382 protein-coding genes, 5 tRNA genes, 3 rRNA genes, 6 pseudogenes and 1 riboswitch (2 of these 397 only partly in view) are annotated in these 461,373 nt (G+C 60.9%); of the genes and pseudogenes, 196 read left to right on the top strand and 200 right to left on the bottom strand.

The genetic code is table 11. From position 1 onward, the window contains the following. The 11 genes from N2A98_RS03715 to N2A98_RS03665 form a co-directional block, all read left to right on the top strand. A tRNA-Met gene (locus tag N2A98_RS03715) sits at nucleotides 1-65 on the top strand; it begins 12 nt to the left of the window's first position. Nucleotides 66-231: 166 nt separating this feature from the next. Next, complete coding sequence (locus tag N2A98_RS03710; protein ID WP_122527997.1) at nucleotides 232-1,473, top strand: tyrosine-type recombinase/integrase; 1,242 nt, start codon at nucleotides 232-234, stop codon at nucleotides 1,471-1,473. A gap of 246 nt (nucleotides 1,474-1,719) precedes the next feature. Further along, nucleotides 1,720-2,664, top strand: a complete 945-nt coding sequence (locus N2A98_RS03705; RefSeq protein WP_275623036.1) for a hypothetical protein — start codon at nucleotides 1,720-1,722, stop codon at nucleotides 2,662-2,664. An 82-nt stretch (nucleotides 2,665-2,746) separates the two neighbouring features. Continuing rightward, a complete protein-coding gene (locus N2A98_RS03700; RefSeq protein ID WP_026078127.1) occupies nucleotides 2,747-3,001 on the top strand; it encodes an AlpA family phage regulatory protein in 255 nt (84 codons plus the stop codon). After that, nucleotides 2,998-3,303 (top strand): hypothetical protein, encoded by a 306-nt coding sequence (locus N2A98_RS03695; protein ID WP_148853426.1) that lies wholly within the window; start codon nucleotides 2,998-3,000, stop codon nucleotides 3,301-3,303. Before N2A98_RS03700 ends, N2A98_RS03695 begins: the two co-directional genes overlap by 4 nt. Nucleotides 3,304-3,836: 533 nt before the next feature. Continuing rightward, nucleotides 3,837-4,121, top strand: a complete 285-nt coding sequence (locus N2A98_RS03690) for a hypothetical protein (RefSeq protein ID WP_099489539.1) — start codon at nucleotides 3,837-3,839, stop codon at nucleotides 4,119-4,121. Next, nucleotides 4,118-4,390 (top strand): DUF3077 domain-containing protein, encoded by a 273-nt coding sequence (locus N2A98_RS03685; RefSeq protein ID WP_148853424.1) that lies wholly within the window; start codon nucleotides 4,118-4,120, stop codon nucleotides 4,388-4,390. Before N2A98_RS03690 ends, N2A98_RS03685 begins: the two co-directional genes overlap by 4 nt. After that, nucleotides 4,387-7,275 (top strand): DUF927 domain-containing protein, encoded by a 2,889-nt coding sequence (locus N2A98_RS03680; RefSeq protein ID WP_275623035.1) that lies wholly within the window; start codon nucleotides 4,387-4,389, stop codon nucleotides 7,273-7,275. Before N2A98_RS03685 ends, N2A98_RS03680 begins: the two co-directional genes overlap by 4 nt. 98 nt (nucleotides 7,276-7,373) lie before the next feature. After that, a complete protein-coding gene (locus N2A98_RS03675) occupies nucleotides 7,374-8,216 on the top strand; it encodes a chromosome segregation protein SMC (protein ID WP_275623034.1) in 843 nt (280 codons plus the stop codon). Between the two features lie 63 nt (nucleotides 8,217-8,279). Continuing rightward, nucleotides 8,280-8,489 (top strand): hypothetical protein, encoded by a 210-nt coding sequence (locus N2A98_RS03670; RefSeq protein WP_262371426.1) that lies wholly within the window; start codon nucleotides 8,280-8,282, stop codon nucleotides 8,487-8,489. 432 nt (nucleotides 8,490-8,921) lie between these two features. Further along, entirely contained in the window at nucleotides 8,922-10,367 is a 1,446-nt protein-coding gene (locus N2A98_RS03665; protein WP_275623033.1) for a hypothetical protein, read from the top strand. 246 nt (nucleotides 10,368-10,613) lie between these two features. On the opposite strand, the gene N2A98_RS03660 is transcribed toward N2A98_RS03665, so the two are convergent. From N2A98_RS03660 to N2A98_RS03650, 3 genes are all read right to left on the bottom strand, one after another. Then, complete coding sequence (locus tag N2A98_RS03660; RefSeq protein WP_148853420.1) at nucleotides 10,614-10,922, bottom strand: hypothetical protein; 309 nt, start codon at nucleotides 10,920-10,922, stop codon at nucleotides 10,614-10,616. A 522-nt stretch (nucleotides 10,923-11,444) separates the two neighbouring features. Continuing rightward, nucleotides 11,445-14,090, bottom strand: coding sequence for an AAA family ATPase (locus tag N2A98_RS03655; protein ID WP_275623032.1), 2,646 nt, complete (start codon nucleotides 14,088-14,090; stop codon nucleotides 11,445-11,447). Between the two features lie 214 nt (nucleotides 14,091-14,304). Next, nucleotides 14,305-15,009, bottom strand: coding sequence for a GNAT family N-acetyltransferase (locus N2A98_RS03650; RefSeq protein ID WP_148853418.1), 705 nt, complete (start codon nucleotides 15,007-15,009; stop codon nucleotides 14,305-14,307). Nucleotides 15,010-16,110: 1,101 nt separating this feature from the next. Here N2A98_RS03650 and N2A98_RS03645 point away from each other — a divergent pair. The 4 genes from N2A98_RS03645 to N2A98_RS03630 all read left to right on the top strand — a co-directional run bounded on the left by N2A98_RS03645 (nucleotide 16,111) and on the right by N2A98_RS03630 (nucleotide 20,779). Then, entirely contained in the window at nucleotides 16,111-17,073 is a 963-nt protein-coding gene (locus N2A98_RS03645) for an HNH endonuclease signature motif containing protein (RefSeq protein WP_148853417.1), read from the top strand. A 316-nt stretch (nucleotides 17,074-17,389) separates the two neighbouring features. Continuing rightward, on the top strand, nucleotides 17,390-18,169 hold the full coding sequence (locus N2A98_RS03640; protein ID WP_044271358.1) for a PhzF family phenazine biosynthesis protein: 780 nt from the start codon (nucleotides 17,390-17,392) through the stop codon (nucleotides 18,167-18,169). Between the two features lie 36 nt (nucleotides 18,170-18,205). Next, nucleotides 18,206-20,035, top strand: coding sequence for a gamma-glutamyltransferase (gene ggt, locus N2A98_RS03635; RefSeq protein ID WP_044271355.1), 1,830 nt, complete (start codon nucleotides 18,206-18,208; stop codon nucleotides 20,033-20,035). Nucleotides 20,036-20,062: 27 nt separating this feature from the next. Then, nucleotides 20,063-20,779: a polyphenol oxidase family protein gene (locus tag N2A98_RS03630; protein WP_275623031.1), complete on the top strand. Its 717-nt coding sequence runs from the start codon at nucleotides 20,063-20,065 to the stop codon at nucleotides 20,777-20,779. An 85-nt stretch (nucleotides 20,780-20,864) separates the two neighbouring features. Here the strand turns inward: N2A98_RS03630 and ddlA are convergent, their stop codons facing one another. Beyond that, complete coding sequence (ddlA, locus tag N2A98_RS03625; RefSeq protein WP_275623030.1) at nucleotides 20,865-21,959, bottom strand: D-alanine--D-alanine ligase; 1,095 nt, start codon at nucleotides 21,957-21,959, stop codon at nucleotides 20,865-20,867. 162 nt (nucleotides 21,960-22,121) lie between these two features. Here ddlA and N2A98_RS03620 point away from each other — a divergent pair, with 162 nt between their 5' ends. The 3 genes from N2A98_RS03620 (at nucleotide 22,122) to N2A98_RS03605 (ending at nucleotide 24,708) form a co-directional block, all read left to right on the top strand. Next, on the top strand, nucleotides 22,122-22,931 hold the full coding sequence (locus N2A98_RS03620; protein WP_044271350.1) for an AraC family transcriptional regulator: 810 nt from the start codon (nucleotides 22,122-22,124) through the stop codon (nucleotides 22,929-22,931). Nucleotides 22,932-23,394: 463 nt separating this feature from the next. Then, nucleotides 23,395-23,604, top strand: coding sequence for a hypothetical protein (locus N2A98_RS03610; protein ID WP_069557886.1), 210 nt, complete (start codon nucleotides 23,395-23,397; stop codon nucleotides 23,602-23,604). Between the two features lie 867 nt (nucleotides 23,605-24,471). After that, complete coding sequence (locus N2A98_RS03605) at nucleotides 24,472-24,708, top strand: hypothetical protein (protein WP_044272101.1); 237 nt, start codon at nucleotides 24,472-24,474, stop codon at nucleotides 24,706-24,708. A 522-nt stretch (nucleotides 24,709-25,230) separates the two neighbouring features. Here N2A98_RS03605 and N2A98_RS03600 read toward each other — a convergent pair. The 3 genes from N2A98_RS03600 to N2A98_RS03590 all read right to left on the bottom strand — a co-directional run bounded on the left by N2A98_RS03600 (nucleotide 25,231) and on the right by N2A98_RS03590 (nucleotide 27,612). Then, nucleotides 25,231-25,806 (bottom strand): flavin reductase family protein, encoded by a 576-nt coding sequence (locus tag N2A98_RS03600; protein WP_044271293.1) that lies wholly within the window; start codon nucleotides 25,804-25,806, stop codon nucleotides 25,231-25,233. A 60-nt stretch (nucleotides 25,807-25,866) separates the two neighbouring features. Then, nucleotides 25,867-27,183: a PAS domain-containing methyl-accepting chemotaxis protein gene (locus tag N2A98_RS03595; RefSeq protein WP_044271290.1), complete on the bottom strand. Its 1,317-nt coding sequence runs from the start codon at nucleotides 27,181-27,183 to the stop codon at nucleotides 25,867-25,869. Between the two features lie 96 nt (nucleotides 27,184-27,279). Next, the gene (locus N2A98_RS03590) at nucleotides 27,280-27,612 is read right to left on the bottom strand and encodes a DUF2790 domain-containing protein (protein WP_044271288.1); all 333 of its coding nucleotides are present in this window, start codon (nucleotides 27,610-27,612) and stop codon (nucleotides 27,280-27,282) included. A 225-nt stretch (nucleotides 27,613-27,837) separates the two neighbouring features. On the opposite strand from N2A98_RS03590, the gene N2A98_RS03585 reads away from it, so the two are divergent. The 3 genes from N2A98_RS03585 (at nucleotide 27,838) to N2A98_RS03575 (ending at nucleotide 31,625) form a co-directional block, all read left to right on the top strand. Continuing rightward, nucleotides 27,838-29,157, top strand: coding sequence for an OprD family porin (locus N2A98_RS03585; RefSeq protein ID WP_047712526.1), 1,320 nt, complete (start codon nucleotides 27,838-27,840; stop codon nucleotides 29,155-29,157). 336 nt (nucleotides 29,158-29,493) lie between these two features. Next, nucleotides 29,494-30,168, top strand: a complete 675-nt coding sequence (locus N2A98_RS03580; RefSeq protein ID WP_003188303.1) for a heavy metal response regulator transcription factor — start codon at nucleotides 29,494-29,496, stop codon at nucleotides 30,166-30,168. Then, nucleotides 30,165-31,625 carry a heavy metal sensor histidine kinase gene (locus N2A98_RS03575; protein WP_044271281.1) on the top strand — a complete coding sequence of 487 codons (1,461 nt, stop codon included), beginning with the start codon at nucleotides 30,165-30,167 and terminating at the stop codon, nucleotides 31,623-31,625. Before N2A98_RS03580 ends, N2A98_RS03575 begins: the two co-directional genes overlap by 4 nt. A 59-nt stretch (nucleotides 31,626-31,684) precedes the next feature. On the opposite strand, the gene N2A98_RS03570 is transcribed toward N2A98_RS03575, so the two are convergent. From N2A98_RS03570 to N2A98_RS03555, 4 genes are all read right to left on the bottom strand, one after another. Then, complete coding sequence (locus tag N2A98_RS03570) at nucleotides 31,685-34,828, bottom strand: CusA/CzcA family heavy metal efflux RND transporter (RefSeq protein ID WP_044271278.1); 3,144 nt, start codon at nucleotides 34,826-34,828, stop codon at nucleotides 31,685-31,687. 18 nt (nucleotides 34,829-34,846) lie between these two features. Then, entirely contained in the window at nucleotides 34,847-35,950 is a 1,104-nt protein-coding gene (locus tag N2A98_RS03565; RefSeq protein WP_275623029.1) for an efflux RND transporter periplasmic adaptor subunit, read from the bottom strand. Nucleotides 35,951-35,969: 19 nt separating this feature from the next. After that, a complete protein-coding gene (locus tag N2A98_RS03560) occupies nucleotides 35,970-37,196 on the bottom strand; it encodes a TolC family protein (RefSeq protein ID WP_275623028.1) in 1,227 nt (408 codons plus the stop codon). Nucleotides 37,197-37,305: 109 nt separating this feature from the next. Beyond that, the gene (locus N2A98_RS03555; RefSeq protein WP_275623027.1) at nucleotides 37,306-38,211 is read right to left on the bottom strand and encodes a cation diffusion facilitator family transporter; all 906 of its coding nucleotides are present in this window, start codon (nucleotides 38,209-38,211) and stop codon (nucleotides 37,306-37,308) included. 217 nt (nucleotides 38,212-38,428) lie between these two features. Here N2A98_RS03555 and N2A98_RS03550 point away from each other — a divergent pair, with 217 nt between their 5' ends. After that, the gene (locus tag N2A98_RS03550) at nucleotides 38,429-39,799 is read left to right on the top strand and encodes a gluconate:H+ symporter (RefSeq protein WP_275623026.1); all 1,371 of its coding nucleotides are present in this window, start codon (nucleotides 38,429-38,431) and stop codon (nucleotides 39,797-39,799) included. Between the two features lie 37 nt (nucleotides 39,800-39,836). Here N2A98_RS03550 and N2A98_RS03545 read toward each other — a convergent pair whose 3' ends face one another. The 3 genes from N2A98_RS03545 to N2A98_RS03535 are packed head-to-tail and all read right to left on the bottom strand — an operon-like array spanning nucleotide 39,837 to nucleotide 42,841. Beyond that, nucleotides 39,837-40,334, bottom strand: a complete 498-nt coding sequence (locus tag N2A98_RS03545) for a DUF4411 family protein (protein WP_044271266.1) — start codon at nucleotides 40,332-40,334, stop codon at nucleotides 39,837-39,839. Continuing rightward, on the bottom strand, nucleotides 40,331-41,467 hold the full coding sequence (locus N2A98_RS03540; RefSeq protein ID WP_044271264.1) for an XRE family transcriptional regulator: 1,137 nt from the start codon (nucleotides 41,465-41,467) through the stop codon (nucleotides 40,331-40,333). Before N2A98_RS03540 ends, N2A98_RS03545 begins: the two co-directional genes overlap by 4 nt. A 60-nt stretch (nucleotides 41,468-41,527) precedes the next feature. Next, nucleotides 41,528-42,841 carry an MFS transporter gene (locus tag N2A98_RS03535; protein WP_078802437.1) on the bottom strand — a complete coding sequence of 438 codons (1,314 nt, stop codon included), beginning with the start codon at nucleotides 42,839-42,841 and terminating at the stop codon, nucleotides 41,528-41,530. A gap of 186 nt (nucleotides 42,842-43,027) precedes the next feature. Here N2A98_RS03535 and N2A98_RS03530 point away from each other — a divergent pair, with 186 nt between their 5' ends. After that, entirely contained in the window at nucleotides 43,028-44,446 is a 1,419-nt protein-coding gene (locus N2A98_RS03530) for a TIGR00366 family protein (protein WP_003188294.1), read from the top strand. A 38-nt stretch (nucleotides 44,447-44,484) separates the two neighbouring features. On the opposite strand, the gene N2A98_RS03525 is transcribed toward N2A98_RS03530, so the two are convergent. Both N2A98_RS03525 and N2A98_RS03520 read right to left on the bottom strand, forming a co-directional pair. Beyond that, the gene (locus N2A98_RS03525) at nucleotides 44,485-44,826 is read right to left on the bottom strand and encodes a DUF86 domain-containing protein (protein WP_032893706.1); all 342 of its coding nucleotides are present in this window, start codon (nucleotides 44,824-44,826) and stop codon (nucleotides 44,485-44,487) included. Next, nucleotides 44,823-45,113 carry a nucleotidyltransferase family protein gene (locus N2A98_RS03520; protein WP_032893707.1) on the bottom strand — a complete coding sequence of 97 codons (291 nt, stop codon included), beginning with the start codon at nucleotides 45,111-45,113 and terminating at the stop codon, nucleotides 44,823-44,825. Before N2A98_RS03520 ends, N2A98_RS03525 begins: the two co-directional genes overlap by 4 nt. Nucleotides 45,114-45,269: 156 nt before the next feature. On the opposite strand from N2A98_RS03520, the gene N2A98_RS03515 reads away from it, so the two are divergent. From N2A98_RS03515 to N2A98_RS03505, 3 genes are all read left to right on the top strand, one after another. Then, a complete protein-coding gene (locus tag N2A98_RS03515) occupies nucleotides 45,270-46,970 on the top strand; it encodes an acid phosphatase (RefSeq protein WP_275623025.1) in 1,701 nt (566 codons plus the stop codon). Between the two features lie 119 nt (nucleotides 46,971-47,089). After that, the gene (locus tag N2A98_RS03510; RefSeq protein ID WP_275623024.1) at nucleotides 47,090-48,259 is read left to right on the top strand and encodes a hypothetical protein; all 1,170 of its coding nucleotides are present in this window, start codon (nucleotides 47,090-47,092) and stop codon (nucleotides 48,257-48,259) included. Nucleotides 48,260-48,393: 134 nt separating this feature from the next. Further along, nucleotides 48,394-48,918: a hypothetical protein gene (locus N2A98_RS03505; protein ID WP_044271254.1), complete on the top strand. Its 525-nt coding sequence runs from the start codon at nucleotides 48,394-48,396 to the stop codon at nucleotides 48,916-48,918. Here N2A98_RS03505 and can read toward each other — a convergent pair. Further along, nucleotides 48,915-49,559 (bottom strand): carbonate dehydratase, encoded by a 645-nt coding sequence (can, locus tag N2A98_RS03500; RefSeq protein ID WP_003188288.1) that lies wholly within the window; start codon nucleotides 49,557-49,559, stop codon nucleotides 48,915-48,917. The genes N2A98_RS03505 and can overlap by 4 nt on opposite strands. Before the next feature lie 138 nt (nucleotides 49,560-49,697). Here can and N2A98_RS03495 point away from each other — a divergent pair, with 138 nt between their 5' ends. Next, nucleotides 49,698-50,102 carry a hypothetical protein gene (locus N2A98_RS03495; RefSeq protein ID WP_044271252.1) on the top strand — a complete coding sequence of 135 codons (405 nt, stop codon included), beginning with the start codon at nucleotides 49,698-49,700 and terminating at the stop codon, nucleotides 50,100-50,102. 133 nt (nucleotides 50,103-50,235) lie between these two features. Here the strand turns inward: N2A98_RS03495 and rimI are convergent, their stop codons facing one another. Continuing rightward, on the bottom strand, nucleotides 50,236-50,688 hold the full coding sequence (gene rimI / locus N2A98_RS03490; protein ID WP_003188286.1) for a ribosomal protein S18-alanine N-acetyltransferase: 453 nt from the start codon (nucleotides 50,686-50,688) through the stop codon (nucleotides 50,236-50,238). Continuing rightward, entirely contained in the window at nucleotides 50,681-51,427 is a 747-nt protein-coding gene (locus N2A98_RS03485; RefSeq protein WP_275623588.1) for an energy transducer TonB, read from the bottom strand. Before N2A98_RS03485 ends, rimI begins: the two co-directional genes overlap by 8 nt. A 187-nt stretch (nucleotides 51,428-51,614) precedes the next feature. On the opposite strand from N2A98_RS03485, the gene mksB reads away from it, so the two are divergent. The 3 genes from mksB to mksF are packed head-to-tail and all read left to right on the top strand — an operon-like array spanning nucleotide 51,615 to nucleotide 56,426. Further along, entirely contained in the window at nucleotides 51,615-52,892 is a 1,278-nt protein-coding gene (gene mksB, locus N2A98_RS03480) for an Mks condensin complex protein MksB (RefSeq protein ID WP_275623023.1), read from the top strand. Continuing rightward, entirely contained in the window at nucleotides 52,882-53,589 is a 708-nt protein-coding gene (gene mksE / locus N2A98_RS03475; protein ID WP_003188281.1) for an Mks condensin complex protein MksE, read from the top strand. The genes mksB and mksE overlap by 11 nt, the downstream gene beginning before the upstream one ends. Next, nucleotides 53,586-56,426 (top strand): Mks condensin complex protein MksF, encoded by a 2,841-nt coding sequence (gene mksF, locus N2A98_RS03470; protein WP_032893715.1) that lies wholly within the window; start codon nucleotides 53,586-53,588, stop codon nucleotides 56,424-56,426. The genes mksE and mksF overlap by 4 nt, the downstream gene beginning before the upstream one ends. 165 nt (nucleotides 56,427-56,591) lie before the next feature. Here the strand turns inward: mksF and N2A98_RS03465 are convergent, their stop codons facing one another. The 10 genes from N2A98_RS03465 to N2A98_RS03420 all read right to left on the bottom strand — a co-directional run bounded on the left by N2A98_RS03465 (nucleotide 56,592) and on the right by N2A98_RS03420 (nucleotide 69,016). Further along, the gene (locus N2A98_RS03465) at nucleotides 56,592-58,895 is read right to left on the bottom strand and encodes an MlaD family protein (protein ID WP_034134445.1); all 2,304 of its coding nucleotides are present in this window, start codon (nucleotides 58,893-58,895) and stop codon (nucleotides 56,592-56,594) included. Next, entirely contained in the window at nucleotides 58,888-59,511 is a 624-nt protein-coding gene (locus tag N2A98_RS03460) for a paraquat-inducible protein A (protein ID WP_044271248.1), read from the bottom strand. The genes N2A98_RS03465 and N2A98_RS03460 overlap by 8 nt, the downstream gene beginning before the upstream one ends. Next, complete coding sequence (locus N2A98_RS03455) at nucleotides 59,498-60,157, bottom strand: paraquat-inducible protein A (RefSeq protein WP_275623022.1); 660 nt, start codon at nucleotides 60,155-60,157, stop codon at nucleotides 59,498-59,500. Before N2A98_RS03455 ends, N2A98_RS03460 begins: the two co-directional genes overlap by 14 nt. Before the next feature lie 190 nt (nucleotides 60,158-60,347). Then, nucleotides 60,348-60,463 (bottom strand): 5S ribosomal RNA (gene rrf, locus N2A98_RS03450). 158 nt (nucleotides 60,464-60,621) lie between these two features. After that, nucleotides 60,622-63,513, bottom strand: a 23S ribosomal RNA gene (locus N2A98_RS03445). Nucleotides 63,514-63,760: 247 nt separating this feature from the next. After that, nucleotides 63,761-63,836: transfer RNA gene (locus N2A98_RS03440), tRNA-Ala, on the bottom strand. A gap of 30 nt (nucleotides 63,837-63,866) precedes the next feature. After that, nucleotides 63,867-63,943 (bottom strand) — tRNA-Ile (locus tag N2A98_RS03435). Between the two features lie 81 nt (nucleotides 63,944-64,024). Next, nucleotides 64,025-65,561: ribosomal RNA gene (locus tag N2A98_RS03430) — 16S ribosomal RNA — on the bottom strand. Together the 16S, 23S and 5S rRNA genes with 2 tRNA genes alongside form the textbook arrangement of a ribosomal RNA operon. A 572-nt stretch (nucleotides 65,562-66,133) precedes the next feature. After that, nucleotides 66,134-67,627, bottom strand: coding sequence for a CoA-acylating methylmalonate-semialdehyde dehydrogenase (locus N2A98_RS03425; RefSeq protein WP_275623021.1), 1,494 nt, complete (start codon nucleotides 67,625-67,627; stop codon nucleotides 66,134-66,136). A 39-nt stretch (nucleotides 67,628-67,666) separates the two neighbouring features. Beyond that, the gene (locus N2A98_RS03420; RefSeq protein ID WP_003188272.1) at nucleotides 67,667-69,016 is read right to left on the bottom strand and encodes an aspartate aminotransferase family protein; all 1,350 of its coding nucleotides are present in this window, start codon (nucleotides 69,014-69,016) and stop codon (nucleotides 67,667-67,669) included. 126 nt (nucleotides 69,017-69,142) lie between these two features. Here N2A98_RS03420 and N2A98_RS03415 point away from each other — a divergent pair, with 126 nt between their 5' ends. The 6 genes from N2A98_RS03415 (at nucleotide 69,143) to N2A98_RS03390 (ending at nucleotide 75,200) form a co-directional block, all read left to right on the top strand. Next, nucleotides 69,143-70,063, top strand: a complete 921-nt coding sequence (locus tag N2A98_RS03415; RefSeq protein WP_003188270.1) for a LysR family transcriptional regulator — start codon at nucleotides 69,143-69,145, stop codon at nucleotides 70,061-70,063. 88 nt (nucleotides 70,064-70,151) lie between these two features. Next, a complete protein-coding gene (locus tag N2A98_RS03410) occupies nucleotides 70,152-71,546 on the top strand; it encodes a nucleobase:cation symporter-2 family protein (protein ID WP_044275478.1) in 1,395 nt (464 codons plus the stop codon). A gap of 87 nt (nucleotides 71,547-71,633) precedes the next feature. Continuing rightward, the gene (locus N2A98_RS03405; protein ID WP_003188268.1) at nucleotides 71,634-72,293 is read left to right on the top strand and encodes a TetR/AcrR family transcriptional regulator; all 660 of its coding nucleotides are present in this window, start codon (nucleotides 71,634-71,636) and stop codon (nucleotides 72,291-72,293) included. A 12-nt stretch (nucleotides 72,294-72,305) separates the two neighbouring features. Further along, complete coding sequence (locus N2A98_RS03400) at nucleotides 72,306-72,887, top strand: YigZ family protein (RefSeq protein WP_044275476.1); 582 nt, start codon at nucleotides 72,306-72,308, stop codon at nucleotides 72,885-72,887. Nucleotides 72,888-72,943: 56 nt separating this feature from the next. After that, nucleotides 72,944-73,630, top strand: a complete 687-nt coding sequence (locus N2A98_RS03395; RefSeq protein WP_275623020.1) for an SDR family oxidoreductase — start codon at nucleotides 72,944-72,946, stop codon at nucleotides 73,628-73,630. A gap of 211 nt (nucleotides 73,631-73,841) precedes the next feature. Next, nucleotides 73,842-75,200 carry an 8-oxoguanine deaminase gene (locus N2A98_RS03390; RefSeq protein WP_044275474.1) on the top strand — a complete coding sequence of 453 codons (1,359 nt, stop codon included), beginning with the start codon at nucleotides 73,842-73,844 and terminating at the stop codon, nucleotides 75,198-75,200. A 135-nt stretch (nucleotides 75,201-75,335) separates the two neighbouring features. Here N2A98_RS03390 and N2A98_RS03385 read toward each other — a convergent pair whose 3' ends face one another. Continuing rightward, entirely contained in the window at nucleotides 75,336-76,427 is a 1,092-nt protein-coding gene (locus tag N2A98_RS03385) for a calcium:proton antiporter (RefSeq protein ID WP_003188263.1), read from the bottom strand. 193 nt (nucleotides 76,428-76,620) lie between these two features. Between N2A98_RS03385 and N2A98_RS03380 the strand changes: the two genes are divergently transcribed. Then, a complete protein-coding gene (locus N2A98_RS03380; RefSeq protein WP_003171521.1) occupies nucleotides 76,621-77,574 on the top strand; it encodes an adenosine deaminase in 954 nt (317 codons plus the stop codon). Between the two features lie 138 nt (nucleotides 77,575-77,712). Here N2A98_RS03380 and N2A98_RS03375 read toward each other — a convergent pair whose 3' ends face one another. From N2A98_RS03375 to N2A98_RS03365, 3 genes are all read right to left on the bottom strand, one after another. After that, on the bottom strand, nucleotides 77,713-79,083 hold the full coding sequence (locus N2A98_RS03375; RefSeq protein ID WP_044271176.1) for an MFS transporter: 1,371 nt from the start codon (nucleotides 79,081-79,083) through the stop codon (nucleotides 77,713-77,715). Between the two features lie 200 nt (nucleotides 79,084-79,283). Continuing rightward, nucleotides 79,284-79,970, bottom strand: a complete 687-nt coding sequence (locus N2A98_RS03370; RefSeq protein WP_047712493.1) for a helix-turn-helix transcriptional regulator — start codon at nucleotides 79,968-79,970, stop codon at nucleotides 79,284-79,286. A gap of 153 nt (nucleotides 79,971-80,123) precedes the next feature. Continuing rightward, nucleotides 80,124-81,035, bottom strand: coding sequence for a LysR family transcriptional regulator (locus N2A98_RS03365; RefSeq protein WP_275623019.1), 912 nt, complete (start codon nucleotides 81,033-81,035; stop codon nucleotides 80,124-80,126). Between the two features lie 117 nt (nucleotides 81,036-81,152). Here N2A98_RS03365 and N2A98_RS03360 point away from each other — a divergent pair, with 117 nt between their 5' ends. From N2A98_RS03360 to N2A98_RS03350, 3 genes are all read left to right on the top strand, one after another. Continuing rightward, nucleotides 81,153-81,446 carry a putative quinol monooxygenase gene (locus N2A98_RS03360; protein ID WP_032893727.1) on the top strand — a complete coding sequence of 98 codons (294 nt, stop codon included), beginning with the start codon at nucleotides 81,153-81,155 and terminating at the stop codon, nucleotides 81,444-81,446. Between the two features lie 139 nt (nucleotides 81,447-81,585). Beyond that, nucleotides 81,586-82,599, top strand: a complete 1,014-nt coding sequence (locus N2A98_RS03355) for a zinc-binding alcohol dehydrogenase family protein (RefSeq protein ID WP_275623018.1) — start codon at nucleotides 81,586-81,588, stop codon at nucleotides 82,597-82,599. Between the two features lie 146 nt (nucleotides 82,600-82,745). Continuing rightward, nucleotides 82,746-82,925, top strand: a complete 180-nt coding sequence (locus N2A98_RS03350) for a hypothetical protein (RefSeq protein ID WP_078802428.1) — start codon at nucleotides 82,746-82,748, stop codon at nucleotides 82,923-82,925. Between the two features lie 8 nt (nucleotides 82,926-82,933). Here N2A98_RS03350 and N2A98_RS03345 read toward each other — a convergent pair whose 3' ends face one another. Next, a complete protein-coding gene (locus tag N2A98_RS03345) occupies nucleotides 82,934-84,127 on the bottom strand; it encodes a multidrug effflux MFS transporter (protein ID WP_003188248.1) in 1,194 nt (397 codons plus the stop codon). A gap of 87 nt (nucleotides 84,128-84,214) precedes the next feature. Then, on the bottom strand, nucleotides 84,215-84,412 hold the full coding sequence (locus N2A98_RS03340) for a cation transporter (protein ID WP_032893730.1): 198 nt from the start codon (nucleotides 84,410-84,412) through the stop codon (nucleotides 84,215-84,217). Nucleotides 84,413-84,559: 147 nt separating this feature from the next. Between N2A98_RS03340 and N2A98_RS03335 the strand changes: the two genes are divergently transcribed. From N2A98_RS03335 to cueR, 3 genes are all read left to right on the top strand, one after another. Then, on the top strand, nucleotides 84,560-84,940 hold the full coding sequence (locus N2A98_RS03335) for a hypothetical protein (protein WP_044271168.1): 381 nt from the start codon (nucleotides 84,560-84,562) through the stop codon (nucleotides 84,938-84,940). Nucleotides 84,941-85,006: 66 nt separating this feature from the next. Further along, the gene (locus N2A98_RS03330) at nucleotides 85,007-87,208 is read left to right on the top strand and encodes a heavy metal translocating P-type ATPase (protein WP_047712490.1); all 2,202 of its coding nucleotides are present in this window, start codon (nucleotides 85,007-85,009) and stop codon (nucleotides 87,206-87,208) included. Then, nucleotides 87,205-87,606 carry a Cu(I)-responsive transcriptional regulator gene (gene cueR, locus N2A98_RS03325; RefSeq protein WP_003188242.1) on the top strand — a complete coding sequence of 134 codons (402 nt, stop codon included), beginning with the start codon at nucleotides 87,205-87,207 and terminating at the stop codon, nucleotides 87,604-87,606. Before N2A98_RS03330 ends, cueR begins: the two co-directional genes overlap by 4 nt. A gap of 128 nt (nucleotides 87,607-87,734) precedes the next feature. On the opposite strand, the gene N2A98_RS03320 is transcribed toward cueR, so the two are convergent. Together N2A98_RS03320 and N2A98_RS03315 are read right to left on the bottom strand one after the other, a co-directional pair. Beyond that, nucleotides 87,735-88,634, bottom strand: a complete 900-nt coding sequence (locus N2A98_RS03320; protein ID WP_003188241.1) for a PA4780 family RIO1-like protein kinase — start codon at nucleotides 88,632-88,634, stop codon at nucleotides 87,735-87,737. A gap of 134 nt (nucleotides 88,635-88,768) precedes the next feature. Then, on the bottom strand, nucleotides 88,769-90,046 hold the full coding sequence (locus N2A98_RS03315) for an acetyl-CoA C-acetyltransferase (protein ID WP_069558030.1): 1,278 nt from the start codon (nucleotides 90,044-90,046) through the stop codon (nucleotides 88,769-88,771). Between the two features lie 113 nt (nucleotides 90,047-90,159). Here N2A98_RS03315 and N2A98_RS03310 point away from each other — a divergent pair, with 113 nt between their 5' ends. From N2A98_RS03310 to N2A98_RS03295, 5 genes are all read left to right on the top strand, one after another. Then, a complete protein-coding gene (locus N2A98_RS03310; RefSeq protein WP_044271161.1) occupies nucleotides 90,160-91,512 on the top strand; it encodes a 3-oxoacyl-ACP reductase in 1,353 nt (450 codons plus the stop codon). A gap of 2 nt (nucleotides 91,513-91,514) precedes the next feature. Further along, nucleotides 91,515-92,363, top strand: a complete 849-nt coding sequence (locus tag N2A98_RS03305) for a MaoC/PaaZ C-terminal domain-containing protein (protein WP_275623017.1) — start codon at nucleotides 91,515-91,517, stop codon at nucleotides 92,361-92,363. Between the two features lie 425 nt (nucleotides 92,364-92,788). Further along, nucleotides 92,789-93,205, top strand: a complete 417-nt coding sequence (locus tag N2A98_RS27160) for a hypothetical protein (RefSeq protein WP_345774695.1) — start codon at nucleotides 92,789-92,791, stop codon at nucleotides 93,203-93,205. 77 nt (nucleotides 93,206-93,282) lie between these two features. Further along, nucleotides 93,283-94,497, top strand: coding sequence for a collagen-like triple helix repeat-containing protein (locus N2A98_RS03300; protein WP_228391197.1), 1,215 nt, complete (start codon nucleotides 93,283-93,285; stop codon nucleotides 94,495-94,497). Nucleotides 94,498-94,683: 186 nt separating this feature from the next. Continuing rightward, the gene (locus N2A98_RS03295) at nucleotides 94,684-96,366 is read left to right on the top strand and encodes a POTRA domain-containing protein (RefSeq protein ID WP_275623016.1); all 1,683 of its coding nucleotides are present in this window, start codon (nucleotides 94,684-94,686) and stop codon (nucleotides 96,364-96,366) included. 383 nt (nucleotides 96,367-96,749) lie between these two features. Here N2A98_RS03295 and N2A98_RS03290 read toward each other — a convergent pair whose 3' ends face one another. Beyond that, nucleotides 96,750-97,154: a response regulator gene (locus tag N2A98_RS03290; RefSeq protein ID WP_044271154.1), complete on the bottom strand. Its 405-nt coding sequence runs from the start codon at nucleotides 97,152-97,154 to the stop codon at nucleotides 96,750-96,752. Between the two features lie 52 nt (nucleotides 97,155-97,206). Beyond that, the gene (locus tag N2A98_RS03285; RefSeq protein ID WP_020302460.1) at nucleotides 97,207-97,401 is read right to left on the bottom strand and encodes a Flp family type IVb pilin; all 195 of its coding nucleotides are present in this window, start codon (nucleotides 97,399-97,401) and stop codon (nucleotides 97,207-97,209) included. Between the two features lie 336 nt (nucleotides 97,402-97,737). On the opposite strand from N2A98_RS03285, the gene cpaB reads away from it, so the two are divergent. The 8 genes from cpaB to N2A98_RS03245 are packed head-to-tail and all read left to right on the top strand — an operon-like array spanning nucleotide 97,738 to nucleotide 105,161. Beyond that, nucleotides 97,738-98,682 carry a Flp pilus assembly protein CpaB gene (gene cpaB, locus N2A98_RS03280; RefSeq protein ID WP_275623015.1) on the top strand — a complete coding sequence of 315 codons (945 nt, stop codon included), beginning with the start codon at nucleotides 97,738-97,740 and terminating at the stop codon, nucleotides 98,680-98,682. A 19-nt stretch (nucleotides 98,683-98,701) separates the two neighbouring features. Next, on the top strand, nucleotides 98,702-99,907 hold the full coding sequence (locus N2A98_RS03275) for a type II and III secretion system protein family protein (RefSeq protein WP_044271148.1): 1,206 nt from the start codon (nucleotides 98,702-98,704) through the stop codon (nucleotides 99,905-99,907). Further along, the gene (locus N2A98_RS03270; RefSeq protein ID WP_003188228.1) at nucleotides 99,904-101,097 is read left to right on the top strand and encodes a Flp pilus assembly protein TadZ; all 1,194 of its coding nucleotides are present in this window, start codon (nucleotides 99,904-99,906) and stop codon (nucleotides 101,095-101,097) included. The genes N2A98_RS03275 and N2A98_RS03270 overlap by 4 nt, the downstream gene beginning before the upstream one ends. Then, the gene (locus N2A98_RS03265; RefSeq protein WP_044271145.1) at nucleotides 101,094-102,365 is read left to right on the top strand and encodes a CpaF family protein; all 1,272 of its coding nucleotides are present in this window, start codon (nucleotides 101,094-101,096) and stop codon (nucleotides 102,363-102,365) included. The genes N2A98_RS03270 and N2A98_RS03265 overlap by 4 nt, the downstream gene beginning before the upstream one ends. A gap of 9 nt (nucleotides 102,366-102,374) precedes the next feature. Beyond that, a complete protein-coding gene (locus tag N2A98_RS03260) occupies nucleotides 102,375-103,256 on the top strand; it encodes a type II secretion system F family protein (RefSeq protein WP_044271143.1) in 882 nt (293 codons plus the stop codon). A 1-nt stretch (nucleotide 103,257) separates the two neighbouring features. After that, nucleotides 103,258-104,145, top strand: a complete 888-nt coding sequence (locus N2A98_RS03255) for a type II secretion system F family protein (RefSeq protein ID WP_044271141.1) — start codon at nucleotides 103,258-103,260, stop codon at nucleotides 104,143-104,145. 10 nt (nucleotides 104,146-104,155) lie between these two features. Next, a complete protein-coding gene (locus N2A98_RS03250) occupies nucleotides 104,156-104,881 on the top strand; it encodes a tetratricopeptide repeat protein (protein WP_044271138.1) in 726 nt (241 codons plus the stop codon). A 10-nt stretch (nucleotides 104,882-104,891) separates the two neighbouring features. Continuing rightward, complete coding sequence (locus N2A98_RS03245; protein WP_047712481.1) at nucleotides 104,892-105,161, top strand: DUF3613 domain-containing protein; 270 nt, start codon at nucleotides 104,892-104,894, stop codon at nucleotides 105,159-105,161. Nucleotides 105,162-105,276: 115 nt separating this feature from the next. Here N2A98_RS03245 and N2A98_RS03240 read toward each other — a convergent pair whose 3' ends face one another. Next, on the bottom strand, nucleotides 105,277-106,062 hold the full coding sequence (locus N2A98_RS03240) for a response regulator transcription factor (RefSeq protein ID WP_032893746.1): 786 nt from the start codon (nucleotides 106,060-106,062) through the stop codon (nucleotides 105,277-105,279). 71 nt (nucleotides 106,063-106,133) lie between these two features. After that, nucleotides 106,134-106,637, bottom strand: a complete 504-nt coding sequence (locus N2A98_RS03235; RefSeq protein WP_275623014.1) for a prepilin peptidase — start codon at nucleotides 106,635-106,637, stop codon at nucleotides 106,134-106,136. Between the two features lie 71 nt (nucleotides 106,638-106,708). On the opposite strand from N2A98_RS03235, the gene N2A98_RS03230 reads away from it, so the two are divergent. Together N2A98_RS03230 and N2A98_RS03225 are read left to right on the top strand one after the other, a co-directional pair. Then, nucleotides 106,709-107,146, top strand: a complete 438-nt coding sequence (locus tag N2A98_RS03230) for a TadE family protein (protein ID WP_003188217.1) — start codon at nucleotides 106,709-106,711, stop codon at nucleotides 107,144-107,146. Next, entirely contained in the window at nucleotides 107,143-109,884 is a 2,742-nt protein-coding gene (locus N2A98_RS03225) for a PAS domain-containing sensor histidine kinase (RefSeq protein WP_275623013.1), read from the top strand. The genes N2A98_RS03230 and N2A98_RS03225 overlap by 4 nt, the downstream gene beginning before the upstream one ends. Nucleotides 109,885-110,376: 492 nt before the next feature. On the opposite strand, the gene N2A98_RS03220 is transcribed toward N2A98_RS03225, so the two are convergent. From N2A98_RS03220 to pbpC, 6 genes are all read right to left on the bottom strand, one after another. Further along, nucleotides 110,377-112,320, bottom strand: coding sequence for a pilus assembly protein TadG-related protein (locus N2A98_RS03220; protein ID WP_275623012.1), 1,944 nt, complete (start codon nucleotides 112,318-112,320; stop codon nucleotides 110,377-110,379). A gap of 268 nt (nucleotides 112,321-112,588) precedes the next feature. After that, entirely contained in the window at nucleotides 112,589-113,146 is a 558-nt protein-coding gene (locus N2A98_RS03215) for a DUF4136 domain-containing protein (protein ID WP_078802422.1), read from the bottom strand. Nucleotides 113,147-113,189: 43 nt separating this feature from the next. Further along, nucleotides 113,190-113,792, bottom strand: a complete 603-nt coding sequence (locus N2A98_RS03210; protein ID WP_078467818.1) for a DUF4136 domain-containing protein — start codon at nucleotides 113,790-113,792, stop codon at nucleotides 113,190-113,192. A gap of 23 nt (nucleotides 113,793-113,815) precedes the next feature. Beyond that, nucleotides 113,816-114,565: a methyltransferase gene (locus N2A98_RS03205; RefSeq protein ID WP_044271124.1), complete on the bottom strand. Its 750-nt coding sequence runs from the start codon at nucleotides 114,563-114,565 to the stop codon at nucleotides 113,816-113,818. Beyond that, on the bottom strand, nucleotides 114,558-114,866 hold the full coding sequence (locus N2A98_RS03200) for a MazG-like family protein (protein WP_003188211.1): 309 nt from the start codon (nucleotides 114,864-114,866) through the stop codon (nucleotides 114,558-114,560). Before N2A98_RS03200 ends, N2A98_RS03205 begins: the two co-directional genes overlap by 8 nt. A gap of 169 nt (nucleotides 114,867-115,035) precedes the next feature. Beyond that, entirely contained in the window at nucleotides 115,036-117,327 is a 2,292-nt protein-coding gene (pbpC, locus tag N2A98_RS03195) for a peptidoglycan glycosyltransferase PbpC (RefSeq protein ID WP_275623587.1), read from the bottom strand. Nucleotides 117,328-117,572: 245 nt separating this feature from the next. Between pbpC and N2A98_RS03190 the strand changes: the two genes are divergently transcribed. Then, nucleotides 117,573-117,866 (top strand): hypothetical protein, encoded by a 294-nt coding sequence (locus N2A98_RS03190; RefSeq protein WP_003188208.1) that lies wholly within the window; start codon nucleotides 117,573-117,575, stop codon nucleotides 117,864-117,866. Between the two features lie 131 nt (nucleotides 117,867-117,997). On the opposite strand, the gene N2A98_RS03185 is transcribed toward N2A98_RS03190, so the two are convergent. Continuing rightward, the gene (locus N2A98_RS03185) at nucleotides 117,998-122,893 is read right to left on the bottom strand and encodes an alpha-2-macroglobulin (RefSeq protein WP_275623011.1); all 4,896 of its coding nucleotides are present in this window, start codon (nucleotides 122,891-122,893) and stop codon (nucleotides 117,998-118,000) included. A gap of 312 nt (nucleotides 122,894-123,205) precedes the next feature. Between N2A98_RS03185 and N2A98_RS03180 the strand changes: the two genes are divergently transcribed. Continuing rightward, nucleotides 123,206-124,758, top strand: a protein-coding gene (locus N2A98_RS03180; RefSeq protein ID WP_193791350.1) for an IS3 family transposase whose coding sequence is annotated in 2 segments (ribosomal slippage) — nucleotides 123,206-123,668 and nucleotides 123,668-124,758 — 1,554 coding nt in all. Because the reading frame shifts where the segments join, the coding sequence is not laid out codon by codon here. Nucleotides 124,759-125,260: 502 nt separating this feature from the next. After that, nucleotides 125,261-126,604: an MATE family efflux transporter gene (locus N2A98_RS03175; protein WP_275623010.1), complete on the top strand. Its 1,344-nt coding sequence runs from the start codon at nucleotides 125,261-125,263 to the stop codon at nucleotides 126,602-126,604. 112 nt (nucleotides 126,605-126,716) lie between these two features. Here the strand turns inward: N2A98_RS03175 and speA are convergent, their stop codons facing one another. From speA to N2A98_RS03155, 4 genes are all read right to left on the bottom strand, one after another. Next, a complete protein-coding gene (gene speA / locus N2A98_RS03170; protein ID WP_003188203.1) occupies nucleotides 126,717-128,630 on the bottom strand; it encodes an arginine decarboxylase in 1,914 nt (637 codons plus the stop codon). Between the two features lie 142 nt (nucleotides 128,631-128,772). Continuing rightward, complete coding sequence (locus tag N2A98_RS03165; RefSeq protein WP_003188201.1) at nucleotides 128,773-129,144, bottom strand: translation initiation factor Sui1; 372 nt, start codon at nucleotides 129,142-129,144, stop codon at nucleotides 128,773-128,775. Between the two features lie 306 nt (nucleotides 129,145-129,450). Continuing rightward, on the bottom strand, nucleotides 129,451-129,987 hold the full coding sequence (locus tag N2A98_RS03160; protein ID WP_078467814.1) for an NUDIX hydrolase: 537 nt from the start codon (nucleotides 129,985-129,987) through the stop codon (nucleotides 129,451-129,453). Between the two features lie 2 nt (nucleotides 129,988-129,989). Then, the gene (locus N2A98_RS03155) at nucleotides 129,990-131,057 is read right to left on the bottom strand and encodes a DUF2333 family protein (RefSeq protein ID WP_032893759.1); all 1,068 of its coding nucleotides are present in this window, start codon (nucleotides 131,055-131,057) and stop codon (nucleotides 129,990-129,992) included. 298 nt (nucleotides 131,058-131,355) lie between these two features. Here N2A98_RS03155 and N2A98_RS03150 point away from each other — a divergent pair, with 298 nt between their 5' ends. From N2A98_RS03150 to N2A98_RS03090, 13 genes are all read left to right on the top strand, one after another. Then, nucleotides 131,356-133,026 carry a PleD family two-component system response regulator gene (locus N2A98_RS03150; protein ID WP_019818274.1) on the top strand — a complete coding sequence of 557 codons (1,671 nt, stop codon included), beginning with the start codon at nucleotides 131,356-131,358 and terminating at the stop codon, nucleotides 133,024-133,026. Nucleotides 133,027-133,079: 53 nt separating this feature from the next. After that, nucleotides 133,080-135,041 carry a methyl-accepting chemotaxis protein gene (locus tag N2A98_RS03145; RefSeq protein ID WP_275623009.1) on the top strand — a complete coding sequence of 654 codons (1,962 nt, stop codon included), beginning with the start codon at nucleotides 133,080-133,082 and terminating at the stop codon, nucleotides 135,039-135,041. Between the two features lie 296 nt (nucleotides 135,042-135,337). Next, nucleotides 135,338-135,793 (top strand): type II 3-dehydroquinate dehydratase, encoded by a 456-nt coding sequence (gene aroQ / locus N2A98_RS03140; protein WP_014716732.1) that lies wholly within the window; start codon nucleotides 135,338-135,340, stop codon nucleotides 135,791-135,793. Between the two features lie 24 nt (nucleotides 135,794-135,817). Further along, entirely contained in the window at nucleotides 135,818-136,282 is a 465-nt protein-coding gene (gene accB, locus N2A98_RS03135; RefSeq protein WP_003188191.1) for an acetyl-CoA carboxylase biotin carboxyl carrier protein, read from the top strand. A gap of 17 nt (nucleotides 136,283-136,299) precedes the next feature. After that, a complete protein-coding gene (gene accC / locus N2A98_RS03130; RefSeq protein ID WP_003188188.1) occupies nucleotides 136,300-137,661 on the top strand; it encodes an acetyl-CoA carboxylase biotin carboxylase subunit in 1,362 nt (453 codons plus the stop codon). Nucleotides 137,662-137,929: 268 nt separating this feature from the next. After that, complete coding sequence (gene prmA, locus N2A98_RS03125) at nucleotides 137,930-138,808, top strand: 50S ribosomal protein L11 methyltransferase (protein WP_044271100.1); 879 nt, start codon at nucleotides 137,930-137,932, stop codon at nucleotides 138,806-138,808. 30 nt (nucleotides 138,809-138,838) lie between these two features. Beyond that, nucleotides 138,839-140,089, top strand: a complete 1,251-nt coding sequence (locus N2A98_RS03120; RefSeq protein ID WP_275623008.1) for a DUF3426 domain-containing protein — start codon at nucleotides 138,839-138,841, stop codon at nucleotides 140,087-140,089. A 185-nt stretch (nucleotides 140,090-140,274) separates the two neighbouring features. Next, nucleotides 140,275-141,288, top strand: coding sequence for a tRNA dihydrouridine synthase DusB (dusB, locus tag N2A98_RS03115; protein WP_034126416.1), 1,014 nt, complete (start codon nucleotides 140,275-140,277; stop codon nucleotides 141,286-141,288). Then, a complete protein-coding gene (fis, locus tag N2A98_RS03110) occupies nucleotides 141,285-141,605 on the top strand; it encodes a DNA-binding transcriptional regulator Fis (RefSeq protein WP_002555375.1) in 321 nt (106 codons plus the stop codon). The genes dusB and fis overlap by 4 nt, the downstream gene beginning before the upstream one ends. A gap of 82 nt (nucleotides 141,606-141,687) precedes the next feature. Next, complete coding sequence (gene purH, locus N2A98_RS03105) at nucleotides 141,688-143,295, top strand: bifunctional phosphoribosylaminoimidazolecarboxamide formyltransferase/IMP cyclohydrolase (protein WP_003188169.1); 1,608 nt, start codon at nucleotides 141,688-141,690, stop codon at nucleotides 143,293-143,295. Between the two features lie 170 nt (nucleotides 143,296-143,465). After that, nucleotides 143,466-144,758: a phosphoribosylamine--glycine ligase gene (gene purD / locus N2A98_RS03100; protein ID WP_078802417.1), complete on the top strand. Its 1,293-nt coding sequence runs from the start codon at nucleotides 143,466-143,468 to the stop codon at nucleotides 144,756-144,758. 116 nt (nucleotides 144,759-144,874) lie between these two features. After that, complete coding sequence (locus N2A98_RS03095; RefSeq protein WP_044271090.1) at nucleotides 144,875-147,646, top strand: hybrid sensor histidine kinase/response regulator; 2,772 nt, start codon at nucleotides 144,875-144,877, stop codon at nucleotides 147,644-147,646. A gap of 692 nt (nucleotides 147,647-148,338) precedes the next feature. Beyond that, complete coding sequence (locus N2A98_RS03090; RefSeq protein WP_003171467.1) at nucleotides 148,339-148,935, top strand: MarC family protein; 597 nt, start codon at nucleotides 148,339-148,341, stop codon at nucleotides 148,933-148,935. On the opposite strand, the gene N2A98_RS03085 is transcribed toward N2A98_RS03090, so the two are convergent. From N2A98_RS03085 to cobG, 5 genes are all read right to left on the bottom strand, one after another. Then, nucleotides 148,932-149,711, bottom strand: a complete 780-nt coding sequence (locus N2A98_RS03085; RefSeq protein WP_275623007.1) for a hypothetical protein — start codon at nucleotides 149,709-149,711, stop codon at nucleotides 148,932-148,934. The genes N2A98_RS03090 and N2A98_RS03085 overlap by 4 nt on opposite strands. A 237-nt stretch (nucleotides 149,712-149,948) precedes the next feature. Continuing rightward, on the bottom strand, nucleotides 149,949-151,586 hold the full coding sequence (gene cobJ, locus N2A98_RS03080; protein ID WP_047712468.1) for a precorrin-3B C(17)-methyltransferase: 1,638 nt from the start codon (nucleotides 151,584-151,586) through the stop codon (nucleotides 149,949-149,951). Then, complete coding sequence (locus N2A98_RS03075; RefSeq protein ID WP_032893769.1) at nucleotides 151,586-152,317, bottom strand: precorrin-2 C(20)-methyltransferase; 732 nt, start codon at nucleotides 152,315-152,317, stop codon at nucleotides 151,586-151,588. The genes cobJ and N2A98_RS03075 overlap by 1 nt, the downstream gene beginning before the upstream one ends. Then, on the bottom strand, nucleotides 152,317-152,943 hold the full coding sequence (locus tag N2A98_RS03070) for a precorrin-8X methylmutase (RefSeq protein ID WP_034134789.1): 627 nt from the start codon (nucleotides 152,941-152,943) through the stop codon (nucleotides 152,317-152,319). Before N2A98_RS03070 ends, N2A98_RS03075 begins: the two co-directional genes overlap by 1 nt. Further along, nucleotides 152,936-154,282: a precorrin-3B synthase gene (gene cobG / locus N2A98_RS03065; protein WP_275623006.1), complete on the bottom strand. Its 1,347-nt coding sequence runs from the start codon at nucleotides 154,280-154,282 to the stop codon at nucleotides 152,936-152,938. Before cobG ends, N2A98_RS03070 begins: the two co-directional genes overlap by 8 nt. A 38-nt stretch (nucleotides 154,283-154,320) precedes the next feature. On the opposite strand from cobG, the gene N2A98_RS03060 reads away from it, so the two are divergent. The 4 genes from N2A98_RS03060 to N2A98_RS03045 are packed head-to-tail and all read left to right on the top strand — an operon-like array spanning nucleotide 154,321 to nucleotide 156,966. Further along, nucleotides 154,321-155,526, top strand: coding sequence for a bifunctional cobalt-precorrin-7 (C(5))-methyltransferase/cobalt-precorrin-6B (C(15))-methyltransferase (locus tag N2A98_RS03060; RefSeq protein ID WP_044271080.1), 1,206 nt, complete (start codon nucleotides 154,321-154,323; stop codon nucleotides 155,524-155,526). Then, nucleotides 155,523-156,248, top strand: coding sequence for a cobalt-precorrin-6A reductase (locus N2A98_RS03055; protein ID WP_275623005.1), 726 nt, complete (start codon nucleotides 155,523-155,525; stop codon nucleotides 156,246-156,248). Before N2A98_RS03060 ends, N2A98_RS03055 begins: the two co-directional genes overlap by 4 nt. Before the next feature lie 56 nt (nucleotides 156,249-156,304). Beyond that, a complete protein-coding gene (locus N2A98_RS03050; protein WP_019818285.1) occupies nucleotides 156,305-156,637 on the top strand; it encodes a type II toxin-antitoxin system RelE/ParE family toxin in 333 nt (110 codons plus the stop codon). A gap of 5 nt (nucleotides 156,638-156,642) precedes the next feature. Then, a complete protein-coding gene (locus N2A98_RS03045) occupies nucleotides 156,643-156,966 on the top strand; it encodes a transcriptional regulator (protein WP_014716718.1) in 324 nt (107 codons plus the stop codon). Nucleotides 156,967-157,151: 185 nt separating this feature from the next. Here the strand turns inward: N2A98_RS03045 and N2A98_RS03040 are convergent, their stop codons facing one another. Beyond that, nucleotides 157,152-157,403, bottom strand: coding sequence for a DUF6124 family protein (locus N2A98_RS03040; RefSeq protein WP_137205319.1), 252 nt, complete (start codon nucleotides 157,401-157,403; stop codon nucleotides 157,152-157,154). Nucleotides 157,404-157,827: 424 nt separating this feature from the next. Between N2A98_RS03040 and N2A98_RS03035 the strand changes: the two genes are divergently transcribed. The 17 genes from N2A98_RS03035 (at nucleotide 157,828) to ureC (ending at nucleotide 173,955) form a co-directional block, all read left to right on the top strand. Continuing rightward, entirely contained in the window at nucleotides 157,828-158,310 is a 483-nt protein-coding gene (locus N2A98_RS03035) for a DUF6392 family protein (protein ID WP_082628734.1), read from the top strand. 328 nt (nucleotides 158,311-158,638) lie between these two features. Beyond that, a complete protein-coding gene (locus N2A98_RS03030) occupies nucleotides 158,639-159,031 on the top strand; it encodes a DUF2946 domain-containing protein (protein WP_003188156.1) in 393 nt (130 codons plus the stop codon). A gap of 47 nt (nucleotides 159,032-159,078) precedes the next feature. Beyond that, nucleotides 159,079-159,561: a copper chaperone PCu(A)C gene (locus N2A98_RS03025; RefSeq protein WP_044271076.1), complete on the top strand. Its 483-nt coding sequence runs from the start codon at nucleotides 159,079-159,081 to the stop codon at nucleotides 159,559-159,561. A 10-nt stretch (nucleotides 159,562-159,571) separates the two neighbouring features. Beyond that, nucleotides 159,572-159,973 carry a DUF2946 domain-containing protein gene (locus N2A98_RS03020; protein ID WP_044271073.1) on the top strand — a complete coding sequence of 134 codons (402 nt, stop codon included), beginning with the start codon at nucleotides 159,572-159,574 and terminating at the stop codon, nucleotides 159,971-159,973. A gap of 93 nt (nucleotides 159,974-160,066) precedes the next feature. Then, complete coding sequence (locus tag N2A98_RS03015) at nucleotides 160,067-162,127, top strand: TonB-dependent copper receptor (protein WP_275623004.1); 2,061 nt, start codon at nucleotides 160,067-160,069, stop codon at nucleotides 162,125-162,127. A 118-nt stretch (nucleotides 162,128-162,245) separates the two neighbouring features. Continuing rightward, entirely contained in the window at nucleotides 162,246-163,607 is a 1,362-nt protein-coding gene (locus N2A98_RS03010) for a PepSY domain-containing protein (RefSeq protein ID WP_275623003.1), read from the top strand. A gap of 194 nt (nucleotides 163,608-163,801) precedes the next feature. Beyond that, the gene (gene urtA / locus N2A98_RS03005; RefSeq protein WP_275623002.1) at nucleotides 163,802-165,067 is read left to right on the top strand and encodes an urea ABC transporter substrate-binding protein; all 1,266 of its coding nucleotides are present in this window, start codon (nucleotides 163,802-163,804) and stop codon (nucleotides 165,065-165,067) included. Between the two features lie 138 nt (nucleotides 165,068-165,205). Next, nucleotides 165,206-166,708, top strand: coding sequence for an urea ABC transporter permease subunit UrtB (urtB, locus tag N2A98_RS03000; RefSeq protein ID WP_044271067.1), 1,503 nt, complete (start codon nucleotides 165,206-165,208; stop codon nucleotides 166,706-166,708). Beyond that, entirely contained in the window at nucleotides 166,708-167,775 is a 1,068-nt protein-coding gene (gene urtC, locus N2A98_RS02995; RefSeq protein WP_014716711.1) for an urea ABC transporter permease subunit UrtC, read from the top strand. Before urtB ends, urtC begins: the two co-directional genes overlap by 1 nt. Continuing rightward, on the top strand, nucleotides 167,772-168,605 hold the full coding sequence (urtD, locus tag N2A98_RS02990; protein WP_014716710.1) for an urea ABC transporter ATP-binding protein UrtD: 834 nt from the start codon (nucleotides 167,772-167,774) through the stop codon (nucleotides 168,603-168,605). Before urtC ends, urtD begins: the two co-directional genes overlap by 4 nt. Nucleotides 168,606-168,731: 126 nt before the next feature. After that, nucleotides 168,732-169,430 carry an urea ABC transporter ATP-binding subunit UrtE gene (gene urtE / locus N2A98_RS02985; RefSeq protein WP_044271064.1) on the top strand — a complete coding sequence of 233 codons (699 nt, stop codon included), beginning with the start codon at nucleotides 168,732-168,734 and terminating at the stop codon, nucleotides 169,428-169,430. Nucleotides 169,431-169,461: 31 nt separating this feature from the next. Next, nucleotides 169,462-170,301 (top strand): urease accessory protein UreD, encoded by an 840-nt coding sequence (locus N2A98_RS02980; protein ID WP_044271061.1) that lies wholly within the window; start codon nucleotides 169,462-169,464, stop codon nucleotides 170,299-170,301. Between the two features lie 176 nt (nucleotides 170,302-170,477). Continuing rightward, a complete protein-coding gene (ureA, locus tag N2A98_RS02975; RefSeq protein ID WP_003171437.1) occupies nucleotides 170,478-170,780 on the top strand; it encodes an urease subunit gamma in 303 nt (100 codons plus the stop codon). A gap of 9 nt (nucleotides 170,781-170,789) precedes the next feature. After that, nucleotides 170,790-171,302, top strand: a complete 513-nt coding sequence (locus N2A98_RS02970) for a GNAT family N-acetyltransferase (protein ID WP_044271058.1) — start codon at nucleotides 170,790-170,792, stop codon at nucleotides 171,300-171,302. Between the two features lie 5 nt (nucleotides 171,303-171,307). After that, on the top strand, nucleotides 171,308-171,841 hold the full coding sequence (locus tag N2A98_RS02965) for a GNAT family N-acetyltransferase (RefSeq protein ID WP_044271056.1): 534 nt from the start codon (nucleotides 171,308-171,310) through the stop codon (nucleotides 171,839-171,841). Further along, a complete protein-coding gene (locus N2A98_RS02960; RefSeq protein WP_047712459.1) occupies nucleotides 171,838-172,143 on the top strand; it encodes an urease subunit beta in 306 nt (101 codons plus the stop codon). The genes N2A98_RS02965 and N2A98_RS02960 overlap by 4 nt, the downstream gene beginning before the upstream one ends. 111 nt (nucleotides 172,144-172,254) lie before the next feature. Further along, nucleotides 172,255-173,955, top strand: coding sequence for an urease subunit alpha (gene ureC, locus N2A98_RS02955; RefSeq protein WP_044271050.1), 1,701 nt, complete (start codon nucleotides 172,255-172,257; stop codon nucleotides 173,953-173,955). A gap of 63 nt (nucleotides 173,956-174,018) precedes the next feature. Here ureC and N2A98_RS02950 read toward each other — a convergent pair whose 3' ends face one another. Together N2A98_RS02950 and N2A98_RS02945 are read right to left on the bottom strand one after the other, a co-directional pair. Then, entirely contained in the window at nucleotides 174,019-174,957 is a 939-nt protein-coding gene (locus N2A98_RS02950; RefSeq protein ID WP_047712458.1) for a DnaJ C-terminal domain-containing protein, read from the bottom strand. 230 nt (nucleotides 174,958-175,187) lie between these two features. Further along, the gene (locus N2A98_RS02945) at nucleotides 175,188-182,135 is read right to left on the bottom strand and encodes a DUF6543 domain-containing protein (RefSeq protein ID WP_275623001.1); all 6,948 of its coding nucleotides are present in this window, start codon (nucleotides 182,133-182,135) and stop codon (nucleotides 175,188-175,190) included. 166 nt (nucleotides 182,136-182,301) lie between these two features. Between N2A98_RS02945 and N2A98_RS02940 the strand changes: the two genes are divergently transcribed. Beyond that, complete coding sequence (locus N2A98_RS02940; protein ID WP_032893792.1) at nucleotides 182,302-183,570, top strand: Hsp70 family protein; 1,269 nt, start codon at nucleotides 182,302-182,304, stop codon at nucleotides 183,568-183,570. A 541-nt stretch (nucleotides 183,571-184,111) separates the two neighbouring features. Here N2A98_RS02940 and N2A98_RS02935 read toward each other — a convergent pair. The 4 genes and pseudogenes from N2A98_RS02935 to N2A98_RS02920 form a co-directional block, all read right to left on the bottom strand. Then, entirely contained in the window at nucleotides 184,112-185,125 is a 1,014-nt protein-coding gene (locus N2A98_RS02935; protein ID WP_003188124.1) for an AI-2E family transporter, read from the bottom strand. Between the two features lie 32 nt (nucleotides 185,126-185,157). Beyond that, nucleotides 185,158-185,244 (bottom strand): annotated as a pseudogene (locus N2A98_RS02930) (outer membrane lipoprotein carrier protein LolA); the annotation flags it as partial. A gap of 58 nt (nucleotides 185,245-185,302) precedes the next feature. Beyond that, complete coding sequence (locus N2A98_RS02925; RefSeq protein WP_003188123.1) at nucleotides 185,303-185,602, bottom strand: PsiF family protein; 300 nt, start codon at nucleotides 185,600-185,602, stop codon at nucleotides 185,303-185,305. 71 nt (nucleotides 185,603-185,673) lie between these two features. After that, nucleotides 185,674-186,462, bottom strand: a complete 789-nt coding sequence (locus N2A98_RS02920; RefSeq protein WP_034125676.1) for a helix-turn-helix transcriptional regulator — start codon at nucleotides 186,460-186,462, stop codon at nucleotides 185,674-185,676. Between the two features lie 98 nt (nucleotides 186,463-186,560). On the opposite strand from N2A98_RS02920, the gene N2A98_RS02915 reads away from it, so the two are divergent. Then, nucleotides 186,561-187,448, top strand: a complete 888-nt coding sequence (locus N2A98_RS02915; protein WP_044271043.1) for a DMT family transporter — start codon at nucleotides 186,561-186,563, stop codon at nucleotides 187,446-187,448. Nucleotides 187,449-187,539: 91 nt separating this feature from the next. On the opposite strand, the gene N2A98_RS02910 is transcribed toward N2A98_RS02915, so the two are convergent. Continuing rightward, nucleotides 187,540-188,430 carry a triacylglycerol lipase gene (locus N2A98_RS02910; protein ID WP_047712456.1) on the bottom strand — a complete coding sequence of 297 codons (891 nt, stop codon included), beginning with the start codon at nucleotides 188,428-188,430 and terminating at the stop codon, nucleotides 187,540-187,542. A gap of 176 nt (nucleotides 188,431-188,606) precedes the next feature. On the opposite strand from N2A98_RS02910, the gene N2A98_RS02905 reads away from it, so the two are divergent. After that, complete coding sequence (locus N2A98_RS02905) at nucleotides 188,607-189,137, top strand: ferritin-like domain-containing protein (protein ID WP_003188119.1); 531 nt, start codon at nucleotides 188,607-188,609, stop codon at nucleotides 189,135-189,137. 113 nt (nucleotides 189,138-189,250) lie between these two features. On the opposite strand, the gene N2A98_RS02900 is transcribed toward N2A98_RS02905, so the two are convergent. Further along, entirely contained in the window at nucleotides 189,251-191,317 is a 2,067-nt protein-coding gene (locus tag N2A98_RS02900) for an AsmA family protein (protein ID WP_044271037.1), read from the bottom strand. 357 nt (nucleotides 191,318-191,674) lie between these two features. Here N2A98_RS02900 and N2A98_RS02895 point away from each other — a divergent pair, with 357 nt between their 5' ends. Then, nucleotides 191,675-191,995, top strand: coding sequence for a hypothetical protein (locus N2A98_RS02895; RefSeq protein WP_003188116.1), 321 nt, complete (start codon nucleotides 191,675-191,677; stop codon nucleotides 191,993-191,995). A 151-nt stretch (nucleotides 191,996-192,146) separates the two neighbouring features. Beyond that, entirely contained in the window at nucleotides 192,147-192,779 is a 633-nt protein-coding gene (locus N2A98_RS02890; protein WP_003188114.1) for a TetR family transcriptional regulator, read from the top strand. A 5-nt stretch (nucleotides 192,780-192,784) separates the two neighbouring features. Here N2A98_RS02890 and N2A98_RS02885 read toward each other — a convergent pair whose 3' ends face one another. After that, on the bottom strand, nucleotides 192,785-193,291 hold the full coding sequence (locus N2A98_RS02885; protein WP_275623000.1) for a C40 family peptidase: 507 nt from the start codon (nucleotides 193,289-193,291) through the stop codon (nucleotides 192,785-192,787). 339 nt (nucleotides 193,292-193,630) lie between these two features. On the opposite strand from N2A98_RS02885, the gene ureE reads away from it, so the two are divergent. From ureE to N2A98_RS02860, 5 genes are all read left to right on the top strand, one after another. Then, complete coding sequence (gene ureE, locus N2A98_RS02880) at nucleotides 193,631-194,131, top strand: urease accessory protein UreE (protein WP_003188112.1); 501 nt, start codon at nucleotides 193,631-193,633, stop codon at nucleotides 194,129-194,131. Next, a complete protein-coding gene (locus N2A98_RS02875; RefSeq protein WP_047712453.1) occupies nucleotides 194,128-194,802 on the top strand; it encodes an urease accessory protein UreF in 675 nt (224 codons plus the stop codon). The genes ureE and N2A98_RS02875 overlap by 4 nt, the downstream gene beginning before the upstream one ends. Before the next feature lie 14 nt (nucleotides 194,803-194,816). After that, entirely contained in the window at nucleotides 194,817-195,431 is a 615-nt protein-coding gene (ureG, locus tag N2A98_RS02870; protein ID WP_003188109.1) for an urease accessory protein UreG, read from the top strand. Between the two features lie 22 nt (nucleotides 195,432-195,453). Then, entirely contained in the window at nucleotides 195,454-196,026 is a 573-nt protein-coding gene (locus N2A98_RS02865) for a HupE/UreJ family protein (protein ID WP_034125669.1), read from the top strand. A 173-nt stretch (nucleotides 196,027-196,199) separates the two neighbouring features. Continuing rightward, on the top strand, nucleotides 196,200-197,309 hold the full coding sequence (locus N2A98_RS02860) for an AGE family epimerase/isomerase (RefSeq protein ID WP_078467375.1): 1,110 nt from the start codon (nucleotides 196,200-196,202) through the stop codon (nucleotides 197,307-197,309). Between the two features lie 119 nt (nucleotides 197,310-197,428). Here N2A98_RS02860 and N2A98_RS02855 read toward each other — a convergent pair whose 3' ends face one another. The 10 genes and pseudogenes from N2A98_RS02855 to N2A98_RS02815 form a co-directional block, all read right to left on the bottom strand. Further along, nucleotides 197,429-198,334: a cation diffusion facilitator family transporter gene (locus N2A98_RS02855; RefSeq protein ID WP_003188105.1), complete on the bottom strand. Its 906-nt coding sequence runs from the start codon at nucleotides 198,332-198,334 to the stop codon at nucleotides 197,429-197,431. A gap of 96 nt (nucleotides 198,335-198,430) precedes the next feature. Further along, nucleotides 198,431-198,517: pseudogene (locus tag N2A98_RS27155) on the bottom strand (outer membrane lipoprotein carrier protein LolA); the annotation flags it as partial. A 30-nt stretch (nucleotides 198,518-198,547) separates the two neighbouring features. After that, entirely contained in the window at nucleotides 198,548-199,315 is a 768-nt protein-coding gene (locus N2A98_RS02850; protein WP_275622999.1) for an SDR family oxidoreductase, read from the bottom strand. Nucleotides 199,316-200,099: 784 nt separating this feature from the next. Then, nucleotides 200,100-200,816, bottom strand: coding sequence for an ABC transporter ATP-binding protein (locus tag N2A98_RS02845; RefSeq protein WP_005784287.1), 717 nt, complete (start codon nucleotides 200,814-200,816; stop codon nucleotides 200,100-200,102). Further along, nucleotides 200,813-201,688 carry an ATP-binding cassette domain-containing protein gene (locus N2A98_RS02840; protein ID WP_275622998.1) on the bottom strand — a complete coding sequence of 292 codons (876 nt, stop codon included), beginning with the start codon at nucleotides 201,686-201,688 and terminating at the stop codon, nucleotides 200,813-200,815. Before N2A98_RS02840 ends, N2A98_RS02845 begins: the two co-directional genes overlap by 4 nt. After that, entirely contained in the window at nucleotides 201,685-202,962 is a 1,278-nt protein-coding gene (gene livM / locus N2A98_RS02835) for a high-affinity branched-chain amino acid ABC transporter permease LivM (protein ID WP_003188100.1), read from the bottom strand. Before livM ends, N2A98_RS02840 begins: the two co-directional genes overlap by 4 nt. Before the next feature lie 2 nt (nucleotides 202,963-202,964). Then, nucleotides 202,965-203,879 carry a branched-chain amino acid ABC transporter permease gene (locus N2A98_RS02830; protein ID WP_003188099.1) on the bottom strand — a complete coding sequence of 305 codons (915 nt, stop codon included), beginning with the start codon at nucleotides 203,877-203,879 and terminating at the stop codon, nucleotides 202,965-202,967. A gap of 201 nt (nucleotides 203,880-204,080) precedes the next feature. Continuing rightward, nucleotides 204,081-205,217: a branched-chain amino acid ABC transporter substrate-binding protein gene (locus N2A98_RS02825; RefSeq protein WP_003188098.1), complete on the bottom strand. Its 1,137-nt coding sequence runs from the start codon at nucleotides 205,215-205,217 to the stop codon at nucleotides 204,081-204,083. Nucleotides 205,218-205,591: 374 nt separating this feature from the next. Continuing rightward, nucleotides 205,592-206,875, bottom strand: coding sequence for an FAD-binding oxidoreductase (locus tag N2A98_RS02820; protein WP_044271028.1), 1,284 nt, complete (start codon nucleotides 206,873-206,875; stop codon nucleotides 205,592-205,594). Between the two features lie 102 nt (nucleotides 206,876-206,977). Beyond that, on the bottom strand, nucleotides 206,978-208,468 hold the full coding sequence (locus N2A98_RS02815) for an aldehyde dehydrogenase family protein (RefSeq protein ID WP_003188096.1): 1,491 nt from the start codon (nucleotides 208,466-208,468) through the stop codon (nucleotides 206,978-206,980). 153 nt (nucleotides 208,469-208,621) lie between these two features. On the opposite strand from N2A98_RS02815, the gene N2A98_RS02810 reads away from it, so the two are divergent. From N2A98_RS02810 to nadE, 3 genes are all read left to right on the top strand, one after another. After that, the gene (locus N2A98_RS02810) at nucleotides 208,622-209,512 is read left to right on the top strand and encodes a LysR family transcriptional regulator (protein WP_047712449.1); all 891 of its coding nucleotides are present in this window, start codon (nucleotides 208,622-208,624) and stop codon (nucleotides 209,510-209,512) included. Nucleotides 209,513-209,718: 206 nt separating this feature from the next. After that, the gene (pncB, locus tag N2A98_RS02805; RefSeq protein WP_003188094.1) at nucleotides 209,719-210,933 is read left to right on the top strand and encodes a nicotinate phosphoribosyltransferase; all 1,215 of its coding nucleotides are present in this window, start codon (nucleotides 209,719-209,721) and stop codon (nucleotides 210,931-210,933) included. Between the two features lie 3 nt (nucleotides 210,934-210,936). Next, the gene (gene nadE, locus N2A98_RS02800; RefSeq protein WP_032893809.1) at nucleotides 210,937-211,764 is read left to right on the top strand and encodes an ammonia-dependent NAD(+) synthetase; all 828 of its coding nucleotides are present in this window, start codon (nucleotides 210,937-210,939) and stop codon (nucleotides 211,762-211,764) included. A 136-nt stretch (nucleotides 211,765-211,900) separates the two neighbouring features. On the opposite strand, the gene azu is transcribed toward nadE, so the two are convergent. Then, entirely contained in the window at nucleotides 211,901-212,347 is a 447-nt protein-coding gene (gene azu, locus N2A98_RS02795) for an azurin (RefSeq protein ID WP_003188091.1), read from the bottom strand. Nucleotides 212,348-212,680: 333 nt separating this feature from the next. Between azu and N2A98_RS02790 the strand changes: the two genes are divergently transcribed. Further along, on the top strand, nucleotides 212,681-212,866 hold the full coding sequence (locus N2A98_RS02790; RefSeq protein WP_044271020.1) for a hypothetical protein: 186 nt from the start codon (nucleotides 212,681-212,683) through the stop codon (nucleotides 212,864-212,866). A gap of 127 nt (nucleotides 212,867-212,993) precedes the next feature. Here the strand turns inward: N2A98_RS02790 and N2A98_RS02785 are convergent, their stop codons facing one another. The 15 genes and pseudogenes from N2A98_RS02785 to rnr all read right to left on the bottom strand — a co-directional run bounded on the left by N2A98_RS02785 (nucleotide 212,994) and on the right by rnr (nucleotide 232,643). After that, the gene (locus N2A98_RS02785; RefSeq protein WP_032893813.1) at nucleotides 212,994-213,884 is read right to left on the bottom strand and encodes a transglutaminase family protein; all 891 of its coding nucleotides are present in this window, start codon (nucleotides 213,882-213,884) and stop codon (nucleotides 212,994-212,996) included. After that, nucleotides 213,884-216,370, bottom strand: coding sequence for a circularly permuted type 2 ATP-grasp protein (locus N2A98_RS02780; protein WP_275622997.1), 2,487 nt, complete (start codon nucleotides 216,368-216,370; stop codon nucleotides 213,884-213,886). Before N2A98_RS02780 ends, N2A98_RS02785 begins: the two co-directional genes overlap by 1 nt. A 148-nt stretch (nucleotides 216,371-216,518) precedes the next feature. Further along, the gene (locus tag N2A98_RS02775; RefSeq protein ID WP_078467380.1) at nucleotides 216,519-219,809 is read right to left on the bottom strand and encodes a transglutaminase family protein; all 3,291 of its coding nucleotides are present in this window, start codon (nucleotides 219,807-219,809) and stop codon (nucleotides 216,519-216,521) included. A gap of 187 nt (nucleotides 219,810-219,996) precedes the next feature. Continuing rightward, nucleotides 219,997-220,446, bottom strand: coding sequence for a hypothetical protein (locus tag N2A98_RS02770; RefSeq protein ID WP_275622996.1), 450 nt, complete (start codon nucleotides 220,444-220,446; stop codon nucleotides 219,997-219,999). Beyond that, nucleotides 220,443-220,778: pseudogene (locus tag N2A98_RS02765) on the bottom strand (NAD synthetase); the annotation flags it as partial. The gene N2A98_RS02770 and the pseudogene N2A98_RS02765, both read right to left, overlap by 4 nt. Before the next feature lie 577 nt (nucleotides 220,779-221,355). After that, the gene (locus N2A98_RS02760; RefSeq protein WP_044271008.1) at nucleotides 221,356-221,805 is read right to left on the bottom strand and encodes a hypothetical protein; all 450 of its coding nucleotides are present in this window, start codon (nucleotides 221,803-221,805) and stop codon (nucleotides 221,356-221,358) included. Beyond that, on the bottom strand, nucleotides 221,802-222,734 hold the full coding sequence (locus N2A98_RS02755; RefSeq protein WP_275622995.1) for an NAD synthetase: 933 nt from the start codon (nucleotides 222,732-222,734) through the stop codon (nucleotides 221,802-221,804). Before N2A98_RS02755 ends, N2A98_RS02760 begins: the two co-directional genes overlap by 4 nt. Before the next feature lie 202 nt (nucleotides 222,735-222,936). Beyond that, nucleotides 222,937-225,240, bottom strand: coding sequence for a YgiQ family radical SAM protein (locus tag N2A98_RS02750; RefSeq protein ID WP_003188080.1), 2,304 nt, complete (start codon nucleotides 225,238-225,240; stop codon nucleotides 222,937-222,939). A 184-nt stretch (nucleotides 225,241-225,424) separates the two neighbouring features. Then, on the bottom strand, nucleotides 225,425-226,822 hold the full coding sequence (gene dnaB / locus N2A98_RS02745) for a replicative DNA helicase (RefSeq protein WP_003188079.1): 1,398 nt from the start codon (nucleotides 226,820-226,822) through the stop codon (nucleotides 225,425-225,427). 110 nt (nucleotides 226,823-226,932) lie between these two features. Next, complete coding sequence (gene rplI, locus N2A98_RS02740) at nucleotides 226,933-227,379, bottom strand: 50S ribosomal protein L9 (protein ID WP_003171376.1); 447 nt, start codon at nucleotides 227,377-227,379, stop codon at nucleotides 226,933-226,935. Between the two features lie 18 nt (nucleotides 227,380-227,397). Beyond that, a complete protein-coding gene (locus N2A98_RS02735) occupies nucleotides 227,398-228,291 on the bottom strand; it encodes a hypothetical protein (RefSeq protein WP_032893827.1) in 894 nt (297 codons plus the stop codon). Between the two features lie 36 nt (nucleotides 228,292-228,327). After that, entirely contained in the window at nucleotides 228,328-228,558 is a 231-nt protein-coding gene (gene rpsR / locus N2A98_RS02730; protein ID WP_002551829.1) for a 30S ribosomal protein S18, read from the bottom strand. A gap of 29 nt (nucleotides 228,559-228,587) precedes the next feature. Further along, nucleotides 228,588-229,004 (bottom strand): 30S ribosomal protein S6, encoded by a 417-nt coding sequence (gene rpsF / locus N2A98_RS02725; RefSeq protein ID WP_034134759.1) that lies wholly within the window; start codon nucleotides 229,002-229,004, stop codon nucleotides 228,588-228,590. Nucleotides 229,005-229,257: 253 nt separating this feature from the next. Continuing rightward, nucleotides 229,258-230,019, bottom strand: a complete 762-nt coding sequence (gene rlmB, locus N2A98_RS02720) for a 23S rRNA (guanosine(2251)-2'-O)-methyltransferase RlmB (RefSeq protein ID WP_003188074.1) — start codon at nucleotides 230,017-230,019, stop codon at nucleotides 229,258-229,260. Beyond that, complete coding sequence (gene rnr / locus N2A98_RS02715; RefSeq protein ID WP_044270999.1) at nucleotides 230,016-232,643, bottom strand: ribonuclease R; 2,628 nt, start codon at nucleotides 232,641-232,643, stop codon at nucleotides 230,016-230,018. Before rnr ends, rlmB begins: the two co-directional genes overlap by 4 nt. Before the next feature lie 224 nt (nucleotides 232,644-232,867). Here rnr and N2A98_RS02710 point away from each other — a divergent pair. The 4 genes from N2A98_RS02710 (at nucleotide 232,868) to N2A98_RS02695 (ending at nucleotide 235,919) form a co-directional block, all read left to right on the top strand. Further along, nucleotides 232,868-232,954 (top strand) — tRNA-Leu (locus tag N2A98_RS02710). A 154-nt stretch (nucleotides 232,955-233,108) separates the two neighbouring features. Continuing rightward, nucleotides 233,109-233,195 (top strand) — tRNA-Leu (locus N2A98_RS02705). 145 nt (nucleotides 233,196-233,340) lie between these two features. Then, nucleotides 233,341-234,366 carry an extracellular solute-binding protein gene (locus N2A98_RS02700; RefSeq protein ID WP_003188071.1) on the top strand — a complete coding sequence of 342 codons (1,026 nt, stop codon included), beginning with the start codon at nucleotides 233,341-233,343 and terminating at the stop codon, nucleotides 234,364-234,366. Beyond that, nucleotides 234,366-235,919, top strand: a complete 1,554-nt coding sequence (locus N2A98_RS02695; RefSeq protein ID WP_078802393.1) for an iron ABC transporter permease — start codon at nucleotides 234,366-234,368, stop codon at nucleotides 235,917-235,919. The genes N2A98_RS02700 and N2A98_RS02695 overlap by 1 nt, the downstream gene beginning before the upstream one ends. 93 nt (nucleotides 235,920-236,012) lie before the next feature. Here the strand turns inward: N2A98_RS02695 and N2A98_RS02690 are convergent, their stop codons facing one another. The 12 genes from N2A98_RS02690 to N2A98_RS02635 all read right to left on the bottom strand — a co-directional run bounded on the left by N2A98_RS02690 (nucleotide 236,013) and on the right by N2A98_RS02635 (nucleotide 250,361). Next, nucleotides 236,013-237,947, bottom strand: a complete 1,935-nt coding sequence (locus N2A98_RS02690) for a methyl-accepting chemotaxis protein (protein ID WP_275622994.1) — start codon at nucleotides 237,945-237,947, stop codon at nucleotides 236,013-236,015. A gap of 139 nt (nucleotides 237,948-238,086) precedes the next feature. Continuing rightward, entirely contained in the window at nucleotides 238,087-239,376 is a 1,290-nt protein-coding gene (locus N2A98_RS02685; protein WP_003188067.1) for an adenylosuccinate synthase, read from the bottom strand. 54 nt (nucleotides 239,377-239,430) lie between these two features. After that, a complete protein-coding gene (locus N2A98_RS02680; protein ID WP_044270992.1) occupies nucleotides 239,431-240,618 on the bottom strand; it encodes an ATP phosphoribosyltransferase regulatory subunit in 1,188 nt (395 codons plus the stop codon). Between the two features lie 293 nt (nucleotides 240,619-240,911). Continuing rightward, nucleotides 240,912-241,778 (bottom strand): protease modulator HflC, encoded by an 867-nt coding sequence (hflC, locus tag N2A98_RS02675; RefSeq protein ID WP_003188064.1) that lies wholly within the window; start codon nucleotides 241,776-241,778, stop codon nucleotides 240,912-240,914. Beyond that, on the bottom strand, nucleotides 241,778-242,953 hold the full coding sequence (hflK, locus tag N2A98_RS02670; RefSeq protein ID WP_003188062.1) for an FtsH protease activity modulator HflK: 1,176 nt from the start codon (nucleotides 242,951-242,953) through the stop codon (nucleotides 241,778-241,780). Before hflK ends, hflC begins: the two co-directional genes overlap by 1 nt. A gap of 96 nt (nucleotides 242,954-243,049) precedes the next feature. After that, nucleotides 243,050-244,351: a ribosome rescue GTPase HflX gene (gene hflX / locus N2A98_RS02665; RefSeq protein ID WP_275622993.1), complete on the bottom strand. Its 1,302-nt coding sequence runs from the start codon at nucleotides 244,349-244,351 to the stop codon at nucleotides 243,050-243,052. Nucleotides 244,352-244,363: 12 nt separating this feature from the next. Next, nucleotides 244,364-244,624 carry an RNA chaperone Hfq gene (hfq, locus tag N2A98_RS02660; RefSeq protein WP_003188059.1) on the bottom strand — a complete coding sequence of 87 codons (261 nt, stop codon included), beginning with the start codon at nucleotides 244,622-244,624 and terminating at the stop codon, nucleotides 244,364-244,366. Between the two features lie 94 nt (nucleotides 244,625-244,718). Continuing rightward, nucleotides 244,719-245,690: a tRNA (adenosine(37)-N6)-dimethylallyltransferase MiaA gene (miaA, locus tag N2A98_RS02655; protein WP_044270989.1), complete on the bottom strand. Its 972-nt coding sequence runs from the start codon at nucleotides 245,688-245,690 to the stop codon at nucleotides 244,719-244,721. Next, the gene (mutL, locus tag N2A98_RS02650) at nucleotides 245,690-247,591 is read right to left on the bottom strand and encodes a DNA mismatch repair endonuclease MutL (RefSeq protein ID WP_161794311.1); all 1,902 of its coding nucleotides are present in this window, start codon (nucleotides 247,589-247,591) and stop codon (nucleotides 245,690-245,692) included. The genes miaA and mutL overlap by 1 nt, the downstream gene beginning before the upstream one ends. A 14-nt stretch (nucleotides 247,592-247,605) precedes the next feature. Beyond that, on the bottom strand, nucleotides 247,606-249,027 hold the full coding sequence (locus N2A98_RS02645; protein ID WP_003188054.1) for an N-acetylmuramoyl-L-alanine amidase: 1,422 nt from the start codon (nucleotides 249,025-249,027) through the stop codon (nucleotides 247,606-247,608). Nucleotides 249,028-249,042: 15 nt separating this feature from the next. After that, nucleotides 249,043-249,513: a tRNA (adenosine(37)-N6)-threonylcarbamoyltransferase complex ATPase subunit type 1 TsaE gene (gene tsaE / locus N2A98_RS02640; RefSeq protein WP_014716665.1), complete on the bottom strand. Its 471-nt coding sequence runs from the start codon at nucleotides 249,511-249,513 to the stop codon at nucleotides 249,043-249,045. Then, nucleotides 249,501-250,361, bottom strand: a complete 861-nt coding sequence (locus N2A98_RS02635) for an NAD(P)H-hydrate dehydratase (protein WP_275622992.1) — start codon at nucleotides 250,359-250,361, stop codon at nucleotides 249,501-249,503. Before N2A98_RS02635 ends, tsaE begins: the two co-directional genes overlap by 13 nt. Nucleotides 250,362-250,424: 63 nt before the next feature. On the opposite strand from N2A98_RS02635, the gene queG reads away from it, so the two are divergent. Further along, nucleotides 250,425-251,489 (top strand): tRNA epoxyqueuosine(34) reductase QueG, encoded by a 1,065-nt coding sequence (queG, locus tag N2A98_RS02630; protein ID WP_032904047.1) that lies wholly within the window; start codon nucleotides 250,425-250,427, stop codon nucleotides 251,487-251,489. On the opposite strand, the gene N2A98_RS02625 is transcribed toward queG, so the two are convergent. Further along, a complete protein-coding gene (locus tag N2A98_RS02625) occupies nucleotides 251,486-252,103 on the bottom strand; it encodes a trimeric intracellular cation channel family protein (protein ID WP_169913170.1) in 618 nt (205 codons plus the stop codon). The genes queG and N2A98_RS02625 overlap by 4 nt on opposite strands. A 191-nt stretch (nucleotides 252,104-252,294) precedes the next feature. Then, complete coding sequence (gene orn / locus N2A98_RS02620) at nucleotides 252,295-252,837, bottom strand: oligoribonuclease (protein ID WP_044270980.1); 543 nt, start codon at nucleotides 252,835-252,837, stop codon at nucleotides 252,295-252,297. A gap of 108 nt (nucleotides 252,838-252,945) precedes the next feature. Between orn and rsgA the strand changes: the two genes are divergently transcribed. Together rsgA and N2A98_RS02610 are read left to right on the top strand one after the other, a co-directional pair. Then, complete coding sequence (gene rsgA, locus N2A98_RS02615; RefSeq protein WP_003188044.1) at nucleotides 252,946-253,977, top strand: small ribosomal subunit biogenesis GTPase RsgA; 1,032 nt, start codon at nucleotides 252,946-252,948, stop codon at nucleotides 253,975-253,977. Nucleotides 253,978-254,263: 286 nt separating this feature from the next. Next, nucleotides 254,264-254,659, top strand: a complete 396-nt coding sequence (locus N2A98_RS02610; protein WP_044270978.1) for a type II toxin-antitoxin system PemK/MazF family toxin — start codon at nucleotides 254,264-254,266, stop codon at nucleotides 254,657-254,659. 58 nt (nucleotides 254,660-254,717) lie between these two features. On the opposite strand, the gene motB is transcribed toward N2A98_RS02610, so the two are convergent. Then, nucleotides 254,718-255,737, bottom strand: coding sequence for a flagellar motor protein MotB (gene motB / locus N2A98_RS02605; RefSeq protein ID WP_275622991.1), 1,020 nt, complete (start codon nucleotides 255,735-255,737; stop codon nucleotides 254,718-254,720). A 3-nt stretch (nucleotides 255,738-255,740) separates the two neighbouring features. Next, a complete protein-coding gene (gene motA / locus N2A98_RS02600) occupies nucleotides 255,741-256,592 on the bottom strand; it encodes a flagellar motor stator protein MotA (RefSeq protein WP_003188041.1) in 852 nt (283 codons plus the stop codon). Nucleotides 256,593-256,758: 166 nt separating this feature from the next. Between motA and N2A98_RS02595 the strand changes: the two genes are divergently transcribed. The 3 genes from N2A98_RS02595 to asd are packed head-to-tail and all read left to right on the top strand — an operon-like array spanning nucleotide 256,759 to nucleotide 260,043. After that, a complete protein-coding gene (locus N2A98_RS02595) occupies nucleotides 256,759-258,294 on the top strand; it encodes an HDOD domain-containing protein (protein WP_275622990.1) in 1,536 nt (511 codons plus the stop codon). A 57-nt stretch (nucleotides 258,295-258,351) separates the two neighbouring features. After that, on the top strand, nucleotides 258,352-259,167 hold the full coding sequence (locus N2A98_RS02590) for a rhodanese-like domain-containing protein (protein WP_125969437.1): 816 nt from the start codon (nucleotides 258,352-258,354) through the stop codon (nucleotides 259,165-259,167). Between the two features lie 15 nt (nucleotides 259,168-259,182). Beyond that, on the top strand, nucleotides 259,183-260,043 hold the full coding sequence (asd, locus tag N2A98_RS02585; protein ID WP_003188035.1) for an archaetidylserine decarboxylase: 861 nt from the start codon (nucleotides 259,183-259,185) through the stop codon (nucleotides 260,041-260,043). Nucleotides 260,044-260,173: 130 nt separating this feature from the next. Here the strand turns inward: asd and serB are convergent, their stop codons facing one another. Continuing rightward, complete coding sequence (gene serB, locus N2A98_RS02580; protein WP_003188034.1) at nucleotides 260,174-261,388, bottom strand: phosphoserine phosphatase SerB; 1,215 nt, start codon at nucleotides 261,386-261,388, stop codon at nucleotides 260,174-260,176. A 133-nt stretch (nucleotides 261,389-261,521) separates the two neighbouring features. Between serB and N2A98_RS02575 the strand changes: the two genes are divergently transcribed. After that, on the top strand, nucleotides 261,522-263,054 hold the full coding sequence (locus N2A98_RS02575) for a HAMP domain-containing protein (protein ID WP_044270970.1): 1,533 nt from the start codon (nucleotides 261,522-261,524) through the stop codon (nucleotides 263,052-263,054). Between the two features lie 215 nt (nucleotides 263,055-263,269). Here N2A98_RS02575 and N2A98_RS02570 read toward each other — a convergent pair whose 3' ends face one another. The 8 genes from N2A98_RS02570 to N2A98_RS02535 all read right to left on the bottom strand — a co-directional run bounded on the left by N2A98_RS02570 (nucleotide 263,270) and on the right by N2A98_RS02535 (nucleotide 272,591). Next, a complete protein-coding gene (locus N2A98_RS02570; protein WP_032873461.1) occupies nucleotides 263,270-263,983 on the bottom strand; it encodes an ABC-type transport auxiliary lipoprotein family protein in 714 nt (237 codons plus the stop codon). A gap of 173 nt (nucleotides 263,984-264,156) precedes the next feature. Beyond that, the gene (parC, locus tag N2A98_RS02565) at nucleotides 264,157-266,421 is read right to left on the bottom strand and encodes a DNA topoisomerase IV subunit A (protein WP_275622989.1); all 2,265 of its coding nucleotides are present in this window, start codon (nucleotides 266,419-266,421) and stop codon (nucleotides 264,157-264,159) included. Nucleotides 266,422-266,491: 70 nt separating this feature from the next. Further along, nucleotides 266,492-267,487: an esterase-like activity of phytase family protein gene (locus N2A98_RS02560; protein WP_125969435.1), complete on the bottom strand. Its 996-nt coding sequence runs from the start codon at nucleotides 267,485-267,487 to the stop codon at nucleotides 266,492-266,494. Then, on the bottom strand, nucleotides 267,487-269,391 hold the full coding sequence (gene parE, locus N2A98_RS02555) for a DNA topoisomerase IV subunit B (protein ID WP_003188026.1): 1,905 nt from the start codon (nucleotides 269,389-269,391) through the stop codon (nucleotides 267,487-267,489). The genes N2A98_RS02560 and parE overlap by 1 nt, the downstream gene beginning before the upstream one ends. 46 nt (nucleotides 269,392-269,437) lie before the next feature. Further along, nucleotides 269,438-270,046 carry a YqiA/YcfP family alpha/beta fold hydrolase gene (locus N2A98_RS02550; RefSeq protein ID WP_275622988.1) on the bottom strand — a complete coding sequence of 203 codons (609 nt, stop codon included), beginning with the start codon at nucleotides 270,044-270,046 and terminating at the stop codon, nucleotides 269,438-269,440. Between the two features lie 578 nt (nucleotides 270,047-270,624). Further along, a complete protein-coding gene (gene cpdA, locus N2A98_RS02545) occupies nucleotides 270,625-271,437 on the bottom strand; it encodes a 3',5'-cyclic-AMP phosphodiesterase (RefSeq protein WP_044270962.1) in 813 nt (270 codons plus the stop codon). A gap of 96 nt (nucleotides 271,438-271,533) precedes the next feature. Then, nucleotides 271,534-271,983, bottom strand: a complete 450-nt coding sequence (locus N2A98_RS02540; RefSeq protein WP_003188022.1) for a DUF1249 domain-containing protein — start codon at nucleotides 271,981-271,983, stop codon at nucleotides 271,534-271,536. Then, nucleotides 271,974-272,591 (bottom strand): NUDIX domain-containing protein, encoded by a 618-nt coding sequence (locus N2A98_RS02535; protein ID WP_044270959.1) that lies wholly within the window; start codon nucleotides 272,589-272,591, stop codon nucleotides 271,974-271,976. The genes N2A98_RS02540 and N2A98_RS02535 overlap by 10 nt, the downstream gene beginning before the upstream one ends. A gap of 193 nt (nucleotides 272,592-272,784) precedes the next feature. Here N2A98_RS02535 and N2A98_RS02530 point away from each other — a divergent pair, with 193 nt between their 5' ends. Beyond that, nucleotides 272,785-273,531, top strand: coding sequence for an RsiV family protein (locus N2A98_RS02530; protein ID WP_275622987.1), 747 nt, complete (start codon nucleotides 272,785-272,787; stop codon nucleotides 273,529-273,531). Between the two features lie 182 nt (nucleotides 273,532-273,713). Here N2A98_RS02530 and thiC read toward each other — a convergent pair whose 3' ends face one another. Beyond that, on the bottom strand, nucleotides 273,714-275,618 hold the full coding sequence (gene thiC, locus N2A98_RS02525) for a phosphomethylpyrimidine synthase ThiC (protein WP_044270955.1): 1,905 nt from the start codon (nucleotides 275,616-275,618) through the stop codon (nucleotides 273,714-273,716). A 149-nt stretch (nucleotides 275,619-275,767) separates the two neighbouring features. Beyond that, nucleotides 275,768-275,873: riboswitch (TPP riboswitch) on the bottom strand. Nucleotides 275,874-276,069: 196 nt separating this feature from the next. On the opposite strand from thiC, the gene N2A98_RS02520 reads away from it, so the two are divergent. Next, on the top strand, nucleotides 276,070-277,509 hold the full coding sequence (locus tag N2A98_RS02520) for a TolC family outer membrane protein (RefSeq protein ID WP_044270953.1): 1,440 nt from the start codon (nucleotides 276,070-276,072) through the stop codon (nucleotides 277,507-277,509). 125 nt (nucleotides 277,510-277,634) lie between these two features. Here the strand turns inward: N2A98_RS02520 and waaA are convergent, their stop codons facing one another. Both waaA and N2A98_RS02510 read right to left on the bottom strand, forming a co-directional pair. Continuing rightward, on the bottom strand, nucleotides 277,635-278,912 hold the full coding sequence (gene waaA, locus N2A98_RS02515) for a lipid IV(A) 3-deoxy-D-manno-octulosonic acid transferase (RefSeq protein ID WP_044270946.1): 1,278 nt from the start codon (nucleotides 278,910-278,912) through the stop codon (nucleotides 277,635-277,637). A gap of 23 nt (nucleotides 278,913-278,935) precedes the next feature. Next, nucleotides 278,936-279,826 (bottom strand): LysR family transcriptional regulator, encoded by an 891-nt coding sequence (locus N2A98_RS02510; protein ID WP_044270944.1) that lies wholly within the window; start codon nucleotides 279,824-279,826, stop codon nucleotides 278,936-278,938. 202 nt (nucleotides 279,827-280,028) lie between these two features. On the opposite strand from N2A98_RS02510, the gene N2A98_RS02505 reads away from it, so the two are divergent. From N2A98_RS02505 to N2A98_RS02490, 4 genes are read left to right on the top strand one after another with little or no spacing between them, the layout of a single operon-like run. Further along, on the top strand, nucleotides 280,029-280,364 hold the full coding sequence (locus N2A98_RS02505) for a multidrug efflux SMR transporter (protein ID WP_003188013.1): 336 nt from the start codon (nucleotides 280,029-280,031) through the stop codon (nucleotides 280,362-280,364). 55 nt (nucleotides 280,365-280,419) lie between these two features. Beyond that, the gene (locus N2A98_RS02500) at nucleotides 280,420-281,595 is read left to right on the top strand and encodes an FAD-dependent oxidoreductase (protein ID WP_044270942.1); all 1,176 of its coding nucleotides are present in this window, start codon (nucleotides 280,420-280,422) and stop codon (nucleotides 281,593-281,595) included. Then, nucleotides 281,592-282,404 (top strand): aldo/keto reductase, encoded by an 813-nt coding sequence (locus N2A98_RS02495; protein ID WP_044270940.1) that lies wholly within the window; start codon nucleotides 281,592-281,594, stop codon nucleotides 282,402-282,404. The genes N2A98_RS02500 and N2A98_RS02495 overlap by 4 nt, the downstream gene beginning before the upstream one ends. A gap of 41 nt (nucleotides 282,405-282,445) precedes the next feature. Further along, a complete protein-coding gene (locus N2A98_RS02490) occupies nucleotides 282,446-283,405 on the top strand; it encodes a hypothetical protein (protein WP_003188010.1) in 960 nt (319 codons plus the stop codon). A 27-nt stretch (nucleotides 283,406-283,432) separates the two neighbouring features. Here the strand turns inward: N2A98_RS02490 and hldE are convergent, their stop codons facing one another. Together hldE and msbA are read right to left on the bottom strand one after the other, a co-directional pair. Beyond that, nucleotides 283,433-284,857 (bottom strand): bifunctional D-glycero-beta-D-manno-heptose-7-phosphate kinase/D-glycero-beta-D-manno-heptose 1-phosphate adenylyltransferase HldE, encoded by a 1,425-nt coding sequence (hldE, locus tag N2A98_RS02485; RefSeq protein WP_032893882.1) that lies wholly within the window; start codon nucleotides 284,855-284,857, stop codon nucleotides 283,433-283,435. 696 nt (nucleotides 284,858-285,553) lie between these two features. Next, nucleotides 285,554-287,359 carry a lipid A export permease/ATP-binding protein MsbA gene (gene msbA / locus N2A98_RS02480; protein WP_044270929.1) on the bottom strand — a complete coding sequence of 602 codons (1,806 nt, stop codon included), beginning with the start codon at nucleotides 287,357-287,359 and terminating at the stop codon, nucleotides 285,554-285,556. Nucleotides 287,360-287,517: 158 nt separating this feature from the next. Here msbA and N2A98_RS02475 point away from each other — a divergent pair, with 158 nt between their 5' ends. After that, the gene (locus tag N2A98_RS02475) at nucleotides 287,518-289,359 is read left to right on the top strand and encodes an O-antigen ligase family protein (protein ID WP_078802381.1); all 1,842 of its coding nucleotides are present in this window, start codon (nucleotides 287,518-287,520) and stop codon (nucleotides 289,357-289,359) included. A 123-nt stretch (nucleotides 289,360-289,482) separates the two neighbouring features. Here N2A98_RS02475 and N2A98_RS02470 read toward each other — a convergent pair whose 3' ends face one another. The 7 genes from N2A98_RS02470 to N2A98_RS02440 form a co-directional block, all read right to left on the bottom strand. After that, nucleotides 289,483-290,364, bottom strand: a complete 882-nt coding sequence (locus N2A98_RS02470) for a glycosyltransferase (RefSeq protein ID WP_078802380.1) — start codon at nucleotides 290,362-290,364, stop codon at nucleotides 289,483-289,485. Beyond that, nucleotides 290,361-291,509, bottom strand: coding sequence for a glycosyltransferase family 4 protein (locus N2A98_RS02465; protein WP_003188003.1), 1,149 nt, complete (start codon nucleotides 291,507-291,509; stop codon nucleotides 290,361-290,363). Before N2A98_RS02465 ends, N2A98_RS02470 begins: the two co-directional genes overlap by 4 nt. Before the next feature lie 85 nt (nucleotides 291,510-291,594). Then, entirely contained in the window at nucleotides 291,595-293,001 is a 1,407-nt protein-coding gene (locus N2A98_RS02460) for a PIG-L family deacetylase (protein WP_078802379.1), read from the bottom strand. Continuing rightward, complete coding sequence (locus N2A98_RS02455; RefSeq protein WP_032893887.1) at nucleotides 292,998-293,894, bottom strand: GNAT family N-acetyltransferase; 897 nt, start codon at nucleotides 293,892-293,894, stop codon at nucleotides 292,998-293,000. Before N2A98_RS02455 ends, N2A98_RS02460 begins: the two co-directional genes overlap by 4 nt. Then, complete coding sequence (locus N2A98_RS02450) at nucleotides 293,895-295,652, bottom strand: carbamoyltransferase (protein ID WP_014716634.1); 1,758 nt, start codon at nucleotides 295,650-295,652, stop codon at nucleotides 293,895-293,897. 142 nt (nucleotides 295,653-295,794) lie between these two features. Beyond that, nucleotides 295,795-296,151 carry a YceK/YidQ family lipoprotein gene (locus tag N2A98_RS02445; protein ID WP_044270881.1) on the bottom strand — a complete coding sequence of 119 codons (357 nt, stop codon included), beginning with the start codon at nucleotides 296,149-296,151 and terminating at the stop codon, nucleotides 295,795-295,797. A 56-nt stretch (nucleotides 296,152-296,207) separates the two neighbouring features. Further along, nucleotides 296,208-296,534 (bottom strand): YceK/YidQ family lipoprotein, encoded by a 327-nt coding sequence (locus tag N2A98_RS02440; protein WP_275622986.1) that lies wholly within the window; start codon nucleotides 296,532-296,534, stop codon nucleotides 296,208-296,210. A gap of 189 nt (nucleotides 296,535-296,723) precedes the next feature. Between N2A98_RS02440 and N2A98_RS02435 the strand changes: the two genes are divergently transcribed. Then, nucleotides 296,724-298,808, top strand: coding sequence for a TonB-dependent receptor (locus tag N2A98_RS02435; RefSeq protein ID WP_047712427.1), 2,085 nt, complete (start codon nucleotides 296,724-296,726; stop codon nucleotides 298,806-298,808). 98 nt (nucleotides 298,809-298,906) lie between these two features. On the opposite strand, the gene N2A98_RS02430 is transcribed toward N2A98_RS02435, so the two are convergent. The 8 genes from N2A98_RS02430 to glnE form a co-directional block, all read right to left on the bottom strand. Then, nucleotides 298,907-300,358, bottom strand: a complete 1,452-nt coding sequence (locus N2A98_RS02430) for a lipopolysaccharide kinase InaA family protein (protein ID WP_275622985.1) — start codon at nucleotides 300,356-300,358, stop codon at nucleotides 298,907-298,909. Next, nucleotides 300,358-301,110, bottom strand: a complete 753-nt coding sequence (locus N2A98_RS02425) for a lipopolysaccharide kinase InaA family protein (RefSeq protein ID WP_078802376.1) — start codon at nucleotides 301,108-301,110, stop codon at nucleotides 300,358-300,360. The genes N2A98_RS02430 and N2A98_RS02425 overlap by 1 nt, the downstream gene beginning before the upstream one ends. After that, a complete protein-coding gene (locus N2A98_RS02420) occupies nucleotides 301,107-301,841 on the bottom strand; it encodes a lipopolysaccharide kinase InaA family protein (protein WP_003187993.1) in 735 nt (244 codons plus the stop codon). The genes N2A98_RS02425 and N2A98_RS02420 overlap by 4 nt, the downstream gene beginning before the upstream one ends. Then, nucleotides 301,841-302,647, bottom strand: coding sequence for a lipopolysaccharide core heptose(I) kinase RfaP (gene rfaP, locus N2A98_RS02415; RefSeq protein ID WP_275622984.1), 807 nt, complete (start codon nucleotides 302,645-302,647; stop codon nucleotides 301,841-301,843). Before rfaP ends, N2A98_RS02420 begins: the two co-directional genes overlap by 1 nt. Further along, nucleotides 302,644-303,768, bottom strand: a complete 1,125-nt coding sequence (locus N2A98_RS02410; RefSeq protein WP_275622983.1) for a glycosyltransferase family 4 protein — start codon at nucleotides 303,766-303,768, stop codon at nucleotides 302,644-302,646. The genes rfaP and N2A98_RS02410 overlap by 4 nt, the downstream gene beginning before the upstream one ends. Beyond that, entirely contained in the window at nucleotides 303,768-304,829 is a 1,062-nt protein-coding gene (waaC, locus tag N2A98_RS02405) for a lipopolysaccharide heptosyltransferase I (protein ID WP_032893895.1), read from the bottom strand. Before waaC ends, N2A98_RS02410 begins: the two co-directional genes overlap by 1 nt. Before the next feature lies 1 nt (nucleotide 304,830). After that, nucleotides 304,831-305,865, bottom strand: a complete 1,035-nt coding sequence (waaF, locus tag N2A98_RS02400; protein WP_044270868.1) for a lipopolysaccharide heptosyltransferase II — start codon at nucleotides 305,863-305,865, stop codon at nucleotides 304,831-304,833. Between the two features lie 221 nt (nucleotides 305,866-306,086). Next, nucleotides 306,087-309,026, bottom strand: a complete 2,940-nt coding sequence (glnE, locus tag N2A98_RS02395; RefSeq protein ID WP_275622982.1) for a bifunctional [glutamate--ammonia ligase]-adenylyl-L-tyrosine phosphorylase/[glutamate--ammonia-ligase] adenylyltransferase — start codon at nucleotides 309,024-309,026, stop codon at nucleotides 306,087-306,089. A 383-nt stretch (nucleotides 309,027-309,409) separates the two neighbouring features. On the opposite strand from glnE, the gene aceE reads away from it, so the two are divergent. From aceE to msrA, 5 genes and pseudogenes are all read left to right on the top strand, one after another. Continuing rightward, complete coding sequence (gene aceE / locus N2A98_RS02390; RefSeq protein WP_003187985.1) at nucleotides 309,410-312,055, top strand: pyruvate dehydrogenase (acetyl-transferring), homodimeric type; 2,646 nt, start codon at nucleotides 309,410-309,412, stop codon at nucleotides 312,053-312,055. Nucleotides 312,056-312,066: 11 nt separating this feature from the next. Then, nucleotides 312,067-313,713 carry a dihydrolipoyllysine-residue acetyltransferase gene (aceF, locus tag N2A98_RS02385; protein WP_275622981.1) on the top strand — a complete coding sequence of 549 codons (1,647 nt, stop codon included), beginning with the start codon at nucleotides 312,067-312,069 and terminating at the stop codon, nucleotides 313,711-313,713. A gap of 121 nt (nucleotides 313,714-313,834) precedes the next feature. Continuing rightward, a pseudogene (locus tag N2A98_RS02380) lies at nucleotides 313,835-313,918 on the top strand (outer membrane lipoprotein carrier protein LolA); the annotation flags it as partial. A gap of 189 nt (nucleotides 313,919-314,107) precedes the next feature. Then, nucleotides 314,108-316,801, top strand: coding sequence for a GGDEF and EAL domain-containing protein (locus tag N2A98_RS02375; RefSeq protein WP_275622980.1), 2,694 nt, complete (start codon nucleotides 314,108-314,110; stop codon nucleotides 316,799-316,801). Between the two features lie 72 nt (nucleotides 316,802-316,873). Then, nucleotides 316,874-317,521: a peptide-methionine (S)-S-oxide reductase MsrA gene (gene msrA / locus N2A98_RS02370; RefSeq protein ID WP_032893900.1), complete on the top strand. Its 648-nt coding sequence runs from the start codon at nucleotides 316,874-316,876 to the stop codon at nucleotides 317,519-317,521. A 137-nt stretch (nucleotides 317,522-317,658) separates the two neighbouring features. Here the strand turns inward: msrA and rlmJ are convergent, their stop codons facing one another. The 3 genes from rlmJ to tssI form a co-directional block, all read right to left on the bottom strand. Beyond that, the gene (gene rlmJ / locus N2A98_RS02365) at nucleotides 317,659-318,495 is read right to left on the bottom strand and encodes a 23S rRNA (adenine(2030)-N(6))-methyltransferase RlmJ (protein WP_032893901.1); all 837 of its coding nucleotides are present in this window, start codon (nucleotides 318,493-318,495) and stop codon (nucleotides 317,659-317,661) included. Between the two features lie 97 nt (nucleotides 318,496-318,592). Further along, nucleotides 318,593-319,318 (bottom strand): DUF4123 domain-containing protein, encoded by a 726-nt coding sequence (locus tag N2A98_RS02360; protein WP_275622979.1) that lies wholly within the window; start codon nucleotides 319,316-319,318, stop codon nucleotides 318,593-318,595. Next, a complete protein-coding gene (tssI, locus tag N2A98_RS02355) occupies nucleotides 319,318-321,339 on the bottom strand; it encodes a type VI secretion system tip protein TssI/VgrG (protein ID WP_275622978.1) in 2,022 nt (673 codons plus the stop codon). Before tssI ends, N2A98_RS02360 begins: the two co-directional genes overlap by 1 nt. Before the next feature lie 349 nt (nucleotides 321,340-321,688). Here tssI and N2A98_RS02350 point away from each other — a divergent pair, with 349 nt between their 5' ends. Continuing rightward, nucleotides 321,689-322,636: a hypothetical protein gene (locus N2A98_RS02350; RefSeq protein ID WP_275623586.1), complete on the top strand. Its 948-nt coding sequence runs from the start codon at nucleotides 321,689-321,691 to the stop codon at nucleotides 322,634-322,636. Continuing rightward, the gene (locus N2A98_RS02345; RefSeq protein ID WP_275622977.1) at nucleotides 322,626-323,015 is read left to right on the top strand and encodes a hypothetical protein; all 390 of its coding nucleotides are present in this window, start codon (nucleotides 322,626-322,628) and stop codon (nucleotides 323,013-323,015) included. The genes N2A98_RS02350 and N2A98_RS02345 overlap by 11 nt, the downstream gene beginning before the upstream one ends. A 90-nt stretch (nucleotides 323,016-323,105) precedes the next feature. On the opposite strand, the gene putP is transcribed toward N2A98_RS02345, so the two are convergent. Further along, nucleotides 323,106-324,590: a sodium/proline symporter PutP gene (gene putP, locus N2A98_RS02340; protein ID WP_014716616.1), complete on the bottom strand. Its 1,485-nt coding sequence runs from the start codon at nucleotides 324,588-324,590 to the stop codon at nucleotides 323,106-323,108. Nucleotides 324,591-325,051: 461 nt separating this feature from the next. Here putP and putA point away from each other — a divergent pair, with 461 nt between their 5' ends. Beyond that, nucleotides 325,052-329,005: a trifunctional transcriptional regulator/proline dehydrogenase/L-glutamate gamma-semialdehyde dehydrogenase gene (gene putA / locus N2A98_RS02335; protein WP_275622976.1), complete on the top strand. Its 3,954-nt coding sequence runs from the start codon at nucleotides 325,052-325,054 to the stop codon at nucleotides 329,003-329,005. A gap of 644 nt (nucleotides 329,006-329,649) precedes the next feature. After that, nucleotides 329,650-331,452: an acyl-CoA dehydrogenase gene (locus N2A98_RS02330; RefSeq protein ID WP_125969414.1), complete on the top strand. Its 1,803-nt coding sequence runs from the start codon at nucleotides 329,650-329,652 to the stop codon at nucleotides 331,450-331,452. Here the strand turns inward: N2A98_RS02330 and N2A98_RS02325 are convergent. Together N2A98_RS02325 and N2A98_RS02320 are read right to left on the bottom strand one after the other, a co-directional pair. Beyond that, nucleotides 331,449-331,742, bottom strand: a complete 294-nt coding sequence (locus tag N2A98_RS02325; RefSeq protein WP_003187971.1) for a cell division protein ZapA — start codon at nucleotides 331,740-331,742, stop codon at nucleotides 331,449-331,451. The two genes, N2A98_RS02330 and N2A98_RS02325, sit on opposite strands and share 4 nt — an antisense overlap. Continuing rightward, nucleotides 331,739-331,969 carry a hypothetical protein gene (locus N2A98_RS02320; protein ID WP_044270846.1) on the bottom strand — a complete coding sequence of 77 codons (231 nt, stop codon included), beginning with the start codon at nucleotides 331,967-331,969 and terminating at the stop codon, nucleotides 331,739-331,741. Before N2A98_RS02320 ends, N2A98_RS02325 begins: the two co-directional genes overlap by 4 nt. A 277-nt stretch (nucleotides 331,970-332,246) precedes the next feature. Here N2A98_RS02320 and N2A98_RS02315 point away from each other — a divergent pair, with 277 nt between their 5' ends. From N2A98_RS02315 to N2A98_RS02300, 4 genes are all read left to right on the top strand, one after another. Beyond that, nucleotides 332,247-333,872 (top strand): methyl-accepting chemotaxis protein, encoded by a 1,626-nt coding sequence (locus N2A98_RS02315; RefSeq protein ID WP_078802366.1) that lies wholly within the window; start codon nucleotides 332,247-332,249, stop codon nucleotides 333,870-333,872. Nucleotides 333,873-334,112: 240 nt separating this feature from the next. Further along, complete coding sequence (locus N2A98_RS02310; protein ID WP_003187967.1) at nucleotides 334,113-335,855, top strand: potassium/proton antiporter; 1,743 nt, start codon at nucleotides 334,113-334,115, stop codon at nucleotides 335,853-335,855. Nucleotides 335,856-335,904: 49 nt separating this feature from the next. Further along, nucleotides 335,905-339,288, top strand: coding sequence for a mechanosensitive channel MscK (gene mscK, locus N2A98_RS02305; RefSeq protein WP_275622975.1), 3,384 nt, complete (start codon nucleotides 335,905-335,907; stop codon nucleotides 339,286-339,288). 48 nt (nucleotides 339,289-339,336) lie between these two features. After that, nucleotides 339,337-340,800: a YdiU family protein gene (locus N2A98_RS02300; RefSeq protein WP_275622974.1), complete on the top strand. Its 1,464-nt coding sequence runs from the start codon at nucleotides 339,337-339,339 to the stop codon at nucleotides 340,798-340,800. A 41-nt stretch (nucleotides 340,801-340,841) separates the two neighbouring features. Here N2A98_RS02300 and N2A98_RS02295 read toward each other — a convergent pair whose 3' ends face one another. Continuing rightward, entirely contained in the window at nucleotides 340,842-341,066 is a 225-nt protein-coding gene (locus N2A98_RS02295) for a hypothetical protein (RefSeq protein ID WP_275622973.1), read from the bottom strand. Nucleotides 341,067-341,147: 81 nt separating this feature from the next. Here N2A98_RS02295 and trxC point away from each other — a divergent pair, with 81 nt between their 5' ends. Further along, nucleotides 341,148-341,582: a thioredoxin TrxC gene (trxC, locus tag N2A98_RS02290; protein ID WP_044270835.1), complete on the top strand. Its 435-nt coding sequence runs from the start codon at nucleotides 341,148-341,150 to the stop codon at nucleotides 341,580-341,582. A 133-nt stretch (nucleotides 341,583-341,715) separates the two neighbouring features. On the opposite strand, the gene N2A98_RS02285 is transcribed toward trxC, so the two are convergent. Both N2A98_RS02285 and N2A98_RS02280 read right to left on the bottom strand, forming a co-directional pair. After that, nucleotides 341,716-341,934: a DUF6124 family protein gene (locus tag N2A98_RS02285; RefSeq protein ID WP_014716607.1), complete on the bottom strand. Its 219-nt coding sequence runs from the start codon at nucleotides 341,932-341,934 to the stop codon at nucleotides 341,716-341,718. An 891-nt stretch (nucleotides 341,935-342,825) separates the two neighbouring features. After that, on the bottom strand, nucleotides 342,826-343,596 hold the full coding sequence (locus N2A98_RS02280) for a ParA family protein (RefSeq protein ID WP_034125599.1): 771 nt from the start codon (nucleotides 343,594-343,596) through the stop codon (nucleotides 342,826-342,828). Nucleotides 343,597-343,910: 314 nt separating this feature from the next. On the opposite strand from N2A98_RS02280, the gene N2A98_RS02275 reads away from it, so the two are divergent. The 20 genes from N2A98_RS02275 (at nucleotide 343,911) to N2A98_RS02180 (ending at nucleotide 361,379) form a co-directional block, all read left to right on the top strand. Then, a complete protein-coding gene (locus N2A98_RS02275) occupies nucleotides 343,911-344,630 on the top strand; it encodes a beta-ketoacyl synthase chain length factor (RefSeq protein ID WP_003187954.1) in 720 nt (239 codons plus the stop codon). Further along, nucleotides 344,606-345,418 (top strand): lysophospholipid acyltransferase family protein, encoded by an 813-nt coding sequence (locus N2A98_RS02270; protein WP_003187953.1) that lies wholly within the window; start codon nucleotides 344,606-344,608, stop codon nucleotides 345,416-345,418. The genes N2A98_RS02275 and N2A98_RS02270 overlap by 25 nt, the downstream gene beginning before the upstream one ends. Beyond that, nucleotides 345,396-345,665 carry a phosphopantetheine-binding protein gene (locus tag N2A98_RS02265; protein WP_032893919.1) on the top strand — a complete coding sequence of 90 codons (270 nt, stop codon included), beginning with the start codon at nucleotides 345,396-345,398 and terminating at the stop codon, nucleotides 345,663-345,665. Before N2A98_RS02270 ends, N2A98_RS02265 begins: the two co-directional genes overlap by 23 nt. A gap of 9 nt (nucleotides 345,666-345,674) precedes the next feature. After that, nucleotides 345,675-345,929 (top strand): acyl carrier protein, encoded by a 255-nt coding sequence (locus tag N2A98_RS02260; protein WP_003187949.1) that lies wholly within the window; start codon nucleotides 345,675-345,677, stop codon nucleotides 345,927-345,929. Continuing rightward, nucleotides 345,926-346,471: a membrane protein gene (locus tag N2A98_RS02255; protein ID WP_047712413.1), complete on the top strand. Its 546-nt coding sequence runs from the start codon at nucleotides 345,926-345,928 to the stop codon at nucleotides 346,469-346,471. The genes N2A98_RS02260 and N2A98_RS02255 overlap by 4 nt, the downstream gene beginning before the upstream one ends. After that, nucleotides 346,468-348,138: an AMP-binding protein gene (locus tag N2A98_RS02250; protein ID WP_275622972.1), complete on the top strand. Its 1,671-nt coding sequence runs from the start codon at nucleotides 346,468-346,470 to the stop codon at nucleotides 348,136-348,138. The genes N2A98_RS02255 and N2A98_RS02250 overlap by 4 nt, the downstream gene beginning before the upstream one ends. 149 nt (nucleotides 348,139-348,287) lie before the next feature. Beyond that, nucleotides 348,288-349,022, top strand: a complete 735-nt coding sequence (locus N2A98_RS02245; RefSeq protein WP_275622971.1) for a glycosyltransferase family 2 protein — start codon at nucleotides 348,288-348,290, stop codon at nucleotides 349,020-349,022. Then, complete coding sequence (locus tag N2A98_RS02240) at nucleotides 349,019-349,954, top strand: glycosyl transferase (RefSeq protein WP_044270755.1); 936 nt, start codon at nucleotides 349,019-349,021, stop codon at nucleotides 349,952-349,954. The genes N2A98_RS02245 and N2A98_RS02240 overlap by 4 nt, the downstream gene beginning before the upstream one ends. Further along, nucleotides 349,938-351,479, top strand: a complete 1,542-nt coding sequence (locus tag N2A98_RS02235; protein WP_275622970.1) for an aromatic amino acid ammonia-lyase — start codon at nucleotides 349,938-349,940, stop codon at nucleotides 351,477-351,479. Before N2A98_RS02240 ends, N2A98_RS02235 begins: the two co-directional genes overlap by 17 nt. Continuing rightward, nucleotides 351,472-351,897, top strand: coding sequence for an acyl-CoA thioesterase (locus N2A98_RS02230; protein ID WP_044270751.1), 426 nt, complete (start codon nucleotides 351,472-351,474; stop codon nucleotides 351,895-351,897). Before N2A98_RS02235 ends, N2A98_RS02230 begins: the two co-directional genes overlap by 8 nt. Then, the gene (locus N2A98_RS02225; RefSeq protein ID WP_078802360.1) at nucleotides 351,894-352,577 is read left to right on the top strand and encodes an outer membrane lipoprotein carrier protein LolA; all 684 of its coding nucleotides are present in this window, start codon (nucleotides 351,894-351,896) and stop codon (nucleotides 352,575-352,577) included. The genes N2A98_RS02230 and N2A98_RS02225 overlap by 4 nt, the downstream gene beginning before the upstream one ends. After that, a complete protein-coding gene (locus N2A98_RS02220; protein ID WP_044270748.1) occupies nucleotides 352,549-354,879 on the top strand; it encodes an MMPL family transporter in 2,331 nt (776 codons plus the stop codon). Before N2A98_RS02225 ends, N2A98_RS02220 begins: the two co-directional genes overlap by 29 nt. 33 nt (nucleotides 354,880-354,912) lie before the next feature. Beyond that, nucleotides 354,913-356,160 carry an NAD(P)/FAD-dependent oxidoreductase gene (locus N2A98_RS02215; RefSeq protein ID WP_275622969.1) on the top strand — a complete coding sequence of 416 codons (1,248 nt, stop codon included), beginning with the start codon at nucleotides 354,913-354,915 and terminating at the stop codon, nucleotides 356,158-356,160. Then, the gene (locus N2A98_RS02210; RefSeq protein WP_044270744.1) at nucleotides 356,157-356,906 is read left to right on the top strand and encodes a class I SAM-dependent methyltransferase; all 750 of its coding nucleotides are present in this window, start codon (nucleotides 356,157-356,159) and stop codon (nucleotides 356,904-356,906) included. The genes N2A98_RS02215 and N2A98_RS02210 overlap by 4 nt, the downstream gene beginning before the upstream one ends. Further along, a complete protein-coding gene (locus tag N2A98_RS02205) occupies nucleotides 356,903-357,385 on the top strand; it encodes a hypothetical protein (protein ID WP_044270743.1) in 483 nt (160 codons plus the stop codon). Before N2A98_RS02210 ends, N2A98_RS02205 begins: the two co-directional genes overlap by 4 nt. Beyond that, on the top strand, nucleotides 357,382-358,548 hold the full coding sequence (locus N2A98_RS02200; protein ID WP_275622968.1) for a beta-ketoacyl-[acyl-carrier-protein] synthase family protein: 1,167 nt from the start codon (nucleotides 357,382-357,384) through the stop codon (nucleotides 358,546-358,548). Before N2A98_RS02205 ends, N2A98_RS02200 begins: the two co-directional genes overlap by 4 nt. Beyond that, nucleotides 358,545-359,006, top strand: coding sequence for a hotdog family protein (locus N2A98_RS02195; protein WP_078466516.1), 462 nt, complete (start codon nucleotides 358,545-358,547; stop codon nucleotides 359,004-359,006). Before N2A98_RS02200 ends, N2A98_RS02195 begins: the two co-directional genes overlap by 4 nt. Continuing rightward, nucleotides 359,003-359,731: a 3-ketoacyl-ACP reductase FabG2 gene (locus N2A98_RS02190; RefSeq protein WP_275622967.1), complete on the top strand. Its 729-nt coding sequence runs from the start codon at nucleotides 359,003-359,005 to the stop codon at nucleotides 359,729-359,731. The genes N2A98_RS02195 and N2A98_RS02190 overlap by 4 nt, the downstream gene beginning before the upstream one ends. Then, nucleotides 359,731-360,957 carry a beta-ketoacyl-ACP synthase gene (locus tag N2A98_RS02185; RefSeq protein WP_032893933.1) on the top strand — a complete coding sequence of 409 codons (1,227 nt, stop codon included), beginning with the start codon at nucleotides 359,731-359,733 and terminating at the stop codon, nucleotides 360,955-360,957. Before N2A98_RS02190 ends, N2A98_RS02185 begins: the two co-directional genes overlap by 1 nt. A 26-nt stretch (nucleotides 360,958-360,983) precedes the next feature. Then, nucleotides 360,984-361,379: a hypothetical protein gene (locus tag N2A98_RS02180; protein WP_275622966.1), complete on the top strand. Its 396-nt coding sequence runs from the start codon at nucleotides 360,984-360,986 to the stop codon at nucleotides 361,377-361,379. A 304-nt stretch (nucleotides 361,380-361,683) separates the two neighbouring features. On the opposite strand, the gene N2A98_RS02175 is transcribed toward N2A98_RS02180, so the two are convergent. Continuing rightward, on the bottom strand, nucleotides 361,684-362,577 hold the full coding sequence (locus N2A98_RS02175; RefSeq protein ID WP_275622965.1) for a LysR family transcriptional regulator: 894 nt from the start codon (nucleotides 362,575-362,577) through the stop codon (nucleotides 361,684-361,686). Between the two features lie 124 nt (nucleotides 362,578-362,701). Between N2A98_RS02175 and N2A98_RS02170 the strand changes: the two genes are divergently transcribed. Then, entirely contained in the window at nucleotides 362,702-363,976 is a 1,275-nt protein-coding gene (locus tag N2A98_RS02170; protein WP_275622964.1) for an MFS transporter, read from the top strand. A gap of 155 nt (nucleotides 363,977-364,131) precedes the next feature. Here N2A98_RS02170 and hemE read toward each other — a convergent pair whose 3' ends face one another. The 10 genes from hemE to pilM all read right to left on the bottom strand — a co-directional run bounded on the left by hemE (nucleotide 364,132) and on the right by pilM (nucleotide 378,597). After that, nucleotides 364,132-365,199: a uroporphyrinogen decarboxylase gene (gene hemE / locus N2A98_RS02165; RefSeq protein ID WP_032893941.1), complete on the bottom strand. Its 1,068-nt coding sequence runs from the start codon at nucleotides 365,197-365,199 to the stop codon at nucleotides 364,132-364,134. Between the two features lie 244 nt (nucleotides 365,200-365,443). Further along, on the bottom strand, nucleotides 365,444-366,862 hold the full coding sequence (locus N2A98_RS02160) for an FAD-dependent oxidoreductase (protein WP_003187920.1): 1,419 nt from the start codon (nucleotides 366,860-366,862) through the stop codon (nucleotides 365,444-365,446). A gap of 32 nt (nucleotides 366,863-366,894) precedes the next feature. Next, nucleotides 366,895-371,340: a glutamate synthase large subunit gene (gltB, locus tag N2A98_RS02155; protein WP_057709583.1), complete on the bottom strand. Its 4,446-nt coding sequence runs from the start codon at nucleotides 371,338-371,340 to the stop codon at nucleotides 366,895-366,897. Nucleotides 371,341-371,692: 352 nt separating this feature from the next. Further along, a complete protein-coding gene (locus N2A98_RS02150) occupies nucleotides 371,693-373,270 on the bottom strand; it encodes an AAA family ATPase (RefSeq protein ID WP_078802354.1) in 1,578 nt (525 codons plus the stop codon). 9 nt (nucleotides 373,271-373,279) lie between these two features. Then, the gene (aroB, locus tag N2A98_RS02145; RefSeq protein ID WP_078802353.1) at nucleotides 373,280-374,380 is read right to left on the bottom strand and encodes a 3-dehydroquinate synthase; all 1,101 of its coding nucleotides are present in this window, start codon (nucleotides 374,378-374,380) and stop codon (nucleotides 373,280-373,282) included. A 126-nt stretch (nucleotides 374,381-374,506) separates the two neighbouring features. Continuing rightward, complete coding sequence (gene aroK / locus N2A98_RS02140) at nucleotides 374,507-375,025, bottom strand: shikimate kinase AroK (RefSeq protein ID WP_003187914.1); 519 nt, start codon at nucleotides 375,023-375,025, stop codon at nucleotides 374,507-374,509. Between the two features lie 4 nt (nucleotides 375,026-375,029). Beyond that, nucleotides 375,030-376,355 carry a type IV pilus secretin PilQ family protein gene (locus tag N2A98_RS02135; RefSeq protein ID WP_078466522.1) on the bottom strand — a complete coding sequence of 442 codons (1,326 nt, stop codon included), beginning with the start codon at nucleotides 376,353-376,355 and terminating at the stop codon, nucleotides 375,030-375,032. A 69-nt stretch (nucleotides 376,356-376,424) separates the two neighbouring features. Beyond that, the gene (locus N2A98_RS02130) at nucleotides 376,425-377,396 is read right to left on the bottom strand and encodes a pilus assembly protein PilP (RefSeq protein WP_275622963.1); all 972 of its coding nucleotides are present in this window, start codon (nucleotides 377,394-377,396) and stop codon (nucleotides 376,425-376,427) included. After that, a complete protein-coding gene (locus N2A98_RS02125) occupies nucleotides 377,393-377,944 on the bottom strand; it encodes a PilN domain-containing protein (RefSeq protein WP_044270725.1) in 552 nt (183 codons plus the stop codon). Before N2A98_RS02125 ends, N2A98_RS02130 begins: the two co-directional genes overlap by 4 nt. After that, entirely contained in the window at nucleotides 377,941-378,597 is a 657-nt protein-coding gene (gene pilM / locus N2A98_RS02120; protein ID WP_044270723.1) for a type IV pilus assembly protein PilM, read from the bottom strand. Before pilM ends, N2A98_RS02125 begins: the two co-directional genes overlap by 4 nt. Before the next feature lie 230 nt (nucleotides 378,598-378,827). Here pilM and N2A98_RS02115 point away from each other — a divergent pair, with 230 nt between their 5' ends. Next, on the top strand, nucleotides 378,828-381,293 hold the full coding sequence (locus N2A98_RS02115) for a penicillin-binding protein 1A (protein WP_044270721.1): 2,466 nt from the start codon (nucleotides 378,828-378,830) through the stop codon (nucleotides 381,291-381,293). A gap of 210 nt (nucleotides 381,294-381,503) precedes the next feature. Here N2A98_RS02115 and N2A98_RS02110 read toward each other — a convergent pair whose 3' ends face one another. The 3 genes from N2A98_RS02110 to rpmE form a co-directional block, all read right to left on the bottom strand. After that, complete coding sequence (locus N2A98_RS02110) at nucleotides 381,504-382,772, bottom strand: malic enzyme-like NAD(P)-binding protein (protein ID WP_047712395.1); 1,269 nt, start codon at nucleotides 382,770-382,772, stop codon at nucleotides 381,504-381,506. Between the two features lie 182 nt (nucleotides 382,773-382,954). Then, nucleotides 382,955-383,761, bottom strand: coding sequence for a thermonuclease family protein (locus N2A98_RS02105; RefSeq protein ID WP_069556711.1), 807 nt, complete (start codon nucleotides 383,759-383,761; stop codon nucleotides 382,955-382,957). A gap of 14 nt (nucleotides 383,762-383,775) precedes the next feature. Continuing rightward, entirely contained in the window at nucleotides 383,776-384,006 is a 231-nt protein-coding gene (rpmE, locus tag N2A98_RS02100; protein ID WP_003187904.1) for a 50S ribosomal protein L31, read from the bottom strand. A 423-nt stretch (nucleotides 384,007-384,429) separates the two neighbouring features. Between rpmE and N2A98_RS02095 the strand changes: the two genes are divergently transcribed. The 10 genes from N2A98_RS02095 (at nucleotide 384,430) to N2A98_RS02050 (ending at nucleotide 397,350) form a co-directional block, all read left to right on the top strand. Then, nucleotides 384,430-386,649, top strand: a complete 2,220-nt coding sequence (locus N2A98_RS02095; RefSeq protein ID WP_044270715.1) for a primosomal protein N' — start codon at nucleotides 384,430-384,432, stop codon at nucleotides 386,647-386,649. 204 nt (nucleotides 386,650-386,853) lie between these two features. Further along, nucleotides 386,854-388,590 (top strand): arginine--tRNA ligase, encoded by a 1,737-nt coding sequence (gene argS, locus N2A98_RS02090; protein ID WP_044270713.1) that lies wholly within the window; start codon nucleotides 386,854-386,856, stop codon nucleotides 388,588-388,590. A gap of 1 nt (nucleotide 388,591) precedes the next feature. Then, entirely contained in the window at nucleotides 388,592-389,293 is a 702-nt protein-coding gene (locus N2A98_RS02085) for an SPOR domain-containing protein (RefSeq protein ID WP_003187899.1), read from the top strand. A 255-nt stretch (nucleotides 389,294-389,548) separates the two neighbouring features. Beyond that, nucleotides 389,549-390,079 carry an ATP-dependent protease subunit HslV gene (gene hslV / locus N2A98_RS02080; RefSeq protein WP_003171209.1) on the top strand — a complete coding sequence of 177 codons (531 nt, stop codon included), beginning with the start codon at nucleotides 389,549-389,551 and terminating at the stop codon, nucleotides 390,077-390,079. A gap of 37 nt (nucleotides 390,080-390,116) precedes the next feature. Further along, the gene (hslU, locus tag N2A98_RS02075) at nucleotides 390,117-391,454 is read left to right on the top strand and encodes an ATP-dependent protease ATPase subunit HslU (RefSeq protein WP_044270712.1); all 1,338 of its coding nucleotides are present in this window, start codon (nucleotides 390,117-390,119) and stop codon (nucleotides 391,452-391,454) included. 160 nt (nucleotides 391,455-391,614) lie between these two features. Continuing rightward, nucleotides 391,615-391,992, top strand: a complete 378-nt coding sequence (locus N2A98_RS02070; protein ID WP_034125568.1) for a DUF971 domain-containing protein — start codon at nucleotides 391,615-391,617, stop codon at nucleotides 391,990-391,992. 249 nt (nucleotides 391,993-392,241) lie between these two features. Further along, a complete protein-coding gene (gene phaC / locus N2A98_RS02065; RefSeq protein ID WP_047712392.1) occupies nucleotides 392,242-393,921 on the top strand; it encodes a class II poly(R)-hydroxyalkanoic acid synthase in 1,680 nt (559 codons plus the stop codon). Between the two features lie 161 nt (nucleotides 393,922-394,082). Continuing rightward, a complete protein-coding gene (gene phaZ, locus N2A98_RS02060; protein ID WP_003187895.1) occupies nucleotides 394,083-394,928 on the top strand; it encodes a poly(3-hydroxyalkanoate) depolymerase in 846 nt (281 codons plus the stop codon). Nucleotides 394,929-395,018: 90 nt separating this feature from the next. After that, nucleotides 395,019-396,701: a class II poly(R)-hydroxyalkanoic acid synthase gene (gene phaC, locus N2A98_RS02055; protein ID WP_275622962.1), complete on the top strand. Its 1,683-nt coding sequence runs from the start codon at nucleotides 395,019-395,021 to the stop codon at nucleotides 396,699-396,701. Between the two features lie 28 nt (nucleotides 396,702-396,729). Beyond that, on the top strand, nucleotides 396,730-397,350 hold the full coding sequence (locus tag N2A98_RS02050) for a TetR/AcrR family transcriptional regulator (RefSeq protein ID WP_044270704.1): 621 nt from the start codon (nucleotides 396,730-396,732) through the stop codon (nucleotides 397,348-397,350). Nucleotides 397,351-397,523: 173 nt separating this feature from the next. Here N2A98_RS02050 and N2A98_RS02045 read toward each other — a convergent pair whose 3' ends face one another. The 3 genes from N2A98_RS02045 to N2A98_RS02035 all read right to left on the bottom strand — a co-directional run bounded on the left by N2A98_RS02045 (nucleotide 397,524) and on the right by N2A98_RS02035 (nucleotide 399,274). Beyond that, nucleotides 397,524-398,459 (bottom strand): phasin family protein, encoded by a 936-nt coding sequence (locus tag N2A98_RS02045; RefSeq protein WP_044270701.1) that lies wholly within the window; start codon nucleotides 398,457-398,459, stop codon nucleotides 397,524-397,526. Nucleotides 398,460-398,471: 12 nt separating this feature from the next. After that, complete coding sequence (locus N2A98_RS02040) at nucleotides 398,472-398,894, bottom strand: phasin family protein (RefSeq protein WP_032893974.1); 423 nt, start codon at nucleotides 398,892-398,894, stop codon at nucleotides 398,472-398,474. A gap of 104 nt (nucleotides 398,895-398,998) precedes the next feature. After that, nucleotides 398,999-399,274 carry a polyhydroxyalkanoic acid system family protein gene (locus N2A98_RS02035; RefSeq protein WP_034125562.1) on the bottom strand — a complete coding sequence of 92 codons (276 nt, stop codon included), beginning with the start codon at nucleotides 399,272-399,274 and terminating at the stop codon, nucleotides 398,999-399,001. 145 nt (nucleotides 399,275-399,419) lie between these two features. On the opposite strand from N2A98_RS02035, the gene ubiE reads away from it, so the two are divergent. From ubiE to N2A98_RS01980, 11 genes are all read left to right on the top strand, one after another. Continuing rightward, entirely contained in the window at nucleotides 399,420-400,190 is a 771-nt protein-coding gene (ubiE, locus tag N2A98_RS02030) for a bifunctional demethylmenaquinone methyltransferase/2-methoxy-6-polyprenyl-1,4-benzoquinol methylase UbiE (protein ID WP_003171186.1), read from the top strand. Further along, nucleotides 400,190-400,813, top strand: a complete 624-nt coding sequence (locus N2A98_RS02025; protein WP_275622961.1) for an SCP2 domain-containing protein — start codon at nucleotides 400,190-400,192, stop codon at nucleotides 400,811-400,813. Before ubiE ends, N2A98_RS02025 begins: the two co-directional genes overlap by 1 nt. Next, nucleotides 400,810-402,414, top strand: a complete 1,605-nt coding sequence (gene ubiB, locus N2A98_RS02020; RefSeq protein ID WP_032893976.1) for a ubiquinone biosynthesis regulatory protein kinase UbiB — start codon at nucleotides 400,810-400,812, stop codon at nucleotides 402,412-402,414. Before N2A98_RS02025 ends, ubiB begins: the two co-directional genes overlap by 4 nt. Nucleotides 402,415-402,455: 41 nt before the next feature. Further along, nucleotides 402,456-402,848: a phosphoribosyl-AMP cyclohydrolase gene (gene hisI, locus N2A98_RS02015; RefSeq protein ID WP_044270698.1), complete on the top strand. Its 393-nt coding sequence runs from the start codon at nucleotides 402,456-402,458 to the stop codon at nucleotides 402,846-402,848. A gap of 2 nt (nucleotides 402,849-402,850) precedes the next feature. After that, nucleotides 402,851-403,183: a phosphoribosyl-ATP diphosphatase gene (locus tag N2A98_RS02010; RefSeq protein WP_003187881.1), complete on the top strand. Its 333-nt coding sequence runs from the start codon at nucleotides 402,851-402,853 to the stop codon at nucleotides 403,181-403,183. A 26-nt stretch (nucleotides 403,184-403,209) separates the two neighbouring features. After that, nucleotides 403,210-403,488 carry a twin-arginine translocase TatA/TatE family subunit gene (locus tag N2A98_RS02005; protein WP_275622960.1) on the top strand — a complete coding sequence of 93 codons (279 nt, stop codon included), beginning with the start codon at nucleotides 403,210-403,212 and terminating at the stop codon, nucleotides 403,486-403,488. A 10-nt stretch (nucleotides 403,489-403,498) separates the two neighbouring features. After that, the gene (gene tatB, locus N2A98_RS02000) at nucleotides 403,499-403,906 is read left to right on the top strand and encodes a Sec-independent protein translocase protein TatB (RefSeq protein ID WP_003187876.1); all 408 of its coding nucleotides are present in this window, start codon (nucleotides 403,499-403,501) and stop codon (nucleotides 403,904-403,906) included. After that, nucleotides 403,903-404,694: a twin-arginine translocase subunit TatC gene (tatC, locus tag N2A98_RS01995; RefSeq protein ID WP_003187874.1), complete on the top strand. Its 792-nt coding sequence runs from the start codon at nucleotides 403,903-403,905 to the stop codon at nucleotides 404,692-404,694. The genes tatB and tatC overlap by 4 nt, the downstream gene beginning before the upstream one ends. Continuing rightward, nucleotides 404,691-405,398 carry a 16S rRNA (uracil(1498)-N(3))-methyltransferase gene (locus tag N2A98_RS01990; protein ID WP_044270696.1) on the top strand — a complete coding sequence of 236 codons (708 nt, stop codon included), beginning with the start codon at nucleotides 404,691-404,693 and terminating at the stop codon, nucleotides 405,396-405,398. Before tatC ends, N2A98_RS01990 begins: the two co-directional genes overlap by 4 nt. Before the next feature lie 216 nt (nucleotides 405,399-405,614). Next, nucleotides 405,615-407,531: a methyl-accepting chemotaxis protein gene (locus tag N2A98_RS01985; protein WP_047712387.1), complete on the top strand. Its 1,917-nt coding sequence runs from the start codon at nucleotides 405,615-405,617 to the stop codon at nucleotides 407,529-407,531. Nucleotides 407,532-407,666: 135 nt separating this feature from the next. Next, nucleotides 407,667-409,574 (top strand): methyl-accepting chemotaxis protein, encoded by a 1,908-nt coding sequence (locus N2A98_RS01980; RefSeq protein ID WP_275622959.1) that lies wholly within the window; start codon nucleotides 407,667-407,669, stop codon nucleotides 409,572-409,574. 113 nt (nucleotides 409,575-409,687) lie between these two features. On the opposite strand, the gene N2A98_RS01975 is transcribed toward N2A98_RS01980, so the two are convergent. The 21 genes and pseudogenes from N2A98_RS01975 to hutC all read right to left on the bottom strand — a co-directional run bounded on the left by N2A98_RS01975 (nucleotide 409,688) and on the right by hutC (nucleotide 434,453). Further along, nucleotides 409,688-410,422, bottom strand: coding sequence for an amino acid ABC transporter ATP-binding protein (locus N2A98_RS01975; RefSeq protein WP_044270688.1), 735 nt, complete (start codon nucleotides 410,420-410,422; stop codon nucleotides 409,688-409,690). After that, nucleotides 410,415-411,374 carry an amino acid ABC transporter permease gene (locus N2A98_RS01970; RefSeq protein ID WP_032893984.1) on the bottom strand — a complete coding sequence of 320 codons (960 nt, stop codon included), beginning with the start codon at nucleotides 411,372-411,374 and terminating at the stop codon, nucleotides 410,415-410,417. The genes N2A98_RS01975 and N2A98_RS01970 overlap by 8 nt, the downstream gene beginning before the upstream one ends. Before the next feature lie 146 nt (nucleotides 411,375-411,520). Further along, complete coding sequence (locus N2A98_RS01965; RefSeq protein ID WP_032893985.1) at nucleotides 411,521-412,318, bottom strand: transporter substrate-binding domain-containing protein; 798 nt, start codon at nucleotides 412,316-412,318, stop codon at nucleotides 411,521-411,523. A 219-nt stretch (nucleotides 412,319-412,537) separates the two neighbouring features. Beyond that, nucleotides 412,538-413,338, bottom strand: coding sequence for a transporter substrate-binding domain-containing protein (locus N2A98_RS01960; RefSeq protein WP_056782674.1), 801 nt, complete (start codon nucleotides 413,336-413,338; stop codon nucleotides 412,538-412,540). Between the two features lie 179 nt (nucleotides 413,339-413,517). After that, nucleotides 413,518-416,096, bottom strand: a pseudogene (mdoH, locus tag N2A98_RS01955) (glucans biosynthesis glucosyltransferase MdoH); the annotation flags it as partial. Continuing rightward, on the bottom strand, nucleotides 416,089-417,825 hold the full coding sequence (locus N2A98_RS01950; RefSeq protein ID WP_003187856.1) for a glucan biosynthesis protein G: 1,737 nt from the start codon (nucleotides 417,823-417,825) through the stop codon (nucleotides 416,089-416,091). The pseudogene mdoH and the gene N2A98_RS01950, both read right to left, overlap by 8 nt. Before the next feature lie 267 nt (nucleotides 417,826-418,092). Continuing rightward, nucleotides 418,093-418,530 (bottom strand): D-aminoacyl-tRNA deacylase, encoded by a 438-nt coding sequence (gene dtd, locus N2A98_RS01945; RefSeq protein ID WP_003187854.1) that lies wholly within the window; start codon nucleotides 418,528-418,530, stop codon nucleotides 418,093-418,095. Beyond that, nucleotides 418,527-419,498: a prolyl aminopeptidase gene (pip, locus tag N2A98_RS01940; RefSeq protein ID WP_014716544.1), complete on the bottom strand. Its 972-nt coding sequence runs from the start codon at nucleotides 419,496-419,498 to the stop codon at nucleotides 418,527-418,529. The genes dtd and pip overlap by 4 nt, the downstream gene beginning before the upstream one ends. A gap of 103 nt (nucleotides 419,499-419,601) precedes the next feature. Continuing rightward, nucleotides 419,602-419,721: pseudogene (locus N2A98_RS01935) on the bottom strand (alpha/beta hydrolase); the annotation flags it as partial. A 146-nt stretch (nucleotides 419,722-419,867) separates the two neighbouring features. Then, on the bottom strand, nucleotides 419,868-420,668 hold the full coding sequence (gene hutG, locus N2A98_RS01930) for an N-formylglutamate deformylase (RefSeq protein ID WP_078802341.1): 801 nt from the start codon (nucleotides 420,666-420,668) through the stop codon (nucleotides 419,868-419,870). Between the two features lie 12 nt (nucleotides 420,669-420,680). Next, nucleotides 420,681-421,886: an imidazolonepropionase gene (hutI, locus tag N2A98_RS01925; RefSeq protein ID WP_275622958.1), complete on the bottom strand. Its 1,206-nt coding sequence runs from the start codon at nucleotides 421,884-421,886 to the stop codon at nucleotides 420,681-420,683. 15 nt (nucleotides 421,887-421,901) lie between these two features. Next, nucleotides 421,902-423,311: an amino acid permease gene (locus N2A98_RS01920; protein WP_275622957.1), complete on the bottom strand. Its 1,410-nt coding sequence runs from the start codon at nucleotides 423,309-423,311 to the stop codon at nucleotides 421,902-421,904. 161 nt (nucleotides 423,312-423,472) lie between these two features. Next, entirely contained in the window at nucleotides 423,473-425,011 is a 1,539-nt protein-coding gene (hutH, locus tag N2A98_RS01915; RefSeq protein WP_102047763.1) for a histidine ammonia-lyase, read from the bottom strand. Between the two features lie 26 nt (nucleotides 425,012-425,037). Next, nucleotides 425,038-426,546 (bottom strand): histidine ammonia-lyase, encoded by a 1,509-nt coding sequence (gene hutH / locus N2A98_RS01910; RefSeq protein ID WP_275622956.1) that lies wholly within the window; start codon nucleotides 426,544-426,546, stop codon nucleotides 425,038-425,040. 137 nt (nucleotides 426,547-426,683) lie between these two features. Then, nucleotides 426,684-427,508 (bottom strand): glycine betaine/L-proline ABC transporter ATP-binding protein, encoded by an 825-nt coding sequence (locus N2A98_RS01905; protein WP_003187840.1) that lies wholly within the window; start codon nucleotides 427,506-427,508, stop codon nucleotides 426,684-426,686. Further along, nucleotides 427,505-428,356: a proline/glycine betaine ABC transporter permease gene (locus tag N2A98_RS01900; RefSeq protein ID WP_003187838.1), complete on the bottom strand. Its 852-nt coding sequence runs from the start codon at nucleotides 428,354-428,356 to the stop codon at nucleotides 427,505-427,507. Before N2A98_RS01900 ends, N2A98_RS01905 begins: the two co-directional genes overlap by 4 nt. 71 nt (nucleotides 428,357-428,427) lie before the next feature. Next, nucleotides 428,428-429,393: an ABC transporter substrate-binding protein gene (locus N2A98_RS01895; protein ID WP_047712379.1), complete on the bottom strand. Its 966-nt coding sequence runs from the start codon at nucleotides 429,391-429,393 to the stop codon at nucleotides 428,428-428,430. A gap of 69 nt (nucleotides 429,394-429,462) precedes the next feature. Next, on the bottom strand, nucleotides 429,463-430,908 hold the full coding sequence (locus tag N2A98_RS01890) for a cytosine permease (protein WP_034125547.1): 1,446 nt from the start codon (nucleotides 430,906-430,908) through the stop codon (nucleotides 429,463-429,465). 148 nt (nucleotides 430,909-431,056) lie between these two features. Further along, on the bottom strand, nucleotides 431,057-432,727 hold the full coding sequence (gene hutU / locus N2A98_RS01885) for a urocanate hydratase (protein WP_275622955.1): 1,671 nt from the start codon (nucleotides 432,725-432,727) through the stop codon (nucleotides 431,057-431,059). 389 nt (nucleotides 432,728-433,116) lie between these two features. After that, nucleotides 433,117-433,677, bottom strand: coding sequence for a HutD family protein (locus N2A98_RS01880; RefSeq protein ID WP_044270667.1), 561 nt, complete (start codon nucleotides 433,675-433,677; stop codon nucleotides 433,117-433,119). Beyond that, complete coding sequence (gene hutC, locus N2A98_RS01875; protein WP_153474487.1) at nucleotides 433,674-434,453, bottom strand: histidine utilization repressor; 780 nt, start codon at nucleotides 434,451-434,453, stop codon at nucleotides 433,674-433,676. The genes N2A98_RS01880 and hutC overlap by 4 nt, the downstream gene beginning before the upstream one ends. Before the next feature lie 78 nt (nucleotides 434,454-434,531). Between hutC and N2A98_RS01870 the strand changes: the two genes are divergently transcribed. Then, the gene (locus N2A98_RS01870) at nucleotides 434,532-435,896 is read left to right on the top strand and encodes a formimidoylglutamate deiminase (protein WP_275622954.1); all 1,365 of its coding nucleotides are present in this window, start codon (nucleotides 434,532-434,534) and stop codon (nucleotides 435,894-435,896) included. A 126-nt stretch (nucleotides 435,897-436,022) separates the two neighbouring features. On the opposite strand, the gene N2A98_RS01865 is transcribed toward N2A98_RS01870, so the two are convergent. From N2A98_RS01865 to N2A98_RS01850, 4 genes are all read right to left on the bottom strand, one after another. Continuing rightward, nucleotides 436,023-436,592, bottom strand: a complete 570-nt coding sequence (locus tag N2A98_RS01865) for a lipocalin family protein (RefSeq protein ID WP_014716529.1) — start codon at nucleotides 436,590-436,592, stop codon at nucleotides 436,023-436,025. A gap of 30 nt (nucleotides 436,593-436,622) precedes the next feature. After that, nucleotides 436,623-436,877 (bottom strand): lipoprotein, encoded by a 255-nt coding sequence (locus tag N2A98_RS01860; protein WP_044270662.1) that lies wholly within the window; start codon nucleotides 436,875-436,877, stop codon nucleotides 436,623-436,625. Nucleotides 436,878-437,100: 223 nt separating this feature from the next. Beyond that, nucleotides 437,101-438,108, bottom strand: coding sequence for a class 1 fructose-bisphosphatase (locus N2A98_RS01855; RefSeq protein WP_032894007.1), 1,008 nt, complete (start codon nucleotides 438,106-438,108; stop codon nucleotides 437,101-437,103). A gap of 232 nt (nucleotides 438,109-438,340) precedes the next feature. Beyond that, nucleotides 438,341-440,791 (bottom strand): glycogen/starch/alpha-glucan phosphorylase, encoded by a 2,451-nt coding sequence (locus N2A98_RS01850; protein WP_044270658.1) that lies wholly within the window; start codon nucleotides 440,789-440,791, stop codon nucleotides 438,341-438,343. A 237-nt stretch (nucleotides 440,792-441,028) separates the two neighbouring features. Between N2A98_RS01850 and N2A98_RS01845 the strand changes: the two genes are divergently transcribed. Beyond that, nucleotides 441,029-441,463 carry a YkgJ family cysteine cluster protein gene (locus N2A98_RS01845; RefSeq protein ID WP_003187815.1) on the top strand — a complete coding sequence of 145 codons (435 nt, stop codon included), beginning with the start codon at nucleotides 441,029-441,031 and terminating at the stop codon, nucleotides 441,461-441,463. Nucleotides 441,464-441,658: 195 nt separating this feature from the next. Here the strand turns inward: N2A98_RS01845 and typA are convergent, their stop codons facing one another. Together typA and thiI are read right to left on the bottom strand one after the other, a co-directional pair. After that, nucleotides 441,659-443,479: a translational GTPase TypA gene (gene typA, locus N2A98_RS01840; protein WP_003187814.1), complete on the bottom strand. Its 1,821-nt coding sequence runs from the start codon at nucleotides 443,477-443,479 to the stop codon at nucleotides 441,659-441,661. A 139-nt stretch (nucleotides 443,480-443,618) separates the two neighbouring features. Next, on the bottom strand, nucleotides 443,619-445,073 hold the full coding sequence (thiI, locus tag N2A98_RS01835) for a tRNA uracil 4-sulfurtransferase ThiI (protein ID WP_032894010.1): 1,455 nt from the start codon (nucleotides 445,071-445,073) through the stop codon (nucleotides 443,619-443,621). Between the two features lie 334 nt (nucleotides 445,074-445,407). On the opposite strand from thiI, the gene glnA reads away from it, so the two are divergent. The 4 genes from glnA to ntrC all read left to right on the top strand — a co-directional run bounded on the left by glnA (nucleotide 445,408) and on the right by ntrC (nucleotide 450,435). Then, on the top strand, nucleotides 445,408-446,814 hold the full coding sequence (glnA, locus tag N2A98_RS01830) for a type I glutamate--ammonia ligase (protein ID WP_003187811.1): 1,407 nt from the start codon (nucleotides 445,408-445,410) through the stop codon (nucleotides 446,812-446,814). A 204-nt stretch (nucleotides 446,815-447,018) separates the two neighbouring features. Next, nucleotides 447,019-447,555, top strand: a complete 537-nt coding sequence (locus tag N2A98_RS01825) for a chorismate mutase (protein WP_275622953.1) — start codon at nucleotides 447,019-447,021, stop codon at nucleotides 447,553-447,555. A 361-nt stretch (nucleotides 447,556-447,916) separates the two neighbouring features. Then, on the top strand, nucleotides 447,917-449,002 hold the full coding sequence (gene glnL / locus N2A98_RS01820) for a nitrogen regulation protein NR(II) (protein WP_014716523.1): 1,086 nt from the start codon (nucleotides 447,917-447,919) through the stop codon (nucleotides 449,000-449,002). After that, entirely contained in the window at nucleotides 448,999-450,435 is a 1,437-nt protein-coding gene (gene ntrC, locus N2A98_RS01815; RefSeq protein WP_003187806.1) for a nitrogen regulation protein NR(I), read from the top strand. Before glnL ends, ntrC begins: the two co-directional genes overlap by 4 nt. A 452-nt stretch (nucleotides 450,436-450,887) precedes the next feature. Here the strand turns inward: ntrC and N2A98_RS01810 are convergent, their stop codons facing one another. Beyond that, nucleotides 450,888-451,328 (bottom strand): hypothetical protein, encoded by a 441-nt coding sequence (locus tag N2A98_RS01810; protein WP_125969375.1) that lies wholly within the window; start codon nucleotides 451,326-451,328, stop codon nucleotides 450,888-450,890. Between N2A98_RS01810 and N2A98_RS01805 the strand changes: the two genes are divergently transcribed. Next, nucleotides 451,327-451,782, top strand: a complete 456-nt coding sequence (locus N2A98_RS01805; RefSeq protein ID WP_003171120.1) for a tRNA (cytidine(34)-2'-O)-methyltransferase — start codon at nucleotides 451,327-451,329, stop codon at nucleotides 451,780-451,782. The genes N2A98_RS01810 and N2A98_RS01805 overlap by 2 nt on opposite strands. Before the next feature lie 159 nt (nucleotides 451,783-451,941). On the opposite strand, the gene secB is transcribed toward N2A98_RS01805, so the two are convergent. The 3 genes from secB to N2A98_RS01790 are packed head-to-tail and all read right to left on the bottom strand — an operon-like array spanning nucleotide 451,942 to nucleotide 453,132. Continuing rightward, complete coding sequence (secB, locus tag N2A98_RS01800; protein ID WP_032894017.1) at nucleotides 451,942-452,421, bottom strand: protein-export chaperone SecB; 480 nt, start codon at nucleotides 452,419-452,421, stop codon at nucleotides 451,942-451,944. Nucleotides 452,422-452,462: 41 nt separating this feature from the next. After that, nucleotides 452,463-452,717, bottom strand: coding sequence for a glutaredoxin 3 (gene grxC / locus N2A98_RS01795; protein ID WP_078466540.1), 255 nt, complete (start codon nucleotides 452,715-452,717; stop codon nucleotides 452,463-452,465). A 1-nt stretch (nucleotide 452,718) separates the two neighbouring features. Further along, nucleotides 452,719-453,132, bottom strand: coding sequence for a rhodanese-like domain-containing protein (locus N2A98_RS01790; protein ID WP_032894019.1), 414 nt, complete (start codon nucleotides 453,130-453,132; stop codon nucleotides 452,719-452,721). 151 nt (nucleotides 453,133-453,283) lie between these two features. Here N2A98_RS01790 and gpmI point away from each other — a divergent pair, with 151 nt between their 5' ends. From gpmI to N2A98_RS01770, 4 genes are all read left to right on the top strand, one after another. Further along, entirely contained in the window at nucleotides 453,284-454,810 is a 1,527-nt protein-coding gene (gene gpmI / locus N2A98_RS01785) for a 2,3-bisphosphoglycerate-independent phosphoglycerate mutase (protein WP_275622952.1), read from the top strand. A gap of 259 nt (nucleotides 454,811-455,069) precedes the next feature. Then, nucleotides 455,070-456,365: a murein hydrolase activator EnvC gene (locus tag N2A98_RS01780; protein WP_003187792.1), complete on the top strand. Its 1,296-nt coding sequence runs from the start codon at nucleotides 455,070-455,072 to the stop codon at nucleotides 456,363-456,365. Between the two features lie 30 nt (nucleotides 456,366-456,395). Continuing rightward, entirely contained in the window at nucleotides 456,396-457,709 is a 1,314-nt protein-coding gene (locus N2A98_RS01775) for a S41 family peptidase (protein WP_003187790.1), read from the top strand. Nucleotides 457,710-457,711: 2 nt separating this feature from the next. Next, nucleotides 457,712-458,485, top strand: coding sequence for a divergent polysaccharide deacetylase family protein (locus N2A98_RS01770; protein WP_275622951.1), 774 nt, complete (start codon nucleotides 457,712-457,714; stop codon nucleotides 458,483-458,485). Between the two features lie 104 nt (nucleotides 458,486-458,589). On the opposite strand, the gene N2A98_RS01765 is transcribed toward N2A98_RS01770, so the two are convergent. From N2A98_RS01765 to hisH, 5 genes are all read right to left on the bottom strand, one after another. Continuing rightward, nucleotides 458,590-459,345: an ABC transporter substrate-binding protein gene (locus tag N2A98_RS01765; protein WP_275622950.1), complete on the bottom strand. Its 756-nt coding sequence runs from the start codon at nucleotides 459,343-459,345 to the stop codon at nucleotides 458,590-458,592. 66 nt (nucleotides 459,346-459,411) lie between these two features. Next, nucleotides 459,412-460,182 (bottom strand): imidazole glycerol phosphate synthase subunit HisF, encoded by a 771-nt coding sequence (hisF, locus tag N2A98_RS01760; protein ID WP_003187786.1) that lies wholly within the window; start codon nucleotides 460,180-460,182, stop codon nucleotides 459,412-459,414. Nucleotides 460,183-460,191: 9 nt separating this feature from the next. After that, nucleotides 460,192-460,929 carry a 1-(5-phosphoribosyl)-5-[(5-phosphoribosylamino)methylideneamino]imidazole-4-carboxamide isomerase gene (gene hisA, locus N2A98_RS01755; RefSeq protein WP_003187784.1) on the bottom strand — a complete coding sequence of 246 codons (738 nt, stop codon included), beginning with the start codon at nucleotides 460,927-460,929 and terminating at the stop codon, nucleotides 460,192-460,194. Between the two features lie 39 nt (nucleotides 460,930-460,968). Further along, nucleotides 460,969-461,226, bottom strand: coding sequence for a DUF2164 domain-containing protein (locus tag N2A98_RS01750; protein WP_044270642.1), 258 nt, complete (start codon nucleotides 461,224-461,226; stop codon nucleotides 460,969-460,971). Then, a protein-coding gene (gene hisH, locus N2A98_RS01745; protein WP_003187782.1) for an imidazole glycerol phosphate synthase subunit HisH crosses the window boundary here: on the bottom strand, nucleotides 461,227-461,373 show its final stretch. 492 nt of this gene lie beyond the right edge of the window; 147 of the gene's 639 nt are visible here — the last part of the coding sequence; the start codon falls outside the window, past its right edge — the gene reads right to left on this strand; it ends in the stop codon at nucleotides 461,227-461,229. It lies immediately after the preceding gene.

Raw genomic sequence — 461,373 nt, 5'->3', positions numbered from 1 at the left:
CAGTTGGTTAGAGCATAGCATTCATAATGCTGGGGTCCGGGGTTCAAGTCCCTGTGTAGCCACCAAGTACCGATCCATAGATGTCTACAGCAGTCTATGAATCACCTCAAGAAGCCCGCCTAGTGCGGGCTTTCTTGTTTCTGGCTGTCCACCTCTATCTACCCCTATCCTTCCCCACCGTGTATGCCCACGTGTATGCTTCATAAATAATTGAACTGAAGGCATACAAGGATGAAACGCACCGATATCAAGCGGCGCCCTCTCGCTGACACTACACTTTCCAGCCTGGAGCCTGAGGCCGGGGCATACCGCGAACTAGACAGCCCAGGGCTGTATTTCAGGGTCAAGCCAAACGGTCAAAAGTCCTGGGAGTTACGCTACAAGAAGCCAGACGGCAAATGGTCATGGCTTGGTCTTGGCGGCTACCCGGAAGTAGGCGGCGCTTTCGCTCGGCAGAAAGCGGCTGATCTACGCGCAGACGCATCGGAAGGTAAGAACCCGATCACCTCCAAGAAAGCTCGCCAAGCCGCCGAGATCGATGCGGCCAACGACACCTTTGAAGCATTGGCAAGGGAGTGGCACACGTCTCGCCTGAGCGGCTGGGATGCTGGTACGGCCAAAAGGATACTTGGCGCACTCGAACGCCATGTATTCCCCTCGCTCGGTAAACGCCCCTACACCTCTATCATGTCGATGGAGTGGATGGAGCTATTGAGAGGGCTTGAGCGTCAGGGGATTCTTGAACAGATGAGCCGTGTGAGGGCTTACTGCAAAGATATTTATGACTTGGCTCGCGTGACGGGCAGAGCCGTCAACAACCCTTTGGAGGGTGTGCATAAATTTCTGTCCTCGGGAAAGGCAGAGAACTACGCCCATGTCTCCCCCGATGAGCTTCCAGGGTTACTCCGAGCGATACGCTCCTACCCCCACGCCAAAGATGTTCAGCTTGGCCTAAGGCTGTTGACCCTGATGGCTGTACGCCCCAGTGAACTCCGAGAAGCACATTGGGTAGAGTTCGATTTCGACAAGAAGCTGTGGACAGTTCCAGTCGAGCGCAAGGGTCGTAAGAAAGGTCGTGAGCACCTGGTGCCACTATGCACTCAAGCTGTAGAAGCACTATTGGAGCTCCGCCAGCTTACCGGGGCCTACGCGCTCCTGTTCCCAGGTAGAAGCGACCGCACCAAACCCCGAAGCGATACCGTTTTCCTTATGGCGCTCCGGCGCCTTGGTTACGAAGGTCGCCAGACAGGTCATGGCTTCCGCCACATCGCCAGCACAATCCTCAACGAGCATGGCTATCCTGCTGATCATATCGAGGCCCAACTCAGTCATAAGGCACAAGGTGTTCGGGGGATTTACAACAAAGCCCAGTACCTAGAGCAACGCACAAAGATGATGCAGTGGTACGCCGATCATCTTGATTCGCTAGAGGCCGGCAATGTAGTGCAAGGTCAATTTGGGAAGGCCGTGTGAAGCAGTTAACCCTGTACCCCTTAAAAAATGGTGTTACGGGTGTTACGCGCGTTACGCCAACCGACAACTTATTGTTTTTATTGAATATATTACGCGTTACACGAACTGAAGAGCTTCAGAGCACCACGTGTTACATGAAGAAGTCGTGTTACAGAACGGCCACACCCGCAACCCTGCTGGCATCGGCGTGTCCATCCGAAAATCGCTGTAACAGCCTACCGGCTTCGGGGCGTCGGGGAGATCTAAATGGACTTTGCGCGGGGCATCGAGGCAGAAGAGCTCGAACTCGAAATCGCAGGCTTCGACGTAACGTGCCTGGTGTGGGATCAGGACGACGTCGAGGCAGCCGTTCGCAATCTTGTGTTGTTTCCGCAGTTCGAAACGCACTTCCGGAACGCATTTGACCTGATCAACACGGCCACTTCGTTCTGGCTTGAGGAGGGCTCCTACGCTCCATGCGCAGAGTCGATCACACGAAACCTTTATTACCTACGTGATGCCATCTACGACCATGCCAGTTATGCAGAGGCAGGCTCACTGCCAAGGGTGATTCGAGGGTTACTTCGGGCCAGTCATTCCGCAGCAGATTCACAGCTTGTGGCGACCTATGCCCTGGTACTTGCAACACAGGCGCTTGAGGCACTCGCAAATTGGCTATTCGACCTTGAGCTTGCGACCTACGACATTGATGCAGATCTGATAGAACAACTGAAACATGACTCACCACGCCAGTACCTCGCCCTCATTGAAAAAGCGCGGGACCGCAGTAGCGGAAACGAAATCCGAGCGCGAGAAGACTTCGCTGCGTTGCTGGGGGAGGCGAATCAGGCGCTGTTGATGGCGAGTCTTTATCGCCAGGTGGAGCAAATGGATGTGTTTGAAAAGGGCTACAACACATCAAGCCTGATGCATCGAATTCTCGACGACGCCTTGTCTACAAAGGCGACGAGAAGGGGTCAGGAAGCCGGCAAGGGGAACCGAGATCCCAGCTCAAAAATACAGACCGACACAATGGATAGACGAGCAAAAATCAAGGTTGCTGCCGAGCAAATCATTAACGGCCGAAAAATTGAAATGCGAAGTCTGTCCGACTCTGAACTCACCAATATTCTTTTCAACCAAAAGGTTCACGGTACGGAAAAGACCATCCGACGCCATTTGGAAGCTTTGAAGCTTCGACCTCTGAAATAAAAAAGGGAGCGGACACAGTCCACTCCCGTCCCCCTGCGTAGCGTATGACCCGTTGTCTCAATTAACAAAGGGTTAGCTCGCTATGACTACCGTATTAAAAGCAATTCCCTCGCATGATCCCTCAATGACCCTCATCCGCATGCCAGAGGTCATTTCAATCGTAGGGCTCGCACGCCCGACTATCTACAAGCTGATGCGTCAACCTGAAAGCGGATTCCCGTTGCCGGTAAAGCTGAGTAACAGCAATGCTCGAAGCGCTCCGGTTGCGTGGGTATTGGGGGAAGTTCAGGCATGGACACGCGCACGCATCGCTGCCCGTGATCAGGTGGCAGCATGAAAAATCGTGTCGCCAACAAGGCCATTTTGCAGCCCTTTTCTGTACTCAGAACAGTCGGATTCTCATCACGCGGTATGCAGCGTTTTGAACGTTACCGCACAGAGCAAAAACGCCTGAACCGGGACGTGATGGTGATGCGATGGAGAGATGGCATCTGGTGCGCATTATCAGTTCCCTGCCAAGCCCCGAAAGCAATCATCGTCGACGAAGGCCAACAAATCGACGCCTACGAGGACGCGCGCGCCTGCCTCGAAGGCGACTTCTTTCCCTTTGTCTCCCTGCGCTGGGATATCCATGCCTGAAACGAAAACGCCCCCGGCGGCAACCGGAGGCGTTGAGGTAAATCTTCATGTCTGATCAATTTATGCCGCATCGAAAAAATCTGCAAGTGATTCGCACAGTTGCGCTTTCAAAAAACGGACGTTACTCTCTGACTGTCGCTGCAAAATCAGTGACCGGACTTGGCCGTCCGAATTGCAAAAGGCGCACAAGCGCCCTCCATCCGATAGCAGGCGCTTTTTTTGTGCCCGTCGTATCGTGTTATGGCGGCTGTGCGTGGGACACCTTCGGGTGTGCCGGGTCCCTTTTGCCCCGGTCGGCCAACCCGCGTACAGCTGTCACCCCTACTTGCTTGGCCGCAAGCGGTGGCAGCTCCTCAGCAAAAGGAGCTTTCACAAATGAAACACGCCCTCAATCCGTCCAAAATTCGCGCCGCCGCTCATCGAGCAATGGCTCTCGCCGCTTTACACGCCAACTCCAGCCTCGCTACACGCCTTTCCCGTTACAACGCCCATATGTCCAAAGCTCGCGCTCTGGAAGCCGCAGGGGGTGCCCAATGAGCATGCTCCCAGGCTATTCACTGCCAGAGGATCTACTTTGCGTCAGCCAGGACGCCGAAGCCGGTATTCCCATCGACGCCATCACCTGCGCCCTAGACCGTGCCGACTCAGTTCTGATGCTGCTGGAAGATCACTTCGACGGCGATAAACCCGCGCTCTCCAACCGCGTGCTGTCATCCGTTATTTGGGACGTGCGCGGCACCTTGGGCTTGATCAAAACACTCGCCTTGTATGGTGATGCCTCCTCTGTGCCGATGGGCCAGAAAGGCGGTGCTCTATGAACACTGCCAACACCCTCGGGCGTGCCGAATTCTCATGCGTTGCCAGCGGTAGTCAAAAGCTGTTTAGGGTAAATGCAGGCGTGCCGATCGAGGACGCACTTGAGGCCATATCGCTGTTTCAGTACTACGCCAATCAACTGACCCTCGAAGCCGCCATGAGTAACGAGGGCGAGCGATTCAGCTGGCCTGCTCTCTACCTCGGTGAAATGGCAAAAGCGCTTATCGATGACGTGAGCGATGCGCTGTATGCAACGAGGACAGCGCCATGACCCAGCGCACCGGCACCACCTCAAAACGCCCCAGCTTTGCCGACGTAAAAAGCGCTGCCCTGAAGAACATCGACCATGTGCTTGCTCACTGGCTGCCAAAGGGCAAACGTGTTGATGGAGGCAAGGAATACACCGCACCGAATCCGACTCGCACGGACAAGCGCGCTGGCTCACTCAAAGTCAACTTGAGCAAGGGCACCTGGGCGGATTTTGCGACCGGCGATAAAGGCGGCGACCTAATCGACCTCGTGCGCTACATCGACGGCGGCACGGACGTTGAGGCCTGCAAAAAGCTGGCAGACCTGCTCAACGTATCCGCAGGATCTGCGACCACCAAAAGCGCACCGGCCAAAAGCGCAACGCCGGAGTGGATTGCGATTCAACCAATCCCGGCCGAGGCCATGAACAAGTGCCCAGCCAAACACCGGCAACACGGTGCTCCGTCCAAGGTGTGGACCTATCGCGATGTTCAGGGTCACCCGGTCATGGCGCTGTATCGCTTCGACCTGAGCCCCGATGAAGACGGCAAGCCGCGAAAAGTCTTTGCGCCGTTGACCTGGTGCAAACGCTCCGATGGGCAAACCACACAATGGCGCTGGCAGGGATTGCCTGAGCCTCGGCCTCTGCTGCGCCTGGATGAACTGGCACAGCGCGCCGATGCGCCTGTGATGCTGTGTGAAGGCGAGAAGGCTGCTGATGCCGCTGCTGAGCTGATGCCGGACTACGTAGCCACCTGCTGGCCGAACGGCTCCAACTCTTGGCACAAGGCCGACCTGACAGCGCTAAAAGCGCGCAATGTGGTGCTGTGGCCGGATAACGATGCCAGCGGCAAGGCCTGCATGGACGCCATCGAGCTCAAGCTGATTGAGCTGGGCGTCGCTTCGGTACAACGAGTCTCGCTCGACGTGTTCAAGCTCAAGCCCAGCAGCAAAGGCGGAAAGCCCACGCTCATCAAGGGTGGAAAATGGGCAGACGGCGACGATGCAGCGGATGCGTTAGCCAAAGGCTGGACCGCTGCCCACGTCGCCGAGGTGGTGCGCAGCGGTGAGTTTTTCGGCAGTGCCGCTGAGACAACTGAACCCCAAGAACAGAAGGCCAAGGCGCCCGCCAAACGCCCTGCGAAATCGAAAAATGACCTATTGCCGGGCGGCTTTCGCCTGACGTCTGAAGGGGTGTTTTATTCCGGCGATGATGGCGAGGCGCGTCCTGTGTGTTCGCCTCTCGAAATCATCGCCCGTACTCGCGACGACAAGGGCCACAACTGGGGGTTATTGGTCGAGTTCGACGACCCGGACGGCGCAAAAAAACGCTGGAACATTCCGGCACGAACCATGACCGGCGACTTCGGCAAGGATGTACTCGGGCCGCTGGTCGACATGGGCCTGCGCCTCGCGGGAAGCCGGTCTGGACGTAACGCACGCAATGATCTGCAGAGTTACCTCGGCGGCTTCGATAGCGCCCAGCGCGCACGTTTGGTGACGCGCCTGGGTTGGCACGACAAGGCCTTCCTTCTGCCCGAACAACAAATCGGTTCGCACGCCGAGCATCTGCATTTTTATGAGGCCGGTGCCCAGCTGCCACCGATCAGCGAGGCGGGCTCTCTGGAGCAGTGGCAGCAGCAAATCGGCGCGCTGTGCGTCGGCAATCACCGCTTGGCGTTTGTCGTCTCTGTGGCCTTTGCGGGGCCTCTGCTTAACCTGCTTGGGCATGAGTCGGGCGGCTTTCACCTCTACGGCGACAGCTCCGGGGGCAAGACCACTCACTTGCAGGTCGCTGCCTCGGTCTATGGCGGGCCGCGCCTGGTGCGCTCGTGGCGCTCCACGGATAACGCCCTGGAGTCCATCGCCGCCGCACACTCAGACGGCCTTCTGGTGCTAGATGAAATCGGCATGTGTGACCCACGCATCATTGGGGAAACGGTGTACATGCTCGGCAACGGCACCGGCAAGGCCCGGGCGAACGATCGAGGACAAGCAGGCCGACAGGTGCAGGAGTGGCGCTTACTGTTTCTCTCGACGGGCGAGAAGACGCTGGCGCAGCACATGGCAGACGCCAACAAGGAGCTGAAAGCCGGTATGGAGGTGCGCATGCTCGCCGTGCCTGCGGATGCCAGCAAAGGCCTCGGCATGTTCGACGTGCTGAACGGTTTTGAAGACGCCGCCGCCCTCTCCGATGCGCTCAAGGCCCGTGTAGCCAAATACTACGGCACGCCCCTCACCGCCTTCCTCAACGCGCTGTGCGCGCCTGGAGAAATGCTCAGATGGTCGGTGATCGTTCGCCGCACGGTTGAACAGTTCATTACCCAAAACTTGCCCACCTCGGCCAGTGGTCAGGCACAGCGTGCAGCACTTCGTTTCGGGCTCGCAGCAGCGGCCGGTGAGTTGGCCACCGCCTTCGGCGTCACTGGCTGGCCGGACGGCACAGCCACGACTGCCGCACGGGTGTGTCTGCATGTGTGGCTAGCCGAACGCGGCGGCGCCGGTAACTTTGAGGGGGATGCGATTGTGGCTCGACTGCACCAGGTCATCGAGCGCTTTGGAGAAAGCCGCTTCACACGTTGGGAGTCTGCCGCCGCCAAGATCGATGAGCACGGGCCACGCACGATTGACCGGTTGGGTTTTCGCAAGACTATGGAACACGGCATGGGCGATGCACTGCACACCACCAACACCTACTACGTACTGCCGGAAGCTTGGAGGGCCGAGATCTTCAAGGGCATGAATATCAGTGCGGTGAACAAGGAGCTGCTGCAACGGGGCGTACTCGAGCCGGGAACCGACGGAAAGGCGTACGGCTTGATTCGCCTGCCCGGGTTAGGACCTCAACGCTGCTACGTGGTGAAGACCGTTCCAGGAACGGATGAAGGCGAGGCCAAGGCCGCCTGACGGCATGCCTGCTGATCGAGGTAGCGCCGGCCCATTCCCGGCCTCGCCAGCCGTTCGACAACCATCCCTATCAACCGCAGTACCCAGAGACAATACAGATGAACACTATCCAAGAACTGAAAGACCGCCGCGACGAACTGACCCTCGAAATGGAGAGCATTCAGGGTGACCTGGCTCCCTTCGAAGAGGCGCTGGAAAGCCCAGAGGTCATCCAGCAGGGCCGTCAACGAGCCGTGCAAGATGAAATTAACGATCACAAAAGACGCATCGACTTGCGAAATCTGGAGATCAGCAACCTGAATCAAAAGATTGATCGCCTCGAGGCACTGGCGAACCGTGAGAGCTTGGCTGCGGACTACATCAACGCCATGGCAACCTGGAAAGCCGACGAGATGGAACTCAACGAAAAGCGCATCAGTATCGAGACCCGGTTGCAGCAGGTCCGCCAGAGCGATCAGGAGGACATGGCAAAAGCTCGACAAGCTGAAACGGACGCAGCCACTGCTTATGCGCAGGCTGTCGCCTGGGGCGATGTGGAGGGCGAGAAAGCGGCCAACGCCGAAGCTCAAAAAGCAGCAAAAAATCTCACGATTGCGGTTGAACATCACCGCCGTCAACAACTGCTCATCACCGCGCTGAAGCAGGAGCTCGTGACGATTGATCAGCACATCACAGAGGCACAAAAAGAACGCGCGAAAATCGAAAACCAAGCGGCTCATTTGGCGAACACAGTGTTAGAAGAACAATGGAATGAGGCTGCGAAAGCACTGCTTGAGACAGGCGGCAAGCTGTGGGCAGCACGCAACCTGATTAGTCGTGACCCCGTCGCACTGATGAAGCTTGATATCCCCGAACAGGGCGAGCACTTTGGAAGCTGGACCTGGCGCGAACTCGTGGATCGCTCGCACCAACACAGCCTGCTTGACCTGCTGGCTGCCTAACCCAAACCTACCCCGAAGTAACCTGCGAGAGCTGGTTGCTTCGGGCCTACCATCGGTCCAATCATGAACAAACCACCACAGAACAGCGCACAGATGCCTGATTACCTGAAGGCCCGAAAGCTTCATTTGAACGGGATAATTGTCGTCCTGGCTGGCATGAAAAAGCGCAACGCTAGAGAAAACCAAGACACTAAAGTCGAGACGCTCACAATTAATGCAGTCAAGGCCGAGCTTGATCTCATTGACTTCCAGCTCAAAAGAAAAAACGGATGATCGACAGGCGGAGGCTTAAGCAGCTTCCGCTTCACTAGATCCTATCCTTACAGGCAAAAAACTCAGACCTTTTCGGCCGAGCCTGTGTAAAAACGTTTTAGAGCAAATCTTACGGTCAGAACCAGAGCGAAAATTGCGTTCCTACGCAAACCTCAGGTGTGCTGACTAACCAAGTACTGGCAAATTTCTCGTAGCAACGCAGACTGCCAAATGGCGTCTGCGTTTTTTACACACTGGGCCACGAGCAGTCATACGGGCGTGTCAACGAAGACAGGCAACTCAAATCTGCCTCGTGGAGTCAAGTGAGCTCATTCGCAATCGCTGCCCTTTTGGGTGAGCCCCGACAACACTATGAGCACGGGCAGATGGGTATCACGCTTGTGCTTGTTAACGGTAAGATGCTTTAAAATCAAGGTCTATTAGGAATAAGGCATGGACGTCAGATCGATCAGTACTTTTGGAGCTGTCGCTGCAGAAGATGAGCCAGTGTTGAATTACTTTGTGGAAACAAGTGCGGTCAGTGAAATTGGTGAAGGCGAGAAATTTTTAGTATTGGGTAGGAAAGGGTCTGGAAAGACAGCCCTCGTGCGGTACTTTAATGAAAAAAAACAAAATGGACTTGTTTCAATTGCTCTTAACCTACGAGGATATCCTTGGGCTCTGCATGCCAAGCGCTCTGACTCAGATGTAGACGAGTCAGAACGGTATGAGGCTAGCTGGCGATATCTCATAGTTGTAGAATTTGCTCAGTTAGTAGCTAAGAGACTAACTGGACTATCGAAATGGACAGATGAGGCAAAGAATCTCATTGAGTTTTTTTCTCAGAATTATGGAGGCATCGATGTAGGCTTGGGCGATTTTTTGCGCCCAGAAAAACTGAGACTTACCAAGGCGTCATTCGAGCCTCAATTGCTAGGGGTAAAACTAGGGGGCATAACGCTTGAACGTAAGAGCGAGCAAGGAGGTCTGGCACGAGAGCTAAATCTCCTATCTGATCTCATACTGAAAAATGCGCTCTACCTATGCGGTCGTGAAGGCATTGAAAAAATCTTGATTCACTTTGACGAGCTTGATCAAGGTATGTTGAGATTCGATAGTCCTCGACAACAGATGCTCACAGGTTTGATCTTAGCCACAAGATCGGTTAACCGTGAAGCCGCTAAGAACTCCGTTAAGCTGAAGTCAGTTATATACTTACGTACTGATTTATGGAACCAAATAAATTTTTCAGATAAAAACAAAATAACCACAACTTCAGTTTTAGATATCTCTTGGGATGAAGCATCTCTTTTGAAGGTTGTAAACTCTCGAGTGAATAGTATCACTGGGAAGAATTGGGATGCGATCCATGATGCAACAACGATGAGGGGTCGACAGCAAAAATTTTCTTATATTGTAGCTAGAACATTCTTACGTCCGCGCGATGTCATCAGCTATTTAAATATCTTGCTTTCAAAGGCAAAGGAGCGCATCAACACTAAAGGCGGAGCAACTGTCTTTACAAACAAAGATATTGTGGATTCCAAACGTGAGTACTCTACATATCTCAGGCTTGAGTTGCATGATGAAATATCCCCTCACTGGAGAGAGTGGGAAGATGCACTTAAAGCAATTTCTAAAATGGGTCTTTTATCATTTGCGCGCATTAGCTTTGAGCAACGGTATCCTCAAGCCGTAACTGCAGGAAATGTTTATACCTCCGAACAAGCGCTGGAGACGCTTTACGAGTACTCAGTACTAGGCGCGTACAGGGCATCTGGTTATGGTGGTAAGAAGTGGGTCTATAGGTACTCTGAACCAGGGGAGGCGTGGGACAGTTCAGGTAACTTGTTCAAAGTGCACCTAGGGCTAAAGGAACATTTAGCTCTCAAAGAGTAACCTTCCATCATGTATTTTGTGCGAAAGGATAAGAGATCGGAGCTCCGCTCTTGGCCGCTCACTGCCAATCACCACAGGCAGGATTCGGCCAAAATCGGACGTTTTATTCCGTGCTGCTTTAGCCACCCACTCATAATGACCCAATACAATCAGTGGAGATTACATGATGGTTAATGTAGATAGAGTGACTGGAAGGCTGCTTCAACGCCCCCCTTATTTAGTTACTTAAAGCCATCACACAAATTCTCACTGAAGATCAATGGCTATCCGATAAATACGCTCAGCAATCTTGCGAGCAGTTTTATTTCTCATACGGCTAAGCGTGTGATTTAGTGCATCCTTTAAAATCACACCAGATTGAATAAGTGCACCGTGCCTTGTTAACTCTTCAAGAATGCTCAGCCACTCTAAGCGGATTCCCTGAGGAACCTCGTCATCCCGAAGAAGCCGAATCTGATTGTAAGCGCCACGCAAACGGTCGCGAACATCCCCCTCACCGACCGCAAGGCAATAGAGTGCGCGCCGGAATTTTTCCCTGTATCTAAGACTGACCATACCTGTATTACCTGGCTTGAGCGATAAGATTGGGACTTTCTAAGTTATTTTTCTGCGGGAATTTTACAACAAAATTTATTCATTCGGACTTTTAGCCAGCTGGATTGCACCGCTAAGCGCTCAACGCAAGTCGAAAATTAAAATTGCCATGGAGTGGATCCACATTACTGGCCTATACGAAGCACGCCAATAGTCTTTAAACGGGCACTTCTGCCAATACGGACCGCAAGCTTTGGGCCGATTAGAGCAGATCACGGACGGATAGCCACTTGCAGCTTTGGTCGAAAGCTGCCATCCGCGATTGGCAGCTCCAACCCAAAAGCGAGCAATCCGGCCGTTCCTCCCTCGAACACTCGAGCTTTTTCCCTCCAAACCCGTCGGATGCACTTCGGCACCTTGGCCGAAACCAACTTTTACGATCAGCGTAAAGAAAGACTGTTATGTAACAGTTTTCTGTCATTCAGCGCTGCTTAAGTTTGAAAGGCAGCATTCCCGAACGCCGGCCTTCATCCGAGTCGCCCATCAAGCCTGCGGAGCCTCGATCGCCTCGTCGAGTTTTATCACGGTCTCAAGCATGCGCCTTACGACCGCGGCGTCGAACTCTTCCTCCCGATCCTCTTCATGGGCTCCCTTGTTCATGTAGCTCCACTCAACTTTGTGCTTTTCGCCGTATCCAAGCATCTCGCCTAGGTGCGGCAGGGCGTCTTGGAACAAAACCACGTCCTTCTTACCGAGAAATTGGTGGAGGCCCGTAGCCAAGCTCATGAGATCAGGATCTCCCGGCCCCCTCATCCCGACAGTTATTTGCGCCGACAGCTTCTTATTTGCAATCTTCTTCCAGAGACGATTGAGTTCTTCTTCAAAGGCCTTCCGAACATAACTCAGGGAGTCGCGCGTTCGCCCCTCTTCGTAGCTTCGGGCCGCCACCGTGAGGTAGTGCCGGGGCGAGTCGAGCTTCACGCTGATCTTCTTGGCAGCAAACGGCACAAGGAAGTCGATTCGGGTTACCGTTTCCCCGTACCTCTTCATGGGCACCGCATTCTCGAGGCGCTTCACGAAATCCTCACCGTGAGTCGTGATGATTAGTTGCCTTTTTCCGATCTCTTCCGGATTCAAGATAAGGTCGATAATCGCGCCCCGATGCTCGTCGTCGATCGAGTTAACAACATCGTCGAATATTAGGAAAGGAAGGCGGTCCCTGGTGATTTTCGCCAACAAAATCGCGAGCCCGAGGCACCGAATGTGACCCTCGCTAAGAACCTGGAGAGCATCGCACGTGTCCCCATTCTCGAACTCGATCTCTATTCTCGCACCGGCAGCCGTCGGCAATCTCAGGGAGTTGAGCCTGTCGGAAGGGTGGTCGTTTTTGTTGATTTCGTTGTAGAACTTTAGCGTCTTCTCGTTTAGATCCGCAGCCAACGCCAAGGGCAGTTCGGCGTTGTAGGCCAGAAGCTTCCCGCGAAGCGAGCCATAAGCGACACTGAAGCTCAGGTTTCTTGCGACTCCGAGTTTTTCAGCTTCCACTACCTTGATGAGCTCCTCGTTCTCCTGGTTGAACTTCTCGATAGCCTGAGTCGCCTCCATCTCACTCTTAGTGTTCGCATCGACTAGGATCGAGATGGCGACGATTTCCTCGAGGTCCTTGAAAATCGCAAGGTTATCGTCCTCGAGCGTCTTGATCGCGGCTTTGGATTGTTCGACCTTTCCGTTGTGAGTCGTGGATGCGTCCTTCAGCAACTTGAGCAGTTCGCGCGTTGCCGGCACAGCCCTAAGGAAGCTCTCGATGCCCACCAGATCCTTGGCGGCGGAGGCCTCCGCGCTGAAGGAGCCGATCTCGGGCGCTTTGACGAATCCGATAGCCCCGGCGGACGCTGGAAGCTTGGCGATTTTCGAAAGAAGATCCCGCCAGCCAAGGTTGAGTGCCTCCAGGATTTCCTTGATGCGCCCTTCGGCTTTCAGGGCTGCATCGAATTGCTTTAGCTTTTCCTCTGCGTTGCCGTACGGATCCACAGGAACTGCGAGTCGACCGTCACGGTAGAGTTCGGAGGCGCATGCGGGACACTCGTTCTCGAACCTTACGCGGTTGGCTAGAATCGCGCCGTAAAGGTCCCGAAGGGAAAGTTGTTCCTTGTACTGCTTGAGGAAATCTTCCGATTCCGCCTTCTCTTCGATAAGCCGGAGCAGTTCATCGGCGTCGGCCAGAATGCCGTCCGTCCCAGGGTCAGCGGCCGTTTTAAGATTCTGCAAGCGGCCGATTTCGGTATTGTTTGCCTTTTGCTTGCCGCCGTTGCCTTCGGGTCCAGTTAGGCCTGTCTTGATTTCCTCTAGGTTCTTGCAGTCCGGATACTTCGCGAGCAGCACTGCACGTTGCGTTTCTGCGATTTTGGCTTTCAGCGGGAGACCAATGAGTATCGCTTCGTGTCCGGCGATACCCTTCGCGCGTTCCGCGAGATCCTTCCCCTCTTTTCCGACGCAGTCTAGGTAACCGTCGAGGCTCTCGTTGAACTGCGTTGCGAACGCGTTGAACTCTTCCAAGCCGAACAGTGCAGCCAACCGCGTCTGCTGGGCACTAGGGGTATTAGCCGCCACTCGCGCGAATCCGTCGATCCTGTTCTTCTCAATAAAGCAAAATTCGAAACTGCGGGGGTCCGCTGCCACTTCGACTCCCATCTCCTTCGCAGTATCTCCGTACAGAACGGGTTTCGCCGACTTCTTCAATGTTGCGTTCTTGATGTAGTCCGAGACGGGGATCCGCTTCGAATCCGCTTCGTGGATCGAGGCGAGCAATCCGTATTCAAGCGCCTCACAGAGACTCGACTTCCCCGTCCCGTTAGGTCCGTAGACGAACGTGTATGGTTTTTTGAATTCGAAAGTGTGCTTCTCGGAAAAACCACGAAAATGCTCGACCTCCAGTTTAGTAAGCCGGACGATCTCACTCTCGTTGGCGTTCCCTTCGTCGGCCGCGATTTCGAGTGCAGGAGATGCCGCATCTCCATTGTCTACGATCAGCTTCGCCAAGACTTTACCGCGCCGGCCTCCCGCAACTCCGACTGCCGCAATTTCGTCGAACCTCACAAGCATGATGTTGGCCAGCTTTTTCTCGTGTTCGGACAGCGTCGGGGCAGACTTCGCCAAGAAGCGTTTGAATTCAACTAGGGACTTGGACATATCCATTCTCGGAGCAGTTGTTGTCGATTATGCGGTCGGGCGAGAGTTGCTGCATGCAGATAAAACCACGACGTCTCAGGGCGCTGAGTGCCAGCTTTTTTTCAGTAGATGTTGGGTGTATTAGCGTGCAAGACCCAAATCCTCGGCGTCGACCTAGAGCCCCTCAAACAATCTCTGCTTCTCTTCGCAAGCTGCCTCTGGAACACTCCTTTGTTTACGGTTTCACACCGCGAGCGGCCAGCATTGCGTGGATTTCATCAATACGTTTTTGTGTATCAGCTTCACGCTTTGCATAGGCGTCACGAGTGCGTTTACCCAACAAGGTCCGAATCTCTTCCTTGGCGCGTTTATAAGAAGGCTGCTCGTCGAGGTACTCCTGGTCGTGCATCCAATTCTTGCCCGTCATAGGCCCGGAGCTCATGCCAACGTGGGCGCCCTGCGCATTGTCCGCCTGGAATCCCAGCCTCTCATACATGGGGACCAGCTCCAGAGGGCAGTCCAGCGTAAGCACTGAATACTGACTCTTGAGCTCGTTCAGCATTTGCGTGAACACACCTTTGTTGCGATGCTCTTTAGCGACTGCGGCGTACCCGATTGAGGCAACACCAGTGGTCATCAGGCGAGGCTTGTACTGAATAAACCCGGCGAGACGCGGTTTTTCTGCCTCGCCGTCAATCGCTGCGACAATGCCTACTTTCAATTCACATATCTGGCCATCCATCTGCTGGACAACTCCAGCACCGACCATACGCAGGGACTCTCCCAGCAGAATTCGTACCTCTGTCTCTGCGAGAAGCAGCAACGGGCTGTCTCCATGGATGTGCTGGCCAACCATGGCCGGAGCCTCGGATACAGCGAGCTCAATGCTCTGCTCCATCACCAGAGGGTTGATGCCATTGGTAAAATGTAGGATTTCCATATTTTCGTAACCTCCATAGTCGAGGACGCGGAACGAGTCCCCCGTTGCCCACCTTCGACGGCGGGACTTGAGAATACCTGGTGCTACTTTCGATTATTAATGACACTCAGGCCCATGCAAGAGTCGCCGATATTACTATGCCAGCACAAGTTCAAATGCACGCCAGACCGTCTGCTTATCCACAGCCAGGCATCGCTTGCTCTGATCCATGCGGGCGTGCAAAAAATGGTCCTCACTATCAAGACATCACCGGTGGCAGCCAAGACTTTTGCAGCAATTGAACGCTTACCCCTTGCAATGAGCCCAGTTTGATACGCGCTTAACCATCATAAACCGCTCCTCCCAGTTCAGTTATTGGTGTAACACCTATTTGCCATGTAACACGTTCATCCGCAAACCGGTCACAGCTACGTAACGTCATATAAACCATTTAAAATCATATAGTTATCCGATTATGTAACACGCGTAACACCCGTAACACGGCTTTATTAGGGTATCCCCTAGCCCCGTTAGTATTGCTCCTTCAGCGAAACTGAGGTGGGTCATGCTCTTGGCTTTGGTTCGATGGTGGGGACCCTGGAGCATTCTTCTAGGTACGGGGTAGGAAACCCGCGTAATCGTGTTAGCGGAAAGGTGCCCAGCTTAGTGAACAGGTGAACCGGGTGAACTGCTGTTCACCAGTGCATTTGCCCAACGAATCGGAAGCCGCTGGGGTCCCTGGGCATTTCGGATCGACACGGGGCAAAGAACCCGCCGGATCTCGTTAGTGGCTGGGCTCCAAAGTTAGTTGACTGGTTGACCGAGTTGACCAGGACAATCGTTCACTATCCTGAACGAAACCAATGACCGTTACAGATCCGGTAAGGATGCCCTTTTCTCTTCAAGATCCTTTCAATTTCAACGTTGAAATTTCAGTAAGCTGGTGCGGCTGCCGCTACCACGATCCCGCGGGTTTCCGACCCCGTGCGACGGTCAAAGCTGTAGGGTCCCCCGTGATTCTTTTGGCCTCTTCCAATGTGAAGAAATGCTATAGTTTTTCTCGTGCCATAGGAAAAGAATGGTGCTAGGCCTTAGCGAACAAAAGTAGAGTGATAGTCGAAGATGACAAGGAAGAAAAAAAGAATACCTATACCTACTGATCTTGCAGCGCAAGTGTTGTTCTTATCTGATCGAACTTGCTGCGTCTGCAGAACAAAGGGTAAACCCGTACAGATTCACCACATAGATGAGGATCCGTCTAATAATCTAGCACTGAACCTTTCGACCCTGTGCTTTGATTGCCATCGTGAAACCCAGATTCGCGGCGGCTTTGATCGTAAATTAGACGCAGACCAAGTGATACTATATAGAAACGACTGGCTGCGTATCGTCGCTACCGACCGAGCCACCTCTGAAGCGAATCGAGAGTCACAGCCAGGCGGTGGTTCGATAGACCTTGAACTTATCACGAGCATTGCTGAAATATATCGTGAAACAGGGCAGCTAGAGCTCTTAGCTATTCATTACAATGGAATTGGCAATATAGAGCTGAGGGATAAATATATAGAGATTGCAATAAGCAGAGGTGCATCTCCAGATGCTATTTTCTTCCTGCGCGGCAGCTTACAAGAACGTCCGGATCTTGTCCCGGCAGAAATAATAGATGATTATCTAGCAGCATTTGTAGGTAGGGATGATTATGAGCAACATGCTAGAGCACTGCGAGCTGTAGGACGTAGACTCGAGGCAGCTCAAAAGTACATTCAAGGCATCAATGACTCACTGCAGAATGGGAGCTGGTTCTCTGCTGCCTTCTACATAAAAGAGTTCATGGAAGAAAATCTGATCGAGGATTTACTCAAAGCCGCGTACAGAGAGTCAACCGAGCAGGGAGAAACGTGGTGGCAAGTTCGGGCATTGCAAGAGCTAGGCTGGTCCACAGAGCTAAACGATCTTCTTTTCAGTAAGAAGGACGAGATAGGTAAGTCTGGCAACTTGATGCTTATGGCGCTGCTTGCCGATGCGGAAGGCGACTCTGCATTGGCTTGCGATTTACGAAAAGAAATCGCAAGGTCTTCGTCCTGAGGCTGAGGTGAAGCCCCCTAGGCCTATCCGACAAAAAAGACGGGCTTAGCCCCGCCCGAAAGCCTTGTTCTGTAGTCATCATACGGATGTAGCGTGTATGCCCACCTGTATGCCAAACCCAAACGATCCAAAATAAATACTTTATAAACATAAGCTTATAGATCGGGTTCAAATGACTGTGTACCACCAAGTACTAAAAACGGCTTACCGAAAGGTAGGCCGTTTTTTTATGCGCGCAAAAAAACTCCCCAACTGTATTTTGACGCCCCCCACCCCCACTGTTAGTGTCCAGCCTCCCCCAACATGAAGTGCCACGATGCAACTGGACATCTACCAAGTCGACGCTTTCAGCCACCATCCCTTCGGCGGCAACCCGGCAGCAGTGTGCCCACTCACTGAGTGGCTGCCTGATGAGCAACTGCAGCAGATTGCGGCCGAGAACAATCTTTCGGAAACCGCGTTCTTTGTACCCCGTGGCGACTTCTATGAGTTGCGCTGGCTCACCCCGGAAGTTGAAGTGGACCTGTGCGGCCATGCCACGTTGGCAGCCGCGTGGGTATTGATCCACAAGTTGGCGGACGCCCCCCAGGTGTTGCGCTTTGCGACCCGTAGCGGCGAGTTGCGGGTAACCCGCAATGGCGATGAGCTGGCGATGGATTTTCCGGCCAAGAAACCCGAACGCTGCGAGCCGCCCCACGGCATGTTGAGCGCCCTGGGGCTTGAAAACGCCGAGGTGTTTGGCACCGACGACTACATCGTGCTGGTGGAAGATGAAGCCCAGGTAGCGGCCCTCACACCGGATTTCGCACGGCTCAAGGGCCTGCCTAAACGCGGGATTGCGGTAACCGCCAAAAGCACGCGGTTTGATTTTGTCTCGCGCTGGTTCGGCCCGAATGTCGGCGTCAACGAAGACCCGGTTACCGGCTCGGCGCACACCTCGCTGGCACCGTTCTGGGCCGAGCGCCTGGGCAAATCGCAATTGAGCGCCGAGCAAGGCGGCCAGCGTAAGGGCCAGTTGCGCTGTGAGCTCCAGGGTGACCGGGTGATTATTTCCGGCAAGGCCGTGCTGTACATGCAAGGCACGATTTACCTGTAAAACGCAGTCGCCCAAGGACAACAGCCCCTTCTCACCATGAACGGAGTTCAGCGCGTGTTTTTGATTTCCCGCCGCAGCCTGACAGTCATCGCCGCCACCCTGGCCCTCGCCGCCTGCCACACGCCGGTCAATGAACAGCCACCGGCCCCGGAGTTGGGCTCGGGCTATCGCACCGACCTGAGCACCCGCCACGCCGAGCGCCATATGGCTGCCGCCGCCAACCCATTGGCCGCCGAAGCCGGGCGTGAAATGCTGCGCCAAGGCGGTTCGGCCATTGATGCGGCGATTGCCATGCAAGCGGTATTGACTCTGGTGGAACCGCAGTCGTCCGGCATCGGCGGCGGTGCGTTCATCATGCTGTGGGATGGGCACAACGTGCAGGCTTACGACGGCCGCGAAACTGCACCGGCCGGGGCGACGGAGAGTCTGTTCCTGAAGGCCGACGGTACGCCGATGGCGTTTACGGATGCGCAAATTGGCGGGCGCTCGGTGGGCACGCCGGGCGTACTGCGCGCCTTGGAGATGGCGCACAAAAAGAGCGGCCACCTGCAATGGGCCAAGCTGTTCGAGCCGGCGATTCGCCTGTCGGAGCAAGGCTTCGCCATTTCCCCACGCTTGCACAGCTTGATCGCGGCTGACCGCTTTATCGCGCAATCGCCCGACATGGCGGCGTACTTCCTGAATGCCGATGGCTCGCCAAAAGCCACCGGTACACGATTGAAAAACCCGGCACTGGCTGCGGTGTTCAAGCGCATCGCCAAGGAAGGGCCGGACGCGCTGTACCAAGGCCCGATTGCCGAGGAGATCGCACGCAAGGTACAGGGCCATCGCAATGCCGGCAGCCTGTCCCAGGCCGACCTCAAAGGCTACACCGCCAAGCAGCGCGCACCGCTGTGCACCGACTACAAACAATGGAAGGTCTGCGGCATGCCACCGCCGTCCTCGGGCGGGATAGCCGTGGCGCAGATCCTGGGGACATTGCAGGCGCTGGAAACCCGCGACCCACGCCTGGCCATCGCCCCCATGACACCGGTCAAGAGCGCTTCGCCGGCCGGGCTTGAACCGACACCCGAGGCCGTGCACCTGCTCGCCGAAGCCGGGCGCCTGGCCTTTGCCGATCGCGCGCTGTACGTGGCCGATGCAGACTTCACCCCCGTCCCGGTTGCCGGTCTTGTCGCACCAGGTTACCTGGCACAACGCGCCTCGCTGATCGGCGAGCGCAGCATGGGCATCGCCAAGCCCGGCCAACCCGCCGGTATTCAGGTGGCGTACGCACCAGACCGCTCGCCGCTACGCATCTCCACCTCACAGGTGGTGGCGGTGGACGACCAGGGCGGCGCCGTGTCGATGACCACCACGGTGGAAGCGGCATTCGGCTCCCATGTGATGGTCCAGGGCTTTTTGCTCAACAACCAGATGACCGACTTCTCGTTCATCCCCGCAGAAAACGGCCAGCCTGTGGCCAACCGTGTACAACCGGGCAAACGCCCACGCTCGGCCATGGCGCCGACCTTGGTGTTCGATCGCCACACGGGCGAACTGCTGGCTACCGTCGGCTCCCCCGGCGGCTCGCAGATCATCGAGTACGTGAGTAAATCCCTGGTGGCCATGCTCGATTGGAAGCTCGACCCGCAGGCGGCCATCAGCCTGCCTAACTTCGGCAGTCGCAATGGTGCTACCGAGTTGGAAGTTGGACTGTTCAGCCCGGCGCTGAAACAGACGCTCAAGGACAAAGGCCACGCCCTGAGCGAGATCGAGATGACCAGCGGCGTGCAGGCCATCGTTCGCACACGGGATGCCCAGGGCAAAGTGACGCTCAGTGGCGGTGCTGACCCTCGGCGTGAAGGTGAGGCGTTGGGCGACTAGGGTGTTTTGATCAAAGGAGAATGCACGGTGCACAAAGCCCATAACCTCAATGCCCTCCCCGGCGTGGATCACGGTTTTTGCTCGATTGACGATCCGCTGCGCCCCGATGGCGTGTTTATTTGCAAACAGGTGCACAGCGCGTCAGTGATCGGGTGGCAGCCGGGTCAGCCGGCCAACACGAATGAGGCTGACGGGGTGTTCACCCGCAGCCGACAGCCGATTGCGGTCATCACGGCCGATTGTTTGCCCATTCTGATCGCGGGCGGTGAGTCGGTAGCAGCCATTCATGGCGGCTGGAAGGGCTTGCAGCGTGGGATCATCGGCAATGCCGTGCAGCGCTTCATAGATGACGGCATTACTGTGGACCAATTGCGGGTGGCGATCGGGCCGTCGATCAAACCGTGCTGCTATGAGGTGAGCGCAGCGTTTATTGCCGAGCTCCAGGTCGATCAAGGCCACCTGTGGCAGCACGGCCAGGCACCCTGGAGCGTTGAGCAACCGGCGCCTCTACAGCCCCCGCGCATTCCACCGCCCCACGCCAGGCAAACGGGAAGTGCCTGGTTTGATTTGAGCGGGTATGGGCTGCTGTTGCTGCACGCGGCGGGGGTCAAGCGCGAGCAGATCGAGGTGAGTGACGTGTGCACTTATTGCACGTCGCCGACGTTTGCCAGCTATCGCAGGAGGACGCATCACTTGGAGGAGCCGAAGACGTTGATCTATTCGTGGATTGCTCGTACAAACTAACGATCAAACCTTACTCTTGTGGCGAGGGAGCTCGCTCCCTTGCCACAGCTGCTCACAAGCCGTTGAGTCGAGCGCCCCCAAACAGTCAGCGATTGCTCTTCAACCCCTTGCGACTCGCATGTCGCTCCAACGCCAACTCAATCAACCGGCCCACCAACTCGCTGTAGCTCATGCCCGCCGCCTGCCACAGCTTGGGGTACATGCTGATGCGGGTAAAACCGGGCAGTGAGTTGATCTCGTTGATCAAAACTTCGCCGTCTTGGGTCAGGAACACATCCACCCGCGCCAGCCCGGCGCAACCCAACACCTCAAACGCTTCGATGGCCAGTCGGCGAATGCGCTCGCTGGCGTCATGACTGATAGCCGCCGGCACCACGACCTGGGCGGCCTGGGCGTCGATGTATTTGCTGTCGTAGGAGTAGAAGCCGCCGCTCACCACGATCTCACCGCAACCGCTGGCGATCGGGTGATCATTACCCAACACGGCGCATTCGATTTCACGGCCCTGCACGGCGGATTCCACCAGCACTTTTTCATCAAAGCCCAGCGCCAGTTCAACGGCAGCGTGGTACTCGGCTTCGTTGCCGACTTTACTCACGCCCACAGAGGAACCCTGGTTAGCGGGTTTGACGAACATCGGCAAACCGAGCTTGTTCACCGCCGTTTCAAAGGAGGTGCGCGCCGCGTTGCGACGTGTAAGGGTGATGAAGGGTGTGACGGCAATACCCGCGTCACGCAGCAGGCGCTTGCTGATGTCTTTGTCCATGCACACGGCCGAGCCGAGCACGTCGGAGCCGACGAAGGGCAAGTCGGCCATACGCAGCAAGCCTTGCAGGCAGCCGTCTTCGCCGAGGGTGCCGTGGACAATCGGGAAGATCACATCGATGTGTTCCAGCAAGCCCTGGCCGGAGGTTTCCACCACTTGCTGGCTGGCCTTGCCGGGCACCACGGCCAATTCACGGTTGGACTGGTTGAGGGCGATGAGCGCCGGGTTTTCCTGGTTGAGCAGGAAATTGGAGGTGTCATTGAGGTGCCAGTGACCGGCCTTGTCGATACCGATCAGCACGGGCTCAAAGCGCGAGCGGTCGAGGGCGTCGACGATGTTGCGCGCCGATTGCAGCGAGACTTCATGCTCAGCCGAACGGCCCCCAAAAATAATCCCTACCCGCACCTTGCTCATGACCCGACCTCACTATTGAAAGTAAGGCTTCTTACCACGGGCGGTCAGCGATTCGCTACCCGATGTGCCTTGCCCAACACCTGCACAATCGTACAAGACCCCGGCAGACAACCGGTGCAGACTCAGTTAACGTGTTTCCACCTCCTTTTGTGACAAGTCACCATGGGCAACCCCACCCACTCCCTCGACTGGCTGCACCGCGCGCCCCACGCCAGCGGCCTGGACCGTATCGAGGCGTACTTTGCCGGCTTCGCTTTCGACCCCCACCGCCATGACACCTACGCCATTGGGCGCACATTGTTCGGCGTACAGAGCTTTCATTATCGCGGCGGCACGACCCACAGCCTGCCCGGCACCACCATGGTGATACACCCGGATGAAACCCATGACGGCCGCGCCGGCAGCGACGAAGGTTTCAAGTACCGGATGATTTATGTGGAGCCGGCGCTGATCCAGCAGATCCTCGGTGGCCAGCCGTTGCCGTTTATCCCTGGCGGCTTGTCCACCGACCCACGGCTGCACCGCGCCAGCGAAGTCTTGCTGCAAAGCCTGGATTGCCCGATAGACCCGATGCAAGAGCAAGACGCCCTGTTCGACCTGGCCCAGGCGCTGAGCGCTGCGTCCGGGGCCATCATCCACCGTAAATCCTTTGACTACATCGCAGCCGAACGCGCCCGTGAGTTCATCCACAGCGCCCTGGGCCGCAGCATCACCCTGGATGAAATAGCCGACCACGCCGGCCGCGACCGCTGGGCGTTATCGCGGGACTTTCGCGTGTTGTTCGGCACCAGCCCCTACCGCTACCTGACCATGCGCCGGCTGGACCTGGTGCGCCACTTATTGGCCCAGGGCCAATCGTTGGTGGATGCGGCCATGACCGCAGGCTTCACCGACCAGAGCCACATGACCCGCCAATTTCGCAGCACCTACGGCATGCCGCCATCACGTTGGGTGAAGATGCTCGGACGCTGAAATGCGTGGGGACTGTAGGAGCGAGCTTGCTCGCGAAAAGCGTCAACGATAACGCGGGTTTCCTGAATGAATGCGGCGCCCGTGAGTTTTTCGCGAGCAAGCTCGCTCCTACAAAAGCTCCCCAACTGCTGGCAGTTGGTCATGGTTTGTAAAGGGCCAGCAAGCCGTGTTCCTTTAAATTGCAGGACGTTTCCGAGACAATCCCCGCCGCCTTGTGCCTGTTGGAATCGATGGCTAGTCTTCGGTCCGTCACTGGATTTCAGTGATCGGGTTTAGCAGCCCGAACTCAATAGGCACAGGTTCACCTATACGTTTATGGTGGCTGTGCGCGGGGCACTTTCGGGTGCGCCGGTTTTCCTATTGACCGGTCTGCTAACCCGCGTACAGCTGCCACCTTGCGTTTAGCAGCGTGAGTGGTCGCTCCCTTGCACAATAGGAGTTACACCAACTTCCCGATCCACCCATGGATTGCCTCGTCGTCAATGAAGAGCTCAGCTTCGAAGACGCTCAACTCTACATTTCCCATCTGCTCAACAGCGCATCGGCCACGGTGTGGGACTGTTGCGATCACCTGCAACCCCACGACCGCGCCCGAATCCATGCCGCATGGCACTTGCTGGAGATGGCCAAAACCGTGGTAAACCGCACCATCGAGTGCATGCCGCGCACCTGAAAACACTACAAAACCCATGTGTGTGTGCTGGCTTGCCTGCGATGGCCATAGATATCGACACAACGCTGTCGCAATCAACGGTAACCACGATGCGAAGCGAGCCGCTCTTGCTCTTGATCTGCTTGGGATCTTGATCTCAAGCGCCCCGTTAAACCACGCTGGCCGGAATTCGACAGGGATTTGGGGGGTAAACCGGCAGGGATGCCGGTTTAGCCGCCCCGCGCCATGGATGGCGCGTGGCGGCGGCCCCCCAAATCACTGGCGGATTACGGGCACACCGAGCCTAAGCGAGGTGCCGAGTGGTGGGGCAAGAGCGTTTTGCTTACTTTTGCGCTGTTCAAAAGTGAGCCGCCGTCAGGGCGGAACCCTAAGTGGCCGTTACCGCAGCAATGGATATGTACACAGTCCAACTGTGTTGACTGCCAGGCCGCCTTCGCAGGCAAGCCAGCTCCCACATTTGGATCTCGGTGTGTCAGGTAGATAGGCGGTTGACAGGTGGTCACGCAGGCAAGCGCCCCTCCCACCGTTGAAGTGTGGCGTTACTGGCATTTGGTCATGGTTTGTAAAAGGCCAGCAAGCCGTGTCCCTTTAAATTGCAGGACGTTTCCGAGACAATCCCCGCCGCCTTGTGCCTGTTGGAATCGATGACTAGTCTTCGGCCCGTCACTGCCTTTTCAGTGATCGGGTTTAGTCGCCCGGACTCTAATCAGGCGCATGGTCCTCCATGAGGCTTTATGGTGGCTGTGCGCAGGGCACCCTCGGGTGCGCCGGATTTTCCTGATTAGCCGGTCGACTAACCTGCGTACAGCCGCCACCCTTCGTTTAGTCGCGACTGGGCCTGCTTCTGCCTTAATCAGGAGTTACACCATGACCAAAGCACTTCCCGATCCACCCATGGATTGCCTCGTCGTCAATGAAGAGCTCAGCTTCGAAGACGCTCAACTCTACATTTCCCATCTGCTCAACAGCGCATCGGCCACGGTGTGGGACTGTTGCGATCACCTGCAACCCCACGACCGCGCCCGAATCCACGCCGCATGGCACTTGCTGGAGATGGCCAAGACCGTGGTAAACCGCACCATCGAGTGCATGCCGCGAACCTGAAAACCCCACAAACCCTATGTGTGGCTCGCCTGTAACCACGATGCGAAGCGAGCCGCTCTTGATCTGCTTTTGATCTCAAGCGCCCCGTTAAACCACGCTGGCCGGAATTCGACAGGGATTTGGGGGGTAAACCGGCAGGGATGCCGGTTTAGCCGCCCCGCGCCATGGATGGCGCGTGGCGGCGGCCCCCCAAATCACTGGCGGATTACGGGCACACCGAGCCTAGGCGAGGTGCCGAGTGGTGGGGCAAGAGCGTTTTGCTTACTTTTGCGCTGTTCAAAAGTGAGCCGCCGTCAGGGCGGAACCCTAAGTGGCCGTTACCTAAATAACGGATATGTACCCGGTCCAACTGTGTTGACTGTTAGGCCGCCTTCGCGAGCAAGCCCGCTCCCACAGTTTGAGCGCGGGGCGTCAGATAGATAGGGGCCGGCTGTGAGGCCGTCATCGCAGGCAAGCCAGCTCCCACATTTGATCTTCGTTGCTTTGAACATGCGTTCGCTTAACTCGGACATGCCGCCCCTGTCAGAGCTGACGCCCGACAATCGGTTCGCCAATGGCCAGGAAATTCCCCCCCGCCACATGGTGCAACGTGCGCAGTTCATCATGCCCTTCAAAATGCCAGTGGCCCTCGCTGAAGACCCGCTCATCAGCATAAGCCGCGACCACTTCGCCCAGGAACAGGTCATAGGCCTGCTGATTATGCGGCTCGGGCAGCAGGCGGCACTCCAACCAGGCCACACAGCCTTCCAGCATCGGCGCCTCGGTGTGCTCACCGCTGAAACTGTGCAGGCCGTAGGCCGCGAATTTATCGGTTTCAACGCCGCGGGTATTGCCCACCGTCTGCACCAGATCAGCCTGCGCAACACAAGGCACCTGCAACACAAAGGTACCAGCGCCTTCCAGTAGCTCGCGAGTCCAGGTGGCCTTGTCGAGCACCACCGCGACTTTCGGTGGTTCGAAATCCAGCGGCATGGCCCAGGCAGCGGCCATGATATTGCGCTGGCCGTTGTGGGCTGCGCTCACCAACACGGTCGGCCCGTGGTTGAGCAAACGGTAAGCCTTGGACAGTGGGACGGGGCGACGGAACGTAGGGCTCATGGTCGATCAGCTCTGCAAGCGAGAAAAGACCTAAGATACCTCAAGCACAAGCCCCACAGGTCAGCTCGACAGCTGATTGGCAAACTGCCCGACCGCACTCACCACTTTTTGCGCACCGTCTTGAATCTCGACGATCACGGTACCCGCCTCGGCCGCCAGGGCCAGGCCCTGCTCGGCTTGCGCACGCCCGTCGGCCATCAAGGCCACCGCGTCGCGGGCCATGTCCTGGTTCTGGCGCACCACACCGACAATTTCCTCGGTGGCTTTGCTGGTGCGTGACGCCAGTTGCCGCACTTCGTCGGCCACTACCGCAAAGCCACGCCCCTGTTCACCGGCACGCGCCGCTTCGATGGCGGCGTTGAGCGCCAGCAGGTTGGTTTGCTCGGCAATGCCACTGATGGTCTTGACGATACTGCCGATCACTTGGGACTGGGCATTCAACGCCTCGATGCCTTCACCGGCCTGTTGCATGTGCTGGGCCAGGTCGCGCATCACGTCCACGGCCTGGGTGACCACGGTGGTGCCGCGCTGAGCGCTGTCGTCGGTTTGCAAAGAGGTGCTGTAGGCGATATTGGCGGCCTCGGCCACCGCCTGCTCGCGGTTGACCTGCTCGGTAATGACCGTGGCGAACTTGACCACTTTGTACAGCCGCTCATTGGCATCCACCACCGGGTTGTAGGTGGCCTCCAACCACACCAGGCGGCCGTGGCTGTCCACACGTTTGAAACGCGCGGCGACGAACTCACCAGCGTTCAGGCGCTTCCAGAACTGTTGGTATTCGGCACTGTTGTATTCCTGCGGTTCACAGAACATACGGTGATGCTTGCCTTCGATCTGCGCCAGGCTGTAACCCATGGCGCCGAGGAAGCGGTCATTGGCGGTGAGCACATGCCCTTCCAGGTCGAACTCGATCAACGCGGTGGAACGCATCAACGCAGTGATGAGGTTTTCATGTTCACGCGAACTCTCGATGGTGCGGGTAAGGTCGCTGGAGAACATCGAAAACTGCTTGATGCGCCCCTCCGAACTGCGCACCGGCTGCACGATTGAGCGCAACCAGGCTTCCTTGCCATTGCCACGCATCAGGCGCACGGCGCCGGCAAAGTGTTCGCCGCGGGCCAGCGCCTGCTTGAAGCGCAGCTGGAACGGGTCCTGGCGCACATGGGCTGGCACCAGGTCTTCGATCGCGCGCCCGACAATCTCACCGAGTGAATAAGCCAGTTCCTGCAGGAAGTTGGCATTGGCCCACTCCACGCGGCCTTCAGGGTCCAGTGTCAGGCAGAGCATTTCGCTTTCCAGGCTCTCTTTCACCTGGAGCAAGCTCGACAATTCTTCGCGCAGAGCGGTCAGCTCTTGCTTCAGGCGGGTGTTGAACATGGGGCACCGTTAGGCAAGTGAGGTGGGTGTTCTAACCTGCATCGGCGCTGCCGGGGTTTTCTGAAGAGCGCTTGAGCCCTGGGCCCAACTATATTTTCAACCGCCATTGTTACGGCATACGCCCATGACCTGATACTCCAGGGTATTGAGCTTGCCGCTGGAGTCCTCATAGGTCATGCGCGACGGCACGGCGTTGCACGAACGGATCGGCGGCGTCACGTTGACGACCTTGGCAATGTCCAGGTCCATGCCATAGCGGTAGGCCTGGACCTCGGGCACCGGCTTGCCTTTTTTGATGGCGTAAGCGGCCATGGCTTTCTCATTGCGCTCCATCATCAGGGCAAAGGTGCGATCCCCGCCCCCTTCGGCCAGTGCGCCAAATGACAAGACTGCGGTTAACACACCCAAGCCTAATTTATAAAAGTTCATCACAGGTTCCTCGACTGGAAAGTTCAGTGTCGAGAGTAACCAGTGAACCCTGACGCCAGGTTCACCAGAACATTACTTATTTGTTAGATGGCCTTTAGTTTCCAAAATTGTAATGTGCAAGCCATGCAGCTGTTATCTGCCATTTGCAACTATCAACCAGGGCCAGATCAATAAAAACGCCCGCCTCTATAAGAGCCGATAACTGCCATCACCGAGGAGCGCATCATGAGCATTCGTCATTACACCCTTCCCTTTTCACTGATGGCTGCACTGCCCATGGCCGCCATGGCGGTGGAGGACAAGCCCGAGGGTTTTATCGAGGGCAGCCGCATCAACGTGCTGGCGCGCAATTTCTACTTCAACCGCGATGACCGCAAGGGCCAGTCCAGCCCTACTGGCAATGGCTATTCCGAAGCCTGGGCCCAGGGCTTTATTGGCAAATTCGAATCCGGTTTTACCCAGGGCACCGTGGGTTTTGGTCTGGACGCGTTCGCCATGTACGGCCTTACCCTTGACTCGGGCAGCGGCCGCAGCGGCGGCAAAGGCTCGTTCGGCGTGCTGCCGGTGAACAGCGACAACCAGCCGGAAAACAGCTACAGCAAAGTCGGCGGCGCTGCGAAACTGCGCGTGCTGGACACGGTGATCAAGGCCGGCGACGTGTTCCCACTCACCCCGGTGGTGGCCTACGGCGACTCTCGCTTGCTGCCCGAGAGCTTTCGCGGCGTCACCCTGCAAAACACCAGCCTGGAAGGCTTGAGCCTGCAAGGCGGACGCTTGAGCGGCATGAGCCAGCCCAGTGAAAGCGGCATGAACAAAGGCTTTGCCACCTTCTATGCGGGCAAGGTCGACTCGCCCTGGATCGCCTACTTCGGCGGTGACTACCAGCTCAACAGCCACCTGGGCTTTAGCCTCTACAGCAGCCGCCTGAAGGACGCATGGGATCAGTACTACTTGGGCAGCAACGCCAATTACGCGCTGAGCGACGACGTGTCGGTGTTCGGCGACTTCAACTATTACAAGGCCGTGGACGAAGGCCAGAAACGGCTCGGTGAGTTCGACAACAACATCTGGAGCGCCAGGCTCGGGGTCAAGGTCGGTGCCCACAGCGTGGCCGTGTCGCACCAGCGTAACAACGGTGACGATGACTTCGACTACCTGCGCCAGTCAGACTCGATCTTCCTCAATAACTCGATCCAGTACAGCGATTTCAACGCCCCCAAAGAGCGCTCATGGATGGTGCGCTACGACCTGGACATGCAGGCGTTCGGCATTCCCGGCCTGTCGTTCATGACCCGTTACGGCAAAGGCACCGGCGCCGACTACAGCAACGCCAATGCCGTGTATATGCGCCGCGATGCAGCGGGCAACCCCTTGACCGATCAACGCCGCTGGGAACGGGATATCGAGGCCAAGTACGTGGTGCAAAGTGGGCGTTTGAAAGACTTGTCCTTGCGCTTGCGCCAAGCAACGGTACGCTCCAGTGCGTTTGAGTCAGACCTGGAAGAAGTTCGTTTTATTGCCGAATACCCATTGGCCGTGCTGTAGCCCTTACATTCGCTCGCGATTAACTAACATCTGTTCACAAATAGTCGGTTATCAAAATTGTAATATTGGCCTCAGCTTCTCGTTAAGTGGAACTTTCTATACTCGCTTCAACTTATTCACCGAGCACATTCATCTCTGAAGCTTTTGTGTAGCTCCTTTGGAAAGAGATGAATTTTTAACGCCCCGCTTGGGGCGTTTTTTTTGCCTGCAGCGCCATGCGGCCGATGGTCGCAGTTGACCCTGAAGCTACTTTAGCCTTCAGACTTTTCCTACTCCGATAACCGCCGCCATAGGGACATGGGCGCCTTCTCTCCCCTAATTCAAGAGGTAACTCCCATGCGTATTCTTGTGGTTGAAGACGAGCAGAAAACCGCCGACTACCTGCAACAGGGCCTGAACGAAAGTGGCTACGTGGTCGACTGCGCCGCCAATGGCATCGACGGCCTGCACCTGGCCGGGCAACACGCCTATGAACTGGTGATTCTGGACGTCAACCTGCCGGGCAAGGATGGCTGGCAAGTGCTGGAAGAATTGCGCCGCAATGGCACCCAGCGCGTGATGATGCTCACCGCCCGTGGCCGGCTGGCTGACAAGATCAAGGGCCTGGACATGGGCGCCGACGACTACCTGGTCAAGCCGTTCGAGTTTCCCGAACTGCTGGCACGGGTGCGCACCCTGATGCGCCGCAGCGAGCACATTCCACAGCCGGAAGTGTTCCGCGTCTCGGACCTGGAACTGGACCCGCGCCGCCACCGCGCTTATCGCGGCGCCCGGCGCATCGACCTGACCACCAAGGAGTTCGCCCTGCTGCAAGTGCTGATGCGCCAGGCCGGCGAAGTGCTGACCCGCACACAGATTATTTCCCTGGTGTGGGACATGAATTTCGACTGCGACACCAATGTGGTGGAAGTCTCCATCAGCCGCCTGCGCGCCAAGGTGGATGACCAGAGCGAGGTCAAGCTGATCCACACCATTCGTGGCGTGGGCTACGTGCTGGAAGCGCGCCCATGAAGACCGGCAGCCTGTCGATGCGCCTGGGCCTGACGGTCAGCCTGATGGGCGCGGGCCTGGTGCTGCTGCTGGCAACCCTGGCCTACCTGGCCCTCACCCATGAGCTGGAAAAGCTCGCGCGCAAGAACCTGGAAAGCAAGATGGAACAGATCCAGCACAGCCTGGCGCTGGGCCTGGACGCCCATGGTATTCGCGCCCGCCCACACTCACTGATGGACCTGGTGATGGGCCACGACAACTTCCACCTGACCATAGTCGGCACCGCACCCGATAACAGCGTGCTGCTCAACGTCGGCAGCAAGCCTCAGGAACCACTGCTCACCGACTTCAAGCCACGGGAAACCCTGGGCTACCTCAATTGGGTCGACAGCTACGGCAACCAGATACTCAGTGCCTCCAGCCTGATGCGCCTGGCCAGCGGCGAGCGGGTGCGGGTGCTGCTGTCCCTGGACCGCATGGACGACCAGGCGCTGCTCAGTGCCTACCTGCGCGCCACGCTGATTGCGCTGCCGCTGCTGTTGATACTGATTGGCATGGGCGCCTGGTGGCTGGTGCAACGCGGCCTAGCGCCGTTGAAGCAGTTCAGCCAGGTGGCGGCGAAAGTCACCACCCAAGACCTCACCCATCGCTTATCCGTAGACAACCTGCCCCACGAACTGGGTGAACTGGCCCACGGCATCAACGTGATGCTCGACCGCCTGGATGCCGGGGTGCAGCAACTCTCGCAATTCTCCGATGACCTGGCCCACGAGCTACGTGCGCCCTTGACCAACCTGATGGGCAAGGCCCAGTTGACCCTGTCGCGCCAGCGCCCGCCGCAGGAATACAAGGCGGTGCTGGAATCCAACACCGAAGAGCTCGAACGGCTGGCGCGGATTGTCAGCGACATGCTGTTTCTGGCGCAGGTCAGCCACCCGGCGGCGCGGGCCTCCTTCACCGAGGTGTCCCTGGCGCAGGAAGCCCAGCGCGTGATGGAGTTGTTTGCCCTGAGTGCCGAAGACAAACACGTCACCCTGAGCCTGCGTGGTGATGCCTGGGTGACCGGCGACCGCCTGATGATTCAGCGGGCGATTTCCAATTTGCTCTCCAATGCCATTCGCCACACACCCGAGGCCTCTACCGTGTTGCTGTTGGTGGAGACCTACGAGCAGAGCGTATCGCTGTCGGTGGGCAACCCGGGGCGAGGCATTGAAGCGCACCACCTGCCGCACCTGTTCGAACGGTTCTACCGCGCCGACAGCAGCCGTACCCGTGCCGAGGGCGGTACCGGGTTGGGGTTGGCCATTGTGAAGTCGATCATGCATTTGCATCAGGGCCATGCTCATGTCACCAGCCAGCCTGGGCGTTTTACGCGGTTCAGCCTGGTGTTTCCCCAGACTCTTGAAGCACCGCTGTCCCCTTGTGGGAGCGGGCTTGCTCGCGAAGGCGGTGTATCAGTCAGTACAGGTATCGACTGACCCGGCGCATTCGCGAGCAAGCCCGCTCCCACATTGGGGTTGCGGCGTCTTCGAGGTTGTCAGGTGGTCTCTTCATCGCGGCGATGAGCCCATTGGTACAACGCCGGCAGCACCAGCAATGTCAGCAAGGTCGAGGAAATAATCCCGCCAATCACCACCGTCGCCAATGGGCGCTGCACTTCGGCGCCGGTGCCGGTGGCGAGGGCCATGGGGATAAACCCGAGGGACGCCACCAGCGCGGTCATCAGCACCGGACGCAGGCGGGTCAACGCGCCTTCGTGGATCGCCACCGATAACGAGCGGCCTTCCTCGCGCAGGTTTCGGATGAAGGCGATCATCACCAGGCCATTGAGCACCGCCACACCTGACAAGGCGATAAAGCCCACCCCCGCTGAAATCGACAACGGGATATCGCGCAGCCACAGCGCCATGATCCCGCCGGTGAGCGCGAAGGGGATGCCGGTAAACACCAGCAGGCCGTCCTTGAGGTTGTTGAACATCATGAACAGCAAGCCGAACACCAGCAGCAAAGCCACCGGCACCACGATGCGCAAGCGCTCAGAAGCCTCTTTCAACTGTTCGAACTGGCCGCCCCAAGTGGTCCAGTAACCGGCGGGGACTTTCACCTGGGTGGCGATGGCGGCCTCGGCCTCTTCGACAAACGAGCCGATATCGCGCCCGCGCACGTTGGCGCTGACGATCACCAGGCGTTTGCCGTTCTCGCGGCTGATCTGGTTAGGGCCCAGCACCAGGTCAAGGCTGGCAACCTGGGACAAGGCGATAAAGCCCAACTGCCCCGAGGTACTACTCGCCAGCGCCGGCACCGGAATCAACAGGCGTGACAAGCCGTCGATATCGGTGCGCAACGTGTCGGACAAGCGCACCACCATGTCAAAACGCCGATCGCCCTCGTACAACGTACCCGCCTGGCGCCCACCGACAGCGACGGCGATGGTGTCCTGCACATCGCCCACATTCAGGCCAAAGCGAGCGGCTTTGTCGCGGTCGATATTGATGGTCAGCACCGGCAGGCCGGAGGTCTGTTCCACCTTCACTTCCGAGGCGCCGTTGAGCTTCTGCAAGGTCTCGGCGATTTCCCCGGCGGTGGTGTTGAGCACCGCCATGTCATCGCCAAACACCTTCACTGCCACGTCGCTGCGCACCCCGGAAATCAGCTCGTTGAAGCGCAACTGGATCGGCTGCGACAGCTCATACACGCTGCCCGGCACAATCGCGCTGGCCCGTTGGATGTCAGCGATGATTGCCTCGCGGGACTTTTTCGGGTCTGGCCACTGGTCCTTGGGTTTGAGCATCACGTAGCTGTCGGAGATATTCGGCGGCATCGGGTCGGAGGCAATTTCCGCCGTACCGGTGCGCGCAAAAACGCGCTCGATTTCCGGCACTTGGGCCAGCAAGGTTTTTTCCAGTTGCTGCTGCATCTGCACCGATTGCGTCAGGCTGGTGCCGGGCACACGCAGCGCCTGTTGGGCAAAGTCGCCTTCGCTGAGGCTGGGGATAAATTCACTGCCCATGCGGCTGGCGACCAACCCCGACACGACGATGGTCAGTGCGGCCAGGCCGAACACCAGGGGCCGACGCACCATCACCCAGTTGAGCACCGGGTCATACACCCGACGCGCACTGCGCATGACGAAGTTTTCTTCTTCCTTGACCTTGCCGGTGACGAACAACGCAATCGCCGCCGGTACGAAGGTCACCGACAAAATCATCGCGCCGAGCAAGGCAATCACCACAGTGAATGCCATGGGATGGAACATCTTCCCGGCCACGCCCGTGAGAGCGAAGATCGGCAGGTACACCACCATGATGATCAACTGCCCGAAGATCAGCGCACGTCGCGCCTCCTTGGCCGCGGCGAACACTTCGTGCAGGCGCTCACTGCGGGTCAATAGCCGGCCATGCCGGTGTTGCGCGTGGGCCAGACGGCGGATGGCGTTCTCGACGATCACCACCGCTCCGTCAACGATAATGCCAAAGTCCAGCGCGCCCAGGCTCATCAGGTTGGCGCTGACTTTGTTGGTGAACATGCCGGTGAAGGTGAACAGCATCGCCAGCGGAATTACCATCGCCGTGATCAGCGCCGCACGGATATTACCCAAGAACAGGAACAACACCGCCACCACCAGCAATGCACCTTCGAAGAGGTTTTTCTTCACGGTGGCGATGGCTTTTTCCACCAGGTTGGTGCGGTCGTAAACAGTGACCGCCACCACACCTTCGGGCAGCGAGCGGTTGATCTCCTCCAGCTTTTTCGCCACCGCCTGGGACACGCTGCGGCTGTTCTCACCGATCAACATGAACACCGTGCCCAGCACCACTTCACGACCATTTTCGGTGGCGGCGCCGGTACGCAGCTCACGACCAATGTCGACCTGGGCCACATTGCGCACGCGGATCGGCGTGCCGTCCGAGGTGGTGATGACAATGTTGGCGATGTCGTCAATAGACGCCACCTGGCCCGGCGCGCGGATCAACAACTGTTCGCCGCTGCGCTCGATGTAACCGGCGCCGACGTTGGCGTTGTTGCGCTCCAGCGCCGTGACCAGATCGTTGAGGGTCAGGTTGTAAGCGGCCAGACGCTTGGGGTCTGGCGCAATCTGATATTCCTTGGCGAAGCCGCCAATGGTATTGATCTCGGCCACGCCCGGCACGTTGCGCAGCTGCGGTTTGATGATCCAGTCCTGGATCACCCGCAGGTCGGTGGGGGTGTACGGGGTGCCGTCCTCTTTGCGCGCGCCGTCCTCGGCTTCGACGGTCCACAGGAAAATTTCCCCGAGGCCGGTGGAAATCGGCCCCATCGCGGTTTCGATGCCGTCGGGCAATTGCTCACGGGCCACTTGCAAGCGTTCGTTGACCAGTTGGCGGGCAAAGAACAGGTCGGTGCCGTCCTTGAAAATCACCGTGACCTGGGACAAACCGGAACGCGACAGCGAACGCGTCTGCTGCAGGCCCGGCAGGCCGGCCATGGCCGTCTCGATGGGAAAGGTAATGCGCTGCTCGGTTTCCAGCGGCGAAAAACCGGCCGCCGCCGAGTTGATCTGCACCTGTACGTTGGTGATGTCAGGCACCGCGTCGATGGGCAGTTTCTGATAGCTGGCGATGCCGACACCGGCCATCAACAGCACCGCCAGCAACACGATGATGCGCTGCTCGATGGCGAATTGGATAAGGCGCTCAAACATGGGGAATCACTCGCAGGATCAATGGGCGTGTTCGGCCGAGCCTTTGCCCAGTTCGGACTTGAGGATGAAGCTGCCAGCCGTCGCCACCTGCGCGCCGGCCTCCAGGCCTTTGCGCACTTCGACGTAGCCGTTTTCACTGACGCCCAGTTCAAGATGGCGGGTGATAAAGCCGTCCGCGGTGCGCACAAACACCGAGGGTTTGTCCTCGACGGTCTGGATCGCGGTTTGCGGTACGGTGACCTTGGCCTGGTAGGTATCGGTGGCCACCTGCACGGACACGAACAAGCCCGGGCGCCAGACGTCGTCGGGGTTGGGCACCGTCACACGCACGGTGGCGGTGCGCGTTTGCTCACCGAGCAAGTTGCCCACATAGGCCACGGTGCCCAGCACTTCGGTGCCCATTTCCGTCGAGCTGACTTTCACCGGTTTGCCCACGCGCACCTTGTTCAAGTCCTTGGGAAACACGCCGAAGGTGACCCACACCTGGGACAGATCCGAGAGGGTGAACGCATTGCTGGTTTCACTGACCACCTCGCCCACCCCCAGGTGTTTTTCCACCACCACACCGGCGAAGGGCGCACGCAGTTCATAACGATTGCCGCCGGCCAATACCGCGCTACCGCTGAGCGCAGTCATCTTTTGTCGCGCATTGTTCAGGGCGATTTCGGCTTCTTGCAGGGTTTGCCGCGCCAGCAGGTAATTCTGTTCGGCAGAGATTTTGTCCTGCCACAACTGACGCTCGCGCTGGAAGGTGGTGCGCGCCAGTTCGACCCGGCGCTCGCTGGCGGCCAGTTCGCTGCGCTGGTCGGAAATCTGCTGGCTGGCGATCACCGCCAACAGTTCGCCCTTCTTCACCGACTGGCCCAGGTTGACCTTCACCGCCTCCACCACGCCCGCCGCACGGGGCACGATGTGGGAGGTGCGGTCTTCATCAAAACGCACCTCGCCCGGCAGCGTCAGCACGGTGCTGATAGCGCGCGGTTGCGCCTGGGCCAACTGGATGCCGGCGGCTTGAATCTGCTGCTCGGTGAGTTCGAGCTGGCCTTCTTCCTCGGCGTGGGCGAAGCCCGACAGCATCAGGCCCAGGGCGACGGCGAGCGCCATGCCATGTTTTTTGTTCATCAGGAGACTCCAGGAAAAATCAAAAGCGGGCGAGGTCGCCGTAAATGCGTTCGATGCGTACCCAGGCCTCGGTGGCCTGGGCGGTGGCCGCAAGGTATTGGGTACGGGCCGCGATCAAGGTGCGCTGGGCGTCGAGCACGTCGAGGAAGTTGAACTTGCCCATCTCGAAGCCACGGGTGGCGCTGTCTACCGCACTCTGTGCGGCGGGCAGGATCTGCTGGTTGAACGCGCGCACTTCGGTGTTCGCCGTTTGCCACAGGTCCAGGGCCTGGCGGGTTTCGGTACGCAGGCGCAACTCGGCGGCGTTGCGCAAGTCGCGGGCCTGGTCGGCGCGTCGGTTGGCCGCGAGGATGTTGCCCTGGTTGCGGTTGAACAGCGGAATGGGCATCGACACGCCCACCAGGTTCACCCGTTCGCGTACGCTGGCGTCGTATTGGCTGCCGATGGACACGTCCAGGTCCGGAATGCGCTGGGCTTTTTCCAGGCCTACGCTGGCTTCGTTCTGCACAATGTTGAGTTCGGCCAGACGCAGTTCCGCAGTCTGTTCAAGACGAGCCAGCAATGGCGCCGCGGCGGGTAACGCCGGCACGGAAGTGCTTGGCGTAGCGACGGCCTGGAAGTCGGTGGCGGCGCTGCCGGTGCTGGTGGCGAGGCGACGGTAGGCGTCAGTGAGGCCGATCTGGGCGCGGTTCAATTCCAGGCGGATTTCAGACACCTGCACCTGGGCGCGAGTGGCTTCTACGGGTGACGACTTGCCAGCGGTGACGCGCCCGTTGGCGACCACCAGGCCGCGTTCGGCAAGCGTCATGGAGCGTTGCGCCAGGTCAAGGCGTTCCTGGGCACGCAGGGCGCCGTAGTAGCTGTCGATGACCTCGGCGCGCAACAAGTTGCGACGCTGCTCCAGGGTCAGCGCCGCGGCATCCTGGGCGCGGGTGGCCACTTCGATACGCGCACCGCGCTTGCCGCCCAGTTCCAGGGTCTGGCTGAGTTTGATGCTGGTAGTGCGGCTGTTGCGGCGGGTGTCTTCGGCGTCCCAGGAGGCCACCGGGTTGGGGATCAGGCCGGCCTGTTGGCGACCGCCTTCGGCGATGTCGATTTCCCATTGTGCGGCCGCCAGGTCCGGGTTGTTGGCGAAGGCGGTTTGCAAGGCTGCATCGAGGGTGAGGGGTTGTGCCTGGGCGGCGTTTGCGGATATCCACAGTGCCAATGCCGCCGCCCCCAACAGTGTTCTAACAAAAATTGCCATAACGAGAGTTCCACGCCCATGAAGTCGCTGAGGTTTCCCAGCGGGGGCAATGTAGCTTTCGGTACTTATCAGGGCCGTGGGCGAAAGATTACAAATCCGTTAGCCAGGCTCAGGCATGCACCTCGTCATGCTCGTCGTGCGTGAATCCCTCGCCCTCCACTTGGATCGTGGCGTGGGAAATATCGAATTGTTCGTGCAGTAACTCCGTCACTCGGCTGAGGATCTGTTGCTCGCTGCCTTGGGACGCATCCGCGACCAGGTGCGTACTCAGCACGTTCTTGCCACTGGTGAGGGCCCAGATGTGCAGGTCGTGCACGTCCTTGACCCCAGGCACGCTGCGAATGCCCTGCTCCACCTGCTCGATATCCACACCGTCCGGCACACCTTGCAGCAGGATGTTCATGCTCGCCTTGAGCAACGTCCAGGTGCGCGGCAGCACCCAAAAACCGATGGCGGCCGCGACCACGGAATCAACCCATCCCCAGCCGGTGAACATGATCACCAGCGCGGCAATGATCACGCCGACAGAGCCCAGCATGTCGCTCCAGACCTCCAGGTAGGCGCCCTTGACGTTAAGGCTCTCGCCGCTGGCGGCGCTGAGCAGACGCATGGAGATCAGGTTGACCACCAGCCCCAGCAGCGCAATCACCAGCATGCCGGTGGACTGGATCTCGGCAGGTGCCTGCAGCCGCTGGTAAGCCTCGTACAAGATGTAGAACGCCACGGCGAACAGCAGCAATGCATTGAAGGCGGCTGCCAGGATCTCGAAGCGCGCGTAACCGAAGGTGCGCTTGCGATCCGCCGGGCGCTTGGCGACCTGGATCGCCACCAGGGAAATCGCCAGGGCCAGGGCGTCGGTCATCATGTGCGCTGCATCGGACAACAGCGCCAGGCTGCCGGTGACAAAGGCACCGATGACTTCGGCGAGCATGAAGCTACCGGTGAGCCCCAAGGCGATCCATAACTTGCGTTCGTGGCCGGCGCGTACTTGGGCGTGGCTGTGTCCTGCGCTCATGAAATGTCCTCGTGGGTTGGGATGGGGCGGATCATAGAGCTATAGGCCAGATCCACGGGCATGGTTTGCAAAATTGTCATCTGAGCGCCAGAGGGTCGTTAGCTTCGGGCGCACCAAAATCGTTCATGCACGCGCAGGGAAAGCTCTATCAGGTATGCTTTTCAGGCTGAAACAAAAAGAAACATATTAGCCAACCTGCTCGATAAGGAGTCCCGTTTTGGAGTTATCGACTGCCGCGTGGATGGTTCACGACACCCGCCTCATGCTCTGCGTGCTGTTGGCGATCGCCAGCATCATCGTGCTGATCAGCGCGACCAAACTGCCGCCGTTCCTGTCCATTCTGATCGGCACCTTTATCGCCGGGGTCGGCGCCGGCCTGCCGCCGGAAGAAGTGGCCAAGGCGTTCAGCAAAGGCGCCGGGGCGATTCTAGGGGAAGCCGGGATCATCATTGCCCTGGGTGCGATGCTCGGCGCGCTGATGGCCGAATCCGGCGCGGCCGACCGTATTGCCACCACGTTGCTCGGGCTGGGCAAAGGCAAGTCATTGCCTTGGGTGATGGCGTTGGTCGCCATGGTGATCGGCCTGCCGCTGTTCTTCGAAGTGGGCCTGGTGATGATGGTGCCGATCATCTTTGTGATGGCCAAGCGTTCGAACCAACCGTTGCTGAAAATCGCCATCCCGGCACTGGCGGGCATGACCACCTTGCACGCCCTGATGCCACCTCACCCTGGGCCGCTGATTGCCGTGGGCGCATTGCACGCCGACCTAGGCCTGACCATGTTGCTGGGCTTTTGCCTGGCGGTGCCGGCCGTGATCCTGGCCGGGCCGCTGTATGGCAACTGGTTGTCCAAGCGCCTGCACGTGGATGAACCGGCCGATATCGGCGCCTTGTTCAGCGCACCGCCCAAGGCCCCGCGCCAGCCGAGCTTCGGCGTGTCATTGCTGATCATTCTGTTGCCGGTGATTCTGATGCTTGGAAGCACCTTGGCCAAAGTCGCGCTGGCGCCGGAAAGCACCCTCGCCCTGAGCTTGAAATTCCTCGGTGAACCACTGGTTGCCCTCGGCCTGGCGGTGATCGCCGCGGTCGTCTGCCTCGGTTGGGCGGCGGGCATGCCACGCGCCGACGTCGGCAACACCCTGCGCAAAGCGCTGGCGCCCATCGCCGTACTGCTGCTGACCATCGGCGCCGGCGGCGGCCTCAAGCAAACCCTGCTGGACGCCGGCGTCAGCCAGACCATCAGCAAGGTCGCCGAAGGCGCACACATGCCCTACCTGCTGCTGGCCTGGCTGATCGCCGTGGCCCTGCGCCAGGCCACCGGCTCGGCCACTGTGGCCACCACCACGACCGCCGGCATCCTCGCGCCGATGATGGCCGGGTTGGCGGCGACGCAAAGCTCATTGGTCGCCCTGGCCATCGGCGCCGGCTCGGTGTTCTTCTGCCACCTCAACGACGCCGGGTTCTGGATGGTGCGTGAGTACTTTGGCTTGCAGTTGAAACAGACGATTTGGGTGTGGTCGGTGTTGCAGACGATTGTTTCGGTGGTTGGGTTGGTGGGTACCCTGGTGCTTTGGCACTTTTTGACTTGAGTGTCATATCGAGGGGAGACTTTCCTCCCCTCAATTATCAGTGATGCAAGACGAAGCGCGCGTCGAGTTTACCGAGCAACTCAAAAGTATTCATGTAAGGCACGTCAAACAATGAGCACACATTGGGAATGGTGAATTTACGCTTGATATCAGGGTTATAAACTTCGTGCGTGACAACCACGGCGCCTGTAGCCATTGCCTTGGCTATCAACCAAGCATCTGCGCCCTCAAGAAACTCTTCTAAAGCACCGACTTTCATCACCGGTACCTGCTGGGCAATTCTTGAGACAATATTCCCATAGGCCGCTTGAGTCCGTTGATCATTCGAATCTTCAAACAGGCTGGCATTACCTTTCACCCATTGGGTCAACTCGTCATTGCCTTTAGCCAACTCGTCCCTGACTGGGACAATACTGGCAATTTCCAAAGCTTGATGCTGCTGAAGTATCCATGCCCAATAACCTGGGCAAATCGTCATACCGTAATAGCGATTTTTGGCCTCGATCAACGTATTCGAATCCAATAGGTGCTTCATGCCGATAGCTTCATCCCGTAAGTCTTCAACTTGGCCGGCTGCACACCCAGCAGTTTCCCAGCATCTCGCAGCAAAATCCGCCCGCTCTGCGCTTCTGCAAGAACAGCCTTGCTCAACCGGGTGCTGTTCCTGATAGCCGCTACGCGGTAGTAATCCCCGCCACTGCCGCCCTTATCTCGATACTCTTGCAGGACCCGACGGTAGTAAGCGCCGTATTGTTCACTACTGATGTGGCCAAGATCACGGGCACGACGGGCTATTACCAATGTGCTGACACGGAAGCGTCCGGCCAAGGGCGCCAGGTTTTCTTCCCAATGAAGAGCCGAATTCCAGTGCGCCCGAAAATCATCCTCTGGCGCAAGAAACTCCCCTGCCACCGCATTACAAAAGGCCTCCTCCTGACGAGCGCCTTGACTGCTGCCATCAGATACGCCCGTGCTACCAATCCAGATATGCGCCAGTTCATGCATCAATGTAAAAAGACGTGCCGTGGGCGCGTCCGCACTATTGATGAAAACTACAGGAGCCATAGGATGACTGACCGCAAATCCCCGAAACTCACTGACATCAAGTTTCCGATGGGTATTGCCTAAGGCAACACCACTGCGCATTACAAGAATTCCGGCCTCTTCCGCGCCGCTGACCAGCGCCCTCACATAGTCTTCATAACTCATTCGGGCAAAAGAACTTGTCACGCCAAGTACGCGCCGAATATCTGCAACCACCTCTTTTATTGGCGAACGGATACTGAAACTTCCTACGAAGGACAGAGCAGAACGCTCGTGATCCTGCAGGTATTCCAAATACCAGTCCTGCTTGCGGAGCACATCCCTTACAGTGTCCATCAGGTTCAAACTTGGCTTGTCTGGAAAAACGCCACCCACGGTCCGCAGGTCGGGAAGAGGAAGTTGCTCGGGCGGGGGCGTACTGAGAAAGAGATAGCCAAAAGGCACATGCACAAGTGCAGCCCACTTTTGCGCCTGGTTGAAAGAGGGAAGGCTCTGACCATCCTCCCACTCCTTCAGCTTTTCCAATTTGACCATCAGACCTTTAGCAACCTGCTCTTGAGACAGCCCCGCCCGCTGGCGAGACCAGGACAGGATTGCAGAGTTGATATAGGCAGTCTGGGACATAGGGTAAATGTGTTCGTCAAGAATGGACGTGACTATAGAAGCGAGCTACCTACCCGTCAATTAATGGCCCCAGGTGCCATTTGTAACAGCGTCTATAGCGTGGCGCTTTCCAAACAACGCCACACTCGCTACCCCCACCGCCCCCATCACTACGCAATACCCCACGCAGATCCACGGGCTGGTCGGCATCAGCGCGATCAACAGCAACGGCGTAGTACTTGCCCACAACGCATAGGCGATGTTGTAGGTGAAGGAAATCCCCGACACCCGTACCTGCGCCGGGAACAGCCCGACCATCACCGACGGCACCGCCCCCACTACGCCGCAACTCAGGCCCGCCACAGCATACGCCGCGCCCAGCCACACGCCGCCGCTGATCAGGCTGGCATACAGGATAAAAATACCTACCGGCAGCAACAGGCTGTAGACCAATACCGCGCGCCAGGCGCCGATGCGGTCCACGAGCAAGCCTGCGAGGACGCAGCCGATGTTCAGAAAGACGATGCCCAACGCGCTCAGGGCGAAAGTATGGCTGGGGCTCATGCCGAAGGTTTTCTGCATCATGGTCGGGGTGATGACCACCAGCACCACCACGGCGGACGTCAGCACGCAGGTAAGGATCATCGCCGGCAACAGCACAGCGCGATGGTCGCGCAGCACGGTGCGCAAGGGCATTTCGGCGGCGGCTTGGCGGCGCGCCTGCATTTCCAGGAACACCGGGGTCTCGCTGAGCCAGCGGCGCAGCCATACGCCGATCACGCCGAACACGCCGCCGAGCAGGAAGGGGAAGCGCCAGGCGTAGTCGAGGATTTCGGCCGGGGTGAAGACTTGCGCGAGCAAGGTGGCGGTCAGCGCCCCCAGCAGGTAACCGAAGGTCAGGCCAGCCTGCAAAAAACCCAAGGCGTAGCCACGGTGGTGACGCGGTGCGTGCTCGGCGACGAAGGTCCAGGCGCTGGGCACTTCGCCGCCCACCGCTGCGCCTTGCAGCACGCGCAGCGCCAGCAGGATCAGCGGGGCGAAATAGCCGATTTGCGCGTAGGTCGGCATGATGCCGATCAGCAGGCAGGGCAAGGCCATCATCAGGATGCTCAGGCTGAAGACGCGCTTGCGCCCCAGGTGATCGGCGAAGTGCGCCATCAGGATGCCGCCCAGTGGGCGGGCGAGGTAGCCGGTGACGAAGATGCCAAAGCTTTGCAGCAGGCGCAGCCACTCGGGCATTTCTGGGGGGAAGAACAGTTGGCTGAGGGTCAGCGCAAAGAACACGAAGATAATGAAGTCGTAGATTTCCAGGGCGCCGCCGAGGGCGGCCAGGCCCAGGGTTTTGTAGTCGGAGCGGGAAAAACGCTGCGCCCGTGGGGAAAAGGTGGCAGTCATGTGCAGGCTCGGCAGACAAACAAAATGGCGTGCAGGTTATGAGCTGAGCCCATCGATGGCAATCGCGACGGATATATTTGTTTTACTCATTGATCGTTGAAGATAACTACATTCCCAAATCAATGGCCGTAGAGGAACATGCCGTAAAACTGCCAAACCCCATAATAACTACAAGAGGAAAGACTCGTGGCCGATGCTATCGAAGACAGCCGCTATGCCCGATTTGCCCTGCGTTGCTCCAACTTCGCCGAACGCTGGTTTCCTGACTCCTGGGTGTTTGCCGCCCTCGCCGTGATCATCGTCGCCGTGGCGACCCTGGGCATGGGCGCCGCACCGGCCGAAGCGGCCAAGGCATTTGGCGACGGGTTCTGGAGCCTGATCCCGTTCACCATGCAGATGGCCTTTGTGGTGATCGGCGGTTACGTGGTCGCCAGTTCACCGCCGGCGGTGAAGTTGATCGACCGCCTGGCGCGCATTCCCAAGAATGGCCGTTCGGCCGTGGCCTGGGTGGCGTTGATCTCCATGGTAGCGTCGTTGCTTAACTGGGGCCTGTCCCTGGTGTTCGGCGGTTTGCTGGTGCGGGCATTGGCCCGGCGCACGGATTTGCGCATGGACTACCGCGCCGCTGGCGCTGCTGCGTACCTGGGTCTGGGGGCCGTATGGGCGCTGGGGCTGTCGTCGTCGGCCGCGCAGTTGCAGGCCAACCCGGCCAGCTTGCCGCCGTCGATTCTGTCGATCACCGGCATGATCCCGTTCACCGAGACCATTTTCCTGTGGCAATCCGGCGTGCTGTTGCTGGCGCTGATCGTGGTGTCGCTGATCATCGCCTACGCCACCGCACCTGGCCCCAACAGCGCCCGGGATGCCAAGGCCTGCGGCATTGACCCGGCCTTCAACCTGCCCAAGCCGCAGGCGCCGACGCGCCCCGGTGAATGGCTGGAACACAGCCCGTTGCTGACGATTCTGCTGGCGTTGCTGGCGGCCGGCTGGCTGTTCCATGAGTTCTCGACCAAGCCGGCGATCAGCGCCATCTCGGGGCTCAACACTTATAACTTCCTGTTCATCATGGTGGGCGCGCTGCTGCACTGGCGCCCGCGCAGCTTCCTCGATGCCGTGGCCCGTGCGGTGCCGACCACCACCGGCGTGCTGATCCAGTTCCCGCTGTACGGTTCGATCGCCGCACTGATGACGGTGGTCAAGGGCGGCGACGGCCAGACCTTGGCGCACCACATCTCGACGTTCTTCACCTCCATCGCCTCCCACGACACCTACGCCCTGCTGATGGGTGTGTATTCGGCGGTGCTGGGTTTCTTCATCCCCTCGGGTGGCGGCAAGTGGATCATCGAAGCGCCGTACGTGATGCAAGTGGCCAATGACCTGCAATACCACCTGGGCTGGGCGGTGCAGATCTACAACGCCGCCGAGGCGCTGCCGAACTTGATCAACCCGTTTTATATGTTGCCGTTGCTGGGTGTGCTGGGGCTGAAGGCGCGGGATTTGATCGGGTTTTCATTTGTGCAGTTGCTGGTGCATACGCCGCTGGTGTTGTTTTTGCTGTGGGCGTTGGGGACGACGTTGAAGTATTTGCCGCCTGTGATGCCCTGAATAACGGCTGACCGCAACTGTTGGTAGAACAGCTGCGGTCAAGGATTTACAGGAAGGCGTGCCAATAGATCAGGTAATGCGCTCTGTATCGTGTCCCAAACAACATCCAAGTTGATATCGAAGTAACCATGAGCGATTCGGTTGCGCATCGCTCGCATATTGCGCCAAGGAATATGTGAATGGCGTGCCGCGAAGTCCGGATGCTGATCCATGATTTTCGTCGACGCTTCACCAATGATAATCAGGCTCATGACCACAGCTTGTTGTGTTCGCCGGTCCTCCAAAAACTCTTCTTTGTTCAAGCCCTCTACAAAAGTGATCGCGTCAGTGGCAGCTTGCCTTATGTGCTCCAGATAATCCCCTAGCCGACTTTCCGTCATACTGGCCGGGCCTCCGCTAGCACTTTATCGCGGAATTTCAAAGGCAAGTCACCAGGCGTAAGCAGGTCGACATTAACGCCGAGCAAGTCCTCAAGCTCGACCTGCAACCCACCGAGATCAAAGAGCGTTGTGCCCGGCGGCGCGTCTACCAGCAAATCAAGATCACTGCCTTCTTGGTCAGTCCCCATCAGTACCGACCCAAATACTCTGGGATTGGAAATACGGAAACGCCCGACCACTTCTCGTACAGCCGTTCGTTGCAGATCAAGTGCAGTTGAAGGTCTCACGACTCACCTCAGTGATGTGCATTAGAAGGGCAGTCTAGCAGCGCTTGAGCCGTGTAGACACGCCCCGCCCATCACCCGCCTGTCTTTGTTCCGTCACATTCCATTGCTACCGTCCTGCGAAATATCTTGCAACATCTCGCCAAGGACTCCCCCCCAATGAGTGACGAGCACAACGACCACCCTGCCCACGACTGCGCCCCCAAAACGCCGGTAGACACCAGCCGTCGGCGCTTCCTCGGCTGTGCAGCGGTGTTGGGCGTGGGGGCGACTTTGAGTGCCTGCGGCAATACCAGCGAAGCACCGAGCCCACCCGTGACCCGGCCGCTCACGCCCCAGGAGTTGGATAAGGCATTGCGCGAGCAGGTGAAGACCGTGGTGGTGATTTACGCCGAGAACCGCAGCTTCAACAACCTGTTCGCAGATTTCCCCGGGGTGGAGAAACCGCTGTCGGCGTTAACCGCCAAGGACTTCCAGCAGCGCGACCGCGATGGCAGCGTATTGTCTGCCCTGCCACCGAGTTGGGGCGGCGTGTTGCAGGTCGGCCCGCAAACGGTGGACGGGGTGACTTACCCCAGCGAAGTGCAATTCCAGCAAAACCTGCCCAACGCGCCGTTCGCCCTCAAAGGCCCGCAGGGCGAAGACCTACCATTGAGCCTGGTGACTCGCGACCTGTGGCATGTGTTCTACCAGAACCAGATGCAGATCAACGGCGGCAAGAATGATGGTTTTGTCGCCTGGGGCGATTCCGGTGGACTGGTGATGGGCCATTACGCCCAGAGCCGTTATGCCCTGCGCCTGTGGGACGTGGCCAAGGAGTTTGTGCTGTGCGATAACTTCTTCCAGGGCGCGTTTGGCGGCTCGTTCCTTAACCATCAGTACCTGATCAGCGCCACCGCGCCGTTTTATCCCAATGCCGCGCAGTCGGTGGCCAAGGCGCAGATCGCCACGCTGCAAAGCGATGACCCCAGCGACACGCGCCTCAAGCCCTTGGACACCTCCCCGGCCAGCGCCATGACCGGCCCGCCACAATTTGGCCCCAGCGCGCTGACTCCCGATGGTTACGGCGTAAACACCCTGGCCCCACCCTACTGGCCCACCTGGATCCGCGACCCGCAAAACCCGGATTATTCCAAGCCCGACCTGCCCAATGTGCTGGTGCCGCAAACCCACGAGCATATTGGCGACAAGCTGTCGAAAAAGAACATCGACTGGGCCTGGTACGCCGGTGCGTGGCAAGCCACCCTGGAGCAGTTCAAGGACTCCGGCGGCATCCCCAAGATTCCGAATTTCCAGTACCACCACCAGCCGTTCAATTACTTCAAGCAGCAAGGGCCGCAAAACCCGGCAGAGCGTGCCAAGCGCCTGCGCGACGGCGGTTTGGGCGATGAGTCGAGCACCAACCGGTTCTTCGCCGACGCCCAGGCCGGCAAGCTGCCTGCCGTGAGTTTCTACAAACCCCAGGGCAACCTGAACATGCACGCCGGTTATGCCGATGTGGCCTCGGGCGACCGCCATATCGCCCGCGCCTTGAAGGTGCTGCAAGAAAGCCCGCAATGGAAAAACATGGTGGTGGTGGTGACCGTGGATGAAAACGGCGGCTGGTGGGACCACGTGGCGCCGCCCCAGGGTGACCGCTGGGGCCCGGGCTCGCGGGTTCCGGCGCTGGTGGTGTCGCCGTTTGCACGCAAAGGCACGGTGGACCATACGGTGTACGACACGACATCGATCCTGCGTTTGATCACACGGGTGTTCCAGTTGGAGACCCTGGACGGCCTCAAGCAGCGCGATGGCGCGATGATCGCGCGCGGCCAGAAGCCCATGGGCGATCTGAGCAATGCCTTGCAGTTCAGCCTGTAGGGGCTTATCCAATAACGACATGCCAGGCGATTTAACACGCGATTTTCCTGGTCAGCCGCTACTGTGTGCAGGTGGGCTTCCATCCCGCGCAGACGGGCTTCGCTGACAAGGAATCGACTATGTTTAAACCGACCAGGCTGTCCTTCACCCTCGCCGCACTACTGGCGAGTGCGGTCGTACAGGCCGACATCGAGGTGCCACTGGGCAGCACGCAGCGCGTCACCCAGTTGTTCGCGTTCCCCAATAACTGCAACGTCATCTGCTTTCGGCCATGGTCACTGGAGCAGACCGCCGAACACTATTTGAACCAGAGCCTGCAACGTGACGGTTACAGCCGGGCCAAGGTCAGTGTGAAGACCCACGACGGTCAGGTCACGGCGACCTTCAGCGGCGTGCCAGACGGTTACGGCCAGCCGCTGACCACGCTGCTCAATACCGCCGATCTCGCTTACCAAGGTGCCCGCCAGCTCAACAGTGACGGCAAATGGGCCTACAACTGGTACCTGTTCCTACCGTTGGGCATGGCCCTGGAAAACCGTAAAAGCATCGAGCTGTTGCACTTCCCGCCGGATTACTCGCTGACCCAGGCCCAGGATTACCTGGAATCGGCCACCACCGACCGCTGGGCCACCTTGTTAAGCGAAAACGGCGTACCGGCCACGGAAACGCCGGCGTACCAGACCATCATCGATATCGCGCCCATCGCTGCGCCGTCCAATGCCGGCAAAGACCTGGAAACCGTCTATGGCTACTTCACCGACTACCAGACCCGCATGGTCAAGGAACTGAGCCTGCGCCCTGGCGGCGCGTTGCCGATGGTGGCCTTCGGCGCGCCGGTGCGCAGTTGGATCAAGCAACAATACGGGCAAACCGTGGGTGTGCTGAGCCTGGCACAGATTAGCCCGGAGCCCGGCAAAACCGTCGCGGTATTGGGCGCCAACCACCCAAGCTACATTTGGTACGCGGCCAGCCCCGACAGTTATGACGGTGACGAACAAAAGGCCGACGACGCCGGCTTGAAAGTGATGGGCCAGGACTTGAGCGCCGCCTGCTGGCAAGCCGGCATGGGCCAGAAACCCGCCAGCGATGCCAATGTATTGCTCAAGGCCTGCCTGAATACGTGGCAGGTCACGCGCAAGGAGCAGACGTGTGAGCTGTTCTACACCTCCGTGCGCCACCTGACGCCCGAGCAGGCCAACGCCAAGTGCGCCACAGCGCCTATCAAGGCACAGTTGAAACAGCTGAGAAATGCCGCCCCCGCCCCCACGGTCACAGCCCCCGCGTTTTAAGGGGAAAAACCGTTTCTACTGTCAACTTTGACAGTAGAAATAGGATCCCACTTCGGCGAATCTAGGGCCGCGCCCATTTGCTGCAAGACTGGCCGTCACACCCGCAGGTCCATGCAGCCCCGCTCAGGAGAGTGATGAAAACTCGAGCCATGGATAAGGCTGAAACGGCTGTGAATGACTGCCTCTATCCCTTCAAGACGCTGCTCGTGGAACAGGGTTACCCCTCGACCGAGCACTTTGAGGTCAAGCAAGAGGCTGAAGGGGTTGCGGCCAGGGTCACGGCGCGCGTGGCCTTTGAGAGTCGCACGCGCATTGCTAAGGTTTCCGGTTATGCCGTGAGCGAACGGCGCCCGTACACGCTGCAACTGTCACCCCGCATCCACTTGTACGATGGTTGGCTCTGCGGCCTGTTACAGCACTCCTGCAACCCGAACGTGTTTCTAGACACGACGTACCTGGAGCTATGGACGGTGCAACCCATCGGCGCCGGCAGCTTGCTGACGCTGGATTACGCCACCACCGAAGACACCCTGGCCCGGCAGTTCGCATGCCATTGCGGCGAGCTGAACTGCCGGGGCTGGATCACCGGCAACAAGGAGCCGCTGAACGCCGAAGGCCAGGCCTTCATGGCCTGGTGGCGCGAGCACAAGCGACCTTAGGCTTCGCCCAACGGGCGCAGGCGGTATTGCGGCGGCAGTTGCTCAAAGCCACTGATGGTGGTGTTCAAACTCTTCCAACGGCCGTCCTTGATGCCATAGATACAGCCATGGATCGACAGGCTCTGCCCACGGTGCCAGGCATTTTGCACAATGCTGGTGTGGCCGACGTTGGCCACCTGCTGGATCACGTTGAGTTCGCACATGCGGTCCACGCGCTCTTCTTCGGTCGGCAACTGGGCCAGCACATCGCGGTTTTCGTAGTAAAGGTCGCGAATAGTGCGCAGCCAGCCATCGATCAAGCCGAACTGACGGTCCTGCATCGACGCACGCACGCCACCACAGCCGTAGTGGCCAGTGACGAGGATGTGTTTGACCTTGAGCACATCCACCGCGTACTGGATCACCGACAGGCAGTTGAGGTCGGTGTGCAGCACCACGTTGGCCACGTTGCGGTGCACGAACAGATCACCAGGCAACATGCCGACGATCTCGTTGGCCGGTACACGCGCATCGGAACAGCCGATCCACAGGTATTCCGGGGTTTGCTGGCGGGCGAGCTTGGCGAAGAATTCGGGATCTTCCTGTTTGATCGCATCCGCCCAGCGTTCGTTGTTATCAAGCAGGTCTTGTAGTTCGTTCATCAGGGAAGCCTCAGGAATGATGCGCAGTTTTGTGACTGACAAGCCCTCGTCCGGGTCACGCCAGGCGCTAATTAGCTTGAATTTTTTGGCTGCCATGCCTGTCCACACACTATAAGCCCCACAGTATGAGGATTGGCCATGACTGAATCACGACGTCCCTACGGCGCAACACAGCCCGAACCGATCGATGACAACGAAGACCGCATGGGTGAAATGCGCGAGCTGGATTTTGACGAGCCAGACCAGACCGCAGAAATCGGCGACGAGCTGCCGCGCCGTGAACGCGACCATTTGATGCCCGACGAACGGGTGCGCGAGGCCGGGCTGACCGGGGCTTCGACGGATGATCATGAAGCTACCGATGACGATATGAGCCCGGAAACGCTGATCCACGAGGATGGCGCTCGGGACGCGCAGGAGCAAGGCGAAGACAACGCCGCCGACTACGACTTGAGCGTCGTGGGAGAAAATGACATTGGTGGCGGGAATGGGTTGGATGAGGCGGAACTGGCGGATCTGGACCCGCTGAACCGCAAGCGCTGATCGATCATCACCCTATGTAGGTGTAGGCGCGAGCTTGCTCGCGAAAAAACCACAGGCGCCGCGTTCATCCAGGAAGCACGCGTTAGCGTTGACGTTTTTCGCGAGCAAGCTCGCTCCTACAGCCCACGGTTGTTCAGTCGACGAGGGTGCAGGCCATCACGACTGCATCTTCGCGGCCACCGACTGCCGGGTAGTAATCCCGGCGACGGCCAATTTCGTTGAAGCCATAGCGCTCATACAACCGAAACGCGCCGGTATTGCTGTCACGCACTTCCAGGAAACATTCCCGGGCATTGGCCGCATAGGCACGGGACATCAAGTGCTCCAGCAGCGCCAGGCCCAGGCCCCGGCCCTGGTTTTCCGGTTTCACGGTAATGTTCAGCAAGTGCGCTTCATCGAGGATGATCTGCACCACACCATGCCCCACTTGCTGCTCGCCTTCGAACATCAGCCAGATCTGGTACTTGCCCAGCCCGTCGAGGAAAATCCCGCGGGTCCAGGGGTGGCTGAACGCTGCGTATTCGATTTTCAGCACGGCGTCGAGGTCGGCCTCGGTCATCGGGCGAAAGGATAAAGCCTCACTCATCAGTTGTTTTCCAGCGCGCCATCAGCCGGCGCATGGCTTGCCAGACATCAGCCTTACGCTGTGGCTCTTCCATTAATAATTCCAGGCCCGGCAGGGCCCACACCGAACCCAGGCCTTCAACCTGCAGCTCGCGGTACCAAGCCTCGGCGTTGGCTTCACCGGCAAACCGCACAGCGGGCAGGCCGATCAGCCACAGGCACACGCAAGGCTCGTCTTCCAGGCGTGCCGAGACAAACCCCTGGACGAAATCCCGTGCGGCCTCGGGGCCCTGGTCCATGGTGCCGCGCACCAGCAGCGGCCAGCGCACCGGCTCACCGACGATTTGCGGGCTGTCGGGCAGGCCGGCGGCGCGCAGCATGTCCTTGAGCAACAGGTAGGCTGGGTCACGGGACTGGAAACGTTCGCCGGTCGGCAGTTCCACCAGCAACAGGCAACGCCCGGCCCGCAGCAATTGCAGGGCAAAGCGTGGCGGCGGCACCACCGGCGCCTTGGCCACCGGCGCAGTCTCTTCGACCACCTTGGCAGCCTTGGTCACCGGCGCTGGGCGCGGCACTTCGATCTTGGCTCGCTCGACCGCCGGGCGCGCCTCAGGGGTGGGTTTGACCACCGCCACAGGCGCGGCCGCCTCTTCTCCCGACGATTCGAACACCTCATAGGGCTCAAGCGCCTGCAACAACTCGGGCCGCGACGGCGCGGCAAACGGCAGTTCGGTGCGGGGCAGCCAGTTGACCACCTGCATGGCGGTCAAGTAAGCGCGACGTCGGGACTCGATAAGCACAGCTCGGCCACTTGTGGATAAGTAAAGAGCGGGGATTCTACCGCTGTTCGGCAACAATCGCCCACTGCGCACTGACCGGCTGTGGATAAATCCCGCGCGTGATGCAGTACAATCGCGACTTTTAATCGCCAACCAGCCGGCCATTCCCATGATCGAACCCAAGCGCGTCCTGCGCGCCCTCGCCGAACACTGGGCCTTACTTGAGCCTCTGTGCGAACACTTCGACCAAGGCACCCTGAGCCTGGCCGAGCTGCGCGAGCAGTTGGCCGCCCAACAACTGGACAGCACGCCCCAGGACATCACCAGCCTGCTGGACGTGTGGATTCGCCTGGATATCCTGGTGCCTGTCGCCAAGAGCCCGAACCGTTTCGAGCTCAATGCGCAGATCCACGACTTCCTCGCCTATCTTCGCAAGGAGCACCGGCTTGGCCTGTGCCTGGAAATCGAAGCCTACCTGCGCCACCTGGAGCGCCTGGCCGGTTATATCCAGGACGCCTTCGACATCCGCGACGGCCACGACCTGGCCCGGCAACTGCGCCTATTGGATATGCGCGTGCGTGATGTGCTCAAAAAGCTCGCCAACGATGAACAAGCCCTCGCCGCCGTGGCCGACCGCGCCAAGACCAGCGACCGGCAGATCCCGTTGCGCCAGCGCTACGCCGAAGTGTTGGCGACCTGGGACGAATACGTCGAGCCGATGATCCAGTTGGTGAACGCCGACGGCGCCTTCGAGCAAGGCGTGCGCAAGGTGGAAAACGTGCTGCTGCGCATGCTCACCGAGCAACAGCGTCTTGGCCACCTGGTGGATGACGACATGCTGCTGCGCACCCACGCGCGCATCCTCGAAATGCAAACCAGCGCCCAGCTGACCTTGCGCCATGCGCGGGAGTTGCTGCTGCCGCTGCGTGAAGAAGCACGCCGGCATAACGCCGTGACTCGCGGCGCGGCGCTGGCCCTGTCGGCGATTCGCCGCAAAGGCCTGGACGCGGTGCCGCAAGCGGCGATGCCGATGTTCACCCGGCCGCAAAGCACCTTCCTGGGCAGTGCCAGCCAGGTCGAGGCCTATGTGTATGCCCTGGCCAATTTCGAGCCCAAACCGGCGCGCTTCCCCAAGGCGCACAAGTCGCACAAAGGCGAAGCCCAGCGCGCACCGCGTACGGTCAAGGAAATGCTCGAGCGCTGCGAAGACGCGCTGCCGATGCCTGACCTGATGACCTGGCTGCTGGAGCAGGAGCCGGACGGCGCCACCGATGAATTGCTGTACTGGTTCTCGCGCCTGTCCCGGGAAAAACGCTTCAAGCGCGAGCGCCTGGAACGTCGCGATTACCACACCCACGAGCACCAGGTCAGCCTGCGCTCCTTCGCCCTGCTCCCGGCCGGCGTCGATGCCACCGAGAATTCTGCGAGCACGCCTTATGCATCTTGATCTATCCGAACTGTCCCAACTGGCGCCGATCTTTCGCGAGCTGTTCAAGGGTTACCACGTCAGCCGTCGCGACCCGGAGCTGTACGCGCAGCTGTCGAACTTCCAGGACCAGTACCGCACGCTGTTCAAGGCCCTGGGCTTTGAGCTGGTGTGCGATACCCGCGGCTTCTATTACTTCGTGCCGGACACCGCCGTGGCTGCCGCGCAGGTGAACAAGACCGCCCAGCGCCTGGCCTTGTTTACTTTCATCATCGTCGAACACCTGGCCGACCAGGGCCGCGACCCGATTGCCGTGCTCGACGGTGGCAGCCTGGGCCGCGATGAGCTGCCTTCGTTGCTGGAGAAATACCGCGACCTGTTTATCCAGGCCGAGGTGCAAACCCAGGAAGAGCTCGAAGAAAAAATCATGCGCCGCATGACCCAACTGGGTTTTGCCAGCGAAGACAACGGTATCTACCGCTTCCTGCCGCCGATGCATCGCTTCCTGGATGTGTGCCTGTCGGTGCAGCAAGACCGCGACCTTGCCGCCAGCGTACACAGCGTATTGCCGCTGCCAGCACCGGTGATCATCGACGAAGACAGCGATGAGAAACTGCTGAAGACCGACGACCCGCTGGATCTGAGCGCCTTCACCGAAGAAAGCGAAGAAGATGCCCTGGCCCGCGCCATTGCCGAAGAACAGGAGACCGACGCATGAGTAAGGAACGCTACGGCATCCGCCGCTTCGCCCTATTGAACACCGCCGGTTACAGCCTGGGTTTGTTCCCATTGGAAGAACCGCTGTCGGTGTACGGCGCCAACAACCTGGGTAAATCCGCCTCGATCAACGCCTTGCAGTTCCCGATCCTGGCACGCATGTCGGACATGAGCTTCGGCAAGTACACCCTGGAACAATCGCGGCGCTTCTACTTTGCCACCGACACCAGCTACATCCTGGTAGAAGTCTCCTTGCCCCACGGCCCCCACGTCATCGGCGTGGTCGGTCGCGGCCCGGGCGGTGGCTTTGGTCACCAGTTCTTTGCCTATGCGGGCAAGCTGGACCTGGCCCACTACCAGAAAAACGACACCTGCCTGCGCCAGAAAGAGCTGTTCACCAACCTTGAGCGCGAGGGCCTGAAAGCCTATGAACTCAAGCCCGATGAGCTGCGGCGCTTGCTGGTGGGCGGGCATACGTCTATCCCGCTGGACCTGACCCTGATTCCGCTGCGCTCCACCAGCGAGCAGAGCCTGAAGACGTTCCGCGCGCTGTTTATCAACCTGCTGCACATGCGCGAAATCACCGCGGCCAAGCTCAAGCAACTGTTCCTTGATGCCTTCGAACACAGCCTGCGTTCGGGCAGTGTCGATTACATCGCGGCCTGTGAAGAAGCCTTCCGCGATGTGCGACGCATGGAGCAGGACTACAACTCGCTGGTGGCTGCCGGCCCCTTGGTTGAAGCCCTGGCCAATGGCGTGAAACAGCGCGACGCCCTGCGCGGCAAACTGCATCGCCTGTCGCCGCTGCTGGATTCGTTGCTGGGCACCTGGTCGGACTACGCCAGTGCGCGCAAGGAAGAGCTGACCATCCAGGCCGAACACTACCGCAACGAGCAGGACGCGCTGCAGAACGACCAGCGCGGCGGCACCCAGGAGCTGATGCGCCTGGAGCGGGAAATCAGCGGGATCCAGCGTTGGTTGGGCGAGTTGTCGGTGCTCAAGCACCGCTTTGCCCTGGTGGATGACGTCAAGATGCTGGAGCAACAACTGCTCGCCGCCAAGGACGCTCACGATGAACTGGCGGGCGCCTTGGCGCAGTCGCGACAGTTCAGCGCCGAAGACTTGGAAGAGCGCCTGCGCGACCTGGAAAAGCGCTTGAAGTCGGTCAAGCAGCAGCTCGATCACGCGGACAACAACAGCTACGCCAAGCTGCGCGAAGAGTTCTCGCAGCAGGACGTCGAGCGCCTGATGCGCCTGTTCAACAGCTCGTTGTTCAGCCTGCCGCTGGGCGAACACGGCATCACGCTGGACGAGGACGGCCAGTGGGTCAAATCCCTGGAGCAGATCCTCGATGGCTTCAAGGGCGAGCGCTTTGAAGTGCCGGGGCTGTCCATCGACATCTCGCACATCGAGCCGCCGGCACTCCAAGCCCTGGCAGACCGTGCCGCGTTGCGTGACCAGAAAGAGCGCCTGGAAAAAGAGCTCAAGCAGCTGAAAACCCAGCAGGCCGTGGCCTCTGACCGCGCCGCAAGCAAGACCCAGACCGAAGCGCTGTACCAGCAGGTGCTGGATGCCCAGAAGGCCTTGGAAGACTTCCGCCGCACCCAGACCCTGAGCGCCGAAGAAGGCGAGAAACTGGAAAACCTGGCGCAGATGGAAGCGGCCCAGGACGAGTTGAAGCGTTCCAGCGATGCCTTTACCGAGCGCGTCCAGCAACTGTCGGCCAAGCTGCAATTGGTCGGTCGCCAGATCGGCGACATGGAAGCCAAACAGCGCACGCTGGATGACGCGTTGCGCCGTCGTCAACTGTTGCCGGCGGATCTGCCGTTCGGTACGCCGTTCATGGACCCGGTCGACGATTCCATGGACAACCTGTTGCCGCTGCTCAACGACTATCAGGACAGCTGGCAGGGCTTGCTGCGCGCCGATGGCCAGATCGAAGCGCTGTACGCCCAGGTACGTCTCAAGGGCGTGGCCAAGTTCGACAGTGAGGATGATGTCGAGCGTCGCCTGCAACTGCTGATCAACGCCTACGCGCACCGTACCGATGAGGCGTTGACGCTTGGCAAGGCACGTCGTGCAGCGGTCACCGATATCGCCCGTACCCTGCGCAATATCCGCAGCGACTACGACAGCCTGGAACACCAGCTGGCGCTGTTCAACCGCGAGATCAACAAGCGCCAGGTCTCCAACCTGCAAAGCTTTCGCATTGTGCTGGCACCGAACAAGGAAGCGCTCAAACATATCGACCAGATCATTCACAGTGCCGGTCAGTATGAAGAAGGCGAGACCCTCTCGGTGTTCGACCTCAGCCAGAGTGCCGAACAGGACAACAAGAACGAAGAAGCCAAGGAATACCTGGCTCGCCTGGTAGCCGCCAACCATAACCAGTTGGGCCTCAAGGACTTGTTCGAGTTGGCGTTCGAAATCACCAAGGTTCACGGCCAGCCGGTGATCCATACCGACATCGACGGCGCTGCGTCCAACGGCACCACCATGACCATCAAGGCGCTGACCAACATGTACCTGTTGCTGCACCTGATGGACCGCGACCAGGCCGGTCGCGTGCGCTTGCCGTACTACCTGGATGAAGCGGCAGACATCGATGAGAAGAACCAGGCAGCGCTGTTGGAAACCAGCCTGCAACTGGGCTTTGTGCCGATCCTGGCCAGCGTGAAGCCGCAGGTGTCCGCCCAGGTGGCGATCGACCTGGAAGGCGGCAGCGGGCCGAACGGGATCTACATTGATGAGGCGGACTGGAAGTACATCCGTCGCCATGATGTGGTGAAGGCGACGATGAATGTGCAGGCGGACGAGCCGGAGCTGGATGAAGTCTGACGGGTTGTACTGAAAGTAAAAAGGCCGCGATCTTTTGGATCGCGGCCTTTTTTTCGGCTTGGGTTTTGTGGTGTTTTGGCGGGCCTCTTCGCGGGCAAGCCCGCTCCCACAGTTGACCGAGTTTCCCTGTGGGAGCGGGCTTGCTCGCGAAGGCCGCGCCTCGGTCTACTTGCCCAGTGGAATCTTAGGCGCCCAGGTCAGCCATTCATCCTCAAACTTGTCGAACAACGGGAACGTCTGCTGCGGCCGTGCCGGGTTACCCATGCGCTCGCCGTCCGGCGTGGCAAAGGCGATCCCGCCGGCCACCAATGTCTCCAGCGACTCGGTACGCACGGTCGCGCCCTTGAACAAACCGAAGTCGAGGCCAAAGCCGCTGGTGTTCCAGAAACGGCTACCACTGCGCACCAGCGGCGCGTACTTGGGCTCGATCAGGATGTGCACCAGCACGCGGTCAGCGGTCTGGCCGAGCTCATAGCCGGTGACTTTGCCGACCGTCACTTCACGGTAGGTGACCGGTACCCCTTCCTTCAGCGAACCACGGCGGGCGGCGCTGAGTGTGAGGCTCAGGCCAGCTTCCTGATGCACCGCTTCGGGCGGCTGGGCCAGGGCGACAAAACTCTTTTGCGGGCCGGCGTTTTTTGCGGCCGGTTGCACTTCGATGTATTGGCCGGTGACCAGGGTCTCCAGATTAGCCGTCTTCATCAGCCCCAGTTCCGGCTTGACCACCCAGAACTGACTGCCCGAACGCGCGATGCGGTCCGCAACCTGGGTGATACGCGCCTTGAGCAGCACCGACTGCATGTCGGCACTGAGGTCGACACTCTCAATCTTGCCCACATCCAGTCCCTTGAAGCGCACCGGTGTGCCGGCGCTCAGGCCGTCGGCGCGATCAACTTTGATGGTCACCAGCGTGCCGTGCTGGTTGGCGGCGTCACGGTCGGCATACAGGCGGAAGCGCGGGATGCGATGTTTCAATGGCACGTTCGGTTCCGGCGTTTCGAAGGCGATACCGCCCGCCATCAGGCTGGCCAGGGATTCGCTTTTGACCTGGATACCGCCGGTGAGGCCGCCCGTGAGGGTGACGCCGCTGGCATTCCAGAAGCGCGTCGAGCCGTTGACCAGGCTTTCGTATTCCTTCTCGATATGAACGCCGATCACCAGTTGTTTTTTCTTGCGTGAAAACTGGTAGCTCTGTACCGAACCGACTTTGACCTGCTTGTACAGAATCGGGCTGCCGACATCCAGCGAGCCCAGGCTGTCGGTGAGCAACACCATGTGCAGGCCCGGGGAACGCAGGTCCAACGGCGGCGCCTTGGCACGGGCTACATATTCGCGTTGTGGCGGGGTGCCTTTATCGCCTGGGCGAATCGCGATGTAGTTACCCTTGACCAAGGCCTCCAGGCCGGTGATGCCTGCCAGGGAGATGGACGGTTTGACCACCCAGAACTGCGTGTCCTCGACCAGGTAGTCCTCGGCCAATGGGTCGAGGGTCAGCTCGGCGCTGGCGCTGGACAGGTCCGGGTCGATCTTCAGGGTTTTCAGGCTGCCGACCTGGATGCCTTTGTACATCACCGGCGTACGCCCGGCCTGCAGGCCTTCAAAGTCGGTGAGTTTGACCTTGACCTTGATGCCCGCTGCGGCAGCATCGAAATCTTCGTATAGGCGGAAAGGCAGGCTCGGGTCGGTGGGTGGGCTGTCTTTGCGATTCTCTGGCGTGGCGAAGGCGATACCACCGGCGACAATGCTGGAGAGGGATTCGCTGCGCACTTTCAAACCGGAAAGGTTGGCGTCGATACTGATGCCGCTGGCGTTCCAGAAACGTGTGTGTTTGCGCACCAGGTTGGCGTAGGTCGGTTCGATATAGACCTTGATCTCTACCGTGCTCTGGTCCTCGGACAGCAGATAGCTTTTGACCTGGCCGACCTGAATCTGCTTGTAGAACACCGGACTGCCACGGTTCAGCGAGCCCAGGCGGTCGGCCTTGAGGGTCAGGTGCAAGCCGGGCTTGGCGTCGGATAACGGCGGCTCTTCGGAGAGCGCCTTGAACTTGCGCGTGGGCTCGCCATCACCGGGGCTGGCGGCGATGTAGTTACCTGAAACCAGGGTTTCCAGGCCGGTGATACCGGCAAGGCTGACGCTGGGCTTGACCAACCAGAAGCGAGTGTTGGTCTTGAGGTACTGCTCAACGTCCTTGTTCATCTCGATGGTGGCGATCACCCCGCGATTGCTGCCCTCGTCATCCAGAGCCAGGGTTTTGACCTTGCCCACGGTCATGCCTTTATAGACCACTTCAGTCTTGTTGACCTGGATACCCTCGCCGCTCTCAAAGCGAACTTGAATCTCGATACCTTGCTGGGAATAGGCACGCCACCCCAGCCAGCCACCAATGATCAGGGCAATCAAGGGCAACACCCAAATGGCCGACCAGTTAGAAGCTGGGCGGGTTTTAGCTTTAGGCAAATCACTCATGGTCGTCATCCGACTCCGTGTTATCCCAAATCAGTCGGGGATCGAAAGTTACTGCGGCAAGCATCGTCAAGATCACCACACTAGCGAACGCCGCAGCGCCGAGGTTGGCCTCGACACTGGCGAGTCGCCCAAAGTTAACGACCGCCACCAGGATGGCGATCACGAAGATATCCAGCATGGACCAACGCCCAATGAACTCGATAAAGCGATACATCACAATGCGTTGTTGCGCGGACAGCGGTTGGTGACGCTGCACCGAGAACAGCAGTAGGCCAATGCCGACCAACTTGAAGGTCGGTACCAGGATACTGGCGATGAACACCACGGCGGCGATCGGGAACATCCCGTGCTGCACCAACTGGATGACACCCGACATGATGGTGCTGGGGTCGCCTTGGCCGAGGGAGTTGACCGTCATGATGGGTAACAGGTTAGCGGGGATGTACAGGATCGCCGCAGTGATCAACAGCGCCCAGGTGCGTGTGAGGCTATTGGGGCGACGGGCATGGATCAACGCGCCGCAACGGGTGCAGAGCTGCTCATCGGTATCCGCTTCCTGCTTGTTCAACTCATGGCATTCGGTACAAATCAGAATGCCTGCATCAATCGCCCGCATGGTCATCCTCTCCTGACAGCGCTTGCCAGATCTGATGGGGCGACATCACCACCTCAAGCAGAACTTGGACCATTAATAAACTGACGAAGCAGACCAGACCCAGGCCAAGGGTGATGGAGGCCATGTCGGCGAGCTTTACGATCGCCACCAGCACACCCATCAAGTAGACCTCCAACATCCCCCAATCCTTCATGTGGTGGTAGATGCGGTATAGCAGCAGCCCGTAGTTGCGAGCGATGTTCCAACGAATACTGAGCAGCACGGCCAATTGGCAGAGCAACTTGAGCAAGGGGATGCCCATGCTGCATAGGAACACCACGGCGGCGACGCCTTGCATACCCGTATCAAACAGGCCAACGACGCCGCTCCACACGGTGTCCTCCGAGGACTGCCCGAGTAGATTGAGCTGCATGATGGGCAAAAAGTTCGCGGGGATGTACAGCAGCAGGGCCGCCAGTACCAAGGCGAGGCTGCGCTCGACCACATTGTGCCGGTGAGCGTATAGCTCGTAGCCACAACGCGGGCATTGGGCTTTTTCGCCGAGGGCGAGGGTTGGTTTGCGCATCAGCAAGTCGCACTCATGGCATGCCACCAAGTCGTCCAGCGGTAAATCCGACACCTCGAGGGCATCAACCGGATCGGGCATAGATAGGGCTCTGACTCTAAAAATGGTTAGGTGGCTATTCTAGTGGTGTCGCTCAGAAATAACTGTGCAAATTTGTCGGGGCAGTCAGGTCGGGGTTGGGGGGAACAAATGTACGGGGACAAGGTGGACACTTTTCGAGCGCCCAAAACAAAACCCCAACTGCTTTCGCAATTGGGGTTTCGGAATTTAATCTTGACGATGACCTACTCTCACATGGGGAAACCCCACACTACCATCGGCGATGCATCGTTTCACTGCTGAGTTCGGGATGGGATCAGGTGGTTCCAATGCTCTATGGTCGTCAAGAAATTCGGGTACTGAGTCGCGGCCAGCTGGCCTCGCTTCAGCAAATTGGGTATGTGACAGCTTTCGGTGCTTTGTGAGCGTCGAACTTTCGGTTCATCTTCGTCTTCACACACCGCAATCTGATGCTCGTTAGAGTAGTCAAATTGCTTGGGTGTTATATGGTCAAGCCTCACGGGCAATTAGTATTGGTTAGCTCAACGCCTCACAGCGCTTACACACCCAACCTATCAACGTCGTAGTCTTCGACGGCCCTTCAGGGAACTCAAGGTTCCAGTGAGATCTCATCTTGAGGCTAGTTTCCCGCTTAGATGCTTTCAGCGGTTATCTATTCCGAACATAGCTACCCGGCAATGCCACTGGCGTGACAACCGGAACACCAGAGGTTCGTCCACTCCGGTCCTCTCGTACTAGGAGCAGCCCCTCTCAAATCTCAAACGTCCACGGCAGATAGGGACCGAACTGTCTCACGACGTTCTAAACCCAGCTCGCGTACCACTTTAAATGGCGAACAGCCATACCCTTGGGACCGGCTTCAGCCCCAGGATGTGATGAGCCGACATCGAGGTGCCAAACACCGCCGTCGATATGAACTCTTGGGCGGTATCAGCCTGTTATCCCCGGAGTACCTTTTATCCGTTGAGCGATGGCCCTTCCATACAGAACCACCGGATCACTAAGACCTACTTTCGTACCTGCTCGACGTGTCTGTCTCGCAGTCAAGCGCGCTTTTGCCTTTATACTCTACGACCGATTTCCGACCGGTCTGAGCGCACCTTCGTACTCCTCCGTTACTCTTTAGGAGGAGACCGCCCCAGTCAAACTACCCACCATACACTGTCCTCGATCCGGATAACGGACCTGAGTTAGAACCTCAAAGTTGCCAGGGTGGTATTTCAAGGATGGCTCCACGCAGACTGGCGTCCACGCTTCAAAGCCTCCCACCTATCCTACACAAGCAAATTCAAAGTCCAGTGCAAAGCTATAGTAAAGGTTCACGGGGTCTTTCCGTCTAGCCGCGGATACACTGCATCTTCACAGCGATTTCAATTTCACTGAGTCTCGGGTGGAGACAGCGCCGCCATCGTTACGCCATTCGTGCAGGTCGGAACTTACCCGACAAGGAATTTCGCTACCTTAGGACCGTTATAGTTACGGCCGCCGTTTACCGGGGCTTCGATCAAGAGCTTCGCGTTAGCTAACCCCATCAATTAACCTTCCGGCACCGGGCAGGCGTCACACCCTATACGTCCACTTTCGTGTTTGCAGAGTGCTGTGTTTTTAATAAACAGTCGCAGCGGCCTGGTATCTTCGACCGGCATGAGCTTACGGAGCAAGTCCTTCACCCTCACCGGCGCACCTTCTCCCGAAGTTACGGTGCCATTTTGCCTAGTTCCTTCACCCGAGTTCTCTCAAGCGCCTTGGTATTCTCTACCCAACCACCTGTGTCGGTTTGGGGTACGGTTCCTGGTTACCTGAAGCTTAGAAGCTTTTCTTGGAAGCATGGCATCAACCACTTCGTTAACTAAAAGTTAACTCGTCATCAGCTCTCGGCCTTAGAATCCCGGATTTACCTAAGATTCCAGCCTACCACCTTAAACTTGGACAACCAACGCCAAGCTGGCCTAGCCTTCTCCGTCCCTCCATCGCAATAACCAGAAGTACAGGAATATTAACCTGTTTTCCATCGACTACGCTTTTCAGCCTCGCCTTAGGGACCGACTAACCCTGCGTCGATTAACGTTGCGCAGGAAACCTTGGTCTTTCGGCGTGGGTGTTTTTCACACCCATTATCGTTACTCATGTCAGCATTCGCACTTCTGATACCTCCAGCAAGCTTCTCAACTCACCTTCACAGGCTTACAGAACGCTCCTCTACCGCATCACTTACGTGATACCCGTAGCTTCGGTGTATGGTTTGAGCCCCGTTACATCTTCCGCGCAGGCCGACTCGACTAGTGAGCTATTACGCTTTCTTTAAAGGGTGGCTGCTTCTAAGCCAACCTCCTAGCTGTCTAAGCCTTCCCACATCGTTTCCCACTTAACCATAACTTTGGGACCTTAGCTGACGGTCTGGGTTGTTTCCCTTTTCACGACGGACGTTAGCACCCGCCGTGTGTCTCCCATGCTCGGCACTTGTAGGTATTCGGAGTTTGCATCGGTTTGGTAAGTCGGGATGACCCCCTAGCCGAAACAGTGCTCTACCCCCTACAGTGATACATGAGGCGCTACCTAAATAGCTTTCGAGGAGAACCAGCTATCTCCGAGCTTGATTAGCCTTTCACTCCGATCCACAGGTCATCCGCTAACTTTTCAACGGTAGTCGGTTCGGTCCTCCAGTTAGTGTTACCCAACCTTCAACCTGCCCATGGATAGATCGCCCGGTTTCGGGTCTATTCCCAGCGACTAGACGCCCTATTAAGACTCGCTTTCGCTACGCCTCCCCTATTCGGTTAAGCTCGCCACTGAAAATAAGTCGCTGACCCATTATACAAAAGGTACGCAGTCACCCAACAAAGTGGGCTCCCACTGCTTGTACGCATACGGTTTCAGGATCTATTTCACTCCCCTCTCCGGGGTTCTTTTCGCCTTTCCCTCACGGTACTAGTTCACTATCGGTCAGTCAGTAGTATTTAGCCTTGGAGGATGGTCCCCCCATATTCAGACAAAGTTTCTCGTGCTCCGTCCTACTCGATTTCATGACTAAGAGATTTTCGCGTACAGGGCTATCACCCACTATGGCCGCACTTTCCAGAGCGTTCCGCTAATCTCAAAGCCACTTAAGGGCTAGTCCCCGTTCGCTCGCCACTACTAAGGGAATCTCGGTTGATTTCTTTTCCTCAGGGTACTTAGATGTTTCAGTTCCCCTGGTTCGCCTCTTGCACCTATGTATTCAGTACAAGATAACCATCTTATGATGGCTGGGTTCCCCCATTCAGACATCTCCGGATCAAAGTCTGTTTGCCGACTCCCCGAAGCTTTTCGCAGGCTACCACGTCTTTCATCGCCTCTGACTGCCAAGGCATCCACCGTATGCGCTTCTTCACTTGACCATATAACCCCAAGCAATCTGGTTATACTGTGAAGACGACATTCGCCGAAAATTCGAATTTCTCAGTTAAGAGAACTCACAAATTTTACCTTAGCCTGATCCGTTACCAGTGAAAGTAACGTTCAGTCTATCTTTCTATCACATACCCAAATTTTTAAAGAACGAACTAGTCAAAGACTAGAAATCAACATTCACCATCACCACGATGGAATGCTCATTTCTAAGCTTTATACAAACAGAAGCAGTAGTGGTGGAGCCAAACGGGATCGAACCGTTGACCTCCTGCGTGCAAGGCAGGCGCTCTCCCAGCTGAGCTATGGCCCCGTATTTCTACAGGCGTTTCCCACACAAAATTGGTGGGTCTGGGCAGATTCGAACTGCCGACCTCACCCTTATCAGGGGTGCGCTCTAACCAACTGAGCTACAGACCCAATTTCGGGCTGCTTCTTTCGTCTTCTTCAATGAATCAAGCAATTCGTGTGGGAACTTATGGAGCAGCTGATGTCGTCGATTAAGGAGGTGATCCAGCCGCAGGTTCCCCTACGGCTACCTTGTTACGACTTCACCCCAGTCATGAATCACACCGTGGTAACCGTCCTCCCGAAGGTTAGACTAGCTACTTCTGGTGCAACCCACTCCCATGGTGTGACGGGCGGTGTGTACAAGGCCCGGGAACGTATTCACCGCGACATTCTGATTCGCGATTACTAGCGATTCCGACTTCACGCAGTCGAGTTGCAGACTGCGATCCGGACTACGATCGGTTTTATGGGATTAGCTCCACCTCGCGGCTTGGCAACCCTCTGTACCGACCATTGTAGCACGTGTGTAGCCCAGGCCGTAAGGGCCATGATGACTTGACGTCATCCCCACCTTCCTCCGGTTTGTCACCGGCAGTCTCCTTAGAGTGCCCACCATTACGTGCTGGTAACTAAGGACAAGGGTTGCGCTCGTTACGGGACTTAACCCAACATCTCACGACACGAGCTGACGACAGCCATGCAGCACCTGTCTCAATGTTCCCGAAGGCACCAATCTATCTCTAGAAAGTTCATTGGATGTCAAGGCCTGGTAAGGTTCTTCGCGTTGCTTCGAATTAAACCACATGCTCCACCGCTTGTGCGGGCCCCCGTCAATTCATTTGAGTTTTAACCTTGCGGCCGTACTCCCCAGGCGGTCAACTTAATGCGTTAGCTGCGCCACTAAAAGCTCAAGGCTTCCAACGGCTAGTTGACATCGTTTACGGCGTGGACTACCAGGGTATCTAATCCTGTTTGCTCCCCACGCTTTCGCACCTCAGTGTCAGTATTAGTCCAGGTGGTCGCCTTCGCCACTGGTGTTCCTTCCTATATCTACGCATTTCACCGCTACACAGGAAATTCCACCACCCTCTACCATACTCTAGTCAGTCAGTTTTGAATGCAGTTCCCAGGTTGAGCCCGGGGATTTCACATCCAACTTAACAAACCACCTACGCGCGCTTTACGCCCAGTAATTCCGATTAACGCTTGCACCCTCTGTATTACCGCGGCTGCTGGCACAGAGTTAGCCGGTGCTTATTCTGTCGGTAACGTCAAAATTGCAGAGTATTAATCTACAACCCTTCCTCCCAACTTAAAGTGCTTTACAATCCGAAGACCTTCTTCACACACGCGGCATGGCTGGATCAGGCTTTCGCCCATTGTCCAATATTCCCCACTGCTGCCTCCCGTAGGAGTCTGGACCGTGTCTCAGTTCCAGTGTGACTGATCATCCTCTCAGACCAGTTACGGATCGTCGCCTTGGTGAGCCATTACCTCACCAACTAGCTAATCCGACCTAGGCTCATCTGATAGCGCAAGGCCCGAAGGTCCCCTGCTTTCTCCCGTAGGACGTATGCGGTATTAGCGTCCGTTTCCGAACGTTATCCCCCACTACCAGGCAGATTCCTAGGCATTACTCACCCGTCCGCCGCTCTCAAGAGAAGCAAGCTTCTCTCTACCGCTCGACTTGCATGTGTTAGGCCTGCCGCCAGCGTTCAATCTGAGCCATGATCAAACTCTTCAGTTCAAACATCTTTGGGTTTTTAAGAAACCCTAAACTTGGCTCAGCAATCGTTGGTTACATCTTTGATTTCTCGCGGAGTAACTTGTGATGCTGATAATCTTGTTGACTATCAGTCTGACCCCACAAGCACCCACACGAATTGCTTGATTCAGTTGTTAAAGAGCGGTTGGTTAAGATCTTTCGTCTCAACCGAGGCGCGCATTCTACAGCAGCCTCATTTGCTGTCAAGTGGTTATTTTCAGAAGTTTTCGAAGATTTCTTCAACAACTTCAACCACTTGCGCTTGCGATCTCTCGTAAGCGGGAGGCGAATTCTACAGCGTTACACGCTGCTGTCAACACCTCTTTTTCAACTTCCTTTTGGCTTCGATGAACTGAAGCAACTTGCTGTCGATAACTGCGTAACTCATTGTTTACCAAGGAGTTTTCCGTTTCGACTGCGCCAGAAGTGGGGCGAATTATAGGCTTCCAGAATCTGCCGTCAACCTTCTTTTTCACATTTCTGTCATATAAGTCAAAAATGCCCCAATAACGCAAAGGCCGGCCCCAAGGGGCCGGCCTTCTACCTACCGAGCCTTACAGGCTAGGGAAGGCGAATTGTGACGCTTCATGGCTGGCCCGTTGCGGCCAACGCTGGGTGATTGCCTTGCGACGGGTATAGAAACGCACCCCGTCCGGCCCATAGGCATGCAAGTCGCCAAACAGCGAACGTTTCCAGCCGCCAAAACTGTGATACGCAACCGGCACTGGCAGCGGCACGTTAACGCCCACCATGCCGACTTCAATCTCATCACAGAACAGGCGCGCCGCTTCACCGTCACGGGTGAAGATGCAAGTACCGTTGCCGTATTCATGATCGTTGATCAACTGCATCGCCGCCTCCAGGCTGTCCACCCGTACTACGCACAGTACCGGCCCAAAGATCTCTTCTTTATAGATACGCATCTCAGGCGTGACGCGGTCAAACAGGCTGCCACCGAGGAAGAATCCTTGCTCATGCCCGGCAACACTCAAGCCACGGCCATCAACAACCAGCTCTGCACCCGCTGACACACCGTCTTCTATATAGCCACTGACTTTATCCCGCGCCTGCCCCGTCACCAACGGGCCCATATCCAGGCCGCAAGACGTGCCCGCACCAATCTTCAACGCCTTGACCTGCGGCACCAGCTTGGCGATCAACGCATCCGCCACCTGATCGCCCACGCACACAGCCACCGAGATCGCCATGCAACGCTCACCGCAAGAACCATAAGCCGCGCCCATCAGGGCACTTACCGCGTTATCCAGGTCGGCATCCGGCATCAGCACCGCGTGGTTCTTCGCCCCACCCAGCGCCTGCACACGCTTGCCACGTTTGGTCGCTTCGGAATAGATGTACTCGGCAATCGGCGTCGAGCCTACAAAGCTCAAGGCTTTGACTTCCGGCGCTTCTATCAGTGCATCCACCGCGCCCTTGTCGCCATGCACCACACTGAGCACGCCTTTAGGCAGCCCGGCTTCCTGCAACAGCTGCGCGATCAACAGCGTCGAACTCGGGTCGCGCTCTGAAGGTTTAAGGATGAAACAGTTACCGCAGACAATCGCCAGCGGGTACATCCACAACGGCACCATCGCCGGGAAGTTGAACGGGGTGATACCCGCCACCACGCCCAACGGCTGGAAGTCCGACCATGCGTCAATGTTCGGCCCTACGTTGCGGCTGTATTCACCCTTGAGAATCTCCGGCGCCGAGCACGCGTATTCCACGTTCTCGATCCCACGCTTGAGCTCACCCGCTGCGTCTTCCAGGGTCTTGCCATGTTCTTCGCTGATCAACTGCGAGATGCGTGCTTCGTTCTGCTCCAGCAGTTGCTTGAAACGGAACATCACCTGGGCACGCTTGGCTGGCGGCGTATTGCGCCAGGCCGGAAACGCAGCCTTGGCCGAATCAATCGCCTGTTGAATGGTTTCACGACTGGCCAACGGCACCTGGTGAATCACTTGGCCGGTAGACGGGTTATAGATGTCGGCACTACGACCGCTGTCGTTGACCAGTTCACCGTTGATCAAATGCTGGATAAGGCTCATGCAGGGCTCCTGAAAAATTGTTCTATATAGAAGGAGAAATCAGTCGATCTTGTTCAGCACTTCGCCGACCGCGTCAAACAGACGGTCCAGGTCCTGCGGCTTGCTGTTGAAGGTTGGCCCGAACTGCAGGGTGTCGCCGCCAAAACGCACATAGAAACCGGCCTTCCACAGCGCCATGCCGGCTTCGAATGGGCGCACGATGGCATCCCCATCACGCGGGGCAATCTGGATAGCACCGGCCAGGCCGTAGTTGCGAATGTCGATCACATTCTTGCTGCCCTTCAAACCGTGCAGCGCATTCTCAAAGTGCGGTGCGACTTCGGCTACGCTCTGCACCAGGTTTTCTTTCTGTAACAGGTCCAATGCCGCCAAGCCCGCCGCGCAAGCCACCGGGTGCGCCGAGTAGGTGTAGCCGTGGGGGAATTCCACTGCGTATTCCGGCGTCGCCTGGTTCATGAAGGTCTGGTAGATCTCGCTGCTGGCAATCACCGCGCCCATCGGGATAGCGCCGTTGGTGACTTGCTTGGCGATGCACATCAGGTCCGGGGTCACGCCGAAGCTGTCAGCACCGAACATCGAGCCGGTGCGGCCAAAGCCTGTGATCACTTCGTCGAACACCAACAGGATATTGTGCTGGTCGCAAATTTCGCGCAGACGCTTGAGATAACCCTGCGGTGGCACCAATACGCCAGCGGAACCGGCCATCGGCTCGACAAACACGGCGGCAATGTTCGACGCGTCATGCAGCTCGATCAGCTTGAGCAACTCATCGGCCAAGGCAATACCGCCCTGCTCCGGCATGCCCCGGGAGAAGGCGTTGCTGGCCAGCAAGGTGTGAGGCAGATGGTCAACATCCATCATCGCCTGGCCAAACAGCTTACGGTTACCGTTCACACCGCCCAGGCTGGTACCGGCGATGTTCACGCCGTGGTAACCCCGGGCGCGACCAATCATCTTGGTCTTGGTGGCCTGGCCTTTTAGGCGCCAGTAGGCCCGCACCATCTTCACCGCCGTATCGGCACATTCAGAGCCCGAATCGGTGAAGAACACATGATTGAGGTTGCCTGGGGTCAGGTCGGTGATCTTTTCCGCCAACTGGAAGGACAACGGATGACCGTACTGAAAGCCTGGGGAGTAGTCCAAGGTGCCCAATTGCTTGGCGACCGCTTCCTGGATTTCCTTGCGCGTATGCCCGGCGCCACAGGTCCACAGGCCCGACAACGAATCATAGACCTTGCGCCCCTTGTCATCGGTCAACCAGCTACCTTCAGCGGCCACGATCAGGCGAGGATCACGCTGGAAGTTGCGGTTGGCGGTGTAAGGCATCCAGTGCGCATCCAGCTTCAATTGGCTGGCCAGGGACGATGGGGCGTTTTCGGGCATGTTCATCAGCAAAACCTCGCAGGGCAAAAGGCAGCGTCGGGATTGAAAAAGCGTTGTTGCAGCTAAATTGCCACGGGGATAAAGTCGGTGAAATCCAACTCTTCTAACCTTCAGTCAGGACTTCACTAAACTATGAGCAGCCGTCGTCCCGACCCTTTGGCGCAAGTCAGTGACTTCGATATTCGCCTGCTGCGCATCTTTCGCAGCGTGGTGGAGTGCGGCGGCTTCTCGGCAGCGGAAACTGTCCTGGGCATCGGGCGCTCGGCCATCAGCCAGCAGATGAGCGACCTTGAGCAACGGCTCGGGCTAAGGCTGTGCCAACGCGGCCGCGCCGGGTTCTCTCTGACAGAAGAAGGCCGCGAGGTCTATCAGTCTGCCCTGCAACTGCTGAGTGCCTTGGAAAGTTTTCGTACCGAGGTCAACGGCCTGCACCAACATTTGCGCGGCGAGTTGATCATTGGCCTCACCGACAACCTCGTGACCCTGCCCCATATGCGCATCACTCACGCACTGGCGCAGTTGAAGGAACGCGGCCCGGACGTGCAGATCCAGATCCGCATGATCGCCCCCAATGAAGTGGAGCAAGGCGTACTCGACGGTCGCCTGCACGTCGGTGTGGTGCCCCAGGCCAGCGCATTGTCGGGCCTGGAATACCAGCCGTTGTACAGCGAACGCTCCTTGCTCTATTGCGCGGTCGGCCACCCGCTGTTTTACGCCGATAACAAGCAACTCGACGACGAACGCATCGACAGCCAGGACGCCATCGCCCCCACCTTCCGCTTGCCCGCGGAGATCCAGGCCCATTACCAGGCGCTCAACTGCACCGCCAGCGCCTCAGACCGTGAAGGCATGGCGTTCCTGATTCTCACCGGGCGCTATATCGGCTACTTGCCCGATCATTACGCCAGCCTGTGGGTACAACAAGGCCGACTGCGTGCGCTGAAACCGGCTACACGTTTTTACGATTTGAGCCTGGCATCGGTCACGCGCAAGGGCCGTCGCCCTCATTTGGTGCTGGAAAGTTTCCTTGAAAGCCTGGCCGCCACCCGCTAAATCGGGCGTTATATAAAAAGCTGAGCATCTGGACAGCTTTTTGCAAGGGCTCAAGGACCTTGAACCGTCCGCCTTGAGTTAACCCGCCATGCCTCCAGAATCCTCCAGCCCCAGCGACCTGATCTACGGCCTCAATGACCGCCCGAAACCACTGCCTGCTCTACTCGCGGCCTTGCAACATGTACTGGCGGCGTTCGTCGGCATCATCACGCCGCCGCTGATCATTGGCTCCACCCTCGGCCTCACCGCTCACTTGCCCTACCTGATCAGCATGGCGTTGATGGTTTCCGGCGTAGGCACCTTCATCCAGGCACGCAGGCCGTTTGGCATCGGTGCCGGCATGATCTGCCTGCAAGGCACCAGCTTTGCGTTTCTCGGCGCGGTGTTGTCAGCAGGCTTTCTGGTGAAGCAACGCGGTGGCAGCCCGGAAGACATTCTGGCGATGATTTTCGGCGTGTGCTTCTTCGGTGCGGCGGTGCAGATTGTATTGAGCCGCTTTATCGGCCAACTGCGCCGCGTGATCACACCACTGGTGACCGGCATTGTGATTACGCTGATCGGCATCAGCCTGATCAAAGTGGGCATCACCGACCTGGGCGGCGGCTTCAATGCACCGGACTTCGGCGCCCCCGCCAACCTGGCGCTGGGCCTGTTCGTGGTTTTGACGATCATCCTGCTCAACCGCTCGAATACGCCCTGGGTACGTTTGTCGGCCATCATCATCGGCCTGGCCCTGGGCAGCCTGGCGGCGTGGTTCAGCGGCAAACTTGTTCCCCAGGCTTTGCCTGACCTGCCACTGGTCAGCCTGCCTACGCCATTCCGCTTTGGTTTCAACTTCGATTGGAGCGCCTTCCTGCCGATTGCGCTGATTTATCTGATCAGCAGCATCGAAACTGTCGGCGACCTCACCGCCAATTGCATGATTGCCCGCCAGCCCATCAGCGGCCCTTCTTATATAAGCCGGCTCAAGGGCGGTGTCCTCGGCGATGGGGTGAGCTGCATGATCGCCGCCACCTTCAGCGCCTTCCCCAACACCACGTTTGCCCAGAACAATGGCGTGATCCAACTCACCGGCGTGGCCAGCCGTTACGTCGGTTTATACATCGGCGTGTTGCTGTTCTGTCTGGGCCTGTTTCCGCTGATCGGCGCTGTGCTGCAGCAAATCCCCAAGCCGGTATTGGGCGGTGCCACCCTGGTGATGTTCGGCAGCGTGGCCGCGGCTGGCGTGCGCATCCTCGCCCAGGCGCCGCTGGACCGACGCAGCATGCTGATCATCGCCACCTCGTTCGGCGTTGGCCTGGGTATCGCCGCGCAACCCAACCTGCTGCACCTGATGCCGACTCTGGTGCAGAACCTGTTCGACTCCGCCATCACCAGCGGCGGCATCACCGCCATTGTGTTGTGCCTGTTACTGCCGGAGGCCAAGGCAAGTACCGCCGCCGCAAACCACAGCCCGGAACGCGACAGCCTGGAACCGCTTTGACGGTTTTATTGCATCAGGACTTGTCTGAGGCTTGAGGGTGGGTTATCTGTGCACACGTCGTCTCTCTCGATCAGCACGGAAACCTCCATGAGCCTCGAAGTTCCTGCCCACAGCAACCACGCCGGTAAACCCGCCAGCCGCATTCGGCAAAAGAACGAACAAGCGATTCTCCAGGCTGCTGAAGATGAATTCGCGCGCCATGGCTACAAAGGCACCAGCATGAACACCATCGCTGCCAGTGCCGGGCTGCCCAAGGCCAACTTGCACTACTATTTCACCAACAAGCTGGGCCTGTACGTCGCGGTGCTGAGCAATATCCTCGAACTGTGGGACAGCACCTTCAACGCGCTGACCGCCGAAGATGACCCGGCCGTGGCGCTCGCTCGTTACATCCGCACCAAGATGGAGTTCTCGCGCCGCCAACCCCAAGCCTCGCGGATCTTCGCCATGGAGATCATCAGCGGCGGCCAATGCCTCACTGAATATTTCGGCCAGGACTATCGGGCCTGGTTCAGTGGCCGTGCCGCGGTGTTCCAGGCTTGGATCGACGCCGGCAAAATGGACCCCGTCGACCCCGTGCACCTGATTTTCCTGCTGTGGGGCAGCACCCAGCACTACGCTGACTTCGCCACCCAGATCTGCCGTGTTACCGGGCGCACCAAGCTGACCAAGCAGGACATGGAAGATGCTGGCACCAACCTGATCCATATCATTCTCAAAGGCTGCGGCATCAAGCCAGCCCTATAAACGAAGCGATCTATGTCTTTTACGCTCACCGGCTTTTGCGAGTTTCGTGAAGAAATACGCAAGAGCCGCTTTATCACCTTGGCGGCGCCGATTACCAGCCCGCAGGACGCCCAGGCGTTTTTCGAGCAGCACAGCGACCTCAACGCCACGCACAACTGCTGGGCCTGGAAGCTGGGCGATCAATACCGCAGCAGCGATGACGGCGAACCCGGTGGTACCGCCGGGCGCCCGATTCTTGCAGCCATCGAGGCCCAGGGCTTTGATCAGGTGGCCGTCTTGGTAATCCGCTGGTACGGCGGCATTCAACTGGGCACGGGTGGGTTGGCCCGCGCCTATGGCGGCGGGGCCAATAAATGCCTGCAGAATGCCGAACGCATCGAGCTGATCAGCCGCGTCCCCCTGAGCTGCGCCTGTGGCTTCTCCGAACTGAACCTGGTGAAGCTGCGTGTCGCTGAACTCGGCGGGCTTGTGGTGGAAGAAACCTTCACCGCCAACGGCGTGGAGCTGCAGCTCGCCCTGGGGGAGGCACACATCGACACCCTGCAAACCCAGCTCGCCGACCTGAGCCGTGGGCGCATCCTGCTCGAACGCTGAAACTGCTACTGTTATGCGCTGAACTCCCTGAACCGCGATTTCAAAGGAAGCCTTTCATGTCTACGCCAAAAACCGCACTGATCATCGGCGCCTCGCGCGGGCTGGGCCTTGGCCTGGTCAAGCAACTGCTCCAGGACGGCTGGGACGTGACCGCCACCGTGCGCGATCCGAACAAGGCCGATGCCCTGAAAGCCGTGGGGCCGGTGCAGATCGAGAAGTTGGATATGGACGATCAGCAAGCCGTGATCGCCCTGGCCCAACGCCTGAAAGATCGCACCTTCGACCTGCTGTTCGTCAACGCCGGCGTCAAGGGCCCGGCCAACCAGGAGCCCGGGCACGCGACCCTGGCGGAAGTCGGCCAGTTGTTCTTCACCAACGCCGTGGCGCCGATCAACCTGGCCCAGCGTTTTGTCGGGCAGATCCGCAAAGACACCGGCGTGCTGGCCTTCATGAGTTCGGTACTGGGCAGCGTGACCATTCCCGACGGCTCGGACCTGGCGCTGTACAAGGCCAGCAAGGCCGCCCTCAATTCGATGACCAACAGCTTTATCATGCAACTGGGCGAGCCCAAACCGACGGTGCTATCGCTGCATCCCGGTTGGGTGAAGACCGACATGGGCGGCGAAAACGCCCACATCGACGTCGAGACCAGCGTGCGCGGCCTGGTGGACCAGGTAAATGCCTACACCGGCAAAGGCGGCCATCACTTCGTCGACTACAAAGGCGACACCATCGCCTGGTAACCCCCAAACTGTAGGAGCGAGCTTGCTCGCGAAAAACGCCCAGGCACCGCGTCAAACCAGACTGCCCGCGTCATCCCTGACGATTTTTCGCGAGCAAGCTCGCTCCCACAGAGGTAGACTGCCCACCTCGCCCTCCCCGGCGACCCTGGATCAGCAGACAGGGCAACACTGAGCTGGCAAACCTGAACCCATCATTCAGAGGAGCCGGCCAATGCCTGCGACCCGTATCTGGTTAAAAAACCCCCTCGCGATTTTCACTGCCAATGGCCTCGATGCCCGTGGCGGCCTGGTGCTGCAAGACGGTGTCATCACCGAAGTGCTGGCCCAAGGGCAAGCGCCTGCACAACCCTGCGCCCAGGTGTTCGATGCCCGCGAGCACGTAGTGCTGCCTGGGCTGATCAACACCCACCACCACTTCTATCAAACCCTCACCCGCGCCTGGGGCCCGGTGGTCAACCAACCGCTGTTTCCCTGGCTGAAAACCCTGTACCCGGTATGGGCGCGGCTCACCCCGGAAAAACTCGCGCTGGCCAGCAAAGTCGCCCTGGCCGAGTTGCTGCTCTCGGGCTGCACCACGGCGGCCGATCACCATTACCTGTTCCCCGATGGCTTGGAAAACGCCATTGATGTGCAGGTCGAGACCGTGCGCGAACTGGGCATGCGCGCCATGCTCACCCGCGGCTCCATGAGCCTGGGCGAAGCCGATGGCGGCCTGCCGCCGCAGCAAACCGTGCAGCAAGGCCAGGTGATCCTCGACGACAGCCAGCGCCTGATCCGCGAATATCACCAGCGCGGTGACGGCGCGCAGATCCAGATCGCCCTGGCGCCGTGCTCGCCGTTTTCCGTCACCCCCGAAATCATGCAAGCCAGTGCCGAGCTGGCCAACCAGTTGGACGTGCGCCTGCACACCCACTTGGCGGAAACCCTCGATGAGGAAGATTTCTGCCTGCAACGCTTCGGGCTGCGTACCGTGGATTACCTCGACAGCGTCGGCTGGCTCGGCCCACGCACCTGGCTGGCCCATGGCATTCACTTCAACCCGGACGAAATCGAGCGCCTGGGCGCCGCCGGCACCGGCATCTGCCATTGCCCAAGCTCGAATATGCGCCTGGCCTCCGGCATCTGCCCTACCCTGGACCTGCTTGCCGCCGGCGCCCCCATCGGCTTGGGTGTGGACGGCTCGGCCTCCAACGACGCTTCGAACATGATCCTTGAAGCCCGCCAGGCCCTGTACATCCAGCGCCTGCGCTATGGCGCGGAAAAGATCACCCCCGAAGGTGTATTGGGCTGGGCCACCAAGGGCTCGGCGCAGTTGCTGGGGCGCACGGATATTGGCGAGTTGGCCATCGGCAAGCAGGCGGATCTGGCACTGTTCAAGCTCGATGAACTGCGCTTCTCCGGCAGCCACGATCCGATTTCAGCGCTGCTGTTGTGCGGTGCGGATCGAGCGGATCGAGTAATGGTCGGCGGCAAGTGGCGGGTGATCGACGGCCAAGTCGAAGGGCTGGATCTGAAAGGCTTGATCGCGGATCACAGCCAGGCAGCGCGCCAGTTGATCGCGGGCACCTAAGCCAGGCACCAATCAAAATGGGAGAGCGGGCTTGCTCGCGAATGCGCTGTGTCAGTCAGTACATCTGTGACTGAACCACCGCATTCGCGAGCAAGCCCGCTCCCACATTGGGTCTGCGGCGCCTTTCAAATCGGGTTACAGCCCCAACAGCGACAGCATGATAAAGGTCGCAAACAACACAAAATGCGTCATCCCTTCAATCGCATTGGTTTCACCATCGTTGAGGTTGATCGCGCTGACGATCAGCGTGATAAACACCATCACCGTTTGCACCGGCGTCATCGCCATCTGGAACGGCTGCCCGGTATAGAGCGCCATGGCTTCCATCACCGGCACCGTCAGAATCACCGTAGACAACGAAGCCCCCAGCGCGATGTTGACCACCGACTGCATGCGGTTAGCCAACGCGGCGCGCAGTGCCGTGAGGATTTCCGGCGCGGCCGAAATAGCCGCCACCACAATCGCGGTAATCACCGGTGGTGCGCCTGTGCCTTCCAGGCCCAGGTCGAGGGTCTTGGACATCACCTCGGCCAACGCGCCAATCACGATCACCCCAAACACCAGGGTCGCAATGGAAAACGTCAGGCTGACAGACGGCGCGTGCTCGTCTTCGGGCTGTTTCTTACGGCGTTTTTCCGGGTAGCTGTAGCTGAAGAAATAACTGTGCGGCCCCACCTGCATGCGCAGGAACAAGGTGTAAAGCACCACCATCGCGCCAATGGTGAAGGCCGAGTAAATTTTCCAGTCGGCTTCGGGGATAAATTCCGGCACCACCATCGACACACCCATGGCGGTAAGGATCATCACGCTGTAGGTGCGCGCCGAGTCATCGTTGTAGGACTGCTCACCATGCTTGATGCCGCCCATCAGCGCAGCCAGGCCGAGGATACCGTTGATATCGAGCATCACCGCCGAGTAAATGGTGTCGCGCACCAGGGTGGGCGATGGTTCGTTGCTCATCATGATCGCCAGGATCACCACTTCCACCAATACAGCGGCGAGGGTCAGGATCATGGTGCCGTAGGGGTCGCCGACTTTTTCCGCCAACTGCTCGGCGTGATGAGCCACGCGCATCGATGCCATCACGATAAACGCGATCAGCGCGAAGCCGGCCAGCAGCGCGACCAGTTGGCCGCTGTGGAGCATCCAGTGTTCCAGCGGGTAGGCGGCGATGGCGGCAATCAGCGCCAGCAGCATGAATTTTTCTTGCTTGAGGGATGTGAGCATTCCGGGCCTTTTCGTACAGCGAATCAGTCATTGATGGGGTACAGACTGCGCCGAGCCGCTAACGTTTCGTTACACCTTAGTTCAGGTCACCCTTGCATGAGTGACAGAAATACTCTCCTGCTGGTCAGGTTTTGCCGATTATTTCAGCCATGGCCTGTAGAATGCCGCCATTGCACCTGATGAGATTTTAAAAATGTACGATTGGCTCAACGCCCTGCCCAAGGCTGAATTGCACCTGCACCTGGAAGGCTCGCTGGAGCCTGAGCTGCTGTTCGCCCTGGCCGAGCGCAACAAGATTGCGCTGCCGTGGAACGACGTCGAAACCCTGCGCAAGGCCTACGCCTTCAACAACCTGCAAGAGTTTCTCGACCTGTATTACAAGGGCGCCGATGTGCTGCGCACGTCCCAGGACTTCTACGACCTGACCTGGGCCTACCTGCTGCGCTGCAAAGCCCAGAACGTGATCCACACCGAACCCTTCTTCGATCCGCAAACCCACACCGACCGTGGCGTGCCGTTCGAAGTGGTGCTCAACGGCATCGCCGCTGCACTCAAAGACGGCGAGCAGCAACTGGGCATCACCAGCGGTTTGATCCTCAGCTTCCTGCGCCACCTGAGCGAAGACGAAGCGCAGAAAACCCTCGACCAAGCGCTGCCGTTCCGTGACGCGTTCGTGGCCGTAGGCCTGGACAGTTCGGAAATGGGCCACCCACCGAGCAAGTTCCAGCGCGTGTTCGACCGTGCCCGTCACGAAGGCTTTTTGACCGTGGCCCACGCCGGTGAGGAAGGCCCGCCCGAGTACATCTGGGAAGCCATCGACCTGCTGAAAATCCAGCGCATCGACCATGGCGTGCGCGCCATCGAAGACGAGCGCTTGATGCAGCGCATCATCGACGAGCAGATCCCGTTGACCGTGTGCCCGCTGTCCAACACCAAGCTCTGCGTGTTCGACGACATGGCCCAGCACAACATCCTCGACATGCTCGAACGTGGCGTGAAGGTCACCGTGAACTCGGATGACCCGGCGTACTTCGGCGGCTATGTCACCGAGAACTTCCATGCGCTGTACACCAGCCTGGGCATGACCCAGGACCAGGCCAAACGCCTGGCGCAGAACAGCCTGGATGCGCGGTTGGTCAAGCCATAACCGGTAATCATTGGATGAGCGCGGGCTAAATGTGGGAGCGGGCTTGCTCGCGAAGGCGGTATACCAGTCTACAACTGCATCGACTGACACGCCGCCTTCGCGAGCAAGCCCGCTCCCACACTGGTTTTGCATGGTTCTTTAGATTTCGCTGAGCTCTTCCAGGGTCTTGCCCTTGGTCTCCATCCCAAACACCCACACCACCAGTGCCGCCACCGCAAAGCACAGCGCGCCCAAGGCAAATACCCCGCCCTGCCCGGTTATCGGGAACACCAGCCCGGTCACCAACGGCCCGAGCAACGAGCCAACCCGCCCAATCGCCGACGCAAACCCCGAGCCGGTCGCACGTGCCGAGGTGGGATACAACTCCGGCGTGTAGGTGTACAGCACCGCCCACATGCCAAACAGGAAGAACTGCATCAACAACCCCGAGGTGATCAGCAGGCCCACGTTGCCGCCAAACACTGCGCTCTGCCCATACAGAAACGCCATCACCCCGCCGCCCAATAAGGTCACCACGCACACGGGCTTGCGCCCCCAGCGCTCGACCAACCACGCGGCCATCAAAAAGCCTGGGATCCCGCCCAGGGAAATGATCACCGTGTAATACACCGACTGGGTCACGGCGAAACCCGATTGCTGCAACAACGCACTCAACCACGACGTCAGCCCGTAGAACCCGAGCAGGGCGAAGAACCACACACTCCAGATCATCATCGTGCGTTGGCGGTATTGCGCCGACCATAGTTGCTGGAACGCGGAGAAAAACGTCCCCGGCGCACTCTCGATGCGTGGCAAGGCGATCGGCTCCGGCAAGTCGGCGCGGCCCAGGGAATCGCGCACCTTCTGCTCGATACCCAGCAAGACCTTGTCCGCCGCCTCATGGCGCCCAGCCTGTTCCAGCCAACGCGGCGACTCCGGGATAAAGAAACGGATAGCCAACACAAACACCGCCGGTATCGCCAGCACCAGGAAGATGTCGCGCCAGCCAATTACCGGCAACAAGAAGTAAGACAACACGCCCGCGGCCACAAAACCCAACGGCCAGAAGCCATCCATCAAGGCGATGTAACGCCCGCGTCGCTTGGCCGGAATCAGCTCCGACAGCATCGACTGGGCAATGGGAAACTCCATGCCCATGCCAATGCCCAGCAAGATCCGGAACAACGTCAGCGTCTCCACCGTCTGCGCCGTGGAACACAGGTAGCTCGCCAGGCCCCAGAGTACGATGCTCCACTGGAACACCGGCTTGCGCCCGAAGCGATCAGCAAGCATCCCGGACAGCGAAGCGCCCACCACCATGCCGAAAAAACTCGAACTGGCCAGCAACCCGGCCTGGGCCGTGCTCAGGCCAAACTCGGTTTTGATCGAGCCCAACAGGAAGGTCATCATCGCCAGGTCCATGGAGTCGAAAAAAAACGCCAGGGCGATGATGATGAAAATGATTCGGTGGTAACCGCTGATGGGCAACCGTTCCAGGCGTTCCGCCGCGCTATAACCCTGCCTACCCATGCCGCACCCCTCGTATGAAAAATCCCCTTGGCGAGTGTGCGGCATCGTTTGCGCCGGCTATTGCTGGATGCGACCTGACAACACCTGAGAACGACGCCAACGCCTGTAGGAGCGAGCTCGCTCGCGAAGATCGTAAACGTTAACGCGTAGCCTCTGGATAAAACGCGGCGCACTCACGTTTTTCGCGAGCAAGCTCGCTCCTACAGTTTGGCGATGCGGGCTATGTGCTCAAGCCCCACATCAGTAACAGACAAAGCCCGAGATTCGTTGATCACGCTGATCCAGTTCGCCTGCAGAAACAGCTGCATCAAGCCCGCCCCCAACGCACCGCCCAGGTGGGGTTGTTGCTGGCTCCAGTCGAAGCAGTCGCAGGCCAGCGGCGAAGCCAGTGCCTGGGTGAAAATGCCCAGTTCCGCCAACGCCTGCACACCCTTGGGCGTCACTTCGGTACGCGGTTCATAGCGCTCGATCCATCCGGCCTCCAGCATCCGTTGATACAGCTGCGCCGCCAGCTCGCCGCCGAGGTGGCCGTGGCACCAGCGGGCGCGGCGCAGCAACGGCGGTGCCCGCAGCGCCGGCGGCAACACATCCGGGGTGCTGCGGGCCGCGCTGGCCATGGTGGTGCTGGCCAACGCATCGATGGCGGCACTGACATCGGCGGCTGCTACCCGAAACAGGCGCTGGCCCCGCCGCGCTTCGATCCGCAACAGGCCGCTGCCGGTCAGCCGCGCCAAATGAGCATTGGCTGACGCTGGCGACAACTCGGCCAGAGCCGCCAGTTCTTCTGAAGACTTCGCCGAACCGTCCATCAAGGCCCAGAGCATGGCCGTGCGTTTAGGCTCGGCGAGCAAGCTGGCGATCTGACTGATGCAAGGTGCTGCTCCCATGTATTCACTCCCTGTTAAACCATTTTTTCTGCTGCGGTTGACGCCCAAGTATAGGTGCGCAGGCAATAGGTTCCGCGGCGTCTGACAGTGCAGATCAGGACAGGATATGAGTGAAACTTCCGAGCGTGGCGCAGGCTATTGCCGAGAACCCATTCACCCCGGTCGCTGCGCGGTCAATGTCGCACAACGGGATACGAGCATGTCCCGCAGCAGGTTGATGGGTTTACTCAATTGCGCACGGTGGGCGCACAGCAAGTTGAGCGGTGTGCGCTCGCCCTGCAGTTCCGGCAGGATCAAACGCAAGCGCCCGGCCAGCACATCAGTGCTCACATCCAGCCACGACTTGTAGGCTATGCCCATGCCCGCTACCGCCCAGCGGCGCACCACATCGGCGTCATCGCTGAAGCGATCGCCGCTGACCGTCAGGCTCACATGGCGCTTGCCATCGTAAAAACCCCAATGGTCGTGGACGCGGCTGCCAAGCATGTACAGCAGGCAATTGTGCTGGGCCAGTTGCTCCAGATGGCGCGGCTCGCCATGCCGGGCGAGGTAACTGGGCGCGGCGCAGAGTACGCGAATATTGTCCGGGGCGATGGGCAGCGCAATCAGGCTGGAGTCTTCGGGCTCGCCGTAGCGCAGGGCAATGTCCACGGGCTGGCGGAACAGGTCGGCGATGCGATCACCGAGCAACAGGCGCACGTTCAGTTGCGGGTGCTCCTGCTGGAAGGCGTCCAGCCACGGCAGCAGCTGGTTGCGGCCGAAATCCGAAGGTGCCGACAATTGCAACACACCACTGACGTGATCCTGGCCACTGGCCAATAGGCGCCGCCCTTCATCCAGCGCGCTCAGTGACGCCCGCGCATACTCCAGGAAGCCCTCGCCTTCGACCGTCAGACGCAGGCTGCGGGTTGAGCGCGCCAGCAAGCGCGTGCCCAGTTGCTGTTCGATACGCTTGAGCGCGGCGCTGGCCACCGCCGGCGACAAGTCCATGACCCGCGCCGCGGCCGACAAGCTACCCAAGTCTGCGGCCCGCACAAACAACTGCAAATCATCAAAACGCAGCATGCATTCCCGCTCATTATCAATATTTGGTTGAAACAGCCTGCTGTTTTAGCCGCTTTTATCGGCGTGGGAAATAGCCAATCATCTGCCCATCCCGTTAGCCCGTGCCAGGAGTCGACTATGTCCACCGCTTTTAATGTCATCGCCACGCTGATCGCCAAACCCGGCCAGCACGCCACCCTGGAAACCCTGCTGCGCGGCCTGCTGGAACCGACCCGCCTGGAAGCCGGTTGCGAGCAGTACGACCTGCACCAGGACCTGCAACACCCCGAGACCTTCTACATGCTCGAGCGCTGGAGCGATGACGCGGCGCTGGCCGACCACGACCAGAGCGCGCATATCCAGAGCTTTCGCGCCCAGGCCGCCGATGTGATCGAACACTTCGAACTCAAGCGCCTGAAATTTCTCGCCTGATCCCGCCTTTTTTCTGTAGGAGCGAGCTTGCTCGCGAAAACCTAAAGACCGACGCGTTAAACCAGAAACACCGCGTCATTGTTAACGCTTTTCGCGAGCAAGCTCGCTCCTACCTTGACCGTATTCACTTGGAGCCATCATGAAAGCCATCGCCTACTACACCTCACTGCCGATCAACGATCCCAAATCCCTGCAAGACATCGAACTGCCCGCCCCCGTGGCCGGCCCCCGTGACCTGTTGGTGGAAGTCAAAGCCATCTCGGTCAACCCGGTGGATACCAAGGTGCGCCACAACGTTGCCCCGGAAAATGGCGCCGCCAAGGTGCTGGGTTGGGACGTGGCCGGGGTGGTCAAGGCGGTCGGCAGTGACGTGACGTTGTTCAAGGCCGGCGACAAGGTGTACTACGCCGGCTCTCTGGTACGCCCAGGCGGTAACAGCGAACTGCACACCGTGGATGAACGCATCGTCGGCCATATGCCCAAGAGCCTGGGGTTTGCTGAAGCGGCCGCATTGCCGCTGACCGCCATCACCGCGTGGGAGCTATTGTTCGAACGTTTGCAGGTGGTTGAAGGCAAAGACGATCAAGGCCAGAGCCTGCTGATCGTCGGCGCTGCCGGTGGCGTGGGGTCGATACTGACTCAACTGGCTAACCAGCTCACGGCGCTGAAGGTCATCGGCACCGCCTCACGCCCCGAGACCCAGGCATGGGCCAAGGCCCTGGGCGCACACCTGGTGATCGATCACAGCCAACCGCTGAGCGAAGCGTTGAAACAGGCCGGTCACGGGCAAGTCACCCACGTTGCCAGCCTGACCCAGACCGAGCATCACCTGGACCAACTGGTCGAAGCGCTGCAACCCCAAGGCAAGCTGGCGTTGATCGACGACCCCAAGGCCTTGGATGTGAGCAAGCTCAAGCGCAAGAGCCTGTCGCTGCACTGGGAGTTCATGTACACCCGCTCGATGTTCGAGACCCCAGACATGATCGAGCAGCACAACCTGCTCAACCGCGTGGCCGAGCTGATCGACGCCGGCACCCTGAAAACCACGGTAGGCGAGCACTTCGGTGTGATCAATGCGCAGAACCTGCGCCGCGCCCACGCCCTGCTGGAAAGCGGCAAGGCCAAGGGCAAGATCGTGCTGGAAGGGTTCTGAAAAAACGGCTGTCAGTGTCGTCCGTTACTCACGTAGGTAATGGACGACACCATTAGTCCGAGAGTTGATCCTTGTCATATCTATGCGCCCGTTCAGGTTTATATTGGCCGCCTTTGCCACGATTCTTTTACGTGAGGAAGTCAGCAATGAAAATCCTGATAAAAGCGTTAGCAAAATCTCCCGGCAGCCAATGGCAAGTTCGTCTCGACGGCGAGGCCATCAACTTCCGCAGTGAGGCCGAGGCCCGCGCCTTCGCCGACACGCTACAAGCCCGGATCCAGGCGCCCCATCGCTTCCCTCTCAACCAGCACCGTTCCGCTGGCTGAGCCGAACTTCAGACCTGCGCCTGTACGGCCCTTGCCCGTTGCAGGCGCTGGGTCGCCATGGCAATGGTCACCGCCAGCACACCGCAGAGGCTGATGACCATGGCCATCGGCATCGCCGTGCCGTCGTGCAACACGCCGACCAACGACGCCGCGCCTGCCGCCACACCGAACTGAATGCAACCGAGCAACGCCGACGCGCTGCCGGCCCGCGCGCCCTGCCCGCTCATGGCACAGGCCGAGGTATTCGGCAAAATACAGCCCAGGCTGGCGATGCAGATAAACAGCGGCACCAGCAACGGCCATAGCGCCTCGGTGCGCAACGCGGCAATTCCCAACAGCGTCAACGCCGCCGCCACGTACACCCACACGGTGCGCGACAGCAAAAACGCCGGGCCGCGCTTGGCGAGCAATCTTGCGTTCAGTTGCGCCACCAGGATAAAGCCCGCGGCGTTGGAGCCGAACAACCAGCCGTAATGCTCGGCCGGCACGCCGTAGAGCTTGATAAACACGAAGGGGGAACCGGCGATGTAGGCAAACATCCCGGCAATCGAGATACCGCCGGTCAAGGCATAGCCCAGGTACACCCGGTCTGACAGTAGCGAGCCGTAGCGGCGCAACGAGCCCGACAACGGCTGGCGCGGCTGATCGGCCGGGAAGGTTTCCGGCAACCCGACCGCCACGGCGATGGCCGCCATCACGCTGAACAACGACAACGCCAGGAAAATCGACTGCCAGCCCCACACGCCGACCATCAGGCCACCGGCCAATGGCGCCAGGATCGGGGCCAGGCCGGTCACCAGCATCAGTTGCGAATACACCTTGGCCGAGCCCACGGCATCGCATTTGTCGCTGACCACCGCCCGGGAAATCACCATACCCGCACACCCGCCAAGGGCCTGCACGAAGCGTGCACCAATCAGCCATTCCAGGGACGGCGCATACGCACAAGCGAAAGACGCGAGGGTAAACAGGGTGACACCGCTGAGCAGCGGCACGCGCCGGCCAAAGCGGTCGGCCAGCGGCCCGTAGATCAATTGACCAATGGCCAGGCCCGCGAAATACACGGCCAGGGTCAGTTGGATATGTTTTTCGTCGGTGGCGAAGGCCGTGGCCATTGCCGGAAAGCCCGGCAGGTAAAAATCGATCGCCAACGGCGCGAAGGCGCTCAAGGCGCCCAGAATCAGGATTATGCGAAGGTTCATCAGACACCCAAGTGAGTCGGCAGCTCAACAGTCTAGCCGCGCTTGGGTGCCATGAACATTACGTTAGGTGGCTAACGATCAGAAAAATCACGCCAGCTTGGCGCTGTAGCCTTCCTCAGTGATCAGACCGATCACTTGGTCCGAGGACAGACCGCTTGCCACCCGCACTTCTTTGGCCTTCAAATCGACCTCCACACTCGCCGCAGGATCCTGGCTCTGTACCGCCTGGGTCACCGCTTTAACGCAATGGCCGCAGGTCATTCCTTCAACGCTGAATATTTGCATGACATGACTCCTTTGATGAGGTTGGGCCCAGTGTCGAGCTTGCCATGATGGCAAGGTCAAGTTCTCAGTATTTCTGCCGGGCTGGTATTCGGCGGCGACGTCGGCCAAGCTTCAACCTTCCTTGCTGTGAACCACGGAGCATTCGCCATGCGCTGGTTGTTTTTTGCCCTTGCCGGCCTGATGAGCTTGCCTGCCGCTGCGCCCCAGGCCATCGCTGCTGAAGATTATGCGGTGCTGATTATTTCCCGCGAACGCCTGGAAGTGCCGACCTACTGCGAGATCGGCCTGTATATCCAGGACCAACTCGCCGGGCGTCTGTTCCAGGAACAGGCCACTTCATTCAATCTTCCCCCCGGCGATACGTCGCTGCGCCTGAAGCTTTTGCCGGGCCAAGCTGCAGGCTGTCTGCCGGGCCTACTCGCGCCACGTGCGCAGAACATCACCTTGAAAGCCGGTGACGTACGCAAATTACGCATTGCCCAGGGCCCGGACGGCATGTACCTCAAAGCCGCCGCATTGGAATACTGAAGGGGCTTGACCTTCCCCACAGGTTAAGGTTGATCCTAGTGGCAACTTCTCTTGGAGGACTGCCCCATGAATGGATCCACCACCTTTGACCTGCCCATCGGCGGCATGACCTGTGCCAGCTGTGCCGGGCGGGTCGAACGCGCGCTGGGCAAGGTGCCGGGCGTGCAACGTGTCAGCGTCAACCTGGCCAATGAACGCGCGCACATCGAAGTACAGGGCCAGATGGACCCCAGCGTGCTGATCGCCGCCGTCGACAAGGCCGGCTACACCGCCACCCTGCCCCAAAGCGAAACCGCCACCGACGCCGATCAAGCCCGACGCCTGCGCCGCGAGCGCTGGTCACTGGTGGCGGGCATTCTGCTGGCGTTGCCTTTGGTGCTGCCAATGCTGGTAGAACCTTTCGGCCTACACTGGATGCTCCCCGCCTGGATACAGTTTGCCCTGGCCACCCCCGTGCAATTCATCCTGGGCGCGCGCTTTTACGTCGCCGCGTGGAAAGCCGTGCGTGCCGGCGCTGGCAATATGGACCTGCTGGTGGCGATCGGCACCAGTGCCGGCTACGGCCTGAGTATCTATGAATGGCTCACCGCCGCCCCAGGCGTGACGCCGCACCTGTACTTCGAAGCCTCGGCGGTGGTGATCGCCCTGGTGCTGCTGGGAAAATACCTGGAAAGCCGCGCCAAGCGCCAGACCGCCAGTGCCATTCGCGCCCTTGAAGCCTTGCGTCCGGAACGGGCGATTCGCGTGCAGGACGGCCGCGAAGAAGACGTCGCCATCAGTGCGTTGAAGCACGGCGACCTGGTGCTGGTCAAACCCGGCGAACGCTTCCCGGTGGACGGTGAGGTGGTGGAAGGCCAGAGCCATGCCGATGAAGCGCTGATCAGCGGCGAAAGCCTGCCGGTGCCCAAACAACCCGGCGACGCGGTCACCGGTGGCGCCATCAACGGTGAAGGCCGTTTGCTGGTGCGCACCCTGGCCCTGGGCGCGGAAAGCGTGCTGGCGCGCATCATCCGCCTGGTCGAAGACGCCCAGGCCGCCAAGGCACCGATCCAGAAACTGGTGGATAAAGTCAGCCAGGTGTTCGTGCCGGCCGTGCTGGTATTGGCGCTGATTACCGTGGTGGGCTGGTGGCTGTACGGCGCCTCCCTGGAAACCGCCATCATCAATGCGGTGGCCGTGCTGGTGATTGCCTGCCCTTGTGCCTTGGGCCTGGCCACGCCGACCGCGATCATGGCCGGCACCGGCGTCGCCGCACGCCACGGCATTCTGATCAAGGACGCCGAAGCCTTGGAGCGCGCCCATGCCGTGAGCGCCGTGGTGTTCGACAAGACCGGCACCCTCACCTCCGGCGCACCCAACATCGCGCATTTGGCGGCCGTGGATGGCAACGAAGCCCTGTTATTGCAACAGGCCGGCGCCTTGCAACGCGGCAGTGAGCACCCACTGGCCAAGGCCGTGCTGGATGCTTGCCGCGAAAGAGGTTTGGACGTGGCCGATGTGAGCGCCAGCCAATCCCTCACCGGGCGCGGCATTGCCGGTACGCTCGACGGTCGGCCATTGGCCCTGGGCAATCGCCGCTTGCTGGAAGAAACCGGCCTGAACGCAGGCGATTTAGGCCCGCGTGCCAAGGAATGGGAGGCCGAAGGCCGCACCTTGTCCTGGCTGATCGAACAAGGCGCGCAGCCCCGCGTGCTGGGGCTGTTTGCCTTTGGCGACACGCTCAAGCCCGGCGCGTTGCAGGCCGTGCAACAACTCAAGGCGCAGCACATCAGCAGCCACCTGATCACTGGCGATAACCACGGCAGTGCGCGGGTGGTGGCCGAGGCCTTGGGCATCGACGATGTGCATGCCGAGGTACTGCCCGCCTACAAAGCCGCTGCCGTGGCCGAGCTGAAAAAAACCGGCGTGGTGGCCATGGTCGGTGACGGCATCAACGATGCGCCCGCCCTGGCCGCTGCCGATATCGGCATCGCCATGGGCGGTGGCACCGACGTGGCCATGCATGCCGCCGGTATCACCTTGATGCGTGGCGACCCGCGCCTGGTGCCGGCCGCCCTGGAGATCAGCCGCAAGACCTACGCGAAAATTCGACAGAATCTGTTCTGGGCCTTTGTGTATAACTTGATCGGCATTCCCCTGGCCGCCTTCGGCCTGCTCAACCCGGTACTGGCTGGCGCCGCCATGGCCTTGTCCAGCGTCAGCGTGGTGAGTAATGCGTTGTTGTTGAAAACCTGGAAACCCAAGGACTTGGAGGATCAACGCCCATGAACATCGGCCAAGCCGCCCGCACCAGCGGGCTAAGCGCGAAGATGATTCGCTACTACGAATCCATTGGCCTGCTGAAAACCGCCCACCGCACCGACAGCGGCTACCGGGTGTACGGCCACGATGACCTGCACACTCTGACGTTCATCAAGCGCTCGCGGGACCTGGGGTTTTCACTGGAAGAGGTCGGCAAGTTGCTGACCCTATGGGAGGACCGCCAGCGAGCCAGCGCCGACGTAAAAGCCTTGGCGCGTCAGCACATCGACGAGCTCAATCACAAGATTCGCGAGTTGGGGCAACTGCGCGATACCTTGCAGGATCTGATGGAACACTGCCAGGGCGATCATCGACCCGATTGCCCGATACTCAAGGAGTTGGCGGCGGGCAACTGCTGCGCCTGACTGGACAAACACAAAACCAAATGTGGGAGCTGGCTTGCCTGCGATAGCATCACCCCGGTGTCACTGATACACCAAGGTGTCTGCATCGCAGGCAAGCCAGCTCCCACATTGGAACGCGCCGTTGTGAGTTACTGCATCCAAGGCGGCGGCGGTGGCTCGTCCGGGACTTTGCTCGGTGGCGCATCATCCGCTGCGCGAATCGCCTGGCGACGCTCTTCATCCAGCCGCGCCGCTTCGATTTCGCGGATCACACCGCCCACATCCGCCAGTTCTTCCGGCTCGTCGAACTCACCGGTCAACACACTGGCCGGGTGCAGGGTGCCGGCTTCATACAGCGCCCACATTTCCTTGGCGTACTTGGTCTTCTTCAACTCCGGGGCAAAACGCCCGAAGTAGGAAGCCATGTTGCCGACGTCACGCTCCAGCATATTGAAGGCGTGGTTGTTGCCCGCCGCATCCACCGCCTGAGGCAGGTCGATGATCACCGGGCCCGTAGGCGTGAGCAGTACGTTGAACTCGGACAGGTCACCGTGCACCAGGCCGGTGCACAGCATCAGCACGATCTGGGAGATCAGGAAGGCGTGGTATTCGCGCGCCTGGTCCGGGTCCAGCACGACGTCATTCAGACGCGGCGCCGCATCGCCGTATTCGTCGGCCACCAGTTCCATCAACAGCACGCCTTCAAGAAAGTCGTACGGCTTGGGCACGCGAACGCCCGCACCGGCCAGGCGGAACAGTGCCGCCACTTCAGCGTTCTGCCAGGCATCTTCGGTTTCTTTCTTGCCGAACTTGGAGCCCTTGGCCATGGCTCGCGCCTGGCGGCTGTTACGGACCTTACGGCCTTCCTGGTATTCGGACGCCTGACGAAAACTTCGTTTATTCGCCTCCTTGTAAACCTTGGCGCAACGCAATTCATTGCCGCAGCGCACCACATAAACAGCTGCTTCTTTACCACTCATCAGAGGGCGCAGCACTTCGTCGACCAGACCGTCTTCGATCAGGGGTTCAATGCGTTTAGGAGTCTTCATCAGCTTTTATTGTGGGTCCTGTATTACCAAACACGCGTGTGGCACTCGTTATACGGCAATCGGCTCGCCGGGGGGAGAGGCTACTGACCTCTGACCCCTTCAGAATGCATTCAATGGGCCAATTTTATCGGCAATCAGCGTTCGATTATCGCCGTCACGCCTTGACCACCGGCGGCACAAATGGAAATCAGCCCACGGCCCTTGCCCGCCGTATCCAACAATTTAGCCAAGTTGGCGACGATCCGCCCACCGGTGGCGGCAAACGGATGTCCCGCCGCCAGGGAACTGCCCTTGACGTTGAGCCGGCTGCGGTCGATCGACCCCAGCGGTGCGTCCAGGCCCAGGCGGGTCTTGCAATAGTCGGCGTCTTCCCAGGCCTTGAGCGTGCACAGCACTTGGGCGGCGAAGGCTTCGTGGATTTCGTAGTAATCAAAGTCCTGCAAGGTGAGGCCGTTGCGCGCCAGCAAGCGTGGCACCGCATACACCGGCGCCATCAACAGGCCTTCGGCGCCGTGGACAAAATCCACCGCCGCTGCTTCGCCATCACGCAGGTAAGCCAGGATTGGTAGCCCACGCTCCTTGGCCCACGCCTCGCTGCCCAGCAGCACCAGAGAGGCACCATCGGTCAGCGGTGTGGAGTTGCCCGCGGTGAGCGTGCCCTTTTCGCTGCGCTCGAAGGCCGGCTTGAGGCTGGCGAGTTTTTCCAGGGTCAGGTCGGGGCGCAGGTTGTTGTCGCGGGTGAGGCCGAGAAAGGGCGTAAGCAAATCGTTGTGCCAGCCTTCGGCGTAGGCCGCCGCCATCTTCTGATGGCTCTCCAACGCCAGCTGGTCCTGCTCGGCGCGGGGGATCTGCCAGGTCTGGGCCATCAGCTCGCAGTGCTGACCCATGGACAAACCCGTGCGCGGTTCGCCGTTGCGCGGCAGTTCCGGCTTGAGGTGCTGGGGACGAAGTTGTAACAGAACTTTTAATTTGTCCGCCATGGATTTACTGCGGTTGGCTTTGAGCAGCAACTTGCGCAGCCCTTCATTCACACCAATCGGCGCATCCGAGGTGGTGTCCACCCCGCCGGCAATGCCGCATTCGATCTGGCCCAGGGCAATTTTATTGGCCACCAGCAGCGCCGCCTCCAGCCCCGTGCCGCAGGCTTGCTGGATGTCATACGCAGGGGTTTGCGGTGACAGGCGCGAGCCGAGCACGCATTCACGCGTCAGGTTGAAATCACGGGAGTGCTTGAGCACCGCGCCGGCGGCCACCTCGCCCATGCGCAGGCCGTGCAGGTTGTAGCGCTCGATCAGGCCTTCCAATGCGGCGGTCAGCATCGCCTGGTTACTCGCCGTGGCGTAGGGGCCATTGGAACGGGCGAAAGGAATGCGGTTACCGCCAATGATCGCTACACGGCGCAATTGAGTCATGGAAAGCTCCCTTGTGGTGGTGGGTGGAATCATCAAGCCTAGCCTAGGCTCAATCGAACGACTGCCACCCCAGGGTGGTCAACCTTTGAACCCCAGCCTTCGGAGAGCGTTCCATGTCTGACCGTTATATCGACTTCGCCAACTCAAGCCTCGGCCATCGCCTGGTCGCCGCCATTGGCCTGCCGTCACCGGTACGCCTGGAACGCTGGCAAGCCGGACGCCTGCGCCCGGTCGAAGGCGCACTGCTGCTGGGCGGTGGCGCATTGGCAACCCAGGTGCTGGCGTTTGCCAACCGACTCACCGACGCCGTCTACCGCTACGGCGCCGAAGCCTCGACAGCGCCCGCGTGGATTCCCGGGCACGGCCCCAAGCTCAAGGCGGTGGTGTTCGACGCCAGCGGTTTGCAGCACACCGACCAGCTCAAGCAACTGCGTGAATTCTTCCAGCCGCTGCTGAAAAACCTCGACCACAGTGCCCACCTGGTGATCCTTGGCCGGGCGCCGGAAAGCCTCAGCGATCCGTTCGCCGCCAGCGCCCAGCGCGCCCTGGAAGGCTTCAGCCGCTCCCTGGCCAAGGAGTTGCGCAGCGGTGGCGTGCTGCAGTTGCTGTACGTGGGCGAAGGTGCCGAAGACCAGTTGGAAGGCGCGTTGCGGTTTTTCCTCTCGCCCAAAAGCGCGTACATCTCCGGCCAGGTGATTCGCCTGGCGGCCTGCGATACCCCGGTGCAAGATTGGACTCGCCCGCTGGCCGGGCGCAAGGCGTTGGTGACCGGCGCCGCCCGAGGCATCGGTGCCTCCATCGCCGAAACCCTGGCCCGCGACGGCGCCGAGGTCATTGTGCTCGATGTGCCCCAGGCCAAGGCCGACCTCGAAGCCCTGGCCGCGCGTCTGAATGCGCGCACGGTGGTGCTGGATATCTGCGCTGAAGATGCCGCCCGCCAACTGGCTGAACACCTGCCAGACGGGCTCGACATCCTGGTGCACAACGCCGGCATCACCCGCGACAAAACCCTGGCCAACATGACCCCGGAATACTGGGACGCGGTGCTGGCGGTCAACCTCAACGCGCCGCAAGTGCTGACCAAGGCCCTGCTCGACAGCGGTACCCTGCAAGACAACGCACGGGTGGTATTGCTGGCCTCCATCAGTGGCATTGCCGGCAACCGTGGGCAAACCAACTATGCCGCGAGCAAGGCCGGATTGATCGGCCTGGCTCAAGCCTGGGCGCCGCTGTTGAAGGAGCGTGGGATCAGCATCAACGCCGTCGCGCCCGGGTTTATCGAAACCCAGATGACCGCGCATATTCCCTTCGCCCTGCGCGAGGCCGGGCGCCGCATGAGCTCCCTGGGCCAAGGTGGCTTGCCTCAGGATGTGGCCGAAGCCGTCGCCTGGCTGAGCCAGCCGGGCTCCGGTGCGGTCAGCGGCCAGGCGCTGCGGGTGTGTGGGCAAAGTCTTCTGGGAGCGTGAGCATGCAATGGCAAACGTTGGACAGCACCCTGTCTCTACTGCCGCTGTACTGGCGTGCGGCGCTCAAGCGCAAGATCACCGGCAGCACATTGCCCGAACGTGGGTTGCGCTGCCGGATGAGTGTCAACCCCAGCGCCGTTACGGCGTACCGCAAGGTGTGCGGCTTTGCTGACAGCCCGATGCTGCCGGCGACTTATCCGCATATCCTCGCGTTCGGCCTGCAACTGCAATTGCTGACGGACAAGACGTTTCCATTTCCGCTGCTGGGGTTGATCCACCTGCGCAATCGCATCCGTATTCATCGGCCTCTAGGTGGAGTGGGTGACGTGAGTGTCGGCGTTTACGCACGCAATCTCAGCCCCCATCCCAAGGGGGCCACCTTTGACATCGTGACGGTCGTGGAGGATGCCCTCGGGCTCTTGTGGGAAGCCGAAAGCCAAATGTTATGTCGGGGCGTGAAGCTTGAAGGCGAAGCTGCGGACAGCGGATTGCAGACTCAGGGCACGCTCACCGAACTGACGCGCTGGAAAGCGCCCACTGACATAGGCCGCCGCTACGCCCGCGTGTCCGGCGACTACAACCCCATCCACCTTAGTGCGCCTACCGCCAAGCTGTTCGGTTTTCCCCAGGCCATCGCCCACGGGTTGTGGAACAAGGCGCGCACCCTCGCGGCGCTGGCAGAACACTTGCCGGCCGCCAATATTGAAATCGACGTCGAGTTCATGAAGCCGGTGCGCCTGCCCAGCGAAGTGATATTGATGAGCAGCGCGGCCGGTTCCAGCGGTGGGTTGGAACTCAAAGGCGCTGGGGATATTCAACATATGCTTGGGAAGTGGCAGCCGATTGCCTGAAAACCCCTGATTAATTGTATATATACACCCTAAGTTATAGCGGACCTTACGAGGTCCGCCTTTATTTACAACGCTTTGATTTTGCTCATATAAACATCCTGAAACATCCCTCCATTACACCTTTGGTATTAGTCATTAAGCCGACGATGGCCGGATGTATATAAATCGTTAATACCAAGTTGAGCATTGCGTGAAAGAGTGCCCTGGCCTGAGATAGCCACACGGACAAACCTATCGTTATCCAAAGAAATAACGAGGGTTTGAAACAACCAAGGTTGTACCAGGTGCAAGGAACTCAATCATGAAAACTCAAGTAGTGTTTTGGAAAGCAAGTACCGCGCTGGCCCTCGTTCTGGCAATGAGCCTGGGCGGCTGCAGCAGCGGTGGTGGCGGGCATAAATCCAGCGTGGCGGCGTCCTCGCCGGATGCGGGTGCAGGTGCCGGGAGCGGTGATGGCGGCACGGGCGGCGGCACGGGCGGGACTGGCGGTGGCACTGGCGGCACTGACGGCGGTACCGGTGGGACTGGCGGTGGCACTGGCGGCACTGACGGCGGTACCGGTGGGACTGGTGGTGGCACCGGCGGCACTGACGGCGGCACGGGTGGAACTGGTGGTGGCACCGGCGGCACTGACGGCGGCACGGGTGGAACTGGTGGTGGCACTGGCGGCACTGGCGGTGGCACCGGCGGGACTGGCGGCGGCACCGGCGGGACTGGCGGCGGCACCGGCGGGACTGGCGGCGGCACCGGCGGGACTGGCGGCGGTACCGGCGGGACTGGTGGTGGCACCGGCGGGACTGGCGGGACTGGCGGCGGAACAGGTTCGACCACTACCCCACTGATCACCGGCCAGATCGCCGGCACCCTCGGCACCACCGTAGGCAATGTAGGCGCAGCAGTGGGTGATCTCGGAGGCGCCTTGACCCCTGTTCCAATCGTCGGCACTACAGCAGGCGGCCTGGTCACCTCGGTCGGCACTGCGGTCACCACCATCGGTACAGGAGTTACAACAGGTCTGGGTTCCCTGGGGACCAATACCAACTCGCTGGGCATTACGGTTGCAGGTGTCGGCGGCGGCGTCGCTGACTTGGGCGGCGGCCTGTCGACTACCGGCCAATCGTTGTCGACAACCCTTGGGGGCGTCCCCGTCGTTGGCGGCCTCACAGGTGGTGTAGGCACTGCAGTAGGTGGCGTCGTGGATAAAGTCGGTACCGCCGTGACCATGCTCGGCGACACCCTCAGCACAGCCAGCACCACCGGCCCGCTGGGTTCGTTGACCAACACCCTGGGCGGCCAAGTGTTGGTGCCTGTAGTGTCGTTGGTGGAAAACACCACCGGCAACCTCGGCACGGCAACCGGCCTGGGCACGCCAGTCAGTGGTGTGCTGGATAAAGTTGGCACCACCGTAGCGAGCCTGGGCACTCAAGTCACTACCGCGGGTGGTGCAAGCAACCCTGTGACCAATGTCGTCGGCGGCGTGCTGACTGGCGTCGGTGGTGCACTCGATACATCCGGCGGGTATGTCGCGCCAACCGGCGGCACCGCAGCTGCCGGTCTACCCGAGTTGATCGGCGGCGTGGTAGCCAACGTAGGCACCGGCCTGAATGCGGGCAACACCAACGGCACGGTCAGTGCAGCCGGTGTGACCGGCGGTGCATTGGGTGGCACCATTGCCTCGGTGGGTACCGTCCTCGGCGGCACGGGTGTCGCCAACACTGGCGCCACCGCACCACTCGCCACCGTATCCACCACTGTCGGCGCCGCCTTGAACCCCGTGACCTCCGGCGTCACCACACTGACGCAAAACGTAGGTACCACCACCGGTATCGGTACTCCGGTGGACGGTTTGGTGACTCAAGTCGGCGGCGCAGTCAGCAGCTTGGGTACCAACCTGACGGCAGCCAATGCCAGCCCGATCACCAACGCGGTAGGCACCACCGTCACAGCGGTAGGCGGTACGGTAGCCTCGGTGGGAGGCCTGGTAACCGGCGGCACCACTGGCACCAGCGGTGGCCTGCTCGGCGGCCTGAACATCGGCGCCACCACTACCACCACAGGCACGGCCACAACCACAGGCGGCACTACAGCCACAGGCGGTCTGGGCGGTTTGTTGAACGGCCTGACCGGCAAATAGAAATGCACCTGGCCGATTAGACGGCCTCCCCTACAGCGCCTACGCTTGGTTGAGACGAGAGACCTTTAATAAGTCTCTCGTCTTTTTTATGGGCGGCGACACGCTTTATCACTCGCCACCCTCCCGAACCGAGTCCCAGAACTCGGCGGGCCCGAAGCGCTGCTGCAGTTGACCATGGAGTGTCCTATGCGCGTGTTGACGCCGTTGTTATTGCTCACCCTCAGTGCCTACGCCCAGGCCGAGACCCTTCCCAGCTTTCTTAACAGCAACGACACTGTCCGCACCCTGCCGGTGCCCAACCTGCCCGCCGACGCCTATCGACCGCCCACGTCGAAAACCCAGGTACCCGAGGCGCCGCCGACTGCCGGCCAACCCCTGTTGATGGACACCAAGGTCACTATTCGAAAATTGCAGATCGAAGGCGGAACGGTCTACCCGCTCGCCGAGACGGCACAGGTGTATGCGCCGTTGATTGGACGGGAAACCAACCTTGCGCAACTGATCGAAGCGACCCGTGGCGTCACCCGCCGTTATCAGGAGGATGGCTACCTGCTGTCCTACGCGTTCCTGCCGCAACAGAACTTCGAAAACGGCCTGGTCCGCGTGGTACTGGTGGAGGGCTACATCAAGGACTATCAACAAACCGGCGACATCGGTTCGGTGTCGGCCTATGTCGATAAGCTCGCGCAAAAGCTCCTGGCTGAGCGCCCGCTGACCCGCAAGACGTTCGAGCGCTACACCACGCTGATGAGCCGCATCCCCGGCCTCAGCGTACAGGCGCAAGTACCGCCACCGGGCACCACCGATGGCGCCACGCATATGCAGATCCAGGCCAACCGCAAACCTTTCACCACCAGCATGAGCCTGGTGCAGAAAAGCCGTGGCGGCACGCAAGCGCTGCTGAGCGCCACCAGCAATTCCCAGACGGCCATGGGCGAGCAGCTCAGCGTGAGCGGCCTGTTCCCACCCGGCGAGGACAAAGAGCATTACTACCGCGTGGACTACAACCAGTTCATCAACGCCGAGGGCACCCAACTGGCGCTCGCCGCCGAACGTTATCGCGCCGACCCCAACAGCAGCGTGCAACTGGACGGCGGCTTTGAACTCAAGCCGCACCAGTCCATCGACCGCTACTCCATTGGCCTGAGCCATCCGTTCATTGCCTCCCCTACCGAGTCACTTACCCTGGGCACGCGCCTGTACGCGGTCGACCAGACCACGCGCTACAAACTGGTGGGTTTCCCGCTGAGCTTCGACATCGAATCCAACCTGCGTGCCCTGGCCTTCGAAGGCGATTGGCGCAAGGCCGACGCGCAACGCCTGCGCATCATCAGTGCTGGCCTGTACCAGGGCATCGACGGTCTGGGCGCCAAGGCTCGCAGTGACCTGGGCGTGGCCAAACCCGACCTCGACTTCTTCCGCCTGCGCCTCTCCGGCGTGCAAAGCGACAAGTTCTTCGACAACTGGCAAGGCGTGCTGTCCGGTGCGTTGTACTGGAGCGACAACACCCTGCCCGACAGCGAACGCGTGACCTTCGGCGGGCAGAATTTCGGCCGTGGCTACCCGGACGACCAAGGCTCGGGCGACAAGGGCTGGGGGGTGGCGTACGAGGTCAACTACAGCTTCAACCGCACCGGCAACTGGGTGAAGATCCTGCAACCCTATGTGGTGGTCGACCGCGCCAAATCCTGGTTCAACGACCTGCCGGTCAAGGCCAACGACATGTCCTCGGCGGCGGTGGGTTTACGCTTTGGCGACAAGAAGTACTACAACATCGCACTGGAGGCGGCCAAGCCCATGTCGGATATCGCCCTGGACAGCTTTAACCGCAGGCCGCGGTATACGCTGAGCTTCAGTTATCAGCTGTGAAGCTATGGCGAGGAGCTTATGTGGGAGCGGGCTTGCTCGCGAAGGCGGAGTATCAGTCAATGAGTCTTTAACTGAACCACCGCTATCGCAGGCAAGCCAGCTCCCACACGGGTCTGTGTTGCTCACAGAATGAGTGCCTGGCATTAGATCCCGGCGGCCTGACAGCCGAACCCCCTCTACCTGAGCCCACGCAATCAAACTGTGGGAGCTGGCTTGCCTGCGATGAGGGCCGGACAGTCGACGACTAAGTGCCTGGCACCCCACGAGCCAAATGTGGGAGCGGGCTTGCTCGCGAAGGCGGTGTGTCAGTCAATGAATCTTTAACTGAACCACCGCTATCGCAGGCAAGCCAGCTCCCACATTTAATAAGCGATGCCGGTCCGTTACCGACCAGGTGTAGAGAGGGGAAACAGGTTGTTGAGGGTATCGAGCAAGCGCACCAGGTAGATAGGCTTGCGAAACAGATCCAGCACCTGCAAGCGCAGCATATCGCTGACATCATCCATTTCTGCATGACCCGACATCACGATCACAGGCAACTGCGAACGTGAGGTGTGTTCGCGCAGGCGCTTGATCAAGGAGATACCGCTTTCCTCGGGCATGCGCAGATCGGTGATGACCAGGGCGATATCAGGGTGAAGTGTCAATTCTTGCAAGGCAAAGGTGACGGAGTTCGCGGTGAAACAGACGAATCCCTCGTTTTCGAGGGATTCGGCCAACTCGACCAGCGCATCCTCCTCGTCATCCACCAATAGGATTTTTTGGCGGGATGACGAAGGGTAGGTCATGGGCGGTACCTGATAAAATAATTACCGGAACAATAACCTGTAGCAATGACTATTACGCGGCTGGCAGCGCATCAGACACTTGCTGAAAAATGGCTTTTATTTTATCGCCAAGCCCACCGCCAAAGCTGATGATACCCAACGCAACTATCGCCACAATAATCACATATTCAATGGCCGACGCCCCGTCTCTACGGCGCAGGAATAACTGAGCGTGAATGTAAAATTTCAAGAACAGGTCAAGGATCATAGGAGATCTCCTTCATGCGCCACAAAGCGCCGATACAGCTGGCCCGCACAATGATTGCCGTGTGCCACTAGAGCATTGTCAACAAATTTAACACTCACAACTGTAAGAACGAATTAATCACAAAGTATTAGTCGCCGCGCCAGCCCCACAAATCCGTTATTTACAGCCCCCGCTTTAACCGCGCAGATAAATTTTTCATTCAGTAATGGCAATTTGTCCTAGCTGGGCTACCTTCAAATAGCCAAATCGTTAGTTGTTCATCACAGCCCAGTTGCGAATTTAACTCGTTTGGATTAACGGGAATAAAAGCAGTGCAACAGGATAGGGAGCGCCGTCATGAACAGTCGTATCAGCATGGTCCTGGCTGGCTTGCTGCTTATCGGAGCCCTGGTTGCAGGGTATTGGGGCCTGGTGCTGAGTCGTCCACCGGCACCCTCCGTAGCGCCCTCGCCAGCACCTGTCATTTCCGTTGAAAAAACCGTTGCCGTCGTGGAAGACCAGACCCGCCAGCCGGTCGTGGTGCTGGTGCATGCGGTTGCGCCTTTTGTGCCCCTCACGGCTGCCGATGTCGCCGTGGAAAAACTACGCACCGTGCCGGCTGGCAGCCTGACCAGCGTTGACCAGGCCATCGGCCGCACGCCCTTGCGGGCCCTGGGTGCCGGCACCTGGCTCAATGATGAGAGCTTCACCGCCGGCGGCCCCCTGGCCCGCATGATTCGTACAAACGAACGAGCGCTGGCCGTCGCCGTCGATGAGGTCATCGGTGCCGGTGGCCAGTTGAGCCCCGGCGATTACGTGGATGTCTTGCTGTTCTTGCGCCAGGACAATTCCAATGCCGAGCAGTCGGCGCAGGTGGTCATCCCGGCGATTCGCCTGCTCAGCGTCGGTGATCAGTTGGGCTTGGCCAACGACGGCACCCCGGCGGTACCGCCACCCGCCACCGCCGAAGAACGCGCCCAGGCCGCCCAACGCCGCACCGCCGCGCGCAGTGTGGTGCTGGCGGTGCCCGAACCCTTGCTGAGCCGGCTGATGCTCGCCTCCCAAGCCGGCACGCTGCGCCTGGCCGTGCGCAGTGCCGACGAACAACTGCTCAGCCGCTACTGGGCCGGCGAAAGCGACACGCCAGACAAGGTGCAAAGCGCCAACCGCGACCTCTACCAATTCACCCAATTGGCCCTCAGCGGCCCGCCGAAAAAAATCACCCCCGCGGTGGCCGACACCGGCCAACGTCGGGGCGTCGAAGTGATTCGCGGCGCAGCGGCAGCACAACCTACCCCCTGATTGAACAAGGATGCCTTGAATGAGCCAACGCTACGCTCAATTGGCCTTGGCCTTGATGCTGCCGTGCCTGCCCCTGGGCATGGCGATGGGCGCATCGGGCAGCTGCAACGCCCTGGGCCAGTTGCCCGCCGTGATCGAAGTGGGCGAAGGCTTGCAAACCGAGCTGCAATCGCCGGTAGCGATTACGCGCCTGGCCATCGGCGACCCGAAAATCGCCGACGTGCGGGTCAACGGCGACCGCCACTTCCTGCTCACCGGTGTCGGCAGCGGGGCCACCAGCCTGATGGTGTGGACAGGCTGCTCGACCACCCCGCGCCAGAGCATGGTGTTCGTCAAGGGCAAGGCCACCTCGGCGCTGACCAGCCAATCGCTGTCGCCCTCCGAAGACCCGACGCTGCCCAGCCAGGTGCAGACCGATATCCGCTTCGTCGAAGTCAGCCGAACCAAGCTCAAGGAGGCCAGCACCAAGATCCTCGGCATGGGCAACAACTTTTTCCTCGGCAGCCCGAGCTTGCTGTCCCCTTCAGAGGGCATCTTCAAATTGCCGGTGAGCGCCGAAAACTTCAACATCGGGTTTGGCGGTGGCCGAGTCAAGGCACTGATCAACGCCCTGGAAAGCAGCGGCTTTGCCTACACCCTGGCACGCCCGAGCCTGGTGGCCATGAGCGGCCAGAGCGCGACCTTCCTGGCCGGCGGCGAAGTGCCGATTCCGGTGCCCAGTGCCGGCAGCGATACCATCACCATCGAGTACAAGGAATTCGGCATTCGCCTGACCCTCACGCCCACGGTCATCGACCACAACCGCATCGCCTTGAAAGTCGCCCCGGAAGTCAGCGAGCTCGATTACAACAACGCGATCCGGATCCAGGGCATCCAGGTACCCGCCCTCACCGTCCGGCGCACCGACACCAGCGTGTCGTTAGCCGACGGCGAAAGCTTCGTGATCAGCGGCCTGATCAGCAGCACCAACCGCTCCACCATCGCCAAGCTGCCGGGCCTGGGCGACATCCCGATCATTGGTGCTTTCTTCCGCGACTCCAATATCAACAGTGAGGAAAAAGAACTGCTGATGATTGTCACGCCGCATCTGGTGCAGCCACTGGCCGCCAATGCGCAGTTGCCGTCGCTGCCCGGCGAAAAACTGCGCACCTACGACCCGAATTGGTTCCGCCTGTTCTTCCTGGAAAACGGCAACTTCGACCGTCGCAGTGGACTTTCCCAATGAGCGATAGCCTGAGCCAGACCTTCCTGGCAATCACCCGCAACAGCACCGACCTGGAATGGCTCCAGGGCGCGCTGGCGCCCCTTGGCCAAGTGATCAGCGTGGGCGGCGGCAGCCTGGATGAATTGCTGGCACTGGTAGACGTGACCTTCGCCAACTTGGTGTTCGTGGGTCTGGACCGTGAACACCTGGTGGCCCAGAGCGCCTTGATCGAAGGCGCCCTGGAAGCCAAGCCGATGTTGGCGGTGGTGGCCTTGGGCGACGGCATGGATAACCAGTTGGTACTCAACGCCATGCGTGCCGGCGCCCGGGATTTTGTCGCCTATGGCTCGCGCTCCAGCGAAGTGGCCGGGCTGGTACGACGCCTGAGCAAGCGCTTGCCGCCCACGGCGCCGAACGCCCATCTCGGCGGCCTCACCGTGCTCTACGGTGCCCAGGGCAATACCGATGGCGCCCTGCTGGCGAGCCACCTGGCAATGGTGGTGCAAAAGAGTGGCCAGCAGACGCTGATGCTCGACCTCGGCCTGCCCAAGGGTGACAGCCTGGCGCTGCTGGGCCTGGACAGCACCTTCAATTTCGGCGACGCCTTGCGCCACCTGCGCCGCCTGGACGCCACCCTGATCAACAGCGCGTTCACCAGCACCGACGATGGCCTGCGCATCCTCGCCTACGCCGCCAGCGATGAGCCCCTGGAAATGACCAGCGCCGCCGAGCTGTACATGTTGCTCAGCGCCTTGCGCCAGCACTTCCAGCACATCGTGGTCAACCTCACCGGGCAAGCCGACAGCGAAGCCCTGCGCACCTTTGTCAGCCACTGCGACAAGTTGCTGTGGTGCACCGACCAGGGCGTGCTCGACTGTCGGCGTAACCTGGCGGTGCTGAACCTGTGGCGCGAAAAAGGCATGAAGCTCGACCATGCCAAGCTGCTCGTCGATCGCTACATCAAAGGCTGTGCCCCCGACACCGAAGCCCTGGAAAAAAGCTTCGGCCTGGAGTGCATCGCCGTGCTGCCCCTGAGCCCAGAAGTGCGCCTGAACGCCAAGAACCAGGGGCAAAGCCTGTTCACCCTGGCCCCACGCGAAGCCTTGACCCAAGCCCTGCGCCACCTGGGCGAGCGCCTGGCCAAACGCACCGAAGGCTTGGATAAACCTTCGACACGCTGGTTCGAACGCCTGCTAGGGACGAGTCGATGAACAGCGAAAAACTCTTCGGCGCCCCGGCCCGTGGGGCAGCCGCGCACAACGACCACGACGGCCTGAAACTGGTGCTGCATCGCTACATCATCGATGCCATCGAAGAGTCGGGCCAGAACCTGCTGGAAGGCTCGCGCCAATCCCTGGCGCAATTTGTCATCGACAAAGTGGCCGAATACATCACGCGCATGCACCTGGCGATCTCGCGCTATGAGATGGAGCGCCTGGCTGAGGAAATCGTCGATGAGCTGACCGGCTTCGGCCCGCTGGAAGTGCTGCTGCGCGATGTGTCGATCACCGAGATTCTGGTCAACGGCCCGCACCGGGTGTTTATCGAGCGTGACGGGGTGCTCCACCAGAGCGACCTGCGTTTTATCGATGCGCACCATGTAGAACGCGTGATGCAGCGCATTCTCGCGCCCCTCGGAAGGCGCCTGGATGAGTCGTCGCCGATGGTCGATGCGCGCTTGCCCGATGGCAGCCGGGTCAATGCGATCATCCCGCCGATTGCCCTGGACGGCCCGTGCCTGTCGATCCGTAAGTTTCGTAAGGACATGCTCAAGAGCAGCGACCTGGTGGCGATGCAAACCATCGACCACAACATCTTCGAGTTCTTCCAGGAGGCGGTGGGCAAGCGCTGCAATATCCTCATCAGTGGCGGCACCGGCACCGGCAAGACCACGTTGCTCAATATCCTCAGCCAATTGATCAACCCCCACGAACGCCTGGTCACCATCGAAGACGTGGCCGAGCTGCAACTGGGCCACCCCCATGTGGTGCGCCTGGAAACCCGCCCGCCCAATGCCGAAGGGCATGGCGAGGTCAAGGCCAGCGACCTGATCCGCAACGCCCTGCGGATGCGCCCGGACCGCATCATCCTTGGCGAGATCCGTGGCGTCGAAGTGCTCGACGTGATGACGGCCATGAACACCGGCCATGACGGATCCATGAGCACCGTGCACGCCAACAATGCCCAGGACGCGCTGTTGCGCCTGGAAACCCTGGTAGGCCTGACCGGCCGTGTGGTAGCGGAGAAAACCCTGCGGCAGATGATCTGCGCCGCACTGGATGTGGTGGTTCAACTGACGCGCCTGCCCGATGGGCGCCGTTGCGTCAGCGAGGTGGTGGAAGTGGTGGGCGTGCGCGACGACGTGTATGTCACCAACACCCTGTTCCGCCTCGACCGCCGTACCGGTTTCGGCTTCCTGCGCGAAGCGCTCAACCCGGCCGGCGACAAGCTGCGGCGCGAATCGGCATTGCCGTTGTAGAGAGGCCTCATGACCGGACTTGTCTTGCTGCTCATTTGCGTCCTGCTGATCAGCCTGTCCGTCTGGCTGTTCCAGCGCGGGCTGCGCCAGGCCGGCACCGACCGGGTGCTGGAGCGGCTCTCCGATGGCCAGCCGGTGCCCCAGGAGCCGAACGGCAGCTGGGTCGCGCTGGAGCGCATGTTCCAGCGCGCCGGCCTGGGCAAGCCCACCGACCGCCTGGGGTTGTGGTTGAGTGGCTGGGCGGTGGGCATGTTGCTGGGTTACCTGCTGGCCGGCGGGCTGGGCCTGCTGGTGATGCTGACCATGCCGCCGTTGCTGCTGCGGGTGTATATCGCCTGGCGCTACCAACGGCGGGTGCAGCGCATGATCGAACAATTACCGCAACTGCTGGACCACAGCGTGCGCAGCCTCAAGTCCGGGCGCACCCTGGCGGACGCCGTGCTGGGCGCGATCGACAGCACCGAAGCGCCGCTCAAACAGGCCATGAGCCGCATCCAGCGTAACGTGCAAATGGGCGTGAGCCTGCCGGAGTCGGTCAGCGACTTTGCCGAGTTTTACGAGCGCGATGAGTTCCGCCTGTTTGCCCTGGGCCTGAAGGTCAACCACCGCTACGGCGGCAACGCCAGCGAACTGCTGGAAAACCTGATCAAGATGATCCGCGAGCGCGAACAGGGTGCGCGCCAACTCAAGGCCATGACCGGCGAAACGCGCATGACCGCCTATGTGTTGGCGGGCTTGCCCATCGCCATGGTCGGCTACTTTTTGATGGTCAACCCGGGCTACCTGATGAGCATGTGGAACGACGGTACCGGGCGCTACCTGCTGCTGGCCGCGGCGGCGCTCGACATCACGGGCACCTTCGTCATGTGGCGCATGTTGCGGAGTATCTGAGATGGCCATCCTGATCTGCATCCTGTTGTCGCTCGCCGCCGTCGCCCTGATCGTCGGCAACCTGCTGGAGCAACGGCGCCGTCAACGCCTGGTCAGCCAACGCCTGCAAGGCCAACTGGCCCGCGAGGACAAGCTCGGCAGCCTGATGCGCCAATTGGGCGCCAGCGCCGTGGCCCAGCGCTCGGTCAGCCTGGACAACGAAACCCAGACCCTGCTCAACCGCGTCGGCTGGCGCAAAGCCAACCAGCGCTCCATGTTTGCCGCTTTCCAGATCGGCGTGCCCGTCGTGCTGCTGGGCTCGACCCTGCTCGGCCAGCAACTGCTGTTTCCCCATGCTGGCTCGCCCTGGATTGCCCCGGCGATTGCCCTGGGCATCGGTTACCTGCTGCCCAAGCGCATCCTGGCCCTCAGCGCGAAATACCGCCAGGAGCGCATCGCGCGGGAAATTTCCACCTTCATTCCGTTGCTGCGCATCCTGTTCGAATCCGGCATGGCGGTTGAGCAATCGCTGCGGGTGTTGAGCACCGAAGCCCAGCGCTTGCTGCCGGACCTGACCCATGAACTGCGCCTGATCCTGGTAAGGGTCGACTCGGGCCTGGAGCTGTCCGAAGAGTTGGGCAAGACCGCACGCCTGCTGGCCGTGGATGAGTTCACCGACACCTGCATCATTCTTCAGCAGTTGATCCACCAGGGCGGCGGCGCGATGAAATCCTTGCTGGCCCTCAAGCAGTTGCTCGACGACCGCCGCCTGACCCGTCTGCAGGAATACATCTCGAAGATGTCCGCGAAGATGTCCGTGGTGATGATGGTATTCCTGTTTCCCGCCTTGCTGATCGTGCTTGGGGGGCCGGCGATGATCGCCATTTCCCGAGCCTTGAATAACTTTTGAGGAGCCTGCCATGAAACCACTGATCGTCGCCTTGAGCCTGCTGATGCTGGGCGGCTGTGCCAGTAATGGCCAGGTTCCGTGGGCCGGGTTGCTGGCACCGGGCAGTTGCCCCAAGCCCAGCTCCGACCAGGAGCTGTCGCTGAACCTGGCCGATGACATGGCCAACGAAGGCAAACTGCACGCCAGCCTCGCCAACCTGCAGAACCTACCCAGCACCCTGCCCCAGGTTCGTCAACGCCAGGCCCGTGCCTATCGCTTGCTGGGCCGCCCTGACGCCGAGCCGTTGTACCGCAGCCTGCTGGGCACTTGCCTGGCCGCCGACGGTGAGCACGGCCTGGGGCAACTGGCATCGGCCAAGGGCGACAACGGCCAGGCCATGGCCCACCTGCAACGGGCGGCACGGCTGGCGCCCACCGACGAAAAAATCCGCAATGACCTGGGCGTGGTCTACCTCGACCAACGGCGCCTGGAAGACGCACGCTTTGAATTCATGACCGCCATCGAGCTCAAGCAGAGCGATCAACTGGCGGCGGTCAACCTGGTGACGTTACTGATCTACCAAGACAACTGGGAGCAAGCCGCGAAAGTGGTCGGCCAACTCGGCTTGAGCCCCGAGCAGGTGACCCGGGCCCAGGCGCGGGCGCAACACCTCAAGGAGGCTGGAACGGCACCGCAGCGTCCAGTCAAAGATCAGGTAGCGGTGGTCAGCGACACGCTGCCGGCCTCTGTGAAATAAGGAGTCGATGATGAAATTCCATTACCTCGCCGGCCTTGCCTGCCTGGCCCTGCCCCTTCTCGCTTCGGCCATCGAAGCGGGGCCGTCTTCACCCCGGCAGGCAGAAACGGAAAACTGGATGGCGCTGCAACTGAGCGGTCGCGCAGCCTCGGCCAACCCGCAAAAAACCACGCCGGCAGAACGCGAGCAGGCGCTCAAGCGCTGGCTGGACAGCAACAAGCACCCGATCCCGGAGTTCTTTGATCAGAAAGTCGGCGGCACTGCGCAGGGCAGCAAATAACCACTGTAGGAGCGAGCTTGCTCGCGAAAAACGTCAACGATAACGCGTGCATCCTGGGTAACCGCGTTGTCTAGGTGTTTTTCGCGAGCAAGCTCGCTCCTACAGTAGGGCGGTGCTAGTGCGCCGTGACCCGCTGGCGCATCGCCGAGTTGTTCGGTGACAACGCCAGCGCCAACTGCGTGCGGTTATGCATATGGGTCAGGCGCAATACCTGGGACACATACAGCTTGACCGTGTTCTCGGTAATCCCCAGCTCACAGGCAATCTGGTAGTTGGTCTGGCCCTTGCCCACCAGGCGTGCCACGTCCAACTGGCGCGGTGACAGTTGATTGAAGATCGCCGGGATCTCCACCGGCCCGGCGTCATCGGCCGATGAGTCCCCGTCATGGTCCTGGGGCGTCGGGTTGCGGCGCACCTTGTCCAAGTCCATATACAAGTCGTTGATGGATTCGGACAGGTACTGCAACTTCTGGTTGAGCGTGCCCAGCTGCAGGTCTTTTTGCCGCTCCTCCAACGCCGCTTCCTGGCGCTTGAGGCCTTCGAGCAATTCATCGAGGTTGATCGGCTTCTGGTAGTAATCGGCGATACCCGCACGCAGGGCCTTGATCACATCCTGCTTGTCGGCGCGACCGGTAAGCATGATCGCTTCGAACGCGCGATGCTTGCCGGCGATCCGTTGCAGCGCCTGCACCAGCTCGATGCCATCCATGTCCGGCATATGCAGGTCACACAGCACTAAACCGATCTGAAGGTCTTCCTTGAAACGCTGGACAGCTTGCTCACTGGACTCGCACGGGACACAACGGTACCCGCTGCTTTCAAGAAATTCACAGAGCTCCTCCACGATTAAAGGTTGATCGTCGACTACGAGCACTTTTACTGCGGACGTAAGCTTGTTCACGCGCTACTCCATGCCTGGCAAGCCAAATGATGACCTATCCTTTCTGACGAAAATTCCTACACAACTACTCATTAAACGTAGACGTACTTTCCGACTATGTACATAGCATTAATCAACTCGTGCGACTGATGGATCCAAAACCAGCTGCCAGCAAAACCTGTCAAAACGAAGGGCGCAAAGGGCTGTTTTGTTGACGCTGGCCCTGCCCGCTCAACGCGGTTTGAGCTAAGCCCTTGATGCATAAGTGTCCAGGCCACCATGGCGATGCCCGCACCGATCAGCGACCCCAGCAGGCACTCGATATTGGAGGCCAGCCCCAGGGCGGCGAGCAACTTCACATCCCCTGCGCCAAAGCGGCCCAATGCATAGCCCGGCAAGGTCAGCACCAGCGCCAAAGCCAGGGCCAGGCCGCCCTCGCTGGGGGGCGCGCCCAGCCACGTCGACCCCGCCCACAGCAGGTAAATCAACGCCAGCAGCCCGACGCCCAGGGTCAACGTATTGGCAATCTGGCGCTGGCGAATATCCTGCACGGCACATACGCCCAACCACAGCACAATCACTAGCGTCTGGATCACGTAAAAAACATCCCTTTTGGCTGAATGATTCTATGCTGATATCAAGTACTCGCCTCAGGGTAGACGCAGTCATGAAATCGAGCCTCCCGAGAAAGCAAAAAGGTGCTGCGGCGATCGAGTTTGCCTTGGTCTTCGTGATTTTCTTTGCGGTGTTCTACGGCATGCTCAGCTACAGCTTGCCGCTGCTGTTGATGCAGTCATTTCACCAAGCGGCCGCCGAAGGGGTACGCCGCAGTGTGTCCCTGGACCCCAGCACCGCCGGCTATTCGGCCCTGGTTGTGCAACGCGCCAAGGATGCAGCCCAGGCCCAGTTGAACTGGATCCCCGGCTCATTGAAGTTCTTGCCCGGCTATATCACCGCCACCTACACCAATAATTTGCTGACGGTGAAGATCACCTACCCCTCGGCCAATATCAAAGCGGTCTTGCCGGCCCTGGTGTTGCCTGGGGTGGGTACCGTACCCAACCTGCCCACCAACCTCACTGCCACCTCGAGCCTTCAGTTTTGACGACAGGGGATAAATTGTTCGCACGCCTGCGCGGGCTTACCAGCGCCCTGGCTCTGGACGCGCCAACGACGCCCGCGCCGGGCCTGCAAGTGCAACTGGACAACCTGGGCCGGGTGCTGAGCATCACGGGCGCCTTGAGGCCTTTGCTTGCCCAGCATCTTGCCAATGCGCCCAACCCACCCTTGCAGACCTTGCTGTGTGCCGACAGCGCGCTGAGTGTCGAGGGCACGCCGCAGGAGTGGCAACGACACGGCCTGGATCTGGACTTTCAGGGCGCCGCCGGCCAGGTCCTGCATACCCGCGGCTGGCTCGAGCCAGAGGGCGACGCCTGGGCCCTGCACCTGCTGGACATCACTGACCTGCTTGCCGACTGGGCACGGGTGCAGCAACGCGAACAAAACCACCAACTCGCCGCCCTGATGAGCGAACAGCTGCGCGTTTGCAGTTTCAGCCGCCTGCATCACGTGTTCAGCGAACACCTGCGCAGCGTGGCCCAGCGCTGGAGCATCCCCTGCGTCGCCATGGCACTGCTCGATGAGGATGACCAGGGCTGGCGCATCTACAGCCAATACGCTGCCCACGACGCCCCAGCCTTGTGGCAAACCGGGCAGCATCTGGGCACCAGCCTGGACAGCATCAACGGCAACACGCCACTGAGCCTGGACATTGCCCAGGGCCGCAGCGACAACCCGCGCCTGCGCAGTGTGTTTGGCAATGCCGACGGTTTCCTGGTGCCGTACCGCGACAGCCATGGCGCCGCCGCGTGGCTGCTGTGTGGTTTCTATAACGGCCATGCACACCACACCGGCGAGCGTGACTGGCTGAACCTGTGCGCAGCACTCGCCGCGCCGCTGCTGGGCCGCCTGCGCGAACAGCGTCACCACCAGCAACTGGAACGCGTGGAAGCCCTGCAAGGCCTGCTCGGCACGGGCTGGTGGGAACTGTTGCCCGTCACCCAGGAAATCCAACTGGCGCCACAATTGCTGCGCAACCTGAGCCTGGACGACGGCCCCACCCGCCAACCCCTCGGCACCTGGCTCGAACTCATCCACCCCGCCGACCGCCAGGCCCTCAACAGCCGCCTGCAAGACCTGCAAGCCCTGGGCAAGCCGTTGCTGACCAGCGTGCGCCTGCAACGCACCGAGTCCGAGCAGTCGCCCCTGTGGTACCGCATACAAGGCCAAGTGCTGGGCGCCGGCAATGAACGACGCTGGATCGGCTTCATGCTCGACATCAGCGACATCCAGAACCAACAACTGCAAGCCGCCGCCGCCCATGCGCGCCTGGACAACCTGATCGCCAGCTCACCGGCCATTATTTACGTGCAGCGCTACGTCAACGGCGCGCTGCACCCGGCGTTCTTCAGCGCCAGCCTGTTGCCGTTGCTGGGCTGGACCTTGGCCGATTGCAACCACGACACCCTGGCAGCGCTGATCCACCCCGACGACCGTGAACACTACTTCGAACGCACCCGCCAACTGCTGCGCGAAGGCAACGTGCGCAGCCGCTACCGCCTGCGCGACAAACAAGGCAACTACCATTGGCTGCTCGACGAAGCCAAGCTGTTGCGCGACGACCTCGGCCTGCCGGTGGAAGCCGTAGGCCTGTGGCTGGACGTCACCGAGGCGACCCTGGCCGCCGAGCAGGTGCGCCAGAGCGAGGAGCGCTACCGCATCCTGGTGGAAGACTCGCCCGCGATGATCTGCCGCTACCGCCCCGACCTGATCCTCACCTTCGGCAACACGCCGCTGGCCAATTACCTGGAATGCCGGCCCGAGCAATTGCCAGGCATCAACCTGGGCCAGTGGCTGTCGGATGAACAACGCGCCGCCTTTGTGCAGCGCATCCAGCAACTGACCCCGGAATTCCCGGTGAGCACCGCGGAAATCAGCCTGCAACTGCCAGGACGCGAACATGCCTGGTGGGTGTGGTCGGACCGCGGCGTCTTCGATGAACAAGGCGCCCTGATCGAAGTGCAAGCCGTGGGCCGCGACAACACCGAGGTGCGCCGCTCCCAGCAACAACTGACCCAAAGCGCAAAAATGGCCACCCTCGGCGAAATGGCCACCGGCCTGGCCCATGAGATCAACCAGCCGCTGAACGTGATGCGCATGGCCATCGCCAATGTGCTCAAGCGCCTGGGCAATGGCGACGCGCAGATCGACTACCTCACGGAAAAACTGCAACGCATCGACGCCCAGGTACAACGCGCCGCACGAGTGGTCGACCACATGCGCGTCTTCGGCCGCCGCTCGGAAATCGAGCAGCAACCCTTCGACCCGGCGCAGGCACTGGAGGGCACCCTCTCCCTGCTCAGCGAAGGCCTGCGCGGCAAAGGTGTAGACGTGCGCATCAGCCCTTCCGACTTCTCGGTACAGGTCAAAGGCTATGTCGACCAACTGGAACAAGTACTGATCAACCTGATGGTCAACGCCCGCGACGCCCTGCTCAGCCAGCGAGAAAAAGACCCTGCCCTGCGCCCCTGGATTGCCCTGCACAGCGAGCACGACAGCCGCCATGTACGCATCTGGGTCGAAGACAACGCCGGCGGGATAGACCCGCGCCTGCTGGAGCGGATTTTCGAGCCGTTCTTTACCACCAAACCGATAGGCGTGGGGACCGGGCTGGGCCTCTCGGTGAGCTATGGGATTGTGGAAAACATGGGCGGACGCCTGAGCGTTACCAACGGCGAGGCCGGCGCGAGATTCTGCATCGAACTCACCATCGCGCAGAACTAATTCAACGCTAACCACGATGCGAAGCGAGCCGCTCTTGATCTTGATCTGCTTGTGATCTTGATCTCAGGCGCCCCGTTAAACCACGCTGGCCGGAATTCGCCAGGGATTTGGGGGGTAAACCGGCAGGGATGCCGGTTTAGCCGCCCCGCGCCATGGATGGCGCGTGGCGGCGGCCCCCCAAATCACTGGCGGATTACGGGCACACCGAGCCTAAGCGAGGTGCCGAGTGGTGGGGCGAGGACCTTTTGGTTACTTTTGGCTGGGCCGGCATTCCGGTCCTTCCAAAAGTGACCCGCTGTCAGAGCGGAACCCTAAGTGGCCGTTACCGCAGGAATGGATATGTACACAACACAACTGTGTTGACTGCCAGGCCGCCTTCGCGAGCAAGCCCGCTCCCACAGTTGGATCGTAGGGTGTCAGCTAGAGAAGTGTCGGCTGACAGGCAGCCATCGCAGGCAAGGCAGCTCCCACATTTGGAACTCGGGGGGTCAGCTAAATCACCAGATAAGCCCGACCCATATGGCAAGTAAGGTTGGCACCGACTTCGGCATTGCCCAGGTTGATGCCCAAGGCACTCAGCAAGGTATTAACGATGGGGTCGAGAATCGGCGACAACACATTCTGGATCAGCCCCACCACCGCCGTAGTGATAGTCGCCAACAACCCGGCGACCCCAGCCAACGCACCATTGGAGACAGTGCCGCTAGGCGGTGCGTAAGTCACCTGCAAGCCATTAAGCGTCGACACCAGGCTGCCGACGATATTGGCCGTGCCCGGCGCAAACTTGTAGGTGGGCGGCGCATTCATCTCGGCCACCGGCGCAAATACCATGGTGCTGGTTTGCCCGGCAATGGTGGAGTTGGCTTTCAACAGCAAACCGCCCCCCACATTCGGTGTACGGTTGGGACTGCACAGCAGCGTTAGAACGACACAGTAGCGCTCGCCAAAATCAATCAACCTCACCGGCTGCACATTGACTGCAGCCGAGGAAGAAAAAGCCGCCACCGGATCCACCGTACCGACCGCCAGGGTCGCCAGGGACGTGGTGGTTTTCACCGTCAAGGATTTAGAGGCCGGCGAGTCGCAATTGAAATCCGTGACATTGGTTTGCGCACTGCCGGCTTCAATGTAAATGGCCAGCGACGTCGTGACATCGACGTCAGCCACATTGCAGGCCACCAGGCACAACACCCCGCCAACCACCGCCGGCAGGTTGAGGTTCAACAACCCTTTGACCACCTGGGACACCGGCGTGCCCAGGCCCGTCAATATGGACGCCACGCCAGAGACCGCCTTGATGATCGGCGCCTGCACGGTCACCAACGTGCGCACTTGCGCGGTGCGTACAAAAATCTGATCGGTTGGCGGGGTATTCTGCAAGCCCTTCTTGGCCAATACAGGATTGCCAATCGCCGACAACTGCGGCGGTTCGATGACCTTGGTCTGGACCGACACATTGCCCACCAACGGAATCGCGACCTGGGCCGCCGCACTCACCGCATTCTTGCTACTGGACAACTGCGCCACCGCTTCCAGCAGTTGAAACAACTGCACGTTGCTGTTGAGCGCCGCCGTTGGCGTGCCGGTGGCGATGTCGATCAGGTCGCCCACGGTCAACAGCTTGCTGTTCGGCGCAATCGCTTGAATCGATATCACGTCATTGATGACCGCCGTGGCCGCCGCACCGTTTTTCTGCAAGACCTTCACCGCAGCGTCGATCAGTTGAGTCGCCGAGACCGCGGTACTGAGCAAGGCGTCATAGTCACCGGCCTTCACGTTCAGGTTGATCGCCAGTTGGTCCAGGTAACTGAGCAGGTTGACGTTGGTCTGCAGCAAACCGTTCCAACCCGCCGCCGTGAGCGACAGGTTACCGCCAAGCAGGTTGCCGATCACCAGGTTAAGCAGCGGGGATTTGCTTGAATCAACGCTGGCCAGGCTGCTGCGGATCGACAGCTGCGCCACGGGCGGCGGTGTCGCGGCGACGGCGGTGGCGCTCAAGTTGATTTGCGGGGTGATCGGCGCGCCGCTGAACAGGTTCCACAGGCCATTGGCAATGCTGGTCAGGACGGTGCGCGAGGCCACCACGCGGATCGCGTCGCTCTTAGTGGCATCGGCGCTAAATACGCGGGTGTTGAGGGCATTGGTTGCCAGGGTGCCGCACGTCACCGCCAGGGTGTTGCCATTACCGACCAAAAAACCGTTGCGCGCGGCATTTTGCGTGGCATAGGCGTTGGCCGTGGTGTTGGTACCGCACTGGCCACCCAGACCTGCCGCCTCCAACGCCGAGGTGTCGGCGACGGACTGCAACTTGCGCTTTTCCAAATACAAGCGCCCGCTATCGACCGCCAGCAACGTGAACACCAGGGCCAAGGCCAAGGTGCCTGCCGCCATCAAGCCAATTGCACCACGCTGCCTGGAGCCGAATCGGGGAGACATCGAAGCACTCCTGCGCTAACTCTCCGTTGCACTGGAGTGTAGACAAGGCTTCGGCAGGTTGCTGGCAACTCGCCACATTGGCGACTGACGGAGATGCCGTAAATGTCGGCCCCCTAATACAACTCAGCTAAGCGAACGCTATGCTCAACACACTGAAGATCAAATGTGGGAGCTGGCTTGCCTGCGAAAGCGGTAGGGCAGTCACTGAAGCAGTGACTGACACACCGCTTTCGCGAGCAAGCCCGCCCACAGGGGTGAGAGGGGGTGATCAGCGCGGCGGGTAGTTGGAGAGGATCTTGGTCACAGTGCTGCGGATGGCCTTGTTGCGGTCCTCGGGGTTGGGCGTGCTGGCCATCATTTGCTCGTCGCTGCCGCGCCACACCAGCTTGCCGTCCTTGCCGTCGAGCAGGTCGATCTGGATGGTCGCCACTTTGTAGGTGATGCTGCGCGTTTCGTTGTACATCGGCGCGCCCCAGTAGCCATTCCATGGGCCGCCCCAGGCGCCGCCATAGTTGGTGGTGACTTGCTGCTGGCGGTCTTCGACGATCAGGTAGGCCTGTACATTCAGGTCAGCCTTGGTACCCGTCGCCGCAGGACGCAAACCGCGCTGATCCAGCTGTTCGCCCACAGCCTGGCGGATGCGTTGCTCGGTGAGGTCGCTCTTGATTCGCGGGTCATCGGGGCGATACTGCAACGCCGGGTCTTTCCAGGCCCAATTGCGGTAGGCGCCGAAGTCTCGGCTGGCGTCGAAATCGTGGTTGACCTGGTTGCTCTGGCAACCGCCCAGCAACATGACAACAGCAAGTGCAGCGATGCGACAAAGCATGGTGTTCTCCAAAAACAACGTGGGCCTGTAATGAGAATAGCTGCTAACTGGGCGGATAGGCAGCCATTGCCTTCTGCATCGCCTTGCGCAAACTATCGGCGCGTTCGCTCAGGCTGCCCTGGCTGGTGGTTTCGGCGCTGGTGCTCCACACCGGCTGGCGGGTGCGCGCATCGAACAGGCTGATACGCGCCACGGCCACGGTCACCTCATAGGTGCGCACCACCGGCACGCTGTTGTACATGCCGTAACCGTTGCCATAGCGGTTATAGCCGCCGTAACCGTAACCATAATCGTCCTGGACCTGGCGCAGGCGTTTTTCCAGGCGTACATCGGCGCTCACCAGCAGGTCAGGCGCACGCTTGTCATGCAAGGGTCGCAAGCCACGCTGGTCGAGAGCGCCGCTGACCGCCTCGGCAATCTGCGCCGAATCGGCCCAGGCCGTGCCCGCCGGCAACTGGCCGTTGAGCCAGCCCCAACTGCGGTAGGCGCCATAGTCGCGCACCGGCGCGGGGTAGGCGCTGGCATCAAAGGTGGTGGCCGCCTGGGCGGGCGCCGGTGGCATCGGTGCCGAACTGGCCACGTAAGGGTTGGGGCTCGAGCACGCCCCAAGCGCTAAAGACAACAGGATTAAACCGAGACGACGCATGTCGACCTCCCACGCTGGGCCGCTTAAACCGGGCGGCAGATCCAGTGCAAATATCGCCCAAGCCCGGCAAAGCTTGGGTGACGACGGTGAGCGAGCTCCATCTCCAACAAGTCCTGCAAGTTGGCGCGCGCCTGGAATTCCACCGGCATATAGTCGTGGAACACTCGCACGCCACTTTGGCTTTCGACCTGCCACAACCCCTCGAGTTGCGCCGCCAACTCCCGTGGGTCCAGGGGTTGTTGCGGCGTCAGGCTCTGCTTTTCGCCGGCCATGTCGTTCTTGCGCATTTTGCGGAAGTGGCCTTTGAGCAAGTTACGGTAGATCAACGCATCACGGTTGTAGAACGCCAGGGACAACCAGCCACCCGGCAGCGTCAGTTGGTGCAGCACCGGCAAGATGGCGTGGGGCTCGGCCAACCACTCCAGCACGGCATGGCACAGCACCAGATCGTAAGGCTCGGTGAGTTGGCCGAGCAAGTCCTGCCACGGTGCATGAATAAAAGTCGCGCTTTGGCCCGCGTCAGAGAAGCGCTGGCGCGCCCCTTCAAGCATCGGCGCGGCGGGTTCGGCCAATGTCACCTCATGGCCCTGCTCCGCCAGCCACAGCGACATGTGCCCCAGGCCTGCGCCGATATCCAGCACGCGCAACGGCCGCTGCGGCAGGGCTTGCACCAGGTCGGCCTGGAGCACCGCCAGGCGAATCGCGCCCTTGGCACCGCCGTAGATCTTCTCGGCAAAGCGCGTGGCCAACTGGTCGAAATGACGATCACTCATGGGCAAACCGCCGTTCGCTATCGGCCAGCTTGGCGCGCACCACTTCGTTCATATCCAGGCCCAGTTCACTGCACAACAACAGCAGGTACAAGACGATATCGCCGACCTCCTGGCCCGCATGCGCGAGTTTATCGGCGGGCAGTTGGCGGGATTGGTCTTCGGTGAGCCATTGGAAGATTTCCACCAGCTCGGCCATTTCCACGCTGGCGGCCATGGCCAGGTTTTTCGGGCTGTGGAACTGCTTCCAGTCGTTGGTATCGCGGATGCGGTGCAGGCGTTCGGTGAGGTGTTCGAGGTTCATGCGGGGGCTCCTGAATGGGTATAGCTTCAGGGGGATGGGGGATGAACGCAAGCCTCTGTAGGAGCGAGCTTGCTCGCGAAGAACCCCAAGACACCGCGGGCTTTCTGGCTGCACGCGTTATCGTTGACGTTTTTCGCGAGCAAGCTCGCTCCTACACCTACAGTGGGGGCTAGTCGACGACGTTAAACTCGAGCCTGGCGGTTTGACCGGCTTCATCCAATACGCTGAGCTGATAGCGGCCCAGCCGTTCAAAGCTGGCATTGATGCTGTCCTGATTGGCGCTGTCGCCCAACGGCGCACCATTGAGAAACCACCAACGCCGGCCACTGCCGCCCAACGCAGAGATTTTCAGGCGCAAGGCTTGTTGACTGGCAGCGGGCAGACGCAATTGATCGCCTTCGCGCACGCCCACAATGGACAAGGGCGACGCCGCAGCCAGCGCCGGTGGTGGGCAGTCCGGATCAGCCGCCGGGATGCGCGCTTCGCGGCGCTCGACCCTGGGCAACCAGGGCTCCAACGGCGCCGGCCACAGGGCGATGTTTTGCGGGGTTGCGCCAGGGCAACGGGCATCGACCCGCAAGCCTTTGGCGTTAACCCAGATGCTTTCCATCAAGCCCACGCTCAAGGGTTGATCCAATGCCTGCAAGGTCGGCGGCGTGGTGTTGTCCAAGGTCCAGGCAAAACGCTGGCGGCGGCAATTGGGGTCGCTGCGGCTCATGGTCTGGCCCAGCGGCCAACAGATCGCCGCCACGCCGATATTGGCCGGCACCGGTTTGACCGGCGCGCTGATGCCGCGCTGGCTGTCGCGGTTGGTCAGCACGTCATGCACCTGCAACATCAACGGCGCTGCCGACGCCAGGCCGAACTGCCCCGGTACCGGCGTGCCATCGGGCCGGCCGATCCAGACGCCGATCAGATAACGCGGGCCCACGCCAATCGCCCAGGCATCGCGAAAGCCGTAACTGGTGCCGGTTTTCCACGCCAGCACCGGGCGTTGGACCAACTCGGCGCGCGGGTCGCGGTCGGGCCGCGCCTGGCCGCTGAGGATGCGCCGCACAATCCATGCGGCGCCGGGCGACAGCAACGGCCGCTCCCTGAGCGTATCGTCCGGCTGTAACCGCAGGGTGGCGCTCTTGCCATCGCGGGCCAAGGCGCTGTAGCCGCTCACCAGGTCTTCCAGGCGACTGCCCGCGCCGCCGAGGATCAGCGCCAGGTTCGGCTCGGCCAACGCCGGCAACGCCAACGGCATGCCACCGATGCGCATCTGTGCGGCAAAGCGCTTGGGCCCGTAGGCTTCCAGCAGTTGCACCGCCGGCAGGTTCAACGAGCTGGACAACGCCGTGCTCGCCGGCACCGCCCCGGTAAAGCCCATGGAAAAGTTGCCAGGGCGGTAATCGCCATAGCGCCGAGGCACGTCCTGCAACAGCGATTCGGAGTGGATCAGGCCGTCATCCAACGCCATGCCGTAGAGGAAGGGCTTCAAGGTGGAACCGGGCGAACGCAGCGCGCTGATCATGTCCACATGGCCAAAGCGCTTGGTGTCATTGATATCCACCGACCCCAGGTAGGCGCGTACCGCCATGCTTTCTTCTTCCACCACCAGAATGGCCGCCGAGGTGTGTTCCGGCAGGCGTGCGCGCCAGCCCAACAGCAGGTCTTCGAGACGGCGTTGCAGGGTGGCATCCAGGGTAGTGCGAATCAGTGGCGGGCTGTCGGGGCGGTTCAGGCGGCGTGCCAGCAAGGGCGCCAGGCTTGGCTCCAGACGTGGGGCGAGCAAAAGAGGCTCTTCCAGCGCTTCATCAACCGCCGATTGCGGCCATACCTGAAACTCGGCCAGGCGGCGCAGCACTTTGTCGCGGGCCTCCTGGGCGCGCTGCGGATGACGGTCCGGGCGCAAACGGCTCGGCGCCTGGGGCAACACCGCGAGCAACGCGGCTTCGGCGTGGGTCAGCTGTGACGGCGACTTGCCCAGGTACGCCCAGCTCGCCGCCGCCACGCCCTGCAGCGTGCCGCCGAAAGGCGCGCGGTTCAGGTACAGGTTGAGGATTTCGTCCTTGGACAGGTGCCACTCCAGCTGCGCGGTACGCCACAGCTGGCGTAACTTGCCGTGCAGGGTGCGCGAGTGCGGGTCGAGCAAGCGCGCCACTTGCATCGACAAGGTGCTGCCGCCGGAGACCACCCGCGCGCCGCTCAGGTTTTGCCAGGTTGCCCGCACCAGCGCCAACGGGTTTACGCCGGGGTGCTGGTAGAACCAACGGTCTTCATAGGTGAGCAGCGCGTCGAGGTAATAAGGCGAGACTTCGCGGGTGTGTACCGGGTAGCGCCATACGCCATTGGCATCGGCAAATCGCCACAGGGGCGTGCCATCTTCGGCCAGCACCACTCGGGCCAGGTCGTCCTGGGGCAGGGGTAAGGGCCAGATGCGATCGGCCAGCCATAGCAGGGCAACCACCAACACCACACCACCCAAAGCCCAGCGCAATAACTGTGGGAACGGGCTTGCTCGCGAACGCGGTGGGTCAGTTGGCAGAGATGTCACAGGCACGCCGCCTTCGCGAGCAAGCCCGCTCCCACATTGGACTGAGTACATCCGCAGGTGATTAAACTAAAACTCAAACGGGCAAACCTCTATGCTTGCAGGGAACTCGCCTGCGTTATCGACAACCAAAGGCACAGTTACGCCCACCTTCTCATCAGGACACGCACATGCAGGTAGAAAGCTTTTTCGAATGGTTGGGCCAGGCGCTCGGTTCCGTCATCCGTTTTATCGTCGACGGGCTCAGCGGTTTGTTCGGGGCCTTGACCCACGCCGGCGGCAACTTTATCGACGGCTTGTCACGCACCCTGGGCATGGACACGTCGATCATCAGCATCATCACCCTGATCGTCGGCCTGTTGTTCCTTTACTCGGCGGTACGCGCCTTTATGCGGGCCTCGATTATCGTGGGCATCATCTGGCTGATGCTGGGGCTGTGGTTGCTGAGCTGGGTCGTGCACTGACATTACAACCACTCGATTCTCCTCTGTAGGAGCGAGCTTGCTCGCGAAAAACTCACAGACGCCGCGTTAATCCAGGAAACCCGCGTTATCGTTGACGTTTTTCGCGAGCAAGCTCGCTCCTACAGTGGCTTTCAGCGGCCTTTGATCACCATATCAACCGGCGTCTCACCCACTGCCTGCCAGTTCGGCCGATACATCGACTCCACCTGCGGCGGCGGCACGCGGTAAGTTCCCGGTGTCACCGCACGCGCCAGGTACAGCAAGTGCGTGGTGCCGTAGCCATCCAAATTCATCGCCGCCACATAGCGATCATCCCTGAACTCCTGATGCTTGAGCGAGGCATTCTGCATCGACTCACGCCACTCTTTCACTTGGCTGCTGGCGTTCTCAAGGCTCGCCGCGCTTTGGGCCAGGTTCTGGTTTTCCAGTTCCAGGCCGGCAGGCAACAGGTCAACCACCAGAGCATCCGGTACGCGTTGCTTGGCGCTGACCGCCAAGTGCACCAGTACCAGATCACCGCTGTTGAGGTTACGCAGGTTCAACGGCTGGCCGTTCATGCCCAGGTATTCGCGGCGGATACTCAGGTTGTTGCCACCGGCCGCTGGCGGCACTTGTGGGTAACCCGAAACCGTCAATTGTTGGTACACCGGCGCTTCACCCTGATTGCTCAAGGCCAGGTCGCTGGACAACAACTTGCCGTCCAACTCCAACGTCGATTGCTGGTTGTTCAACTCACGCACACCGCCGCTGCCGGTGAGCGACACTTGCCAGTTCGCTTCCGGCTTGGCGAACCCGAGGCGCCCAGCCAGGAACAGCGAATTACGCTCCTGGGTAGACAGGTACGGGCTGGCCGCCAATTGGTCCGACAGGGTGAACAAACGCTCCTCGCGCTGGCCCTTGGCCAAGTCGTTCTCCTCCAGCAACGCCAGGATCATCGCCTGGTCGCGCAACGGGCTGCCGTAGTCGGCTAGCCATTCATTGGCATTGCGCTGCGCCGCCAACCCGGCCAACAACGCCTGATCCGCACGCGGCTGGTCACCCATTTTCTGCAGCGCAATGGCCAACTGCACCAGCGGCAAGCCGGAGCGTGCGTCGCTGCGCCGTTCGAACAGGCTGCGCAACGCACCCAACGGCGCCTGCTGACTGCGCGCCAACACCATGCCGGCATAGGCCTGCACGGCAAACCGGGTGTGTTCGGCGTTGTCGCTGTACCCCACCTCGATCAGGTTACGTTCCTGCACATACCGCAACAGGCGCTCGCTGGCCTTCTTCAAGGCTTCAGGCGGTACGGCAAAACCCTGGTCGCGGGCGCGCAGCAGGAAGTCGGTGACATAGGCAGTCAGCCAATATTCTTCCTCGCCATCGGCGCCCCACAAACCGAAGCTGCCGTTGTAGCGCTGCATGCCCAGCAAGCGCTCGATGCCCAACTCGATCTTGCGCTTGCGCTCGGCATCCGGCTCGCCCTTGATGCTCAGGCGCTTGAGCAGCGCGTCGTCGGCGTACAGCGAGGGGTACAAGCCACTGGCGGTTTGCTCCAGGCAACCGTAGGGGTAAGCCTTGAGTGCACTGATCTGCGCGCCCAGGTTCAACGGCGGCCGGCTAGACAGACTCAACAATGCCTCACGCCCCGAGGCATCGAATTGGTCCAGTGCGCCCGACGGCAAGCTCCACGGCTGATCCTTGAGCACGGCGCGGTAATGCTTGAGCAAGGCCGGGTAAGCCGGGCGTACGCCCAAGGTCCATTCGCGGCTGAACGGCGGCAGGTTTTCACCCGGCAAGTCCAGGCCGTTGACGGTGACCGTGACCTTGCCCTGGCCGAGCCCGCCCCAGGCTTGTACCGGAATACGCAACGTGGTGCGCTGGCCTTGCTTGAGTTCAACCGACTGCGCGCCGCTGTTGACCAACTGCAATTGCCCTTGCGCGGTCAATTGCACATCGAGCTTCTGGGCCTTGCCCGACAGGTTGGAGAGGTCCAGGGCCAAGGTGGTCTGGTCGCCTCCTGCCAGGAAGCGCGGTGCCGACAATTCGGCAATCAGCGGGGCGGCGATCACGGTCTTGCCTTCGGCCATGCCATAGCGGTCATCGCTCCAGGCTTGAGCCATCAGGCGCAGTTCGCCGTTGAAGTCGGGGATATTGACGCTAACTTCGCCCTCGCCTTTCTCGTTCAAGGTCACCGGCGCACTTTGCAGAGCGACGATGGTCACGCTGGTGTCCGGGCGCTTGCCGCCTTTGGCCAACGCCGCGTCGCCACCAAATGCCAGGCTGGCCAAACGGCCCTGGCCGGCTTCAATCAACTGGCCGTAGATGTCGAATTGGTCGACGCCATAGGCTTTGCGGCCAAACAGACTGGCGTACGGATCGGGCGTTGGGTATTCGGTGATATTGAGGATGCCCACGTCCACCGCCGCCAGCAATACGTGCACCTGTTGAGGCACACTGCCATCGGCGTTCTTGGCGGCAATCTTCACCGTCAGCGGTTGTTTGGGGCGCATTTTTTCTGGCGCGGTAAGGGTCAGGCCGAGTTTGCGCTGGGTGCGATCCAGCGGCAGGTGCAGCAAGCCCACGGCGCGTTTAGGCGTGATATTGGCTTTGCGCTCGCCGGGGCGAATGACCAGGGCGCTCACATACAGGTCGTGGCGCGACCATTTCGGGTCGAGCTTCACCGCAAAGCTTTTGCCTTCGGCCGGCACGTCGATTTCCTGCCACCACAGCGGCCCTTCGGCAGACTCCACCAACAGGTAGCCTTTACCGGCCGCCGGTGGCGTGACGGTGACGTTGGCGGTGTCGCCATCGCCATAGGCGGGTTTGTCCAACGCCAGCTTGACCTGGTCGGGGCGCACGGCGCCGCCTTCGGTGTTGTCCTGGGCCTGGTAGCCGGCCCAGAAGCGCAGGCTGCTGACCAGCCCGGTCTGCGGGTCTTCAACCTCCACACGGTAAGGGCCCCACTCCACCTGGAAGCTGACCTTGGCGGTGTCGCCCGCCTTGATGTTCAGGCTCTGCTCATCGAGGTTGAGAAATTTCTCGTTGAAGTGGTAGCTCCAACCGTCATTCTCCGAGTAGTTCCAGTAGTAGTCGCGACGCTCGCGCACCAGCCGCACCTTGAGGTCTTGGGCGGCCAGCTTCTGACCGTCCTGGTTGGCCACCAGCACTTCGAACTCCACCGGGCCATCACCGTTGGTTTCCTTGCCGTCAAACAGGCCACGCAGGCCCGGCAGTTGCTCGGCCGGCCAGATCGGCTGCACCAGGCGCCGAGTGATCGGCCGCCCCCCGGACTCCTGCAGGCTGGCTTGCACGATCAGTTGCAACGGCGACTTGGCCTCGGCCCACTTGCTTTCCAGGGTCAGCGCTTGCTCGCCGTTGGCGTCGAGGATGCTTTCGTCCAGTTCGAAATCCTGGCTCAACTCTTCTTCGGTGACGGAACCGAACTGATAGCCCGGCAGAGATTTGACCGCCTCACGCAGCGGGCGCACATACACCTGGCCACTGACGCGGTTACCGGATGCAGGCGCGCCGTAGAGGTAACGACCGTTGACCTGGATGACCGGGTTTTCCTCTGGGCTCAGCGCCGTGTCACTGCCCTTGAGCTCCAGCGCCAGGCGCTCGGGCAGGAAGTCTTCAACGAGAAATTCATACAGTTGCGGCTTGCCGTCGCCGAGGTCGAACACCAACTGCCAACGCCCGGTCGGCGCTTCGCCAGCCAGTTGCAAAGGGTATTGATACAGGCCGGACGCGTCGGCCTCCCACACGAACTTGCGGCTCACCTGTTCATCCGGGCGCCGCACTTCGACGCTCACCGGTTGCGGCTTCACCGCCTTGCCATCCTTGTCACGCAACAGCGCGTTGAGCAGCACGGTTTCGCCGGGGCGATACAGGTCACGCGGGCCGAACACAAAGAACTGCAACGGGTGGGACGGTTGCCCGCCGATATCGAACTCGGCCAGGTCCAGCGCGGCGCTGTCCAGGCGCAGCAGGCTGGTTTGCTCGCCCTGCTTGGCCAGTAACACCTGGGCTTTTTTCGGCAGCGGCAACTCGGCGTGGCCACCGTCTTCGGTCTTGCCTTGGCCGAGCACGCGGCCTTCGGCATCGAGGATTTCCAATTCGACGCCGTTGAGCGCCTTGCCGCCTTCCAGCGCCTGGGTAAACACATCCAGGCGATTGGCATAGCGGTGCACCGACAGGCCGATATCGCTCAAGGTGAACAGGGTGGCCGGTTGCGAATAGTTGTAGGTGCCTGAAGCGCGCATCACCGCCAGGTACACGCCGGGTTGCTGCAGTTGTTTGAGGCCAGCAATCGGCAGCAACAGGGTTTCGCGAGTGTTGCGCGCCGGGTTCAGGTCGAAACGCCCGCCGTACACCAGTTCGGCCATTGGCAGCAGTTCACGGGACTCATAGCTTTGCAGGCTGGTATTGCGCCCCCACTGCGCCAGGAACGATGGCAGGGATTCGGGTTTGATCCGGAAGAATTCCACGTCGATCTTGTCGACATTCAACGCGATCACCGGCAGGCCCTCGGCCAGGCGCGTCGGCAACAAAGTGCCACGGCTGGCGAAGCCGACGGTGGCTTGCAGGTCGCGGGTTTCCAGGCGGGCGCTGTATTCGGCGGCGAGGCTGTTGCCGTTGACCGCCTTCACCCCGGCGTCCACGGTCAGCACCAGCTTGCGCTGCGGTTCAAGGTGGCGCAGGCGCAATTCCATGAGGTTATCGGACAGTTCCCAGGCGCCATCGACCTTGCCGGACGTGCTGTCTACCAAGTGCAGCTTGTCGGCGAATTTCTGATCGGGGTCCAAGGGGATGGAAAAACTCACCGACAAGGTGCTGGCCCCGTCCAACTGCACCTCGGACACGTCCACCACGCTCAGCTCACGCCCGGCATAACGCTGCTTGAGCGCTGCCACATCTACCGCGGCTTTCACCGGCTTCGGCGCTGCCGCCACGGTGGGCGCAGGCGGTGCAGCGGGTTTATCGGAAGAATCGCAAGCGCTCAGCAGGGCCAGCGCGCAGGCCAGGAACAGTCCTTTGTTAAGCATGGGGCACTCATAGTCAGAGGGAACCGAGGGGTGAACTATATATCAGCGCCGACCAAGCCGCTGCGGTGCCGGTCACATTGACCGACGGAGGGGCGGTTGGTTCTAGGTAGGCATGAAGCCGAGCCAAATCCCACAACCATTGGCGATCAAGATCAACATGTGGGAGCAACTGGCTTGTCTATCCACACAACTTTGCAGCCTGTAGCACCCGACGGTAACCACGATGCGAAGCGAGCCGCTCCCCCGGTGTCAGGGTAGTTGTCGTGTCCCCCGCTTTTTGAAAAGCATTCCGGGGGCGGCAAGAGTATGGTCATGCCTTTCTATTCAGAAGAACGTAAAGCTGCGCTGCTGAAAATGATGCTTCCGCCCCTGAGCCTCTCGGCGGCGGAGGTCGCTCGGCGCGAAGGTTGCAGCGATATGTCTCTCCATTATTGGCGCAAACAAGCTGCCGCCAGAGGAACGCAATTGTCCGATGCCAAGCAACCGGCCGAAAATTGGTCAGCCGAATCCAAGCTGGCGATCATCATAGAAACAGGTTCGCTATCGGAGCTGGAAATCGGTGAGTACTGCCGACGAAAAGGTATTTTTCCCGAGCAAATAACCGATTGGCGCAACGCTTTTATCGCCGGCAGCACGAAACAGTCAACCGCGAAAACTGCAAGCTCCGGACAGTCACGGGATGATAAAAATCGTATCCGTGAACTTGAACGTGAGTTGCGCCGCAAAGATGCAGCCCTGGCTGAAACAGCGGCCTTACTGGTACTACGAAAAAAGCTCAATGCCTACTGGGGGAGCGACGACGAGGCCACCTGACCTTGTTGCCAGAACGGTATTTACTCGTTGATTGGCTTAATGAAGCCATTCTGGCGGGCGCCCGCAGGGCGCCTGCTTGTCAGGAGGTAGGCATTTCACTGAGGACACTGCAACGCTGGAGCTTGCCGCAAGAACTCTTGGCAGATGGACGCACGACGACGCTTAGGCCGATACCGAACAACGCGCTCAGTGAGCTTGAACGGCAAGGCATCGTGACGCTGTGCAACAGCAAAGCCTATGCGCACCTCCCGCCAAGCCAGATCGTGCCGCAATTGGCCGATGAAGGAAGATATGTAGCCTCGGAGGCGACTTTTTATCGTGTGCTGCATGCGGCAGGTCAGCAGCATCACCGATCCAGAGCCAAGCGACCGCATCGCCATGAGGCACCGACCACTTACGCAGCGACTTCAGCTAATCAGGTGTGGTCATGGGACATCACCTACTTGCCGTCCCCGGTTCGCGGGAAATTTTACTACCTCTATCTGATCGAAGACATCTACAGCCGAAAAGCCGTGGGCTGGGAAGTTTATGAAGCCGAGAGCGGGGAAAAGGCGGCAGCGTTGCTGCAACGAAGCGTGACTCAGGAGAAGTGTTGGCGCCAGCCGCTGGTGCTTCACTCGGACAACGGTGCACCGATGAAATCGGTGACGTTACTGACCAAGATGTATGACCTGGGCATCACGCCGTCTCGCGGTCGACCACGGGTTAGCAACGACAACCCGTACTCGGAATCACTGTTCAGGACACTGAAATACTGCCCGCAGTGGCCACAGGCGGGGTTTACCAGCCTGGATGATGCGCGTATCTGGGTGAGGAATTTTATGACCTGGTACAACACCGTGCACCGTCATAGCCGGATCCGCTTCGTAACACCGGCTCAACGTCATGAAGGAAAAGACCGAGAAATCTTGGCTCGTCGAGATGCGATATACCGGCAGGCCAGAGAGAAAAGACCGGAACGATGGTCAGGAGAGACACGCAACTGGAACCCTATCGGGACGGTGTATCTGAACCCTGAAAGGGAACTGACCGTGGTAATAAAAATCGCGTAGCGCGACGGTGGACGCGACAACTACCTTGAAAAACGCCGCGCTCTTGATCTTGCTCTTGATCTGCTTTTGATCTCAGACGCCCCGTTAAACCACGCTGGCCGGAATTCGACAGGGATTTGGGGGGTAAACCGGCAGGGATGCCGGTTTAGCCGCCCCGCGCCATGGATGGCGCGTGGCGGCGGCCCCCCAAATCACTGGCGAATTACGGGCACACCGAGCCTAAGCGAGGTGCCGAGTGGTGGGGCAAGAGCGTTTTGCTTACTTTTGCGCTTTTCAAAAGTGAGCCGCCGTCAGGGCGGAACCCTAGGTGGCCGTTACCTAAATAACGGATATGTACCCGGTCCAACTGTGTTGACTGCCAGGCCGCCTTCGCGAGCAAGCCCGCTCCCACAGTAGGATCGAAGGGTGTCAGGTAGATAGGCGTCGGCTGGGAGGCCGCCTTCCCAGGCAAGCCAGCTCCCACATTGGCCGGTTACAATGCCGCTCCCCCGAAGGAGACTGCATGTCCACCTTATTGACCGATTGGCGCCACCGCCCCACCCACAGCCGCGTCTGGGCCCTGGCCGCGCCGATGATCCTGTCGAATATCTCGGTGCCGTTGGTGGCCCTGGTGGACAGCATGGTCATCGGCCACCTGCCCCACGCCCACCAACTGGGCGCCGTGGCTGTCGGTGCCAGCCTGTATACCTTTCTCGCCTGGGCCATGGGGTTTCTGCGCATGGGTTCCACCGGGTTCGCCGCCCAAGCCGCCGGGCGCAACGATGGGGCGGCGTTGCGGCAGATCCTGTTGCAAGGCTTGTTGCTGGCGCTGGGCCTGGCAATGCTGCTGGGCACGGTGGGTATTCCCCTGAGCCACCTGGCCTTGGAATGGATGCAGCCCTCGCCCGAACTGAACCAACTGACCCGCGAATTTTTCCACACCCGCCTGTTCGGCCTGCCCGCCGCCCTCGCCAGTTATGCACTGGTCGGCTGGTTCCTCGGCACCCAGAATGCACGAGCGCCATTGGCGATTTTGCTGACAACCAACCTGGTCAACATCGCGCTCAACTTGTGGTTCGTCCTCGGGCTGGACTGGGGCGTGGTCGGCTCCGCCCGAGCCTCGGTGATCGCAGAGTGGACCGGCGCCCTGCTCGGCCTGGCGCTTACGCAAAAAGCCCTGCGCGGCTATCCTGGACATATCGCTTGGGCCGCCTTGAAGCTGTGGCAAAGCTGGCGCCCGTTGCTGGCGGTCAACCGCGACATTTTTATCCGCAGCCTGGCGTTGCAGTCGGTGTTTTTCATGATCACGGTGCAAGGCGCACGGCTGGGAGATGCCACAGTCGCAGCCAATGCCTTGCTGCTCAATGGACTGTTACTGACGGCACATGCTCTGGATGGCCTGGCTCACGCGGTCGAGGCCCTGTGCGGCCACGCCATCGGCGCCCGTGACCGGCAAGCGTTACGGCGGTCATTGGTGGTCGCCTGCGGTTGGTCACTGATCGCCAGCGTGGGTTTCGCCCTGCTGTTCACCTTCGGCGGCCATCTGTTCATCGCCATGCAAACCGATATCCCCAGCGTGCGCGAAACCGCCGATATCTACCTGCCCTACCTCGCGGTATTGCCGTTGATTGCGGTGTGGAGTTATTTGCTCGATGGGCTGTTTATCGGTGCAACGCGGGCGCGGGAAATGCGCGATGGGATGTTGCTGACGGTGCTGCTGGTGCTGCCGATTGCCTGGGCCTTGCAGGGTTTGGGTAACCACGGCTTGTGGATCACCTTTCTGCTGTTCATGGCGGTGCGCAGCCTGACGCTCTGGGCGATAGCCTGGCACTTGAATCGGCAAGGGCTGTGGCTGGGAGCAAGCTGAAGGAATACAAACCCAAATGTGGGAGCGGGCTTGCTCGCGAAAGCGGTGTATCAGCCAAATAATCAGCGACTGACACTGCGCATTCGCGAGCAAGCCCGCTCCCACATTTTTATTACGAGGACAGGTACGAAGAACGCGTCAGGCCCAGACGCAACGCATCCAGGAACTGGGTGCGCTCCGAGGCCGAGATCTTCGCACTGGCACACTTGTCACGGTAATGCGTCATCAACTCTTCCGGCGACAAGTGCACGTAGCGCAGCATGTCTTCGATGGTGTCGTGGGTCTCGATCCCGGCGCTGTACACCGAGCCGTCTTCACGCTGGTAGATGTTCACCGAGTCGGTATCACCGAACAGGTTGTGCATGTCGCCCAGGATTTCCTGATAGGCGCCGACCAGGAAGATACCCAGCAGGTAGTCTTCGCCTTCGTTCAAACCGTGAACCGGCAGGCTGGTCTCGATGCTCTGCTCGTCGACGTATTGCTTGATCTTGCCGTCGGAGTCGCAGGTCAGGTCTTGCAGCACGGCGCGGCGCAGCGGCTCTTCGTCGAGGCGGTGCAGCGGCAGGATCGGCAGGACCTGGCCGATGGCCCAGGTGTCCGGCAGGCTCTGGAATACCGAGAAGTTGCAGATGTACTTGTCGGCCAGCTTGTCGTTGAGTTCGTCCAGCACCTGGCGGTGCGAGCGCTGGCGGGCTTTCAACGAGTTGTGCAGGCGACGGCACACCGCGAAGTAGCACTGTTCGGCCAGGGCTTTTTCCGCCAGGGTCAGCTTGCCATCGGCGTACTGGGCCGCCACGTCGCTCATGTAGTGGGTGGCGCGCCAGTAGGTTTCGGTGACCATCTCGATGTCGGTCGGGCCCAGCAGGTCCACCAGCCATTGCACGGTTTCCGGCAGGCTTTCCTTGTTTTCAATGGTCGGGATTTCGTCGTTGTGCTTCTCGACGTCCGTCACCTGCACCACCAGCATGGCGTGGTGAGCGGTCAGGGAGCGACCGCTTTCAGAGAAGATGTTCGGGTGCGGCAGGCTCTGCGCGTCGCAGAATTCCTTGAGCATACCCACCACCACGCCGGCGTAGTCGTCCATGTCGTAGTTGATCGAACTGGCGTTGCGCGAGTGGGTACCGTCGTAGTCCACGCCCAGGCCACCGCCAACGTCGATGTGGTCCACCGGCAGGCCGAGGTTGCGCAGTTCGCCGTAGTAACGAATGGCTTCCTTGAACCCGTGCTGGTAGTCGGCCAGGTTGGCGATCTGCGAGCCCATGTGGAAGTGCAGCAAGCGGATGCCCTGGTCCAGGCCGGCCGCGCGGAAGCGCTCGACCACCGACAGCAGCTGCGCCGCCGACAGACCGAATTTTGATTTTTCGCCACCGGTGTCGGCCCACTTGCTCGATGCCAGGGACGACAGGCGCACACGCAGGCCCACCTGCGGCTTGACCTTGAGGCTCGCCGCCTCTTCGATCACCAGCCCTACCTCGGACTCTTTCTCGATCACGATGAACACGTTGTGGCCGAGCTTCTGGCCCATCAGCGCCAGGCGGATGAACTCACGGTCTTTGTAACCGTTGCAGACGATGGTGCCGCCCTTCGGCGCCAGGGCCAGCACGGCCAGCAGCTCAGGCTTGGAGCCGGCTTCCAGGCCGATGGAGACGTTCTGGGTAGCAATGATGTTCTCGATCACTGCTTCCTGCTGGTTCACCTTGATCGGGTACAGCGCGGTGTACTTGCTCTGGTATTCCAGGCGCTCGATGTTGGCATCGAAGGCACCGGTCAATTGGCGCACGCGGTCTTGCAGGATATCGGGGAAGCGCACCAGCAGCGGCAACGACAGGCCGCTTTTGCGCAACTCATCGACTTGCTCGTACAGGTCGACGGGCGTGCTGTTGGGGCCGTTCGGACGGACTTCTACGCGACCGGCTTCATTGATCGCGAAATACCCGGCCCCCCAATGGCGAATCCCGTAAACACTGCGGCTGTCCGCAACTGTCCATTGGCTGCCATCGTCTTTGCGTGTGCGTCGTACGGACATCGAAGTCCCCTATTAATGAAGGCGAAGGCGCCACCTCTCGCGGAGGCTGGCGCAGTCTAAAGAATGAAAATGACGATTTGCCTGCAAGGGAAGTAGACCCCACTGGCAGGACAGAGTTTAGCCACAGGTTGGGAAGAGGCTTTCAGCCGCCGGACTTCTTGGCCTTGTACCCGAGCTTGATCAGCTCGGCCAACAGCAACTCGACGTGATCGCCCTGAATCTCGATAACCCCGTCTTTCAACGCGCCACCGGTGCCACAGCGCTTTTTCAGCGAGGTGGCCAATTCCTTCAGGGCTTCTTCAGCCAGGGGCACGCCGGTGATGGTGGTCACCGTCTTGCCGCCACGGCCTTTGCTCTCGCGACGCACGCGGGCAATACCGTCGCCTTCGGGGATCAGGGTCTGTTTGCAGGTGCACGAATCCACGGGCTGACGACAGTCCGGGCAGTGTCGACCTGCGTCGGTGGAAAATACCAGGCCACCAAGGGCGGCGAAGGATGCGGCTTTTTTGGCCACCGGCAATCCTCTTGGGAGGATGAAGACTGATCGGCGCCGCACAAGGCAGTAACCGACCGCGAAGCCCCACTCAGGCAGGGGCAGCGCTACCGAACCGTCAAAGTAACATCCACTGTAGGAGCAAGCTTGCTCGCGAAGAGCGTCAACGATAACGCGGGCATTCAGGCAGCACGCGGTGTCTTGGCGTTTTTCGCGAGCAAGCTCGCTCCTACAGGGTGAAACAATAGCGGTTCGGGTGAAAAGGCGCGCAGTGTAACGGCAAAAAGCAAAGTTGCTAAGAGCCAAATGGCGCCAATTTATGCAACTTTAGCGACGTGAGTCGAGATAGCGCCGCAAGCCCTCTTGGGCGTCCGGGCAATAAGGCTTTTGCTCGGCCTCTGCAAGCACCGCTTCGATGGTTAGAAAACGCGCTTCCATGACCTCTTCAGGCTGCAAGCACAGCGGGCCGTCCCAGACGGCAGAGTAGGAAGTACACCAAAGACGGCTGTCGCCATCTTCAAAGTAAAAATGATCGTGCTCGAGCAGCTCCACGCCACTCACGCCCAGCTCTTCGGCCAATTCCCGCTGTGCCGACAGGGCATAGCTTTCTCCCGCCGCCACCATCCCGCCCGCCGCCGTATCCCAGAACCCCGGATACAGGGCTTTACTCAGCGTGCGCCGGTGCACACACAGCTCGCCTCTGGAATTGAACAGGAAGATAAAAGTGCAGCGGCCAATCAAGCCGCGCTGGCGCAGGTCGGACCTGACCAGGTGGCCGAGCAGGTGGTCCTGCTCGTCGACCCAGCAGATCAGTTCAGCATCGGAAGCCGCTCGGTGTGCGGCCTCCTTTTGAGTAGCGTCCATCATCAACCCTGGTTGAGGAGCTGACGCAAGTCGATCACTGCAGCGTTTGCCCGGGAAATGTAGTTGGCCATCACCAGCGAATGGTTCGCCAGTACACCGAAGCCACTGCCATTAAGAATCATAGGACTCCAAACCGGTTCCTGCGAGGCCTCCAGCTCACGAATGATCTGGCGCACGCTGACGGTAGCGTTTTTCTTGGCCAGTACGTCGGCAAAGTCGACTTCGATGGCACGCAACAGATGGGACAGCGCCCACGCCTGGCCGCGCGCTTCGTAGAACACGTTGTCGATTTGCATCCATGGGGTTTCCACCACTTCTTCATCAACCTGCGGCACTTCACCCGGCGCCAGCGCCTCGGTTTTCAGCGCCGTGTTCAGCTTGACCCGGCCCACGCTAGCGGACAGGCGCTGGGACAGCGAGCCCAAACGGGTGGCCACATCGCCCAGCCAGTTGTTGAGGTTGTCGGCACGCGCATAAAACAGCGCGCCGCGCTGGTTCGGGTCAGACAGGCGCGCTTCGTAGCGGCTCAGGGAATTGATGCCTTCCTGGTATTCCGACTCACTGGACGGCAGCACCCAGCTCTTGTTATCGAAGTTGAAGCGCGGCTCGGCCTTGGCCAGGTCCGCGTCTTCAGCCGACTGCGACTGGGAGCGGGCAAAGTCTTTACGCAGGGCACGGGTGAGGTCACGCACCTGCACCAGCACGCCATATTCCCAGCTCGGCATGTTGTCCATCCACAAGCCCGGCGGGAAACGGTCGTTGGAAATATAACCGCCCGGTTTGTTCAGCAAGGTGCCGACCACGGTCTTGAGGGTTTCGACGGTGGTGTAGCCCACCACTATCTGCTTGCCTTCCTTCTCGGCGGCAAGCTGGGCGGTTTGCTGGACCGGAAACAGCGCCGGCTCCTGGCTCCAGTACCAACCCAGGCCACCGGTGACCAGCAGGTACAAGCCGATGATGCTGAGCAAAGCCCGGCTCATCAGCAGGTTGCGAAAATAGCTGCGGTTGGCCGACTTGGGCTCAGGGGCGGGGCCTTTGGCACTGCCTTCGCGGTTTTTCCAGTCCAGCATGGCGATATCCTTTCAATCACTTGAGTTCATGCACGTCAATTGTCCGGGTGCGTTCAGACATTCCGACCACAACCCTACCCCATCGTGCCCATCGGTGCGGGGCTTTTACACGAAAGTGGCGCACCGGGCCGCTTGGACTATAAAGGATGCACACCTTTTACGCTGGGCGACCAGCCGGTCAATAACTGAATCTCTGGCATGCAGACTTAATTGACGTATGACACTCATCTATCAGAAAAGAGGTGCTAGCATAGCGCCATCAGTCGACCTCAGCATGCACCCTCACAGTAGTCAGGATATGACCGAGTCAGAAGACCCCAGCCGCGAGCGTCTCAAGCAGCACTTTGCCCAGCGGGTAATTCATCAGGCACGTCAAATTCTTGAGATCTGGCAGCGCCTGCAGCGCAGCGAGTGGTCGAACGCCGACTTTTCCGAACTCAGCGAAGCCAACCTGCGCCTGCAGCGCTTCGCCGAACGCTTCGAACAGCCCGAACACACGCAACTGGCACGGCATATCAGTGAATCCCTGCAAGCCGTGGACGAGAACCGTGGCCGCCTGAGCAGCCAACTGATCACTGAGCTCAACCGCTTGATGCAACGCCTGTCCCGCACCGGCCTGCGCCAGGGCGACCAGCTTGAGCAAACCTTCCTGCCACCGATGCGCAAGCCGATCTACGTGATGCTCGCCGACCATGACCGCGCCGAGCGCCTGGCCAAGCAGCTCGAATTCTTTGGCATGAGCGCCCACGCTCTGGACAGCGTCGCCGCCTTTCGCGCGGCCATGGCCGAGCGTTTGCCGTCGGCGATCGTGATGGACGTGGACTTCTGCGGCACAGGCCTGGGCCTGAAGCTCGCCGCAGAAGCCCAAGAGGGCCTGGAGCACAAGCTGCCGCTGTTGTTTTTCAGCCTGCACGAAACCGACACCCCGACGCGCCTGGCCGCCGTGCGCGCCGGTGGCGAAGAGTTCCTGACCGGCACCCTGGAAGCTTCAAGCCTGCTGGAAAAGATCGAAGTGCTGACCTGCGCGGCCCAGTACGAACCATATAAAGTGCTGATCATCGACGACTCGCGGGCCCAGGCGCTGCACACCGAACGCCTGCTCAACAGTGCCGGGATTATCACCCGCACCTTGATCGAACCGATCCAGGCCATGGCCGAGCTGGCGGATTTCCAGCCCGACCTGATCATCCTCGATATGTACATGCCTGCCTGTACCGGCACCGAACTGGCCAAGGTGATTCGCCACAACGACCGCTACGTCAGCGTGCCGATCATCTACCTGTCGGCTGAGGACGACCTGGATAAACAGCTGGATGCGATGAGCGAGGGCGGTGACGATTTCCTCACCAAACCGATCAAGCCGCGTCACCTGATCACCACTGTGCGCAACCGTGCCTCGCGTGCGCGCAACTTGAAGGCACGGATGGTGCGCGACAGCCTCACCGGGCTGTACAACCACACGCATATCCTGCAACTGCTCGAAGATTGCAGCTTCCGCGCCCGCCGCGAGAACAAGCCTCTTAGCTTTGCCATGCTCGATATCGACCACTTCAAGCGCGTCAATGACAGCCACGGCCACCCCATGGGCGACCGGGTGATCAAGAGCCTGGCACTGTTTCTCAAGCAGCGTTTGCGCAAGACCGATTACATCGGCCGCTACGGCGGTGAAGAGTTCGCCATCGTGATGCCCGACACCGACCTGGAATCGGCCTGCAAGGTGCTGGACGACATTCGCCGGCGCTTTGCAGAAATCCACTACCCCGCACAACCGCAGGATTTGTGGTGCACCTTCAGCGCCGGCCTGGTGGAGCTGTGCGACGATTCCGACAGCCTGATGATGGCTGCTCAGGCTGACGAAGCGCTGTACCGCGCCAAGGACGCCGGACGCAACCGGGTGCAAGCCGCTCGCACATCAAAGCAAAGTGCCATCTTTTCACCAGAATCCACCGATTCGGTCATAACGCTGTAATACAAACGCAATAAATTCAGGCGCTTATCTCTTGCCGTCGGTTGAAACCCCGCATGCGCCTGAAGCTGCTGACCAATCTCAATACCCTTCTGCTGGTGGCCGTGTGCCTGGCGCTCGGGGCGACGCTGTGGTGGTCGCAACGGGCACTGGAGCGCCCGTACTTGTTGATGGAGCGCTACCTGGGTTTGTCCCAGGTCTTTCAAAACCAGGCTGCCCGTAACATCGAGGACTACTTGGCCAGCGGCGATGCCCTGCGCCTGAGCAGTGCCACCCAGAGCCTGGAAAGCCTGCAACTGCAGCTAGCGCAACTGCCGCCCGAATTGGCGCAAAACCTACGCCCCAGCCTTATGGACCTGGAGACCTTCAGCAAGACCGACCTGTTGGCCGCCGGTAAATTGGCTGGCGACCCGCAAGCCCTGTTGCTGCAAGCCGAACGTGAACTGGGCGCGAACCTGGAACAACTGAGCCAGTACGCCAGCGGCATCAATTCTGCGGAGGCTGCGCGTTATATGCCGCCATTGCTCGCCGCCTCGCAGCATCTGGGCAAACTGTCCCTGGCCCGCGACAAGCTCGTGAGCAGCGGGCGCGCCGAGTTGGCTGCGGATGTCGAGCGCGAAGTGACCCACCTGAGAACCCAGGCCGACCTGCTCGGGCAACTGCCCTTATTGGGTATAAAGGCCAGCGCAGAATCCAACACCGACGATTTTTCCGCGTTGATGGGCCTGGAAAACACCGAAAAAACCGAAGCCCAGGACACCGGCGTTGACCTCAAGCGCGAGCTCAACAGCCTGTTGACCCGCTACCCCGCCGAGCTGCAGCGCACCCGTAAGCAGATTCAGCAACGCACTGACCTTGCCGCCAGCACCCACCTGAAAATCACCAACGTGCAACAAGCCATCGCCGGCCTCGAACCCGTGGTGCGCGCGCAACATGCGAAGATTCAGGGCGAAGTGCGCGTGATACAAGGCGTAATGATTGGCCTGATCCTGCTGATCGCATTGCTGATCGACACCTTGCAACGGCGCCTGGCGCGCGTGTTGACCAACCTGGCGCCGGCCTTGTCGACCTGGGCCGAAGGCGACTTCAGCCAACCGATCGCCCTGGGCAAGACCAACCGCGAGCTGCACGATATCGAGGCCTCCCTCAACCGCCTGCGCGCCTACCTGGTGGACCTGGTCGGCACCATCCGTGGCAATGCCGAAGAAGTGGCGGGCAGCAGCCGCGCCCTGGCCGAACTGAGCAGCGGCCTGCACGACGGCGCCGAACGCCAGGCCGGCGACACCGCGCAAATCCGTGATTCCCTGGGCGAGCTGGAAGCCACCATCCAGCAAGTCGCAGGCGATGCCAGCCAGGCCGCCGGCGCCAGTCGCAGTGCGGGCCAGGCCGTGGAGCAAGGCCAGCGCGTGATCGGCCTGAGCCTCACCGGGCTGCATGCGCTGGTGGGCGAAGTGCAGCAAAACGCGCAGATGATCGAGAAACTTGCCGAAGAGTCCGCCACCATCGGCGGCGTGCTCACGGTGATCCGCTCGATTGCCGACCAGACCAACCTGCTGGCGCTCAACGCCGCCATCGAAGCCGCCCGCGCCGGTGAGGCCGGGCGTGGTTTCGCCGTAGTGGCCGACGAAGTACGCTCCCTGGCCCAGCGTACCGCCGGTGCTACCGCCGAAATCCAGGGCCTGATCGCCGGCCTGCAAACCGCCGCGCACCAGTCGGTAGAAGGCATGCGCGCCCAGGTCGAACACGCCGAAGCCACCGCCCAGCAAGCCCAGGCGGCGGATGGCGCGCTGGATGAAATCGTCGGCGCGATCCAGACCATCTCGGATACCGCCGTACGTATTGCCGATGTGACCGCACAGCAGAGTGGCGCCGTGAGCGAGATACGCGACAACAGTGAGCGGATTCATCAATTGGGTGAGGATAATTTGCTGCGTATTGGCCAGGGCCGCAGCCAAGGCGAGCACCTGCTGGTGCTGGGCGGGCAACTGACTACCGCCGTGCAAGCCTTTCGCGTCTAACCCGATATCCCGCCCGGTGTAGACCAAACGTGGGAGCGGGCTTGCTCGCGAATGCGGTGTGTCAGTCAATGCATCTTTAGCTGATCCACCGCTTTCGCGAGCAAGCCCGCTCCCACAATGGGTCTCCAGCGATCTCAGTGCCGTATCAGCGATGACTGGATCTGAAACCACAGTCACAAATTTTGCGCAATCCTCGCTAATCGTGCCGGCTACTGCATAGAACTGGACAGTCACAAAGGCTTTGCGGCATAGTCGCCGGGTTCTGACGCACCCACACCAATAACAAGGAACAGCCAATGGCGACCTTACTGGTTCTTCACGGACCCAACCTGAACCTGCTTGGCACCCGCGAACCGGGCGTCTACGGGGCAGTGACCCTCGACCAGATCAACCTCGACCTGGAACGACGGGCACGTGAAGCCGGCCACCATTTGCTCTACCTGCAAAGCAATGCCGAGTATGAATTGATTGATCGCATCCATGCCGCGCGCGGCGAAGGCGTGGACTTTATTCTGATCAATCCCGCCGCTTTTACGCACACAAGCGTTGCATTACGTGACGCGCTGCTGGCGGTGAGCATCCCATTCATCGAAGTGCATTTATCGAACGTGCACAAACGCGAAGCTTTCCGCCATCACTCTTACTTCTCCGACGTAGCGGTAGGAGTGATCTGCGGCCTTGGCGCCAGCGGTTACCGACTGGCCCTGGAGGCCGCCCTGGAACACATTGAAGAACAGGCTAAACGCCCCTGACCGCCCCTTGGGAGTTGATGATTCATGGATATCCGTAAAGTTAAGAAACTGATCGAACTGCTGGAAGAATCCGGTATCGACGAGCTGGAAATCAAGGAAGGCGAAGAGTCCGTACGGATCAGCCGTCACAGCAAGACCCCGGCCCAACAGTTCTACGCGCCACAGATGCAAGCGCCGGCTCCAGCCGCTGCTGCTCCGGCTGCCGCACCTGCCGCCGCCGCTGCGCCTGCCGCCCCAGCCGCGCCCGCGCTGAACGGCTTCGTGGTCAAGTCGCCAATGGTCGGTACGTTCTACCGCACCCCGGCACCGACCTCGCCAGCCTTCGTTGAAGTGGGCAAGACCGTGAAAGTGGGCGACACCATCTGCATCGTTGAAGCGATGAAAATGATGAACCACATCACCGCGGAAAAAGCCGGCGTCATTGAATCCATCCTGGTAGAAAACGGTCAGCCGGTTGAGTACGACCAGCCGCTGTTCACCATCGTTTGAACCGCGGAGCGCCTTCGATGTTGAAACCTGCGAAGAAACTGCAAAAAGTCCTGATCGCCAACCGCGGCGAGATCGCGCTGCGTATCCTGCGCGCCTGTAAGGAAGAGGGCATCAAGACCGTCGCTGTTTACTCGACGGCCGATACCGAATTGATGCACGTGAAACTGGCGGACGAAAGCATCTGCATCGGCCCGCCACTGGCCACGAACTCGTACCTGAAAGTCTCGAACATCATCGCCGCGGCAGAAGTGACCGGCGCTGATGGCATCCACCCAGGCTACGGCTTCCTCGCGGAAAACGCCGATTTTGCCGAACAGGTGGAAAAATCCGGGTTTGCCTTCATCGGCCCCAAAGCCGAAACCATTCGCCTGATGGGCGACAAGGTATCGGCCAAGGACGCCATGATCGCGGCCGGCGTGCCAACCGTTCCAGGCTCCGACGGCCCGCTACCTGAAGACGAAGAAACCGCTCTGCGCATTGGTCGCGAAGTCGGCTACCCGGTGATCATCAAGGCCGCCGGTGGCGGTGGTGGTCGCGGCATGCGCGTGGTGCACAAGGAAGAAGACCTGATCGAAGCCGCCAAGCAGACCCGCTCCGAAGCGGGCGCCTGGTTCGGCAACCCGATGGTCTACCTGGAGAAGTACCTGACCAACCCACGTCACGTGGAAGTCCAGGTGCTGTCCGACGGCCAGGGCCACGCCATCCACCTGGGCGACCGCGATTGCTCGCTGCAACGTCGTCACCAGAAGGTTTTGGAAGAAGCTCCGGCTCCGGGCCTGGACGAGAAAGCCCGCCAGGAAGTGCTGGCACGCTGCGTCAAGGCGTGCATCGACATCAACTACCGTGGCGCCGGCACCTTCGAGTTCCTCTACGAGAACGGCCGCTTCTACTTCATCGAGATGAACACTCGTGTGCAGGTAGAGCACCCGGTATCGGAGATGGTCACCGGTATCGACATCGTCAAGGAGATGCTGAGCATCGCCGCCGGTAACGTGCTGTCCTTCACCCAGGACGACGTGAAGATGCACGGCCACTCCCTGGAGTGCCGCATCAACGCCGAAGACCCGAAAACGTTTATCCCAAGCCCTGGCCTGGTCAAGCATTTCCACGCGCCCGGCGGCAACGGCGTACGTGTGGATTCGCACCTGTACAGCGGCTACAAGGTTCCGTCCAACTACGACTCGCTGATCGGCAAGCTGATCACCTGGGGCGCCACTCGCGACGAGGCCATGGCCCGTATGCGCAATGCCCTGGACGAAATCGTGGTAGACGGCATCAAAACCAACATCCCGCTGCATCGGGACCTGGTTCGTGATGAAGGCTTCTGCGAAGGTGGTGTGAACATTCACTACCTGGAACACAAGCTGGCCAACCAGTAAGTGCTCCACCCAACAAAACCGCCTTCGGGCGGTTTTGTTGTTTGTGGGCCACCGAAACCCTGTGGGAGCTGGCTTGCCTGCGATGGCATCGCCTCGGTCTGGCAGAAAAACCGAGGTGCCTGCATCGCGGGCAAGCCCGGCTCCCACACAAGCACCACATTTTGACCGGGTGCAGTCAGTGGTGTCGTCTTCTGCCCGCTGCTCGCGTAAACTTGCGCGCTTTCGCGGCCTGCCCGCCGCACATTCATTTTTTTCAAAGGTGCCCGCCATGCCTTGGCTGCAAGTCCGTCTCGCCATCAGCCCAGAACAAGCCGAAACCTACGAAGACGCGTTCCTCGAAGTGGGCGCCGTGTCGGTGACCTTCATGGACGCCGAAGACCAGCCGATCTTCGAACCGGAACTCAATACCACGCCGCTGTGGTCCCACACCCATTTGCTGGCCCTGTTCGAAGACGGCACCGACGCCGCTGCCGTGCTGGCCCATATGGAACTGCTCACCGGCGGCCCGCTGCCCGAGCATCACAGCGAAGTCATCGAAGACCAGGACTGGGAACGCAGCTGGATGGATAACTTCCAGCCCATGCGCTTCGGCCAGCGCCTGTGGATCGTGCCAAGCTGGCACGCCGCTCCCGAGCCAGAAGCGGTGAACCTGCTGCTGGACCCGGGCCTGGCGTTCGGCACCGGCACCCACCCCACCACCGCCCTGTGCCTGGAATGGCTGGACGGCCAGGATCTGACCGACAGCAACGTCCTGGACTTCGGCTGCGGTTCGGGGATTTTGGCAATCGCCGCCCTGCTGCTGGGCGCCAAGGAGGCCGTGGGCACCGATATCGACGTGCAGGCCCTGGAAGCCTCACGCGATAACGCCGGGCGCAACAACATTGCCGAAGGCAAATTCCCACTCTACCTGCCTGAAGATCTGCCCCAGGTTCAGGCCGATGTACTGGTGGCCAATATCCTCGCCGGGCCACTGGTGTCGCTGGCGCCGCAACTGTCGAGCCTGGTCAAGCCGGGCGGGCGCCTGGCGCTGTCGGGCATCCTCGCCGAGCAAGGTGAAGACGTGGCGGCGGCCTACGCCAAGGACTTCGAGCTGGACCCGATCGCCAACCGTGATGGCTGGGTACGCATCAGCGGTCGTCGGCGCTAGAATGAGCGCTTGCCTGAATCGGATGGCCGCATGACCGACAGTTTCGTCACCCAGTGCCCACATTGCCAATCGCGCTTTCGCGTCAACCATGCTCAATTGAGCGTGGCCCGCGGCGTGGTGCGTTGCGGCTCGTGCCTGCAAGTGTTCAACGCCGCTCGCCAGTTGCTGGAGCAACGGGCCCAGGCGTCTGCGCCGGAACCTGAAGTGCCGACCACCGCTGAGCCGGCCGTCGAACCGACTGGCGAAGCACCTCCCGAACCACCGCGGGCCATCAGCCAGAAACAGTGGACGGCCGAAGAGCTGGACCTGGATAACCTGGACAAGGAACTGGCCAAGCTGGAACGTCGCGAGATTCAGCACACCCAGGCCGTGGGCGCAGAACGTCGCCAGCCAGGTGCCGACCGTCGGCAAAAGGAAGAGTCCTTCAGCGCCAGCCGCGATACGGTCAAGGCCGAGGAAGAAAAATGGGCGGCCAGCCTGTTCAGTGAGCCACCCGAAGAGCGCACCCAGGCACCAGCGGAAGAGCCCGAGCCGGCCAAGGCGCCTGCGTCCAAACAGCGCACCGAACCGTCCATGTCGGCCCACACCGACGACCTCGATGACGAACCGGCGCTGCACACCACCGCCGAGGATGAAGATCTCGACCCGCCGCTGACGCCCACCCTCGACGAGCCGGAACCCGAAGACCGCGCGCAGCCACGACGCAAGCGCGCACGAACGGAGGCCGGCGTACATGACGAACTGCTCCAGGACCTGGAAGACGACCCCCTGCACTTGTATGCGCAGAAGCGTCCGTCAGGCTGGGGCCGCCGCCTGGCCTGGATAGTGCTGGTGGTACTGGCCGCCGCCGGCCTGGCCTGCCAGTACATCGCTTACCAATTCGACGATCTGGCCCGCCAGGACGCCTACCGCCCGTGGTTCCAGGCGCTGTGCCCGAAACTGGGATGCACCGTGCCATCGCGGGTCGACATTACCCATATCAAGAGCAGCAACCTGGTGGTGCGCAGCCATCCCGAGTTCGCCGGGGCGCTGGTGGTGGATGCCATCCTCTATAACCGCGCGACCTTCTCCCAGCCCTTCCCGCTGCTGGAGCTACGCTTTGCGGACCTGAACGGCGGCCTGATTGCCAGTCGTCGCTTCAAGCCCGCCGAATACCTGAGCGGCGAGTTGGCCGGCGTGAGCGAAATGCCCTCGCAGACGCCGATCCACATCTCCCTGGACATCCTGGACCCCGGCAACAAAGCCGTGAATTACAGCCTGAGCTTCCATTCGCCCGAGTGAAACGGCGTGCCCACCGAGGTTTGACGGCGGATTATTGACTTGGCCGCCGTCGACCAAACCGATGGCGATAAAAAAGTAACTGTTCAGATTTTATCCAATTCAGCCTTTAACCAGTCATCGAGAGCGGGTATCATGCCAACCCTTTTTCGAACTCTAATGATCCGGCCCCACAACAGGGAAGTCCTATGTCGGCGGTACGCATCGGCCCATACACATTGCAAAACGGCTTGATCCTCGCCCCGATGGCGGGTGTCACCGACCAGCCCTTTCGTCAGCTGTGCAAGCGTTTGGGCGCGGGTCTAGTAGTCTCTGAAATGGTTACCAGCGACATGAGTTTGTGGAACACCCGCAAGTCGCGGATGCGCATGATCCACGAAGGTGATCCCGAGCCACGCTCGGTGCAGATCGCCGGTGGCGATGCGCAGATGCTGGCGGATGCAGCCCGGGCCAACGTGGAGCTGGGTGCACAGATCATCGATATCAACATGGGCTGCCCGGCCAAGAAGGTCTGCAACAAGGCCGCCGGTTCCGCACTGCTGAAAGATGAGCAGTTGGTCGCCGAGATCCTGCAGGCCGTTGTCGGCGCAGTGGATGTGCCGGTGACCCTGAAGATTCGTACCGGTTGGGACCGGGACAACAAGAATGGCCTGACGGTGGCGAAGATCGCTGAACAGGCAGGTATTACAGCGCTGGCGGTGCATGGCCGCACCCGCGCCGACCTTTACACCGGTGAAGCCGAGTACGACACCATTGCCGCGATCAAGCAGGCCGTGTCGATGCCCGTCTTTGCCAATGGCGACATCGACAGTGCCGAGAAAGCCCGGCGCGTGCTGCACGCGACCGGTGCCGATGGTTTGTTGATTGGCCGGGCCGCCCAGGGGCGGCCGTGGATTTTTCGTGAAATCGAGCATTTCCTGCGTACCGGTGAAGTCTTGCCGGCACCAGAGTTGGTCGAGGTGGAACGTATTCTGCTAGAGCATCTGGCCGCCCTGCACGCCTTCTATGGGGACGTGATGGGAGTACGCATTGCTCGCAAGCATGTCGGCTGGTATCTCGCCACCTTGCCGGGCGCCAAGGAATTCCGCGCTCAGTTCAATCGTTTGGATGAAACGCAGGCACAGGTCGCCACCGTTCGTGAGTTCTTCGCCGGACGCGACAAGAGCCTGGGAACAGGGGATGGAGAAGGGGTGGCCGCATGACGATGATGACCGAGACTTTAGTGAGTGGAACAACACCCGTGAGCGACAACGTCAATTTGAAACAGCACCTCAACACGCCGAGCGAAGAAGGCCAGACCCTTCGCGGGAGTGTCGAGAAGGCGCTGCACAATTATTTCGCCCACCTTGAGGGCGCTTCCGTCACGGATGTGTACAACCTGGTGCTCTCCGAAGTCGAGGCGCCCTTGCTCGAAAGCGTGATGAACTACGTCAAGGGCAACCAGACCAAAGCCAGTGAGCTGCTGGGCCTCAACCGTGGCACCTTGCGCAAAAAGCTCAAGCAGTACGATTTGCTGTAAGCATTCAATCAAACCAGAAAGGCGCCCGCGTAAAACCGGTCGCCTTTTTTGCTGACTTCCTTTGCTTTTGATGGAAATTGAGATGACCGACCAGACCACCCGCCTGCCGATCCGCCGCGCCTTGATCAGTGTTTCCGACAAGACCGGGATCCTCGAATTTGCCCGGGAGCTGGAAGCCCTGGGTGTGGAAATCCTCTCCACGGGCGGGACCTTCAAACTGCTGCAGGACAACGGCGTGGCCGCAGTAGAAGTCGCGGACTACACCGGTTTCGCAGAAATGATGGACGGTCGCGTCAAGACCCTGCACCCGAAAATCCACGGCGGCATCCTCGGCCGTCGCGGTATCGACGACGCCATCATGACCGAGCACGGCATCAAGCCGATCGACCTGGTGGCCGTTAACCTCTACCCGTTCGAAGCCACCATCAACAAGCCAGGTTGCGACCTGCCGACCGCCATCGAAAACATCGATATCGGCGGCCCGACCATGGTGCGCTCGGCGGCCAAGAACCATAAAGACGTGGCCATCGTGGTCAACGCCAGCGATTACGCCAGCGTCCTGGAAAACCTCAAGGCCGGTGGCCTGACCTACGCCCAGCGCTTCGACCTGATGCTCAAAGCGTTCGAACACACCGCCGCCTATGACGGCATGATCGCCAACTACATGGGCACCGTGAACCAGGCGGCGCCAACCTTGAGCACAGAAGGCCGCAGCCAGTTCCCGCGCACCTTCAACAGCCAGTTCATCAAGGCCCAGGAAATGCGCTACGGCGAGAACCCGCACCAGAGCGCGGCGTTCTACGTGGAAGCCAAGCCGGCCGAAGTGGGCATCGCCACCGCCACTCAGTTGCAAGGCAAGGAACTCTCCTACAACAACGTGGCCGACACTGACGCTGCGCTGGAATGTGTGAAGAGCTTCGTCAAGCCGGCCTGCGTGATCGTCAAGCACGCCAACCCGTGTGGCGTGGCCGTCAGCCCGGACGCTGAAGGCGGTATCCGCCAGGCGTACGAACTGGCCTACGCCACCGACACCGAATCCGCATTCGGCGGCATCATCGCCTTCAACCGCGAGCTGGATGCCGAGACCGCCAAGGCCATCGTCGAGCGCCAGTTCGTCGAAGTGATCATCGCCCCGAGCGTCAGCGAAGAAGCCCGCGCCATCGTCGCCGCCAAAGCCAACGTGCGCCTGCTGGCCTGTGGCGAGTGGTCGGCAGACCGCGCCGCGGCCTGGGACTACAAGCGCGTCAATGGCGGCCTGCTGGTACAGAGCCGCGACATTGGCATGATCGGCAGCGATGATTTGAAAGTCGTGACCAAGCGCGCGCCGACCGAGCAAGAGATCAACGACCTGATCTTCGCCTGGAAAGTGGCCAAGTACGTCAAGTCCAACGCCATCGTCTACGCCAAGAACCGTCAGACCATCGGTGTCGGCGCCGGCCAGATGAGCCGTGTGAACTCGGCACGTATCGCCGCGATCAAGGCAGAACACGCCGGTTTGCAGGTGGTGGGGTCGGTGATGGCATCCGATGCGTTCTTCCCGTTCCGTGACGGCCTGGACAACGCCGCGAAAGCAGGCGTGACTGCCGTGATCCAACCGGGCGGCTCGATGCGTGATGCAGAAGTCATCGCCGCCGCTGATGAAGCGGGCATTGCGATGGTCTTCACCGGCATGCGCCACTTCCGCCACTGATTGACTGGATCTTTAGCGGGCACTGGCTTCATGTGGGAGCTGGCTTGCCTGCGATGGCATCACCTCGGTGCAACTGACACACCGAGGTGCCCGCATCGCAGGCAAGCCAGCTCCCACAGGAAAACAGCCAACAGTGCCCCCACGAATTTGCTCCATCCGAGGTTTTTGAAATGAATGTTTTGATCATTGGCAGCGGTGGCCGTGAACACGCCCTGGCCTGGAAAGTAGCCCAGGACCCACGCGTGCAGAAAGTCTTCGTGGCCCCCGGCAACGCCGGTACCGCCATCGAAGCCAAGTGCGAAAACGTCGCCATCGACGTGCTGGCCCTGGAGCAGTTGGCAGATTTTGCCGAGAAGAATGTTTCCCTGACCATCGTCGGCCCGGAAGTGCCGCTGGTAGCAGGTGTTGTTGATCTGTTCCGCAGCCGTGGCCTGGATTGCTTCGGCCCTACCGCTGGCGCCGCCCAGCTGGAAGGTTCGAAAGCCTTCACCAAGGACTTCCTGGCTCGCCACAAGATCCCGACGGCCGATTACCAGAACTTCACCGAGATTGAGCCGGCCTTGGCTTACCTGCGTGAGAAAGGCGCACCGATCGTGATCAAGGCCGATGGCCTGGCTGCCGGTAAAGGCGTGATCGTCGCCATGACCCTGCAGGAAGCCGAAGACGCCGTGCGCGACATGCTCGCCGGCAATGCCTTTGGTGACGCGGGTTCGCGTGTGGTCATCGAGGAATTCCTCGACGGCGAAGAAGCCAGCTTTATCGTGATGGTCGACGGCAAGAATGTATTGCCAATGGCCACCAGCCAGGACCACAAGCGCGTCGGCAACGGCGACAGCGGCCCGAACACCGGCGGCATGGGTGCCTACTCCCCGGCACCAGTGGTCACCGCCGACGTGCACCAGCGCGTCATGGACCTGGTGATCTGGCCAACCGTGCGTGGCATGGCCGATGAAGGCAACGTGTACACCGGTTTCCTTTACGCCGGCCTGATGATCGACAAAGCCGGTAACCCGAAAGTCATCGAGTTCAACTGCCGTTTCGGCGATCCGGAAACCCAACCGGTGATGCTGCGCCTGCAATCGAGCCTGGTGCTGCTGGTGGAAGCCGCCCTCGCCCAGGCCCTGGACAAGGTCGAAGCGCAATGGGACCCACGCCCGAGCGTCGGCATCGTGCTGGCGGCCGGTGGCTACCCTGCCGACTACGCCAAGGGCGATGTGATCGAAGGCCTCGACGCGGCCGCTGCGCTGGAAGGCAAGGTCTTCCATGCCGGCACCGCGCTCAAGGACGACAAAGTTGTAACCGCCGGTGGCCGCGTATTGTGCGCCACCGCGATGGGTGCCAGTGTCGATGCCGCGCAACAACAGGCGTACAAACTGGCGGCGAAAATCGACTGGAAGGGCTGCTTCTACCGCACCGACATTGGCTACCGTGCCATTGCCCGCGAACGTGGTGAGAACAACTGAGCAGCTACACTTGCAGTAGCTATCCGTTCGGTTAGGTGAGGGCCTTTGGCCCTTGCCGTACCCTGTCGCCCCGCGCATAGTTAACCCGTGCATCCAACTACCGAAGGGATTTCGCCGTGCGCTGGCTCAGGATCGCCATAGGTTTCACAATCAGTCTGCTGACTTTGCTCTGCTTGCTACCGGCCCAGGCCGCCGCGCAAGGCAGTGGCTGGGCGGTATTGCTTGATGAACAGGCCGACCTGCAACTGAGCGACATCCGTTCCTCCCGCTACACCAATCAATTCAGCCCCATCGAACTGGACCGCATCACTGCCGCGCAGCCGGACGGTGCGTTGTGGGTGCGTTTCAGGTTGCAGCCTGGCAAGCACGAACAAGTGCTGCGGGTGTTCGCCCCGGACCTGTCCAGCCTGAGCCTGTACGTGCTGGACGGCGACACCCTGGTGGAGCAACAAATCACCGGCACTCGCCAACCCCAGGCTGAGCGTCCGTTGCCCAGCAGCGACTTCATGTTACCGATGCCCCAGAGCCAACAGCCTCTGGAGGTGTACCTGCGGCTGGTTTCGGAACACGAACTGCGCCCTTACATCACCCTGGAACCTGCGGTACTGGCCGCCGCCAACCAGAACCAGACGCTGATCTACGGCCTGCTGTTCGGCGTGCTGTCGATGTTGATCCTGCACAACCTCACGCGCTTCGCCTACCACCGCTCGCGCAGCAGCCTGTGGCTGGCCGCGTGCGAGTTCCTGTTGATGCTCAGCCTGGCGCTGCTACTCAACCTAGTGGGGCCGTGGCTGCCGAACTGGCACGCGATCCAGACCCCTGGCGCCTACCTGGCCCTGCTGCTGACCGCGCCCTGCGGGCTGATGTTTGCCTACCGCTTCTTCATGCCCCTGGGCCCGCATCCGCTGAATAAGGTGTTGATGGCTGACATCCTGCTGATCATCCTGTGTGGCCTGCTGCTGTTGTTCGTCAATACCTTGCCGTTGAACATCATCACCTATGCCCTGGTCGCGCTGGCGGGCCTGAGCATGCTGTTTGTCTCGGCCTATCACTGGCAAAAAGGCTACCGCCCGGCGCGCTTGTTCGTGGCGGCCATGGTGGTGTTCAACATCGGCACGCTGATCATCCTGCCCGCGCTGCTCGGCCTCACCCTGGTGGCGCCACAAGGCCTGATCGTCACCCTGCTGAGCTTTATCTGCCTCAGCGGCCTGCTGATGAGCCTGGCCCTCGGCGAGCGCCAGCGCGCCATTGTTGAAACCCGCTTCAGCCTCAGCCGCGACCTGGCGGCCAGCAACGCCGAAATCGCCGCCAAGGCCGAGTTCCTGGCGAAGATCAGCCACGAAATTCGCACCCCCATGAACGGTGTGCTGGGCATGACCGAGTTGCTGCTGGGTACGCCGTTGTCGGTTAAGCAACGCGACTATGTGCAGACCATCCACAGCGCCGGTAATGAGTTGCTCACCCTGATCAACGAGATTCTCGACATTTCCAAGCTCGAATCCGGCCAGATCGAACTCGATGATGTGCAGTTCGATCTCAATGCATTGATCGACGACTGCCTGAGCATCTTCCGCGCCAAGGCCGAGCAACAGAATGTCGAGCTGATCAGCTTTATTCAGCCCCAGGTGCCACGGGTGATCAGCGGTGACCCGACGCGGCTGCGCCAGGCGTTGCTGAGCCTTTTGGAAAACGCCCTGCACAAAACCGATGAAGGCGAAGTGCTGATCGTTGTCGCCCTGGATGAGCGCAGCACCAAGCCACGCCTGCGTATTGCCGTGCAAGACAGCGGAATCCCCATGGAAGCCGCCGAACGCGACGCCTTGCTGCACAGCGAACTGCACAGCAAAAACTTCCTCTCGGCGACGCGCTTGAGTGGCCACCTGGGCCTGGTCATCGCCCGCCAACTGATCCTGTTGATGAACGGCGAGTTCGGCGTCAAGAGCGGCAGTCACCAGGGCAGCACCCTGTGGCTTACCCTGCCCCTGGACCCTGAACGCCTGGAGCACCCGACCAGCGACCTCGACGGCCCGCTCAAGGACGCCCGCGTGCTGGTGGTGGACGACAACGACACCTGCCGCAAAGTGCTGGTGCAGCAATGCACGGCCTGGGGCCTGAACGTCAGCGCCGCGCCTTCGGGCAAGGAGGCCCTGGCGCTGCTGCGCACCAAGGCGCACCTGCGTGATTACTTCGATGTGGTGCTGCTGGACCAGAACATGCCCGGCATGACCGGCATGCAACTGGCGGCGAAGATCAAGGAAGACCCGAGCCTGAACCACGACATCCTGCTGATCATGCTCACGGGCATCAGTAACGCGCCGAGCAAGATCATTGCGCGCAACTGCGGGATCAAGCGCATCCTCGCCAAACCGGTGGCGGGCTATACCCTCAAGACCACCCTGGCCGATGAACTGACCCAGCGCAGCAAAGGCGCCCTCGTTGCCCGCCCGGCCCCCAGCGCGCCGGTAGCCATCACCGTACCCAGTGATTTCCGCATCCTGGTGGCCGAAGACAACAGCATCTCCACCAAAGTGATTCGCGGCATGCTCGGCAAGCTCAACCTCAACCCGGACACCGCCAGCAACGGCGAAGAAGCGCTGCAAGCGATGAAAGCCCAGCGCTATGACCTGGTATTGATGGACTGCGAGATGCCGATCCTCGATGGTTTCTCTGCCACGCAGCAACTGCGGGCGTGGGAAGTCAGCCACCAACGCGTGCGCACGCCGGTGGTGGCGCTCACGGCGCACATTCTCTCGGAACACAAAGAACGCGCACGCCAGGCAGGCATGGACGGGCATATGGCCAAGCCGGTGGAGCTGTCGCAACTGCGCGAGCTGGTGGACTACTGGGTGGCGCAGCGCCAACAGCGCCCGGAACACGCCCCATCCTGAACCTGAAATACCATCCCCTGTGGGAGCTGGCTTGCCTGCGATAGCCATAGGTATCTACACAACTCGGTAGCGCTCAACGGTAACCACGATGCGAAGCGAGCCGCCCTTGATCTTGATCTGCTCTTGATCTTGATCTTAAGCGCCCCGTTAAACCACGCTGGCCGGAATTCGACAGGGATTTGGGGGGTAAACCGGCAGGGATGCCGGTTTAGCCGCCCCGCGCCATGGATGGCGCGTGGCGGCGGCCCCCCAAATCACTGGCGGATTACGGGCACACCGAGCCTAGGCGAGGTGCCGAGTGGTGGGGCAAGAGCCCTTTTGGTTACTTTTGGGGCTCTTTTCCAAAAGTGACCCGCTGTCAGAGCGGAACCCTAAGTGGCCGCTACCTAAATAACGGATATGTACCCGGTCCAACTGTGTTGCCTGTCAGGCCGTCTTCGCAGGCAAGCCAGCTCCCACATTTGGATGGCGGTGCATCAGCTAGATCAGCGTCGACTGTCAGGCCATCACGGGAGCAAGCTCCCTCGCCACAGGGTCAGCGTCTCGCCGAAGTTGTGTAGATACCTATGCTGCGATAGAGATGTATCAGTCACTGATGTGTTAACTGACCCACCGCTATCGCAGGCCAGCTCCCACATTTGATCTCTGTCAGATAGACTCCTCCCCACTTCCCCCGCCCGCGAGCCGCCCCCATGCTCCACGTGTTATTCAGCGTTTACCTGAAGATGCTGGTGCTCTACAGCCCGTTCTTTGTGCTGTCCTGCTTTATCAGCCTGACCCGTGGCTATTCCAGCAAGGAGCGTCGGCGCCTGGCGTGGAAAGTCGCACTGGCCACTCTGGTATCGAGCGTGCTGCTCTACCTGTTTGGCCGGGTGATTTTCAGTGTGTTCGGCATTACCGTCGACGCGTTCCGCATCGGCGCCGGCAGCGTGTTGTTTATCTCCGCCCTGGGCATGGCCCAAGGCAAGTCGGCGGTGCAGACCGACAACGTGCAGCAGGACGTGACCATCGTGCCGCTGACCATCCCCCTCACCGTCGGCCCCGGCACCATCGGCGCCTTGCTGGTGATGGGCGTCAGCCAACCGCACTGGGATGACAAGCTCACCGCCATCCTCAGTATTGCCCTGGCCAGCCTGACGGTGGGCGTGGTGCTGTACCTGTCCAACCGTATCGAACGCATTCTCGGCGACCAGGGCTTGCAGATTGTCAGCCGCTTGATGGGCCTGTTCGTCTGCGCCCTGGCCGCGCAAATCATTTTTACCGGGGTACGCGGCTACCTGGTGCCCTAGATCCGGTATTTGGCGATCGCCATTTCGACTTTGTCACCGGCGCTTTCGCGCATCAGCTGGATGGTTTTCTCGTTGACCATCGAGGTATTGAGCACAAGGCAAGTCTGCCCGCTGAAGGCCTCGAACGAGGAGCTGTCCCACTCCAGGAACGGCAGGCCCATCTGTTTATCCACACCATGGGTGCTGTAGGTCACCAGCACCATGATCAATTCGCCGTCTGTTTCAGCGCAGGAGGCCAGGCCGAAATCGCCGCCCTCGCGCACCGCGCAATTGCGCTTGAACAGCTCGAAAGACGCTGGCTGACGCTTCAATGCGTCCAGCGCATCGGCGGCCAGTTTTGGCAATGCACTGAGCAACGGCCCGGACAGCGCCGTCGACGTCAGCATCGAGGCGATGATATTCAGCGCCGCCAGTTGCACGGTCAGGCCCTTGCCCGCACGCGAGACCCGCTCAAAGCGACTGCGCAGCGGCAGCCAGCCCAGGCTGACCATGACCTTGATAAATTCCTCGTACCACGCCTCGCTACCCCGTTGGACGTTCAGCACATCGCTCACATAACTGCTGGCCAGCAAATAGCTTTTGCGCACGTATTCCCGGTTCAACGCCGATAACCCTTCGGCAAACGAAATCACCCCGTTGTTGACCACGGCCGCATTGCAATCATCTTCGCGATCCAACGCGCAAATGGCCTGCCGTGCAGGGGCGCCCGGCAATTTGTAGGCGGCAATCAACTTGCGCCTTTTTTTGCTGTTGATCCTTCTGTGACGTCGCTCCATTTTCTGTTCTCCACAAGCACCCCACATGGGGCTTGTCTCCACCCTAGTCCAGGGAGCTGCTCGCTTTCCATGCGACAAACATCCCTTGGCCTGCCCCGCCCAAAACCAGCGCCCAGCAATAACAAGGCGCGGCGGGCAGGTATGCGGTTTTCTACGCAAAAAAAAGAAAAAGCCCCGAACAACGCCAGGGGAATCCCTGGGTTATTCGGAGCTTTCCGGCAGCCAACGGGGCTGTTTTCAGGAGTTGGGTTTGTCGCCATACCAACGTGGCGTGTACACCCACTCGCCCCCACCGGCGCGCGGGAACACACAGGTGGTGGATGAACCGATCAGCACCATGGTGCGCATGTCCACCTGCTCGGGGGTCAGTTGCCCCAAGGTGGTGACGCGCAGCGTCTGGCCTGGACGACCGATGTCACGGCCCAGCACCACCGGCGTCAGTGGCGTGCGATGCAGCGCGACGATCTCCAGGGCACGCCCCAGTTGCCAAGGCCGGGAGCGCGAGATCGGGTTGTAGAACGCCAAGGCCAGGTCGGCCTGGGAAGCCAGGTCCAGGCGTTTTTCGATGATCGACCAGGGCTTGAGGTTATCCGACAGCGACATCACACAGAAGTCATGCCCCAGCGGCGCGCCCGCCTGGGCGGCGGTGGCCAGCGAGGCGGACACCCCCGGCAGGATTTCCAGGTCGACCTGGTGCCAGGCCGGCTCACTGGACTCGTGCAGCGCTTCAATCACTGCCGCAGCCATGGCGAATACGCCAGGGTCGCCGGACGACACCACCACCACCGAACGCCCTTGCGCAGCCAACTCGAAAGCGTGGCGGGCGCGCTGCATTTCTTCGCGGTTGTCGGTGCAGTGTTGCACTTGGTCGTCCCGGAACGGCCCGGCCATGCGCACGTAGGTTTCATACCCCAAAACATCGGTGCAACGCGCCAGTTCCGCCTTCACCGCCGGCACCATCAGTTCAGCGGCGCCGGGGCCCAGGCCGATCACCGCCAGACGCCCGCGCGGGCGCCCCACCAGTGACAGGTCCAAGGGCTGCTCGGCCACGGTAATGCTGATATCTGCAACGGGTGTCAGCGCGGCAAAACGCAGCGGTACGCCCAGAGCCGACGCGGCTTCATGCAAGGACGCGTCAGCCATCTGCAGGTCGCTGGCCAGCAGGCAGGCCAGGGACTGCACGGCCACACCCGCCTCCTGCAACGCTGTGCGCACACGCTCGGCCAACTGTGCACCCGGCCGGCAAGTGACATAGATATTCTGCGGGTAAATCAGCAACTCGTTGGCTGCCGGTGTGCGCTCGGCACTGCCTACATGGATCGCCAGGCGCGCTTGTTGATCCTGAGGCAGGTTAGCCTCCTCCAGCCATGGCGCCGCACCTTCGATACGCACGCTTTCGCCGGCCAGGAGGTCGGAGACAAAGCGTTTGCCCAACTCGATATCGGCCAATTGATAGCCCGCCGGCGGGTTGAGCAGGCAGGTGCCAAAACGCAGCTCGCCACTGGTGGTGATTGCCGCGGATACGCCCAGTGCCGCGGCGATATCCCGTGCCATCACATTCACACCGCCCAGGCCACCGAGCAACGGCACCACGGCGCTGCCGTCTTCGGCCACGGCCAGCACGGCGGGTTCTTCGCCCTTTTCCAGCAGCAACGGCGCCAGGGTGCGGATCACAATGCCCGCGGCGCACAGGGCAATCAGTGGTGTGCCCTGCTGATAGAGCTGACGCAAGGTCGCACCGAATTCGCTGTAGGTACGGTCTGCACCTTCAACCCGAGTGACCAGGCCGTGGATCAACGCGCCGGGGTAAACCTGCTGGAGCTTGCGCGCAGTCGCCAGGCTGCCCTGGCCCAGAATCACAATCGCCGGGGTCATCAACCTTGCCACCGTTCACCGGGCACGATGATCAGCGAGAAATACGGCGAAGACATCGGCTCCACCTGGTCCAGCGGCACAATCTTCTGGTTGGCCATGGTCGCACGCTCCACATACAGCGCCCGCTCGGCCAGACCCAACTCCTCCAACACCTGGCGCACCTTCGGGAAGTTGCGCCCCAGCTTCATGATCACGGCGGCATCGGCATCCGCCAGGCGGCGCTTGAGGTCCTCATGGGGCAATACGCCGGAGAGCACCGACAAGCTCTGGTTGCGGTACACCAACGGCGCGCCAAGTACCGAGGCGCCACCGAGCATCGAACACACGCCTGGAATCACCTCGGCGTCGTAGCGCTCGGCCAGGCGGTCATGCAGGTACATGTAGGAGCCGTAGAAGAACGGGTCACCTTCGCAGATCACCGCCACGTCCCGGCCTGCGTCCAGGTGCGCAGCCACGTCGAGGCTGGCGTTGTCGTAAAAGTCGCTGATCACCTGCTCGTAGGACAGCGGCGCCGGCAGCACTTCGGTGGTCACCGGGTACACCAGCGGCATCAGGGTCTGTTGCGGTACCAGATGGTCTTCGATGATGCCGAAGGCATTGCCCTTCTTGCCCTTGGCCACGAAGTACGCCACCACCGGCGATTCACGCAGCAGGCGCAAAGCTTTGAGGGTAATCAGTTCCGGGTCACCGGGGCCGACGCCCAGGCCGATCAAACGTCCGCGCACCTGCATTATTCGACCTCCGTGGCCAGGGCATTGACGGCGGCGGCCGCCATGGCACTGCCACCCAGGCGGCCTTGCATGATCACGAACGGCACCCCACGGCTGTCAGCGGCGAGCATCGCCTTGGATTCAGCGGCGCCAACAAAACCCACCGGAAAACCGAGGATCAACGCCGGTTTCGGCGCGCCGGCGTCGAGCATTTCCAGCAGGTAGAACAAGGCGGTCGGTGCGTTGCCGATCACCACCACGCTGCCTTCCAGATGCGGGCGCCACAGCTCAAGGGCAGCGGCGGAACGGGTGTTGCCCAGCTCCCGCGCCAACTCCGGCACGCTGTCGTCGCGCAGGGTGCAGATCACTTCGTTATTGGCCGGCAGGCGTGCGCGGGTCACACCTTCGGACACCATCCGCGCATCGCACAGAATCGGCGCACCAGCGGCCAACGCGTCACGCCCTGCCTTGCCGGCACCTTCGGAAAATTGCAGGCCGTCGATGGCCTCGACCATGCCGCACGCATGAATCACCCGCACCGCGAGTTTTTCCAAATCAGCCGGGATGCGGTCCAGGTTGGCTTCCGCGCGAATAATGGCGAAGGAGTTGCGATAGATCTCCTGACCGTCGCGGATGTAATCAATCATCGGTGTTGCTCCGTGGACGAGCGCGCAACAGGGCGCCCGCCGCTTCAATGGAAAGAGTGCGCGCGTGCAGCCGGCCAAAACCTGGCTGGGCTGCATCGCGAAAATAGAGGTCGTAGTGGCCGGGGCTCACCGCCAGCAAAGTGACGGGCGCGGTGTGCGCGGCGGCGCAGGAGCGCGGGCAGCCGGACAGGTGCACCTCGATGCCCGGTTGCAGAGCGGCCAGTTGCACGGCGTCGGCCTTGGTGTGGGCCTGGCCTTTGGCGCAGCCGCTGGAACCGGTGCAGGCAATCATGCGCGCCAGCGGGTGGCCGAGGGAGCAGATAAAGCCCAGTTGCGCCAGGCGTTCGGTCACGGCGTGAGGCTTTTCGACGTTGGGCACCAGCACGCCTTGCCAGGGGGTGAAGCGCAAGGTGCCGTCCCCAAAGTCGCTGGCCAGTTGTGCGGCGCCCTTGAGCATCGTTGGGTCCAGGCGGCCCAGGGGCGCGAGGGCGGCAACGTAGAACTGATTCTTTTGCGCTTGTGGATAAGTGCCCACCTGCAGCGAGGCGTCGCTGGGCGGGCGTGTGAAGCCGTCGAATGGCAGCAATGGCACACGCAAATGGCTCAGCACGTTATCCACAGGCAAATGGCGCATACGCGTTTGCTCAGGGGTGGCGAGGTCCAGAAAGGCTTCCAGCACAGCCACTACCAACTCAAGCCCTTGGCTCAATGGCACGGCGGCCAGGGGCGCATCCAGACCCGGACAGCCGGCCAGGCCGAACGCGAGCAGGGTTTCGCCATGGCGTACGAAGGCCGACAACCACAGATCGTGGTGATGTTCGAGCATCGCCAGGTCTTCGCCGCCATCGAGTTGCACCGCGAACTTGGCCGACAGTTGATGGAAACGCGGATGGTTTTCCAGGGTGGCGAGGATCTGCGCGGCCAGCGGGCGGGTGTCGAACAGCATCTGCGGGTCGATGCCGGCGCTGGGGCTGAGCATCAGATTGCGCACATCGTCACCGCCCGCGTTGCTGGGCCCCAGGCCCGCCGCCAGCAGCCGGGCGATCAACGCTTCCTGCTCGGCGCCGATGCCGCGAATCTGCAAGTTGGCGCGGTTGGTCGCCTCAATCACCCCGCCCGCATAGGCCTGGGCCGCGTCTGCCACGGCGTGGGCCTGGGCGGCGGTGATCGCGCCACCCGCCAATTTGACCCGGCAAATGCCGCCGTCCAACGCCTGGACAATACGCAGCAACCCCGGACAAGCCGAGGGGCGCAAGGTATTCACAGCGGGCGTTGGGTTCACGGGGCTACCGGTTGACGGGTAAAGGCGCGGTATTATGCCTGCTTTGTCCGGCGGCATGAAAAGCCTGCCCGTCGGATGTCGTTCAAGGAATTGATATGTCGCCCTGGCTGACGGTTGTAGGCATCGGTGAAGACGGCTTCAAAGGCCTGGGCAGGAATGCCCGGCATGCCTTGCTGCGCGCCACGCGGATTATAGGTGCTCAGCGCCAGTTGGACCTGCTGCCGCTGTGTCTGGGTGGCGAGCGCCAGCTATGGCCGAGCCCGTTTTCTCTGGAGCCGGTGTTGTCGCGGCGTGGGGAGCCTGTGTGCGTCCTGGCCAGTGGCGACCCGATGTTCTATGGCGTCGGCGCCAGCCTGGTCCGGCACGTGGCGGCTGAGGAGTTGACGATTTTGCCCGCGCCCTCGTCGGTATCCCTGGCGGCGGCACGCTTGGGCTGGCCGTTGCAGGAGGTGGTGACATTGTCGGTGGTGGCGCGGCCCTTGGCGGCGATCAACGCACACCTGGCCAGTGGCGTGCGCTTGTTGGTATTGAGCAATGACGGCAGCAGCCCCGCCTTGATTGCCGCGTTGTTGACCGAGCGCGGCTTTGGCCCCAGCCGCATCCGTGTGTTTGAACACTTGGGCGGCCCGGCTGAACGGCGCATCGACGGGCACGCGCAAGCCTGGGAGCACGCTGCGGTTGCCGATTTGAACCTGGTCGCCATCGACTGCCTGGCGGATGCCAACGCACCGCGCCTCTCGCGTCTTGCCGGCTTGCCGGACTCGGCCTTCAAACACGACGGCCAACTGACCAAACGCGATGTCCGCGCCATGACCCTCGCCCGCCTCGCGCCCATGCCGGGCGAACTATTATGGGACGTGGGCGCGGGCAGTGGCTCCATCGGTATTGAATGGATGCGCACCCATCCCAGCTGTCGCGCCTTGGCGATTGAAGCCGACACCGGCCGCCAAGGCCTGATCGAACACAACCGCGACGCCCTCGGCGTGCCCGGCCTGCAACTGGTGCGCGGCAAGGCGCCGGCTGCTTTGCTCGGCCTGGAAGCACCGCACGCCATCTTCATCGGCGGCGGTGTCACCCGCGACGGCGTGCTCGACACCTGCTGGCAACACCTGCGCCCCGGCGGGCGGTTGGTTGCCAATGCCGTGACCCTGCAAAGCGAAATGACCTTGATGAACTGGCGCGCCCAACATGGCGGCGAACTGACCCGCATCCATGTGGCCCAGGCGCAGCCCTTGGGCGAGTTCGATACCTGGCGCCAGGCACTGCCGATCACGTTGCTGGACGTGGTCAAACCGTTATGAAAAGGATTCTTTTACTGGGCGGCGTCACCGAAGCGCTGGCCATCGCCCGCACCTTGGGGCCGCAGCATATCTACAGCCTGGCCGGCGTGGGCCGCGTACCAACCGACCTCACCTGCCAGGTTCGCGTCGGGGGTTACGGAGGCGCTGAAGGGTTAGCGCAGTTTATTCGTGACGAACGTATCAGCCTGATCCTTGACGCCACCCATCCGTATGCAGCGCAGATCAGCCAAAACGCGGCCCAGGCGTCGCGATTGAGCGATGTGCCTTGCTGGGCATTACGCCGCCCGGCCTGGCAGCCGCAGCCGGGGGACGATTGGCGCGAGGTCGCTGACTGGGCGGAGTTGGTCGAAGCGCTCAAACCCTTCAAGCGCCCGCTGTTCACCTTGGGTCGCGAACCCTTGCAGCACCTCGACGAAATCCCCGCCGAGCAGTTCTGGACCTTGCGCGCGCTGGATGTGTATCCGGGCAATGAGCGCTGTGAAGTGATCGGCGCACGCGGGCCGTTCCTCATCGAGGACGAGCGGGCGTTATTCCAAGAACGGCGAATTGATGTGCTGATCAGCAAGAACAGCGGCAGCACCGCCACCGAGCCGAAGCTGGAAGTGGCGCGTGAGCGTGGGGTGCCGGTGCTGGTGTTGATGCGGCCGGTGTTGGCTCAAGTAGACAGGGAATTCCTGTCGTCTGAAGAAACACTCAGCGCGTTGGCAAACTTCACTCGATGAGTCAGGATCGCTCGCTTGCTTGATTAGTAACCTATTTGTTACCTTCAGGACGGCTAATGATTGAGATCGAAGAATACCAACGCGACAACGATTCCAGTCCGTTCGATGAGTGGTTTTCATCCTTGAGTGTCCCAGCGGCAACTCGAGTTTCAACCGCTTTAGTTCGGCTTGAAACAGGCAACACCAGCAACATCAAGTGGTTCGATGGGCTAGGCGAATACCGTATCGACTGGGGACCCGGCTTGCGAATCTATTTGATACGAGAAGGACATCGATTAATCATCCTGTTCGGTGGTGGTGATAAGTCCAGTCAAAAGCGCGATATCAAGGTCGTAAAGTCGCTGATTAATGAGTATCAGCGTGACAAGAAATTGAAACAAAAGAGGTGACCAGCATGGCGCTTACCCGTAGCTACAAACACACCATCGCTGAACGTGCCCAGCGAGACCCTGCATTCGCCCAGGCGCTTCTCGACGAGGCCGCTACGCTATTTCTCAATGGCGAGCCGGAAATATCTCGCGTGATCCTGCGTGATTTAGTCAACGCCACAGTAGGCTTTGAAGGCCTTGCGAAACAAACCGCCAAACCTAGCAAAAGCCTGCACCGAATGCTTTCGGCCAGCGGCAACCCCAGCATGGATAACCTTGCGGCGATTTTTGCCGTGATTAGAAAAGCCCTGGGTGTCGATATGCAGGTCCACGGCGTACCCGCCGCATAATTTGCAATATCAACCAGCATGAATGCACAGCAACGTCAGCGGTGCTACAGGCAATCAGCATTCTTTAAACGCCACAATCTCATGTGGGAGGGGGCTCGCTCCCGATTGCAGTAGCGCAGCCAACAAATCAGCAACTGACACACTGCTATCGGGAGCAAGCCCCCTCCCACATTTGTACTGTGTTGCTAGCGGCTTGCGGCTGCCCCCGGCCCGACACCACTGTGCACCCGATCAGCCAGCAACTGCGCCAGCTCGATCAACTGTGCAACACCCAGCAACTCCTCTCGTTTAGGGCCTTCCAGGTCAAAGGCCAAGTCGCAACTCAGCGCATTGGCCGAGGCGAGTGTTTCGCTGAGGTTGACCAACAGATCTTCAGTGCTGATTCCATCGGCCACGGTAAATAGCCGGATGGGGGTATTGAGGGTGTTTTTGTTCATTGTGAAGCTCCTTAACGCAAGGGGAGCTTAATCAATCCGGGCCGCGACGCCCGACCGCTTCGTTTGCAGCGGTGTAAGGAGACTAGAGATGGAGTGTCCTAGGGACAACCTCAAAGCCTTGTAAGACGTTTCTGTTTTCCCCAATGCCTAGCCGAACGGACAGTTGTTTGGCTTTGCGCCTGTCAGCACCATGATTCTTGCGCCATTTGCACGCCATTCCCTTTGCATAAGCCAGTGCCACGACTGCGTTTGAGCCCTCCTGTACGGATAACAAAAATGCTGCCCGCTCTGCTATGCCGTCTTACATCCATCAGAAGTTTAGTGAGAATTACGGTTGGCGAAACACGGAGAAAAAGCAGACGTTAGATGCTGATGGCACGCACCCGAATGCATAAGGTCAACGAAAACCAGGGGTGGTACTAGGATGGAAGCAGTAAACATTGATCGCTTGGTAAAACGCTTGGGACGCACCTACGATGATTTTGTTGCCGAGGGCTTACTTCGTGCCGGGTCAATAAAACCATTATTTGAAAACGGTCAAAACTCCCATTTCATTCATAAACCAGAGCCAGGCGTTGAGCTTTGGTTTTGGGCCGAAACCATGAGATTGGAGCGAATCGTTTTTTGCCTGATTTCACTGGCACAAGGCGAGCCCAAGTATTCCGGTGAACTGCCTGTACCCCTCACCCTCTCAATGAACCAAGACAGCATCCGAAAAACGCTTGGAATGCCACACGAGTCCAAAGGGCCAGTGAAATTACCGTTACCGATTGGAGCTACAGGTGGATGGGATTCCTATCGACTCAGCTTGGAAACCCACTCAAACGCAAGGATTGCCGTGCAATATTTATCCGATAAAACCGTATGTGGTTTAGCGTTCACTTTGGTTGATATGGGCCGCGATTGACCGCGTTGACCACCCTCTTACCAAGCGCACATCAATGAACGCGCAAACGATTGAGCGGGGGGCTGGGCAGGTGGGAGCTGGCTTGCCTGCGATGCAGGCGACTCGGTCTTCCAGTTGGAACGAGGTGATGCTATCGCAGGCAAGCCAGCTCCCACAGTGTTCAGCGTCGCCTGGTGCGCTGCGTCCCTTCTGCAAAATTGGCAAGCGGCCGTTCTCGTCTATCCTCAAACCCACCACTGCGACACCAAACCACACCCGCCCTTTTTACTTATCCCCCTCGATCAGGCTAAATACCCGCCTGATCGTTTAACCCTACGGATTATCCGCCATGGCCCGTCAACGCTTTGCAATTGCCTGGATCGCCTGCCTTGCAGTGCTGTTCAATGCGTTTGCCATGCCGTTGGCCAGTGCGATGCAGCAGACGGATGACCCGATCAAGCGTCTGATGTGGGGCGGGTTCTGTTCGTCCAATGGTGCCAGCCTCAAGGCGATTGCCCTGGGCAAGCTGGAAATCCCGGCGCCGCCTGATGATCACTCGGCTATGCAGCATTGCTGGTGTTGCTCGGGTTCGGCGCCGTTGGTGGCGTTGCCGGGGCATGTGCCGCAGTTGTATGTGACGCGCTTCGAGGCGGTGCAGAGCCTGCCGCCGCGCTTATTGCGCAATCCCACCCCGCGCCAGCAATGGCCAAGCCTTAACCCCCGCGCCTCTCCAACGGTCTGATTTTCTTCGCAAGTGAACTGCGTTTAGAACCGTTCTGGAGAACTGCCATGCTTAAATCTTCCCTGCTTCTGGCTGCGTTGCTGCTGCCGGTGTTCAGTGCTGCCAATGCCGAGGACTACAAGGCCGGCGACTTGGAGGTCAGCAATCCCTGGTCCCAGGAATTGCCGCCGAATGCGCCCACCGTCGCGGCCTATTTTGTGATTCATAACACCGGGGCTACCCCGGATCGCCTGCTCAGCGTTGAAACCAGCGTCGCCGAAAAAGCCGAGCTGCATGAACATGTAATGCAGGGCGACTTGATGAAGATGCAACAAGTGCCCAGCGTCGCCGTACCGGCCAAGGGTGAGCTGACCTTCGCACCGATGGCCTATCACGTGATGTTGCTGGGCCTCAAGGACCGCAGCCTGCTGGCCGATGGCAAGCAATTCCCACTGACCCTGACCTTCGAGAAAGCCGGCAAGGTCCAGGTGCAAGTGTCAGTGCACAAAGCGCCACCGATGGCCGGCCACGAGCATATGCACGCTCAGTAAGCCAACCTCGATGGGCGCCCCTCGCGCCAGGTTGTCTCCCCACTACCGCGTGAAGCGCGGCAGTTGGATCAGCCTGTTCGCCATGCTGATGATCTTTATCGGTCCGCTGATTTCCCAGGCGATGCCGATGGATCATCACGCCGGTATGTCCATGGAAATGCCCATGGAGATGCCGAGCGACCACGGCGACTCCCATCACACCAAAGCCCCCGCCGAACACCACGCACTCTGGGCCAAGTGCGGCTATTGCGACCTGCTATTCAGCTGCCCGGCCCTGCCCGGCAGTGTGTCGTTCGTGGCCCTCGGCACCCCGCCGCCCGCCAACGCCCTCACCCCCGCCACGCGCCTGGGCCATGCCCGGCAGAGCATCTTCCCCGGCGCCCGTAGCCGTGCGCCGCCCATCGTTTCGTAAGCCCTTCACCGCGTTACTTCACCCCGGCCGACTTTAGACAGACAGCCGCAGGCTGCTGGCCGTGTTGTTTACGATTGATTGATGGAATTTGTCATGTCCAGGTTTTCTGCTGACACCCGTTTGGGAAGTACTGCCCTGCTCACCGCGTTATGCGGCGCACTGTTGGCTGCCCACGCTCACGCCGACGAGCATGAGCTGAGCCCCACGGTCATCACCGCTATTGCCCCCAGCTCGCCGCTGACCGTGGTCACCAACCCCAAAGACCCACGCCAACCGGTGCCCGCCAGCGATGGCGGCGACTACCTCAAGACCATCCCCGGCTTCGCCCTGGTGCGCAACGGCGGCACCAATGGCGACCCGGTACTGCGCGGCATGTTCGGCTCGCGCCTGAATATACTCACCAACGGCGGCATGATGCTCGGCGCCTGCCCGGGGCGTATGGATGCCCCCACCTCCTACATATCGCCGGAAACCTACGACAAACTCACCGTAATCAAAGGCCCGCAAACCGTGCTCTGGGGCCCGGGCGCGTCAGCGGGCACCATCCTGTTCGAGCGTGAACCGGAGCAGTTCGGCGAGCTGGGCACGCGGGTCAATGCCAGTGTGCTGGCTGGCTCCAACGGGCGTTTCGACAAGGTCATCGATGCCGCTGCCGGCGGGCCATTGGGCTACGTGCGGGTGATCGGCAACCAGGCCCACGCCGACGATTACAAGGATGGCAACAACGACACGGTCGCCTCGCGCTATGACAAGTGGAACGGTGACGTAGCCGTGGGTTTCACGCCCGACGCCGACACCCTGCTGGAACTCACCGCTGGGCGTGGCGACGGCGAGGCGCGCTACGCCGGGCGCGGCATGGATGGCTCGCAGTTCCTGCGCGAAAGCCTGGGGCTACGCTTCGAGAAATCCAATATCGGCGAGGTGCTGGATAAGGTCGAGGCCCAGGTCTACTACAACTACGCCGATCATGTGATGGACAACTACAGCCTGCGCGTCCCTTCGGGCACCGGAATGATGGCAGGTCCCATGGCGTCCAACGTCGACCGCCGCACCCTCGGCGCACGTATCAAGGCGACCTGGCGCTGGGCCGATGTGCAATTGATCAGCGGCCTGGATGCACAGACCAATGAACACCGTGCACGCAGCGGCATGGGCATCGACACCTATAAGGATGCGCCACGCAACAAGGACGCCAATTTCCACAACTACGGTGTGTTCGGCGAACTGACCTGGTACGCCGCCGACAATGATCGCCTGATCACCGGCGCACGCCTGGACCGCGCCTCGGCCAAAGACTTCCGTCAACGCACCGGCTCGGGAATGATGTCGCACCCGAACCCGACTGCCGGGGACACCCGCGCCGATACATTGCCCTCGGGCTTTGTGCGTTATGAGCACGACCTGGCGGACAGCCCCACCACGCTGTATGCCGGCCTGGGCCACGCGCAACGTTTCCCGGATTACTGGGAACTGTTTTCCCCCAACACCGGCGCGGCCGGTTCGGTGAATGCCTTCGACGGCGTGAAACCGGAGAAAACCACCCAGCTCGACTTCGGTGCCCAATACAAGAGCGCCGACCTGGAAGCCTGGGCCTCGGGCTATGTCGGCCAGGTGCGCGACTTCATCCTGTTCGACTACAGGCCCGGCATGATGGGCACCACCTCCCAGGCGCGCAATGTGGACGCACGCATCATGGGCGGCGAAGTGGGCGCGGCGTACAAGCTGAGCCAACACTGGAAAGCCGACGCCAGCCTGGCCTATGCCTGGGGCAAGAACAGCAGCGACGGCAAGGCCTTGCCCCAAATGCCACCGCTGGACACGCGCCTGGGCCTGACTTACAGCGAAGACGACTGGAGCGCCGGCGCCTTGTGGCGCGTGGTCGCGGCACAAAACCGCATCGACCCGAACAAGGGCAACGTGGTCGGCAAGGACTACGACAAAAGTGGCGGCTTTGGCGTGTTCTCGTTGAATGCGGCATACCGCATCAACAAGCACTTCAAGGTCAGCACCGGGGTCGACAATTTGTTTGGCAAGGCTTACGCCGAGCACTTGAACCTGGCCGGTAACGCAGGCTTCGGTTACCCAGCCAACGACCCGCAGGCCATCAAGGAACCGGGGCGTACGCTCTGGACCAAGGTGGACATGAGCTTCTAAAAGCATTGCAGGCAAGCCAGCCCCCACAGGTGGAATACATTCCAATGTGGGAGCTGGCTTGCCTGCGATGACGGTGTAACAGACCAAGAAAAATCAAAAGCCTTATGCGGAGCACCCGATGACCACACAAAAAATTTCCTTCTACAACCTGGCCTGGCGCTGGCATTTCTACGCCGGGCTCTTCGTCGCCCCCTTCATGGTGCTGCTGGCCCTCACCGGCATCATCTACCTGTTCAAACCCCAACTCGACCCGCTGATGTACGGCCACCTGCTTACCGTGCCCGCCGCCGAACACGCACTGAGCGCCGACGAGCAACTGCAGCGTGCCCAGGCCGCCTACCCCCACGCCGCGATCAGCAAATACCTGCCGCCTGCCGACGCCACGCGCAGCGCGCAGTTCGTGATGCGCAACGACGCCCACGAAGTGACGGTGTTCATCGACCCCTATCGCGGCACCGTCCTCGGTGAGCAAGACGCAAATAACAACCTGCAAGCCATCGTCCGCGCCCTGCACGGCGAACTGATGATCGGCACCGTCGGCGATCGCCTGATCGAACTCGCCGCTGGCTGGGGCGTGATGCTGGTGGTGTCCGGCCTGTACCTGTGGTGGCCGCGGGGCAAGTCTTCGGCCGGGGTGTTGTGGCCGCGCTTCGGTAGCCGTGGCCGCTTGTTCTGGCGCGACCTGCACGCTGTCGCCGGGTTCTGGGGCGCGGCGTTCCTGCTGGTGATGCTGCTCAGCGGCATGACCTGGACCGGCTTCTGGGGCAAGCAATATGCCGACCTGTGGAACACCTTCCCGGCAGCGATGTGGAACAACGTGCCGCAGTCCGACCAGCAGGCCCGTGTACTCAACACGGCCACCCAGCAAACCGTGCCCTGGGCCCTGGAAAACACGCCGATGCCGATGTCCGGCGACCACGCCGAACACATGAATCACGGCGCAATGCACGCAGGCCCGGCTGCACCCACCGTACGCCTGCAACAGGTGGTCGACCTGGCCAACGCGCGCAAGGTCGAGCCCGGCTACAGCATCACCTTCCCCACCACCGCCACCGGTGTGTTCACCGTCGCGGTGTTCGCCGACGACCCGCGCAACGACGCCACCCTGCATGTGGACCAGTACACCGGCAAGGTCCTGGCCGATGTGCGTTGGGATCATTACAACCTGGTCGCACGCGCCACCGAGACCGGCGTGATGCTGCACGAAGGCAAAATGTTCGGCTGGGTCAACCAACTGATCGTGCTGGTGATCTGCCTGATGATCCTGCTCAGTGCGGTCAGTGGCGTGGTGATCTGGTGGAAGCGTCGGCCACAAGGTGGACTGGGCGTGCCGCCGCTGCGTCATGACTTGCCGAAGTGGAAAACCGCGATGGCGATCATGCTCGGGCTTGCGATCATTTTCCCGTTGGTAGGGGCTTCGTTGGTCCTGGTATGGGCGCTGGATCGCTTGCTGCTGTCACGCATTAGCGCAACCGCCTGAAGCATTGTCGCGCAACGCCCTCTTTTGAAGCCTGCCGTGCACTCAACGGCCTGCGTGGCGCCAACCTGGTGCGCCACGGAGCGGCTTTACCTCCCGAACCCGCCGGTAAACCCGTGTCTGGCGTAGCAGGCACAGCCCTTGCAAAGCCCTGTGTATCTGCCCCACAACAATTATCGGTACACGGAGATCGCACCATGAAGCGTCGCAGCTTGATCAAGGCTTTCACTTTGTCGGCATCCATTGCCGCCATGGGTTTGACCTGGACCGTCCAGGCCGCCGAGACCATCAAGGTCGGCATCCTGCACTCGTTGTCCGGGACCATGGCGATTTCCGAAACCTCGCTTAAAGACATGGCGCTGATGACCATCGACGAGATCAACGCCAAAGGCGGGGTGAACGGCAAGATGCTCGAACCGGTGGTGGTGGACCCTGCGTCCAACTGGCCGCTGTTCGCCGAGAAAGGCCGGCAACTGCTGACCCAGGACAAGGTCGCCGTGGTGTTCGGCTGCTGGACCTCGGTGTCGCGTAAGTCGGTGTTGCCGGTGTTTGAAGAACTCAACGGCTTGCTGTTCTACCCGGTGCAGTACGAAGGCGAAGAGATGTCGCCCAACGTGTTCTATACCGGTGCGGCGCCGAACCAGCAGGCGATCCCGGCGGTGGAATACCTGATGAGCGAAGAAGGCGGCAGCGCCAAGCGTTTCTTCCTGCTCGGCACCGACTACGTGTACCCGCGCACCACCAACAAGATCCTGCGCTCATTCCTGCATTCCAAAGGCGTGGCGGATAAAGACATCGAAGAGGTCTACACCCCCTTCGGCCACGCCGATTACCAGACCATCGTTGCCAACATCAAGAAGTTCTCCGCCGGTGGCAAGACCGCGGTGGTCTCCACCGTCAATGGCGACTCCAACGTGCCGTTCTACAAAGAGCTGGCCAACCAAGGCTTGAAAGCCACCGAGGTACCGGTGGTGGCGTTCTCGGTGGGTGAAGAAGAACTGCGTGGCATCGACACCAAGCCGTTGGTGGGCAACCTCGCGGCCTGGAACTACTTCCAGTCGGTGGAGAACCCGGTGAACCAGAAGTTCGTGGCCGACTGGAAAGCCTACGCCAAGAAACACAACCTGCCGGGCGCCGACAAAGCCGTGACCAACGACCCGATGGAAGCCACCTATGTGGGCATCCATATGTGGGCGCAGGCGACGGAAAAAGCCAAGTCCACCGACGTCGACAAAGTGCGTGAAGCCCTGGGCGGCCAGACCTTCGCCGCGCCGTCGGGCTTCACCCTGACCATGGACAAGACCAACCACCACCTGCACAAGCCGGTGATGATCGGTGAGATCCAGGCCGACGGGCAGTTTTCGGTAGTGTGGCAGACCGAAGCGCCGATTCGTGCACAGCCGTGGAGCCCCTACATCCCGGGCAATGACAAAAAGCCGGACTACGCGGTCAAGAGCAACTAAAGCCCAACACAGATCAAATGTGGGAGCGGGCTTGCTCGCGAATGCGGTAAATCAGTGACAAATGTGCTGACTGACACACCGCATTCGCGAGCAAGCCCGCTCCCACAGTTTGACCGCGCATAATCAGGACATTTTGCTATGCCCACTGCCCTCCATCGCCTCATCCTCGCCCTGCTGTTGCTGCTGCCCTTTGGCGCACACGCCAGCGACGCCGAAGACTTCCTTGCCGCCAACCCGGTGCAGCAAGCCAAACTCCTGCAGGACTGGGCCGCCCAACCCGACCCAACGCGTATCGAGTTGGTGGATGCCCTTGAGCAAGGCCAACTCACGCTCAACGGCGAAACCAAGACCGTGCGCCTGAACAACCGCCTGCGCGGCTTGATCAATAACGTGCAAGCCAGCCAGCAACTGCTCGCCGCCGACCCCAAAGTGCGCCTGGAGGCAGCGCGCACCCTGCAAAAAAGCGCGGTGCCTGCACAACTGAAATTCCTCGACCAGCAGGTCGCCGCCGAGACGGATGAGCAGGTGCACAGCGCCCTCAGCCTGGCCCTGGCCAACCTGCAACTGGTCGACCCCGACCCGGTGGTGCGCCTGGCGGCCGTGCGCTTGCTCGGCAGCACGGGCGACCCGCTGGCCCGCACGCGCCTTGAAGCGCTGCTGGCACCCGGCGTGGAAGCCGACGCGGCCGTGCATACCGCTGCTGAAACCAGCCTGGCCCAAGTCAAACGCAAACTGATGATGGGTGAAATCCTCGGCCAGGCGTTCAGCGGTATGTCCCTGGGCTCGATTCTGCTGTTGGCGGCCCTGGGCTTGGCGATCACCTTCGGCTTGCTCGGCGTGATCAACATGGCCCACGGCGAGATGCTGATGCTCGGCGCCTACTCCACCTATGTAGTGCAGTTGATGATGCAGCGCTATGTGCCCCAGGCCATCGAGTTCTACCCGTTGATCGCGTTGCCGGTGGCGTTCTTTGTCACTGCGGCCATCGGCATGGCGCTGGAACGCACAGTCATCCGTCACTTGTATGGCCGCCCACTGGAAACCCTGCTCGCCACCTGGGGCATCAGCCTGATGCTGATCCAGCTGGTGCGCCTGGTGTTCGGCGCGCAGAACGTCGAAGTGTCGAACCCGGCCTGGCTGTCCGGCGGCATCCAGGTGCTGCCCAACCTGGTGCTGCCGTACAACCGCATCGTCATCATTGCCTTCGCGCTGTTCGTGGTGGTGCTCACCTGGCTGCTGCTGAACAAGACGCGCCTGGGTCTGAACGTGCGCGCCGTCACCCAGAACCGCAACATGGCGGCCTGCTGCGGCGTGCCCACCGGGCGTGTGGACATGCTCGCCTTCGGCCTCGGCTCCGGTATCGCAGGTTTGGGCGGCGTGGCGCTGAGCCAGATCGGCAACGTCGGCCCCGACTTGGGCCAGAGCTACATCATCGATTCGTTCCTGGTGGTTGTGCTCGGCGGCGTCGGCCAGTTGGCCGGCAGTGTCATGGCTGCCTTTGGCTTAGGGATCGCCAACAAGATCCTTGAACCCCAGATCGGTGCCGTGCTCGGCAAGATCCTGATCCTCGCGCTGATCATTCTGTTTATCCAGAAACGCCCGCAAGGACTCTTCGCACTGAAAGGACGGGTGATCGACTGATGAACCAGCCATTGATGCTTACGGCCACGCAAAAGGCCGGCCCTAAAGTCACGATTGCAGTCGGTGCGGTCATCCTGCTCCTGCTGCTGGCGTTGCCCTTGTGTTCGTTATTGTCTGCCGACAACCCTCTGCATGTATCGGCCTACACCTTGACCCTGGTGGGCAAGATTCTCTGCTACGCCATCGTCGCCCTGGCGCTCGACCTGGTGTGGGGTTACGCCGGAATGTTGTCCCTGGGCCACGGTTTGTTCTTCGCCCTGGGCGGCTACGCCATGGGCATGTACTTGATGCGCCAGGCGTCGGGCGATGAGTTGCCGGCGTTCATGACCTTCTTGTCCTGGACCGAATTGCCTTGGTACTGGGCCGGCACCGACCACTTCCTCTGGGCGTTGTGCCTGGTGGTACTGGCCCCCGGTGTGCTGGCGTTGGTGTTCGGTTTCTTCGCCTTCCGCTCGCGGATCAAGGGCGTGTATTTCTCGATCATGACCCAGGCTCTGACGTTCGCCGGGATGCTGTTGTTCTTTCGCAACGAGACTGGGTTCGGCGGCAACAACGGCTTTACCAACTTCCGCAGCATCTTAGGTTTTGGCATCACTGAACCGGGCACGCGGGCGGTGTTGTTTATCGCCACGGTGCTGTTGCTGGTGGCCAGCCTCTACATTGGCTGGCGCCTGGCGAAGAGCAAGTTCGGGCGTGTGCTCACCGCCCTGCGCGATGCCGAGAACCGCCTGATGTTCTGCGGCTACGACCCACGCGGTTTCAAGCTGTTCGTGTGGGTGTTGAGCGCGGTGTTGTGCGGCCTTGCCGGCGCGCTGTATGTGCCGCAGGTGGGCATCATCAACCCCAGCGAAATGTCACCGACCAACTCCATCGAAGCCGCCGTGTGGGTGGCGCTGGGCGGGCGTGGCACGCTGATCGGGCCGCTGCTCGGCGCCGGTGTGGTCAATGGCATGAAAAGCTGGTTCACCGTGGCCTTCCCCGAGTACTGGCTGTTCTTCCTGGGGGCGCTGTTCATCATCGTCACCCTGTACCTGCCCAAGGGCGTTATCGGCCTGCTGAAGAAATGAGGAACGTCATGCTTGAACCTATTTTCGACGCAGGCAGCGGCCGCGATGCGATTGGCATCGGCCAGGTGGCGGGCAAGGGACTCAACACCCGCCACGGCACCATTCTGACCCTGGAAGATATCAGCGTCAGCTTTGACGGATTCAAGGCCCTCAACGACCTGAACCTGTACATCGGCGTGGGCGAATTGCGCTGCATCATCGGCCCCAACGGCGCGGGCAAGACCACATTGATGGACGTGATCACCGGCAAGACCCGGCCCAGCCACGGCAAGGCCTGGTTTGGCGAAACCCTGGACCTGACCCGCATGAGCGAAGTGCAGATCGCCCAGGCTGGCATCGGGCGCAAGTTCCAGAAACCTACGGTGTTCGAAGCCTTGAGCGTGTTCGAAAACCTGGAGCTGGCGCAGAAGACCGACAAGTCGGTGTGGGCCAGCCTGCGTGCGCGCCTCAACGGTGAGCAGAAGGACCGCATCGAAGAAGTGCTCGACACCATCCGCCTCACCGCTTCCGTGCATCGCCCCGCCGGTTTGCTGTCCCACGGCCAGAAGCAGTTCCTGGAAATCGGCATGCTGCTGATGCAAGACCCGCAACTGTTGCTGCTCGATGAACCGGTGGCAGGCATGACCGACGCCGAGACCGAGTTCACCGCCGAACTGTTCAAGCGCCTGGCCGGCAAGCACTCGTTGATGGTGGTGGAACACGACATGGGGTTTGTCGGCTCGATTGCCGACCACGTGACCGTGTTGCACCAGGGCAGCGTGCTGGCCGAAGGGTCGCTGGAACAGGTGCAGGAAAACGAGCGGGTGATCGAGGTCTACCTCGGCCGCTAACGCTGACACGAACGGCTTTATGTGGGAGCTGGCTTGCCTGCGATGCAGACGACTCACCGCTATCGCAGGCAAGCCAGCTCCCACAGTTGATCCGGTTCCCGCAGGGGGATTGAGGAGGTTTTGAGAATGCTGCAAGTCGACAAGCTGCACCAGTACTACGGCGGTAGCCACATCCTGCGTGGGCTGTCTTTTGATGTGAAGATCGGCGAAGTCACTTGCCTGCTCGGGCGTAACGGCGTGGGCAAGACCACCCTGCTCAAGTGCCTGATGGGCCTGTTGCCCGCCAAGGAAGGCGCGGTGAACTGGGAAGGCAAGACCATCACCGGCTTCAAGCCGCACCAGCGCGTGCATGCCGGGATCGCCTACGTGCCTCAGGGCCGGGAGATTTTCGCGCGGCTGACGGTGGAAGAAAACCTGCTGATGGGGCTGTCGCGCTTCCCCGGCTCCGAAGCCAAGGAAGTGCCGGCCTTCATCTACGAACTGTTCCCGGTGTTGCTGCAAATGAAGCATCGACGTGGCGGTGACTTGTCCGGCGGCCAGCAGCAACAGTTGGCAATTGGCCGTGCCCTGGCCAGCCGCCCACGCCTGTTGATCCTCGATGAACCCACCGAAGGCATCCAGCCGTCGGTGATCAAGGAAATTGGCGCGGTGATCAAAAAGCTCGCGGCGCGCGGCGACATGGCGATCCTGTTGGTGGAGCAGTTCTATGACTTTGCCGCTGAGCTGGCAGACCAGTACCTGGTGATGTCCCGTGGCGAAATCGTGCAGCAGGGCCGTGGTGAAAATATGGAAAGCGACGGTGTGCGCGGACTGGTAACCATCTAATCTGTAGCCTCCTAACGATAAGCACACGCTCATGAACCTGCCCGTTTCCCCTGCCCTGTTCACCCCCAGCTGGCACGCCGAGCTGGAACTCGGCTACGCGCGTATCAATGACACCACGCGCCCGGTGCTGCGCCGTCACCTTGGCCCGCTGCGGGTGCAAAAACACCTGTACGCCGAAGGCCCCCAGGTGTGCCAGCACATCATCGTGCACCCGCCCGGCGGGATTGCCGGTGGCGATCGCCTGGACATCAGCGCCCATGTGGGCACTGGAGCCTGGGCCCAACTGACCAGCCCTGGCGCCGCCAAGTGGTACCGCGCCAGCGGCCCGGCGTTTCAACAACTGGAACTGACCGTCGAAGCCGGCGCGACCCTGGAATGGCTACCTCAGGAAACCATCGTGTTCAGCGCCGCCCAGGCCGAACTCACCACGCGAGTCGAGCTGTCGGGCGATGCGCGGTTGTTCTACTGGGATGTGGTCGCCCTGGGCCGCCCGGCCAGTGGCGAACGGTTCGACCTGGGCCACTTTCAATCGCACCTGGACATTCGCCGCGATGGCCAGTTGCTCTGGCACGAACGCCAGCGCATTGTGGGCGCCGATGGGTTGTTGGATTCGCCTATCGGGCTGGATGGGCAGCCGGTGTTTGCCACGTTGCTGGTGACCGGTGAAGTCGATGCGCAATTACTGGAACAATGCCGCTCACTGCCCCACGCGGTGCGCGGTGACCTGACCCAACTGCCTGGATTACTGGTGGCGCGGTGCCTGGCCAGTGAAGCGTTGCTGGCGCGGGGTTGGTTGATTGATCTATGGAAATTGCTACGCCCGGCAGTGCTGGGGCGAGAAGCAGTCGCACCACGAATCTGGAGCACATGAAGATCAAACTGTGGAACCTGCCCCCTGTGGGAGCTGGCTTGCCTGCGATGGCATCACCTCGGTACATCAGAAACACCGAGTCGCCTGTATCGCAGGCAAGCCAGCTCCCACATAAATCAGCTTCACATGGGATCTTCTTTGTATTTAAGAATGAATTTTATGAAGGACCTTGAACCATGGACCTGACCCCACGGGAAAAAGACAAACTGCTGATCTTCACCGCAGGCCTGGTCGCCGAGCGGCGCCTGGCGCGCGGGGTGAAGCTCAACTACCCGGAGACCATCGCCTATATCTCCGCCGCCTTGATGGAAGGCGCCCGCGATGGCCGCACCGTGGCCGACCTGATGCACTACGGCACCACCCTGCTCAGCCGCGAACAAGTGATGGAAGGCATCCCGGAAATGATCCCGGATATCCAGGTGGAAGCCACGTTCCCCGACGGCACCAAGCTGGTCACCGTCCACCAGCCCATCGCGTGAGGCGCAGCCATGATTCGTGATGCAACCGAACACGACCTGCCGGCAATTCGCGCCATCTACAACGACGCGGTGTTGAACACCACGGCGATCTGGAACGAGCAACCGGTGGACCTGGCCAACCGCCAAGCCTGGTTCAGTGCGCGCCAGGCCCAGGGCTATCCGATCCTGGTAGCTGTGGAAAACAACGAAGTCACCGGTTACGCCTCGTTCGGTGACTGGCGCCCCTTCGAAGGCTTTCGCTACAGCGTCGAACACTCGGTGTACGTGCGCAGCGACCAACGCGGCAAAGGCCTCGGCCCGCACCTGATGGCGGCATTGATCGAGCGAGCTCGCACCGGTGGCAAACACGTGATGGTCGCCGCCATCGAAAGCGGCAACCTGGCCTCGATCCGCCTGCATGAACGCCTGGGCTTCATCACCACCGGGCAAATGCCCCAAGTGGGTATCAAGTTTGGCCGCTGGCTTGACCTGACCTTTATGCAACTGACCTTGAACCCGGGCGCACAACCGCCCAAGGAGTGACATCGATGAGCGTTGCACAACTGCGTCGAGTCAATGCGGAAAGTTTTGCTCATTACCGCCGGGGCTTGATCGAGCTGTTGCTGGACGCGGTGCAGCACGGCGCTTCGGTGGGCTTCATGGCCGACTTCGATGAGGCCCAGGCCCGGGACTACCTGAGCAGCGTGCAAGCCGGCGTCGAGGACAGCAGCCTGCTGCTGTGGGTGGTGGTGCGCGACGAGCAGGTGATCGCCAGCGTGCAATTGGCGTTGTGCCAGAAAGCCAACGGTCTGAACCGCGCCGAGGTGCAAAAGTTGCTGGTGCACAGCAGCGCCCGTCGCCATGGCCTGGGCCAACAATTGATGAATGCCCTGGAACTCGCCGCGCGCCAGCACAAGCGTGGCCTGCTGTACCTGGACACCGAGGCCGGCTCCGGCGCCGAAGCCTTTTACCAGTCGCTGCGCTACACCAAGCTCGGTGAGCTGCCCGACTATTGCCAAAGCCCGGACGGGCGCTACAGCCCGACCGCCATCTACTTCAAGACCCTGGGGCAACCTGCATGATTCCTGGTGAATATCAGATCCAGCCTGGCGAGATCGAACTGAATGTCGGCCGCCGCACCCTCACCCTCGGCGTGGCCAACAGCGGCGACCGGCCGATCCAGGTGGGCTCGCATTACCACTTTTTCGAGACCAATGACGCGCTGCAATTCGACCGAGCGGCCAGCCGTGGCATGCGCCTGAATATTCCGGCGGGCACGGCGGTGCGGTTTGAGCCGGGGCAGCGGCGGGAGGTGGAATTGGTGGATTTGGCGGGTGGGCGGCGGGTATTTGGGTTTGCAGGGCGGGTCATGGGCGACCTTTAGGGCCCTTTCGCGAGCAAGCCCGCTCCCACAGGGGAATGCATTTCAAATGTGGGAGCGGGCTTGCTCGCGAAAGCAGTCTCACATTCAACACATATTTTCCAGGACACACCCATGAAGATATCCAGACAAGCCTACGCCGACATGTACGGCCCCACCGTCGGTGACAAGGTGCGCCTGGCCGACACCGAACTGTTCGTCGAAGTGGAACAGGACTTCACCGTCTACGGCGAAGAGGTCAAATTCGGCGGCGGCAAGGTAATCCGCGACGGCCAGGGCCAGAGCCAATTGCTCGCCCATGAAGTGGTCGACACGCTGATCACCAATGCATTGATCATCGACCACTGGGGCATCGTCAAGGCCGACGTCGGCTTGAAGAATGGCCGCATCCACGCGATTGGCAAAGCCGGCAACCCGGACATCCAGCCCGGCGTGACCATGGCCATCGGCGCCAGCACCGAAGTGATTGCCGGTGAAGGCATGATCCTCACCGCTGGCGGCATCGACTCCCATGTGCATTTCATTTGCCCACAGCAGATCGAAGAGGCGCTGACCAGCGGCGTCACCACCATGATCGGCGGCGGCACCGGGCCGGCCACCGGCACCAATGCCACTACCTGCACCTCCGGCCCGTGGCACCTTGCGCGGATGCTGCAGGCCAGCGATTCGTTCCCGATGAACATTGGCTTTACCGGCAAGGGCAACGCCAGTTTGCCCGAGCCGCTGATCGAGCAGGTCAAGGCCGGTGCTATCGGCTTGAAGCTGCACGAAGACTGGGGCACAACGCCGGCGAGCATCGATAACTGCCTGAGCGTCGCCGATGCCTACGACGTGCAGGTGGCAATCCACAGCGACACTCTCAATGAGTCGGGCTTTGTCGAAACCACCCTCGCCGCGCTCAAGGGCCGCACCATTCACACGTACCACACCGAAGGCGCCGGTGGTGGCCACGCGCCGGATATCATCAAGGCCTGCGGTTTCCCCAATGTGCTGCCCAGCTCCACCAACCCGACGCGGCCGTTCACGCGCAACACCATCGACGAACACCTGGACATGCTGATGGTGTGTCACCACTTGGACCCGAGCATTGCCGAAGACGTGGCCTTCGCCGAAAGCCGCATCCGCCGCGAAACCATCGCCGCCGAAGACATCCTGCACGACCTCGGTGCGTTCTCGATGATCAGCTCCGACAGCCAGGCCATGGGCCGTGTCGGTGAGGTGATCACGCGCACCTGGCAGACCGCCGACAAGATGAAAAAACAACGTGGCCCCCTGCCGGGCGACGGCGCGGGCAACGATAACTTCCGCGCCAAACGCTACATCGCCAAGTACACCATCAACCCGGCGATCACCCACGGCATCAGCCATATCGTCGGCTCCATCGAAGTCGGAAAATGGGCCGACCTGGTGCTGTGGCGCCCGGCGTTCTTCGGCATCAAGCCGACGCTGATTCTCAAGGGCGGCGCCATTGCTTCGAGCCTGATGGGCGACGCCAACGCCTCGATCCCCACACCGCAACCGGTGCATTACCGCCCCATGTTTGCCAGCTTCGGCAGCTCCCTGCACGCCACCAGCCTGACGTTTATCAGCCAGGCGGCACAGGCCGCAGGCCTGCCCGAGGCGCTGGGTTTGAAAAAGCAGATTGCAGTGGTCAAGGGTTGCCGCGATGTGCAGAAAACGGACCTGATCCACAACGACTATTTGCCGGATATCGAGGTGGACCCGCAGACGTATCAGGTCAAGGCCGACGGAGTGTTGCTGTGGTGTGAACCGGCTGAAGTGTTGCCGATGGCGCAGCGGTATTTCCTGTTCTAGCTTCGCCCCATGTGGTGAGGGAGCTTGCGCCCTCACCACAGGTACAGCGTATTCGCGTAGGCCTCAGAACTGCTCGCGTGGGTTAAAAGCGGCTTTTTGCGCCAGCTCCTGCCACAACGCTTTCACATCGTCGTTACCCGCCGCAGGCATGACCGCCTTCAGTTGAATGAACAGGTAGCCGCGTTGCCCGGCCTTGTTCAGCAAGCCATGGCCCTTGGCACGCATGCGCTGGCCGTTCTGGCTGCCGGCTGGCACCTTGAGGTTGATCTTGCCGGTGAGGGTCGGCACGGCCACTTCCGTGCCCAGCGCCAACTCCCACGGTGCCAGCGGCAGGTTGATGATCAGGTTTTCGCCGTCCACCTCGAACTTGGGGTGGGGTGCAAACTTGATGATCAGGTACAAATCACCGTTGGCCCCGCCACCGATGCCCGGTGCGCCCTGGGCCTTGAGGCGAATGCGCTCGCCATCGGCCACACCGGCCGGGATCTTCACGTTCAGGCTTTTGGTGGTATTGCTCACATGCCGACCGGAGGCATCGTATTGCGGCACCTGGAAGCTGATCTGCTTGGACTCGGTGGACAGGGTTTCCTCCAGGGAAACCGTGAGGTGCATCTCCACGTCCTGGCCTTTGCGCCCGGTAGGACGGCGCTGGCCGCCACCGAAGGCATCGCCGCGCGAGCCGAAGATCGAACTGAAAAAGTCCGAAAAGTCGCCCGCGTCCTGGCCGCCACCAAAGCCGCCACGGCTCTGCCAGCCCGGCGGGCCCTGGAACGGCTGGCCATGCTGGCCGTATTTGCGCAGTTCATCGTATTCGGCGCGCTTGTCGGCACTTTTCAGCGCTTCGTAGGCCTCGGACGCATCCTTGAACTTGGCTTCGGCATCCTTTTCTTTGCTGACGTCCGGGTGATATTTACGCGCCAGCTTGCGATAAGCCGACTTGATCTCCTTGTCGTCAGCCGTCGGCTCGACACCGAGAATCTTGTAATAGTCTTTGAAATCCATGGGGGCATCACCATCCGTTATCGATATCGCGCAGCCCGCCACACGGCACGCCATGGCTGGCAGCCTGGGAATTGATGTCAGGGCGCGTCATAAGTTAAGCGGCGGCACACAGATTTAATGCAATGGCTGTGTACCGCCTGGATATGCCCACAAGATTGGGGCAAAACGCGGTCTTTCAAGATGCGATACCGCTATTTACGACGACGGACGGGTTACCGACCTGCGTAGGATCAAGCGAACAGCTTTTTTATCATCCCCTCGGTGTATTGGTAGTCCAATCGCAGCTCGGTGCCCGCGGCGATATCTTCAGTGGCGAAAAGGGTGTTGAGGATGAACGGCTTGCGCTTTATCTGCGCCCCCGGCCCCATGCCCAGCCACATGTCGGCCTCAACATCAAACCCCACTGTCTCGACGTTATAGCCACTTGGCGCCTGGCGCAGCGGCTTGCCGTTTTCGTCATATTCAAAGTGAGTGTTTATTCGCGACAGAATATTGTCCCCCGACAAATGAATCGGCACCTCCATCAGAACGTTACCCTCGGCGACCTTCTGGCTGCCCACCTTCATGGTGTAGGTCTGGCCGCCCTCGCCGAAGATCCCCGACGGCAGTACGGTACCGCCGTAGACACCGACGATTTCCCCTTTGGCGATACGCCGGTTGGCCACCACCATGGACTGGCCGATCAACGCCTTTTCGCCAGGCACTTTCACATCCTGCGCGGTGAACGTGCGCAGTTGCAGTTGCGCTTCATAGCGTGCACCGACGTGCTCATAGCCTTCGAACTGGATGTAGGGTTTGACCTGCGCGGAGGTGTATTGCGCGCCGGAATCCAAGGTCACTTGCCTCTCCAGGGTTCGGATACGGATCGGCCTGCCCTGGTAATCCCTGAGTGGGTACTTACCGTTGTTGGCGCGGATGTAACTGCCGACCGGATTAGGGTTGGCCGTAAAGTGCACTTCCCGGCGCATGTAACTGAGTTCGGCCGTTGTATAGGGCTTGACCGGCATGGATTCCGACGCGTCGACAAACTCATCGTCGGACCCCGGCGGCGCCATACCGCCCGCCAGGCCTCGGCGGCGCCACACGCCCTTGACATCAGGCTTGGCCACGATTGCGCTGCTGGTCAGGCGCAAGGGGTTATCCGCCGCTTGTACCCATAACACGTAATGCTCGCCATCACCCGCATCGGGCATGCTCGCCACGAAGTAGCGCTTGCCATTGAAGTCGATGGCTTGCGCCTGGGACAGTTGCAGCCCGGGGCTGGCGTTCTCTACCAAGACTTCAAGGCTCGCTGTCGGCACCAGCGCCTGCGCCACTTCATCGCGGCTCAAGCGTTCGATCAATTGTGCTTCTTCAATCTCGAACTGCGCCTGCAATGCCTTGACCTTGGTGTCGTAGGTTGCACGGGGCAGCGTCCCGGCCTCGAAGTCGCGCTGCAAGGCTTCCATTTGTTCGTGATGGGGTACGTTCTGTGCTTCAAACTGCGCCCGGTATTTATTCGCCACATAGTCTTTCCAGAAGTCTCTGGCGAGCATGGCTTGCAACTCCTGGGCGGAGTTATCCAGGCTGAGCACCCGTTGGTAGGCCGCATCAAGCATAGCCTGGGTCACATTGCCGAAATGGGCAAACCGGGCCTGCTGCGGTTGGCCGGGCAATTCAAGGCGATCCTTGAGCCCATGGCGATACGCCATGCGCACCTCCACCTCTTCCACGGCCCTCAAGGCGCTCTCCCGTTGGGCAGGGGTCAAGCCCTCACGCGCGTTGATCGCGGCCCTGCGCTGGTCGATATCCTCCAGGGCGATCTTTTCCAGTTCATCGAGACGGAACAGCCCCTTGGACAGCTTCAGCAGGGCCTCACCCTGGGTCGAGTCCAAAGCGAGTACCTTGGCGTTGTAGGTCATCAGCAGAATCTCCAGGTTGCTGAAGGTCAACGCCGCCCGGTCACAGCAGGCCGCCCGCCCCGCCCACTCGAACATCTCCTTGCGCAACTGCTCGGACTCATTGCTGTTTTGCGTGATGCCATCGATCACCTCCCAGATGCGGCGCTGCAAGTCTTCACGCCCGGCAGGCGCTATTTCCAGATCCCGGAGCACTTCAAAGAAGCCGTCCGAACCCGCTAACGCACGCAGGGTGGACCACTGGAGCCGGCGCTGCGCCAACTGCTCAGTGGAAAAGCCCGTGGCCCAGCGCCGAAACGGAGCATCCGCGTCATGCGACACCACCGGGCCATCCACCGCACTCGTCACACTGGCGACCAATCGATTGGCTGCTCGCTCGGTGGCGGTGAGCCGGTCGCCGTAGGCGTTGATGCGTTGTCGCGTATCGGCGGACAGCGGGTTAAGGCCCAGGTCGGTTACCCGGGTGACCCGCAGTGTCTGTTCCAGTTGCTCGTCCGACGGGGCGATCAGCGCATCGGGCAAGGTGGAAATATTGTTGCCTCGCAGGTACACCATGTCCAACAGGGGGAGCTCGTCCAAGCCGGTAGGCCAGGTATCGAGGCCGGTGGCCCCCATGCCCAACGAGTGCAGGTTGGTCATTTGGCTGAAGTCCGGCGCCCTACTCAGGGGGTTTGAATTGAGTACCAGAGCCTTGAGCGTGGTGCGTGACGAGAGTATCGCCGCCGAATCGGCAGTCAGGCGGATCCGGTTGTTTTGCAGGGACAAGCGGGTCAAGCCATGCATCTGCCCGACCGCCGGCGGTAACTCACGCAACTGGTTCTTGGACACATCGAGCCAGCGCACCCCACGAAAACGCGCGAGGAACCCTTCCGGCGAGGTTCGAAGGTTCATATTGCTCAGTTTGAGCGAACCCACATGGCTGAAATCCGCGTCCAGGTCAGGCAGGCTCGGCAGGTTCAGATCACTGAGGTTCAACTCCAGGCCGAAAGGTTCGCCATCATTGGTGAGCTGTTGCGGTGTTTCTTGCCTCCAGCAGCGCAAGATGCGGTCCCAGGCCTGGTGGCGGTCACGCAAAGACCCTGCGTCATTGGCACGCTCGCCAACACGCACATAGCGCTGGCGCTCACCACCGCCTGAGAACAGCCACCCGTTCAACTGCCGCAGCAGCACAGAATGCTCTTGCCAGAGGCGGTTGAGCTGCGCCTCGGCCCCTTCACCCCAGGACCAGATAAGCGCCCTGGCCTTCTGCACGGAGTACTCGGGGTACATGTACTGCACCTTCTCGATGCGCGGGTTTTTACTGTCGAAAGCGCCCTCCAATGCCCCTTGCAACAGGTCGGGTCGAGACTGGGCCAGGTCCTGCCAGTACTTATCGAAGGTTTTCCAATAATCGGGGGGGAAGCGATTATTCTCGAGCAAGGTGACATTGTTGATCCGTGCCACTTTTTCCAATTGATCCGCGGGCGGCACCAGGTTGTCCTGCGGTACCTGTTGCAGACGGTTTTGACGCAGGTCGAGGCGCTCCAGCCCGGCTTGCTCTCTCAACCCCGAGGGCCACCGCTCGATGCGCGTCCTATACAGATTCAGCTCTCTTAAATGGGGCATGCCACTGAAGTCTGGCGTTACGCCCAGCGGATTACTCGACAGGTCGAGCACTTGCAGCGCATTGAGATTACTCACCAAGCCCGCGCTATGTTCAGTCAACTGCAAGCCGTTGTCGTGCAGCTTCAACGCAGTGAGCTGCTTCATGTCGCCAATTACCGCAGGCAGCTCGGTCATTTCGGCCCCGGTGACGCTCAAGCTGTTCAGCTCGTTAAAGTTTTCGAGGAACAACGCACTGGAATGCCCACCCCATTTGACATTCGACAACACCAATTCCTGGACATGGTCGAAGCCTCCTTTTATGGCGGGCAAATCCACCCCATAGAGGTTGTCCCTGGGCAGGCGAATGTGCAGTTGGCTCCCGGTCTCACGGCGCCAGCAGCGTTTGATCTCTTCGCTCACACGCCACTCCTCGCTGTAAGGGGCCAAGGCCCGCGGCCCCTTAGCTTGCGCCCAGACTTTCAAGGTTTTTTTCAGGGTGCGGTACTCCAACTCACGGCGGCTCAACTCGCCCCGCACGTCTTCACCCAGCGACTCAATGAACGCCGTGACCTGCTCGTCGCTGAAGGTTGGAAACAACCGCCGTACCCGCTCCGCCGGGGAGCGAAGCACATTCCCCGCCGTCCTTAACAACTGGCGCACCCCTGGGGCGCCGCCCAGTAGCCTGGCCATCGGGTCGTAGTCAGGTTTGCGCAGTGGGTTCTCCTCCAGCACCGTGCGCAACGGCTCTCGCGGTAACGGGCTGCGTTGAATCGCCTGCTTGAGCTCAACGGCACTGCTCAAGCCAAGACGCTGGCGCTCATCGAGCGCCAATTGTTCCCAGATAGCGCTGTAGAAATCACCGGGCATGGAGGCTTGGAAGTCGCCGCTTTCCAGCAGCACCAATGTGCGTTTGTGCGGAAAGTCAGGCGAGCCGATGGCATCCAGCACCGTGCCTTCAGCCGAATACTGACGCAGCTCGATGCGCGAACCCCGGTGCCAGCCCGGCAGGGTTTCCAGGGTACGCAAGGCCAGGCGCTGGCTATCGAGGTGCGTCTGGGTGTCCAGGTGCAACCCTTCGTAGGCACGGGCCACCCGGGTTTCCTGGGCACACCATCGGGCTTGCGTGGCCAGGGGCTCAGGCAAGCGGCGGGTGCTGCGAAAGGCCTGCAACTGATCCGTCGTCGCCCCTTGCAACACACGCTCGGCGACCGGTGTGGGCAAGGCCGGGTAGGTATCCAGCAGACGTTGCACATCGGCATCGGGCGCAGGGTTCAGCGCTTGGTAGCGTTGTTCCAGCAACGGCCCCTTGAGGCTGTCAACGGCATCGCCGAGATAGTGGCGCAGCTTGCCGGCGCGCACCTCCAGCGACTCCTCGGGGCTGCCGGGAAACTCCTTGAGCAGCGGGTCGACACCCTGCAACGTATACAACAACTCGCGCAGCAAACCGCCCCGGGCCATGGCGCTTTCGGTCACCACCATCACGCGCTTGCTGGCTGAAGCCGGTGCATCGGGCGTCTCCCAGAGCACCTCGCCCTGGGGGCCGATGACTTTCAGCGCCACGTTGTCAGGCAACAGGCCGCGGCGTTGAAGCAGGTCAAATTGCAGCTTGGGTTCGGCTTTCGAGTACACCAAGGGGTCACTGCTTCTGATGCGCTCGGCAAAGGTGGTGAGCTGCTGGTGCAGTTCGAAGCGTTTGAGCGTGTCTTCCAGCAACCACGGCAATGGCTCGTGATGGACCGCGGCCTGGCGCAACACGTCGGTGTCGACACCGCTGATGCGCAGCGGGTCCGCCTGGTCGACAAGCCCCAGGCGCTTGAGCAAGGTCGGTTCATCCCAGGTCAGCGGTTCTTCCAGCTCATGGCTCCATACCCCGTTGTGGTTGTGTTCCAGCTCCGGGGCATAAGCGCCGGAGCGGGTCGGGTGCTGGATGCGGTAATCGCCAGTGAGGGGGTCTTGCTTGACCTGATAATGGGCGTCCTCGAATGCCACCAGTTGCTGCCCGTCGTGGTCGTACAGGCCCAGCGCGTTGGCCTTGGCTTCGGGCGCCGGTTTGACGGGGGCTGCGTAGGGCGCGAGGTCAGGGTTCCACAACACCTGCTTGCCGGACGGCATCGTCACAGGCTTGAGATGCTCCACCGCGCTCTGCCATTTGACGGCAGGCAGTACCTTGGCGCCGGTGGCAATAAACGCCACGTTCAACGCCACCGAGGCAAAATGCGCCCACATTTGCCGTGGCTCGCCTTGCCCATAGGCCTCTATCCCTTCAAAGACCTCGTAGCACATCTGCGACGCGCCCACGGCCAGCATGATGGGCCCCAACCCTGGCACCACGAAGGCCGCCAGGTTGAACACACTGACAGCGGCGTCGAAAAAACCTTCCAGACGCTCCAGCCGCGCCTTGCGATCCTCGTCCTCGGTGGGTACGGCCACGGCCCGCGCATCACTCAAAATCTTGCGGATATGTGCCTGCCGACTGCGCTGCCAAAGGTCACCACTGAGCAGGAAGCCGTCCATGGGCAAACGCACCAACGAGGTACGCAGCGGATAATCGGCCCCACCGTTGCCATTATCGGCTGGCTGGTACAACCGGCTGAAACGGGCGAAAAAACTGCCTTGCTCGTGCACCGGTATAAAGCGACTAAAAAAGCGTCGATAGGATGCGCTGTGCAAGCGCATGCGCAGATCGACCATGAACTCGCCGCTGGAGGCGTACTCCTTGACCGGCTGTTGCGGGTCGCCGGGTATGTACACCACCAGTGGCTCGGTACGGTCCGAACGTTCACGGTCTGGCCCGATCAGCAGCGGCCCTACCAGCACGCGGTCCAACACCTTGAGGGCGGCGTAGGTGACCGGCTTGCCCGCCAGCTTCGGTGTGCCGGAACCGGCCACCACCTGTTTGAGCATCTGGTAGGCATCGGCGCTCAACGCGCCGTTTAACTGCAACCGGGCAATCTCGATGCTCAGCGCCAGTTGCTGGCGTTGATGCTCCTCAAGCAACTGCTCCAGCGCCTCGCGCTCTTGGGCGGCGTCGGGTTCGACAACCGCCTTGATGTGCTTCTGGTATTGCGCGCCGAGGTCCAGGGTGCGGCACAGCTTGGCAAACTCATGGGGCTTGATCGCCACCGCGTGGGCGTTGACGGCGGCGAATGTCGCAATGATGTGGGGGTTCTCGGGATTCCAGCGGGTAATGAGTTGGCAATCGGTGCACGGCGAAGGCTGTTCTTCATCGGCCTCGAAATTGGCCAGCGCCGCTTCCAGCAGGGATGTGCCACGGTAGGTGTAGGTCAGGCTGGGGTCGTTTTGCTGTTCAAAAACAAAGGCCCCGTAGAAATCGTCGCGAGCACCTTTGTAGGCATATTTGCGCACGAGGAACACATTGCGTACATCCAACTCCAGGTTGAACTGCTTTTTGATCGCGTCCTTGAGCGGCTGCTCGGCAAACGCCAGGATGTCGTCGATCTGGCCAAGATGCTCTTCGATTGAATTGAGGGTTTCGCGAAAACGTGTGTGCTGCTCGGCCAGGGTGGTTTTGTCTTGGTGAGTCGCGGCCAGGTACCAGGAAGGAATGTCCATCTCGTGCTGGCCCAGCTCTTCCTGGCGCTGGGTCGTGCCGTTCAGGAACCAGCTTGGCACGCGTTGTTTGAGGAAGTCGTAGTGCACGCCGCGCAGGTCGGCGGTAAAGGTTGCATCAGGCATAGCGGTTCATCCGTGAGCGGTAAAACCGCAGCCTAGCCAAACCCCGGCAGCCTCAAGACGTAGCTATGTAGCGCGAATGCCGGTGGATTTACGGATCACCGGTCTACGCATCCGCGCGCCAGTGGCATACACTGCGCGGCCGTTTTTTGCCCGGAACCTGTGAGACATGAAAAACGCATCCCCAGCCCGTGCCTGCGGCATCGACTTCGGCACGTCCAACTCCACCGTCGGCTGGATCCGCCCCGGCGAGGAGACGCTGATCGCGCTGGAGGACGACAAGATCACCCTGCCGTCAGTGGTGTTCTTCAACTTCGAGGAGCGCCGCCCGGTCTACGGTCGCCTGGCGCTGCACGAATACCTGGAGAACTACGAAGGCCGCCTGATGCGCTCGCTCAAGAGCCTGCTGGGATCCAAGCTGATCAAGCACGACACCAGCGTGCTCGGCACTGCCATGCCCTTCACCGACCTGCTGGCACTGTTTATCGGCCAACTCAAGAGCCGCGCCGAAGCCAACGCCGGCCGTGAGTTCGAAGAAGTGGTGCTGGGCCGCCCGGTGTTCTTCGTCGATGACGACCCGATGGCCGACCAGGAAGCAGAAAACACCCTGGTGGACGTGGCGCGCAAGATCGGCTTCAAGGACATCTCCTTTCAGTACGAACCGATTGCTGCCGCCTTCGACTACGAGTCCACCATCACCAAAGAAGAGCTGGTGCTGATCGTCGACATCGGCGGTGGTACCTCCGACTTCTCCCTGGTGCGCCTGTCGCCGGAGCGTCGTCACAACGACAACCGCCAGAGCGACATCCTCGCCACCGGCGGCGTACACATCGGTGGTACCGACTTCGACAAACAGCTCAGCCTACAAGGCATGATGCCGCTGTTCGGCTACGGCAGCCGCATGAAAAGCGGCGCCTACATGCCCACCAGCCACCACATGAACCTGGCCACCTGGCACACCATCAACTCGGTGTACTCACAAAAATCCCAGCTGGCCCTGGGCAGCATGCGCTACGACATCGAAGACACCGGCGGCATCGACCGCCTGTTCAAACTGATCGAACAGCGCGCCGGGCACTGGTTGGCCATGGAAGTGGAAGAAACCAAGATCCAGCTCACCCACCAAGACAGCCGCCACGTGCCGCTGGACCGCATCGAAGCGGGCCTGAGCGTAGACCTGAGCCGCGCACTGTTCGAGTCGTCCATCGACAGCTTGCTGGAACGTGTACGCGGCAGCGTCACGCAGTTGCTCAACGACGCCTCGGTGAGCGTGGCGCAGGTGGATACCGTGTTCTTCACCGGCGGCTCCAGCGGCATCCCGGCACTGCGCCACAGCATCTCGGCAATGCTGCCGAATGCGCGGCATGTGGAAGGCAATATCTTCGGCAGTATTGGCAGTGGTTTAGCGATTGAGGCGAGCAAGCGTTACGGTTGCTGAGTTTCAGTTGAAACCGTGGCACGCCCCTCCGACGGTAACCACGATGCGAAGCGAGCCGCTCTTGATCTTGCTCTTGATCTGCTTTTGATCTCAGGCGCCCCGTTAAACCACGCTGGCCGGAATTCGACAGGGATTTGGGGGGTAAACCGGCAGGGATGCCGGTTTAGCCGCCCCGCGCCATGGATGGCGCGTGGCGGCGGCCCCCCAAATCACTGGCGGATTACGGGCACACCGAGCCCAAGCGAGGTGCCGAGTGGTGGGGCAAGAGCCCTTTGGTTACTTTGGGGCTTTTCCAAAGTGACCCGCCGTCAGGGCGGAACCCTAAGTGGCCGTTACCGCAGCAATGGATATATACACAATCGAACTGCGTTGACTGTCAGGCCGCCTTCGCGAGCAAGCCCGCTCCCACAGTTTGATCGCGGGGCGTCAGATAGACAGGGGCCGGCTGTGAGGCCGTCATCGCAGGCAAGCCAGCTCCCACGGGGGATCGCATTTCAATGTGGGCTTGCCCGCGATGGCGTCAGCCCAGGCGACACAAGGCCTAAACCATCCCCCCAAGCTTCAGCTCGCTCTTGAGATAGGCATAGTAAATCGGCCCCGCCACCACCCCCGGCAGGCCGAACGCCGCCTCAAACACCAGCATCGCCAACAGCAACTCCCACGACTTGGCACTGATCTGCCCGCCGACGATTCGCGCGTTGAGGAAGTACTCGACCTTGTGGATCACGATCAAATACCCCAGCGCCGCCACCGCCACCCAGATCGACAGCGACAGCGCCACGATGGTGATCAGCGTGTTGGAAATCAGGTTGCCGATCACCGGTAGCAGGCCAAGCAGGAAAGTCAGCACGATCAGGGTCTTGGTCAACGGCAGGTGGATGCCACACAGCGGCAGCACCACCGCCAGGAACACCGCGGTGAAGGCCGTGTTCAACGCGGCGATCTTGATCTGGGCAAAAACGATGTTGCGAAACGCCTGGACCAGCAGGTGCAGGCGGTCGAACAGCGCGGCGGCCAAGGGTTTGCGCTTGGTCAAGTCGGGCACGCGCTGCAAGGCGATGATCGCACCCAGCACCATGCCAATCAGCAAGGTGACGAACATGTGGGCGGCGTCTTTGCCGACCAGTTGCAGTTCGCTCAGGTGCTTGCTCAGCCAATCGCCAATAGCCACGCGAAACTCCGCGGCGCTGGCGGGCAGGTAAGCGTCGATGGACGGCGGCAATTGGCCGCGCGCACGGTCGACCACGCCCATGAATTTATCCAGGGAAGCCCCGGGGTTTTCCGCTTCGTGAAGCAGGAAGCTGATGGCGCCGGCAAAGATCAAGGCCAGCACGCTGACGATCAGGGTGCCCAGCAAAGCCACCGCCAGCCAACGCGCGCGCCGGCCTTCGATCAGGCGTTGCAGTTGAGGGGTGAGCATGTTGACCAGCTCATAGACCAACAGGCCGGCCAGCAGGCTGGGCAGCAATTTCAGCGGCAGTACCAGCAGCAACCCGCCGAAAATGATGATGTAGCTGGACAGCAACAACACATGACGCTGAGAAAACGTTGGCATACAGCCTCAAAACAAACGGCGTTGAAGGATGTTGTAGGAGCGAGCTTGCTCGCGAAAAACGCAAGAGCGCCTCGTTTAGTCAGGGCGCCCGTGTGATCGTTCACGTTTTTCGCGAGCAAGCTCGCGCCTACAAAGGGGCTGTGTGCGAGTGTCGCAGCCTTCTATGGCCCGGGGCTATTATTTCTTCAGGCAGGTGCTCATGAAGGTTTTGCGCGCATCACCGGCCAAGGCTTGGGTTTTCGCCGACGCATTGCAGTCTTTCATCTTCTGCTGCTGCGGGGTCAGGGTCTTGGCGTCGTTGGCGGCAGGTGCCGACAGGCAGGTCTTCATGAAGGCCTTGCGGTCATCGCCCTTGAGCGTCTTGGTGGTGGCCTCGGCATTGCAGGTGGTCATTTTGTTCTGCTGGGCAGTGGCGGCAAAACCCTGGGCACACATCAGCAGGCCCATCATCAACAACGGAATACGCAGCATCTTCATGGAGTTTTCTCCCTGTTACCGTGCCGACGGGCACGGCCTACCGCGCAGTGTAGTCAAAACCTGTTACAACTTCACCGGCCACGGATATTCGCCCGTCGGTATTGCTCCGGCGTGCAGCCAGCGTGGCGCTGGAACATGGCGATAAACGCCGAGGCGGTGCTGTAGCCCAGATCAAACGCCACGTGTTGCACGCTGCGGTCGCTGTCCAGCGCTTCGATGGCCGCCAGGTAGCGCAGGCGCTGGCGCCATTCGCCAAAGCTCATGCCCAGCTCGCGCACAAACTGGCGCGCCAGGGTGCGCTCGCTCACATGCACCTGTTCGGCCCATTGCGCCAGCGGGCGATTATCTCCCGGCTCTGCCTGCATGCCCTCCAAGACCCCAAGCAATCCAGGGTGGCGGGCGTAGGGCAGGAAACAATCGTGGACCGGCGCTTGCCGGAGCTGGTCCACCAGCACTTGGGCCAGGCGGATGTCGGCGTCGGTGCGCGGTGCATTGACGTCGCGCAGAGCGAAATCCTTGAGGATCGCCTTGAGAATGTCGCTGATCGCCAACGTGCAAGGCTGCTGCGGCAACTGCTCGCACAGCTGCGGCGCCAGGCCTACGGAGTGGTAGACAATAGCCTCGGCATTGTAGGAGCTGTGCTCGGTATGCGGTGGCACCCACACCGCGTACTGCGGTGGCGACATAAAGCGATTACCCGCCACTTCCATGCGCATCACGCCGCTGGCCGAGTAATCCAGCGAGCCCCAGGTGTGCTGGTGCGGGGTGCATTCGGTGTCCGGGGCAAAATCGGAGTACCGAAAGTACACCGGGCTTGGCAGGCGGGCGAAATCGGGCAGGCGGACGGTGTGTCGGGACATGTTGTCTGGATTCAACGCTCAGTTGTCTGGATCGCAGTATAGGCTTCGATCCAGACAGAGGATAATCCTGCCTCGTCAACACACTGGGTTTCTTTTCAATGCAATACGCGTATCCACTGCTGGCTATCTTTATCTGGGCCGGCAACACCGTGGTCAACAAATTGGCCGTGGGCTCGATCTTTCCGGCTGAAATCGGCTTTTATCGCTGGCTGTTCGCAGCGTTGCTGTTCACGCCGTTCATGCTCAAACCGGTGGTCGCCCACTGGCCGCAGATCCGCCCCAACCTGGGCAAGATCTTTATCCTCGGCGTGCTCGGCATGGCGGTGTATCAAAGCCTGGCTTACTACGCCGCGACGCTGACCAGCGCCACCAACATGGGCATCATCCTGTCGCTGATGCCATTGATGGCGCTGACCGCCGCGATCATCAGCCTTGGTCAACGCCTGACCTTTGGCGCCTTGACCGGCGCGGTGCTGTCGTTCGCAGGCGTGGTAGTGGTGGTATCAGCTGGCAGCCTGGGCGCGCTGTTGCAACATGGGGTCAACCTGGGCGACGGCATGATGCTGATTGCCACGCTGGCCTACGCGGTCTACAGCACCCTGCTGAAAAAATGGCAGCTGCGCCTGCCGCCGTTGGTGCTCCTGTATTTGCAGGTGCTGGTGGCGGTGGTGGTGCTGTTTCCGCTGTACCTGTTCTCGGCCAAGGCAGGTCTGGGCTGGGCGAATATTCCGCTGGTGCTGTACGCCTGCCTGCTGGCGTCGATGCTGGCGCCGTTGGCGTGGATGCACTCGGTGAAGACCCTGGGGCCAAGCCGTACCACGCTGTTTTTCAACCTGCTGCCCTTGATTACCGCGCTGATTGCGGCGCTGGTGCTCAAGGAAGAGTTGGCGCTGTATCACTTGGTGGGCGGTTTGCTGACCTTGGGTGGGGTGATTTTGTCGGAGCGTTGGACCACGCCGGTTGGCCGAAGGGTCAGCGTGGCCTGAGCCATCGCTATCGCAGGCAAGCCCCACAGGGGAATGCATTTCAAAGGCAGGAGCTGGCTTGCCTGCGAAGAACGATAACGCGGCTGCCCGGTTAAACCCCGGCCGCCTTCAGCCGCCGGGCATGCTCGACAAACAAGCGGATCGGCTCGGCCCCCTTGCCCACCAGCCCCAGGGACTGGTTGACGATATCGAAGTGGTCCAAGGCGTAGTCATCGCCGATCACCGTGCCCAGGTGTGAGCTGTAACGCCCGACCAGGCCGTCACACTGGCCCTTCTCCCGCACAAAGCTGCGGGCGAACCAGCGGCAACTGCGATTTGTCCCATCCAGCAAGTTGCGCCCGCGGTCGGTCTTGCCCGGCTGCAAGATGCCGGACCACGAGTAATAGCGCACACCGTTGACCTCCTCCACTCCCTGCCCACCCCATTCCTGGGGCAACCCCTGGGGATATTGGCGATTGAACAGCGCCACACCCGCGCTGGTCAGGGACTGGTGCGAGGCCGGCAGATCGGCCTTGAAGCGCGGCCCGCGATAGCCGGTTTCCAACAGCCCCATCACCCAGGCGGCCAAGTGAAACGCTGCGCTCATCAGCCGGCCTTTGACGCTGTCGACCGGGTAATGGGCGTGGATATGATCGGCCAGTTCCGAGCCATGATTGGGCCCGGCCACCGAGGTCACCGAGGCCACCCATTGCGGGCGCGTGGCCGCCGCATAACGAGCAGTGAGCGAGCCCTGGCTATGCCCGATCAGGTTGACCTTGTCGGCGCCGGTCTCGCGCAGAATCCGCTCGATCTGCACCAGTAACTGCTCACCGCGCACCTCGCTGGAATCCAGCGGCGCAACCTGCACAGCAAATACCTGCGCCCCACCAGCCCGCAGCGCCGGGACGATGCCGTACCAGTAGGGGAACCACCCCAGGCGTACAAAACCCAGCATGCCGGGCACCAGCACCAAGGGGTAACGTGTAGCTAACGACTGCGGCATGGGCCTAACGTCCTTGATCCAGACGGAATAAAGTCAGGCTAGCCCACGCCCGCGACCAGAAGATGACACCCGCCGGCAAATCCAATAAAACTTTTTGCGCCGCCCAGGACTCACACCTGATAACGACCCCGCCGGCAGAGCGCGGCGTACAACCGGATTAGCCCCAGGAGATTGAAATGACTCAAGCACAATTGACTGACGTTGCAACCCTGCGCAGCCGCGCCCGCCAGAACGTCGAAAACGGCGCCGTGACCGAAGGCTACGACGCCGACCGCGAAGAAATCATCCGCCTGCTCAACGAGTCGCTGGCCACCGAACTGGTCTGCGTGCTGCGCTACAAGCGTCACTACTTCATGGCCAACGGCCTCAAGGCCAGCGTGGCTGCCGATGAGTTCCTGGAACATGCCACCCAGGAAGCCGAGCACGCCGACAAACTGGCCGAGCGCATTGTGCAACTGGGCGGCGAGCCGGAGTTCAACCCCGACCTGCTGTCCAAGAACTCCCATGCGCAATACGTGGCCGGCAACACCTTGAAGGAAATGGTCTACGAAGACCTGGTGGCCGAGCGGATCGCGGTGGACAGCTACCGCGAGATCATCCAGTACATCGGTGATAAAGACCCGACGACCCGTCGCATCTTCGAAGACATTCTGGCCCAGGAAGAAGAACACGCCGACGATATGGCGGATATTCTGCAGGACCTGTAACCACTAACACTGCAACACCCCACTGTGGGAGCGGGCTTGCCCGCGATAGCGTTGGACCAGTTGATAAATCATTGACTGATACTCCGCTATCGCGGGCAAGCCCGCTCCCACAGTTACTTAACAGTCTTGGGCGCCTTGCCTTCCTTCATCTGTTGCAGCAACGGTGCGCACTCATTGGGCTCGCCACCACTTGGGGCCACCAAGGCGAGCAAGCCCGCAGCAGGCCCGGCAATCACACCCAGAGCGACCATGCCCGCACCGCGCAGTGCCAGCGGGATGGCCTTGACCCCGGCATTGGGCTTGATGAACGGCCCGTTGACGTACAGCGGTGAACGCAAGGAGAACAGGCGAAAGCCCTTGGATTCCGGCGTGATGGTCAGGTCCAACTGCTCAGTAGCCATATTCGCGGTGCCATCGATGTAGATGATCGCGTTCTCGGTATCGAACACAAACAACCGCGTGGTCGCCAGGCCCGTCTTGATGCCAAAGTCCGCCGCCGCGCAGTTGATCTTCACTTCCTCGTCGCCGAACAGACGCCCCACCACGTAGTTGCCCACGTTGAGCCCGGCGATTTCCATCAGGCTTCGGCTGATGGCGCCATCGTTGATCAGCATCTTCAGGTCGCCGTTGGAGGTGCCCAACAGTGCTGCCACGGAGTTACCGCGCCCGGCAATATCGGCGTCGCCGTTGAGTTCACCAAAGCTGGTTTTCATCGGTTCGAAGGTGGGGAACAACTGCTTGAGCTTGAAGTTACGCGCCGTGAGTTTGGCGCGACCTTCCATCGGCGTGGTGCGACCGTTCAAGCGAATCTGCGCATCGAGCTTGCCACCGGCCACGCCGAAACGCAGGGGTTCGAGGCTCAGTTGGCCGTCGTTGAGCACCAGGTGGGTGTAGAGATCAGTGAAGGGCAAATCGGCGCTGTGGACGATGCGTTTGCCAGTGAACTCGACGTCGGCATCCATATCGTGCCAACGCTCGGTGCGGAACTCCTCAACCGGCAGCACTTTGGTCGCCGGCTGTTTGCTTTCACCGCCACGGGCTTTTTGCTTGGCGTTGGAGTCCGCGCCGATCAAAGGCGCCAAGTCATCCATCAGCAACTGGTTGGACACCAGCGCGCCGCTGAGCTTGGGCCGTGGCTGGCTGGCGACATAGGCCAGGTCGCCGTGGATGTCGCTGTTGCCGATCTTGCCGTTGAAGTTCTCGTAGCGGAAGGAGGCGCCGCTGGCTTCATGCAGTTTGGCGATCAGATGGCCGTCGGTGGAATAGGCCGGCGAGTCCGGCAGGGTCACGCCGGTCAGCGGGTACAGGTTGCCCAGGCTGCTGCCCGACAGTTTCAGGCGCAGGTCCAGGGCGCCGAGGTTCAGCGGGTCGGTCAGCGTGCCGGCCAGAGCGATGCTGGTGTCCGCGATCTTGACCTGGGCTTGCAGCGGGAACGGCTTGGCCGCGTCCTGCAAGGCCAGCAAGCCACCGATCTTGCCCGTACCCGCAAGCTTCTGCCCGTGGTACTGGCCTTTGACCTTGAGGCCGAACGCGTAGTCCTGAGGCGCCGAGCCTTTTTCCAAGGCCTTCTTGGCATCGGCGTCGCCGACGATTTCGCCAAAGGGAATCGGCTTGCCCAGCGGGTCGATGATCACATCCAGCTGGGTCTTGAGGCTTTGATCGTCAAGGGTCACATGGCCTTTGTCGAAGCCGATGGCGCCGATGTCCACCACCCAGTTGGACGGTTCGGCGTTGGGGTCCTTGGGGTCGAACTTGAAGGTCCAGTTGGCGCGGCCATCCGCCAGGCGCTGCAACTGGGCACTGGGTTCGGTGAGGTCGATGCGCGGGATCACCACACGCTGCACCAGCAAGGCCAGGGGCGATATGCGCAGCTCAACCTTCTTGAGCGTGACCATCTGCGGTTGTTTCGACCAATCGGGGTTACCCAGGGTCAGGTCTTCGGCAATCACATGGGGCCACGGCACCCAGGCGCGCCAGCCGCCTTCATCGGGCTCACGCTGCCACACCACCGCGAGGTTGCCGTTAATGGCGAACGGACGATGCAGTTCTTCGGAGACCTTGGCATTGAGGGGCGGCTTGATGCGGTTCCAGTCGAAGAACACCAACACCAGTACCACGATGGCCATTAACAGAACGAAGCTGGCGCAGCTCCAAGCGACGATTTTACGAGTGCGCGTCATTGCACAGGACTCCTGAATACGACTGGCTGGGCAACAGCCTTTTAAACAGCTTATAGGACTACGACTGGCAAAGTGCCTGGGGGTTTAACGCAACGGCGGATTTAGCCGAAAAAAGCGATTTTCCTGATCAACCAGACCATTTTTCCCATCGACGACGCACCATTGTTACCCAGGTTCGTGTCGAAAATACCCACATCGGTGCAAAGCCGCGGGCTTGAGAGGCTCGATCTAGAGCCTCCGGGGAGAACAATCAATTCTGTTGATTATTACCATTGTGTTTATGAACTTTTATATCGACTTATCAAGGGTAACATTAGCCCTGTACCCACTTTATCGCCCTCCCAAGGAGCAACCATCATGAAACGCCAATTACTCGCTACCGTTCTGTTATCTGTCCTGGCCTCCAGCGCCTTTGCCCTGCCAGCCGCCGAACAGGCCACCCCACAGAACAAAGCCCAAGCCGTGCAAACCAGCCAAACCGTAGCTCGCAGCGGTTCGCAAGAAGACGAAAACCGTGACTACGCCAAAGGCGCCGTGGCTGAAAATGGCTACAACCGCCTGCAAGAGAAAGGTCTGGTTGAAGGCGGTGCTGAACAAGCCAACAAACGCGCCTACACCGAAGGCGTTGCTGAAGGCGGTGCCGACCGTCTGCAAGAACTGCATCAAGCACAGAGCTAAGCCTGTGGTGGCCCAGAAAAAAGCCCGATCTGCCGATCGGGCTTTTGCTTTTATATAGACCGCGTCACGCCCCGCCCCTGCCAAGTTCGACGCCGGCAAAGCGCTTTTGCTAGAGTGCGTCGCTGTACTTGCCGACAAAGCTCATCCGCTCATGCTGCCCCGCGCCGAACAAAAGCAACAAACCCGCCTCGCCCTGATGGACGCAGCCCGCCATCTGATGGAGTGTGGCCGTGGGTTTGGCAGCCTGAGCCTGCGCGAAGTGGCCAAGACCGCGGGTATCGTGCCCACCGGTTTCTACCGCCATTTCGCCGACATGGACCAACTTGGGCTGGTATTGGTCAGCGAAGTCGGCCAGACCTTCCGCGCCACGATCCGCCTGGTGCGCCACAACGAATTCGTGATGGGCGGCATCATCGATGCCTCGGTGCGCATCTTTCTCGATGTGGTCTCGGCCAACCGTTCGCAATTTCTGTTTCTGGCCCGCGAACAGTACGGCGGCTGCCTGGCCGTGCGCCAAGCCATCGCCGCCCTGCGCGAAGACATCACCCGCGATTTGGCCGCCGACCTGACGTTGATGCCCAAGTTGCAGCACCTGGATGCGGAAGGTTTGCATGTGATGGCCGACCTGATCGTCAAGAGCGTGTTCGCCACCCTGCCCGATATCATCGACCCACCGGCCCACGCCTTGCCGGCCCACCTCACGCCCCAGGCGAAGATCACCCAACAACTGCGCTTTATCTTTATCGGCCTCAAGCATTGGCAAGGGCTGGGCAGCACCGAATAAAGCAATCAACCCGCCGTGTGGAAACGCTTGGCAGTGGTGTAGTGCTTGTTCCAGTAGCTATTGCTCAATGAGTCGATACGAATGGTTTTGCCGGTGCGCGGCGAATGGATGAATTTGCCTTGGCCGATATAAAGGCCGACATGGCTGACCTGGCCGCGCCCGTTGCCTTTGAAAAACACCGCATCCCCAGGCTTCAACGCATTGCGCTTGATGGTCGCCGCCGATGAGCGGTGCATGGCCGTGGTGGTGCGCGGTATCTGGATATTGGCCTCGGTCTTGAACAGGTACACCAGGAAGCTGCTGCAATCAAAGCCCTGCTCTGCAGAAGTGCCGCCCCACTTGTAGGGCGTGCCCAGCAACTCATGGGCGCGGTCGATCACGTCGTCGATGGAGACCGGCTTGAGGCTTTGCAGCGACGAACCGAAGGTGGCGCGAGGCTGAAAGTTGGCCGATGCCGATGAAATAAAGAAGGTCAGGCTGACCAGGCATATACAGAAAATTGATCGAAGCATGATAAACGTCGCGGTGGCATTAAACAGGGCGCATAGCCTAAAGAACCCTCAAGTAATCTCATGAACTCCAAATCCTCATGATTCGTAGGACAAATCCTAAAAACCGCCTACTGAGAAAAAGATGAAAGAAATTTCATCAAGCTGAGCGCCACCATCAACGCAAAACGCCCTTCGCCGGTGCTATAAACATCGACACGCACCAAATTGATACACACACCGAATTATCCGACGCCCTATTGAGCAGCATGCCTGCCTGACTACAGGGAATTCCTACTCAATTCCATGATTGGCAAGCCCCTTGCTCTAGGTCTTTCATCGCTCACAGCTGGAAGCTCTCTGATGCTGGTGATACACCGCCGAATCGCCCCCCAAGCCCTCTGGGCCGCCGAGTTGCTGCTCAACTTCGAAGCCCGCAGCAAAAGCCGTCTGCGCTGTTTCAGTGCCGACGGTGAAGACGTCGGCCTGTTTTTGGAGCGGGGCCAGCCGCCCTTGCACGATGGCGAATTCCTACAGGCAGAAGACGGACGCGTCGTACGGGTGTGCGCCCGTCCTGAACAACTGCTGCACGTCACCTGCCGCAATGCCTTTGAGCTGACCCGTGCCGCCTATCACCTGGGCAATCGCCATGTGGCCCTGCAAGTCGGTGACGGCTGGCTGCGCCTGCTCGATGACTACGTGCTCAAGGCCATGCTTGAACAGCTAGGCGCCGATGCGCAGACCATAGAAGCGCCGTTTCAACCCGAGCACGGCGCCTATGGCGGTGGCCATCATCACTCACGCCATGGCGATGAAGACTTCAACTACGCGCCCAAGCTGCATCAGTTCGGCGTGCGTCTATGAACCCAGCCTGGGCGCTGCTACGCCTGGCCAGTCCGCAATTGCCGATTGGCGGCTACAGCTATTCCCAGGGCCTGGAAATGGCGGTGGACAACGGCCGCGTACAGGACGCCGCGAGCGCCCGACGCTGGATCAGTGACCAGTTGCTGCTCAACCTGGCGCGTTTCGAAGCGCCGCTGTTGCTCGCCCATTGCCGCGCCGCCGCTGAGCAGGACTGGGCCCAACTGGCGCAGTGGTGCGACGAACATCGCGCCAGCCGTGAGACCCGCGAGCTGTATCAGGAGAGCCGCCAGATGGGCTACTCCTTGCAACAACTGCTCAACGGCTTGCCGGAACTGGACGACAGCGCCCGTGACTTTCTCGCTCAACGCGACGAACCGCACCTGGCCCTTGGCTGGGCCTTGGCCGCGCGCGCCTGGCACATCAGCCCTGGCGATGCCCTTGCCGCCTGGCTGTGGAGCTGGCTGGAAAACCAATTGGCGGTGCTGATGAAAACCCTGCCATTGGGCCAGCAAGCCGCCCAGCGCCTGACCAGCGAGCTGCTGCCGCTGCTGCAACAAGCCCAGCAGGATGCCGAACGCATTAACCCTAACCATTTGGGCAGCGCCGCTTTTGGCCTGTCCCTGGCGTGCATGGCCCACGAGCGCCAGTACAGCCGCCTGTTCCGTTCCTGATTGTGGAGAAGCACATGAACACACAACCCCTGCGCGTTGGTATCGGCGGCCCGGTAGGCTCGGGCAAGACTGCCCTGACCCTGGCCCTGTGCCTGGCGCTGCGCGATCGCTATAACCTGGCGGTGGTCACCAACGACATCTATACCCGCGAAGACGCCGACTTCCTGGTGCGTAACCAGGCCCTGGCGCCGGAGCGCATCATCGGCGTGGAAACCGGTGGCTGCCCGCACACGGCGATTCGCGAAGACGCCTCGATCAACCTGGAGGCCGTGGACCAACTCAACCGCCGTTTTCCGGGCCTGGACCTGATTCTGGTGGAGTCCGGCGGCGACAACCTGTCGGCCACCTTCAGCCCGGAACTGTCGGACCTGACCATCTATGTGATCGATGTGTCTGCGGGCGACAAGCTGCCGCGCAAAGGCGGGCCCGGTATTTGCAAATCCGACCTGCTGGTGATCAACAAGATCGACCTGGCCCCGCTGGTCGGCGCCTCGCTGGAACTGATGAACAGCGACACCCAGCGCATGCGCAACGGCAAACCCTTTGTGTTCAGCAACCAGAAAACCGGGGTCGGCCTGGATGACATCGTCGCCTTCATCGAACGCCAGGGCCTGCTGACCGCCGCCTGATCAACCCATAAGGAACCTGTCCATGAGACTCAACAGACTTTTCGCCGCCGCCGCGCTGCTGCTCGCCCCGGCCCTGGCCTTCGCCCATCCGGGCCACGGCGACAATGGCCTGGTGGCCGGTATCAGCCATCCCCTGGGCGGCCTCGATCACTTGCTGGCCATGCTTGCGGTGGGCCTCTGGGCTGCGCAGCAAAAAGGCGCCGCGCGCTGGGCGCTGCCGTGCACCTTCGTCGGCACCATGCTGATCGGCGGCGTGCTGGGGTTTGAAGGGCTGCAACTGCCGGCGCTGGAAAGCGGGATTGCCGCCTCGGTGCTGGCGTTGGGCCTGGCGGTAGCATTGGCGGTACGGCCACCGCTGTTCGTGGCGGTAGGCGCCACGGCCCTGTTTGCACTGTTTCACGGCGTGGCCCATGGCCTGGAACTGCCGGATATGACCAGCCCTTGGGCGTATGCGGCTGGGTTTGTGGGGGCGACCGCCGTGTTGCACGCTGCGGGTTATGCGGTGGTGCGCTTTTTACCGGCGGCTGCAGCGCCACTGGTGCGAGTGGCCGGGGCGGCTTCGGCGGCGACTGGGGTTTGGTTGCTGGCGGGCTGATCGTCAGCGCCTGTAAGGGCCTCATCGCAGGCAAGCCAGCTCCCACATTTGAGAGGGTTCACACTTCAAAAATGTGGGAGCGGGCTTGCCCGCGATAGCGCCAGTACAAACACCACCGATCCCAAGCCTGCTACCATGCGCGGCAAACACCCCTGCCGTGACGACGCCAGCCAATGCCCATCGCTTCCGCCTCTTCCCTGACGCCTGTGCTCACGCACTTCCATGACCTGATCGTGCCCCTCTGGCAAGGCCCGGGCTGGAATGCCGACCTGGCACTGCCCTTTGAGGCCCTGGACGCCGACCACCTGCCACTGCCCCCACAGCGCTATCGCGCCATGGCCTGCGCCCGGCAGTTGTACCTGTTCGCCAGCCTGATCGGCGAGCCCGGCGCGGCGTTTGCCGAAGAACGTGCGGCGGCGCTGTTTCGCTCCCTGCAACGGCACTTTCATGATGCCGAACACGGTGGCTGGTTCTACAGCATCGACCCCGCCGGCCAGCCGCTGGACAAGCGCAAAGACCTCTACACCCACGCCTTCATTATTTTTGCCTGCGCCCATTACTGGGCCAAGGTGCGTGAACCGCTGGTAGAGTCGGTGCTCAACGCCGCCCTGGAAGTCGTCGCCCAACGCTTTGCCACCGGCGACGGGTTGTACGAGGCGGTACTGGAGCGCAACTGGGCCTCGCTCAACGCAGGCCCTTTGCAAAACCCGTTGATGCACTTGGCAGAAGGTTTCCTGGCCACCCTCGCGGTGCGTGAGGATGCCGAGGTACAAGCGGCCCTGCTGGCATTGGCGACGGCCATGCAGCAACGCTTCATCGACCGCGAGCACGGCGTGATGATGGAAAAACCTTTGGGCGCTGTGGATAACTGGTTTGAGCCGGGGCACCAGTTCGAATGGTTCTTTTTGCTCGAATCTTCAGCTGTGCTGCGCGGCACCGCGCTGCATGGGTCGCTGACACGGGCATTTGCCTATGCCGAGCAAAAGGGTGTGGATAAGTTAAGCGGCGCGGTCAGCGGCATGCTCGCGCTGGATGGCACGGTGCGCGACGGTACCCAACGGATCTGGGCGCAGGCGGAGTACCTGCGGGCGCTGACCTTGCGGCCAGGTAGCGAAGCAGTGCTGCAGCGTCAGCTGCAGGCGCTGCAACAGCGCTTTTTGCATGCAAAGGGTTGGCATGAATGCCTGGATGCCGAGGGTAAGGTGAGCCGGCGGGATATGCCTTCGACAACGCCTTATCATTTAGCGACTTGCTATCAGGGTTTGGTCCGGCATCTGGGCTGACCTGTAGGGCCTCTTCGCGAGCAAGCCCGCTCCCACATTCGACCGCATTCCAAAGGTAAGACGCGGTTAAATGTGGGAGCGGGCTTGCTCGCGAAGGCTTCACCTCGGTCTAACTGACCTCACGCAATCCACTTGCGATCCCCGGTAAAACTGATCGTCAACCACCGCGCCGCATCCGCCGCCCCCAGCCCTGTGGATATCTCCTCACGCAGCCCATCAAGGGTGGCGACGTTATCTACCGGGTAATCCGCCGGCAGCACCACATGAATCTCGATAAACCGCGCGCGCCCGTGCTTCTGCACATAGGACACGTAGTCGTCGAAACCATGCTTGGCCTGCGCCGCGTCCATCACTTCGCGGACCTTGTCGTCCAAATGATCCGGCGCGATGCCCAATACTTCCCGCAACGCTGGGCGCAAAATCTTGAATGCCGGCGCCAGCATGCTCAGGGCCAGCAGGATCAGGATCAACGGGTCGACGTAGACCGCCCACTCGCCATAGCCCTGGGACTTTAGCAACAGCGCGGCCAGGAAGCTGATCAGCAAACCCACCGACAGCATCGCGTCCACCAGCCAGCTGATGTTGTCGAACTGGATCAATGACGACTTGAGTGTGCGATTGCGGTAGCGCACATAGAAGAAGTACGCGAACTCCACGACGGTAAACACCGCCGCATAAATGATCACCAGCCCCAACTCGATTTCGCGCCCGCCATTGATAATGCCAAACACGCCATTGAGGAACGCGTAGATGGCGATCAACAGCAGGAAACTGCCTTCTATCAACAGCACCATCGGCTCCAGGTGCCAATAGCCGAACTGGAAGCGCTCGTTGCTTTTCTTGGCGATCAGCTTGGCCGTGATCAGCATCAACACCTTGATGGCGGTGGCGATCAGCGAGAAAAAGCCGTCGAACAGAATGGATTGGGCGCCGGATATCACACCCGTGACAATCCCTGCGATCGCGACTGCGAACATCAGGATAGTCGATTGTTTGAGCAGTGCCTGCTCACCTCGGTTACTCACATTGCCTCCTGTCAAAACCTTTAAACCGCTGGGTGCGGTGGGGTTTTCAGGCGGGCAGTGTACCTTATGCCGCATTTTGGCCGATTTGACGCCATCTGTAGGAGCGAGCTTGCTCGCGAAAAACCTGAGCGCGCCGCGTGCATTCAGGATACCCGCGTCATCGTTAACGTTTTTCGCGAGCAAGCTCGCTCCTACAGTGTGTGGCGCAGGTGCTTAGCCCTTGGCCCCACGCTCAATCGCAAACCCAGCCCAGGTCTGGCTCACCGGCATCAACTCCAGGCGGTTGATGTTCACGTGGGCCGGAGTGTTCATCACCCAGAAAATCGTATCGGCAATGTCCTGTGGCTGGATCGGTTCGGCACCTGCATAGGTGGCGTCGTAACGCGCCTGGTCACCGCCGAAGCGCACCAGGGAGAACTCGCTTTCACACAAGCCCGGCTCGATATTGGTCACCCGTACGCCGGTGCCTTGCAAGTCGCAGCGCAGGTTCAACGAGAACTGCTTCACGAACGCCTTGGAACCACCGTATACATGGCTGCCCGGGTACGGGTAGTTACCGGCGATGGAACCCAGGTTGATGATCCCGGCACCGCGGCCATGGGCAATCAGGCGCGGCAACAGCAGGTTAGTGGTGGTCAGCAGGCCCTTGATGTTGGTATCGACCATGGTTTCCCAATCGTCGAGGTCGCACTTGGGTGCAGGGTCGGTGCCCACGGCGAGACCTGCGTTGTTGATCAGGCCGCGCAGCCTGGCGAACGACGGCGGCAGGTTGGCGATGGCCTCCTCCATGCCTTTACGGTCGCGCACATCCACCACCAGGCCATGCACTTCGGTCTGCTTGGAAAGCTCTTCGACCAAAGCGTTCAAGCGCTCGGCACGACGACCGGTGAGCACCAGTTTCCAGCCGGCTTCGGCAAAACGACGGGCACAGGCTTCGCCGAAACCTGAAGTGGCGCCAGTGATAAACAGCGTGTCGGACATGGTGTTCTCCTTGCGGGCATCGGGAAAAAAACAGCCAGCAGAATGCCCTTACGCCGCCGTTGCGGCAACCGCTATGCACGCACATGCCTGCGCAACTGGTCATTTTTTAATCAACACTATTAAAGCCTTATAAACCGTGGCTTGCAGCCATATGCGCGCAGGTTATCCACAACTGCGCCCACAGTCTTTGGGGGCAAGTGCAAATGGCTCAAAGCCGCTGTGTACAAGGGTTGCAGGCGGTTTTAGAAAGTTTTTTGCTTGACCTGGGGGAACGCCTATGTAGGCGCTGACAAATGCAGAAAAACACAACGATGGCTCCAGGCCAGTCATTCCGGCCCCTGCGCGCGTCTTTCCAGAGTTTAGTCACAGACTTATCCACAGGCAGGAATGACTTATTTGGTTCATATACCTGTGTCTTTAAACAGGTTGACAAACCCCTGGGGCGCTCGTGAAAAACACACTGATCAAAAAACAACCACAGAGCTGTAAGCCACGTAGTTAAAGGCTTTCAGCCAGCTACTCCCACGTTACCCACAGCCGGTTCCACAGTGGATGGGGACAAGTCAAAACTGTGACAAAACAGGGATTTGCGGCGGCTATATGTCGCGCTTTTGAGGTGGGCTGGATTTGTTTTCCACAATTTGGCGCTAGCCTTGTGAACACCGCAAAACAACTGTGGGAGCGGGCTTGCTCGCGAATGCGCTGTGTCAGTCAAAACATCTGATACTGGTACACCGCATTCGCGAGCAAGCCCGCTCCCACAGGGGAACCGCGCCGCTTTAGGTCAGTGACCGCCCAGGTAGGCGTTGCGCACTTCCTCGTTCACCAGCAACTCCTTGCCGGTGCCCGTCAGGCGGATCTCACCGTTGACCATCACATAGGCCCGGTCCGACAGGCGCAGCGCATGGTTGGCGTTCTGCTCCACCAGGAAGATGGTCATCCCGGTGGACGCCAGTTCGCGCAGGGTGGAAAAGATCTGCTTCACCACAATCGGCGCCAACCCCAGGCTTGGCTCATCGAGCAGCAACAGCTTGGGCCGGCTCATCAGCGCACGGGCGATGGCGAGCATTTGCTGCTCACCACCGGACATGGTCATCGCCCGCTGGTTGCGCCGCTCCTTGAGCCTGGGGAACAGCTCAAACATGCGCTGCATGTCTTCACTGGCGAACTTGTCGCCAATAGGGATGGTGCCCATCAGCAGGTTTTCCTCGACGGTCATGTCAGGGAACACCCGCCGCCCTTCCGGCGACTGCGCAATGCCGTTGGAAGCGATGTAGTGGGACGACTTGTGAGTGATGTCGACACCGTTGTAGAGGATCTGCCCCGACTCGGCCCGAGGCTGACCGAAGATCGACATCAGCAACGTGGATTTACCCGCGCCATTGGAGCCGATCAGGCTGACGGTTTCGCCTTCGTTGATGTGCAGCGAGACTTTTTTCAGGGCCTGGATCGGGCCGTAGAACACGTCCAGGTCCTTCATTTCGAGGATAGGTGCACTCATACCAGTTCCTCTTCATCCGCGCCCAGGTAGGCGGCGATCACTTTCGGGTCGTTGCGGATCGCGTCCGGGCCGCCTTCGGCGATCACGTTGCCGTGGTCCAGCACCACAATGTGGTCGGAAATACTCATCACCATGCCCATGTCGTGTTCGATCAGCACCACCGTGAGGTCGTGTTCGTCGCGCAGCAGGCGAATCATCGCGCTGAGGGCTTCGGTTTCCTGAGGGTTGAGGCCCGCTGCCGGTTCATCCAGGCAGATGATCTGCGGCCGCGTGCACATGGCGCGGGCGATCTCCAGGCGGCGCTGCTGGCCGTAGGAGAGCTCGCCGGCCAGGCGGTTGGCGCAGTCCACCAGGTCGACCACTTCCAGCCAGTAGAACGCGCAATCCAGCGCATCGCTTTCGGCCTTGCGGTAGCCCTTGGTGTTGAGGATGCCGGCAAGCATGTTGCGGTTGACCCACATGTGCTGGGCCACCAGCAGGTTTTCCAGCACCGACATTTCCTTGAACAGGCGAATGTTCTGGAAGGTGCGCGCAAGGCCCGCGCGATTCACCAGGTGGGTGCCACCGAACATCTTGTAGTACACACGGCTGAGGAAGCTTTTGGGCGACACGAAGTCGGTGGCCTCAAAGCGCTCGCCGAGCAGCTGGATCACGTTGGTTTGCTTGCCCCGCACGTTCAGTTCGATCTTGCCGCCGCTGGCTTTGTAAAAGCCGGTGAGGCAGTTGAACACCGTGGTCTTGCCGGCGCCGTTGGGGCCGATCAGGGCGAAGATCGAGTTGCGTTTGACCTGCAGGCTCACATCACTGAGGGCCTTGATGCCACCGAAGTGCATCATCAGGTGTTCGACGGACAGCACGATTTCCTTGCTCATGGCGCTACCCCTTTGCGTGGCGTCACGCCGGTACGGCTGATGCGAATCAAGCCGCGCGGTCGCCAGATCATCATCACCACCATCAGCACCCCAAACAGCAGTACGCGGTATTCAGAGAAGCTGCGCAGCAGTTCCGGCGCAACGGTCAACACGAACGCTGCGATCACCACGCCGACCGTCGAGCCCATGCCGCCCAACACCACGATGGCGAGGATCAACGCCGACTCAAAGAACGTAAAAGACGACGGGTTGACGAAGCCCTGGTAGCTGGCAAAGAACACCCCGGCCAAACCGGCCGTGGACGCGCCGATGGTGAAGGCCGAGAGTTTGACCAGCACATGGTTCAGGCCCATGGAGCGGCAGGCGATTTCATCTTCGCGCAGCGCTTCCCAGGCGCGACCGACCGGCATGCGCGTCAGGCGATGCTTGATGTACAGCACGGCCAGCACCACCAAGAACAGCACAATGTAGATGAACATGAACTTGATATTAGGGTTGTAATCGATGCCGAAAAACTCGTGAAACGGAATGCCGCCATCCTTTGCACGCTTGCCGAACTCCAGACCCAGAAAGGTCGGTGACGGCACCGGCATACCGTTCGGGCCGCCGGTAAACGACAGCCAGTTGTTGAGCACCAGGCGAATGATTTCACCAAAACCCAGGGTCACGATGGCCAGGTAGTCACCGTGCATTCGCAGCACCGGGAAGCCGAGTATGCACCCCGCCAACGCCGCCGCGATGGCCGCCAGTGGCAGCACGGTCCAGAAGCCCAGGCCCAGGTATTGATAACCCAGCGCCAGGCCGTAGGCACCGATGGCGTAGAAGGCCACGTAACCCAGGTCGAGCAGGCCCGCCAGGCCCACCACGATGTTCAGGCCCAGGCCGAGCAACACGTAGATCAGCCCCAGGATCACCACGGTGAGCAGGTACTTGTTGGCAAAGATCGGGAACACGATGGCGATCACGATCAGCGCCGGGATGATCCAGCGCAGCCGCGACTTGTAGTCCGGTGGCAGCACGTGCACGCCGGAGCCGCTGCTCTCAAATCCTTGAAGGATCTTCACACCCTTGGGGGTTTGCAGGAACAGGCTCAGGGCAAAGCGCCCGGCCATGACGATGGCGACCAGCACGGCAACCCGCGCAGGCTCCAGGTTGAAGCTGTAGCCGTCGAGCACCACGCCGACAATCGGGCCGAACACGATCAGCGAAATCAGCCCCGCGAGCACCGTATCGACCACGCTTTTCTTGATATCAATGGATTTGGCAGCAGACATGTTTACACCTTAGCCACGAGTGGGCGACCAAGCAGGCCCTGGGGACGGAAAATCAGAATCACCACCAGCAGGGAGAAACTGAACACGTCTTTGTAGTCAGAGTTGATCAACCCCGAGAACAGCGACTCGGAGATACCGAGGATGATCCCGCCGAGCATCGCCCCAGGCAGGGAGCCGATGCCGCCGAGTACCGCTGCGGTAAACGCCTTGATGCCGATGATGAAGCCGGCATAGAAGTCGAAAGTGCCGTAGTTGAGGGTGATGAGCACGCCGGCCAGGGCGGCCATGGCGGCACCGATGACAAACACGTAGGAGATCACGCGGTCGGTGTTGATGCCCAGGATCGAGGCCATCTTGCGGTCTTGCTGGGTAGCGCGGCACATGCGGCCCAGCTTGGTGTATTTGATGATGTAGGTGAGCAAGGCCATGCCGGCAAAAGCGGCGACCAGGATGAACACTTTGGTGTAGGTCAGTTGCACAAACCCGGTGCCGATATCGACGCGCCAGGCGCCGGCCAGCAAGGTGGGAATACCTTGTTGCTTGGCACCCTGGGCGATCTGCGCGTAGTTCTGCAGGATCAGGGAGATACCGATGGCGCTGATCAGCGGAGCCAGGCGGGTGGAGTTACGCAGGGGTTTGTAGGCGACACGCTCAATCACCCAACCGTACACGCCGGTGACGACCACGGTGAAGATCAAGGTACCGAGAATGAGCAGCGGGAAGGATTCGATGCCGAAGTAAGCCAGCAGTGCCAGACTGATCGCCGCGAGGTAAGCGGAAATCATATAAACCTCGCCGTGGGCGAAGTTGATCATGCCAATGATGCCATAGACCATTGTGTAGCCGATGGCGATCAGGCCATAGACCGACCCGAGGGTCAGGCCGTTGACCAGTTGCTGCAGGAAAATACCATCCATAACGCAATCTCACGCGGTGAGCACCTGCACACCGGTGGGTGTGCGGCGCTTCTGGAGGAAAAGACAGATCGGGGTCAAAACACAGCCCTTATGTGGGAGCGGGCTTGCTCGCGAATGCGGTGTGTCATAAACACATTCGGCGACTGACACTCTGCTTTCGCGAGCAAGCCCGCTCCCACATTGAGTCCGTGGTGCTTGTACTTACTTCTGCTTTTCCAACTGATGGTATTTGCCGTCTTTGTCCCACTGGTAAACCACGTAGTCAGAGACTTTCAGGTCGCCCTTGGCATCCCAGGCTTTTTCGCCCATGACGGTTTTAACCGGGTTGGCCTTGAGCCACTTGGCAGCGTCTTCGCCCTTGTTGGACTTGGCACCGTTGAAACCGGCGGCCAGGGCCTGGATCGAGGCGTAGGCGTACAGGGTGTAGCCTTCTGGCTCGGTGCCGTTTTTGCGGAACTCTTCCACCACGGTCTTGCTGTCTGGCAGCAGGCGCGGGTCGGCGCCGAAGGTCATGTACACGCCATCGACGTACTGCGCACCACCTGCGGTGGACACCAGCTCGTCGGTGACCACGCCGTCATCGGACATGAACTTGACGTCTTTCAAGCCTGCTTCACGGATCTGGCGCACCAATGGGCCAGCTTCCGGATGCAGGCCGCCGAAGTACACGACGTCGGCGCCCAGGGAACGGATCTTGGTGACCAGGGCGCTGAAGTCTTTCTCGCCACGGGTCAGGCCCTCTTCCAGCACCGGCTTGACGCCGCGCTTGGTCAACTGGGCTGCGGTGGCGTCGGCCAGGCCTTTGCCGTAGGTGTCCTTGTCATTGATCACCGCGACTTTCTTGCCCTTGAGCACATCGACGATGTAGTCGCCGGCGACGATGCCTTGCTGGTCGTCACGCCCGCACATGCGGAACATGGCGCCCAGGCCGCGTTCGGTCACTTGTGGGTTGGTGGAGCCTGGGGTGATGGCGATGATGCCTGCTTCGTCGTAAACCTCAGACGCCGGGATGGTATTGGATGAGCAGAAGTGCCCGACCACGCCGATCACTTTGTCCTGGTCAGCCAGGCGGTTGGCCACGGCCACGGCCTGCTTGGGTTCGCAGGCGTCATCGCCGGCCACCAGCTTGATCTGCTCGCCGTTAATGCCGCCGGCCTTGTTGATAACGTCGGCTGCCGCCTGGGCACCCTTCATGTACTGCTCACCGAAAGCGGCGTTGGCACCCGTCATCGGGCCCGCCACACCAATTTTCACATCAGCTTGAACAAACGTAGAAACACCCAGCGCCGCAGCAACGGCGAGGGCCAGAAAACCTTTCTTGTAAAACGTCTGGGACATGAGTGGTGCTCCGATATTTTTGATTTTTGGCACGACAACTTGCATTCAAACCTTTCACCGAAAGCTCAGAGCAAGCCGCGTGCCATTACGTTTTTATTCTTCAAAAAGACACGGTGTCATTGTTATTACAGGCGTTTCGACGCCTTTTGCCAGGACGTGCAACCGTCTAGCGTCTACAGGTGCAACCAACACTGCAAAAAAGTACAACCCTGGCAGGTCGCACCTGCAACCGCAGGCATAAACGACAGTTCCTACAGCTGTAACAACGTGCGTAACGGAACTGCACATTTACAGTGCGTGATTGCTACGACTTGCACCAATACAGATGGGTAGCCTGCTAAGAAAATGCAGGCTTCTGAGGGGTATTTCGCTGATCAGATCACGATCCTCAGGCATTGCCCGGCGTGATAGAGCGAGAAGCCGGCTTCATACAGGCAACTGCGCAGGCCTACCCCGGCCAGGGGCTGCATAGGGGCAAAGGGGATCGGCAAGGCTTGGGGATCCTGGTGACACAGGTAGTCGGCAAACGCCTTGCCCACCACGCTGCCGGTGGTCACCCCGCGTCCGTTATAACCGGTAACCGCCACCAGGCCGGGGGCCGGTTCGAACAGGCGCATCAAGTGGTCAGGGGTGAACGCGATGCAGCCGGTCCAGGTGTATTCCCACTGCACCGGTTTGAGGTACGGGAAGTAGTGTTGCTGCACCCGATCGGCCCACGCTTTGAGAAACCATGCCGGTTTCTGGTTGCCATTGCCCAGGCTGCCGAGCAACAGGCGGCCATCGGCATCGCGGCGAATACTGCTCAGGACCTGGCGCGTGTCCCAGGAGCCCTGGCCGCCGGGGAGGATCTGCTTGGCCGCGTCATCGGTCAGCGGCGCCGAGGCCACTTGGTAGTAATAGCCGGGGAAGAAGTTACGCCGCAGCTCGGTCCATTCGCCTTCGGTGTAGGCATTGGAGGCGATCACCACCTGCGCGGCCTGCACCGCGCCCTCGGCGGTCTGCACCGACCAATCGGCGCCTTGGCGCTCAAGCTGGGTGACCGGCGAATGATCGAACAATTGCCCGCCCAGCCCCACGGCGGCATTCGCCAACCCCGTGGTATAGGCCATGGGGTTCAAGGTGCCGGCGCGCCGATCCAGCAATGCGGCGGCGATTTTGCGGGTACCGGTGGCGTGCTCGCAGGCCTGGCCGGTGAGTAACTCAACCGGCGCGCCACGGCGTTTCCACTGCTGCTCACGGCTGCGCAAATCCGCCTCGCCACGGGCGTTGTGCGCCATGTGCAAGGTGCCTTCACGGCGCAATTGGCAGTCGATGTTGTACTTGTCGATCAGGCTGAACACCAGGGACGGCGCCGCGCCCAGCATGCGGTTGAGCTGGCTGCCCACCGCCGTGCCGAAACCGGCCTCGATCTCGTCCGGTGGAATCCACAGGCCGGCATTGACCAGCCCGACGTTGCGCCCCGAACCGCCGTGGCCGGTGCGATGGGCCTCCAGCACGGCAACGCTTTTACCCTGTTCCAGCAAATGAATGGCCGCCGACAAACCGGTGATGCCGGCGCCGATCACGCACACATCCACCTTGACCGCGCCCTTGAGCGCGGCCCGGTCGGGGCGGCCAGGGGTGAGGTGTTCCCATAAACATGTTTCGCGCAGTGCCATTGCCAGACTCCGATGAGACCTAACAAACAAATACTCTTTTGAATGGGAAACCCAATCACCTGTGGGAGCTGGCTTGCCTGCTCCCACATTGACCGTGCCAGATCAGTCGAAGGTAATGCCTTGTGCCAACGGCAGTTCCAGCGAGTAGTTCACGGTATTGGTCTGCCGGCGCATATACCCGCGCCACGCATCCGAGCCCGATTCACGCCCGCCGCCGGTCTCTTTTTCACCCCCGAACGCGCCACCGATCTCTGCACCGCTTGGGCCGATGTTGACGTTGGCGATGCCACAGTCGCTGCCTACCGCCGACATGAACTGTTCGGCTTCACGCACGTCGGTGGTGAAGATGCAGGACGACAAGCCTTGCGGCACGGCGTTGTTCAGGCGCAGGGCTTCGGCGAAGTCGGTGTAGCCGACCACGTAAAGAATCGGTGCGAAGGTTTCGCTGCACACCACGTCGCTTTGCTCGGGCATTTCGACGATGGCCGGCGAGACGTAGTAGGCGTTGGGGAATGTGTCCTGCAGTTGGCGCTTGCCGCCGAACACCTTGCCGCCTTCGCTCAAGGCTTGCTCAAGGGCGTCCTGCATGTTGTCGAAGCTGTGCTTGTCGATCAGCGGGCCGATCAGGTTGCCTTCCAGCGGGTGGCCGATGCGCACCTTGGAATAGGCGGCCTTGAGGCGGGTGACGATTTCTTCCTTGACCGACTCATGGGCGATCAGCCGGCGCAGGGTGGTGCAACGTTGGCCGGCGGTGCCCACTGCGCTGAACAGGATGGCGCGTACGGCCATATCCAGGTCGGCGCTTGGGCCGAGGATCATCGCGTTGTTGCCGCCCAGTTCAAGAATGCTGCGGGCGAAACGCGCGGCGACTTTGGGTGCCACTTCGCGGCCCATGCGCGTACTGCCGGTGGCGCTGATCAGAGCGACGCGCGGGTCGTCCACCAGCGCAGCGCCGGCGTCGCGGCCGCCGATGATCACTTGGCTGAGGTACTCGGGAGCACCGTCGAACTTCTTCAGCACGCGCTCGAACAGGGCCTGGCAGGCCAGTGCGGTGAGCGGGGTCTTTTCCGACGGTTTCCAGATCACCGCGTTGCCGCACACCAAGGCCAGCGCAGTGTTCCACGCCCACACGGCCACCGGGAAGTTGAAGGCGCTGATCACGCCGACCACGCCCAGCGGGTGCCAGGTTTCACGCATATGGTGGCCTGGGCGCTCGGAGGCGATGGTCAAGCCGTACAGCTGACGCGACAGGCCCACGGCGAAGTCGCAGATGTCGATCATTTCCTGCACTTCACCCAAGCCTTCCTGGGTGATTTTGCCGGCTTCCCAGGAAACGAGCTCACCCAGGTCGGCCTTGTATTCGCGCAATACATCACCGAACTGGCGCACCAGCTCGCCACGTCGCGGTGCCGGCACTTTGCGCCAGGCTTCGAATGCATGCTCGGCGCGACTGACCTGTTGCTCCACCTCGGCGGCGCCTTCCCAATGGACACTGCCGATACGGCTGCCATCAATCGGTGAATGCACGGGTTGTTTCCCGGCCTGGTACAGCGCCGGGTTTACCCCGAGACGATCAAGCAATGCGGCAACCATGGGTCACTCCTTCAATCTGCATACAAAAATTCGCGCCGCAATACGCACGGCGATCCTGGCCCTATTTGTAGCTGGCCCAAGACTTGCCAACAAACGACGATTAGGCGAGATATCATTCCCTTTATTCATGCAAAGAATAAAAAGAGGCATGCCGTGCTGAACAAAAGACATTTGCCCTCGATCACCGCCCTGCAGTGTTTCGAAGCGGCCACCCGCCACCTGAGCTTCACCCGCGCCGCCGAGGAACTGAACCTCACCCAAAGCGCGGTGAGCAAACAGGTGGCGCAGTTGGAAGAACTGTTGCAACACCTGCTGTTTCGCCGCGTGCGCCGGCGCTTGCAGATGACCCCGGCGGGCGACCTGTACCTGGTGGAAGTGCGCAAGATCCTCACCCAGGTGGAGATGTCTACCCACTACCTGCGCTCCTACGGCGGCGAAACCGAAGTGCTGCGTGTGTCCACGCCCTACACTTTTGGCGCACGCTGGCTGGTGCCGCGCCTCAAGGGATGGCGTTTGCGTCACCCGCAGATCCACCTGGACCTGTGCAATGAACAGGACCCGGACGAGTTACTGCAAGGCAAGGCCGACATGGCGTTCTACTTCGGCCAGGGCGCACGCCCCGGTACCGAGAGCCTGAAACTGTTCAGTGAAGAGCTGGTACCGGTGTGTTCGCCCGACAGCCTGCCCGCCCAGCCCTTCACCGACCCCACGCAACTGAGCGAGCTGGTGCTGCTGCAAAACGCCTCGCGGCCTCAGGGCTGGCATGACTGGTTCGCCAGCCAGGGCTTTCATACCGAGCACAGCTACCATGGGCCGCGGTTCGACACGTTCTACATGTGCATCCGTGCGGCGCAGGTGGGGTGCGGCGTGGCGCTGTTGCCACGCTTTCTGGTGGAGGAGGAATTGGCCGAGGGCAAGTTGGTGATTCCCTGGCAACATGGGATGCCGAGCCAGGATGCTTATTACTTGGCGTATCCTGAGCATTCGGCTGAGGTGCCCAAGGTGCGTGAATTTGTGAAGTGGATGATGGAGCAAGTTATTTAGGCGCCTGGAAAACCGCCATCGCAGGCAAGCCAGCTCCCACATTGGAATGCGTTTCAAAGGTGGGAGCTGGCTTGCCTGCGATGGCGCCAGTGGCCTTACTGAAAAAATCACTGGCAATCCCCCACAGGTCTATGCGCCACTAACCCCCTTCCTCAATTGTGCGTAAAGGCCGGCCTCCATCGCCGACCCGTCTGGAGATTCCCGTTATGAGCGAGAGTGTGTTTGCCGATCGCATCGTGCAGAACCTGCTCGACACCGACTTCTACAAGCTGACCATGATGCAGGCGGTGCTGCACAACTACCCGAACGTGGAAGTTGAATGGGAGTTTCGTTGCCGTAACAGTGAAGACCTGCGCCCTTACCTGGCGGAGATCCGTTACCAGATCGAGCGCCTCGCCGAGCTGAGCCTGAGCCCCGATCAACTGGGGTTCCTGGAACGCATCAGCTTTATGAAGCCGGACTTTTTACGCTTTCTCGGGCTGTTTCGCTTCAACCTGCGGTATGTGCAAACCGGCATCGAGAACGGCGAGTTGTTTATCCGCCTGCGCGGGCCGTGGCTGCATGTGATCCTGTTTGAAGTGCCGATGCTGGCCATCGTCAGCGAGGTGCGTAACCGCTACCGCTACCAGACCGTGATCCTCGAGCAGGCCCGCGAGCAGCTGTATCGCAAATTCGACTGGTTGACCGCCAATGCCAGCAGCGACGAGCTGTCGGAGCTGCAAGTGGCGGACTTCGGCACGCGCCGGCGCTTTTCCTACCGGGTACAAGAGGAAGTGGTCAGCGTGCTCAAGCACGATTTCCCGGGGCGTTTTGTCGGCACCAGCAATGTGCACCTGGCCCGTGAGTTCGATATGAAGCCGCTGGGCACCATGGCCCACGAGTGGATCATGGCCCACCAGCAACTCGGCCCGCGCCTGATCGACAGCCAGATCGCCGCCCTTGATTGCTGGGTGCGCGAGTACCGGGGCCTGCTGGGTATCGCCCTCACCGATTGCATCACCACCGACGCGTTCCTGGGCGACTTCGACTTGTACTTCGCCAAGCTGTTCGACGGCCTGCGCCATGACTCCGGTGATCCGATCCAGTGGGCAGAAAAAGCCATCGCTCACTACCACAAGCTGGGCATCGAACCGATGAGCAAGACCTTGGTGTTCTCCGACAGTCTGACATTGCCCAAGGCGTTGGAAATATTCCGGGCGTTGCGTGGTCGCATTAATGTGAGCTTTGGCATCGGCACTAACCTGACCTGTGATATTCCAGGGGTGGAACCGATGAGCATCGTGCTTAAAATGACCGCCTGCAATGGCCAGCCCGTCGCGAAGATCTCCGATGAAGCGGGCAAGACCCATTGCACCGACCCAAATTTTGTCGCCTATTTGCGTCACGTTTTCAAAGTACCTGCCCTATCCAGCAAGGAGTGAATCATGCAAGCCGTACAGCGTGAGATTGCGCAACAGCTCAAGGTGCAAGCCCCGTTCAAAGACCAGGCCGCCCTTGAAGCCGAAGTTGCCCGGCGCGTGGCCTTTATCCAGGACTGCCTGCGCAATTCCGGGCTCAAGACCCTGGTGCTCGGCATCAGTGGCGGTGTCGACTCCCTGACCGCAGGCCTGTTGGCCCAACGTGCGATGCAAGAGTTGCGCGCCAGCACCGGCGATGAGGCTTATCGTTTTATCGCCGTGCGCCTGCCCTACGAAACCCAGTTCGACGAACACGACGCCCAGGCTTGCGTGGACTTTATCGAGCCGGACGAACGCCACACCGTAAACATCGGCCCGGCAGTAAAAGCCCTGGCCAATGAAGTGGCCGCCTTTGAAGGCAAGGCCGCGGCGTCCCGTGACTTTGTGCTGGGCAATACCAAGGCGCGCATGCGCATGGTGGCCCAGTACACCATCGCCGGCGCGGCGGGCGGCCTGGTGATCGGCACCGACCATGCGGCAGAAGCGGTGATGGGCTTTTTCACCAAGTTCGGTGACGGGGCCTGCGACCTGGCGCCGTTGAGCGGGCTGGTGAAGCATCAGGTGCGGGCCATCGCCCGTCACTTTGGCGCGCCGGAATCGCTGGTGGAGAAGGTGCCGACCGCCGACTTGGAAGACCTGTCGCCGGGCAAGCCGGACGAAGCGTCACATGGCGTGACCTATGCCGAGATCGATGCGTTCCTGCAGGGGGAGCCGGTGCGTGAGGAAGCGTTCAGGATTATCTGCGAGACCTATCGCAAGACTGAGCACAAGCGGGTGATGCCGTTTGCGCCTTGAAGTGAAACCGATGGTTTTGCATTGATTGTCAGATCGCCATCGCAGGCAAGCCAGCTCCCACACTTGACCGTATTCCAACATGGGAATGCGGTCGAATGTGGGAGCTGGCTTGCCTGCGATGAACGATAACGCGGTCTTACTTCAGAACCACAGCACCTTTCATCATCGAGATGTGGCCTGGGAACGAGCAGAAGAAGCTGTACTTCTCATCAGCCTTCAGCTTGGAGACGTCGAAGGTCACCGAGTCTTTCTCGCCAGCACCGATGATCTTGGTGTGGGCAATGATGCGCTCATCACCGGCTTTCAGGTAATCCTTGTCGATCCCCGCGGCCATGCCGTCGGTTGCCACCGGTTGCATATTGGCTTCGGTGGTCAGCACCCAGTTATGGCCCATCACGTTCTTTGGCAGGTTGCCCGAGTGAGTCAGCTCGACGGTGAACTGCTTGCAGCTCTTGTCGATGGTGATTTCTTTGGTGTTGAAAGACATTTGATCGGTGGAGTCGACAGTGACCTTGCACTCTGCAGCAAGCAACTGGCCGCTCGCCAGAGTCAGCAGGGAAACAGCAACGAGTTTGGCAAACATGTGAATCTCCAAGGCAGGGTTTTAAAAACGCGGATTGCGGTAAGGGTACCTCAATCAGGCTTGAGTTCTTATGATCTGAATCAACAGATTGTATACAACTTTAGGCTATCAGCTTCATCAACACAATCAACCAGCCAAACTGCCGCACCCCGCCTATGATCCGCCCATCACTCACGGGAGTTCATACCATGCACCTTAATCACCTGTTCAACGGCCTTCTGGCTGCCTACGCCTGCGGTAAGTGAAAGCAAAGGGCCCCCTGAAGCTGCTACCATGACGACCCAAGGCAGCTGCGCGCCGCCCACCCTCACCTTCGACCCTAGAGGATCGCCCATGGCCAAACCTAATTACTCCTTCGCCAAACGTCAGAGAGACTTGGCCAAGGAACAGAAGAAAGAGGAAAAGCTGCAACGCAAGAAAGCCGCTGCAGACGAAGAAGCCGGCGCGCTGAACCCGGATGCCGAAGGTGAAGAAGGTGAAGTAGCGACTGACGAAACTGAAACTGCGCCTCAGGCCTGAACAACCGTAACTGCGTTACCCGGCTTAATGTGGGAGCCGGGCTTGCCCGCGATGCAGGCGACTCGGCGTATCAGCCAGACCGAGTTGCAGCCATCGCAGGCAAGCCAGCTCCCACACAAGCTCGCGTCTACTCCAGCGGCATCACCGTCACCCGCACCTCCGGGTCGTGGCTGCCTCCCCCCAGAATCACCCCCCGCAACGGCGACACATCGGAAAAGTCCCGGCCCCAGGCCAGGGTGATGTGCTCCAGCGCCGGCTGCACATTGTTGGTCGGGTCAAAATCCACCCAGCCTGATACCGGGCAAAACACCGAAACCCACGCATGGGACGCATCCGCGCCAATCAGCCGTGGCTGGCCGGGCGGTGGCTGGGTGAGCAGGTAGCCGCTGATATAGCGCGCCGCCAGGCCACGGGAACGCAGGCAGGCAAGCATCAGGTGAGCGAAGTCCTGGCACACGCCGCGACGGCGCTCCAGCACTTCCACCAGCGGTGTGGCGACCTGGGTGGCTTCGGCATCGAAGGTAAATTCGCTGAAAATCTTCTCCATCAATGCCTGCGTGCCCAGCAGTAAAGGCTCGCCGGGCGGGAAGCAGCTTTCGGAGAACTCGACGAAGGTTTTTTTCAGATGCACATAGGGCGACTCGAAGCGATAGCGGCAGGCTTCGATCAGCTCGGCGCTCAAGGCCTGGCTGCTGTAGGTCAGGCTGTCACGGGTGTGGTCCCAGGGCGGCGATCGCTGAAAGTCCAAAACAGGCCGCGCCAGCACTTCCACGGTGAGCCCGGCGTTCACCAGCAATTCGTCATGCGGCCGTTCGAACGCCAGCCGGGTGATCGGGTTGCCGAACACGTCCAGCTCATCGCGGCGCGAGGTGGGTTCCGGGCTGATATCCAACTGCTGCCAGGTGCACTTCTGCCAGGCGCACGGCCGTGGCCACAGGTGCGCCAGTTGCTGGGCCAGGGACACCGGGCTGTCGTAGTGGTAATGGGTATCGTGGAAAATCTGATAGCGCGCGCTCATTACACCGACACCGTTTGTTGGCTGACATCATCGACGTGGGCAAAATGGCGCAACGCCAAGCGATCCGATACCTGCCCGCTTTCATCGGCCACCGCTTGCAGCAAGTCGGCCAGGCCGTCCAGGGCGGCACGCACGCTGGTTTCGCCAAACAGGCCGTTCTCCAGGCAACCCAGGTCAAAATGCGCCAGGCGCTCGACCAACGGCGCCAGCCCGGTTTCACGGGGCACGCCAAAATCGTCATTGAGACGGCGCAGGGTGCGGCTCACCAACTTGAGCTGGAACAGCACCGCATGGGGGTTCTGCTCGTCGAGCAGCAGCAGGTCGAGCACCGGGATCAACTGCGGCACCGCCAGGTAGCGCGAGCGGTAGGTAATGCTGCTGTTGCCCAGCTCCAGCAACCATTCCAGACCGGCCTGATCGAACACCGCCACACCGCGCAGGAACGCCGCAAGGCTGCTGCTCAGAAACTGCAGACGCTCGATGCGCCGGCCCATCATCAAGAAGCGCCAGCCTTCATCGCGAGTCATGTCGTCCAGGGCAAACCCGGACAGCGCCGCCAGGGACATCACCAGGCGGTTGAGAAAGTCGAGCAGCTCGCCAAAGTCCGCAGTGTCGCTTTCCAGCTCCATGGCTTCACGTTGCAGCTCCACCAGGGCCTGCCAGTTTTCCCGGGACAACTTGCCGCGCACCTGGGACGCCGCCCACTGCAAGCGCTGCAAATTGGCGCGCAAACTTGAAGGCCAGTCATCACCCAGCAAGGCCGCGAGCAGACGCTCCGGCAGCTCGCCCTCTTCCGGCAACAGGCGCAGGCTTTCGCCCAGTTCGACGGCGGCCTGCAGCGCCAGCGGATCATCGCCATCGACATACCGCGCCAGCACGACGCGCAGCCAGCGCGCACTGTTATCGCAGCGCTCGCAGTAGCGACCGAACCAGAACAGGTTTTCCACCACGCGCGAGGGCAGATAGGGATCGCGGCGCACCAGGTCATAGGCGCCAATGGTGCGTTGGGCGCGCCACTGCTCGCCACCCGGCGCGCGTTCGCCGAGCACCCAGGTATCCTTGCTCGCCCCACCGCGCTGCATCGACACCACCTCGGCATCGGCCTCGGCCGCCACGCGGGTCAGGCCGCCGGGCAGCACCCGATAACCGTCATCACTGGCCACGGCGTAGACACGCATGCCGATGGCGCGGTGTTGCAGGTGGTCATCCACGGTGTGCCAGACCGGCGCCTGAGACAACTGCGCCAGCTCTTGGGCGACATAGGCATAGGGCCGCGCACGCATGCGTTCGGCCAGGGCCTGGCGCTGTTCGTCATCAAGGTCGCGACCAAACACCGGGGCGAAACTTTGTGAGGGAAATGCCGGCTTGATCAGCAGCTCCGGGAGTTTTTCCAAGGCTTCGGCAAGCACCGGCGCTTCGCCGCACCACCAGGTGGCAATCGACGGCAGGATCAAGGCTTCACCGAATAAAAATTCGTTGATCTTGGGCAAAAAGCCCAGCAACCCCGGGGACTCCAGCACACCGCTGCCCAAGGCATTGGCCACCAGCACATTGCCTTGGCGCACGGCATCGAGCAGGCCCGGCACGCCCAGCGCCGAGTCGGTGCGCAGCTCCAGCGGGTCGCAGAAATCATCATCAAGGCGACGCATGATCGCGTGTACCCGGCGCAGGCCGCTGAGGGTTTTCAGGAACACGGTGCTGTCGCGCACGGTGAGGTCGCCGCCCTCGACCAAGGGGTAGCCGAGCTGGCGCGCCAGGTACAGGTGTTCGAAATAGCTCTCGTTGAAACGCCCCGGCGTGAGCAACACGATCAGTGGCGGCTGGTCATCACCCGGAGCCTGGCGCGCCAGGGTTTCCTGCAACGTGCGAAAGAAACCGGTGAGGTGCTGCACCTGCATATCCCGGTACAGGTCCGGGAAGGCGCGGGACACGATGGTGCGGTTTTCCAGGGCATAGCCGGCGCCCGATGGCGCTTGAGTGCGGTCGGCGGTGACCCACCAGCGGCCATCCGGGGTGCGCGCCAGGTCGACTGCGTACAGATGCAGGAACGCACCGTCAGGCGGCTGGATACCCTGGCACGGCCACAGAAAATTGTTATGCCCGAACACCAATTCGGCCGGCAGCAAGCCTTCCTTGATCAGGCGTTGCGGCCCATACAGGTCGGCCAACACCGCATTGAGCAGGCGCGCACGCTGGGCGATGCCAGCCGACAGTTGCTGCCACTCCTCGGCCGCCAGCACATGGGGCAACAGGTCCAGCTCCCAGGGGCGATCGGCGCCCTTGGGGTCGGCGTAGACGTTGTAGGTCACGCCGTTTTCCTGGATCTGGCGCGTCAGCAACGCCTGGCGCTGGGCCAGTTGTGCGGGCGTGCTGCGTTGCAGGTGATCGAACAAGCGTCGCCAATGGGCACGCACCGCGCCGCTGGCATCCAGCAGTTCGTGATAGGTGCCCGCGGTGAGCGGGTAACGGTCGAGCAAGTCGGACATGGAACGCTCGGCAGAGGCAAGGGAAGTCAAAGTCACCACAGTCTAATGTGGGAGCGGGCTTGCTCGCGAATGCGGCGGGTCAGTCTATGCATATTTCGACTGATACACCGCTTTCGCGAGCAAGCCCGCTCCCACATTTGGATCGCATTCAGTCATTTTTATGGGGAAAGCGTCGCAGGTCCAAGGTCATCGGCAACTCGTCATTAATCACCAGAGCAGGCACTGGCAGCTTGCCCGGGCTATGCCCCAAGCGGAAAAACCGCGCCATGCGCCGGCTCTCAGCCTCATTGGCATTCACCGGCAGGCTGTCGTAATTGCGCCCGCCCGGGTGCGCCACATGGTATTGGCAGCCGCCCAACGAACGCTGCATCCAGGTGTCGAGCAGGTCGAACACCAGCGGCGCATGCACGGGGATGGTCGGTTGCAGGCAGTTGGCCGGTTGCCAGGCGCGGTAACGCACGCCCGCCACGAACTCGCCGACGCGGCCGGTGGGTTGCAGTGGCACCGGCACGCCATTGCAGGTCAGCAGGTAGCGTTGCGGCGGCAACCCGCTCAACTTCACTTGCAGGCGCTCCAGGGACGAATCCACATAACGCACCGTGCCCCCCACAGCGCCCTCCTCGCCCAGCACGTGCCAAGGCTCCAAGGCCTGGCGCAGTTCCATTTCGATACCGCTGACGGCGTAGTCGCCCACCTTGGGGAAACGGAACTCCAGGTGCGCCGCGAACCATTCGGCACGCAGCGGGTAGCCGGCCGCGTTCAGCTCGACGATCACGTCGGCAAAGTCCTGCTCGATAAAGTGCGGCAACAGGAAGCGGTCATGCAGCTCAGTGCCCCAGCGCGCCAGCTTCGGCGGCGCATAGGGCTCGCGCCAGAACCGCGCGACCAGCGCCCGCAGCAACAACTGCTGGGTCAGGCTCATGCGCGCATGGGGCGGCATTTCAAAGGCGCGCAGTTCCAGCAGGCCCAGGCGGCCCGTGGCGCCGTCGGGTGAGTAGAGTTTGTCGATACAGAATTCGGCGCGATGGGTATTGCCCGTCACGTCGATCAGCAGGTTGCGCAACAAGCGGTCCACCCGCCACGGCGGGCACTCCTCGCCTGGCTCCGGCATCTGCGCAAAGGCGATCTCCAGTTCATACAGCGCATCGTTGCGCGCCTCATCTACCCGGGGCGCCTGGGAGGTGGGGCCGATAAACAGGCCGGAGAACAAATAGGACAACGACGGGTGGTTATGCCAGTAGCTGATCAGGCTGCGCAGCAGGTCCGGCCGGCGCAGGAAGGGTGAGTCCTTGGGCGTCGCGCCGCCCAGCACGAAGTGGTTACCGCCACCAGTACCGGTGTGGCGCCCGTCAATCATGAACTTCTCGGTGGTCAGGCGGGTTTGCCTGGCCTCTTCGTAGAGGAATTCGGTGCGCTCCACCAACTCGTCCCAGGTGGCGGACGGCTGTACGTTGACCTCGATGACACCGGGATCTGGCGTGACCCGGAAATTGCTCAGGCGCGTATCCGCTGGCGGCTCGTAACCCTCCATCAGCACCGGGCAATGCAGCTCTTGGGCGGTGGCCTCGATGGCGGTCACCAGTTCCAGGTAGTCCTCGACGCGCTCCAGCGGCGGCATAAAGAGATACAGGCGCCCTTCCCGCGCTTCGGCGCACAGCGCGGTACGGGTCAGCCAGTCGGCGGACTCGTCGACCTTGGGCACACGCTCATCACCCGGCGCGGGCTCGCCATGGTTTTGCAACTGGGCGCTGGTGGGCAGATCCGGCTGATCCTGGTTAGGGTCGGTCGGATGCACAAACGGATACTCCGCCGCCGTCACCCAGGGCTGCGAAGCGAGTGGCAGGCGATAGCCCAGCGGCGAATCCCCCGGCACCAGGCGGCAATGGTTGTCGCGCAGGTACCAACGCCCACTCTGCCAGCGGTCATTGGCCGCCGTGCGTGCCAGCGGCAGCACCTGGCCGATGACTTTATCCAGGCCCTGGCTGAACACTTTGCGCAGGCGCTCACGCTCCAGGTCGTCGCTCAGGCGCGGGTCCTGGGCAGTGACGTTCTGGGGCAGTGCCCCTTCGCGCCACAGGTAGTAGAAATTATCCTCGAACGCCGGGAACACAAAGCGCGCCGGTAGTTTGAGGCGCTCGGCGACGCTGGCCAGGAAACGCCCGGCCATCACCCCATCGGCGCCATAGTCCTCTTGCTCATCGGCGATCAGCGCGCTGTTGTGCCAGATCGGCACGCCATCGCGGCGCCAATAGCAGTTGAGCGACCAACGCGGCAATTGCTCGCCGGGGTACCACTTGCCTTGGCCGAAATGCACCAGGCCCTTGGGCGCATAGTGCTGGCGCAGGCGCTGGAACAGCTCGGCCGACAGGCGACGCTTGTCCGGGCCCAGGGCTGCGGTGTTCCACTCGGCACCGTCGGGGTCGTCGATAGAGACGAAGGTTGGCTCGCCGCCCATGGTCAGGCGTACGTCGTCCTTGAGCAGGTCGCCATCGATCTGCCGGCCCAGAGCCTGGATCGCCAGCCATTGTTCTTCGGTATAGGGCTTGGTCACCCGTGGCGCTTCCCAAATGCGTTCCACCGACATCTCGTGGGTGAATTCGCACTCGCACGGCTCCACCAACCCACTGATCGGCGCGGCGGACGATGGATCGGGACTGCAGGCCAAAGGGATATGCCCTTCACCGGCAAACAACCCGGACGTGGCATCCAGGCCAATCCAGCCAGCGCCGGGCAAATACACTTCACACCAGGCGTGCAGGTCGGTGAAGTCCACCTCGGTACCGGACGGGCCATCGAGGGCTTTGACGTCGGCGGTGAGCTGAATCAGATAGCCAGAGACAAATCGCGCCGCCAACCCGAGGTTGCGCAGCAATTGCACCAATAACCAGGCCGAGTCGCGGCAGGAGCCGGACGCATTTTCCAGCGTGAATTCCGGCGTTTGCACGCCCGGCTCCATGCGAATCAGGTAACCGATATCGGCGGCCAGGCGCTGGTTGAGGCCGACCAGGAAATCCACGGCCGGTAGCGGCGTGCGGTCGATACCCGCCAGGTACGCAGCCAACCTTGGCGTCAGCGGCAAGGTTTCCAGGTACGGCGCCAGCTCGCGCTGCTCATCGGCGGCGTAGCTGAACGGGATATTTTCGGCGTAGGGCTCCAGGAAAAAATCGAACGGATTGAACACCGCCATCTCGGCGACCAGGTCGACTTCGATGCGCAACTCGTCAGTCTTTTCCGGGAACACCAGGCGCGCCAGGTAATTGCCCTGGGGGTCTTGCTGCCAGTTGATGAAATGCTGCTCGGGCAGCACTTTCAGCGCGTAGGACAGTATCCGCGTACGGCTATGGGCCGCCGGGCGTAGCCGCACGATCTGCGGGCCAAGTTCGACAGCACGGTCGTAGCGGTAATGCGTAACGTGGTGCAACGCGACATGAATCGACACGGCGGCCTCCTGCGAGCCAGGGCATAAGCACAACGCGCGCAAGACTTATGCCACAGCAGCAGTCATTGCACTAAAACGTCGGGCCCGGTGCAGTACAGCACCAAAACGGCGCCAACGTTGTGGCTATGGTGCAGGCGCTGCACACATTTGTAGCGCCGGGCTGAGTGCAGGTGGTGAATCTACCCAATCAATGGTGTTTGTGTTGGGCAATCATGGCCTGGCGCAGGCAGCGGACTTCGACCAGTTTCTGGCGCATTTCACGGTGACGTTTGCTGTTGAACAGCAATAGCCCAAGTAATGGAAACACCAGGCTCAAGGCATATACCACCCCGTTCGGTTGATCATTGAGTGTTGGCAATACACCCAGAAAGCATCCCCCCAACAGCAACACTAGCGGCCACATCCATTGGGGACGCCCGCGTGCGATCATGAAATTGCAGTGCACAATGACTAGCGTGAGTGCGATACCCACCAGGAAGGAGTACTTGGCGTTATCTGCCGTGGACAGGCTTGGCATATAGCTATCGAAGAACACCGGAACCGCAAACACGAGGGTGAAAATGCAGACAAATATCGCCCCCATAAAGACGGGGAAATACGTCGATAGAAAACTGCGAATGCTAGGCAGCTCGTTCATTGTTCGGCCTCCTCATACAGCCCTATGGCAATTGTGCGCACGTTCCCTGAAACCGCACTACCGGTAAAACCGATGGCTGCGCCCAACGCGTCCTTGATCTGCGTGACCGTTGCATGCTTGACCTCGGTGGGAGTGAACCGCTTAGGTAACTCGCCCGACAACTGCTTTAACTTGATCATCTTGGACGTCAAGCGTGGGTCGTTGATGCTCAGCAGCTCTTTGGTCAACTTGGCGCGCTCCTGTCGATTCAGGCCCCTGAGCACCTCTCTCACACTTTTCCCGGTAGAGGCCTTATTCAGCCGCACCAGCTTGACCGTTGCCAATGCCGATGAACAAGGAGCTGCCCATAAGTGTTCTTCCTTGAAATTGAGAGTGCCCCCGACCGGCCCCATCGCAGCATAGGTATCTACACAACTTTGTGGGTTGTAACAGCAGACGGTAACCACGATGCGAAGCGAGTCGCTCTTGATCTTGATCTGCTTTTGATCTTAGGCGCCCCGTCAAACCACGCTGGCCGGAATTCGACAGGGATTTGGGGGGTAAACCGGCAGGGATGCCGGTTTAGCCGCCCCGCGCCATGGATGGCGCGTGGCGGCGGCCCCCCAAATCACTGGCGGATTACGGGCACACCGAGCCTAAGCGAGGTGCCGAGTGGTGGGGCAAGAGCGTTTTGCTTACTTTTGCGCTGTTCAAAAGTGAGCCGCTGTCAGAGCGGAACCCTAGGTGGCCGTTACCGCAGGAATGGATATGTACTCGGTATGACTGTGTCGACTGTCAGGCCGTCTTCGCAGGCAAGCCAGCTCCCACACTTGAAATGCATTCCCCTGTGGGAGCTGGCTTGCCTGCGATAGCAATCTGATCGGCGCCACCCTAACAAACAGGCCACCTACCGCCAATAAACCTACCTAATCAACGGGCCTTGCGTTGCGCAATCGCCGCCCGACGCAGGTGACGTATTTCGAGTAATCGCTGGCGCATTTCACGATGGCGCTTGCTGTTGAGCAGCAACAAACCCAGCAGCGGAAACAACACCGCCGAGCCGTACACCAGGGTATTGAGGCCGTATTGAATCATCGGCAAGACGAACAGCAGGCAACACACCAGGTAGCCCGCCACCAGCCGGGTCGCCCAGGGGTACCCGCGTGCAATCATCACATTGCCAAACACCAGCACCGCTACCAACATCAGGATTGCAGCCCCGGAATAGTTGGCCTTGAGCGCCGGTTCAACCCCGCGCAAATAGGTCACGCCCGCCGTGGAGACCGCCACTGAGCCGGAAAAAATCGCCATGAAGATGGTGCCCATGAACACCGGAAAATAACGCGCAAGGAAACTGCGCCTATCGGGAAACCCCTTCATTCCGTCAATTCCTCATATAGGCCAATGGCAAGCGTCGACGCCGAGCCGACGTGACCGGTTCGATAGCTGCCCCAAATACCCAACATGCCGCCCAAGGCGTCCTTGAGCTGGGTGAGCGTGGCATGGCGGATTTCCGTGGAGCTGTAGCGCTTGGGCAACGTGCCGGCGCGCTGCTGCAACTTGAGCAACTTGGGGGTCAGGCTCGGGTCTTTGAGGCTGAGCAATTCCTGGGTCAACTTCTTGCGCTCCTGGCGATTCAAGCCCTTGAGCAGCTCATACCAACTCTTGCCCAAGGCGGCGGACTTTTTAGCCTTGAGCAGCCTTAATGTGGTGAAGGCGCCCGTTCCGATACCGACCAACGATGCGGCATCGAGAATCGGTGACACCGCGCCGTACCACTGCGCGTCGTCCATGCGGTCGTTGGCCTCCGGGTCAAGGATCTCGTTATAGGTACGGGCCACGCCAAACCCGCACTGAGCGCTGCTGGCCAGCGCGGCCGTGACGCCAATACCCACCACAAAAGCACTGGCGCCGGCGGTGAAGGGGACGGCGACGCTGCCACTGAACACCACAATCCAGCCGATCACCGCTGCGCCACAGGAAAGGCCCATGTCAAAAGCCTCCTTCTGGAGGCGCCCTTCACGGGGGTCGGTCTTCACCTGCTCGACAAACTGCGCCGGCGAGATGTACTTCTGCGCCTCGCGCAAAATGATGCGCTTGGGCTTGATACTGCAGATGGGCTTGAATTCGCGCAGGGTGATTACGTTGAAGTCGGCGTCGATGTACACCACGCCAGCACCGACGATGCTGGGGTCGGCGTCGATGACGGCGAACAGCCGTGGCAGGTTGATCTGGCTTTCAATGCGCTGGCGCGCCATGAATTGGGAGCGGTTGGAGTCCATGCCGATGTTGAGCAAGGGGTTGCCCATAAGTGTTCTTCCTTGAAATTGAGAGTGCCCAGACCAGCCTCATCGCAGGCAAGCCAGCTCCCACACTTGAAATGCATTCCCCTGTGGGAGCTGGCTTGCCTGCGATAGCAATCTAATGGGCGCCACCTTACCAAACAGACTCAGCACCGACCAGAAAGCAAAACGCCAGCACGTGGCTGGCGTTTTGCATTTCAGGCGTCGATCAACGCGGCACTACCGGCTTGCGCGTAGGCTTGCCGCCCTTGCCCTTGGCCGCATCACTGCGCTCCTTGGCCGCCTGCTTGTTGCGCGCCTGGGCCGCAGCCTTGGCTTGTTCGCGCTTGTCCCACGGGTTGCTGCCGTCGCTGCCACGGGGTGGCAGGCCGGTGTGCTGGGTGAGGATCTTGGTGGTGGTTTCCTTGGCGACCTTATGGCTGCCGGCCGGCGTCGAGTTCTTGCGCCGGGCACTCTGGTAGCTGTCGGTGGACGGCTGGTGCAGCGGGATCAACTGGTCCTTGCCCGACCCGATCAGGTCGGCACGGCCCATGCGGGTCAATGCTTCACGCAGCATCGGCCAGCCCTTCGGGTCGTGGTAACGCAGGAACGCCTTGTGCAGGCGGCGCTGCTCCTCGCTCTTGACGATGGTCACCGCGTCGCTCTTGTAGGTGACCTTGCGCAGCGGGTTCTTGCCCGAGTGGTACATCGCGGTGGCGGTGGCCATCGGCGACGGGTAGAACGCCTGCACCTGGTCGGCGCGAAAGCCATTGCCCTTGAGCCACAGGGCCAGGTTCATCATGTCTTCATCGGTGGTCCCGGGGTGGGCAGCGATGAAGTACGGGATCAGGTACTGCTCCTTGCCCGCTTCCTTGGTGTACTTCTCGAACATGCGCTTGAACTTGTCATAGCTGCCAATGCCCGGCTTCATCATCTGGTTGAGCGGACCTTCCTCGGTGTGTTCCGGGGCGATCTTGAGGTAGCCACCGACGTGGTGGGTGACCAGCTCTTTGACGTATTCCGGCGACTCGACGGCCAGGTCGTAGCGCAGGCCAGAAGCGATCAGGATCTTCTTCACACCCGGCAACGCACGGGCACTGCGGTACAGCTGGATCAACGACGAGTGGTCGGTGTTCAGGTTCGGGCAGATACCAGGGAACACGCACGATGGCTTACGGCACGCGGATTCGATCTCCGGGCTCTTGCAGGCGATGCGGTACATGTTGGCGGTCGGGCCGCCGAGGTCGGAGATCACGCCAGTGAAGCCCGGCACTTTGTCGCGGATCTCTTCGATTTCGCGAATGATCGACTCTTCGGACCGGTTCTGGATGATGCGGCCTTCGTGCTCGGTAATCGAGCAGAAGGTGCAGCCGCCGAAGCAGCCACGCATGATGTTCACCGAGAAACGGATCATGTCGTAGGCCGGGATCTTCTCCTTGCCATACGCCGGGTGCGGTACGCGGGCGTAGGGCATGCCGAACACGTAGTCCATTTCTTCGGTGGTCATGGGAATGGGCGGCGGGTTGAACCACACGTCCACTTCACCGTGCTTCTGCACCAGGGCGCGGGCGTTGCCTGGGTTGGTTTCCAGGTGCAACACGCGGTTGGCGTGGGCATAGAGCACCGCGTCGCCGCGGACTTTTTCCACCGAGGGCAGGCGGATCACGGTTTTGTCACGGGTCATGCGCGGGCTGGCCAGGATCTGCACAACCTTGGCTTCTTCCGGGTCATCCACCGGGCCTTTTTCTTGCTCGATGGCGCAGGCCTGGGTGTCCTGGGTATTCACGTACGGGTTGATGATCTTGTCGATCTTGCCCGGACGGTCGATACGCGTGGAGTCCACTTCGTACCAGCCGGCTGGCGTATCACGGCGGATGAACGCGGTACCGCGCACATCGGTGATGTCTTCGATCTTGTGGCCCCACGACAGGCGCTGGGCAACCTCGACGATGGCTCGCTCGGCGTTGCCGTACAGCAGGATATCGGCGGTGGCGTCGATCAGGATCGAGTTGCGCACGCGGTCTTGCCAGTAGTCGTAGTGAGCAATCCGACGCAGGGAAGCTTCGATGCCGCCGAGTACGATCGGCACGTTCTTGTAGGCTTCCTTGCAACGCTGGCTGTACACCAGGCTCGCACGGTCCGGGCGTTTGCCGGCCATACCGCCAGGGGTGTAGGCGTCGTCGGAGCGGATTTTCTTGTCGGCGGTGTAGCGGTTGATCATCGAGTCCATGTTGCCGGCCGCGACGCCGAAGAACAGGTTCGGCTCGCCGAGCTTCATGAAGTCGTCTTTGGACTGCCAGTTCGGTTGCGCGATGATCCCGACGCGAAAGCCCTGGGACTCCAGCAGCCGGCCGATGATCGCCATGCCGAACGAGGGGTGGTCAACATAGGCATCACCGGTGACGATGATGATGTCGCACGAATCCCAGCCAAGCTGATCCATCTCCTCCCTGCTCATCGGCAGGAATGGCGCAGGACCGAAACATTCGGCCCAGTACTTGGGATAGTCAAATAACGGCTTGGCTGTTTGCATGACGGTGACCGGTGTGAAGATGAAAAATCGCGGGCGCGGAATATAGCACAAAATTTGACCAATTCCGACGGCAGTAGTCGGAATTGTGGTGACCCCATCGCAGGCAAGCCAGCTCCCACAGGGGAATGCATTCCAAAGGTGGGAGCTGGCTTGCCTGCGATGGGGCCCTTACAGGTGCTTGAAACTACTCGTCGTCGTCGAAGTTGTAGCTGCCCGGCGCCAGGTTCTCGAAACGCGTGTACTTGCCGATGAACGCCAACCGGATAAACCCGATCGGGCCGTTCCGCTGCTTGCCGATGATGATTTCGGCAATGCCTTTGTGCTCCGTCTCGGGGTGGTACACCTCGTCGCGGTACACGAACATGATCACGTCGGCGTCCTGCTCGATCGCTCCGGATTCCCGCAAGTCGGAGTTCACCGGGCGCTTGTTGGGACGTTGTTCCAGGGAACGGTTGAGCTGGGACAGCGCCACCACCGGGCAGTTGAATTCCTTGGCCAGGGCTTTCAAGGAACGGGAGATTTCAGAAATCTCGTTGGTACGGTTGTCGCCGCTGGAACCGGGAATCTGCATCAACTGCAGGTAGTCGATCATGATCAGGGCGATGTCGCCATGCTCACGCACCAGGCGCCGGGTGCGTGCGCGCATTTCGGAAGGGCTGATACCGGCGGTGTCATCGATGAACAGCTTGCGGTCGTTGAGCAGGTTGACCGCCGAGGTCAGGCGCGGCCAGTCGTCGTCTTCCAACTGACCGGAACGCACCTTGGTCTGGTCGATACGGCCCAGGGACGAAAGCATACGCATGATCAGCGATTCGCCTGGCATCTCGAGGGAGTACACCAGCACCGCCTTGTCGCTGCGCAACACGGCGTTTTCCACCAGGTTCATCGCGAAGGTGGTCTTACCCATGGACGGACGGCCGGCGACGATGATCAAGTCGGACGGCTGCAGGCCGCTGGTCTTTTCGTCGAGGTCGGTGTAACCGGTGGAAATCCCGGTAATCGCGGCATCGGTGTTGAACAAGGTGTCGATGCGGTCGATGGCCTTGGTCAGCAGGTCGTTGACGCTGACCGGCCCGCCGGTTTTCGGGCGGGCCTCGGCGATCTGGAAGATCTGGCGCTCGGCTTCGTCAAGGATCTCGGCGGCAGTGCGGCCTTCGGGGTTGAAGGCGCTGTCGGCGATTTCGGTGCTGATGCCGATCAACTGGCGCAACGTGGCGCGCTCGCGGACGATCTGGGCGTAGGCCTTGATGTTGGCGACGGACGGCGTATTTTTTGCCAGCTCACCGAGGTAGCCCAGGCCGCCGACTTGGGAGGTCTGGCCTTCCTTGTCCAACTGCTCGGCCAGGGTGACCACGTCGATCGGCGAGTTCTGGTCGGCCAGCTTGGCGATGGCGCGGAAGATCAAGCGGTGGTCATGGCGATAGAAATCACCGTCCGAGACTTGATCCAGCACGCGTTCCCAGGCGTTGTTGTCCAGCATCAAACCACCGAGCACGGCCTGTTCGGCCTCGATGGAATGCGGCGGCACCTTCAGGGCAGCGGTTTGCAGATCGTATTGCTCAGGAGCGGAGATTTCGTTCATGGCCACTTGGAATTTGGGGTGTGTAGAAAAACAAAAGGCACGACCTGTAAACAGGATCGTGCCCGATGTTAACCGGCTGACACGCGAGGTGCCAGTCAGTTAGGTGCGACTTAAGCTGCTACCACGACAACGCGTACGGTGGCTTCAACTTCAGCGTGCAGGTGCACGGCTACGTCGAATTCGCCTACGTTGCGGATGGTGCCGTTCGGCAGACGAACTTCGCTCTTCTGCACTTCAACGCCGGAGGCGGTCAGTGCATCAGCGATGTCGTGGGTGCCGATCGAACCGAACAGCTTGCCTTCGTCACCAGCGGTGGCAGTGATAGTCACTTCCAGCTCAGCCAGTTGGGCAGCGCGAGTTTCGGCCGACGCTTTTTTGTCTGCTGCGGCTTTTTCCAGCTCAGCACGACGCTCTTCAAACGCAGCCAGGTTGGCAGCGGTTGCAGCGGTGGCTTTGCCGTATGGCAGCAGGTAGTTACGACCGTAGCCGGCCTTAACGTTCACTTTGTCGCCCAGGTTGCCCAGGTTGGCGACTTTTTCCAGAAGGATCAGTTGCATGTGAAAATCCTCTAACTTTTAACCTTCACCGTTCGCGTTATCGGCGTCTTTCGACGCCAGACGACCGCGAAAATCAATCAGGCTGTCAACAATGGCCAAGACCACGAGTAACGGATAGATCAGCTGCATGAACAGCACCAGCGTGACGTACAACCCCACCAGCCAAAACTTGGCCAGTCGCTTTTGCGCAGCAAGCCCATGAATCAGGGCCAGCCCGGCAAACACCAGCGGTACGCTGCAAATCGGCGCCAGCAAGGCCATCTGTGGGCCGAAGTTCGGCCCGACAACCATGCACGCCAGCAGCAACATCGCCGGCCCCGCTGGGATTCTGATACTGCGAAACTCGCGACCAAAACCACCCGGGTTGTACAACAACGCCTGCCAATAACGCCCAAGAATCAGGCTCAGCACGCTGACGACCTGCAACAAAGCCGCAATCAGGCCGGTCAGAACCGGAGCAATCAGTGACGCAAACCGCGCTCGCTCATCTACCGACAACTGCTGGTAGAGATCCCCGAGGGCCAACGGCAGGATCTTGACGATCTCCTGCGCCAGCGCCTCGATTTGCGGGCGGAAAGCCGCGCCAAGCATCACTGAGTACACCAACCCCAATGCCACGCTGACCAGCAGCGTACGGACCCAGGACTCACTTGCGCGCAAAACCAACGCAAGGCTCGATGACCCCAGCAGTACCAGAAGTACCCGTGGATCACCCATTTGCAGCCACCAGATCAAGGCCGGCAACAAACCCAGGGCAAGAACGCCAAGGGCGTCCTTCAAACCGCGCCGCAGCAGCACAAGGCAACCTGCGGCAGCACCCAACCAATAAAGCAACGGCAATGCCGCACATCCAGCCACTACCAGAGTGGCCTGCACGCGACCGCGCATGATGAACTCAGCTAAGGCGCGCATGCATTCAATCCCTTACTACTTGTCGACTGCCCGGTCTCAGCGGCCGTGGCTGTCGGTGTAGGCCAGCAGGGCCAGGAAGCGGGCGCGCTTGATAGCGGTGGCCAGCTGACGCTGATAACGTGCTTTGGTACCGGTGATACGGCTTGGAACGATTTTGCCGGTCTCGGATACGTAAGCTTTCAGAGTGTTGAGATCTTTGTAATCGATCTCTTTCACGTCTTCAGCGGTGAAACGGCAGAATTTACGACGACGGAAGAAACGTGCCATTTGATAGGCTCCTTAATAAGGTCCGTGGATTACTCGTCAGCGTTATCGCTGTTGTCGCTGTCTTCAACGCTATCATCAGCGCCTTCTTCAGGACGGTCGCGACGCTCACGGCGCTCACTGCGGTTTTCTTCAGCCTTGAGCATCTCGGATTGGCCGGTAACGGCTTCTTCGCGACGGATGACCAGGTTACGGATCACTGCATCGTTGTAACGGAAGTTGTCTTCCAGCTCGGCCAGGGCCTTGCCAGTGCACTCAACGTTCAGCATCACGTAGTGAGCCTTGTGAACATTGTTGATTGCGTAGGCCAGTTGACGACGGCCCCAATCTTCCAGACGGTGGATTTTGCCGCCGTCTTCTTCGATCAGCTTGGTGTAACGCTCAACCATGCCGCCGACTTGCTCGCTTTGATCCGGGTGGACCAAAAAGATGATTTCGTAATGACGCATGAATGCTCCTTACGGGTTGTAGCCTGCCGCTCAAAAACGGTCAGACAAGGAGTGAATGACACTTATGGATCTTGCCGCAGGGGAGGCACATCGGTGCCTGCCAGGAAGGCAAGGGGCGCAATTGTAGAGAAGGGGGAGAAGCGGCGCAAGGCAATTGGTGATTATTTGAACAACCCCAAGCACCACAAACAAAAAATGTAGGAGCGAGCAAGCTCGCTCCTACATCAGGATTGGGACAAGCCCCACATTGCAATTACTTCTTGGGCTTGGCCTTAGCCTTGGCACCACGCTGACGCTGGGCCTCGAACAGGCAAACACCCGTCGCCACCGACACGTTCAGGCTGCTGACGCTACCGGCCATCGGCAGGTGCACCAGGTAATCGCAATGTTCACGGGTCAGGCGACGCATGCCTTTGCCTTCGGCACCCATGATCAGGATGGTAGGGCCGGTGAGGTCCTGGTCATAGATGCTGACCTCGGCCTCCCCCGCCGTGCCCACGACCCACAGGCCGCGTTGCTGGAGCTTCTCCAAGGTACGCGCCAGGTTGGTCACGGCCACCAGCGGAATCACTTCCGCCGCGCCGCAGGCGACCTTACGCACCACCGGCGTCAGGGTCGCGGACTTGTCCTTGGGCACGATCACCGCCAGCGCACCGGCAGCATCCGCCGAACGCAGGCAAGCGCCGAGGTTGTGCGGGTCGGTTACGCCGTCCAGCACCAAGAGCAACGGTGCGCCTTCGGTACGGTCGAGCAGCTCGTCGAGCATCGCCTCGCCCCACACCTGGCTCGGGCTGACGTCGGCCACCACGCCCTGGTGAACGCCTTCGACCCACACGTCCATTTCACGACGTTCGGCCTGGCCGATGGCAACCTTGTTTTGCGTAGCCAACTCGACCAGCGCCTGTACGCGCGGCTCGCTACGACCTTCGGCCAACCACACCTGCTTGACGCGCTTGGGATGGTGACGCAGCAATGCTTCTACGGCGTGTACGCCGTAGATTTTTTCCAGACTCATGACTTGGCCTTAGGTTTGCGCGACCCGCCGCTTTTTGCGGGAGCCGAACCCGCTTTTGGCGGGCCTTTACGGTGTTTACTTGGCTTGCTCGACGGTTTTTCCGCCCCTTGGGACTTTCCCCCAGACGCCGCTTTACCACCGCTTTTGGCTTCGTTGAGCAACTGCTGCTTCAACTCGCGGCTCTTGCGCAGCTCGGCGTTTTTCGCCGCGGCGTCGCTTGGGCGGTAGGCTTCAGGGGCCTTGTCCTTGGCGGAAGAACGACGACCGGCCTTGGCAGGTGCAGGCTCAGCCGTGGTTTTCGCCGCGGCCGTTTTGCCTTTGGACGCAGGCGCTGTGGTTTCACCACGCTTTTTACGACCTGCTGGCTCAGCCGGTTTATCAGGCATGCCGAAGTCGATCTTGCGCTCGTCCAGATCAACGCGCATGACCTGCACTTCAACGGTATCGCCCAGGCGGAAGCTGCGACCGGTGCGCTCGCCCGCCAGGCGGTGGTGCACAGGATCGAAGTGGTAATAGTCACCCGGCAAGGCGGTGACGTGCACCAAGCCCTCGACATAGATGTCGGTCAGCTCGACGAACAGGCCAAAACCAGTCACGGCGGTGATCACACCCGGGAACGACTCGCCCACACGATCCTTCATGAACTCGCACTTAAGCCAGTTCACCACGTCGCGGGTGGCTTCGTCGGCGCGGCGCTCGCTCATGGAGCACTGCTCGCCCAGTTGTTCCAGGGCCGCTTCGTCGTACGGGTAGATCCGTGCCTTCGGAATGGTCATGGCACCGGCGCGCTTGACGTGCGGGGTGTTCTGCTTGGAATGGATCACGCTGCGGATCGCCCGGTGCGTGAGCAAGTCCGGGTAACGGCGAATCGGCGAAGTGAAGTGGGTGTACGCCTCGTAATTCAGGCCGAAGTGGCCCTGGTTATCGGCGCTGTACACTGCCTGGCTCAGCGAGCGCAGCATCACGGTCTGGATCACGTGGTAATCCGGGCGGTCCTTGATGCTGGCCAGCAGGGCCTGGTAATCCTTCGGCGTCGGGCCGTCCTTGCCTTTGTGCAGGGACAGGCCGAGTTCGCCGAGGAAGGCGCGCAGTTTTTCCAGGCGCTCCGGCGGCGGGCCGTCGTGCACACGGTACAACGCAGGAATCTCGTGCTTCTTGAGGAACTCGGCAGTGGCCACGTTGGCCGCCAGCATGCATTCCTCGATCAGCTTGTGCGCGTCGTTACGGGTGGTCGGGGTGATCGCCGCAATCTTGCGCTCGGAGCCGAAGACAATCCGGGTTTCCTGGGTTTCAAAATCGATCGCGCCACGGGTATGGCGAGCGCCCAGCAACACCTTGTACAGCGAGTAAAGCTGCTTGAGGTGCGGTACCACGCCAGCGTATTCGGTACGCAGGGCCTTGGCTTCGCTGGTCTTCGGTGTTTCCAGGATGGTGCTGACCTTGTTGTAGGTCAGGCGCGCCTGGGAGTGGATCACCGCCTCGAAGAACTGGTAGTCGGTCATTTCGCCGGTTTTGGAGATGGTCATCTCGCACACCATGGCCAAACGGTCGACTTTCGGGTTCAGGGAGCACAGGCCGTTGGACAACTGCTCAGGCAGCATCGGGATCACGCGCTCAGGGAAGTACACGGAGTTGCCGCGCACCTGGGCTTCGTTATCCAGGGCCGAACCGATCTTCACGTAGCTGGAGACGTCGGCAATCGCCACGTACAACTTCCAACCGCCAGAGAACAGGCGCAGCTTGCCTGGCTTGGCTTCGCAGTAGACAGCATCGTCGAAGTCGCGGGCATCTTCGCCGTCAATGGTGACGAACGGCAGATGGCGCAGGTCGATGCGTTTTTCTTTGTCTTTCTCTTCGACTTCCGGCTTGAGCTTGGCGGCTTCTTTGAGCACAGCCTCAGGCCAGACGTGAGGAATATCGTAGGTGCGCAAGGCAACGTCGATTTCCATGCCCGGCGCCATGTAGTTGCCGACCACTTCAACGATATCGCCCTGGGGCTGGAAGCGCGCAGTAGGCCAGTGGGTGATTTTCACCTCGACGAACTGGCCGACCTTGGCTGCGCCATTGCGGCCCGGGGTGATCAGCACTTCCTGCTGGACCTTCGGGTTATCCGGCACAACGAAGCCGATGCCGCCTTCTTCGAAGTAACGGCCGACGATGGACTCGTGGGCACGGGACACCACTTCGACGATCACGCCTTCGCGGCGGCCACGGCGGTCCAGGCCAGAAACCCGCGCCAGGGCACGGTCGCCATCGAACACCAGGCGCATTTGCGCCGGGCTCATGAACAGGTCGTCGCTGCCGTCGTCCGGGATCAGGAAGCCGAAGCCATCACGGTGGCCGGCAATGCGACCCAGGATCAGGTCCAGCTTGTCGACCGGCGCATAAGTGCCACGACGGGTGTAGATCAACTGAGCATCGCGCTCCATCGCACGCAAACGGCGGCGCAGGGCTTCGAGCTGGTCTTCGGTGGTCAGACCGAATTCTTCAACCAGCTGCTCGCGGCTAGCAGGCGAACCACGATCGGCGAGGTGCGCCAGGATCAGTTCGCGGCTAGGAATAGGGTTTTCATATTTTTCCGCTTCACGAGCGGCCTCGGGATCGAGGGACTGCCAATCGGCCATTAGAGAGTTTTCACCTTGTCTATATGCGGGTTAGTTTGGCATACGCGTATTGAAACGGGAAATTTCAGGTATCAACAAGCGTTTAAAAGCTCTTTGCGACCCCCGGCGCGCACCTTGCACGACCACTGGCGAAATTTTCCAGGCTTTTTTCATGGCAGGGGTTTACAGCTCAAATATCGCTCCGTATAGTGCGCGCCATCGACGACGGCAACGTTGTTGACGCTGCCCAGGTGGTGAAATTGGTAGACACGCCAGCTTCAGGTGCTGGTGATCGCAAGGTCGTGGAAGTTCGAGTCTTCTCCTGGGCACCAAATTCAGATCAAACCCGCGAAAGCGGGTTTTTTCGTTTCAGGCCTTTGATTTTTAACGGAAAAATTGATTTATATTTTTCGAATCAGGGGTTTACAGATCAAAAGCCCCGCCGTATAGTTCGCCCCATCAACAGCGGCAACGTTGTTAGATAATGCCCAGGTGGTGAAATTGGTAGACACGCCAGCTTCAGGTGCTGGTGATCGCAAGGTCGTGGAAGTTCGAGTCTTCTCCTGGGCACCAAATTCAGATCAAACCCGCGAAAGCGGGTTTTTTCGTTTCCGGGGTTTGAAAACTTCCCCAGTGATTCCCCCCCTCATCCGCACTTGAGAAGATTTATCGTTTATCCTTGCAATGATTTGTTGCATATAAGCGAGGAACCCTTCGGATGATGATCCGTGACAACCGACTCAAGACATCCCTTCTGCGCGGCCTGACCCTCACCCTACTCAGCCTGACCCTGCTCTCGCCCGCCGCCCATTCTGCCGACAAGGTCTCCCTGACCTTATACAACGGCCAACACAAAGAAGTCGGCGATGAACTCGCCAAGGCCTTCGAAGCCAAGACCGGCATTCACGTCAACGTGCGCAAAGGCAGCAGCAACCAGTTGGCCAGCCAGGTCGTCGAAGAAGGTGAGCGCTCCCCTGCCGACGTCATCTACACCGAAGAATCACCACCTCTGAATAAACTCGGCGAGCAAGGCCTGTTGGCAAAAATCGATGCCAGCACCCTCGATGTGCTGCCCAAGGATTACGTGGGCAAAAACGGCGACTGGATGGGCGTGACCGCACGCACCCGCGTCGTAGCCTTCAACCCGAAACTGATTGCCGAAAAAGACTTGCCCAAATCGGTGCTGGATTTCGCTGGCCCCGAGTGGCAAGGCAAGGTTGGCTTCGTGCCCACCAGCGGCGCGTTCCAGGAACAAGCCGTGGCGATCATCAAGCTGCACGGTCGCGAAGCCGCCGAAGAGTGGCTGACCGGCCTGCGCGCCTTCGGCAAGGTGTACAGCAACAACATGGTCGCCCTCAAGGCCGTGGAAAACGGCGAAGTGGCCACCGTTTTGGTGAACAACTACTACTGGTTTGCCCTTAAAAAGGAAAAAACCAACCTGGACTCTCAACTGCATTACTTCACCGATGGCGATGCCGGCGGCCTGATCACCGTGTCCTCCGCCGCCGCACTCAAATCCAGCAAGCATCCCAAAGAAGCTCAGCAATTGCTGGCATTCATGGCCAGCGAAGAAGGCCAGCGCGTGATCACCAACACGTCGGCTGAGTACCCGCTGCGCAAGGGCATGGAATCGAACCGGGGCCTCAAGCCATTTAGCGAGTTGCAGCCGCCGAAAGTGACCCCCGCAGACCTGGGTAACGCCGAAGAAGCCCTGGAACTGGAACGTGACGTTGGCCTGAACTGATGAACCCATCGCTTTCCGTCGCGGGGTTCACCCCCCGTCGCAAACGCCCGTCGATCTGGCTGCTGCTGCCCGTGCTGTTGCTGGTTGGCCTGAGCCTGTTGCCGCTCGTCTATGTCGGGCTCAAAACCTGGCAGGCGGGCTGGACGGAGGCGGTGCATCTACTGTGGCGGCCTTATGTGTTCGGGCTGCTGCGCAACACCCTGGCGCTGATGGTCGGCGTGACGCTGGCCTGCGGCGTGATCGGCCTGTCCCTGGCCTGGCTGCTGGAACGCAGCAACCTGCCAGGCCGGCGCCTCTGGGGCGTGATTCTTTGTCTGCCGTTTGCGGTGCCGGCGTTCGTCAGCAGTTTTACCTGGGTGTCGTTGAGCGCCCAGTTTGAGGGGCTCGGCGGCGCGATCCTGGTGATGAGCCTGTCCAAATACCCGCTGGTGTTTCTACCGGTGGCGGCAACGCTGCGCAATCTTGACCCTTCCCTGGAAGAGTCGGCCCGCACGCTGGGGCTCAACCGCTGGGGCGTGTTCTTTCGCATCACCTTGCCGCTGCTGTGGCCATCGCTGCTGGCTGGCTCACTCTTGATCGCACTGCACATGCTGGTTGAATTCGGCGCGCTGTCGATCATCGGCTTGCAGACCTTCACCACTGCGATCTATCAGCAGTTCGAACTGGAATTCAGCAATGCCAATGCGGCGATGCTCTCGGCAGTGCTGCTGCTGATGTGCCTGACGCTGCTGTGGCTGGAGCTGCGCGTACGCGGCAAAGGCCGGCACGTGCGCATCGGCCAGGGCGCGGCGCGACACGCCGAGCAGGTTCGGCTGGGCAAGTGGGCGCCATTGGGCCAGGTGTATTGCCTGGCGCTGGCGATCATTGGCAGCGGCATTCCGCTGGGGATGCTCGGATATTGGTTGGCAGTCGGTTCGTCGGCAGCGTTTCCGATGGCCGAGATCGGTGAGGCGCTGCTGTCTTCTCTGGCGCTCTCGCTGGGCGGCGCCGCACTGTGCCTGGTACTGGCAGTGCCGGTGGGGTTGCTGGTGGTGCGCTACAAAGGGCAACTGGCGATCTGGGCTGAACGTTTGCCGTACTTACTGCATGCCCTGCCCGGCCTGGTGATTGCGTTGACCCTGGTGTATTTCGCTCTGCATTACGTGCCAGCGCTGTACCAGACCTCGGCGTTATTGCTGATTGCTTATGCGCTGCTGTTTTTGCCGTTGGCACAGGCGCCGATTCGTACAGCGCTGAACAAAGCGGCGCCACAGTTGGAAGAGGCTGCGCGCACATTAGGCGCATCGTCGTTCAGTGCGTTTTGCAGAGTCACCCTGCCGATCATATTCCCGGCATTGGGTGCGGCGTTTGCGTTGGTGTTCCTGGATGCGATGAAGGAACTGACGGCCACGCTGCTGCTGAGCCCGACCGGGTTGAATACCTTGGCGACGGCCGTCTGGGCGCATACCTCGAATGTGGAATTTGCAGCGGCGGCGCCGTATGCGGCGTTGTTGATTCTGGTGTCGGGGTTGCCGGTGTATCTGCTTACGACGCGGATGTATTTGAGCCGCTGAAACCGCTTTCGCGAGCAAGCCCGCTCCCACATTTGGAATGCATTTCAAACTGTGGGAGCGGGCTTGCTCGCAAAGGGGCCCTCCCTGGCAACCTCAAGCCCTGAACTGCCCCAAACTCGCCTTCAACTGCGCCGCCAACCCATCCAGCACCTTGCCACTGGCCGTCGTCTCCACCACCGCCTGCGCCGCACGTTCGGCCTGGGCGTGGATTACCTCGACGCGCCCACGCACCGCATGCGCGCCCTGGGCCTGATGCTCAGCCGCACGCGTCGCCAGGCCGATGGCAGCGTGCACCTGCTCCACCGAAGCCTGTACCGTCTGCTGCAAGCGCACGCTGTCGCGCAGCACCAGCAAGCCCTCACTGGCCTGGCGCCCCGCCTTGCCGATGGTTTCCACCGCCTCACGCGCGCCCTGTTGCAACGCGACGATATGCGCCTGAATATCGCCCGTGGAGCTTTGAGTCTTGCTGGCCAGCGCCCTCACTTCGTCCGCCACCACCGCAAAGCCACGCCCAGTCTCGCCAGCCCGTGCCGCTTCGATGGCTGCGTTGAGGGCGAGCAGGTTGGTTTGCTCGGCGATGCCGTGAATCACGGTCAACACCACTTCAATCTGTTCGCTTTGCTGCGCGAGCCGTTCGATCACCTGGGAACCGGCCTGCACTTGCCCCGCCAACGCCTCGATCAAGCTGCCGACTTCGGCCGAGGTCCGTGAGTTTTCATCCGTGGCCTGGCGAATATCCACCACCTGCTGCAAAGCCGCCTGCATGGCGTGGCTTTCGGCTTGGGCCTCATCGGCCATTTGCGACAAGGCGCGCAAACTCTCGGCCACTTCATCACGCTGCAAGCCCGCCGCCGCATCGGCGCCGGCATTGCGCAACGTCATGGCGCCGATTTCCACGCCGGTACGCTGGGCCACGTCGCCCGCCTCCCGCACGATGGGCTGCAACTTATCGACAAAGCGATTGACCGCCGAGGCCATATCGCCGATTTCGTCCTTGCTGTTGATCTGCACGCGCTTGGTGAGGTCGCCCTCGCCGGCCGCCAAGTCATCCATCGCGGCAATCAGCAGCTTCAGGCGATTGACCACGCGCCGGCCCAGCACGATAGCGATCAGCAGCAACACCCCAAGCCCCACCAGCGCCAGGCCCATGCCGATGCGCCAGCGCAGGGTGCCCGCCGCGTCTTGCACGGCGCTGGCGGTGTTGGCCGTCATTTGCGTGGCAGTGGCTTGCGCCGATTGCAGCCGGGCGCCCATGGCGCTGGCGCTGTCAGCTGCGGCGCCCTTGAGGCTGTCGCCCACCAGTTGGTCACCGCTGGCGATCAGCGCGGCAAAGCGCTTATCCAAGGCTTGCAGGTCGGCCTCAACCGCTGCGGTCGACACACCCATGCGCACCTTGCCGATTTCCACACCATTGGGGCTGATGGAGGCTTCAACGTAGTACACGGAAGGGTCAGTCTTGGCCGCGTCCAGTACCTTATCCAGGGCGCGCTCCCCTGCGCCCTTTGCCAGCAGGGCCTGGTTGATCGGGTTTTCGCGGTTCAGGTATCGGGTCAGGTGCTCGCCTGCGGCGTCGTCGTACACCACGAACAGCACATTGGGGTTGCGCTGGGCCCGGCGGGCAAACTCTGAAAGGGTCGGCACGTCACTGTCCCACATGGCACGGGGCGCGACCGACGCTAGCAGTTGCGCCATGTCATTGGCGGAGTCCTGCAGGTCTTTTTCCAACGTCGCACGCAATTGCTTTTGCTCTTCCTGCAAGCGCGTGGAAAGCCCTGCTGTCAGTCGCTGGCGCGTGCTGGCGGACAGGCTGTCCAGACTGGAGGTGACTTCCTTGCCAGCCTGAGCCAGTTCGCCAGACAACTTCTGGCTATCAATGCCCAAGCGATTGCCCAAATCGGCTTCCAGCGCCGTCACCGTGCTCCGCGTCAGCGCGACGGCCACCAGCACTTGCACCAAAAGAGCGATACCAAGGGTAACGAACACCGGCCGCAATAGACGGCTTTGTAACAACGAGAGAACGGCAGACACTGGAAATCCCTCCACCACGGGTGCCACTAATTTGATAGCACCTCGAAAGAGGGAAACACAGCAAGGGTCGTGCCGCTTGCCGGGCAGAAACGACAAAGGGCTCCCTAAGGAGCCCTTTGCCTGTTACATCAACAGCTTATTACGCGAACGGGTGACGCAGAACGATGGTCTCGTTGCGGTCCGGGCCCGTCGAAATAATGTCGATCGGTGCGCCAATCAGCGCTTCGACGCGCTTGATGTAAGCACGAGCGTTGGCTGGCAGCTCTTCCAGGGTCTTGGCGCCGACGGTCGATTCAGTCCAGCCCGGCACTTCTTCGTACACAGGCTGCAGGCCCACGTAGCTGTCAGCGTCGGTCGGAGCAACGTCGTTACCTTCAGCATCTTTGTAGCCGGTGCAGATGTTGATGGTTTCCAGGCCGTCGAGTACGTCCAGCTTGGTCAGGCAGATGCCCGAGATGCTGTTCACATCGATAGCGCGACGCAGGATTACGGCATCGAACCAGCCGCAACGACGAGCACGGCCAGTGGTGGCGCCGAATTCGTGGCCTTGCTTGGCCAGGTGCGCACCGACGTCGTCGAACAGCTCAGTCGGGAACGGGCCCGAACCTACGCGAGTGGTGTAGGCCTTGGTGATACCCAGGATGTAGTCCAGGAACATCGGGCCAACGCCAGAACCGGTCGCAACGCCGCCAGCGGTGGTGTTGGAGCTGGTCACGTACGGGTAGGTACCGTGGTCGATGTCCAGCAACGAACCCTGGGCGCCTTCGAACATGATGTCCTTGCCAGCGCGACGCAGGTCGTGCAGCTCGGCCGTCACGTCCAGCATCAGCGGCTTGAGCAGCTCAGCGTATTCCTTGCACTCGGCCAGGGTCTTTTCAAACTCGATGGCTGGCTCTTTGTAGTAACCCACCAGCATGAAGTTGTGGTAATCCACCAGTTCACGCAGTTTGTCTTCAAAGCGCGGCATGTTGAGCAGGTCGCCCACACGCAGGCCACGACGTGCAACCTTGTCTTCGTAGGCCGGGCCGATGCCGCGACCGGTGGTGCCGATCTTCAGCTCGCCACGCGCCTTTTCACGGGCCTGGTCCAGCGCAACGTGGAAGGACAGGATCAGCGGGCAGGACGGGCTGATACGCAGGCGCTCGCGCACCGGTACGCCTTTCTCTTCCAGCTTGGTGATCTCGCGCAGCAGGGCGTCAGGTGCGACCACCACGCCGTTGCCGATCAGGCACTGCACGCCTTCGCGCAGGACACCCGACGGGATCAGGTGCAAGACGGTTTTTTCGCCATCGATGACCAGGGTGTGACCAGCGTTGTGGCCACCTTGGTAGCGCACTACGGCGGCAGCATGTTCGGTCAGCAGATCAACGATCTTGCCTTTGCCCTCATCACCCCATTGGGTGCCCAGGACTACGACATTCTTACCCATAACACTTGTCCTCATTCGCGCAAACTTGGTGCCGGCGATGGCCGGCAGGAAAACTCAAGAAGCCAGTGGCGATACTTGCCAAAGCCCGTTCTGCTGAATCAATTGCCGGTCGCAGTCCGCTTCACGGGCGGCGGCCAATGGCTGCCCAGGCAAGGCCTGGACTACACGCTGACCCTCACGGCGTAACTGGCAAACCTGCTGCCAGAGCGCTGCGTCCGTACTGTCGGGCATCCAGATGCCACCAGACGGCAGCTCGACCTCAGCACGCCCCAGGGTCACCAGGGTTTTCAAATCGGTGGAAAAACCAGTGGCCGGACGCGCACGACCGAAGTCGGCGCCGATATCGTCATAGCGACCACCTTGGGCGATGGCCTGGCCAACACCCGGAACGAACACCGCGAACACCACACCGGTGTGGTAGTGGTAGCCGCGCAATTCACCCAGATCAAAATACAGCGGCAGCTCCGGGAACCGTGCCGACAAGCGCTCGGCAATCGCCAGCACGTCATCCAGTGCCGCCAAGACCGGCGCCGGCGCATTGGCCAGGCGTTCACGCGCAGCCGCCAGCACTTCACGCCCGCCGCACAGGTCTACCAGCGCCCGCAGCATGCCAGCCAGCTCAGCAGGCACACCTTCGGTGAGGGCGATCACTTCATCGATCGCCTTGCGCTGCAGGGCATCGAACAACTGTTGCTCCACTTCACCGGACAACCCGGCAGCGCGCGCCAGGCCACGGTAGATACCAACGTGGCCCAGATCCATGTGCACATCCGGCACATCTGCCAGTTGCAGCATGGCCAGCATTAGGCTGATCACTTCAACATCGCTGCTCGGGCTGGCATCGCCGTACAACTCGGCGCCCAACTGGATCGGGCTACGGGAAGACGACAACGCACGTGGCTGGGCATGCAGTACGCTGCCGGCGTAGCACAGGCGGCTCGGGCCTTCGCGACGCAGGGTGTGCGCATCGATGCGCGCCACTTGCGGCGTGATGTCGGCACGGAACCCCATTTGCCGGCCCGATTGCGGGTCGATGACCTTGAAGGTGCGCAGATCCAGGTCCTGGCCCGCGCCGGTCAGCAGGGATTCCAGGTACTCGATATGGGGAGTCACGACAAACTCGTAACCCCAGCTCTGGAACAGATCCAACACCTGGCGACGCGCTACTTCAATGCGCGCAGCTTCTGGTGGCAGTACTTCTTCGATGCCATCTGGCAGCAGCCAGCGGTCTACCGTTGCCATTACGCCATTCCCCTTTGATCCGGGCGGCCAGCCCTCGGCCGAGCCTTGAGTGAAGCAGAAAATACCCGCCCCTTGCATAAACCACGCGCAAGAGCGACGTGACGAACGGCCTGCAAACGGCCTCGTCGGGCACTTTCCTCGAAAAACCTGTCACGCCTGCCGAATCAAACATGCAGACGCAAAAAAGCCGGGAATTTCCCGGCTGCCGCATCATACACCCGTTTTCTGAAAGGATCACCCCGCCCGGCATTTTAGCCGCCCGACGGAGTGCGCCTTACAGAATCACGGGCTGGTTACTTGGACTTTTCCAGGTAGCGGAAGAAGTCGCTGCTTGGGTCCAGCACCAGTACGTCGGTTTTGTTCGCGAAGCTTTCACGGTAGGCGCGCAGGCTACGGTAGAACGCGTAGAACTCCTGGTCCTGGCCGTAGGCCTTGGCGTAGATCGCCGCGGCTTGAGCATCGCCATCACCACGCGCCTCTTCAGACTCACGGTAGGCTTCTGCCAGCAGTACACGACGCTGACGGTCGGCATCGGCACGGATACCTTCAGCCAACTCGTTACCCTTGGCGCGGTGCTCACGAGCCTCACGCTCACGCTCGGTGCTCATACGCTCGAACACGCTGCGGTTCACTTCCTTGGGCAGGTCAATGGCCTTGACGCGGACGTCGACCACTTCGATACCCAATTCTTTTTCCGCCATGGTGTTCAGCGAACGGGTGATGTCAGCCATCAGCGCATCACGTTCACCGGATACCACCTCATGCAGGGTGCGCTTACCAAACTGGTCACGCAGGCCCGATTCCAGACGACGGGACAAACGCTCGTCGGCAATCTGCTTGAGGCCGGAAGTCGCGGTGTAGAAGCGCTCGGCATCCTTGACGCGCCACTTGGCGTAAGCGTCGACCATCACGGCTTTCTTTTCCAGGGTCAGGAAGCGCTGTGTCGGTGCATCCAGGGTCATCAGGCGGGCGTCGAACTTGCGCACCTGGTTGACGTAGGGGACTTTCACATGCAGGCCCGGCTGGACATCTGCCTGGACCACGCGACCGAATTGCAGCAGCACCGCACGCTCGGTCTGAGCGACGATGTAGAAGCAGTTCCAGGCAGCGATGACCACGACGACGCCCACAATCAGGGCGGTCAGCGATTTATTGCTCATCAACGGCTCTCCCTGGTACGTGTTTGCTGTTGCAGCAAGTCAGCGGCCGCACGGGCGCTCGCTTCGTTGGCAGCGGCATTCGAACCGGTGGACGGTGCACTGGCGCCGCTACGACCACCTTCGATCATCTTGTCCAGCGGCAGGTACAGCAGGTTGTTCTGCCCACCTTTGCTGCCGGTCACGAGAACCTTGCTGGTGTTGCTGAAGACTTCCTGCATGGTGTCCAGGTACAGACGCTCGCGGGTCACTTCAGGTGCTTTGCGGTACTCGGCAACCAGCTTGGTGAAACGATCTGCCTCACCCTTGGCGCGGGAGACCACTTCGTCGCGGTAACCGTTGGCATCTTCAAGGATGCGCTGGGCCTGACCACGGGCTTCCGGCACAACGCCGTTGGCATAGGTTTCAGCCTGGTTGCGCGAACGCTGCTCGTCTTCACGGGCACGGATCACGTCGTCAAAGGCTTCCTGCACTTCACGCGGTGCCGCTGCGCTCTGTACGTTCACCTGGGTAACGGTGATACCGGTACGGTAAGTGTCGAGGAAGCGTTGCAGACGCTCCTTGATTTCGCTGGCCATCAACTCACGACCTTCGGTGAGCACCTGGTCCATGGCGGTGGAACCCACCACGTGGCGCAGAGCACTTTCGGTTGCGTGTTGCAGGCTGATTTCCGGCTGATCAACGTTCAGCACGAAGTCTTGCAGGTTGCTGATCTTGTACTGCACGGTCAGCGGCACTTCGACGATGTTCTCGTCTTCGGTCAGCATCTGGCCCTGCTTGGTGTACGCACGCTCACGCGTCACGTTCTCCATGTACTTCTTGTCGATCGGCGGGAAATAGATATTCAGGCCCGGACCGACAGTCTCGTAGTACTTGCCGAAGCGCAGCACCACGGCTTGCTCCTGCTCGTCCACCACGTACACGGCGCTGTAGAGCCATACGGCCGCCAGCACGACAAGCCCCAGGCCCAGCAGGCCATAGCCACCGCCCTTGCTTGTGCGACCGCCGTCGTCACCACCACGTTTTTTCCCACCACCGAACAACCCATTCAGGCTTTCCTGCAGCTTTCGGAAGGCCTCGTCGAGATCCGGTGGCCCCTTGCGGTCGCCATTATTGCGGCGCTTACCACCCCAAGGATCCTGATTATTCGAGTTGCCACCCGGCTCATTCCAAGCCATAGCGCTCTCCATCTGATAAAGCAAAGACGCACCCACGGCGCGCCGACCAATGCTACAGAATGCCTGCTACTGCGGCACAACCGCTTTCTCAGGCTTTTATTGCAAAGTGTGTTGTTCGATGAACTCTGCCGGTACAACACCCTCTCGGCTGACCAGCCGATTGAGTTCCGAGCGTGGCAATCGAACAGCCAGCAAGCTGACACCTTCTTCGTCGTGTTCTTCTTTCTGTACCGCGCCCAGCTCGAAAAACTGTGCACGCAGTCGAGCAAAACGCTGCGGCAAGCGCAAGGTGCCGACGAACAAATCGCTGCCGAGCAATTCGGCAATGGCTTGTTCCAACAGCTCCAGACCGCTGCCATCTCGCGCCGACAGCCAGACCCTCTGGGGGTTGCCGTTCTCGTCGCGCTGGATCTGTGGCTCAACGCCCTCAAGCAAATCGAGTTTGTTATAGACCTCGAGGATCGGCAAGTCCTGGGCACCAATCTCGCCCAGCACCACCATCACCTGTTCAATCTGCAACATGCGATCCGGTTCGGCCGCATCGATCACGTGCAAGAGCAGGTCGGAATTGCTCGACTCTTCGAGCGTAGACCGAAATGCCTCGACCAGCTTGTGGGGCAGGTGACGAATGAAACCCACGGTGTCGGCCAGCACAATCGGCCCCAGGTCGTCGATGTCCAGACGGCGCAGGGTCGGGTCGAGGGTGGCGAACAGTTGGTCGGCCGCGTACACATCCGACTTGGTCACGTTATTGAACAGCGTGGATTTACCGGCGTTGGTGTAGCCCACCAACGACACCGTAGGGATATCCGCACGGGAACGGCCACGTCGCGACTGCTCGCGCTGGCTGCGTACTTTTTCCAGGCGGCCCTTGATCTGGCGCAGGCGAACCCGCAGCAGACGCCGGTCGGTTTCCAACTGGGTTTCACCCGGCCCACGCATGCCGATACCGCCACCCTGACGCTCAAGGTGAGTCCAGCCGCGAACCAGGCGCGTGCTCATGTGGTCAAGCTGGGCCAGTTCAACCTGGAGCTTGCCTTCATGGGTGCGGGCGCGTTGGGCGAAAATATCGAGAATCAGACCGGTACGGTCGATCACGCGACACTCGAAAACACGTTCGAGGTTACGTTCCTGACTGGGCGTGAGGGTGTGATTGAAGATCACCAGATCGGCTTCTTCGGCATGAACCAGGTCGCGCAGTTCCTCGACCTTGCCGCTGCCAATCAGGTATTTGGCGGTTGGCCGATGACGCGGCACGTTAAAAAACGCAACGGTCTCGGCGCCGGCCGAATTTGCCAACTCCTGAAACTCCTGCGGATCTTCGCGCGCCTCAGGGTCCTGTCCATCCAAGTGAACGAGGATTACTCGCTCACCACCACCGTGGCGCTCAAAGAACAAAGGAGACTCCTATCAGGCGTTACCTGGCTCAGCGTCACCCTGTTCATCACCTGCTGCGCTAGGCAGACGGATTGGACGAACTGGAACGACTGTCGAGATAGCGTGCTTGTAAACCATCTGGCTGACGGTGTTTTTCAGCAGGATAACGAATTGGTCGAACGACTCGATCGTACCTTGCAGTTTGATGCCGTTGACCAGATAGATGGAAACCCCAACTTTCTCTTTACGTAAAGTATTCAAGTAAGGGTCTTGTAGCGAATGCCCTTTTGACATGTGCCGCACTCCTTTAAGGATCAATAATAAAAAATCGGAAAATAGATAGCTTATGGCCGTCACACCCCCAAGGATAGACGGCAATTGCAAGGACTCAGCTCAATATGGAGACCGTTCCCAAGTATTTCAAGGCGCGTGACAGATTGTCGCTGTCCAGGCTGTCCAACCAGTGCAACTCGCTCCAGCTGCGCAGCCAGGTGAACTGGCGCTTCGCCAATTGGCGCGTGGCAATGATGCCGCGCTCCTGCATTTCGGCTGACGTCAGCTTGCCATCCAGATGATCCCAGACTTGGCGGTAGCCTACAGCACGTATCGAAGGCAGCCCTGCATGCAGGTCACCTCTTGAACGCAATGCTACGACCTCGTCCACAAACCCCTGTTCCAACATTAGTGTGAATCTTTGTGCAATTCGTTCATGCAACACCTGGCGGTTTGCCGGAGCGATGGCCAGATTCGCCACAGTATAGGGCAATTGTGACTGTCCAGATGCGCCTGCGTCAGCACTTTGCGCACTTTGTTTCAGCCGATGTTCAGTCATGGTCTGGCCGCTGACACGCCAGACTTCCAGAGCACGGGTGAGCCGCTGGGGGTCATTGGGGTGAATACGTGCCGCAGACACCGGATCTACCGCCGCCAACTGGTCGTGCAGGGCCTGCCAGCCAAGGCGCGCAGCCTCTTCTTCCAGTTCGGCGCGCACCTGGGCATCGGCAGGCGGCATATCGGCCAGGCCTTCCTGCAACGCCTTGTAGTAGAGCATGGTGCCGCCCACCAGCAGCGGGATATTGCCGCGCGCGGTGATCTCGGCCATGGCTGCCAGGGCGTCGGTGCGAAAATCCGCCGCCGAATAGCTCTGCGCCGGGTCAATGATGTCGATCAACTGGTGCGGATATTGGGCCAATAGCGCTTTCGACGGTTTGGCGGTGCCGATATCCATGTCCCGGTAAACCAGGGCAGAGTCGACACTGATCAGCTCGCAGGGCAGCACCTTGGTCAGCTCGATGGCCAGATCGGTCTTGCCGGCGGCCGTGGGGCCCATCAGGAAGATGGCGGGGGGCAAGGCGCTCATCAGCGGCCGCGCAAGAACAGTTTGTCCAGATCGTCCAGGCCCATCTGGGTCCAGGTCGGTCGGCCATGGTTGCATTGACCGCTGCGCTCGGTGTTTTCCATGTCGCGCAGCAGGCCGTTCATTTCCGGCAGGGCCAGGCGGCGGTTGGCGCGGATGGCGCCGTGGCAGGCCATGGTGCCAAGCAATTCGTTGATATGCGCCTGGATACGGTCGCTGGTGCCGTACTCCATCAAGTCTGCCAGCACATCGGCCACCAGGCGGTTAGCCTCGGCCTGCTTGAGCAGCGCGGGAATCTGGCGGATCGCCAGGGTTTCCGGGCCCAGGCGTTGCAGTTCGAAGCCCAGCTTCTGGAACACACTGTGATGTTCTTCTGCGCAGTCGGCTTCACGCTGGCTCACCGCCAAGGATTCAGGCACCAGCAGCGGCTGGCCGCTGAGGCCTTCGCTGGCCATGGCGATCTTCAGGCGCTCGTACATGATCCGCTCATGGGCGGCGTGCATGTCCACCAGCACCAGGCCATGGGCGTTTTCGGCGAGGATATAAATGCCTTTGAGCTGCGCCAGGGCATAGCCCAGCGGCGGAATATCACCACCGCCTTCGGGCAACGCCACAGCAGCACCCGGTTCGGCACCCGGCAGCGGCGCGAAAAACTCACGGTACGCCGCCTGGGCCTCGGCCACCGGCACCGTCGATTGCGGACGCGGGGTGTATTGATACTGATAACCCGCACCGGCACCCGAGTTTGGCGCGGTGTAGGCTGGCTGCGCCTGCGGCGATTGCAGCAGGTTGGCCGCCAGGCTCATCTCACCCTGGGGACCGAACTCGCCGGCTTCCGGACCGCTCGGGCGTACCACCGCTGTGACAATCGGCGCGGACAACTGATCATCCGGACGCACGTCGCCCAAGGCGCGGTGCAGCGTGCCATAGAGGAAGTCATGCACCATGCGCCCGTCACGGAAGCGCACTTCGTGCTTGGTCGGGTGCACATTGACGTCGACCACCGAAGGGTCAACCTCAAAGAACAGCACAAAGGTGGGATGGCGCCCATTGAACAGCACATCGCGATAAGCCTGGCGTACCGCGTGGGCCACCAGCTTGTCGCGTACCGCCCGGCCGTTTACAAAGAAATACTGCAAGTCGGCCTGGCTGCGGGAGAACGTCGGCAACCCGACCCAGCCCCACAGCCTCAAGCCATTGCGCTCGATCTCAATCGGCAGCGCCTGCTCCAGGAACCCGCTGCCACACACCGCCGCCACCCGCCGAGCACGCGCGGCGTCGTCGTTGGCTTCGTGCAGGCTGAGGATGGTCTTGCCATTGTGGCGCAAGTGAAAGGCCACATCGAAACGCGCCAAGGCCAGGCGCTTGATGACTTCTTGCAGGTGATCGAATTCGGTTTTCTCGGCCTTGAGGAACTTGCGCCGCGCCGGGGTATTGAAGAACAGGTCGCGCACTTCCACCGAGGTGCCCACCGGATGCGCCGCCGGCTGGACCCGGGGCGCCATGTCGCGGCCTTCGGTTTCCACTTGCCACGCTTGCTCGGCGCTGCGGGTGCGGGAGGTCAGGGTCAGGCGGGCCACGGAGCTGATGGAGGCCAGGGCCTCACCGCGAAAGCCCAGGCTCATGACCCGCTCCAGGTCTTCCAGGTCGCGGATCTTGCTGGTGGCGTGGCGGGCCAGGGCCAGGGGCAGGTCATCCGAAGAGATGCCGCTGCCATCGTCACGTACCCGCAGCAGCTTGACGCCGCCCTGCTCCACATCGACATCGATGCGTTTGGCACCGGAGTCGATGCTGTTTTCCAGCAATTCCTTGATCACCGACGCCGGGCGCTCAACCACCTCACCCGCGGCGATCTGGTTGGCAAGGCGCGGGCTGAGCAATTCAATGCGCGAGCCGCTGTTCAAGGTGGATTCGCTCATTACTGCGCCGCCAATGAAGTGCCGGGGATGGTCAACACCTGGCCGATCTTCAACTCATCGGTTTTCAGGTTATTGGCGCTGCGCAACGCTGCAGGCGTGACCTGGAAACGCACGGCCAGCATGGCAACGGTATCACCGGGTTGCACACGATGGTCACGCGGGCCCTGGGCGATTTTGCCGGAGTCGCGCAGCCATGCGATATAAGTGCCCGGCGGCGGGTTCTGCTGGAAGAACTGGCGCACGCCGGCGCTGATCGAGCGCGCCAGCGCTTGCTGGTGGCTGGCGCTGGCCAGTTTCGACGCTTCGTTGGCGTTGGAGATAAACCCGGTTTCCACCAGGATCGACGGGATATCCGGCGACTTCAACACCATGAATCCCGCTTGTTCCACGCGCTGTTTATGCAGCGAGGTCACACGGCCGATATTGCTCAGGACTTTCTGGCCTACGTTGAGGCTGGAGGTCAGCGAGGCGGTCATCGACAGGTCGAGTAGTACGCCTGCGAGCATCTTGTCCTTGTCATCAAGGGACACGTTGCCCGCGCCACCGATCAAGTCGGAACGGTTTTCGCTGTCGGCCAGCCAGCGCGCGGTCTCGGAGGTAGCGCCGCGATCCGACAGAGCAAATACCGAGGCGCCAAACGCAGCGGTTGAAGGCGCGGCGTCGGCGTGAATGGACACGAACAGGTCCGCGCCCTTTTTACGGGCAATTTCGGTACGGCCACGCAACGGAATGAAGTAGTCACCGGTGCGGGTCAGTTCGGCGCGGTAGCCTTTCATGCCATTGACCTGGCGCTGCAGCTCGCGAGCGATGGCGAGCACCACGTCTTTCTCATGCTGGCCGCGTGAGCCGGAAGCCCCCGGGTCTTCGCCACCGTGGCCAGCATCGATCACCACGATGATGTCGCGCTTGCCGGCCGGTGCGGGCGGTGGCGGTGGCAGCTTGACCTGGGGTTGCGAAGGGTTGACCGGCACCGCAGGCACCGTCGCCACGCTCGGCGTTGGCGCAGGCGGCGGTGCGGCGTCGGCGGGGTTGTCGAACAGGTCGACCACCAGGCGGTTGCCGTACTGGGCGTTGGGGGCCAGGGAGAAGCTTTTGGGGGTCACGGCCTTTTTCAGGTCGATGACCACACGCAGGTCGGTCGGCGTACGCTGGGCCGAGCGCATGGCGGTGATGGGCGTGTTGGCGGTAGAGACTTTCAGCGGCGCGGCCAGGCTGGCACCGTTGATGTCGATCACCAGGCGATCAGGCGCCGTCAAGGTAAAGACGCTGTGCTGGACCGGGCCAGACAGGTCGAACACCAGTCGCGTGTTATCCGGCGCTCGCCACAGGCGAACACTTTTCACCTGTGAAGCAGCCAGAGCATTGACAGTCATTGCCGCAAGCAACACCCCCACGACAGCAACCAACGCGCGAAAGCGCATACCTAACCCCACCAATTATTTGAATTCCAATGCCAGAGCAGCACACCACGACTCAGCGCGTGGGCTCTGGGGCAACAACTTCAGCTGACGTCCGTGCTCATGCGGCGTAATGGTAATGGTCAGGTCCGGCTTTGGCAAAAAGCCTGTGCCTTTATTTGGCCACTCGATCAGGCACAGCGCATCATCGTCGAAGTAATCACGGATGCCCATGAACTCCAACTCTTCCGGATCGACCAGGCGATAGAGGTCGAAGTGGAAAGCACGCACGTCGCCGATCTCGTAGGGCTCGACCAAAGTGAAGGTCGGGCTTTTTACCGCGCCGGTATGGCCAAGGCCGCGAATAATCCCCCGGGACAGGGTGGTTTTACCTGCGCCCAGGTCGCCCTCGAGAAAGATCAACCCGGCCCCTTGCGTGACCTGCGAAATACGCTGACCCAACGCGACCATGGCCTCTTCATCTGCCAGGAAAAGAATTACTTCAGGCACGGCGACTGCTCCTCCAGCAATTGACGAATGGCGGGGATCAGGTCGCTGGCAGCCAAGCCGCGACCAAAACTGCCCTGGCGGTCTCCGGCGGTCGCGTGCAACCACACGGCCAGGCAGCTCGCTTCGTACGCGAGCATACCCTGAGCCAATAGTGCGCCGACCAGGCCGGCCAGCACATCGCCGAGCCCCGCCGTAGCCATCGCCGGGTGGCCTTGATCACACCGCGACACACGCCCATCAGGGCTGGCAATCAAACTGCCAGCCCCCTTGAGGATAGCCACTGCATTGAATTTCTGACTCAATGCGCGCGCCACCTTAAGGCGATCTGCCTGAACCTCGGCTGTCGATAACCCCAACAAACGCGCAGCTTCGCCCGGATGAGGGGTAATCACACAGTGGGCCGGCAGCTCGACGCTGCCAGTGGCCAGTTGGTTGAGCGCGTCGGCATCCCACACCTGCGGCTGGCTGGCATTGGCCGCGACCGACAACAGGCTCTTGCCCCAGGCGGCATCGCCCAGGCCTGGGCCAATGACGATCACCGAGATTTTTTCCAGCAGGCCCATCAACTGGTTGGCCGAGCTCAGGCCGACGGCCATGACCTCCGGCAGCCGAGCCAGAGCGGCCGGCACATGCTCCGGCCGCGTCGCCAGCGAGACCATGCCGGCTCCGCTGCGCAGGGCACTTTCGCTGCTCAGCAGCGCCGCGCCGCCAAAGCCACGGTCACCACCGATGACCAGCAGGTGGCCGAACTGGCCCTTATGGGCGTCCGGGGAACGCGCAGCCAGTTGCGGCAAATGGCCGGGCAACAACAGCTGAACGTCGGTAATTGGGTGTTTTGTCTGAGGCATGCGTCTTCAAGCTCCGATGTCTGGCAGAATTATACGCATCTAACCTGTGGTTTCCCGTGTCTCATGCCTGCTATTACCTCCGATCTGCCCGCCCTCGCCCAATCGATCAAAGACTGGGGACGCGAGCTGGGCTTTCAACAAGTGGGCATCAGCGGCCTCGACCTGGCTGAGCATGAACAGCACCTGCAACGCTGGCTCGACGCGGGTTACCACGGCGAAATGGAATACATGGGCGCCCACGGCAGCAAACGCTCGCACCCGGACGAGCTGGTGCCCGGCACCTTGCGCGTGGTGTCACTGCGCATGGACTACCTGCCCGGCGACACCCAGATGGCGCAATTGCTGGCCCAGCCAGAAAAAGCCTACATCTCGCGCTACGCCCTGGGCCGCGATTACCACAAGCTGATCCGCAAGCGCGTGCAGCAACTGGCCGACCGTATCCAGGCGCAGATCGGGCCGTTTGGCTTTCGCGCCTTCGTCGACAGCGCGCCCGTCCTGGAAAAAGCCATCGCCGAACAAGCGGGCCTGGGCTGGATCGGTAAAAACACCTTGGTTCTCAACCGCAAGGCCGGCAGTTATTTCTTCCTGAGCGAACTGTTTGTCGATTTACCGTTGCCGGTCGACCCACCCCACGCCACCGAACACTGCGGCCGCTGCACGGCGTGCCTGGACATCTGCCCCACCAACGCCTTCGTCGGCCCTTACGTGCTGGACGCGCGACGTTGCATTTCCTACCTGACCATCGAACTCAAGAGCGCCATCCCCGAAGACCTGCGCCCACTGATCGGCAACCGCGTGTTTGGCTGCGATGACTGTCAGATCGTTTGCCCGTGGAATCGTTTCGCCCGACCCACCGCCGAAAGCGATTTCAAGCCACGGCACAATCTGGATAACGCTGAACTGGCCGAATTGTTTATGTGGGACGAGGATAAATTTCTCAGCAGCACCGAAGGCTCACCCTTGCGCCGCGCCGGTTACGAACGCTGGTTACGCAACCTGGCGGTGGGCCTGGGCAATGCGCCCTCCAGCATTCCGGTGCTGGAAGCGCTCAAGGCGCGGCGGGACTACCCGTCGGAGTTGGTGCGCGAACACGTGGAATGGGCGCTGGAGCAACACGCTGCGCGTTAGTGAACGTCGTCGTTGTAGACGAACTTGGGCATTTCCCAGTGAAAACGGATCGCCAGCAGGCGTAACAGGAAGCCACTGAACAGCGTCAGCAGAATCGCTTGCTCGCTGGGCAGCTCCAGGTACAGGCACAGCAGGTAGAACCACGCGGCCAGGAAAGACACGCTGGCATATAGCTCGCGGCGGAAGATCAGCGGGATGTCGTTACAGAAGATATCCCGCAGGATGCCGCCGAATACCCCGGTGATGACCCCGCTGACCGACGCCACCAACATGCCGTGGCCCATCTCCAGGGCGGTCATGCAGCCGATCAGAGTGAACGCCACCAACCCCACCGCATCCAGCGCCAGGAACAGCGAGCGCAGGTGGCGCATCAAGGGTGCGATAAAGATCGTCACCAATGCCGCAACGGAGGTCAGCACCAGGTATTCGGGGTGTTTGACCCAGGTCAGCGGGTAGTGGCCGAGCAACACATCGCGCACCGAACCGCCGCCCAAGGCCGTCACGCAAGCGATCAGCACCACGCCAAACCAGTCCATGCCACGCCGACCCGCGGACAGGGCGCCAGTCATGGCTTCGGCGGTGATGGCGACGAGGTAGAGCATCAGCAACATGATGGCGATCCTGACAGAGAGGCCGGCAGTCTAATCATTTGCCGAGGGCACCAAAAGGGGGCGTTTGGCTAAAGACCGCGTCGCGCCCTTCGCGAGCAAGCCCGCTCCCACACTTGACCGAGTTGTCATGACGAACGAGGAACAGATGTGGGAGCGGGCTTGCTCGCGAAGACGCCGGGCCAGGCGCTACATCTTCAAGCCTTGATGAAATGCTTGCGGTAATGCTGCAACTCGGCAATCGACTCGCGAATATCATCCAGCGCCAGGTGCGTGCTGCCTTTATGGAAGCTGTCTTTGACTTCCGGCGCCCAGCGCGCAGCCAGTTCCTTCAAGGTCGACACGTCGAGGTTGCGGTAGTGGAAGTAACTTTCCAGCCCCTTCATGTGCGTATAAAGGAAGCGACGGTCCTGGCAGATGCTGTTGCCGCAGATCGGCGATTTGCCCTTGGGCACCCACTGTTCCAGAAAGGCGATGGTTTGGGCTTCGGCTTCGGCCATGCTGATGTGGCTGTCGCGCACGCGCTGGGTCAGCCCGGAGTTACCGTGGGTGCGGGTGTTCCACTCGTCCATGGTGGCGAGTACGGCGTCGCTGTGGTGGATGGCGATCACCGGGCCTTCGGCCAAAGTGTTGAGGTTGCTGTCGGTGACAATGGTCGCCATCTCGATGATGACGTCGGTGTCGGGGTTCAGACCGGTCATTTCCAGATCGATCCAAATCAGGTTCTGTGGGTTTTGCATGGCTTGATTCTCTTGGCACCTTGGCGTAGCCGGGCAGTTTAGCAGGCGGGGGCGTGCTAGACTCGCGACCGTTTTACCCAACTTTTGCATTATCGACACGGAACACCAATGGCCAAACGCCAGCTCAACCGTCGCCAAAACTGGCGCATCGAAAAGATTCAAGGTGAACGCGCCGCCCGCGCCGCCAAACGTGAATCCTCCGCCGTGGAAGCGCTCGAGGGCGGCGACCTGGGCCCCGAACAAACGGGCCTGGTGATCGCGCACTTTGGTGTGCAGGTCGAAGTCGAGGCGCTCGAAGGCGAACTCGCAGGCCAGGTATTCCGTTGTCACTTGCGCGCCAACCTGCCTGCGCTGGTCACCGGCGACAAGGTGGTGTGGCGTGCCGGCAACCAGGGCATCGGCGTCATCGTCGCCCAGTTGCCGCGCAGCACCGAACTGCGCCGCCCCGACAGCCGTGGCCAGCTCAAGCCGGTGGCGGCCAACGTCGACATGATCGTGATCGTGTTCGCGCCGCTGCCCGAGCCCCATGCCAACCTGATCGACCGTTACCTGGTCGCGGCTGAGCATGCTGGTATCCGCCCGTTGCTGCTGCTGAACAAATTCGACCTGATCGACGAGCAGAACGCCCCGGCGCTCAATGCGTTGCTGGCGGTCTACCGCACCCTGGGCTACCCGGTGCTGGAAGTGTCGGCTCACCACGGCAACGGCATGGAACAGCTGCAGCAGCAGTTGGACGGGCGAATCAGCGTGTTCGTCGGCCAGTCAGGCGTGGGCAAGTCGTCGCTGGTCAACAGCCTGTTACCGGAAGTCGAAACCCGCGTGGGCCCGCTGTCGGAACTGTCCGGCCAGGGCACCCACACCACCACCACTGCGCGGTTGTTCCACTTCCCGGGCGGCGGCGAGTTGATCGACTCACCGGGTATTCGTGAATTCGGCTTGGGCCACGTCAGCCGCAGCGATGTGGAAGCGGGCTTCATCGAGTTCAACGACCTGATCGGCACCTGCCGCTTCCGTGACTGCAAACACGACCGCGAGCCGGGTTGTGCGTTGCTCAAGGCACTGGAAGATGGGCGCGTGCAGCAGCAGCGGATGAACAGCTATCGGTCGATTATTGCGAGCTTGCCTGAGAGCAGTTATTGACGGTCAATTTCTTGATACACATAAACCGGGGGGCTGAAAGCCCTAGCCCATTGATTTAACAGGAGCAGGCATCAAGAATTCGAGCCAACTGGGTGGCTGATACGCACAAGCCAGCTTGTATTCGGATTTCCTGATGCTCATAATTGCTCCGTCACCAGCGAAAGCTGGCAGGAGTCTGGATCCTTTTCGGAGTTGATCCAGCGGCGCAGAAGGGGCGAAGCAAGCTCCGCTGCGTGTCGAATGAAGCCGCCTTCGGGCGGCTTTGCTTTTTGTGGGGAATTAACATTTGGCTCTCTACTATCACCCCAAACAAGGCGACGTTTTGCTGTGTGACTTCACCCGAGGCTTTGTCGCCCCGGAAATGCTGAAGATCCGCAAAGTCGTCGTGATATCTCCTACCTCGACCCACAGTCGCAAGCTCTGCACCGTGGTGCCAATCTCCTCTACTGCACCAGCGACCCAATACGACTGGCACCATTTGCTACGCACCAATCCACTTCAGTCCGATGGTTATAAAGAGCTATGGGTGAAGTGCGACATGATTTATACCGTCAGCTTTGAGCGCCTCGACAAGTTGCATAGAAAGACTCGCACCAAAGGTCGGGAGTACTTCGTCCCGCGCCTGTGCGCCGACGACATGCGAGGCGTAGTCAGTGGTGTCAAAGCATACCTCCCACTTTGAACACACATGAAAACGCCCCGAATGATCGGGGCGTTTACGTTTCCAGCGCATAGATCAATTATGACCCCGGTGCGGGCGCCGTAGGATCCTTGACGCCCCCATCATCAAACAGGTTCAGCTTCTGGCGCAGCTCATGGGCTGGCAACGGTTCCTGCTCCGGCGGTAGCGCGTTCGGGTCGGCCGGCACTTCGCCTGGCGCACCGTCGCCCTGGGTCGGTGCCGGTGGCGGTGGTTGATCGCCCTCAATCGCACGCTGGGCTTTTTTGGTCAGCACCACGATGTCGATACGGCGGTTGACCGGGTTGAACGGGTCTTTGGGATCAAACAGCTGCGAGGAGGCAAAGCCCACCACGCGCGCCACTTGCTGGTCCGGGTAGCTGCCGGCTACCAGCGCACGCCGGGCGGCATTGGCGCGGTTGGCCGAGAGTTCCCAGTTGCCGAAATCGCCCTGGCCCGCGTAGGGCTTGGCGTCGGTATGCCCGCTGATGCTGATCTTGTTCGGCACCGCCTTGATGGTGTCAGCCATGGCCAGCAGGATGTCTTCAAAGTACGGCTTCAAGCGCGCACTGCCAGAGTCGAACATCGGCCGGTTGGCCGCATCGGTAATCTGGATGCGCAGCCCCTCGGGGGTGATCTCGAAGGAAATCTGGTCCTTGAACTTCAGCAACTGTGGGTTTTCTTCAACCTTGTTCTGCAATTCCTGCAGCAACAGTTCCAGGCGCTCCTGTTCGACCTGCTCAGCCATGGACTCGACAGTGTCGCGCTCAATCGGAATTTTTTCCTGGGGCGACTCCGTTTGCACTTCGGGGTTGATGGTGCGCTCTGGCGCCAGTTCCGGCGAGCCGCCCAGGTCAATGACAAACGGCGTGCCGCTTTCCGAAAAGCCAATCGGGTCTTTGAAGTAGCCGGCGATGGCGATCTTCTGTTCTGGCGTAGCGGTGGACATCAGCCACAGCACCAGGAAGAACGCCATCATCGCCGTGGCAAAGTCGGCGAAGGCGATTTTCCAGGCGCCGCCATGGTGCCCCGCAGCGAAGCGCTTGACGCGCTTGATGATGATCGGCTGGTTGTTTTCCATGGCTTAGCGACCGCGAACCGCTTGTTCCAGCTCGGAGAAACTCGGGCGATGTTTCGGGTACAGCACCTTGCGCCCAAACTCCACGGCCAGCGACGGCGGCATGCCCGAGGCCGATGCCACCAGGCACGCCTTGATCGCTTCGTAGAGGTTGATTTCTTCCTTGGCATCGTGGGCCAGGGAAGTGGCGAGCGGGCCGAAGAAACCATAGGCGGCGAGAATACCGAAGAAGGTCCCCACCAGCGCCGCACCTACGTGCATGCCGATGGCCGCCTGATCGCCCTCGCCCAGGGACGCCATGGTCACCACGATACCCAGTACCGCCGCGACAATACCGAAACCGGGCATGCCGTCGGCGATGCCGGTCACGGCGTGGGAAGGATGCTCCAGCTCTTCCTTGAGGCTGAACAGCTCCATGTCGAACAGGCCTTCCAGTTCGTGGGGTGCCATGTTGCCGGAGGACATGATGCGCAGGTAATCACAGATATACGCGGTCATGCGCTCGTCTTTGAGCACGGCCGGGTACTTGGCAAAAATCGGGCTGGCTGCGGCGTCTTCGATATCACCCTCGATCGCCATCATGCCTTCGCGGCGGCTCTTGTTGAGGATCTCGTAGATCAGCCCCAGCACTTCCAGATAAAACGTGTGGGAGAAGCGCGAGCTGAACATGCCCAGGGACTTCTTGACCACGTGCATGGTCATATAGCCTGGGTTGGCCTGCAAAAATGCGCCGAACGCGGCACCGCCAATAATCAGCACTTCGAAAGGCTGGATCAGTGCGGCGATTTTACCGTGGGAGAGGACGTACCCTCCGAGCACACTTGCGATGACGACAATGATGCCGATAATTTTAGCCATAGGAGAGGGGTACTTGCGCCGTCGGGTTCATGGACATAGGGGGTGTTGCACAAAACTCTTGTTCTACTTATCGGCAAAACTGCGCCAGACTATAGCCCGTTAAGGCGAAAAGCCAATTCGGCCCGTTCCGGGCGTGTAGAACGCAAGTGATGATCGCGCCCCAATCATGGCAATTGAAACGACAGTCCCAACGAACTGCCCCACCACCCTCGCCGCTTGGATCAAGTGCCTGGACGACGTGCTGCTGCCCGTGCCCCAGGCCAGTCATGAGCGCGTATGCAAAGCCATTCGCGATAGCCGCAGTTCATTGCGAGATATTGCGGAGCTGATGCACAACAGCCCGGCCCTGGTGTTGAGTGTGATGCGCGAAGCCAACAGCCAAGCCCACGGCAGCCTGGCCGAACCTGCGGAAAACCTTGAAGTCGCGCTTAACCGCCTGGGTCTCAAACGTGCCGAAGAGTTGTTGGCGCGCCTGCCTTCGGTACCCGCCCGGGAAATTCCCGTGGCCTTGCGTCAGCTGCTGCTGATCAGCCAGCACGCATCTCAGCAAGCCAACGGTTTGTTCGGCAGTCGCCTGGCGCGGCTGTGGCAGGACATCCACTGGGGCAGCCTGTTGTTTTTGTCGCCGCTGTGGCCGATGGCCGTCGCCTACCCCAAGCTGCTGGAAGAATGGGAGTTGCGGGTGATCCATAAAGGCCAATCGGCGCGCCAGGTCGAGCAACAGCTGTTCGGCGTGCGCTTGCTCGACCTGTGCCTGGGCCTGACCGAAGCCTGGCACCTGCCGATCTGGGTTTCACAGGGCTACAAGTTGCTGCTGGCCGAGCAACGCCTGCTGGTCAAGGCGCTGCACATTGCCCGTCAAGACGACTCCCTGCGCCACCAGCAATTGCTCGATGCCGAGCCCAACCTGCGGCGCTGGCTGAACCAGCCGGCCAATACCGTGTTGCTGGCCAATGGCCTGGCGATGTCGGCCCAGGAATCCTGGACCTGCCCGCACACCGAGCGCTGGCAATACCTGACGGCGCTGTACCTGCAAACGCCATTGAGCGATGTTCAACAGCAAGCCCACCAGCAAGCGGTGACCAGCGCGCGCACCACCTTGATGCCCGACCTCTGGCACCCCGCGCTGTCGCTGATCTGGCCGTGGCATGTGCAGAAGGTCCATCGCGGCTTGTTGCCTGCACCGCCTCCGACTGCCGAAGCCTTGGCCGTGTGGCGCACGCGTTGCACCGAGTTGCTGGTGGAACCGAGCCGCTTTGCCAACGCCATGCACCTGACCACTTGCGCCAAGGAAGCCCTGGTGGCCAGTGGCATGCAGCGGGTACTGATATTCATGGCCGATCGCGCCTTGAGCACCTTGCGTGTGCACCAGGCCGACGGCCTGCCCAAGGACGCGGCTCACCTGAGCCTGGATGTGGTCAACAGCACGTTGCTGCAACGCCTGCTGGAAAAGTCCGCCCAGGTACGCCTGAACCCCGACAACCATGCGCAGTTTTCCGCCTTGCTGCCACCGATCCTGCGTCGCCTGTTTGTCGGCGAGCACCTGCTGTTGCGCTCACTGAGCTGCAACGGCCGCGTGGTCATGCTGATCGTGGCGGACCAGGGCGGCGGGCCGTTCTCGGAAACCACCGTGCAAGCGTTCGGCAAAACCGCCCAATGCATCGAGAAAGCCCTGCACAGCTTTACCAACCGCAGCGCCTGATGCTTGCGCTACAATCACCGGCCTTTATCACCAACATTTGTGCCCAGGAGACCTCACATGCCTGACTTCTCTGGCTTGCCGCTGGTGATCGAATCCGCCGACCTGTTAGGTCGCCTCGATTCCAAGCACTTGATACTGGTGGACCTCACCAGTGCTGCCCGCTACGCCGAAGGGCATATCCCCGGCGCGCATTTCGTTGACCCCAAGCGCACCCAACTGGGCCAGCCACCCGCACCCGGCCTGCTGCCGAGCAAGGCCGACCTGGAAAAACTGTTCGGTGAACTGGGCCACACCCCGGACGCCACCTATGTGGTCTATGACGACGAAGGCGGCGGTTGGGCCGGGCGCTTTATCTGGATGCTCGACGTGATCGGCCACCAGAAATATCACTACCTCGACGGTGGCCTGCTGGTATGGCTGGATGAAGGCCACGCGCTTTCCACCGATGTGCCCCCAGCAGCCGGCGGCCCGGTCAGCCTTACGCTGCACGACGGCCCTACCGCCACCCGTGAATACCTGCAAAGCCGTCTCGGCGCGGCCGACCTGGGGATCTGGGATGCTCGTGGCCCGCTGGAGTATTCCGGCGAGAAAGTGCTCGCAGCCAAGGGCGGCCACATTCCCGGCGCGGTGAACTTCGAATGGACCGCCGGCATGGACAAGGCACGCAACCTGCGTATCCGCCGTGACATGCCGCAGATCCTCGAAGACCTCGGGCTGACCAAAGACAAAGAAATCATCACCCACTGCCAGACTCACCACCGCTCTGGCTTCACCTACCTGGTGGCCAAGGCGCTCGGTTATCCGCGAGTCAAAGGTTATGCCGGTTCCTGGGGCGAATGGGGCAACCACCCCGACACCCCCGTTGAGATTTAAGGTTTAAGGACAGTTATGAAAAAGCAGTTGTTTATCCTCAGCCAGTACTTGCTGCCGCACCACTTGCTGTCGCGCCTGGCCGGCTGTATCGCCGAGTGCCGCGTGCGCTGGTTCAAGAACGCCTTCACTGCCTGGTTCGCCAAGCGCTACCAGGTGGACATGTCCCAGGCCCTGGTGGAAGACCTGAGCGCCTACGAGCACTTCAACGCCTTCTTCACCCGCGCGTTGAAAGACGGCGCCCGCCCGTTGGATCCAACCCCAGGCGCAGTCCTGAGCCCTGCCGATGGCGCGGTCAGCCAGCTAGGCCCGATCGAACATGGCCGTATCTTCCAGGCCAAGGGCCACAGCTTCAGCGTGCTGGAACTGCTCGGTGGCGATGCAGCGATGGCTGCGCCGTTCATGGGCGGCGAGTTCGCAACTATTTACCTGTCGCCCAAGGACTACCACCGGGTGCACATGCCATTGGCCGGTACCCTGCGCGAGATGGTGTATGTGCCGGGTCGGATTTTCTCGGTCAACCAGACCACCGCCGAAAACGTGCCGGAGTTGTTCGCCCGTAACGAGCGCGCTGTCTGCTTGTTCGACACCGAACGCGGCCCGATGGCCGTGGTGTTGGTGGGTGCGATGATCGTTGCGTCGATTGAAACCGTGTGGGCCGGCTTGGTGACGCCGCCCAAGCGCGAGCTGAAAACCTTCCGCTACGACGAAGCGGCTCGCGCGCCGATTCATCTGGAAAAAGGTGCGGAACTGGGTCGTTTCAAACTGGGATCGACCGCCATCGTGCTGTTCGGGCCGGACCAGGTGAAGTGGGCTGAAGAACTGGCAGCGGGTACGCCGGTGCAGATGGGCCAGGGTATCGCCTTGCCTAAAGCCTGATCGACACAACCCCTGTAGGAGCGAGCTTGCTCGCGAAGCACTCAAGAGCACCGCGGGCATCCAGAATGCCCGGGTAATCGTTGACGATTTTCGCGAGCAAGCTCGCTCCTACAGGTGGTTGAGTGGCGCCCTAGAGCTGACCGTCGCGGTCACGCAAGCCCAGCAGGTACAGCACGCCATCCAACCCCAAGGTCGAAATCGCCTGCTTGGCCGATTGCTTGACCAACGGCTTGGCACGGAACGCCACGCCCAACCCGGCAATCGCCAGCATCGGCAAGTCATTGGCGCCATCGCCGACCGCAATGGTCTGCTCCAGACGTAAGCCTTCCTTGTGCGCCAATTCCTTGAGCAGGTCGGCCTTGCGTTGCGCGTCGACAATCGGCTCCACCGCCACGCCAGTCACTTTGCCATCCACCACTTCCAGCTCGTTGGCGAATACATAGTCAATGCCCAGCTTGGCCTGCAACTGCTTGGCGAAGTAAGTGAAGCCGCCGGACAGGATGGCAGTCTTGTAGCCCAGGCGCTTGAGTTCGGCGAACAGGGTTTCGGCGCCTTCAGTCAGGCGCAGCGACGCGCCGATCGAATCCAGCACGCCCACGTCCAGGCCCTTGAGCAACGCCAGACGTTCCTTGAAGCTGGCACGAAAATCCAGCTCGCCGGCCATCGCCCGCTCGGTAATCTCAGACACTTGCTCGCCCACACCGGCCGCCTTGGCCAGCTCGTCGATGACTTCGGCTTCGATCAAGGTGGAGTCCATGTCGAACACCGCCAGGCGGCGGTTGCGACGGAACAGGGAGTCTTCCTGGAAGGCGATATCGACGTTCAGTTCCTGGGCCACGCTCAGGAAGTCGGCGCGCAGCGCTTGCGCGTCAGCCGGTTCGCCGCGTACGGAGAACTCGATGCAGCCCTTGCCCTTGTCGGCCGGAGTGTCTAATGGCATGCGACCCGACAGACGGTCGATATGGTCGATATTCAATCCGTACTGCGCGGTAATGGAACTGACGCGCTGCAACTGCTCCGCCGTTACCTTGCGGGTCAACAGGGTGACAATGTGGCGCTTTTTGCCCTGGCCTTCGACCCAGTGTTGGTAATCGGCTTCGGACACCGGGGTGAAACGCACCTGTTGATCGAGCTTATACGCCGTAAACAGGATGTCCTTGAGTACCGAGGAGGCCTGCTCGGTGCTGGGGATTTCCACCAGGATGCCGAACGACAAGGTGTCGTGGATCACCGCCTGGCCGATGTCGAGAATGTTCACACCACCCTGGGCCAGGACGCCGGTAATGGCTGCGGTGAGACCCGGTCGGTCTTCACCCGTGATGTTGATCAGGACAATTTCGCGCAAAGCGCACCCCCAGGCTGGAAAAAAACCGCATTCTACCCACTTTCAGTGACCATCGGGCACAGCCAGCGCTTTGCCGGCCATGGGCCTGTCGCTATACTGCGCGTCAACTTCACGGACCAAGAGCCGAGCGCAAGTGAACCGGCCCACGCCAGTAAAAACCGATAACTTCTTCCTGCTGATCTTCCGGGCACTGCGCCATCGCCGTGTACCGATTGCATTGCGCATCGCCAGCCATAACGTGATCCTGGTCGCTCTGGCCCTGGTGATCTACGCCTGCGTGATGGGTTTGCAGTTCAAGCAGGCCATGCACGAGCAGGCTGATGCCCTGGGCGCGAGCCTGACAACCCAGACCGCCACTTCGGCGACTGAGTTGCTGGTGTCCAACGACATCCTCAGCCTCAACGTGCTGCTCAACAACCTGACCAAGAACCCGCTGGTGGCCCACGCCGCTATCTATAGCGTGGACAACCGGATCATGGCCGAGGCCGGGCAGCGCCCGAAAAACGGCCTGCTCGGTGAGGCCGAAGGCCTGTACCAGAGCAATATTACGTTCCAGGACGTGAAGGCCGGCCAACTGCGTATCAGCCTTGATATGCAACAGTTCCAGCAGCCCATGACCATCAGCCTGCAGAGCATGGGCATCCTGAGCGCGATCCTGCTGGCTTTGGCCCTGGCCTTGAGCCTGCGCCTGGGCCGGCATATCTCCACGCCGTTGATGCAACTGCGCATCTGGCTGCGGGATATCGACGAACACACCCCGGCTACCGATCGCCAGGACGAAATCGGCGACCTCGCGCGCCAGCTCCACGCCAGCTTTGCCCCGGAGCCCAAAGCGCCTGAAGTCGAGCCCGAGCCTGAGTACGACGACGCCGAGGACTACACCGACGAGCCTGAGTTTGAAGTGCGCGACCTGCGCGACCCAGGCTTCGACGACAGCGCCCCGGTGGCCGGCCTCAAGCCTGCACCGCGCCATGTGATCAAGGCCGAGGAAGACGAGCTGGACGACGAAGACCCGTTCGCCGACCTGCGCGACACCTCGGCAGCCGCCCCGGTCGCCGCACCGAAACCGGTTGTGGTCAAGAACGCCGAGCCGCAGCACAGCGCCGTACTCGCCGTGCAACTGGGTGCCCAGGAGCAACTGCGCCGCCTGCCCCGTGCCCGCCTGACCGAACTGCTCGAACGCTACCGCGACTGCCTCGACCAGGCTGCTTCGCTCTATCAGAGCGAACTGCATACCCTGAACGATGGCAGCACGCTGATGCTGTTCCACAGCGAAGACAGCGGCGAAGACTACCTGACCAACGCCATCTGCTGCGGCGAGCTGTTGCGCGCCCTGGGCCACGCCCTGCAGATCGAAGTGGCCGACAGCGGCATTACCCTGCAACTGCAGTTGGGCCTAACCGTGGGTGACGACCTGTTTGGCATGAGCCAGATCGACCTGCTGCTCACTGAAATCGCCCAGGATGCCCTGGCCCTGTCCCAGCACAGCCGCAACCTGTTGCTGGTGGAGCGCAAGATCAGCGAAGACACACTGATCCGCCAACGCGCACGTATCCGCCCGATTGCCAGCCCTGAGGGTGCCAGCTGTGTGGAGCGGTTGATGGAGCCGTATCCGTCGATGCTGGAACGGCAGTTGGCGCGGATGCATGAGACCCGCAAGCCCTGAGGCATAGCGTTATACCTACTGTGGAGCCGGGCTTATGTGGGAGCGGGCTTGCTCGCGAAAGCGGCGTGTCAGTCAACTGATGTGACCCTGACACACCTCATTCGCGAGCAAGCCCGCTCCCACACAAGCTCGCTCCTACATTTGGTTTGTGGTATTCGCAGCCCAATAAAAAGGCCCGCTTATTCAGCGGGCCTTTTGTTTGTGCGCGATTCAGATCAGAACCTGAACACTTCCAGATCGGTGCGAATCGGCGTAGCCATCGGCATCTTCGGTTTTTCCGGGGCCGCAGGCTTGGCCTGGGCCGGGGCTTGCTTACGCGGCTGCGCTTCGGCAATCGGCGGCTGGTTGGCCAATGGCTTGAGCGCCACCGACAACTGCTGAGCCAAATGCTGCAACAGCACACCCTGGGCCTGGACCTGGGACGCGGTGGTGCCTGCATGTTCTTCCTGCAGGTGCACAATGCGGTTGTCCCGCACTTGCCCGCGACGGTCGATCAGGCGCCACTGTGCATCCAGGATCGCCGGTTGCGACTTGCCGGAGTCCAGCCGCGTGATGGTCAGCAATACCTGTACATCCGGAGTGAACCCGGAGGGTCCCGGTGCCAAGACCACACGCTGGCTGTCCAGCTGGCCGGCGACCTGACGCAACATCAACTGATTGATATCCGACGACAGGCTACCGGCCCAACGACCATCTGTGGAACCTTGCAGGCTGCCGTCGTTCTGACGTTGAAGCAGGGTTTCGCGTTGCAGGTAGTCGGCAACGACTACCGGCCCCAGCAATACTGCCATGCCAGCGGTTTGAGCTGGCTGAGCCGGACTTCCGCTGTCCAGCTGGTACAGCGACACCGGTTGGTGTGTGCTGCAACCCGCCAACCCCAAAAGGCCAGCGAGCATCAAAAATAGAGGAAGGCGTGGAGCAGTCATCATCCCATCCAAGTGGCTGCCACAAGGCGAACCACAATGTAATACTAAAAATAACCTGAACACGCTCGGCCACGCCGGCGCTGGAAAGGCCATATCATCCGTGAATATGCGCCATGACTCCAGCGCGAAAGCATCGATCTACGCGTTAAATCGTAGATCGAGGCCTCTAGTACCGCTTAAACCGGCGTTTCGACCAGCAAGGCATCCACTCGCTGGAAGCCTCGTGGCAGTTTGTTACCTCGCCGGCCACGCTCACCCTTGTAGTGTTCAAGGTCGTCAGGGCGCAATGACAACGTGCGCTTGCCGGCCTGGAGTACCAGGGTAGAGCCTTCCGGGACCACGGCGATATCAGTCACATACTCCTCGCGACTGGCCACCCGGTCACCGGGAATCCCGATAATCTTGTTGCCCTTGCCCTTGCCCAACTGCGGCAAGTCGCTGATCTTGAACACCAGCAGGCGCCCTTCAGTGGTCACCGACGCCAGCCAGTTGGTTTCACGATCTTCCACCGGCCTTGGCAGAATCACCTTGGCGTTGTTCGGCAGGCTCAACAGCGCCTTGCCCGCCTTGTTCTTGGCCTGCAGGTCTTCACCCTTGACCACGAAACCGTAACCGGCATCGGAAGCGATGACATACAGCGAATCATCGTCCGGCAGCAGTACGCACTCGAAATTCGCCCCCGGTGGCGGCGTGAGGCGCCCGGTCAACGGCTCGCCCTGCCCCCGTGCAGATGGCAGGGTATGGGCCGGCACCGAATAACTGCGCCCGGTCGAGTCGATAAACACCGCGAACTGATTGGAACGCCCGGCGGCAGCGGTCTTGAAACCATCACCGGCTTTGTACGAAAGGCCGGTGGCGTCAATATCATGCCCCTTGGCGGAGCGAACCCAACCCTTTTCCGACAGAACGACGGTAATTTTCTCGTTGGGCAACAGCTCGGTTTCGGTCAGAGCTTTCGCTTCAGCACGCTCGACGATAGGCGAGCGACGGTCATCGCCATAGGTTTCGGCATCTTTGATCAGTTCGCTGCGCACCAGCTTCTTGAGCTTGGCTTCGCTGCCCAGCAAGGCTTGCAGCTTGGCTTGTTCCTTGAGCAGCGCATCCTGCTCGTCGCGCAGCTTCATTTCTTCCAAGCGTGCCAACTGGCGCAAGCGGGTGTCGAGGATGTAGTCCGCCTGGATTTCGCTCAGCTCGAAACGCGCGATCAGCTCGGCCTTCGGGTGCTCGGCGGTGCGGATGATATGGATCACTTCATCCAGGTTGAGGTAGGCGATCAGCAAGCCGTCCAACAGGTGCAAGCGGCGCTCAACCTTGTCGAGGCGGAATTGCAGGCGGCGGCGCACGGTCTGTACGCGGAACTCCAGCCATTCCACCAGCAGGTTGCGCAGGTTCTTGAGCTGCGGCTTGCCGTCCAGGCCGATGATGTTGACGTTGACCCGGTAGCTGGACTCCAGGTCGGTGCTGGCAAACAAGTGCTGCATCAGCACTTCATGATCCACCCGGCTGTTGGTCGGGATGATCACGATGCGGCACGGGTTCTCGTGGTCGGACTCGTCACGCAGGTCGGCCACTTGCGGCAATTTCGACGGCTTGGCCTGCATCAACGCGGCGATCTGCTCCAGCACCTTGGCACCTGACACCTGGTGCGGCAGCGCGGTCACGATAATGTCGCCGTCCTCGATGTGGTACACGGCGCGCATACGCACCGAGCCCTTGCCGGTTTCGTACATCTTCAGCAGGTCGGCGCGCGGCGTGATGATTTCTGCTTCGGTCGGGTAATCCGGGCCCTGGATATGCTCGCAGAGCTGCTCGACCGTAGCCTTGGGCTCATCGAGCAAGCGCACGCAGGCGGTGGCGACTTCGCGCAGGTTGTGCGGCGGCACGTCGGTGGCCATGCCGACTGCAATACCGGTGGTGCCATTGAGCAGGATGTTCGGCAAACGCGCCGGCAACACCAGGGGTTCGTCGAGAGTACCGTCAAAGTTCGGCCCCCAGTCCGCGGTGCCCTGGCCCAGCTCGCTGAGCAGCACTTCGGAATAACGCGACAGCCGCGCCTCGGTGTAACGCATGGCGGCGAAGGATTTGGGGTCATCCGGTGCACCCCAGTTACCCTGGCCGTCCACCAGGGTATAGCGGTAGCTGAACGGCTGGGCCATCAACACCATGGCTTCATAGCACGCCGAATCGCCGTGGGGGTGAAATTTACCCAGCACGTCACCGACGGTACGCGCCGACTTCTTGTGCTTGGAATCGGCGTCCAGGCCCAACTCACTCATGGCGTAGATGATGCGCCGTTGCACGGGCTTCAGGCCGTCGCCGATATGCGGCAAGGCACGGTCCATGATCACGTACATGGAGTAGTTGAGGTAGGCATTTTCGGTGAATTCAGCCAGCGACCGGCGTTCTACGCCATCTAAACTGTCTGCGAGGATGTCACTCATGCGGGCCTCATCATGGGGTAAGGCGCAGTGGAACTGCCGCTGCGCTGATTCAATTCAAAAAAATCTCGATTCATGGCTGGGCACTCCAGCCGCCGTCCGGGGCGGCGAAACGATAGACCATCGGACGCTTTTCACCATCGGCACGCGGGCCGAAATTGTTATCGATGCCGACCCAGGCACCGTCGGCATCCACCAACAGGGCTTCAGCCAAGCCATACGACTGTGGGTAACGTCGCTGCGGTGTCAGGGCTTCGTCGGCAAACGACCAGCACCGCTCAACCTTGGCCGTGAGCGGGTCGCGTCGGCAGATCTGGAACGCATTGCGCTCCAGGGTAAACAGCTTGCCGTTGAACAGCGACAAGTCGGCAAAGTCCTTGGACACAGCCTTGGCGTTGGGGAACTGCGCCGGCTGCACTTCCTGGCCGGCCTCGCTCAACAATACACAACGGCCATCGCAATCCCATACGCTCTGCCCACGCTTAATCGAGACCAGGCCACGACGTTCGCGCTCGGCAGCCAGCCAGATCTGATTGCCTTCCGGGTTTACCGCCAGGCCTTCGAACAAGGCATTAAAGTGCAGCAACATGCCACTGGCTCTGGCTTCGCGCACCATCCCCGGCGCGATTTTCAACCATTCGGGCGCGCCCGCCGCCGGCACCTGCAGCACCGCGGCATGGGCTTCGCTGACAATGTAGCGATTGCCTGCGGCATCACAGCTGATGCCTTCAAAGTCCAGGTCACCGCCGCGTATGAACGAAGCGGCCTTGGTACGCGAACGCAAGCCCCAAGGCAGGCCGGACTCAGGCACGGGCGGCACGTCGATCTTTATTGCCTCGGCGCTCCAGGTCGGCGCACGGGTATCCAGGCGGTAGATCTGGTCGTCATCGCGGTCCGAAACCGTCCACAGCTCGTTACCACACAACGCCAGGCCCGACAGGTTCCCACCGCGCATGCCGTCCACCGGATGTTCCGAGACCAGCTTGAGCTCTGCCACGCTGGCGGCAGCCACCTGGGTGACCGCCAGCCCACTCAACATCAGGATCGCCAGGGCGACGCCTGTGCGCATCAGCCCAGCACCTCGGCCAGGTTGCCTTTGGATTCCAGCCAGGTCTTGCGGTCGCCGGCGCGTTTCTTCGCCAGCAGCATGTCCATCATTTCCGAGGTGGCGGCGAAGTCTTCCAGGGTCAACTGCACCAGGCGCCGGGTGTTCGGGTCCATGGTGGTTTCGCGCAGTTGCGGCGGGTTCATTTCACCCAGGCCCTTGAATCGCGTGACCTGTGGCTTGCCGCGTTTCTTCTCGGCCACCAGGCGGTCGAGGATGCCATCGCGCTCGGCTTCGTCCAGGGCGTAGAAAATTTCCTTGCCCAGGTCGATGCGGTACAGCGGCGGCATGGCGACGTAGACGTGACCGGCATCCACCAACGGGCGGAAATGCTGGACGAACAACGCGCACAGCAAGGTAGCAATGTGCAGGCCGTCGGAGTCGGCGTCGGCGAGGATGCAGATCTTGCCGTAGCGCAACTGGCTCATGTCCGCCGCGCCTGGGTCTACCCCGATGGCCACGGCGATGTTGTGTACTTCCTGACTGGCGAGCACTTCGCTGCCATCGACTTCCCAGGTGTTGAGGATCTTGCCGCGCAACGGCAGGATCGCCTGGAATTCCTTGTCCCGCGCTTGTTTGGCGGAACCGCCGGCGGAGTCACCCTCCACCAGGAACAGCTCGGAACGCATCGGGTCTTGCCCGGCGCAATCGGCCAGTTTGCCGGGCAATGCCGGGCCCTGGGTGATGCGCTTGCGCTCGACCTTCTTGCTGGCTTTCAAGCGACGGCCGGCGTTGTTGATCGCCAGTTCCGCCAGGGCCAGGCCCAGCTCTGGGTGCTCGTTGAGCCACAGGCTGAAGGCGTCCTTGACCACACCCGAGACAAACGCCGCCGCCTCGCGGGACGACAGGCGCTCTTTGGTCTGGCCGGAAAATTGCGGTTCCTGCATCTTCATCGACAGCACGAACGCGATGCGCTCCCACACGTCTTCCGGCGCCAGCTTCACGCCGCGCGGCAACAGGCTGCGGTATTCGCAGAATTCACGCATGGCATCCAGCAAGCCTTGGCGCAAACCGTTGACGTGGGTGCCGCCCTGGGCCGTGGGGATCAGGTTGACGTAGCTTTCCTGCACGCTGTCGCCACCTTCGGGCAACCACAGCAGCGCCCAGTCCACCGCTTCTTTATTACCCGACAGGCTGCCGCAGAACGGCTCGTTGGGCAGGCGTTCGAAGTCGCTGACCGAGTCTTCCAGGTAAGAGCGCAGGCCGTCTTCGTAGTGCCACTCGACCTTCTCGCCGGTGCCTTTGTCTTCAAAGCTGACCAGCAGCCCCGGGCACAACACAGCCTTGGCCTTGAGCACGTGCTTGAGGCGACTGATGGAGAATTTGGGCGAATCGAAATACTTGGGGTCCGGCGCAAAGTACACGCTGGTGCCGGTGTTGCGCTTGCCCACGGTGCCGATCACTTCCAGGTCGGTGGCTTTGTAGCCATCGGCGAAGGTCATCTGGTACTCGTTGCCGTCGCGCTTGACCTTGACCCGCACCAGGGTCGACAGCGCGTTGACCACAGAAATACCCACGCCGTGCAAACCGCCGGAGAACTGGTAGTTCTTGTTGGAGAACTTGCCGCCGGCATGCAGCTTGGTAAGGATCAGCTCGACGCCCGGCACACCCTCTTCGGGGTGAATGTCCACCGGCATGCCACGTCCGTCGTCGGACACTTCCAGGGAATGGTCGGCGTGAAGGATGACTTGCACCGACTTGGCGTGCCCGGCCAAGGCTTCGTCGACGCTGTTGTCGATGACTTCCTGGGCAAGGTGGTTCGGCCGACTGGTGTCGGTGTACATGCCGGGGCGTTTGCGCACCGGGTCGAGGCCCGAGAGGACTTCGATGGCGTCGGCGTTATAAGAGCTAGCGCTGGGAGTGGCCATGGGGTCTCGTCGTGAGTCGTTCGATTAAAAAGTGACCTGCGATTTTCTACAGTGACGAAAAATCGAAGGATTGAAACTGATCTGCGCCAATACCGGCAAAGCACAACAGTGTCGGCAATTGCTGGGCGAACCCCTGGTAACCATGGTCGCCACCGGCCTGGATGCGCAAGGCACAGGCCCGGTAATACTGTTGGGCCAGGCGATAATCCAGGGTTTCGTCCCCGGTCTGCAACCACACCTGATAACGCCCGGCATCCTGGGGCGCCGGTACTTCCAGCTCGGCCAGCGCCGTGACGTGGTCCTGTGTCAATTCCCAGGTCTCATCGGTGTAGAGGTTCTTCTGGGTGCCCAGGTAACCGTCAAACATCCGATGGGGGCTGACCGCCGGGTTGACCAGCAGCGCCTTGAGGCCATGACGTTCGGCAAGATGGGTTGCATAGTAGCCGCCGAGTGAGCTGCCGACCAGCAGTGGCCGGCCCAGTTGCGCAATCGCTTGCTCCAATTGAAGAATTGCCTGACGAGGATGGTGATGCAGCGCCGGCACACGCAACTGGTCGGACAGGCCAAGGGCATCCATCACAGTGGTCAACTGGCTGGCCTTGTTGGAAGCCGGCGCACTGTTGAAACCGTGGATATACAGGATCGAAGCGGACATGCCGGGCTCTCCGTGCTGGGGCCAAAGAGGCGCAGTTTACAGGGAATGCAGGCAGAAGCGGACCCAATGTGGGAGCTGGCTTGCCTGGGATGACCATAGGTATCTACATAACTTTGTGGGCTGTAGCCCCAGACGGTAACCACGATGCGAAGCGAGCCGCTCTTGATCTTGATCTGCTTTTGATCTCAAGCGCCCCGTCAAACCACGCTGGCCGGAATTCGACAGGGATTTGGGGGGTAAACCGGCAGGGATGCCGGTTTAGCCGCCCCGCGCCATGGATGGCGCGTGGCGGCGGCCCCCCAAATCACTGGCGGATTACGGGCACACCGAGCCTAAGCGAGGTGCCGAGTGGTGGGGCAAGAGCCCTTTGGTTACTTTGGGGCTTTTCCAAAGTGACCCGCCGTCAGGGCGGAACCCTAAGTGGCCGTTACCGCAACAATGGATATGTACACAATCCAACTGTGTTGACTGCCAGGCCGCCTTCGCGAGCAAGCCCGCTCCCACATTTGGATCGCAACGCGCCAGGTAGAAAGCCGTCGGCTGTCAGCGCAGGCAAGCCAGCTCCCACAAGTGAGGCCTTAGTAGCCGTTGCTGCCGTAATCGATGGTGAATGCAAAGCCGACCAAACGCTCCACCCCCGTCTCCAACCGTCCGTCGCCATGCAAGCGCAACCAGCGATACCCCGGCGCCTGCTCGCTGACCTGAAAGTCCTCACTCCCCGGCGCAAACTGGATACAGGTGGACGGCGAAGCCAGCAGCCGCACACCGTCGCGCTCGCTGTCGATCTCCTGATGCACATGCCCCCACAGCAATGCCTTGGTCTGCGGAAAGCGCTCAAGCACGGCAAACAGCGCTTCGGGGTTGCGCAGACCAATTGGCTCCATCCACGCACAGCCGATAGGCACCGGATGATGGTGGAAACACACCAGGTGATGGCGGCCCGGCGCTTCGCTCAAGGCCTGCGCCAGCAGTTGCAGTTGCGCGTCTTGCAGGTAGCCCGGCACAGACCCAGGTACCGCCGAATCCAGCAGAGTGATACGCCAGTTGCCGATATCCACCACCGGCTCGAGCAAATCACTGTGCATGGCAGCCTGGGCCATGACCTGCGGCTCGTCGTGGTTGCCAGGAATCCAACGCGCCGGAGCGCCAAGGGAGGCGGTCAAATCGCGAAACTGCTGATAGGACTCAAGCGTGCCATCCTGGGACAGATCGCCGGTCGCCAGTATCAGGTCGATGGCCGGCTGTTGCGCGCGCACCAGCTCGACCACCCGCTGCAGGCTTTCACGGGTGCTCATGCCCAGCAGCGTGGCGTCAGGGTCGGCAAACAGATGGCTGTCGGACAACTGCACCAGCAACACGGCATCAGGATTCACGGCGGATACGCTCGGCAAGGCGCTCTCCCTGGTAACGACAGGAATGGATGTTGGCGCGATTATGCTGGGGCAGGACACAAAGAGGAAACCCAAGGAAGCAGACGCAGTTCACATCTACCGCACCACTTCAAACTCATGGCCCAAGGCCAGGCAGTGGCTGAGCCATTCGCCGAGGAACACATTGAGCTGTGCTTTCTCATCGGGCTGGTGCATGAACACATTCGGGTAAGGATAGATGCTGCGAAAGCGTCGCGCATGTTCGGCGCTGATTACTTCGGCCATACGCGCGTCGTGGTACACCTGCACTTCCAATTGCGGCACCGGCAACCACGGCAGGCTGTGCTCCTGGCGCACCCGCAGGGTGGTGGTGTAGGGGCAGGTGAGAATGACTTCCAGGGTCAGCACGCCGAGCATCTGGTCGCCGTGGGTGACAGCAATGCGCCGCGCCTGGGGAGCGTGGCGCATGTCCGGGAGCAGGCGCATCAGCCGCGCATAGTTGGCCTCGCAGGCCGCTTGCAGCCCGATCAGGTCAACTCGGTAACGTTCCCGTGCCTTTACTGCCATAACCCCCTCACTTCCGCGCGATTAAGCGCAAGCCATTGCAGGGCGATAATGCTGGCTGCGTTGGAAATCTTGCCGTCGCGTACCGCCTGCAAGGCATCTTCGAAGGCCCAGGCGGTGACGCGGATATCTTCTGCTTCTTCTTCCAATCCATGGACCCCTCCCGCGCCCGAGCTGTCGCAACGGCCCAGGTACAGGTGGACAAATTCGGTACTGCCGCCAGGCGAAGGGAAATACTTGGTGATCGGCCACAGCGCGGAGAGCGTCAGCCCAGCTTCCTCCTCAGCCTCGCGGTGTGCAACCTCCTCGGGTTGCTCATCCTTGTCAATCAGGCCGGCGACCATCTCCACCAGCCAGGGGTTATCGGCGCGGCCCATGGCGCCGACGCGGAACTGTTCGATCAGCACCACCTCATCGCGCAGCGGGTCGTAGGGCAGTACGCACACCGCGTCATGACGCACGAACACTTCGCGGTTGATCACCCGGCTCATGCCGCCGTCGAACTTCTCGTGGCGCAGTTGCACGCGATCGAGCTTGTAGAAGCCTTTATAGGCATTGTCACGCTGAACAATCTCGATCTTGTTCGGCGTCGACTTCGCGATGTCCGTCATGGTGTCCCTCGTTAAGCTCGTGCAATGGCCGCCATCCTAACGCGCCGACGCCCGTTGATGCAGCCCCTTTCCGGTTGCCGGCAGAGGCGGCGAGCCTCAAACTCACTGCAATCAGTTTAGTGGCGAACTGGCGGCCACGTTGGCAGTCCAAGCGCTACTCTTTTCGCTTTCCATCGATTTACGAAGGACACACATGTCGCTTTTAAAAATCGCCTCCGTGGCCTGTATTGCCTTGACCCTGGGTGCTTGCCAGAGCCTGTTCCAACCTGCCTATCTCAAGCCGCTGGACGTTACCACCGACAAGTCGGAGCAGATCAAGCCCGGCTGTGACAGCCCGGCCTGCCCGCTGGTGAACATCGACACCGTGCATTTCCCCGCCGAGCCACAACTGGACAGCCTGGTAGAACAGCGCCTGCTGCAAATGACCCGCACCGCGCCTGGCGCCAGTGTACCGGCGAGCCTGAACGCCTACCGGAACACCTTCCTGCGTGAGTCGCCGGACCGCCACGGCATGTACTTGCAAGCCAAGGTACGTGACCAGCATGACGGACTGGTGATCGTTGAAGTGTCCAGCTACCTGGACACCGGTGTCGCCCACGGCGAGCCAGGCCGCGGGTTTATCAACTATTCACGGATTCTGCATAAGGAACTGACCCTGGCCGACATGCTGCTGCCCGGCCAGGAGCAGGCCTTCTGGAATACCGCGAAAGTCGCCCACAACAGTTGGCTGATCAGCACCAAGATGGACCGCGATCCGGAGTTCGTGAAGAACTGGCCGTTCCAGAAAACCCCGAACGTGGCCCTGACCAGCGGCGGCGTGGTGCTCAAGTACAACGTCAGCACCATCGCCCCCTACGCACAGGGGCTGATCGAAATCACCCTGCCCTATACGCGCCTCACCGGTGTGATCAAACCTGAACTGGTGCCCGCACGCCGTTGATCGGTTGGTGGTTCAAGGGTGTTACTGCAGAGGGAGATTGGGTGTTCGTCGGATCGCTATCGCGGGCAAGCCCGACTCCCACAGGGGACCGGCTGTGAACACAAAATCTGTGTACCACTCGGCCAACTGTGGGAGCCGGGCTTGCCCGCGATGACGGCGGTGCAGACACCGCCGCCTAGGGATCAGACCTTCTTGTAGAGCTGGCTACCTTCCTGCTTGAACCGCTCAGCCTGCTCGGCCAAGCCCTTGGCCACATCCACATCCACCGCATCAATGCGCTGGTTCGCCGCGTACTCACGCACTTCGTGGGTAACTTTCATCGAGCAGAATTTCGGCCCGCACATGGAGCAGAAGTGCGCGACCTTGGCCGACTCCTTGGGCAGCGTCTCGTCGTGGAATGCCCGTGCGGTATCCGGGTCCAGGCCGAGGTTGAACTGGTCTTCCCAGCGGAATTCGAAGCGTGCCTTGCTCAAGGCGTTATCGCGAATCTGCGCGCCAGGGTGGCCTTTGGCAAGGTCGGCCGCGTGGGCCGCGATCTTGTAAGTGATGATCCCGGTCTTCACGTCATCCTTGTTCGGCAGACCCAGGTGTTCCTTGGGCGTGACGTAGCAGAGCATGGCGCAACCGAACCAGCCGATCATCGCCGCACCGATACCCGACGTGATGTGGTCGTAGCCTGGTGCAATGTCGGTGGTCAACGGGCCGAGGGTGTAGAACGGCGCCTCGTCGCAGCACTCCAGTTGCTTGTCCATGTTCTCCTTGATCAGTTGCATCGGCACATGGCCAGGGCCTTCGATCATGGTTTGCACGTCGTGCTTCCAGGCGATCTTGGTCAGCTCGCCCAGGGTTTCCAGTTCACCGAATTGCGCAGCGTCGTTGGCATCGGCCACCGACCCCGGACGCAGGCCATCTCCCAGGGAGAAGCTGACGTCATAGGCCTTCATGATTTCGCAGATCTCTTCGAAGTGCGTGTAGGCAAAGTTTTCCTTGTGGTGGGCCAAGCACCACTTGGCCATGATCGCGCCGCCACGGCTGACAATGCCGGTGACGCGATTGGCGGTCAGCGGCACGTAGCGCAGCAATACGCCGGCGTGAATGGTGAAGTAGTCCACGCCTTGCTCGGCCTGTTCGATCAGGGTGTCGCGAAACAGCTCCCAGGTCAGGTCTTCGGCAACGCCGTCGACTTTTTCCAGGGCCTGGTAGATCGGCACGGTGCCGATCGGCACGGGCGAGTTACGGATGATCCACTCGCGGGTTTCATGGATATGCTTGCCAGTGGACAGGTCCATGATGTTGTCCGAGCCCCAGCGAATGCCCCAGGTCATCTTCGCCACTTCTTCTTCAATGGACGAACCCAGGGCGCTGTTGCCGATGTTGCCGTTGATCTTCACCAGGAAGTTACGGCCGATAATCATCGGTTCCAGCTCAGTGTGGTTGATGTTGGCCGGGATGATTGCGCGGCCGCGGGCGATTTCTTCGCGCACGAACTCGGGGGTGATGATTTTCGGAATACTGGCGCCGAAGCTGTGCCCGGCATGTTGTTGCTTGAGCAGGCCGCTGGCGCGGGCCTCTTCAAGCTTCATGTTTTCGCGGATGGCCACGTATTCCATTTCTGGCGTGATGATGCCTTTGCGCGCGTAGTGCATCTGGCTGACGTTGGCGCCGGCCTTGGCCCGACGCGGGTTTTGCAGGTGGGCAAAGCGCAGGTAGGCCAGGTCGGGGTTATCCAGGCGTTCCTGGCCATAGCGTGAACTCAAGCAGGCCAGCCGCTCGGTGTCGCCACGTTCTTCGATCCACGGCGAGCGCACATCGGCCAAGCCTTTGCGCACGTCGATGATGACATTGGGGTCGGTATAGGGGCCAGACGTGTCATAGACCACTACAGGGGCGTTGATTTCGCCACCAAACTCCGTAGGGGTCACGTCCAGGCTGATTTCACGCATCGGCACGCGAATATCCGGGCGGGAGCCCTGCACGTAGATTTTTTGCGAGCGGGTAAACGGCTGCACGGAGCCGGAGTCGACCTTGGCCGATTCACTCAGGTGCACGGTATTTTTTAGTTTTGTACTTTTTATTTCAGTGCTCATCACGGGCTCTCCAACTTATCCAGGCGGTGGATTTTTGTCGGAGCGAACCTGTGACGGACGGACGCACTGGAATCAGTGCTGTGCTTGGCGCACGAGGGCTGTTCGATTGTCGAACAACATCCCGGACGAAGCACAAGAGGACTCGCCGGGTGACGAGAAATCTTGTTCCCTACGCAGGCGCTAACCTGATCAGGTTCAACGGGATCCGGTATTTACCGATCTCAGCCTTCCAACAAGGCACCCCGACAAGAACGCGGCCAGTCTAGACCATGGCGTGGGCAAATTGCCAATAGCGGTTTATTCAGCGTGATGAATGGCGTGATCGTGGGATTGTTGTGCGCAGGCCCCGCCACTACACTCGGGCACGGCCTCAAGGCTTGACGCCAGGCATGGCCAGCCTTAGCCTTGGGCGCTGAATTATCACCGTAATATTCATACTAGGGATCGCCTCATGCTGCGCAAACTCTCACTGGCTGTTGCCGTGTCTTGTGCGACCAACGGACTGGTCTGGGCAGCTGAAGCGCCCTTGTCCGCCAACACCGATTTGGTCAGCGTGTATCAGGAAGCGGCGAACAACAACGCCGACCTGGCCGCCGCCCGTGCCCAATACGGCGCGCAAAAAGAAGTGGTGCCCCAGGCCCGCGCAGGCTTGCTGCCGAACCTGTCAGCCGGCGCCGACAGCAACAACGTGCGCACCCAGATCGACCAGCCGGCCGCCACGGCCAACCGTGACGCCCACTCCTGGCGCGCCACCTTGAGCCAGCCACTGTTCCGCGCCGACCGCTGGTTCCAGCTGCAAGCTGCCCAAGCCGTCAACGAGCAAGCCTCGCTGCAACTGTCAGCCTCCGAGCAGAACCTGATTTTGCAAAGTGCAGAGAGCTACTTCGCCGTGCTGCGTGCCCAGGACAACCTGGCGTCGACCAAAGCCGAAGAAAACGCCTTCAAGCGCCAGCTCGACCAGTCCAACGAACGCTTCGATGTGGGCCTGTCAGACAAGACCGATGTGCTGCAATCCCAGGCCAGCTACGACACCGCCCGGGCCAATCGCATCCTGGCCCAGCGCCAGGTGGACGACGCGTTCGAAGCACTGATCACCCTGACCAACCGCCAATACAATTCGATCCAGGGCATCGTCCACACGCTGCCGGTGCTGCCGCCGGCGCCGAACGACGCCAAGGCCTGGGTCGAAACCGCCGGGCGCCAGAACCTCAACCTGCTCGCCAGCAATTACGCGGTCACCGCTGCAGAAGAAACCCTTCGGCAGCGCAAGGCCGGCCACTTGCCGACGCTCGACGCGGTTGCGCAATACGAAAAAGGCGACAACGACGCCCTGGGTTTCAGCAACCCGAATCAGTTGCCTATCCCGTACGGCGGCGATGTGTCGCAACGCACCGTGGGCCTGCGGTTGAACATCCCAATCTACAGTGGCGGCCTCACCAGCTCGCAAGTGCGCGAATCCTATTCACGCCTCGACCAGACCGAGCAACAGCGCGAAGGCCTGCGCCGCCAGGTGGTGGAAAACACCCGCAACCTGCACCGTGCAGTCAACACCGATGTGGAGCAGGTGCAAGCACGCCGCCAGTCGATCATCTCCAACCAGAGCGCGGTGGAAGCCACGGAAATCGGCTATCAGGTGGGCACGCGCAACATCGTCGACGTGCTGGACTCACAGCGCCAGCTGTACGCGTCGGTGCGCAACTACAACAACAGCCGCTACGATTACATCCTCGACAACCTGCGCTTGAAGCAGGCGGCGGGCACGCTCAACCCAGGGGATTTGCAGGATCTGGCGCGCTATCTCAAGGCCGACTACAACCCGGACAAAGACTTCCTGCCGCCGGACCTGGCCAAAGCCGCTGCCGAACAGCTCAAGGCCCGCCCGAATAATTGACAACACCGAAGACCCCTTGTGGGAGCGGGCTTGCTCGCGAAAGCGGTGGATCAGTTAACACATGTATTGACTGACCCACCGCTTTCGCGAGCAAGCCCGCTCCCACAATTATTAACGGTGTCGAGTCAGGGAGTGATCAGTTTGTCCAAGCCATCCAGTAAACGCTTTAACGCGCCCTGGTTGGCCTGCATCACCTTGAGCCCCGCCTGCGCCATCTTGCGTGCGTCCTGGGGTAATTCGAACAACTGTCGCACCGCCTCGGCCAGCCCATCGGCATCGTCCACCTCTCGCAACGCCCCGGCTTCACGCATCATCGCGGTGATGTCGAGGAAGTTGAAGACATGCGGGCCCATGATCACCGGCTTACCCAACGCCGCCGGCTCCAGCGGGTTGTGCCCGCCGGTCGGCACCAGGCTGCCGCCGACGAATGCGCTGTCAGCCAGGGCGTAGAGAAATAGCAACTCGCCCATGGTGTCGCCAAGCAACACCGAGGTTTGCTCGGTGACCGGCTCACCACTGGAGCGACGCACCGTGGCAAAGCCTTGCTGCACGCAGCGCTCAAACGTCGGGCCAAAGCGTTCCTGATGACGGGGCACCAGAATCAACAGGGCGTTGGGGTAGTTCGCCAGCAACTGGCGATGGGCTGCCAGCACCACCTCGTCTTCACCTTCGTGGGTACTCGCGGCGATCCAGACCGGACGCTCGCTGGCGCCCCATTGTTCACGCAGGGCGGCGGCGCGAGCCGTTAGCTGGGGGTCGATGCTCAGGTCGAACTTGATCGAGCCGGTCACTTCCACGGTTTCAGGGCGTGCGCCCAGGCTGCGGAAGCGTTCGGCCTCGGTCTCGGTCTGTACGGCGAACAAGCTCATGTCTGCCAGCATCGGCGCCGTCAGCTTGGCAAATCGCGCGTACCCTTTGGCCGAGCGCGCCGACAACCTTGCATTGGCCAGCGCCACCGGAATACCGCGCTGGGCGCAGGCATGGATATGGTTGGGCCACAGCTCGGTTTCCATGATCACCGCCAGCGTGGGCTGCACGCGGTCGAGAAAACGCTTGGCGGCGCAGGGCAAGTCGTACGGCAAATAGCAGTGCTGGATGCGCGGTTCGTTGGCGAACAACGCCTGGATACGCTCGGAACCGGTGGGCGTCATGCAGGTGACGGTGATCGGCAACTGTGGATAACGCGCCATCAACCCGCGAATCATCGGGGCGGCGGCAATGCTTTCGCCCACCGACACCGCGTGCACCCAGATCCCGCCGGGGCGCATCACCGGCAAGCCATAGGAGAACCGCTCGCCCACCCGCTTGGCGTAGGCTGGCGCCTTGCGCGCGCGCAACCACAAGCGTAAGGCCACCAACGGCAGCGCCAGGTAAAACAGACAGCTGTAGAGAGTTCTATTCATGGCGGCGGAGTTTATCGGCTTTTTCAGTCGATCGCTTGCAAGCACTCGGCAAAACGTTTAGCCAAAAAGCGCGCGGCGGGCCCCAGGTGCTCGTCGCGGCGCCACACCAGTTCCACCACCAGGGCGGGCGGGGTCCATTCGCTGGCCAATTCGACCATCTGTTGCTGGTAGGTCGGATATTGCACGATGTGCCGCGGTAGCCAGGCCCAGCCCAGGCCACTCATCAGCCATTCGGCCAACACATAGAAGCTGTCGGCGCGCCACACCAGGGGGCTGGCCGCCTCGCTGCCGGGGTAGACGCTGGTCTGGGTCGACATCAGCAACTGCCGAAACTGGGCCAGATGCTGGCACGTCACGTACTGCTCCTTGGCCAACGGGTGATTCACTCCGCACACCGTGACCATTTCCACACTGCCCACCACTCGACGCTCCAGGGCTTCGGGAATCTGGTCGTGATAGAACAACAGCCCCAGGTCCGCCTTGCGCTCCACCAACTTGCGCGCCACATCGCCCTGGGCCGCGCTGGACAACTGCACCTCCAGCAACGGGTAGTGCACGGCCAGCGCCTCCAGGCTGTCGAGCACAGGCTGGAACAACATCGCCTCATCCTGAGCCAGGCGCAGGCAGGCTTCCTCGCCGCGGGTCAACGACAAGGCCCGCCCCGTCAGGCGCTCGCACTGGCGCAGTACCTCACGCGCTTCCTCCAGCAACACACTGCCGGCTTCGGTCAGGCGCGGTTGCCGGCCGCTGCTACGGTCGAACAGGACAACGCCCAAGTCAGCCTCCAACAGGGCAATGCCATTGCTGACCGCCGATTGCGCCTTGCGCTGCCCACGGGCCACGGCAGAAAACGAACGCTGCTCGGCGACGCTGACAAACAGGCGCATCTGCTCCAGATCCCATTGCACGCTCATGGCTCAACCTATCTCCATTCCAGATAGGTAATGACTTTACCCCATCTGACAGACGACTAGAATGCCGACCACTGTAGGAGCGAGCTTGCTCGCGAAAAACTCACAGGCGTCGCGTTCATTCAGAAAAGCGCGGGTTATCGTTGACGTTTTTCGCGAGCAAGCTCGCTCCTACAGTTCTTGAAACCACACCGAGGACTTGCCCATGAATGCCGCCTACTACTACTTGGCCATCGCCATCTGCTCGGAAGTGATCGCCACCGTTTCCATGAAAGCCATCAAAGGCTGGAGCACCCCTATTCCGTTGTTGCTGGTGATCGTCGGTTACGGCGTGGCGTTCTGGATGCTGACCCTGGTGGTGCGTACCGTGCCGGTCGGCGTGGCGTACGCGGTATGGGCCGGGATGGGTATCGTGATGGTCAGCATCGCGGCGCTGTTCATCTACGGGCAAAAGCTGGATGTGCCGGCGATGCTGGGGATGGGCCTGATTGTGCTGGGCGTGGTGGTGATTCAGCTGTTCTCGAAAACCGCCGGGCACTGACCGCCACTCAACAGCCTGTATACTGCGCCTCTTGTCTTGAACACTGAGGTCGCCGATGCCATCCGTTATTTCCACCGACGTTCTGATTGTCGGCGCCGGGGTTGCCGGCCTCTGGCTCAATGCGCGCCTGCGCGGCCAGGGGTTTTCCACGGTACTGGTGGAAAACGCCACCCTGGGCGGCGGGCAAAGCCTGAAGTCCCAGGGGATCATTCACGGCGGTGCGAAATACGCCCTGCACGGCGCCCTCACCGGCGCCTCCGAAGCCATTGCCGACATGCCGCGCCGCTGGCGTGAAGCCCTGGCCGGCAACGGCGAACTGGACCTGTCCGGCGTGCGCGTGCTGTCCCAGGCGCACTACTTGTGGTCGCCCGGCACGATTGCCGGCAACCTCACCAGCTTTTTCGCCAGCAAGGCCGTGCGTGGCCGCGTCGATCAGGTCAAGGGCGACGAACTGCCCCTGGCGCTGCAGAACCCTCGCTTCAAAGGCAAAGTCTATCGCCTGGCCGAGCTGGTGGTGGACGTGCCCAGCCTGATCAACCGCCTGGCGCAATTGGCCGGTGACGGTCTGCTCGCAGGTGTGCACATCGAACCGTTACTGGACGGTGACACCCTGGTGGGCTTGAAAGTCGATGGCCGTGAGATCCGCGCCCAGCGCATCGTCCTGAGCGCTGGCGGCGGCACGGCGGACTTGCTCGCGGCCCTGGGCCTGAGCCAACCGGCCATGCAAAAACGCCCGCTGCACATGATCATCGCCAAAGGCCCTGGCCTCAAGCCGCTGTACGCCCATTGCCTGGGCGGCGGTACCAAGCCACGGATCACCGTCACCACCCACCCGGCCGCCGACGGCAACTGGGTGTGGTACATGGGCGGCGATATTGCCGAGGCTGACGGCGTGGCGCGTACGCCTGAACAACAGATCGCCACCGCGCAGAAAGAGCTGGCGCAACTGCTGCCCTGGATCGACATGAGCCAGACCCAGTGGGCCACCCTGCGGGTGGATCGCGCCGAGCCGCTGCAATCGGGGCTGAGCCGTCCCGACAACGCCTTCCTCGCCGAAGACGGCCGCCTACTGGTGGGCTGGCCAACCAAACTGGCCCTGGCGCCGGATTTCGCCGACCGCGTACTCCACGCCCTGAAGCGCGACGGCATCCGCCCAAGCGCCAGCGCCCCTCTGCCCGAGCTGCCAAAACCGGCAATCGGCCAACCTGCCTGGGAGCAACTGTTGCCATGAGCCTGCCAACCCTGCACGACCTGTATCGCCCGCTGGGCAGCACCGGCCTGCTGGTGTCGCCCCTGGGCCTGGGCACCGTCAAGTTGGGCCGCGACCAAGGGGTGAAATACCCCAACGGCTTTCAGATCCCTGGCGACGACGAGGCGCGCATGCTGTTGCGCCAGGCCCGTGAGCTGGGCATCAACCTGATCGACACCGCGCCGGCCTATGGCATGAGCGAAGAGCGCCTGGGGCCGCTGCTGCGTGATCAGCGCAAGGACTGGGTGATCGTCAGCAAGGTGGGCGAAGAGTTTGCCAACGGCGTGTCCCATCACGATTTCAGCGCGGCCCACACGCGGATGTCGATTGAGCGCAGCCTGAAACGACTTGAAACGGATTTTATCGACCTGGTGCTGGTGCACTCCGACGGCAACGACTTGCATATCCTTAACGATTGCGCGGTTTACCAGACCCTGGAGCAGTTGAAGAAAGACGGCAAGATTCGCGGTTTCGGCTTCTCCGGCAAAACCGTCGAGGGCGGTATGAAAGCACTGGAACAGGGCGATTGCGCGATGGTCACCTACAACCTCAACGAACAGGCCGAGAAGGCCGTGATCGACTATGCCGCCGCCCACGGCAAGGGCATCCTGGTGAAAAAGGCCCTGGCCAGCGGCCACGTATGCCTGGAAGCGGGAATGGATCCAATTCAGGCCAGTTTCACCTTGTTGTTCGCGCAAACGGGCGTTGCCAGTGCTATTGTCGGGACCATTAATCCGCTGCACCTGGCCCATAACGTAGCAACTGCTGCCCGGGTCATTCGTCAACTCTGATGCCGCCCACGCGGCCGACCCCGTCGCAAGAAGGAGCCGACATGCCGCGAACGCTCATAAGAAAGAACCCCAGCAACTTCAAGACACTGCCGCTGCACGTCGAAGCCACCCCCGAGGGCCTGAGCTACCAGAGCGTCGGCATGCCGCTCAACTTCGCCCAGACCCTGCAGCGGCGCAAGCCGGTCGAGGTGCCAGACGCCGAACGCTTCGCCCTGGAACTGGCGAACCTCGGCGTCTCGGTACGCCTGACCCTGCACTGGCAAAACAAGGACTACTGGGTGCTAGTGCGCCAACGCCGCCAGGACCGTGGCGACGTGGTGCTCAAGCTGATCTCCGGCTACGTCCCGGCCCATGAACTGAACCTGCCGCTGCACACCGCCATCCAGGAAATCGCCGAGGAGTGCCTGCTCGAAACCCCCGAAGGCTGGCTGGGCGGGCGCTTCAACGACACCTGGCTGCCGGCGCCCTACTCCGCTGCCCTGCATTACCGCGAGGCCCTGCCGTTTCGCCTGAGCCCTTTGTCCGGTGCCGCGCGCCCGGTGCGCTGCGCCACCATGCAACTGATCGAGCGCCCACGGGCCTACGTGCACCTGCCGACCGCCTCGCTGCAATTGATTTATGACCTGCGCCTGGAAGTGCCGAAGGAAGCCAAGTCCCTCAGTTTGTTTCATGTGGATGAGCGTTTGGAGGGTGACCAGTTGGTGGCGCGCCTGGATCGCCAACGCCCGGACCTGTACTTGATGCCGCTCAAAGACGGCGAGCCATTGGCAGAGTTGTATACGGTCAAGAAGGATCAGTTGTACCCGGCCAGCACACGCGGCCTGTACCTGGCGGAAAGCTTTGCCCAGCAAGAGGGCTGGCTGGTGCGCGATGAGCGCATTCGCTGGAAGGATTGGCTCAGGCAGCAGGGCCTGGCAGAGCCGGAAAAGGACTCCAAGCTCAAGCGCTTGACCGGCAAGGCCCGGCAGATGCTGCGCAAGATCGTGCCGAAGAAGAGCTAGGGGCGAGCAGGCTCGCCCCACGGGGTATCACTCGTTGTTGCGGATCTTCTCGACAATCGCCGTGGTCGAGCTGTTTTCAACCAGCCCCAGCACTTTGACCGTGCCGCCGTAGGCGCTGACGATGTCCGCACCCACCACCTGGTCGACGCTGTAGTCACCGCCCTTGACCAGCACGTCGGGCTTGACCTGGGCCAGCAGGTTTTCCGGGGTGCCTTCAGAGAAGCTGATCACCCAGTCTACCGCGCCCAGACCCGCGAGTACCGCCATGCGCCGGTCAACACTGTTGATCGGGCGGCCCGGGCCTTTCAAGCGGCTGACCGAAGCGTCATCGTTGACCGCAACGATCAGGCGGTCACCTTGAGCGCTTGCCTGTTCCAGGTACGTCACATGCCCGGCGTGCAGGATGTCAAAGCAGCCGTTGGTGAACACAATGCTTTCGTTGTGAGCGCGGGCATCGTCAATCGCCAGCAGCAATTGCTCCAGGCCCAGCACACCGCGCTCCGAGCCTTCGGAGCGCTGGATGGCGCGGCGCAACTCCGGTGCGCTGATGGCGGCAGTACCCAGCTTGCCCACCACAATGCCCGCCGCCAGGTTGGCCAGGGCCACGGCGTGGGGCAGTTCCTCACCGGCGGCAATGGAGGCTGCCAGGGTGGAAATCACCGTGTCACCGGCACCGGTGACGTCAAACACTTCACGGGCACGCGCCGGCAGGTGCATGGCCGGGTGGCCCGGACGCAACAGGGTCATGCCGTGCTCGCCACGGGTCACCAGCAAGGCGCCCAAGTCGAGATCGGCCATCAGCGCCGCGCCCTTGCTCACCAACTCGTGCTCATCGGCACACCCGCCGACGATGGTCTCGAACTCACTGAGGTTGGGCGTGAGCAGGCTGGCGCCTCGGTAAACCGAGAAGTCCTTGCCCTTGGGATCGGCCAGCACCGGAATGTTGCGAGCCTTGGCGGCCTGGATCAACACCTGGTGATTCTGCAAGGCGCCTTTGCCGTAGTCGGACAACACCAGCACCTTGATACCGTCGAGCAGCGCGTCGACCTGGTCGCCAAGGGCCAGGGCGTCGGTGGCGAAGGGTTCTTCGAAATCGATACGCAGCAACTGCTGGTGACGGCTCATGACCCGCAGCTTGACGATCGTCGGCTGATGGGCGATGCGCTGGAACAGCGCACGCACGCCGGCGCCCTGCAGGCTGTTGGCCAGACTTTCGGCCGCTTCGTCGTCGCCGGTCACCCCCACCAGGGAAGCCGGGGCGCCGAGCGCGGCAATATTGAGCGCGACGTTAGCAGCGCCACCTGGGCGATCTTCGATTTGCTCGACCTTGACGACCGGCACCGGAGCCTCAGGGGAAATCCGTGAGGTACCACCATGCCAGTAACGGTCGAGCATGACATCGCCGACCACCAAGACAGCGGCTTGATTGAATCGCGGCATGGACAACTTCATGGAGCAACCCACATACAAAATGAACAGGGGCGCGATATTAGCACAGGGTTTGCGATGGCTTGCGACTGGCGCGACGCGGAATCCACCACCGGCCAAATATGAAAGGGGCTTGCGAAACTGACCCGTGGCGAGGGAGCTTGCTCCCGTGACGGCCTTCCAGCCAACACTTATCCACCTGACGCACCGAGCTCCCACAGTTGTCCGCGCCCGACCACACACTCCACGATGCGAAGCGAGCCGCTCTTGATCTTGATCTGCTTGTGATCTGATCTCAGGCGCCCCCCCAAATCACTGGCGGATTACGGGCACACCGAGCCTAGGCGAGGTGCCGAGTGGTGGGGCAAGAGCGTTTTGCTTACTTTTGCGCTTTTCAAAAGTGAGCCGCCGTCAGGGCGGAACCCTAAGCGGCCGTTACCGCAGGAATGGATATGTACACCATCCAACTGTGTTGCCTGCCAGGCCGCCTTCGCGAGCAAGCCCGCTCCCACAGTTGGATCGCGGGGTGTCAGGTAGAGTAGTGTCGGCTGGGAGGCCGCCATCGCAGGCAAGCCCGCACACAGTGGGATTGTGGGGTGTCAGGTAGATATGGGTCGGCTGGCAGGCCGTCATCGCAGGCAAGCCAGCTCCCACAGTTTGATCGAGGGGTGCCAGGTAGAGAGCCCCCTCCCCACAGCAGCGCTGTGTACACCTGTTGGATCAGGTGATATCAGCCTGCACCGGTGCATCCAGGCCCATGGCATGCAGGCGGGCGTAATAGCCGTTCTGCGCCAACAACTCGCCGTGGGTACCACGCTCGACAATCCGCCCGTCGTCCATCACCAGGATCAGGTCAGCCTTCTCGATGGTGGACAAACGGTGCGCAATCACCAGGGTCGTGCGGCCTTGCATGACCTTATCCAGTGCCGCCTGGATATGCCGCTCGGACTCGGTATCGAGGGCCGAGGTGGCCTCGTCGAGGATCAGCAACGGCGCATTCTTGAGCAATGCACGGGCAATCGCCAAGCGCTGACGCTGGCCGCCGGACAACAACACACCGTTCTCGCCCACCTGAGTATCAAAGCCCTTGGGCAACTGATCGATGAAGTCCTTGGCATTAGCATCCGCCGCCGCCGCTTCAACGTCGGCACGAGGCGCACCGGCCAGGTCGCCGTAGGCGATGTTGTTGGTCACGGTATCGCTGAATAGCGTCACATGCTGGGTAACCTGGGCAATGTGCTTGCGCAGGTTGAGCAGCTTGTAGTCCTCGATCTCGATGCCATCGAGCAGGATTTCACCGCTTTCATGGTGGTAGAAACGTGGGATCAGGCTGGCCAGGGTCGACTTGCCACTGCCCGAACGCCCCACCAGCGCAATCATCTGCCCAGGCTCGGCGGTAAAGCTGATGTCCTTGAGCACATGGCGATCAGTGCCAGGGTAGGTGAAGTTCAGGTGACGCACTTCCAGGCGACCGCTGACTTTGTCGCGTTCGAGAGTGCCGTGGTCGACCTCAACGTCTTCGTCCAACTGTTCGAAGATGCTTTCGGCGCCCGCCACACCTTTCTGGATGGTCGAGCTGACCTCCGAGAGTTGACGAATTGGCTTAGGCAACAAGCCGGCCAGGGTGATGTAGGCCACCATGTCGCCCGCCGAGGCGTCGCCACGCAGGTACAGCACCAGGAACATCAGCACGGCCATGGCGGAGTAGATCACCAATTGCAGCGCCGGGGTGTAGATCGCCCCGGTGCGGGTCATGCGCAGTTGCTTGTTGGTGTTGCTCTGGCTGGCCTTGAAGAAGCGCTTCTGTTCATAGACTTCGCCGCCAAAGCTGCGCACCACGCGGTAGCCCTGGATGGTCTCCGAGGCCACGTGGGTCACGTCGCCCATGGCCACCTGGATCTTCTTGCTCTGCTTGCGAAATTTCTTGCTGGCGGTACTGACCATCACGGCAATCAACGGCAGGATCGCGATCATCACCAACGTGAGGCGCCAGTTCATGAACAGCAAGGAGGCGAACAGGAAGATCACCGTCATGCCTTCGCGGATCACCACCTTGATGGCATCGGTCGCGGCACCCGTGACCATGGTCACGTTGAAGGTGATGCGGGAAATCAGATGCCCGGAGTTATGGTTATCGAAGTAGCGGTTGGGCAGCGTCAGTAGGTTGTTGAACAACTGCACCCGCAAATCGTGGACCAGCCCCAGGGAGACCTTGGCCAACAGGTAGTTGCCCAGGAAAGAGCCCAGGCCTTGCCAGGCCGCGATCAGGATGATCAGCAGCGGCACCGCCTGCAGCAATTGCAGGTCGCGCAAAAAGGGCACGGTCGGGAACAGCACAGCTTCCGGATTGGAGAGACCATCGACAAAGTACTTGAGGATGTAACCCAGCATCGGTTGGGTCGACGCGAAAATCAGAAATCCAAGGATACTCAACGCGAACAAGCCCATATAGGGCTTAACGTAACTGAGCAGGCGGAAGTATATTTTCAAGCTCGAAGGGCTTGCGCTCGGACTGGAGTCGGTCATATCACGCGGCGTTTTGAAAAAGGAGGCTGACTTTAGCACAGCTTCTCTGTTGTACTTGCACCCGGCGTAAGCCGCGGCCCGGTTGGATCCTACCGGCGACATTACTTAGCCACTAGCTTAAGATGGTCGGCTTTCTCTTTCTGGAATGGCTTTACTGTATGCACTCCAAGCGCCTTACCTATGGCTCAAATCGCGTTTTCGACTTCCTGGTCCTATGGATTTTGCCTGTTGGCTTGCTGCTGCTCCTGAGTGCACTGTTCTTTGTCGGCAATCGCAATGTACTGCACCGCATTGTCTACATCCTGTTCAGCGTACCGACCTTGTTTCTGTTGTGCATGCGCCCTCGGGAGTTCAAGGACCTGCTGCGCGAGCCCCTGGCGATCGCATTTCTGGCGTTCTCCGCCTGGGCGTTGACCAGCCTGCTCTGGAGCCCTGAACCCAGTTCCGATACCGACCTGTTCAAGCGGCCGTTGAATACCTTCATGCTGTTTGGTGGCTGCGGATTGCTGCTGCATTACCGCAACGAATTGTTCAAGCCGATCTTCTTCAGCGCTGCGGTGATTGCGCTGGTGGTGAGCCTGGGTAACCTGGTGGCGTTCGCCAAGGGCTATCAACCTGGCATGCGCATGATCGGCGGGCTGGGCGCCCTCGACAACCCGCTGCTCAGCTCGCACCTGTTCGGTTTTTTCACGGTGTACTGGCTGTATGTCTGCATGACTACCCAGCGTCTCAACGTGCTGTGGTTCAGCGTACCGGCCCTGGCAATCATGACCGCTGCGGTGCTGGCAACCGGCTCACGCACGCCGCTGGTGGCGCTGACGCTGGCCATACTTTGGATGAGCTTTGTCAGCCGCAACCGCCGCGCGGCACTGCTTATCACCGGCATGATCCTGGGTGCCGCCGGACTCCTGCTGTTCTTCCCCGAACTGATCACTGGACGCGGCAGCTCGTTCCGCTTTCAGCTGTGGACCATGACATTGCAGCTTATTGCCGAGCACCCTTGGATCGGGCATAGCTACGATTCCGAGCTCTACCTAATGGTGGCCAATGACTACCAACTGCGCGAACCCCACAGCTTCGCCCTCGGCGTACTTTATTATGTCGGTATCATCGGCTTTATCCCGTGGATTTTCATGCTCGGATGGGGCCTGTACAAAGGCCTGAAGGAACGCGCCCAGCCGCTGTTCATCCTGGCATCGTCTCTGCTGGCCTATGGCATCGGTGCGGGCCTGACCGAAGGCGGCGGCATCCTGTCGCGGCCCAAGGAGCATTGGTTCCTGCTGTGGATCCCCCTGGCAATCATCACCGGCCTGAGCCTCGCCCAGCGCCACCGCAGCCTGCTGCGCATGAAGGTGCAGAACCTCAAGCCCGCCGCGTTTGAACAGCTGTGCAGCAACGCCCACGTGATTGAGGCCGATGGCCTGGGGCCCAAAGTCCTGCGCCTGGAGGACGGCAGTTTCCTCAAGCTGTTCCGCCCACGCCGCTGGTACACCTCCGGCAGCTTCAACCCGTACTCCGAGCGCTTTGCCAGCAACAGCGAGCAACTGCGCACCTTGGGCATTCCTACGCCGCACATCCTCGGGCTCTACCGCCTGGGCGACGCCAGCAGCGCAGTGCGCTACACGCCATTGCCCGGCCTGACGCTACGCCAAGCGTTGCAAAGCCTGGACAGCAGCCTGCGTGAATCACTGGTTGAGCGCTTTGGACGGTTCATGGCGCAACTGCACGAGCGCGGCGTGTACTTCCGCTCGCTGCACCTGGGTAACGTGTTGTTGATGGACGATGGTGAATTCGCCCTGATCGACGTGGCCGACCTGCGTATCTACCCGTCTTCACTGCGTTACGCGTTGCGCCAACGTAACCTGCGCCACATGCAGCGTTATCCCCAGGACCGCAACTGGCTGTTCGAAACGCACTTCGAACAACTGGTCAAGGGTTACGCCTCGGTGGCAAGCCCCGCCGCCACGGCGAAAATCCGCGAGCAGGTCCAGAGCCTGTAAACACCCTCTGTAGGAGCGAGCTTGCTCGCGAAAAACTCACCGGCACCGCGTTTATTCAGGAAGCACGCGTTATCGTTGACGTTCTTCGCGAGCAAGCTCGCTCCTACAGGGTGCGGTGGCGGTTCAGTTTTTGAGCGGTGCCAGATACAACCGCACCAGCCCCCGCAAGGTCTTGCGCCCCCAGAACTTCAAAGGGATCTGCTTGAGAATCTCCCGCGCCAACGGGCGGTCGCGGTCGGCGGTCTTGAGGAACATCGAGTTCAGGAAGTTGTAGCGAACCGCGTCATAGGCCGGGTGCTCGCTGAACTTCGCGTAGGTCTTGAGGATGTTCTGGATCATGTAGCGGTGGTTCTTGTACGTGTTGTTAGCGTGCTGGCGATACTTGGCCATCACCACGTCAAGGGCGTCGATGGTATAGCCCGCCGCCGTGATCTTCAGTTGGATCAGCAAGTCTTCCAGGGGAATCTGTGGGTCGAAACCACCGACCTCCTCCAGCACTTCGCGACGTATCAGCATGGTCGGCGCCGGTGGAAACGGCTTGCGGTCCAGGAACAGGTCGTCGAAATCCAGACGGCGAAACGGCACATCGCGACGCTGCTTCTTCTCCGGGTGCAGGTTGCCGTCACCGTCGATCAGCTCGATATTGCCGGCACACATGCCCACCGTCGGCTTGCCGTCCATATACGCCACCTGGGTGGCGATACGGTCCGGCAACATGATGTCATCCGAGCCGAACGGTGCGATCAGGCTGCCCTTGGCGCGAGCAATCGCACCGTTCAAGGTGGCGCTGAGCCCTTGGTTCTGCTGCACCTGGAAATCAAAGCCGTGCTCGGCCTGCAAACGCCGGATGCGTTCGACGCTGTCATCCTTGGAGCCGTCGTCGACCACCAACAGCTCGATATTGGGGTAGGTCTGCCCCAACACGCTGAGGATGCTCTGTTCGATGTACTGGCCATGGTTGTAGGAGGCGATGATCACCGAGACCAGGGGTTGTGGCTGATTCATGCTCTACCTACTTCACGCAAACCGGTTTCAATCAGGGTCAGGTACTTGTGCTTGAACTCGTCGAGGGTGTGGTTGGCCTCCAGATAGCGGAACACCTCTTCACCCTTGGCACGTAATTGTTCATCGCTCAACGCCAGGTAAGTGTCCAGGGCCGCAGCCAGTTGTTCGACGTTGCCCGGGTCGTGGGACAAGCCGCCCGCGCCCTGCACCAGCGGCAGCATCGCCGGGCCGTTGGAGGCAATCACTGGCAGATGGCCGCTCATGCCTTCCAGCAAGGCCAGGCCCAGGCCTTCGAACAGCGACGGCATGGTCCAGATATCGAAGCCGCGCACGTACTTCATGCCGTCTTCGCGAAAGCCCAGCAAGTGCGCACGGCCGGTCAGGCCCAGGCGCTCGATGTCGGCACGCAGGTCGGCTTCGGCACGGCCAGAACCAATAATCCCAACCTGCGCCTCAGGGTATTTGTCCTTGAGCGTGGCGAAGGCTTGCAGCAGATGGGTATGACCTTTGATCGGTACCAGGCGCCCCAGGGCGCCGACCATCCGCGCATCCATGGGCAGGCCCAGGGCCTTGCGCGCGTCCTCACGGGACAACTGCAAAGCCTCTGCCTGGGGAATGTCGATAGCGTTGGTGACGTAGGTGGTGTTCTCACGGGTGAACCCGCAGTTGAGGTCTACCAGGTAGTCCTTGACCGCTTCGGACACACCGACAAAGCGCCACGCCGGGCTGACCCAGCGTTGGGTCTGACGCCGACGGTAACCACGGGCGTACTCGCCAAAGCCGTGGGAGATGCCGATGCACAGCGGGATCTTCAACCAGCGGTTGAGCGACAACATCATGTTCACCGACTTGAAGCGGTTACAGATGACCACGTCGAACTTCTGCTCGCGGCAGTATTTGTAGATCTGCCACATGGCGCCAAAGCGAATGCCCTTGAGGGACTTCTCTGGCAGCTCGAAATAGTGGGAGTGTTCGGCCACGCTCAGGGGCTGGCCAGGCAGCGGGCGCCCGCTGAGAAATCCGGAGGTCACCTCAAAGCGCTCAGCCGGCAGGGATTTGACGATTTGCTCACCCAAGTCGGCGAAGTCATGGGTCTTGACGTTGTAGTCCGGCTGTAACTGCAAAACCTTGAAACGAGGCTTCATAACTCTCCATGCAGCGATCTGGCTACGGGCACGCAGCCCGGTAAAAAGGGCGACAGGCGCATACCGGCCTGCCTTCAATCGGCTCTCAGTCCTGCTTCAGGACCCACAACAGCTCGTGACGGCGCACGGCCTTGCGAAAGAATTCGTTCTCGCCATAGGGCGACGGCCTACGGCCCGCCAGCAGTTGCTGCAACCACCTACGCACTCGACGCTTGAACGGCGCTGACGGCTGCAGGTCGTGCATCATGCCCAGGGCCATGGCCTTGTCCTGCTGCTGGCTCAAGGCGAGGGCGAAACTGCACGGCACCAGCTCCACAGCACTATCGAAACGCGGCGGCAACGCCACGCCAGCGCCGGAATCGCCCATGGGCCAACGGTCGTTATCATGCAGGTGATTGGCGTAGCCGAGCAATGTGTCGGGCTGCCACGCCAGGCCCTGCAAGGCTTCCAACACTGCCGCATGGGCGCAGATATGGTCGGCGTGGGGGTCCAGCAACGGCGTGGGCAACACGATGACCTGGGGCCGCGCCTTGAGCAGCAGCGCCCGCAGGTCGGCGATCAGGTTATGCCAGGTCGGCGCGCCATCAGCATCGCCAGGCAGGGCAAAACCATTGAACTGGCGAAACAGCCGCGTATCGGCCAAATCCGCCTCGCGAGAGGCTTGCGGCTGATCCGGCGCGGCTTGCATGGCTTGCAACTGCATGCAGAAGTAGCCCAACTGCACGCACTGCGCCTCGGGTACGCCCGCCCAGCGCGGCACCGCGACGCTGTCCCAGGCCCGCAAACGGCCCTTGAGGCGCGCAGCTTCAGCCTTGGGCAGGCCCATGTGCTGATAATGCTCGGCTTCGATTTCACCAGCCGTCAGCGTGACGATCCAGCTTTCAGTCGCCTGGCTGTAAAGGCTGAACGCAGCCAGTTCGGCATCGTCGGCATGGGGCGCGATCACCATCACACGTTGCTGGCGATAGTCCGGCTGGCGAAAGCGCCACAGCGTCGGCTGCCCCTTGATCCGGCAAAAACGCCCGCGCAACTGGAGGTTGCCCGCCGCCAAGGCTTCGGCGGCGCCGGTCAGGTTCAGATAACGCCGCCCGGCGACGCCGCGTTCGAAGGCTTGCCGGTCCGGGCTGGCCAGGCCCAAAAGGTCCACCGCAGGGTCGAAGAAACGCCCCAGCCAGGTACTTTTCAACTCAACGCCGACGATCAGGGTTTCATCCGCCGCCAACGGCGCATCCAGCAGCAGCCGGCCCGCCTCCAGGCGCAAGCCGGGCTGTTCGCTGCCGGCCGGAAAGGCATACTCATAGCTGTCTTTGGGCGAGTAAAACAGGTGATCGGCAAACCAGGCTTCATGGGCGGCCCACAGCAGCACCGCAAGGATCAGCGGCAACCACCAGGCAACCAGTACGCCGGTGGCGACCAGCACCAGCACGCCGATCAGCAGCGCAATACGCTTGTTACGCCGATGACGCTTGAGCAGTTGCTGTTTACGGCTCATACACTGAACACCGGCACCGGGTTGCACCAGCGCTCCTTGTATTCACGGTCGGAACGCCCGAAGGAGAAGCGCAGCGACTTGTTCGCCGCCCGCGCCTGTTCCCAGGCACTTTGGGTATTGAGAAAACTCAGCACGCTGCCGGGGCTGAAGGCGCGGGTTTCAGGGTCGACGCCGCCGTTGACATACTCGGCGCTGAACCACTCGTTGGACTGCACCTGATACACCAATTGCACCGCAATCGGCGCGTCGTTCAGAAACAGCACCGAGCCGAACAAAAACTCCTTGAGCAACTCCAGCACCTCGGCCAGGCGCGCCGCGCCCGCCGCCGGGAAGCCCCAACGGCGCTGGAACAAATCGCAATAAATCGCCGCCAGCTCTACGCTCGAGAACTCACTGACCGCCCGTACCACGCCGCCCGCCTCTTCCAACAGGCGCAGTTCACGCCGCTGGTTGTAGCGAAACTTCTTCGACAGGTCTTCAGGCGTACGCGCCATGGCCAACTGCTCGGCCTGGGGCTTGAGGGTGCTCACGCGCCCCTCGTTCAGCGCCGAGAGGTAGCGCGCACGATGCCGCAACGGCACCTGCGCATCGGCGGCAATCGGCAGGATGATCTCGGCGTTGCCCAGGTCAAACAGGCCTTTCTTGCCGCTGCGCTTGAGCACGTCCTTGGACAGCGCCAGGTCGCGTCCCCAGGTGGCGATTGCCCCCTTGAGTTCACCACCTTGTTCCCAGCCCAGGTAGCGCACGGGTATCTGCGCCAGGCCGGCCAAGCGTTCGATCACCTGGGGATGGGTCGCCACGCTGCCGCCGTAACGCTGCCAGGCCTGGGCGTAAACCTCGGCCTCGACAGGCGCCCAGCCACGTTCACGCCAGCCCTGGAAGCGGTTCAGCATTTAAACCACGGCGTCATAAGGGTCTACGCCGTCCTTGACCACGAGGATGTCTTCCATGATCAGGTACTGCAGGTCCGAGCCGAAGAACATGTTCAGCGCGTCGGTCGGCGAGCAGATCATCGCTTCGCCACGACGGTTGAGCGAGGTGTTCAGGGACACGCCGTTGCCGGTCAGCACTTCCAGCTCTTTCATCATGTCGTAGTAGCGCGGGTTGTATTCGCGCTTGAGCACCTGGGCCCGGGAAGTACCGTCTTCGTGCACCACTTCCGGTACGCGAGTCTTCCATTCTTCGGCGACTTCAAAGGTGAAGGTCATGAACGGCGCCGGGTGATCGACCTTGATCATCTGTGGGGCCACGGTGTCGAGCATCGACGGGCAGAAAGGCCTCCAGCGCTCGCGGAACTTGATCTGGTGGTTGATGCGATCTGCAACGCCGGTCGCACTTGGGCAACCAATGATCGAACGTCCGCCCAACGCACGCGGGCCAAACTCCATGCGGCCCTGGAACCAGGCCACCGGGTTGCCGTCGACCATGATCTTGGCAATGCGCTTAGGCATGTTTTCGATCTTGCGCCAGTTCGGCTTGCTCTCGTGCTTGGCGCACGCGGCAATCACGTCTTCGTTGCTGTAGGACGGGCCGAGGTAGACGTGTTCCATCTTCTCGACCGGTACGCCACGGGCATGGGACACATAGGCAGCCGCACCGACAGCGGTACCGGCATCGCCGGAGGCCGGTTGCACGAACAGCTCTTTTACGTCGTCACGGGCAATGATTTTCTGGTTCAGCTTGACGTTCAGCGCACAGCCGCCGGCGAAGGCCAGCTTGCCGGTGTCCTTGAGGATGTCGCCCAGGTAGTGGTCGATCATCTGCAAGGCCAGTTTTTCGAACAGCGCCTGCATGCTGGCCGCGTAGTGGATGTACGGCTCGTCGGCGATGTCGCCTTCGCGTTTCGGCCCCAGCCACTCGATCAGTTTTGGCGAGAAGTAGAAACCCTTGCCCTTCTCTTTGTAGCGGCGCAGGCCGATGACGTTGGCGTAGTCGGTGTTGATCACCAACTCGCCGTTCTCAAAGGAGGCCAGGCGCGAGAAGTCGTATTTGCTGGCATCGCCGTACGGCGCCATGCCCATGACCTTGAACTCACCGTCGAGCATCTCGAAACCGAGGAACTCGGTGATTGCGCCGTACAGGCCGCCGAGGGAGTCCGGATCGTAGAATTCCTTGATCTTGTGGATCTTGCCGTTTTCGCCGTAGCCGAAGAAGGTGGTGGCGTACTCGCCCTTGCCATCGATGCCCAGGATCGCGGTTTTTTCCTGGAAGCCCGAGCAGTGGTAGGCGCTGGAGGCGTGAGCCAGGTGGTGTTCAACCGGTTCGATCTTGATTTTCTTCGGATCGAAGCCCAGTTGCTCCAGGCACCAGACGATCTTGTTGCGATAGCGCTTGTAGCGACGGTTGCCCATCAGGATCGCGTCGAGGGCGCGGTCCGGGGCGTACCAGTAGCGCTTGGCATAGTGCCAGCGCGCCTCGCCGAACAGGCTGATCGGGGCAAACGGGATCGCCACCACATCAACGTCCGAAGGCTTGATGCCGGCCTGTTCCAGGCAGAACTTCGCCGACTCGTAGGGCATGCGGTTCTTTGCATGTTTGTCGCGTACGAAGCGCTCTTCTTCGGCGGCCGCAATCAGCTTGCCGTCGATATACAGGGCTGCGGAAGGATCATGGCTAAGGGCGCCGGACAGGCCAAGAATCGTCAATGCCACTGGGGTCTAGCCTCTTTTAGTCTGCATGCAGGCGCATCGCGCCTGAAAAAAGTGTGCTTCCCGCCCGGGCGGGAAACAGCTAAAGGGCGGGATTATAGCTTAAAAGCAGTGGGAAGCTGTTAGCGGCAAGCGCCGAGAGGGGCTAGCGGAAGATCTCGATGCTGCCGTCCTTGTTCTGGCGGTAGATCGTATAAGGCAGCATCAGGGTGTCCATGACACCAGAGGCGACAAATTCAATTGCGATGATCGGGAAGGCATTGCCTTGGCGATCCAGCAGGCTTTGGTCCTTCAGGCTTTTGTCCGGTGCAGGCTCGCCATTGAGGGTACAAAAGCCGTAAATCACCCCACTGTAGATACGCGGCACGTTTTCGCAGTGGCTGCGTGACTCCTTGAGGTTCTGGCTGGCCACGGCATCCGGACGAAAGACGGTATTGATCGTTCCGCAGCCGGAGGCCAATAACAAGGTTGAAACCAGCAGAATTCTGAAACCACGACTCACGGACAACTCCTTTCCCCCAGTAGATGAGCTGGGCAGGTGCTTTTATACCCATAGGCTTATGAACGGCCCGGACGCCAATAGATGCTGATATTACCGTCGGCCGATTGTCGATAAATCGTATAGGGCAAAACCACCGTATCGGCAACCGCGGACACCGCAACATCTACGAGCACGAAGGGTATGAGGAACCCGGTGGGGTCCGGGGCCGCGTGCAGCATGCAGAAATCAAAGGCCACGCCGCTGTAAGCGCGGGGAATGGATTGGCAATAGGTTTTTGCGAGCCTGAGCTCACGCGCCGTGTCGCCCTCTTTACGCATGACGCCATTAACAGTTCCACAGCCGCTTAATAACAGCGCAGCGACACTTACACCCAGTGCAGCCATTATTTTTCTTGTCATATCCTAGCCTCGCAAACGGTCAGCCACGCTAGCACCGAGAGATTGGCTCATTCACCCCAGAGACGCCGCTGCATTGCGTAGGAAAAATCCGAAATGGTAAAACCTGCCTGACTGTTTAAACTTGCGCACTTTTTGCGCGCCTTCGCTATGCGTGCCCAAGACTCTGGCTGCCTTATGAAAAAAATGCACGCTCGTTTTTCCCTCTTGCTGCCTGGCCTGCTGGCCTTGAGCAGCACCGTGCAGGGCGATGATTCGCCACTGACCCTCGCCCCCACCGTCGTCAGCGGTTCGCGCAGCGCCAGCCCAACGTTCGATTTGCCCTACTCCGTGGATGGCATCAGCCGCGAGCAGATCAGTGACGGCCAGCTGGGCATTAACGCCTCCGAAGCCCTGTCCCGCGTGCCCGGCCTGGTGGTGCAGAACCGCCAGAACTATGCGCAGGACCTGCAAATTTCTTCCCGCGGCTTCGGCGCCCGTTCGGCATTCGGCGTGCGCGGCATCAAGCTGGTCGCCGATGGCATCCCCGCCAGTACCCCGGACGGTCAGGGCCAGGCCGCCACCTTCAACCTCGACACCGCCGAGCGTATCGAAGTGTTGCGCGGCCCGGCGGCGACGCTGTATGGCAGTAACGCCGGCGGTGTTATCCAAATGTTCTCCCGCGACGGCGAAGGCCCGCCGCGCATCGGCGCCGAAACCCTGGTGGGCAGCGACGGGCTGAACAAGAACCACCTCAGCGCCGAGGGCGCGGCGAATGGCGCCGGGTTTGTGCTCGACGCCTCGCGCATGGACACCAACGGCTACCGCGATCACAGCAGCGCGCGCCGCGACCAGACCTTCGCCAAGCTCAATGTCGAGCCCGATGACGACAGCAAGCTGGCATTGATCTACAGCAGCCTGGAGCAGAACGGTACGCAAGATCCACTGGGGCAGACCTGGGCGGCGTACAAGGCCGACCCGCGTTCGGTGAGCGCCAATGCGCTGAACTACAACACGCGCAAAAGTATCGATCATCAGCAATTGGGGATGAATTACGAGCGGTACTTCGGTGGCGCGACCTTGCAGGTCAATGCCTATACCGGGCGCCGTAGTGTGATTCAGTACCTGTCGATACCAGGCGGCAGCGCCTCGGACAAACGTGGCGGCGTAGTGGACTTCGACCGAACGTTCTATGGTGGATCCGTCCATTGGCTGCAACCCATTACCAGTGCACCCGGCGATCTGACCTTGATCACCGGTCTCGACTACGACCGCAGCCAGGATGATCGCCAGGGTTACTCAAATACCGTCAACGGCATACACGGCGTCAAAGGTGTCCTGGGCCGTGATGAAATCGACACCGCCACCAGCCTCGACCCTTTCGTACAGGCCAATTGGTTGCTGGGCGACTGGACTCTGCAAGCCGGTTTGCGTCACAGCACTATGAAGATGGACGTGGATGACCACTTCATCAGCGATGGCAACGACAGCGGCAACAAGACTTACCAGAAGAACACTCCGTCGATCAGCGCCATGTACGCCTTTACTCCCGACCTGCACGCTTATGTAAGCGCAGGCAAAGGCTTTGAAACGCCGACTCAAGCTGAGTCAGCTTACTCAAACACTTCGAACGGCTTTAACTTCAACCTCAAGCCGTCTGTCAGCAAGCAGTATGAGGTTGGCGTGAAGGCGCGCATCGGCCAGGACACGCGCCTTAATGCTGCTCTATTCCAGATCACCACGGACAATGAGTTAGTGATAGCGCGATCAGACGGCGGGCGCTCTACCTACCAAAACGCCGGCCGCACCCTGCGCCGCGGCTTCGAACTGGGCCTGGAAAGCCAACTCAGCGACCACTGGAGCACCAGCCTCGCCTATACCCGCCTGCAAGCTCAATACGACAGCGACTTCGTCAATAACGGGAAAACCATCGACAAAGGCAACTACCTCCCCGGCGTGCCACAAACCACCCTGTTCACAGAACTGAACTGGAAACCACGGGACTGGGTCAGCACCGCCATCGAAGGCCTGTACCGCAGCAAGGTCTACGTAGAAGACACCAACCAGCAACACGCCGCACCGGCCTACAGCGTCTTCAACTGGCGCGCGCGGTTTGAGCAGAAGGTCGAGCACTGGACCTTTCACCAGACCTTGCGCCTGGATAACCTGCTGGACCGTCAGTACGTAGGGTCGGTGATCGTGGGGGATGGCAATGGCCGCTATTACGAAGCGGCACCGGGGCGCTCGTGGTATGCGGGGGCCGGGGCGCAGTATCAGTTCTGAATGCAGCGCCTGGACGGGCGCCATCGCGGGCAAGCCCGCTCCCACATTTTGACTGCGTTCACAGATCAAGTGTGGGAGCGGGCTTGCCCGCGATAGGTTTAACTGCCGACACCCGCCTCTTTGGGCAAGCGCTGGTCAATCACCTGGTACAGCGCACTGCCCTGCGGCCAGTTACGCATAAATCGCGCACGGTCTTTGGCATACGCAGGGGCGAAGCTGGACAGCGAGGCGTGCTGGCACATGGCATCCAGGTCAATCATCGCCCAACGCCCGTCATTCCAGAACAGGTTATGGCCCTTGAAATCCCCATGGCTGATGCGCTCGCGGATCAACTCGGCGAACAACTGGTCCAGCGCCTGCAATTCGCTCTCGGGCGCATCGCCGCTTTCCACATACGGAGCAAAGCGCTCGATGATGTCCGGCCCCGGCAGGTACTCGGTGACCAGGTAGGCACGGCTGCGCAACCACAGGAACCGTTTCTCCAGCACCGCCAGCGGCTTGGGTGTGGCAAAACCCAGGAAGGCCAGGCGGTTGCCTTCGCGCCAGGAGTGCCAGGCGCGGCTTGGGCGCCAGAAGCGCTTGAGCCAATGGGCAAAGCCCTTGATGTTGTAACGCTTGATCACCAGCGGCCGGCCGGCCACGTCGACCTTGGCCACGCTCGCCGCGCCACCGGTCTTGTACAGGTGCCCCTGGTCGAGCAACGCATCGGCCTGCTCCAGCACCGGCACCATGGCGGCTTCTTCTTCGCGGCGGATCGCACGCAGGCCAAAAGCGCCGCGCACCACACTGAACAGCGTGCATTCGCGGCCGGTCTTGTCCAGGTAGTCTCTCAAGCGCCAGGCACTGACTTTACGCACCTGCTTTTCCAGGGCTTGCATTGGCAAGGCGTGTTCGCCGTTGGCGAGCAGGTAATACACCAGCAATTCTTCGGTAAACGGCTCAAGGTTCTTGGGCAGTTGGGCGAAGAACACCCCGAGGTTTTCCAGTACTCGATTGCGTGACAGCGGCTTGCCCACCTCTTCGACACGAATGCCGGCGCCATCGATCAAATACAGCTTGCCGTCTTTGCGCAGCAGGTTGTCCAGGTGCAGGTCTTCCTGCCACAGGCCCTTGGCATGCATCTGGGCAATCGCGCCCAGCGCTTCGGCGAGCACGGCGGTTTGTTCGTCCGCCAACGGCGGCAGGTTTTCGACGGCGAGCCAAGCGTCGGACAGGCTTTGGGCCCCCTCGATAAATTCAAACAGCAGCCAGCCACCCTCGCCGTCCTGCAAGCCATCGGCCAGCAGCAACGGCGTGGTCAGGCCCTGCTCAGCCAACAGGCGTACCCCTGTGAGCTCACGCTGAAAATGCCGCGCCGCCTTGCTGCCCACCAACAATTTGGCCAGCACCGGGCGTCCACGCCACACGGCGGCGCCCACGTAGCGCTGCCCCGGCAACACCCGCAGCAGGCTCAGCAATTGCAATTGCCCAGGGCCGGCGGCATCCGCCAGGTCGAGGGTCAGCGGCAGGCTGGGGGTACGCCCAGCCGTTTTCAGCTCGGATAAGCGCATCAGCGGTTCTCCTTGTGGCTGCGGCGTGCGGTCAGGCGCTGGTGCCAAGTGGCGACCAAGGCACTGTCCTCGGGCTGCTCAAGGTACGCCGCCAGCAGTTGGCGCACCTGCGTATCCGACCATTGCGGCGCGCGGCGCAGCAGCGGTTCCAGGTCCTTGACCCGGTCACGCCAGCCAAACAGCAGCGGGCGGGTTTTCTCCAGGTCGATCAACTGCGCGGCATACCCCTCACCGGCAGGCTGCAGGAAGATGTGCTTGGGGTAAAAACAGCCATGCACCTGCCCGACGCTGTGCAGATGACGCGCCAGCTTGCCGCACGCCAACAGGATCGCACTGTGCTGGGCTGCGCTCAATTGCGACCACTGCTCCAGCAACGAGTCCAGGTCATTCCAGCCATCCAGCGCACGGGTGAGCAGCATCGCCCGGCGCTCGCCCTTGACCTTGCGCTCACCGAAGAACGCCGCTTGCAGGGCCGGTATGCCGAGCTTTCGATACAGGCTGATGTTACGAAACTCGCGGGCAAAACTCGGCTCGCCAAACGGGCGGTGCAAGGTGCGCGTGAGGTAGTTGCTCTGGCGCTTGAGGTAGTAACCCTGCCCCTCAAGCTCCAGGCGATACACGCTGCTCCAACCGTCGCCGCTGGTGTTCGGCTCGTCCACTGCATCCAGTTGCTTGGCCCACAGCGCGTCGAAGGTCGCCAGGCCGTTGCGCTCAAGCAGAGCGCGGTCTTCGGCCGCCAGGAAGTCACTCATTCGCGTCCCTCGAAAAACTTCACCACATGGCGAATTCGCTGTTTGTCCGACGCGGTCAGGTGCGCGCGCTGACGATATTGCAGGTAGAAGCGCAGGCGCTGGGTGGCCGACAAGTGATACTTGGCGACTTTGTCCAGGCAGGCCAGGTCTTTGGTAATGCGGTACTTGAGCCAGAAACCGCGCCAGAAATCACCGTTGGGGCAGTCGATCAGGTACAGGGTACGTTGGTCGTCCACCAGCAGATTGCGCCACTTCAAGTCGTTATGGGTGAAGCGGTGATCGTGCATGGTGCGCGTGTATTCGGCGAGCTGGCGGCTGATGCCATCGACCCACCGGGGGTCTTTGAGGCGCTCATCGTGACGCTCGGCCAGCACCGACAGATCTTCGGTCTTGGGCAGTTCGCGGGTGATCATGGCGCCACGGTTATAGGCCAGGCCCTTGCGGTCCAGGCCCCAGGCCACCACGTCGGCGGTGGGGATGCCCCACTTGGCGAAGCGCTTGAGGTTCTGCCATTCGGATTTCACCCGTGGCCGGCCCAGGTAACGACGCAGGCCCTTGCCGGCGCCTACGTAGCGCTTGACGTAATAATTGACCCCGCCACGCTCCACCCGGATCACTTCCGACAACGGGTCGCGGGTCAGCCGCTCGCCTTGCAGGGCGAACACCGCGTCCAGGCTTCCAAAGTCATCCGCCAGGGCGGCGTAGGCAGGTTCCAGGTTCCAACCCGCCATCAGATCGCATCCCCGTATCGTTGTTTACGCGCATACAGCTTTGCTGCCATGCGTTCCAGCGCAGACAGCAGCGCGGTTTGCTCCGCCAGGATCTGGCGCAGCGGCTGCTGGAAGTACTCCTTGAGAAAACGCAGCTTGTCGCGCTGGGTCAAGCCGATCTCCAACGCGGAGTAATACAGGCCGGCCAAGTCTTTGTTGCGCCAGCGCACGGGGATCGTTGCACGCACCTGGGCGCGGTGCAGGTCGATCACCGACAGCTTGAGGTTATCGACGCTGATGGGCCGGTCGGTGTGCAGCAGAAAATGGCACAGGTAGCAGTCACGGTGGTTGACGCCGCCGCGGTGCATCGCGCCGACGGTACGCGCCAGCTCAAGGGTCAAGGCATGCTTGATGGCCGGCACGGGCGGTTGCTTGACCCAGTCCAGGGTCAGGTCTTCCAGGCTGATGATGGGGGTCAGTTCCTGGGTGATGATGAACGAGTGCTGGTCGGCCGGGTTGCTGCCTTTTTCACCGAATGCCACGGCGGTCATGGTAGGGACACCAAGCGCCTGCAAACGCTGGATCGCCACCCACTCCTGGCCCGCGCCCAATACCGGCAATTTGGCGGTGACCAGGTTCTTGAGGATTTCGCCCCAGCCAATCCCACGGTGGATCTTCACAAAATAAGGCTGGCCCTCGACCACCGTACGCAACGTACGGCGAGCGGCCAGTTCGCGGAACACCTGGCCTTCCAGCTTCTCGACCTCGGCGAACGCATCGCGCCCGTTCCAGAGGGTCTTGAAGGGTTCGGCTAGAATCAACTTCATCGGTTTGGCTCCGCCAGAATCAGGTCCGCAGCGTACTGCGGCATGCTAAAGAGGTCGGCCGTCTCTGCGAAGGCCAGACCATTGCGACTCCAGGTCGCACGCGCTTGTGGGTCGTCGAGCATATCGACCAGATACTGGTTGAGCTGGGTTTGCTCGAACGGCTCGTCCAACACCCGGCCGCTCTGGGCCTTGTCGATGTAGAACGCATAGCCGCACACCTGGCTCACCAGTACAGGGAGGCCGGCGACCACCGCTTCGACCAGCACCATGCCGGCCGCCTCGTTGTACGCGGGGTGAATCAACAGGTCAGCCCCCAGCAGGAAGCGCGGAATATCATTGCGGCCCTTGAAGAACTGCACCTGGTCGCCCAGGCCCAGCGCCGCGCTCTGCAATTGGAATACTTTGGGGTCGTCCTGGCCGATTACAAATAGCCGGGTGCGTTTCTTCAGGCGCGAAGGCAGTGCGGCCAGCGCCTTGAGGCTGCGGTCGACGCCCTTGGTCTTGAACCCCGAACCGATTTGCACCAACAGCAAATCATCTTCAGCCAAGCGAAATTCAGCGCGGAACTCGGCGCGGAACTCGGCGGCGTTCGGCGGCGCGCGGCGGTCGCGGGCGATACCCGGTGGCAACAGGTGAAAACGCTCTGCCTGGGTACCGTAATACTGGGTGAACAACTGTTGCTGATGCTCGGACAACACCATGATCTGCGTCTTGGCGTTCTTATCGAACACGGCGCGCTCGTATTCGGCAAAGTGCTTGTAGCGCCCGAACCAGCGATACATCGGGTTGCGCAGGGTCTGGGCCTTGTCCTCGAACACACCGTCGGCGGCAAAGTACAGGTCCAGCCCCGGCATCTTGTTGAACCCCACCACACGGTCCACCGGCCGCTTGGCCAGGTCGGCCTGGATCCAGGCGTAGAGCTTTTCGTTGCGGCGGTGGTTGACCAAGGCCTTGACCGGCGCCACCAGCACCTCAAAGCCTGGCGGGATATCACCTTCCCAGATCAGGGTGTACACCCGAATCTTGTGGCCGCGCTGCTGGCACTCCAGGGCGATGCGCATGAAGTCGCGCTGCAGGCCACCGAAAGGGAAGTACTTGTACAGAACAAAAGCCAGTTGCATCAGTGCTGCTCCTCGGCCAGTAACAACGTGCTCAGCCGGCTTGCGACACGCTCAGGGTTCAAGCGCGTGAAGCACAGGGGCGACTCGCGCGCGATGTCGAACCGCCGCAGGTCGTCGGCAGTAGGTTGATAAGTGCACTGTTTTTGCAGGCAAGGCGCACATGGCCAGTCGCTGGCCAAGTGGATCTGGCCTTTGCCATAGGCACCGGTGAGGCCTGGGTTGGTGGGACCGAACAGGGAAATGGTCGGCACGTCCAGCGCCGCCGCCAAGTGGCCGAGGCCGGTGTCGACGGCCACGCAGGCACGGGCGCTCGCCAATATACGGGCCACGCCCGCCAGGTTGAGCTTGGGCAACACTTCGGCGTTGGGCAGGCCCAGGGCCAGGCGTTCGGCCCGCGCCTTTTCGGCGGCGTTACCCCACGGCAGCTTTACGTCCACGCCCAGGCGGCCCATGCGTTCGGCCAGCTCGCGCCAATAGGCTTCGGGCCAGTGCTTGGTGTCCCAGGTGGTGCCGTGCAGCAGCAATACGAACGGTTTTTTCGGCGGCAGGCCGAGCAGTTTTTCGACGCTCAGGCCGTAGTCGCCCAGGCGTTGAGGCAGGTCGTAGCCCAGCGCCACGGCGAACAACTGGCGCAAGCGCTCCACCGCATGTTGCCCACGGGCCACGGCCAGGCGCCGGGAATAAAAGCGCGCAGCCAGCGGTTCTCGCGCAGAATCTTTGTCGAAACCGGCGATGGGCGCCCGCACATAGCGGGTCAGCCAGGCGCTTTTGAGCAAGCCCTGGGCGTCGATCACCAGATCATATTTGGTCGACTGCACCGCCTGCTTGAAGCGCCGCCATTCGCCGCTCTTGACGGTTTGCCAGAGGTTCTTGCGCCAGCGGCGAATCGCCACCGGGATGACCTTGTCCACCGCCGGGTGCCAAGTGGGGATTTCGGCAAAGCCTTCTTCCACCACCCAATCGAACCGAATGCCGGGAATCGCCCGCGCCGCGTCGGTGAGCGCCGGCAAGGCATGGATCACGTCGCCCAGGGATGAGGTCTTGATTACCAGAACCCGCAACTCAATGAACCTCGACCACGTCGCCCTGCAAACGCTGCAAAGCATCGGTGACCGGCTGGGGCAGCAACTGGCGCAGGCAGTTGTAGTGGCCGAAACGGCAGGTACGCTCAAAGCACGGGCTGCAATCCAGGCCCAGGCGCACCACTTCGACCTTGTCGGCCAACGGCGGAGTGAAGCCTGGGGAGGTCGAACCGTACACCGCCACCAGCGGACGGTTCAGCGCCGCCGCCACATGCATCAGGCCGGAGTCGTTGGACACCACCGAGTCGGCGCACGACAACAGGTCGATGGCCTCGGCCAGGGACGTGTCGCCACTGAGGTTCACCGCCTCTTCACGCAGGCCGGGAATCAGGCGCTGGCGGATGTCTTCACCCACCGAGTGATCGTTCTTGGAACCGAACAACCACACCTGCCAGCCTTCGCGGATCTTCGTCTCGGCAACTTTGGCGTAATGCTCCGACGGCCAGCGCTTGGACTCGCCAAACTCGGCGCCAGGGCACAGAGCCAATACGGGCCGATCCAGGGTCAGGCCAAACTTGGCCAACGCCGCGTCGCGGGTCACCGGGTCGATCTGCAAGCTGGGGCGCGGGTACGGCTTGGGCAGTTCAGCGCCCGGCTCGTAGGCCAAAGCCATAAAGCGTTCGATCATCAACGGGTAGCGGGCTTTATCCAGGGTGCGTACGTCATTGAGCAGCACATAGCGAAACTCGCCGCGCCAGCCGGTGCGCTTGGGGATACCGGCAAAGTACGGCACCAGCGCCGACTTCAGCGAGTTAGGCAGCAGGATCGCCTGGTCGTACTGGCCGGCCATGGATTTGCCGATGCGTCGGCGGGTCGCCAGTTCCAGGGCGCCGTGGCCGAGCGGGAAGCTCAAGGCCTTGCGCACCTGGGGCATACGCTCAAGGATCGGCCGGCTCCACTCAGGGGCGAGCACGTCGATCTGGCAGTCTGGATAGCGCAGGCGCAGGCACTGAAACAGTGTCTGTGCCATCACCATGTCACCGACCCAACTGGGCCCAACGATCAGAATATTCATGTAGTTTCCACAAACGATGCGGGGAGGCCTATGCCTCCCCGCCTCGATAATGACTGTAGATCGCGGTGCGCCAGGGAGCATCTTTATGTGGGAGCTGGCTTGCCTGCGATCGCATCACCTCGGTATCCCTGATAAACCGAGGCGCCTGCATCGCGGGCAAGCCCGGCTCCCACATTAATCCGCATCCCATATAAAAATTGGCGTCGCCAATCAGTCGAGTTTCAATTTAAGCCCAGCGCCTGCCAGATTCGCATCACCTGTCGCCGCTCGTCGGCGAACTGGTCCCCGGCTACCGTACCGGCCTCGTTCTGCAAAGCCTGGCGGTGCGCGGCTGAGCGATAAGCCTTGTACACTTCACGCAGCAAATGGGCATCGGCGGCGGGCATCAGCCCGACCTGCTCCAGGCCCTCCAGAATGCGGATATTGTCGGTGTAGCGCAGCAACGATGGATGTTGCGCAGACCACGCCAAAGCCGCGTATTGCACCATAAATTCAATATCGACGATACCTCCGGCGTCCTGCTTGAGGTCGAACAGCGCCGTGGCCTCGAAGGCATTGGCGCCCCTGCCGGCCGTCGTGGCCTTGGTGCCCAGGTTGTCACGCATCTTGGCACGCATCTCACTGACCTCCTGGCGCAGCTTCTCCAAGTCCCGCTCACGCCCCAACACGTTAGCCCGAACCTGCTCGAACGCCTGGCCCACATCCTGGCTGCCCACCAGCACCCGCGCGCGGATCAGGGCCTGATGTTCCCAGGTCCAGGCTTCATTTTGTTGATACCGATCAAACGCCCCCAGGGAACTCACCAACAAGCCCGATGCGCCGGAAGGTCGCAGGCGCATATCCACTTCATACAGCTGGCCGGAGTTGGTCTGGGTGGTCAGCAGGTGAATGATGCGCTGGCCCAGGCGTGTGAAGAATTGCGCGCCATCGATCGGCTTGGCACCGTCAGTCTCGGCCTGGGGGTCGCCGTCATGTATAAACACCAGGTCCAGGTCCGAACCATGCCCCAGTTCGATGCCGCCCACTTTCCCATAACCGACAATGATGAACCCAGGATCGCACAGGGTGCCGTCCAGTCGCTGCGGCGAGCCGTGACGGGCGACCGTCTGGCGCCAGGCCAGGGCCAGCACTTGTTCAAGAATGGCTTCGGCCAGCCAGGTGAGGTAGTCGCTGACCTTCATCAACGGCAGGCTGCCGGCGATTTCGGAGGCAGCCACCCGCAGGCGGTGCGCCAGTTTGAAATGGCGCAAGGCTTCCATCTGTTGCTCAAGGTCATCTTCGGGAATGCGCGTGAGGCGCTCGCGCAACTCCGCAGCCAGTTCCGGCGCCAGCGGCGGCTTGAACAAGCGGCCTTCGTTGAGCAATTCATCCAGCAACAGCGGGAAGCGGGTGATCTGTTCGGCGATCCACGGGCTGGCTGCGCACAAGGTCAGCAGGCGGCGCAGAGCGTCAGGGTTCTCGGTGAGCAGCACCAGGTAGGCCGAACGCCGGGCCACGGCTTCCACCAGCGGCAACACGCGTTCCAGCACCAGGTCCGGGTTGGCATGTTCAACGGCCTGGGCCAGCAGGCGCGGGATAAACGCATCCAGGCGCTCACGCCCCAGACGCTGCATGGCGCGCAACTGCGGGCTGGCGCGCAGGCTGGCCAAGGCCTTGAGGGCCTTGGGGGCATCGGTGAAACCACCTTCACTCAATTGGCGGCACGCGGCGTCGTCATCCTGGGATTCCTCCCACAGCGGCAACCATTCACCACCGACCACCAATTCGCTTTCTTCGCCCTCTTCTTCATCAGGGTCGGCAATCACTTGGCGAAAGTGCCAGTCCACACGGCCACGCCAGTACATCAGGCGCTCGTGGAACGCCGCCCAGTCACTGAAACCCAGCATAAAGGCAATGCGCGCCTGGTCTTCGGGGCTGTCCGGCAGCATTTGCGTCTGGCGGTCGGCAATCGCCTGGATCGCATGTTCGGTGTAACGCAAAAACTCGTAACCACTGCGCAGCTCGCTGATCACCGCCGCGGGCAAATAACCCTGGCCATCCAGGGTGCCCAGCACGTTCAACAGCGGGCGTTGCTGCAGGCTGAGGTCGCGGCCGCCATGGATCAACTGGAAGGCCTGGGCGATAAATTCCACCTCACGAATGCCGCCCGCGCCCAGCTTGATATTGTCGGCCATGCCCTTGCGCCGCACTTCCTGCTGGATCAGTTGCTTCATGGTGCGCAGCGCTTCGATGGCCGAAAAGTCCAGATAACGGCGATAGACAAACGGGCGCAGCATGTCGAGCAGTTGCGCGCCAGCCACCTGGTCGCCGGCCACTACCCGCGCCTTGATCATGGCGTAGCGCTCCCAGTCCCGGCCCTGGTCCTGGTAGTACTGCTCCAGCGCGTTGAAGCTGAGCACCAAGGCGCCGGCCGAACCGTAGGGACGCAGGCGCATGTCGACGCGGAAGACAAAACCGTCGACGGTCATCGGGTCCAGGGCCTTGATCAGTTTTTGACCCAGGCGAATAAAGAACTCCTGATTATCCAGGGCGCGCTTCACACCTACCGTTTCGCCGCCTTCGGGATAGGCAAAGATCAGGTCGATATCCGACGACAGGTTCAGCTCCACCGCACCGAGCTTGCCCATGCCGAGGATGACCATGTGCTGCGCCTCGCCGCTGCGTGCGCCAGTCGGCGTGCCGAATTGGGCGCAGTGGCGCTGGTACAGCCATTGATAGGCCTGGTCGATGCAGGCGTCGGCCATGTCGGACAGGTCGCGACAGGTTTGCACCAGGTCGGCCTGGCGTGTGAGGTCGCGCCAGATGATGCGCACCTGCTGGCGCGTGCGCTGGCGGCGCAGTACGCGGCCCAGCTCGTCTTCTGTTTCGGCCTGTTGCACGGCGCCGGCTATCTGGCTGCACAGCTCGCCGGGCGCAAACCCGCGGTCCAGCTCGCCCCAGGCCGCTAGCTCAAGCAACATCAAAGGGTCACGAACACTCTGTTCAATGACGAAATCACTGGCGGCGCATACGCGGGCGAAGTCGGCCCACCGTTGCGGCGTCCACGCAGAAAGGCCATGATCGTCGTCCAGCGCGGCCACCGCGTCACGAAATGACTGCTCGGCCCGGTTGGCGTAAGGCAACAGAATGGCCGGCAGTTCGGCCAGCGTTGGAAGGCTCATGGTCTATCCTTGATCGGCGTGTAAATGGCGTGTAGTTGTGAAGGCAAGAGCCATGCTCGGTGAAGGACTGTCGAACAAAGGTTAGAAATAGCTGAAATTAAATTAATCTTGGCAGGCAACATCAAAGTTTCACCTTTTCTTGTTCGCAATAGACCAACAATAACGATTATGCTCACCAGCAAGACCGAGCCATACGCTCAGTCTTGTGTAGTTTTACTACTCGTATATACATTCGAAAGGCTGAAATGGCCGACGATTTGTAGTAAAACTACAGGACGCCGAAGCAACCTTCGGCCATCCAAGAATTTATGTCGTCTGCCCACAAGGCCAGTCGCAAACTTCAGGCAACCGATTCTGGTAGCCTTTCCGCCCTGGAGCAAGCCATGCAAGACCTCGATCCCGTCGAAACCCAGGAATGGCTGGACGCCCTGGAATCGGTTCTCGACAAAGAAGGCGAAGACCGTGCTCACTACCTGATGACCCGTATGGGCGAACTCGCGACCCGCAGCGGCTCGCAACTGCCTTACGCCATCACTACGCCATACCGCAACACCATCCCCGTTACCCACGAAGCACGCATGCCTGGCGACCTGTTCATGGAACGCCGCATTCGCTCGCTGGTACGCTGGAACGCCATGGCGATGGTAATGCGCACGAACTTGAAAGATTCGGACCTGGGCGGTCACATCTCCAGCTTCGCTTCCAGCGCAACCCTGTATGACATCGGCTTCAACTACTTCTTCCAGGCCCCGACCGACGAACACGGCGGCGACCTGATCTACTTCCAGGGCCACACCTCGCCAGGCGTCTACGCCCGTGCGTTCATGGAAGGTCGCATCAGCGAAGAACAAATGAACAACTTCCGCCAGGAAGTCGACGGTCAGGGCCTGTCGTCCTACCCGCACCCTTGGCTGATGCCTGATTTCTGGCAGTTCCCGACCGTTTCCATGGGTCTGGGCCCGATCCAGGCGATCTACCAGGCACGCTTCATGAAGTACCTGGAAGCCCGTGGCTTCATCCCTGAAGGCAAGCAGAAAGTCTGGTGCTTCCTGGGCGACGGCGAGTGCGACGAGCCGGAATCCCTGGGCGCCATCTCCCTGGCCGGCCGCGAGAAGCTCGACAACCTGATCTTCGTCATCAACTGCAACCTGCAGCGCCTCGACGGCCCGGTTCGCGGCAACGGCAAGATCATCCAGGAACTCGAAGGCGTGTTCCGCGGTGCTCAGTGGAACGTGACCAAAGTCATCTGGGGCCGCTTCTGGGACCCACTGCTGGCCAAGGACGTCGACGGTATCCTGCAACGTCGCATGGACGAAGTCATCGACGGCGAGTACCAGAACTACAAAGCCAAAGACGGCGCGTTCGTTCGCGAGCACTTCTTCAACACGCCTGAACTCAAGGCGATGGTTGCCGACCTTTCCGACGACGAGATCTGGAAGCTCAACCGTGGCGGCCACGACCCGTACAAGGTCTACGCGGCGTACCACGAAGCGGTCAACCATAAAGAACAACCCACCGTCATCCTGGCCAAGACCATCAAGGGTTATGGCACCGGTGCCGGCGAAGCGAAGAACACCGCGCACAACACCAAGAAAGTCGATGTCGACAGCCTGAAGTTGTTCCGCGACCGCTTCGACATCCCGGTCAAGGACGAAGAGCTGGAGAACCTGCCGTTCTTCAAGCCAGAGCCAAACAGCGCCGAAGCCCGCTACCTGAGCGAGCGTCGCAGTGCACTGGGCGGTTTCGTGCCACAGCGCCGTGCCAACAGCTTCAGCGTTCCAACGCCAGACCTGAGCACCCTCAAGGCTATCCTTGACGGCTCGGGCGACCGTGAAATCTCCACCACCATGGCCTTCGTGCGTATTCTGGCGCAGCTGGTCAAGGACAAGGACATCGGCCCGCGCATCGTCCCGATCATCCCGGACGAAGCCCGTACCTTCGGTATGGAAGGCATGTTCCGTCAGTTGGGCATCTACTCCTCCGTCGGCCAGCTCTACGAGCCAGTCGATAAAGACCAGGTGATGTTCTACAAGGAAGACAAGAAGGGCCAGATCCTCGAAGAAGGCATCAACGAAGCAGGCGCCATGAGCTCCTTCATCGCTGCCGGTACTTCGTACTCCAGCCACAACCAGCCAATGCTGCCGTTCTACATCTTCTACTCGATGTTCGGCTTCCAGCGTATCGGCGACCTGGCATGGGCCGCTGGCGACAGCCGCACCCGTGGTTTCCTGATCGGCGGTACCGCCGGCCGTACCACGCTGAACGGCGAAGGCCTGCAACACGAAGACGGTCACAGCCACATCCTGGCTGCCACCATCCCGAACTGCCGCACCTTTGATCCAACCTACGGCTATGAGCTGGCGGTGATCATCCAGGACGGCATGAAGAAGATGACCGAAGAGCAGCAGGACGTTTTCTACTACATCACCGTGATGAACGAGTCCTACCAGCAGCCAGCCATGCCGGCCGGTGTGGAAGAAGGCATCATCAAGGGCATGTACCTGCTCGAAGAAGACACCAAGGAAGCGGCGCACCACGTACAGCTGATGGGCTCCGGCACCATCCTGCGCGAAGTGCGTGAAGCGGCGAAGATCCTGCGTGACGAGTTCAACGTCGGTGCCGACGTGTGGAGCGTTACCAGCTTCAACGAACTGCGCCGTGACGGCCTGGCCGTGGAGCGCAGCAACCGCCTGCACCCTGGTCAGAAGCCAGCCAAGAGCTACGTCGAAGAGTGCCTGGCCGGCCGTAAGGGTCCAGTCATTGCCTCTACCGACTACATGAAACTGTTTGCTGAACAAATTCGCCAGTGGGTCCCGTCCAAGGAATTCAAAGTCCTGGGCACCGATGGTTTTGGCCGCAGTGACAGCCGCAAGAAGCTGCGTCACTTCTTCGAAGTCGACCGTCACTTCGTGGTGTTGGCAGCCCTGGAAGCCTTGGCTGACCGTGGTGAGATCGAACCTAAGGTGGTGGCTGACGCTATCGTCAAGTTCGGGATCAACCCGGAAAAACGCAACCCACTGGACTGCTGAGGAGATTTTTTGTGAGCGAACTCATTCGCGTACCTGACATCGGCAGCGGTGAAGGTGAAGTAATCGAGCTGTTTGTGAAGGTCGGCGACACCGTCGAAGCCGACCAGAGCATCCTGACCCTGGAGTCGGACAAGGCGAGCATGGAAATCCCTGCTCCCAAGGCCGGCGTGGTCAAGAGCCTGAAAGTGAAGCTGGGCGATCGCCTGAAAGAAGGCGACGAACTGCTGGAACTGGAAATCGAAGGCGCTGCCGATGCAGCCCCTGCGGCCGCGGCTCCGGCCGCTGCTGCACCTGCACCTGCTGCTGAAAAACCTGTCGCTGCCGAGGCTGCTCCAGCCCCGGCCGCTGCACCTGCCGCCGCGACCGTCCAGGACATTCACGTCCCGGACATCGGCTCGTCGGGCAAGGCCAAGATCATCGAGCTGCTGGTCAAGGTCGGCGATACCGTCGAAGCCGACCAGTCGCTGATCACCCTGGAGTCCGACAAGGCCTCCATGGAGATCCCATCGCCGGCAGCCGGCGTGGTGGAAAGCATTGCGGTCAAGCTCGAAGACGAAGTCGGCACCGGTGACTTCATCCTCAAGCTCAAAGTACAAGGCGCTGCACCCGCCGCCGCACCAGCACCGGCTGCTGCTCCGGCGGCCAAGGCTGAAGCGGCACCTGCCGCTGCTGCCCCTGCGCCGGCCGCAAAAGCCGAAGCTGCGCCAGCCCCTGCGGCGGCTGCACCTGCGCCAAGCGGTGCCAAGGTTCACGCCGGCCCAGCCGTGCGTCAGTTGGCCCGTGAGTTCGGCGTCGAGCTGAGCGCTGTTGCAGCCAGCGGCCCTCACGGCCGTGTGCTGAAGGAAGACGTGCAGGTTTACGTCAAAGCCATGATGCAAAAAGCCAAGGAAGCTCCGGCTGCCGGCGGCGCTACCGGTGGTTCGGGCATTCCGCCGATCCGTACCGTGGATTTCAGCCGCTTCGGCGAAATCGAAGAAGTGCCGATGACCCGCCTGATGCAAATCGGCGCGGCAGGCTTGCACGCCAGCTGGCTGAACATCCCGCACGTGACCCAATTCGACCAGGCCGATATCACCGACCTGGAAGCGTTCCGCGTTGCGCAGAAAGCCGTGGCCGAGAAGGCCGGCGTGAAGCTGACCGTGCTGCCACTGCTGCTCAAGGCCTGTGCACACCTGCTCAAGGAACTGCCGGACTTCAACAGCTCGCTGGCGCCAAGCGGCAAGGCGATCATTCGCAAGAAGTACGTGCATATCGGCTTTGCGGTCGACACCCCGGATGGCCTGCTGGTACCGGTCATCAAGAACGTCGATCAGAAGAGCCTGCTGCAACTGGCTGGCGAAGCGGCCGCACTGGCTGCCAAGGCCCGCGACAAGAAGCTCACCCCGGACGACATGCAGGGCGCCTGCTTCACCATCTCCAGCCTCGGCCACATTGGCGGCACTGGCTTCACGCCAATCGTCAACGCGCCGGAAGTGGCGATTCTGGGTGTGTCCAAGGCCACCATCCAGCCTGTGTGGGACGGTAAAGCGTTCCAACCCAAGCTGATGCTGCCACTGTCGCTGTCCTACGATCACCGCGTGATCAACGGCGCCGCGGCTGCGCGCTTCACCCAGCGCCTGAGCCAGCTGCTGAACGACATCCGCACCATCCTGCTGTAAGTCGCAGGGCCTTCCTGTTACCGGGAAGGCCCTTGCCGCACCGATTTCCGAGCGCCACGCTCGTACCTCAACCCCGCCACTTGGCGGGGCTTTTTTTGCCTGTGTTTTTGTAGGAGCGAGCTTGCTCGCGAAGATCGTCAACGATGACGCGGGTCTTCTGGATAAACGCGGTGCCCTGGCGTTTTTCGCGAGCAAGCTCGCTCCTATAGAGGACAGGCGTGAACCATCGATCACCCCAATTACAGAAAACCCTCGCGCGGCCGATAACAGGCTTATAGCACTTAGCCTTCATCCTCTCTTGTCACTGCGTGCTGCATGATGCAACCTTGCCGCAGTTGACAGCCAAGAGGGCGTGAGCCCAGCGCAGTGCGCATTTTTCCAAGCGAGTTTCCCCATGAAAAGCCAACCCGATGTCGCCCGTATGGCGGCCGAGGTAGTGACGCAATTACCGGTGCCTTCGCGCCTCGGTATGCTGCGTTTCGAGCGGCTTAATGAGGCAAGCTGGGCCCTGCTCTACCTCGACCCCAATTGCGAGCGCCAGTTCGGCCTGCCAGCGGTTGAACTCTGCGCCTTGATCGGCACGCCCTACGCCAGCCTGATGGAACCCCAGGCGCGCTACCAGTTGCACGATGCGATCCAGCAGCAACTGGCCCAGAGCCCCCATTATCTGGTGCGCTACACCCTGCACACCCATGACGGCCCGCTAAGCGTTTTGGAGATGGGCGAAGCCTACAAACAACATAACCGCCACCTGGTGCGCGGCTACCTGATGGTGGTTGAGGGGCTGTTCAGCGAGACCAGCACGCCCGCTCCGACTGTCGACCTGGAAAACCAGAACAGCCGCCTGCAGATCGCCCTGGAGCTCAACCAGCGAGCGCAGCAGGAACAGTTGCAGCACCTGGAGCGGGTACGTGCCCAGCAGGAATTGATCCTGCTGCTGGCGCGCCAGCGCTACACCACGCCCAACTCCCTGCAAGAAGCCGCTGAGCTGATCACTCGCAGCGCGTGCGACATCTACCAGATCGACTGCGCCAGCATCTGGAACCTCGAAGGCCATCACCTGGTACCCATCTCGGCCTATCACCGCGCCGATCAACAACACCACCTGCCCGAAGCCATCGACGCCAGTGGCTTCCCGGATTACCTGGAAGCCCTGCATTCGAGCCGCGCCATCGATGCCACCCACGCCCTGCGCGACCCACGTACCCGGGAAATGGCCGAAAGCCTTCGCGCCAAGGACGTCCACGCGATGCTCGACGCCAGCATCCGTGTCGACGGCCAGGTCGTCGGCGTGCTGTGCCTGGAACAAGGCGGCAGCCCGCGCGCCTGGCAGTCCGATGAGATCGCGTTCGCCGGCGAGCTGGCAGACCAGTTCGCCCAGGTCATCAACAACCACAACCGCCGCACCGCCACCAGCGCCCTGCACCTGTTCCAGCGCGCCGTGGAACAAAGCGCCAACGCGTTTTTGCTGGTCAATTGCGATGGTGTGGTGGAGTACGTCAACCCCAGCTTCACCGCGATTACCCAGTACAGCGCCGAAGAAGTCCACGGCCATCGCCTGGCCCAACTGCCGGCCCTGGAAAACCTCAGCGAATTGCTGTTCGACGCGCCCTCGGCCCTGGCCAAAAGCAACAGCTGGCAAGGTGAGTTCAAGAGCCGCCGCAAGAACCTGGAGCCCTACTGGGGCCAGCTGTCGATTTCCAAGGTGTATGGCGACAACCGCGAGCTGACCCACTACATCGGCATCTACGAAGACATCACCCAGACCAAGCTGGCGCAGCAGCGCATCGAACGCCTGGCCTACACCGACAACCTGACCAACCTGGGCAATCGCCCGGCGTTTATTCGCAACCTCGACGAGCGCTTTGCCCGCGACAGCGATAGCCCGATCAGCCTGCTGCTGGTGGACATCGACAACTTCAAGCGCATCAACGACAGCCTCGGCCACCAGACTGGCGACAAGTTGCTGATCAGCCTGGCGCGCCGCCTGCGCAACAGCTTGAGCAGCGGCGGCAGCCTGGCGCGCTTTGCCAGTAACGAATTCGCGGTGCTGTTGGACGACGCCGACCTTGAGACCGGCCAGCAGGTGGCCAGCCAGTTGCTGGCCACCCTCGACAAGCCGATGTTCGTCGACAACCAGCTGATCAGCGTCACCGGCTCCGTGGGCCTGGCCTGCGCGCCGCTGCATGGCCGCGACCCGCAGACCCTGATGCGCAACGCCGGCCTGGCCCTGCACAAGGCCAAGGCCAATGGTAAGCACCAGGTGCAAGTGTTCACCGAAGCGTTGAATGCCGAGGCCAGCTACAAGCTGTTCGTGGAAAACAACCTGCGCCGTGCCCTGACCCAGAACGAGCTGGACGTGTTCTACCAGCCCAAGCTGTGCCTGCGCAGCGGTCGCCTGCTGGGCATGGAAGCGCTGTTGCGCTGGAACCACCCGGAAAAAGGCATGATCCGCCCCGACCAGTTCATCAGCGTGGCTGAAGAGACCGGGCTGATCATCCCCATCGGCAAATGGATCGCGCGCCAGGCTTGCCGCATGAGCCGGCAATTGACGGCCGCAGGCCTGGGCAACTTGCAGGTGGCCATCAACCTGTCGCCCAAGCAATTCTCCGACCCGGATCTGGTGGCCTCGATTGCCACCATCCTCAAGGAGGAACAGCTGCCGGCCAACCTGCTGGAGCTGGAGCTGACCGAAGGCCTGCTGCTGGAAGCCACCGAAGATACGCGCCTGCAACTGGACCAGCTCAAGAGCTTCGGCCTGACCCTGGCGATGGACGACTTCGGCACCGGTTACTCGTCGCTGAGCTACTTGAAAAAATTCCCCATCGACATCATTAAGATTGATCGCAGCTTTATCCACGAAATCCCGGACAACCAGGACGACATGGAAATCACCTCGGCGGTGATCGCCATGGCCCACAACCTCAAGCTCAAGGTGGTGGCCGAAGGCATCGAGACCGCTGAGCAACTGGCGTTCCTGCGCCGGCACCGTTGCGACGTGGGCCAGGGCTATCTGTTCGACCGCCCGATCCCGGGTGCCGAGCTGATGCAGAGGCTTAAACGCTACCCGCGCGGGCCAATCGCCTGACAGCGCTGTAACACTCGGGCACACTGGCTGTCTGACAATTTACTGTTACTCAACCTGACGAGAGGACTGATCATGGTCTTGCGCTCGGAAATTCTGGTGAACAAAAACGTGCTGCCTACTCAAGAACAAGCTCTGCCTGGTCGTGAAACCCCGATGAAGTTGCCGGAAACGCACTTCGTCAACGGCAACCCACTGCTGGGCCCGTTCCTGGATGACGTCGGCTTTGCGATCTTCGGCCTGGGCTGCTTCTGGGGCGCGGAACGCAAGTTCTGGCAGCGCGACGGCGTGGTCAGCACCGTGGTCGGCTACGCCGGCGGCTTTACGCCCAACCCGACTTATGAAGAAGTCTGCTCGGGCCTGACCGGCCACAGCGAAGTGGTGCTGGTGGTGTATGACCAGGCCAAGGTGAAATACGAAGACCTGCTGAAAATGTTCTGGGAACTGCACAACCCGACCCAGGGCATGCGCCAGGGCAATGACATCGGCAGCCAGTACCGCTCGGTGATCTACGCCACCACGCCTGAGCAACTGGCGGCGGCCAAGGCCAGTGCCGCGGCGTATCAGCAAGAGCTGAGCAAGGCCGGCCTGGGTGAGATCACCACGGAAATCGAAGAGGCCCCGACCGTGTACTTCGCCGAGGCGTATCACCAGCAGTACCTGGCGAAGAATCCCCAGGGTTACTGCGGGATCGGCGGCACTGGCGTGACCTGCCCGATCTAGGAAGCTACACAAACCAAAATGTGGGAGCGGGCTTGCTCGCGAAAGCGGAGTGTCAGTCACTGAATTGGCTGACTGATATACCGCTTTCGCGAGCAAGCCCGCTCCCACATTGGGTCCTGCGTTTGGATTTAGATCGGTTATTCGGCGATGAGCCAATCCATCTGCCAGCCACCCTGGGTCTGGCCCAGTTGCTTGGACAACCACGGCAGCAACTCACGCAGTTCCTCTTCCAAGCCCCACGGCGGGTTGGCAATCGCCAGGCCCGAGCCAGTGAGGGTATTGGGCGTGTCCAGCGGATGCACCAGCAACTCCACACGCAGCAGCTTCGGCGCACCGGTACCGGCCAGGTCCTGGTAGAAACGGCGCAACATGCGTTGGTCTTTCACCGGGTACCAGATCGCCGCGACCGTCTGGCGCATACGGCTGACGGCTTCCTTGAGGGACGCCGCGCAACGCTGCATTTCGTCGAGCTTTTCAAACGGCGGGTCGATCAACATCAGCGCGCGCTTTTCCGGCACCGGCAGCAAGGCCCGTGGCACGTGCCAGCCTTCGCCCAGGTGCACTTTGACGCGGCGATCACCCTTCATGTTGTCCTTGAGCAGCACGCCATCTTCCGGGTGCTTCTCATTGAGCAACACACGGTCCTGGGGCCGCGTGAGGCGGCGCGCCAGTTCCGGTGAGCCGGGGTAGTAGCGCAACTGGCCATCCGGGTTCATCTCGTGCAGCACGCGCATGTAGTCGGCGGTGAGCGGCGGCAGGTCGCTTGCGCCCCACAAGCGGGCGATGCCTTCCAGGTACTCACCGGTGCGGTTGGCCTGGTCGCCCTGCAAGTCGTACAAGCCAATGCCTGCGTGAGTGTCGAGGTAGGCGAACGGCTGTTCCTTGCGCGACATCAGGGCGATGAGGCGGGTCAAGGTCAGGTGTTTGAAGACATCGGCATGGTTGCCGGCGTGAAAGGCGTGACGATAATTCATGGTTGCTCCTGCGCAGGGGGCGAAGTTTACCTTCTACCGACGCAAAGGTGCAGGGCCGCACGGCAGGCGGCACGGATGTCACGCTATCACCAGGGGCTCAACCGAGTTGCGAGGCAAGGTAATCAGCCAATGCGCCATGGCTGATTTGCGGCCTGCGTGTGAAGTAGGCAACCTTGTGCTGCAAGGTGGCTGGCGTAAACGCAGTGTAGAGGTCAGGACGCTGCTCCTGGAGCCATTGCAGCAGGTTGTCGACCAGCACCTGCGGTGATTGTTGGGCCATATGCGTCAGCAACGATGCCGGTACCTGCCACCACGGGCTGGTTGGGGCCGCAGTGACTGATTGGGGTGCCACGGACAGCGGCTGGCCGTTGACCAGGTAGCGCTGGAACACCGGCAACACGCGCGCCGCCTCGTCGCCTAATGACTGCCACATCGGCAAAAGGTGCGCACCGTCCCAGAAACGCAAAAACACCGGCTGGTTTTCCGGCAGGTACACATGGGTCAAGCCCTGCAAATGCGCGACCACCGCGTCCAGCGGGCTGGATGAGACGGCCAGCCAGCCCCAATCCGTCGCTTGGGTGGTGGCTATCCACTCGAGAAAGGCACTGCCCGGCTCAACGATGCCCACGTAGGGCATGACCTCATCCCAGTTGGCGTAGGCCGTGCCCGCCCAGATCGGTCGCGGCATCTTTGCCGCGGCCCTGGCTTGCCAGGCGGCGAGCGGCTTGGCGTCGCTGGCATCGCCCAGCACGGCGTACAGCTGTTCATCTGGCTGCAACGGGTATTGCGCCAGCCAGGCACTGGGCGTCAAGGGCGCAGGCATCAGGACGCACTCCGTACATGGGCGCCGATGTCACACTGGCCGTTCTTGCAGCGCTCGCATTCTTCACAAAACGGCGCGCTGCGTTTCAGGCTGACCACTTGTGCGCGGCTTAACGGCGCGGGCACCACCGTCAATAAAGTCTCGTTCAATCCAGGCATCAACGGCGCCGGTGTCGGGGCAGGCGCGCTGCCGAGCTGAATCGGCACGCTGCTGAATATCCCGCCCGCCGATAACGTGATCGACTGCCCGCCCGCCTGGATCGTCACGCTGGCACCCGCATCAATGATGATGCTTTGCCCGGCGCCCAGCGTGAGGGTCTGCCCGGCCCGCATATGCTGCGAACCGCCGACCACCAGATGGTCATCCTGCTTGAGTTCCGTCAAACGGTTGCCATGGGTGATGCGCAGCTCCTGGCCCTGCAACTCATGACGCGACTCGCCGCCCACCTGCACGCGACGCTGGTTATCGACCTGTACCTGTTGGTCATGCAGCACATGCTGGGTCCAGTCCCGCTGGGCGCGCAGGTAGATCTCTTCGGCGCCCTTGCGGTCCTCGATACGCAGTTCGTTGTAGCCGCCACCGCCCGGGCTGCTCTGGCTACGCCAGAGACTGCGGGTCTTGTCCGCTGGCAGGTCGAGGGGCACTGGCGTGGCGGCGTTGGGCAGGCACCCCACCACCAGCGGCATGTCCATGTCGCCATTGACGAACCCCACCAGCACTTCCATGCCCACCCGGGGGATCAGCACCACACCATAACGGTCATGGGCCCAGCCACTGGCTACTCGCAGCCAGCAACTGGAATGGTCGTTGTGCTCGCCGACACGATCCCAGGCCAGTTGCACCTTGACCCGGCCGTACTCGTCACAGTGGATCTCACTGTCAACCGGGCCGGTGACCACCGCGCTTTGATACCCCGATACCGTCGGGCGCGGCGGCTCCGGCAAGGGCGGACGAAACACCGCATCCCATGGCGCGGCGACAAATGCGTTGCGATACCCTTGGCGCAGTTCCCCTCCGTCCTCCTCGGTGACCGCCTCCTCCAGCACCTGAGGCTGCTTGCCTTCATGGCGCACCTGCGTCACCAGCCACAAGTCATTCCAGTCCTCGCGAGGGTGCTCACGCAACTGCAAAAACCGGCCACTGGCCAACGCCGGCTCATCGCCCTGGCCATGGGCACTGCGATAGTCGCTGCGGTGCCGCTCCAGGCCACGCTGGGCTAGGCATCTGCCTTGGGCTCGGTCGGAAAAGTTGCCGGGGTAGTGCTGCGCTTCAAGCTTGGGCAATGACTCGTCGACGGCTGCGCCTTCTAGCTCGACATGGGGTTTGCGAAAGTCGTAATCGCGCAGGTTCAGCGCCGTGGTACGGGTTGCCAATTGCAAAGTGAAGCGCTTGATCGCGGGAGTATCGGCCACCATTCCCGAACCTGGCCGGTAAGGCGTAGGCTGATCCATCTGGGCAAACACCGTCTGATCATCGCCAAACACCAGCAGGTGCCCTTCGGGGGAATGCTGGAAGTGATAGTGAATCCCCAGTTCGGCACACAGGCGCTGGATGAACGCCAGGTCGCTCTCGCCGAACTGCACGCAATATTCACGCTCCGGGTAATCACCGCTCAACCGAAACTCGAAGCGATCACTGTGAATCCCCTGCCCGGCCAACACCTGAGCAACAATCTGCGGCACCGTCTTATGCTGGAAAATGCGCTGGTGGCTGCTGTGTGCCAGGTACGCCAGATGCGGCGCAAGGTTGAGCTGGTAACGCGTCAAGCGCCGCCCCGAGTCGCCCTGGGCAACCCGATACACCAGGCCATGAACGCCACGCCCCTGATCGTCGAAACCCAAGTACACCTGGCGATGCAGCAAGCCCTCCAGGTCGATATCCGGCTGCTCGCAGACCAGCTCAAGTTCAAACCGGTAAGGCTGGCTGATGGCCTCGGTGCCGTTGAACGCGAACACTTTGAAGTCACTGGGCGACCCGTCCAGGGCCAGGGTAAATGCAGGTTGGTTGGCAGGAGCGAACATCCGGTGTTTCTCTGCGAAGGGTGGGCGGTCGATTCTGCACCAGCTCGTAGCCGGCCTGAACTCATGCCAGTTAAATCAGTAAGGTCCTACCACCGTCTTCATTTGATGGGGGGGGTAGCCACGTGCTGAAGCCCCATTGCGCTAAAAATGCACACGTCTGACAGAATATTACAGCAGCCCAGTAGCCTGTTTCCCAAACGTAAAAACACCACCCCGAAACGCCCCTCCATAACCACGACACCCTCCCATCACCCGTTTAAATTGCGCAGCCATGTTCATTCAAAAGGAATGTTTTCATGGCAGGCAATCGCCACTCTTCGAGCCGATCACTATTGCTGGGGAATCTGTAATGTCCCAGGCCTATGCGTTTATCAATGACCAGCAACAAACCTCTGTGGAACTCAAGGCCAAATTACGCTTAGGAAAGCACGCCGAAGCCAAGTTCGACGCGCTCAACGCGCACATTCGCAATGTGGTGGTGCTACCGGGGCAACTCGTCATTATCGGCGACGACACCACCGCAGCCTGTACCCTGCAAGAGTCACGTTTGATGCGAGCCGCCTGGGATATTCGCCACAGCGTGATGGCCGAAGGCGGGGATGCCTTTGCACTGCACAACTATGATTTGCTGCAAACGCTGCTGGGGTATACCTCACTGGGTATAGGCACGGCAGGTGATGCCTGGAGCAAGCATTTGCAAGACATTGCAAAAACCCTGGAAGAAATTGATGCCCTGCATAAACAGTCACTACGCCGGGGCGGTGGTGCCGCCAAAGAGGAGTTTCTCGCACGACGCCGAACACTGTTTGCAAGGCTGGACGCTCAACTGCATGGTTTTGCGCGTTATGGCACGGGGCTGCGCAATGAAGGCTCGATCAAGAAAATGCTAGGCGTCTCGACCAGAAGCTATTTGCATACGGGGGAGATAAGTCGGTATCAAGAGACCATCGCACGGATTTCGAAGACGGCGAAGCTGCTTAAAAACGGGACGCCGTTGGGGATAGCATTGAGTACGACGGTGACGGCGCTGGAGATAAAAGAGGCGTGTTCGACCGGGAGAGAGGAACAATGCAGAAAAGCGAAATATGTGGAGGCGGGTAAATTAACTTTCGGGGTTACAGGAGGGATTATTGGAGGTCAGATCGGCATGGGCTTGTGTGTGGCGGTCATGACCCCAACAACCGGACCACTAGCCTTGAGCTGCCTGTTGATAGCTGGGGGCGCGGTAGGCGCAACCTTAGGCAGTTGGGGGAGTGAGGTGGGCGCCATGGCTGGAGAGGTTTTATATGAGTACTGAGTCCTTACTCAATCTCTCGGTAAGCGCCCAAATAGCGCTCAGCTCCGCAGGCTGTATGCTCATAGCAGTCATATTCGACATTTTCCTGGCTTATCGCAAACTAGAGAAGATGGAGCATCTGTTGAATCAATGCCGCCTAGTGAACGACTACAAATGTCTTCTGGGGAACAACCTTCAAGGGAGATTAGCCAGGCTATGCGTAGTCTATGTGGCGATCGCCCTGCCAAAGTGGAATGCAAAACGTCGCGTCATTAACGTAAGGCAGGTCGAAGAATTCCCTCGATACCTCAAGCTTATGCTTCATGGCATAGCTTTTATCGGCCTGATCGGGGCCGTTGGCGCGACGGTCTTTCATTTCAGGGATCAACTGAGTTTCTAAGCCGTACACTACGCCTGTGAACCGCAAAAAAGGCCCGCAGTCCATAGGATGCGGGCCTTTTCAGTTAGCAAGACGTTAAACGCCAACGAATTACTTGTTCAAGTTGTAATCTTTTTCCGCAGCATCAAAACGCTCGACCATACCCACCGTCGGTGCGCCCATCTTGCTCACGAAGTAGATCGCCAGGCTGGCGAAGATGAAGCCTGGGATGATTTCGTACAGGCCCAGCAATTCGAAGTGTTTCCACACGATTACGGTGATCGCGCCGACCAGGATGCCGGCCAGTGCGCCGTTGCGGGTCATGTGTTTCCAGATTACCGAGATCAGTACCACAGGGCCGAAGGCTGCACCGAAACCGGCCCAGGCGTAGCTGACCAGGCCCAGTACGCGGTTTTCCGGGTTGGCGGCCATGGCGATGGCGATCAAGGCCACGACCAGCACCATCAGGCGACCGACCCATACCAGTTCACGCTGGGACGCGCCCTTGCGCAGGAACGCCTTGTAGAAGTCTTCGGTCAGGGCGCTGGAGCACACCAGCAATTGGCAGCTCAGGGTGCTCATCACCGCCGCCAGAATGGCCGACAGCAACACACCGGCAACCCATGGGTTGAACAGGATCTTGGCCAGTTCGATAAACACACGCTCTGGGTTTTCAGTCACCGGGCCTGCCACTTCCGGGTGCGCCGAGAAGTAAGCGATACCGAAGAAACCCACTGCCACGGTGCCGCCCAGGCACAGGATCATCCAGGTCATGGAAATACGACGCGCCTTGGCGATCGACTTCACCGAGTCCGCCGCCATGAAACGCGCAAGGATGTGCGGTTGGCCGAAGTAGCCCAGGCCCCAGCCCATCAGCGAAATAACCCCGATGAAGGTGGTGTTTTTCAGCATGTCGAAGCTGGTCGGGTCCTTGGCTTCAATGGCCAGGAAGGTGGTGTCTACACCGCCGGTGGCCAGCAGCACGATGATCGGCGTGAGGATCAGCGCGAAGATCATCAACGTGGCTTGTACGGTATCGGTCCAGCTGACTGCCAGGAAACCACCGATGAAGGTGTAGGCAATGGTCGCTGCAGCACCGGCCCACAGCGCTGTCTCGTAGGACATGCCGAAGGTGCTTTCGAACAGGCGGGCGCCGGCGACGATGCCGGAGGCGCAGTAGATGGTGAAGAACACCAGGATCACCACGGCGGAGATGATCCGCAGCAGGCCGCTTTTATCTTCGAAGCGGCTGGAGAAGTAATCCGGCAGGGTCAGGGCGTCGCCGTTGTGTTCGGTCTGCACGCGCAGGCGGCCGGCCACGAACAACCAGTTGAGGTAAGCACCGACGATCAGGCCGATGGCAATCCAGCTTTCCGACAGACCGGACATGTAGATCGCGCCCGGCAAGCCCATCAACAGCCAGCCGCTCATGTCGGAAGCACCGGCGGACAGAGCTGTCACCACGCTACCGAGGCTGCGACCGCCCAGGATGTAATCGGAAAGGTTGTTGGTGGAGCGATAGGCCATCAGGCCGATCAGCACCATTGCTGCGATGTAGATCACGAACGTGATCAGGGTTGGATTACTAACGCTCATAGGAGTGACGCCCTGGCTTTGTTTTTATGTAGCGACGGTCATGGGGACGGCCACCCGTGGATAACCGGATAGACGAACCTGCATGCCGCGCATTTATGACTGGCGTTTCCCCAGGAAAGCCGCCAGCCGATGAACCCACCCACAGGGTTGGTTGCACCTTGGTGCGCGAATGCTATTCAACAAAGCAAATAAGGTGCAACCAGTTTCTGCCGATTAAGTTGCACCCAAGTATGTTTTAGGACAAACGCGCTTTTTTTGCTCCTTTTCGGAGCAAGAACAGCCGATCTCAGAAGCAAATGCACCAGCGCGGAGCGGATTCGGTCGTGTGTTTATTTTTTTCCGATCAAGCGTCGAACATTTAACCAACAAAAGGGTTGCACCCGGTTGCACCTCGGGATGGGCAAAGCTAATCTTGCCGCCAGCAGATGCCACTCGGTAGTGGCACCCATGAGGATAAAAAAATGGCAACGACCACCCTTGGGGTCAAACTCGACGACCCGACCCGCGAACGCCTTAAGGCCGCCGCGACCTCCATTGATCGCACGCCGCACTGGCTGATCAAGCAGGCGATTTTCAATTACCTGGAGAAACTCGAGGGTGGTGCAACCCTGTCCGAGCTCAATGGCTTGAGCAGCAAGGAGGCCGACGATGCCGGCGAGGTCCAGGCCGACCACGCCCACCAGTGTTTCCTTGAGTTCGCCGAGAGCATCCTGCCGCAATCGGTATTGCGTGCCGCGATCACCGCCGCTTACCGCCGCCCCGAGCCGGAAGTGGTGCCGATGCTGATCGAACAGGCGCGCCTGCCAGCCCCGATGGCCGAAGCCACCAACAAGCTGGCCGCGAGCATTGCCGAAAAACTGCGCAATCAGAAGAGTGCCGGCGGCCGTGCCGGTATTGTTCAGGGCCTGCTGCAAGAGTTCTCCCTGTCGTCCCAGGAAGGCGTGGCGCTGATGTGCCTGGCCGAAGCGCTGCTGCGCATCCCGGACAAGGGCACCCGCGATGCACTGATCCGCGACAAGATCAGCACCGGCAACTGGCAGCCGCATTTGGGCAACAGCCCATCGCTGTTCGTCAACGCCGCCACCTGGGGCCTGCTGCTGACCGGCAAGCTGGTGTCGACCCACAACGAAGCAGGCCTGACCTCGTCCCTGAGCCGCATCATCGGCAAGAGCGGCGAGCCGATGATCCGCAAGGGCGTCGACATGGCCATGCGCCTGATGGGCGAGCAGTTCGTGACCGGCGAAACCATCGCCGAAGCCCTGGCCAATGCGAGCAAATTCGAAGCCAAGGGCTTCCGCTATTCCTACGACATGCTCGGTGAAGCCGCACTCACCGAACACGATGCCCAGAAGTACCTGGCGTCGTACGAACAAGCCATTCACTCCATCGGCAAAGCCTCCCATGGCCGCGGGATCTATGAAGGCCCGGGCATCTCCATCAAGCTCTCCGCCCTGCACCCGCGCTACAGCCGTGCGCAGTACGAGCGCGTGATGGACGAGCTGTACCCGCGCCTGCTGTCGCTGACCTTGCTGGCCAAGCAGTACGACATCGGCCTGAACATCGACGCCGAAGAAGCCGACCGCCTGGAGCTGTCCCTGGACCTGCTCGAGCGCCTGTGCTTCGAGCCGCAGCTGACCGGCTGGAACGGTATCGGCTTTGTGATCCAGGCGTACCAGAAGCGTTGCCCGTATGTAATTGACTACGTCATCGACCTGGCCCGCCGCAGCCGCCACCGCCTGATGATCCGCCTGGTAAAAGGCGCGTACTGGGACAGCGAAATCAAGCGCGCCCAGGTCGAAGGCCTGGAAGGCTACCCGGTCTACACTCGCAAGGTGTACACCGACGTTTCCTACATTGCCTGCGCACGCAAACTGCTGTCGGTGCCGGAAGTCATCTACCCGCAGTTCGCCACGCACAACGCCCACACCTTGTCGGCTATCTACCACATCGCCGGTCAGAATTATTACCCCGGCCAGTACGAGTTTCAGTGCCTGCACGGCATGGGTGAACCGCTGTACGAACAGGTTGTAGGCAAGGTTTCCGAAGGCAAGCTGAACCGTCCGTGCCGTGTGTACGCGCCGGTTGGCACCCACGAAACACTGTTGGCTTACCTGGTTCGTCGCCTGCTGGAAAATGGCGCCAACACCTCGTTCGTCAACCGTATCGCTGACCAGTCCATCTCGATCCAGGAATTGGTAGCCGACCCGGTGGCCAGCATCGAGCAAATGGCAACCCAGGAAGGCGGTTTCGGCCTGCCGCACCCGCGTATTCCGCTGCCGCGTGACCTGTATGGCAGCGACCGCGCCAACTCGGCCGGTATCGACCTGGCCAACGAACATCGCCTGGCCTCGCTGTCCTGCGCCCTGCTGGCCACCGCTCACAACAACTGGAAGGCCGCACCGATGCTCGGTTGCGCCGCCAGCAATGAAGCGGCCCAACCGGTGCTGAACCCGTCCGATCTGCGTGACGTGGTCGGCCAGGTACAGGAAGCCACCGTCGAAGACGTCGACAACGCCATCCAGTGCGCCATCAGCGCCGCGCCGATCTGGCAGGCCACCCCGCCCGCCGAACGTGCTGCCATCCTGGAGCGCGCCGCCGACCTGATGGAAGGCGAGATCCAGCCGCTGATGGGCTTACTGGCCCGTGAAGCCGGCAAGACCTTCGCCAACGCCATCGCCGAAGTGCGTGAAGCCGTGGACTTCCTGCGTTACTACGCGGTGCAGGCGCGCAACGACTTTACCAATGACGCCCACCGCCCATTGGGCCCGGTGGTGTGCATCAGCCCGTGGAACTTCCCGCTCGCCATCTTCAGCGGTCAGGTAGCTGCTGCACTGGCTGCCGGTAACCCGGTGCTGGCCAAGCCTGCCGAGCAGACGCCGCTGGTGGCTGCCCAGGCCGTACGCATCCTGCTTGAAGCTGGCATTCCGGAAGGCGTGCTGCAACTGCTGCCAGGCCAGGGCGAAAGCGTCGGTGCCCGCCTGGTGGGTGATGATCGCGTCAAAGGCGTGATGTTCACCGGCTCTACCGAAGTGGCGCGCCTGCTGCAACGCAATGTCGCCGGCCGCCTGGATGCCCAGGGTCGCCCGATTCCGTTGATCGCCGAAACCGGTGGCCAGAACGCGATGATCGTGGACTCCTCGGCGCTGACCGAACAAGTGGTGATCGACGTCGTGTCGTCGGCCTTCGACAGCGCCGGTCAACGTTGCTCGGCCCTGCGCGTACTGTGCCTGCAGGAAGATTCAGCAGACCGTGTGGTCGAAATGCTCAAGGGCGCCATGGCTGAATGCCGCCTGGGCAACCCGGAACGCCTGTCGGTGGACATCGGCCCGGTGATCGATGCCGAAGCCAAGGCTGGTATCGAGAAACACATCCAGGCCATGCGCGACAAAGGCCGCAACGTTTACCAAGTGGCGATTGCCGACGGTGAAGAGATCAAGCGCGGCACCTTCGTGATGCCGACCCTGATCGAGCTGGAAAGCTTCGACGAACTGCAACGCGAGATCTTCGGCCCGGTACTGCACGTGGTGCGCTACAAGCGCAAAGAGATCGACCAGCTCATCGGCCAGATCAACGCTTCCGGCTACGGCCTGACCCTGGGCGTGCACACGCGCATCGACGAGACCATCGCCAAGGTGATCGACAACGTCAATGCCGGTAACGTCTACGTCAACCGCAACATTGTGGGTGCCGTGGTCGGCGTGCAACCGTTCGGCGGCGAAGGCCTGTCGGGTACTGGCCCGAAAGCCGGTGGCCCGCTGTACCTGTACCGCTTGTTGTCGACCCGTCCTACCGATGCGATCGAGCAATCCTTCGTACGAGGTGACAAGTTGGCCGCGCCGGACGTGCGCCTGCGTGATGCCATGAGCCAATCGCTGACCGCCCTGAAAACCTGGGCCGACGGCCATAAGTTCAGTGAACTGAGCGCCCTGTGCACGCAGTTCGCCGCCCAGTCGCAAAGCGGTATCACCCGCCAACTGGCCGGCCCGACCGGCGAGCGCAACAGCTACGCCATCCTGCCGCGCGAGCACGTGCTGTGCCTGGCCGACGTGGAAGGCGACCTGCTGACCCAACTGGCGGCGGTATTGGCCGTCGGCGGTTCGGCGGTATGGCCGGAAACCGAGCTGACCAAGGCCTTGTTCCCACGCCTGCCCAAAGAGATTCAGGCGAAGATCAAGCGCGTGGCCGACTGGGCCAAGGACGACGTGGTGTTTGACGCCGTGCTGCATCACGGTGATTCCGACCAACTGCGTGCGGTGTGCCAGCAAGTGGCGCAGCGCGGTGGGGCGATTGTTGGGGTGCATGGTATGTCGCAAGGCGAAACGGCGATTGCGCTGGAGCGTCTGGTGATTGAGCGTGCGCTGAGCGTTAACACTGCTGCAGCGGGTGGTAACGCCAGCCTGATGACCATCGGCTAACTGACACAGTGCAGTAAAAGTGTGGGAGCTGGCTTGCCTGCGATAGCGGCCTGCCAGCCGAAGCCTATCTACCTGACACCCCAACGATCCAACTGTGGGAGCGGGCTTGCTCGCGAAGGCGGTCTGGCAATCAACGCAGTTGGATTGTGTACATATCCATTCCTGGGGTAACGGCCACTTAGGGTTCCGCCCTGACGGCGGCTCACTTTTGAAAAGCGCAAAAGTAAGCAAAACGCTCTTGCCCCACCACTCGGCACCTCGCTTAGGCTCGGTGTGCCCGTAATCCGCCAGTGATTTGGGGGGCCGCCGCCACGCGCCATCCATGGCGCGGGGCGGCTAAACCGGCATCCCTGCCGGTTTACCCCCCAAATCACTGTCGAATTCCGGCCAGCGTGGTTTAACGGGGCGCCTGAGATCAAAAGCAGATCAAGATCAAGAGCGGCTCGCTTCGCATCGTGGTTACCGTCTGCTGTTACAACCCACAAAGTTGTGTAGATACCTATGCCCATCGCAAACAAGCCACCCCACTGATCGCGCTCCACCTTGCGCCAGCGTTCTGCCCTTCTATCACTTAAATCAATCTTGCTATCCACCCTCCATTCGCGCACTTAGACTCAGGCCAATTCCTTCAAAGGTACGCCGCCATGTCCGAGACGCTGCTCAGTTCCCGCAATCTGGCTTTCGAGCTGTATGAAGTCCTCGATGCCGAGGGCCTGACCCAGCGCGAGCGGTTTGCCGAGCACAACCGCGAAACCTTCGATGCCGCCATCAGCACGGCGCGCACCATCGCAGAAAAATACTTCGCCCCGCACAACCGCAAGAACGACGAAAACGAACCTCGCTATGAGAACGGCCAGGCGATCCTGATTCCGGAGGTCAAGCCGGCCGTGGACGCCTTCCTTGAAGCCGGCTTCCTCAACGCAGCCCGCAGCTTTGAAGCAGGTGGCATGCAACTGCCGACGCTATTGTCCCAGGCCTGCTTCGCGCACTTCCAATCGGCCAACGCCGCCTCGACGTCCTACCCGTTCCTGACCATGGGCGCCGCCAACCTGATCGAAAGCTTCGGCACTGAGGAGCAGAAACAGCGCTTCCTGCAGCCGATGATCGACGGGCGCTTCTTCGGCACCATGGCCCTGACCGAGCCCCATGCCGGTTCTTCCCTGTCGGACATTCGGACCCGTGCGGAACCTGCGGCTGACGGCAGTTATCGGCTCAAGGGCAACAAGATCTTTATCTCCGGTGGCGACCATTCGCTGTCGGAAAACATCGTGCACATGGTGCTGGCCAAGTTGCCGGATGCACCTGCGGGGGTGAAGGGCATTTCGCTGTTTATCGTGCCCAAGTTCCTGGTCAACGATGACGGCAGCCTGGGCGCTCGCAACGATGTGCTGCTGGCGGGGCTGTTCCACAAGATGGGCTGGCGCGGCACCACGTCCACGGCGCTTAACTTCGGCGATAACGGCAACTGCGTCGGCTATCTGGTGGGCAAACCGCACCAGGGCCTGAGCTGCATGTTCCAGATGATGAACGAGGCGCGCATCGGCGTGGGCATGGGCGCGGTGATGCTCGGTTACGCCGGCTACCTTTATTCCCTGGACTACGCTCGCGAACGGCCCCAGGGGCGCCTGCCCGACAGCAAAGACCCGAGCACCGCCCCGGTGGCGATCATCCAGCACGCCGACATCAAGCGCATGCTGCTGACCCAGAAAGCCTACGTGGAAGGTGCCTTTGACCTCGGCCTCTACGCGGCGCGGCTATTCGATGACACCACCACCCTGCAAACCGACACCGAGCGCAAGCAAGCCCACGAACTGCTCGACCTGCTCACGCCGATCGTCAAATCCTGGCCGTCGGAGTTCTGCCTCAAGGCCAACGAGTTGGCGATCCAGATTCTCGGCGGCCACGGTTACACCCGCGAATACCCGGTGGAGCAGTACTACCGCGACAACCGCCTGAACCCGATCCATGAAGGCACCCACGGCATCCAGTCCCTGGACCTGCTCGGGCGCAAATTGGCGCAGAACGGTGGTGCCGGCTTGAAGCAACTGATTCGCCTGATCGCCGAGACCGGGGCCCGGGCACAAAAGCACCCTTCACTCACGGCACTGCGAGAGCCCCTGGAGCAACTGGTAAACCGGCTGCAAAGCGTGACGATTGGCCTACTCACCGATCTCGCCCAAGGCAAGGTCAACAGCAGCCTGGCGAACTCGGCGCTGTACTTGAAAGTGTTCGGGCACACGGTGATTGGCTGGCGCTGGCTGGAACAGGCGATCCGCGCCGAAGAAGGGCTGGCCAAGGGCAACGCGGCCGATGCGGCCTTTTACAAGGGCAAGCTCCAGGCCGCCCGGTACTTCCTGACCTGGGAAGTACCGAGCTGCCATCATGAACTGGCGATTCTGGAGGCACGCGACGATACGTGCCTGGGCATGCAAGACGAGTGGTTCTAAGGCTGACCGATCACCTTGGAAATCACATCGACCGTGGCGCTGACTTGCTCTTGGTAACGGTCGAGTTCCTGCTGGTGCGCCTGTTGCATTTCAATCTGCTCGGCGCACAGGTTCAGCGCGGCCAATACCAATAGCTTGTCACCGATCAGGGTCGGGTACTTTTTCTTGGTAACGGCCAGGGAGGCCTTGAGCATGGTCACGGCATGCATCAGGGTCTGATCTTCGCCGGCCGGTGCCTTGATCGAGTAATCCTCTCCGAGAATCGAAACGACCTTTATGCCCTCACTCATGCGCTGACAGGCCCTGCACTCACACGCTCAACCAGCGCCTGGATGCGGGCGGCGGTGGCGCCGTGCTTTTCTTCCTGTTCCATCAGGTTCAGTTGCAGGCTTTCGTTTTCGTCCTTGGCGCGAGCCAGCTCGGCCTTGAGGGATTCGTTGCTGCCCAGCAGCTCTTGATTCTGCTGTACGAGGTCGCTGACCAGTTGTTCCAATTGGCTGAGGGATGCTTCTAACATTTTGATTTCTCGGGCGTTTAAAAAGGGCGGTGACGATAAAGAAAATTCACCTCGGATGCCAGGGTTATCCCTGGCCGCGCAGCCCGATGTTGCAAGGCCGGGCCGCACTTTCGAGCCTTAGTGACTGCATTTACCCGATCTGGTTCCTGAACTCACCCAACCCCTGGTCCGATGCGACAAAAGCACGCGCCCCCTTAAGACTTTAGTCGCAGGGCCGATAAGGCGGGCACACCTCGTCTCATGGCCGCATGGATAGCGCCTCCCCCAGGACTCCAGCATGTCTCTTCGTAATATGAATATCGCCCCGAGGGCCTTCCTCGGCTTCGCGTTTATTGGCGCCTTGATGTTGTTGCTCGGTGTGTTCGCCCTGAACCAGATGAGCAAAATTCGTGCAGCCACCGAGGACATCACCTCGGCCAGCGTGCCCAGCATTCGCGCCCTGGATGAATTCACCCAACTGACCCTGCGCCTGCGCGTGCTGTCGTACCGCTTGCTGACCAACCGCGAGCCGGACGTACAGCAAAAGACCCTGGAAGCCTTTGAACTGCGCAATCAGCAGATTCGTACAGCCCAGGGCATCTATGAAAAACTGATCTCCAGCACCGAAGAGCGCAACGCCTACAACGAGTACGTGCGCCTGTTGGGCCAGTACCGTCAGATTGAAGAGCGCATGAAGAGCCTGTCTCGCGCCAATCAGGTCAACGAGCTGCGCACCCTGCTCAACACCGAGTTGCTGGAGAACTCCGAGCAGGTCAACGCCGTGTTGACCCGCTTGCTGGACATCAATAACAACGACGCCAACGCCACCAACCAGCGCGCCAAAGACCAATACGACATGGCCTTTGACCTGGTGGTAGGCCTGCTGGTGGTTGCCACGGCGCTGACCTTGCTGTTCGCCTGGTTGCTGACCCGCAGCATCACCCTGCCCATCGCCCAGGCGCTGGAAGCCGCCGAAGAAGTGGCCGAAGGCAACCTGACGCGGCCGATCACCGTGGACGGCAACGACGAAGCCGGGCGCCTGCTCGCGGCCATGGCCAAGATGCAGCACAAACTGCGCGACACCCTGCAACGCATCGCCGGCTCCGCCACCCAGCTGGCGTCTGCCGCTGAGGAGCTCAATGCAGTCACCGACGAAAGCGCCCGTGGCCTGACCCAGCAGAACAACGAAATCGAACAGGCCGCCACTGCCGTCAACGAGATGACCAGCGCGGTGGAAGAAGTCGCACGCAATGCGGTGAGCACCTCCGAAGCCTCGCGCAACGCCACCACGTCTGCCGGTGACGGCCGCGACCTGGTGCAAGAAACCGTCAGCGCCATCGAACGCATGAGTACCGACGTGCAAGCCACCGCCTCCCTGATTGGCGACCTGGCTAATGAGTCGCGGGATATCGGCAAAGTGCTGGACGTGATCCGTGGCCTGGCCGACCAGACCAACCTGCTGGCCCTCAATGCCGCGATCGAAGCCGCACGAGCCGGGGAAGCCGGGCGTGGTTTCGCCGTGGTGGCCGATGAAGTGCGCGCGTTGGCCCATCGCACCCAGCAGTCCACCAGCGAAATCGAGCGCATGATCGGCAGCATCCAGACAGGCACCGAACACGCGGTGGACTCGATGCGCAACAGCACCGAGCGCGCCGAGTCGACACTCAACATCGCCCGCGGCGCGGGCCTGTCGCTGGACACCATCAACACGGCGATTGTGGAGATCAACGAGCGCAACCTGGTGATCGCCAGCGCGGCGGAAGAACAGGCCCAAGTGGCGCGGGAAGTGGACCGCAACCTGGTGAACATCCGTGACCTGTCGGTGCAATCGGCCACGGGCGCCAGCCAGACCAGTGCGGCGAGCGGCGAATTGTCGCGGTTGGCGGTGGACCTGAACGGGATGGTCGGAAGGTTCCGCCTCTGAAATAAGCCTTTGCTCACACCGCATACCCTGTGGGAGCTGGCTTGCCTGCGATAGCAATCTATCAGCTAACGCCCCTGGCGCCTGGCACACCGCAATCGCAGGCAAGCCAGCTCCCACATTTGATCGATGCGCAGCCACAAAAGCTTTTTGACAGCGCAGCAATTCAACAGGTTAGAATCCCTGGCACGCAGACTGCATGGTCAGTTTGCGTCCTGCCCCCCCTGCCCTGGAGTACTGCCTTTGAATGCGACGACCATCAACAGCCTGTTCTTGATCGGCGCGTTGCTGGTGACTGCGAGCATTCTGGTGAGTTCGCTTTCTTCACGCCTGGGCATCCCCATTCTGGTGATTATCCTGGCCGTGGGCATGACCGCCGGGGTCGATGGCGGCGGCATCATTTTCGATAACTACCCCACCGCCTATCTGGTGGGCAACCTCGCCCTCGCCGTGATCCTACTCGACGGCGGCCTGCGCACCCGGGTGGCGAGTTTCCGCGTGGCGCTGTGGCCGGCTTTGTCCCTGGCCACGGTGGGGGTGTTGATTACCACCGGCCTCACGGGCATGGCCGCGGCCTGGCTGTTTAACCTCAACATCATTCAAGGCTTGCTGATCGGCGCCATCGTCGGCTCCACGGACGCTGCGGCGGTGTTCTCGTTGCTGGGCGGCAAGGGCCTCAACGAGCGGGTCAGCGCCAGCCTGGAAATCGAATCGGGCAGTAACGATCCGATGGCGGTGTTCCTCACCGTCACCTTGATCGACATGCTCGCCAGCGGCCAGACCGGCCTGCACTGGAGCCTGCTCACGCACCTGATCCGTGAATTCGGCATCGGCGGCCTGGTAGGCCTGGGCGGCGGTTGGTTGATGTTGCAACTGGTCAACCGCATCAACCTGGCCAACGGCCTGTACCCGATCCTGGTGATCGCCGGTGGCCTGTTCGTATTCGCCCTGACCAACGCCCTGCACGGCAGCGGCTTCCTCGCCGTGTACCTGTGCGGGCTGGTGATCGGCAACCGCCCGGTGCGCAGCCGCCATGGCATTTTGCATATGCTCGACGGCATGGCCTGGCTGGCGCAGATCGGTATGTTCTTGGTGCTGGGCCTGCTGGTCACGCCCCATGACCTGCTGCCCATCGCCGTGCCCGCCCTGGGCCTGGCACTGTGGATGATCCTGTTTGCGCGGCCACTGTCGGTGATGGTTGGCCTGCTGCCATTCAAGGCGTTCCACGGCCGCGAAAAAGCCTTTATCGCCTGGGTCGGCCTGCGCGGCGCGGTACCGATCATCCTCGCGGTGTTCCCGCTGATGGCCGGCCTGCCCCATGCACAGCTGTACTTCAACCTGGCGTTCTTTATCGTGCTGGTCTCGCTGTTGGTGCAGGGCACCAGCCTGCCGTGGGTGGCCAAGCTGCTCAAAGTCACCGTACCGCCAGACCCGGCGCCGATCTCCCGAGCGGCCCTGGAAGTGCACGTTACCAGCGAGTGGGAGCTGTTCGTCTACCGCCTGGGCGCAGAAAAATGGTGCATCGGCGCGGCCCTGCGCGAGCTGAAAATGCCCGAAGGCACGCGCATCGCGGCGCTGTTTCGTGGCCAGCAACTGCTCCATCCGTCGGGTAGTACGGTGCTGGAAGTCGGCGATTTGCTCTGTGTGATCGGCCACGAACACAACCTGCCGGCCCTGGGCAAACTGTTCAGCCAGGCGCCGCAACGAGGCCTCGATTTGCGCTTCTTCGGCGACTTCGTACTCGAAGGCGACGCCCAGCTGGGCGCGGTTTCGGCCTTGTACGGGCTCAAGCTTGAAGGTATCGACCCGGACATGCCATTGAGCCGCTTCATTACCCAAAAGGTTGGCGGTGCACCGGTAGTCGGCGACCAGGTGGAATGGAACAACACTATCTGGACCGTCGCCGTCATGGACGGGAACAAGATTGGCAAAGTCGGCGTCAGATTCCCCGAAGGAAGTCGCCCGGGCCCCGGACTCTTCCTCTAAACTGCGGGACAACGACGCCCCGATTCTTCACTTTGCAAGACCGGTCTCTATGCCAACCCTGCGTACTTTTCTCGCCACTGCCCTGCTGGGCCTGACCCTTTGTGTTGGCAGCGTATACGCCGCCGACCCGCCCAGCGCCGAAGCCGTCCAGCAAAGCCTGGATAAACTGCCCGACCGCAAGCTGCCTGACGCCGACATGAAGGCGCTGCAGGCGACCCTGCAACAGACCCTGACCTACCTGGGCAATCAGCAGGATTACGAGCAGCGCCTGGCCGACCTCAAGCGCCAACTGGAAGAGGCCCCGCGCCAGACCAATGAGAACCAGCGTGAGCTGGCGCGCCTCAAGGCCACCAAAATCATCCCGGTGGCCCAGCGCTACGCCAGCCTGCCGGTACCGCAGCTTGAGCAGTTATTGGTGCAACGCAGCACCCAGCAAGGCGACCTGCAAAAAGACCTGGCCGACGCCAACAGCCTGACCATCGCCGCCCAGACCCGCCCCGAGCGCGCCCAGACCGAAATCAGCAGCAGCCAGACGCGCATCCAGCAAATCAACGCGACGCTCAAGCTTGGCAAAGACAACGGCAAGCCCCTCAGCAGCGACCAGCGCAACCAGCTCAACGCCGAACTGGCGGCCCTGAATGCCTTGATTCCCCTGCGCCGCCAGGAATTGGCCGGCAACAGCCAGCTGCAAGACCTGGGCAACAGCCAGCACGACCTGATCCAAGAAAAAACCGCCCGCCTGGAGCAAGAAATCCAGGACCTGCAAACCCTGATCAACCAGAAACGCCTGGCCCAGTCCCAGCAGACGGTGACCCAACAGTCCATTGAAGCGCAGAAAGCCGGCGGCAGTAGCATCCTGGCCAAGGAAAGCGCAGACAACCTCAAGCTGTCCGACTACCTGCTCAAAAGCACCGACCGCCTCAACGACCTGACCCAGAAAAACCTGCAGACCAAGCAGCAACTGGACACCGTGACCCAAAGCGATTCGGCCCTGGACGAGCAGATCAACGTGCTCAAGGGCAGCCTGCTGCTGTCCAAGATTCTCTATAAACAAAAGCAGGCCCTGCCGCGTCTGACCGTGGACAAAGACCTGGCCGACGACATCGCCAACATTCGCCTGTACCAGTTCGAGGTCAACCAACAGCGAGAGCTGATCACCTCCCCCAGCGCCTATGTGGACAACCTGCTGGCCAACCAGCCGCCAGATGAAGTCACCCCGCAACTGCGCCGCACCCTGCTGGAAGTGGCGATCACCCGCAGCGACCTGCTGGAACGCCTGAGCCGCGAACTGAGCGCACTGCTCAACGAATCCATCACCCTGCAACTGAACCAGAAACAACTGCTCAGCACCGCCAGCACCCTGCGCGCCACGCTCGACGAGCAAATGTTCTGGATCCCCAGCAACAAGCCGCTGGACACCGAATGGCTGGAAACCGTACCGGCGCACCTGAGCAAGCAGGTCACCACCCTGCCCTGGGCGTCCAGCGTCAGCGAGTTGTATGACGGCCTGACCCAACGCCCGTTGCTGTTCCTGCCGTTGCTGTTGCTGATCGGCGCGCTGTTGTGGCGGCGCAATGCGCTGTATGTGCGCCTGAAAAAGGTTCACCAAGACATCGGCCACTTCAAGCGCGACAGCCAGTGGCATACGCCGCAGGCCATCCTGATCAACATCCTGCTGGCGATGCCCGTGGCCCTGGGCCTGGCGCTGTGCGGCTATGCGTTGCAGATCGACGCCCGAGGGCAAAACGCCAACCTGGGCGCGGCCTTGCTGCAGATCGCCCAAGCCTGGCTGGTGTTCTACACCGCCTACCGCATCCTCGCCCCGGGCGGCGTGGCGGAGCTGCACTTTCGCTGGGAAAGGCCCCAGGTCGAATTCCTCCAAGGCTGGATACGCAAACTTGGCCTGGTGGTACTGGCGTTGGTGGCCGTGGTCGCGATTGCCGAACACCAACCGGCGGCGCTGGCCGACGACGTGCTGGGCATCGCCGTGGTACTGACCTGCTACGGGCTGATGGCCTGGCTGCTGGGCCGCCTGCTGCTGAACAGCCCAACCCACGAAAAGGCCTCGCTGTTTCGCAAAGCGATCGGGGTGGTGTTCACCGCCCTGCCCATCGCGCTGTTTATTGCCGTGTGCTTTGGCTATTACTACACCGCGCTGAAGCTCAGCGACCGGCTGATCAACACCCTGTACCTGCTGATGTTCTGGCTGGTGATCGAAGCCACCTTTGTGCGCGGCCTGGGTGTTGCAGCACGGCGCCTGGCCTACGCCCGCGCCCTGGCCAAACGCCAGGCCGCCAAGGAGGCCGGTGACGGCGAAGCGGTGATCGAAGAGCCGACCCTGGACATCGAGCAGGTCAACGAACAGTCCATGCGCCTGATCCGCCTGGCCCTGCTCGGCGGCTTTATCGCGGCGTTGTACTGGGTATGGTCAGACCTGATCTCGGTATTTTCGTACCTGGATAATGTCACCCTGTACGAATACACCAGCGGCACGGGTACGAATATCAGCATGGTGCCCATCAGCATCGGCGACCTGCTGGGCGCGTCGATCATCATCGGCATCACCTTCGCCCTGGCGCGCAACCTGCCCGGCCTGCTGGAAGTCCTGGTGCTGTCCAAGCTCGACCTGGCCCAAGGCAGCGCCTACGCCACTACCACCTTGCTGTCCTACATTATTGCTGGCGTGGGCTTTGTCACCACGCTCTCCACCCTCGGCGTGAGCTGGGACAAACTGCAATGGCTGGTTGCCGCGCTGTCGGTGGGCCTGGGTTTCGGTATGCAGGAGATTTTCGCCAACTTCATCTCCGGCATCATGATTTTGTTCGAACGCCCGGTGCGCATTGGCGACACCATCACCATCGGCAACCTGTCGGGTACGGTGAGCAAGATCCGCATTCGCGCCACCACCATCACCGACTTCGACAACAAGGACATCATCGTCCCCAACAAGACCTTCATCACCGGGCAACTGATCAACTGGTCGCTGACCGACACCATCACCCGCGTCACCCTGAAACTGGGCGTGGACTACGGCTCCGACCTGGACCTGGTGAAGGAATTGCTACTCAAGGCGGCGCGAGAAAACCCACGGGTACTCAAAGAGCCGGAACCCCACGTGTACTTCCTCAACTTCGGCGAAAGCACCCTCGACCACGAACTGCGCATGCATGTTCGCGATCTGGGCGACCGTAACCCGGTGTTGGACGAGGTCAACCGCTACATCAATCGTGAGTTCAAGAAACAGCACATCAACATCTCGTTCCGGCAGATGGAGATCTACCTGAAGAACCTTCACGGCCAGGAATACAAATTGGTGCCGGCCGAAGACGAGCGCAAGACCATTGCCGAGCCCCTCGACAAGCCCGACGCCCCCGAGCCTCCTGCAGGCAAAGTGGTGGATGCGCCGGAGCCGCCACCCAGCAAACTCGACTAAACGCCCTATCCCCAGCAGAATGCTCGGACATTCTGCTGGAGATGGCCGGTGAAAGCCCTCGACGAACTGACCTTCGACAACCGCTTCGCACGCCTGGGCGACGCATTCTCGACCCACGTACTGCCCGAGCCCCTCGACGAGCCGCGCCTGGTCGTCGCGAGCAAGGCCGCCATGGCCCTGCTCGACCTCGACCCGGCCGTGGCCCAAACGCCGGTATTTGCCGAGCTGTTCGGCGGCCACAAGCTGTGGGCCGAGGCAGAACCACGGGCGATGGTGTATTCCGGGCATCAATTCGGCGGCTATACCCCTCAGTTGGGCGATGGCCGCGGATTATTGCTGGGCGAGGTCTATAACGAGGCCGGCGAGCATTGGGATTTGCACCTCAAGGGCGCCGGGATGACGCCTTACTCACGCATGGGCGACGGGCGGGCGGTGTTGCGCTCTTCGATTCGTGAATTCCTCGCCTCAGAAGCCCTGCATGCGCTGGGCATCCCCACCAGCCGTGCCCTGTGCGTAATCGGCTCCAGCACGCCGGTATGGCGGGAGAAACAGGAACGCGGCGCGATGGTTTTGCGCCTGGCCCACAGCCACATCCGCTTCGGGCACTTCGAATACTTCTACTACACCAAGAAACCCGAGCAGCAGGCCGAACTGGCCGAACACGTGCTGAACCTGCACTACCCCGAGTGCCGCGAGCAACCCGAGCCTTACCTGGCGATGTTCCGCGAAATCGTCGAGCGCAACGCCGAAATGATCGCCAAATGGCAGGCCTATGGTTTTTGCCACGGTGTAATGAACACCGACAACATGTCGATCCTGGGCATTACCTTCGACTTCGGGCCCTTCGCGTTTCTCGATGATTTTGACGCGCACTTCATCTGCAACCATTCCGACCATGAAGGCCGCTACTCTTTCAGCAACCAGGTGCCTATCGGGCAGTGGAACCTCAGCGCCTTGGCCCAGGCGCTCACGCCGTTCATCAGCGTTGACGCGCTGAAGGAAGCCCTGGGCCTGTACCTGCCGCTGTACCAGGCGCACTACCTGGACCTGATGCGCCGCCGCCTGGGCCTGACCACCGCCGAAGACGACGACCAGCAGTTGGTGGAGCGCTTGCTCAAGCTGATGCAGAACAGCGGCGTGGACTACACATTGTTTTTCCGACGCCTGGGCGATGAACCCGCTGCACTGGCCGTGGCGCGGCTACGTGATGACTTTGTCGACCTGGCCGGTTTCGATGCCTGGGCCGAGCGGTACAAGGCCCGCGTTGCGCGGGACGGGGATTACACCCAGGAACAGCGCCGTGAGCGCATGCACGCGGTCAACCCGCTGTATATCCTGCGCAACTACCTGGCCCAAAACGCCATCGCCGCCGCCGAATCCGGCGACTACAGCGAAGTGCGAAGGCTGCATGAAGTGCTGACCAGGCCGTTTGAGGAGCAAGCGGGGATGGAGCAATACGCGCAACGGCCGCCGGATTGGGGCAAGCATTTGGAGATTAGTTGTTCATCGTAAGCCCTAAAGACGGTCGGATTATTCTGCGGTGAGTAGGCTCATCAGATCTGAGGCATACGCTGACGCTCCAGATCATAGGCCTCCACCCAGTCAGAAATGATGTCCAGTAGCTCACTCATTGGATGGTCTTCATCTTCTCCTGTGATATCGAGCAGCTCATCAATCGCCTCGACCAAGGCGCCATAATCATCTTCGGTTTGGGGTTTGCGCAGCAGCGTAGCGAAGTAAGGCCAATGCTCAATGGCCAGTTTCAGAGCGTCGTTCATGCTTTGTCCTTTTTTCGAGTGTTGATAAACCGCGTCGCCGACACCAGATTGAAGCCAATAGCCGCCCCCAAGGAGCCCCCGATGTCCGAATCTCTTGTAATCCCCTGCCCACATTGCAACGGCCTCAACCGCATCCCCGGCGAACGCCTGGGTGACGCGCCCAAGTGTGGGCGTTGCAAGCAGCCGGTATTGCTGAGCAAACCCTTTGATTTGAAACAGGGTGACTATGCCAGCCAGATCAAGGGCGACCTGCCGCTTTTGGTCGATGTGTGGGCCGACTGGTGCGGGCCGTGCAAGTCGTTTGCGCCGGTATTCGAACAGGCCGCCGGGCAGTTGGAAGGCAAGTGCCGGCTGGCGAAGCTGGACAGTGAAGCTAACCAGCAGCTATCGGCGCAGCTGGGGATTCGTTCGATTCCCAGCTTGATCCTGTTCAAGAACGGCCGCGAAGTGGCGCGCCAGAGCGGGGCATTCCCGTTGCCGCAGTTGATGAGTTGGTTGCATAGCCAAGGGGTATAACTGGGTCTACAAAACAACACTGGCCACATGTGCGGGCTTGCTCGCGAATGGGGTGGGTCAGTCAGCTTGTACGGCGACTGGCACGGCGCATTCGCGAGCAAGCCCGCTCCCACATTTGGATCGCGCTTTACCTTCAGGTCAGCGGGGCTTCGCGGTCCATCATCTGGCTGACCAGCATGACGCCCAGTTCGCTTAACTGGTGGATGGCCAGCGCTACGTCGCGGTGTTCGCCGGTGAGGTCGTTGGACAGGTTGAGCAGCAAGGTGCGCACCGAAGAGAAGGTTTCGTAGCTGTTGAGCACGAGGGTTTCGGTGGGGAGGTTGGGTGAAACATTGAAAAGACGGATAGACATGCATTTGTTCCCTAATAGGGCCACTACCGTTTCGCTACTAAACGAAGGGTGGCAGCTGTACGCAGGTTAGTAGACCGGGGAACAAAGCAAAGACCGGCGCACCCGAAGGTGCCCTGCGCACAGCCACCATCAGGTAGGCGATAAACGCCATGCTTTTGGAGCAGTTGCACATGCTTTGGTCGGTCGGGCTACTAAACCCGATCACTGAACATTCAGCGACCGGCAAACCTTAGAGACGCCCATCCAGACGCACAAGCCGGCGGATTCTGGCGTAGCTGTAGGCAAGGTTACAAGGCACAAGCCCAATTGCCAGACACGTCCTACAGACCCTGTGGGACAAATCCAACTCACCTGCCGAAATGCCCCCCCCACAATTAACCGCGCCCGACCACCCACTCCACGATGCGAAGCGAGTCGCTCTTGATCTTAGGCGCCCCGTTAAACCACGCTGGCCGGAATTCGACAGGGATTTGGGGGGTAAACCGGCAGGGATGCCGGTTTAGCCGCCCCGCGCCAAGGATGGCGCGTGGCGGCGGCCCCCCAAATCACTGGCGGATTACGGGCACACCGAGCCTGAGCGAGGTGCCGAGTGGTGGGGCGAGGACCTTTTGGTTACTTTTGGGTCCTTCCAAAAGTGACCCGCTGTCAGAGCGGAACCCTAGGTGGCCGTTACCGCAGGAATGGATATGTACCCAATCCAACTGTGTTGACTGCCAGGCCGCCTTCGCGAGCAAGCCCGCTCCCACAGTTGGATTGTGGGGTGTCAGGTAGAGAAGTGTCGGCTGGCAGGCCGTCATCGCAGGCAAGCCAGCTCCCACATTTGGGTCGCGGTGCCTCAGCTAGATCAAGGTCAGCGGTCACGGGCAAGCCCGGCCCCCACAGTGCTCGAGGTCAGGCGTTTTCCAGCAAATTATGCAGGTCCACAAACTGCTGCGTCAGCTTATGCCGTGGGTCCAGATGAATCAGCGGCTTGCTCTCCTGGTGCGACTCACGCATACGCACCGAACTGGCCAGGTACACCGGCAGTACCGGCAGCCCTTCGGCAATCAACTCATCGAGAATCTGCTGCGGCAAACTCGCACGAGCCTGAAATTGGTTGACCACAATGCCTTCCACTTCCAGGCCTTCGTTATGGTCGTCCTTCAATTCTTCGATCTCAGCCAGCAGGCCATACAGCGCCTGGCGCGAGAAACTGTCGCAATCAAAGGGGATCAGCACTCGATCAGCCGCAATCAGCGCCGAAACCGCATAAAAGTTCAGCGCTGGAGGCGTATCCAGGTAAATCCGGTCGTAATCCTCGCTCAACTCATCCAGCAGCTTTCGCAGCTTGTTGATCTTGTGCTTGGCCTCAAGCTTGGGCTGCAGGTCGGCCAGTTCCGGGGTCGCGGTGATCACGTGCAGGTTGTCGAAGGGCGTTTCGTAGATATCCACCCTGTTCTTCTTCGAAAACGGCCCCGTAGACAGGGTTTGCTTGAAAAAATCCGCGATCCCCATGGGGATGTCGTCACCCGTCAGCCCGGTGAGGTACTGGGTGGAGTTGGCCTGTGCATCGAGGTCCACCAACAGGGTTCGATAACCTTCGCTGGCGCTGACCGCCGCCAGGTTGCAGGCGATGCTGGACTTGCCCACACCGCCTTTTTGATTGAACACCACGCGCCGCATGGAAAAACCTCCGTGTATCAATGAATGCCCGAGTGTAGAGCGCAAAAGCGCCCATTAGCTACCTCGTTCATCCGGGCGCCGCATCTGGCTAACAAACAAATAGGAGTGCGCCTATTCCACGGTCGATCAGCCATGACCAACAATCTGTAAGTTCTTCCAACTTATTTGTGATCAATAGTGAACAAATTTTCACCACTATTTGCTAGAACTCCACGGCACCGGGATAATGCGCGCCATTCGGCCATTGCTCCCTGTCCCGGAATCCGGGGCCATTGGCCGCACATGGAAGCCCGCAGGGGCGGGATAACTTCTCAGTGATCAACTTCAACATCGCCCAATGGCGCGCCTGGGCTCCTGGCCTTGAGAGCGCGGACGACTGGCACGCCTGGTGCCGGGACCCGGTGTTGCTGCCTGCCAGCGAAGCGTCCCCCGATGTGTCATTTTTGCCAGCTATGCAGCGCCGCCGCTTGAGCCGGCTGGCGCGCATGGCGTTCAGCGTCGGCTGGCCGCTGGCCGAGGGCCTGGAAGACCTGCCGCTGGTGTTCATTTCCCGCCACGGCGAAACCCCGCGCACCCTGGACATCCTCAGCGACCTGGCCAACGAGCAGCCGCTGTCGCCCACTCAGTTCAGCCTGTCGGTGCATAACGCGGTGATCGGCCTGTGGTCGATCCTGCGTAATGAAACCAGCGAGATGACCGCCCTCGCCGCCGCCGGCGATGGCCTCGAACACGGCCTGCTCGAAGCCGCCGCGTTGCTCAACGAAGGCGCACCCGCCGTGTTGCTGGTGATCACCGAAGAACAACCGCCCCAAGCCTATGCCAGCTGGATCACGGATGTACCCTTCCCCTACGCCCTCGGCCTGTTGCTCACGCCGGGCGACGAGTGGCAACTGGAACTCACCACCGGCACTGTCCAACTCACTCAAACCCAGTGGCCCCACGCCCTGAACCTGCTGCGCACCCTGCTGACCGATCAGGGCGCCTGCCAACATGCCTGGAAGAACCGAGTATGGAACTGGCAACGCAAGCCCTGACCCACAAGCCACGGCAGGCCTATTACTGGCGCCTGTTCGCCACGGCCCTCAGCTTTTGCCTGTTTGGCATCGGCGGGCTGTGCCTGCGTTTGCTGGTGTTTCCACTGCTCAGTTGCCTGCCGGGCGACGCCAGCCAGCACCAACGGCGTGCACGCCACACCATCAGTTGCCTGTTCTGGTTTTTTATTCGCTTGATGAAGGGCCTGGGCATTCTCACGTACAGCGTCGAGGGTGCCGAAAAGCTTGGCCGCCCTGGCCAGATGATCGTCGCCAACCACCCGTCGCTGATCGACGTGGTGTTCCTGATCGGCCTGATGCGCCAGACCAACTGCGTGGTCAAGCAGAGCCTGTTCCAGAACCCGTTCACCCGCAGCCCGGTGCGCGATGCCGGCTACATCAGCAACGACGGCAGCGCCGACATGCTCGATGCCGCAGCCGACGCCCTGCGCGCCGGCCAAACGCTGATCATCTTTCCCGAAGGCACCCGCACCACGCCCGGCGCCGCGCCGGCCTTTCATCGCGGCGGCGCGGCCATTGCCCTGCGGGGTGCGACAATCATCACCCCGGTGGTGATCAAGGTCAGCCCCACCACCCTGACCAAGGCCGAACCCTGGTATCGCATCCCCCACCGTCGATTTCACTTCAGTTTGCGCGTGGGCGCCGATATAGAGCCACAAGCGTTTGCCGCCGTCGGGCCCGCGCCCCAGGCTTCACGCAAGCTCAACGATCACCTGCATCACTATTTCATTAAGGAGCTCGCCGAAGATGAGCGACCAACACCGCCTTGAGCACGACATAAAGCTACTGATCATCGAGGCCCTGGGCCTGGAAGACATCAGCGCCGAGGATATTGGCAGCGACCAGACCCTGTTTGGCGAAGGCCTGGGCCTGGACTCGGTCGATGCCCTGGAATTGGGCCTGGCGATCCAGAAAACCTACGGCATCAAAATTGATGCCGACGCCAAGGACACCCGCAATCACTTCACCAACGTGGCCAGCCTTGCGGCGTTCGTCACGGCCCGACAGGCAGCTTGAGACCGTACCATGCAAACTCGTGACGATATTTTCAACACCCTGCGCGACGCCTTGGTGGAACTGTTTGAACTGCCCCCGGAACGCGTCACCCTGGACGCCAACCTGTACCAGGACCTGGAAATCGACAGCATCGACGCCGTGGACCTGATCGACCATATCAAGCGTCAGACCGGCAAGAAAATTGCCGCCGAAGAATTCAAGGCGGTACGCACCGTGAACGACGTGGTAGAGGCGGTGTACCGTCTGGTCCAGCCCGCCGCATGAGCCGGCTGATCGGCCTTGGCCTGTTATTGGCGGGGCTGCTGTACCCCTTCGCGGTGTATTACGGCACCGAGCACTTTGCACCCTGGCAGTTCGGCTTATTGCTGGGCAGCCTGTGGCTGTTGCGCGCGCTCACCGCTGCGCAGCGCCCGGGCAGCCGGTGGATGGCGGTGGTGGTGATCGTGTTTTGCCTGGCGCTGGCCTGGTTCGATAACCCGCAGTGGCTGCGCTGGTACCCGAGCCTGGTCAGCGCGTTCATGCTGGCGCTGTTCGGCCTGAGCCTGAAATACGGCCCGCCGATGGTCGAGCGCCTGGCGCGCATGACCGACCCGCACCTGCCGCCCCACGCGGTGGTGTATACCCGCCAGGTCACCCTGGTGTGGAGTGTGTTTTTTCTCTGTAATGGCCTGCTCGCCGCCGCGCTCACCCTGTGGGCGCCGCTGAGCTGGTGGACGTTGTACAACGGTCTGATCGCCTACGGGTTGATGGGCCTGTTGTTTGCCGTGGAATGGCTGGTACGACAAAGGGTTCGAGGCCGCGTATGAAAGGGTTGAAACTTGAGCACTTGCTGCTTGAGCCACTGCAGGATCGTGGGGTGACTACCGAGCCCGCCATGAATCACGCGCAACTGTGCGAGCGCTCCTTGAGCCTCGCCGCTGGCTTGCAGGCCCGGGGCATCCGGCGCCTGGCCGTGCACCTGGAAGACGCCGGGCTGCTGGCGATTGCACTGCTGGGCGCCTGGCGGGCCGGTGCGAGCGTGCTGCTGCCCGCCGACCTGCAACCCCAGACGCGCCAACGCTGGGCCGCTGCCGTGGATGCCTGGCTGGTGGACGCCAGCGACCTGGACGCGCTGTATCAAGCGCCCTTGAGCGCCGCCGCCCTCGACCTAGACAACTGCCAACTGAGCCTGTGCACCTCCGGCTCCAGCGGCGAGCCCAAGCGCATCGACAAGTCCCTGCGCCAGTTGGCCAATGAAGTAGAGGCCCTGGAAGCGCTGTGGGGCGCAGACCTCAAAGGCGCGTGCATCATCGGCAGCGTCGCCACCCAGCACATCTACGGCTTGCTGTTTCGCGTGTTGTGGCCGCTGTGCGCCGGCCGCACCTTTGTGCGCAAGCAACTGGCGTTCCCCGAAGACATGCAGCGCGCCAGCCGTGAGCACCCACAATTTGCCTGGGTGGCGAGCCCTGCGCTGCTCAAGCGCATGGGCGACAACCTCGACTGGCCGGCTCTGAGCCAGGTTGCCCGGGTGTTTTCCTCCGGTGGCGCGTTGCCGGTTGACGCGGCCGGCAGCCTCTACGACCGCTTGCAGCAATGGCCCACAGAAATCCTCGGCAGCTCGGAAACCGGCGGTATCGCCTGGCGCCAGGGCGCGCAACCCTGGCAGCCGTTTGCCGATGTGCAACTGAGCCAGGATGCTGAAGGAGCACTGCGCATCGCCTCGCCATACCTGCCCGCAGGGCATATCGAACAAACCGCCGACGCCGCACGCATCCATGCCGATGGCCGGTTTGAACTGCTGGGCCGCCTGGACCGTATCGTCAAGCTGGAAGAAAAACGCATCTCCCTGCCGATGTTGGAGCAAGCGCTGATCGCCCATGAATGGGTGGCCGACACCCGCCTGGGCGTGGTGCAGGAAAACCGCGCGTCCCTGGGCGCCGTGGTGGTGCTCAGCGACGCGGGGCTGCATGCCCTGCGCAACCAAGGGCGCCGCACCCTCACCCAAACCCTGCGCCAGCACCTGAGCCAACATTGCGAAGCCCTGGCCTTGCCGCGCCGCTGGCGTGTGCTGCGCCAATTGCCGCTGAACAGCCAGGGCAAGCTGCCCCAGGCCGATATCGAAGCCTTGTTGCTGGCGCCTCGCCCGAAAGGGCCTGAGGTGTTGGCGCAAGTCGAAACCGAAGGTGAATGGACCTTGCAACTGAGCATCCCACCGGACCTGGCCTATTTCAGCGGGCACTTCCCGGTCACCCCGGTACTGCCAGGGGTGGTGCAGGTGGAATGGGCGTTCAACCTGGGCCAGCAATTGCTCGACCTGCCCACCCGGTTCGCCGGCATGGAAGTGCTCAAGTTCCAGCAACTGGTGCGCCCGGGCGATCACATCGAACTGCACCTGCGCTTTGATCGGGAGCGTAGCAAGCTGTACTTCGCCTATCGCGATGGGGTTGCGGCGTGCTCAAGCGGGCGCATAGTGCTGGAGGCCGCGCATGCATAAGCCATTTGAGCGCTTCGCGCTCATTCGCGAGCAAGCCCGCTCCCACATGGGTTGGGTGCCAAGCATAAATTTCATGCACAGCGCAGATCACATGTGGGAGCGGGCTTGCTCGCGAAGCAGGCGACTCGGTCCCCTCAGGTGCCCCCATCATGCATAACCCCTGCGCTTTAATCCCGGTGTACAACCACGAAGCCGCCGTGCCGGCCGTGGTCCACAGTGTGCTGAAAAGCGGCCTGCCCTGCCTCTTGGTCGACGATGGCAGCAGCCCCGCCTGCGCAGCGGTGTTGGCGCAGTTGGCGACGTTGGACAACGTCACCCTGCTGACCCTGCCCAGCAACCAGGGCAAGGGCGGCGCCGTGATGGCCGGTTTCCGCGAGGCAGCGCGCCTGGGCTACACCCACGCCCTGCAAGTGGACGCCGATGGCCAGCACGACCTGCGCGAAGTCGAGACCTTTATCCACACCTCACGCCAGCACCCCGACGCCGTCATCTGCGGCTACCCCGAATACGACGACAGCGTGCCCAAGGGTCGCCTGTACGCACGTTACCTGACCCACGTTTGGGTGTGGATCAACACCCTGTCGCTTGAGATTCGCGACTCGATGTGCGGCTTTCGCGTGTACCCGCTGGCGCCGACCCTGGCGCTGATGGACTCGGCCTACATCGGCACGCGCATGGATTTTGACTCGGACATCCTGGTGCGTCTGGCCTGGCGCAACCAGCCCATGCGCTGGCTGCCCACCCAGGTGCACTACCCCGCCGACGGCCTGTCGCACTTTCGTTTGTTGCGCGACAACCTGCGCATCAGCGCCATGCACACGCGGTTGTTCTTCGGCATGCTGGTGCGCGCGCCGATGATCCTGTGGCGGCGGTGGCAAGCATGAACGACAGCACCAAGCACTGGGCCGACCGCGAAGAACGCGGCAGCTTCTGGCTGATGAAATTCACCGCAGTCGCGGTCAAAGTCCTCGGCCGTCGCCTGCTGAGCCCGTTGCTCTACAGCATCGTGTTTTACTTCTTTCTGTTCGGCCGCACCGCGCGGCACAGCGCCTGGCAATACCAGCAGCGCCTGGCGCAGTGGAGCGGGCGCGATGACCTGCTGCCGAGCCACCGCACCGTCTTTGCCCAGTTCATGGCCTTCGCCGACTCGCTGCTGGACAAGCTCGACGTGTGGAACGGCAAGCTGCGCCTGGAGCAAATCGAGATCAATGACCCGGCGCAGTTACGCAGCCAACTGCGTGGCGAGCGCGGGCAGATGCTGGTGGGCGCACACCTGGGCAACCTGGAAGTGTGCCGCGCCCTGGCGGAGATTGGTGAGCAGGTCACCATGAATGTACTGGTGCACACCAAGCACGCCGAGCGCTTCAACCGCCTGCTGGGCGAGGCTGGCGCTACCCATTTGCGCCTGATCCAGGTCAGCGAGCTGGACCCGGCGACCATGCTGCTGCTCAGCCAGCGCCTGGACGATGGCGAGTGGCTGGCGATTGCCGGCGACCGCATCCCGCTGCACGGCGGGCGCACGGTGCGGGTGGATTTCCTCGGACACACGGCGGCGTTCCCCCAAGGCCCATGGCTGCTGGCGGGCTTGCTCAAATGCCCGGTCAATCTGCTGATGTGCCTCAAGCACCAGGGTCGCTATCGCCTGACTATCGAGCCCTTTGCCGATTTGATCGAATGGAAGCGCAGCACCCGCGAGCAGGTCATCGCTGTGTGGGCCGCCCGCTACGCCGCACGCCTGGGCCAGTTCTGCCTGCAAGCGCCCCAACAATGGTTCAACTTTTACCCTTTCTGGAAGACCGATGACCACGCCTCTTGAGCCCATCACCTTTGGTGAACGCCCCCTGCGCATCGAAGACGTGCTGGCCCTGGCCAACCGCCAGGTGCCCACTCGTCTGCAGGACGACGCCGCGTACCGCCAGCGCATCGCCAAGGGCGCGCAGTTCCTCGACTCGCTGCTGGACAAGGAAGGCGTGATCTACGGCGTGACCACCGGCTACGGCGACTCCTGCGTGGTGGCGGTGCCGCTGGAACACGTCGAAGCGTTGCCGCGTCACCTGTACACCTTTCACGGTTGCGGCCTGGGCAAGTTGCTCGACGCCCAGGCTACCCGCGCCGTACTGGCGGCGCGTTTGCAGTCGCTGTGCCATGGCGTGTCCGGGGTGCGTGTGGAACTGCTGGAACGCCTGCACGCCTTCCTCGAAAACGATGTGCTGCCAATGATCCCGGAAGAAGGCTCGGTAGGCGCCAGCGGTGATCTGACGCCGCTGTCCTACGTGGCCGCGACCTTGTCCGGCGAACGTGAAGTGCTGTTCCGCGGCGAACGCCGCCCGGCGGCCGACGTACACCGCGAACTGGGCTGGGAGCCGCTGGTATTGCGGCCCAAGGAAGCCCTGGCACTGATGAACGGCACCGCCGTGATGACTGGCCTGGCCTGCCTGGCCTTCGCCCGCGCCGACTACCTGTTGCAACTGGCCACGCGCATCACCGCGCTCAACGTGGTGGCGCTGCAAGGCAACCCGGAACACTTCGACGAACGCCTGTTCGCCGCCAAGCCGCACCCTGGGCAGATGCAAGTGGCCGCATGGCTGCGCAAGGACCTGGCCATCGACGCACCCACCGCACCGCTACATCGCCTGCAAGACCGCTACTCGCTGCGCTGCGCGCCCCATGTGCTCGGCGTATTGGCGGACAGCCTGAACTGGCTGCGCTCGTTCATCGAGATCGAACTGAACAGCGCCAACGACAACCCGATCATCGATGCCGAAGAAGAACGTGTGCTGCACGGCGGGCACTTCTACGGCGGGCATATCGCCTTCGCCATGGACAGCCTCAAGACCCTGGTCGCCAACGTGGCCGACCTGCTCGACCGCCAGCTCGCACTGCTGGTGGACGTGCGCTACAACCATGGCCTGCCGAGCAACCTGTCGGGCGCTCCGGCTGACCGCGCGATGATCAACCACGGCTTCAAGGCCGTGCAGATCGGCACCAGCGCCTGGACCGCCGAAGCACTGAAAAACACCATGCCGGCCAGCGTGTTCTCGCGCTCCACCGAGTGCCACAACCAGGACAAAGTGAGCATGGGCACCATCGCCGCCCGCGATGCGATCCGCGTGCTGGAGCTGACCGAACAGGTCGCCGCCGCCACCTTGCTCGCCGCCAACCAGGGCGTGTGGCTGCGCGCCCAGGCCGAGGATGCCCGGCCACTGCCACCAGCACTGGCCGCGATGCACGCGGAGCTGGCCCGGGACTTTGCGCCGGTCATCGAAGACCGCGCCCTGGAAGGCGAACTGCGCCTGTGCCTGCAACGCATCGCCGCGCAACACTGGAGGCTGCATGCGTAGCCCCGGCGTATTGCACAGCAACACTGAAATCCTCGTGCCGTTTTTCGACATCGACACCATGAACGTGGTGTGGCACGGGCATTACGTGAAGTACCTGGAAGTGGCGCGCTGTGCGTTACTGGACAAGATCGGCCATAACTACACGGCGATGCTCGAAGCCGGCTACGCGTGGCCGGTGATCGACATGCAGCTACGCTATGTGCGCGGCGCGACCTTCGGCCAGACAATCAACGTGCGCGCCAGCCTGGTGGAATGGGAGAACCGTTTGAAGGTGAACTACCTGATTACCGACCTGGCCAGCGGCGAGCGCTTGACCCGCGCCAGCACCGTGCAAGTGGCGGTGCAAATCGCCAGCCGCGAGATGCAACTGGCCTCGCCCAAAGTCTTCACCGACGCCGTAGAGAGAGCCCTGAAATGAGCCCCCCTGTAGGAGCGAGCTTGCTCGCGAAGATCGCCAACGATAACGCGGGCCACCTGACACCCCGTGGCGCCCTCAGGTTTTTCGCGAGCAAGCTCGCTCCTACAGTGGCGGCGTTGTTGCTGAGCTTCAGTGCCCACGCCTTCGACCTGCAGCAGTTGAGCGATCAGCTTGGCAAACCCTCCGTCATCCACGGCCACTTCACCCAGGAAAAACACCTGCGCGCCCTGCCCCAGCCGCTAGTGAGCAAAGGCACCTTCGTGCTCGCCAAGGATCACGGCCTGCTGTGGCTGCTGAAAACCCCGCTGCAACAGGACTACCGCATTACAGCTCAAGGCATTGCCCGCCGCGACGCCAATGGCTGGCAACTACTGCCAAACAAAAGCGCCGGCGCCGAACAGAATCGTTTGTTCCTGGCCGTACTGCAGGGCGACAGCAGCGGCCTGCAACGCGACTTCGACCTGCAACTGCAAGGTGAGGCCCAACAGTGGAAGCTGACGCTGACCCCACGCTCGCTGCTGCTCAAGCAAGTGTTCACCCAGATCACTATCGACGGCGGCGCGCTGGTGCACAGCATTGAACTGCTGGAAACCCAAGGCGACAGCACGCTGCTGCGCATGCAGGACAGTACCGCCGACCAGCCGTTGAGCGATGCGGAGCAACACGACTTTGCCCAGTGAGCGCCTGCTGCCGCGCCTGTTCCTGACCCTGCTGGTGGCCGTGCTGGCCTTGGCTGGCTGGCAGTGGCGTGATGGCGCGCCGTTGTCGGCCAACCTGATGGAGCTGGTGCCCGGCAGCACGCCGGACGCCTTGGAACTGCAAGCCGAACAACGCATGCAAGAGCCGCTCAACCGCGAAATGCTGGTGCTGGTGGGGCATGCCGACCGCCAGCAAGCGGTGGCCGTGGCGCAGCAACTGGGTGAGCGCTGGCAGGCCAGCGGCCTGTTTGAAAAGGTGCAGTGGAACCTGCAAGCCGACTTGCCAGCGTTGCGCGAACAACTGCTGCGCGGGCGCTTGTCGATGCTCTCAGCCAAAGACCGCGAGCAACTGATCCAACAGCCGGACGCGTTCATCCAGCAACGCGTGCAATCGCTGTTCGACCCCTTCACCGGCTTCAGCCTGGTGCCCAGCCAGGACGATTGGCTCGGCCTCACCGGGCGCATCCAGAACAGCCAACCGCAACACGGCGCGGTGCAAATGGACATCGGCAGCGGCGCCTTGATCGCCGATGCCGACGGCAAGAGCTGGGTGCTGCTGCGGGCGCGCACCACCGGCAACGCCTTCGACATGAAGCTGCCGCTGCAGGTGGCAGACTTGCTAAAAGCCAGCCGCGAGCAAGCCGGCGCACACGGCGCGCAACTGCTCGCCGCCAGCGGCTTGCTGTATGCGGCCAACGGGCAACAGCAGGCCACGCGGGAAATGACCTGGGTCGGCGGCGGCGCCACCCTGGGCATCCTGTTGTTGCTGCTGCTGGCGTTCCGACGCTGGCGGGTGTTGCTGGCGTTCGTGCCGGTGCTGGTGGGCATGCTGTTTGGCGCGGTGGCGTGTGTGGCGCTGTTTGGGCACATGCATGTGATGACCCTGGTGCTGGGTTCCAGCCTGATCGGCGTGGCGGTGGATTACCCGCTGCATTACCTGTCCAAAAGCTGGAGCCTGCAACCGTGGCGCAGTTGGCCGGCGTTGCGCCTGACCCTGCCGGGGCTGAGCCTGAGCCTGGCCACCAGCGCTATCGGTTATCTGGCGCTGGCCTGGACGCCGTTCCCGGCGCTGACCCAGATTGCGGTGTTCTCGGCTGCCGGCCTGGTCGGTGCCTATTTGTGCGCCGTGTGCCTGTTGCCCGCGCTGCTCAAGGGCGTGGAACTGCGCCCGGCGCAATGGCCGCTGCGTGTCGCCCAGAGCTTATGGCAGCTACGCACGGCCCTGCTCAAACGCGTGCCCAGTTCGGTACTGCTGGTGTGGGTGCTGCTGTTCTGCGCGGCGGGCCTGTGGCAACTGAACACGAAAAACGATATCCGCCAATGGATCGGTGCGCCGCCGCAGTTGCTGCAGGAAGCCCAGGCCGTGGCGCGCATCACCGGGTTCCAGCCCACCAGCCAGTTTTTCCTGGTGCGGGCGAGCAATCAGCAGCAGTTGCTGGAACGCCAGGCCGCCCTGGGCAAACGCTTGGATCAGTTGGTGCAGATGGACAAACTCCAGGGCTACCTGGCGCTCAATCAACTGGTCAACCTCCCCGACGAGCAACAACAGCTGCGCGAGGCGCTGAACAACCTGGCGCCACACTGGCAACCGCTGCTGGACCTCGGCGTGCCCCTGAGTGCCCTGCAAGCCGAAGTGGCGCAGTTGCAGGCGCTGCCCACCGCAGACATCGACGCCGCACTGCAAGGCCCGCTGGCCGAGCCCTGGCGCACGCTGTGGCTCGGCCCTGTGGACGGCGGCGTGGCGGCCATGGTCAGCCTGCAAGGCTTGAACAACCCGGCGCTGCTGCGGGTGCAGGCGCTGGACTTGCCCGGCGTGCAGCTGGTGGATCGCCTGGGTGACTTGAACCGGGTGTTTGCCGACACGCAGATCAGCGCTGCCGAATTGAAGTTGCTGTCTTGCGTGCTGATCGTGCTATTGCTGATTGCGCCCTTCGGCTTTGGCGGCGCCTTGCGTATCGTCGCCCTGCCGCTGCTGGCCGCGCTGTGCAGCCTGGCCAGCCTCGGTTGGCTGGGCCAGCCGCTGACGTTGTTCAGCCTGTTTGGCCTGCTGCTGGTAACGGCCATCAGCGTCGACTATGCGATTTTGATGCGCGAGCAGATCGGCGGCCCTGCCGTCAGCCTGTTGGGAACACTGCTGGCGGCACTGACGACCTGGTTGTCGTTCGGCCTGCTGGCGGTCTCCAGTACACCGGCCGTGAGCAATTTCGGCTTGTCGGTCAGCCTGGGCCTGGCGTTCAGCTTTATGCTGGCGCCCTGGGCCGGCCGACAGAAACACGCCTTATGAATGTGATTAGCGCCCATGCGGCAAGGAGCCCTCGTGCCCACAGTTGAAATGGAACGTCGCCAGGTGGTGGTGATCGGTGCCGGGCCTTCCGGTGCCATCGCGGCCGCGCTGTTAAAGCGCAAAGGGCATGATGTATTGATCATCGAGCGCGAGCATTTCCCGCGCTTCTCGATTGGCGAAAGCCTGCTGTCACACTGCATCGATTTTATCGAAGAAGCCGGCATGCTCGACGCTGTGCAAGCGGCAGGCTTCCAGGTCAAAACCGGCGCGGCCTTCGCCTGGGGCGAGCGCTACAGCGCCTTTGATTTCAGCGACACCTTCAGCAACGGCAAGCCCACCACCTTCCAGGTGCAGCGCGGCGAGTTCGACAAGTTGCTGGCCGACCAGGCCGCGTTGCAAGGCGTGGAAATCCGCTATGGCCAAACCATTGTCGGCGTGGATTTTTCTGCCGAGAGCCGGTATTTGCATGTGCGCCGCGAGAATGGCAGCGAGTACCACCTCAAGGCCAGGTTCGTGCTCGATGCCAGCGGCTACGGCCGTGTGTTGCCACGCCTGCTGGACCTGGAGGCACCGTCGAATTTCCCGCTGCGCCAGGCCGTGTTCACCCACGTCGAAGACCGTATCGAACACCCAGGCTTTGACCGCAGCAAAATCCTGGTGACCACTCACCCGACCAAGCGCGACATCTGGTTCTGGACCATCCCGTTCAGTAACGGCCGTTGCTCGGTGGGCGTGGTCGCGGCCAAAGAGCATTTCGAGGGCGCGGGCAGCGACCTCGACGCCTGCCTGCGTGGCTTTATCGTGCAGACCCCAAGCCTGTCCGGCGTGCTGCAAAATGCCGTGTGGGACACCCCGGCGCGCACCATCGGCGGCTACTCGGCCAACGTCAAAACCCTCCACGGCCCAGGCTTTGCGCTGCTGGGCAATGCGGCGGAGTTCCTCGACCCGGTGTTCTCTTCCGGCGTGACCATTGCCATGCGTTCGGCCAGCATGGCCGCAGGAGTGCTGCACCGCCAATTGAGCGGCGAAACAGTGGACTGGCAAACCGAGTTTGCCGAACCGCTCAAGCGCGGTGTCGATACCTTCCGTTGCTACGTCGAAGGCTGGTATGCAGGCACGTTCCAGGACGTGATTTTCCATCCTGGCAGCTCAGCCGAGATTCGCCGCATGATCAGCTCGATCCTGGCCGGTTACGCCTGGGATGAACGCAACCCATTTGTCAGCGAGCCCAAGCGGCGCTTGCGGATGTTGTCGGAAATTTGTGCGAGTGAGCCGGTATGAGCAGCCCAGGCGTTGAAAAAAACTACCTGAGTCAAAACTACGTCGAAGAAACCAAGTTCGGTTTCTGGTTCCTGCGCAGCCATACCTGGCAGCATCACGTGTTGCGCGTGGCGATCAATGACCTGCGCAGCCTGTTCAGCGAGCCGCTACCGGTGGCGCCGGTGTTGTTGGATGCCGGTTGCGGCCAGGGCAAATCCTTCCAGTTACTGCATCAGGTGTTTGCGCCTTCGCGCCTGATCGGCCTGGATGCCGACCCCCACAGCCTGGCACTGAGCCGCGAAGAAGCCGCGCGCCTGGGGCTGGACGTCGAGCTGATCGGCAGCGACTGCGCGACCCTCAACGTGCCGGATGCCAGTGTCGATATCCTGTTCTGCCACCAGACCTTCCACCATCTGGTGGAGCAACATCGCGCACTCAAGGAGTTCTATCGGGTGCTCAAGCCGGGCGGCTATCTGCTGTTTGCCGAATCCACCGAAGCCTACATCGACACCTGGGTAATTCGCTGGCTGTTCCGCCACCCGATGCATGTGCAAAAGAGCGCCGAAGAGTACTTGCAGATGCTGCGCGAGCAGGGCTTTGAGTTCGGCGCACAGAACATTTCGTACCCTTACTTGTGGTGGAGCCGTTCCAGTGACTTTGGCCTGCTGGAACGCTGGGGCCTGCGCAAGGCGCCGCCGGTGGGCCAGCGCGAGGAAACCCTGGTCAACTGCGTAGCGCGTAAACCTGTGGAGAATGCGGCCCCATGATGCGCCTGCTGTTGATAAGTTGCCTGCTGCTGCTCGGCGCCTGCGCCAGCCAGGCACCGTTGCCGGAAAAAATCCCGGCCCTGGCCTTGCCGATGCAACTGCATGTGCAGCGCCTGGCGGACGGCCAGAGCCAGGACTGGCTGCTGGTGATCCAGCGCGAAGGCCAAGCGCTTCGCTGGTCGATGATGGACCCGCTGGGCATTCCCCTGGCCCGGCAAAAACTGCTCGATGGGCAGTGGCAGGCAGACGGCTTGCTGCCGCCCAACCCCCAGGCGCGCACGCTGTTTGCCGCGCTGCTGTTTGCCCTCACCGCGCCCGGTGACGTACCGGCGTTGTATCCCACGGCCCAGGCCATGGACCTGACGCGCACGCTGCCGGGCCACTGGCAGATCGTCTATCAGTCTTCCGAGGTGTTCCGCGTGAACATGGCCGACCCGCCGTTGAGTTACCGCATCACCCCGTTGGGTGTGAGCCGATGACCGCCTACCTCAATGCCCTTGGCGTAATCTGCGCCCTTGGCCGTGGCCAGGCGCAAGTCAGCCGCAACCTGTTTGCCGGCGACTGTTCGGGCATGCGCGCCGAAAGCGGCTGGGTGCCAGAGCGCGCAGTGCCGGTGGCCGCTGTACACGGTGAACTGGCGAGCCTGCCCCCGGAACTGGCCCAGCAAAGCAGTCGCAATAACCAGCTGCTGCTGGAAGCGGCGTTGCAGATTGAAGATCAGATCCGTCAGGCGATTCAAGCCTACGGTCCTGGTCGGGTCGGGGTTGTGCTCGGCACCAGCACCTCGGGTATCGACGAAGCCAGCCGTGGCATTGCCCATTACCTGCAAAACACGCAGTTCCCCGCGGACTACGATTACCAGCAACAGGAACTCAGCGCCCCGGCCAACTTCCTCGCCGACTGGCTGAACGTGAGCGGCCCGGCCTATGTGATTTCCACCGCCTGCACCTCCAGCGCCCGTGCGTTGATGAGTGCCCAGCGCCTGTTGGACCTGGGGGTGTGCGATGCGGTGATCTGCGGCGGCGTGGACAGCCTGTGCAAACTGACGCTGAACGGGTTTACCGCGCTGGAGGCGGTGTCTGCCGAGCGCTGTAATCCGTTCTCGGTGAACCGCAACGGCATCAATATCGGTGAAGCGGCGGTGCTGTTCCTGATGAGCCGCGAGCCGGCGCCCATCGCCTTGCTGGGCAGCGGCGCCAGTTGCGACGCACACCATATCTCCGCGCCCGAGCCCAGCGGCAAGGGCGCGTTGCTGGCCATGCGCAAGGCCCTGGCCAGTGCAAAACTTTCGCCCGAGCAGATCGGCTACCTGAACCTGCACGGCACCGCGACCCAACACAACGACGCCATGGAAAGCCTGGCGGTCGCCAGCCTGTTTCCGGGCGGCGTCGCCTGCTCATCGACCAAGCCCATGACCGGCCACACCCTCGGCGCGGCCGGGGCCCTGGAAGCCGCGTTCTGCTGGCTGAGCCTGACCCATCGCCTGCTGCCACCCCACATATGGGACGGCCACCCCGACCCGGCGTTGCCCGCGTTGCAATGGGTGCGCAGCGGCGACACCTTGAAAAAGCCCTGCCTGATGAGCAACTCGTTTGCCTTCGGCGGTAACAATGTCAGCCTGATAATCGCAGAGGCCCCATGATCGATTGGCCACTTGCCGAACTGCTGCCCCATGCGGGCGACATGATCCTGATCGACCAGGTGCTGTCGTTCGATGAAGAGCAGATCCACACCCGCGTCACCGTCAAGCCCGGCGGCCTGTTCAACCGCGCTGACGGCAGCCTGCCGGCCTGGGTCGGCATCGAGCTGATGGCGCAAAGCGTCGCCGCGTATGCCGGTTGCCATGCGCGCCAGCAAGGCAAGGCCGTGGAGCTGGGTTTCCTGTTGGGCACGCGTAAGTTCGAGTGCAACGTGGAGCACTTTGCGGCCGGCGCCGAACTGAACATCCACGGCCTGCGCTCCCTGGAAGACGACAACGGCATGGGTGTGTTCGAATGCCACCTCACCGGCGAAGGCATCCAGGCCAGCGCGCGCTTGAACGTATTTCGACCGCCCCAGGCGGCCAACTATTTAGCTGAATCGAAGGACGAAACGCCATGACTGAATCCGTACTGGTCACCGGCTCCAGCCGTGGCATCGGCCGCGCCATTGCCCTGCGCCTGGCCCAGGCCGGCCATGACATCGTGCTGCATTGCCGCAGCGGCCGTGCCGAAGCCGACGCGGTACAGCTCGAGGTCCAAGCCCTGGGGCGCAAGGCGCGGGTGCTGCAGTTCGACGTGGCGGATCGCGCTGCGTGCAAAGAGATCCTTGAGGCCGATGTGGAGCAGCATGGCGCCTATTACGGTGTGGTGCTCAATGCCGGCCTGACCCGCGACGGCGCCTTTCCTGCCCTGTCGGAAGACGATTGGGATGTGGTGATGCGCACCAACCTGGATGGTTTCTACAACGTGCTGCACCCGGTGATGATGCCGATGATCCGGCGCCGCGCCGCCGGGCGTATCGTGTGCATCACCTCGGTGTCCGGCTTGATCGGCAACCGCGGCCAGGTCAACTACAGCGCGTCCAAAGCCGGCTTGATCGGCGCAGCCAAGGCGCTGGCCATCGAATTGGGCAAGCGCAAGATCACCGTCAACTGCGTGGCGCCGGGCCTGATCGACACCGCGATGCTGGATGAAAACGTGCCGGTAGAAGAACTGATGAAAATGATCCCGGCCCAACGCATGGGCACGCCGGAAGAAGTCGCTGGCGCAGTGAATTTCCTGATGTCCGCCGAAGCCAGCTATATCACGCGCCAGGTGCTGGCCGTGAACGGGGGCCTGTGCTGATGAAGCGCGTTGTCGTTACCGGCATGGCCGGCGTGACCTCCCTGGGCAGCGACTGGGACACCATCGCCGCCAACTTTCGCGCCAACCGCAGCGGCATCCGGCGCATGGACGAGTGGGACCGTTTCACCGAATTGAATACGCGCCTGGCCGGCCCTATTGACGATTTCGTCGTGCCCGCTCACTGGACGCGCAAGCAGCTGCGCAGCATGGGCCGCGTCTCGCGCCTGGCCGTGTGGGCGGCGGAGCAGGCCTTGCAGGACGCCGGCCTGCTCGGTGACGAGTCGATCAAGGACGGGCGCATGGGCGTGGCCTGTGGTTCGTCCACCGGCAGCACCGATGAGATCAAGGCGTTCGGCAATATGCTGCTCAACTCGGTGGCCGAGGGGCTCAATGCCAACTCCTATGTGCGCATGATGCCCCACACCACGGCGGCGAATATCAGCATCTTCTTTGGCCTCACGGGCCGGCTGATTCCCACCTCCAGCGCCTGCACCAGCGGCAGCCAGGGCATTGGCTACGCCTATGAGGCGATCAAGTTCGGGCGCCTGCCGTTGATGCTCGCAGGCGGCGCGGAAGAGCTGTGCCCCACCGAAGCCATGGTGTTCGATGCGTTGTACGCCACCAGCCTGAAAAACGACGCGCCGCAAACCAGCCCGCGCCCCTACGACAGCGGCCGCGATGGCCTGGTGATCGGTGAAGGTGGCGGCATGTTGGTGCTCGAAGAGTTGGAGCACGCGTTGGCGCGAGGCGCGCATATTCACGCGGAGCTGGTTGGCTTCGGCAGCAACGCCGACGGCCAGCACACCACCCGCCCGGAACAGAAAACCATGCGCCGCGCCATGGAGTTGGCCCTGGAAGACGCAGGTCTTGAACCGTCCGCCATCGGCTACGTGAACGGCCATGGCACGGCTACCGATCAGGGCGACATCGCCGAAACCCTGGCCACCAGCAGCCTGTTTGGCAGCCGCATGCCGATCAGTTCGCAGAAGAGTTTCCTGGGGCACACCCTGGGTGCATGCGGGGCGTTGGAGTCGTGGTTCAGCATCGAGATGATGAACCGCGACCAGTACGTGCACACCTTCAACCTGGACGCGGTCGACCCGCAATGCGGCGAGCTGGACTACCTGCAAGGTGGCTTTCGCCAGATGCACAACGACTACGTGATGAACAACAACTTTGCCTTCGGCGGCGTCAACACCTCGTTGATCTTCCGCCGCTGGAGCTGACTTTTTAATCGACTGGAGAAAACGGAATGTCTTCCCTGCTACGCGCTACCCTGATCACCCTGGCCCTGCTGACCACGGCTGGCTGCACCAGCAAACCGGTGCTCAACACCCAGCACGAGTTGCCGGCCACGAGCCAGGTCAGCGAGGAAAAAATGAAACAGGTGATCGTCGCCGCCCTGCAAAAACGCGAGTGGACGGTACAACGCCTGAGCCCGCAACGGGTGCAGGCCGAGATCACCGTACGCGGCCAGTTCTACGCCGCCATCGACATCCGCTACACCCGCAACAGCTACGCCATCACCTACCGCGACAGCCGCGACCTGGGCTACAAGGACGGCAAGATCCATCGCAACTACAACCGTTGGGTGAGCATGCTGGATCGGGATATTTTGGCGGGGTTGCGCTCGGCCGGAATGCAGTAAGGCCAGAAACGACAAAGGGCGCCTTTCGGCGCCCTCTTCACAAACAGGTTGGCTTGTCATCGCCGCTTCCTGCCTGGCTCTGCGATGGCTGGTTACCCAGGATCCTCAGAGTCTCACAAGCCCCTTTCGGGAACTCGCGCAGTATGCCTGAAGCAACCGCACTCGGAAAAGACCGCCGATCAAATGTGGGAGCTGTCGAGCTTTAGCGAGGCTGCGATGCAGGCGCTGCGGTCTTTCAGATACAACGCGGTGATCCTTTCGCAGCCTCGCTAAAGCTCGACAGCTCCCACATCACTCTGCTTCGTTACGTAGATGCCCTACGGGTCAACAACTCCACAAACCCCTTCGCCATCGGTGTTTGCGCGCCCTTGCGTTGCACCAGCCACACTGCCGTCACTGCCTGCGGGTCGAGCAGGGTGCGATAGACCACACCATCGATGCGGATGCGCTGGTAGGACGCCGGCAGCACCGATACGCCCAACCCCGCCGCCACCAGCCCAATGATGGTCATTGCTTCCCCTGCCTCTTGGGCAAAGTGCGGGCTGAACCCGGCATCGCGGGCCAGGTTGAGCAATTGCGCGTACAGGCCGCTGCCGTAACTGCGCGGGAAGAACACAAAAGGCTCCTCGGCCAATTGCTCCAGGTGCAAGCCGCGCTCGCTGCCTTGGGCCAAAGGATGGCCGGCGCTCAGTACCGCGACTAATGGCTCGCGCATCAACTCGATCACGTTCAGTGAGTCGGGTAAGGGCAAAGGCCGCATCAGCCCCACCTGAATCGACTCATCCACCAGCGACTCGGCCACTTGGGTGCTGCTCATTTCTTGCAAGTTCAGATGCACCGCCGGGAATGCCTGGCGGAAGGCAAAGATCGCCTGGGGAATGCTGGCGTTGAACGGCGCAGACGAGGTGAAGCCGATCTTCAACTCACCCAGTTCCCCCAACTGCGCACGCCGCGCCACATCTGCCGCCTTGTCGACCTGGGCCAGCACCAGCCGTGCCTCTTGCAAGAACAAGCGCCCGGCCTCGCTCAGCTCGACCCGACGATTGGTACGCTCAAATAACCGCGCCCCCACCTCTTGCTCCAGTGCCTGGATCTGCTGGCTCAAGGGCGGCTGCGAGATGCCCAACACCTGCGCGGCGCGGCCAAAGTGCAGTTCTTCAGCGACGGCGATGAAGTACCGCAGGTGACGTAATTCCATGCACACCTCATTAGGTCGTAAAACCTATCAAACAGGTCGAACAATATATTGGAAAGAATCATTAGTCAGCTATATTCTTTTTTGCATTGTCAGTCCTGGCAGACTTTCCTCCCCGAGGTCCCCCGTGAATCCTGCTGTTGCTCCACTTGCCCAACACACCCCGCCCTCAGCCCTCGATGAGGTGGTGGCGCAGCTCAACGACGCGTACATCGAAAAGGGCACGCCGATGTTCATGCGCACGGTGCTGGCGCTGTTCTCCGGCGGCTTCGCCACGTTTGCCTTGCTGTATTGCGTGCAGCCGATGATGCCGGCGCTGTCCCACGAGTTCTCTATCAATGCCGCGCAAAGCAGCCTGATTCTTTCCGTTGCGACGGCAATGCTCGCCTGCGGCCTGCTGATCACCGGGCCGATCTCCGACAGGCTGGGGCGCAAGCCGGTGATGGTTGCCGCGTTGTTCTGTGCGGCGCTGGCCACCATCGCCAGCGGCTTGATGCCGAGCTGGGAGGGCATCCTGCTGATGCGCGCGCTGGTGGGCCTGTCCTTGAGCGGCCTGGCCGCCGTGGCCATGACCTACCTGAGCGAAGAGATCCACCCGCAGCACATCGGCCTGGCCATGGGCTTGTACATCGGCGGCAACGCGATTGGCGGCATGAGCGGGCGCCTGATCATCGGCGTGTTGATCGATTTTGTCAGCTGGCACACCGCAATGCTGATCATCGGCGCTCTGGCGTTGATCGCAGCGACGGTGTTCTGGAAGATCCTCCCCGAATCGCGCAACTTCCGCGCCAGCAGCCTCAAGCCGCGCAACCTGGTGGATGGCTTTGTCATGCACTTCAAGGACGCCGGCCTGCCATGGCTGTTTCTCGAAGCCTTCCTGCTGATGGGCGCCTTCGTGACGATGTTCAACTACATCGGCTATCGCCTGCTGGCCTCACCCTATGAGCTGAGCCAGGCGGTGGTGGGCCTGTTGTCAGTGGTGTACCTGTCGGGCATCTACAGCTCGGCCAAGATCGGCTCCCTGGCCGACCGCCTCGGTCGCCGTCGGGTGCTGTGGGCCACCATCGTGCTGATGCTCGCCGGCATGGCCCTGACGCTGTTCACCCCGCTGTGGTTGGTGGTGCCAGGCATGCTGGTGTTCACCTTCGGCTTCTTCGGCGCCCACTCGGTCGCCAGTAGTTGGATCGGCCGCCGCGCAGTGAAAGCCAAGGGGCAGGCGTCGTCGCTGTACCTATTCTGCTACTACGTGGGGTCGAGCATTGCCGGGACGGCGGGTGGGTTCTTCTGGCACTTTGCCGGGTGGAACGGGATTGGCGGGTTTATCGTCGCGCTGCTGATTGGCGCGTTGCTGGTGGCGTTGAAGCTGGCGAAGTTGCCGCCACTGGGAAATATGCAGACCTGACGCGATTGGCTTTATGTGGGAGCGGGCTTGCTCGCGAATGCGGTGGTCTAGTGACGAATTTGTCGACTGACACTGCGCATTCGCGAGCAAGCCCGCTCCCACATTTGTTTTGTGTTTACCCATGAAAAAGCCCGGCTTCAAGCCGGGCTTTTTCGTCATTCGTGATACTGCGCCGACAGTTCGTGCACTGCGCGCAAGAACGCACCCGCATGCTCCGGGTTCACTTCCGGGGTGATGCCATGGCCGAGGTTGAACACATGGCCGGTGCCTTTGCCGTAGCTGGCCAGGATGCGACCTACTTCGGTACGGATCGCTTCTGGCTTGGCGTACAGCACGGTCGGGTCCATGTTGCCTTGCAGGGCCACCTGGTTGCCGACGCGACGGCGCGCTTCGCCGAGGTCACAGGTCCAGTCCAGGCCCAGTGCATCGGCGCCCGCGTCGGCGATGCTTTCCAGCCACAGGCCGCCGCCCTTGGTGAACATGATCACCGGCACCTTGCGGCCTTCGTGTTCACGGATCAGGCCGCTGACGATCTTGCGCATGTAGGCCAGGGAGAATTCCTGGTACGCCGCCGCCGACAGGTTGCCGCCCCAGGTGTCGAAAATCTGTACCGCTTGGGCGCCCGCCATGATCTGGCCGTTGAGGTAGGAGGTGACCGACTGCGCCAGCTTGTCCAGCAACAGGTGCATGGCTTGCGGGTTGTCGTAGAGCATGGCCTTGGTCTTGCGGAAGTCTTTCGACGAGCCGCCTTCGACCATGTAGGTGGCCAGGGTCCATGGGCTGCCAGAAAAGCCGATCAGCGGCACACGGCCGTTAAGCTCGCGGCGGATGGTGCTGACAGCGTCCATCACGTAGCCCAGGTCTTTGTGTGGATCAGGGATCGGCAGGGCTTCGATATCGGCCAGGGTGCTGACGACTTTCTTGAAGCGCGGGCCTTCGCCGGTTTCGAAGTACAGGCCTTGGCCCATGGCGTCGGGGATGGTGAGGATATCGGAGAAGAGGATGGCCGCGTCCAGTTGTGGGTAGCGGTCCAGCGGCTGCATCGTGACTTCGCAGGCGAACTCCGGGTTCATGCACAGGCTCATGAAATCGCCCGCATTGGCGCGACTGGCGCGGTATTCCGGCAGGTAGCGACCCGCTTGACGCATCATCCACACCGGGGTGACGTCTACGGGTTGCTTGAGCAGGGCACGAAGGAAACGGTCGTTCTTGAGGGCAGTCATGTCGGCATCCGCAAAAAAAGTGCGGGCATTTTCTCAGAGCGCGACGCAAAAGGCACGGAATGCACCGTGCCTTTTGTCTATCGGGTCAATTTGTCGCGGACATGAACAGAACGCGAAACAAATGTGGGAGCGGGCTTGCTCGCGAAATCGGTGGCCCAGTCGAAACATCTGGTGACTGATATACCGCATTCGCGAGCAAGCCCGCTCCCACATTTTTGATCCCCATTTCAACTGGGGATCGGGATCAGACTTGCAGGTAGTCCAGGATGCCTTCGGCGGCGTTACGGCCTTCGAAGATCGCAGTGACCACCAGGTCAGACCCGCGCACCATGTCGCCACCGGCGAAGATCTTCGGGTTGCTGGTCTGGTGCTTGTACTGGCCTTGTTCCGGGGCTACAACGCGGCCCTGGCTGTCGGTCTGGATCTCGAACTGCTCGAACCACGGTGCCGGGCTTGGGCGGAAACCGAAGGCGATGACCACGGCGTCGGCCGGGATGATCTCTTCGGAACCCGGGATCGGCTCGGGGCTGCGACGCCCACGGGCATCCGGTTCGCCGAGACGGGTCTCGACCACCTTCACACCTTCCACACGGTCTTCACCGACAATAGCGATCGGCTGGCGGTTGTAGAGGAATTTCACGCCTTCTTCCTTGGCGTTCTTCACCTCTTTGCGCGAGCCGGGCATGTTGGCTTCGTCACGGCGATAAGCACAGGTCACTGACTTGGCGCCCTGGCGGATCGAGGTGCGGTTGCAGTCCATCGCGGTGTCACCACCGCCCAGCACCACGACCTTTTTGCCCTTCATGTCGACGAAATCTTCCGGCGACTTTTCAAAGCCCAGGTTGCGGTTGACGTTGGCGATCAGGAAGTCGAGCGCGTCATACACGCCCGGCAAGTCCTCACCGGCAAAGCCGCCCTTCATGTAGGTGTAGGTGCCCATGCCCATGAACACCGCATCGTATTCAGCGAGCAGTTGCTCCATGGTGATGTCTTTGCCGATTTCGGTATTGAGGCGGAACTCGATACCCATGCCGGTGAACACTTCACGACGGTGGCTCAGTACGGTTTTTTCCAGCTTGAACTCAGGAATACCGAAGGTCAGCAAGCCACCGATTTCCGGGTTCTTGTCGAACACCACCGGGGTCACGCCGCCACGCACCAGCACGTCGGCACACCCAAGGCCCGCCGGGCCCGCGCCGATGATCGCGACGCGCTTGCCGGTCGGCTTGACCTTGGACATGTCCGGGCGCCAGCCCATGGCGAACGCGGTATCGGTGATGTACTTCTCCACCGAGCCGATGGTTACCGCGCCGAAGCCGTCGTTGAGGGTACAGGCCCCTTCACACAAACGGTCTTGCGGGCACACCCGGCCGCAGACTTCCGGCAGGGTGTTGGTCTGGTGCGACAGCTCGGCGGCGGCGAGGATGTTGCCTTCGGCCACCAGTTTGAGCCAGTTGGGAATGAAGTTGTGCACCGGGCACTTCCATTCGCAATACGGGTTACCGCAACCCAGGCAGCGGTGGGCTTGGTCGGCCGAGTGCTGGGGTTTGAAGGGTTCGTAGATTTCCACGAACTCTTTCTTGCGTTGACGCAACAGTTTCTTCTTCGGATCTTTGCGCCCGACATCGATGAACTGGAAGTCGTTATTCAGACGTTCAGCCATGTTAAAACCTCATCAAACTGTTCAGGCGCATATCACTGCGGGTTGGCACGGATGCTGGAAAGCAACGATTTCAGGTTGGCAGCCTTGGGCTTGACCAGCCAGAAACGACGCAGGTAATCATCGAGGTTTTCAGCGAGGTTACGACCCCATTCGCTGCCGGTTTCCTCGACGTACTCGTCCAGCACGTGCTGCAAGTGGTTCCGGTAGGATTCCATGGCTTCGCCGCTGATACGCTGGATCTCGACCAACTCGTGGTTGACCTTGTCGACGAAGGTGTTGTCCTGGTCGAGCACGTAGGCGAAACCGCCGGTCATGCCCGAACCGAAGTTGTAACCGGTCTTGCCCAGTACCGCGACAAAGCCTCCGGTCATGTACTCGCAGCAGTGATCGCCAGTGCCTTCCACCACGGTGTGGGCACCGGAGTTACGCACAGCGAAACGCTCGCCAGCAGTACCTGCGGCAAACAGCTTGCCACCGGTGGCGCCGTACAGGCAGGTGTTGCCGATGATGGCACTGTCCTGGGTCTTGTACACGCTGCCAGCCGGCGGAACGATGACCAGTTTGCCGCCAGTCATGCCCTTGCCCACGTAGTCGTTGGCGTCGCCTTCCAGGTACATGTGCAGGCCGCCGGCGTTCCACACGCCGAAGCTCTGGCCCGCAGTGCCCTTGAAGCGGAAGGTGATCGGCGCTTTCGCCATGCCCTGGTTGCCGTGCTTGCGCGCGATTTCGCCGGAGATGCGTGCGCCGATGGAACGGTCGCAGTTGCAGATATCCAGGGCAAATTCGCCACCGCTGGCGTCGTTGATCGAGGAGCCGGCCATTTCGACCATTTTCTCGGCCAGCAGGCCTTTGTCGAACGGCGGGTTGCGGTCCACCTGGCAGAATTGTGGCTTGTCTGCCGGGATGTGATCGCTGCCCAACAGCGGTGTCAGGTCCAAATGTTGTTGCTTGGCGGTCTGACCTTCGAGGATGTCCAACAGGTCGGTACGACCGATCAGCTCTTCCAGCGAACGCACACCCAATTTGGCCAGCCACTCACGGGTTTCTTCGGCGACGTAGGTGAAGAAATTCACCACCATGTCGACGGTGCCGATGTAGTGATCCTTGCGCAGTTTTTCGTTCTGAGTCGCCACGCCGGTGGCGCAGTTGTTCAGGTGGCAAATGCGCAGGTATTTGCAGCCCAGGGCGATCATCGGCGCGGTGCCGAAACCGAAGCTCTCGGCGCCGAGGATTGCGGCCTTGATCACGTCGAGGCCGGTTTTCAGGCCACCGTCGGTCTGTACCCGCACCTTGCCGCGCAGGTCGTTACCGCGCAGGGTCTGGTGGGTTTCGGCCAGGCCGAGCTCCCAGGGTGCGCCAGCGTACTTGATCGAGGTCAGCGGCGAAGCGCCGGTGCCACCGTCGTAGCCGGAGATGGTGATCAGGTCGGCATAGGCCTTGGCCACACCGGCTGCGATGGTGCCGACGCCGGCTTCTGCCACCAGCTTCACCGAGACCAGGGCCTGCGGGTTGACTTGTTTGAGGTCGAAGATCAGCTGCGACAAGTCTTCAATCGAGTAGATGTCGTGGTGCGGCGGTGGCGAAATCAGGGTCACGCCCGGTACGGCGTAACGCAGCTTGGCGATCAGGCCGTTGACTTTGCCGCCTGGCAGTTGCCCGCCCTCACCCGGCTTGGCGCCTTGGGCCACCTTGATCTGCAGCACTTCGGCGTTGACCAGGTACTCCGGAGTCACACCGAAACGGCCGGTGGCCACCTGCTTGATCTTCGAGCTTTTGAGCGTGCCGTAGCGCGCCGGGTCTTCGCCGCCTTCGCCGGAGTTGGAACGCGCACCCAGGCGGTTCATGGCTTCGGCCAGGGCCTCGTGAGCTTCCGGCGACAAGGCGCCCAGGGAAATACCGGCGGAGTCAAAGCGCTTGAGGATCGACTCCAGCGGCTCGACCTGGCTGATGTCCATCGGCGTGTCGAGGGTCTTCACCTTGAACAGGTCGCGGATCATCGACACCGGGCGGTTATCCACCAGGCTCGTGTATTCCTTGAACTTGGCGTAGTCGCCCTGTTGCACAGCGGCTTGCAGGGTGTTGACCACGTCCGGGTTGTAGGCGTGGTATTCGCCACCGTGCACGAACTTGAGCAGGCCACCTTGCTGGATCGGCTTGCGCGCGCTCCACGCTTCGGCCGCCAGGGCTTTCTGCTCGGCTTCGATGTCGACGAAACGCGCACCCTTGATGCGGCTCGGTACGCCACGGAAACTCAGCTCGCAGACTTCTTCGGACAAGCCGATGGCTTCGAACAACTGCGCGCCACGGTACGAGGTGACGGTGGAGATGCCCATCTTCGACAGGATCTTCAGCAGGCCCTTGGTGATGCCCTTGCGGTAGTTCTTGAACACCTCGTAGAGGTCGCCCAGCACTTCACCGGTACGGATCAGGTCACCCAGCACTTCGTACGCGAGGAACGGGTACACCGCCGAGGCGCCGAAACCGATCAGCACCGCAAAGTGATGCGGGTCGCGGGCGGTGGCGGTTTCCACGAGGATGTTGGAGTCGCAACGCAGGCCTTTTTCGGTCAAGCGGTGGTGCACCGCACCGGTCGCCAGGGACGCGTGGATCGGCAACTTGCCAGGCGCAATGTGGCGGTCGGTCAGTACGATCTGGGTACGACCGGCACGCACGGCCTCTTCAGCCTGGTCAGCAACGTTACGCACCGCGGCTTCAAGGCCCAGGCTCTCGTCGTAGTTCAGGTCGATGATCTGGCGGTCGAAGCCTGGACGCTCCAGGGTCATCAGCGAACGCCATTTGGCCGGGGAAATGACCGGCGAGCTGAGGATCACGCGCGAGGCATGCTCAGGCGATTCCTGGAAGATGTTGCGCTCGGCGCCGAGGCACACTTCCAGGGACATCACGATGGCTTCACGCAGCGGGTCGATCGGTGGGTTGGTCACCTGGGCGAACTGCTGGCGGAAATAGTCGTACGGCGTGCGCACGCGCTGGGACAGCACGGCCATTGGCGTGTCGTCTCCCATGGAGCCGACGGCCTCGTAGCCTTGCTCACCAAGCGGGCGCAGCACCTGGTCGCGCTCTTCGAACGTGACCTGGTACATCTTCATGTATTGCTTGAGCTGGTCGACGTCGTAGAAAGCCGAACCGTGGTCGTTGTCTTCCATGGTCGCCTGGATGCGCAGGGCGTTCTTGCGCAGCCATTGCTTGTACGGGTGACGCGACTTCAAACGGTTGTCGATGGCGTCGGTGTCGAGGATCTGCCCGGTTTCGGTGTCCACGGCCAGGATCTGGCCAGGGCCCACACGGCCTTTGGCGATCACGTCTTCCGGCTTGTAGTCCCACACGCCGATTTCCGAGGCGAGGGTGATGAAACCGTTGGTGGTGGTCACCCAACGCGCCGGGCGCAGGCCGTTACGGTCGAGCAGGCACACCGCGTAGCGGCCGTCGGTCATGACCACGCCGGCCGGGCCGTCCCACGGCTCCATGTGCATCGAGTTGTACTCGTAGAACGCACGCAGGTCCGGGTCCATGGTCTCGACGTTCTGCCACGCAGGCGGAATGATCATGCGCACGCCACGGAACAGGTCGATGCCGCCGGTGACCATCAGTTCGAGCATGTTGTCCATGCTGGAAGAGTCGGAACCCACACGGTTGACCAGCGGGCCGAGCTCTTCGAGGTCCATCAAATCGTTGGCGAACTTGGTGCGCCGGGCCTGGGCCCAGTTGCGGTTGCCGGTAATGGTGTTGATCTCGCCGTTGTGGGCGAGGAAGCGGAATGGCTGGGCCAGCGGCCATTTCGGCAGGGTGTTGGTGGAGAAGCGCTGGTGGAACACGCAGATCGCGGTTTGCAAGCGCTCATCGCTCAGGTCTGGATAGAAGGCGGTGAGGTCCGCCGGCATCATCAGGCCTTTATAAATGATGGTCTTGTGGGAAAAGCTGCAGATGTAGTGGTCGGTGTCGGCGGCGTTGAGCACCGACGAACGACGACGGGACGTGAACAGCTTGATCGCCATGTCCTGGTCGCTCAGGCCATCGCCTGCGATGAACACTTGTTCAATCTGCGGCAGGCGCTCCAGGGCCAGGCGGCCGAGTACGCTGGTGTCGATGGGCACTTTGCGCCAGCCGACAATCTGCAGGCCGGCGGCGGCGATCTCGCGGTTCATGTTCTCGCGAGCGGCTTCGGCTTTTACCGGGTCCTGGTTGAAAAACACCATACCCACGGCGTACTGCTTGGGCAGTTCGACCGCAAATTGCTCTTTAGCGACAGCGCGCAGGAACTGGTCGGGCTTTTGAATCAGCAAGCCACAGCCGTCACCGGTCTTGCCGTCGGCGTTGATCCCACCGCGGTGGGTCATGCAGGTCAGGGCCTCGATGGCCGTTTGCAAAAGGGTATGACTGGGTTCGCCCTGCATGTGGGCTATCAGGCCGAAACCGCAGTTATCCTTGAATTCATCGGGTTGGTACAGACCTGCTTTCATAGACACTTTCTCACCAGGCTGCCTCTTATATCGAGGCAAATTTCTTTTCAATTCAACCGGTTACCTTCCACGCCGAACGTACGCCGGCTTAGCGGGGGCAAAAGGGAGGTCATTGTACACACCGACACAGACGCTCACAAATTTAGCGACGAAATGTCGCAAATCTATGTCGCATTTATGAAAGGTTTAAAGCGATATGCTGTGCTAGTCAAAACTTTTTTAATTCTGACCGCTACGACTCAAAAGCCACTGTGACGCAGACACCACAAAGCGCGCGGTCCCGGGAGACTGCACGCACTTGCGGATTTTTTTGAGGTGCCGGGAGGGCGGCCTGGGTAAGGCCGCCGGATCTTCAGCGAGTTGCTGCCAGTTCTTGTTGAACGCTGGCAACAGTGCGAGGCCAAGGTTTACCAGCCTGAACCTTCGCTGGCAAGGCTTTGATGGCAGAATCGGCTGCGGCGCGGCTTGGGAAGCTGCCGTAGGTGATCACGTAGAGAGGCTTGCCGTTGAGCACTTTCTTGAAATAACGGTACTGGCCGCCCTGCTCTTTGACGAACGCCTGGGCGTTGGCTTCGGAGCTGGTGCCGAGGATCTGTACCACAAAGTTGCCGGTAGGCTGGCTGCTGTACCAGCTGCTGCCGGCAGCGCCGGCCTTGGCGACGGTGGCGGCTGGTTTTTCCGCAGGCTTGGCGGCTGGCGCTGGTTTGGCGGCCGGCGCCGGTGCAACAGGCTTGGTCACCGGAGCAGGCTTGGCGGTAGCAACGGTCGGCGCCGGCGTCGGAGCAGGCTTGGCGACCGGTGCAACCGGCGTCGCTGGCACACCAGCCGGTACGCCCGCAGGCGGTGCGGTGGTGGTCACGGTCGGCGGCGTAGCGCTGGAGCCTTCCACCGGCACACCGTCGTCGCCTTCGGAGATGCCACCGGCTTCTTCGGCCAGAGGGCCACGCATCACAGGTTGGCCGACCATCGGCAGGTTGGTCGGTTGGCCGGAGTTGGCAAATTCGACGTTTGGCGTGGGCTTGCCCAGTGGCAACTGCGCCTGTTCGGTTGGCGCGCCGGTGGTTGTCGGTGCTTTGTTGCGGCCCGGGATCAACCAGGCGGCGGCAACAGCGACCACGACAACGGCGGAAATAGCCAATACGTGCTTCTTAGGCATAGTGAACCCCATCTTTGGACGCTTGACCGCAGAGCGGCTGGCAATCATGGCTTCGATCATGGCATCGCGGGCAACCTGGTTGATGTTTCCAGGCCAGCCATCGGAGCTTTCGTGAATATCAGAGATCTGCGCAGCGGTGAAAAGTTCGATACCCGCCCCGGCGCCTTCAAGGCGTTGTGCCAGGTATTCGCGGGTTTCTTCCTCTTCGTACGGCTGCAACTCGATGACGTGAAACAGCTCCTGCTCACCACTGATCTGCTCCAGATCGGCGATCAACGACGACTCACCGAACAGGAACACATGCGGGCGACCTTCCGGCGTACCCGCCGCCAGCGCCAGCAGCGCTTCGAGGGCGGACTCGTCGAGCTGCTCGGCGTCGTCTACCAGCAGGTAGACTTCCTGGCCGGTGAGGCCCAGCTGCACCACCTGCTTGAGAATCGCGTTCGGCTCGGCATTGGAGACGTCCAACGCCTGCGCCACCTGGTGCAGTACGCCGGCCGCATCACCGGCACCGCGGGCTGATACCACCACGCTCTGCACCGATTGCTTGTTGGTGCTGGCCACCAGCGCCTGGCGCAGCAAGGTCTTGCCGCTGCCCAGAGGGCCGGTGACCACCAGCAGCAGCTGGCTGTAGCGCGCGAGGTGATGCAACTGCCCAAGCACCGGCTTGCGCTGGGCGGGGAAGAATTTGAAACCCGGCACCCGTGGAGCGAAGGGGTCGTGGCTCAAGTGGTAATGGCCGAGGAACGCCTCGTCGGCATGCAAACTAGTCATCGGGTCTTATTAACCTTTGAGCTGGGCCAGGGCGCGGTAATCCGCTCCCAGCGTGGCCTGTAGAATCTCTTTTGGATAATCGTCGGTCACCACGGCTTCGCCGATGTGGCGCAGCAGTACCAGTCGAAGTCGACCGTCGATCACTTTCTTGTCTATCGCCATATGTTCAAGGAAATCCGCCTCGGTCATCTCCGCAGGCGGAACAACCGGCAAACCGGCGCGCTGGAACAGGCGGATACCGCGATCACGCTCTTGGGCGCTGATCCAGCCCAGGCGCTGCGACATGTCCAATGCCATCACCGTGCCAGCCGCTACGGCTTCCCCATGCAACCACACACCATAGCCCATGTGCGTTTCGATCGCATGGCCGAAGGTGTGGCCCAGGTTCAGCGTGGCCCGCACGCCGGACTCGCGCTCGTCGGCGTTGACCACCAGCGCCTTGGCCGCGCAGGAGCGGGAAATCGCTTCGGTGAGCGCCACCTGGTCGAGGCCGCGCAAGGCGTCCATGTGCTCTTCCAGCCAGGTCAGGAACGGCTCATCGCAGATCAGCCCGTACTTGATGACTTCCGCCAGGCCCGCCGACAACTCGCGCGGCGGCAAGGTGTTGAGGGTAGCGGTGTCGATCAGCACAGCTTGGGGCTGATAGAACGCGCCGACCATGTTCTTGCCCAGCGGGTGGTTGATACCGGTCTTGCCGCCCACCGACGAGTCGACCTGGGACAGCAAGGTGGTCGGCACCTGGATAAAGTCCACGCCGCGCTGGTAGCAGGCCGCAGCAAAACCGGCCATATCGCCAATCACACCGCCGCCCAGGGCGACCACGGTGGTTCGACGGTCATGGCGCGCGGTCAGCAGGCCATCAAAGATCAGTTGCAGGGTTTCCCAGTTTTTGTGGACTTCGCCGTCAGGCAACACCACGGAGATCACCGAGTACGCCGCCAGGCTACGGCTCAAACGCTCAAGATACAGCGGCGCGACCGTTTCGTTGGAGATGATCGCCACCTGCCGGCCGGCAATATGCGGCGCAAGCAGTTCGGGCTGGTCCAACAGACCTGCGCCAATGTGGATCGGGTAGCTGCGCTCGCCTAGATCGACCTTAAGTGTCTGCATGTGTCCCCGCGTTGAAGATGGAGTGACGACCGGCACTGTCGATATCTCGACACCGCCTGGTGGCTCTACGCCATACCTTACAAGGTGATGGCGCGCCGCCGAGAATAGCGCATTTCGGGCCAGGCTTTAACGGGGTGGCAACCGTTGCAGGCGCTCAAGGATGTCGAGTACGACCATCCGAGGTGGCCGCTCATCGGTTTCTACCACCAGATCGGCGATTTCCCGATACAGCGGGTCGCGCAGCGCCAGCAGGTCCCGCAGGGTTTTGGCCGGGTCGGCGGTGCGCAGCAACGGGCGATTGCGATCACGGGCGGTACGGCCCACCTGCTGTTCGACCGATGCGTGCAAATACACCACGCGACCACCAGCATGCAGCGCCCGACGGTTTTCATCGCGCATGACGGCGCCACCGCCAGTCGCCAATACCACGCCATCGCAGCCGCACAGCTCGGCAATCATCGCCTGCTCGCGGTCACGAAAGCCCAGCTCGCCTTCTTTATCGAAGATCCATGGGATATTGGCACCCGTGCGCAATTCAATTTCCTTGTCGGAATCTTTGAACGGCAGGCGCAGCTCTTTGGCCAGCAAACGGCCGATGGTGCTTTTTCCAGCCCCCATCGGCCCTACAAGAATCAAATTTCGCACAGAATCAACGACTCACAGCAATCGCCTGGTTATTCATGATACGCGGAGTCAGGAATACCAGCAGCTCGGATTTTTTCTCCGCCAGCACATCGCGCCGGAAAAGGCGGCCAAGATACGGCACATCGCCCAAAAATGGCACTTTATCTACCACTTTGCTTTGGGTATTGGAGAAAACCCCGCCAATGACGATGGTCTCGCCATCCCTGACCAGAACCTTGGCGTTGACCTCGTTTTTCTTGATCGGCGGCACGTCATTGAGGCGGTTCAGGTAGTCGGGCTCATCCTTGGTGACCTTGACCGCCATGATCACATGGTCGTCGGGGGTGATTTGCGGCGTCACCTCCAGCGACAGCGAAGCCTCTTTGAACGACACCGAGGTGGCGCCCTGGGAGGTGGATTCCTGGTAAGGAATCTCGGTGCCTTTGAGGATGCGTGCAGTCTCTTTGTCGGAGGTGACGACCTTGGGTTGCGAGACGATTTCACCGTTGCCGGTTTTTTCCATGGCGGTCAGCTCAAGGTCCAGCAACAGGTTGTCGGTGATGTAGGCGATCCCCAGGCCCGAGGTTCCGGCCAGCGACCCCAAGTCGACAAAGGGTGAACTGGGCAGGTTTTGCGGCGGCTCGGCGCCGTCTGCCTGCGGCTTGGCAATACCACCAACACCGCCGCCGCCACGGGTGAGCCGCCCGCCCCAGCGCACACCCAGGCTTTTGTCGTAGTCGACATTGGCCTCCACAATCCGCGCTTCGATCATGACCTGGCGTACCGGGATATCCAACTGCGCCACGATGCGCCGCAGTTCTTCGAGCCGCTCGCCAGTCTGGTAGGCGATGATGTTGTTGGTGCGGTCATCCACCGCCACCGAACCGCGCTCATCGGTGGCGCCCTCAAAGCCGGTCACCGACTGAAACAGCTTGGCCAGGTCGGCGGCCTTGGCGTAATTGACCTGCAGCAGCTCCCGCCGCAAGGGCGCGAGCTCAGCCATCTGCTTGCGCGACTCCAGCATCAACAGCTCGCGAGCGGCCAACTCATCGGCGGGCGCCACCAGCAACACGCCCGCCTTGACCCGCTTGTCCAAGCCCTTGGTTTGCAGCACCAGGTCCAGCGCCTGGTCCCAGGGCACATCCTTGAGCCGCAGAGTGATCGAGCCCTGCACCTCATCACTGGTCACCAGGTTGAGCCCGGCGACATCGGCGATTTGCTGCAATACCGCGCGCAGGTCGATGTCCTGGAAGTTCAGAGTCAGTTTGGCGCCTGTATAGCTGACCGACGAGGCCCCGTCGGGCGGCGGCAGTTGGATCAGGTCCAGGCGATTGGGCACAGCAGCAGCCATCGGTGCCGTGAACGCTATCCATAGCGCCACACCGAAGGACGAGAAGGTCCTTTTCATTGTTTGATTCCGTTATGAGTTGACGTTCAGCACAAGGGTTCGCGGGCGTTGCAACCAAGCGCCCTGTCCATCGGGAAACAGCTCCACCAGCTCGACAGCCGCATCTTGGATGGCCGTGACCTGGCCATGATCCGGCCCCAGGTAATCACCCACCGCCAGTCGATACACCCTGGCCCCAGCGCGTAGCAAGGCGAAAGCCTGCATACCCCTGGACAGCGTGCCGACCATTTCGAACTGTTCCAGGCGCATACCCTCCAACAGCCCCCGTGGCCGGGTGAAATCCGGTGCAAGAGCGGGCCGGCCAGGCACATGGGCTGCCTGCAGGGCAGGCGGCTTGAACGGGTCGCGCAGGGACGAGGGTTCGTAGATAAATAGCGGCCCGGGGTCGAGTACCTGACGGGCCTTGCCGTTTTGCAGGGGGCTACGATAGGTCTTGGCGAGCATGTCCAGACGCAGCAAGGCGCCCTGATGCCCAAGCGTAACGTCCTGCACGGTGACCACCCGAGGCAACCCACCCAAGGCACTGACAAACGTCGCCAGGTCGTGGTAAGCCCCGGAGGCGCTTATCTGCATGGGTTGTTCGATATAAAGCTGGCGAGGTATTTCATCCAGCACACTGATGCCTTCGACCCACACCCCATGGGCAGCCGCCAGCCGGACGAGGTCTTCCAGCACGGCAGGCACCTCGGACTCGCCGGGCAATTGCCCGAGAAGGCTGGCAACCTTGTCTTCCATACTCCGCACCTGCTGGGTGCGCAGCTCAAGGCTGGCGGCCAAGCCGGTCTTTTCTGTGAGTTGCTGCTGCAGCGCCTGCTCCCGTGCCTCAAGCCCGTGCAATCGCTCCCGCTGCGGCCCCCCATGCGAAACCTCGCCTATCGCCAGCACCAGGCCGGCCAGCGCACAGCCAAGCAGCACCTTGCCCGGCAGGGACCATTTAGCAGCGTTGTCAGAGAGCGTGGAAAAATCGAGCCTGGGCAGGCTCATGGTTGCGCCTCGCTGGATTCCCCCTGGCGCACCATCAGCTGGAATTCACTTTCGCCGCGCGCTCCTTCGGCCTGCACGCGCTGCAGACGGGTCGAACTGGAGCCCTGGGCTGGCTTGAGCTGCTGCATCAAACGGGCGATATCCTGGTTGCTTTCAGCTGTGCCGCGGATGCTGATGGTGTCGCCGTTCGCAACCACCTCATGCAGATGGACACCTTCAGGCACCGAGCGAGCCAATTGCTCGAACAATCGGGCCCCGGAAGAGCGGGCATCGTGCAGGTCCTGCACCACCTTCATGCGTTCGGCCAGTTGCTGGCTTCGCTCCTGCAGATCGTCGATGGTCTTGATGCGCGAGTCCTGGGTGGCGATGTGCTCTTCCAGGCGGCTGTTGCGGCTTACCTGCCGGTCTATCGCCTGGTCGATCACTTGATCAGCCAACCACAGTGCCGCGAGCGCCACGCAGGCAAAGGCCAGCAATAGCACCAACAGGTATTTGCGCCTGCGCTGCGCCAGGGCCTGGCGCCAAGGCAAAAGATTGATTCGTGTCATCCAGCGAAACTCCTCAGGGCCAGCCCGCAAGCCACTCCCATCCCTTGGGCATCCAAGGCCCATTGTGCACCATCGACTCTATGACCCGGCGTGAAGCTGGCAAAATCCTGAAGGCTAGCGCGCTGCAATGCAAACCCTTCTACATCGACCACTCGCGGCACCAGCCCCGCCATGGCCAAAACCGCCTCGCGCGCTTCGACCTGCTCGCGCAGGCACGCCGCCAGCATCACCTCTACCCACTGCGGGCCTTGAACCGATGGCCCTTGAACCTGAAAGTCGATGGCCACTTCATCCAATGGATAAGGGATGAACTGGTCGGCCTCCATCTGGATCTTCCAGGCCATTTCCTCGTCGCTGAGGCCGGCGTCCATGTCAATCAGCCGGGTAATCACCGACGGGCCTGCAACCGCCACGGCGGCGTAGCGGGCAGAGGACCCCAGGCGCGACAGTGCCTGTTGCAGCACGAGGCCCACACACTCCAGGTCCAGCAGGGTGCCGTCGACCACCGCGTGGGGTGGCAGCACTTGCGTGACATAGCCCTGGACGCTGAAACCGCCGGATGAACGGCCCAGTTCGATCAGCTTGATACCGCTGTCATTGATATCGACCCCCAACACCGTGTCGACTTTTCGCCTGAAAAATCCCTTTCCCATAAAACTCCCCAAAACTTTCCCTGTCATACCGGCTGTCATCTCGCCTGATTGCTGCCAGGCACCTTGCATTCGGTCGGCTTGTTCAAGGCTCGCGAATGACGCCCCAAGCCGAAAAATGCTTTAATGCCCAGCGTTTTTTCCCGCTTTTTATCTGCTGCCCGGGTCGATCCATCGTTTGCCATGCATGCCCCGACGCGTAACTCTTTCTTTTCTCTGGAAATCCAAAAGCCTTGATTCGTCTGCTGAAGTTTTTCGGGTACTCCATTGTCGCCATCGTCTGCGGGCTGCTGCTCGTATTCAGCGGGGCCTACCTCTACCTTAGTCCGGGTTTGCCCTCCGTAGAGGCCCTCAGAAGTATCCAGTTGCAGATTCCTTTGCGGGTCTACAGCAGCGATGAAAAACTGATCGCGGAGTTCGGCGAAATGCGCCGCACACCGATCCGTTTTGCCGACATTCCGCCCAATTTCATCAGCGCTTTGCTGTCTGCCGAAGACGATAATTTCGCCAACCACTACGGCGTAGACCCCAGCAGCCTGGTGCGTGCAGCCACGCAATTGGTAAAAAGCGGACACATTCAATCCGGCGGCAGCACCATCACCATGCAGGTGGCGAAGAACTTCTTCCTTACCAGCGAGCGCAGCTTTTCCCGCAAGGCCACTGAAATCCTGCTGGCGCTGCAGATCGAACGCCAGCTGACCAAGGATGAAATCCTCGAGCTGTACGTCAACAAGATCTACCTGGGCAACCGCGCCTACGGCATCGAGGCCGCGTCCCAGGTTTACTACGGCAAGTCGATTCGTGACGCCAGCCTGGCGCAGATGGCCATGATTGCCGGCCTGCCCAAGGCACCGTCGCGCTTCAACCCGCTGGCCAACCCGGCGCGCAGCAAAGAACGCCGCGACTGGATCCTGGGCCGCATGTACAAGCTGGGCAAGATCGACCAGGCCGCTTATGAAAGCGCCGTAGCCGAGCCGCTGAACGCCAGCTATCACGTGCCGACGCCGGAAGTGAATGCACCCTATATCGCCGAAATGGCCCGCGCCGAGATGGTGGGTCGTTATGGCAGCGAGGCCTACACCGAAGGTTTCCGCGTTACCACGACGGTGCCGAGCGACTTGCAGGAAATCGCCAACCATTCGGTACATGAAGGCCTGATCACTTATGACCAGCGTCACGGCTACCGCGGCCCCGAGTCGCGCCTGCCAGGCAAGACCCTGAGTGCCTGGACCACCGAATTGGGCAAACAGCGTTCGATCAGCGGCCTGGACCCGGCCATCGTTACCCAGGTATCGAAAGACGGTATCCAAGTGCTGACCCGCTCTGGGGAAGCCCATGTAGCCTGGGACAGCATGAAGTGGGCACGCCCGTTCCTGAACACCAACAGCATGGGCCCGATGCCCAAGCAGCCCTCCGACGTGGCCCAGGTGGGTGATTTGATCCGCGTGCAACGCCAGAAGGATGACAGCCTCAAATTCAGCCAGGTGCCGCTCGCCCAGGGCGCCCTGGTGTCTCTGGACCCGCAGAACGGTGCGATCCGCGCACTGGTCGGCGGCTTTGCCTTCGAGCAGAGCAACTACAACCGCGCCACCCAGGCCAAGCGTCAGCCGGGCTCCAGCTTCAAGCCGTTCGTCTACAGTGCCGCGCTGGACAACGGCTACACCGCCGCCAGCCTGGTGAACGACGCGCCCATCGTGTTTGTCGACGAATACCTGGACAAGGTCTGGCGCCCGAAGAACGACACCAACACGTTCCTCGGCCCGATACGCATCCGCGAGGCGCTGTACAAGTCGCGCAACCTGGTGTCGATCCGCCTGTTGCAGGCGATGGGCGTAGGCAAGACCATCGACTACATGACGCGCTTTGGCTTTGCCAAGTCGGACCTGCCACCGAACCTGTCCCTGGCCCTAGGGACCGCGACCCTCACGCCGATGGAAATCGCCACCGGCTGGAGCACCTTTGCCAACGGCGGCTACAAGATCGCGCCGTACCTGATCGACAAGATCGAAAGCCGAAATGGCGATACCCTGTTCACCGCCAACCCGCCACGGGTACCCGGCGACGTGGTCAATGGCGTGGCCGCTACCGACGGGCTGGCGGCACCGAGCAACGGCGGTATCACCATCGAGCCGACGCCAGGTACGCCAGCGGCCGCAAACGCCGGCGCACCCGCCGAACCGCAAGCGCCAGCAGTTGCCGAGCGCATCGTGGATGGCCGTACCACCTATATCCTCAACAGCATCCTGCAAGACGTGATCAAGAAGGGCACCGGCCGCCGCGCACTGGCCCTGGGCCGTGCGGATATCGCCGGCAAGACCGGTACCACCAACGAATCCAAGGACGCCTGGTTCTCCGGTTACAACGGCGACTACGTGACCACCGTGTGGACCGGCTATGACCAACCGGAAAGCCTGGGCCGCCGCGAATTCGGTGGCACCGTCGCCCTGCCGATCTGGATGAGCTACATGGGCGCAGCCTTGAAGGACAAGCCGCTGCACACCCAGCCGGAACCGGAAGGCATCCTTAGCCTGCGCATCGATCCCATCAGTGGCCGCGCGGCTTCGCCAAGCACGCCGAATGCGTACTTCGAGCTGTTCAAGAGTGAAGACACGCCGCCGTCGGTCAACGAACTGGGCAACGGTGTAGTGCCAGGTAGCCCGCTGCCGGCGGATGAAGGCGCGCCGATCGATTTGTTCTAACGGGTTCTGCAGCCTGGCATAGACCTAATGTGGGAGCGGGCTTGCTCGCGAATGCGGTGTATCAGCTACTGGATTTATTGAATGACACTCCGCATTCGCGAGCAAGCCCGCTCCCACACTTGGATCCGCACAAGACTCGCGTGAATCGCAAGCCACAAAAAAGCCCCGACTCATTCGAGCCGGGGCTTTTTGTTGGTGCGCTACAACAGCTTAGCCGTTGAACACATCATCCACGCTTTGCAGCGGGTAGTTCTTCGGATACGGCAGGGTGGCCACACCGGTCTCGATAGCGGCCTTGGCCACGGCATCGGAGATCAGGGTGATCAGGCGCTTGTCCATTGGTTTTGGAATGATGTACTCACGACCGAATTCCAGCTTGGCGCCACCGTAGGCGTCGCACACGTCCTGAGGTACCGGCAGCTTGGCCAGTTCACGCAGGGCGTTGGCAGCGGCCACTTTCATCTCTTCGTTGATGCGCTTGGCGCGAACGTCCAGGGCACCACGGAAGATGAACGGGAAGCCCAATACGTTGTTGACCTGGTTCGGGTAGTCCGAACGGCCGGTGGCCATGATCACGTCGCTGCGGGTGGCGTGGGCCAGCTCAGGCGCGATTTCCGGGTCCGGGTTGGAGCAGGCGAACACGATAGGGTTCGGCGCCATGGACTTGAGGCCTTCAGCGCTCAGCAGGTTCGGGCCGGACAGGCCAACGAACACGTCGGCACCGTCGAGGGCGTCAGCCAGGGTGCGCTTGGAGGACGGGTGGGCAAACATCGCCTTGTACTGGTTCAGGTCGGTACGCTCGGACTGGATCACGCCCTTGCTGTCGACCATGTAGATGTTTTCCAGCTTGGCGCCCATGCTGATGATCAGCTTCATGCAGGAAATGGCCGCGGCACCGGCGCCCAGGCAGACGATTTTCGCCTCGCTCAGGGTTTTGCCAGCAATTTCCAGGGCGTTGATCATGCCGGCTGCGGTAACGATCGCGGTGCCGTGCTGGTCATCGTGGAATACCGGAATGTCGCACTGCTCGATCAGGGCCTTTTCGATCTCGAAGCACTCAGGTGCCTTGATGTCTTCCAGGTTGATGCCACCGAACGTGATGGAAATGCGCTTGACGGTGTCGATGAACGCCTGCGGGCTTTCGGAGTCGACTTCGATGTCGAACACGTCGATGCCGGCAAAGCGCTTGAACAGCACGCCCTTACCTTCCATGACTGGCTTGGAAGCCAATGGGCCGAGGTTACCCAGGCCCAGAATCGCGGTGCCATCGGAAATCACTGCAACCAGGTTGCCTTTGCCGGTGTACTTGTACGCCAGCTCTTTGTCACGGGCGATTTCACGTACGGGTTCGGCAACACCAGGGCTGTAGGCCAGCGACAGGTCGCGGGCAGTGGCAGTGGCTTTGGTGAGCTCTACACTCAGCTTTCCTGGACGAGGATTGGCATGGTATTCGAGAGCGGCAGTTTTCAAATCAGACATATCGGCATTCCGCTTTTACTGTTGGTCGACGGACCGCCGAGGATACGCGTGTCGTAAAGTCCCTACAAGACTGGGCAGTCACAGGTGTCAAGGGCCCTGGGCTACGACTTTTGGCCAAGAGCCACGGGATACAAGGGCTCAACTGTTCACAATCGAAATAAAAAATGTCTACAATTTTTTATTCAAAGCGTCGATTTCAGCATGCCGGGGTCGGTTATTGGCAACAACCAGCGTGCTTGGCCTTTTTTCAGGCTGCCACGGCGGGCGCGATCCTGCACCCAGCCACGCGCCTCCAGGGTGCGGCCTTGCAAACCATTGAGCATGGCCGTATCGAATTGGCTGATCAATTCGGGCGCAATGCGTAATACCAGTGAACCCTGCAGTTCAATCCAGATTCCGCCGCGATTGCGCTCAACCTTGCTGACCCGACCAGCCACCAGGGCAAACCCGGAGCGCTTGAGATTGGCCACGCTTTGCACCGGCGATTGGCGCCACAAACCGAGCCGTGCCTGGCGGGCGCTGTTTTCGGCTGCCTGCTGGCAGGCAACCAGGTCCACATTCGGCGCCACACCCACCTGGTACCCCAGGCCCTCGGCCAGCAGTTGCGCCTCCAGGTTCTCGCCATTGGCGCCGTAGAGGTGAGCCAGGGTGCGCCCGTAATGGTCTTTGGCTTCACGCCCCGGCACCAGGCCGAGACGCCCATCACTGGCCTTGACCAACGCCTGCAGGCGCTGGCGCGCGGCGACGGCAAATGGCTCGTCAGGGCGACCCTTCTTGCCGGTTTCCGGCGCGTTGAGGCCGATCATGCGTACGCTGCGACCATCCTTGAGCCGCACCGTGTCGCCATCCACCACACGCTGCACCTCGACCCGGGCGATGGCCGCCGGGGCCGGGCAGAATGCTTGGGCCTGAGCGGTCGCCAGCCAAATCCCAGGCACAAAAAAGGCGCCCACAAGGGACGCCTTTTTCAACAGCGGGTAAAAGCCCATAAGGCTCTTGAACCTTACTCTGCTGGAGTAGCAGGCTTCTTGCCGAAAGCACCAAAGCGATCTGCGAAGCGCTGTACGCGGCCGCCGGTGTCCAGAGTTTTCTGCTTACCGGTGTAGAACGGGTGGCACTCGTTGCATACGTCAGTACCCAGTGGCTTGCACAGGTTCGAACGCGTTTCGAACTTGTTGCCGCAGCTGCAGGTAACTACGATGGTTTCGTACGCTGGATGGATATCGGCTTTCATGGCACTTCCTCAGGCTAGCGTGCCGCCACTCGACACTATTGTCGAATACCGCACGTAATTAGGCCGCGGATTCTACCAGACCTTTTTAATCGCGCAAGCGACGGCAATGGCCAAAAAACACCTTTCATCAGAAAATCCTGGCACTGCGCCATCAATGTGGGAGCCGGGCTTGCTCCAATGCCAGTCAGTCAAGGGCTTTTTGTAGGAGCGAGCTTGCTCGCGAAAACCTCACAGGCGCCGCGTTGATTCAGGAAGCACGCGTTATCGTTGACGTTTTTCGCGAGCAAGCCCGCTCCTACGGTAGGCGATTGGGGCAAGCCAGCTCCCACAAGATCCGGTTCCAGTACTGAAGACGGGACACCCCCGGTCTGCTAGGCTCGCGCCCCTGCGCCACCGCTTGCCTTAATAGATGAGACTCCTCGCGTGCCCGACGCCATTTTGCGCCTAGCCCTGCCCTCGCCCCTGCGCCGCCTGTTCGATTACCGGGCCCCGCCCGGCGTGTCGCGTGCGCAGTTGCAACCGGGCATGCGTGTGCGCGTGCCATTCGGGCGCAGGGAACTGATCGGTATTCTGGTGGAAGTCGCCGACCACAGCGAAGTGCCTGCCGAAAAGCTCAAGCCGGCGATTGCCTTGCTCGACGCCACGCCGCCGCTGCCGCCCGCACTGTTCAAGCTGTGCCTGTGGACCGCGCAGTATTACCAACACAGCCTGGGCGATACCTTGAGCTGGGCGCTGCCTGTGCTGCTGCGCCAGGGCGAACTGGCCGAAGCGCGCCAGGAGCGTTTCTGGTCGATGGTGCCCGGCGCACGCCTCGATGACCCGCGCATCGCCCGCGCCCCGCGCCAGCGTGAGGCCCTGGCCACCTTGGCGCAGCATCCCCACGGCGTGGCCCACCAGCTATTAAGCAAGCTGATGCTGAGCAAAGACAGCCTCGACCTGCTGCTGGCCAAGGGCCTGGTGCAGGTGGAAATCCGCAAGCACGCCCCGGACCCGCGCCACGAACACTGGCTGGCCCAACCGGAGTTGCCGCTGAACCCCGAGCAACGCGCCGCGTATGAGGCGATTCGCGCCGGTTTCGACAGTTTCCACGCGTTCCTGTTGGCCGGTGTCACCGGCAGTGGCAAGACCGAAGTCTATTTGCAACTGATCCGCGAGACCCTGCAGGCCGGCAAGCAGGCACTGGTGCTGATCCCGGAGATCAACCTGGGCCCGCAGACCGTGGCGCGTTTCGAGCAACGCTTCAATGCCCGTATCGCCCTGGTGCACTCGGCAGTCAATGACCGTGAACGCCTGGAGTCGTGGCTGGCGGCGCGGGACGGCGAGGCCGACATTATTATCGGCACGCGCTCGGCGCTGTTCACGCCGATGAAAAACCCCGGGCTGATCATCGTCGACGAGGAGCACGACGGCTCCTATAAACAGCAGGAAGGTTTGCGCTACCACGCCCGCGACCTGGCGCTGGTGCGCGCGCGCCAGGAAGACATCCCGATTGTGCTGGGCTCGGCCACGCCTTCCCTGGAAAGCCTGCACAACGCCTACACCGGCCGTTACGGGCTGCTGCGCCTGAACGAGCGCGCTGGCGGCGCCAAACAACCGCGTTTCCTGCGCCTGGACGTGAAAAGCCGTCCGCTGGACAGCGGCATTTCCGGCCCGATGCAACAGGCCATTGGCCAGACCCTCGCCGCCGGCCAGCAGGTATTGGTGTTTCTCAACCGCCGCGGCTTTGCCCCCACGCTGCTGTGCCATGACTGCGGCTGGATGTCTGGCTGCGAGCGCTGCGATGCGCGCATGACCGTGCACCAGCGCCACGGCGAGTTGCGCTGCCATCACTGCGGCCATGTGGAACGGGTACCGCGCCATTGCCCACAGTGCGGCAAGGTGGACCTGCGGCCCGTGGGCGCCGGCACCGAGCGCGCCGAAGAACGCCTGGGCATTCTGTTCCCGGATTACCCGGTGCTGCGGGTCGACCGCGACAGCACGTCGCGCAAGGACGCCATGAATCAACTGTTCACCACCATCCACAAGGGCCAACCGTGCATTCTGGTGGGCACGCAGATGCTTGCCAAAGGGCATCACTTCCCACGGGTGACCCTGGTGTCGATCCTGGATGCCGACGGTGGGCTGTTTTCCGGCGATTTTCGCGCCAGCGAGCGCATGGCGCAGTTGATCGTGCAGGTAGCAGGGCGCGCCGGGCGGGCCGAAGAGCCAGGCCGGGTGATTATCCAGACGCACCTGGCCGACCACCCGCTGCTGATTCAACTGACGGAACAAGGCTACTTTGCCTTCGCCGAGCAAGCCTTGAGCGAACGCCGCGCCGCCGGCCTGCCGCCCTTTGCACACCTGGCGCTGCTGCGTGCCGAAGCCCACAAACCCGGGCAGGCCGAAGGCTTTCTTGATGAGGCCTGCAGCGCCGCCGAACGTTTACTGGGCGAACTGGCCCTCAGTGGCATCGAATTACTCGGCCCGGTGCCAGCGCCCATGGAGCGACGCGCCGGACGTTATCGGGCTCAGCTACTCTTGCAGGCAACCTCCCGCGCACCGCTGCATCGGCTATTAAGTCGCTGGATGCTTGAGCTGGAGCAACTGCCCAGCGGTCGGCAGGTGCGATGGTCGTTGGATGTAGACCCGGTAGATTTGTATTGAGGGTAATTACGTCATCGCAGGCAAGCCAGCTCCCACATTATGAAATGTGAATACCCTTAAATGTGGGAGCGGGCTTGCCCGCGAAGAGGCCCGCAGGTCCGCCATATAGTCTGAACGGTTGGCAAGCCCGCCCTCGCCACGGATAATGCCCAGTTTTTCCACCTGCGCATCGCGCGCCGCCGCTTGCGGTCGAAAGAGAACACCATGAAAGACACCATTCGCCAGCTGATCCAACAAGCCCTCACCCAACTCGTCAACGAAGGTGTGTTGCCTGAAGGCCTGTCGCCGGCGATCCAGGTGGAGAACACCCGCGACAAGACCCACGGCGACTTCGCCAGCAACATCGCGATGATGCTGTCCAAGCCGGCCGGCATGAAGCCGCGCGACCTGGCCGAAAAAATCATCGCAGCCCTGCCGGCTGACGCCAGTGTCACCAAGGCCGAAATCGCAGGCCCAGGCTTTATCAACTTCTTCCAGAACACCCAGGCCTTGGCGTCGCGCCTGGATGCCGCCCTGGCCGATGCCCGCATCGGTGCACGCAAGGCCGGCGACAGCCAGCGCGTGGTCATTGACCTGTCGGCGCCGAACCTGGCCAAGGAAATGCACGTGGGCCACCTGCGCTCCACCATCATTGGCGACGGCGTGGCACGGGTGTTGGAGTTTCTCGGCGACACCGTGATCCGCCAGAACCACGTGGGCGACTGGGGTACCCAGTTCGGCATGCTGATGGCCTACCTGCAAGAAAACCCGATCACCAGCAACGAACTGGCCGACCTGGAAAACTTCTACCGTGCCGCCAAAAAGCGGTTCGACGAGTCTGAAGAGTTCGCGGACCGCGCCCGTGGCCTGGTGGTCAAACTACAGGCCGGCGACCAAGAGTGCCTGGCGCTGTGGAACCGCTTCCGTGAGATTTCCCTGTCTCACTGCCAGGAAATCTACGAGCTGCTCAACGTGAAACTGACCATGGCCGACGTGATGGGCGAAAGCGCCTATAACGACGACCTGATCAACGTGGTCAACGACCTCAAGGCCAAGGGCCTGCTGGTCGAGAGCAACGGCGCCCAGTGCGTGTTCCTCGAAGAATTCAAGACCGCCGACGGCGAGCCGCTGCCGGTGATCATCGTCAAGGCCGATGGCGGCTACCTCTACGCCACCACTGACCTGGCCGCCGTGCGTTACCGCAGTGGCGTGCTCAAGGCTGACCGTGCGCTGTACTTCGTCGACCAGCGCCAGGCCCTGCACTTCCAGCAGGTGTTCGAAGTGGCGCGGCGCGCCGGTTTCGTCACCCACCCGATGCACATGGAGCACATGGGCTTTGGCACCATGAACGGCGCCGATGGCCGCCCGTTCAAGACCCGTGACGGCGGCACCGTGAAGCTGATCGACCTGCTGACCGAAGCCCAGGAACGTGCCTACAACCTGGTGAAGGAAAAGAACCCGGAGCTGGCCGAGGCCGACCTGCGCAACATCGCCCGCGTGGTGGGCATTGGCGCGGTGAAATACGCCGACCTGTCCAAGCACCGCACCAGCGACTACAGCTTCAACTTCGACCTGATGCTCAACTTCGAAGGCAACACCGCACCGTACCTGCTGTACGCCTACACTCGCGTGGCCGGTGTATTCCGCAAACTGGGCAAGGACTTCAGCGAAGTCCAAGGCCAGATTGCGCTGGACGCCGCCCATGAACAGGAACTGGCGGCCAAGCTCGCGCAATTTGGCGAAGTGCTCAACAGCGTTGGCGAAAAAGGCACGCCGCACATCCTGTGCACCTATTTGTACGAAGTGGCCGGCCTGTTCTCCAGCTTCTACGAGAACTGCCCGATCCTGACCGCCGACGACGAAGCCCAGAAACAAAGTCGCCTGCGCCTTGCCGCATTGGCTGGACGCACCCTCAAGCAAGGCCTGGAACTCTTGGGCCTGGAAACTCTGGAGCGTATGTAAGTTGGCTGCCAAGAAAAAACCTGCACCCAAGCGCGGCGCCAGCCGCTACCAGGCCCCGGCGAAGCAACCGATTCCGGGTTGGCTGTGGATGGCCATCGGCCTTACGGTCGGCGCATTTATCGTGTTTCTGATGAAGCTGGAGCCCGGCCAGGGCGATGACGTCAAGCGCGTCAAACAGGAGCAGCAAAAAGCCACGAAAATCGCCGAAGCCAACAAGACCGCGCCGAGCCCGACCGCACCGGTAAAGCCCAAGTACGACTTCTACACGCTGCTGCCGGAATCGGAAGTGATCGTGCCGCCTGACGCCGTGCCGGAAAAAACCCTGCCGACGCCACAGGTGCCGACCACGCCGGTAACCCCAGCAGAAGCGGCGAAAATCGACACCGCCCGCGCCCAGGCCGCGCTGGCCGGCATCACGCCGCCACCAGCACCGCCAGTGGCAGCCACCAAGGCCGCGCCGGTGACCAAGTTCTTCCTGCAAGCGGGTTCGTTCCCGAAACAGGCGGATGCGGACCGTGTACGCGCACAGATCATTCTGTTGGGCCAGTCGGTATCGGTTGAGTCTGGCACGGTGAAGGACGCGACTTGGTATCGCGTCTTGGTGGGGCCGTTCAGCAACCGTGAACAGCTGACCGTGGCGCAAAAACAATTGGCCGGCGCCGGGTTTAGCAACCTGTTGTTACAACAACGCCAGAGCCGCTGATCCAGCAGCCAACCCGGTTTTAATGTGGGAGCTGGCTTGCCTGCGATAGCGGTGTGACAGTCAATGTTTCAGTGACTGACACACCGCTATCGCAGGCAAGCCAGCTCCCACTTTGGTTTGCAGCGTGCTCAAGTAAGTGTCGAAGCCATAAACACCACTCGTCCGCCCTGCCTTCCTACGGTTGAAATCCCCCTCGCCACCCCCATATGAGTTTCCATCAGGGCATTTTCGCCCCGCTGCGTGGAGACTCTCCCCTTGACCACCATCGTTTCAGTACGTCGCCACGGCAAAGTTGTCATGGGCGGCGACGGCCAGGTTTCCCTGGGCAACACCGTGATGAAAGGCAACGCCAAGAAAGTGCGCCGCCTGTACCACGGCCAGGTGCTTGCCGGCTTCGCAGGCGCAACCGCCGACGCCTTTACCCTGTTCGAGCGTTTCGAAGGCCAGCTTGAGAAACACCAGGGCCACCTGGTGCGCGCCGCTGTGGAACTTGCCAAAGAATGGCGCACCGACCGCTCCCTCAGCCGCCTGGAGGCCATGCTCGCGGTTGCGAACAAAGACGCTTCCCTGATCATCACCGGCAACGGCGACGTGGTTGAACCCGAGCATGGCCTGATCGCCATGGGTTCCGGCGGCGGCTACGCCCAGGCTGCGGCCAGCGCGCTGCTGAAGAAAACCGACCTGTCGGCCCGTGAAATCGTCGAGACCGCCTTGGGTATCGCTGGCGATATCTGCGTGTTCACCAACCACAACCAGACCATTGAGGAGCAGGACCTCGCCGAATAAGCCCTGGGCTTATTCAGGCTTGAGGCCGCCAAACACTATGTCCATGACTCCCCGCGAAATCGTCCATGAACTCAACCGCCATATCATCGGCCAGGACGATGCCAAGCGCGCCGTTGCCATTGCGCTGCGTAACCGCTGGCGCCGGATGCAACTGCCGGAAGAACTGCGCGTTGAAGTAACGCCCAAGAACATCCTGATGATCGGCCCTACCGGCGTCGGTAAAACCGAGATCGCCCGGCGCCTGGCCAAACTGGCCAATGCACCGTTCATCAAGGTCGAAGCGACCAAGTTCACCGAAGTCGGCTATGTGGGCCGCGATGTCGAGTCGATCATTCGAGACCTGGCTGACGCCGCCCTGAAGATGCTGCGCGAACAGGAAGTGACCAAGGTCAGCCACCGCGCCGAAGACGCCGCTGAAGAGCGCATCCTCGACGCCCTGTTGCCACCGGCACGCATGGGTTTCAACGAAGATGCCGCACCTTCGTCGGATTCCAACACCCGTCAGCTGTTCCGCAAGCGCCTGCGTGAAGGCCAGTTGGATGACAAGGAAATCGAGATCGAAGTGGCCGAAGTGTCCGGCGTGGATATCTCTGCCCCGCCTGGCATGGAAGAAATGACCAGCCAGTTGCAAAACCTGTTCGCCAACATGGGCAAGGGCAAGAAGAAAAGCCGCAAGCTCAAGGTCAAGGACGCGCTCAAGCTGGTGCGCGACGAAGAAGCCGGGCGCCTGGTCAATGAGGAAGAACTCAAGGCCAAGGCCCTGGAAGCGGTCGAGCAACATGGCATCGTGTTTATCGACGAGATCGACAAAGTGGCCAAGCGCGGCAACTCCGGCGGCGTGGATGTGTCCCGCGAAGGCGTGCAGCGCGATTTGCTGCCGCTGATCGAGGGCTGCACGGTCAACACCAAGCTGGGCATGGTCAAGACTGACCACATCCTGTTTATCGCCTCCGGTGCCTTCCACCTGAGCAAGCCCAGCGACCTGGTGCCCGAGCTGCAAGGCCGTTTGCCGATTCGGGTGGAGCTCAAGGCGCTGACGCCGGGCGACTTCGAGCGCATCCTCAGCGAGCCGCATGCCTCGCTCACCGAGCAGTACCGCGAGCTGCTGAAAACCGAAGGGCTGGGTATCGAATTCCAGGCAGACGGGATCAAGCGCCTGGCGGAGATCGCCTGGCAGGTCAACGAGAAGACCGAGAACATCGGTGCCCGTCGCCTGCATACCTTGCTTGAGCGCTTGCTGGAGGAAGTGTCCTTCAGTGCCGGCGACATGGCCGGTGCGCAGAATGGCGAAGCGATCAAGATCGATGCTGATTACGTCAACAGCCACTTGGGCGAATTGGCGCAGAACGAAGACTTGTCTCGTTATATCCTGTAAGCCTCACTCAATGTGAGAGTGGCTTGTGTGGGAGCTGGCTTGCCTGCGATAGCATCACCTCAGTGTTCCTGAAACACCGAGGTGCCTGCATCGCGGGCAAGCCCGGCTCCCACATGGGTCCCTCCCACATTTTGGGCCGGTTCCTTCAGGGTTATCTCCAATGTCGAAATTTCCTACCGCAGTAAACCTGCATAAAACCTCCAACACCCTCGGCCTGACCTACGGGCCGGATGAAACCTATCAGTTGCCCGCCGAATTCCTGCGGGTGCACTCGCCTTCCGCCGAGGTCCAGGGCCACGGCAAACCCATCCTGCAATTCGGCAAGCTCAACGTCCGGTTGATCAAGCTGGAACCGGCCGGCCAGTACGCACTGAAATTGACCTTCGACGACGGTCATGACAGCGGACTGTTCACCTGGGATTACCTCTATCAGTTGGCCGTACGTCAGGACGCTTTGTGGGCCGACTACCTGGCCGAGCTCAAAGCCGCTGGAAAAACCCGCGATCCGAGTGAGTCGGTCGTGCGGCTGATGCTCTAGCCCAAGGGTCTTGCTGTTTAGAGCGCATTTTCTAATTTCATCTGCTTGAATGCCCTGTCGCGTGGCCAACGATTGGCCCGCTTGCGAAAAAAAATAAACTCGGGTAACCAATGGAGCTGGCAAGTTCCCTGCATTTGACGATGCGGTATCAACGGTCACCCGAGTCGCAGTACCAGGCTGGTGTCGTGTATCGAAATTGGGTGCGCAGCAATCGCCGGTACTCGTCTTTCGGACAATGGAGCGTCGTAGATGAGTAACAAGAATAACGATGACTTGAAACGCCAGGCCTCGGAAAACACCCTGGGGTTGAACCCGATCATCGCGTTACGCAAAAAGGATTTATTGGCCTCGGCCAAGATGGTGCTGACCCAAGCCATCAAGCAACCGTTGCACAGCGTCAAGCACGTCGCCCACTTTGGCGTCGAATTGAAGAACGTCATGTTCGGCAAATCCGCACTGGTGCCCGAGGGCGACGACCGTCGCTTCAACGACCCGGCCTGGAGCCAGAACCCGCTCTACAAACGTTATTTGCAGACTTACCTGGCGTGGCGCAAGGAACTTCACGACTGGATCGACGACAGCAACCTGTCGGCACAAGACATCAGCCGTGGCCATTTCGTGATCAACCTGATGACCGAAGCCATGGCCCCCACCAACAGCGCGGCCAACCCGGCGGCGGTCAAACGCTTCTTTGAAACCGGCGGCAAAAGCCTGCTCGACGGCCTGTCCCACCTGGCCAAGGACATGGTGCATAACGGCGGCATGCCCAGCCAGGTCAACATGGGCGCCTTCGAAGTCGGCAAAACCCTGGGCACCAGCGAAGGCGCGGTGGTGTTTCGCAACGATGTACTGGAGCTGATCCAGTACAAGCCCATTACCGAACAGGTACACGAACGCCCGCTGCTGGTGGTGCCGCCGCAGATCAACAAGTTCTACGTCTTCGACCTGTGCCCGGATAAAAGCCTGGCGCGCTTCTGCCTGCGCAATGGCCAGCAGACCTTTATCGTCAGTTGGCGCAACCCCACCAAGGCCCAGCGCGAATGGGGGCTGTCCACCTATATCGAGGCGCTGAAGGAAGCGGTCGAGGTGGTCACGGCGATTACCGGCAGCAAAGACGTGAATATGCTCGGCGCCTGCTCCGGCGGCATCACCTGCACCGCGCTGTTGGGCCACTACGCGGCACTGGGGCAGAAGAAGGTCAACGCCCTGACCCTGCTGGTGAGCGTGCTGGATACCACCCTGGACACCCAGGTGGCGCTGTTTGTGGATGAACAGACCCTGGAAGCGGCCAAGCGCCACTCTTACCAGGCCGGCGTGCTGGAAGGCCGTGACATGGCCAAGGTCTTTGCCTGGATGCGCCCCAACGACCTGATCTGGAACTATTGGGTCAACAACTACCTGCTGGGCAACGAGCCGCCTGTATTCGACATCCTGTTCTGGAACAACGACACCACCCGCTTGCCGGCGGCGTTCCATGGCGACCTGATCGAACTGTTCAAGAACAACCCACTGGTACGCCCCAACGCTCTGGAAGTGTGCGGCACGCCTATCGACCTCAAGCAGGTCACCGCCGATATCTATTCCCTGGCCGGCACCAACGACCACATCACGCCGTGGCAGTCCTGCTACAAGTCAGCGCAATTGTTCGGCGGCAAAGTCGAGTTTGTGCTGTCCAGCAGCGGGCATATCCAGAGCATCCTCAACCCGCCGGGCAACCCCAAGGCGCGCTACCAGACCAGCGAGGGCCTGGCCGGCAGTGCGCTGGAGTGGCAGGAGAATGCGACCAAGCACACCGACTCCTGGTGGCTGCATTGGCAGGTGTGGCAGGCGGAACGGGCGGGGAAACTGAAAAAAGCCCCGACGACATTAGGCAATAAAACCTATGCCGCCGCCGAAGCGGCGCCGGGTACCTATGTACATGAACGCTAGGCACTTTTTGTAATTGAAATGAGATCAGATGTGGGAGCGGGCTTGCTCGCGAATGCGGTGTATCAGTATCAGATGTGCCAACCGAAATACCGCATTCGCGAGCAAGCCCGCTCCCACATTTTTGATCGCATTCCGGCTGTAACACTTCACAGGGCTTGAGCATGCCGCAACCGTTCATCTTCCGTACCATCGACCTGGATGGCCAGACCATCCGCACGGCGGTGCGTCCGGGCAAGCCGCACTTGACGCCCCTGCTGATCTTCAACGGCATCGGCGCCAACCTTGAGCTGGTGTTTCCGTTCGTCCAGGCCCTGGACCCGGACCTGGAAGTGATCGCCTTCGACGTGCCCGGCGTGGGCGGTTCCTCGACGCCGAACCGGCCCTACCGTTTCCCCGGCCTGGCCAAGCTCACCGCGCGCATGCTCGACTACCTGGACTACGGCCAAGTGAACGCCGTGGGCGTGTCCTGGGGCGGCGCGCTGGCCCAGCAATTTGCCTATGACTATCCCGAGCGCTGCAAGAAATTGATCCTGGCGGCCACGGCGGCCGGGGCCTTCATGGTGCCGGGCAAACCGAAGGTTTTGTGGCTGATGGCAAGCCCCAGGCGTTATATCCAGCCGTCCCACGTGGTGCGCATTGCACCGATGATTTATGGCGGCTCGTTCCGCCGTGATTCCAAACTGGCCGCCGAACACGCCAGCAAAGTGCGCTCGGCCGGCAAGCTGGGTTACTACTGGCAGTTGTTTGCCGGGTTGGGCTGGACCAGCATTCATTGGCTGCACAAGATCCGCCAGCCCACCCTGGTGCTGGCCGGCGACGATGACCCGCTGATCCCGCTGGTCAACATGCGCCTGCTCGCCTGGCGCATCCCCAATGCACAGTTGCACATCATCGATGACGGCCACCTGTTCCTGATCACCCGGGCCGAAGCCGTGGCGCCGATCATCATGAAGTTTCTCGAAGAGGAGCGCCTGCGCGCCGTGATACATCCGCGACCGGCGGTGTGAAGGAACACACCACCGCGCAACTTGCCAGGAACCGACTATGGTTCTGGATTGGCGTGCCTGCTTGATGTCTTGACGAAGGAGTGTTGGCTCATGCGAGAAAGACCCGTGACGAACCCGGCGCCCACCCCCGCTACGTTCATCAACGCACAAAATGCGATCACCGGCCTGCGTGGCCGGGACTTGCTGTCGACCCTGCGTACCGTGGCCGCGCATGGCCTGCGCAACCCGGTGCACACCGCCCGCCACGCCCTGGCCCTGGGCGGCCAACTGGGCCGCGTGCTGCTGGGTGAGACCGTGCACGAACCCAACCCCAGGGACCATCGCTTCAGCGACCCCACCTGGAAGCTCAACCCGCTGTACCGCCGCAGCTTGCAAGCCTATCTGAGCTGGCAAAAACAGACACGGCAGTGGATCGATGACAGCGCCCTCAGTGACGATGATCGCGCCCGCGCGCAGTTCGCCTTCGCCCTGCTCAACGATGCCGTGTCCCCTTCCAACACCCTGCTCAACCCGCTGGCGATCAAGGAGTTGCTCAACTCCGGCGGCAACAGCGTAGTGCGTGGCGTGAGTAATTTGTTCGAAGACCTGCTGCACAACAACGGTTTGCCGCGCCAGGTCAGCAAGCACGCCTTTGAAGTGGGCAAGACCGTGGCGACCACGCCCGGTTCGGTGGTGTTTCGCAATGAGCTGCTGGAGCTGATCCAATACAAGCCCATGAGCGAAAAACAGTACGCCAAGCCACTGCTGGTGGTGCCGCCGCAAATCAACAAGTACTACATTTTCGACCTGAGCCCGGCCAACAGCTTTGTGCAATACGCGCTCAAAAACGGCCTGCAGACCTTTATGGTCAGCTGGCGTAACCCGGACGTGCGGCATCGCGAATGGGGCCTGTCCACCTACGTGGCGGCGCTGGAAGAAGCGCTCAACGTGTGCCGGGCCGTCACCGGCGCGCGCGAGGTCAACCTGATGGGCGCCTGCGCCGGGGGCCTGACCATCGCCGCGCTGCAAGGCCACCTGCAAGCCAAGCGCCAGTTGCGGCGCATCTCCAGCGCCAGTTACCTGGTAAGCCTGCTGGACAGCCAGATCGACAGCCCCGCAACCCTATTCGCCGATGAGCAAACCCTGGAGGCCGCCAAGCGCCGCTCCTACCAGCAAGGCGTGCTGGATGGTCGCGACATGGCCAAGGTGTTTGCCTGGATGCGCCCCAACGACCTGATCTGGAATTACTGGATCAACAATTACCTGCTGGGCAAGGAACCGCCGGCATTCGACATCCTGTACTGGAACAACGACAACACGCGCCTGCCTGCGGCCTTGCACGGCGATCTGCTGGATTTTTTCAAGCACAACCCCCTGAGCCACCCTGGCGGCCTGGAGGTATGCGGCACGCCCATCGATTTGCGCAAGGTCGCGGTGGACAGCTTCAGCGTGGCCGGCATCAACGACCACATCACCCCGTGGGATGCGGTGTACCGCTCCACGCAACTGCTGGGTGGCGAGCGGCGCTTTGTGCTGTCCAACAGCGGGCATATCCAGAGCATCCTCAACCCACCGGGCAACCCCAAGGCCAACTACGTCGAGAACCCCAAGCTGAGCAGCGACCCGCGCGCCTGGTATTACGACGCCCAGCACGTCGAAGGCAGTTGGTGGCCGCAGTGGCTGGAGTGGGTGCAAAAACGCTCCGGTGTACAACGCGAAACCCTCACCGCCCTGGGCAACCAGAATTACCCACCGATGGAAGCGGCGCCGGGCACTTACGTGCGAGTGCGCTGAGCTCAGCGATCAACTTTAAGAAGACTGGATGAAGACCCGCGACCGTATCCTTGAATGTGCCCTGCAGTTGTTCAACCAAAAGGGCGAACCGAACGTGTCGACCATGGAGGTGGCCAATGAAATGGGGATCAGCCCCGGCAACCTCTACTACCACTTCCATGGCAAAGAGCCCCTGGTGCTCGGGCTGTTCGAGCGTTTTCAATCTGAGCTGGCGCCACTGCTGGACCCTCCCGTCGATGCGCAACTGGAGGCCGAGGATTACTGGCTGTTCCTGCACCTGATTGTCGAGCGCATGGCCCACTACCGGTTTCTGTTCCAGGACCTGTCGAACCTGGCCGGGCGCTTGCCCAAGCTGGCCAAGGGGATCCGTCACCTGCTCACGGCGCTCAAGCGCACCTTGGCGTCATTGCTTGCTCGGCTGAAGGCGGCAGGGCAACTGGTCAGCGATACCCAGGCGTTGGGGCAACTGGTGGAGCAGATCACCCTGACTTTGCTGTTTTCGCTGGATTACCAGCGGATCCTGGACCGTGAAGGTGAGGTGCGGGTGGTGGTGTACCAGATCATGATGCTGGTGGCGCCGCATCTGCTGCCAACGGCGCGGCAGGCGACCGAGCGGTTCGCACTCAAATATCTGGATGACCTGGATTGAAGTGTGGGAGCGGGCTTGCTCGCGAAGGCGGAGTATCAGCTTGCACATGCATCAACTGACACACCGCCTTCGCGAGCAAGCCCGCTCCCACATTGGAAATGCGGCGTTTCTTGGGTCTTCATAAAAAACGCCCGATCTTCGCAGACCGGGCGTTTTTTTGTGTCCCGTAGAAATCAGGACTGACTGGATGGCGTCGGGGTGGCCGGCGTTGCAGTCGGGGTAGCTGCCGCATGCGTCGGTGCGGACACCGAATTAGCGGTAGAAGCGGCCGGTGCTGGCGCAGTGGCTGGCTTGGCCGTTGCGGCGGGCTTGGCGGCTGCCGGTTTTTTCGCTACCGCAGGCTTTTTGGCCGCGGCAGGTTTGGCCGCTGGTTTCGCAGCGGCGGGCTTGGCAGCAGGTTTAGCCGCAGCGGTTTTAGCCGCAGGTTTGGCAGCCGGTTTCGCCGCTGGTTTGGCGGCGGTTTTAGCGGCCACAGGCTTAGCGGCAGGCTTGGCTGCAGGTTTGGCGGCAGCGGTTTTAGCCGCTGGCTTGGCCGCAGGTTTTGCAGCAGCTTTGGCTGGCGCTTTTGCGGCAGGTTTTGCAGCCGGTTTGGCGGCGGCTTTAACCAGAGGCTTGGCGGCAGTTTTGGCGGCGGGTTTTGCAGCTGCGGTTTTAGCTGCTGGTTTGGCCGCCGGTTTTGCTGCAGGCTTGGCGGCGGCAGTCTTGGCGGGAGCCGCTTTGGCGCCGGTGAGTTTTTCGATTTGCTTGGTCAAGGTATCGACCTTGCTGTGCAGCGCCTTCAACTCCGCCTTGCTCGGTACGCCCAGTCGCGAAATAGCACTGTTGAGGCGTTTGTCGAAAGTCTCTTCCAACTTGCCCCAGGTATCCGAAATGCTCGACTTGGCGGAACCCGCGCTCGCCTTGGCAGCGTCGACTTTTTTACCAACCGTGCTCTTGGTCAACTTCTCGGCTTTCTCGCCGTCTTTAACCAGGGTCTCGAAGAGTTTGCTGCCGTCACTGTCGATCTTCGAGTACACGCCTAAACCAGCGAGCCAGATTTTGCGGGAATATTCTTCAACTTTCCCGACCCACGAGCTGCCTTCTTTCTGAGTAGTCTTTTTAACAGCCATCCCGATGTCTCCTTAGTGTTTACGCGCGACACGTTCGAGCAATGCCGTCAGCTCTTCGAGCTTAGCAGAGAGTGTCTCCACGTCATGTTTAGACGCAATGCCGATCCGATTCAAGGCACTGGCGACACGAGTATCAAAAGCTTTTTCAACTTTATCCAGTTGAACTTCAACCAGGCCTTTGACGCCGGAGACGTTACTCTTTACTTGGTCAATCTGACTGTTGGCGGCATCAAGTTGTTCAACTACAACTTTTTTACCTTTACTTTCAACACGTTGACCGCTTCTAACGAGTTCCTTGAAGTACTCGCCGCCCTCGCTGCCGACCTTGGCGTAGGCACCAAGACCCGCCAGCCAGATCTTGCGGGCATAGCTTTTAACCTCACTCAGAGGGGTGGTCTGAACGTCGATTTTTTTCTTCAAAATAACTTTGGCCATGGTGCACCTCACACAGAATTGGGTGGCGGACAGCCCGCAGGAGTTGAGGGCTTGGGCACAAAGTAGGGTTTAAAATTAGAATCGGCACCCTAAGCACAGGCGTATCAGGCCAGGGCCTTATCCAGGGCTTTTTCGATTTCGGACTTGATCGTGCCACTCATGGCCGACATCAACAGGCCAAGTTCCACATCAATGCGCAGCGAATCATCGGCCACCAATACCGTGCCTTTAACCCCGGAGCGCTTGAGCTTCAGGGTGTCGCCAGCCCATGAGGACTCCACCCCATATTTATCCTCGAGTTTGCGCGCCAATTGCTCAGCCTTGGCCCGCGCCTGTTCTTTTCCCAGGGTGTGTTCACGCTCAACGGTAATACGGGCCATTGCAATGACTCCTCTTTATAACGACTCAGAACACCCGCCATGCGGCAAAAGGTCTCGATGAGCGCCTATCTTACCTGCAGCCTTGCCAAGACAAAGTAGGCCTTCGGGATTATCATGTCCCGCATTCTCTTTTGGTGACAGCGATATGACTGATCAGCGCAAAGGCAGCGATGCCGAACCCACCACTCACTTCGGCTTCAAGAACGTCCCGGAAAGCCAAAAGGCGGAAAAAGTCGCTGAGGTGTTCCACTCCGTGGCAGCCAAGTACGACCTGATGAACGACGTGCTCTCCGGCGGCATGCACCGCCTGTGGAAGCGCTTCACCATCGAGTTGTCGGGCGTACGCACCGGCAACCGGGTGCTGGACATCGCCGGTGGCACCGGCGACCTGGCGGCCAAGTTCTCCAAGCTGGTTGGCCCCACCGGCCAGGTGGTATTGGCCGATATCAACGGCTCGATGCTCAAGGTTGGCCGCGACCGCCTGCTCGACAAAGGCGTGGCCGGCAATATCGAATTCGTCCAGGCCGACGCTGAAAAGCTGCCGTTCCCCGACAACCATTTCGACTGCGTGACCATTGCCTTCGGCCTGCGTAACGTGACCCACAAGGAAGACGCGATCCGCTCGATGCTGCGCGTGCTCAAGCCGGGTGGCCGCCTGCTGGTGCTGGAGTTCTCCAAGCCGACCAACGCGCTGATGTCCAAGGTCTACGACACGTACTCCTTCGCCTTCATGCCGTTGATGGGCAAGTTGATCACCAACGATGCCGAGAGCTACCGCTACCTGGCCGAGTCGATCCGCATGCACCCGGACCAGGAAACCCTGAAGTCGATGATGGTGGAGGCCGGTTTCGACCGCGTGACCTACCACAACATGACGTCCGGCATCGTCGCCCTGCACCGCGGCATCAAGCCCTGATGCTGCTGCAAGGTCTTCTCGCCAGCGTCGAGCACGGCCTCAACCGTGTACTGCGCCTGGACAGCACCGCCCTGGCGCGGCTCGCGCACCTGACCGGCAAAGTCATCGCCGTCGATTGCCGCAGCCCCGCCTTGCAGCTGTTTATCCTGCCCAGCGATGAAGGCCTGCGGCTCGCCACCCAATGGGCCGCTGAAGCCGATTGCACCTTGCGTGCGCCGGCCTCCAGCCTGTTGCACTTGGCGCTGAGCCGCAACAAGACTGCCATCCTCCACAGCCCCGAGGTGGAGCTGGAAGGCGACAGCGCGGTGCTGATGGACCTGGCCGCCGTGCTGCAAGACCTGGAGCTGGACTGGGAATACGAACTATCGCGCTGGATCGGCCCCGTCGCCACCCAGTTGATCAGCGGGCACCTGCGCAGCCGCTCGCGCTGGTATCAGCAAGGGTTCGCCAGCCTCAACCAGAACCTTGCCGAATACCTGAGCGAAGAATCGCGCACCCTGGTCGGGCAACGGGAAGCGCAAGCGCGCTTTCGCGAGCTCGACAAGGCCAAAATCGACCTGGAACGCCTCGAGGCCCGCTTCGAGCGCTTGAGCCGTTCCCTTGATCCAAGCGATAACGCATGAAGCTGCTCGCCGTCCGCCGTTTGTTTCGTATCCAGCGCGTCGTAATCCGCTACCGTCTCGATGACCTGCTGTTTGCCCTGCCCTTGCCGTGGTTTTTGCTGGCGGTGCGTTATGTGCTGCCGTGGCGCTGGTTGCCGCGCAAGCCGTCGCCGTTGAGCCGTGGCGCCAGCCTGCGCCTGGCGTTGCAGGACTTGGGGCCGATCTTCATCAAGTTCGGGCAGATCCTCTCCACCCGCCGCGACCTGTTGCCCGAAGACATCGCCGACGAGCTGATGCTGCTGCAAGACCGCGTGCCGCCGTTCGACTCGCAGCAGTCGATGGCGCTGATCGAAGAACAGCTGGGCCAGAAGATCAGCGAGGTGTTCAGCCGCTTCGACGTCGAGCCCCTGGCCTCGGCGTCGGTGGCGCAAGTGCACGCCGCGCAACTCAAGACCGGCGAAGAAGTGGTGGTGAAAGTCATTCGCCCAGGCCTCAAGCCGATCATCGGCCAGGACCTGGCGTGGCTGTTTGTCCTCGCCCGCGCGGCCGAACGCTTCTCCGCCGATGCGCGCCTGCTGCACCCGGTGGACGTGGTCGCCGACTACGAAAAAACCATCTACGACGAACTCGACCTGCTGCGCGAAGCGGCCAACGCCAGCCAATTGCGACGCAACTTCGAAGGTTCGCAACTGCTGTACGTGCCGCAAGTGTATTGGGACTGGTGCCGGCCAAAAGTGCTGGTGATGGAGCGCATCTACGGCGTGCAGGTCACCGACCTTGCGACCCTGGCCGACCAGCGCACCGACATGAAGATGCTGGCCGAGCGCGGTGTGGAGATTTTCTTCACCCAAGTGTTCCGCGACAGTTTCTTCCACGCCGACATGCACCCGGGCAACATCTTCGTCAGCACCGTCAACCCGTGGAGCCCGCAGTACATCGCCATCGACTGCGGCATCGTCGGCAGCCTCACCCCCGAAGACCAGGATTACCTGGCGCGCAACCTGTTTGCCTTCTTCAAGCGCGACTACCGCCGTGTGGCGCAGTTGCACATTGATTCGGGCTGGGTGCCGGCGGAAACCAAGCTCAATGAATTCGAAGCGGCGATCCGCACGGTGTGTGAGCCGATCTTCGAAAAACCGTTAAAAGATATTTCCTTCGGCCAGGTGCTGATGCGCCTGTTCCAGACCGCGCGGCGCTTCAATATGGAAGTGCAGCCGCAACTGGTGCTGTTGCAAAAGACCCTGCTGAACATCGAAGGCCTGGGCCGCCAGCTGTACCCGGACCTCGATTTGTGGAACACCGCGCAACCCTTCCTGGAACGCTGGATGCGCGAGCGCATGAGCCCCAAAACCATGCTGGGCAACCTGCACAGCCAGTTCGAACAGCTGCCGCACCTGGCCAACATGACCCGCGACCTGCTGGAGCGCATGTCCCAGCCCCACGCCAAGGACCCTGAGCCACCGTGGCGCAAGCGCAAGGACGATTGGTTCCTGCGCCTGCTCGGCGCCGCGCATCTGGTGGGCGGGGTGATGCTGGCGATTGGTGGGCCATTGAACCAACTGGGCCACTGGCCAGCCGGCATCATGGTCGCCGTGGGTGTTTATCTGATCGTGCGTCGATAGCCAATCCGGTTATACACTGTCGCAAATTGCCGGAGCCGAACATGAAAGACTGGCTGGATGAGATCAAATGGGACAATGACGGCCTGGTGCCGGCCATTGCCCAGGACTACAAGACCGGGCGCGTGCTGATGATGGCCTGGATGAACCGCGAGGCCCTGAGCCTTACCGCCGCCGAGCAGCGCGCCATCTACTGGTCACGTTCGCGTGGCAAACTGTGGCGCAAGGGCGAAGAATCCGGGCACGTGCAGACCCTGCATGAGCTGCGCTTGGACTGCGATGCCGACGTGGTGATCCTCAAGGTCGAACAGATCGGCGGCATTGCCTGCCACACTGGCCGCCACAGTTGCTTCTATCGCGTGTTCGAGAATGGCGAATGGAAGATTGTGGAGCCGGTGCTCAAAGACCCGCACGCCATCTACCCAGCAGGACACTGAACATGAGCGATACCCTGAACCGTGTGGCCCAGGTGCTGGAAGACCGCAAAGGCGCGGACGCCGACAGCTCCTACGTCGCCAGCCTGTACCATAAGGGTCTGAACAAGATTCTGGAAAAACTCGGCGAAGAATCCGTCGAGACCATCATTGCGGCCAAGGACGCGCAAATCAGCGGTGATTACAGCGATGTAATCTATGAGACCGCAGACTTGTGGTTCCATAGCCTGGTGATGCTCGCCCAACTGGGGCAGCACCCACAGGCCGTGCTGGATGAACTGGACCGTCGCTTCGGCTTGTCCGGGCACGCCGAGAAGGCTTCGCGCCCGTCCGCCTGAATAACTAAGACTTGAGGATTTGAAGCATGGGCATTTTTGACTGGAAACACTGGATCGTCATTCTGGTGGTGGTGGTATTGGTGTTCGGTACCAAGAAACTCAAGAACCTGGGCACCGATGTGGGCGAGTCGATCAAGGGCTTTCGCAAAGCCATGAACGATGATGAAAAGCCAGCCGAGCCAAGCGCCACCCCGGTGCCACCGGCCCAGCCTGTTCACCCGCAGGCCACCCAGCCGATCACCGAGCGCCGTACCTTCGACGTTCAGGCTGAAAAGGTCCAAGAGCCGACCCGCAAAGACTCGTGAGCACTGACTAATGTTTGGTATCAGCTTCTCTGAACTGCTGCTCGTCGGCCTGGTGGCCTTGCTGGTACTGGGGCCGGAACGCCTGCCCGGTGCCGCACGCACCGCCGGCTTGTGGATCGGGCGCCTCAAGCGCAGTTTCAACGCGATCAAACAGGAAGTTGAACGGGAAATCGGTGCCGACGAAATCCGCCGGCAATTGCACAACGAACATATCCTCTCGTTGGAGCAGGAAGCCCGCAAGATTCTTTCCCCGGTGCAAGAGCCGGCCAAGCCGGTAACGCCGGTGGCCGAGCACAGCATCGCGCCAGCCCCTGTGGCCGACGCCGCACCGGCAGCGCCAGCCCCAACGACGCCCGCGCCGACGCCCGTTGCGTCGCCCGCACCCCATGACCCTACATTGCCGCCGCGAGCCCCATGAGCGCTGATAAACCGGAAAACGACCAGCACATGCCGCTGGTCTCGCACCTCACCGAGCTGCGCACCCGCCTGCTGCGTTGCGTGGCGGCGATCTTCATCATCTTTGCCGGGCTGTTCGCCTTTACCCAGCAGATCTACACCTTCGTCTCGACACCCCTGCGCCAGTACCTGCCAGCCGGCGCGACGATGATCGCCACCGATGTGTCGTCGCCGTTCCTGACGCCCTTGAAGCTGACCATGATGGTCTCGCTATTCCTGGCGATCCCGGTGATCCTGCATCAGATCTGGGGCTTTATCGCGCCGGGCCTGTACAAGCATGAGAAGCGCATCGCCGTGCCATTGCTGGTGTCGAGCATCCTGCTGTTCTACACCGGCATGGCCTTCGCCTACTTCCTGGTGTTCCCGCTGATCTTCAAGTTCTTTGCCGCTGCCACCCCGGCCGGCGTGGAAATGATGACCGATATCACCAGCTACCTCGATTTCGTGATGACGCTGTTCTTCGCCTTCGGCGTGGCATTCGAAATCCCGGTGGCGGTGGTGTTGCTGGTGTGGATCGGCGTGGTCGACGTCAAGTACCTGAAGAAGATCCGCCCGTACGTGATCATCGGCTGCTTCGTGGTCGGCATGATCCTCACACCGCCGGACATCTTCTCCCAGACCTTGTTGGCGGTGCCGATGTGGATGCTGTTCGAAGTGGGCATCCTGTTCAGCGGCTTGATCAGCAAGCGTGGCGAACACCCGGATGACGCGCCTGTCGACGACGACCAGCCGCCAGCGACCCAGCCGTGAACCTGCTGCTGCTCGAAGAGGCCGACTTTATCGCGGCCGACCGCGTAGTGCTGCGTGATCGGCGCCTGGTGCATATGCAGGAGGTTCACCGCGCCGCCGTCGGTGACACCCTGCGCGTGGGCCGCATTGGCGGGCTGATGGGTAATGCCCAACTGCTGCGCCTGGAAGCCGCCGACGCCGAACTGCAAGTGAGCTTCGACCAACCGCCGCCGAGCAAACTGCCCCTGACCTTGCTGCTGGCCCTGCCCCGCCCGAAGATGCTGCGCCGGGTGCTGCAAACAGTGGCGGCCATGGGCGTGCCCAAGGTGGTACTGGTCAACAGCTACCGGGTGGAAAAAAGCTTCTGGCAAACCCCGTTCCTGGAGCCTGAAGCGGTGCGCGAGCAACTGATCCTCGGCCTGGAGCAAGCGCGGGACACGGTGCTGCCCGAGATCATTATCGAGAAACGCTTCAAGCCGTTTGTCGAAGACCGGCTGCCGGCCATGGCGGCTGGCACCCTGGGCCTGATCGGCCATCCGGGCGATTACCCGGCTTGCCCCCGAGCCCTGGAAGAACCGGTGACCCTGGCCATCGGCCCGGAAGGCGGCTGGATTCCCTATGAAGTGGACCTGCTGGCCAAGGCCGGGTTGCAGCCGGTGCAGTTGGGTGCACGTATTTTGCGCGTCGAAACCGCCGTAACCGCCCTGCTCGCCCGCCTGTTCTAACCCCCCGCAGATCAAGCGATCATCTCGCCTTCTGTAGGAGCGAGCTTGCTCGCGAAAACCTCACAGACGCCGCGTTTACTCAGGAAGCACGCGTTACCGTTGACGTTTTTCGCGAGCAAGCTCGCTCCTACATTAGATGTGCATCGCTACAGTATCCTGCCCCCGTGCCGATAGCCTGTGAATAAGTCCAAGCCTTGTTCCAGGGGAGTTCGCAGCATGTATCGTTGGTTAGCCGAGAAACTGGGGAATGTAAGCGTCAACCGCAAGCTGAGCGTGGGCTTTGGCCTGGTGTTGCTCCTGACGCTGTTGATCACCTTTACCGGCTGGACCGGCCTGGGGGATGTGATCAGTCGCGGTGACAAGCTGGGCTTTATTTCCAGCCTCAATGGCCTGACCAAAGACCTGCGCCTGGCACGCCTGGACTTCGACATGCGCCGTGGCGAGCAAGGCACGGACAAGGTCGACGGCCTGCTCGCCCACCTCGACAGTGGCCTGAAGACCGCTGCCGAGCTGATCGAGCAACCTGACGATAAAGCCCTGGTCGAGCAGCAGCAGGAAGCCCTGAACCAATACAAAAAGGCCTTCGCCGCCATGGTCCAGGCGGGCCTCAAGCGTGAGGGCGCGCGCAGCAAACTCGGCGACACTGCCGACAATGCCGTCGCCAAGATCAACGAAATCGAAAAAGCCCTGTTGCAAGGTGACAGCGTCGCCCAGTTCAACAGCGTGGTTGAGCAGAGCAAGCTGATCCAGCAGTCGCGCTTCCAGGTACGCGGCTACACCTACAGCGGCAAGGTCGAAGCCGAGCAACCGGCCCTGGATGCCATCGACAACGCTCTGAAGAAAATCACCGAGCTGCAAGGCCAGTTGCCTGCGCAATACCAGGCCAACCTGCAAGAAGCCGGGACTTCACTGCAAGCCTACCGCGTCGCCGTCAGCCAGTATCGCGATTCCCAGGTCGCCAGCGCCGCAGCGCTCAAAACCATGATCGCCCAAGGCGACATCCTGCTGGGCCACAGTGAAAAACTCACCGTCTCCCAGACCGCCGTGCGTGACGCAGATGCCGCGCAGGCCAAATACCTGTTGCTGCTTGCCACCGTGCTGGCGCTGATCGTCGGCGTCTTCGCGGCCTGGGCCATTACCCGCCAGATCGTCATCCCGCTGAACCAGACCCTCAAAGTCGCCGAGCGCGTGGCCTCCGGCGACCTGAGCCACAACCTGGAATCGGGCCGCCAGGACGAACTGGGCCAATTGCAGCGCGCCATGCAAAGCATGACCGTGGGCCTGCGCGAGTTGATCGGCGGGATCAGCGACGGCGTCACCCAGATCGCCAGCGCCGCCGAGCAGTTGTCGGCCGTGACCGAACAAACCAGCGCCGGGGTCAACAGCCAGAAGGTCGAGACCGACCAGGTGGCCACCGCCATGAACGAAATGGCGGCCACCGTGCAGGAAGTGGCGCGCAACGCCGAAGAGGCCTCGGAAGCCGCCGTGGCCGCCGACCAGCAAGCCCGTGAAGGCGACCAGGTGGTGGGGGAAGCCATCGCCCAGATCGAGCGCCTGGCCACCGAAGTGGGTAATTCCACAGTGGCCATGGGTGAGCTCAAGCGCGAAAGCGACAAGATCGGCAGCGTGCTCGACGTGATTAAATCCGTGGCCCAGCAAACCAACCTGCTGGCCCTTAACGCCGCCATTGAGGCCGCGCGTGCGGGTGAAGCCGGTCGCGGCTTTGCCGTGGTGGCCGACGAGGTGCGCAGCCTGGCCCAGCGCACGCAGAAGTCCACTGAAGAGATCGAAGAGCTGATCGTCGGCCTGCAAAGTGGTACCCAGCAGGTGGCAACCATCATGGACAACAGCCGCGGGCTGACCGAGAGCAGTGTTGAGCTGACGCGCCGCGCCGGTCACGCGCTGGGCAATATCACCCGCACCGTCTCGACCATCCAGGCGATGAACTCGCAGATCGCCACCGCCGCCGAGCAGCAAAGCGCCGTGGCTGAAGAGATCAACCGCAGCGTGTTGAATGTGCGCGATATCTCCGAGCAAACTTCGTCGGCCAGTGAAGAAACCGCGTCCTCCAGTGCCGAACTGGCGCGCCTGGGGATCTACCTGCAGACCTTGGTCGGGCGCTTCCGAGTCTGAATTACCCTACGCGGCGGCTTACCAAAGCCGCCGCATCTTGTGAAATTTCCTACGCAGTTATCAGCCCTCCACGGGCCCGAATCGAATTAGCGTTTCAGGTGTCGCCAAACGCTTTTTCTGATTCGGAGGTTCACCATGTTTCCTCGGCTGACCCGCGTGCTGGTCAATGCCAGCGTCCGCCTCAAGCTCGCCCTGGGTTTTGGCCAAGTGCTGATCCTCAGTTTCCTGATCGCCGCCACCGGCTGGCAAGCCTTGAACGCCGTGCTTTACCGATCCAACAGCCTGACGACCCTGGGGCAACTGGCGGTCGACGCCGAGGCCATGCGCGCCGACCGCATCGTGTACCGCACCCTGACAGACAGCGATAGCCTGGGCAAAATGGCCGCGAAAATCGAGCGGATCGACCAGCACCTGGCCGACCTTTCAAACCGCCTGAAAGAGCCAGCTGACCTGCAGCGACTTGAAGAAGCCAAGAGCCTTGCAAGCAACTTCAAGGCGGCACTGGCGCAACTGCCGCCCTTGATCGAACAGCGCGAGCGCATCCGCCCGGCGCTGAAAAAAATCGCTCTGCAAGCCAGCGATACCCTCGCCCAATTTGCCAGTGACCTGCCTGACCAGAACGACGAAAAGGCCCTCGATGCCATCGAGCAACTGCGCCAGGCCATGGAGCTGGCCGAAGATCGCGCCCAGAGCCCCGCCTGGGCCGCGCAATCGCTGGCGATGTATGCAGAGGCCATCGGCAAGGCGCTGGACGCTCTGGAGATCGCGCAGCTGGCCGTCACAGCACTGCCGGTGGACTCAGCACTGCTCAAGACCGACCTGGCTAACTATCGCGAGCAGTTGATCAAGCTCAAGGAAGCCCAGCTCAATGTGGAGACCGTGCAAAACCGCTTCGAACAGCAACTCAATGACCTGCGCGAAAACAGCAACCAGTTGAGCCAAAGCCAAAACACCAAGCGAAACGACGAGGCAGACCACACCCGTACATTGCTGATCAGCGTGACAGTGGCCGCCCTGGCACTCGGCGCGCTGGCCGCCTGGTGGATCGCCCGGCAGATTGCAGCGCCATTGCGGGAGATCCTTAGCGCCGCGCACCGCGTTGCCGAGGGCGATCTCAGCCATGACATGGCGGTCGACCGTCGTGACGAACTTGGCCAGTTGCAGCAAAGCATCGGGCAAATGACCCGCAGCCTGCGTAGCCTGATCAGCAGTATCGGCGACAGTGCCCGGCAGATCGCCGGGGCGGCTACACAGTTATCCACGGTCACCGAGCAGACACGCAGCGGTCTCAACGAGCAGAAAGACGAAACCGACCAGGTGGCGACGGCAATGAATGAAATGCTCGCCACTGCCCAGGAAGTGGCGCGCCACGCCGAACGCGCCTCGGTGGCAGCCAATGAAGCCGACCAGCAGGCCGGCGCCGGTGAGCAGGTGGTCACCCAGGCCGTGGAGCAGATTGGCAACCTGGCCAGTGAAATGGCGCTGTCGGGACGCGCGATGCTCGCGTTGCAACAGGAGAGCCAGAAGATCGCCAGTGTGCTGGACGTGATCAAGTCCGTGTCTCAGCAGACCAACCTGCTGGCCCTGAACGCCGCCATTGAAGCGGCGCGTGCGGGCACTGCCGGCCAAGGCTTTGCGGTGGTCGCCGACGAAGTGCGCAGCCTGGCCCAACGCACTCAGGAATCGGCCGAGGAGATCGAAGGGCTGATCCTCGGCCTGCATAACGGCACCCAACAGGTGGCGGACATCATGGACAGCAGCCGCAGCCTGACAGACAACAGCGTCGCCCTGACCCGCGACGCCGGTGATGCCCTGATTGCCATTGCCCGCACGGTGACGATCATCCAGGAAATGAACCCGCAGATCGCCGCCGCAGCCGAACAGCAAAGCGCCGTGGCCGAGGAGATCAACCGCAGTGTGTTGAAGGTACGGGACGTGTCGGAAAAGACCGCCGCCGCCAGCGAGGAAACGGCGGCGGCGAGTGTTCAGTTGACGCGGTTGAGCCTGGATTTGCAGACGCTGGTCGACAAATTCAAGCTCTGAAACACCCCCCCTGTAGGAGCGAGCTTGCTCGCGAAAAACCCAAGGCCGCTGCGTTCATTCAGGGTGCGTGGCGTTATCGTTGAAGGTTTTCGCGAGCAAGCTCGCTCCTACAGTCATAGGACCTGGCGCAGGAAGGCTTGGGCGCGGGGGTCTTTTGGCGCATTGAAGAACTCGGCCGGGGCGGCGTCTTCCAGCAATTTGCCGTGGTCGAAAAACAACACCCGGTCTGCCACTTCCCGGGCAAAGCCCATCTCGTGTGTGACGCACACCATGGTCATGCCTTCCAGGGCCAGGGTCTTCATCACGTCCAGCACTTCACCGACCATTTCCGGGTCGAGGGCCGAGGTGGGCTCGTCAAACAGCATCACCTTGGGCTCCATCGCCAGGGCCCGGGCAATGGCGACCCGCTGTTGCTGGCCGCCAGACAGGCGCGATGGAAACTCGTGGGCCTTCTGCGCGATACCGACCTTTTCCAGCAGCGCCAGGGCCTTGGCCTCGCGCTCTGGCTTGCCACGCTTGCGCACGACCTTTTGCGCCAGGCACAGGTTTTCCAGCACGGTCATGTGGGGGAAGAGGTTGAAGTGCTGGAACACCATGCCAACTTCACGGCGGTAGGCATTCACGTCGGTCTTGGGGTCGGCCAGTTGCAGGCCGTCGATGCTCACCGAACCTGAGTCGAACGCCTCCAAGCCGTTAAGGCAGCGCAGGAAAGTGGACTTGCCGGAGCCCGAAGGGCCGATAACCACCAGCACCTCGCCCTTGGCCACTTGGGTGGTGACGTGATCCACCGCGCGCACCACTTGCCCACGGGTATCGAAGACTTTTACCAGATCGCGCACTTCAATCACTTTGGGCGAGCCTCCGCTCAAGCCGGCTGGCCATCTTCGACAGCGGCAGGTTGATCAGCAGGTACAAGCCCGCCACACAGAACAGGATCTCAAACGGCGAGAACGAGGTGGTGATCACCTCGCGGCCGCTCTTGAGCAACTCGGTAATCGCGATCACCGACACCAGGGAGGTGTCCTTGACCAGGCTGATAAATTGCCCGGCCAGGGGCGGCAGCACGCGCTTGAACGCCTGCGGCAGTACCACGTGGCGCATCGACTGGCTGGCGCTCAAGCCCAGGGAGCGCGCCGCTTCGTCCTGGCCACGGGTGATGGACTGCACGCCAGCGCGCACGATTTCCGCCACGTAGGCACCGGTGAACAACGACAGCGCGGCGATCCCGGCGAACTCTCGGGACAGGTTGAGCACCGTGCCGATAAAGAAATAGAAAATGAAGATCTGCACCAGCAGCGGCGTACCCCGCACCAATTCGACGTAGATCGTCGACAGGTCGCGCAAGGTGGGGTTTTTCGACAGCCGGCACAGCCCGGTCGCCAAGCCAATCGCCAAACCCAGGATGCCGGACACTACCGACAGCCACAATGTGGTCCACAAGCCCCACATCAACGGCCCCAATGCCCATTGCCGGGTCACGCCGACCACATCGCCTTCAGCCACGTCGTCGCCGCGCGCCACTTGCAGGCTGTTATCGGCAACCGTGAGCTTTTGCTCGACACCGGCGTCGTTGCGCAGGGTGACTTCGGCCGTATCGCCTTTGCGCACCAACTCGACCACGGTGGAAATATCCGCGGCGCGCTGGGAAGTTTCGGCTTGATAAGCGAAGTACTGCGGGACGCGGTTCCAGCGCCATTCGTAGGACATCAACGAGGTGGCGTAATACAAGGCACCCGCCAGGCCGACCAGCACGACCACCGTGAGCAGGTGCCAGGGCCATTGGGCTTTTTTCTGTTTCATTTCACTTTCCAGTTTTTTGTCGCCTGTCATGCCTCCTTCGCGAGCAAGCCCGCTCCCACACTTGACCGAGTTGTAACATCAAAATGCGGTCAAAATGTGGGAGCGGGCTTGCTCGCGAAGGGCGCGACGCGGTGCCCAGTGAGGCCTTATTCCATGTCCTTGAGCCACTCGGAGCTCTTGAACCACTTGTCATGGATGCGATCGTAGGTGCCGTCGTTACGGATCTGGTGCAGGAAGTTGTTGATGAAGTTGATGCTGTCGTAATCACCTTTCTTCAAACCGAACGCAAGGGGTTCAAAGGTGAAGGGTTCGTCCAGGAACACCAGCTTGCCGTTACCGACTTTCTTCTCGGCCACCACGTTGTACGGTGCGTCGTAGACGAACGCATCAGCCTTGCCGTTGACCACGTCGAGCACGCCTTCCTGCTCGTTGTCGTAGCCGTGGTACTTGGCTTTGGAGATCAACTTCTTGGCCACCATCTCACCGGTGGTGCCGAGCTTGGAGGTCAGGCGGTATTTCTCGTCGTTCAGGTCTTTGTAGGACTTGATGGTGCCTTCCAGTTCCTTACGGATCAGCAGCGTCTGGCCGACCACGATGAAGGGTTCGCTGAAGTTCAGGCGCAGGTTGCGTTCCTGGGTCAGGGTCATGCCGCTGCCGATCATGTCGAACTTGCCGGTCAGGAAAGCCGGGATGATGCCGTCGTAGCCGGTGGACACCAGCTCCAGCTTGACGCCCATGGACTTGGCCATGGCCTTGAGGATGTCGACCTCGAAACCGATGATTTCACCGCGCTTGTCGGTCATTTCGAACGGCATGTAGGTGGGGTCCATGCCGACTTTCAACGTGCCGCGCTTGACCGCCTCATCAATGGCGCCGGCCTGTGCCACGGTGGCAGCGACCAGCGCGGTGACGCCAAGCATCAGCATCGAAAGATACTTTTTCATCATCAAGACCCCTGAACGATTCTTATAAGGTGGGCGCACGAGAGGGCTGCGCCATTTCGGGGAGCGATCCTAACCCACTCGTTGCCCGCCACAAAGGTTTCACCGGTAAATGTTATCGGTGTGTGTCGGAAAACGCTGACAGCGGCACGGAGAAGCGCAGGCGCAGACGCTTCAGCGCGGCCTCTCGATCAGGGGTTGATGTGTAAGCAGTTATGACGATCAGTCGATCTCGGCGATCCAGGCCGTGTCCCTTAACCACTTGTCATGCAGGCGATCGTAGGTGCCGTCTTGGGCGATCTGATTGAGAAAGTGGTTGATCCAATTGAGGCTGTCGTAATCGCCTTTTTTCAGGCCAAACGCCAAGGGCTCAAAGGTAAAAGGTTGCTCCAGTGCCAACAAGGCACTGTTCTGTGGCCGACTCATCGCGATCAGGTTGTAGGGCGCATCATGGATAAAAGCATCGGCCTTGCCTTCCACCACCTGCCGCACGCCCTCTTCCGGGTCAGCCACACTGCTGAGCCGAGCGGATACGAGAAAGCGCTGCGCAGCGGCTTCACCGGTGGTGCCTTGAGTGGTAACGACGCGGTAACTGGCGTCGTCCAGCTCTTCAATACTGGACACCTTCGCGCCCAGGCGCGGATGCAGCAGCACCGTCTGGCCCACCACGATAAACGAGTCACTGAAGTTGAGCTTGAGGTTGCGCTCCTGGGTGACCGTCATGCCGCTGCCAATCAGATCAAACTTGTTTGCCGTCAGCCCTGGCAGCAACTCCGTGTAGGGCACCGCCACCAACTCAAGCTCTACACCCAGCGCGCGACTCATGGCGTGGAGCAAGTCAATTTCAAAGCCGACGATACGCCCCTGCTTATCGAGCATTTCGAACGGCACGTTATTGGGGGTGGTGCCGACTTTAAGTACGCCACGGCGCACAGCGTTGTCCAGCGCGCCCGCGTAAAGCAGGCCTGCGTGTCCCCCCAGGAAAAAGCCCATCAGCAATGCCAAACAATACCTTTTGATCATGAATGCCCCCGTGGCGAGTCCAATGTGGGGGGCGATCCTAACCCAGCCGCAGGCACGGCAATACGCTTCGAACAAAGGTCTTTTGTTTCGAAATAACAAGGAGTTAGGAATAGAAAGGAAGGGGCTAAAAACGCTGTAGGACCAACGTTTGAAACACCCCCGAAGTGAGCCTTCGGGGGTGCCTGAATCAGGCCGGTTGGGCCTGGGGCGACTGTGGTTGCAGGGGCAGCAATGGCGCGTGCGGATCGGCCTTGATCGAGGCACGCCAAGCGCCGAGCCACTCGGCATGACCTTCGCTCCACACCTGCTCATGCAGGCGAGCCAAAGCCACCGGGTCGCTGAGCAGCGCCAAACGTTCGCTGTTGTTGAGGCCGGCCGGGCCGACTTTCAACGCGTGGCGAACACGCTCCATACGCAGGTACTCGATGGGCTCGGCCTCACGGTGCCGCGAGGTCGCCAAGGCACAGGCCAGGGCGTTCTGCTGCGGGTCGACCACCGAACGCACAAAGCCGTCATTGAGGGCGTGCCAACGGTTTTCGTGGGTGTACTTCTCGGTCGACAGCAGGGCTTGCGGCGGATTGTATTCCTCAGGGATCAGGAACAGGCTCTCGTCGCGGGACTTGAGGCCCAGCTTGACCCGGCTGGAAATCACCGACACCGGGATCGACAGCATCAGCGAACCGACGATCGGCACCAGCCACCACAGGAAGCTCGGGTTCAGCCACACCACCAGCAGCGCCCACAAAAAGCCCAGCACGGTTTGCGGACCGTGGCGCTTGACCGCCTCGCTCCATGGCGTGGAGTCGTCGTCACGTTGTGGCGAGTTCCAGGTAGCGGCCCAGCCGAGGAACGCAGCGAGGACGAAACGGGTGTGGAAGATCATCCGCACCGGCGCCAGCAGCATGGAGAACAGCATCTCCAGCAGCATCGACAGGGTCACCTTGAACTTGCCACCAAACTCTTTCGCGCCTTTGGCCCAGATCAGGATGATGCTCAGCAGTTTAGGCAGGAACAACAGCACGATGGTGGTGGAGAACAGCGCTACCGCCTTGTCCGGGTGCCATTGTGGCCACAGCGGGTACAACTGGCGCGGAGCCATGAAGTACTGCGGCTCCATCAGCGTATTCACCGCCAGCAACGCCGTGGACAGCACCAAAAAGAAGAACCACAACGGCGCCGACAGGTAGGACATCACGCCGGTGAGGAACACCGCACGGTGCACCGGGTGCATACCTTTAACCAGGAACAGGCGGAAGTTCATCAGGTTACCGTGGCACCAGCGGCGGTCACGCTTGAGTTCATCCAGCAGGTTCGGCGGCAGTTCTTCGTAGCTGCCCGGCAGGTCGTAGGCAATCCACACGCCCCAGCCGGCACGGCGCATCAGCGCGGCTTCAACGAAGTCGTGGGAAAGGATCGCACCGGCAAACGCGCCCTTACCTGGCAACGGCGCCAGGGCGCAGTGCTCGATAAACGGCTTCATACGGATAATGGCGTTGTGGCCCCAGTAGTGGGATTCACCCAACTGCCAGAAGTGCAGGCCGGCAGTAAACAGCGGGCCGTACACGCGAGTGGCGAACTGCTGCATGCGCGCATACAGGGTGTCCATGCCCGACGCACGCGGCGCGGTCTGGATAATCCCGGCATCCGGCGTGGCTTCCATCAGGCGCACCAGGCTGGTCAGGCACTCGCCGCTCATCACGCTGTCGGCGTCGAGAACGACCATGTACTTGTAGTCACCGCCCCAACGACGGCAGAAGTCGTCGAGGTTGCCGCTCTTGCGCTTAACGCGGCGGCGGCGACGGCGATAGAAGATCTTGCCGAAACCACCCGCTTCGCGGCATACGTCGAGCCAGGCTTGCTGTTCGGCGATGCAGATGTCGGCGTCGTTACTGTCGCTGAGCACGAAGAAATCGAAGCGATCCAGGTCACCGGTCGCGGCCACCGATTCGAACGTTGCACGCAAACCGGCGAATACACGCGGCACGTCTTCGTTGCAGATCGGCATCACAAGCGCGGTGCGCGCATCCTTGGGAATCGGCTCGTCGCCGGCACTTTTACCGGAGATACGGTATTTATCGTGCCCGGTCAGCAGCTCCAGGAAGCCCATGAGCGCGGTCCAGAAACCGGCCGACACCCAGCAGAACAGAATCCCGAACATGATCAGGATGCTGGTTTGCAGGGCGTAAGGCAGTACCTGGGTGGCGGTTTGCAGCAGGGTCTGGTTGCGAATTTCGTCGAAGTCGACCAGCGACCAGCCCTGGTACGGCATGATGCCTTTCATGTACCAGCCGGCCACGATGGTCTGGCCCAGCATCAGCACCAACAGGATGTAACGACGGATCGAGCCGACGGTACGCCAGCGCGCAGCCGGCAGTACCCGCTCATCTTTCGGTGGCTTGGGCGGGTTGGTGCGACCGGTCATCCGGCGCCAACCGCGCACCAGGATGTTGGTGCGCCAAGGCTCGGGCACCACTTTGGTCCGACGGATCGGCGGCGTGGCCTTCAGGCACACGCGACCGCTGGCATCGAGCGCCAGCATCTCGGCGTCTTCCAGCTCTTCGGCGCTGTTGAGGGTCAAGCGGCGGCCAACCGACGCTTGGGCAGCGTCGGTCGGTGCGTCGAAGGTCTTGGACGACAGACGTTCGTGCAACTCGCTGAAGGACTTGCAGCCCGCCAGCTCGGCGCGCTGCTCAGCCGTCATGGGTAGATGCGCCAGGTACTCGGACAGAGTCTCTGGCTTGACTTGAGAATTACTCATCGGCAGGCAACTGATAGCTCCAGGTTTCGGTCAGGACTTGCTCGGTCTTGATCGGCTCCGGTGTGGCTGGGGCAGCCTCAGGCTGTTTGGCTTCCTTGTCCTTGGCGTCTTTCTTGGCCTGCTTCTCATGCTGCTTGGCCAAGACTTTGTCGGCCTTGAGCACATGGTTGGAAACCGACTCAGGCTCAGGCTGCACGATATCCTGCACCAGCGCCGCACGCATTTCGGTCGGCTTGCTTGCGTCCTTGATCTTCATACGCAGGGTCAGGCGCCAGCCTTTGGTGTGTTCGTTGTAACGCACGCTGTTTTCAACCAGTTCGGCGTTATCACCCACGCTCACCTGGCTACGTACCGGAGCGTCCGGCAGCAGTTTCTTCAGGGACGGGCCCTCGAAGTCCACCAGGTAGGCCACGCTGCCATCGGGCTGACGGATCAGGTTGGATTGCTTCACGTCACCGGTGGAGCGCAGGGTCTGCTTGACCCAGGCACTGTCTGGCGAATGGAAGGCCGCGTCGTCCAATGTCCAGTGCAGGCGGTAGGCCACGTCCAGCGGCTTGCCGACTTCCGGCAGTTCGGCCGGGCTCCAGAAGGCCACGATGTTGTCGTTGGTCTCATCGGCAGTCGGGATCTCGACCAGGTCGACGGAGCCTTTGCCCCAATCGCCTTCAGGTTCGATCCAGGCGCTTGGGCGCTTGTCGTAGTTGTCGTCCAGGTCTTCGTAGTGGCTGAAGTTGCGACCACGTTGCAGCAGGCCGAACCCACGCGGGTTTTCGACGCTGAAGTTGCTGACCGACAGGTGTTTGGGGTTGTTCAGTGGACGCCAGATCCACTCGCCATTGCCGGCGTGGATCGACAGGCCGCTGGAGTCGTGGAGCTCGCGACGGTAGTTGAGGACCTTGGACGGCTGGTTGGCGCCGAACAGGAACATCGAGGTCAACGGCGCAACGCCCAGCTTGCTGACCTTGTCACGCAGGAACATCTGGGATTTGACGTCCACTACGGTGTCGGTGCCAGGGCGCAGGATCAGACGATAAGCGCCAGTGGCACGTGGCGAATCCAGCAGCGCAAAGATCACCAGGTGCTTGTCACCCGGCTTTGGACGCTCGATCCAGAACTCGGTGAAACGCGGGAATTCTTCGCCAGACGGCAATGCGGTGTCGATCGCCATGCCACGGGCAGACAGGCCATACACCTGGTCCTTGCCCACGACGCGGAAATAGCTGGCGCCGAGCATGGTCATGATTTCGTCTTGCTTGTCAGCCTTGTTGATCGGGAAAAGCACACGGAAACCGGCGTAACCCAACTGTTCGGTGGCTTTAGGATCAAATTTCACATCGCCGAAATCGAAACGCGTCGGGTCGTACTTGATTTCATGCACGCTGTCGGCGGTGACTTCGTTGATTTTCACCGGGGTGTCGAAATGCATCCCCTGGTGATAGAAGGACAGCTTGAACGGGGTGTTCTGATCGGCCCACTCGGCTTTTTCATTGCGGAAACGAATTTTCTGGTAATCAGCGAATTTCATTTCGCGGAATTCGTTCGGCAAATTGCTGCGCGGAGCTTCGTATTTCTGCCCGGCCAGCTCTTTTGCCTTGGCCGACACATCATCCAGACTGAACGCCCACAGTTGACCCGCGCCGAACAGGCAAAACAGGGCGGAGCCCGTCACCAGTGCGTTTCGTAACCGTTTGGCAGACAATTTTGGTGCATTACAGGGACTAACAATCACGAGCAACCCTCGCCGAAAACAGATCAAAAAACCAACTGCCAGCTATCTATATGCCAGGTTGGCGAGCAATGTTCCGACTCCTCTGGGGCAAAATGATTCCCCACGCGGTTGTCGGACAAGGCTCTACCTAAGTCAAAAATGGACCAAACAACGCTGATCCCCGTAGCGCGCGATTATCTAGTAGCCCGCGAGACAACGCATCAGGGACAGCGAAGTATTTGTAGCGAAACCCTGCGTTTTTAGGCATTAACGTCGTTTTTCATACATTCATGTCTGTAAGAGGAAGGTCACAGGGCCATCATTGACCAAGTGCACCTGCATATCCGCGCCAAAACGCCCTGACGCCACCTTGCCATGCAATTGTTGCGCTTGTAACAACAAGTGATCAAAAAGCGCCGCTCCCAGCGCCGGTGGAGCCGCTGTGGAGAAGCTGGGCCGCAGCCCGCTTTTGGTATCCGCCGCCAAGGTGAACTGCGACACCAGCAGCAAACCGCCGCCGATGTCCTTGAGGGACAGGTTCATCTTGCCCTCCTCGTCACTGAACACCCGATAGTTAAGCAGCTTGTGCAGCAGTTTGTCGGCGCTTTCGGGCGTATCTGAAGGCTCGACGGCGACCAGCACCAGCAAACCCTGGTCGATTGAGCCTACCACCTCACCCGCGACCTCGACTCGGGCACCACGCACCCGCTGCAACAGGCCCTTCATGCTTCTTCAGGCGGCAGGTCGAGCAGGCGTCGGGCCATTTCACCGGTCGCGCGTACCAGCGCGTCAGTGATACCCGGCTCGGAGGCCGCATGCCCGGCCTCGCGGATCACCTGCAACTCACTGTTGGGCCAGGCCTGATGCAGTTCCCAGGCGTTATCCAGCGTGCAGATCATATCGTAGCGGCCATGGATGATGACGCCAGGCAGATGGGCGATCTTGTGCATATCGCGAATCAGCTGGTTGGGTTCCAGGAAGGAGTTGTTGGTGAAGTAATGGCATTCGATACGTGCGATGGACAAGGCGCGCTGCGGCTCGGAAAACCGCTCCACATGCTGTGGGCTCGGGCACAGGCCCAGCATGCGGCCTTCCCAGCCCGACCAGGCTTTGGCCGCGTGCATCTGGGCGATCTGGTCATTGCCGGTCAGGCGCTTGTGGTAAGCGGCGATCATGTCGTGGCGCTCCTCCACCGGGATCGGGGCCACGTAGTCCTGCCAGTAATCCGGGAACAGACGGCTCGCGCCCTCCTGGTAGAACCAGCGAATATCCTGGGGGCGGGCGAGGAAGATGCCGCGCACGATCAGGCCGAGCACACGCTCGGGATGGGTTTGCGCGTAGGCCAGGGCCAGGGTCGAGCCCCAGGAGCCGCCGAACAGCACCCACTTGTCGATGCCCAGATGCTCGCGGATGCGTTCAAGGTCGGCGACCAGATCCCAAGTGGTGTTGTTCTCCAGGCTCGCCCTTGGCGTGGAGCGGCCGCAGCCACGCTGGTCGAAGGTGACAATATGGTAGAGGTTCGGGTCGAAATAGCAGCGGCTCTGGGCGTCGCAACCGGAGCCGGGGCCGCCATGGATGAACACGACAGGCAAGCCTTCGGGGGAGCCACTTTCATCGACATACAGGGTGTGGGTGTCATCGACAGCCAGATCGTGCCGGGCGTAGGGTTTGATCTGCGGGTACCAAGTCTGCATTGCGTGCTCCGTAGGGTGTCGGGTTCATCCCTGGGGGGACGTCTATTATTTTGCCGTTTGGCATCATAAACCCGAATTGTGCAATGAGCATGTCCTTGAGCACTTAGACCTGTGTCAGCAGTTGGCGCCTCAGATAACCGAGCAGATAGTCATACAGCCGAACCACCTCCGGCACCTGGCCGCGAGCCCGCAAACAACCGTGGGCCAGCCCTTTGCCGGGATGGCGGTGTGTCAGTTGATAAAAGTGTTGCTGAACCACCGTTATCGCAGGCAAGCCAGCTCCCACATTTGGAGCGCATTCTCATGATAGAGCGCGGTCAAGTGTGGGAGCGGGCTTGCTCGCGAAAGCTATTGCAGCAGCACCAACAATTACCGGTAGTGCTTCTGCCCCCAAGCCAACAGCCCTTCCAGCAACTGCCTCAGCACCACCTGCGTCGGCTCGGCCAGATCAGGGCGATAACGGAACGGCTCGAACTCCTCCATATAGGTGCTCTGGCACAACTCCAGCTGCACGGCGTGGATATCCTGCGCCGGGTTGCCGTAGTGACGGGTGATATGGCCGCCCTTGAAGCGCCCATTCAGCACATGGGTGTATTGCGGATGCTGGGCGCAGATGGCTTCCAACTGGCTGGCCAGCTGCGGGTCGCACGCAGCGCCGTTGAAGGTACCCAAATTGAAGTCCGGCAATTTGCCGTCAAACAGGTGCGGGATCACCGAGCGGATCGAGTGCGCATCGAACAGCAACGCATAACCGAACTCGGCCTTGAGGCGTGCCAGTTCTTCTTGCAGTTGACGGTGGTACGGCCCCCAGATTTTTTGCAGGTAGCTGGCCCGTTCTTCGTCGGAGGGCGTTTGCCCTTCACGGAACAACGGCACGCCATCGAACAGCGTCTCTGGGTACAGGCCCGTCGTAGCGCCGGCATACAGCGGCGTGTTGTCGGAAGGCCGGTTGAGGTCGATGACAAACCGCGAGTACTGCGCAGCCAGGGTGCTGGCGCCCAGTTCTTCGGCAAAGTCATACAACAGGGGGATATGCCAGTCGGTGTCCGGCAGGCTTTGCGCCTCGGGGATCAACCCGTCCTGGACCGCAGGGGTGAGGCGCAGGCCCGCGTGGGGCATGCTGATCAGCAGCGGTACACGGCCTTGTTTGAATGTCAGAACCTTATCCACAACAGCATCCTCTCAAACAGTGACATCGACGCCGTGGCGCACGACGCGTTTATCCAGTTCGCCACCCAGCCAGTAGGCCAGGTCGGCGGGGCGGTCGATCTGCCAGGCGACAAAGTCCGCGACCTTGCCCACTTCCAGGGAACCATGGGTATCACCCAGCCCCAACGCGGTGGCCGCGTGTTGCGTGGCGCCGGCCAGGGCTTCTTCCGGGGTCATGCGGAACAGGGTGCAGGCCATGTTCAGCATCAGCCGCACCGACAGTGCCGGCGAGGTGCCGGGGTTGAGGTCGCTGGCGATAGCGATCTTCACGCCGTGTTTGCGCAGGGCCTCCATCGGCGGCAGTTGGGTTTCACGCAGGAAGTAAAAAGCGCCCGGCAGCAACACGGCGACGGTGCCAGCAGCGGCCATGGCGATGGCGTCTTCTTCGGTCATGAATTCCAGGTGGTCGGCCGACAGCGCGTGGTAGCGCGCCGCCAGGCTGGAGCCGTGCAGCGATGAGAGCTGCTCGGCGTGCAGCTTCACGGGCAAGCCAAGCTGTTGGGCAACCTTGAATACGCGCTCGACCTGTTCGGGGGAAAAGGCCAAGTATTCACAGAAGGCATCCACCGCATCCACCAGCCCTTCTGCTGCCAGCGCCGGCAGCATCTCCTTGCAGATGTGCTCAATGTAGTCGTCGGCACGGTCCTTGTACTCCGGCGGCAACGCGTGGGCGGCCAGGCAGGTGGCGCGCACGCTGACCGGCAGTGCTTCACCCAGACGCCGGGCCACGCGCAGCATCTTGCGTTCGTTGGCCAGGTCCAGGCCGTAGCCGGACTTGATCTCCACGGTGGTCACGCCGTCACGCAGCAAACTGCGCAGGCGCTTTTCGGCACTCGAGAACAGCTCATCTTCGCTCGCCGCACGGGTTGCGCGCACCGTACTGGCAATGCCGCCGCCCTTGGCCGCGATCTCGGCGTAGCTGACGCCTTCGAGGCGCTGCTCGAATTCGCCGCTGCGATTACCACCAAACACCGCATGGGTGTGGCAGTCGATCAGCCCCGGGGTAACCCACGCGCCTCGCAGGTCATGCACCTGGGCGTAATCCGCCGTCGGCGCCTGGCTGCGAGGGCCGACCCACTCGATGAGCGAGCCGGCAGTCACCATGGCGGCCTCCTCGATGATCGAGTATTTGCCGTTGGCCATGGTTGCGACGTGGCAGTGTTGCCAAAGCGTTTTCATCAACGCCTCCCTAAGTTATCGATGAGACAAAACCGGGTCGTAATCGACCTTGGCCGTTTGCCCGGCGGCAGGCTTGACCCACAGCCAGTAGGCGATGATCAGCAGCACGATCCACACGGCGCCCACCATCAACGCCGCCTGGGTGTCCGGAAAGTAACCGAGTACACCAAACACAAACAGCATGAACACAATGGCCGCTGCCGGCGCATAGGGCCAGAACGGCACCGGGAATTTCAGTTCGGCGATCTGCGCCTTGGTCATGGAGCGGCGCATGGCGACCTGGGTAAACAGGATCATCAGCCATACCCACACGGTGGCGAAGGTAGCAATCGAGGCGATCAGCAGGAACACGTTTTCCGGGATCAGGTAGTTGAGTACCACACCGCCGAGCAAGGCGGCGCCCATGACCACCACGGTCATCCATGGCACGCCTTGTTTGGACAATTGCGCGAAGCCCTTGGGCGCCTGCCCTTGTTGAGCCAGGCCGTACATCATGCGCCCGGCGCCGAAGATGTCGCTGTTGATCGCCGACACCGCCGCCGAGATCACCACGATGTTAAGGATAGTCGCCGCCGAGCCAATCCCCAGGTTGCTGAAGATCTGCACGAACGGGCTGCCCTGGCTGCCGATCTGCGGCCACGGGTAGATCGCCATCAACACGAACAGGGTAAGCACGTAGAACAGCAGGATACGCAGCGGCACCGCGTTGATCGCCTTGGGGATCACGCGCTGCGGGTCCTTGGCTTCACCGGCGGTGATGCCGATGATTTCGATGCCGCCAAAGGCGAACATCACCACCGCAAACGAGGCAATCAACCCGCCGATGCCGTTAGGCATGAAGCCACCGTGGGCCCACAGGTTGCTCAGACCGCTGGCCTGGGTTTCGCCTGCCGAGTGAATGCCGAACAACATGATGCCGAAGCCGCCGAGGATCATCGCCACAATCGCGCCGACCTTGAGCAGCGACAGCCAGAACTCCATCTCGCCAAAGACTTTGACGTTGCACAGGTTCAGGCCGCCGATCAAAAACACGATGCCCAGCACCCAGACCCAACGGGCCACTTCGGGAAACCAGAAGCCCATGTAGATGCCGAACGCGGTGACGTCCGCGAGGCAGACGATGATCATTTCAAAGGCGTAGGTCCAGCCGAGGATAAACCCGGCCATCGGCCCCAGGTAGGTGCTGGCGTAGTGGCCGAAGGAGCCGGACACCGGGTTGTGCACGGCCATCTCGCCGAGGGCGCGCATCACCATGAAGACGGCGGCACCGCCGATCAGGTAGGCCAGCAGCACGGCGGGGCCGGCCATCTGGATGGCGGAGGCCGAGCCATAGAACAGCCCGGTGCCGATCGCGGAACCCAGGGCCATGAAGCGAATATGTCGGGCGTTGAGCCCGCGTTTCAAACCTTTTTCTGACTGGTGCATTTCTCTTCCCTAATTATTCTTATCCCGAGAAAATTCAAAGCTGCAAACATTCAAACTGTGGGAGCTGGCTTGCCTGCGATAGCGGTGTATCAGTCAACAGATGGGTTGCTGACCCACCGCTATCGCAGGCAAGCCAGCTCCCACATTGGTCAATGTCGCTCTTAGAGGCTTGGCAGCAACTTGGCCGGCACCAGCTCATTCAGGCAGCGGCTGGCGAGCAGTTCGCTGGCGGCGTTGATGTCCGGGGCGAAGAAACGGTCCTTGTCATAGAACGCCACTTTGCCGCGCAGGATGCCACGGGCTTTTTCCAGCTTGGGCGAGGTCTTCAGGCCGTCGCGCAGGTCCAGGCCCTGGCACGCCGCGAGCCATTCCACCGCGAGGATGCCCCGGGTGTTCTCGGCCATTTCCCACAAACGCTTGCCCGCAGCCGGGGCCATGGACACGTGGTCTTCCTGGTTGGCCGAGGTCGGCAAGCTGTCGACGCTATGGGGATGGGCCAGCGCCTTGTTCTCGCTGGCGAGCGCGGCGGCAGTCACCTGGGCAATCATGAAGCCCGAGTTCACCCCGCCATTGCCCACCAGAAACGGCGGCAGTTGCGACATGTGCTTGTCCATCATCAACGAGATCCGGCGCTCGCTCAGGGAGCCGATTTCGGCAATGGCCAGCGCCATATTGTCGGCAGCCATGGCCACGGGTTCGGCGTGGAAGTTGCCACCGGAAATCACATCGCCCTCGGCAGCAAAGACCAGCGGGTTATCCGACACCGCGTTGGCTTCTACCACCAGCACCTCGGCGGCCTGGCGCAATTGGGTCAGGCAGGCGCCCATGACCTGCGGCTGGCAACGCAGGGAATACGGGTCTTGCACCTTGTCGCAGTTCTGGTGCGATTGGGACACCTGGCTGCTCTCACCGAGCAGGTCGCGATAGGCCGCTGCCGAGTCGATCTGGCCGCGCTGGCCACGCGCCGCATGAATACGCGCATCGAACGGCGAGCGCGAACCCAGTACCGCTTCCACAGTGAGGCCGCCGCACGCGAGGGCGCCGGCGAACAGGTCTTCGCCTTCGAACAGGCCACGCAGGGCATAGGCCGTGGACACCTGGGTGCCATTGAGCAGGGCCAGGCCTTCTTTGGCGGCCAGGGTCAGCGGCGTGAGGCCGGCGACTTTCAGTGCCTCGGTGGCTTCCAGCCATTCGCCCTTGTGACGCGCTTTGCCTTCGCCAAGCAGTACCAAGGACATGTGTGCCAACGGCGCCAGGTCACCGGAGGCGCCGACCGAACCTTTAAGTGGAATGTGCGGGTACACCTCGGCGTTGATCAATGCGATCAGCGCGTCGATCACCTGGCGACGAATCCCGGAGAAGCCACGGCTCAGGCTGTTGACCTTGAGCACCATGACCAGTCGCACCAGCGCATCGCTGATCGGCTCACCGACGCCGGCAGCATGGGACAGCACCAGGGAGCGCTGGAGATTTTCCAGGTCTTCGCTGGCGATGCGGGTCGATGCCAACAGGCCAAAACCGGTGTTGATGCCATAGGCGGTGCGGTTCTCGGCGAGAATCTGCTCCACACAGGCAACGCTGGCTTCGATCTGGGCCGAGGCGCTGTCATCCAGGCTGAGGGTTACTGGCTGCTGGTAGATGGCACGCAGTTGGGCGAGGCTCAGTTGGCCTGGAATCAGGTTTAGCGCAGTCACATTCATTCTCCTTGTGAATTGTTCTTAGGTGTTCAGTGCAAATTCGGTAATGCAGTGTCTTTAAGCAACTGGGCAGCGGCGGCAATATCCGGCGCCAGCCAGCGGTCCTGTTCATAGGCGGGAACCACTTCGCGCAGCAGCCGCCAGGCGCGGTCGGTACCGGCGCCGAAGCGCTGGTCCTTGAGAAACTCGAAAGCCTGGGCCGCCAGCAGGTACTCGATGGCAAGAATCTGGGTGACGTTGGCCAGCACTTGGTGCAGCTTGAGCGCGGCATTGGTGCCCATGCTCAAGTGGTCCTCCTGCAGGCCCGAGGTGACGAAGTTGTCCAGCACCGCAGGTTGCGCCAACTGGCGGTTCTGCCCACACAAGGACGCGGCGACGTACTGCACGATCATCATCCCGGAGTTGACGCCCGGGTTGCTCACCAGAAAGGCTGGCAGGCCGCTGACATGCGGGTTGACCAGGCGGTCCAGGCGGCGCTCGGCCACCGAGCCGATCTCGGCCATGGCGATGGCGAGCATGTCGGCCGCCAACGCGACGGACTGCCCGTGGGGGTTGGCCTGGGACACCACGCGGTAATTGTCCGGTGTGCCCAGCACCAGCGGGTTGTCGGTGGCGCTGTTGAGTTCGGTCTCGATCTGGCGCGTGGCGTGCTCCACCTGGTCGCGGGCCGCGCCGTGAATTTGCGGGATCGAGCGAATGCTCAAGGCGTCCTGAGTGCGAATACCTTTACTGCTGGCAATCACCTCACTGCCGTCGAGCAGGGCACGCAGGTTGATACCTACATGCTGCATGCCCGGGTGCGGCTTGAGGGCGATGATGGCTTCGTCGAAGGCGTCGATCTGGCCGCGCTGGGCTTCGAAACTCATGGCACCGATCACGTCGGCCCATTGCAGCAAGTGATGCGCATCGGCCAGGGCCAGGCAGCTCAGGCCGGTCATGCACGGCGTGCCGTTGACCAGGCACAGGCCGTCCTTGGCGCCGAGTACCACGGGCTGCAAACCTTCAGCGTGCAACGCGTGTTGCGCCGTGACGATCTGGCCGCGGTAGCTCACATTGCCGACGCCCAGCAGGGCCACGCCGATATGGGCCATGTGGGTCAGATACCCCACCGAGCCTTGGGACGGCACTTGCGGGGTGATGCCATGGTTGAGCAGCGCCAGCAGCGCGTGCACCACCTGCGGATGCAGGCCGGACTTGCCGTGGCTGTAGTTGATGATCGCCGCGCAGATGATCGCGCGGGTCTGCTCATCGCTGAGCACCGGGCCGACGCCGCAGGCGTGGCTCAGCAGCGTGTTGCGCGACAGTTGGCTCAGTTGCTCGGTCTTGAGCGAGACGTTGCACAGCGCGCCCAGGCCGGTGTTCACGCCATAGGCGCGCTCACCGCTGGTGACGATGCGCTGCACGATGGCTTGGGCATTGTCGATGCGCGCCCAGGCGTGGCCGGAGAGTTCGAGCATGGCGCCGTGGCGGGCGACGGCGGTGACGTCCTGCCAGCGCATGGGGGTGTCGGCGATGATGATTTTGGTTGCCTGGGACATCTTTATACCTTCTTCAATTCTTAGGCAGCATTGCCGGCCTCTTCGCGAGCGAGCCCGCTCCCACATTTGGAATGCATTCCCCCTGTGGGAGCGGGCTTGCTCGCGAAAGCGCCAGCAGCCTCACCACACAGCCCGGATCAGACCACCGCCGCCCGCCGCTGAACAAAGCGGTCCACATACTCATCCGCCGGCGAGTGCAGAATCTCTCGCGGGGTGCCGACCTGGATCAGCTTGCCGTCCTTGAGGATCGCAATGCGGTTACCGATGCGCACAGCCTCGTCGAGGTCGTGGGTGATGAATACGATGGTCTTGTGCAGGGTCTTTTGCAGCTCGAGCAATTGATCCTGCATCTCGGCGCGGATCAACGGATCGAGGGCGCTGAAGGCTTCGTCCATCAGGATGATGTCGGTGTCGGCCGCCAAGGCGCGGGCCAGGCCCACGCGCTGGCGCATGCCGCCGGACAGCTGGTGCGGGTATTTGTTTTCGTAGCCCTTGAGGCCCACGGTTTCGATCCAGTGCAACGCACGTTCGGCGCAGACCTGCTTGGTCTCGCCACGTACTTTGAGGCCGTAGGCGACATTGTCGAGCACGCTCTTGTGCGGCAGCAGGCCGAAGCTCTGGAACACCATGCTGATCTTGTGCCGACGGAATTGGCGCAGGGCTTCCATGTCCAGTTGCAGGATGTCTTCGCCGTCCACCAGGATCGCGCCGCTGGTGGGGTCGATCAGCCGGTTGAAGTGGCGCACCAGGGTGGATTTGCCCGAACCCGACAAGCCCATGATCACAAAGATCTCACCGGTGCCGATGCTCAGGGACAGGTCATTCACACCGACCACGCAACCGGTCTCGGCCAGTACCTGGTCCTTGGTCTTGCCCTGGCCGACCATGGCCAGCGCATCCTGGGCCCGCGCGCCGAAAATCTTGAAGACGTTTTTGACTTCGATTTTGCTGACAGTCGTCATTTGCTCGCCTCATGCCGTGGGCGGCCATAAGCCTGGGTAATGCGGTCGATGACCACTGCAAGAATCACGATCGCCAGCCCGGCTTCAAGGCCACGGCCGACGTTGAGGGTCTGGATGCCGACGAGCACGTCTTCACCCAAGCCACGGGCACCGATCATCGAGGCGATCACCACCATCGACAGCGCCATCATGGTGGTCTGGTTGATACCGGCCATGATGCTTGGCAGCGCCAGCGGCAATTGCACGCCGAACAGTTGCTGCCAGCGGTTGGCACCGAAGGCGTTGATAGCTTCCATGACTTCGCCATCGACCTGGCGAATGCCCAGGTCTGTGAGGCGGATCAGCGGCGGCGCGGCGTAGATCACCGTGGCGAAAATCGCCGGGACCTTGCCCAGGCCGAACAGCATCAGCACCGGGATCAGGTACACGAAGCTGGGCATGGTTTGCATGATGTCCAGCAACGGCATCAGCACCGAACGCAGGCGATTACTGCGCGCCGACAGGATGCCCAAGGGGATGCCGATCAACACCGAGATCACCGTGGCCACCATCATCAATGCCAGGGTTTGCATCAGTTTGTCCCACAGGCCAACCGCGCCCACCAGGAACAGCAAGCCGACAATTACCGCGGTGGTCACCACCTTGCGGGTGGCGTGCCAGGCAATACCGCCGACGATGGCCAGCATCAGCCACCAGGGCGCCGCGCGCAGCAGGCCTTCCAGGTTGACGATGGCCCACAGCAGCGTGTCGGAGATGTGCCGGAACACATCGCCGTAGTTGGTGACCAGTGCGTCCACCCAACCGTTGACCCAGTCGGCGATGGAAAAGGTAAAACTCTCAGGAAACATATCGTGCTCTCGATCCAGTGGGTTGTGGCCAGCCGCCCGGCCACCCTTGAGGGTAGCCGTGCACCCTTGACCTACAAGGCCGCGTCGATTTTCTTGGCTGCGTCTTCGCTCACCCAGGCGTGCCAGACTTCAGGATGTTCCTTGAGGAATATTTTCGCCAGTTTCGGCGACTCGATCCGCTCCTTGGCCATGCGGCCCAGGTTCTGGTTCAGCAGGTCGATGGGCAGGTTGACCTTTTCCAGCACGGCCACCAGTTCCGGGGCTTGCTCGTGGAAAGTCTTGGACAGGCCGACTTTGATGCTCACACTTTTATCCACGCCGGGCTTTTCTTCCAGCTTGACCAGGTCGACCTGGCCCATCAGCGGTGTCGGTGACCAGTAGTAGAACAGTATCGGCTCGCCGCGCTTGTAGCTCGACAGCACCGCCGCATCCAGCGCCGGGCCGGTGCCCGGGCGGAAGTTGGTGTAGGTGCTTTCCAGGCCGTAGCTCTTGAGCATTTCGCTGTTGTCCAGCTCGCAGGTCCAGCCGGCCGGGCAGTTGTAGAAACGGCCCTTGGACGGCTCTTCCTGGTCCTTGAACACCGAGGCGTACTTGGCCAGGTCGGCGATGTTTTTCAGGTCCGGCGCCTTGGCTTCCAGCTTGCGCTTGGCGTCGCCTTCGATCACATAGCGCGGCACGTACCAGCCTTCGACCGCGCCGACCACCGGAGCCCCGACGCCCACGACTTTGCCGGCCTTCTCGGCTTTGTTCCAGACCTCGCTGCGGCCTACCCACTCCTCGGCGAACACTTGGATGTCGTTACTGCCCAGGGCGTTTTCCATGGTGATGGAGTTGCCCGGCAGGCTGTCGGTTTTACAGTCGTAGCCTTTTTCCAGCACGGTTTGCAGGATGTCGGTGAGCAACATGCCGCTTTCCCAATTCAGGCCGGCGAATTTCACCGGCTTGCCGGATTCACACCAGCCGGCCGCCTGGGCGCCGGCACTTGCCAGCACGCCAGCGGCGAACAAAGTAGCCAGCAAGGTCTTATTCATAGTCATTGTTGTGACGCTCCCAATCATGAAATGGATTACGGCAGTCAGTAGGCGTCCTGCCCTGTCCACGTCCCATCAGGCTTGTGCAGCCAGCTCGTTTGTTATGGGTGAAGCGCCCTGCTCTTTTGGCAGGATCAGGTGATCGGGTACCGTGCCATGCCATTTTTTCGCACACACGTAATACAGGGCCGCCGGCAGTACCAGGCCGATGATCCAGGAGATATCCACATCACCCAGCGCGGCCACCAAGGGGCCGGTGTAGAACTTGGTGGAGATGAACGGCAACTGCACCAGTACGCCGAACACATAGACGCTGATGCCCAGCAGGTTCCAGCGGCCGTAACGACCGTTCGGGTCGGCCAGCGCCGGCACGTCATAACGTTCGCGGGTGATGCAGTAGTAATCCACCAGGTTGATCGCGCTCCAGGGCGTAAAGAACGCCAACAGGAACAGGATGAACGACTTGAATGCACCGAGGAACGAATGCTGGCCGAGCAACGCGATCAGCGTGGCCGTGCCGACGATCATCAACACGAATACCAGACGCTGCAGACGCGTGACCTCCAGACGCCCACGAAAGCCGCTGATGATAGTGGCGATGCACATGAAGCTGCCGTAGGAATTGAGCGTCGAGATGGTGACCTTGCCGAACGCGATGCTGAAATACAGCAACGCAGCGGTGGCCCCCGTGCCGCTCAAGCCAACGATGTACGCCACCTCGTGACCGGCAAACTGCCCGTTGGACATGGCCGCGGCAAACACGCCGAGGACCATCGCCACTTGAGCACCGATGACCGAACCTGCGCCAGCAGCGAGAAAGGTTTTAACCGATGACGTGTGGCTCGGCAGGTAACGCGAGTAATCCGCCACGTAAGGGCCGAACGCAATCTGCCAAGAGGCCGCCAGCGACACGGCCAGCAGGAAACTGCTCCAGCTGAAGTGGCGGATCTGCAGGAGCGCGCCAACGTCGGTCTGGCTCATCAGGCGGCTGAACAGGTACACAAAGGCAACCACGCCAATCAGGCTGGCGACCCGGCCGATGAAGTGGATCACCCGGTAACCCAGCACCGTGACCAGCACGATGACACTGGCGAAGATCAGGATGCCGACGCTGTCGCTGACCCCGAACAACTGGCCCAGCGCCTGGCCCGACAACACGGTACCGGTGGCGGTGAAACCCAGGTACATCAAGCACACCAGCACAATCGGAATGGCCGCGCCATACACGCCGAACTGCACCCGGCTGGAAATCATCTGCGGCAGGCCAAGCTTGGGCCCTTGCGCCGCATGCAGCGCCATGACGCCACCGCCGATCAGTTGACCGATGAGCAAGCCGATCAACGACCAGAACACATCACCGCCCAGCACCACGGCCAACGCCCCGGTGACAATCGCAGTGATCTGCAGGTTGGCACCCATCCACAGGGTGAATTGACTGAATAGACGACCATGTCTTTCCGCTTCCGGGATGTAGTCGATCGAACGTTTCTCGATCAACGGGGTGGTGTCGTTTGCAGCCATGTTGTTCAACCTCTGATGGATTGTTTTGTATGCATCTTGCTCTTCTGTGGGAGCTGGCTTGCCTGCGATAGCATCGCCTCGGTCTTACTGTCAGACCGCGTCGTCTGCATCGCAGGCAAGCCAGCTCCCACAGGTTCTACGTCAGCCGTTACTTGATCATCGGCAGGTTCAGGCCATGCTCCTTGGCGCAGTCGATAGCAATCTGATAACCCGCATCGGCATGGCGCATCACCCCGGTCGCCGGGTCGTTGTGCAGCACGCGGGCAATCCGCTCGGCCGCTTCGTCAGTACCGTCGCAGACAATCACCATCCCTGAGTGCTGGGAGAAGCCCATGCCCACACCACCACCGTGGTGCAGCGAGACCCAGGTGGCGCCGCTCGCGGTGTTGAGCAAGGCGTTGAGCAATGGCCAGTCGGACACAGCGTCGGAGCCGTCCTGCATGGCTTCGGTTTCGCGGTTCGGGCTGGCGACCGAGCCGGAGTCCAGGTGGTCACGGCCGATCACGACCGGCGCGGACAGCTCGCCGCTGCGCACCATTTCGTTGAACGCCAGGCCCAACTTGGCACGCTGGCCCAGGCCGACCCAGCAGATACGTGCCGGCAGGCCCTGGAAGCTGATGCGCTCGCGAGCCATGTCCAGCCAGTTGTGCAGGTGGGCGTCGTCGGGGATCAGTTCTTTGACTTTGGCGTCGGTCTTGTAGATGTCTTGCGGGTCACCGGACAGCGCCGCCCAACGGAACGGGCCGATGCCACGGCAGAACAGTGGGCGGATGTAGGCCGGTACGAAACCTGGGAAGTCGAACGCGTTTTCCACGCCTTCTTCCTGGGCCATCTGGCGGATGTTGTTGCCGTAGTCGAAGGTCGGGATGCCTTGCTTCTGGAATTCCAGCATGGCTTTGACGTGTACGGCCATCGACTGCTTGGCGGCCTTGATCACGGCGGCCGGCTCGGTCTTGGCGCGAGCGCGGTATTCGTCCCAGGTCCAGCCGGCCGGCAGGTAACCGTTGAGTGGGTCGTGGGCGCTGGTCTGGTCAGTGACCATGTCCGGACGCACGCCACGCTTGACCAGTTCTGGCAGGATTTCTGCGGCGTTGCCCAGCAGCGCAATGGAGATGGCCTTGCCTTCCTTGGTGTACTTGGCGATGCGCGCCAGGGCGTCGTCGAGGTCGGTGGCCTGCTCGTCGACGTAACGGCTGTTCAGGCGGAAGTCGATGCTGACTTGCTGGCACTCGATATTCAGCGAGCAGGCGCCGGCCAGGGTCGCGGCCAATGGCTGCGCGCCGCCCATGCCGCCGAGGCCGGCGGTGAGCACCCAACGGCCGGTCAAGTCGCTGTTGTAGTGCTGGCGGCCGGCTTCGACGAAGGTTTCGTAGGTGCCTTGAACGATGCCTTGGCTGCCGATGTAGATCCAACTACCGGCGGTCATCTGGCCGTACATGGCCAGGCCCTTGGCATCCAGCTCGTTGAAATGCTCCCAGCTGGCCCAGTGCGGCACCAGGTTGGAGTTGGCGATCAGCACGCGCGGGGCGTTGCTGTGGGTCTTGAACACGCCGACCGGCTTACCGGATTGCACCAGCAAGGTTTCGTCGTCGTTCAGATTGGTGAGGCTCTCGACGATCTGGTCGTAGCACTCCCAGTTACGCGCCGCGCGGCCGATACCGCCGTACACCACCAGTTCTTTGGGGTTCTCGGCCACTTGCGGGTCGAGGTTGTTCATCAGCATGCGCAGCGGCGCTTCGGTCAGCCAGCTTTTGGCGGTGAGCTTGTTACCGCGGGCGGCGCGGATTTCGACGTCACGGTATTTTGTAGGCTTGGTCACAGCTAGGACTCCTCGGCGAACGATGCGCGGACATGGATGGTGCGAGGTCTTACGCACACATCTTTACTTGTATGTACAAGCATATGCAATCGAGCGGCCAACTTTTGAAATGAGCCCTGCGGATTTTTTCCGCAGGTGCGCACACGCCTTGATAATCAAGGCTTGGCGGCTTGATGAAATTTCTTACGGAGGCGTTTTACAGCAGAGAGGATTTGTCACGACAGCGTGGCTTTGCGTCACGCTGGGGCGTTCGGTAACAAATTGGTGCGCGGTCTTGGGAACAGCGCACAAACAAATGTGGGAGCTGGCTTGCCTGCGATAGCGGTGTGTCAGTCAGCACATCCTAGGCTGATACACCGCTATCGCAGGCAAGCCAGCTCCCACAGTTTTTAACCGCGCGCGGTCAGTTCGATGATGCAGCAGCGGCCAGTGACAGAGATATCCAGCAGGCCCGTGTTACCGTCCACTTGGAGGCAATCATGGTGGCCGAGCTTCTCGCCCAGCACCTTCACTTCATCCGCCACGCTGAACACCAGCACCGTCTGCGCGGAGCTGAAAAACTGCTGCACACCATCCACCCACTGCAAGCGTGCATGGTAACGCTGTGGCGAGTAGATCAGGTTGAAGTCGCGAATCGGCCCGGTGATCAAGCGGCACGAAACCTGGCTTTCACCCAGGAACGCGAACGGCTGCAACGGTAACAACCCGCGCTGTTCCTCGCCGTCTACGGTCAACACCATGCCCGCGCCTTTGATCACCGTGATCACGCGCTGGTAACCGGCAAAGCTGGAAAACCCACCCGACTCGGCGATATCGGCAATCGACAAACGCCAGCCAAAGCCCTCCAGGCCGGTGCCGGCGTCGCGACTGATTTCTTCGGTACTGCCGCCGCCGTTCTTCCACGGCATGCGCACGTAGTCGGCGGCACGCCAGACGTTGATCTTACTCATTTACTGAAGCGTCCTTCGAGGCTGTGACGGGAACCGGGGTGGATCAACCGCGCCGCAGTCACCGGCTGGCGACCCGACCAGGTGCGTCGGCGAATCAACAGGCACGGCTCGCTCGGCTCGATCTGCAACAACTTGCACTCGGCGGCATCGGCAAGGATCGCCTCAACCACATGCTCGCCCTCAGTCAACGGCGCGACCTGGTTCAAATAGGCATACGGGGTTTGCTGGGTGAAGTCCTGCTGCAGGTATTGCGGCGCGACCAGGGCGTTGACGAAACGGTCTTCGATTTGCACGGGAATGTCGTTCTCGTAATGCACGATCAACGAGTGGAACACCCGCCCGCCTTCGCGCATTTCCAAGGCGACGGCGCGCTCGGAGCCGGCGGCCTCTTCGCCCAGGGTGATCACCTGGCAGGTGTGCCGATGCCCGCGGGAGGCGATTTCATCGGCGATGTTGTGCACTTCAAACAGGGCCGATTGGCTTTTAGGCTCAGCCACGAACGTACCGACGCCTTGCATGCGCACCAGCAAACCTTCAGCGGTCAGCTCGCGCAGGGCGCGGTTGATGGTCATGCGGCTGAAGCCCAACTGGCTGACCAGCTCGCTTTCCGACGGCACGCGGTAATGGGGGGGCCAGTTGCCGTTGAGGATCTGCTGGCTGATCATCTGTTTGACGCGGGCATACAAGGGCGCCGGACTTTCGTCCATGTGGGCAGCCAGCGAAGAGTTGGCGGGCGGAGTCGGCACAGGGAATCCTTGCGGGGGAAAAAGATGCATAGATTGCCGGAGTTTACCGAGCAGGCAAACGTCTGTATATGTATATACAAATAAACACACGACCGGGGTGCCTTGATCATGTCCGCTTTCTTTGCCGAACGCGCACTGCTGCCTAATGGATGGGCCAATGATGTACGTCTTGAAGTCAGCGCCGATGGCCTGCTGACAAAGGTTGAGCCCAATGCCAGTGCAGAAGGGGCCGAACGGCTCAGGGGCCCGGTGTTGGCGGGCATGCCGAACCTGCACTCCCATGCCTTCCAGCGCGCCATGGCGGGCTTGGCCGAAGTGGCTGGCAACCCCAATGACAGCTTTTGGACTTGGCGCGATTTGATGTACCGCATGGTCGGCAAGATCAACCCCGAGCAGTTACAGGTCATCGCGCGCCAGCTGTATATCGAAATGCTCAAGGCCGGCTACACCTCAGTGGCCGAGTTTCATTATGTGCATCACGATCTCAGCGGCCAGCCCTATGCCGACCGTACGGAACTGTCCCGCCAGATCAGCCAGGCGGCCGCCAGCAGCGGGATCGGCCTGACCTTGCTGCCGGTGCTCTACACCCACGCAGGCTTTGGTGGCCAGGCGCCAAATGAAGGCCAGCGACGGTTTATCAACAGCACAGAACACTACCTGGACCTGCAAGCCCGCTTGCAGCCCATTCTGGCGGCACAACCAGCGCAGCAACTGGGCCTGTGCTTCCATTCCCTGCGCGCCGTCACCCCCGAACAAATCCACACCGTGCTGGCCGCCAGTGACAAGGCCTGCCCGGTGCATATCCACATCGCTGAACAGCAAAAAGAAGTCGACGACTGCCTGGCCTGGAGTGGCAAGCGCCCGTTGCAATGGCTGTATGACAATGTCGAGGTGGATGAGCGCTGGTGCCTGGTGCATGCCACCCACGCCGATGCCGATGAAGTCACCCGCATGGCCAACAGCCGAGCGATTGCCGGTTTGTGCCTGACCACCGAAGCCAACCTGGGTGATGGGATTTTCCCGGCGGTGGACTTCCTCGCCCAAGGTGGGCGCATGGGTATCGGCTCCGACAGCCATGTATCACTGAGCGTGGTGGAAGAAATGCGTTGGCTGGAATACGGCCAGCGCCTGCGTGATCAGCGGCGTAATCGGCTGTACCGCAGTGATCAACCGATGGTGGGTCGCACGCTGTTCGATGCTGCGCTGGACGGTGGCGCACAAGCGCTGGGCCAGCCGATTGGTCAACTGCAAGTGGGTAAGCGTGCGGATTGGATTGTGCTGGACGGTAGCGATCCGTACCTGGCGACGGCCAGTGAGGATGGGATTCTCAACCGCTGGCTATTTGCCGGCGGTGATCGGCAAGTGCGCGATGTACTGGTCAATGGCAAGTGGGTGGTGCGAGATGGGCATCATGCTGGCGAAGAAGACAGCCGCCAGGCATTCACCCAGGTCCTGAAGGACTTGCTGAACTAACGGCCAATCCATAACAACTGTGGGAGCTGGCTTGCCTGCGATACAGACAACTCGGTGCATCAGTTACACCGGGTTGATGCTATCGCAGGCAAGCCAGCTCCCACATTGGATTGAGGATACTCAGCATTACTGAGAGGACTTTGCCATCTGCTTGTCCGAGGTACGCCAGATCAGCCGCGTGGTGTCATAGCCTTGCTGTCGCGCCCTGCTCAACAGGTCTTCACGGGTATCGGCACTCACCGTCGGCGTGCGCGACAGGATCCACATATAGCGCCGGCTCGGGCTGCCGACGATGGCGGTCTTGTAGTCATCGCTGACGTACAGCACCCAGTAGTCACCCTTGGCAACGCCCGGCAACAGTGACGTAAACCAGTTATTGAATTCCACCCACAGCTTGTCGGTCTTGCCTGGCACCTGCGGCGTCGCCGTGCCTTTGGCCTCTTGCCACTTCCACTCAGGCGTCAGGCAGCGGTTGAACACCGACATGTCACCATCAGGCAGCAAGGTATAGCGGGCTTCGGATTGCGCACAGTTGCGCTGAAAGTACATCGGCAACCGGGCCAACTCATACCAGGTGCCCTGGTAACGCTTGAGGTTGACGTTGCTCGCCGTCTTGGGTTGCAGATCATCGCCAGAATGGCTGGCGCAGCCCGCCAAAAACAGGCTGGCGCAAAGGAACAAAACAAAACGCATCATTCTTCTTCTCCCGCAGGCTCGCGCCCCGGTTTACTTCAGGCCTTGCCCGGAAAACATCAGAACTTTGTCACCGGCGTACTGCACGCTGATAAAGCTGCTTTTATCGCCCCAGGTGCAGCTGGACATGCCCAGTGCGCCGGAACAATCGGTTGGCTTACCCAGCAACGACTCCACCTCGGCCTTGGCCATGCCGGCTGAGAGCTTTTGGTAGTTTTCTTGGGTGACCTTGCTGCAAGCGGCTAAGAGCACGCAAAAAGCCAGCAGGGCGAGACGGCGTATAGACATGGAAAAGCTCCTGGAGAGACAAAGCAGCTGGGGTATCTGCCAGAAGCTTAGAAGGGAAAAGGGGTGTCTGGTTCCCGACGAGCGAAAACAAAAAAACCCCGAAAACGCTGAAACGTTTCGGGGCCCAGGGTAGGAGCGAGCTTGCTCGCGAAGAACGTTAATGATGACACGGGCTGTCTGGATGCCCGCGTTGCCTGTCAGCTTTTCGCGAGCAAGCTCGCTCCTACTTGTGATAGGCCGTCACGCGCTCAACTTCTTCCTTCGAACCCAGGAACACCGCCACACGCTGGTGCAGGCCTTCTGGCTGGATGTCGAGGATGCGCTGGTGGCCGTCGGTAGACGCACCGCCTGCCTGTTCAACCAGGAACGACATCGGGTTGGCTTCGTACATCAGGCGCAGTTTGCCCGGCTTGGACGGCTCGCGGCTGTCACGTGGGTACATGAACAGGCCACCACGGGTCAGGATGCGGTGCACGTCGGCAACCATCGCGGCTACCCAGCGCATGTTGAAATTCTTCTTCAACGGGCCTTCTTCGCCTTCCATCAGCTCGTTGACGTAGCGCTTCACCGGTTCTTCCCAGTGGCGCTGGTTGGACATGTTGATGGCAAATTCCTGGGTAGAAGCAGGAATCGAAATGTCTTCATGGGTGAGTACGAAGCTGCCCATTTCACGGTCCAGGGTGAAGCCTTTGACGCCATCACCCAGGGTCAGCACCAGCATGGTCTGTGGGCCGTAGATCGCGTAGCCGGCAGCCACTTGCTCAGTGCCTGGCTGCAGGAAGGCCTTTTCGTTCAGGGCTTCGTTCTGGCTCAGGTATTCGTTGGGGCAACGCAGTACCGAGAAGATGGTGCCGACCGGTGCGTTGATGTCGATGTTGGACGAACCGTCCAGTGGGTCGAATACCAAGAGGTATGCGCCCTTCGGGTATTTACCTGGGATCTGATAGGCATTGTCCATTTCTTCAGACGCCATGCCAGCCAGGTGGCCGCCCCATTCGTTGGCTTCGAGCAGGATTTCGTTGGACAGCACGTCCAGCTTCTTCTGCACTTCGCCCTGCACGTTTTCAGTGCCCATGCTGCCCAGGACACCGCCCAGTGCGCCTTTGGAAACGGCGTGGCTGATTTCCTTGCAAGCACGCGCCACCACTTCGATAAGGAAGCGCAGATCGGCAGGCGTGTTGTTGCTGCGGGTCTGCTCGATCAAATAGCGACTCAAGGTAACGCGGGACATGGACGGCTCCGGAGAATGGGGGGCTAAAAACCCGCGCAGTTTAGCGCGAGTCGGGGCTGATTTCCTCTAATCAGAGGATTTAACGCCAATAGAGTTCACGACCCAACGCAATAGCCCTCTGTAGGAGCGAGCTTGCTCGCGAAAAACTCACACGCGCCGCGTTCATTCAGCAAGCACGCGTTATCGTTGACGTTCTTCGCGAGCAAGCTCGCTCCTACAGTGGCATCAGGGGTCAGTCGAGGGCTTTCCAGATCTCGGTGGCGTATTCGCGGATGGTGCGGTCCGAGCTGAACCAGCCCATGCGCGCCGTGTTGAGCACTGCCGAACGCCACCAGGCCTTGGAGTCGTGCCAATGCGCTTCGACCCGCGCCTGGGCGTCCCAGTAGGCGTCAAAGTCGGCACACACCAGGAAGCGGTCGTAGTCGATCAGCCCATCGATCAGGCCCACATAACGCCCCGGGTCATCCGGCGAAAACACCCCGCCACGGATGGCTTGCAGCACGTCGTTCAAACGATGGGACGCGGCGATGTCCGGCCCGGCGCTGAACTCGCCGGCATGCTTGCGAGCTTCCACCTGCTGGGCACTGAGACCGAAGATAAACATGTGCTCGGCGCCGACCCGCTCGTGCATCTCCACATTGGCGCCGTCCATGGTGCCGATGGTCAGCGCACCGTTGAGGCCGAACTTCATGTTGCTGGTGCCCGACGCTTCGAAGCCGGCGGTGGAAATCTGCTCCGACAAATCCGCTGCCGGAATGATGCTTTCCGCCAGGCTGACGTTGTAGTTGGGCAGGAACACCACCTTGAGCAAACCGCGCACGGTCGGGTCGTTGTTGACGGTGCGGGCGATGTCGTTGGTCAGCTTGATGATCAGCTTGGCCTGGTGGTAGCTGGCCGCCGCCTTGCCGGCAAAGATCTTGACCCGAGGCACCCAGTCGATGCCCGGCTCGGCACGGATCGCCTGGTACAGCGCCACGGTGTGCAACAGGTTGAGCAGTTGGCGCTTGTACTCGTGAATACGCTTGACCTGCACATCGAACATCGCGGCGGGGTTGATCGCAATGCCCAGGCGCTCATGGATGATCTGTGCCAGGGCGCGCTTGCTGTGCAGGCGCTGCTCAGCAAATGCTTTGCGAAAGGCCGGTTTCTCGGCAAAGGGTTCCAACTCGATCAGGCGCTGTTCGGGCTGATCGAGAATGTCCGGGCCCAGCGCCTCCACCAGCATATCGGTCAGTTTGGGGTTGGCCTGGTACAGCCAGCGTCGGAAGGTAATGCCGTTGGTTTTGTTGTTAATGCGCTCGGGGTAGAGCTTGTGCAGTTCGGAGAACACCGTGCTGCGCATCAGCTGGGTATGCAAACCGGACACGCCGTTGACGCTATGGGAACCCAGGAACGCCAGGTTGCCCATGCGCACGCGGCGACCGTTGTCTTCTTCGATCAGCGACACCGCGCGCAACACATCAAAATCGTGGATGCCTTTGGCACGCAGCGAATCAATGTGCTGGGCGTTGATCAGGTAGATGATCTGCATGTGCCGCGGCAGCATACGCTCCATCAAACCGACAGGCCAGGTTTCCAGCGCCTCGGGCAGCAGGGTGTGGTTGGTGTACGAAAGGGTCTCGACGGTGACATCCCAGGCGGCTTCCCAGGGAATGTCATGCAGGTCGACCAACTGGCGCATCAACTCAGCCACGGCGATGGACGGGTGGGTGTCGTTGAGCTGGATGGCGGCGTGTTCGCCCAGGCTCAATACCGACCCGTGCATGTTCTTGTGGCGGCGCAGCAAATCCTGCAGCGACGCGGAGACGAAGAAGTACTCTTGGCGCAGGCGCAGTTCTTGCCCTGCTTCGGTGCTGTCGGCCGGGTAAAGCACTCGGGAGATGCTTTCGGCGCGGGCCACTTCGGCGACGGCGCCCAAATGGTCACCGGCGTTGAAGCGCTCCAGGTGCAGGTCTTCTACGGCGCGCGCACGCCAAAGGCGCAGGGTGTTGACGCTGGCGCCGCGCCAGCCGACGACCGGCGTGTCATAGGCCACGGCGCGCACGGTTTCGTTGGGCGACCACACCTGGATCATCTTGCCGGAGGCGTCCGCGACGGTTTCGACGCTGCCGCCAAAGCCAATCGGGTAAATCACCTCGGCGCGTTCGAATTCCCAAGGGTTACCGAAATCCAGCCAGCGCTCGGTCTGTTCCTGCTGCCAACCGTCGACAATCGCTTGGCGGAACAAGCCGTGTTCATAACGAATGCCGTAACCGTGGCCGGCAACGCCTAGCGTCGACATGCTTTCCATAAAGCACGCCGCCAGACGGCCCAGGCCACCGTTGCCAAGCGCCGCGTCGGGCTCCAGCAGGCGGATGCGCTCCAGATCCACGCCCAGCTCCGACAGCGCTTCGCGAGCGATCTCCAGCACACCCAGGTTGCTCAGGCTGTCGTAGAGCAGACGGCCGATGAGAAATTCCAGGGACAGGTAATAAACGCGCTTCTGGCCTTTGCGATAAATACGCCGCGTGTGGTCCATCCAGTGGTCGACCATCTGGTCGCGGGCGGCCAGGGCAATGGCTTCGAACCAGTCATGGTCGAAGGCGTGATCCGGGTCCTTGCCCACCGCGTAGGTGAGTTTGGTCAAGACAGCATCGCGGAATGCGGCTACCTCTGCTTCTCGTGCAAGCGGTTCCTGAGACATCGGTGCGACCTCGGGCGAGATTGAAGGAGTTGCTAGAGCCTAGTCGGTCTGACAGACGGTAGACGCGCTGGTTCGGCAGTTTTTTAACTCATTGGCCTGTGGCTGAATTTGATGCAGGGGTCGTGCCCGATCAGGCCCTGGCCAAACCTTTGAGCTGAAACCTGCAAAATATTGTTCAAAAAACCACCAATCCCGGTATGATCGCGCGCCCGGATAACGCCCCACCTTGGAACCTTGATGAAGCCTCAACTGATCGCCGCCGCGGAACTCGACCGTCTAGAGACCTGGCAGAAATACTCCGCCCATATGTGCGGCGGCTGCGTGTCCAGCTGCTGCACGCTGCCGGTGGAGGTGAAGATCAAGGACCTGATCCGCATTGGCATCGTCGATGAGTTCGAGCGCGGCGATCCGCCGAAGAACATCGCCAAGCGTTTGCAGAAAGAAGGCATCGTCGAGCGCTACAACAACAAGTCCGAAATTTTTACCCTGCAGCGCATGAGCAACAACGACTGCCTGTACCTGGATCGTAAGACGCGCTTTTGCACTATTTATGACAAGCGCCCGGATACGTGCCGCAACCACCCGAAAATCGGGCCGCGGCCGGGGTATTGCGCGTATAAGCCCAAGGAAGTGGTGCGCGAGACCAACTTCAAGACCCTCGACAAGTTCTGATCCGGATTTTGTAGTGCCCTCAAGGGCCTCATCGCAGGCAAGCCAGCTCCCACATTTGAATGTATTCACAGATCCAAAATGTGGGAGCCGGGCTTGCCCGCGATGAGGCCGGCACAGTCACCACAAAACCTGCTGGCATAAAAAAACGCCCCCGGCCTTTCGACCGGGGGCGTTTTTCATTCAGCCTGAGTTAACTCAGTTCTTGGCTTTCTTGGCAGCGCGGGTACGCTCGCCTTCGTCCAGGATCTTCTTACGCAGGCGGATCGACTTAGGCGTGACTTCGCACAGCTCGTCGTCCTGGATGAATTCCAGGGCCTGTTCCAGGGTGAAGCGAACAGGTGGAACCAGAGCGATGGTTTCGTCTTTGCCCGAAGCACGCATGTTGTCCAGCTTCTTGCCTTTGGTTGGGTTGACGCCCATGTCGTTGTCACGGCTGTTCAAACCAACGATCTGGCCGTTGTAGATCTCTTGACCGTGTTCAACGAACAGCTTGCCACGCGCCTGGAGAGTTTCCAGGGAGTAGGTCAGCGCCTTGCCGGTTTCTACCGATACCAGAACACCGTTCTGACGGCCGGACATGTCGCCGGACTTCATGGTGTCGTAGCGATCGAAGATCGAGGTCAGGATGCCAGCACCGTTGGTCAGGGTCAGGAACTGGTTACGGAAACCGATCAGACCACGAGCAGGGATGTTGTATTCCAGACGTACACGGCCTTTGCCATCCGGCACCATGTTGGTCAGGTCGCCCTTACGCAGGCCCATCTCTTCCATGACCTTGCCCTGGGATTCTTCAGGGGTGTCGATGGTGACGTTTTCGAACGGTTCCTGCTTCACGCCGTCAACCTGACGGATGATCACTTCCGGACGACCAACACCCATTTCGAAGCCTTCGCGACGCATGGTTTCGATCAGTACAGAGAGGTGCAGCTCACCACGGCCGGAGACCTTGAACTTGTCAGCCGAGTCGCCTTCTTCAACGCGCAGAGCAACGTTGTACAGCAGCTCCTTGTCCAGACGCTCCTTGATGTTACGGGAGGTCACGAACTTGCCTTCTTTACCGCAGAAAGGCGAGTCGTTTACCTGGAAGGTCATGGAAACGGTTGGCTCGTCAACGGTCAGAGGCTTCATCGCCTCGACGTTGTCCGGCTGGCACAGGGTGTCGGAGATGAACAGCGAGTCCATACCGCTCACGCATACGATGTCGCCAGCGAAAGCTTCTTCAACGTCTACACGGTGCAGACCGTGGTGACCCATCAGCTTCAGGATACGACCGTTACGCTTCTTGCCGTCAGCGCCGATAGCGACAACCGGGGTGTTCGGCTTGACGCTACCACGAGCGATACGGCCAACGCCGATAACACCCAGGAAGCTGTTGTAGTCCAGTGCCGAGATTTGCATCTGGAACGGGCCTTCGCGGTCAACTTTCGGTGCTGGTACGTTGTCGACGATCGACTGGTACAGCGGAGTCATGTCTTCAGCCATGTCGGTGTGGTCAAGACCAGCAATACCGTTCAGGGCGGAGGCGTAGATGACTTGGAAGTCCAGCTGTTCTTCGGTAGCACCCAGGTTGTCGAACAGGTCGAAGATCTGGTCCAGAACCCAGTCCGGACGCGCGCCTGGACGGTCAACCTTGTTGATGCACACGATCGGACGCAGGCCGGCTTCGAAAGCCTTCTTGGTCACGAAACGGGTTTGCGGCATAGGGCCGTCTTGAGCGTCAACCAGCAGCAGAACGGAGTCAACCATCGACATTACGCGTTCTACTTCGCCGCCGAAGTCGGCGTGGCCCGGGGTATCCACGATGTTGATGTGGTAGCCGTTCCAGTTGATAGCGGTGTTTTTTGCCAGGATGGTAATACCGCGCTCTTTTTCCTGGTCGTTGGAGTCCATCACGCGCTCGTCGTTGAGCTCGTTGCGCTCCAGGGTGCCGGATTGACGCAGGAGTTTGTCTACCAGGGTGGTTTTACCATGGTCAACGTGAGCAATGATGGCGATGTTACGTAGATTTTCGATCACTTGTGTATCTCGATCAGAGGATTCGGTGTGCTGACAGGTCGTGGCAGCGATTAACAGTAGAGTCAGGCCTTGCCGTTACAGCTTGACGGCAGAGTCGGGGGGCCGGTGACGCAGGCCACAGGCAAACAGCCCCGGGCTCTTAGCTCGGTCGATAAACGCGCACATTGGCATGCCCCTCACTGAGCAAATGGTGGGCATGCAGGCGACTCATCACGCCTTTGTCGCAATACAACAGGTACTGACGGCTGTTATCCAGTTCCTTGAAACGCGCGTTCAGTGCGTAGAACGGCAGCGTTTGCACGTCGATGCCAGCGATTTCAAGCGGCTCGTCTTCAGCGGCATCCGGGTGACGGATGTCGATGACGATCTGGCCGGCCAGGGCTTCGCTGACTTCTTCGATTTTTACATCCTGGCCCAACTCGTCGATTACCCGATCGATTGGCACCAGCTTGGCGTTCTCGAGCGCACGCTCCAGAATCGCCATGTCGAATTCTTTTTCTTCATGCTCCACGCGGTGACGCTTGGCGTGGGTCTTGGGGTTCACCGAAATGACCCCGCAGTATTCAGGCATATGCTTGGCAAAGTCGGCGGTGCCGATTTGCTCTGCCAGGTCGATGATGTCCTGCTTGTGGCTGGCGATCAGCGGGCGCAGCACCAGCTTCTCGGTCACGCAGTCAATGATCGACAGGTTAGGCAGCGTCTGGCTGGAAACCTGGGAAATCGCTTCGCCGGTCACCAGGGCGTCAATCTGCAATTGATCGGCGATCCGGGACGCAGCGCGCAACATCATACGCTTCAATACTACGCCCATATGACTGTTATCGACTTTGCCGAGAATTTCGCCCAGCACTTCCTCGAACGGTACGCTTACAAATAGCACGCGTTGGGAGCTGCCGTATTTCTTCCAGATAAAGTGCGCGACTTCCATCACGCCCAATTCATGTGCACGCCCGCCCAGGTTGAAGAAGCAGAAGTGGCTCATCAGGCCGCGACGCATGATCTGGTAGGCCGCCACCGTGGAATCGAAACCGCCGGACATCAATACCAGGGTCTGTTCCAGGGCGCCCAGCGGGTAGCCGCCGATGCTGTTGTGCTGGCTGTGGATCACAAACAACCGTTGGTCGCGAATTTCCATGCGCACTTCAATTTGTGGCGCTTTCAAGGAAATTCCAGCGGCACCACATTCGCGACGCAGCTTGCTGCCGACGTATTTTTCGACGTCCATGGAGCTGAACGGGTGCTTGCCGGCACGCTTGCAACGCACCGAAAAAATCTTGCCTTCAAGCGCACTGCCGTAGTGCTGCTTGCACTTTTCGGTGATGTCGTCGAAGTCGCCCAGTGGGTACTCATCCACCTGCAGGAAATGCGCGATGCCCGGCATGCAGCTCAGGCGCTCGGTCATGTCCTTCAAGGCTTTGGCGTCGGTAATGCGGGTTTCCAGCTCGAGGTTGTCCCACACGCCGTTCACCACCACAGCCGGGTCCAGGTCACGGAGCACGGCACGGATGTTCTTGGCCAACTGACGGATGAAACGCGTCCGTACCGGTCGGCTTTTGATGGTGATCTCGGGGAAGACTTTAACGATTAATTTCATGGAAACAGCGCGCGCCGGGCCTGCTGAAAAAGGGGGGCGCGGATTATAGCGGAAATCGCTCAAGGTTTAACCAGTTAATATGCATTGCCTACGCAATGCACCAAAACGGGTCATTTACCCAAATAAACGCTACATTGCAGTGCGCGATTTATGCCGTTTTTGCCGATTGCACCGTTATAGGGGCCATTTTGAGGCAAAACGGCCATGTTGGCGCACTGGCATGCAATTTGCTCTCTTGTGAGGCAGGTTGCCTTGGCGGAGTATCCGCGCCGGCATCACCCAAATTCTAAGGGCTAACTCCACTACCCAAGCCCGAAGCCACCCGGAGGACACCATGTCGAAGTCGGTTCAACTCATCAAAGATCATGACGTTAAATGGATTGATCTGCGCTTCACGGACACAAAAGGCACTCAGCACCACGTGACCATGCCGGCTCGCGATGCGCTGGAAGATGACTTCTTCGAAGTCGGCAAGATGTTCGACGGTTCCTCCATCGCCGGCTGGAAAGGCATCGAAGCCTCCGACATGATCCTGCTGCCAGACGACAGCACCGCCGTACTCGACCCGTTCACCGAAGAGCCAACCCTGATCCTGGTGTGCGACATCATCGAGCCTTCGACCATGCAAGGCTATGACCGCGACCCACGCGCCATCGCCCACCGTGCCGAGGAATACCTGAAGTCCACCGGTATCGGCGACACCGCTTTCTTCGGCCCTGAGCCAGAGTTCTTCATCTTCGACTCGGTGAAGTTCAAATCCGACATCTCCGGCTCCATGTTCAAGATTTTCTCCGAGCAAGGCTCGTGGATGTCCGACCAGGACGTGGAAGGCGGCAACAAAGGCCACCGTCCAGGCGTGAAAGGCGGCTACTTCCCAGTACCACCGTTCGACTTCGACCACGAAATCCGTACCTCCATGTGCAACGCACTGGAAGAAATGGGCCAGACCGTTGAAGTTCACCACCACGAAGTGGCGACTGCCGGCCAGAACGAAATCGGCGTGAAATTCAACACGCTGGTGAAGAAGGCTGACGAAGTTCAAACTCTGAAATACTGCGTGCACAACGTTGCCGATGCCTACGGCCGCACCGCTACCTTCATGCCTAAGCCGCTGTACGGCGATAACGGCTCGGGCATGCACGTTCACGTATCGATTTCCAAAGACGGCAAGAACACCTTCGCTGGCGAAGGCTATGCCGGCCTGTCCGATACCGCCCTGTACTTCATCGGCGGCATCATCAAGCACGGTAAGGCCCTGAACGGCTTCACCAACCCGTCGACCAACTCCTACAAGCGTCTGGTCCCAGGTTTTGAAGCGCCGGTGATGCTGGCCTACTCGGCACGCAACCGCTCCGCCTCGATCCGTATTCCTTACGTCAACAGCCCTAAAGGCCGTCGTATCGAAGCACGCTTCCCGGACCCGGCTGCCAACCCTTACCTGGCCTTCGCCGCCCTGATGATGGCCGGCCTGGACGGTATCCAGAACAAGATCCACCCTGGCGACGCCGCCGACAAAAACTTGTACGACCTGCCGCCTGAAGAGGCCAAAGAGATCCCACAAGTGTGCGGCAGCCTGAAAGAAGCCCTGGAAGAGCTGGACAAGGGCCGTGCGTTCCTGACCAAAGGCGGCGTTTTCAGCGACGACTTCATCGACGCTTACATCGCCCTGAAAAGCGAAGAAGAAATCAAAGTACGCACCTTCGTACACCCACTGGAATACGAGCTGTACTACAGCTGCTGATCCGGTAGCGCTGCTTGAGGCAGCGTGATGAAAAAGGCCTCCTTCGGGAGGTCTTTTTTTTGCCTGGGCGTTACGCTACGCCAGCTCTGCAAACCCAATCAACGTGTGGGAGCTGGCTTGCCTGCGATAGCGCACTGCCGGCCACCTGCTGTATCACTGACACACCGCCATCGCGGGCAAGCCCGCTCCCACAGGAGATCACCTTTGAGATATCGACTTGTATTTGCCCTGCTGTTCATCAGTGCCAGTGCGAGCGCAGCGCCGCCTACGCTCGACCCCTTGCTCAACAGCATCGCCGAACGCCTGGAGATTGCCGACCAGGTAGCGCTGAGCAAATGGGACAGCCACAAGCCCGTGGAGGACAAGAAGCGCGAACAAGAGGTGATCGCCAGCGTTACTGCCCAGGCGCCGAGCTACAAGCTGGACCCGGCCGCTGCCGAGCAGTTCTTCGCCGCGCAGATCGAAGCCAACAAACTGATGCAATACACCCACCTGTCCGATTGGCAGTTCCAGGGCAAGGCGCCCGACGACCCACGCCCGGACTTGGTCCAGCAGATCCGCCCGCGATTGGACGAACTGCAAAAAAGGCTGCTGCTGCAGTTGGCCGACTTCACTCCACAGCGCACCGACCCGCAGTGCCCGCAATGGCTCGCCGAGGCCGTGCATGAACCGCTGAACGATCCGCTGCGCCAACTGGCGATGATCCGCGCCACCGCCGAGCTGTGCATTTACAAAAACTAGTGCCTGCAAACCCAATTAAAAATGTGGGAGCTGGCTTGCCTGCGATAACGATGTTGAATGCACCACAGCTATCGCAGGCAAGCCAGCTCCCACACTGACTGCGATTTGCCTTAAATCTTCAGTTGCTGAACACCCTTCACAAAATCGCACTATATTGGTGCGATAGCCTGCACCCTTCTCAATTGCCCAGCCCATTTTGGTTCGAAACTTCCCGTTGAGGCTGGCAGAACGCCACAGTTTCGCGCCTGAACCCCTTATTTCAGGGGATTAGCGCTTCTTTTCGGAGCCTTGGTTTGGTTTTTGCATTTTCCTTGTATCAGCGTGTGCCTCAAGCCCGCGCCTTGCTCCAAAAGAGGTCCCGATGACCATCAGCGATGCACTGCACCGTTTGTTACTCGACAACCTGACCACCGCGACCATCCTGCTCAATGCCGACCTGCGCCTTGAGTACATGAACCCGGCGGCGGAGATGCTCCTGGCCATCAGCGGCCAGCGCAGCCATGGGCAGTTCATCAGCGAATTGTTCACCGAGTCGGCCGAAGCCTTGAGTTCACTGCGCCAGGCCGTGGAGCAGGCACACCCGTTCACCAAGCGCGAAGCGATGCTCACCGCGCTCACCGGGCAGACGCTGACCGTCGACTACGCCGTGACCCCGATCTTGAGCAATGGCGCGACCCTGCTGCTGCTCGAAGTCCACCCCCGCGACCGCCTGCTGCGCATCACCAAGGAGGAAGCGCAGCTATCCAAGCAGGAAACCAGCAAGATGCTGGTGCGCGGCCTCGCCCATGAGATCAAGAACCCGCTGGGCGGTATTCGCGGCGCGGCACAGTTGTTGTCCCGCGAGCTGCCGGACGAGCACCTCAAGGACTACACCAACGTCATCATCGAAGAAGCCGACCGCCTGCGTAACCTGGTGGACCGCATGCTGGGCTCCAACAAGCTGCCGTCCCTGGCGATGACCAACGTGCATGAGGTGCTGGAGCGCGTCTGCCAACTGGTCGAGGCCGAAAGCCAGGGCTGCATCACCTTGGTGCGCGACTACGACCCAAGCATTCCCGACGTGTTGATCGACCGCGAGCAGATGATCCAGGCGGTACTCAATATCGTGCGCAACGCCATGCAGGCTATCAGCAGCCAGAACGAGCTGCGCCTGGGCCGCATCAGCCTGCGCACCCGCGCCCTGCGCCAGTTCACTATCGGCCATGTGCGCCATCGCCTGGTGACCAAGGTCGAGATCATCGACAACGGCCCCGGCATTCCTGCGGAGCTGCAGGAAACCATCTTCTTTCCCATGGTCAGCGGCCGCCCGGACGGTACCGGGCTGGGCCTGGCCATTACCCAGAACATCATCAGCCAGCACCAGGGCCTGATCGAATGTGAGAGCCACCCTGGCCACACCACGTTCTCGATCTTCCTGCCATTGGAACAAGGAGCCCCCACGACATGAGCCGTAGTGAAACTGTCTGGATCGTCGACGACGACCGTTCTATCCGCTGGGTCCTCGAAAAAGCCTTGCAACAAGAAGGCATGACCACCCAGAGCTTCGACAGCGCCGATGGGGTGATGAGTCGCCTGGCACGCCAGCAGCCGGACGTGATCATTTCCGACATTCGCATGCCTGGGGCCAGTGGCCTGGACTTGCTGGCGCGCATTCGCGAGCAGCATCCGCGTTTGCCGGTGATCATCATGACCGCCCACTCGGACCTGGACAGCGCTGTCGCGTCCTACCAGGGCGGCGCCTTTGAATACCTGCCCAAGCCATTCGACGTGGATGAGGCGGTGGCGCTGGTCAAGCGCGCCAACCAGCACGCCCAGGAACAACAGAACCAGGAAGCGCCGCCGACCCTGACCCGCACCCCGGAAATCATCGGGGAAGCGCCGGCGATGCAGGAAGTGTTTCGCGCCATCGGGCGCTTGAGCCACTCCAACATCACCGTACTGATCAACGGCGAATCGGGGACCGGTAAAGAGCTGGTGGCCCATGCGCTGCACCGCCACAGCCCACGGGCGGCCTCGCCGTTTATCGCGCTGAACATGGCGGCGATTCCCAAGGATTTGATGGAGTCCGAGCTGTTCGGCCATGAAAAAGGCGCGTTCACTGGGGCAGCCAACCTGCGTCGCGGACGCTTTGAACAGGCGGACGGCGGCACGCTGTTCCTCGATGAGATCGGCGACATGCCGGCCGATACCCAGACTCGCTTGCTGCGCGTGCTGGCTGACGGCGAGTTCTACCGTGTGGGCGGGCATACACCGGTCAAGGTGGATGTGCGCATTATCGCGGCCACCCACCAGAACCTGGAAACACTGGTGCATGCGGGTAAATTCCGTGAGGACTTGTTCCACCGCCTCAACGTGATCCGCATCCACATCCCGCGCATGTCGGACCGTCGCGAAGACATCCCCACCCTCGCCCGCCACTTCCTCAGCCGCGCCGCCCTGGAGCTGGCTGTGGAGCCCAAGCTGCTTAAAAGCGAGACCGAGGAATACCTCAAGAACCTGCCGTGGCCCGGCAACGTGCGCCAGCTGGAGAACACCTGCCGCTGGATCACCGTAATGGCGTCCGGGCGCGAGGTGCACATCAGCGACCTGCCGCCGGAGCTGCTGAGCCTGCCGCAAGACTCGGCCCCCGTGACCAACTGGGAACAGGCGCTGCGCCAATGGGCCGACCAGGCCCTGGCACGCGGCCAGTCGAACCTGCTGGACAGCGCCGTCCCGGCGTTCGAGCGGATCATGATCGAGACTGCGTTGAAGCACACCGCCGGCCGCCGCCGCGATGCCGCCGTGCTGCTGGGGTGGGGTCGCAATACCCTGACGCGCAAGATCAAGGAATTGGGGATGAAGGTGGATGGTGGGGATGATGATGAGGGTGATGAGGCCTGATCACATTTTCCCAAACCCACTGAAGATCCAATGTGGGAGCGGGCTTGCTCGCGAATGCAGAGTGTCAGTCACCGGATGTGTTGGCTGGCCCACCGCCTTCGCGAGCAAGCCCGCTCCCACATTTGGATCTTCATAAAGCTCGGGGTTGTGCACCGCTTCAATGCACTATGAACCGGCATTGAGCACAGACCCGAAACCTCACAGAGCGCTTTTGCTACGAAGTTCATAACCGCAGAACCTACCAAAGCCCCGTATTCCGGGGCCTTGCGCTTTTTGGCATTTTTTTCAAGCAGCAATTGCAAGTTTTGGCACGCCCCCTGCAATAACCCCTGTACTACCCAGTTTCGGGGACCTTGGTACAGGCAGGCCGAGAATCCCCTCTTTAACACCGAAGCCTCAGGCTTCACCCCGTTTTGGGAGCCCTGGTACAGGCAGGCCGGGAACTCCCTCTTTTATTGCTCGTGGAGATGGATCTCCAGCCGCCAGCGGCCATCGACCTCTGCACCGCTCCACGCCCCACGCAACGGCCGGGCCGCTACCAGGTTCAGCAGCAAGCCAGCATCGGTCTTGCGTATGCGCCAATTCACATCCTTGTCATTGACCTTGAGCTGCCCGCTGGCAGCCTTGCCCTGGGCGTCAAACAGCAACGCCACGGTGCCGTCGATATGCTCGCCGTGCAGCTTGGGTTCGTTGTTGAACCACACCACCAAACCATCCGCCGCAGGTTCTACCTGTTGCAGCTCAAGCGGCTCGGGGGTGGTCAAGCGGCCGATCATCAAGCCAATCATCAAGCCGACAATTGCCAATGAGCCCAACACCCTCGGCAATAGCTTCGGTCTCGGGTCGTCTTCGGGGGTAGAATGCAGCGCATCTTTGCCTTCGGAGCCGTGCATGTTTCACGTCATCCTTTTTCAACCAGAAATTCCGCCGAATACCGGCAACGTTATCAGGCTGTGCGCCAACAGTGGCTGCCACCTGCATTTGATCGAGCCTTTAGGCTTTGACATGGACGACAAGCGCCTGCGCCGTGCCGGGCTGGACTACCACGAGTACGCCACCCTCAAGCGCCATGCCGACCTCGCCAGCTGCCTGGAGAGCCTGGGCCACCCACGGCTGTTCGCGTTCACCACCAAGGGCTCGCGGCCGTTTCATGATGCCAGCTTTGCCGAGGGCGACGCGTTCCTGTTCGGCCCCGAGAGCCGCGGCCTGCCGGCCGAGGTGCTTGACGCATTACCCGATGGCCATCGCCTGCGCTTGCCGATGCGTGAAGGCTGCCGCAGCCTGAACCTGTCCAACACCGTGGCCGTCGCTGTTTACGAAGGCTGGCGCCAACTGGGCTTCAAGTAACACCACATAACAAATGTGGGAGCGGGCTTGTGTGGGAGCCGGGCTTGCCCGCGATGCAGGCACCTCGGTGTGTCAGTCACACCGCAGTGATGCTATCGCAGGCAAGCCAGCTCCCACACAAGCCCGCTCCCACATTTTTGATCGGCGCCGTTCAAAAAATCATTGAACGGTCGGCGCGCCTTCTTGTTGCATGCGCTGCAGCTCTTGGGCGTACAGGGCATCGAAGTTCACCGGCGCCAGCATCAGTGCCGGGAACGAGCCACGGGTGACCAGGCTGTCCAGGGTCTCACGGGCGTACGGGAACAGGATGTTCGGGCAGAACGCGCCCAGGGTGTGGCTCATGGACGCTTCGTCCAGGCCCTGGATCAGGAAGATACCGGCCTGTTGCACTTCAGCGATGAAAGCAACTTCTTCACCATTCTTGACGGTGACCGACAGGGTCAGCACCACTTCGTGGAAGTCACCTTCCAGGGATTTCTGACGAGTGTTCAGGTCCAGCGCAACGCTTGGGGTCCATTCCTGACGGAAGATGGCCGGGCTTTTTGGCGCTTCGAACGACAGGTCACGCACATAGATCCGCTGCAGCGAGAACTGTGGGCCTTGAGCTTCTGCTGCTTCGGTGTTCTGTTGATCAGTCATCGCAGATCCTTCTTTATCTTGGGTTCTTAAGGGTTTAGGAGTCAGACGGACAGCAGCGCATCAAGTTTACCGGCGCGCTCCAGGGCAAACAGGTCGTCGCAACCACCGATGTGCCGGGTGCCGATCCAGATCTGCGGGACCGACGTGCGGCCAGCCTTCTGGGCCATTTCGGCGCGCACCTGGGGCTTGCCATCGACCTTGATCTCTTCGAAGGCAATGCCCTTTTTCTCAAGCAAGGCCTTGGCCCGCATGCAGTAAGGGCAATAATCGCTGGAATACACGACAACCTGGCTCATATCACTTCACCAACGGCAGGTTATCGCCACGCCAGCTGCTGATACCACCGGACAGCTTGGCGGCGGTGAAGCCGGTCTTGAGCATCTCGCGGGCGTGGGTGCCGGAGTGCTGGCCCTGGGCATCGACCAGGATGATGGTCTTGGCCTTGTGCTTTTCCAGTTCGCCCAGGCGCGCCATCAGCTTGTCCTGGGGAATGTTCAGGGCGCCCACGATATGGCCGGCGGCATAATCCTTGGCCGGGCGAATATCGACGACGACGGCCTCATCCTTGTTGACCAGCGCGGTCAGCTCCGACGTGCTCAGGCTGCGACCACCGCGGCTCAGTTCATGAGCGATCAGCAGCGCCAGCAGGATGACGAAGGCGCCCACAAGCAGGTAGTGGGCAGTGGCAAATGCAATCAGGTGATCAACCATCAAGGAGGTTCCAGGGCGTTAAAATGGCGGTAAGTATACACAGCCGCCAGGGGGGGCCAACCCCCGTAAAGCGGTGACGTGGTTGGAACTTCGCTTTAAACTGCCACTCCCTTTTCAATTGTCTTCCTTTATTAACGCCGCGAGAGGATCTATGACTACCACGCCTAAACCTTTGGTCCTGATAATTCTCGATGGCTTCGGACACAGTGAAAGCCACCACGACAACGCGGTTTACTCGGCCAACAAGCCGGTACTGGACCGTCTGACCGCCACCGTTCCCAACGGTTTGATCTCAGGTTCCGGCATGGACGTGGGCCTGCCGCACGGCCAGATGGGCAACTCGGAAGTCGGCCACATGAACCTCGGCGCCGGACGAGTGGTGTACCAGGACTTCACCCGTGTCACCAAAGCGATCCGCGATGGCGAGTTCTTCGAGAACCCGACCCTCTGCGCGGCGGTCGATAAAGCCGTTGCCGCCGGCAAGGCCGTGCACTTCATGGGCCTGTTGTCGGACGGCGGCGTACACAGCCATCAGGATCACCTGGTCGCCATGGCCGAACTGGCGTTCAAGCGCGGCGCTGACAAAATCTACCTGCACGCCTTCCTCGACGGCCGCGACACGCCGCCCAAAAGCGCGCAATCCTCCATCGAACTGCTGGACACCACCTTCGCTGCCCTGGGCAAAGGCCGCATCGCCAGCCTGGTGGGCCGCTACTTCGCCATGGACCGCGACAACCGTTGGGACCGTGTCTCCCAGGCCTACAACCTGATCGTCGACGGCCAGGCCGAATTCAACGCGGCCACCGCCCAGGAAGGCCTGGAAGCGGCCTATGCCCGTGGCGAGAGCGATGAATTCGTCAAGGCCACCACCATCGGCGAACCGGTGAAGGTCGAAGACGGCGACGCCGTGGTGTTCATGAACTTCCGCGCCGACCGTGCCCGTGAGCTGAGCCATGTGTTCGTCGATGAAGGCTTCAAGGACTTCGAGCGCGCGCGTCAGCCGAAGGTCGAGTTCGTCATGCTCACCCAATATGCCGCCAACATCCCGGCCCCGTCGGCTTTTGCCCCGGGCAGCCTGGAGAACGTGCTGGGCGACTACCTGGCCAAGAACGGCAAGACCCAGCTGCGCATCGCCGAGACCGAGAAATACGCCCACGTGACGTTCTTCTTCTCCGGTGGCCGCGAAGAGCCGTTCCCTGGCGAAGAGCGCATTCTGATCCCGTCGCCAAAAGTCGCGACCTACGACCTGCAGCCGGAAATGAGCGCACCGGAAGTCACCGACAAGATCGTCGACGCCATTGAAAACCAGCGTTATGACGTAATCGTGGTCAACTACGCCAACGGCGACATGGTTGGCCACAGCGGCAACCTGGAAGCGGCGGTCAAGGCGGTTGAATGCCTGGACCTGTGCGTTGGCCGCATCGTCGACGCGCTGGATAAAGTCGGCGGCGAAGCGCTGATCACCGCCGACCACGGCAACTGCGAGCAGATGTCCGACGAATCCACCGGCCAGGCGCACACCGCGCACACCACCGAGCCGGTGCCGTTCATCTATGTCGGCAAACGTGACCTGAAAGTGCGTGAAGGTGGCGTGCTGGCGGATGTGGCGCCGACCATGCTGAAACTGATGGGGCTGGAACAGCCGAAGGAGATGACCGGCACCTCGATCCTGGTCTGACACCCGCATCACTGCAAATCCCTGTGGGAGCGGGCTTGCTCGCGAATGCGGTAGTTCAGTCAATATCTTCAGCGACTGACACACCGTATTCGCGAGCAAGCCCGCTCCCACATTGGTTTTGTGGTGTTTGGTAGATGTCTTTTCGCCATACCATCGCCACTCGGCGCCTATCTTGACCGCCAGCCCCAATTGGGCGTTTTTTTTGCAGCGCTTGGCGGGCATACTAGGCCGTCCTTTTCCCCTGGTGTCGCCCGCCTCTATGCTTCGCGCCTTGATAACCCTTGCTCTTGTCTGCCTGCTCCAACCGGCGTTTGCCGATGAGCGTGCACAAACCCAACAACAGTTGGACGCTACGCGTCAGGACATTACCGAGCTGAAAAAGCTGCTCGGCAAGCTCCAGGAAGAAAAATCCGGGGTGCAGAAAGACCTGCGCGGCACGGAAACCGAGATGGGCAAGCTGGAGAAGCAGGTCCAGGAGCTGCAAAAAGAACTAAAGAAGAGCGAGTCGGAACTGGAGCGACTCGACGCTGAGAAAAAAAAACTCCAGAGCGCCCGCGTTGAACAGCAACGCCTGATCGCGATCCAGGCCCGCGCCGCCTACCAGAGCGGCCGCCAGGAATACCTCAAGCTGCTGCTCAACCAGCAAAACCCTGAGAAATTCGCCCGCACCCTCACTTATTACGACTACCTGAGCCAGGCCCGCCTGGCGCAATTGAAGGGGTTTAACGAAACCCTGCGCCAACTGGCCAATGTCGAACAGGAAATCGCCGACCAGCAATCGCAGCTGCTCGACCAGAAAACCGCCCTGGACACCCAGCGCGACCAGCTCGATAAAGTACGCAAGGAACGCCAACAGGCCCTGGCCAAGCTCAACAGCGACGTCAAAGCCCGCGACGCCAAGTTGCAGGCCCGCGAGCAAGACCAGGCCGACCTGGCCAAAGTGCTCAAGACCATCGAAGAAACCCTGGCCCGCCAGGCACGCGAGGCCGAAGAAGCGCGGCAAAAAGCGCTGATCGCCCAGCAGGAAGCCGAAAAAAAGCGTCAGCGTGAGGCCGAACTGGCTGCCACCACCGACGCTCCAGCCCCGCGCAAACCGGCGCGTGCAGCGCCTGGCCCGCTGGTTTCCAGCAGTGGTGAGTCCTTCGGCGGCCCTTTTGCTTCAGCGCGCGGCAAACTTCCATGGCCGGTTGATGGTCGATTACTGGCACGCTTTGGGGAAACCCGTGGCGATGACACCCGTGCCAAGTGGGATGGCGTGATGATCAGCGCCTCTGCCGGCAGCCAGGTCCACGCCGTGCATGGTGGGCGCGTAGTGTTCGCCGATTGGTTGCGGGGCGCCGGCTTGCTGGTGATTCTTGACCACGGTAATGGCTATTTGAGCCTTTACGGCCACAATCAGACATTACTCAAGTCGGCAGGTGATGTTGTAAAAGCCGGTGAATCCATCTCCACTGTCGGTAACAGTGGTGGCCAGGACACCCCGGCGCTGTACTTCGCTATTCGTCAGCAGGGCCGCCCGAGCGACCCTGCACAATGGTGCCGGTCCCAAGGATAGGGTCGCATCTACATTAGGAGTTCGTTCGACATGCTGCATTTGTCCCGCCTCACTTCGTTGGCCCTGACGATCGCCCTGGTGATCGGCGCGCCTCTGGCTTTTGCCGACCAGGCCGCACCGGCTGCACCCGCCACGGCTGCGACGACCAAGGCGCCATTGCCGCTGGACGAGCTGCGCACCTTTGCCGAGGTCATGGACCGGATCAAGGCAGCGTATGTCGAACCCGTAGACGACAAGGCCCTGCTGGAAAATGCCATCAAGGGCATGCTCAGCAACCTCGACCCGCACTCCGCCTACCTGGGCCCGGAAGATTTCGCCGAGCTGCAGGAAAGCACCAGCGGTGAGTTCGGCGGCCTGGGCATCGAAGTGGGCTCCGAAGACGGCCAGATCAAAGTGGTCTCGCCTATCGACGACACCCCGGCGTCCAAGGCCGGTATCCAGGCCGGCGACCTGATCGTGAAGATCAACGGCCAGCCGACCCGCGGCCAGACCATGACCGAAGCCGTCGACAAGATGCGCGGCAAGCTCGGCCAGAAAATCACCCTGACCCTGGTGCGCGACGGCGGTAACCCGTTTGACGTGACCCTGGCCCGTGCGACCATCACGGTCAAGAGCGTGAAAAGCCAGCTGCTGGAGTCGGGCTACGGTTATATCCGTATCACCCAGTTCCAGGTCAAGACCGGCGACGAAGTGGCCAAGGCCCTGGCCAAGCTGCGCAAAGACAACGGCAAGAAGCTCAACGGCATCGTGCTTGACCTGCGCAACAACCCAGGCGGCGTGTTGCAGTCGGCGGTCGAGGTGGTCGACCACTTCGTCACCAAGGGCTTGATCGTCTACACCAAGGGCCGTATCGCCAACTCCGAGCTGCGCTTCTCGGCCACCGGCAACGACCTCAGCGAGAACGTGCCACTGGCTGTCTTGATCAACGGCGGCAGCGCCTCGGCCTCGGAAATCGTCGCCGGCGCCCTGCAAGACCTCAAGCGCGGTGTGCTGATGGGCACCACCAGCTTCGGCAAAGGCTCGGTGCAGACCGTATTGCCGCTGAACAACGAGCGTGCGCTGAAGATCACCACGGCGCTGTATTACACGCCCAACGGCCGCTCGATCCAGGCCCAGGGCATCGTGCCGGACATCGAAGTACGCCGCGCCAAGATCACCAACGAGATCGATGGCGAATACTACAAAGAAGCCGACCTGCAAGGCCACCTGGGCAATGGCAACGGCGGCGCCGACCAGCCAACCGGCAGCCGCGCCAAGGCCAAGCCGATGCCCCAGGATGATGACTACCAACTGGCCCAGGCACTCAGCCTGCTCAAGGGCTTGAGCATCACCCGCAGCCGTTGATCATGCGCCTTGCCCTCATCTTCGCTGTGCTGTGCAGCCTGGTAGGGGTCGCTCAAGCGGCCCCTGCCAGCGAACCGCACAAAGCCTACCTGACACTGATCATTGATGACCTGGGGCAAAACCTGCCTCGGGATCGTCGTGTGCTCGCGCTACCCGGCCCGGTGACCGCCGCCATCATGCCGGACACGCCCCACGCCGCCGAATTCGCCCGTGAGGCCCACAAGGCTGGCAAGATCGTGATCCTGCACATGCCCATGGACCCGGCCACCGGCCCCTTCGCCTGGCACCCGGAGCTGTCCATCGAAGAACTGGGCAAGCGCCTGGATGCCGCGTTCGATGCCGTGCCCTACACGGCAGGCATCAACAACCACATGGGCAGCCGCATGACCGCACAACCGGCCGCGATGGCCTGGCTGATGAGTGAGCTGCAACGGCGCCACAAGTTCTTCGTCGACAGCCGCACCAGCGCGCAGACCGCCGCCGCCGCCGAGGCGCAGAAGATCGGTTTGGCCCATGTGTCGCGGGATGTTTTTCTCGACGACGAACGCACCGAAGCGGCGATTACCACGCAATTGCAGACCGCGATCAAACTGGCGCATAAGCAGGGTTCGGCGGTGATGATCGGGCATCCTTACCCACAGACACTGGCGGTGCTGGAGCGCGAATTGCCCAAGCTCAAGGCACAGGGCGTGGAGTGGATCGATATCAAGTTGATGATCAGCGTGCGCAGTAACCGGGCGATGGCCGGGCATGGCAAGAACGGCATCTATCGCTGACGCCCCCCCTGTAGGTGCGAGCTTGCTCGCGAAAAACTTGAGACCGCCGCGTACACCCCGGATACCCGCATCATCGTTGACGTCCTTCGCGAGCAAGCTCGCTCCTACAGGTAGTTGGCCATGATCTGGTCGATACGGCCTTCCTCACGCAACTGGTCCAGCGCGGCCTGGAGCCTGGCCACCACCTCATCCGGCACGTCCTTGTTCAACGCCAGGTAAAGCTGCGCACTGTTGAAGCGCAATACCGTCTTGAGCCCGTTCACCCCCACCTGCCGCGCCAGGTAGCGCCCGGCAGGGTCGCCGGTGGCCCACAGATCGATCTGGCCCTCCATGAGCTTTTGCGCATTGTCCTGGTCACGCAAGGCAACAATCGGCTTGAGCCCCTGCTTGTCCAGGCTTTCGGCAATGGCGTCGCCTTTGTAGGCGCCAATCTTGTAGCGGCGCGCTTGCTCCAGGCTTTCTAGCTGAATCTTGCTGTCGGCCTTGGCCAGCAGTACCCAATCATCCGGGCCGATGGGGCCGACCCATTTGAACAAGGCTTCACGGTCTGGCAGACGCGCCATCACAAACACACCGTAACCGGGTTTTTCCAGGGCGAGCTTGTAGATTCGTTCCCACGGGAAGCGCAGGGTCAGGTTGTAGGAAACGCCGGCACGCTGGAAGGTTTCGCGCATGATGTCTACGGCGATGCCTTCGATGTTCTCGTCCTTGGCGAAGTTCTTGCCGTTTTTCGCCATGTTGTAGGGCGGGAAATTTTCTGTCAGCAACACCAGGGAGGCGTCAGACGGTTGTTCGGCGTGTGCCGTAGCCACCATGAGCATGGAGGAACTGGCGAGGGCGAGCAGCAGGTGTTTGAACATGAAGGCTACCGGAATCCATGGCAAGCGCAGAGAGTGCCGCGAGCCTGCCATGGTGTCCAGCAGCGTTTAGCGCACGACGATACCGCGCGCGGCCATGTAGGCCTTGGCCTCGGGTACGGTGTATTCGCCAAAGTGGAAAATACTCGCCGCCAGTACCGCGCTGGCGTGGCCTTCAAGCACGCCATCGGCCAAGTGCTGCAGGTTGCCCACCCCACCCGATGCGATCACCGGAATACCCAGGGCATCGCTGATGGCGCGGGTGACGCCCAGGTCGAAGCCGTTTTTCATGCCGTCCTGGTCCATGCTGGTCAGCAGGATCTCACCGGCGCCCAGGCCTTCCATCTTCATCGCCCACTCCACCGCGTCCAGCCCGGTAGGCTTGCGCCCGCCGTGGGTGAAGATCTCCCAGCGTGGGGTTTCGCCCGGGCCGGACACCTTCTTGGCGTCGATAGCCACCACGATGCATTGCGAGCCGAAGTGCTGCGCGGCTTCGCCGACAAACTCGGGGTTGAACACGGCGGCGGTGTTGATCGAGACCTTATCCGCGCCAGCATTGAGCAGGTTGCGGATGTCTTGCACGGTGCGCACGCCACCGCCCACGGTCAGCGGGATAAACACCTGGCTGGCCATGCGTTCGACGGTATGCAGCGTGGTATCGCGGCCATCGACGCTGGCGGTGATGTCGAGAAAGGTAATCTCGTCGGCACCTTGCTCATCGTAGCGACGGGCAATTTCCACCGGGTCGCCGGCGTCACGGATGTTCTCGAACTTGACGCCCTTGACCACGCGACCGTTGTCGACGTCCAGGCAAGGGATGATGCGTTTGGCCAGCGCCATGGTCAGTCCTCAGCCGTTGTAGGCGTCGCAGTAAGCCTGGGCTTCGGCGACGTCCAGAGTGCCTTCATAGATCGCACGGCCGGTGATGGCACCGATGATGCCGGGGGCCTTGGCGTCCAGCAGCGACTTGATGTCACCCAGGTTGTGAATACCGCCGGAAGCGATCACCGGGATCTTGGTGGCCGCTGCCAGGGCTGCGGTGAAGGGTACGTTGCAGCCCTGCATCATGCCGTCTTTGGCGATGTCGGTATAAACGATGGCGGACACGCCGTCGGCTTCGAACTGCTTGGCCAGGTCGATCACCTGCACGGTGCTGATTTCAGCCCAGCCGTCGGTAGCGACGAAACCATCTTTGGCATCCAGGCCTACGATCACTTTGCCCGGGAAAGCGCGGCAGGCTTCGGCGACGAAGGCTGGGTCTTTCACGGCCTTGGTGCCGATGATCACGTAGCTCACGCCCGCTTTGACGTAGTGCTCGATGGTTTCCAGGGAACGGATACCGCCGCCGATCTGGATCGGCAGGTTCGGGTAGCGCTTGGCGATGGCAGTAACCACCTCGCCGTTGACCGGCTGGCCTTCGAAGGCGCCGTTCAGGTCCACCAGATGCAGACGACGGCAGCCCCCTTCTACCCATTTGGCAGCCATGCTCACCGGGTCATCGGAGAACACGGTGGAATCTTCCATGCGGCCTTGGCGCAGGCGGACACAAGCGCCGTCCTTGAGATCGATAGCGGGGATAATCAGCATCTGGCAAACCTTATTCGATATTCAGCAATGCTTGGGAAATCAGGGTTTCTCAAGCGACCACAAGTCGCTTTCGATGCTTTCGAACCTTTCCTTAAGGAGCGTCTGCGTGTCGAAAACCGCCCTGTTGTAATAATGCGGCGCCACTTCGGTGGTGAACAGCTCAAGAATCTCGGCGACCTCGAACGAGCCCAACTTGAGCTCGAAGCGGTCCTCCATGAAACGTTTGATCTTGTCGGTGGCCGCACGCTCCTGCTCGGGCGTGAGGTTCAAGATCGGCTGCTTCGGTTTCCTGGCCATTTACCAGCGACCATCCCACGCGGCGAAGTTCTGCAGCAATTGCAGGCCATGGGTATGGCTCTTCTCCGGGTGGAACTGCACGGCAAAACGCGAACCATCGGCCAGCGCGGCGGCGAAGTCGACGCCGTAATGCCCGCCACCCACCAC

Origin of the sequence: Pseudomonas sp. FJ2-5-13 (genome assembly GCF_029201605.1) — a bacterium.
GTDB classification, from domain to species: Bacteria; Pseudomonadota; Gammaproteobacteria; order Pseudomonadales; family Pseudomonadaceae; genus Aquipseudomonas; species Aquipseudomonas lactis.
This window is presented reverse-complemented; position numbering and strand designations above follow the sequence as displayed.

Bases quoted from the DNA above. Each gene is read 5' to 3' on its own strand.
- N2A98_RS03710 (WP_122527997.1), top strand. From the start codon at position 232: ATGAAACGCACCGATATCAAGCGGCGCCCTCTCGCTGACACTACACTT.
- N2A98_RS03705 (WP_275623036.1), top strand. From the start codon at position 1,720: ATGGACTTTGCGCGGGGCATCGAGGCAGAAGAGCTCGAACTCGAAATC.
- N2A98_RS03700 (WP_026078127.1), top strand. From the start codon at position 2,747: ATGACTACCGTATTAAAAGCAATTCCCTCGCATGATCCCTCAATGACC.
- N2A98_RS03695 (WP_148853426.1), top strand. From the start codon at position 2,998: ATGAAAAATCGTGTCGCCAACAAGGCCATTTTGCAGCCCTTTTCTGTA.
- N2A98_RS03690 (WP_099489539.1), top strand. From the start codon at position 3,837: ATGAGCATGCTCCCAGGCTATTCACTGCCAGAGGATCTACTTTGCGTC.
- N2A98_RS03685 (WP_148853424.1), top strand. From the start codon at position 4,118: ATGAACACTGCCAACACCCTCGGGCGTGCCGAATTCTCATGCGTTGCC.
- N2A98_RS03680 (WP_275623035.1), top strand. From the start codon at position 4,387: ATGACCCAGCGCACCGGCACCACCTCAAAACGCCCCAGCTTTGCCGAC.
- N2A98_RS03675 (WP_275623034.1), top strand. From the start codon at position 7,374: ATGAACACTATCCAAGAACTGAAAGACCGCCGCGACGAACTGACCCTC.
- N2A98_RS03670 (WP_262371426.1), top strand. From the start codon at position 8,280: ATGAACAAACCACCACAGAACAGCGCACAGATGCCTGATTACCTGAAG.
- N2A98_RS03665 (WP_275623033.1), top strand. From the start codon at position 8,922: ATGGACGTCAGATCGATCAGTACTTTTGGAGCTGTCGCTGCAGAAGAT.
- N2A98_RS03660 (WP_148853420.1), bottom strand. From the start codon at position 10,922: ATGGTCAGTCTTAGATACAGGGAAAAATTCCGGCGCGCACTCTATTGC.
- N2A98_RS03655 (WP_275623032.1), bottom strand. From the start codon at position 14,090: ATGTCCAAGTCCCTAGTTGAATTCAAACGCTTCTTGGCGAAGTCTGCC.
- N2A98_RS03650 (WP_148853418.1), bottom strand. From the start codon at position 15,009: ATGGAAATCCTACATTTTACCAATGGCATCAACCCTCTGGTGATGGAG.
- N2A98_RS03645 (WP_148853417.1), top strand. From the start codon at position 16,111: ATGACAAGGAAGAAAAAAAGAATACCTATACCTACTGATCTTGCAGCG.
- N2A98_RS03640 (WP_044271358.1), top strand. From the start codon at position 17,390: ATGCAACTGGACATCTACCAAGTCGACGCTTTCAGCCACCATCCCTTC.
- ggt (WP_044271355.1), top strand. From the start codon at position 18,206: ATGAACGGAGTTCAGCGCGTGTTTTTGATTTCCCGCCGCAGCCTGACA.
- ddlA (WP_275623030.1), bottom strand. From the start codon at position 21,959: ATGAGCAAGGTGCGGGTAGGGATTATTTTTGGGGGCCGTTCGGCTGAG.
- N2A98_RS03620 (WP_044271350.1), top strand. From the start codon at position 22,122: ATGGGCAACCCCACCCACTCCCTCGACTGGCTGCACCGCGCGCCCCAC.
- N2A98_RS03610 (WP_069557886.1), top strand. From the start codon at position 23,395: ATGGATTGCCTCGTCGTCAATGAAGAGCTCAGCTTCGAAGACGCTCAA.
- N2A98_RS03605 (WP_044272101.1), top strand. From the start codon at position 24,472: ATGACCAAAGCACTTCCCGATCCACCCATGGATTGCCTCGTCGTCAAT.
- N2A98_RS03600 (WP_044271293.1), bottom strand. From the start codon at position 25,806: ATGAGCCCTACGTTCCGTCGCCCCGTCCCACTGTCCAAGGCTTACCGT.
- N2A98_RS03595 (WP_044271290.1), bottom strand. From the start codon at position 27,183: ATGTTCAACACCCGCCTGAAGCAAGAGCTGACCGCTCTGCGCGAAGAA.
- N2A98_RS03590 (WP_044271288.1), bottom strand. From the start codon at position 27,612: ATGAACTTTTATAAATTAGGCTTGGGTGTGTTAACCGCAGTCTTGTCA.
- N2A98_RS03585 (WP_047712526.1), top strand. From the start codon at position 27,838: ATGAGCATTCGTCATTACACCCTTCCCTTTTCACTGATGGCTGCACTG.
- N2A98_RS03580 (WP_003188303.1), top strand. From the start codon at position 29,494: ATGCGTATTCTTGTGGTTGAAGACGAGCAGAAAACCGCCGACTACCTG.
- N2A98_RS03575 (WP_044271281.1), top strand. From the start codon at position 30,165: ATGAAGACCGGCAGCCTGTCGATGCGCCTGGGCCTGACGGTCAGCCTG.
- N2A98_RS03570 (WP_044271278.1), bottom strand. From the start codon at position 34,828: ATGTTTGAGCGCCTTATCCAATTCGCCATCGAGCAGCGCATCATCGTG.
- N2A98_RS03565 (WP_275623029.1), bottom strand. From the start codon at position 35,950: ATGAACAAAAAACATGGCATGGCGCTCGCCGTCGCCCTGGGCCTGATG.
- N2A98_RS03560 (WP_275623028.1), bottom strand. From the start codon at position 37,196: ATGGCAATTTTTGTTAGAACACTGTTGGGGGCGGCGGCATTGGCACTG.
- N2A98_RS03555 (WP_275623027.1), bottom strand. From the start codon at position 38,211: ATGAGCGCAGGACACAGCCACGCCCAAGTACGCGCCGGCCACGAACGC.
- N2A98_RS03545 (WP_044271266.1), bottom strand. From the start codon at position 40,334: ATGAAGCACCTATTGGATTCGAATACGTTGATCGAGGCCAAAAATCGC.
- N2A98_RS03540 (WP_044271264.1), bottom strand. From the start codon at position 41,467: ATGTCCCAGACTGCCTATATCAACTCTGCAATCCTGTCCTGGTCTCGC.
- N2A98_RS03535 (WP_078802437.1), bottom strand. From the start codon at position 42,841: ATGACTGCCACCTTTTCCCCACGGGCGCAGCGTTTTTCCCGCTCCGAC.
- N2A98_RS03525 (WP_032893706.1), bottom strand. From the start codon at position 44,826: ATGACGGAAAGTCGGCTAGGGGATTATCTGGAGCACATAAGGCAAGCT.
- N2A98_RS03515 (WP_275623025.1), top strand. From the start codon at position 45,270: ATGAGTGACGAGCACAACGACCACCCTGCCCACGACTGCGCCCCCAAA.
- N2A98_RS03510 (WP_275623024.1), top strand. From the start codon at position 47,090: ATGTTTAAACCGACCAGGCTGTCCTTCACCCTCGCCGCACTACTGGCG.
- N2A98_RS03505 (WP_044271254.1), top strand. From the start codon at position 48,394: ATGAAAACTCGAGCCATGGATAAGGCTGAAACGGCTGTGAATGACTGC.
- can (WP_003188288.1), bottom strand. From the start codon at position 49,559: ATGAACGAACTACAAGACCTGCTTGATAACAACGAACGCTGGGCGGAT.
- N2A98_RS03495 (WP_044271252.1), top strand. From the start codon at position 49,698: ATGACTGAATCACGACGTCCCTACGGCGCAACACAGCCCGAACCGATC.
- rimI (WP_003188286.1), bottom strand. From the start codon at position 50,688: ATGAGTGAGGCTTTATCCTTTCGCCCGATGACCGAGGCCGACCTCGAC.
- N2A98_RS03485 (WP_275623588.1), bottom strand. From the start codon at position 51,427: ATGCAGGTGGTCAACTGGCTGCCCCGCACCGAACTGCCGTTTGCCGCG.
- mksB (WP_275623023.1), top strand. From the start codon at position 51,615: ATGATCGAACCCAAGCGCGTCCTGCGCGCCCTCGCCGAACACTGGGCC.
- mksE (WP_003188281.1), top strand. From the start codon at position 52,882: ATGCATCTTGATCTATCCGAACTGTCCCAACTGGCGCCGATCTTTCGC.
- mksF (WP_032893715.1), top strand. From the start codon at position 53,586: ATGAGTAAGGAACGCTACGGCATCCGCCGCTTCGCCCTATTGAACACC.
- N2A98_RS03465 (WP_034134445.1), bottom strand. From the start codon at position 58,895: ATGAGTGATTTGCCTAAAGCTAAAACCCGCCCAGCTTCTAACTGGTCG.
- N2A98_RS03460 (WP_044271248.1), bottom strand. From the start codon at position 59,511: ATGCGGGCGATTGATGCAGGCATTCTGATTTGTACCGAATGCCATGAG.
- N2A98_RS03455 (WP_275623022.1), bottom strand. From the start codon at position 60,157: ATGCCCGATCCGGTTGATGCCCTCGAGGTGTCGGATTTACCGCTGGAC.
- N2A98_RS03425 (WP_275623021.1), bottom strand. From the start codon at position 67,627: ATGAGCCTTATCCAGCATTTGATCAACGGTGAACTGGTCAACGACAGC.
- N2A98_RS03420 (WP_003188272.1), bottom strand. From the start codon at position 69,016: ATGAACATGCCCGAAAACGCCCCATCGTCCCTGGCCAGCCAATTGAAG.
- N2A98_RS03415 (WP_003188270.1), top strand. From the start codon at position 69,143: ATGAGCAGCCGTCGTCCCGACCCTTTGGCGCAAGTCAGTGACTTCGAT.
- N2A98_RS03410 (WP_044275478.1), top strand. From the start codon at position 70,152: ATGCCTCCAGAATCCTCCAGCCCCAGCGACCTGATCTACGGCCTCAAT.
- N2A98_RS03405 (WP_003188268.1), top strand. From the start codon at position 71,634: ATGAGCCTCGAAGTTCCTGCCCACAGCAACCACGCCGGTAAACCCGCC.
- N2A98_RS03400 (WP_044275476.1), top strand. From the start codon at position 72,306: ATGTCTTTTACGCTCACCGGCTTTTGCGAGTTTCGTGAAGAAATACGC.
- N2A98_RS03395 (WP_275623020.1), top strand. From the start codon at position 72,944: ATGTCTACGCCAAAAACCGCACTGATCATCGGCGCCTCGCGCGGGCTG.
- N2A98_RS03390 (WP_044275474.1), top strand. From the start codon at position 73,842: ATGCCTGCGACCCGTATCTGGTTAAAAAACCCCCTCGCGATTTTCACT.
- N2A98_RS03385 (WP_003188263.1), bottom strand. From the start codon at position 76,427: ATGCTCACATCCCTCAAGCAAGAAAAATTCATGCTGCTGGCGCTGATT.
- N2A98_RS03380 (WP_003171521.1), top strand. From the start codon at position 76,621: ATGTACGATTGGCTCAACGCCCTGCCCAAGGCTGAATTGCACCTGCAC.
- N2A98_RS03375 (WP_044271176.1), bottom strand. From the start codon at position 79,083: ATGGGTAGGCAGGGTTATAGCGCGGCGGAACGCCTGGAACGGTTGCCC.
- N2A98_RS03370 (WP_047712493.1), bottom strand. From the start codon at position 79,970: ATGGGAGCAGCACCTTGCATCAGTCAGATCGCCAGCTTGCTCGCCGAG.
- N2A98_RS03365 (WP_275623019.1), bottom strand. From the start codon at position 81,035: ATGCTGCGTTTTGATGATTTGCAGTTGTTTGTGCGGGCCGCAGACTTG.
- N2A98_RS03360 (WP_032893727.1), top strand. From the start codon at position 81,153: ATGTCCACCGCTTTTAATGTCATCGCCACGCTGATCGCCAAACCCGGC.
- N2A98_RS03355 (WP_275623018.1), top strand. From the start codon at position 81,586: ATGAAAGCCATCGCCTACTACACCTCACTGCCGATCAACGATCCCAAA.
- N2A98_RS03350 (WP_078802428.1), top strand. From the start codon at position 82,746: ATGAAAATCCTGATAAAAGCGTTAGCAAAATCTCCCGGCAGCCAATGG.
- N2A98_RS03345 (WP_003188248.1), bottom strand. From the start codon at position 84,127: ATGAACCTTCGCATAATCCTGATTCTGGGCGCCTTGAGCGCCTTCGCG.
- N2A98_RS03340 (WP_032893730.1), bottom strand. From the start codon at position 84,412: ATGCAAATATTCAGCGTTGAAGGAATGACCTGCGGCCATTGCGTTAAA.
- N2A98_RS03335 (WP_044271168.1), top strand. From the start codon at position 84,560: ATGCGCTGGTTGTTTTTTGCCCTTGCCGGCCTGATGAGCTTGCCTGCC.
- N2A98_RS03330 (WP_047712490.1), top strand. From the start codon at position 85,007: ATGAATGGATCCACCACCTTTGACCTGCCCATCGGCGGCATGACCTGT.
- cueR (WP_003188242.1), top strand. From the start codon at position 87,205: ATGAACATCGGCCAAGCCGCCCGCACCAGCGGGCTAAGCGCGAAGATG.
- N2A98_RS03320 (WP_003188241.1), bottom strand. From the start codon at position 88,634: ATGAAGACTCCTAAACGCATTGAACCCCTGATCGAAGACGGTCTGGTC.
- N2A98_RS03315 (WP_069558030.1), bottom strand. From the start codon at position 90,046: ATGACTCAATTGCGCCGTGTAGCGATCATTGGCGGTAACCGCATTCCT.
- N2A98_RS03310 (WP_044271161.1), top strand. From the start codon at position 90,160: ATGTCTGACCGTTATATCGACTTCGCCAACTCAAGCCTCGGCCATCGC.
- N2A98_RS03305 (WP_275623017.1), top strand. From the start codon at position 91,515: ATGCAATGGCAAACGTTGGACAGCACCCTGTCTCTACTGCCGCTGTAC.
- N2A98_RS27160 (WP_345774695.1), top strand. From the start codon at position 92,789: ATGCGGGTGCAGGTGCCGGGAGCGGTGATGGCGGCACGGGCGGCGGCA.
- N2A98_RS03295 (WP_275623016.1), top strand. From the start codon at position 94,684: ATGCGCGTGTTGACGCCGTTGTTATTGCTCACCCTCAGTGCCTACGCC.
- N2A98_RS03290 (WP_044271154.1), bottom strand. From the start codon at position 97,154: ATGACCTACCCTTCGTCATCCCGCCAAAAAATCCTATTGGTGGATGAC.
- N2A98_RS03285 (WP_020302460.1), bottom strand. From the start codon at position 97,401: ATGATCCTTGACCTGTTCTTGAAATTTTACATTCACGCTCAGTTATTC.
- cpaB (WP_275623015.1), top strand. From the start codon at position 97,738: ATGAACAGTCGTATCAGCATGGTCCTGGCTGGCTTGCTGCTTATCGGA.
- N2A98_RS03275 (WP_044271148.1), top strand. From the start codon at position 98,702: ATGAGCCAACGCTACGCTCAATTGGCCTTGGCCTTGATGCTGCCGTGC.
- N2A98_RS03270 (WP_003188228.1), top strand. From the start codon at position 99,904: ATGAGCGATAGCCTGAGCCAGACCTTCCTGGCAATCACCCGCAACAGC.
- N2A98_RS03265 (WP_044271145.1), top strand. From the start codon at position 101,094: ATGAACAGCGAAAAACTCTTCGGCGCCCCGGCCCGTGGGGCAGCCGCG.
- N2A98_RS03260 (WP_044271143.1), top strand. From the start codon at position 102,375: ATGACCGGACTTGTCTTGCTGCTCATTTGCGTCCTGCTGATCAGCCTG.
- N2A98_RS03255 (WP_044271141.1), top strand. From the start codon at position 103,258: ATGGCCATCCTGATCTGCATCCTGTTGTCGCTCGCCGCCGTCGCCCTG.
- N2A98_RS03250 (WP_044271138.1), top strand. From the start codon at position 104,156: ATGAAACCACTGATCGTCGCCTTGAGCCTGCTGATGCTGGGCGGCTGT.
- N2A98_RS03245 (WP_047712481.1), top strand. From the start codon at position 104,892: ATGAAATTCCATTACCTCGCCGGCCTTGCCTGCCTGGCCCTGCCCCTT.
- N2A98_RS03230 (WP_003188217.1), top strand. From the start codon at position 106,709: ATGAAATCGAGCCTCCCGAGAAAGCAAAAAGGTGCTGCGGCGATCGAG.
- N2A98_RS03220 (WP_275623012.1), bottom strand. From the start codon at position 112,320: ATGTCTCCCCGATTCGGCTCCAGGCAGCGTGGTGCAATTGGCTTGATG.
- N2A98_RS03215 (WP_078802422.1), bottom strand. From the start codon at position 113,146: ATGCTTTGTCGCATCGCTGCACTTGCTGTTGTCATGTTGCTGGGCGGT.
- N2A98_RS03210 (WP_078467818.1), bottom strand. From the start codon at position 113,792: ATGCGTCGTCTCGGTTTAATCCTGTTGTCTTTAGCGCTTGGGGCGTGC.
- N2A98_RS03205 (WP_044271124.1), bottom strand. From the start codon at position 114,565: ATGAGTGATCGTCATTTCGACCAGTTGGCCACGCGCTTTGCCGAGAAG.
- N2A98_RS03200 (WP_003188211.1), bottom strand. From the start codon at position 114,866: ATGAACCTCGAACACCTCACCGAACGCCTGCACCGCATCCGCGATACC.
- N2A98_RS03190 (WP_003188208.1), top strand. From the start codon at position 117,573: ATGCAGGTAGAAAGCTTTTTCGAATGGTTGGGCCAGGCGCTCGGTTCC.
- N2A98_RS03185 (WP_275623011.1), bottom strand. From the start codon at position 122,893: ATGCTTAACAAAGGACTGTTCCTGGCCTGCGCGCTGGCCCTGCTGAGC.
- N2A98_RS03175 (WP_275623010.1), top strand. From the start codon at position 125,261: ATGTCCACCTTATTGACCGATTGGCGCCACCGCCCCACCCACAGCCGC.
- speA (WP_003188203.1), bottom strand. From the start codon at position 128,630: ATGTCCGTACGACGCACACGCAAAGACGATGGCAGCCAATGGACAGTT.
- N2A98_RS03160 (WP_078467814.1), bottom strand. From the start codon at position 129,987: ATGGACGCTACTCAAAAGGAGGCCGCACACCGAGCGGCTTCCGATGCT.
- N2A98_RS03155 (WP_032893759.1), bottom strand. From the start codon at position 131,057: ATGCTGGACTGGAAAAACCGCGAAGGCAGTGCCAAAGGCCCCGCCCCT.
- N2A98_RS03150 (WP_019818274.1), top strand. From the start codon at position 131,356: ATGACCGAGTCAGAAGACCCCAGCCGCGAGCGTCTCAAGCAGCACTTT.
- N2A98_RS03145 (WP_275623009.1), top strand. From the start codon at position 133,080: ATGCGCCTGAAGCTGCTGACCAATCTCAATACCCTTCTGCTGGTGGCC.
- aroQ (WP_014716732.1), top strand. From the start codon at position 135,338: ATGGCGACCTTACTGGTTCTTCACGGACCCAACCTGAACCTGCTTGGC.
- accB (WP_003188191.1), top strand. From the start codon at position 135,818: ATGGATATCCGTAAAGTTAAGAAACTGATCGAACTGCTGGAAGAATCC.
- accC (WP_003188188.1), top strand. From the start codon at position 136,300: ATGTTGAAACCTGCGAAGAAACTGCAAAAAGTCCTGATCGCCAACCGC.
- prmA (WP_044271100.1), top strand. From the start codon at position 137,930: ATGCCTTGGCTGCAAGTCCGTCTCGCCATCAGCCCAGAACAAGCCGAA.
- N2A98_RS03120 (WP_275623008.1), top strand. From the start codon at position 138,839: ATGACCGACAGTTTCGTCACCCAGTGCCCACATTGCCAATCGCGCTTT.
- dusB (WP_034126416.1), top strand. From the start codon at position 140,275: ATGTCGGCGGTACGCATCGGCCCATACACATTGCAAAACGGCTTGATC.
- fis (WP_002555375.1), top strand. From the start codon at position 141,285: ATGACGATGATGACCGAGACTTTAGTGAGTGGAACAACACCCGTGAGC.
- purH (WP_003188169.1), top strand. From the start codon at position 141,688: ATGACCGACCAGACCACCCGCCTGCCGATCCGCCGCGCCTTGATCAGT.
- purD (WP_078802417.1), top strand. From the start codon at position 143,466: ATGAATGTTTTGATCATTGGCAGCGGTGGCCGTGAACACGCCCTGGCC.
- N2A98_RS03090 (WP_003171467.1), top strand. From the start codon at position 148,339: ATGCTCCACGTGTTATTCAGCGTTTACCTGAAGATGCTGGTGCTCTAC.
- N2A98_RS03085 (WP_275623007.1), bottom strand. From the start codon at position 149,711: ATGGAGCGACGTCACAGAAGGATCAACAGCAAAAAAAGGCGCAAGTTG.
- cobJ (WP_047712468.1), bottom strand. From the start codon at position 151,586: ATGACCCCGGCGATTGTGATTCTGGGCCAGGGCAGCCTGGCGACTGCG.
- N2A98_RS03075 (WP_032893769.1), bottom strand. From the start codon at position 152,317: ATGCAGGTGCGCGGACGTTTGATCGGCCTGGGCGTCGGCCCCGGTGAC.
- N2A98_RS03070 (WP_034134789.1), bottom strand. From the start codon at position 152,943: ATGATTGATTACATCCGCGACGGTCAGGAGATCTATCGCAACTCCTTC.
- cobG (WP_275623006.1), bottom strand. From the start codon at position 154,282: ATGCCGCCGGACAAAGCAGGCATAATACCGCGCCTTTACCCGTCAACC.
- N2A98_RS03060 (WP_044271080.1), top strand. From the start codon at position 154,321: ATGTCGCCCTGGCTGACGGTTGTAGGCATCGGTGAAGACGGCTTCAAA.
- N2A98_RS03055 (WP_275623005.1), top strand. From the start codon at position 155,523: ATGAAAAGGATTCTTTTACTGGGCGGCGTCACCGAAGCGCTGGCCATC.
- N2A98_RS03050 (WP_019818285.1), top strand. From the start codon at position 156,305: ATGATTGAGATCGAAGAATACCAACGCGACAACGATTCCAGTCCGTTC.
- N2A98_RS03045 (WP_014716718.1), top strand. From the start codon at position 156,643: ATGGCGCTTACCCGTAGCTACAAACACACCATCGCTGAACGTGCCCAG.
- N2A98_RS03040 (WP_137205319.1), bottom strand. From the start codon at position 157,403: ATGAACAAAAACACCCTCAATACCCCCATCCGGCTATTTACCGTGGCC.
- N2A98_RS03035 (WP_082628734.1), top strand. From the start codon at position 157,828: ATGGAAGCAGTAAACATTGATCGCTTGGTAAAACGCTTGGGACGCACC.
- N2A98_RS03030 (WP_003188156.1), top strand. From the start codon at position 158,639: ATGGCCCGTCAACGCTTTGCAATTGCCTGGATCGCCTGCCTTGCAGTG.
- N2A98_RS03025 (WP_044271076.1), top strand. From the start codon at position 159,079: ATGCTTAAATCTTCCCTGCTTCTGGCTGCGTTGCTGCTGCCGGTGTTC.
- N2A98_RS03020 (WP_044271073.1), top strand. From the start codon at position 159,572: ATGGGCGCCCCTCGCGCCAGGTTGTCTCCCCACTACCGCGTGAAGCGC.
- N2A98_RS03015 (WP_275623004.1), top strand. From the start codon at position 160,067: ATGTCCAGGTTTTCTGCTGACACCCGTTTGGGAAGTACTGCCCTGCTC.
- N2A98_RS03010 (WP_275623003.1), top strand. From the start codon at position 162,246: ATGACCACACAAAAAATTTCCTTCTACAACCTGGCCTGGCGCTGGCAT.
- urtA (WP_275623002.1), top strand. From the start codon at position 163,802: ATGAAGCGTCGCAGCTTGATCAAGGCTTTCACTTTGTCGGCATCCATT.
- urtB (WP_044271067.1), top strand. From the start codon at position 165,206: ATGCCCACTGCCCTCCATCGCCTCATCCTCGCCCTGCTGTTGCTGCTG.
- urtC (WP_014716711.1), top strand. From the start codon at position 166,708: ATGAACCAGCCATTGATGCTTACGGCCACGCAAAAGGCCGGCCCTAAA.
- urtD (WP_014716710.1), top strand. From the start codon at position 167,772: ATGAGGAACGTCATGCTTGAACCTATTTTCGACGCAGGCAGCGGCCGC.
- urtE (WP_044271064.1), top strand. From the start codon at position 168,732: ATGCTGCAAGTCGACAAGCTGCACCAGTACTACGGCGGTAGCCACATC.
- N2A98_RS02980 (WP_044271061.1), top strand. From the start codon at position 169,462: ATGAACCTGCCCGTTTCCCCTGCCCTGTTCACCCCCAGCTGGCACGCC.
- ureA (WP_003171437.1), top strand. From the start codon at position 170,478: ATGGACCTGACCCCACGGGAAAAAGACAAACTGCTGATCTTCACCGCA.
- N2A98_RS02970 (WP_044271058.1), top strand. From the start codon at position 170,790: ATGATTCGTGATGCAACCGAACACGACCTGCCGGCAATTCGCGCCATC.
- N2A98_RS02965 (WP_044271056.1), top strand. From the start codon at position 171,308: ATGAGCGTTGCACAACTGCGTCGAGTCAATGCGGAAAGTTTTGCTCAT.
- N2A98_RS02960 (WP_047712459.1), top strand. From the start codon at position 171,838: ATGATTCCTGGTGAATATCAGATCCAGCCTGGCGAGATCGAACTGAAT.
- ureC (WP_044271050.1), top strand. From the start codon at position 172,255: ATGAAGATATCCAGACAAGCCTACGCCGACATGTACGGCCCCACCGTC.
- N2A98_RS02950 (WP_047712458.1), bottom strand. From the start codon at position 174,957: ATGGATTTCAAAGACTATTACAAGATTCTCGGTGTCGAGCCGACGGCT.
- N2A98_RS02945 (WP_275623001.1), bottom strand. From the start codon at position 182,135: ATGCCTGATGCAACCTTTACCGCCGACCTGCGCGGCGTGCACTACGAC.
- N2A98_RS02940 (WP_032893792.1), top strand. From the start codon at position 182,302: ATGAAAAACGCATCCCCAGCCCGTGCCTGCGGCATCGACTTCGGCACG.
- N2A98_RS02935 (WP_003188124.1), bottom strand. From the start codon at position 185,125: ATGCCAACGTTTTCTCAGCGTCATGTGTTGTTGCTGTCCAGCTACATC.
- N2A98_RS02925 (WP_003188123.1), bottom strand. From the start codon at position 185,602: ATGAAGATGCTGCGTATTCCGTTGTTGATGATGGGCCTGCTGATGTGT.
- N2A98_RS02920 (WP_034125676.1), bottom strand. From the start codon at position 186,462: ATGTCCCGACACACCGTCCGCCTGCCCGATTTCGCCCGCCTGCCAAGC.
- N2A98_RS02915 (WP_044271043.1), top strand. From the start codon at position 186,561: ATGCAATACGCGTATCCACTGCTGGCTATCTTTATCTGGGCCGGCAAC.
- N2A98_RS02910 (WP_047712456.1), bottom strand. From the start codon at position 188,430: ATGCCGCAGTCGTTAGCTACACGTTACCCCTTGGTGCTGGTGCCCGGC.
- N2A98_RS02905 (WP_003188119.1), top strand. From the start codon at position 188,607: ATGACTCAAGCACAATTGACTGACGTTGCAACCCTGCGCAGCCGCGCC.
- N2A98_RS02900 (WP_044271037.1), bottom strand. From the start codon at position 191,317: ATGACGCGCACTCGTAAAATCGTCGCTTGGAGCTGCGCCAGCTTCGTT.
- N2A98_RS02895 (WP_003188116.1), top strand. From the start codon at position 191,675: ATGAAACGCCAATTACTCGCTACCGTTCTGTTATCTGTCCTGGCCTCC.
- N2A98_RS02890 (WP_003188114.1), top strand. From the start codon at position 192,147: ATGCTGCCCCGCGCCGAACAAAAGCAACAAACCCGCCTCGCCCTGATG.
- N2A98_RS02885 (WP_275623000.1), bottom strand. From the start codon at position 193,291: ATGCTTCGATCAATTTTCTGTATATGCCTGGTCAGCCTGACCTTCTTT.
- ureE (WP_003188112.1), top strand. From the start codon at position 193,631: ATGCTGGTGATACACCGCCGAATCGCCCCCCAAGCCCTCTGGGCCGCC.
- N2A98_RS02875 (WP_047712453.1), top strand. From the start codon at position 194,128: ATGAACCCAGCCTGGGCGCTGCTACGCCTGGCCAGTCCGCAATTGCCG.
- ureG (WP_003188109.1), top strand. From the start codon at position 194,817: ATGAACACACAACCCCTGCGCGTTGGTATCGGCGGCCCGGTAGGCTCG.
- N2A98_RS02865 (WP_034125669.1), top strand. From the start codon at position 195,454: ATGAGACTCAACAGACTTTTCGCCGCCGCCGCGCTGCTGCTCGCCCCG.
- N2A98_RS02860 (WP_078467375.1), top strand. From the start codon at position 196,200: ATGCCCATCGCTTCCGCCTCTTCCCTGACGCCTGTGCTCACGCACTTC.
- N2A98_RS02850 (WP_275622999.1), bottom strand. From the start codon at position 199,315: ATGTCCGACACGCTGTTTATCACTGGCGCCACTTCAGGTTTCGGCGAA.
- N2A98_RS02845 (WP_005784287.1), bottom strand. From the start codon at position 200,816: ATGAGTGCACCTATCCTCGAAATGAAGGACCTGGACGTGTTCTACGGC.
- N2A98_RS02840 (WP_275622998.1), bottom strand. From the start codon at position 201,688: ATGAGCAAGGAAATCGTGCTGTCCGTCGAACACCTGATGATGCACTTC.
- livM (WP_003188100.1), bottom strand. From the start codon at position 202,962: ATGTCTGCTGCCAAATCCATTGATATCAAGAAAAGCGTGGTCGATACG.
- N2A98_RS02830 (WP_003188099.1), bottom strand. From the start codon at position 203,879: ATGGATGGTATTTTCCTGCAGCAACTGGTCAACGGCCTGACCCTCGGG.
- N2A98_RS02825 (WP_003188098.1), bottom strand. From the start codon at position 205,217: ATGTCCCAGACGTTTTACAAGAAAGGTTTTCTGGCCCTCGCCGTTGCT.
- N2A98_RS02820 (WP_044271028.1), bottom strand. From the start codon at position 206,875: ATGGCACTGCGCGAAACATGTTTATGGGAACACCTCACCCCTGGCCGC.
- N2A98_RS02815 (WP_003188096.1), bottom strand. From the start codon at position 208,468: ATGGTTGCCGCATTGCTTGATCGTCTCGGGGTAAACCCGGCGCTGTAC.
- pncB (WP_003188094.1), top strand. From the start codon at position 209,719: ATGAGCGAGAGTGTGTTTGCCGATCGCATCGTGCAGAACCTGCTCGAC.
- nadE (WP_032893809.1), top strand. From the start codon at position 210,937: ATGCAAGCCGTACAGCGTGAGATTGCGCAACAGCTCAAGGTGCAAGCC.
- azu (WP_003188091.1), bottom strand. From the start codon at position 212,347: ATGTTTGCCAAACTCGTTGCTGTTTCCCTGCTGACTCTGGCGAGCGGC.
- N2A98_RS02790 (WP_044271020.1), top strand. From the start codon at position 212,681: ATGGCCAAACCTAATTACTCCTTCGCCAAACGTCAGAGAGACTTGGCC.
- N2A98_RS02785 (WP_032893813.1), bottom strand. From the start codon at position 213,884: ATGAGCGCGCGCTATCAGATTTTCCACGATACCCATTACCACTACGAC.
- N2A98_RS02780 (WP_275622997.1), bottom strand. From the start codon at position 216,370: ATGTCCGACTTGCTCGACCGTTACCCGCTCACCGCGGGCACCTATCAC.
- N2A98_RS02770 (WP_275622996.1), bottom strand. From the start codon at position 220,446: ATGAACGAGCTGCCTAGCATTCGCAGTTTTCTATCGACGTATTTCCCC.
- N2A98_RS02760 (WP_044271008.1), bottom strand. From the start codon at position 221,805: ATGAAGGGGTTTCCCGATAGGCGCAGTTTCCTTGCGCGTTATTTTCCG.
- N2A98_RS02755 (WP_275622995.1), bottom strand. From the start codon at position 222,734: ATGGGCAACCCCTTGCTCAACATCGGCATGGACTCCAACCGCTCCCAA.
- N2A98_RS02750 (WP_003188080.1), bottom strand. From the start codon at position 225,240: ATGCAAACAGCCAAGCCGTTATTTGACTATCCCAAGTACTGGGCCGAA.
- dnaB (WP_003188079.1), bottom strand. From the start codon at position 226,822: ATGAACGAAATCTCCGCTCCTGAGCAATACGATCTGCAAACCGCTGCC.
- rplI (WP_003171376.1), bottom strand. From the start codon at position 227,379: ATGCAACTGATCCTTCTGGAAAAAGTCGCCAACCTGGGCAACCTGGGC.
- N2A98_RS02735 (WP_032893827.1), bottom strand. From the start codon at position 228,291: ATGCGCGCCTTAGCTGAGTTCATCATGCGCGGTCGCGTGCAGGCCACT.
- rpsR (WP_002551829.1), bottom strand. From the start codon at position 228,558: ATGGCACGTTTCTTCCGTCGTCGTAAATTCTGCCGTTTCACCGCTGAA.
- rpsF (WP_034134759.1), bottom strand. From the start codon at position 229,004: ATGCGTCATTACGAAATCATCTTTTTGGTCCACCCGGATCAAAGCGAG.
- rlmB (WP_003188074.1), bottom strand. From the start codon at position 230,019: ATGAGTCTGGAAAAAATCTACGGCGTACACGCCGTAGAAGCATTGCTG.
- rnr (WP_044270999.1), bottom strand. From the start codon at position 232,643: ATGGCCGATTGGCAGTCCCTCGATCCCGAGGCCGCTCGTGAAGCGGAA.
- N2A98_RS02700 (WP_003188071.1), top strand. From the start codon at position 233,341: ATGATGATCCGTGACAACCGACTCAAGACATCCCTTCTGCGCGGCCTG.
- N2A98_RS02695 (WP_078802393.1), top strand. From the start codon at position 234,366: ATGAACCCATCGCTTTCCGTCGCGGGGTTCACCCCCCGTCGCAAACGC.
- N2A98_RS02685 (WP_003188067.1), bottom strand. From the start codon at position 239,376: ATGGGTAAGAATGTCGTAGTCCTGGGCACCCAATGGGGTGATGAGGGC.
- N2A98_RS02680 (WP_044270992.1), bottom strand. From the start codon at position 240,618: ATGGCAACGGTAGACCGCTGGCTGCTGCCAGATGGCATCGAAGAAGTA.
- hflC (WP_003188064.1), bottom strand. From the start codon at position 241,778: ATGAGCAATAAATCGCTGACCGCCCTGATTGTGGGCGTCGTCGTGGTC.
- hflK (WP_003188062.1), bottom strand. From the start codon at position 242,953: ATGGCTTGGAATGAGCCGGGTGGCAACTCGAATAATCAGGATCCTTGG.
- hfq (WP_003188059.1), bottom strand. From the start codon at position 244,624: ATGTCAAAAGGGCATTCGCTACAAGACCCTTACTTGAATACTTTACGT.
- miaA (WP_044270989.1), bottom strand. From the start codon at position 245,690: ATGAGCGCCTTGCCCCCCGCCATCTTCCTGATGGGCCCCACGGCCGCC.
- N2A98_RS02645 (WP_003188054.1), bottom strand. From the start codon at position 249,027: ATGCGCTTTCGCGCGTTGGTTGCTGTCGTGGGGGTGTTGCTTGCGGCA.
- N2A98_RS02635 (WP_275622992.1), bottom strand. From the start codon at position 250,361: ATGCCTCAGACAAAACACCCAATTACCGACGTTCAGCTGTTGTTGCCC.
- queG (WP_032904047.1), top strand. From the start codon at position 250,425: ATGCCTGCTATTACCTCCGATCTGCCCGCCCTCGCCCAATCGATCAAA.
- orn (WP_044270980.1), bottom strand. From the start codon at position 252,837: ATGCAAAACCCACAGAACCTGATTTGGATCGATCTGGAAATGACCGGT.
- rsgA (WP_003188044.1), top strand. From the start codon at position 252,946: ATGGCCAAACGCCAGCTCAACCGTCGCCAAAACTGGCGCATCGAAAAG.
- motB (WP_275622991.1), bottom strand. From the start codon at position 255,737: ATGGAAAACAACCAGCCGATCATCATCAAGCGCGTCAAGCGCTTCGCT.
- motA (WP_003188041.1), bottom strand. From the start codon at position 256,592: ATGGCTAAAATTATCGGCATCATTGTCGTCATCGCAAGTGTGCTCGGA.
- N2A98_RS02595 (WP_275622990.1), top strand. From the start codon at position 256,759: ATGGCAATTGAAACGACAGTCCCAACGAACTGCCCCACCACCCTCGCC.
- N2A98_RS02590 (WP_125969437.1), top strand. From the start codon at position 258,352: ATGCCTGACTTCTCTGGCTTGCCGCTGGTGATCGAATCCGCCGACCTG.
- asd (WP_003188035.1), top strand. From the start codon at position 259,183: ATGAAAAAGCAGTTGTTTATCCTCAGCCAGTACTTGCTGCCGCACCAC.
- N2A98_RS02570 (WP_032873461.1), bottom strand. From the start codon at position 263,983: ATGATGACTGCTCCACGCCTTCCTCTATTTTTGATGCTCGCTGGCCTT.
- parC (WP_275622989.1), bottom strand. From the start codon at position 266,421: ATGAGTGACATCCTCGCAGACAGTTTAGATGGCGTAGAACGCCGGTCG.
- N2A98_RS02560 (WP_125969435.1), bottom strand. From the start codon at position 267,487: ATGCGCACAGGCGTCGCCCTGGCGATCCTGATGTTGAGTGGGCTGGCG.
- parE (WP_003188026.1), bottom strand. From the start codon at position 269,391: ATGGCCACTCCCAGCGCTAGCTCTTATAACGCCGACGCCATCGAAGTC.
- N2A98_RS02550 (WP_275622988.1), bottom strand. From the start codon at position 270,046: ATGTCCGCTTCGATCCTGTATATCCACGGTTTCAACAGTGCGCCGGCT.
- N2A98_RS02540 (WP_003188022.1), bottom strand. From the start codon at position 271,983: ATGGCAGTAAAGGCACGGGAACGTTACCGAGTTGACCTGATCGGGCTG.
- N2A98_RS02535 (WP_044270959.1), bottom strand. From the start codon at position 272,591: ATGACGGACATCGCGAAGTCGACGCCGAACAAGATCGAGATTGTTCAG.
- N2A98_RS02530 (WP_275622987.1), top strand. From the start codon at position 272,785: ATGTCGCTTTTAAAAATCGCCTCCGTGGCCTGTATTGCCTTGACCCTG.
- thiC (WP_044270955.1), bottom strand. From the start codon at position 275,618: ATGAGCACTGAAATAAAAAGTACAAAACTAAAAAATACCGTGCACCTG.
- N2A98_RS02520 (WP_044270953.1), top strand. From the start codon at position 276,070: ATGCTGCGCAAACTCTCACTGGCTGTTGCCGTGTCTTGTGCGACCAAC.
- waaA (WP_044270946.1), bottom strand. From the start codon at position 278,912: ATGAATAGAACTCTCTACAGCTGTCTGTTTTACCTGGCGCTGCCGTTG.
- N2A98_RS02510 (WP_044270944.1), bottom strand. From the start codon at position 279,826: ATGAGCGTGCAATGGGATCTGGAGCAGATGCGCCTGTTTGTCAGCGTC.
- N2A98_RS02505 (WP_003188013.1), top strand. From the start codon at position 280,029: ATGAATGCCGCCTACTACTACTTGGCCATCGCCATCTGCTCGGAAGTG.
- N2A98_RS02500 (WP_044270942.1), top strand. From the start codon at position 280,420: ATGCCATCCGTTATTTCCACCGACGTTCTGATTGTCGGCGCCGGGGTT.
- N2A98_RS02495 (WP_044270940.1), top strand. From the start codon at position 281,592: ATGAGCCTGCCAACCCTGCACGACCTGTATCGCCCGCTGGGCAGCACC.
- N2A98_RS02490 (WP_003188010.1), top strand. From the start codon at position 282,446: ATGCCGCGAACGCTCATAAGAAAGAACCCCAGCAACTTCAAGACACTG.
- hldE (WP_032893882.1), bottom strand. From the start codon at position 284,857: ATGAAGTTGTCCATGCCGCGATTCAATCAAGCCGCTGTCTTGGTGGTC.
- msbA (WP_044270929.1), bottom strand. From the start codon at position 287,359: ATGACCGACTCCAGTCCGAGCGCAAGCCCTTCGAGCTTGAAAATATAC.
- N2A98_RS02475 (WP_078802381.1), top strand. From the start codon at position 287,518: ATGCACTCCAAGCGCCTTACCTATGGCTCAAATCGCGTTTTCGACTTC.
- N2A98_RS02470 (WP_078802380.1), bottom strand. From the start codon at position 290,364: ATGAATCAGCCACAACCCCTGGTCTCGGTGATCATCGCCTCCTACAAC.
- N2A98_RS02465 (WP_003188003.1), bottom strand. From the start codon at position 291,509: ATGAAGCCTCGTTTCAAGGTTTTGCAGTTACAGCCGGACTACAACGTC.
- N2A98_RS02460 (WP_078802379.1), bottom strand. From the start codon at position 293,001: ATGAGCCGTAAACAGCAACTGCTCAAGCGTCATCGGCGTAACAAGCGT.
- N2A98_RS02455 (WP_032893887.1), bottom strand. From the start codon at position 293,894: ATGCTGAACCGCTTCCAGGGCTGGCGTGAACGTGGCTGGGCGCCTGTC.
- N2A98_RS02440 (WP_275622986.1), bottom strand. From the start codon at position 296,534: ATGGCTGCACTGGGTGTAAGTGTCGCTGCGCTGTTATTAAGCGGCTGT.
- N2A98_RS02435 (WP_047712427.1), top strand. From the start codon at position 296,724: ATGAAAAAAATGCACGCTCGTTTTTCCCTCTTGCTGCCTGGCCTGCTG.
- N2A98_RS02430 (WP_275622985.1), bottom strand. From the start codon at position 300,358: ATGCGCTTATCCGAGCTGAAAACGGCTGGGCGTACCCCCAGCCTGCCG.
- N2A98_RS02425 (WP_078802376.1), bottom strand. From the start codon at position 301,110: ATGAGTGACTTCCTGGCGGCCGAAGACCGCGCTCTGCTTGAGCGCAAC.
- N2A98_RS02420 (WP_003187993.1), bottom strand. From the start codon at position 301,841: ATGGCGGGTTGGAACCTGGAACCTGCCTACGCCGCCCTGGCGGATGAC.
- rfaP (WP_275622984.1), bottom strand. From the start codon at position 302,647: ATGAAGTTGATTCTAGCCGAACCCTTCAAGACCCTCTGGAACGGGCGC.
- N2A98_RS02410 (WP_275622983.1), bottom strand. From the start codon at position 303,768: ATGCAACTGGCTTTTGTTCTGTACAAGTACTTCCCTTTCGGTGGCCTG.
- waaF (WP_044270868.1), bottom strand. From the start codon at position 305,865: ATGAATATTCTGATCGTTGGGCCCAGTTGGGTCGGTGACATGGTGATG.
- glnE (WP_275622982.1), bottom strand. From the start codon at position 309,026: ATGAGCCTTCCAACGCTGGCCGAACTGCCGGCCATTCTGTTGCCTTAC.
- aceE (WP_003187985.1), top strand. From the start codon at position 309,410: ATGCAAGACCTCGATCCCGTCGAAACCCAGGAATGGCTGGACGCCCTG.
- N2A98_RS02375 (WP_275622980.1), top strand. From the start codon at position 314,108: ATGAAAAGCCAACCCGATGTCGCCCGTATGGCGGCCGAGGTAGTGACG.
- msrA (WP_032893900.1), top strand. From the start codon at position 316,874: ATGGTCTTGCGCTCGGAAATTCTGGTGAACAAAAACGTGCTGCCTACT.
- rlmJ (WP_032893901.1), bottom strand. From the start codon at position 318,495: ATGAATTATCGTCACGCCTTTCACGCCGGCAACCATGCCGATGTCTTC.
- N2A98_RS02360 (WP_275622979.1), bottom strand. From the start codon at position 319,318: ATGCCTGCGCCCTTGACGCCCAGTGCCTGGCTGGCGCAATACCCGTTG.
- tssI (WP_275622978.1), bottom strand. From the start codon at position 321,339: ATGTTCGCTCCTGCCAACCAACCTGCATTTACCCTGGCCCTGGACGGG.
- N2A98_RS02350 (WP_275623586.1), top strand. From the start codon at position 321,689: ATGTCCCAGGCCTATGCGTTTATCAATGACCAGCAACAAACCTCTGTG.
- N2A98_RS02345 (WP_275622977.1), top strand. From the start codon at position 322,626: ATGAGTACTGAGTCCTTACTCAATCTCTCGGTAAGCGCCCAAATAGCG.
- putP (WP_014716616.1), bottom strand. From the start codon at position 324,590: ATGAGCGTTAGTAATCCAACCCTGATCACGTTCGTGATCTACATCGCA.
- putA (WP_275622976.1), top strand. From the start codon at position 325,052: ATGGCAACGACCACCCTTGGGGTCAAACTCGACGACCCGACCCGCGAA.
- N2A98_RS02330 (WP_125969414.1), top strand. From the start codon at position 329,650: ATGTCCGAGACGCTGCTCAGTTCCCGCAATCTGGCTTTCGAGCTGTAT.
- N2A98_RS02325 (WP_003187971.1), bottom strand. From the start codon at position 331,742: ATGAGTGAGGGCATAAAGGTCGTTTCGATTCTCGGAGAGGATTACTCG.
- N2A98_RS02320 (WP_044270846.1), bottom strand. From the start codon at position 331,969: ATGTTAGAAGCATCCCTCAGCCAATTGGAACAACTGGTCAGCGACCTC.
- N2A98_RS02315 (WP_078802366.1), top strand. From the start codon at position 332,247: ATGTCTCTTCGTAATATGAATATCGCCCCGAGGGCCTTCCTCGGCTTC.
- mscK (WP_275622975.1), top strand. From the start codon at position 335,905: ATGCCAACCCTGCGTACTTTTCTCGCCACTGCCCTGCTGGGCCTGACC.
- N2A98_RS02295 (WP_275622973.1), bottom strand. From the start codon at position 341,066: ATGAACGACGCTCTGAAACTGGCCATTGAGCATTGGCCTTACTTCGCT.
- trxC (WP_044270835.1), top strand. From the start codon at position 341,148: ATGTCCGAATCTCTTGTAATCCCCTGCCCACATTGCAACGGCCTCAAC.
- N2A98_RS02285 (WP_014716607.1), bottom strand. From the start codon at position 341,934: ATGTCTATCCGTCTTTTCAATGTTTCACCCAACCTCCCCACCGAAACC.
- N2A98_RS02280 (WP_034125599.1), bottom strand. From the start codon at position 343,596: ATGCGGCGCGTGGTGTTCAATCAAAAAGGCGGTGTGGGCAAGTCCAGC.
- N2A98_RS02270 (WP_003187953.1), top strand. From the start codon at position 344,606: ATGGAACTGGCAACGCAAGCCCTGACCCACAAGCCACGGCAGGCCTAT.
- N2A98_RS02265 (WP_032893919.1), top strand. From the start codon at position 345,396: ATGAGCGACCAACACCGCCTTGAGCACGACATAAAGCTACTGATCATC.
- N2A98_RS02260 (WP_003187949.1), top strand. From the start codon at position 345,675: ATGCAAACTCGTGACGATATTTTCAACACCCTGCGCGACGCCTTGGTG.
- N2A98_RS02255 (WP_047712413.1), top strand. From the start codon at position 345,926: ATGAGCCGGCTGATCGGCCTTGGCCTGTTATTGGCGGGGCTGCTGTAC.
- N2A98_RS02250 (WP_275622972.1), top strand. From the start codon at position 346,468: ATGAAAGGGTTGAAACTTGAGCACTTGCTGCTTGAGCCACTGCAGGAT.
- N2A98_RS02245 (WP_275622971.1), top strand. From the start codon at position 348,288: ATGCATAACCCCTGCGCTTTAATCCCGGTGTACAACCACGAAGCCGCC.
- N2A98_RS02240 (WP_044270755.1), top strand. From the start codon at position 349,019: ATGAACGACAGCACCAAGCACTGGGCCGACCGCGAAGAACGCGGCAGC.
- N2A98_RS02235 (WP_275622970.1), top strand. From the start codon at position 349,938: ATGACCACGCCTCTTGAGCCCATCACCTTTGGTGAACGCCCCCTGCGC.
- N2A98_RS02230 (WP_044270751.1), top strand. From the start codon at position 351,472: ATGCGTAGCCCCGGCGTATTGCACAGCAACACTGAAATCCTCGTGCCG.
- N2A98_RS02225 (WP_078802360.1), top strand. From the start codon at position 351,894: ATGAGCCCCCCTGTAGGAGCGAGCTTGCTCGCGAAGATCGCCAACGAT.
- N2A98_RS02220 (WP_044270748.1), top strand. From the start codon at position 352,549: ATGCGGAGCAACACGACTTTGCCCAGTGAGCGCCTGCTGCCGCGCCTG.
- N2A98_RS02210 (WP_044270744.1), top strand. From the start codon at position 356,157: ATGAGCAGCCCAGGCGTTGAAAAAAACTACCTGAGTCAAAACTACGTC.
- N2A98_RS02205 (WP_044270743.1), top strand. From the start codon at position 356,903: ATGATGCGCCTGCTGTTGATAAGTTGCCTGCTGCTGCTCGGCGCCTGC.
- N2A98_RS02200 (WP_275622968.1), top strand. From the start codon at position 357,382: ATGACCGCCTACCTCAATGCCCTTGGCGTAATCTGCGCCCTTGGCCGT.
- N2A98_RS02195 (WP_078466516.1), top strand. From the start codon at position 358,545: ATGATCGATTGGCCACTTGCCGAACTGCTGCCCCATGCGGGCGACATG.
- N2A98_RS02190 (WP_275622967.1), top strand. From the start codon at position 359,003: ATGACTGAATCCGTACTGGTCACCGGCTCCAGCCGTGGCATCGGCCGC.
- N2A98_RS02185 (WP_032893933.1), top strand. From the start codon at position 359,731: ATGAAGCGCGTTGTCGTTACCGGCATGGCCGGCGTGACCTCCCTGGGC.
- N2A98_RS02180 (WP_275622966.1), top strand. From the start codon at position 360,984: ATGTCTTCCCTGCTACGCGCTACCCTGATCACCCTGGCCCTGCTGACC.
- N2A98_RS02175 (WP_275622965.1), bottom strand. From the start codon at position 362,577: ATGGAATTACGTCACCTGCGGTACTTCATCGCCGTCGCTGAAGAACTG.
- hemE (WP_032893941.1), bottom strand. From the start codon at position 365,199: ATGACTGCCCTCAAGAACGACCGTTTCCTTCGTGCCCTGCTCAAGCAA.
- N2A98_RS02160 (WP_003187920.1), bottom strand. From the start codon at position 366,862: ATGGCTGAACGTCTGAATAACGACTTCCAGTTCATCGATGTCGGGCGC.
- gltB (WP_057709583.1), bottom strand. From the start codon at position 371,340: ATGAAAGCAGGTCTGTACCAACCCGATGAATTCAAGGATAACTGCGGT.
- N2A98_RS02150 (WP_078802354.1), bottom strand. From the start codon at position 373,270: ATGACTAGTTTGCATGCCGACGAGGCGTTCCTCGGCCATTACCACTTG.
- aroB (WP_078802353.1), bottom strand. From the start codon at position 374,380: ATGCAGACACTTAAGGTCGATCTAGGCGAGCGCAGCTACCCGATCCAC.
- N2A98_RS02135 (WP_078466522.1), bottom strand. From the start codon at position 376,355: ATGGCTGCTGCTGTGCCCAATCGCCTGGACCTGATCCAACTGCCGCCG.
- N2A98_RS02130 (WP_275622963.1), bottom strand. From the start codon at position 377,396: ATGAGCCTGCCCAGGCTCGATTTTTCCACGCTCTCTGACAACGCTGCT.
- N2A98_RS02125 (WP_044270725.1), bottom strand. From the start codon at position 377,944: ATGACACGAATCAATCTTTTGCCTTGGCGCCAGGCCCTGGCGCAGCGC.
- pilM (WP_044270723.1), bottom strand. From the start codon at position 378,597: ATGGGAAAGGGATTTTTCAGGCGAAAAGTCGACACGGTGTTGGGGGTC.
- N2A98_RS02110 (WP_047712395.1), bottom strand. From the start codon at position 382,772: ATGTCTGATTTGAAAACTGCCGCTCTCGAATACCATGCCAATCCTCGT.
- N2A98_RS02105 (WP_069556711.1), bottom strand. From the start codon at position 383,761: ATGGGCTTTTACCCGCTGTTGAAAAAGGCGTCCCTTGTGGGCGCCTTT.
- rpmE (WP_003187904.1), bottom strand. From the start codon at position 384,006: ATGAAAGCCGATATCCATCCAGCGTACGAAACCATCGTAGTTACCTGC.
- argS (WP_044270713.1), top strand. From the start codon at position 386,854: ATGAAAGACACCATTCGCCAGCTGATCCAACAAGCCCTCACCCAACTC.
- hslU (WP_044270712.1), top strand. From the start codon at position 390,117: ATGTCCATGACTCCCCGCGAAATCGTCCATGAACTCAACCGCCATATC.
- N2A98_RS02070 (WP_034125568.1), top strand. From the start codon at position 391,615: ATGTCGAAATTTCCTACCGCAGTAAACCTGCATAAAACCTCCAACACC.
- phaC (WP_047712392.1), top strand. From the start codon at position 392,242: ATGAGTAACAAGAATAACGATGACTTGAAACGCCAGGCCTCGGAAAAC.
- phaZ (WP_003187895.1), top strand. From the start codon at position 394,083: ATGCCGCAACCGTTCATCTTCCGTACCATCGACCTGGATGGCCAGACC.
- phaC (WP_275622962.1), top strand. From the start codon at position 395,019: ATGCGAGAAAGACCCGTGACGAACCCGGCGCCCACCCCCGCTACGTTC.
- N2A98_RS02050 (WP_044270704.1), top strand. From the start codon at position 396,730: ATGAAGACCCGCGACCGTATCCTTGAATGTGCCCTGCAGTTGTTCAAC.
- N2A98_RS02045 (WP_044270701.1), bottom strand. From the start codon at position 398,459: ATGGCTGTTAAAAAGACTACTCAGAAAGAAGGCAGCTCGTGGGTCGGG.
- N2A98_RS02040 (WP_032893974.1), bottom strand. From the start codon at position 398,894: ATGGCCAAAGTTATTTTGAAGAAAAAAATCGACGTTCAGACCACCCCT.
- N2A98_RS02035 (WP_034125562.1), bottom strand. From the start codon at position 399,274: ATGGCCCGTATTACCGTTGAGCGTGAACACACCCTGGGAAAAGAACAG.
- ubiE (WP_003171186.1), top strand. From the start codon at position 399,420: ATGACTGATCAGCGCAAAGGCAGCGATGCCGAACCCACCACTCACTTC.
- N2A98_RS02025 (WP_275622961.1), top strand. From the start codon at position 400,190: ATGCTGCTGCAAGGTCTTCTCGCCAGCGTCGAGCACGGCCTCAACCGT.
- ubiB (WP_032893976.1), top strand. From the start codon at position 400,810: ATGAAGCTGCTCGCCGTCCGCCGTTTGTTTCGTATCCAGCGCGTCGTA.
- hisI (WP_044270698.1), top strand. From the start codon at position 402,456: ATGAAAGACTGGCTGGATGAGATCAAATGGGACAATGACGGCCTGGTG.
- N2A98_RS02010 (WP_003187881.1), top strand. From the start codon at position 402,851: ATGAGCGATACCCTGAACCGTGTGGCCCAGGTGCTGGAAGACCGCAAA.
- N2A98_RS02005 (WP_275622960.1), top strand. From the start codon at position 403,210: ATGGGCATTTTTGACTGGAAACACTGGATCGTCATTCTGGTGGTGGTG.
- tatB (WP_003187876.1), top strand. From the start codon at position 403,499: ATGTTTGGTATCAGCTTCTCTGAACTGCTGCTCGTCGGCCTGGTGGCC.
- tatC (WP_003187874.1), top strand. From the start codon at position 403,903: ATGAGCGCTGATAAACCGGAAAACGACCAGCACATGCCGCTGGTCTCG.
- N2A98_RS01985 (WP_047712387.1), top strand. From the start codon at position 405,615: ATGTATCGTTGGTTAGCCGAGAAACTGGGGAATGTAAGCGTCAACCGC.
- N2A98_RS01980 (WP_275622959.1), top strand. From the start codon at position 407,667: ATGTTTCCTCGGCTGACCCGCGTGCTGGTCAATGCCAGCGTCCGCCTC.
- N2A98_RS01970 (WP_032893984.1), bottom strand. From the start codon at position 411,374: ATGAAACAGAAAAAAGCCCAATGGCCCTGGCACCTGCTCACGGTGGTC.
- N2A98_RS01965 (WP_032893985.1), bottom strand. From the start codon at position 412,318: ATGAAAAAGTATCTTTCGATGCTGATGCTTGGCGTCACCGCGCTGGTC.
- N2A98_RS01960 (WP_056782674.1), bottom strand. From the start codon at position 413,338: ATGATCAAAAGGTATTGTTTGGCATTGCTGATGGGCTTTTTCCTGGGG.
- dtd (WP_003187854.1), bottom strand. From the start codon at position 418,530: ATGAAGGGCCTGTTGCAGCGGGTGCGTGGTGCCCGAGTCGAGGTCGCG.
- pip (WP_014716544.1), bottom strand. From the start codon at position 419,498: ATGCAGACTTGGTACCCGCAGATCAAACCCTACGCCCGGCACGATCTG.
- hutI (WP_275622958.1), bottom strand. From the start codon at position 421,886: ATGAAAACGCTTTGGCAACACTGCCACGTCGCAACCATGGCCAACGGC.
- N2A98_RS01920 (WP_275622957.1), bottom strand. From the start codon at position 423,311: ATGCACCAGTCAGAAAAAGGTTTGAAACGCGGGCTCAACGCCCGACAT.
- hutH (WP_102047763.1), bottom strand. From the start codon at position 425,011: ATGAATGTGACTGCGCTAAACCTGATTCCAGGCCAACTGAGCCTCGCC.
- hutH (WP_275622956.1), bottom strand. From the start codon at position 426,546: ATGTCCCAGGCAACCAAAATCATCATCGCCGACACCCCCATGCGCTGG.
- N2A98_RS01905 (WP_003187840.1), bottom strand. From the start codon at position 427,508: ATGACGACTGTCAGCAAAATCGAAGTCAAAAACGTCTTCAAGATTTTC.
- N2A98_RS01900 (WP_003187838.1), bottom strand. From the start codon at position 428,356: ATGTTTCCTGAGAGTTTTACCTTTTCCATCGCCGACTGGGTCAACGGT.
- N2A98_RS01895 (WP_047712379.1), bottom strand. From the start codon at position 429,393: ATGACTATGAATAAGACCTTGCTGGCTACTTTGTTCGCCGCTGGCGTG.
- N2A98_RS01890 (WP_034125547.1), bottom strand. From the start codon at position 430,908: ATGGCTGCAAACGACACCACCCCGTTGATCGAGAAACGTTCGATCGAC.
- N2A98_RS01880 (WP_044270667.1), bottom strand. From the start codon at position 433,677: ATGAGTAAGATCAACGTCTGGCGTGCCGCCGACTACGTGCGCATGCCG.
- hutC (WP_153474487.1), bottom strand. From the start codon at position 434,453: ATGCATCTTTTTCCCCCGCAAGGATTCCCTGTGCCGACTCCGCCCGCC.
- N2A98_RS01870 (WP_275622954.1), top strand. From the start codon at position 434,532: ATGTCCGCTTTCTTTGCCGAACGCGCACTGCTGCCTAATGGATGGGCC.
- N2A98_RS01865 (WP_014716529.1), bottom strand. From the start codon at position 436,592: ATGATGCGTTTTGTTTTGTTCCTTTGCGCCAGCCTGTTTTTGGCGGGC.
- N2A98_RS01860 (WP_044270662.1), bottom strand. From the start codon at position 436,877: ATGTCTATACGCCGTCTCGCCCTGCTGGCTTTTTGCGTGCTCTTAGCC.
- N2A98_RS01855 (WP_032894007.1), bottom strand. From the start codon at position 438,108: ATGTCCCGCGTTACCTTGAGTCGCTATTTGATCGAGCAGACCCGCAGC.
- N2A98_RS01850 (WP_044270658.1), bottom strand. From the start codon at position 440,791: ATGTCTCAGGAACCGCTTGCACGAGAAGCAGAGGTAGCCGCATTCCGC.
- N2A98_RS01845 (WP_003187815.1), top strand. From the start codon at position 441,029: ATGAAGCCTCAACTGATCGCCGCCGCGGAACTCGACCGTCTAGAGACC.
- thiI (WP_032894010.1), bottom strand. From the start codon at position 445,073: ATGAAATTAATCGTTAAAGTCTTCCCCGAGATCACCATCAAAAGCCGA.
- glnA (WP_003187811.1), top strand. From the start codon at position 445,408: ATGTCGAAGTCGGTTCAACTCATCAAAGATCATGACGTTAAATGGATT.
- glnL (WP_014716523.1), top strand. From the start codon at position 447,917: ATGACCATCAGCGATGCACTGCACCGTTTGTTACTCGACAACCTGACC.
- ntrC (WP_003187806.1), top strand. From the start codon at position 448,999: ATGAGCCGTAGTGAAACTGTCTGGATCGTCGACGACGACCGTTCTATC.
- N2A98_RS01805 (WP_003171120.1), top strand. From the start codon at position 451,327: ATGTTTCACGTCATCCTTTTTCAACCAGAAATTCCGCCGAATACCGGC.
- N2A98_RS01810 (WP_125969375.1), bottom strand. From the start codon at position 451,328: ATGCACGGCTCCGAAGGCAAAGATGCGCTGCATTCTACCCCCGAAGAC.
- secB (WP_032894017.1), bottom strand. From the start codon at position 452,421: ATGACTGATCAACAGAACACCGAAGCAGCAGAAGCTCAAGGCCCACAG.
- grxC (WP_078466540.1), bottom strand. From the start codon at position 452,717: ATGAGCCAGGTTGTCGTGTATTCCAGCGATTATTGCCCTTACTGCATG.
- N2A98_RS01790 (WP_032894019.1), bottom strand. From the start codon at position 453,132: ATGGTTGATCACCTGATTGCATTTGCCACTGCCCACTACCTGCTTGTG.
- gpmI (WP_275622952.1), top strand. From the start codon at position 453,284: ATGACTACCACGCCTAAACCTTTGGTCCTGATAATTCTCGATGGCTTC.
- N2A98_RS01780 (WP_003187792.1), top strand. From the start codon at position 455,070: ATGCTTCGCGCCTTGATAACCCTTGCTCTTGTCTGCCTGCTCCAACCG.
- N2A98_RS01775 (WP_003187790.1), top strand. From the start codon at position 456,396: ATGCTGCATTTGTCCCGCCTCACTTCGTTGGCCCTGACGATCGCCCTG.
- N2A98_RS01770 (WP_275622951.1), top strand. From the start codon at position 457,712: ATGCGCCTTGCCCTCATCTTCGCTGTGCTGTGCAGCCTGGTAGGGGTC.
- N2A98_RS01765 (WP_275622950.1), bottom strand. From the start codon at position 459,345: ATGTTCAAACACCTGCTGCTCGCCCTCGCCAGTTCCTCCATGCTCATG.
- hisF (WP_003187786.1), bottom strand. From the start codon at position 460,182: ATGGCGCTGGCCAAACGCATCATCCCTTGCCTGGACGTCGACAACGGT.
- hisA (WP_003187784.1), bottom strand. From the start codon at position 460,929: ATGCTGATTATCCCCGCTATCGATCTCAAGGACGGCGCTTGTGTCCGC.
- N2A98_RS01750 (WP_044270642.1), bottom strand. From the start codon at position 461,226: ATGGCCAGGAAACCGAAGCAGCCGATCTTGAACCTCACGCCCGAGCAG.